This is a genomic window from Streptomyces melanosporofaciens (assembly GCF_900105695.1).
Lineage (GTDB): Bacteria > Actinomycetota > Actinomycetes > Streptomycetales > Streptomycetaceae > Streptomyces > Streptomyces antimycoticus.
In genome coordinates this window covers 6,807,348-7,268,720 of the sequence record NZ_FNST01000002.1, presented here as the reverse complement: position 1 = coordinate 7,268,720, position 461,373 = coordinate 6,807,348, and the positions used below count along the sequence as shown (strand labels likewise).

373 protein-coding genes, 16 pseudogenes and 2 riboswitches (2 of these 391 running past the window's edge) are annotated in these 461,373 nt (G+C 72.0%); of the genes and pseudogenes, 191 read left to right on the top strand and 198 right to left on the bottom strand.

What is annotated here, in order from left to right; all coding sequences use genetic code 11:
* Both BLV72_RS34260 and BLV72_RS34255 read left to right on the top strand, forming a co-directional pair.
* Nucleotides 1–164: the final stretch of an aldehyde dehydrogenase gene (locus tag BLV72_RS34260; RefSeq protein WP_093467227.1), read on the top strand. 1,324 nt of this gene lie to the left of the window's left edge; 164 of the gene's 1,488 nt are visible here — the last part of the coding sequence; the start codon falls outside the window, past its left edge; its stop codon occupies nt 162–164.
* Between the two features lie 175 nt (nt 165–339).
* A complete protein-coding gene (locus BLV72_RS34255; RefSeq protein ID WP_078638992.1) occupies nt 340–1,020 on the top strand; it encodes a GntR family transcriptional regulator in 681 nt (226 codons plus the stop codon).
* A gap of 80 nt (nt 1,021–1,100) precedes the next feature.
* Here BLV72_RS34255 and BLV72_RS34250 read toward each other — a convergent pair whose 3' ends face one another.
* Nucleotides 1,101–1,778 (bottom strand): GntR family transcriptional regulator, encoded by a 678-nt coding sequence (locus tag BLV72_RS34250; RefSeq protein ID WP_093467226.1) that lies wholly within the window; start codon nt 1,776–1,778, stop codon nt 1,101–1,103.
* Between the two features lie 248 nt (nt 1,779–2,026).
* Between BLV72_RS34250 and BLV72_RS34245 the strand changes: the two genes are divergently transcribed.
* The 7 genes from BLV72_RS34245 to BLV72_RS34215 all read left to right on the top strand — a co-directional run bounded on the left by BLV72_RS34245 (nt 2,027) and on the right by BLV72_RS34215 (nt 9,598).
* Nucleotides 2,027–4,312 (top strand): glycoside hydrolase family 3 N-terminal domain-containing protein, encoded by a 2,286-nt coding sequence (locus BLV72_RS34245; RefSeq protein WP_093467224.1) that lies wholly within the window; start codon nt 2,027–2,029, stop codon nt 4,310–4,312.
* A gap of 194 nt (nt 4,313–4,506) precedes the next feature.
* Nucleotides 4,507–5,427 carry an AEC family transporter gene (locus BLV72_RS34240; RefSeq protein WP_093467223.1) on the top strand — a complete coding sequence of 307 codons (921 nt, stop codon included), beginning with the start codon at nt 4,507–4,509 and terminating at the stop codon, nt 5,425–5,427.
* Nucleotides 5,428–5,687: 260 nt separating this feature from the next.
* The gene (locus tag BLV72_RS34235; protein ID WP_425288415.1) at nt 5,688–6,506 is read left to right on the top strand and encodes a SigB/SigF/SigG family RNA polymerase sigma factor; all 819 of its coding nucleotides are present in this window, start codon (nt 5,688–5,690) and stop codon (nt 6,504–6,506) included.
* A gap of 157 nt (nt 6,507–6,663) precedes the next feature.
* On the top strand, nt 6,664–7,503 hold the full coding sequence (locus tag BLV72_RS34230; protein WP_093467221.1) for an SDR family oxidoreductase: 840 nt from the start codon (nt 6,664–6,666) through the stop codon (nt 7,501–7,503).
* A 46-nt stretch (nt 7,504–7,549) separates the two neighbouring features.
* Nucleotides 7,550–8,191: a C39 family peptidase gene (locus BLV72_RS34225; protein WP_093467220.1), complete on the top strand. Its 642-nt coding sequence runs from the start codon at nt 7,550–7,552 to the stop codon at nt 8,189–8,191.
* Between the two features lie 131 nt (nt 8,192–8,322).
* A complete protein-coding gene (locus tag BLV72_RS34220) occupies nt 8,323–9,150 on the top strand; it encodes an LLM class F420-dependent oxidoreductase (protein ID WP_093467218.1) in 828 nt (275 codons plus the stop codon).
* A 16-nt stretch (nt 9,151–9,166) separates the two neighbouring features.
* Nucleotides 9,167–9,598 carry a TIGR03668 family PPOX class F420-dependent oxidoreductase gene (locus BLV72_RS34215; RefSeq protein ID WP_086709839.1) on the top strand — a complete coding sequence of 144 codons (432 nt, stop codon included), beginning with the start codon at nt 9,167–9,169 and terminating at the stop codon, nt 9,596–9,598.
* 21 nt (nt 9,599–9,619) lie between these two features.
* Here BLV72_RS34215 and BLV72_RS34210 read toward each other — a convergent pair whose 3' ends face one another.
* Nucleotides 9,620–9,997, bottom strand: coding sequence for a DUF2267 domain-containing protein (locus tag BLV72_RS34210; RefSeq protein ID WP_093467217.1), 378 nt, complete (start codon nt 9,995–9,997; stop codon nt 9,620–9,622).
* 167 nt (nt 9,998–10,164) lie between these two features.
* Here BLV72_RS34210 and BLV72_RS34205 point away from each other — a divergent pair, with 167 nt between their 5' ends.
* On the top strand, nt 10,165–10,878 hold the full coding sequence (locus BLV72_RS34205) for an HdeD family acid-resistance protein (protein WP_093470715.1): 714 nt from the start codon (nt 10,165–10,167) through the stop codon (nt 10,876–10,878).
* Nucleotides 10,879–11,270: 392 nt separating this feature from the next.
* On the opposite strand, the pseudogene BLV72_RS34200 reads toward BLV72_RS34205, so the two are convergent.
* Nucleotides 11,271–14,032: pseudogene (locus BLV72_RS34200) on the bottom strand (glycoside hydrolase family 2 protein).
* A 393-nt stretch (nt 14,033–14,425) separates the two neighbouring features.
* Nucleotides 14,426–15,580, bottom strand: a complete 1,155-nt coding sequence (locus BLV72_RS34195; RefSeq protein ID WP_093467215.1) for a baeRF2 domain-containing protein — start codon at nt 15,578–15,580, stop codon at nt 14,426–14,428.
* Between the two features lie 129 nt (nt 15,581–15,709).
* Between BLV72_RS34195 and polX the strand changes: the two genes are divergently transcribed.
* Both polX and BLV72_RS34185 read left to right on the top strand, forming a co-directional pair.
* Complete coding sequence (gene polX, locus BLV72_RS34190) at nt 15,710–17,455, top strand: DNA polymerase/3'-5' exonuclease PolX (protein WP_093467214.1); 1,746 nt, start codon at nt 15,710–15,712, stop codon at nt 17,453–17,455.
* Nucleotides 17,452–18,234 carry a uracil-DNA glycosylase gene (locus BLV72_RS34185; RefSeq protein WP_093467212.1) on the top strand — a complete coding sequence of 261 codons (783 nt, stop codon included), beginning with the start codon at nt 17,452–17,454 and terminating at the stop codon, nt 18,232–18,234. The genes polX and BLV72_RS34185 overlap by 4 nt, the downstream gene beginning before the upstream one ends.
* Before the next feature lie 121 nt (nt 18,235–18,355).
* On the opposite strand, the gene BLV72_RS34180 is transcribed toward BLV72_RS34185, so the two are convergent.
* The 7 genes from BLV72_RS34180 to BLV72_RS34150 all read right to left on the bottom strand — a co-directional run bounded on the left by BLV72_RS34180 (nt 18,356) and on the right by BLV72_RS34150 (nt 28,252).
* Nucleotides 18,356–19,936 carry a S1 family peptidase gene (locus BLV72_RS34180; RefSeq protein ID WP_244321143.1) on the bottom strand — a complete coding sequence of 527 codons (1,581 nt, stop codon included), beginning with the start codon at nt 19,934–19,936 and terminating at the stop codon, nt 18,356–18,358.
* Between the two features lie 491 nt (nt 19,937–20,427).
* On the bottom strand, nt 20,428–20,778 hold the full coding sequence (locus BLV72_RS34175) for an L-rhamnose mutarotase (protein WP_093467209.1): 351 nt from the start codon (nt 20,776–20,778) through the stop codon (nt 20,428–20,430).
* 81 nt (nt 20,779–20,859) lie between these two features.
* Nucleotides 20,860–22,776 (bottom strand): discoidin domain-containing protein, encoded by a 1,917-nt coding sequence (locus BLV72_RS34170; protein ID WP_093467208.1) that lies wholly within the window; start codon nt 22,774–22,776, stop codon nt 20,860–20,862.
* Nucleotides 22,777–23,637: 861 nt separating this feature from the next.
* On the bottom strand, nt 23,638–25,002 hold the full coding sequence (locus tag BLV72_RS34165; protein ID WP_208905818.1) for a GH1 family beta-glucosidase: 1,365 nt from the start codon (nt 25,000–25,002) through the stop codon (nt 23,638–23,640).
* Between the two features lie 29 nt (nt 25,003–25,031).
* Complete coding sequence (locus tag BLV72_RS34160; RefSeq protein WP_079059413.1) at nt 25,032–25,892, bottom strand: carbohydrate ABC transporter permease; 861 nt, start codon at nt 25,890–25,892, stop codon at nt 25,032–25,034.
* Nucleotides 25,893–25,920: 28 nt separating this feature from the next.
* Nucleotides 25,921–26,919, bottom strand: a complete 999-nt coding sequence (locus BLV72_RS34155; RefSeq protein WP_093467205.1) for a carbohydrate ABC transporter permease — start codon at nt 26,917–26,919, stop codon at nt 25,921–25,923.
* A 13-nt stretch (nt 26,920–26,932) separates the two neighbouring features.
* Nucleotides 26,933–28,252: an ABC transporter substrate-binding protein gene (locus tag BLV72_RS34150; protein WP_093467203.1), complete on the bottom strand. Its 1,320-nt coding sequence runs from the start codon at nt 28,250–28,252 to the stop codon at nt 26,933–26,935.
* Between the two features lie 183 nt (nt 28,253–28,435).
* On the opposite strand from BLV72_RS34150, the gene BLV72_RS34145 reads away from it, so the two are divergent.
* Nucleotides 28,436–29,743: an ROK family protein gene (locus tag BLV72_RS34145; protein ID WP_093467202.1), complete on the top strand. Its 1,308-nt coding sequence runs from the start codon at nt 28,436–28,438 to the stop codon at nt 29,741–29,743.
* Nucleotides 29,744–29,900: 157 nt separating this feature from the next.
* Here BLV72_RS34145 and BLV72_RS34140 read toward each other — a convergent pair whose 3' ends face one another.
* The 3 genes from BLV72_RS34140 to BLV72_RS34130 form a co-directional block, all read right to left on the bottom strand.
* Complete coding sequence (locus BLV72_RS34140) at nt 29,901–30,953, bottom strand: LacI family DNA-binding transcriptional regulator (protein ID WP_093467200.1); 1,053 nt, start codon at nt 30,951–30,953, stop codon at nt 29,901–29,903.
* An 83-nt stretch (nt 30,954–31,036) separates the two neighbouring features.
* Entirely contained in the window at nt 31,037–32,785 is a 1,749-nt protein-coding gene (locus BLV72_RS34135; protein WP_093470714.1) for a discoidin domain-containing protein, read from the bottom strand.
* 83 nt (nt 32,786–32,868) lie between these two features.
* Nucleotides 32,869–33,960 carry a DUF1996 domain-containing protein gene (locus tag BLV72_RS34130; RefSeq protein WP_093467199.1) on the bottom strand — a complete coding sequence of 364 codons (1,092 nt, stop codon included), beginning with the start codon at nt 33,958–33,960 and terminating at the stop codon, nt 32,869–32,871.
* Between the two features lie 439 nt (nt 33,961–34,399).
* On the opposite strand from BLV72_RS34130, the gene BLV72_RS34125 reads away from it, so the two are divergent.
* Both BLV72_RS34125 and aroQ read left to right on the top strand, forming a co-directional pair.
* The gene (locus tag BLV72_RS34125) at nt 34,400–36,220 is read left to right on the top strand and encodes a coagulation factor 5/8 type domain-containing protein (RefSeq protein ID WP_093467197.1); all 1,821 of its coding nucleotides are present in this window, start codon (nt 34,400–34,402) and stop codon (nt 36,218–36,220) included.
* A gap of 77 nt (nt 36,221–36,297) precedes the next feature.
* A complete protein-coding gene (gene aroQ / locus BLV72_RS34120; RefSeq protein WP_078639016.1) occupies nt 36,298–36,771 on the top strand; it encodes a type II 3-dehydroquinate dehydratase in 474 nt (157 codons plus the stop codon).
* Between the two features lie 48 nt (nt 36,772–36,819).
* Here the strand turns inward: aroQ and BLV72_RS34115 are convergent, their stop codons facing one another.
* Nucleotides 36,820–37,605: a DeoR/GlpR family DNA-binding transcription regulator gene (locus BLV72_RS34115; RefSeq protein ID WP_093470713.1), complete on the bottom strand. Its 786-nt coding sequence runs from the start codon at nt 37,603–37,605 to the stop codon at nt 36,820–36,822.
* 126 nt (nt 37,606–37,731) lie between these two features.
* On the opposite strand from BLV72_RS34115, the gene BLV72_RS34110 reads away from it, so the two are divergent.
* From BLV72_RS34110 to BLV72_RS34095, 4 genes are all read left to right on the top strand, one after another.
* Nucleotides 37,732–38,625, top strand: coding sequence for an SIS domain-containing protein (locus BLV72_RS34110; protein WP_093467196.1), 894 nt, complete (start codon nt 37,732–37,734; stop codon nt 38,623–38,625).
* Nucleotides 38,626–38,720: 95 nt separating this feature from the next.
* On the top strand, nt 38,721–39,560 hold the full coding sequence (locus BLV72_RS34105) for a class II fructose-bisphosphate aldolase (protein ID WP_059144588.1): 840 nt from the start codon (nt 38,721–38,723) through the stop codon (nt 39,558–39,560).
* A gap of 155 nt (nt 39,561–39,715) precedes the next feature.
* Nucleotides 39,716–40,417 carry a glycoside hydrolase family 75 protein gene (locus BLV72_RS34100; protein ID WP_093467194.1) on the top strand — a complete coding sequence of 234 codons (702 nt, stop codon included), beginning with the start codon at nt 39,716–39,718 and terminating at the stop codon, nt 40,415–40,417.
* A 189-nt stretch (nt 40,418–40,606) separates the two neighbouring features.
* Nucleotides 40,607–41,095, top strand: coding sequence for an STAS domain-containing protein (locus BLV72_RS34095; protein ID WP_093467193.1), 489 nt, complete (start codon nt 40,607–40,609; stop codon nt 41,093–41,095).
* Here the strand turns inward: BLV72_RS34095 and BLV72_RS34090 are convergent.
* The 4 genes from BLV72_RS34090 to BLV72_RS34075 form a co-directional block, all read right to left on the bottom strand.
* Nucleotides 40,994–41,995 (bottom strand): sigma-70 family RNA polymerase sigma factor, encoded by a 1,002-nt coding sequence (locus tag BLV72_RS34090; protein WP_093467191.1) that lies wholly within the window; start codon nt 41,993–41,995, stop codon nt 40,994–40,996. The genes BLV72_RS34095 and BLV72_RS34090 overlap by 102 nt on opposite strands.
* Before the next feature lie 110 nt (nt 41,996–42,105).
* Complete coding sequence (locus tag BLV72_RS34085) at nt 42,106–42,339, bottom strand: DUF6296 family protein (protein WP_093467190.1); 234 nt, start codon at nt 42,337–42,339, stop codon at nt 42,106–42,108.
* 92 nt (nt 42,340–42,431) lie between these two features.
* On the bottom strand, nt 42,432–47,000 hold the full coding sequence (locus BLV72_RS34080; RefSeq protein WP_093467188.1) for a cation-translocating P-type ATPase: 4,569 nt from the start codon (nt 46,998–47,000) through the stop codon (nt 42,432–42,434).
* Nucleotides 47,001–47,079: 79 nt separating this feature from the next.
* Nucleotides 47,080–47,367 (bottom strand): hypothetical protein, encoded by a 288-nt coding sequence (locus tag BLV72_RS34075; protein WP_143059824.1) that lies wholly within the window; start codon nt 47,365–47,367, stop codon nt 47,080–47,082.
* Between the two features lie 10 nt (nt 47,368–47,377).
* Here BLV72_RS34075 and BLV72_RS34070 point away from each other — a divergent pair, with 10 nt between their 5' ends.
* From BLV72_RS34070 to BLV72_RS34045, 6 genes are all read left to right on the top strand, one after another.
* Nucleotides 47,378–47,758 (top strand): hypothetical protein, encoded by a 381-nt coding sequence (locus BLV72_RS34070; RefSeq protein WP_208905817.1) that lies wholly within the window; start codon nt 47,378–47,380, stop codon nt 47,756–47,758.
* 299 nt (nt 47,759–48,057) lie between these two features.
* Complete coding sequence (locus BLV72_RS34065) at nt 48,058–48,681, top strand: helix-turn-helix transcriptional regulator (protein WP_244321142.1); 624 nt, start codon at nt 48,058–48,060, stop codon at nt 48,679–48,681.
* Between the two features lie 147 nt (nt 48,682–48,828).
* Entirely contained in the window at nt 48,829–49,611 is a 783-nt protein-coding gene (locus BLV72_RS34060; protein WP_093467184.1) for a hypothetical protein, read from the top strand.
* Nucleotides 49,608–50,381, top strand: coding sequence for a two-component system response regulator CseB (gene cseB / locus BLV72_RS34055; RefSeq protein WP_167746443.1), 774 nt, complete (start codon nt 49,608–49,610; stop codon nt 50,379–50,381). Before BLV72_RS34060 ends, cseB begins: the two co-directional genes overlap by 4 nt.
* Before the next feature lies 1 nt (nt 50,382).
* A complete protein-coding gene (locus BLV72_RS34050; RefSeq protein WP_093467182.1) occupies nt 50,383–51,651 on the top strand; it encodes a sensor histidine kinase in 1,269 nt (422 codons plus the stop codon).
* Between the two features lie 138 nt (nt 51,652–51,789).
* On the top strand, nt 51,790–53,697 hold the full coding sequence (locus tag BLV72_RS34045) for a transglycosylase domain-containing protein (RefSeq protein WP_093467181.1): 1,908 nt from the start codon (nt 51,790–51,792) through the stop codon (nt 53,695–53,697).
* Here BLV72_RS34045 and BLV72_RS34040 read toward each other — a convergent pair.
* Together BLV72_RS34040 and ctaD are read right to left on the bottom strand one after the other, a co-directional pair.
* Nucleotides 53,684–54,031, bottom strand: coding sequence for a hypothetical protein (locus tag BLV72_RS34040; protein WP_244321466.1), 348 nt, complete (start codon nt 54,029–54,031; stop codon nt 53,684–53,686). The two genes, BLV72_RS34045 and BLV72_RS34040, sit on opposite strands and share 14 nt — an antisense overlap.
* Before the next feature lie 2 nt (nt 54,032–54,033).
* Nucleotides 54,034–55,698, bottom strand: coding sequence for an aa3-type cytochrome oxidase subunit I (gene ctaD, locus BLV72_RS34035; protein WP_093467178.1), 1,665 nt, complete (start codon nt 55,696–55,698; stop codon nt 54,034–54,036).
* 104 nt (nt 55,699–55,802) lie between these two features.
* On the opposite strand from ctaD, the gene BLV72_RS34030 reads away from it, so the two are divergent.
* Together BLV72_RS34030 and BLV72_RS34025 are read left to right on the top strand one after the other, a co-directional pair.
* A complete protein-coding gene (locus BLV72_RS34030) occupies nt 55,803–56,399 on the top strand; it encodes an RNA polymerase sigma factor (protein WP_093467176.1) in 597 nt (198 codons plus the stop codon).
* Complete coding sequence (locus BLV72_RS34025; protein ID WP_093467175.1) at nt 56,396–57,376, top strand: CU044_5270 family protein; 981 nt, start codon at nt 56,396–56,398, stop codon at nt 57,374–57,376. The genes BLV72_RS34030 and BLV72_RS34025 overlap by 4 nt, the downstream gene beginning before the upstream one ends.
* Nucleotides 57,377–57,427: 51 nt before the next feature.
* On the opposite strand, the gene BLV72_RS34020 is transcribed toward BLV72_RS34025, so the two are convergent.
* The gene (locus tag BLV72_RS34020; protein ID WP_093467173.1) at nt 57,428–58,216 is read right to left on the bottom strand and encodes an Fpg/Nei family DNA glycosylase; all 789 of its coding nucleotides are present in this window, start codon (nt 58,214–58,216) and stop codon (nt 57,428–57,430) included.
* Nucleotides 58,217–58,299: 83 nt separating this feature from the next.
* Between BLV72_RS34020 and BLV72_RS34015 the strand changes: the two genes are divergently transcribed.
* Together BLV72_RS34015 and BLV72_RS48225 are read left to right on the top strand one after the other, a co-directional pair.
* Entirely contained in the window at nt 58,300–59,445 is a 1,146-nt protein-coding gene (locus BLV72_RS34015; protein WP_093467172.1) for a PP2C family protein-serine/threonine phosphatase, read from the top strand.
* A gap of 86 nt (nt 59,446–59,531) precedes the next feature.
* Nucleotides 59,532–59,678: riboswitch (SAM riboswitch) on the top strand.
* A 668-nt stretch (nt 59,679–60,346) separates the two neighbouring features.
* Nucleotides 60,347–60,853, top strand: coding sequence for a glutathione S-transferase C-terminal domain-containing protein (locus tag BLV72_RS48225; protein WP_107417484.1), 507 nt, complete (start codon nt 60,347–60,349; stop codon nt 60,851–60,853).
* 60 nt (nt 60,854–60,913) lie between these two features.
* On the opposite strand, the gene BLV72_RS34005 is transcribed toward BLV72_RS48225, so the two are convergent.
* From BLV72_RS34005 to BLV72_RS33980, 6 genes are all read right to left on the bottom strand, one after another.
* Nucleotides 60,914–61,657 carry a Mut7-C RNAse domain-containing protein gene (locus BLV72_RS34005; RefSeq protein WP_093470710.1) on the bottom strand — a complete coding sequence of 248 codons (744 nt, stop codon included), beginning with the start codon at nt 61,655–61,657 and terminating at the stop codon, nt 60,914–60,916.
* Nucleotides 61,658–61,801: 144 nt separating this feature from the next.
* The gene (locus BLV72_RS34000) at nt 61,802–62,662 is read right to left on the bottom strand and encodes a YihY/virulence factor BrkB family protein (protein ID WP_093467168.1); all 861 of its coding nucleotides are present in this window, start codon (nt 62,660–62,662) and stop codon (nt 61,802–61,804) included.
* Between the two features lie 235 nt (nt 62,663–62,897).
* Nucleotides 62,898–63,800, bottom strand: coding sequence for a MauE/DoxX family redox-associated membrane protein (locus BLV72_RS33995; RefSeq protein ID WP_093467167.1), 903 nt, complete (start codon nt 63,798–63,800; stop codon nt 62,898–62,900).
* The gene (locus BLV72_RS33990; RefSeq protein WP_093467165.1) at nt 63,797–64,492 is read right to left on the bottom strand and encodes a cell wall protein; all 696 of its coding nucleotides are present in this window, start codon (nt 64,490–64,492) and stop codon (nt 63,797–63,799) included. Before BLV72_RS33990 ends, BLV72_RS33995 begins: the two co-directional genes overlap by 4 nt.
* A 13-nt stretch (nt 64,493–64,505) precedes the next feature.
* The gene (locus BLV72_RS33985; RefSeq protein WP_059144671.1) at nt 64,506–64,928 is read right to left on the bottom strand and encodes a septal ring lytic transglycosylase RlpA family protein; all 423 of its coding nucleotides are present in this window, start codon (nt 64,926–64,928) and stop codon (nt 64,506–64,508) included.
* A gap of 294 nt (nt 64,929–65,222) precedes the next feature.
* Nucleotides 65,223–65,912 carry a TetR/AcrR family transcriptional regulator gene (locus BLV72_RS33980; protein ID WP_093470709.1) on the bottom strand — a complete coding sequence of 230 codons (690 nt, stop codon included), beginning with the start codon at nt 65,910–65,912 and terminating at the stop codon, nt 65,223–65,225.
* Nucleotides 65,913–66,201: 289 nt separating this feature from the next.
* Between BLV72_RS33980 and BLV72_RS33975 the strand changes: the two genes are divergently transcribed.
* Nucleotides 66,202–67,206, top strand: a complete 1,005-nt coding sequence (locus BLV72_RS33975; protein WP_093467164.1) for a LacI family DNA-binding transcriptional regulator — start codon at nt 66,202–66,204, stop codon at nt 67,204–67,206.
* Nucleotides 67,207–67,350: 144 nt separating this feature from the next.
* Here BLV72_RS33975 and BLV72_RS33970 read toward each other — a convergent pair whose 3' ends face one another.
* Complete coding sequence (locus BLV72_RS33970; protein ID WP_093467162.1) at nt 67,351–68,112, bottom strand: PaaX family transcriptional regulator C-terminal domain-containing protein; 762 nt, start codon at nt 68,110–68,112, stop codon at nt 67,351–67,353.
* A gap of 117 nt (nt 68,113–68,229) precedes the next feature.
* On the opposite strand from BLV72_RS33970, the pseudogene BLV72_RS33965 reads away from it, so the two are divergent.
* Both BLV72_RS33965 and BLV72_RS33960 read left to right on the top strand, forming a co-directional pair.
* Nucleotides 68,230–69,872 (top strand): annotated as a pseudogene (locus BLV72_RS33965) (acyl-CoA dehydrogenase family protein).
* A gap of 26 nt (nt 69,873–69,898) precedes the next feature.
* Nucleotides 69,899–70,684 (top strand): crotonase/enoyl-CoA hydratase family protein, encoded by a 786-nt coding sequence (locus tag BLV72_RS33960; RefSeq protein WP_093467161.1) that lies wholly within the window; start codon nt 69,899–69,901, stop codon nt 70,682–70,684.
* Nucleotides 70,685–71,103: 419 nt separating this feature from the next.
* Here BLV72_RS33960 and BLV72_RS48940 read toward each other — a convergent pair whose 3' ends face one another.
* Complete coding sequence (locus BLV72_RS48940; RefSeq protein WP_208905816.1) at nt 71,104–71,316, bottom strand: hypothetical protein; 213 nt, start codon at nt 71,314–71,316, stop codon at nt 71,104–71,106.
* A 136-nt stretch (nt 71,317–71,452) separates the two neighbouring features.
* Here BLV72_RS48940 and BLV72_RS48215 point away from each other — a divergent pair, with 136 nt between their 5' ends.
* Both BLV72_RS48215 and BLV72_RS33950 read left to right on the top strand, forming a co-directional pair.
* Nucleotides 71,453–71,605: a hypothetical protein gene (locus tag BLV72_RS48215; RefSeq protein ID WP_167746275.1), complete on the top strand. Its 153-nt coding sequence runs from the start codon at nt 71,453–71,455 to the stop codon at nt 71,603–71,605.
* A gap of 33 nt (nt 71,606–71,638) precedes the next feature.
* Nucleotides 71,639–72,408, top strand: a pseudogene (locus BLV72_RS33950) (bestrophin-like domain).
* On the opposite strand, the gene BLV72_RS33945 reads toward BLV72_RS33950, so the two are convergent.
* Together BLV72_RS33945 and BLV72_RS33940 are read right to left on the bottom strand one after the other, a co-directional pair.
* Nucleotides 72,371–73,663, bottom strand: coding sequence for a cytochrome P450 (locus BLV72_RS33945; protein ID WP_093467159.1), 1,293 nt, complete (start codon nt 73,661–73,663; stop codon nt 72,371–72,373). The pseudogene BLV72_RS33950 and the gene BLV72_RS33945 overlap by 38 nt on opposite strands.
* 180 nt (nt 73,664–73,843) lie before the next feature.
* Nucleotides 73,844–74,695: a metallophosphoesterase family protein gene (locus BLV72_RS33940; RefSeq protein ID WP_059148448.1), complete on the bottom strand. Its 852-nt coding sequence runs from the start codon at nt 74,693–74,695 to the stop codon at nt 73,844–73,846.
* Nucleotides 74,696–74,801: 106 nt separating this feature from the next.
* Here BLV72_RS33940 and BLV72_RS33935 point away from each other — a divergent pair, with 106 nt between their 5' ends.
* Together BLV72_RS33935 and BLV72_RS33930 are read left to right on the top strand one after the other, a co-directional pair.
* Nucleotides 74,802–75,263, top strand: coding sequence for a universal stress protein (locus BLV72_RS33935; RefSeq protein WP_078639047.1), 462 nt, complete (start codon nt 74,802–74,804; stop codon nt 75,261–75,263).
* An 84-nt stretch (nt 75,264–75,347) separates the two neighbouring features.
* Nucleotides 75,348–75,560 (top strand): dodecin, encoded by a 213-nt coding sequence (locus tag BLV72_RS33930; protein ID WP_093467158.1) that lies wholly within the window; start codon nt 75,348–75,350, stop codon nt 75,558–75,560.
* A gap of 46 nt (nt 75,561–75,606) precedes the next feature.
* Here the strand turns inward: BLV72_RS33930 and BLV72_RS33925 are convergent, their stop codons facing one another.
* The 6 genes from BLV72_RS33925 to BLV72_RS33900 all read right to left on the bottom strand — a co-directional run bounded on the left by BLV72_RS33925 (nt 75,607) and on the right by BLV72_RS33900 (nt 83,721).
* Nucleotides 75,607–76,674, bottom strand: a complete 1,068-nt coding sequence (locus BLV72_RS33925; RefSeq protein ID WP_093467156.1) for a phosphatidylinositol-specific phospholipase C domain-containing protein — start codon at nt 76,672–76,674, stop codon at nt 75,607–75,609.
* 211 nt (nt 76,675–76,885) lie between these two features.
* Entirely contained in the window at nt 76,886–77,974 is a 1,089-nt protein-coding gene (locus tag BLV72_RS33920) for an NAD-dependent epimerase/dehydratase family protein (RefSeq protein ID WP_093467155.1), read from the bottom strand.
* Nucleotides 77,975–78,039: 65 nt separating this feature from the next.
* Nucleotides 78,040–79,878: a transketolase gene (locus BLV72_RS33915; RefSeq protein WP_093467153.1), complete on the bottom strand. Its 1,839-nt coding sequence runs from the start codon at nt 79,876–79,878 to the stop codon at nt 78,040–78,042.
* 27 nt (nt 79,879–79,905) lie between these two features.
* The gene (locus BLV72_RS33910) at nt 79,906–81,225 is read right to left on the bottom strand and encodes an NAD(P)/FAD-dependent oxidoreductase (protein ID WP_093467152.1); all 1,320 of its coding nucleotides are present in this window, start codon (nt 81,223–81,225) and stop codon (nt 79,906–79,908) included.
* A gap of 194 nt (nt 81,226–81,419) precedes the next feature.
* Nucleotides 81,420–82,631, bottom strand: a complete 1,212-nt coding sequence (locus BLV72_RS33905; protein WP_093467150.1) for an FAD-dependent monooxygenase — start codon at nt 82,629–82,631, stop codon at nt 81,420–81,422.
* A gap of 223 nt (nt 82,632–82,854) precedes the next feature.
* Nucleotides 82,855–83,721, bottom strand: coding sequence for an Fpg/Nei family DNA glycosylase (locus tag BLV72_RS33900; protein ID WP_093467149.1), 867 nt, complete (start codon nt 83,719–83,721; stop codon nt 82,855–82,857).
* 159 nt (nt 83,722–83,880) lie between these two features.
* Between BLV72_RS33900 and BLV72_RS33895 the strand changes: the two genes are divergently transcribed.
* A complete protein-coding gene (locus BLV72_RS33895; RefSeq protein ID WP_244321141.1) occupies nt 83,881–86,721 on the top strand; it encodes a peroxidase family protein in 2,841 nt (946 codons plus the stop codon).
* 24 nt (nt 86,722–86,745) lie between these two features.
* On the opposite strand, the gene ccrA is transcribed toward BLV72_RS33895, so the two are convergent.
* From ccrA to BLV72_RS33790, 21 genes and pseudogenes are all read right to left on the bottom strand, one after another.
* Nucleotides 86,746–88,089 carry a crotonyl-CoA carboxylase/reductase gene (ccrA, locus tag BLV72_RS33890; protein WP_093467147.1) on the bottom strand — a complete coding sequence of 448 codons (1,344 nt, stop codon included), beginning with the start codon at nt 88,087–88,089 and terminating at the stop codon, nt 86,746–86,748.
* Between the two features lie 113 nt (nt 88,090–88,202).
* Nucleotides 88,203–89,579, bottom strand: coding sequence for an NDP-hexose 2,3-dehydratase family protein (locus BLV72_RS33885; RefSeq protein WP_093470707.1), 1,377 nt, complete (start codon nt 89,577–89,579; stop codon nt 88,203–88,205).
* On the bottom strand, nt 89,573–90,559 hold the full coding sequence (locus BLV72_RS33880; RefSeq protein WP_093470706.1) for an aldo/keto reductase: 987 nt from the start codon (nt 90,557–90,559) through the stop codon (nt 89,573–89,575). Before BLV72_RS33880 ends, BLV72_RS33885 begins: the two co-directional genes overlap by 7 nt.
* Nucleotides 90,559–91,524, bottom strand: a complete 966-nt coding sequence (locus tag BLV72_RS33875) for an NAD-dependent epimerase/dehydratase family protein (RefSeq protein WP_093467146.1) — start codon at nt 91,522–91,524, stop codon at nt 90,559–90,561. The genes BLV72_RS33880 and BLV72_RS33875 overlap by 1 nt, the downstream gene beginning before the upstream one ends.
* Nucleotides 91,525–91,616: 92 nt before the next feature.
* Nucleotides 91,617–92,315 (bottom strand): response regulator, encoded by a 699-nt coding sequence (locus tag BLV72_RS33870; protein ID WP_093467144.1) that lies wholly within the window; start codon nt 92,313–92,315, stop codon nt 91,617–91,619.
* A complete protein-coding gene (locus tag BLV72_RS33865; RefSeq protein WP_093467143.1) occupies nt 92,312–93,574 on the bottom strand; it encodes a sensor histidine kinase in 1,263 nt (420 codons plus the stop codon). Before BLV72_RS33865 ends, BLV72_RS33870 begins: the two co-directional genes overlap by 4 nt.
* 1 nt (nt 93,575) lies before the next feature.
* Nucleotides 93,576–94,313 (bottom strand): ABC transporter permease, encoded by a 738-nt coding sequence (locus BLV72_RS33860; protein WP_014056964.1) that lies wholly within the window; start codon nt 94,311–94,313, stop codon nt 93,576–93,578.
* 21 nt (nt 94,314–94,334) lie between these two features.
* Complete coding sequence (locus tag BLV72_RS33855; protein WP_093467141.1) at nt 94,335–95,243, bottom strand: ABC transporter ATP-binding protein; 909 nt, start codon at nt 95,241–95,243, stop codon at nt 94,335–94,337.
* 163 nt (nt 95,244–95,406) lie between these two features.
* Complete coding sequence (locus BLV72_RS33850) at nt 95,407–96,003, bottom strand: dTDP-4-dehydrorhamnose 3,5-epimerase family protein (RefSeq protein WP_093467140.1); 597 nt, start codon at nt 96,001–96,003, stop codon at nt 95,407–95,409.
* Nucleotides 96,000–97,232, bottom strand: coding sequence for an activator-dependent family glycosyltransferase (locus tag BLV72_RS33845; protein WP_167746442.1), 1,233 nt, complete (start codon nt 97,230–97,232; stop codon nt 96,000–96,002). Before BLV72_RS33845 ends, BLV72_RS33850 begins: the two co-directional genes overlap by 4 nt.
* A gap of 35 nt (nt 97,233–97,267) precedes the next feature.
* Entirely contained in the window at nt 97,268–98,053 is a 786-nt protein-coding gene (locus BLV72_RS33840; protein WP_093467137.1) for a thioesterase II family protein, read from the bottom strand.
* Between the two features lie 57 nt (nt 98,054–98,110).
* A complete protein-coding gene (locus BLV72_RS33835; protein WP_093467135.1) occupies nt 98,111–104,353 on the bottom strand; it encodes a type I polyketide synthase in 6,243 nt (2,080 codons plus the stop codon).
* Between the two features lie 40 nt (nt 104,354–104,393).
* Nucleotides 104,394–114,569, bottom strand: a complete 10,176-nt coding sequence (locus tag BLV72_RS33830; protein ID WP_093467134.1) for a type I polyketide synthase — start codon at nt 114,567–114,569, stop codon at nt 104,394–104,396.
* Nucleotides 114,570–114,593: 24 nt separating this feature from the next.
* Nucleotides 114,594–119,495, bottom strand: coding sequence for a type I polyketide synthase (locus tag BLV72_RS33825; RefSeq protein WP_093467132.1), 4,902 nt, complete (start codon nt 119,493–119,495; stop codon nt 114,594–114,596).
* A gap of 61 nt (nt 119,496–119,556) precedes the next feature.
* Nucleotides 119,557–124,494, bottom strand: coding sequence for a type I polyketide synthase (locus tag BLV72_RS33820; protein ID WP_093467130.1), 4,938 nt, complete (start codon nt 124,492–124,494; stop codon nt 119,557–119,559).
* The gene (locus BLV72_RS50375) at nt 124,494–137,594 is read right to left on the bottom strand and encodes a type I polyketide synthase (RefSeq protein WP_093467129.1); all 13,101 of its coding nucleotides are present in this window, start codon (nt 137,592–137,594) and stop codon (nt 124,494–124,496) included. The genes BLV72_RS33820 and BLV72_RS50375 overlap by 1 nt, the downstream gene beginning before the upstream one ends.
* A gap of 137 nt (nt 137,595–137,731) precedes the next feature.
* The gene (rfbB, locus tag BLV72_RS33810) at nt 137,732–138,706 is read right to left on the bottom strand and encodes a dTDP-glucose 4,6-dehydratase (protein WP_093467127.1); all 975 of its coding nucleotides are present in this window, start codon (nt 138,704–138,706) and stop codon (nt 137,732–137,734) included.
* Between the two features lie 13 nt (nt 138,707–138,719).
* Nucleotides 138,720–139,591: pseudogene (gene rfbA / locus BLV72_RS33805) on the bottom strand (glucose-1-phosphate thymidylyltransferase RfbA).
* A gap of 136 nt (nt 139,592–139,727) precedes the next feature.
* Nucleotides 139,728–142,604 (bottom strand): helix-turn-helix transcriptional regulator, encoded by a 2,877-nt coding sequence (locus tag BLV72_RS33800; protein ID WP_093467126.1) that lies wholly within the window; start codon nt 142,602–142,604, stop codon nt 139,728–139,730.
* A gap of 632 nt (nt 142,605–143,236) precedes the next feature.
* Nucleotides 143,237–144,954 (bottom strand): annotated as a pseudogene (locus BLV72_RS33795) (3-hydroxyacyl-CoA dehydrogenase family protein).
* 38 nt (nt 144,955–144,992) lie between these two features.
* Nucleotides 144,993–146,033, bottom strand: a complete 1,041-nt coding sequence (locus BLV72_RS33790) for a 3-oxoacyl-ACP synthase III family protein (protein ID WP_093467124.1) — start codon at nt 146,031–146,033, stop codon at nt 144,993–144,995.
* Between the two features lie 295 nt (nt 146,034–146,328).
* On the opposite strand from BLV72_RS33790, the gene BLV72_RS33785 reads away from it, so the two are divergent.
* Nucleotides 146,329–147,774 carry a lipase maturation factor family protein gene (locus BLV72_RS33785; protein WP_093467123.1) on the top strand — a complete coding sequence of 482 codons (1,446 nt, stop codon included), beginning with the start codon at nt 146,329–146,331 and terminating at the stop codon, nt 147,772–147,774.
* Nucleotides 147,775–147,776: 2 nt separating this feature from the next.
* Here BLV72_RS33785 and BLV72_RS33780 read toward each other — a convergent pair whose 3' ends face one another.
* Nucleotides 147,777–148,346, bottom strand: coding sequence for a hypothetical protein (locus BLV72_RS33780; protein ID WP_143059823.1), 570 nt, complete (start codon nt 148,344–148,346; stop codon nt 147,777–147,779).
* Here BLV72_RS33780 and BLV72_RS33775 point away from each other — a divergent pair.
* The 3 genes and pseudogenes from BLV72_RS33775 to BLV72_RS51180 all read left to right on the top strand — a co-directional run bounded on the left by BLV72_RS33775 (nt 148,309) and on the right by BLV72_RS51180 (nt 151,979).
* The gene (locus BLV72_RS33775) at nt 148,309–149,727 is read left to right on the top strand and encodes a hypothetical protein (RefSeq protein ID WP_143059822.1); all 1,419 of its coding nucleotides are present in this window, start codon (nt 148,309–148,311) and stop codon (nt 149,725–149,727) included. The genes BLV72_RS33780 and BLV72_RS33775 overlap by 38 nt on opposite strands.
* Before the next feature lie 524 nt (nt 149,728–150,251).
* Nucleotides 150,252–151,724 (top strand): annotated as a pseudogene (locus BLV72_RS33770) (HAD-IC family P-type ATPase); the annotation flags it as partial.
* A gap of 126 nt (nt 151,725–151,850) precedes the next feature.
* A complete protein-coding gene (locus tag BLV72_RS51180; RefSeq protein ID WP_280143026.1) occupies nt 151,851–151,979 on the top strand; it encodes a hypothetical protein in 129 nt (42 codons plus the stop codon).
* A 141-nt stretch (nt 151,980–152,120) separates the two neighbouring features.
* Here BLV72_RS51180 and BLV72_RS33765 read toward each other — a convergent pair whose 3' ends face one another.
* Nucleotides 152,121–153,119 carry a cation diffusion facilitator family transporter gene (locus BLV72_RS33765; protein ID WP_093467118.1) on the bottom strand — a complete coding sequence of 333 codons (999 nt, stop codon included), beginning with the start codon at nt 153,117–153,119 and terminating at the stop codon, nt 152,121–152,123.
* Between the two features lie 294 nt (nt 153,120–153,413).
* Between BLV72_RS33765 and BLV72_RS33760 the strand changes: the two genes are divergently transcribed.
* Nucleotides 153,414–153,668, top strand: a complete 255-nt coding sequence (locus BLV72_RS33760; RefSeq protein ID WP_093467117.1) for a hypothetical protein — start codon at nt 153,414–153,416, stop codon at nt 153,666–153,668.
* 66 nt (nt 153,669–153,734) lie between these two features.
* Here the strand turns inward: BLV72_RS33760 and cobN are convergent, their stop codons facing one another.
* Nucleotides 153,735–157,376, bottom strand: coding sequence for a cobaltochelatase subunit CobN (gene cobN / locus BLV72_RS33755; protein WP_093467115.1), 3,642 nt, complete (start codon nt 157,374–157,376; stop codon nt 153,735–153,737).
* A gap of 53 nt (nt 157,377–157,429) precedes the next feature.
* Nucleotides 157,430–157,515: riboswitch (cobalamin riboswitch) on the bottom strand.
* 188 nt (nt 157,516–157,703) lie between these two features.
* Here cobN and BLV72_RS52165 point away from each other — a divergent pair.
* The 4 genes from BLV72_RS52165 to BLV72_RS33740 are packed head-to-tail and all read left to right on the top strand — an operon-like array spanning nt 157,704 to nt 161,372.
* Nucleotides 157,704–158,174, top strand: coding sequence for a hypothetical protein (locus tag BLV72_RS52165; RefSeq protein WP_425288414.1), 471 nt, complete (start codon nt 157,704–157,706; stop codon nt 158,172–158,174).
* A complete protein-coding gene (locus tag BLV72_RS33750) occupies nt 158,066–159,229 on the top strand; it encodes a precorrin-3B synthase (protein ID WP_425288413.1) in 1,164 nt (387 codons plus the stop codon). Before BLV72_RS52165 ends, BLV72_RS33750 begins: the two co-directional genes overlap by 109 nt.
* A complete protein-coding gene (locus BLV72_RS33745) occupies nt 159,226–159,876 on the top strand; it encodes a precorrin-8X methylmutase (RefSeq protein ID WP_093467114.1) in 651 nt (216 codons plus the stop codon). Before BLV72_RS33750 ends, BLV72_RS33745 begins: the two co-directional genes overlap by 4 nt.
* Nucleotides 159,873–161,372 carry a precorrin-2 C(20)-methyltransferase gene (locus tag BLV72_RS33740; RefSeq protein ID WP_093467112.1) on the top strand — a complete coding sequence of 500 codons (1,500 nt, stop codon included), beginning with the start codon at nt 159,873–159,875 and terminating at the stop codon, nt 161,370–161,372. Before BLV72_RS33745 ends, BLV72_RS33740 begins: the two co-directional genes overlap by 4 nt.
* 9 nt (nt 161,373–161,381) lie before the next feature.
* On the opposite strand, the gene BLV72_RS33735 is transcribed toward BLV72_RS33740, so the two are convergent.
* Complete coding sequence (locus BLV72_RS33735; RefSeq protein ID WP_093467111.1) at nt 161,382–162,143, bottom strand: cobalt-precorrin-6A reductase; 762 nt, start codon at nt 162,141–162,143, stop codon at nt 161,382–161,384.
* A gap of 53 nt (nt 162,144–162,196) precedes the next feature.
* Here BLV72_RS33735 and BLV72_RS33730 point away from each other — a divergent pair, with 53 nt between their 5' ends.
* On the top strand, nt 162,197–163,345 hold the full coding sequence (locus tag BLV72_RS33730; RefSeq protein WP_093470704.1) for a cobalt-precorrin-5B (C(1))-methyltransferase: 1,149 nt from the start codon (nt 162,197–162,199) through the stop codon (nt 163,343–163,345).
* Between the two features lie 73 nt (nt 163,346–163,418).
* On the opposite strand, the gene cobM is transcribed toward BLV72_RS33730, so the two are convergent.
* From cobM to BLV72_RS33670, 13 genes are all read right to left on the bottom strand, one after another.
* The gene (gene cobM / locus BLV72_RS33725) at nt 163,419–164,195 is read right to left on the bottom strand and encodes a precorrin-4 C(11)-methyltransferase (RefSeq protein WP_093467109.1); all 777 of its coding nucleotides are present in this window, start codon (nt 164,193–164,195) and stop codon (nt 163,419–163,421) included.
* Nucleotides 164,192–165,487: a precorrin-6y C5,15-methyltransferase (decarboxylating) subunit CbiE gene (gene cbiE, locus BLV72_RS33720; protein WP_244321140.1), complete on the bottom strand. Its 1,296-nt coding sequence runs from the start codon at nt 165,485–165,487 to the stop codon at nt 164,192–164,194. The genes cobM and cbiE overlap by 4 nt, the downstream gene beginning before the upstream one ends.
* A gap of 50 nt (nt 165,488–165,537) precedes the next feature.
* Complete coding sequence (locus BLV72_RS33715; protein ID WP_093467107.1) at nt 165,538–166,383, bottom strand: acyltransferase; 846 nt, start codon at nt 166,381–166,383, stop codon at nt 165,538–165,540.
* Nucleotides 166,384–166,420: 37 nt separating this feature from the next.
* On the bottom strand, nt 166,421–167,179 hold the full coding sequence (locus BLV72_RS33710) for a (2Fe-2S)-binding protein (RefSeq protein ID WP_093467106.1): 759 nt from the start codon (nt 167,177–167,179) through the stop codon (nt 166,421–166,423).
* Nucleotides 167,172–168,170, bottom strand: coding sequence for a methylmalonyl Co-A mutase-associated GTPase MeaB (meaB, locus tag BLV72_RS33705; protein ID WP_086706829.1), 999 nt, complete (start codon nt 168,168–168,170; stop codon nt 167,172–167,174). Before meaB ends, BLV72_RS33710 begins: the two co-directional genes overlap by 8 nt.
* A gap of 3 nt (nt 168,171–168,173) precedes the next feature.
* Complete coding sequence (scpA, locus tag BLV72_RS33700; protein ID WP_093470702.1) at nt 168,174–170,402, bottom strand: methylmalonyl-CoA mutase; 2,229 nt, start codon at nt 170,400–170,402, stop codon at nt 168,174–168,176.
* Complete coding sequence (gene mutA, locus BLV72_RS33695) at nt 170,402–172,285, bottom strand: methylmalonyl-CoA mutase small subunit (protein WP_093467104.1); 1,884 nt, start codon at nt 172,283–172,285, stop codon at nt 170,402–170,404. The genes scpA and mutA overlap by 1 nt, the downstream gene beginning before the upstream one ends.
* 331 nt (nt 172,286–172,616) lie before the next feature.
* Entirely contained in the window at nt 172,617–173,846 is a 1,230-nt protein-coding gene (locus BLV72_RS33690; RefSeq protein WP_093467103.1) for a cytochrome P450 family protein, read from the bottom strand.
* A 191-nt stretch (nt 173,847–174,037) separates the two neighbouring features.
* Nucleotides 174,038–175,222 carry an MAB_1171c family putative transporter gene (locus BLV72_RS33685; RefSeq protein WP_093470701.1) on the bottom strand — a complete coding sequence of 395 codons (1,185 nt, stop codon included), beginning with the start codon at nt 175,220–175,222 and terminating at the stop codon, nt 174,038–174,040.
* Nucleotides 175,215–175,940 (bottom strand): hypothetical protein, encoded by a 726-nt coding sequence (locus BLV72_RS33680; RefSeq protein ID WP_244321139.1) that lies wholly within the window; start codon nt 175,938–175,940, stop codon nt 175,215–175,217. Before BLV72_RS33680 ends, BLV72_RS33685 begins: the two co-directional genes overlap by 8 nt.
* Nucleotides 175,912–176,439, bottom strand: a complete 528-nt coding sequence (locus tag BLV72_RS33675) for a helix-turn-helix domain-containing protein (RefSeq protein WP_093467100.1) — start codon at nt 176,437–176,439, stop codon at nt 175,912–175,914. The genes BLV72_RS33680 and BLV72_RS33675 overlap by 29 nt, the downstream gene beginning before the upstream one ends.
* 280 nt (nt 176,440–176,719) lie before the next feature.
* A complete protein-coding gene (locus BLV72_RS48210) occupies nt 176,720–176,890 on the bottom strand; it encodes a hypothetical protein (protein ID WP_014056925.1) in 171 nt (56 codons plus the stop codon).
* Nucleotides 176,891–177,071: 181 nt separating this feature from the next.
* Nucleotides 177,072–178,580: an FAD-dependent monooxygenase gene (locus tag BLV72_RS33670; RefSeq protein WP_093470700.1), complete on the bottom strand. Its 1,509-nt coding sequence runs from the start codon at nt 178,578–178,580 to the stop codon at nt 177,072–177,074.
* 143 nt (nt 178,581–178,723) lie between these two features.
* Here BLV72_RS33670 and BLV72_RS33665 point away from each other — a divergent pair, with 143 nt between their 5' ends.
* The 5 genes and pseudogenes from BLV72_RS33665 (at nt 178,724) to BLV72_RS33650 (ending at nt 184,775) form a co-directional block, all read left to right on the top strand.
* On the top strand, nt 178,724–179,320 hold the full coding sequence (locus BLV72_RS33665) for a TetR/AcrR family transcriptional regulator C-terminal domain-containing protein (RefSeq protein ID WP_093467098.1): 597 nt from the start codon (nt 178,724–178,726) through the stop codon (nt 179,318–179,320).
* Between the two features lie 243 nt (nt 179,321–179,563).
* Nucleotides 179,564–180,262 (top strand): hypothetical protein, encoded by a 699-nt coding sequence (locus BLV72_RS51605; RefSeq protein WP_342030688.1) that lies wholly within the window; start codon nt 179,564–179,566, stop codon nt 180,260–180,262.
* Complete coding sequence (locus tag BLV72_RS33660; protein ID WP_342030687.1) at nt 180,229–181,893, top strand: glycosyl hydrolase family 95 catalytic domain-containing protein; 1,665 nt, start codon at nt 180,229–180,231, stop codon at nt 181,891–181,893. The genes BLV72_RS51605 and BLV72_RS33660 overlap by 34 nt, the downstream gene beginning before the upstream one ends.
* Before the next feature lie 107 nt (nt 181,894–182,000).
* Nucleotides 182,001–183,556, top strand: a pseudogene (locus tag BLV72_RS33655) (phosphatase PAP2 family protein).
* Nucleotides 183,557–183,653: 97 nt separating this feature from the next.
* Complete coding sequence (locus tag BLV72_RS33650; protein ID WP_093467097.1) at nt 183,654–184,775, top strand: DMT family transporter; 1,122 nt, start codon at nt 183,654–183,656, stop codon at nt 184,773–184,775.
* Nucleotides 184,776–184,782: 7 nt separating this feature from the next.
* On the opposite strand, the gene BLV72_RS33645 is transcribed toward BLV72_RS33650, so the two are convergent.
* A complete protein-coding gene (locus tag BLV72_RS33645; protein ID WP_093467095.1) occupies nt 184,783–185,697 on the bottom strand; it encodes an NAD(P)-dependent oxidoreductase in 915 nt (304 codons plus the stop codon).
* A gap of 140 nt (nt 185,698–185,837) precedes the next feature.
* Between BLV72_RS33645 and BLV72_RS33640 the strand changes: the two genes are divergently transcribed.
* Both BLV72_RS33640 and BLV72_RS33635 read left to right on the top strand, forming a co-directional pair.
* Entirely contained in the window at nt 185,838–186,173 is a 336-nt protein-coding gene (locus BLV72_RS33640) for a winged helix-turn-helix transcriptional regulator (RefSeq protein ID WP_093467094.1), read from the top strand.
* 136 nt (nt 186,174–186,309) lie between these two features.
* A complete protein-coding gene (locus BLV72_RS33635) occupies nt 186,310–187,647 on the top strand; it encodes an MFS transporter (protein WP_093467092.1) in 1,338 nt (445 codons plus the stop codon).
* Between the two features lie 25 nt (nt 187,648–187,672).
* Here BLV72_RS33635 and BLV72_RS33630 read toward each other — a convergent pair whose 3' ends face one another.
* The gene (locus BLV72_RS33630) at nt 187,673–188,140 is read right to left on the bottom strand and encodes an ATP-binding protein (RefSeq protein ID WP_093467090.1); all 468 of its coding nucleotides are present in this window, start codon (nt 188,138–188,140) and stop codon (nt 187,673–187,675) included.
* Nucleotides 188,141–188,365: 225 nt separating this feature from the next.
* Between BLV72_RS33630 and BLV72_RS33625 the strand changes: the two genes are divergently transcribed.
* The 3 genes from BLV72_RS33625 to BLV72_RS33615 are packed head-to-tail and all read left to right on the top strand — an operon-like array spanning nt 188,366 to nt 190,340.
* Nucleotides 188,366–189,223, top strand: coding sequence for a helix-turn-helix domain-containing protein (locus BLV72_RS33625; RefSeq protein ID WP_093467089.1), 858 nt, complete (start codon nt 188,366–188,368; stop codon nt 189,221–189,223).
* A 29-nt stretch (nt 189,224–189,252) separates the two neighbouring features.
* Complete coding sequence (locus BLV72_RS33620) at nt 189,253–189,525, top strand: DUF397 domain-containing protein (protein ID WP_371864716.1); 273 nt, start codon at nt 189,253–189,255, stop codon at nt 189,523–189,525.
* On the top strand, nt 189,522–190,340 hold the full coding sequence (locus tag BLV72_RS33615) for an SAM-dependent methyltransferase (protein WP_093467086.1): 819 nt from the start codon (nt 189,522–189,524) through the stop codon (nt 190,338–190,340). The genes BLV72_RS33620 and BLV72_RS33615 overlap by 4 nt, the downstream gene beginning before the upstream one ends.
* Nucleotides 190,341–190,395: 55 nt before the next feature.
* Here the strand turns inward: BLV72_RS33615 and BLV72_RS33610 are convergent, their stop codons facing one another.
* Both BLV72_RS33610 and BLV72_RS33605 read right to left on the bottom strand, forming a co-directional pair.
* Complete coding sequence (locus BLV72_RS33610; protein WP_093467084.1) at nt 190,396–191,808, bottom strand: HAMP domain-containing sensor histidine kinase; 1,413 nt, start codon at nt 191,806–191,808, stop codon at nt 190,396–190,398.
* Entirely contained in the window at nt 191,808–192,512 is a 705-nt protein-coding gene (locus BLV72_RS33605; RefSeq protein WP_093467083.1) for a response regulator transcription factor, read from the bottom strand. Before BLV72_RS33605 ends, BLV72_RS33610 begins: the two co-directional genes overlap by 1 nt.
* Before the next feature lie 175 nt (nt 192,513–192,687).
* Between BLV72_RS33605 and BLV72_RS33600 the strand changes: the two genes are divergently transcribed.
* Entirely contained in the window at nt 192,688–193,950 is a 1,263-nt protein-coding gene (locus BLV72_RS33600; RefSeq protein ID WP_093467081.1) for a glycosyltransferase family 4 protein, read from the top strand.
* Between the two features lie 52 nt (nt 193,951–194,002).
* On the opposite strand, the gene BLV72_RS33595 is transcribed toward BLV72_RS33600, so the two are convergent.
* The 7 genes from BLV72_RS33595 to BLV72_RS33565 form a co-directional block, all read right to left on the bottom strand.
* Nucleotides 194,003–195,481 (bottom strand): SDR family NAD(P)-dependent oxidoreductase, encoded by a 1,479-nt coding sequence (locus BLV72_RS33595; protein WP_093467080.1) that lies wholly within the window; start codon nt 195,479–195,481, stop codon nt 194,003–194,005.
* A 90-nt stretch (nt 195,482–195,571) separates the two neighbouring features.
* Nucleotides 195,572–196,678 (bottom strand): pyrroloquinoline quinone biosynthesis protein PqqE, encoded by a 1,107-nt coding sequence (gene pqqE / locus BLV72_RS33590; protein ID WP_093467078.1) that lies wholly within the window; start codon nt 196,676–196,678, stop codon nt 195,572–195,574.
* Nucleotides 196,675–197,052 carry a pyrroloquinoline quinone biosynthesis peptide chaperone PqqD gene (gene pqqD, locus BLV72_RS48910; protein ID WP_208905812.1) on the bottom strand — a complete coding sequence of 126 codons (378 nt, stop codon included), beginning with the start codon at nt 197,050–197,052 and terminating at the stop codon, nt 196,675–196,677. Before pqqD ends, pqqE begins: the two co-directional genes overlap by 4 nt.
* A complete protein-coding gene (gene pqqC / locus BLV72_RS33580; protein WP_093467077.1) occupies nt 197,049–197,756 on the bottom strand; it encodes a pyrroloquinoline-quinone synthase PqqC in 708 nt (235 codons plus the stop codon). Before pqqC ends, pqqD begins: the two co-directional genes overlap by 4 nt.
* A gap of 7 nt (nt 197,757–197,763) precedes the next feature.
* Nucleotides 197,764–198,666: a pyrroloquinoline quinone biosynthesis protein PqqB gene (gene pqqB / locus BLV72_RS33575; RefSeq protein WP_342030686.1), complete on the bottom strand. Its 903-nt coding sequence runs from the start codon at nt 198,664–198,666 to the stop codon at nt 197,764–197,766.
* A gap of 10 nt (nt 198,667–198,676) precedes the next feature.
* Nucleotides 198,677–198,784, bottom strand: coding sequence for a pyrroloquinoline quinone precursor peptide PqqA (pqqA, locus tag BLV72_RS33570; protein ID WP_107417566.1), 108 nt, complete (start codon nt 198,782–198,784; stop codon nt 198,677–198,679).
* Between the two features lie 193 nt (nt 198,785–198,977).
* Nucleotides 198,978–200,771 carry a discoidin domain-containing protein gene (locus tag BLV72_RS33565; RefSeq protein ID WP_093467074.1) on the bottom strand — a complete coding sequence of 598 codons (1,794 nt, stop codon included), beginning with the start codon at nt 200,769–200,771 and terminating at the stop codon, nt 198,978–198,980.
* Between the two features lie 408 nt (nt 200,772–201,179).
* Here BLV72_RS33565 and BLV72_RS33560 point away from each other — a divergent pair, with 408 nt between their 5' ends.
* The gene (locus BLV72_RS33560; protein WP_093467072.1) at nt 201,180–201,986 is read left to right on the top strand and encodes a hypothetical protein; all 807 of its coding nucleotides are present in this window, start codon (nt 201,180–201,182) and stop codon (nt 201,984–201,986) included.
* Between the two features lie 11 nt (nt 201,987–201,997).
* Entirely contained in the window at nt 201,998–203,080 is a 1,083-nt protein-coding gene (locus BLV72_RS33555) for a PQQ-dependent sugar dehydrogenase (protein WP_093467071.1), read from the top strand.
* 75 nt (nt 203,081–203,155) lie between these two features.
* Here the strand turns inward: BLV72_RS33555 and BLV72_RS33550 are convergent, their stop codons facing one another.
* The 3 genes from BLV72_RS33550 to BLV72_RS33540 all read right to left on the bottom strand — a co-directional run bounded on the left by BLV72_RS33550 (nt 203,156) and on the right by BLV72_RS33540 (nt 207,121).
* Nucleotides 203,156–204,301 (bottom strand): glycoside hydrolase family 88/105 protein, encoded by a 1,146-nt coding sequence (locus tag BLV72_RS33550; protein ID WP_093467069.1) that lies wholly within the window; start codon nt 204,299–204,301, stop codon nt 203,156–203,158.
* A 133-nt stretch (nt 204,302–204,434) separates the two neighbouring features.
* Nucleotides 204,435–205,727, bottom strand: a complete 1,293-nt coding sequence (locus tag BLV72_RS33545) for an NAD(P)/FAD-dependent oxidoreductase (protein WP_093467068.1) — start codon at nt 205,725–205,727, stop codon at nt 204,435–204,437.
* Nucleotides 205,724–207,121 (bottom strand): MFS transporter, encoded by a 1,398-nt coding sequence (locus BLV72_RS33540; protein WP_093467066.1) that lies wholly within the window; start codon nt 207,119–207,121, stop codon nt 205,724–205,726. The genes BLV72_RS33545 and BLV72_RS33540 overlap by 4 nt, the downstream gene beginning before the upstream one ends.
* 170 nt (nt 207,122–207,291) lie before the next feature.
* Between BLV72_RS33540 and BLV72_RS33535 the strand changes: the two genes are divergently transcribed.
* Complete coding sequence (locus tag BLV72_RS33535; protein WP_093467065.1) at nt 207,292–208,503, top strand: CdaR family transcriptional regulator; 1,212 nt, start codon at nt 207,292–207,294, stop codon at nt 208,501–208,503.
* Nucleotides 208,504–208,511: 8 nt separating this feature from the next.
* Here BLV72_RS33535 and BLV72_RS48205 read toward each other — a convergent pair whose 3' ends face one another.
* Nucleotides 208,512–208,766, bottom strand: a complete 255-nt coding sequence (locus tag BLV72_RS48205) for a hypothetical protein (RefSeq protein ID WP_167746440.1) — start codon at nt 208,764–208,766, stop codon at nt 208,512–208,514.
* A gap of 249 nt (nt 208,767–209,015) precedes the next feature.
* Between BLV72_RS48205 and BLV72_RS33525 the strand changes: the two genes are divergently transcribed.
* The 6 genes from BLV72_RS33525 (at nt 209,016) to BLV72_RS33500 (ending at nt 215,104) form a co-directional block, all read left to right on the top strand.
* Complete coding sequence (locus BLV72_RS33525; protein ID WP_093467063.1) at nt 209,016–210,374, top strand: type I glutamate--ammonia ligase; 1,359 nt, start codon at nt 209,016–209,018, stop codon at nt 210,372–210,374.
* A gap of 3 nt (nt 210,375–210,377) precedes the next feature.
* Nucleotides 210,378–211,547 (top strand): amidohydrolase family protein, encoded by a 1,170-nt coding sequence (locus BLV72_RS33520; RefSeq protein ID WP_093467062.1) that lies wholly within the window; start codon nt 210,378–210,380, stop codon nt 211,545–211,547.
* Nucleotides 211,548–211,855: 308 nt separating this feature from the next.
* Nucleotides 211,856–212,500 carry a rhodanese-like domain-containing protein gene (locus BLV72_RS33515; RefSeq protein ID WP_093467060.1) on the top strand — a complete coding sequence of 215 codons (645 nt, stop codon included), beginning with the start codon at nt 211,856–211,858 and terminating at the stop codon, nt 212,498–212,500.
* A gap of 65 nt (nt 212,501–212,565) precedes the next feature.
* Entirely contained in the window at nt 212,566–213,930 is a 1,365-nt protein-coding gene (locus tag BLV72_RS33510; RefSeq protein WP_093467059.1) for an MBL fold metallo-hydrolase, read from the top strand.
* A gap of 206 nt (nt 213,931–214,136) precedes the next feature.
* Nucleotides 214,137–214,325: a hypothetical protein gene (locus BLV72_RS51600; RefSeq protein WP_342030685.1), complete on the top strand. Its 189-nt coding sequence runs from the start codon at nt 214,137–214,139 to the stop codon at nt 214,323–214,325.
* Nucleotides 214,322–215,104: a sulfite exporter TauE/SafE family protein gene (locus BLV72_RS33500; RefSeq protein ID WP_093467056.1), complete on the top strand. Its 783-nt coding sequence runs from the start codon at nt 214,322–214,324 to the stop codon at nt 215,102–215,104. The genes BLV72_RS51600 and BLV72_RS33500 overlap by 4 nt, the downstream gene beginning before the upstream one ends.
* Before the next feature lie 8 nt (nt 215,105–215,112).
* Here BLV72_RS33500 and BLV72_RS46790 read toward each other — a convergent pair whose 3' ends face one another.
* Nucleotides 215,113–215,265: a hypothetical protein gene (locus BLV72_RS46790; protein WP_425288412.1), complete on the bottom strand. Its 153-nt coding sequence runs from the start codon at nt 215,263–215,265 to the stop codon at nt 215,113–215,115.
* Between the two features lie 120 nt (nt 215,266–215,385).
* Between BLV72_RS46790 and BLV72_RS33495 the strand changes: the two genes are divergently transcribed.
* From BLV72_RS33495 to BLV72_RS33485, 3 genes are all read left to right on the top strand, one after another.
* On the top strand, nt 215,386–216,177 hold the full coding sequence (locus BLV72_RS33495) for an SDR family NAD(P)-dependent oxidoreductase (protein WP_093467054.1): 792 nt from the start codon (nt 215,386–215,388) through the stop codon (nt 216,175–216,177).
* 129 nt (nt 216,178–216,306) lie between these two features.
* Nucleotides 216,307–218,712, top strand: coding sequence for a GH92 family glycosyl hydrolase (locus BLV72_RS33490; protein ID WP_093467053.1), 2,406 nt, complete (start codon nt 216,307–216,309; stop codon nt 218,710–218,712).
* Nucleotides 218,713–218,796: 84 nt separating this feature from the next.
* Nucleotides 218,797–219,861 (top strand): zinc-dependent alcohol dehydrogenase family protein, encoded by a 1,065-nt coding sequence (locus BLV72_RS33485; RefSeq protein WP_093467051.1) that lies wholly within the window; start codon nt 218,797–218,799, stop codon nt 219,859–219,861.
* Nucleotides 219,862–219,928: 67 nt separating this feature from the next.
* On the opposite strand, the gene BLV72_RS33480 is transcribed toward BLV72_RS33485, so the two are convergent.
* Nucleotides 219,929–222,022 (bottom strand): 3-hydroxybutyrate oligomer hydrolase family protein, encoded by a 2,094-nt coding sequence (locus tag BLV72_RS33480; protein WP_093467050.1) that lies wholly within the window; start codon nt 222,020–222,022, stop codon nt 219,929–219,931.
* A gap of 22 nt (nt 222,023–222,044) precedes the next feature.
* A complete protein-coding gene (locus tag BLV72_RS33475) occupies nt 222,045–223,352 on the bottom strand; it encodes a CitMHS family transporter (protein ID WP_167746439.1) in 1,308 nt (435 codons plus the stop codon).
* Between the two features lie 144 nt (nt 223,353–223,496).
* Between BLV72_RS33475 and BLV72_RS33470 the strand changes: the two genes are divergently transcribed.
* The 4 genes from BLV72_RS33470 (at nt 223,497) to BLV72_RS33455 (ending at nt 227,461) form a co-directional block, all read left to right on the top strand.
* Complete coding sequence (locus tag BLV72_RS33470; RefSeq protein WP_093467047.1) at nt 223,497–224,441, top strand: LysR family transcriptional regulator; 945 nt, start codon at nt 223,497–223,499, stop codon at nt 224,439–224,441.
* 152 nt (nt 224,442–224,593) lie between these two features.
* Complete coding sequence (locus BLV72_RS33465; protein WP_093467045.1) at nt 224,594–225,805, top strand: CaiB/BaiF CoA transferase family protein; 1,212 nt, start codon at nt 224,594–224,596, stop codon at nt 225,803–225,805.
* The gene (locus BLV72_RS33460) at nt 225,795–226,772 is read left to right on the top strand and encodes an HpcH/HpaI aldolase/citrate lyase family protein (protein WP_244321138.1); all 978 of its coding nucleotides are present in this window, start codon (nt 225,795–225,797) and stop codon (nt 226,770–226,772) included. The genes BLV72_RS33465 and BLV72_RS33460 overlap by 11 nt, the downstream gene beginning before the upstream one ends.
* Nucleotides 226,773–226,870: 98 nt before the next feature.
* Nucleotides 226,871–227,461, top strand: coding sequence for a dihydrofolate reductase family protein (locus tag BLV72_RS33455; protein WP_093467044.1), 591 nt, complete (start codon nt 226,871–226,873; stop codon nt 227,459–227,461).
* On the opposite strand, the gene BLV72_RS50370 is transcribed toward BLV72_RS33455, so the two are convergent.
* Both BLV72_RS50370 and BLV72_RS33440 read right to left on the bottom strand, forming a co-directional pair.
* Nucleotides 227,434–228,387, bottom strand: a complete 954-nt coding sequence (locus BLV72_RS50370; RefSeq protein WP_244321137.1) for a helix-turn-helix domain-containing protein — start codon at nt 228,385–228,387, stop codon at nt 227,434–227,436. The two genes, BLV72_RS33455 and BLV72_RS50370, sit on opposite strands and share 28 nt — an antisense overlap.
* Nucleotides 228,388–228,484: 97 nt before the next feature.
* Nucleotides 228,485–229,654, bottom strand: coding sequence for a helix-turn-helix domain-containing protein (locus tag BLV72_RS33440; RefSeq protein ID WP_093467042.1), 1,170 nt, complete (start codon nt 229,652–229,654; stop codon nt 228,485–228,487).
* 158 nt (nt 229,655–229,812) lie between these two features.
* On the opposite strand from BLV72_RS33440, the gene BLV72_RS33435 reads away from it, so the two are divergent.
* From BLV72_RS33435 to BLV72_RS33425, 3 genes are all read left to right on the top strand, one after another.
* A complete protein-coding gene (locus tag BLV72_RS33435; RefSeq protein WP_093467041.1) occupies nt 229,813–230,055 on the top strand; it encodes a hypothetical protein in 243 nt (80 codons plus the stop codon).
* 41 nt (nt 230,056–230,096) lie between these two features.
* Complete coding sequence (locus BLV72_RS50365) at nt 230,097–230,255, top strand: hypothetical protein (protein ID WP_020866399.1); 159 nt, start codon at nt 230,097–230,099, stop codon at nt 230,253–230,255.
* Nucleotides 230,256–230,432: 177 nt separating this feature from the next.
* On the top strand, nt 230,433–230,645 hold the full coding sequence (locus BLV72_RS33425) for a hypothetical protein (RefSeq protein WP_093467039.1): 213 nt from the start codon (nt 230,433–230,435) through the stop codon (nt 230,643–230,645).
* A gap of 670 nt (nt 230,646–231,315) precedes the next feature.
* Here BLV72_RS33425 and BLV72_RS47470 read toward each other — a convergent pair.
* Nucleotides 231,316–232,875, bottom strand: coding sequence for a serine hydrolase domain-containing protein (locus tag BLV72_RS47470; RefSeq protein ID WP_093467036.1), 1,560 nt, complete (start codon nt 232,873–232,875; stop codon nt 231,316–231,318).
* A 110-nt stretch (nt 232,876–232,985) separates the two neighbouring features.
* On the opposite strand from BLV72_RS47470, the gene BLV72_RS33410 reads away from it, so the two are divergent.
* Both BLV72_RS33410 and BLV72_RS33405 read left to right on the top strand, forming a co-directional pair.
* Complete coding sequence (locus tag BLV72_RS33410) at nt 232,986–234,206, top strand: sensor histidine kinase (RefSeq protein WP_093470696.1); 1,221 nt, start codon at nt 232,986–232,988, stop codon at nt 234,204–234,206.
* A complete protein-coding gene (locus BLV72_RS33405) occupies nt 234,197–234,844 on the top strand; it encodes a response regulator transcription factor (RefSeq protein WP_093467035.1) in 648 nt (215 codons plus the stop codon). The genes BLV72_RS33410 and BLV72_RS33405 overlap by 10 nt, the downstream gene beginning before the upstream one ends.
* A gap of 32 nt (nt 234,845–234,876) precedes the next feature.
* On the opposite strand, the gene sigJ is transcribed toward BLV72_RS33405, so the two are convergent.
* On the bottom strand, nt 234,877–235,767 hold the full coding sequence (sigJ, locus tag BLV72_RS33400) for an RNA polymerase sigma factor SigJ (protein ID WP_093467033.1): 891 nt from the start codon (nt 235,765–235,767) through the stop codon (nt 234,877–234,879).
* 199 nt (nt 235,768–235,966) lie between these two features.
* On the opposite strand from sigJ, the gene BLV72_RS33395 reads away from it, so the two are divergent.
* Entirely contained in the window at nt 235,967–237,805 is a 1,839-nt protein-coding gene (locus BLV72_RS33395) for a glycoside hydrolase family 9 protein (RefSeq protein ID WP_093467032.1), read from the top strand.
* 61 nt (nt 237,806–237,866) lie between these two features.
* Here the strand turns inward: BLV72_RS33395 and BLV72_RS33390 are convergent, their stop codons facing one another.
* Both BLV72_RS33390 and BLV72_RS50355 read right to left on the bottom strand, forming a co-directional pair.
* Nucleotides 237,867–238,355: a glutathione peroxidase gene (locus tag BLV72_RS33390; RefSeq protein WP_093467030.1), complete on the bottom strand. Its 489-nt coding sequence runs from the start codon at nt 238,353–238,355 to the stop codon at nt 237,867–237,869.
* A 272-nt stretch (nt 238,356–238,627) separates the two neighbouring features.
* On the bottom strand, nt 238,628–238,972 hold the full coding sequence (locus BLV72_RS50355) for a hypothetical protein (RefSeq protein WP_244321529.1): 345 nt from the start codon (nt 238,970–238,972) through the stop codon (nt 238,628–238,630).
* 10 nt (nt 238,973–238,982) lie between these two features.
* Between BLV72_RS50355 and BLV72_RS50350 the strand changes: the two are divergent.
* Nucleotides 238,983–239,051: pseudogene (locus BLV72_RS50350) on the top strand (DUF3761 domain-containing protein); the annotation flags it as partial.
* A 67-nt stretch (nt 239,052–239,118) separates the two neighbouring features.
* Here BLV72_RS50350 and BLV72_RS33380 read toward each other — a convergent pair.
* Complete coding sequence (locus BLV72_RS33380; protein ID WP_093467027.1) at nt 239,119–240,033, bottom strand: YceI family protein; 915 nt, start codon at nt 240,031–240,033, stop codon at nt 239,119–239,121.
* Nucleotides 240,034–240,123: 90 nt separating this feature from the next.
* The gene (locus BLV72_RS33375) at nt 240,124–241,872 is read right to left on the bottom strand and encodes an FAD-dependent oxidoreductase (RefSeq protein ID WP_093467026.1); all 1,749 of its coding nucleotides are present in this window, start codon (nt 241,870–241,872) and stop codon (nt 240,124–240,126) included.
* A 24-nt stretch (nt 241,873–241,896) separates the two neighbouring features.
* Between BLV72_RS33375 and BLV72_RS48200 the strand changes: the two genes are divergently transcribed.
* The 8 genes from BLV72_RS48200 (at nt 241,897) to fxsT (ending at nt 253,264) form a co-directional block, all read left to right on the top strand.
* A complete protein-coding gene (locus BLV72_RS48200) occupies nt 241,897–242,112 on the top strand; it encodes a hypothetical protein (RefSeq protein WP_167746438.1) in 216 nt (71 codons plus the stop codon).
* Nucleotides 242,109–243,899, top strand: coding sequence for a sigma-54-dependent Fis family transcriptional regulator (locus tag BLV72_RS33370; protein ID WP_093467024.1), 1,791 nt, complete (start codon nt 242,109–242,111; stop codon nt 243,897–243,899). Before BLV72_RS48200 ends, BLV72_RS33370 begins: the two co-directional genes overlap by 4 nt.
* An 85-nt stretch (nt 243,900–243,984) precedes the next feature.
* The gene (locus BLV72_RS33365) at nt 243,985–244,542 is read left to right on the top strand and encodes a hypothetical protein (RefSeq protein ID WP_093467023.1); all 558 of its coding nucleotides are present in this window, start codon (nt 243,985–243,987) and stop codon (nt 244,540–244,542) included.
* 86 nt (nt 244,543–244,628) lie between these two features.
* Entirely contained in the window at nt 244,629–245,852 is a 1,224-nt protein-coding gene (locus BLV72_RS33360) for a phosphorylase family protein (protein ID WP_093467021.1), read from the top strand.
* A 455-nt stretch (nt 245,853–246,307) separates the two neighbouring features.
* Complete coding sequence (locus BLV72_RS33355) at nt 246,308–247,447, top strand: VMAP-C domain-containing protein (RefSeq protein ID WP_244321136.1); 1,140 nt, start codon at nt 246,308–246,310, stop codon at nt 247,445–247,447.
* Complete coding sequence (locus tag BLV72_RS52160; RefSeq protein WP_425288411.1) at nt 247,441–247,731, top strand: VMAP-C domain-containing protein; 291 nt, start codon at nt 247,441–247,443, stop codon at nt 247,729–247,731. The genes BLV72_RS33355 and BLV72_RS52160 overlap by 7 nt, the downstream gene beginning before the upstream one ends.
* Complete coding sequence (locus tag BLV72_RS33350; protein ID WP_093467019.1) at nt 247,728–248,909, top strand: AAA family ATPase; 1,182 nt, start codon at nt 247,728–247,730, stop codon at nt 248,907–248,909. The genes BLV72_RS52160 and BLV72_RS33350 overlap by 4 nt, the downstream gene beginning before the upstream one ends.
* Complete coding sequence (fxsT, locus tag BLV72_RS33345; protein ID WP_093467018.1) at nt 248,906–253,264, top strand: FxSxx-COOH system tetratricopeptide repeat protein; 4,359 nt, start codon at nt 248,906–248,908, stop codon at nt 253,262–253,264. Before BLV72_RS33350 ends, fxsT begins: the two co-directional genes overlap by 4 nt.
* Nucleotides 253,265–253,306: 42 nt before the next feature.
* Here the strand turns inward: fxsT and BLV72_RS33340 are convergent, their stop codons facing one another.
* The 3 genes from BLV72_RS33340 to BLV72_RS33335 all read right to left on the bottom strand — a co-directional run bounded on the left by BLV72_RS33340 (nt 253,307) and on the right by BLV72_RS33335 (nt 256,224).
* Complete coding sequence (locus BLV72_RS33340) at nt 253,307–255,037, bottom strand: HEXXH motif domain-containing protein (RefSeq protein WP_244321135.1); 1,731 nt, start codon at nt 255,035–255,037, stop codon at nt 253,307–253,309.
* Between the two features lie 103 nt (nt 255,038–255,140).
* Nucleotides 255,141–255,311, bottom strand: a complete 171-nt coding sequence (locus BLV72_RS48195) for a hypothetical protein (RefSeq protein WP_165449213.1) — start codon at nt 255,309–255,311, stop codon at nt 255,141–255,143.
* 163 nt (nt 255,312–255,474) lie between these two features.
* Nucleotides 255,475–256,224 (bottom strand): DUF4232 domain-containing protein, encoded by a 750-nt coding sequence (locus BLV72_RS33335; protein ID WP_093467015.1) that lies wholly within the window; start codon nt 256,222–256,224, stop codon nt 255,475–255,477.
* 265 nt (nt 256,225–256,489) lie between these two features.
* Between BLV72_RS33335 and BLV72_RS51175 the strand changes: the two genes are divergently transcribed.
* On the top strand, nt 256,490–256,900 hold the full coding sequence (locus BLV72_RS51175) for a LysM peptidoglycan-binding domain-containing protein (RefSeq protein WP_093467014.1): 411 nt from the start codon (nt 256,490–256,492) through the stop codon (nt 256,898–256,900).
* 106 nt (nt 256,901–257,006) lie between these two features.
* On the opposite strand, the gene BLV72_RS33325 is transcribed toward BLV72_RS51175, so the two are convergent.
* Together BLV72_RS33325 and BLV72_RS33320 are read right to left on the bottom strand one after the other, a co-directional pair.
* Entirely contained in the window at nt 257,007–257,276 is a 270-nt protein-coding gene (locus BLV72_RS33325; RefSeq protein WP_059146202.1) for a DUF1876 domain-containing protein, read from the bottom strand.
* Nucleotides 257,277–257,308: 32 nt separating this feature from the next.
* A pseudogene (locus BLV72_RS33320) lies at nt 257,309–257,956 on the bottom strand (phosphoribosyltransferase); the annotation flags it as partial.
* 144 nt (nt 257,957–258,100) lie between these two features.
* Between BLV72_RS33320 and BLV72_RS33315 the strand changes: the two are divergent.
* Together BLV72_RS33315 and BLV72_RS33310 are read left to right on the top strand one after the other, a co-directional pair.
* Complete coding sequence (locus BLV72_RS33315) at nt 258,101–258,340, top strand: hypothetical protein (protein WP_093467011.1); 240 nt, start codon at nt 258,101–258,103, stop codon at nt 258,338–258,340.
* Nucleotides 258,337–259,086: pseudogene (locus BLV72_RS33310) on the top strand (DUF72 domain-containing protein); the annotation flags it as partial. The gene BLV72_RS33315 and the pseudogene BLV72_RS33310, both read left to right, overlap by 4 nt.
* Before the next feature lie 26 nt (nt 259,087–259,112).
* Here the strand turns inward: BLV72_RS33310 and BLV72_RS33305 are convergent.
* The 4 genes from BLV72_RS33305 to BLV72_RS33290 are packed head-to-tail and all read right to left on the bottom strand — an operon-like array spanning nt 259,113 to nt 263,437.
* Entirely contained in the window at nt 259,113–259,937 is an 825-nt protein-coding gene (locus BLV72_RS33305; RefSeq protein ID WP_093467009.1) for a carbohydrate ABC transporter permease, read from the bottom strand.
* On the bottom strand, nt 259,934–260,842 hold the full coding sequence (locus tag BLV72_RS33300) for a carbohydrate ABC transporter permease (RefSeq protein ID WP_093467008.1): 909 nt from the start codon (nt 260,840–260,842) through the stop codon (nt 259,934–259,936). The genes BLV72_RS33305 and BLV72_RS33300 overlap by 4 nt, the downstream gene beginning before the upstream one ends.
* Nucleotides 260,839–262,269, bottom strand: coding sequence for an extracellular solute-binding protein (locus BLV72_RS33295; RefSeq protein WP_093467006.1), 1,431 nt, complete (start codon nt 262,267–262,269; stop codon nt 260,839–260,841). Before BLV72_RS33295 ends, BLV72_RS33300 begins: the two co-directional genes overlap by 4 nt.
* 31 nt (nt 262,270–262,300) lie before the next feature.
* Nucleotides 262,301–263,437 carry a carbohydrate kinase family protein gene (locus BLV72_RS33290; protein ID WP_208905808.1) on the bottom strand — a complete coding sequence of 379 codons (1,137 nt, stop codon included), beginning with the start codon at nt 263,435–263,437 and terminating at the stop codon, nt 262,301–262,303.
* Nucleotides 263,438–263,572: 135 nt separating this feature from the next.
* Between BLV72_RS33290 and BLV72_RS33285 the strand changes: the two genes are divergently transcribed.
* The 8 genes from BLV72_RS33285 (at nt 263,573) to BLV72_RS33250 (ending at nt 272,397) form a co-directional block, all read left to right on the top strand.
* On the top strand, nt 263,573–264,334 hold the full coding sequence (locus BLV72_RS33285) for a DeoR/GlpR family DNA-binding transcription regulator (RefSeq protein WP_093467005.1): 762 nt from the start codon (nt 263,573–263,575) through the stop codon (nt 264,332–264,334).
* Nucleotides 264,331–265,683 carry a 6-phospho-beta-glucosidase gene (locus tag BLV72_RS33280; protein ID WP_093467003.1) on the top strand — a complete coding sequence of 451 codons (1,353 nt, stop codon included), beginning with the start codon at nt 264,331–264,333 and terminating at the stop codon, nt 265,681–265,683. The genes BLV72_RS33285 and BLV72_RS33280 overlap by 4 nt, the downstream gene beginning before the upstream one ends.
* A 277-nt stretch (nt 265,684–265,960) precedes the next feature.
* Entirely contained in the window at nt 265,961–266,722 is a 762-nt protein-coding gene (locus BLV72_RS33275) for a DeoR/GlpR family DNA-binding transcription regulator (RefSeq protein WP_093467002.1), read from the top strand.
* A 53-nt stretch (nt 266,723–266,775) separates the two neighbouring features.
* Nucleotides 266,776–268,125, top strand: a complete 1,350-nt coding sequence (locus BLV72_RS33270; RefSeq protein ID WP_093467000.1) for an ABC transporter substrate-binding protein — start codon at nt 266,776–266,778, stop codon at nt 268,123–268,125.
* Nucleotides 268,122–269,087, top strand: coding sequence for a carbohydrate ABC transporter permease (locus tag BLV72_RS33265; protein WP_093466999.1), 966 nt, complete (start codon nt 268,122–268,124; stop codon nt 269,085–269,087). Before BLV72_RS33270 ends, BLV72_RS33265 begins: the two co-directional genes overlap by 4 nt.
* Entirely contained in the window at nt 269,084–269,962 is an 879-nt protein-coding gene (locus tag BLV72_RS33260; RefSeq protein ID WP_078639161.1) for a carbohydrate ABC transporter permease, read from the top strand. Before BLV72_RS33265 ends, BLV72_RS33260 begins: the two co-directional genes overlap by 4 nt.
* Nucleotides 269,959–270,948, top strand: a complete 990-nt coding sequence (locus BLV72_RS33255; RefSeq protein ID WP_059146081.1) for a zinc-dependent alcohol dehydrogenase family protein — start codon at nt 269,959–269,961, stop codon at nt 270,946–270,948. The genes BLV72_RS33260 and BLV72_RS33255 overlap by 4 nt, the downstream gene beginning before the upstream one ends.
* Nucleotides 270,949–271,026: 78 nt before the next feature.
* Complete coding sequence (locus BLV72_RS33250; RefSeq protein ID WP_093466997.1) at nt 271,027–272,397, top strand: NAD(P)/FAD-dependent oxidoreductase; 1,371 nt, start codon at nt 271,027–271,029, stop codon at nt 272,395–272,397.
* 86 nt (nt 272,398–272,483) lie between these two features.
* Here BLV72_RS33250 and BLV72_RS33245 read toward each other — a convergent pair whose 3' ends face one another.
* The 3 genes and pseudogenes from BLV72_RS33245 to BLV72_RS33235 form a co-directional block, all read right to left on the bottom strand.
* Complete coding sequence (locus BLV72_RS33245) at nt 272,484–273,251, bottom strand: HpcH/HpaI aldolase family protein (RefSeq protein WP_093466996.1); 768 nt, start codon at nt 273,249–273,251, stop codon at nt 272,484–272,486.
* 79 nt (nt 273,252–273,330) lie between these two features.
* Nucleotides 273,331–274,199, bottom strand: a pseudogene (locus tag BLV72_RS33240) (phosphoglycerate dehydrogenase).
* Between the two features lie 116 nt (nt 274,200–274,315).
* Nucleotides 274,316–275,749 carry an Nramp family divalent metal transporter gene (locus BLV72_RS33235; protein WP_093466994.1) on the bottom strand — a complete coding sequence of 478 codons (1,434 nt, stop codon included), beginning with the start codon at nt 275,747–275,749 and terminating at the stop codon, nt 274,316–274,318.
* Between the two features lie 168 nt (nt 275,750–275,917).
* On the opposite strand from BLV72_RS33235, the gene BLV72_RS33230 reads away from it, so the two are divergent.
* Nucleotides 275,918–276,715 (top strand): DeoR/GlpR family DNA-binding transcription regulator, encoded by a 798-nt coding sequence (locus BLV72_RS33230; protein ID WP_244321134.1) that lies wholly within the window; start codon nt 275,918–275,920, stop codon nt 276,713–276,715.
* A 59-nt stretch (nt 276,716–276,774) separates the two neighbouring features.
* On the opposite strand, the gene BLV72_RS33225 is transcribed toward BLV72_RS33230, so the two are convergent.
* Entirely contained in the window at nt 276,775–277,335 is a 561-nt protein-coding gene (locus BLV72_RS33225) for a snapalysin family zinc-dependent metalloprotease (protein ID WP_093466991.1), read from the bottom strand.
* A 159-nt stretch (nt 277,336–277,494) separates the two neighbouring features.
* Here BLV72_RS33225 and recQ point away from each other — a divergent pair, with 159 nt between their 5' ends.
* Nucleotides 277,495–279,366, top strand: coding sequence for a DNA helicase RecQ (gene recQ / locus BLV72_RS33220; protein ID WP_093466989.1), 1,872 nt, complete (start codon nt 277,495–277,497; stop codon nt 279,364–279,366).
* A gap of 156 nt (nt 279,367–279,522) precedes the next feature.
* On the opposite strand, the gene BLV72_RS33215 is transcribed toward recQ, so the two are convergent.
* Both BLV72_RS33215 and BLV72_RS33210 read right to left on the bottom strand, forming a co-directional pair.
* Nucleotides 279,523–281,676, bottom strand: coding sequence for an OmpL47-type beta-barrel domain-containing protein (locus BLV72_RS33215; RefSeq protein ID WP_244321465.1), 2,154 nt, complete (start codon nt 281,674–281,676; stop codon nt 279,523–279,525).
* Nucleotides 281,677–281,738: 62 nt separating this feature from the next.
* Entirely contained in the window at nt 281,739–284,216 is a 2,478-nt protein-coding gene (locus BLV72_RS33210; protein WP_244321133.1) for a ThuA domain-containing protein, read from the bottom strand.
* 224 nt (nt 284,217–284,440) lie between these two features.
* Between BLV72_RS33210 and BLV72_RS33205 the strand changes: the two genes are divergently transcribed.
* Nucleotides 284,441–285,445 carry a multicopper oxidase domain-containing protein gene (locus BLV72_RS33205; protein WP_093466985.1) on the top strand — a complete coding sequence of 335 codons (1,005 nt, stop codon included), beginning with the start codon at nt 284,441–284,443 and terminating at the stop codon, nt 285,443–285,445.
* 80 nt (nt 285,446–285,525) lie between these two features.
* On the opposite strand, the gene BLV72_RS33200 is transcribed toward BLV72_RS33205, so the two are convergent.
* Together BLV72_RS33200 and BLV72_RS33195 are read right to left on the bottom strand one after the other, a co-directional pair.
* On the bottom strand, nt 285,526–286,719 hold the full coding sequence (locus tag BLV72_RS33200; protein WP_093466983.1) for a S1 family peptidase: 1,194 nt from the start codon (nt 286,717–286,719) through the stop codon (nt 285,526–285,528).
* Between the two features lie 131 nt (nt 286,720–286,850).
* Nucleotides 286,851–287,561 carry a FadR/GntR family transcriptional regulator gene (locus tag BLV72_RS33195; RefSeq protein ID WP_093466981.1) on the bottom strand — a complete coding sequence of 237 codons (711 nt, stop codon included), beginning with the start codon at nt 287,559–287,561 and terminating at the stop codon, nt 286,851–286,853.
* Nucleotides 287,562–287,793: 232 nt separating this feature from the next.
* Here BLV72_RS33195 and BLV72_RS33190 point away from each other — a divergent pair.
* Nucleotides 287,794–289,064, top strand: a pseudogene (locus BLV72_RS33190) (SLC13 family permease).
* 68 nt (nt 289,065–289,132) lie between these two features.
* On the opposite strand, the gene BLV72_RS33185 reads toward BLV72_RS33190, so the two are convergent.
* From BLV72_RS33185 to BLV72_RS33175, 3 genes are all read right to left on the bottom strand, one after another.
* Entirely contained in the window at nt 289,133–291,547 is a 2,415-nt protein-coding gene (locus tag BLV72_RS33185; protein WP_093466979.1) for a glycoside hydrolase family 65 protein, read from the bottom strand.
* Nucleotides 291,548–291,639: 92 nt separating this feature from the next.
* Complete coding sequence (locus BLV72_RS33180) at nt 291,640–292,095, bottom strand: lamin tail domain-containing protein (RefSeq protein ID WP_093466977.1); 456 nt, start codon at nt 292,093–292,095, stop codon at nt 291,640–291,642.
* A gap of 267 nt (nt 292,096–292,362) precedes the next feature.
* Nucleotides 292,363–293,106: an SDR family NAD(P)-dependent oxidoreductase gene (locus BLV72_RS33175; protein WP_093466976.1), complete on the bottom strand. Its 744-nt coding sequence runs from the start codon at nt 293,104–293,106 to the stop codon at nt 292,363–292,365.
* A 252-nt stretch (nt 293,107–293,358) separates the two neighbouring features.
* On the opposite strand from BLV72_RS33175, the gene BLV72_RS33170 reads away from it, so the two are divergent.
* A complete protein-coding gene (locus tag BLV72_RS33170; RefSeq protein WP_244321132.1) occupies nt 293,359–295,920 on the top strand; it encodes a PA14 domain-containing protein in 2,562 nt (853 codons plus the stop codon).
* A 57-nt stretch (nt 295,921–295,977) separates the two neighbouring features.
* Here BLV72_RS33170 and BLV72_RS33165 read toward each other — a convergent pair whose 3' ends face one another.
* Nucleotides 295,978–296,643 (bottom strand): TetR/AcrR family transcriptional regulator, encoded by a 666-nt coding sequence (locus tag BLV72_RS33165; protein ID WP_093466973.1) that lies wholly within the window; start codon nt 296,641–296,643, stop codon nt 295,978–295,980.
* A gap of 164 nt (nt 296,644–296,807) precedes the next feature.
* Here BLV72_RS33165 and BLV72_RS33160 point away from each other — a divergent pair, with 164 nt between their 5' ends.
* From BLV72_RS33160 to BLV72_RS51165, 9 genes and pseudogenes are all read left to right on the top strand, one after another.
* Nucleotides 296,808–298,415, top strand: coding sequence for a fatty acyl-CoA synthetase (locus tag BLV72_RS33160; protein WP_093466971.1), 1,608 nt, complete (start codon nt 296,808–296,810; stop codon nt 298,413–298,415).
* Nucleotides 298,416–298,492: 77 nt separating this feature from the next.
* Complete coding sequence (locus BLV72_RS33155; RefSeq protein ID WP_093466970.1) at nt 298,493–299,977, top strand: MFS transporter; 1,485 nt, start codon at nt 298,493–298,495, stop codon at nt 299,975–299,977.
* A gap of 425 nt (nt 299,978–300,402) precedes the next feature.
* On the top strand, nt 300,403–300,957 hold the full coding sequence (locus BLV72_RS33150; protein ID WP_244321131.1) for a GNAT family N-acetyltransferase: 555 nt from the start codon (nt 300,403–300,405) through the stop codon (nt 300,955–300,957).
* Nucleotides 300,958–301,145: 188 nt separating this feature from the next.
* Nucleotides 301,146–302,054 carry an amino acid ABC transporter permease gene (locus BLV72_RS33145; protein ID WP_093466968.1) on the top strand — a complete coding sequence of 303 codons (909 nt, stop codon included), beginning with the start codon at nt 301,146–301,148 and terminating at the stop codon, nt 302,052–302,054.
* Nucleotides 302,051–302,839: an amino acid ABC transporter ATP-binding protein gene (locus tag BLV72_RS33140; protein WP_093466967.1), complete on the top strand. Its 789-nt coding sequence runs from the start codon at nt 302,051–302,053 to the stop codon at nt 302,837–302,839. The genes BLV72_RS33145 and BLV72_RS33140 overlap by 4 nt, the downstream gene beginning before the upstream one ends.
* 91 nt (nt 302,840–302,930) lie before the next feature.
* On the top strand, nt 302,931–304,184 hold the full coding sequence (locus BLV72_RS33135) for a dipeptidase (protein WP_093466965.1): 1,254 nt from the start codon (nt 302,931–302,933) through the stop codon (nt 304,182–304,184).
* A 55-nt stretch (nt 304,185–304,239) separates the two neighbouring features.
* Entirely contained in the window at nt 304,240–305,184 is a 945-nt protein-coding gene (locus BLV72_RS33130) for a transporter substrate-binding domain-containing protein (protein ID WP_093466964.1), read from the top strand.
* A gap of 8 nt (nt 305,185–305,192) precedes the next feature.
* A pseudogene (locus BLV72_RS51170) lies at nt 305,193–305,732 on the top strand (CocE/NonD family hydrolase); the annotation flags it as partial.
* Between the two features lie 182 nt (nt 305,733–305,914).
* Complete coding sequence (locus BLV72_RS51165) at nt 305,915–307,093, top strand: CocE/NonD family hydrolase (protein WP_280143025.1); 1,179 nt, start codon at nt 305,915–305,917, stop codon at nt 307,091–307,093.
* Nucleotides 307,094–307,114: 21 nt separating this feature from the next.
* On the opposite strand, the gene BLV72_RS33120 is transcribed toward BLV72_RS51165, so the two are convergent.
* The 14 genes from BLV72_RS33120 to BLV72_RS33055 all read right to left on the bottom strand — a co-directional run bounded on the left by BLV72_RS33120 (nt 307,115) and on the right by BLV72_RS33055 (nt 317,276).
* Entirely contained in the window at nt 307,115–308,206 is a 1,092-nt protein-coding gene (locus BLV72_RS33120) for a helix-turn-helix domain-containing protein (RefSeq protein ID WP_093466962.1), read from the bottom strand.
* Nucleotides 308,207–308,315: 109 nt separating this feature from the next.
* Nucleotides 308,316–308,615: a gas vesicle protein K gene (locus tag BLV72_RS33115; RefSeq protein ID WP_014056821.1), complete on the bottom strand. Its 300-nt coding sequence runs from the start codon at nt 308,613–308,615 to the stop codon at nt 308,316–308,318.
* Nucleotides 308,605–308,817: a gas vesicle protein gene (locus BLV72_RS33110; protein ID WP_093466961.1), complete on the bottom strand. Its 213-nt coding sequence runs from the start codon at nt 308,815–308,817 to the stop codon at nt 308,605–308,607. Before BLV72_RS33110 ends, BLV72_RS33115 begins: the two co-directional genes overlap by 11 nt.
* A complete protein-coding gene (locus tag BLV72_RS33105; protein ID WP_093466959.1) occupies nt 308,814–309,623 on the bottom strand; it encodes a GvpL/GvpF family gas vesicle protein in 810 nt (269 codons plus the stop codon). The genes BLV72_RS33110 and BLV72_RS33105 overlap by 4 nt, the downstream gene beginning before the upstream one ends.
* Nucleotides 309,620–310,000 (bottom strand): gas vesicle protein, encoded by a 381-nt coding sequence (locus BLV72_RS33100; RefSeq protein ID WP_093466958.1) that lies wholly within the window; start codon nt 309,998–310,000, stop codon nt 309,620–309,622. Before BLV72_RS33100 ends, BLV72_RS33105 begins: the two co-directional genes overlap by 4 nt.
* Nucleotides 309,997–310,380, bottom strand: a complete 384-nt coding sequence (locus BLV72_RS33095; protein ID WP_244321130.1) for a gas vesicle protein GvpO — start codon at nt 310,378–310,380, stop codon at nt 309,997–309,999. Before BLV72_RS33095 ends, BLV72_RS33100 begins: the two co-directional genes overlap by 4 nt.
* 3 nt (nt 310,381–310,383) lie before the next feature.
* Nucleotides 310,384–310,635, bottom strand: a complete 252-nt coding sequence (locus BLV72_RS33090) for a gas vesicle protein GvpG (protein WP_059146109.1) — start codon at nt 310,633–310,635, stop codon at nt 310,384–310,386.
* A gap of 2 nt (nt 310,636–310,637) precedes the next feature.
* Entirely contained in the window at nt 310,638–311,423 is a 786-nt protein-coding gene (locus BLV72_RS33085) for a GvpL/GvpF family gas vesicle protein (protein ID WP_093466956.1), read from the bottom strand.
* Nucleotides 311,423–311,884, bottom strand: a complete 462-nt coding sequence (gene gvpJ / locus BLV72_RS33080) for a gas vesicle protein GvpJ (RefSeq protein WP_093470691.1) — start codon at nt 311,882–311,884, stop codon at nt 311,423–311,425. The genes BLV72_RS33085 and gvpJ overlap by 1 nt, the downstream gene beginning before the upstream one ends.
* Nucleotides 311,885–311,914: 30 nt before the next feature.
* Nucleotides 311,915–312,937, bottom strand: a complete 1,023-nt coding sequence (locus tag BLV72_RS33075; protein WP_093466955.1) for an SRPBCC family protein — start codon at nt 312,935–312,937, stop codon at nt 311,915–311,917.
* A complete protein-coding gene (locus BLV72_RS48190) occupies nt 312,930–313,439 on the bottom strand; it encodes a hypothetical protein (RefSeq protein WP_093466953.1) in 510 nt (169 codons plus the stop codon). The genes BLV72_RS33075 and BLV72_RS48190 overlap by 8 nt, the downstream gene beginning before the upstream one ends.
* An 87-nt stretch (nt 313,440–313,526) precedes the next feature.
* Nucleotides 313,527–314,672, bottom strand: coding sequence for a glutathione-independent formaldehyde dehydrogenase (locus BLV72_RS33065; protein WP_093470690.1), 1,146 nt, complete (start codon nt 314,670–314,672; stop codon nt 313,527–313,529).
* Nucleotides 314,673–314,878: 206 nt separating this feature from the next.
* Entirely contained in the window at nt 314,879–316,396 is a 1,518-nt protein-coding gene (gene glpK, locus BLV72_RS33060; RefSeq protein WP_093466952.1) for a glycerol kinase GlpK, read from the bottom strand.
* Nucleotides 316,323–317,276: an MIP/aquaporin family protein gene (locus BLV72_RS33055; protein ID WP_093466950.1), complete on the bottom strand. Its 954-nt coding sequence runs from the start codon at nt 317,274–317,276 to the stop codon at nt 316,323–316,325. The genes glpK and BLV72_RS33055 overlap by 74 nt, the downstream gene beginning before the upstream one ends.
* Nucleotides 317,277–317,433: 157 nt before the next feature.
* Between BLV72_RS33055 and BLV72_RS33050 the strand changes: the two genes are divergently transcribed.
* A complete protein-coding gene (locus BLV72_RS33050; protein ID WP_093466949.1) occupies nt 317,434–318,705 on the top strand; it encodes an FAD-binding protein in 1,272 nt (423 codons plus the stop codon).
* Nucleotides 318,706–318,744: 39 nt separating this feature from the next.
* On the opposite strand, the gene BLV72_RS33045 is transcribed toward BLV72_RS33050, so the two are convergent.
* Nucleotides 318,745–321,177: a phosphoketolase family protein gene (locus BLV72_RS33045; protein ID WP_093466947.1), complete on the bottom strand. Its 2,433-nt coding sequence runs from the start codon at nt 321,175–321,177 to the stop codon at nt 318,745–318,747.
* A 170-nt stretch (nt 321,178–321,347) separates the two neighbouring features.
* Nucleotides 321,348–322,226, bottom strand: a complete 879-nt coding sequence (locus BLV72_RS33040) for a universal stress protein (protein WP_093470689.1) — start codon at nt 322,224–322,226, stop codon at nt 321,348–321,350.
* A 231-nt stretch (nt 322,227–322,457) separates the two neighbouring features.
* Between BLV72_RS33040 and BLV72_RS33035 the strand changes: the two genes are divergently transcribed.
* The 7 genes from BLV72_RS33035 (at nt 322,458) to BLV72_RS33005 (ending at nt 329,515) form a co-directional block, all read left to right on the top strand.
* A complete protein-coding gene (locus BLV72_RS33035) occupies nt 322,458–323,060 on the top strand; it encodes a CBS domain-containing protein (protein WP_093466946.1) in 603 nt (200 codons plus the stop codon).
* Nucleotides 323,057–323,959, top strand: coding sequence for a universal stress protein (locus tag BLV72_RS33030; protein WP_093466944.1), 903 nt, complete (start codon nt 323,057–323,059; stop codon nt 323,957–323,959). The genes BLV72_RS33035 and BLV72_RS33030 overlap by 4 nt, the downstream gene beginning before the upstream one ends.
* Nucleotides 323,960–324,581: 622 nt before the next feature.
* Nucleotides 324,582–325,436, top strand: a complete 855-nt coding sequence (locus tag BLV72_RS33025) for a universal stress protein (protein WP_167746437.1) — start codon at nt 324,582–324,584, stop codon at nt 325,434–325,436.
* 99 nt (nt 325,437–325,535) lie between these two features.
* Nucleotides 325,536–326,603, top strand: coding sequence for an alcohol dehydrogenase catalytic domain-containing protein (locus BLV72_RS33020; RefSeq protein WP_093466941.1), 1,068 nt, complete (start codon nt 325,536–325,538; stop codon nt 326,601–326,603).
* A 20-nt stretch (nt 326,604–326,623) separates the two neighbouring features.
* Nucleotides 326,624–327,451 (top strand): universal stress protein, encoded by an 828-nt coding sequence (locus BLV72_RS33015; protein ID WP_093466940.1) that lies wholly within the window; start codon nt 326,624–326,626, stop codon nt 327,449–327,451.
* Nucleotides 327,452–327,475: 24 nt separating this feature from the next.
* The gene (locus BLV72_RS33010) at nt 327,476–328,834 is read left to right on the top strand and encodes a nicotinate phosphoribosyltransferase (protein ID WP_093466938.1); all 1,359 of its coding nucleotides are present in this window, start codon (nt 327,476–327,478) and stop codon (nt 328,832–328,834) included.
* Between the two features lie 48 nt (nt 328,835–328,882).
* Nucleotides 328,883–329,515 (top strand): CBS domain-containing protein, encoded by a 633-nt coding sequence (locus BLV72_RS33005; protein WP_425288410.1) that lies wholly within the window; start codon nt 328,883–328,885, stop codon nt 329,513–329,515.
* Between the two features lie 445 nt (nt 329,516–329,960).
* Here BLV72_RS33005 and BLV72_RS33000 read toward each other — a convergent pair whose 3' ends face one another.
* Nucleotides 329,961–330,542: an Rv1733c family protein gene (locus BLV72_RS33000; protein ID WP_093466935.1), complete on the bottom strand. Its 582-nt coding sequence runs from the start codon at nt 330,540–330,542 to the stop codon at nt 329,961–329,963.
* Between the two features lie 147 nt (nt 330,543–330,689).
* Here BLV72_RS33000 and BLV72_RS32995 point away from each other — a divergent pair, with 147 nt between their 5' ends.
* Both BLV72_RS32995 and BLV72_RS32990 read left to right on the top strand, forming a co-directional pair.
* Nucleotides 330,690–331,394 (top strand): response regulator, encoded by a 705-nt coding sequence (locus BLV72_RS32995; protein ID WP_014056799.1) that lies wholly within the window; start codon nt 330,690–330,692, stop codon nt 331,392–331,394.
* A 112-nt stretch (nt 331,395–331,506) separates the two neighbouring features.
* Complete coding sequence (locus BLV72_RS32990) at nt 331,507–332,544, top strand: Acg family FMN-binding oxidoreductase (RefSeq protein WP_093466934.1); 1,038 nt, start codon at nt 331,507–331,509, stop codon at nt 332,542–332,544.
* A 196-nt stretch (nt 332,545–332,740) separates the two neighbouring features.
* Here BLV72_RS32990 and BLV72_RS32985 read toward each other — a convergent pair whose 3' ends face one another.
* Nucleotides 332,741–334,453: a GAF domain-containing sensor histidine kinase gene (locus BLV72_RS32985; protein WP_093466932.1), complete on the bottom strand. Its 1,713-nt coding sequence runs from the start codon at nt 334,451–334,453 to the stop codon at nt 332,741–332,743.
* 192 nt (nt 334,454–334,645) lie between these two features.
* On the opposite strand from BLV72_RS32985, the gene BLV72_RS32980 reads away from it, so the two are divergent.
* Nucleotides 334,646–339,262: a glycoside hydrolase family 2 TIM barrel-domain containing protein gene (locus tag BLV72_RS32980; protein WP_093470688.1), complete on the top strand. Its 4,617-nt coding sequence runs from the start codon at nt 334,646–334,648 to the stop codon at nt 339,260–339,262.
* A gap of 114 nt (nt 339,263–339,376) precedes the next feature.
* Here BLV72_RS32980 and BLV72_RS32975 read toward each other — a convergent pair whose 3' ends face one another.
* Entirely contained in the window at nt 339,377–339,877 is a 501-nt protein-coding gene (locus BLV72_RS32975; RefSeq protein WP_208905806.1) for an NUDIX hydrolase, read from the bottom strand.
* Between the two features lie 51 nt (nt 339,878–339,928).
* Nucleotides 339,929–340,699, bottom strand: a complete 771-nt coding sequence (locus BLV72_RS32970) for a class I SAM-dependent methyltransferase (protein WP_093466929.1) — start codon at nt 340,697–340,699, stop codon at nt 339,929–339,931.
* 132 nt (nt 340,700–340,831) lie between these two features.
* On the opposite strand from BLV72_RS32970, the gene BLV72_RS32965 reads away from it, so the two are divergent.
* The gene (locus BLV72_RS32965; RefSeq protein WP_093466928.1) at nt 340,832–341,365 is read left to right on the top strand and encodes a winged helix-turn-helix transcriptional regulator; all 534 of its coding nucleotides are present in this window, start codon (nt 340,832–340,834) and stop codon (nt 341,363–341,365) included.
* 60 nt (nt 341,366–341,425) lie between these two features.
* Nucleotides 341,426–341,854, top strand: coding sequence for a DUF2267 domain-containing protein (locus BLV72_RS32960; protein WP_093466926.1), 429 nt, complete (start codon nt 341,426–341,428; stop codon nt 341,852–341,854).
* Nucleotides 341,855–341,899: 45 nt separating this feature from the next.
* Here BLV72_RS32960 and BLV72_RS32955 read toward each other — a convergent pair whose 3' ends face one another.
* Nucleotides 341,900–342,238: a DUF8129 domain-containing protein gene (locus BLV72_RS32955; RefSeq protein WP_093466925.1), complete on the bottom strand. Its 339-nt coding sequence runs from the start codon at nt 342,236–342,238 to the stop codon at nt 341,900–341,902.
* A 326-nt stretch (nt 342,239–342,564) separates the two neighbouring features.
* On the opposite strand from BLV72_RS32955, the gene BLV72_RS32950 reads away from it, so the two are divergent.
* From BLV72_RS32950 to BLV72_RS32940, 3 genes are all read left to right on the top strand, one after another.
* On the top strand, nt 342,565–343,245 hold the full coding sequence (locus BLV72_RS32950) for a peptide deformylase (protein ID WP_093466923.1): 681 nt from the start codon (nt 342,565–342,567) through the stop codon (nt 343,243–343,245).
* Between the two features lie 204 nt (nt 343,246–343,449).
* Complete coding sequence (locus BLV72_RS32945) at nt 343,450–344,208, top strand: GNAT family N-acetyltransferase (RefSeq protein WP_093466921.1); 759 nt, start codon at nt 343,450–343,452, stop codon at nt 344,206–344,208.
* 14 nt (nt 344,209–344,222) lie between these two features.
* Nucleotides 344,223–345,062, top strand: a complete 840-nt coding sequence (locus tag BLV72_RS32940; protein WP_244321129.1) for a lysophospholipid acyltransferase family protein — start codon at nt 344,223–344,225, stop codon at nt 345,060–345,062.
* An 80-nt stretch (nt 345,063–345,142) separates the two neighbouring features.
* On the opposite strand, the gene paaK is transcribed toward BLV72_RS32940, so the two are convergent.
* Nucleotides 345,143–346,450: a phenylacetate--CoA ligase PaaK gene (paaK, locus tag BLV72_RS32935; protein ID WP_093466917.1), complete on the bottom strand. Its 1,308-nt coding sequence runs from the start codon at nt 346,448–346,450 to the stop codon at nt 345,143–345,145.
* Nucleotides 346,451–346,681: 231 nt separating this feature from the next.
* On the opposite strand from paaK, the gene BLV72_RS32930 reads away from it, so the two are divergent.
* Nucleotides 346,682–347,200, top strand: coding sequence for a hypothetical protein (locus BLV72_RS32930; protein WP_093466915.1), 519 nt, complete (start codon nt 346,682–346,684; stop codon nt 347,198–347,200).
* A 276-nt stretch (nt 347,201–347,476) separates the two neighbouring features.
* On the opposite strand, the gene BLV72_RS32925 is transcribed toward BLV72_RS32930, so the two are convergent.
* The 8 genes from BLV72_RS32925 to BLV72_RS32890 form a co-directional block, all read right to left on the bottom strand.
* Nucleotides 347,477–348,271 (bottom strand): sugar phosphate isomerase/epimerase family protein, encoded by a 795-nt coding sequence (locus tag BLV72_RS32925; RefSeq protein ID WP_093466913.1) that lies wholly within the window; start codon nt 348,269–348,271, stop codon nt 347,477–347,479.
* Nucleotides 348,268–350,211, bottom strand: a complete 1,944-nt coding sequence (locus tag BLV72_RS32920) for a DUF2264 domain-containing protein (protein WP_093466911.1) — start codon at nt 350,209–350,211, stop codon at nt 348,268–348,270. The genes BLV72_RS32925 and BLV72_RS32920 overlap by 4 nt, the downstream gene beginning before the upstream one ends.
* A 48-nt stretch (nt 350,212–350,259) precedes the next feature.
* Nucleotides 350,260–351,291, bottom strand: a complete 1,032-nt coding sequence (locus tag BLV72_RS32915) for a hydroxyacid dehydrogenase (protein ID WP_093466909.1) — start codon at nt 351,289–351,291, stop codon at nt 350,260–350,262.
* Nucleotides 351,288–352,202 (bottom strand): carbohydrate ABC transporter permease, encoded by a 915-nt coding sequence (locus tag BLV72_RS32910; RefSeq protein WP_161559081.1) that lies wholly within the window; start codon nt 352,200–352,202, stop codon nt 351,288–351,290. The genes BLV72_RS32915 and BLV72_RS32910 overlap by 4 nt, the downstream gene beginning before the upstream one ends.
* Complete coding sequence (locus BLV72_RS32905; protein WP_093466908.1) at nt 352,202–353,149, bottom strand: carbohydrate ABC transporter permease; 948 nt, start codon at nt 353,147–353,149, stop codon at nt 352,202–352,204. The genes BLV72_RS32910 and BLV72_RS32905 overlap by 1 nt, the downstream gene beginning before the upstream one ends.
* Before the next feature lie 74 nt (nt 353,150–353,223).
* Nucleotides 353,224–354,573, bottom strand: coding sequence for an ABC transporter substrate-binding protein (locus tag BLV72_RS32900; RefSeq protein WP_093466906.1), 1,350 nt, complete (start codon nt 354,571–354,573; stop codon nt 353,224–353,226).
* 100 nt (nt 354,574–354,673) lie between these two features.
* On the bottom strand, nt 354,674–355,756 hold the full coding sequence (locus BLV72_RS32895; protein WP_093466905.1) for a LacI family DNA-binding transcriptional regulator: 1,083 nt from the start codon (nt 355,754–355,756) through the stop codon (nt 354,674–354,676).
* A 101-nt stretch (nt 355,757–355,857) separates the two neighbouring features.
* Nucleotides 355,858–356,397: a sigma-70 family RNA polymerase sigma factor gene (locus BLV72_RS32890; protein WP_093466903.1), complete on the bottom strand. Its 540-nt coding sequence runs from the start codon at nt 356,395–356,397 to the stop codon at nt 355,858–355,860.
* A gap of 186 nt (nt 356,398–356,583) precedes the next feature.
* Here BLV72_RS32890 and BLV72_RS32885 point away from each other — a divergent pair, with 186 nt between their 5' ends.
* The 5 genes from BLV72_RS32885 (at nt 356,584) to BLV72_RS50340 (ending at nt 362,805) form a co-directional block, all read left to right on the top strand.
* Nucleotides 356,584–359,403 (top strand): AfsR/SARP family transcriptional regulator, encoded by a 2,820-nt coding sequence (locus BLV72_RS32885; protein WP_342030684.1) that lies wholly within the window; start codon nt 356,584–356,586, stop codon nt 359,401–359,403.
* Nucleotides 359,404–359,712: 309 nt separating this feature from the next.
* A complete protein-coding gene (locus tag BLV72_RS32880) occupies nt 359,713–360,354 on the top strand; it encodes a DUF4142 domain-containing protein (RefSeq protein WP_093466900.1) in 642 nt (213 codons plus the stop codon).
* A 20-nt stretch (nt 360,355–360,374) separates the two neighbouring features.
* The gene (locus tag BLV72_RS32875; protein ID WP_093466899.1) at nt 360,375–361,871 is read left to right on the top strand and encodes a DUF1996 domain-containing protein; all 1,497 of its coding nucleotides are present in this window, start codon (nt 360,375–360,377) and stop codon (nt 361,869–361,871) included.
* Nucleotides 361,871–362,542 carry an RNA polymerase sigma factor gene (locus tag BLV72_RS32870; RefSeq protein WP_244321128.1) on the top strand — a complete coding sequence of 224 codons (672 nt, stop codon included), beginning with the start codon at nt 361,871–361,873 and terminating at the stop codon, nt 362,540–362,542. The genes BLV72_RS32875 and BLV72_RS32870 overlap by 1 nt, the downstream gene beginning before the upstream one ends.
* On the top strand, nt 362,539–362,805 hold the full coding sequence (locus BLV72_RS50340) for a hypothetical protein (RefSeq protein ID WP_244321127.1): 267 nt from the start codon (nt 362,539–362,541) through the stop codon (nt 362,803–362,805). Before BLV72_RS32870 ends, BLV72_RS50340 begins: the two co-directional genes overlap by 4 nt.
* 108 nt (nt 362,806–362,913) lie before the next feature.
* Here the strand turns inward: BLV72_RS50340 and BLV72_RS32865 are convergent, their stop codons facing one another.
* On the bottom strand, nt 362,914–364,092 hold the full coding sequence (locus tag BLV72_RS32865) for a PucR family transcriptional regulator (RefSeq protein ID WP_093466897.1): 1,179 nt from the start codon (nt 364,090–364,092) through the stop codon (nt 362,914–362,916).
* Nucleotides 364,093–364,546: 454 nt separating this feature from the next.
* Here BLV72_RS32865 and BLV72_RS32860 point away from each other — a divergent pair, with 454 nt between their 5' ends.
* The 4 genes from BLV72_RS32860 (at nt 364,547) to BLV72_RS32845 (ending at nt 368,643) form a co-directional block, all read left to right on the top strand.
* A complete protein-coding gene (locus BLV72_RS32860; RefSeq protein WP_244321126.1) occupies nt 364,547–365,335 on the top strand; it encodes a ferric reductase-like transmembrane domain-containing protein in 789 nt (262 codons plus the stop codon).
* Nucleotides 365,332–366,846 (top strand): NADH-quinone oxidoreductase subunit NuoF family protein, encoded by a 1,515-nt coding sequence (locus BLV72_RS32855; RefSeq protein ID WP_093470687.1) that lies wholly within the window; start codon nt 365,332–365,334, stop codon nt 366,844–366,846. Before BLV72_RS32860 ends, BLV72_RS32855 begins: the two co-directional genes overlap by 4 nt.
* A gap of 202 nt (nt 366,847–367,048) precedes the next feature.
* The gene (locus tag BLV72_RS32850) at nt 367,049–368,026 is read left to right on the top strand and encodes an SCO0930 family lipoprotein (protein ID WP_093470686.1); all 978 of its coding nucleotides are present in this window, start codon (nt 367,049–367,051) and stop codon (nt 368,024–368,026) included.
* A gap of 92 nt (nt 368,027–368,118) precedes the next feature.
* The gene (locus BLV72_RS32845) at nt 368,119–368,643 is read left to right on the top strand and encodes a hypothetical protein (RefSeq protein WP_093466894.1); all 525 of its coding nucleotides are present in this window, start codon (nt 368,119–368,121) and stop codon (nt 368,641–368,643) included.
* 43 nt (nt 368,644–368,686) lie between these two features.
* Here the strand turns inward: BLV72_RS32845 and BLV72_RS32840 are convergent, their stop codons facing one another.
* Together BLV72_RS32840 and BLV72_RS32835 are read right to left on the bottom strand one after the other, a co-directional pair.
* Entirely contained in the window at nt 368,687–369,364 is a 678-nt protein-coding gene (locus BLV72_RS32840) for an HAD family hydrolase (protein WP_093466892.1), read from the bottom strand.
* Nucleotides 369,365–369,638: 274 nt separating this feature from the next.
* Nucleotides 369,639–370,571 (bottom strand): ScbA/BarX family gamma-butyrolactone biosynthesis protein, encoded by a 933-nt coding sequence (locus tag BLV72_RS32835; protein WP_093466891.1) that lies wholly within the window; start codon nt 370,569–370,571, stop codon nt 369,639–369,641.
* A 110-nt stretch (nt 370,572–370,681) separates the two neighbouring features.
* Here BLV72_RS32835 and BLV72_RS32830 point away from each other — a divergent pair, with 110 nt between their 5' ends.
* Nucleotides 370,682–371,323 (top strand): ScbR family autoregulator-binding transcription factor, encoded by a 642-nt coding sequence (locus tag BLV72_RS32830; protein WP_093466889.1) that lies wholly within the window; start codon nt 370,682–370,684, stop codon nt 371,321–371,323.
* Here BLV72_RS32830 and BLV72_RS32825 read toward each other — a convergent pair.
* The 8 genes from BLV72_RS32825 to BLV72_RS32790 all read right to left on the bottom strand — a co-directional run bounded on the left by BLV72_RS32825 (nt 371,315) and on the right by BLV72_RS32790 (nt 379,597).
* Nucleotides 371,315–371,998, bottom strand: a complete 684-nt coding sequence (locus BLV72_RS32825; RefSeq protein ID WP_093466888.1) for an SDR family NAD(P)-dependent oxidoreductase — start codon at nt 371,996–371,998, stop codon at nt 371,315–371,317. The two genes, BLV72_RS32830 and BLV72_RS32825, sit on opposite strands and share 9 nt — an antisense overlap.
* Entirely contained in the window at nt 371,991–373,196 is a 1,206-nt protein-coding gene (locus tag BLV72_RS32820; RefSeq protein ID WP_093466886.1) for a sialidase family protein, read from the bottom strand. The genes BLV72_RS32825 and BLV72_RS32820 overlap by 8 nt, the downstream gene beginning before the upstream one ends.
* Nucleotides 373,197–373,389: 193 nt before the next feature.
* Entirely contained in the window at nt 373,390–374,418 is a 1,029-nt protein-coding gene (locus BLV72_RS32815; protein WP_208905804.1) for an aldo/keto reductase, read from the bottom strand.
* Nucleotides 374,415–375,257: an ATP-binding cassette domain-containing protein gene (locus tag BLV72_RS32810; RefSeq protein WP_093466885.1), complete on the bottom strand. Its 843-nt coding sequence runs from the start codon at nt 375,255–375,257 to the stop codon at nt 374,415–374,417. Before BLV72_RS32810 ends, BLV72_RS32815 begins: the two co-directional genes overlap by 4 nt.
* Complete coding sequence (locus BLV72_RS32805) at nt 375,254–376,150, bottom strand: ABC transporter ATP-binding protein (RefSeq protein WP_208905803.1); 897 nt, start codon at nt 376,148–376,150, stop codon at nt 375,254–375,256. Before BLV72_RS32805 ends, BLV72_RS32810 begins: the two co-directional genes overlap by 4 nt.
* Nucleotides 376,147–377,088 carry an ABC transporter permease gene (locus BLV72_RS32800; protein WP_093466883.1) on the bottom strand — a complete coding sequence of 314 codons (942 nt, stop codon included), beginning with the start codon at nt 377,086–377,088 and terminating at the stop codon, nt 376,147–376,149. Before BLV72_RS32800 ends, BLV72_RS32805 begins: the two co-directional genes overlap by 4 nt.
* A gap of 1 nt (nt 377,089) precedes the next feature.
* Nucleotides 377,090–378,019 carry an ABC transporter permease gene (locus tag BLV72_RS32795; protein ID WP_093466882.1) on the bottom strand — a complete coding sequence of 310 codons (930 nt, stop codon included), beginning with the start codon at nt 378,017–378,019 and terminating at the stop codon, nt 377,090–377,092.
* A 3-nt stretch (nt 378,020–378,022) separates the two neighbouring features.
* Nucleotides 378,023–379,597, bottom strand: coding sequence for an ABC transporter substrate-binding protein (locus BLV72_RS32790; protein WP_093466880.1), 1,575 nt, complete (start codon nt 379,595–379,597; stop codon nt 378,023–378,025).
* Nucleotides 379,598–379,701: 104 nt separating this feature from the next.
* Here BLV72_RS32790 and BLV72_RS50335 point away from each other — a divergent pair, with 104 nt between their 5' ends.
* The 4 genes from BLV72_RS50335 to BLV72_RS32770 all read left to right on the top strand — a co-directional run bounded on the left by BLV72_RS50335 (nt 379,702) and on the right by BLV72_RS32770 (nt 383,867).
* Nucleotides 379,702–381,303: a four-carbon acid sugar kinase family protein gene (locus tag BLV72_RS50335; protein WP_425288409.1), complete on the top strand. Its 1,602-nt coding sequence runs from the start codon at nt 379,702–379,704 to the stop codon at nt 381,301–381,303.
* A gap of 350 nt (nt 381,304–381,653) precedes the next feature.
* Entirely contained in the window at nt 381,654–381,953 is a 300-nt protein-coding gene (locus BLV72_RS50330) for a nucleotide-binding domain containing protein (RefSeq protein WP_244321125.1), read from the top strand.
* A complete protein-coding gene (gene pdxA / locus BLV72_RS32775) occupies nt 381,950–383,005 on the top strand; it encodes a 4-hydroxythreonine-4-phosphate dehydrogenase PdxA (protein WP_208905801.1) in 1,056 nt (351 codons plus the stop codon). The genes BLV72_RS50330 and pdxA overlap by 4 nt, the downstream gene beginning before the upstream one ends.
* An 85-nt stretch (nt 383,006–383,090) precedes the next feature.
* A complete protein-coding gene (locus BLV72_RS32770) occupies nt 383,091–383,867 on the top strand; it encodes a DeoR/GlpR family DNA-binding transcription regulator (RefSeq protein ID WP_093466877.1) in 777 nt (258 codons plus the stop codon).
* A 67-nt stretch (nt 383,868–383,934) separates the two neighbouring features.
* On the opposite strand, the gene BLV72_RS32765 is transcribed toward BLV72_RS32770, so the two are convergent.
* A complete protein-coding gene (locus BLV72_RS32765; RefSeq protein ID WP_093466876.1) occupies nt 383,935–385,677 on the bottom strand; it encodes an ABC transporter ATP-binding protein in 1,743 nt (580 codons plus the stop codon).
* Complete coding sequence (locus tag BLV72_RS32760) at nt 385,674–387,290, bottom strand: ABC transporter ATP-binding protein (RefSeq protein WP_244321124.1); 1,617 nt, start codon at nt 387,288–387,290, stop codon at nt 385,674–385,676. The genes BLV72_RS32765 and BLV72_RS32760 overlap by 4 nt, the downstream gene beginning before the upstream one ends.
* Before the next feature lie 699 nt (nt 387,291–387,989).
* On the opposite strand from BLV72_RS32760, the gene BLV72_RS32750 reads away from it, so the two are divergent.
* Nucleotides 387,990–388,958, top strand: a complete 969-nt coding sequence (locus BLV72_RS32750) for an alpha/beta hydrolase (RefSeq protein WP_093466871.1) — start codon at nt 387,990–387,992, stop codon at nt 388,956–388,958.
* A gap of 34 nt (nt 388,959–388,992) precedes the next feature.
* Here the strand turns inward: BLV72_RS32750 and BLV72_RS32745 are convergent, their stop codons facing one another.
* Nucleotides 388,993–389,577 carry an HhH-GPD-type base excision DNA repair protein gene (locus tag BLV72_RS32745; RefSeq protein ID WP_093470682.1) on the bottom strand — a complete coding sequence of 195 codons (585 nt, stop codon included), beginning with the start codon at nt 389,575–389,577 and terminating at the stop codon, nt 388,993–388,995.
* Nucleotides 389,578–389,739: 162 nt separating this feature from the next.
* Here BLV72_RS32745 and BLV72_RS32740 point away from each other — a divergent pair, with 162 nt between their 5' ends.
* Nucleotides 389,740–390,525 carry a sigma-70 family RNA polymerase sigma factor gene (locus BLV72_RS32740; protein WP_059146221.1) on the top strand — a complete coding sequence of 262 codons (786 nt, stop codon included), beginning with the start codon at nt 389,740–389,742 and terminating at the stop codon, nt 390,523–390,525.
* A 41-nt stretch (nt 390,526–390,566) separates the two neighbouring features.
* Nucleotides 390,567–391,235 (top strand): dienelactone hydrolase family protein, encoded by a 669-nt coding sequence (locus BLV72_RS32735; protein WP_093466870.1) that lies wholly within the window; start codon nt 390,567–390,569, stop codon nt 391,233–391,235.
* A gap of 126 nt (nt 391,236–391,361) precedes the next feature.
* Here the strand turns inward: BLV72_RS32735 and BLV72_RS32730 are convergent, their stop codons facing one another.
* On the bottom strand, nt 391,362–392,432 hold the full coding sequence (locus BLV72_RS32730) for an ATP-dependent DNA ligase (protein WP_093466868.1): 1,071 nt from the start codon (nt 392,430–392,432) through the stop codon (nt 391,362–391,364).
* A 78-nt stretch (nt 392,433–392,510) separates the two neighbouring features.
* On the opposite strand from BLV72_RS32730, the gene ligD reads away from it, so the two are divergent.
* The gene (gene ligD / locus BLV72_RS32725; protein ID WP_093466866.1) at nt 392,511–393,515 is read left to right on the top strand and encodes a non-homologous end-joining DNA ligase; all 1,005 of its coding nucleotides are present in this window, start codon (nt 392,511–392,513) and stop codon (nt 393,513–393,515) included.
* Between the two features lie 34 nt (nt 393,516–393,549).
* Nucleotides 393,550–394,545, top strand: coding sequence for a GlxA family transcriptional regulator (locus BLV72_RS32720; RefSeq protein WP_093466865.1), 996 nt, complete (start codon nt 393,550–393,552; stop codon nt 394,543–394,545).
* On the opposite strand, the gene BLV72_RS32715 is transcribed toward BLV72_RS32720, so the two are convergent.
* The 4 genes from BLV72_RS32715 to BLV72_RS32700 all read right to left on the bottom strand — a co-directional run bounded on the left by BLV72_RS32715 (nt 394,542) and on the right by BLV72_RS32700 (nt 399,575).
* Nucleotides 394,542–395,666, bottom strand: coding sequence for an asparaginase (locus BLV72_RS32715; protein WP_093466863.1), 1,125 nt, complete (start codon nt 395,664–395,666; stop codon nt 394,542–394,544). The two genes, BLV72_RS32720 and BLV72_RS32715, sit on opposite strands and share 4 nt — an antisense overlap.
* A 45-nt stretch (nt 395,667–395,711) precedes the next feature.
* Complete coding sequence (locus BLV72_RS32710; RefSeq protein WP_093466861.1) at nt 395,712–397,820, bottom strand: SpoIIE family protein phosphatase; 2,109 nt, start codon at nt 397,818–397,820, stop codon at nt 395,712–395,714.
* Between the two features lie 98 nt (nt 397,821–397,918).
* Entirely contained in the window at nt 397,919–398,773 is an 855-nt protein-coding gene (locus BLV72_RS32705) for a caspase family protein (protein WP_093466859.1), read from the bottom strand.
* A gap of 190 nt (nt 398,774–398,963) precedes the next feature.
* Nucleotides 398,964–399,575: a TetR/AcrR family transcriptional regulator gene (locus BLV72_RS32700; RefSeq protein WP_093466857.1), complete on the bottom strand. Its 612-nt coding sequence runs from the start codon at nt 399,573–399,575 to the stop codon at nt 398,964–398,966.
* A gap of 122 nt (nt 399,576–399,697) precedes the next feature.
* Between BLV72_RS32700 and BLV72_RS32695 the strand changes: the two genes are divergently transcribed.
* Complete coding sequence (locus BLV72_RS32695) at nt 399,698–400,120, top strand: nuclear transport factor 2 family protein (RefSeq protein WP_093466855.1); 423 nt, start codon at nt 399,698–399,700, stop codon at nt 400,118–400,120.
* Complete coding sequence (locus tag BLV72_RS32690; protein WP_093466853.1) at nt 400,113–400,979, top strand: NAD(P)H-binding protein; 867 nt, start codon at nt 400,113–400,115, stop codon at nt 400,977–400,979. Before BLV72_RS32695 ends, BLV72_RS32690 begins: the two co-directional genes overlap by 8 nt.
* 85 nt (nt 400,980–401,064) lie before the next feature.
* On the opposite strand, the gene BLV72_RS32685 is transcribed toward BLV72_RS32690, so the two are convergent.
* Together BLV72_RS32685 and BLV72_RS32680 are read right to left on the bottom strand one after the other, a co-directional pair.
* On the bottom strand, nt 401,065–401,577 hold the full coding sequence (locus BLV72_RS32685; RefSeq protein WP_093466852.1) for a hypothetical protein: 513 nt from the start codon (nt 401,575–401,577) through the stop codon (nt 401,065–401,067).
* Complete coding sequence (locus BLV72_RS32680; RefSeq protein ID WP_240450821.1) at nt 401,574–401,999, bottom strand: ATP-binding protein; 426 nt, start codon at nt 401,997–401,999, stop codon at nt 401,574–401,576. Before BLV72_RS32680 ends, BLV72_RS32685 begins: the two co-directional genes overlap by 4 nt.
* 562 nt (nt 402,000–402,561) lie before the next feature.
* Between BLV72_RS32680 and BLV72_RS32675 the strand changes: the two genes are divergently transcribed.
* On the top strand, nt 402,562–403,377 hold the full coding sequence (locus tag BLV72_RS32675; protein ID WP_093466848.1) for an SDR family NAD(P)-dependent oxidoreductase: 816 nt from the start codon (nt 402,562–402,564) through the stop codon (nt 403,375–403,377).
* A 115-nt stretch (nt 403,378–403,492) separates the two neighbouring features.
* Here BLV72_RS32675 and BLV72_RS32670 read toward each other — a convergent pair whose 3' ends face one another.
* A complete protein-coding gene (locus BLV72_RS32670; protein WP_093466846.1) occupies nt 403,493–404,896 on the bottom strand; it encodes an NsdA family TPR-like regulatory protein in 1,404 nt (467 codons plus the stop codon).
* A gap of 278 nt (nt 404,897–405,174) precedes the next feature.
* Between BLV72_RS32670 and BLV72_RS32665 the strand changes: the two genes are divergently transcribed.
* From BLV72_RS32665 to uppS, 5 genes are all read left to right on the top strand, one after another.
* On the top strand, nt 405,175–406,041 hold the full coding sequence (locus tag BLV72_RS32665) for a helix-turn-helix domain-containing protein (protein WP_093466844.1): 867 nt from the start codon (nt 405,175–405,177) through the stop codon (nt 406,039–406,041).
* A 1-nt stretch (nt 406,042) separates the two neighbouring features.
* Nucleotides 406,043–406,282, top strand: a complete 240-nt coding sequence (locus BLV72_RS32660; protein ID WP_014056733.1) for a DUF397 domain-containing protein — start codon at nt 406,043–406,045, stop codon at nt 406,280–406,282.
* 172 nt (nt 406,283–406,454) lie between these two features.
* A complete protein-coding gene (locus tag BLV72_RS32655; protein ID WP_093466842.1) occupies nt 406,455–407,060 on the top strand; it encodes a hypothetical protein in 606 nt (201 codons plus the stop codon).
* A gap of 65 nt (nt 407,061–407,125) precedes the next feature.
* Nucleotides 407,126–407,938: an SAM-dependent methyltransferase gene (locus BLV72_RS32650; RefSeq protein ID WP_093466840.1), complete on the top strand. Its 813-nt coding sequence runs from the start codon at nt 407,126–407,128 to the stop codon at nt 407,936–407,938.
* Between the two features lie 104 nt (nt 407,939–408,042).
* A complete protein-coding gene (gene uppS, locus BLV72_RS32645; RefSeq protein ID WP_093466839.1) occupies nt 408,043–408,861 on the top strand; it encodes a polyprenyl diphosphate synthase in 819 nt (272 codons plus the stop codon).
* A 21-nt stretch (nt 408,862–408,882) separates the two neighbouring features.
* Here uppS and BLV72_RS32640 read toward each other — a convergent pair whose 3' ends face one another.
* Complete coding sequence (locus BLV72_RS32640) at nt 408,883–410,109, bottom strand: acyl-CoA dehydrogenase family protein (protein ID WP_093466837.1); 1,227 nt, start codon at nt 410,107–410,109, stop codon at nt 408,883–408,885.
* A 192-nt stretch (nt 410,110–410,301) separates the two neighbouring features.
* Between BLV72_RS32640 and BLV72_RS32635 the strand changes: the two genes are divergently transcribed.
* On the top strand, nt 410,302–410,958 hold the full coding sequence (locus tag BLV72_RS32635) for a TetR/AcrR family transcriptional regulator (RefSeq protein WP_093466835.1): 657 nt from the start codon (nt 410,302–410,304) through the stop codon (nt 410,956–410,958).
* 47 nt (nt 410,959–411,005) lie between these two features.
* On the opposite strand, the gene def is transcribed toward BLV72_RS32635, so the two are convergent.
* Nucleotides 411,006–411,563, bottom strand: a complete 558-nt coding sequence (gene def / locus BLV72_RS32630) for a peptide deformylase (RefSeq protein WP_208905799.1) — start codon at nt 411,561–411,563, stop codon at nt 411,006–411,008.
* 186 nt (nt 411,564–411,749) lie between these two features.
* On the opposite strand from def, the gene BLV72_RS32625 reads away from it, so the two are divergent.
* The 5 genes from BLV72_RS32625 to BLV72_RS48185 all read left to right on the top strand — a co-directional run bounded on the left by BLV72_RS32625 (nt 411,750) and on the right by BLV72_RS48185 (nt 416,259).
* Nucleotides 411,750–412,988: a Mur ligase family protein gene (locus BLV72_RS32625; protein ID WP_093466832.1), complete on the top strand. Its 1,239-nt coding sequence runs from the start codon at nt 411,750–411,752 to the stop codon at nt 412,986–412,988.
* Between the two features lie 32 nt (nt 412,989–413,020).
* Nucleotides 413,021–413,749 carry a type 1 glutamine amidotransferase gene (locus BLV72_RS32620; RefSeq protein ID WP_093466830.1) on the top strand — a complete coding sequence of 243 codons (729 nt, stop codon included), beginning with the start codon at nt 413,021–413,023 and terminating at the stop codon, nt 413,747–413,749.
* A gap of 199 nt (nt 413,750–413,948) precedes the next feature.
* A complete protein-coding gene (locus BLV72_RS32615) occupies nt 413,949–414,974 on the top strand; it encodes a 6-phosphofructokinase (protein WP_093466829.1) in 1,026 nt (341 codons plus the stop codon).
* A 60-nt stretch (nt 414,975–415,034) separates the two neighbouring features.
* On the top strand, nt 415,035–415,985 hold the full coding sequence (locus BLV72_RS32610) for a cytochrome c oxidase assembly protein (protein ID WP_093466827.1): 951 nt from the start codon (nt 415,035–415,037) through the stop codon (nt 415,983–415,985).
* Nucleotides 415,986–416,103: 118 nt separating this feature from the next.
* Nucleotides 416,104–416,259, top strand: a complete 156-nt coding sequence (locus BLV72_RS48185) for a hypothetical protein (RefSeq protein WP_165449210.1) — start codon at nt 416,104–416,106, stop codon at nt 416,257–416,259.
* A gap of 20 nt (nt 416,260–416,279) precedes the next feature.
* On the opposite strand, the gene BLV72_RS32605 is transcribed toward BLV72_RS48185, so the two are convergent.
* From BLV72_RS32605 to BLV72_RS32585, 5 genes and pseudogenes are all read right to left on the bottom strand, one after another.
* Entirely contained in the window at nt 416,280–417,740 is a 1,461-nt protein-coding gene (locus BLV72_RS32605) for a cytochrome P450 (RefSeq protein ID WP_093466825.1), read from the bottom strand.
* On the bottom strand, nt 417,737–418,396 hold the full coding sequence (locus BLV72_RS32600; RefSeq protein ID WP_093466823.1) for a GTP-binding protein: 660 nt from the start codon (nt 418,394–418,396) through the stop codon (nt 417,737–417,739). The genes BLV72_RS32605 and BLV72_RS32600 overlap by 4 nt, the downstream gene beginning before the upstream one ends.
* A pseudogene (locus BLV72_RS32595) lies at nt 418,377–418,738 on the bottom strand (DUF742 domain-containing protein). Before BLV72_RS32595 ends, BLV72_RS32600 begins: the two are co-directional and overlap by 20 nt.
* Nucleotides 418,735–419,154: a roadblock/LC7 domain-containing protein gene (locus BLV72_RS32590; protein WP_093466821.1), complete on the bottom strand. Its 420-nt coding sequence runs from the start codon at nt 419,152–419,154 to the stop codon at nt 418,735–418,737. Before BLV72_RS32590 ends, BLV72_RS32595 begins: the two are co-directional and overlap by 4 nt.
* The gene (locus BLV72_RS32585; protein WP_093466819.1) at nt 419,147–420,694 is read right to left on the bottom strand and encodes a sensor histidine kinase; all 1,548 of its coding nucleotides are present in this window, start codon (nt 420,692–420,694) and stop codon (nt 419,147–419,149) included. The genes BLV72_RS32590 and BLV72_RS32585 overlap by 8 nt, the downstream gene beginning before the upstream one ends.
* A 265-nt stretch (nt 420,695–420,959) precedes the next feature.
* On the opposite strand from BLV72_RS32585, the gene BLV72_RS32580 reads away from it, so the two are divergent.
* Nucleotides 420,960–422,015, top strand: a complete 1,056-nt coding sequence (locus BLV72_RS32580) for an NAD-dependent epimerase/dehydratase family protein (RefSeq protein ID WP_093466817.1) — start codon at nt 420,960–420,962, stop codon at nt 422,013–422,015.
* A 79-nt stretch (nt 422,016–422,094) separates the two neighbouring features.
* On the opposite strand, the gene BLV72_RS32575 is transcribed toward BLV72_RS32580, so the two are convergent.
* The 7 genes from BLV72_RS32575 to BLV72_RS32545 form a co-directional block, all read right to left on the bottom strand.
* Nucleotides 422,095–423,738, bottom strand: a complete 1,644-nt coding sequence (locus tag BLV72_RS32575; RefSeq protein WP_093466815.1) for an alpha/beta hydrolase — start codon at nt 423,736–423,738, stop codon at nt 422,095–422,097.
* 128 nt (nt 423,739–423,866) lie between these two features.
* Nucleotides 423,867–424,829, bottom strand: coding sequence for an urease accessory protein UreD (locus tag BLV72_RS32570; RefSeq protein ID WP_093466813.1), 963 nt, complete (start codon nt 424,827–424,829; stop codon nt 423,867–423,869).
* Nucleotides 424,826–425,518: an urease accessory protein UreG gene (gene ureG, locus BLV72_RS32565; RefSeq protein ID WP_093466811.1), complete on the bottom strand. Its 693-nt coding sequence runs from the start codon at nt 425,516–425,518 to the stop codon at nt 424,826–424,828. The genes BLV72_RS32570 and ureG overlap by 4 nt, the downstream gene beginning before the upstream one ends.
* A gap of 59 nt (nt 425,519–425,577) precedes the next feature.
* Entirely contained in the window at nt 425,578–426,237 is a 660-nt protein-coding gene (locus BLV72_RS32560) for an urease accessory protein UreF (protein ID WP_093466809.1), read from the bottom strand.
* A 518-nt stretch (nt 426,238–426,755) separates the two neighbouring features.
* Nucleotides 426,756–428,477 (bottom strand): urease subunit alpha, encoded by a 1,722-nt coding sequence (locus tag BLV72_RS32555; protein ID WP_093466807.1) that lies wholly within the window; start codon nt 428,475–428,477, stop codon nt 426,756–426,758.
* On the bottom strand, nt 428,470–428,781 hold the full coding sequence (locus BLV72_RS32550) for an urease subunit beta (protein ID WP_093466805.1): 312 nt from the start codon (nt 428,779–428,781) through the stop codon (nt 428,470–428,472). Before BLV72_RS32550 ends, BLV72_RS32555 begins: the two co-directional genes overlap by 8 nt.
* A 16-nt stretch (nt 428,782–428,797) precedes the next feature.
* Nucleotides 428,798–429,100 carry an urease subunit gamma gene (locus BLV72_RS32545; protein ID WP_059145814.1) on the bottom strand — a complete coding sequence of 101 codons (303 nt, stop codon included), beginning with the start codon at nt 429,098–429,100 and terminating at the stop codon, nt 428,798–428,800.
* A gap of 323 nt (nt 429,101–429,423) precedes the next feature.
* Between BLV72_RS32545 and BLV72_RS32540 the strand changes: the two genes are divergently transcribed.
* A complete protein-coding gene (locus BLV72_RS32540; RefSeq protein ID WP_093466803.1) occupies nt 429,424–430,377 on the top strand; it encodes a M28 family metallopeptidase in 954 nt (317 codons plus the stop codon).
* Nucleotides 430,378–430,425: 48 nt separating this feature from the next.
* Here BLV72_RS32540 and BLV72_RS32535 read toward each other — a convergent pair whose 3' ends face one another.
* Complete coding sequence (locus tag BLV72_RS32535; RefSeq protein ID WP_093466801.1) at nt 430,426–430,740, bottom strand: type II toxin-antitoxin system Phd/YefM family antitoxin; 315 nt, start codon at nt 430,738–430,740, stop codon at nt 430,426–430,428.
* Between the two features lie 74 nt (nt 430,741–430,814).
* Here BLV72_RS32535 and BLV72_RS32530 point away from each other — a divergent pair.
* The 4 genes and pseudogenes from BLV72_RS32530 to BLV72_RS32515 all read left to right on the top strand — a co-directional run bounded on the left by BLV72_RS32530 (nt 430,815) and on the right by BLV72_RS32515 (nt 433,978).
* Nucleotides 430,815–431,449 (top strand): annotated as a pseudogene (locus tag BLV72_RS32530) (ATP-dependent Clp protease proteolytic subunit).
* 5 nt (nt 431,450–431,454) lie between these two features.
* Nucleotides 431,455–431,763, top strand: a complete 309-nt coding sequence (locus tag BLV72_RS32525; RefSeq protein ID WP_093466799.1) for a hypothetical protein — start codon at nt 431,455–431,457, stop codon at nt 431,761–431,763.
* A 342-nt stretch (nt 431,764–432,105) separates the two neighbouring features.
* Nucleotides 432,106–432,579, top strand: coding sequence for a C40 family peptidase (locus BLV72_RS32520; RefSeq protein WP_093466797.1), 474 nt, complete (start codon nt 432,106–432,108; stop codon nt 432,577–432,579).
* A gap of 163 nt (nt 432,580–432,742) precedes the next feature.
* Nucleotides 432,743–433,978 (top strand): nucleotidyl cyclase domain-containing protein, encoded by a 1,236-nt coding sequence (locus tag BLV72_RS32515; RefSeq protein ID WP_059145820.1) that lies wholly within the window; start codon nt 432,743–432,745, stop codon nt 433,976–433,978.
* Between the two features lie 6 nt (nt 433,979–433,984).
* Here the strand turns inward: BLV72_RS32515 and BLV72_RS32510 are convergent, their stop codons facing one another.
* On the bottom strand, nt 433,985–434,413 hold the full coding sequence (locus BLV72_RS32510; RefSeq protein ID WP_093466795.1) for an ATP-binding protein: 429 nt from the start codon (nt 434,411–434,413) through the stop codon (nt 433,985–433,987).
* A 278-nt stretch (nt 434,414–434,691) separates the two neighbouring features.
* Here BLV72_RS32510 and BLV72_RS32505 point away from each other — a divergent pair, with 278 nt between their 5' ends.
* On the top strand, nt 434,692–435,561 hold the full coding sequence (locus BLV72_RS32505; RefSeq protein ID WP_078639283.1) for a helix-turn-helix domain-containing protein: 870 nt from the start codon (nt 434,692–434,694) through the stop codon (nt 435,559–435,561).
* 9 nt (nt 435,562–435,570) lie between these two features.
* Nucleotides 435,571–435,807 carry a DUF397 domain-containing protein gene (locus BLV72_RS32500; RefSeq protein WP_093466793.1) on the top strand — a complete coding sequence of 79 codons (237 nt, stop codon included), beginning with the start codon at nt 435,571–435,573 and terminating at the stop codon, nt 435,805–435,807.
* Nucleotides 435,808–435,873: 66 nt separating this feature from the next.
* Here the strand turns inward: BLV72_RS32500 and BLV72_RS32495 are convergent, their stop codons facing one another.
* On the bottom strand, nt 435,874–437,079 hold the full coding sequence (locus tag BLV72_RS32495; RefSeq protein WP_093466791.1) for an 8-amino-7-oxononanoate synthase: 1,206 nt from the start codon (nt 437,077–437,079) through the stop codon (nt 435,874–435,876).
* A gap of 168 nt (nt 437,080–437,247) precedes the next feature.
* Between BLV72_RS32495 and bioB the strand changes: the two genes are divergently transcribed.
* From bioB to BLV72_RS32450, 9 genes are all read left to right on the top strand, one after another.
* A complete protein-coding gene (gene bioB / locus BLV72_RS32490; protein WP_093466788.1) occupies nt 437,248–438,462 on the top strand; it encodes a biotin synthase BioB in 1,215 nt (404 codons plus the stop codon).
* Nucleotides 438,455–439,771 carry an adenosylmethionine--8-amino-7-oxononanoate transaminase gene (locus BLV72_RS32485; protein ID WP_093466786.1) on the top strand — a complete coding sequence of 439 codons (1,317 nt, stop codon included), beginning with the start codon at nt 438,455–438,457 and terminating at the stop codon, nt 439,769–439,771. Before bioB ends, BLV72_RS32485 begins: the two co-directional genes overlap by 8 nt.
* A 100-nt stretch (nt 439,772–439,871) precedes the next feature.
* Nucleotides 439,872–440,576 carry a dethiobiotin synthase gene (bioD, locus tag BLV72_RS32480; protein ID WP_093466784.1) on the top strand — a complete coding sequence of 235 codons (705 nt, stop codon included), beginning with the start codon at nt 439,872–439,874 and terminating at the stop codon, nt 440,574–440,576.
* 71 nt (nt 440,577–440,647) lie between these two features.
* Complete coding sequence (locus tag BLV72_RS32475; protein WP_093466782.1) at nt 440,648–441,331, top strand: class I SAM-dependent methyltransferase; 684 nt, start codon at nt 440,648–440,650, stop codon at nt 441,329–441,331.
* A gap of 147 nt (nt 441,332–441,478) precedes the next feature.
* Complete coding sequence (locus tag BLV72_RS32470) at nt 441,479–442,291, top strand: ABC transporter ATP-binding protein (protein WP_093466780.1); 813 nt, start codon at nt 441,479–441,481, stop codon at nt 442,289–442,291.
* A 137-nt stretch (nt 442,292–442,428) separates the two neighbouring features.
* The gene (locus tag BLV72_RS32465) at nt 442,429–443,349 is read left to right on the top strand and encodes a TIGR03621 family F420-dependent LLM class oxidoreductase (RefSeq protein WP_093466778.1); all 921 of its coding nucleotides are present in this window, start codon (nt 442,429–442,431) and stop codon (nt 443,347–443,349) included.
* A 52-nt stretch (nt 443,350–443,401) separates the two neighbouring features.
* Complete coding sequence (locus tag BLV72_RS32460) at nt 443,402–443,827, top strand: GNAT family N-acetyltransferase (protein ID WP_093466776.1); 426 nt, start codon at nt 443,402–443,404, stop codon at nt 443,825–443,827.
* 82 nt (nt 443,828–443,909) lie between these two features.
* The gene (locus BLV72_RS32455; RefSeq protein WP_093466774.1) at nt 443,910–445,274 is read left to right on the top strand and encodes a hemolysin family protein; all 1,365 of its coding nucleotides are present in this window, start codon (nt 443,910–443,912) and stop codon (nt 445,272–445,274) included.
* The gene (locus BLV72_RS32450; protein WP_093466773.1) at nt 445,271–446,275 is read left to right on the top strand and encodes a hemolysin family protein; all 1,005 of its coding nucleotides are present in this window, start codon (nt 445,271–445,273) and stop codon (nt 446,273–446,275) included. Before BLV72_RS32455 ends, BLV72_RS32450 begins: the two co-directional genes overlap by 4 nt.
* Nucleotides 446,276–446,317: 42 nt before the next feature.
* Here the strand turns inward: BLV72_RS32450 and BLV72_RS32445 are convergent, their stop codons facing one another.
* Nucleotides 446,318–446,542, bottom strand: coding sequence for a hypothetical protein (locus tag BLV72_RS32445; protein ID WP_014056689.1), 225 nt, complete (start codon nt 446,540–446,542; stop codon nt 446,318–446,320).
* A 122-nt stretch (nt 446,543–446,664) separates the two neighbouring features.
* A complete protein-coding gene (locus BLV72_RS32440) occupies nt 446,665–446,901 on the bottom strand; it encodes a hypothetical protein (protein ID WP_244321122.1) in 237 nt (78 codons plus the stop codon).
* Nucleotides 446,902–446,967: 66 nt separating this feature from the next.
* On the opposite strand from BLV72_RS32440, the gene BLV72_RS32435 reads away from it, so the two are divergent.
* The 3 genes from BLV72_RS32435 to mug all read left to right on the top strand — a co-directional run bounded on the left by BLV72_RS32435 (nt 446,968) and on the right by mug (nt 449,853).
* The gene (locus BLV72_RS32435) at nt 446,968–447,738 is read left to right on the top strand and encodes an SGNH/GDSL hydrolase family protein (protein WP_093466772.1); all 771 of its coding nucleotides are present in this window, start codon (nt 446,968–446,970) and stop codon (nt 447,736–447,738) included.
* Nucleotides 447,739–447,868: 130 nt separating this feature from the next.
* The gene (gene purB / locus BLV72_RS32430; protein WP_093470680.1) at nt 447,869–449,302 is read left to right on the top strand and encodes an adenylosuccinate lyase; all 1,434 of its coding nucleotides are present in this window, start codon (nt 447,869–447,871) and stop codon (nt 449,300–449,302) included.
* Nucleotides 449,303–449,310: 8 nt separating this feature from the next.
* Nucleotides 449,311–449,853 (top strand): G/U mismatch-specific DNA glycosylase, encoded by a 543-nt coding sequence (gene mug / locus BLV72_RS32425; protein ID WP_093466771.1) that lies wholly within the window; start codon nt 449,311–449,313, stop codon nt 449,851–449,853.
* A 40-nt stretch (nt 449,854–449,893) separates the two neighbouring features.
* On the opposite strand, the gene BLV72_RS32420 is transcribed toward mug, so the two are convergent.
* Entirely contained in the window at nt 449,894–450,334 is a 441-nt protein-coding gene (locus BLV72_RS32420) for a hypothetical protein (protein ID WP_093466770.1), read from the bottom strand.
* Nucleotides 450,335–450,483: 149 nt separating this feature from the next.
* On the opposite strand from BLV72_RS32420, the gene BLV72_RS32415 reads away from it, so the two are divergent.
* Nucleotides 450,484–451,704: an ROK family protein gene (locus tag BLV72_RS32415; protein WP_093466769.1), complete on the top strand. Its 1,221-nt coding sequence runs from the start codon at nt 450,484–450,486 to the stop codon at nt 451,702–451,704.
* 99 nt (nt 451,705–451,803) lie between these two features.
* On the opposite strand, the gene BLV72_RS32410 is transcribed toward BLV72_RS32415, so the two are convergent.
* Nucleotides 451,804–452,550, bottom strand: coding sequence for a GntR family transcriptional regulator (locus BLV72_RS32410; RefSeq protein WP_093466768.1), 747 nt, complete (start codon nt 452,548–452,550; stop codon nt 451,804–451,806).
* 201 nt (nt 452,551–452,751) lie between these two features.
* On the opposite strand from BLV72_RS32410, the gene BLV72_RS32405 reads away from it, so the two are divergent.
* Together BLV72_RS32405 and BLV72_RS32400 are read left to right on the top strand one after the other, a co-directional pair.
* Nucleotides 452,752–453,498 carry an SDR family oxidoreductase gene (locus BLV72_RS32405; RefSeq protein WP_093470679.1) on the top strand — a complete coding sequence of 249 codons (747 nt, stop codon included), beginning with the start codon at nt 452,752–452,754 and terminating at the stop codon, nt 453,496–453,498.
* 163 nt (nt 453,499–453,661) lie between these two features.
* Entirely contained in the window at nt 453,662–454,492 is an 831-nt protein-coding gene (locus BLV72_RS32400) for an alpha/beta fold hydrolase (protein ID WP_093466767.1), read from the top strand.
* A 110-nt stretch (nt 454,493–454,602) separates the two neighbouring features.
* Here the strand turns inward: BLV72_RS32400 and BLV72_RS32395 are convergent, their stop codons facing one another.
* Nucleotides 454,603–456,192 carry an alkaline phosphatase D family protein gene (locus BLV72_RS32395; protein ID WP_093466765.1) on the bottom strand — a complete coding sequence of 530 codons (1,590 nt, stop codon included), beginning with the start codon at nt 456,190–456,192 and terminating at the stop codon, nt 454,603–454,605.
* Nucleotides 456,193–456,388: 196 nt separating this feature from the next.
* Here BLV72_RS32395 and BLV72_RS32390 point away from each other — a divergent pair, with 196 nt between their 5' ends.
* On the top strand, nt 456,389–456,922 hold the full coding sequence (locus BLV72_RS32390; protein WP_093466763.1) for a DUF1990 domain-containing protein: 534 nt from the start codon (nt 456,389–456,391) through the stop codon (nt 456,920–456,922).
* Nucleotides 456,923–457,045: 123 nt separating this feature from the next.
* Nucleotides 457,046–458,307: pseudogene (locus BLV72_RS32385) on the top strand (GNAT family N-acetyltransferase).
* Here BLV72_RS32385 and BLV72_RS32380 read toward each other — a convergent pair.
* Nucleotides 458,249–459,574: a trans-sulfuration enzyme family protein gene (locus tag BLV72_RS32380; RefSeq protein ID WP_244321121.1), complete on the bottom strand. Its 1,326-nt coding sequence runs from the start codon at nt 459,572–459,574 to the stop codon at nt 458,249–458,251. The pseudogene BLV72_RS32385 and the gene BLV72_RS32380 overlap by 59 nt on opposite strands.
* 59 nt (nt 459,575–459,633) lie before the next feature.
* On the opposite strand from BLV72_RS32380, the gene BLV72_RS32375 reads away from it, so the two are divergent.
* A complete protein-coding gene (locus BLV72_RS32375; protein ID WP_093466761.1) occupies nt 459,634–460,128 on the top strand; it encodes an Lrp/AsnC family transcriptional regulator in 495 nt (164 codons plus the stop codon).
* A 73-nt stretch (nt 460,129–460,201) separates the two neighbouring features.
* Nucleotides 460,202–461,373: the 5' portion of a DUF885 domain-containing protein gene (locus BLV72_RS32370; protein WP_093466759.1), read on the top strand. 511 nt of this gene lie beyond the right edge of the window; the window shows 1,172 of its 1,683 coding nt (coding positions 1–1,172); it begins with the start codon at nt 460,202–460,204; the stop codon falls past the right edge of the window.

Genomic DNA, 461,373 nt, shown 5'->3' with positions numbered 1-461,373 from the left:
CCTATCGCTCGATGTCGCCGATGTCGCCCCGGGCCGGGTTCAAGACCAGTGGGATGGGGACCGAGCACGGCACGGAGGTGATCCGCGAGTACACCCGGCTGAAGAGCGTCTGGATCAACACCAGTGAGGAGCCCGCCGGGGATCCCTTCATCCTGAGGTCCTGAGCGGGTCGTGGGCCGGTCTCGGCCGGTCCTGGGCCGGTCCTGGGCCGGTCCTGGGCCGGTCTCAGGCCGAAGAGAGGGTTCTTGTATGGCACAACACCCGAGCACATATCCGGTTGGTTTCTCCGCTGATCCCTCGGTTGACGGGGAGCGGCGGCCGCCTCTAGGGTCATGTGCCATGCAACAACCCACCGGAAAGCGGCTTCAGCAGACCAGCATGCAGGCGAGGGTCGCCGAAGAGCTGCGGCAGATGATCATCAGTGGTGAACTGCCGCCCCGCTCCAGCCTCTCCGAGATGGCGCTGTCCGAGACCTTCGGCGTCAGCCGGACGCCCATCCGCGAGGCCCTCAAGCAGCTCCAGATCGAGGGGCTGGTCGAGGTGCGGCCACGGGTCGGAACGTTTGTCGCCGTACCGTCCCGGCGCGAGCTGACCGAGCTGTTCCAGATGAAGGAGCTGCTGGAGGGCGCCGCCGCCCGGCTGCTCGCCTTCCGCGGGAACGTACCGGAAGTGGAGCGGCTGGAGGCCAATATGAAGGCGGCCGACGCGGCCGTCCGGGACGGCGACGCCGAGCAATACGCGGCGCTGGTCCACGAGTTCCACGATCTGATCGTGGTGGGCGCGGACAACAGCAAGCTGGAGGCGCACTACCGCACCCTGATGAACCAGCTTGCCTACGCCCGGCTGGTGCGCACCTCGCTGTCCCGGCCCGGCCGGCTGGACGAGTCCGACGATGAGCACCATCGCGTCCTCAACCTGATCCAGGCCAAGGACGGCGACGGCGCGGAGCGGGTGATGCGGGAGCATGTGCGGATGAGCCACCAGGCCCTGATGGCGGGCATGGACGAACGCCGGGCCTGACGCGGGCCGCGGCGCCCTTGGCCGCCGCGGTGGCGTTGCCCCTCCGATATCCCTCCGTTGCCCCTTTGGGGAGGGGCGGTTCACCCCTGGTCGGCCGTCGCGCGTGCGGAGCGCAGCGCGGCGCGGAGCCGGTTCCCGGCGCCGAGGAGGTGTTCGCGCAGGGCGGTGGCGGCGTGCCCGGCATCGCCGGCGCGCACGGTCGCCAGCAGGTCGGCATGGGCCTCGGCGGAGGGGCGCAGATCGACGTCCTGGGCGTTGGTGACGTCGAGGATGACACCGAAGGTGGGGCGGTACTGCTCCCAGACCGCCAGCAGCCTGCGATGCCCGGAGAGCACATAGAACTGGGAGTGGAACTCCAGGTCGGCGAGGGCGAAGTCACCGGCCGCGGCGCGGTCCGCGGCGTCGCGCATGTCCCGTACGAAGCGCTCGGCGGGCTCCCAGTCGCCGGGCCCCGCCCGGCCGATGGCGAGCGTGAGGGCGAGCGTCTCCAGGGACTCCCGGAGGGTGTAGAGCTCGTCGACGTCGTCCTCGGTGAGCCCGGTGACAAAGACCCCGCGACGGCGCGCCTCGACCAGCCCCTCGGCCTCCAACCGGCGCAGCGCGTCCCGCACCGGGCCGCGGCTGACGTCGTACTGCTCGGCGAGGACGCCTTCGACAAGATGGGTGCCGGGGCGCAGCCGTCCTGACACGATGAGCACACGCAGCTCATGCGCGACCAGATCGCCGAGGGACTGCTGCTGCAGCGAGGTGATGGGCACCGACGGGCTCCTTCTGGCGGATGGACCGGGCGCTGGTCGACGGTTAACCGTCGACCCTCAGTATCGCCCTCCGGCGCCCCGCCCGGAACAGCGGACGTACCGGGAGCCCGGACGCCGATCCTGTCGTACGTTGGCAGAAGACCCACGGCAAAGGTGGCGGCCCGCATCCCGCACAGGGTCGTGACCAGCATGGTCTTGAGGAACTCGGACTCGGGGACAACAGATCGCCGAAGGCCAGGACGAAGACCATGAATGATGTGCGCAGACGTACGGTGCTCGCCGCGGCCGGAGGGACGGCCATCGCGGGCAAGGCCGCGACCGCCCGTGCCCAGTCCCCGCCCGCCCCCTCCTCCGACGCGCCCCGGCCGGGTACGGAGTCCGGCCCGTACGAGACCAGGATCCGGGCCCTGATGGCGCGGATGACCATCGACGAGAAGCTCGGCCAGCTGCAGCAGTTCGCCTGGACCGGCGACACCGGACCCGGCGGCGGGCAGACCGCCGCCGCGGAGAAGGCGGCCCGCAGGGGCAGGCTCGGCTCCGTGCTCAACATCTACGGGGCCCGCACCACCAACACCCTGCAGCGGATGGCCGTCGAGAAGTCCCGGCTGGGCATTCCGCTGATCTTCGGCCTCGATGTCATCCATGGCATGTGGACCACCTTCCCCATCCCCCTCGGCCAGGCCGCCGCCTTCGACCCCGCGGTGGCCGAGTGGGACGCGGAGGTGTCGGCGAGGGAGGCCCGCTCCAACGGTGTGCACTGGGCGTTCTCCCCGATGATGGACGTCACCCATGAACCGCGCTGGGGGCGGATCGCCGAGGGCGACGGCGAGGATCCCTACCTGGCGGCGGCGCTCGCGGCCGCCAAGACCCGCGGCTACCAGGGCGACGACCTCCGCTCCCGGCGCCGCCTCGCGGCCTGCGCCAAGCACATGATCGCCTACGGGGGCGTCGAGGGCGGCCGCGACTACAACACGGTGGACGTCTCCGAGGCCCGGCTGCGCAACTTCTACCTGCCCCCGTTCAGGGCGGCCCTGGACGCCGGGGTGGCCACCGTGATGGCGAGCTTCAACACCGTCAGCGGGGTCCCCGCGCATGGCTACCGGCATGCGCTGACCGACATCCTCAAGGAGGAGTGGGGCTTCCGCGGCTTTGTCGTCAGCGACTACAACGGCGTCCAGGAAATGATCGTCCACGGCTATGCCACCGACCGCTCCGACGCGGCCCGGCTGGCCTTCAACGCCGGGATCGACATGGAGATGGCCAGCACCACCATCAACGAGTACGGCAAGCGGCTGCTGCGCAGCGGGCAGATCACCATGGAGCGGCTGGACGACGCGGTGGCCCGCATCCTGCGCCTGAAGTTCCGGCTCGGGCTCTTCGAGCACCCCTACGCGGACGAGGACACGGCGATCGCCGGACCCACGAAGGCATCCCGGGCGGCGGCACGCGAGGCGGCCGGGCGCACCATGGTGCTGCTCAAGAACGAGAAGTCCACGCTCCCCCTGGACCGATCGGGCTCCATCGCCGTCGTCGGGCCCTTCGCCGACTCCACCGACCTGCGCGGCTCCTGGGCCGGGACATGGGCCGACGCGTTCCGCCCGGTCACCGTCCTGGACGCGGTCAAGGACGCGGCGCCGAAGGCCAGTGTCAGCCATGTCGAGGGCGTGGACGCGTCCGGCCGGAGCACCCGCGGCATCGCCCGGGCGGCCTCGGCGGCCAGGGCGACCGATGTGACCGTGGTGGTGGTCGGGGAGGCGGCGACGCTCAGCGGGGAGGCGTCCGTACGCAGCGACCTCGGTCTGCCCGGGCGGCAGGAGCGGCTGATCACCGCGATCGCGGACACCGGCGCGCCGTTCGTGGTGGTGCTGCTCAGCGGGCGTCCGCTGACGATGGGCGGCTGGCTGGACCGCACCCCCGCCGTGCTGCAGGCATGGCAACCGGGGCTCGAGGGCGGCAACGCCATCGCGGACGTGCTCTTCGGCACCGTGAACCCCGGTGGCAAGCTCCCGGTGACCTTCCCGCGCACGGTCGGGCAGATTCCCATCTACTACAACCACGAGAACACCGGACGCCCCTACGACCGGGCCAACCACTACACCTCCAAGTATCTGGACCTGGCCTACGGACCCCAGTTCCCCTTCGGCCACGGCCTCAGCTACACCACCTTCGACATCGGCGAACCCCGGCTCAGCGTCAGCCGCGTCCGGGCCGAGGCGCTGCGCAAGGGCGACACCGTCGAGGTCGCGGTCGCGGTGCGCAACACCGGGCGCCGCAAGGGCGATGAGGTGGTGCAGCTGTACATCCGCGATCCGGTGGCGAGCATCGTGCAACCGGTGCGCAGGCTCAGCGGTTTCCGCCGGGTGAGCCTCGGCGCCGGGAAGGCCACCACCGTGCGCTTCCGGCTGAGCGCCGAGGAGCTGGGCTTCTGGACCCAGGACCCGCACGGCGGGTTCCTGCTCCAGAAGGGCGAGATCCGGGTCTTCGCGGGCAACAGCTCGCTGGCGAAGGGGGGACGCACCCTCACCATCACCTGACCCCTGACCGACGGTCTGTAACCGACTTCACCAGCGCCGCGGCCGAATTACTTGTAGGGTGCATGCTGACCGCTACGCACCCGGAAGACGCCCTTGATGACCGCCGCGCCCTGGCCCTCGACCACCACGACGAGCGGACGAGACCCCGCGGCACACCGCGCAGGCCGCTGCGGCCACGGTGGGGTGGAGGCCCAGTGGGCGGTGTGATCACCGGCTTCGGCGTCATCGCGTCCCTCATCGTCGCCGGCTATGTCATCGGGCGCCGCCGCTCCCTGGGCGACCATGGCCGGGAGGTGCTCACCAAGCTCTCGTTCGATGTGGCCTCCCCCGCGCTGCTGTTCACCACGCTCTCCAAGGCCGACCTCTCCGCCATCATCTCCACCCCGCTGCTGGTGACCGCCCTGAGCACCTTCGTGGTGGCGGGCACATTCGTCGCCGTCGGCGCCGTACGGCGGTGGAGCGTGGGCCGGACGACGATCGGCGCGCTGTGCGCGAGCTATGTGAACGCGGGCAACCTCGGCATCCCCATCGCGATGTACGTCCTGGGCGACGCGAGCCTGATCGCGCCGGTGCTGCTCTTCCAGCAACTCGTCATGACCCCGATCGCCCTGACGGTCATCGACCTCAGCCGCCCCGGCCGGCGGCCCTCGCTGATCCGCAGGCTGACCACGCCGTTCCGCAATCCCATCGTGATCGGCTCACTGTCCGGCGTCCTCGTGTCCGCCACGGGCTGGCGGATCCCCGGGCCCGTCACCGAACCGCTCTCGCTGCTGGGCGGCATGGCCGTGCCCGCCGTCCTGCTGGCGTTCGGGATCTCGCTGCCGGGCAGTCAACTCCCCGGGCGCGGCGAGGAACGCGGGCCGGTGCTGCTGTCGGTGGCGCTGAAGTCCTTCGCCCAGCCGGTAGTGGCCTGGGCCATCGCGGCGGGCGTGTTCGGGCTGGGCGGCCCGGCGCTCTTCGCCGCCGTCGTCACCTCCGCGCTACCGGCAGCTCAGAACCTGTTCACCTACGCCTCACGGTATGAGACCGCCACCATCCTGGCCCGTGAGTCGATCCTGCTGTCCACGCTGCTCGCGGCGCCGGTGCTGATGACGGTCGCCGCGCTGCTGGGCTGAGCCCGGGCCCCACGGCCACCGCTCGGGGCAGTGTTCGCCGCGGTGTGCCGCCGCGCGGACCCGTCGGGGAAGAACTTTGTTTGCCCCCCAGGGCCCAGGGCAGGCGGATATTCGTGCTTCGGACCGTAGGCACGCACCGCGGGAGCAGTCTGTATTGCTCCACACCGCGGCGGCGCGCCGGTCAGCACGTCCCCGCGAACCTCCCGCGATGCACCCCCGGTCCCAGGTGACCCGTCAGCCCATCGCAGGAGGTGTGTTCCGTGACGACCGCGACGCAGGACATGGCACGGCCCCAGACCGGCCCCACGAAGCACCCGCATGACGACGCGCCCGACACCAGCGCCGAGTTCGCGGAAATGGCCCGTCTTCCCGACGGGCCAAAGAAGGAGGCGTTGCGCCGTCGGGTGGTGGAGGCGTGGATGCCGATGGCCGAGCGGCTGGCCCGGCAATACCGCAACCGCGGCGAATCCCTGGAGGACCTGCAGCAGGTGGCCGCGCTCGGTCTGGTGAAGGCCGTCAAGCGCTACGACCCGGAACACGGCACCGCCTTCGCCGGGTTCGCGGTGCCCACCATCGTCGGCGAGATCAAGCGCCACTTCAGGGACCATCTGTGGGTGCTGCACGTCCCGCGCCGGGTCCAGGACCTGCGCAATCGGGTGCGGGCCGCCCACCGGGAGCTGTCCCATTCGGCGGACGACCGGCCGCCGCGTACCCAGGACATCGCCGAGCGCACCGGACTGACCGAGAAGGAGGTGCGGGCCGGTATGGAGGCCATGGGCAGCTTCACCCCGCTCTCCCTGGACGCCCAGCTCACCGGCTCCGACGACGGCTACTCCCTGGCCGACACGCTCGGCACCCAGGAGACCGCGTACGACCGGGTGGTGGACCGCGAGGCCGTACGCCCCGGTCTGAGCCGGCTCCCCGACCGGGAGCGGCAGATCCTCTACATGCGCTTCTTCTGCGATATGACACAGAGCCGGATCGCCGAGCAGCTGGGCATATCGCAGATGCACGTCTCGCGGCTCATCAACCGCACCTGCTCGACACTGCGCGACCAGGCGCTGGCCGAGGCCCGCTGAGCGGGGCCGACCGGCCCGGGGCGCGCGTTGCGCCGCTGGAACGATGTGCATCGCCTTAGTGGGTGACCGTGGCGCCGTGGGGAGCGGCGGCTCCCCCGCGGACTGCGAGGGTCGGTGCGGCGAGTGACGGACGCCCAAGCGAAGGAGACGAAAGCCAGTGAACACCAATCCCGAGCGTCCTCCTCCGGTGCATGTCCCGGAACTCCTCAAGGGGCAGAAGGCGCTGGTGACCGGGGCGAACTCGGGGATCGGAAAGGCAACCGCGATCGCCCTGGGACAGGCCGGCGCGGATGTGGTGGTCAACTACGCCAGTGACCGGCCGGCCGCCGAGGCCGTCGTCACCGAGATCCAGAGCCACGGTGTGCACTCCTACGCCCATCAGGCGGATGTGTCCCAGGAGGACCAGGTCATCGACCTGGTGTCCACGATGGTCGAGCGCCTGGGCACGATCGACATCCTCGTCGCCAACGCGGGGCTCCAGCGGGACGCCCCCACGGTGGAGATGACACTGGAGCAGTGGGAGAAGGTCATCTCCGTCAACCTCACCGGCCAGTTCCTGTGCGCCAGGGAGGCGATCAAGGAGTTCCTGCGGCGTGGCGTGGTCCCGGAGGTGTCGCGGGCGGCCGGGAAAATCATCTGTATGAGCTCGGTCCACCAGATCATCCCGTGGGCGGGCCATGTGAACTACGCGTCGTCCAAGGGCGGCGTGGCGATGCTGACCCAGACCCTGGCCCAGGAGTTCGCGCCCCAGAAGATCAGGGTGAACGCGATCGCGCCGGGCGCCATCAAGACCCCGATCAACCGCAGTGCCTGGCAGACCCCCGAGGCGCGGACCGCCCTCCTGGAGCTCATCCCGTACCGCCGGATCGGCGACCCCCTGGACATCGCCAACGCCGCCGTGGTCCTGGCCTCCGACCTGTGTGACTACGTGGTGGGCACCACCATCTACGTCGACGGCGGGATGACCCTCTTCCCGGGTTTCGCCACCGGCGGCTGACCGGGGGCCACGGCGCGGCGGGCGGATGTCGGGAAGACTGGGGCACATGTCCGAGGCCCCTGTTTTCCTCACCCACCCCGTCCCCTACTACGCCCAGTGGGAGTCGGCCGCCCTGGTGCCCGACATCATCGCGGGCACCCGGTCGGCGGCCGACGACCCGCTGTGGCAGAAGTCCGGGGCGGCGAGCCGGGAGGAGTACGCGTTCTGGTCGTGGCGGCTGTGCGGGATGGCGTGTCTGCGGATGGCCCTGGAGCACTGGTGTGGCACCGCGCCGCCCGCGGTGACGCTCGCCGAGGAGTGTGTCGAGGCGGGGGCCTATGTGCGCCATCCGGACCGGGTGGACGGGCTCATCTACGCTCCGTTCGCCACCTACGCGCGGCGGCGCTGGGGGCTGTTCGCCGAGTCCCGGCCGCGACTGCCGGCCGACGAGCTGCCGGAACATCTCGCGGCCGGGCGGCTCGCGATGCTGTCCGTCCACCCCTCGCTGCGCACCCTGGATCCGCGGCCGTCGCACCGGGGCGGCCATCTGGTGCTGGCCGTCGGCGCCACCCCGGACCATCTCCTCGTACACAACCCGTCGGGCTTCCCGGACGGCTCGCAGCGCTTCGCCGAGGTCCCCTGGGCCGACCTCGGGCGGTTCTACGCGGAGCGGGGTGTGCTGCTCGGCCCGGGTGAGCGCCGGTCGTAAGGCCTCGCGCCGTCCCCGAGATCCTCGTGGCGGGCACGCCGTGTCACTCGCGCGCACGGTTGCGGTTTCCGCCGGGCCGGGTACCCATGTGGTTCCCGTAGATCATCGACGCACCTTCCCAGGGAGCCGCAGTGAAAATCGGCGTATCCACGTTCGTCACCGACCAGGGCATCCGGCCCGCCCCGCTGGGGCGGGCCCTGGAGGAGCGCGGTTTCGAATCGCTCTTCATCGCGGAGCACAGCCATATCCCGGTCGAGCGCCGCACCCCCTATCCGGGTGGCGGAGACCTGCCGGAGGTGTACTACCGCACCCTCGACCCCTTCGTGACACTGGCCGCGATCGCCGCGGTCACCGAGCGCTTGCTGCTGGGGACCGGGATCCTCCTGGTGGTGCAACGGGATCCGATCACCACCGCCAACGAAGTGGCCTCCCTCGACCTGATCTCCAATGGAAGAGCCGTCTTCGGGGTCGGCGCCGGCTGGAACCGTGAGGAGATGGAGAACCACGGGACGGATCCCTCCACCCGGGGCCGGCTGGTGAACGAGCGGCTGCGCGCCATCCGTGAGCTGTGGACGAAGGAGAAGGCCGAATTCCACGGGGAGTTCGTGAACTTCGACCCCGTCTTCCAGTGGCCCAAGCCCGTCCAGCGGCCACATCCGCCGATCTATGTCGGTGGTGCCGGCGATGCCGCGTTCCGGCGGATCGCCGAGCTCGGCGACGCCTGGCTGGCCAACAGCGGATCCCCCGAGGAGCTGGGACCGCAGATCAAGCGGATGCGCGAGGTGGCCGGCCGTGAGGTGCCGGTGACGATGTACGCGATGCCGGAGGACGCCAAGGCGATCGAGGGGTATCAGCGCGTCGGTGTGGAGCGGGTGCTGTTCTATCTGCCGACGATGCCGGAGGCGGAGACGCTCGCACGGCTGGACGCGATGTCCCAGATCGCCGCCCGGTTCCGGTGAGCCGCCGGGGGCCGCGATGCCGGAGCTGACGAGCGCGCAGGCGCGCGAGCGCTTCGCGCGGGCCAGGCTGGCCCGGCTGGCGACCGTCGGCGCCGAGGACCGCCCGCATCTGGTGCCGGTGGTCTTCGCGCTGACCGGCGACACGGTGGTGACGGCCGTCGACCACAAGCCGAAGCGGACGACGAGGCTCAAGCGTCTGGACAACATCCGCGCCCACCCCGCCGTATGTCTCCTGGTGGACGACTACGACGAGAACTGGGACCACCTGTGGTGGGCGCGGGGCGACGGCACGGCCCGCGTCCTGCCGCCCGCCGACGAGTCGGCGCTGTCCTCGGATTATGTCCGGCTGCTCGTGGACACCTACCCGGTCCAGTACCGGGACCGGCCGCCGCGCGGGCCGGTCGTGGAGATCACCGTCGGGCGGTGGAGCGGCTGGCGGGCCGGATGAGCGGCGTCGCCCGTGGGCGGGTCAGCGCGCGGACTCCGCCATCTTCGCGAACTCGCTGCCCAGCTGGGACATGGCGTGGTCGTACTCCTCGGCGGAGACCGCCTCGCGGAGCGTGGCGAGGACCGCCCGGACCCCTCGGTCGGCCTCCGGCTCGGACAGTCCGGTGCGCTCATGCACCCTGCGGACCGACTCGTCGGGGTCGAAGATCTCCATGTCCCCCTCCCCACGCTGAAGGGACTCCCGGAGGTGTTCGGGCAGCTCCTGGGCGAGATCGCGGGCCTCGCCCGCACTGAGGCGGGCCGCCACGGTCTCGAGCGTGGCACGGGTGACATCGGCCGCTTCCTGCCGTGAGAGCTGGGTGCGGTCCGCCACTGTCCGGAAGAACTCCCTGTCGTCCATGCGGGCCTCCCTATGACGCGCCCAGGACACGGCCTCATCCACCACCTTGCCATGCGTGACCGCCGCCCGCGAGGCACTCCCCCATGTCATCAGGCGCGGGGCCGGGCGCGGGGGGACGATGGATGTGGGGGGCGACGGCCATCCTGTTCCCCCAGGAGGTGGACGACATGACTTACTCCTCCGACAGTCCGCACGGCGCCGAGCAGCCGAGAGGGGAGCCCTCCGGCCGGCCCGGAGAGCGGCCCTTCGGCGAGGGCACCCCGTACGCCACGTTGCAGAACATGCTGTCCGACACCGCCTGGCAGGTCCTGGTGGCCGCGGGGGTGGTGGCGATCGCGCTGGGCATCATGGTGCTGGCGTGGCCGGGGGCCAGCCTGGTGGTGGTCGGTGCCCTGTTCGGCGCGTATCTGCTGATCAGCGGGATCTTCCAGCTCGTCGGGGCCTTCGGTGCGCATATACCGAGGCATCTGCGGGTGCTGAGTTTCGTCACCGGGGCGCTGAGTGTGCTGCTGGGACTGCTCTGCTTCCGGGGTCCGGCCCAGTCGATTCTGCTGCTCGCGCTGTGGATCGGCTTCGCCTGGCTGCTCCGGGGCGTGATGCAGACCGCCACGGCGATCTCCGGTGAGGGCATGCCCGCCCGGGGCTGGCATCTGTTCCTCGGTGTGCTCACCATCCTGGGCGGGATCATCCTGATCGTGGCGCCCTTCGGCTCGATCACGGCGCTGACCGTGGTGGCCGGCATCTGGCTGCTCGCCCTGGGCATCATCGAGATCATGCACGGCATCCAGTTGCGCACCCATCTCGGCGGCGGTGCTCCGCGCGCGGAACACCGGGGGCTGCACTTCCCCCGCTTCCGCTCACAGCCGCATCCGCAGGCATAGCCGGGCCGTCGCGACGGCCGCTCACGGCCGCCGCGACGGTGCGGGACGGTCAGGGGCTCCGGCTCGGGACGGGGTGGCGGGGCGGGTCAGCGGGTCTGCACCCACCACGCCATCAGGCCGATGGCCGCGGTGCCGCAGGCGTATGACGCGCCGCGGACGAAGTTGGCGGCCGCGAGTCGGCCGTATCGACGCCATCTGCTGGTGGAACGGCTGGGTACCGGTGGGCGAACCTCCATGGTGTGCATATGGAGCCCCTTTCGTGAACGTACGGACAGTGACTGTCCGACACGGGGGAACGACGCGCTGGAGAAAGCATACAAAAGTGTGAACTTGCTCCTTGCGTCGGACTCGCCGAAAAAATTCCTTTCGACACGATTTCAGGACGGGGTCGATCAGCGGGATTTGGCGGCCGCGGGGATGGTACGGGTGGCGGTGTTCCAGCCCGAGATCCGGACCGAGGGGGCCGAACCGCCCAGGTCCGCGGTGCGATAGGTGGCGGTGAGCGTCACCGACTCCCCCGGCCACAGGCTCACCTCGTTGTCCGACCAGCGCACGGGCAGGACGGGCGCGTCCGAGCCGTTCACCAGATGGGCGTCCACAAGCAGCGCCGGTGTGCCACGGCTCGCGGTGTTGCGCAGGGTGACGGTCGTGGTGGCGGTGGAGTCCGGCCCGCGGGTCGTGGTGGCAGTGGCGGACACGGGCGCCTCGGCCATGTCGTCGAGCCCGGTCAGATCCGCGTAGGAGGTGGTGGGGGTGTAGTACCAGTCGGTGTTGTCCCAGTCGAGCACGTCCTGCTCCGTGGAGAGCCAGTACACATTGCGGCCGATCTCCTTGCCCGCGGCATCGGTGAGCTGGAGCTTGGCCAGATAGGTGCCGGACACTCCGCTCACCTTCGCCGGGACGGTGAGCGCGGTGGCCTTGCCGCCGTCGCCCGGCACCCGAAGACCGGTGGCGCTCTTGTCGAACTTCCGGGTGCCGTCGGGGGCGTAGAGGCTGACCCGGGCGGTGAGACCGGTGGCGGCGGTGTGCCGGCTGTTGACCACGACCACCGAGCGGGAGTCGTACGAATACTGGATGTGCAGCGGCTCATTGGCCTTCTTGGCGCCGTAGTAGGCCCCGCCCTGGTCCAGATAGCGGTCGAAGAGCTGCCAGTGGAGCGAGGTCCAGCCGCTGTTCAGCATCCAGTGGACGACACCGGTGGCGGGCCGGGAGGCGTCGGAGAAGTTGCGCGCGTACGCCTCGAACTGGGCGCGCACCGCCTCGTACCGCGCGAGCCGCGCCTTGCGCACATAGTCCGTCAGCCCGGTCGGCGGTCCGTAGCGGCCGATCAGCGCGTTGTCGAACAGCTTGAGGTCACCGAAGGTGTCCGACGGGGACCGGTGGTACTGCTTGGCCGACGGGTCCCGCCACAGGGTCTCCAGTTCGCTGGGGGACATCATGCGCCGGAGCGTGTCCAGGGTGGGGATATCGGGTCCGGCGCTGGTCTCGGAGTTGAAGCCGGTGGCCCCGCCCTCCCGCTTGGCGTACCAGTAGTCCGGCGGGACCCAGTCGTAGGGGCCCGTCATCTTCATGCCGGACTTGCCGAGCTTCGGGGAGGACTTGGCGGAGGCGGCGGGGATCACCGGGTTCGGCCAGTCCGCCGCGTCGAGCGCCTCGAGGTAGTTCTTCTCGATGGTGGCGTCGGGGGCGAAGTCACTGCCGATGAGGAAGGAGATGACGCTGGGGTGGTCGCGCAGCCGTGCGGCCTCGGCGGCCATCGAGTCCTTGGCGACCGGGTAGTCGGCGGCGGTCCACTCATCCCCCGTCTCATCGCCGTTGACCTGGCCCTCCCACTTGTCGCAGCACTCCCAGCCGGGGAGGGTCAGGATGCCGTAGCGGTCGGTGAGGTCGAAGAACTCGTCCGGCTCGATATGGCCTTCCAGGCGGACGGTGTTCAGCCCCAGGTCGAGGGTGTACTTCAGCCGGTCCTCCACCGAGCGGGCGTCCCAGCGCAGAAACACATCGGGGGACCAGCCGCCCGCCTTGATCAGCAGCGGGCGTCCGTTGATGCGGTACTGGCGGGCGCCGTCGGCGTTCAGCGGCGCCTTGACGTCGCGGATGCCGAAGCTGTGGTGAGCGGTGTCGGAGGGGATGCCCGAGACGGTGGCGGTCAGGTCGAGGTCGTACAGCGGCTGATCGCCCATCCCGGCGGGCCACCACACCTTGGGCCGGTCCAGTCGCAGCCCCGGAACGTCGTCGGGGTGAAGGTGACGGTCTTGGTCTGGTGCGGGGCGAGCGACACCGTGCGGCTGATGGCCGCGGGGCCGGCCGTCCCGGAGACCGTGGCGGTGACGGTGGCGCCGGAGTCGTTGCGGACCTGGGCCTTGACGGTGAGTTCGGCGGAGGCGAGCGAGTCGGTGTCCAGCCGGGTCGTCACATGCGCGTCGCGCAGGGCCACCGGGCCACCGCGGCGGACCAGCACATCGCGGACGATGCCCATGTTCTCGTCGGGCGGGGGCTGCAGCCAGTCGATCCAGCCCATCGTGAGGTTCTTGCGCGGATCGTTGGGCTGGACGCGGAACGCCACGGTGTTGGTGCCCGCCTTGACCAGGTCGGTGACGTCCAGCTCATGGCGGGTGTACGCGCCGGCGATCCGGTCCTTGGTGGCGACCTGGGTCCCGTTGACATACACATCGGCGGCGGACACCACACCGCTGACGTCCAGATAGGTGCGGCGGGAGGGGTCGGCCACGGTGAAGTCGCTTCGGTACCACCACGGGACGGCGAAGTCGGCGGCCGGGATCTTCTTGAGGTTGGTCGAGTAGAACGGATCCGGGTACGTGCCGGCCTCGAGCAGCCCGGAGAGCACCGTCGACCGGGGCCCCACCGGGTGCCAGCCGGACGTGGGGTAGCCGGGGGTGGAGATGGCCGCGGGGGTGTCCGACACCTTGGCCGAGGACTGCGTCGCGAAGCCCGCGAGCGGAGTCGCGGTGCCCGGGGCCCCGCCCACCCGGGTCACCGGGGCCGGGGCGCCAGCCGTACCGGGGCGCGGGGGCGCGGCGCCCGTGGTCAGGGAGACGGTGAGGAGGAGGCCGCCGACGGCGAACGAGGCGGTCAGGGCGCGTCGGACGCGGGCTCGCGCCCGCCGCCGGGATGGTGCCGGACGGAGGACCACGGATGTCTCCCTGAGGGCAGGCAGAGCATTGGTTAAGTAGGTTTCCTAACAACCTAGGGACGGTAGAGAGCTGAGGGAGGCATGTCAACCAGGCCCGCCGAGACATCGCCCTTCCGGCGGAGAGCGCGGTGGGGTGCGGACCCACGATGGCGCGCGGGCGCGCGCCGCCCCGGCCGAGGTGCGGCCGCCGCTATCGGCGGTCGGCAGGCACGGCCGGACCGGCCAGGCGCCGGCACAGCGCGGAGCGGCCGACGCGGAGCAGCCGAGCACGGCACCGCCAGGCGCGGCGCGGTCAGCCCGGCCGAGCGCGGAGCGGCCGAACATGGCACGGTGGGCGCGGCCCGCGGCCAGGCGCGGAGCGCTGACGCTCCGTGCCTGGCCCCCGCGCCTTGTTCAGCCGTGCCAGCGCAGCACCGCGCCCAGGCCCCCGGCCGGTCCCTTCAGTCCCTCGGGCACCACCAGCACCTCGGTGTCGGCCACCGCCGCGGACCGTATCAGCGCGTCGTCCGCGCGGGCGGGCTCGGGTGTTCTGACGCCCATGGCGCGCGCCTGCGAGCGCTGCACGGCCACCTGGTCGGCGTCGGGGCCGATCCACACCTCATGGCGCATATCGCCCCCGGCGGTGCCCAGCAGCAGCGTGGCCGCCTGATGGCTGCGCATGGCCGCCACGACCGCGGGCACCCCCTCCGCCGCCCGGCTGCTCGGCGGTCCGTCGCCGTCGTGCCCGCCCGGGCCCGGCCCGCCGGGGCGGCCCCGACCGGCGCGGAAGAGATCGAGGACCGACTCCAGATGGGCGCGGGCGTGCTCCGCCCTGGCATGGTCGATCTCCGCGTTCAGCAGCTCGGAGCAGCCGGAGGCCCTGCTGCCGTGGCGCATCTCCTCCGTCGTGGCGCGCAGCGGCTCGGGCAGCCGGTCGCGTACGGCCCGGCGCTCGCGCGGATCACCGGCCAGGATCAGCAGCTCGGCGTCGCCGTCCGACCACTGCCGCACCAGCTCGTCGGCCACGCGATCGGCGGTCTGCTCCCAGGTGTTCCCGACCCGGTTGCGGTAGTGCCACTCGTGGCGGTCGGCGGGCACCGACCGGTGCCCCCGGCCATGCGCCCTCCGCCCCGCGGCGCGGCCCGCCGGGCGGCTGCCGGTGTCGTCCCGCAGCTCCAGATCGGCGCCCGCCTGGTCGACGAAGGCCACCAGACAGGCCGGCCACTCGCCACGGAACGCGGCCAGTGGCGCCACCCGCGGCAGCATCGACCAGGAGGTCACCACATCGATCGGGGACGTGGCCAGCGGCAGGTCGAGCACCACCTCGCCATCCGCCGCGAACAGCGCCCGCCCCGCGGACGCCCTGGCCACCTGCTCACCTGCCAGCCGCTCGATCACCGCGTCACAGGTGGCGCGGTCGGCGCCCTGCTCGGCCAGCTGATCCGCCACGAACCGCTCCCGCAGCGTGCGCCGTCTGGGCGCGTCCTCCGTGCTGCGGGAGGTGTCCATGTACACACCCGCCCATGGACCGGGGCGATCGAACAACGGCTTCAGGAATCCAACGTCCATGACCTCCCCCAAACCCGGGGACACACACGGCGAACCGGCCGACCCGAATTCCGCGGATAGCCGTTTCGCTCCTGCCCCCAGCATCCCTCCACCTCACCGGGTTCGCCAGAGACGACTAGAATCGCTGGCATGGCTCGCTCCAATGAGGAGGTCGAAGCCCTCCTTCGCGAGTACGCCGATCTCCTCCTGATCACGGGCGGGGACGCGTACCGGGCGCGTGCGTACGAGAAGGCCGCCCGGGCGATCGGCGGCCATGCGGCCGACATCTCGCAGTTCGACGCGAAGGCGCTGCGGGACATCCCCAATGTGGGCCGGTCGATCGCCGACAAGGTGGTCGAGTATCTGCGCACCGGGACCATGCCCGCGGTCGAGGAGGCGCGCGCCGCGATCCCGGCCGGGGTGCGGGAGCTGACCGCCATCCCGGCGCTGGGGCCGAAGAAGGCCATGATCCTCTACGAGGAGCTGCAGATCTCCTCGATCGACCAGCTGGCCCAGGCGATCGAGGAGCACCAGCTGCGCGATCTCAAGGGCTTCGGGCCGAAGTCGGAGGAGAACATCCTCCACGGCATCGCGCTGATGCGCGCCGCGGGCACCCGCATCCCGCTCGACGAGGCCATGGACGTGGCCGATGACATCGTCGCCGCACTGTCCAAGGTGCGCGGCTGCCGGCGGTGTGCGTACGCCGGGTCGCTGCGCCGGATGAGGGAGACCGTGGGCGATGTGGACATCCTGGTCGCGGCGGAGGATTCCGGCCCGTTCATGGAGGCGTTCACCGGGCTTCCGCTCACCGCCGAGGTGATCGCACACGGCCAGAAGAAGACCTCGATCCGCACCACGAAGGGGCTGCAGGTGGATCTGCGGGTCCTGCCGCTGGACTCGTGGGGTGCGGGGCTGCTCTATTTCACCGGCTCGAAGGCGCACAACATCCGTATCCGCGCGATCGCGGTGCGCCATGGCCTCAAACTCTCCGAATACGGCCTCTTCGAGACCAAGAGCGGCAAGAGCATCGCCTCACGCAGCGAGGAGGATGTCTACGCCCGGCTCGGCATGGACTGGATCCCGCCGACGCTGCGCGAGGACCGGGGCGAGGTCAAGGCCGCCCTCGAAGGCCAACTCCCCAAGCTGGTCACGGAGTCGGACCTACGGGGCGATCTGCACACCCACACCAACCTCACCGATGGGCTGGAACCGCTGGAGAACATGATCACCAAGGCGGAGCGGCGCGGATACGCGTACTACGCCATCACCGATCACGCGCCCAAGCTGTATATGCAGCAGATGACCGAGGAGAAGATGCTGGCCCAGCGGGAGCGGGTGCGCGAGCTCGACCGGGGGCGCGGACGCGGGCAGACCCGGCTGCTGCACGGTGTGGAGCTGAACATCGACACCGAGGGAGACGTGGACTGGCCGCCCGAGTTCCTCGAGGACTTCGATGTGTGCGTGGCCTCGGTGCACACCCAGTTCAGCATGGACCGCAAGGCCATGACCCGGCGGCTGGTGCGGGCCTGCGAGAACCCGTACGTCCATGTCATCGGCCATCCGACGACCCGGCTGATCGGCAAACGGCCCGGTATCGACGCCGACTTGGACGAGGTGTTCGCCGCCTGCGCCCGCACCGGCACCGCGCTGGAGATCAACGCACATCCGGACCGGCTCGATCTGTCGGACGAGCACATCCTGCGGGCGAAGTCGTACGGGGTGGTGTTCGCCCTGGACAGCGACGCCCATTCGACCCGGGATCTGGACAATATGCGGTACGGGGTGGGCGTGGCGCAGCGAGGCTGGCTCACCCCGGACGACATCATCAACACCTGGCCGCTGACCCGATTGCGGCGTTTTCTGCGCAAGGACAAGGGGCAGCAGCCTTCTACATGACCACTTCCGAACCCGCGCGCTCCTACCCCGCCCGTCGGGCCCCCGGCGCCGAAACCCTCGCCGAGCTGGACGAAGCACTCATCGACTGCCGTGCCTGCCCCCGGCTGGTCGAGTGGCGGGAGGAGACCGCGCGCACCAAGCGCCGGGCCTTCGCCGACTGGGACTACTGGGGGCGGCCGGTGCCCGGTTTCGGACCACCGGACGCCTCGGTGGCGATCGTGGGCCTCGCACCGGCCGCCCACGGGGGAAATCGCACCGGCCGGATGTTCACCGGCGACCGGGCCGGCGACTTCCTGTACTCGGCGCTGTACGACCTGGGGCTGGCCAACCGACGCACCGCCACCCACCGCGGCGACGGTCTGGAGCTGCGCGGGGTCAGGATCACCTCGCCGGTGCACTGCGCCCCGCCCGCCAACCGCCCCACCCCCGGCGAGCGCGACACCTGCCGCCCGTGGCTGGCCCGTGAGCTGCGGCTGCTGCGGCCGACCGTACGGTCGGCCGTGGTGCTCGGCGCGTTCGGCTGGCAGGCCGTGATGCCCGCGCTGGAGGCGGCCGGATGGTCCGTGCCCCGGCCGCGGCCCGTGTTCGGGCACGGCGCGCGAAGCGTACTGCGGGCGGCCGACGGCGGGGCGCCGCTCACGCTGTTCGGCTGCTACCACGTGAGCCAGCAGAACACCTTCACCGGGCGGCTCACCCCGGCGATGCTGCGCGAGGTGCTGGGCGCCGCGGCGGAGGTGGCCGGGCTTCCGGTCTCCGGCCCGGATCCGGATCGGTCCTGAGCACCGCGGAATTCCGTCAGGGATTCTCAGGGAACCATGAGTGGCGGAGGGAGGTGGAGGCCCCGGGCACTGGGGCAGGAGGGCGCCCGGGGCCTCCGGTCATGGGGTGGGTCGGATCAGATCAGTTGAGACCCTGGCTCGCCTCGCTGCCGGTGTCACCGGCCCCGGCGGCGGCACCTGCGTCACCGGCCCCCGCGTTGCCCGCGTCACCCGCTCCGGCGTTGCCCGCACCGGCGGCATCACCGGCGCCACCGGCCGCGTCACCAGCGCCACCGGCCACTTCACCGGCACCGCTCGCCGCGTCACCGGCGCCACCGGCCGCCTCGCCAGCGCCCCCGGCCGCGTCACCGCCGCCGTCGCCTGCGCCTGCGCCGATGACCGCGCCGGTGGCCTCCAGCGCGCCGGTCACCGGCTGGAAGAACGTCTCGCCGCCCTGGGTGCAGTCGCCACTGCCGCCGGACGTCAGCCCGACCGCCGCGTCCTCGGCGAACATCGCGCCGCCGCTGTCGCCGGGCTCGGCGCACACATCGGTCTGGATGAGTCCGTTGACGATGTCGCCGTTGCCGTAGTTCACCGTGGCGTTGAGGCCGGTGACCGTGCCGTCGGTGACCCCGGTCGTGGAGCCGGAGCGCTGCACCTTCAGGCCCACGCTCGCCTCGACGGCGCGCCCGATCTCCTGGGTGCTGCCGTTCTGGAGGTCGACCGTGCTGGACGCCTGGGTGGTGGCGTCGTCGTACATCACCAGCGCGAAGTCGCTCTCGGGAAACTGGGAGTCCTGCACGGTGCCCACCTGCTGGGCGCCGGCCTCGTCCGAGGTCCAGGTCTGTGATGCGTTGCCACAGTGGCCGGCGGTCAGGAAGCCCGGCGCGCCGTCGACGTTGACGTTGAAGCCCAGCGAACAGCGAGCGCCACCGCCGAAGATGGCATCGCCGCCGTCGAGCCCTCCGGCGGCGGCGTCACCACCGCCCGCGTCGCCCGCACCACCGGCGTCCCCGGCGCCGCCCGCGCCCTGCTCCCCGTCGGCGGCGCCTCCGGCACCGGCGTCATCAGCACCGCCCGCCGCGCCCGCACCGGCGTCACCCGCGCCGCCTGCCGCGCCGGCGCCCGCGTCACCCGCCGCGTCCCCGGCACCGGCGTCGCCCGCGGCGTCCCCCGCGCCCGCGCCGCCGTTGTCGCCGGGCCGGACCACCTCCTCGCCGTCGAACTTCTTGAACTCGCCCTGGCTGCGCTTGACGCTGACCGTGCCCTCCATCTGGTCCGTGGCCTTGGTCAGCGTGGCCCACTTGGCGCCGGTCACCGTCCGGTCGGCGGTCACCTGGACCTTGTTGGTGACCGGGTCGATCGACCAGGCGGTGCCGGGCACCGACGCGTCGCTGCTCAGCGTCTTGGTGGCGGCCTTCAGGTCTTCCATGCTGTTGGACACGACCTTCGCCACGGCGCCCTTGGCCCGGACGCCCTCGGCGGAGTCCTCGTCCATCACATTCATGACGAGCCGGCGGTTGGCGTTGTCGTAGTACCAGCCCGCGCCGTTGTCACCGAGGTCCGCGGCGAGGCTCCTCGCGAGCTTCACCGCGACCGGGGACGAGAAGGTCGTGGCGCCCGACGTCTCGTCCGGGTTCGCATTCGCGTTGGGCAGCAGAATGGCCGCTGCTCCGAGCGCGGCGACGGCGGCTCCGGAAATGGCGAGGGTCCGCTTGTTCACACGTCGGTGGCTCAACTCACTGACCTCCAGTCGGGGATGCGCGGCAGGCGTGTGCGGAGCGCTTGCCGCGTTCCGTCACGCCCCCGCGCGGGCCACCACGTCGTACGCGGACGCGCTCGCCCCGTTCTCACCCGTACTCAAGGTCTGATGAATTCGCTGCGCCGAACGATTCGGATGGGTAGGCTCCGCCGGTTCGGCCGGTCGCCCTGACGCCTGCGGCGGGCTGTTCCCCTCCCCGCCCCTTCCCGCTACCGGGGGCTTCGCCCCTGGACCCCAGGGCCCGGAGCCCCGCCACGCGGCGGAGCCGCATATCGATGCCGAAAGGCGCGGGGCGAACAGCCTGCCCGACCGCTCCCGTTACCAGGGGCGAAGCCCCTGGTAACGCAATCCAGCCCCTCCGGCGTTTGAGGAGCGGGGACCAGGGGCGGAGCCCCGGTGGGGGCCGGGGCCGGGCCCCCACACGGCGGACACTCCATAGCCGGGAGCGCCCCCTATTCGGGCTCGGCGGCCTCGGCCTGGGCGCTCAGCACCCACACCTCGCCGAGCGCCATCCGCTCCGCCTCGGCGGGGGAGCCGCCGGTGTCCTCGAAGTGATCGACATAGGCGCCGATGAACTCCTGCCAGCGCTGGTTGGCCGGATCCTTGTCCAGCGCCGCCATCGCGGCCGCGAAGTCCTCGCAGTCCACGAGGTGGAAGAGATGGCGGCCACTGCGCCAGATCCGCCAGTCGGTGATTCCGGCCCGTCGCAGCGCATCCAGCAGGTCCTCCGGGACCGTGGCGTGCACCTGCTCATAACCGGACTCCTGGCCCTCCTTGAGAACCGAGTGCAACGCCACCCGCATGGCCGCTCCTCCTTCTTCCGCTGCCGCTTCCGCCGTCGGGCAGCCACGGTGACCGCCCGTCGACGTCCCATCATGCAGCGCTCAACCCTTCTGTTCGACGCGCACCCAGTCCACCTCCGCCTGCACTCCCCCCGCCGCGATCCGGTCGACGCTGGACTGCGGCAGACCCCAGTAGGGGGTGGTGACCTTGTTCCACCCGGCCGGATACGCCCCGCCCAGGGCGAGGTTGAGGATGACGTACTGGTTGTGGCCGAAGACCCACTGGCCACGGGTGGATTCGAGCTTGTTGCGGGTCGTCTCCTGGACCACCCGGTCGTCGACGAAGAAGCGCATCACGGTGGGTGTCCATTCCACCGCATAGGTGTGCCACTGGTCTGCGCGGCCGCCGCCCTCGTAGATCTGGCGGGCGCCGATGTTGCCGTCCGCCGAATAGCCGGGGCCGTGCAGGGCGGTGCTGGTCCAGTCCGCGTAGCCGATGTTCTCCATGATGTCGGTCTCGCCGGAGGACGGCCAGGACACCGACGGATCGTCCACATCGCTGCCCAGCAGCCAGAACGCGGGCCAGAACCCGTCGCCGACCGGCAGCTTCATCCGGGCGCTGACCCGCCCGTAGGTGAAGTCCATCTTGGTGTGGGTGTCGATGCGTCCGGAGGTGAAGTCGTAGGTGCCGCCGCCCGCCTGGGTGCAGCCCTTGCAGTACTTCGCCCTGAGGACGAGATTGCCGTTCTCGGTGCGGATGGTGTCGGAGGAGTCGACATACGCCTGCGACTCGCCGTTGACCGACCCCATCTCCTGGCCGGTCCGCACCACACGCCACTTGGAGCGGTCGAGGGTGGCACCGGTGAAGTCGTCGAGGAACGTCGTCCGGTAGGCGCCGGACTGCTCACCGGGGAGGGCGGGGTAGGCGGCGGAGGCGCTCCCGCCGGTGCCCCAGACCTGGAACTCGTAGAGCGAGTAGCCGAATTGAGCTGTGGCCGGGGCCGGGTTGTAGAAGGAGCGGCGCTCCTTGCCGAGCATGCGCACATAGCGGCCGGTGGCGGGCTGCGACAGCCTCACGGTGTCATGGCGGCCCACCGCGTCGGCGGGCGATTTGACGTCCGCGCGACGGGCGGCCACCTCGGCGGCGGAGGGCTGATACACCGTGCGCCAGGTGCGGTTGTCGTCGGACACCTGCACCTGGTAGTCGACGGCGTAGGCCGCCTCCCAGTAGAGGTCGACGGTGTCGATCGTGGAGGTCGCGCCGAGGTCCACCGAGACCCAGCGGTCGGCGTTCCAGTCGCTGGACCAGCGGGTCTGGTCGTCCTTGAGGTTGGCGGGCCAGCCGCCGTCGGTGAGGAAGGCGGGTGAATTGCCCGCGTGCTGGTAGTAGTTGGAGTAGGCGGGGTGGTTCAGGGCGAGGTTGGTGCGGGTCGTGGACGCCGGGGCGGGCTCTCCGCCGTAGACCTTGAACGAGTACAGCGAATAGCCGTAGGGAGTGCCACGCTCGATGCCCCGCATCCGTACGTAGCGGCCGGTGACGTCCTGCGGATAGGTGTGGGCGGTGAGGGATCCTCCGGTGCCGGCGTTCTCGGTGTAGAAGGAGGTCCAGTCGGTGCCGTTCTTCGACACCTCCAGGACGTATCTCTTGCCGTAGGCCGCCTCCCAGTCCAGGACGACCCGGTCGATCCGGATGGTGGCGCCGAGGTCGACGCGTATCCATGCGTCGTTGCTGAACGGGCTGGCCCAGCGGGTCGACCCGTTGCCGTCGAAGGCCAGGCCCGGCGCGGTGCCGTCGTTCTCGCTGCCGGATGCGGTGACGGCGTTGTGATTGGCGGCGTACGCGGCCGCCGCGCGGTCGGTGTCCCACGTCGCCTCGGCGGCGGCCTTGGCCTGGGTGGACTGGGACGCGGGCGTGGCGAGGGCCGGGTCCGTGGACAGCAGCGCCACGGTGGCCAGGGTGGCGAGGGCGCTCAGCAGGGTGCGGTGGCGGTGGCGCCGGCGTTGGGTACGGGATGGCATGCGGCTCTCCTTGAGGAGGTCGTGGGGTACACGTGTGGTGCCGAAGTGCGGTGGTGGTGAGATGGCTTCGTGTCGTGTGCCGATGTGCCGTAGTGCCGTGTGCCTTGTGCCGTGGTGCCGATGTGTTTTCCGTCGTGCCTGCGTGCTGTGGTGCGGGTGGTGCCGTCTGTGCGGGTCCTGGGGGCGTCCGGCGGGACTTTCCCCTCCCCGCCCCTTCCCGATACCAGGGGCTCCGCCCCTGGGCCCCGCTCCTCAAACGCCGGAGGCGCTGGATTGCGTTGCCAAGGGCTCCGCCCCGGACCCGCTCCGCAAACGCCGGAAGCGCTGGGATGCATTGGGGCACCGCCCCCGGAACCCACTCCGCAAACGCCGGAAGCGCTGGGGGGCGTTGGGGCACCGCCCCCGGAACCCACTCCGCAAACGCCGGAAGCGCTGGGATGCATTGGGGCACCGCCCCCGGAACCCACTCCGCAAACGCCGGAAGCGCTGGGATGCATTGGGGCACCGCCCCGGAACCCACTCCGCAAACGCCGGGAGCGCTGGGGTGCGTTGGGGCATCGCGCCCGGACCCACTCCTCAAACGCCGGAGAGGCTGGGCTGCGCCGGGCTGGATTGCGTTGTCTGGGGCTCGGTCCTGGACCCCGGGGTCCGGGGCCGAGCCCCGCCACGCGGTGGAGCCGCACCCGATGCCACGGAAGGGCGCGGGGAGGCGAACAGCCGCCCGGCCGTTCCCGTTACCAGGGCTTCGCCCCTGGACACCGGGGTCTGGGGCGAAGCCCCACCACGCGGCGGGACCGCATATCCGGGAAGGGGCGCGGAGGGGATAACTCGCCGCAGGCGTCATGATTCGTCGGGCGCCTCCTACGCCGCGTGGCGGGCCCGGCCGCGGTGGTCACGGATGATTTCCGCGTAGCGGTGGCCGGACCCCTTGATGGTGCGGGTCTGCGTGCCGTAGTCGACGTGGACGAGGCCGAAGCGCTTGTCGTATCCGTAGGCCCACTCGAAGTTGTCGAGCAGCGACCACGCGAAGTAGCCGGCCAGCGGGGCGCCCTTGCGGGCCGCCGAGGCGCAGGCCGCCAGGTGCTGGACGAGGTAGTCCTGGCGCTCGGGGTCGTCGATGGTGCCGTCCGGGCGTACGACGTCGGGGTAGGCGCAGCCGTTCTCGGTGACGTACAGCTTGCGGGCGCCGTATTCGCCGGTCAGGCGCAGCAGGAGGGTCTCGATACCGGTGGCGTCGATCTCCCAGTCCATGCCCGTGCGGGGTACGTCCGGGCGGCGGACGGCGCGGGCGTGGGGGGCCGGGCCGGTGGGGTCGTCGGTGACCGTGGCCGGGAAGTAGTAGTTCAGGCCCAGCCAGTCCAGAGGTGCGGCGATGGTCTCCAGGTCGCCGGGGCGCTCCGGCAGTTTGACGCCGTACACCTCGCGCATGTCCGCGGGGAAGCCGCGGCCGTGGACCGGGTCCAGCCACCAGCGGTTGGTGTGGCCGTCCATGCGGCGCGCGGCCGCCAGGTCCTCGGGCCGGTCGCTGGCGGCCTCGACGGTGTTGAGGTTGTTGACGATGCCGAGCTCGGCGTCCGGTGCGGCGGCCCGGATCGCCTGGGCGGCGAGGCCGTGGCCGAGCAGCAGATGGTACGAGGCGCGGACCGCCGCGGTCAGATCGGTGAGCCCGGGCGCCATCACACCTTCGAGGTGGCCGATCCAGGCCGAGCACAGCGGCTCGTTGAGGGTGGTCCAGTGGTGCACCCGGTCGCCGAGGCGGTCGGCCACCACCGAGGCGTACGCGGCGAAGTGTTCCGCGGTGTCGCGCACCGGCCAGCCGCCCCGGTCCTGGAGCACCTGCGGCAGGTCCCAGTGGTAGAGGGTGACGGACGGGGTGATGCCCGCCTCCAGCAGACCGTCGATCAGCTCGTCGTAGAAGGCCAGGCCCTTGACGTTGACCGGCCCGTCGCCGCCCGGCATCACCCGTGGCCAGGCGATGGAGAGCCGGTAGGCGTTGGTGCCCAGCCGCTTCATCAGCCCGATGTCGGAGCGCCAGCGGTGGTAGTGGTCGCAGGCCACATCGCCGTGGTCGTCGCCCGCGATCTTGCCTGGCGTATGCGAGAAGGTGTCCCAGATCGAGGGCGACCGTCCGTCCTCGGCAGCGGCTCCCTCGATCTGGTAGGCCGAGGTGGCCGTGCCCCACAGGAAGTCGTGCGGGAAGGCTGTGAGGTCCAGGAGTTCGGACACGTACGTCCTTTCGGAGGTGGGAAGGCCGGTCACTTCACGGCTCCGGCGGTGAGTCCGGCGACGAGGTAGCGCTGGAGGAGCAGGAAGCCCGCGACCACGGGGACACTGACGACGAGCGAGGCGGCCATGACCTGGTTCCAGTACACCTCGGTCTGGGTGGCGTACCCCTGGAGGCCGACGGCGAGGGTGCGGGTGGTGTCGTTGGTCATCACGGACGCGAAGAGCACCTCGCCCCAGGCGGTCATGAACGCGTAGACGGCGACGGCGACGATGCCGGGGATCGCGGCCGGGACGACGACCCGGAACAGCGCGCCGAGCGGTCCGCAGCCGTCCACCAGCGCCGCCTCGTCCAGATCGCGCGGCACCGAGTCGAAGTACCCGATGAGCATCCAGATCGAGAACGGCAGCGAGAAGGTGAGATAGGTGAGGATGAGGCCGCCGCGGGAGCCGAAGAGCGCGATGCCGGTGGCGTTGCCGATGTTGACGTAGATGAGGAACAGCGGCAGCAGGAAGAGGATCCCGGGGAACATCTGGGTGGACAGCACGGTGACCGTGAACACCCGCTTGCCCCGGAAGCGGTACCGGCTGACCGCGTACGCGGCGAAGACGGCGATCACCACCGAGCAGACGGTCGCGGCGCCCGCCACGATGACCGAGTTCACGAAGTAGTCGGCGAGCGGGACCGTCGACCAGATGTCGATGTAGGGGCGGATGGTCAGCCCGCTCGGCAGCCAGCGGAACGTCCCGGAGACGTCCTGCAGTGGCTTCAGGGAGCTGGAGACCATGACGTACACCGGCAGCAGGACGAAGCCGGTGAGCAGGGTGAGGAAGATCCGGCGGGCCCAGAGGAAGGACCGGGGGGCGGCCATCGGTGAGCGGGGAGGGGCCATCGGTGAGCGGGGCGGCGCCGGGGCGGTGCTAGACATCGGCCGTCTTCCTTCGTCGGGAGGTCAGCAGGAGGTACAGGCCCGTCACCACGAGCAGGAAGAGCAGCAGCAGAACGGACATGGCGGAGCCGGTGCCGAAGTTCCAGGTGGCGAATGTCGTCTGGTAGACGTGGATGGAGATGAGGTCCGCCGCCTCCGGCGCTGCCTTGCCGAACAGCACGTACGGGGTGTTGAAGTCGTTGAACGTCCACAGGAACAGCACCAGCACCAGCACCTGGTTGACCGGGCGCAGCGAGGGCAGGGTGATGCGGCGGATCTGCTGCCACATCCCGGCGCCGTCGAGGGCGGCCGCCTCGTAGAGCTCCTTGGGGATGTTCTGCAGACCGGCCATGACGACGAGGAACGCGAACGGCCAGCCCTTCCACACCGACACCGTCAGCAACGCGATGAAGCTGTTGTCGCCGATCAGCCAGAACGAGGGCTTGTCGGTGAGGCCGAGCTGGTCGTGGAGGACGTGGTTCACCAGCCCGTTGTCGTGCTGGAACATGAAGGCCCAGGTGATGACGGCCGTGTAGACGGGCAGCGCGTACGGGACCAGGAACAGGGTGCGCAACAGCCCTCGTCCGCGGAAGGTGTCCTGCAGGAAGATGGCGGCGGTGGTGCCCAGCAGCCAGCACAGCCCGACCGACAGCACGGTGAAGCCGCAGGTGACCCAGAACGAGTGGAGCAGCGCCTCCCCGGCCGGGGCGTTGATGTCCACCGAGATCTTGTAGTTGTCCCATCCGGACCAGGGCGCGGCGCCCCAGTCCCGGATGGAGAACCGGGTGAGCGCCTTGAAGCTCATCAGGATGCCGATCACCATCGGCACCAGGTGGACCAGGAGCTCGAGGACGAGGGCGGGCAGGAGCAGCAGATACGGCAGTCCGATGCGGCGGATCCGCCCGGGGCGGCGCGGGCCTCGCGCCGCCCCGGGGGTGCTCCCCGACACCGTCCGCCGGTCTGTCTCAGCGGTCGCGGTCGTGGTGGTCATGAGGTGTCCGCACTCACTTCGCCGGCATCTGCTGCTGGGCCTTCTCCAGCTTGGCCTTGACCGACTCGGTGGTCACCGGGCGTCCGCCTGCGGCGTCCGCGAGCAGCTCCTTGACGGCCGTGCCGACGGAGGTCTCGAACTGCGACTCGTCGGCCACCTGCGGCAGCGCCGCGGCGCTCTTGGCGAGGGTGTCCCGCAGGGCGGCCGTCGCCTTGGTGTTGAAGGCGGGGTCGGACTGGGCCGCCTTGACCGGCGGGATGGAACCGTACGCCTTGTTGAGGATCTTCTGCTCGGCGTCGCTGGTCATGAACTTCACGAACTTCAGGGCGCCGTCGTGGTTGTCGGTGTTCTTGAAGACGGCCAGGTTGATGCCGGCGACCATCGAGTTGACGGAGGTGCCGGAGCCGGGGGTGCCGGAGCGGACGGGCGCCGGGGCCACGCCCCATTCGTCGTCCTTCATGCCCAGCGAGGCGAGGGTGGCGGAGGCGGTCTGCCACAGGACCATCGCCGTCTTCCCCTTGGCGAAGTCGCTGAGGGACTGGTTCTGCGCGTACTCGGCGTTGCCCGGGGCGATGATCTTGTCCTTGGCCATCAGGTCGACGTACTGCTTGATGGCGGTGACCGCGCCCTCGGAGGTGAAGTCGGGCTTGCCGTCGGCGGTGAAGAAGTCCGCGCCGTGCTGCTTGGCGAAGACGAAGACCTGGTGGATGTTCTCCGAGAGGTTCGCGCCCTCGGCGCCGAGGCCCCACTTGCCGTCCTTGGAGAGCTTCTTGCCGTCGGCGACCAGCTCGTCCCAGGTGGCGGGCGGCTTGGAGATGCCCGCGTCGGCGAACATCTTCTTGTTGTAGTAGAGCGCGTACGCCATCGAGTACAGCGGTACGGCGGCCGGGTCCTCGCCCTGCGCCCCGGTCGAGCCGAGGGCGGAGTCCACGAAGCGGTCCTTGCCGCCGATGCTGCCGAAGTTCTTGGTGTCCCACGGCAGCAGCGCCCCGGACGCCTGCAGCGAGGCGCTCCAGGTGTTGCCGATGTTCAGAACGTCCGGGCCCTGGCCGGAGGTGGTCGCGGTGAGGATCCGGTTCAGCAGCTCGGACCAGGGAATGACCTCCAGCTTCACTCTGATCCCGGTCTGCTTCTCGAACTTGTCGAGTTCGGGCTTCAGGACCTTCTTGTCCACCGTGATGCTGGCGCCCTGGTTGGAGGCCCAGTACGTGAGCGTCTTCGGCGAGTCGTTGGAGCCGCCGCCGTCCGTCGAGGAACCACCTCCGCACGCCGAGGCGGCAAGGGCGAGTGACAAGGTGACGGCGCCTATGGCCGCGGCTCGGATCCTGCGCATGGCTCCAGGTGTCCCTTCCGGGAGTGGTGAATGCCAAGAAGGGCCCGGGCACGCCAACCGCGTTCAACTCCCGAAGCCGCTCACGGCTTAATTTAGGACGTGAGTTAAACCTCAAGAGAAGGTCGCGTCAAGAGATCCGGCGGAGGTATCTTGCGGCGCGGAGCCGGGACTTGAGGAGGCCAGGTGGCAGCGCACAACGGGCGTAACGTTCGTGACCTGCGGCGGGAGAACCGCGCCGCCGTGCTGCGTCGGTTGTATTTCGACGGGCCGATGAGCCGCTTCTCGCTGGCCCCCGCGACCGGGCTGAGTTCAGGTTCCATCAGCAATGTGGTCGCCGAACTGCTCACCGAGGAGTTGGTGGAGGAGGCCGGAAGCATCGACTCCGACGGTGGCCGCCCCCGCACCCTGCTGCGGATCACGCCGCACAGCGGCCACATGATCGGGGTGGATGTCGGCGAGACCCGGGTCCGCGTCGAGCTGTTCGATCTCTCACTGGCCGAACGGGCGCGCGCCGACCGGCCGTTGCCCACCCGCGGGGCCGGGCGCCACGTGCGCTACGACAGCGAACTGATCGCGGGCCATATCCGCGACGGCATCGCGGAGGTCCTGGAGGCGGCCGGGCGCGACCCCGCGCGGCTCCTCGGCGTCGGCATCGGCGTCCCCGGCATCGTCGAACACTCCGGGGAGGACGGAGCGGTGGTGCACGGCCAGCCGATCGGCTGGGAGGCGGTGCCGCTGGAGCGGATGCTGCGCGGATCGGGCCATCTCCCGGACGAGGTCCCGTACTTCATCGAGAACGGCGCCAAGACGCTCGGGCAGGCCGAGATGTGGTTCGGCGCCGGGCGCGGTGCGCGCAACGCGGTGGTCGTGCTCTTCGGATCCGGCGTCGGCGCCTGCGTCGTCACCGACGACGTCGAGCACGGCCGGGCGGTGGAGTGGGGCCATCTCACCGTGCGGGTGCGGGGCCGCCGGTGCCGCTGCGGGGCGCTGGGCTGTCTGGAGGCGTACGCGGGCGCGGAGGCGCTACTGGAACGCTGGCAGGAGGCGGGCGGGCAGCCGCCGCCCGACACCGACGAGGAGACCGCCCTGACGGCGATGCTGGCCGCCGCGTACCCCGCGGACGGCGGCGCCCCGGATCCGGTGGCGGCCGCCGTCCTCGCCGAGACCGCGGAGTATCTGGGCGCCGGGCTGTCCGACCTGATCAATCTCTTCCAGCCCGAGCGCATCCTCGTCGGCGGCTGGGCCGGTCTCCAGCTCGGCGCGCGTTTCCTGGACTCGGTGCGCGGCCACGCGGTGTCCTACGCGCTGCCGTACCCCTCCGGGCGGGTCGGCATCGACCTGGGCGCGCTGGGACCGGACGCGGTGACGGTGGGCGCCGCGATCCTGCCGCTCGCCGCGTTCTTCGCCCGCGGTGGGCGCCGCCTGCCGCCCACCCCCGCGCCGGAGCCGTCCCCGGCGTGGCGCGCCACGCTGGGCACACGGCTGGCGTAGGGGGTACGGGCGCGGCTGGCGCGGGGGCTACATGTGCGTCTGGTGCTGGAGCTACGGGGACGTCCGGGCGCAGGGCTGCGTCCGGCGCGGGGCCGTCCGGGCGCAGGGGTCACGCGCACGTCCGGCACAGTGTCCACGCACACGTGCGGCGCAGACGCTACGCCGACTCCCGTACCACCAGCTCCGGTTCGAAGAGGACCGAGGCCGGTTCGGTGCGCAGGCCGTGGACGTGCTCGTCGAGCAGCCGGGCCATCGCCGCCGCCATGTCCTCCACCGGCTGGCGCACCGAGGTCAGCGGTGGCCGACACGTGGCGGCCACACTGGAGTCGTCGAAGCCGACGACCGCGACATCGTCGGGCACCCGCCGGCCGCGCTCCCTCAGCACCTGGCAGACCCCTTGGGCCATCAGGTCGTTGGCGGCGAACACCCCCTCCACATCGGGGTGTTCGGCCAGCAGCTCGGTCATCGCCGCGACCCCGCTGTCCAGCGTGAAGCCTCCCTCGGCCACCGGCACATACGGATGGCCGCCGCGGGCCATGGTGTCGCGGAATCCGGCGAGCCGCTCCTGGCTCGCCGCCACCGCCCACGGCCCCGACACGGTGGCCACCTTCCGGCATCCCCGGGCCAGCAGACACTCGGCCGCGAGGCGGCCACCGTCCCAGTGCGCCAGGTCGACATGGCTCAGCGCGACCGGCCGTACGGGCCGGGCGAAGAGCACGGCGGGCAGTCCGGCCTCGGCCAGCAGCGCGGGCAGCGGATCGTCGGGGTGGGTGGACACCACGAGCGCCCCGTCCGCGTTTCCCTGCCGCAGATACCGCAGCACCTCCTGCCTGGCCTCGGGGGACTCGGCGAACATCAGCACCGGGTGCGTCGAGCGCGGCCGCAGGAATCCCACCACCCCGCCGACCACCCGGCCGAAGAACGGATCGGCGAACACCCGCGCGGCGAAGGCGTTCTGCTCCTCCTCCGAGGTGTCCCCGGTGCCGTCCCCGGCCCCGGAGACGACGAGCGCCACGGTGCCGGTGCGCCGGGTCACCAACGATCTGGCCGCCCGGTTGGGCGCGTAGCCGGTGCGCTCGATCGCGACGCGGACCTGGTCCTGGATGGCCGGATCCACGTTGCGGACGCCATTGACGACCCGGGACACCGTCGCCCGGGAGACACCGGCCTCCCGGGCGACATCCTCCAAGGTCGGGGCGTGTCGGTTCATGCCCGCACCCTAGTGGCAGCGCGCCCCGAGGGCATAGAGCGCTCTCCCGCCACCGCCGGGGAGGCGTCACCACCGGCCATGGATCAGTGGTAGACGCCGAACTCGTAGAGCGAGTAGCCGTATCCGGTGCCCCGGGCCGTGCCGTGAACGCGGACGTAGCGCCCGGTGCCGGAGACGTCGAAGTCGTCCACACCGCCGTTGCCGTCGGTCACCTCACGGATGGTGCGCCAGCTCTGGCCGTCGTCGGAGGTCTGGAGGGTGTACGCCTTGGCGTAGGCGGCCTCCCAGACCAGCTGGACGTGGGTGAGGGGGGTGGATGTGCCGAGGTCCACCTGGAGCCACTGCGGATCGCTCCAGTCGGCCGCCCAGCGGGTGTCCGCCCTGCCGTCCACGGCGTTGGTGGGGGTGCAGGGGCAGTCGCCGCCACCCGTCTGGTACGAGGAGGCGGTGGCCGGCTTGCCGAGGGCCACATTGGTGCCGTTCACGGCGGGCGGGACGACCCGTATGGAACGGGTCTCGATGCCCACGTTGCCCTTGCCGTCGGCGGCCTTGACGTAGACCTTCCACACGCCGGGGCGGTCCGGCGCGGTGACCCTCAGCCGGCCGCCGCCGAGGTCGGTCGCAGGCAGCGGGACGAGCTTCTTGTCCTGGTCGAGGTACATGCTGCTGCCCAGCACCTGGTAGGAGAGGGCGTCACCGTCGGGGTCGGTGGCCTTGACCGTGAGCGTCAGATCGCGGCCCGCCTCCACCTTGGCGGGGTCGCCGTCCACGGCCAGTGAGGAGATGACCGGCGGGGTGTTGTCATGCGAGGTGTCCGCGCCGTACGCCTTCTTCACCGCGTAGTACGACAGCCGCTTCTGACCGGCGGGCAGCAGGTTGAACCAGACGCCGCCGAAGTCGTCCTCGGTGCCGTAGTGGAACATCGTGGCGCCGAGCGCGACGCCCCGGTGGCCGGTGACGCAGTTCCACGCCTTGGTGTAGCCCGCGGCCTTGGCCTGGTCGGTGGGCTCCGCCGGCACGCCGTTGGCGTCGTCGGGGACCTCCCACTCCCCCGCGGGGCCGGTCTCGGTGACGATGTACGGCTTGGTGTATCCGCCCTGTTCCCAGGTGGCCTTGATGTCGCAGACGGCGTTGTAGGAGTTGACGGCGTACAGGTCCAGGTCGGGGGCGTTCCTCTGGTAGTACGGCCAGGCGCCGGTCCACGCGTCGGTGGAGGTGACCGGGTGGTCGGGGTCGACACCATGGATCTTCTTGGCGATGTCGTTGACGAAGGTGGTGTAGGCGTCGCGCTGCCGCTCCAGCTCATCGCCGCTGTAGCAGTTCTGCAGGCCGAGCACCGACTCGTTGCCGACGTTCCACATCAGCACGCCCGGGTGGTCCTTGTACGTGGCGACCCACTTGGGGAACTCGGCGAGCATCTGGTCCTTGTAGGCGGTGTCCGTCCGGTAGTTCACACAGCCGCCGCTGCCCGGGCCGCCACCGGGCTGCAGCCAGAAACCGGCGATCACCTTGATGCCGTTGGCGGCCGCGGAGTCGAAGAGGGGTTTGCTGGTGGCGTCGGTGCCCCAGGTACGGAGGGTGTTGACACCCATGGACCGCAGATCGGGCAGATAGCGGTCGGCGTCCGCGATGGCGGGGCCCCAGGTCAGGCCCTTGATCTGATACGGCTGGCCGTCCACGGTCAGCCGCCAGTCGCCCTGGGAGCCGGTGACCTTGACGACGCTTCCGGCGGCGTGGGCCGGCTGGCCGGGCAGCGCGAGGGCACCGGCGGCCAGCAGACCGGCGGTGAGGGGCGCCGCGATACGGCGTGGGGCGGTACGGGTCCGGGTCATGGTGGTGTCTTTCGGTGTGTCGGGGGAAGTGGAGTGCGGCGGCCCGGCCGCGGTGGTCTCCGCACCGGCGGCCGGGCCGTGGTTCACGGCAGCTCGTAGTTCTCGTCCAGGGCCGCTCCGGCCTCGGGGTGGGTCTGGTCGTAGCCGCGGGCGTCGCACTGCAGCGCCCCGACGACGCAGTGATCGACGAGCGCCTTGAGCGTGGGCGCGTCCCAGGCGTTGAAGAAGTCGTAGTGGAACGACCAGCTCGGGCCGCTGGCCAGCCGCGCGTGCGAGAGGTCACCGTTGACCGGGAAGGCCATCTTGAACTCGACCATCGGCAGCGCCACCGGGTGGTCGGCCGGGCACACGTTGTTGTTCGTGCCGGGGTTCACCACGGGGTAGGCCATATGGCTGCGGTGGCCGGGCGTGTCCAGGTACTTGCCGTCCCAACAACTGGGCGCCTGGAAACGGATGTTGAGCTGGACCTCGGGTCGGCTCGGGCAGTCCTTGGGGAACTCGATGTTGAAGAAGCTGTCGCCGCACTCCCAGCCCTCCACGAAGCCGGGGTGGTGGCGGAACTCCTCGGCGGTCTGCATCGGATCGCCCACCACGAAGCGCAGCCCCTTGGGGAACGGCCGCACACTGGTGTAGTCGGTCACGCCCGCCTTGTAGTAGATGGTCTGCGGACCGATGGGCAGCACCGGCCGGTCGGCGTTGAACAGCGTGGGCATCCAGTAACCCGACTTGTCCCCCGGCGCCTTGCAGGTGGTGCGGCCGGCGTCGAGGGAGGCCGTGGTGCTCGCCGCGTCGGTCGTGGTGTTGCCCATGAAGGTGTGATCATGGGACGCGCCCGGCTGCTGCGGGTACACGATGGGGTCGTCCGGCTTGGTGTGGCTCACCGAGCAGTTGGCCTGGAACTCGTGGAAGTAGCGGTGCGGCGGCTCCTTCGTGGACGGTGTGACGCCGGTGACCGGCGGGTTCGCGGGGATGTAGCCGTCGCCGTCCGGGTCCTCGGGCGAGGAGGACGACGGCGCCGCCATGACGTGTCCCGCGTGGGCGGCCGTGACGCCGCCGCCCGCGGGCTTCGCCGGGGGCGCTTCGGCGCTCATCGCGATACCACCGAGCCCGAGCGAGGTCAGCAGTAACGCGCCTGCGATCAGAGTTCCTGAAACGATCTTCGATCTCCGTGCCATGGAGACTCCTGCCACGTGGCGAGAGGGTGAAGGTGGCCAGGCGGCCGTACACCGCGAGGACTCGCGGCGCCGTGGGTGCGGGCCGGGCCGCCCGTATGACGGGCCGTCGGGCCCGCGACAACAGTGGGAGAGCGCTCTCCAAGACGGGAGTGTCCGGGCGGGGACACAAAGGTGTCAAGGCGTCGAGCGGAAAGGATCAGACGCCGACTCCGCTTACCTCTTGAACACAACATCCATGGACACGGGCAGCCGCGAATCCGCCCCAAGTGCGCCCGAACTACCGGATTTTCCAGGCCAGTTGATGTTCAAAAGGCAACAACACCCACAGACTGCGGTCACAACTCTTGACGAGTCGTTCACATGGATGAAGCATGCGACGGCAAGAGAGCGCTCCCTTACCTCCATCCCGTTCATTTACTGAACCAGGAGAGACGCCCCCATGACGCCTTCCCCCACGCCCTCTTCCCCCACGCCCTCTTCCTCCGGCCGCTCCCCGGTCGGCCGCCGGGCGGTGCTCGGCGCCGCGGCCGCCGTCGCATCGGCCCCCGCCCTCGCCGGCCTGGCCACTCCCGCGTCCGCCGCCCCCGCGGGCCGGGGCAAAAGCCCGCGGGCGCTGCCGGGCGGCGGCGACCTCGGTCCGAACGTCATCGTCTTCGACCCGTCCACGCCCGGCATCCAGGCCAAGCTGGACGAGGTGTTCAAGAAGCAGGAGTCGGCGCAGTTCGGCACCGGGCGCTACGCCCTGCTGTTCAAGCCCGGGTCCTACAGCGGGCTCAACGCCCAGATCGGCTTCTACACCTCCATCGCCGGGCTGGGGCTGTCCCCCGACGACACGACCATCAACGGCGACATCACGGTGGACGCCGGGTGGTTCAACGGCAATGCCACCCAGAACTTCTGGCGTTCGGCGGAGAACCTCGCGGTCGTCCCCGTCAACGGCACCAACCGCTGGGCGGTGGCGCAGGCCGCGCCCTTCCGGCGGATGCACGTCCGCGGCGGGCTCAACCTCTCCCCCAACGGCTACGGCTGGGCGAGCGGCGGTTATATCGCGGACAGCCGCATCGACGGCCAGGTCGGACCGTACTCGCAGCAGCAGTGGTACACCCGCGACAGCGCGATCGGCAGCTGGCTCAACGGCGTGTGGAACATGGTGTTCTCCGGCGTGGAGGGCGCGCCCGGGCAGAGCTTCCCGAACCCGCCGTACACCACGCTCGACACCACCCCCGTCTCCCGGGAGAAGCCGTTCCTGTACCTCAACGGCAGCGAGTACCGGGTCTTCCTGCCCGAGAAGCGGACCAACGCCCGCGGGGTCACCTGGGGCAACGGCACTCCCAGAGGCACCTCGCTGCCGCTGTCGCAGTTCTACGTGGCCAAGCCCGGCGTCTCCGCGGCCACCCTCAACGAGGCGCTCGCCCAGGGGCTCCAGCTGCTGCTCACCCCGGGGATCTACCACCTCGACCGGCCGATCCAGGTGAACCGGGCGAACACCGTCGTCCTCGGGCTCGGCTACGCCACGCTCATCCCCGACAACGGCGCCACCGCGGTGAAGGTCGCCGATGTGGACGGGGTGCGGCTGGCCGGTTTCCTCATCGACGCCGGACCGGTCAACTCCGCCACCCTGCTGGAGGTCGGCCCGGCGGGAGCCTCGGCCGACCACTCCGCCAACCCCACCACCGTCCAGGACGTGTTCATCCGCATCGGCGGCGCGGGCCCCGGCAAGGCCACCACCAGCATGGTGATCAACAGCCGTCACACCATCGTCGACCACACCTGGGTCTGGCGCGCCGACCACGGTGACGGGGTCGGCTGGGAGACCAATCGCGCCGACTACGGAGTCCGGGTCAACGGCGACGACGTCCTCGCCACGGGGCTGTTCGTGGAGCACTTCAACAAGTACGACGTGCAGTGGTACGGGCAGCGGGGCCGCACCATCTTCTTCCAGAACGAGAAGGCGTACGACGCCCCGAACCAGGCGGCCATCCAGAACGGCTCCATCAGGGGCTACGCGGCCTACAAGGTGGCCGACTCGGTGACCACGCACGAGGGATGGGGGCTCGGCAGCTACTGCTACTACAACGTCGACCCGAGCATCGTGCAGCACCACGGCTTCGCGGCCCCGAACGCGTCGGGGGTGAAGTTCCACAATCTGCTGGTCGTCTCGCTCGGCGGCCAGGGCCAGTACGAACGCGTCATCAATGACACCGGATCTCCCACGTCGGGCACCTCCACCGTGCCGTCGACCGTGGTGTCATATCCCTGATCTACGATGCGTCGCGGGCCGGTGTCTCCGGTGAACCGCCCTCGACGTACCGACCGCCCAGGAAGGACCACCACGCCATGGCGACCACCCCCGTGCGCGACCGTTCCACGATCATGGTCCTGAACGGGCCGAATCTGAACCTCCTGGGCCGCCGGCAACCCGAGATCTACGGCACGGACACCCTGGCCGACATCGAGAAACTGGTCGCCGTGACAGCCGCCCCGCACGGTCTGACGACCGACTGCCGGCAGAGCAACCACGAGGGGCAGCTGATCGACTGGGTCCATGAGGCGCGTGAGCACCACGCGGCGGTGATCATCAACCCCGCTGGCTACTCCCACACCTCCGTCGCGCTGCGCGACGCCCTGGCGACCTGCGACGGTCTGCCGATCGTGGAGGTGCACATCTCCAACATCCACCAGCGGGAGGCGTTCCGGCACCACTCCTATGTCTCCGCGCTGGCCAACGGGGTGATCGCCGGATGCGGTGTGCAGGGCTACGCGTTCGCCGTCGAGCGGGTGGCCGCCCTGCTGGCCGCCGCCAAGGCGTAGACGTCCGACGCGCCTGGCCCATCCGGCACTCCGGGCCCGTCCGGCGCGTCAGGCCCTGATCACCTGGACACCGGCCTCGGTGTACGGAGCGACCAGCTCCGCACCGGCGCCGGTGTCCGTGATCAGCACATCGATCTCCTCCAGTGCGCAGATCCGGGCGAACGCCCGGCGGCCCAGCTTGGAGCTGTCCGCCACGACCACCACCCGGTCCGCCCGGCCCGCCATGAGGTGGTTGATGCTGGCCTCCCCCTCATGGTGGGCGGTCGCGCCCTGGACCGTGTCCAGCGCGTCCACGCCGAGGATCGCCAGATCCAGCGACACCTGGCCCAGCACCCCGGTGGCCAGCGGCCCCATCAGCTCGAAGGACTGCGGACGGGCGACCCCGCCGGTGAGCACGATCTTGACCTGGGGGCGCACCGCCAGCTCACTGGCGATGTTCAGGGCGTTGGTGACGACCGTGACGGCCGGGCCGCCGCCCGGGGCGGACAGATCGCCGCGCAGGGAGATGGCGCGGGCGACCTCGGTGGTGGTCGTCCCGCCGTTGAGCCCCACGATCGAGCCCGGTTCGGCCAGACGGGCAGCGGCCGCGGCGATCCGCTGCTTCTCCGAGGCGCGCCGGGCGGTCTTGTAGCGCAGCGGAAGGTCGTACGAGAGGTTCTGCGCGACCGCGCCGCCCCGGGTACGGGTCAGCATCTGCTGCTGAGCGAGCTCATCCAGGTCGCGGCGGATGGTCGCGGCGGACACCGCCAGCTCGGCGGCCGCCTCCTCCACATCGATCCTGCCGTCCCTGGTCAGCAGATCCAGCAGGGCGTTCCAGCGCTCGGGCCGTTTCACGTCGATCACCCTACCCCGTGCACATCGGCTCTGGACTTTCGTGCGTGATACTGCGCATTATCTGCTCGTACGAAACAACTCCGCGCATGAAAAGTGCTCGGGTCGCCGTGCGACGAGGGGAGTCCCATGAGCCACACCGAGGCCGAGATCGCGAGCCAGCCCGACTGCTGGCGGCGCGCCATCGCCCTGGCCCGGGATCCGGAGGGGCCCGTACCGGCGGCGCTGCCCCGGCCGGGTGAGCGGGTCGCCGTCGTCGGCTGCGGCACCTCGTGGTTCATCGCCCAGTCGTACGCGGCGCTGCGCGAAGCTGCGGGCCAGGGCGAGACGGACGCGTTCGCGGCGTCCGAGATGCCGGCCGGCCGCGCCTACGACCGGGTGGTGGCACTGTCCCGGTCCGGCACCACGACCGAGGTGCTGGAGCTGCTCGGTGCGGTGCGCGGCCGGGTGCCCACCACCGTCATCACGGCGGTCCCCGACTCCCCGGTCGTGGGCGCCGCGGACGCCGCGGTCGTGCTCGACTTCGCCGATGAGCGGTCGGTGGTGCAGACCCGCTGGGCCACCAGCGAACTCGCCCTCCTCCGCGCCCACTTGGGCGCCCCCTTGGAGCACTTGGAGGCGGACGGCGAGGCGGCCCTCGCCGAGCCGCTGCCCGGGGCGCTCGTGGACGCCGGACAGTTCACCTTCCTCGGGCGGGGCTGGACCTACGGGGTCGCCCAGGAGGCCGCGCTCAAGATGCGCGAGGCGGCGGGGGCGTGGACCGAGGCGTATCCGGCCAAGGAGTACCGGCACGGCCCGATCAGCGTGACCGGCCCGCGGAGCGTGGTGTGGTGGCTGGGCGAGGGGGCGTCGGATGTGACGGACCAGGAGATCACCCGCACCGGCGGCCGGGTCGCCGGCTACGGCCGTGACCCGCTGGCCGAACTGGTCGTGGTGCAGCGACTCGCGGTCGCGATCGCGGCGACGCGCGGGCTCGACCCCGACGAGCCCCGCCATCTCACCCGCTCGGTGATCCTCGGCTGAGCCGGGACCGACGAAGCACGCGAACTGAACGAACACGGAAACGGCCGGAACACGGAAAACGGCCGGAACACGGAAGCGGCGGAAGGAGCCGGTAGATGCCACTGGTGGCCACCGGGGAGATCGTCGGGACGGCCGCACGCGCCGGGCTCGGCGCGGGTGCGTTCAATGTCATCCAGATCGAGCACGCCCAGGCGATCGTGGCCGGGGCGGAGGCGGCGGGCGCGCCGGTGATCCTGCAGATCAGCGAGAACGCGGTGCGGTATCACGGCGCCCTGGCCGCCATCGGCCGGGCGACCGTGGAGGTGGCCCGCGCGGCCCGGGTGCCGGTGGCCGTGCATCTGGACCACGCCACCGGGCCGGAGCTGGTGCGCGAGGCGGTGGACCTCGGCTTCGGCTCGGTGATGTTCGACGCCTCGGCCCTGGAGTACGACGGCAATGTGGCGGCCACCGCCGAGGTGGCGGCCGACTGCCATGCCCACGGGGTGTGGGTGGAGGCCGAGTTGGGCGAGGTGGGCGGCAAGGACGGCGTCCACGCACCGGGTGCCAGGACCGATCCGGCCGAGGCCGCCGCCTATGTGGCGGCGACGGGTGTGGACGCGCTCGCGGTCGCGGTGGGCACCTCGCACGCCATGGTCGTCAAGGCCGCGGTGGTGGATCTGCCGCTGGTCGCGGCGCTGCGCGCGGCCGTGCCCGTACCGCTGGTGCTGCACGGCTCCTCCGGGGTGCCCGAGGCGGATCTGACCCGGGCTGTGGAGGCGGGGCTGACGAAGGTGAACATCGCCACCCATCTGAACGTGGCCTTCACCCGGGCGATCCGCGACCATCTCGCCGGCCACCCCGAGGTGGTCGACCCGCGCCGGTATGTGGCGGCCGCGCGTGACGCGGTGGCACGCGAGGTGACCCGGCTGCTGAAGCTGGTGCGGGCCACGCACTGAGAGACCCTGCCGGAACGTGCTCCGAACGCCACCGATCCGCGCGGTATCACGCATCGGCCTCCCCGGCCGGTGTGCGGCGCGTATTGACATGAGCTTATCAACTCGCCAGGATGCCCGACTGAGGTTAGGAAAGGTTCCTAACAAAGGGGTGTCCTATGCGCAAGCGTTTCGCTTTCGTACTCGCCGCGGCCGGACTGCTGGCCGGCTCCGTCACCGCCGGCGCCCATGCCACCACCCGGGGCCCCGCGCCGGCCCCCGCGTCCACCAAGGAGGGCACGGTCACCGCGGCGCAGCTGCTCGCCAAGGTGCAGGGCTGTTCACAGATATCCAGCGGCAAATACCGCACCGACGACGAGACATCGGCCAACATCCCGGTCTGCGGTGCCAATGGGGCGGTCTTCTGGAAGGCCGACATGGACATCGACTGCGATGGCCAGGTGACCTCCCGGTGCAACGAGGACACCGACCCGTGGTTCCAGGACGACACCGCCTTCCACCAGTCGGACGGCGAGCCCCTCATCGCCGACAAGCTGCCGTATGTGGTGGTGCCGAGCCCGAGCTCCACCTGGGACTACACCAAATTCGGCATCAAGGGCGGCGGTGTGGTCGCGGTCATCTACAACAACAAGGTGCAGTACGCGGTGGTGGGCGACACCGGGCCGACGAACATCATCGGTGAGGCGTCCTACGCCACGGCCAACGCGCTCGGCATCGACCCCGACCCGGAGACCGGCGGCGCCGAATCGGGGGTGACCTACATCGTCTTCAAGAACTCCTCCGTCTCCCCCATCGAGAACCACGACAAGGCCGTGTCGGTCGGCGACGGTCTGGCGAAGCAGTTCATCCAGAACAACTGACCCTGCCACCCCGGCGGCGAACGGACTGTGGTGCACGGCCCCTGACGGCCGTGCACCACTGTCGTGCGTGCGCGAAGCGACGGCATCGCGGGGCGGCGGCCGGAGGGGCCGCAGCCGGAGGGGCGCGGCCGATGACTTTTCCTCAGCCGGGCGGTCTTCACCGATGAACACCACGACAGGAGGTGGACGTTGGCCCGTCCCGAGCCCGAGAAGCCGCCCACGCCGTCCCCGCCCCCGCCGTCCCCGGCCGTGCTGGTCCTGGGCCGGCCGGTCACCCGCGCCGAGGTGCAGCGGCTGTGCGAACGGCTGTCCGCGCTGGCGCGCCGGGCCGAGCCGGGGCCGGTCACCGTGGACGTGGGCGGGGTGGGCCGGCCGGACCTGGCCGTGGTCGAGGCCCTGGCCCGGCTGCGGCTGACCGCCGGCCGGCTGGGGCGCGGGATCCAGCTCCGCAACGCCTGCGGCGAACTGCGGCGGCTGCTCGCCTGGACGGGGCTGGACGAGGCCCTGGCCGCCCCTGCGGCGTCGGGCCACGCCCCGGCGTCGGGCCACGCCCCGGCGTCAGGCCACGCCCCGGCGTCAGGCCACGCCCTGGGGCTTGAGCTGGGTGGGGAGGCCGAACAGCGGGAAGAGGCGCTCGGTGTCCAGGAAGGAGTTGAGCCCGGTGATCCGGCCCCCTGATATCTCGAGGACCTGAAGCGCCCAGGCCTCATGGCCGCCGTCGGTGCCGCTCGGACGGTACTGGCCGAAGGCGGGCAGGCCGTTGGCCACGGTAGGGACCAGACGTGAACCGCGGCAGCCGATGCCATGGCCCAGCAGCCACTGGCGGATGTCCTCGTGGCCGCGCAGCCACAGCTCGTACGGCGGCATGGAGAGCGTGGCGTCCTCGTGCAGCAGGGCGGTGAGGGAGTCCAGGTCATAGCGCTCGAAGGCGTCCACATAGCGGGCCAGCAGGGCGCGCTGCTCCTCGTCCAGCGGCTTGACCGGGTCGGAGTCGCTGATCTCGCTCGCGGCGAGGGTGGCCCGGGCACGCTGCAACGCGCTGTTGACGGACGCGACGGTGGTGCCCAGCAGCTCGGCGACCTCGCTCGCCTTCCACGCCAGCACCTCGCGCAGGATCAGCACCGCCCGCTGGCGGGGCGCCAGATGCTGCAGCGCGGCGATGAACGCGAGCCGCACCGCGTCCCGCTGCGCCGCCACCTCGGCGGGGTCTCCCCCGTCCGGCAGCACCTGGCCGTCCGGGACCGGCCCGATCCAGGTGGCCTCCGGCTGCTCGGCGAGCGCGGCCGGGAACGGGGTGGCCGCGGAGGTCAGATCCATGGGCCGGGCCCGGCGCTTGCTCCCGTTGAGCATGTCCAGGCAGACATTGGTGGCGATGCGGTAGAGCCAGGACCGCAGCGCGGAGCGGCCCTCGAAGCGATCCAGGCCCCGCCAGGCGCGCACCATGGTCTCCTGGACGGCGTCCTCGGCCTCGAAGGCCGAGCCCAGCATCCGATAGCAATAACCCGTCAGCTGCGTGCGGTACGGCTCCAGCTGGAGCTCGACACCGGTCGCGCCGTCCACCGCCGCCACATCACTCATCGCCACACCTCATCGCTCTTCGGACTCCCATGGGGCAAACGTAGCGGGCACCACTGACAACGGCGCCGACCTGCGGAGACGACAGACGCGTCGGGCACCGGACGGGTGATTCAGGACACCGGGCGGGCGCTGACCGCCGCGGCGTGCACCTGATGGCCGCCGCTGGCGATCATCCGCACCTCGTCGCGGTCGCTGATCTCCGCCCGCACGATGCCGGTGTCGTCCGCGTAGACGGGGTGTCCGCCCGGACCGCTGCTGTCCGTACGGTGCACCACCACGACGTCCTCGGTGTCCGGGACGGTCGCATTCACGAAGATCAGCTCATACCTCTCTCGGCTCCGCATCACACCCTCCTTCCCACCGACCCGCCCCTGTCATCTCAAACCGGGACATTCAACACTATCGCTCGGGCCGGGTGGCGCAAGAGGTTCGGTGGTCACCGCGATGCGGGGGTCACCTCCGCCTCGTCGGCGGCGTCCGCGCCCTCGGCCGCATCCTCCGCCTGATCCGCCTGATCCGCCTGATCCGCCTGATCCGCTTCAGGGGGCGCTGTCTCCAGCCGCAGCAGCGGCGCCAGGATGGGGCCGCAGACAGTGGCCGCGGTGATGGACCCCAGGGTGATGGCCCAGGCGACCGGGCCGAGCGGGGTGCAGTCGAAGAACTGGCTGACGCCCGGGGTCTGGATGATGGCCGCGAGCACCGCGGCGGAGCCCAGCCCGGCGACCAGGACGTGCCGGTCCAGGCCGCCCGTGGTCAGGGTCTGCGCCAGCTGGGTGCCGACCAGGGCGGCGAGCGCCACCGTACCGGCCCGGCGGCTTCTGCCGGTGACCCGGGCGCCGGCCCACGCCAGTCCGGCCCCGGCGGCCGTGATGACGCCCCGCAGCAGCATCTCCTTGGTCAGCGCAGCGCCCAGGGAGCGGCTGGGGCCCTCCTTGAGCAGCCGTTCGCCGGTGTGCCCGGTCGGCTCACGCACCGCGATGGCGAGCGCGGGCGCGAGGTCGGTCAGCAGGTTGACCAGCATGATCTGACGGGCGCTCAGGGGTGTGGTGCCGGTCAGGGCGGAGGTGGCCACGCTGAAGGTGACCTCGCCGAAGTTGCCGCCGATGAGGATGGCGAGGGCCGCGCGCACCGAGGCCCACATGGCGCGCCCCTCCATCAGGGCCGAGACGATCGTCTCCAGGCGGTCGTCGGTGACGACCAGGTCCGCCGCGGCGGTCGCGGCAGGGGTGCCGCGCCGCCCCAGGGCGATCCCGACGTCCGCGAGCCGGATCGCGGGGGCGTCGTTGGCGCCGTCCCCGGTCATCGCCACCACCCGGCCGAGGCGCTGATACGCCTGGACGATCCGGACCTTGTGGTGCGGGCTGCACCGGGCGATCACGTCCACCGTCGGCAGCAGCTCGTCCAGCTCCGCGTCGTCCATCTCGTCCAGCTCCGGACCGGTGCACACCTTCGGCTCGGGGAGGTCCATGATGGGCGCCGCGATGGCGTCCGCGGTGGCGGGGTGATCGCCGGTGAGCATCATGGTCTGCACACCCGACTCGCGCAGCCGCGCGAGGGCGGGGGCGGCGCTGGTGCGCACGGGGTCGGCGATGGCGATGAAGCCGAGGAAGTCCAGGTCCCGTACGGCCTCGTCGGTCAGCTCCTCGCCCTCCCGCATCCGCCGCTCGGCCACCGCCAGCACCCGGCGCCCGGCGCCGGCCAGCTCCTCCGCGGTCTCGCCCAGCTTCCTGATGCCCTCGGCGTCCAGTTCGGTGGCCTGGCCGGTGCCCGGGGTGCGCCGCCGGGCGACCCGGTCCAGGACGCCCTCGGGCGCGCCCTTGACGCTGAGCAGCGGACCGTGCACGGTGCGCCCGGTGGTGGCGTGGTAGGCGCGGGAGGGTTCGAAGGGCAGCGCGTCGGTACGGCGCCAGCGGGGCGCTCCGCGCCGCACCCCGACCCCGGCGCGGCGCGCCCCGACGCTCACCGCGCGGTCGGTCTGGTGCGCCATGGGCTCGGCCTGGCGGGCCGGTGGGGTCGCGCGCAGGGCGGCTGCGAGCACCGCCTTACGGGGCGCGTCGAGCCGGTCGGCGGGGAGCGGGCCGCCGCTGTCGCTGACGGCCGCGAGCTGGAGGTTGCCCTCGGTGAGGGTTCCGGTCTTGTCGAAGCACAGCACGTCGGCGCGGCCGAGCGCCTCGATGGTGCGGGGGTTGCGGACCAGGGCGCCGAGGTCGGCCAGCCGGCGGGCGGCGGCCAGCTGGGCCGCGTTGACCAGGAACGGAAGCCCTTCGGGGACGGACGCGACGGCGAGGTTGACGGCGGAGGCGAGGTTCTCGGTGAGCGGGAGGCCGTGCAGCAGTCCGGCGCCGGCGACCGCGGCGGCGGACCCGAGCGCGATGGGCACGCTGGATCGGGTGAGCGAGGTCAGCCGCGCCTCGACCCCGGTGACGGGGGCGGCCTGGCGGGCGGTGGCCAGGCTCCGGCCGACCTCGGTGGCCGGTCCGGTGGCCACGACGACGGCCACGGCGCGCCCCGCGGAGACGGTGGTGCCCTCGTAGAGCATCGACCGGCGCTGGGTGATGTGCGCGCCGACGACCGGCGCCGAATCCTTGCTCACCGGGAGGGATTCGCCGGTCAGCGAGGACTCGTCGACCTCGAGCCCCTCGCCCTCCAGCAGCCGGCAGTCGGCGGGCACCACGTCCTCGGGGCCCAGCATGACGATGTCGCCGGGGACGAGGTCCCCGGCGGTCACGAGGCGTTCCGTACCGCCCCGGCGGACCCGGGCGCCGATCGCCGACCGGGCGAACAGTTCGGACAGCGCCCGCTCGGTCCTGACCCGCTGGAATCCGCCGACGAGGGCGGAGATGCCGGTGATGGCGGCCACCAGGGCGGCGTCGGTGCGCGAGCCCACGGCGGCGGCCAGGGCTGCCCCGGCGGCGAGGACCGGGGTCAGGGGGTTGGCCAGCTCCTCGATGAACGCGGCGGGCAGGGTGGTGCGGGTGGGCTCGCCGCGGCGCGGCCCCAGCGCGGTGCGGGCGGTCGCCTCCTCCGGCGTGAGGCCGTCGGGGTCGGTCTCCAGGCGCTCCAGCACCCGGGGGACGGGCATCAGATGCCAGGGGGTGGTGGTCACCGGCGGGTCCATGGGGCGGGCGAGGAGCTGGCGCGCCCGCCAGTGGCCCAGGGCGAAGGCCAGGGTGCCCGCGGTGGTGCCGGCCGCCGCGCCGCGCGCGGTGGCCTGGTCCGGGGGCGCCTGGAGGGCGGCCACCGCGCCGATGGCGCTGCCGCCGGCGGACAGCAGGGCGCTCTCCCGGTCGACCCGCGCGGCCACGCCGATGGCGTCCACGATGAGCCCGGCCGACTCCAGGTCGGCGCCGACGAGCAGATGGGCGCCCCAGGCCGGGGGCTCGCCGTCGCGGTGCACGCCGACACCGCAGTCGGCGGCTCCCAGGGCCCGGCGGTTGCCGGAGAGCAGTAGCACCACGGCGCCGTCGGCCTGCAGGGAACGTACGGAGGCCACGAGGCGGCCGCCGGACGGCACCACCGCGTCGGCGAAGGTGATGCCCGCGGGATGCGGCCGGTCGGTGGCCAGGACGATGCGGGATCCCGCCCGGCGAGCGGCGGCCGCCACGGCCTCGGCGCCCGGCACGGTCTGCGGGGCGAGGCCCACCACGGCCTGGAGCCTGCGCCCCCGGGCCAGGCCGAGCACCCGCTCGCTGCCCCTGCGGCGGAGCCTTGCCGCGGTGTGCTGCCCGGTGCGGCCCGTCAGCTCCAGCCGGTCCAGGGAGCCGAGCACCCATCCGTTGTCGTGGCGGGTCTCCAGGGGCTCCTCGGGGTCGAAGAGGCCGAAGAGCCGCTCGGCGGTCCGCTCGGGGTCGGCGCCGCCCAGGAGTTCCAGGTCGACGGGCTCGTAGCGCTCGCCGCGCAGCGCCGCCTCGTCCAGCACCACGGTGTCGACCTGGCCCAGCCGCCGCAGGCAGCTGCGGTCCATGGCGAGGACGCCGCGCAGGGCGAGAAACTGGCCGAGTCTGGTCGCGAACCCCTCCCGGCCGGCCCCCGGCGCCTTGGGCACGGACGAGAACGCGACCGCGAATCCGCGCCGCGGACCGGCGAACGGGGCGGCGAGGCCACCGGCCACGGCCCCGGCGGCCATGGAGCGCTCCGCGAAGCGCTCCACGGTGTCCTGGGGGGACTTTCCGGGCCGCTCGACCACGATCGGCTCGGCCACCACGTCCTGGGGGCCGTGCACCAGTTGCGGCTCCATCGCCGCCCAGGCCCGGCCCTCCGCCTCCGCCTCCCGCCACAGGGCCGCCCGCTCGACGAGGTCGAGCGCGAGCCCCCCGCCCCGGGTGGCCACGCCCTGGGTCAGCGCGCTCAGCACCGGCAGGGCCGCCTCGGTCGGCCGCCCGCGGGTGATGGCCAGGGCCAGCCGCCGCAGGCGGGGGTGGTTCTGGATGATGGACAGGGTCGCGGCCACCTCGGTCGGCAGTTTGAGCCACGGGGTGAGGCGCAGGGCGGTGGCCACGCTCAGCCCCACGACGTCCGCCGCCACGACGGCCAGCGACTGGGCCTCCTTCGCTCCGCCGGACGGATGGCGCGGCTCCGGGGCCCACTCGTCGAACTCCTCGGCGGGCGCGACGGGCTCCTGGACCTCCGCGCGCTCGATCCGTGCGATCAGGACCTGCTCGGACGGGGGCGGTTTGCCCACGGCCACCACGACTCGCTCGGAGGGCGCGTTGACCCGTGCCCACTGCACCCGCGGATGCTCCTCGAGGGCCCGTTCCACCCGGCGGGCCACCTGCTCGCCCCCGATGCCGTGCACCCCCCGGACCTCGATGTAGTACCGCCCCGGGTAGGACCAGACCCCGCGCTGGGAGGGCCGGACCAGCCGCCCGACGGCTCCGGCGGCATCCCGCATACCCGCGGCCACACCGGCCTTGATGGGCGCGAGGAGCTGCAGGGGCGGCAGGGACAGCAGCTGCAGGGGCGCCAGGGGCAGACGCAGCGGTGACAGCGGTGACAGCGGTGACATCGAGGGAACCTCCGCTCCCCGGGCAGCCTGCCCGGTTCATCCCTATTACCCTTAAATAGGAAGAAGATTCAATCCGTCATCACCGTGTGGACGTGAGACCAGTGACCACTCCCGCTACTTCACGCAAGCGCGGCTCCTCGACAGCCGCGAAGAAGACGGCACCGGGGCGCGGCGGCGGCAAGTCGACGAAGCCCCAGACCGCGGCAGCCACGTCGGCCACCTCGAAGTCTTCGCAGGCGAAGAAGGCGACGAAGACCACCAGGCCATCGAAGACCACACAGCGGCAGCGGACGGCGAAGGCCGCCAAGGGCGCCATGGAGACCTCGCGCAGCAACGGCAGGCGCAGCCTGACCCTCACGGTGCCCACGCTCGACACCATGGGCCACGCGACGAAGGAGACGCTCGACACCGTGGGTCACGCCACGAAGGAGACCTTCGACACGGTCGGCCACGCCACCACCCGGGCGACCGGGGGCGCGGCCAGGGTGGCGCTGAAGCCGGTCGAGATGGCTCGCCGGGTACTGCCCGCCAAGGGCGGACTCCCGCTGTACGTGGGGCTCGGCGCGCTGGGTGCCGTGGAGGTCATCGAATGGCCGGTGGCCGTCGGCATCGGGGTAGGTTATGCGGTGCTGCGCAAGGGCGGCATCATGGCCCCGCCGGCCGAGAAGGGCACCGAAGGCCGCGGCGAGAGCCGTTCGAAGAGCAGCCGCTCCAACAGCCGCGCGCGGACGCGCAAGTCGGCCAAGGCCGCGGCGTAGCGCTCCTACCAGCGGCTCCCGCCTCCCGCCGGTTCCGTCCGCAAAGCGGGCAGAAAGCGGGCACAACTCTGTTGGAAACGGGCACCCCACAGTCACTGTAGCGTTGGTATACACCAGGAAGCGGATCTAACACCCGTCACTGAATTCCCCCTGGGGTCCGGCGCATTGCGTGGCCCGCTGTGCGCCGACCCTCCGTCACCTGGGGGTTCACCCGAGACGGACTGACCACTCCGTCACGAACCGACTGAAAGCGGTGACTCCTCTTGGCCCTCCCCCACAGCGCTCAGAGTGCCCCTCGAGTGCCCGGACAGGCAGTGCCCGCCGCCGCCTCGCGGCACGCCACCGGAATGGCCACACTCGCCCCCGACCTCCATGTGGTGGCCGGGGACGAGGACTTCTGCCGACATTTCGGCGCATCCTCTGCTGAGTTGTGCGGCCGTAGCCTGTTCGACCTGCTGCACCCCAGCACTTCCCCCGTCCTGCGGGAACACTTCTCGCGGCTGCACGACGGTAGGCGCACCCGCTTCACCGAGCGCGTCCTCGGCTGCCACTCACGCGGCCAGGTGTTCTCGGGCAAACTGACCGGCACGGCCATCCAGGGCCGGTCCGAGCGGCTCTCGGCCATCGTCGTGATGGTCAAACCGGATGACGACCGACCCGAGGAGGCACCCGCCGCCACCGGCCAGAAGCTGCTCTCACCGCTGGAGGCCCGGATACTCGAGGGAGTGGCCACCGGCGCGTCGACCGTGCAGATGGCCGCCAAGCTCTACTTGAGCAGACAGGGCGTCGAATACCACGTGGGATCGATGCTGCGGAAGATGAAGGCACCCAACCGGGCGGCCTTGGTCTCGCGCGCCTACGCGGCGGGCATGCTGACCGTGGGCACCTGGCCGGCCCGGGTGCGTCCGGAATTCATCAAATGAGGCCGAGCATGTGACACCACGGCACTGTGAACAGGCCCGGGGCGGCACCGCCCCGGGCCTGTCGGCTTTGGCCACCCCCGCCCCTACCGGCCGGTACTCACGGGCCCGGCGTGGGACGCGTCCACCGCTCAGTAGTCTGGGACGGCCATGCGTTCACTCCCCCACGCGTCGCGCACCGCGCGACAACGCCCCCGCCCCCGGCTGCCACGCGGCCTTCTGTCCGCCGTGGCGGCCGCGTGCGCCATCGTGACCGCCGCGGGGTGCGCGGCCCAGTCCGGGGTGCGGGACGACGGCGCCGCACCCTCGCTGTCGGCACCGGCCAGCGCGGTTCCGCTGTGGCCCCAGTACACTCCCTCGGCCGCGTCGTCGCCCCGTCAGAAGCCGGACTTCGACCGCTATCTGCCCCTGAGCAGACTCCGGCTGCCCTCGGGCGGACTCACCGCCGTCTCCGCACAGGCCCTGCTGCTCAACGACCCCAATGTGCCGTCGCTGGTGCAGAAGGAGATCTCCGTGTGCCCAGGCAGTGGCGACTGCCCGCTACGGGGCGCCGTGCACCGCGATCTGACCGGCGACGGCAAGGACGAACAGGTGGTGGCGGTCGATCTGCCGAGACTCGATCGGACGCTGCTTCAGGTCTACACGGCCTCGGGCCGCACGGTCCGCCCCGTGCTGATCTACTGGGGCCCGCCGGGGCTCACCGGCGAAACCTTCGGCCGCGATCTGCTGATCAGCGCGATCGGCGAGGACGGCCGGGTCACCACGCGCTTCCGCTGGAACGGCCGCGTCATGGCGGCCGTGACGCCCGAGGACGGCGCGGGCGCCCGGGCGACCGGGCCGGGGGCCGGCCCCGAGGCCGTACCGGAACCACTGCCGGACGGCACCGGCACGGCGGCCCCGGGCCCCCGTACGGAGAAGAGAGCGACGCGATGACCACCGGCTTCCTCCCACCCGGCCCCGCCCCGGGCACCGGCTCCCCGACCGAGGCACATCTGCTGCTCGTCGAGGACGACGAGGTGATCCGCAATACGGTGCGGATGGCCCTGGAGCGGTACGGCTTCACGGTGTCCACCGCGGGCGACGGTCTCACCGGGCTGGAGATCTTCCGTGAGAAGCAGCCCGATCTGCTCCTCCTGGACGTGATGCTGCCCGAGCTGGACGGCATCGGACTGTGCCGCAGGGTCCGCGAGTTCAGCCTGGCGCCGATCCTGATGATGTCCGCGCGCGGGGACGCCCTCGACGTCGTCTCCGGTCTCGAAGCGGGCGCCGACGACTATGTGATCAAGCCGTGCGAGAGCGCGGTCCTGGTGGCCCGTATCCGCTCCCTGCTGCGCCGCGCCTCCTTCACCCCCGCGGCCCGCGCCCCGCACGCCGAGACGCGGAACGGGGCCGCGGAGCCGGACGGCGCGGCCGGGCCGGACACCCTCGTCTTCGGCGATCTGACCATCGACACCCTCGGCATGGAGGTGCGCCGCGCGGGAGAGCCGCTCGCCCTGACCCCCACCGAACTGCGGATGCTGCTGGAGTTCGCCGGCTCGCCGGGTGTGGTGCTGGAGCGCCGTACGCTGCTCAGCCGGGTCTGGGACCACGCGTGGCAGGGCGACACCCGGGTGGTCGACCTCCATGTGCAGCGGCTGCGGGCGAAGATAGGCGCCGAACGGATCGAGACGGTCCGCGGCTTCGGATACAAGCTGCGGCGCTGAGATGACGCTGAGATGGCGGATCGTGGCCCTGGTGGCGGCCGCGACCTGTGCCGCCGCGGCCGCGGTGGGGGTGCTGGTGCACCACGCCTCACGCGACCGCGAACTGTCCCAGGCGCGCGACGGGGCGCGGACCACGCTCGACCGTGCCGCGCTCAGCTACGCCCGCACCGGCGGCGTCCAGGGCTCCGGTGCGGTGATGGACGCACCCGGGCTGCCCCAGGGGCTGCGGCGGCTGGTGAAGAAGGGGCATCAGGGCACCGAGTTCACCACCGGCCCGGACGGGCCCGCGATGTGGGCGGCCCGGCCCGCCGACGGCCAGATCCTGTCCGTACGCGTCGACATGAGCACCGCGATGCGCAACATCGGCGCGCTGGACACCAACATCATCCTGGCCGGGCTGATGACCACCGCCGTGGTGCTGCCCCTGGGCGTGCTGACCGCCGAGCGGATGAGCCGGCGGCTGCGGCTCGCGGCGGCCACCGCGCGGCGGATCGCGGCCGGGGACCTGGACGCCCGGATCTCCGCCGCCGCCCGCCCGCACGACGAGATCGCCGAGATCTCCGGGGCCGTGGACTCGATGGCCGCCGCGCTGCAGGAGCGGCTGCTCGACGAGCAGCGGTTCACCGCCGATGTGGCGCATGAGCTGCGTACCCCGCTGATGGGCCTGGTCACCGCCGCCGAGCTGCTCCCGCCGGGGGAGGCGGCCGGGTATGTGCGCGATCGGGTGCGGGTGTTGAGCACACTGGTCGAGGATCTGCTGGAGATCTCCCGGCTGGACGCGGGCGCCGAGGAGGCCGATCTGTCCCCCTGCCCCCTGGGGCCCGTGCTCGACGAGGCCATCGCCGGCACCGGACTGTCGGCACGGCTGCGCACCGACGGGGCGAAGGACGGCGAGCCGCAGGAGACCGCGGACGGCCCGAAGGTGTGGACCGACCCCCGCCGGCTGACCCGCATCGTCACCAATCTCGTGGTCAACGCCCATCGCCACGGCCGCGAACCGGTCGAGGTGACGGTGGCGGCGGACGGCCGGACCGTGACCGTCCGCGACCATGGCACCGGCTATCCGGACGATCTGCTGGAGAAGGGCCCGCAGCGGTTCCGCACCGGAGTCCGGGAGCGGGGCCGCGGCCACGGTCTCGGGCTGACCATCGCGGCGGGACAGGCTCAGGTCATCGGCGCCACGCTGCGGTTCGGCAACGCGCCGGACGGCGGCGCGATCGCCACGCTGCGCCTGCCCGAGCGGCCCGAGCCCGGGCCGATACACGGCTGATACATCGTCGAGCGGAAGTCGAGAAGCGGCCGAGCCCCGGCCGAGATCGTCCGTTGCCGTTCCGAAGATCTTCGCTGAGGAGGATGGCGCCGACCCCCGCGAATCCTCGCGGCCGGGATCGATGGAGGAGCAATCGGCATGGCAGGTCCCCTCACGGCACTACGCGAACGGTTCACCCCGGACTCGGAGCAGGCGCCGCGGGACACCAGACCCCCTGGCCGACAGCGCGGCGCGAGGAGACGCGGAAAGCCGAAGCGGACCGGCATCCGGCGGTTCTTCACCTGGCGGAAGCTGATCGCCTATGTGGCCGGCCTGTGCGCCCTGCTGATCGGGGCGTTCACCGTGCTCTACTACTCGATCGACGTTCCCAGGGCCAACGCCCAGGCGAAGGCGCAGAGCAACGTCTACAAGTACGGCGACGGCACGATCCTCGCCCGCACCGGTGAGATCAACCGCGAGATGGTCACCCTCGACCGGATCCCCACGGGCGTGCAGCACGCGTTCGTCGCGGCGGAGAACAAGTCCTTCTACAAGGACTCGGGCGTGGACCCGATGGGCATTCTGCGGGGTCTGGTCAACACCGTGGCCGGCAAGGGCACCCAGGGCGGGTCGACCATCACCCAGCAGTACGTCAAGAACTACTACCTGAGCCAGGAACAGACCGCCAGCCGCAAGATCAAGGAGCTGGTGATCTCCCTCAAGGTCGACCAGCGCAACTCCAAGGAGGACATCCTCGCGGGGTATCTGAACACCAGCTACTTCGGCCGCGTGGCCTACGGCATCCAGGCCGCCGCCCGCGCGTACTACGACAAGGACGTCGACGACCTCACGGTCGAGCAGGGCGCGTATCTGGCGGCGCTGGTGCAGGCCCCCAGCCAGTACGACTGGGCCGTCGCGAGCCCGAAGGCGAAGCGTCTGGTCACCCGGCGCTGGAACTACGTGCTGGACAACATGGTCGACATGCACTGGCTGGACCCCGCGCAGCGCAAGCACATGCGCTTCCCCGTGCCGGTCGCCCCCGAGCCCGCCCCCGGTCTCGGCGGCCAGGCCGGCTATCTCGTGGACGCAGCCCGCAATGAGCTGATCGCCTCGGGCGTCAGCGAGCAGGAACTCGCCGCGGGTGGCTGGACCATCACCCTCAACGTCGATCCGGCCAAGCAGCGGGCGCTGGAGAAGACGATGGGGCAGGGCCTCGACGGCTCCGCCAAGGGGAAGCCCCGGGCGGCCGGTTCCGCCGCGGAGAAGCAGGCCCGTGCGGACGCCGCCGCCACCCAGGGCGGCGCGGTCTCGGTGGACCCGAGGAACGGGCGGATCCTCGCGCTCTACGGCGGCCGGGACTACACCCGGCACTATCTGTCCAACGCGACCCGCGGCGACTACCAGGTGGGCTCCGCCTTCCAGCCGGTCACCGATGCCGCCTTCATGGACGCCAAGATGCGCAACGGACCCGCCGCCGGTGGACTGCCGGAGATCAAGCGCACCGCCCGGGCCCTCGGCATGGACACCGACGGCGGCTTCGACACCAAGGAGTCGGTCGGGCTGGGGCTGATGGGTTCGAGCCCGCTGAAGATGGCCGGTGTCTACGCCTCGTTCAACCACCAGGGCAAGCGGGTCACCCCGAGCATCGTGAAGTCCGCACGGCGCGGCGACGAGACGGCCGGGCTGCCGAAGGCGGTGGGCGATCGGGCGATCGCCCCCGCGGCGGCCCAGCAGATCACCCGGAGTCTCATCATGGACGGCGGCAAGGACGCGGTACGCGCCGTCAAGCGGCCCTCGGCGGGCAAGGGCGGGGTCTCCGACGACAAGAGGGCGGCCTGGTACGTCGGTTACACCCCGGACCTGGTCACCGCGGTCGCCCTCTTCGGCGAGGACGCCGAGAAGCGCAAGCAGATCCCGCTGAAGAACGCCAGTGCCCAGCGGGTCGCCGACCTCTGGAGCGCCTACACCGACCAGGCGCTGCGCCATGCGCCCGCGGCCTGGTTCGACTTCGGCGCCGAATCCGGGGCGATTCCGAACCCGGCCCAGACGGGGCCTACCGGACGGTGAGGGCGGTGGCGAAGCCGCCGGCGAGGGTCGCGGCCCCGAGGAGGCAGACCAGGAGCAGCCGGCGCCGCAGCGTGCGGTAGACCTCCTGGTACTCCGCCCGCAGCTCCTCACAGCGCCGCACCACCTTGCGCAGGGTCTGCTCGGTGACGGCCAGCTGGTCCTGGAGGTAGAGCCGTTCGACCTCCGCCCGCTGGGCGGAGGTCAGCCAGTCGAGCCGCGCGGTGAGGCGGCGGGCCCGCTCCCGGGCCGCGTCCCGCTCCGTCTGCAGCAGCAGATAGCCCTCGATCTGGTTGATCCCGGCGGCGATACCGGGGGGCTCGGCGGCTCTGGCCATACTCACGCCACACTCTCCTTCTGGCCGACATCGGGATGGTGCAGATCGAACGCGGGGGATTCGGAACGGATCTTCGGCAGGCTGACGAAGTTATGGCGCGGCGGCGGGCAGGAGGTCGCCCATTCCAGGGAACGGCCATATCCCCAGGGGTCGTCGGTGACGACCTTCTCGCCGTACTTGGCAGTCTTCCAGACGTTGTAGAGGAACGGCAGGAACGACAGGCCGAGGACGAAGGAGCTGATGGTCGAGATGGTGTTCAGGGTGGTGAAGCCGTCGGCCGCCAGGTAGTCGGGAATTCTGCGGAGCATTCCCTCGGCGCCCAGCCAGTGCTGCACCAGGAACGTGCCGTGGAAGCCGAGGAAGAGGGTCCAGAAGGTGATCTTTCCCAGCCGCTCGTCGAGCATCTTGCCGGTGAACTTGGGCCACCAGAAGTGGAATCCTGCGAACATCGCGAAGACCACGGTGCCGAAGATGACGTAGTGGAAGTGGGCCACCACGAAGTAGGTGTCCGAGACATGGAAGTCCATCGGCGGCGAGGCCAGGATCACGCCGGTCAGGCCACCGAAGACGAAGGTGATGAGGAATCCGATCGCCCAGAGCATCGGCGTCTCGAAGCTCAGCGACCCCTTCCACATCGTGCCGATCCAGTTGAAGAACTTGATACCGGTGGGCACCGCGATCAGGAACGTCATGAAGGAGAAGAACGGCAGCAGCACACCGCCCGTGACATACATGTGGTGCGCCCAGACGGTGACCGAAAGGCCCGCGATGGAAATCGTCGCCGCGATGAGCGAGATATAGCCGAACATCGGCTTCCGGGAGAAGACCGGAATGACCTCGGAGATGATGCCGAAGAACGGCAGGGCGATGATATAGACCTCCGGATGGCCGAAGAACCAGAAGAGATGCTGCCAGAGCAGCGCCCCGCCATTGGCCGCGTCGAAGACATGCGCGCCGAATTGGCGGTCCGCCTCCAGGGCGAACAGCGCGGCCGCGAGCACCGGGAAGGCCAGCAGCACCAGCACACCGGTCAGCAGCACATTCCAGGTGAAGATCGGCATGCGGAACATCGTCATGCCGGGAGCGCGCATGCAGATGATCGTGGTGATGAAGTTGACCGAGCCCAGGATGGTGCCGAAGCCGGAGAGGGCCAAACCCATGATCCACATGTCCGCGCCCACCCCCGGTGAGCGCACCGCGTCCGACAGCGGGGAGTAGGCGAACCAGCCGAAGTCGGCCGCGCCCTGCGGGGTCAGGAACCCGCCCACCGCGATCAGCGAGCCGAAGAGGTACAGCCAGTACGCGAACATGTTCAGCCGCGGGAACGCCACATCGGGCGCACCGATCTGCAGCGGCATGATCCAGTTGGCGAACCCCGCGAACAGCGGGGTGGCGAACATCAGCAGCATGATCGTGCCATGCATGGTGAACGCCTGGTTGAACTGCTCGTTCGACATGATCTGCAGACCCGGCCTGGCCAGTTCGGCGCGCATCAGCAGCGCCATCACCCCGCCGATGCAGAAGAAGGCGAACGAGGTGATCAGGTAGAGCGTGCCGATCGTCTTGTGATCGGTGGTGGTCAGCCATCTGACGGCCGTGGCCCCTGGGCCGGGGCGGCGCGACGGCGGGGCGGCCGGCGCCGCCGCGACAACGGTGTTGTTCCTCATGACCGCTAGGTGTCCGGCGCCCCTCGAACCGTCACCGCGAGAGCTGTTGCCTATTTCTCGCTCCGGGGTGTGATGATCCGAGGTGTGCCGGACACCTTCGGATCATGAGCACCGACGACGCCTTCGACGCCGCCTACCGTGAGCATTACTGGGCGGTCAGCCGTTTTGTGGCACGGCGGCTGGACGACCAGGCATGGGAGGTCGAGGAAGTGGTCGCCGAGGTGTTCTCGGTGGCCTGGCGGCGCCGGGCCGAACTGCCCGAGTCACCGCTGCCGTGGCTGTACGGGGTGGCCCGGCGCTGTCTGGCCAACGCCGTGCGCGGCAAGGGCCGTTACCGCAGACTGCTGGCCAAGCTGGGGCACCACGAGGTGACGCGCGGTGGGCGCACCGTGGCGAGCCCGGACGCGGAGCGGCCGGGCTCCTGGGTGCTGGAGGCGCTGTCCCGGCTCGCCGAGGCCGACCAGGAGGTGCTGCGGCTGACGACATGGGAGGAGCTGACCGTCGAAGAGCTCGGCACCGTGCTGGGGTGCGGCCGGTCCGCCGCGGCGATGCGGCTGCACCGGGCGCGGCGGCGGCTGCGGGAGCAGATAGAGACCCTGCGCCGGGACGACCGGGTCTCAGTGGGGTGCACGAGCGGCAAGGGCGACAAGGCCCACAGCGCTGACAGGGCCGCCAAGGCCCACAAGGATGGACACGCATGACCGACGAACTGGATCTGCTCCGCGAGGCCGACCCCGTGTCCGCCGACACCGGCCCCTGGCGGGACCGGCCGCTGAACGCGCGCGCCGAGCTGCTGCTGCGGCGGCTGCCGTCCCAGGACCGGGGGCGCCGTACCGTCCGACGCGTGATCTGGAGCCTGGAAGCCGCGGCGGCCGCGACGGTCCTCGCCCTCGCGCTGGCTGTCTCGGGCACCCCTTCCTCCGCCGTGGCCGCGTCCAGACCAGTGCCGCTGGTGGCGCATGGATCCCGGGCGGACGTATCGCTCGCCGAGATCGTCCGGCGGGCGCGGACGGCGGCCGAGGAGTCCCCGGGGAAGAGCGGGCGGGGCAGCCATTTCCAGAGCTGGGCGCTGAGCATGAAGTCGGGTGAGGATCCGGTGACGCTGCCCCGGGAGTCGCTGACCCGGTGGAACGCGGACGGCAGCGGCTTCTCGCTGGAGGTGGCCACCGATCCGCGCCACCCGGGCCGCCCGGTGATCGCCAACGGTACGCCGCCCCATGCGGTCCACGACGCCAAGGTGCTGAGCGAGGTGAAGTATCCGGCCGGTATCAACGGCGCCAACGAGAGCTACTTCGAGGATCCTCCGGCCGGGGCCTCGGCGCTGCGCGCCTATCTCGCCGTCTGGTCCCCGGGCGCGGACCGCGACCCGGCGGAGCTGATCTCGGCCATCGAGTCGTTTCTCTCGGTGTGGACTCCCGGTCCGCGCCAGCGGGCGGACATCGTCACCCTGCTGTCCCGGATCGAGGGGCTGCGCCCGGCGGGCAAGGTCATCGACCGGCTCGGCCGGGAGGGGCAGGCGTTCCGCTTCACCCCCGCTTCCGCCGGGATGCGGAAGCTGATCGTCCTCGATCCGGACGACGGCAGCGTCCTGGACGTCGAGGAGACCGTCACCCGGGACGATCCGGAGTACCGGCTGAAGGCGGGCGACGTGATGTCCTACAAGGCGTGGATGTCCTGATCGGGCGGACGCGAGGGCGCCGAGCGGGCCACGGGTCGCCCCGGGCGGGCGTCAGTCGCCGTCCCGCTGGCAGTGGGGGCACCACACGCTGGTCCGCCCCGCGATCCGGCCGCGGCGCAGCGGATGGCCGCAGCGGGGGCAGTGCGGGTCCGGGTCGTCGCGCTGTCCGGTGAGCCAGTCCGGGTCGCCCGGCACCCGCCCCGCCCGCACCGAGGCGCGCAGCACCTCGCGTATCGCGGTGTGGAGCCCTTCGCGCTCATCGTCGGTCAGCGCGTTGGCCGGTCGCTGCGGATGGATCCGGGCCCGCCACAGGATCTCGTCGCCCAGCAGGTTGCCGAGCCCGGCGATCACGGCCTGGTCGGTCAGGGTGGCCTTGACGCGTCCGCGCCGCCCCGCCAGCAGCCGGTCGAGATCGGCCCGGCTCAGGGAGAGGGCGTCCGGGCCCTGATCGCCGAGGATCCGGTCGACGTCGGCGTCGGTGGCGGCGAGCCAGATGCCCTGGAGTTTGCGCTGGTCCTCGTAGCCGAGGCGGTGGCCGTCGTCGAGGTCGAAGGCGACGCGCTCGAACCGGCCGGCCGGTTCGGATTCCGTCCCGCAGACCAGCCGCCCGGTCATGCCGAAGTGCACCACGACCGTGGGCCCGTCGGTGGGGGCGATCAGCCACTTGCCGTGGCGGCGCGGTGCGGCGAAGCGGCGGCCCTTGAGATCGCGCTTCAGCCGCTGCGCGGTCACCCCGTGCAGCACCCCCGCGTCGGCCACCTCCGCCCGCTCGACGCGGTGGCCCTGGGCGCAGGAGGCCAGCGTTCGCCGGAACCCCTCGACATCCGGTAGCTCGGGCATAGCGTCAGGCTACGCCCGGGGCCTCCGTCGCGCGTTGTGGAGAACCACCCCTTTGGCGGCTTTCATCGGATAAGGTCCAAGTTATGCGATTCATGCGCTTCGCCCCGGGGGCGAGCGGTCGCAGCCATACGCTGTTCACGGTCACACGGTGTCTGCCGTTCCTGGTCCTGGCGGCGGTGCTCAGCATTGAGCTCTCCCCCGCGCACACCCTCTACACCGGCCCCCTGCTCTCCCCGGCGCCGGCGCTGGCGGCGGTGACCATGGGGCCGTTCGGCACCGGCGGTGTGGCGCTGGTGGCCACCGCAGTGAGCGCGATCACCGCCACCCACAACGGCGTGTGGGGCACCGAGACGGTGTACGCGAATCTGCTGGCCCTGCTGGTGGTGGCGGTGGCGAGCGTGGCGACCAGCGCGGTGCGGGTGCGCCGGGACCGCGAGCTGGCCCATATCCGCCGGATCGCCGAGGTCTCCCAGAACGTGGTGTTGCGGCCGCTGCCCGCCCGGATCGGTGTCGTGAACACCGCCAGCGTCTATATGGCGGCCGAGCGCGGAGCGCAGATCGGCGGGGACCTCTACGAGGCGATGTGCACCCGCTACGGAGTGCGGCTGATCGTCGGCGATGTGCGGGGAAAGGGGCTGGCCGCGGTGCGGTCCGCCGCGGCCGTGGTGGGCGCCTTCCGGGAGGCGGTGCACTACGAGCAGGACCTGGCCGAGGTGATGCACCGCTGCGCGGCCGCGCTGGCGCGCGAGTACGAGCTGCTGGACCGCTCCCAGCTCCAGGACCCGCAGGAGCTGGAGGAGCAGTTCGTCACCGTCCTCCTCGCCCAGGTGTCGGACGAGACGCTGGTCGAGCTGATCAACCGCGGCCATCCGCCGCCCCTGGTGATGCGCGAGCGCAAGGTGCGCTCCCTGGATCCGGCGCGCCCGCTGCCGCCGCTCGGCCTGGAGGAGTTCCTCAGCCCTCCCCCGATCCGCGTCGAGACCTTTCCGTTCCTGCCCGGTGACCGGCTGTTGCTGCACACCGACGGCGTGGTCGAGGCCCGCAACCACTACAACGAGTTCTTTCCACTGCACCGGACCATGGAGACGCTGGACGGCGCCACCCCGGGCGAGTACCTGGAGCGGCTGCGCCACGCCCTGGTCCGGCATGCCGAGGGACGGCTGGCGGACGACGCGGCCATGGTCCTCATCGAGCGGGCCATCGGCGGCGCGCGGCGGCCGTTCCTCTGAGCGGGCATCCACCGTGCCGCCGGCCCGTGTTGGCCACTTCGGCATGGGTTGACGCCCTCGCGGAGCGCGACGACACTGTCAGGGACGGTCACGATGGTCAGCGCCCACCGTGCGGAATCCCCGCTCAGGTGGGTCATCGGCCCCGGCTCGCTGACAGGCAACCCTTCTTCCGCGACGGGGTGCCCCCGGGTGACGACCAGGTTCCGTCGGCGTGGACGGGACAAGCGCGGTCTCGCTGCCTCGCGAGCCCCCGATGATGGGATCGGTGAGATGCCCAGGACCGACAGCGACGGGGGCGGCGCCCGTCGGCGTCCCCGGCCGTGGTCCCCGCTCCGCCGTCGCCACCCGCTGACCAGGCGTCTGCACATCGACCTGCTGCGCATCTGCAGCGCCGCCAGTCCAGCCGCCTGAATCGACGCGGTCACCGAGCGCGGCCCAGCGCACCGGGGCCGGGTGTGTCCCGGCACCCTCCCGGCCAACGCGCCGCGCGGGCTTCCCTTCCGTTGCGCCATCGGCGCCGCCCAGACCGGCGGGCCGGGGCTCCGTCCTTGCCTTGGAGAGCCATGTCCGAGACGTTTCCGGTCAGTTCAGGTCCTGCCGCTCTTCTCGATCCCGACCCGTGCTCACCCGGCCCCCGGATCGCCCCGCCGGCCGCGCCGCACCGCTTCCGCAGCCGCATCGGCGTGGACCTCGCCGGTGGGTTCTATCCGGTGCCGCATCGCTATCGGCTCTATCTCTCCGCGAGCTGTCCCCTCTCGCTGCGCCTCTCCATCACCCTCGATCTGCTCGGCCTGCGGGACACCGTCGCCACCACCCTCGTCGGACGCCCGGACGACACCCCCAAGCGTTCGCCGCGCTGCGCGGGGCCTACGAGGCCACCTGGCACCGCTACGGCGGACCGGTGGACGCGCCCGCGCTGTGCGACGGCTGGACCGGACGTGTCGTCAGCAACCACACACCCGACATCCTGCGCGACCTCGCCGGCCATCTGAGCGACGGCGGCGGAGCGGGACGCCCCCGGCTGCGCCCGGCGCCCCGCGCCGCGGACATCGACACCCTCCGGGAACTCCTCGACCACGACATCACCCACGCCGCGCGGCAGGCCGGGACGGCGCACGAGCCGGAGTGCCGGGACGCCGCGCTGGAGCGGCTGCTGACCGCCCTCGGCCGGCTCGACCGCAGGCTGGCTATCGCGCCGTACGCACTGGGCGACGAGCTGACCGCCGCCGATGTGGACCTGTGGGTGGCCCTCGTCCAGCTCGACACCGAGCACCGGCTCCACCTGGACGCCGACGCGGCCCAGCGGGTCTCCCGCCATGGGCAGCTGCGCGCCTATGTGCGGCGGCTGCACACCCATCCGGCCTTCCACACCACGATTCCGGAGGCCCTCCAGGACGACGTGTCCTGAGCGCGCGTCCAGGGCCAGGCGCCCTGTCCGGCCGCTCCGCTCAGGACAGGGCGGCCCGGCTCAGGACAGGGCGGCCCGGGCGTCGCCGAACTCGCTCATCGCCCCGGCCACGATGGCCTCCAGCCGGGCGTGGTGGGCACCGCGCCAGTAGACCCGCTCGCAGACCGTGCAGCGGGCGAAGACCTCATACGTGCGCCGGGTGCCGTGCTGGAGCAGCTCCCGGACCGACTCCTTGTCGGCGTCCTCCAGCGGGCCGTTGCAGGCGGTGCAGCGGGTCCAGGGCGCCAGGCTCGGGGTGAACCGGCCGAGGACGTCCCGCAGTTGCTCGTCCGGGCGGTCACTGTAGACATACGCCCCGGCCCACAGCTCACGGCGGCGCAGCAGCCCCCGGTCGCGGGAGAGCAGCACCCGGCGCTGGGCGGCGGAGCGCGCGGCCAGCTCGGGGTCGCCGATGTCCTCGCTCTCGTACGCGGCGTCCACGCCCAGCAGCCGCAGCCGGCGGGCGAGCGTGCCCAGGTGCACATCGAGCAGAAAGCGCAGCGGCGCGCCCGGCACCCGCTGCGGGCGGACGACCGGATGGACCTCCACGGTCTCCCCCGCGCTCGGCACATGCGAGACGGCGGTCTCCTCGCCGTTCACCACCAGCCGACCGACCTCGGTGAGCGGGACCCCGAGTGACTCGACGACATGGCCGAGGGTGGAGGCGCCGTCGGTGACCACGGCCGTCCAGGGTCGGCGCCGCTCCTGGACGGCGAAGAATCGCAGTTTAGGGGCGAGGCTGAGATGGATCTCGGGTCCGTTCACACCGCCAGCATGCCAGGCGCGCCCGGCCCGAGGCGACGGCGTTTCGGGGTCGGCCCCGGGCTTGACGATCATGGAAGCGGCCGCCGTCGGGAACGCGTCGCACCAGGGCCGCGGGCCACGCCCGCATGATCGTCGGCAGGGGCGTCAGTCCACCGGTGGGACCGCCTTGGCCCGGTCGCGCCGCCGCTTGCGGCGCCAGGCCACCATGCGCAGATACTCCTCGTACAGCACCCGGCCCAGCAGCGCGCCGCCGAAGACCACATATCCGACGCCGACCAGCCAGGACTGGACGACCAGGACGGTGCCGACCGGACCGTAGGAGACGGCGTTGGAGGCGATCAGCGGGGAGAACACCAACTGGGAGAAGACCCGCAGCCCCAGCAGCCCGACACCGGTGGCCAGCGCGCCGGGCAGCAGGGCGCCCCAGCTGATCCGCCCACCGAGCAGCAGCCGCTGCGACCACCAGAAGAACAGCACCGTGCCCAGCACCGCCACCAGCACCCGCGAGATGCCGGGCTCCAGATGGGCGGAGAGCAGCAGATAGCAGATCAGCACCACGAACCACACCAGATGGCGCCAGGCGGTGTGCCAGCGGCCGGCCGGAAGCTCCCACACCTTCTCGTAGCCGACCTGCAACACCGTGCCGAAGCGCAGGCTGAAGACGGCCAGCGTGGCCAGACCGAAGGCGGTGGTGGACTCCAGCGCCTGCTTGGGCGGGGCGAACAGCTCCTGCACCTCGTCCCGTGAGGTCGGGGAGAGCCCGAGGCCCTCGGCCAGCCACTGGGCGAATCCGAGCCGGTCCACCGGATCGGCCGCCGCGACCACGATCAGCAGGGGCACCAGGGTGAGAAAGCCCAGGGCGGCGAAGCCCATCGCACGGTGCAGCAGCTCGAAATCACTGCCCCGCCGCCATCCGCGTCCGATCGCGGACCGGTGGAACGCGTCCTCCAGCCGCCGCCACCATCTGGGCCCCCGGGAGCCGGACGCGGACCGATGCTCGGACATACACCCACTCCCCTACCGGCGCCACCGGCTCAGCCCCCGGCAGCCGGGAGCGCGCGCCGGGCGGCGCGCGCGCCACGGGCCCCCTCGGCAGGGGTGTCGGTCGGTACGGGTGTCGGTCGGGCTTGTCCATCCATGCCTTGTACGCCTCGGCCATCTGCGCTGGACGCCCCGCGGATCGATCGTTTTGTCCAGGAAGTTTTCGTTTGATCCAGATTACCCGCCGAGCGCCGGCCTCTCACACCGTGGCCATGACCGGGGCCCCGCTGTCCGCGTCGATGACGCTGACCCGGACGGCGGGCTCGCGCACCGTGTCCAGGCTGGCCGCGGCGTCCACCGCGAAGAGCACCAGAACGGGCCTCGCGGCCGTGCCGCCGCCGTGCACCCCGGCGAACTGGAGGATGCGCCAGCCGCCGTCGTCCCAGTGGTCCAGCAGCGCGGAGCGCACCACGCGGGAGGCGCTCTGCCAGGCGCGCGAGCGCTCCAGCAGTTCGACGGTCGCGGCGACCGGGACCGCCGCCAAAGTTCCGGTCGCGGCAAGGGGGTATCGGGCGGCTGCGAGGCGGTTTCCGGTCGCGGCGAGCGGGTGTCCGGCGATCCGCAGTCGCAGTCGGCGCAGCGGCATCCGCCAGCGGCGGTCCGGATCGGCGGACAGGGCCGTCAGAACCGCCGCCGCGGCCAGGACCAGGCACAGCGCCGCGGCCGGACGGCGGGCCGCCGCGGTCCACCAGGGCTGCTGGGCCAGGGCCGTCGCGACCCCGCCCGCGAGCACCGCGGCGGCGCGGGCGAAGGCGCGCCAGGTGAAGGGGGCGTCCTGCCGTGCCGTACAGCCGCAGGAGGAGCCGGGCGCGGCGGCGCGGGCGTAGCCGAGATAGCCGAGGAAGCCCGCACCGAGGAGGGCTGCCGCCGCTCCCGGGAGCGGGGTGGCGGGTGGCGCCAGCAGCGCGGCGGCGAGGAGGAGTTCGACCGCGCCGAGGGCGCGGAGGACAAGCGCGGCCCGGCCGCCGTCGCGCAGCAGCCGTGCGAGCGCGGTACGGGGCGCCTGCCGGGCGGTGCCCCGGCCGAACAGCTTGCCCGCCCCGGCCGGTCCGAGCACCCCGGCGAGCACCAGCGGGGCCAGGGCGCAGACCAGGGCGCTCACCGCCGCCTCCCCGCGCCGGGCGCGACCGCGACCCGGACGAGGTCCACGGAGCCGTCGGACGGCCGCCACGCGCCCAGGACCTGGGCGCTCTGCCCGATGGTGAGCCGGGACAGATCGGCGGTGGGCGAGGCGTCGCCGTACGAGGCGCTGGTGGTCTGCGCCATGAGGTTGCCGATGATCTCGTGCTGTCCGTGGGCGAGATGCAGCCGGGTCTTCTCGATACCGCGGATGGTGGCGTGGAGGTTCACGATGTTGACCCACACCGCGTCGGCGGCGAGGGTGCCGTCGGGCAGGGGGAGGCCGCGGGCGTAGAGCCCGTCGCCGGTCTCGATGTCGGCCGCGGTGGTGGCCCGGGCCTTCCACACGCTGGTGGCATTCGTGACCCGCACCCGGGAGTGGTCGCCGTAGGAGCCCGCGACCTCCAGGACGTCCTGGTTGATCGCGGTGATCCGCCCCTCGGCGAAGGCGCTCTCGGCGACCGCGGGGTCCAGGGAGCGGATTGGTGCGGCGAAGGCGGCGTCGGCGTCCACGGCGCCCAGGGCGGTCGCCCCGATGACTCCGGTGCCGAGGACTCCCGCACTCAGGGCTCCCGTGCTCAGGGCTCCCGTGCCGATGACGGTGGCGCCGCGAAGGGCGGCGGCGGTGAGGAAGCGACGGCGGTCGAGGGGGTCGCCGGTTCGGTACGCGCTCATGGCCTGGCCCGCCTCATTCGAAGATGGAGACCGGCAGGGTGCCGGAGCTCAGACTGCCGATGGCGGAGAAGGCGGCGGGGGTGAGGTCGATGACGCGGTTGGTGCGGCAGACCCCGTCGCAGCAGGTGGACTCGGAGCAGAAGCTGCGGGTGCGCGGGCCGCAGTCGCTGACGGTGACACAGACGCTCGCGCCCGAGCAGTCATGGCGCACCTTCATCACAGAGCCGCAGCCGCGCCGGGGTATGTCCTCGCCGCACAGGTCCGGCCGGGTGATGTCCCAGCACGCCTTGGAGGCGTTGGGCCAGGCCGCCTGCAGGGCGCTGGAGCGGCAGGTGCCGCACGCGCCGCCGCCCGCCGAGGCGCACGGCCCCCAGGCGTTGCCACAACAGAACCAGGTGGCCTCGCCGTTCCAGAGCTTGGTCGATCCGCACGCCATGCCACTGTCCTCCCGGCTTCGGTCGGGCCCTCGGAGCAGCACCATCATCCGTGGGGCCGGGCACGGCCGCCACGGGAAGGCGTCCGGTCGGAGTCCTCGTCAGCGGCCGGGGCCCTACAGCCGCTCGACAGTCGTGACGTTGGCCTGGCCGCCCCCTCCCACATCGTCTGCAGCCCGTAGCGGCCGCCGGTGCGCTCCAGCCGCCCTTCCGCCGCCCCACCGGCGTCCTCACCGCTTCGACGATGTATGCCTCGGGCATGTCAGCTCCTGGAAATCCCTCAGGTCATGACGGCCTTACGGTCGTTCTCGCCGTTCTTGTTGCTCTTGCCGTTCTCGGGGAGTGATGCCGTCCAGCACCATCGACAGGTACTGGCGGGCGATCTCCTCGGGGCTGTGCTGTCCGCCCGGCCGGTACCACGAGGCGGCGACCCATACGGTGTCGCGCAGAAAGCGGTACGCCAGCCGGATGTCGAGGTCGGCGCGGAAGACCCCCTCGGCCACTCCGCGCTCCAGCGCACCCAGCCATGCCCGCTCGAACCTCCGCTGCGACTCGGTGAGATAGCCGAAGCGCGGCTGGGCGGACAGGTGCTTGGACTCCTTCTGGTAGATCGCGACGGCGGCGCGGTGCCGGTCGATCTCCCGGAAGGACTCGGTGACGAGTGCCTCGACGGTCTCCCGGGGGCCGAGCCCGGCGCCGAGCACCGCCTCGTATCCGGCCCAGAGCTCGTCCAGGAAGGTGGAGAGGATCTCGTCGACCATCGACTCCTTGGAGTCGAAGTGGTAGTAGAGACTGCCGGCGAGCATCCCCGCCTCGTCCGCGATCCGGCGGACGGTGGTCGCGTTGTACCCCTGGGCGGCGAAGACCTCCGCCGCGGTCGAGAGCAGTTCGCGCCGTCGTTCGGCGGACGGGCTCACGGTCGTCTTCTTCTCGCTCTTCTTCGCGCTGTTTCCGGTGGAAGCGCTGGTCCTGGTGGAATTCGGCACGTTCTCATTCTCGCCGCATGCGTGCCGGCTGCTCACGGACACCGTCTCGCCGGTCGTGTACGACGAGGAGCCGCCGGCCAGGAGGACGATGACGTTGGCCACCTCCCAGGGCTCGGCGCACCGGCCGAACGCCTCGCGCTCGGTGAGCGCGGCCACCGTCGCGTAAGGCGGCGCCCCGCGCTCCGCCTGGGGCTCTCCGTCGATCCGCCGTGCCCGCGTTCTCGCGCCCCGACCGGTCTTGATCCATGCTGTACCGACCATCAGTGAGCACACAGCGAGGTATGCGCGGATGCACCGTCCCCGGCCCACCCTGGAGAGCGTGGCGCGGCGCGCGGGAGTCTCGCGCGCAACCGTCTCCCGTGTCGTCAACGGCTCCACCAAGGTTGCCGAGGAGAGCCGAGAGGCGGTGCTGGACGCCATCCAGGAGCTGGGCTACATCCCGAACCAGGCGGCCCGCAGCCTGGTCACCCAGCGCACCGACTCCTTCGCGCTGGTGTTCCCCGAGGAGCCCGGCCGGGTCTTCTCCGACGACCGGTTCTTCCCGGGCGTGGTGCGCGGGGTGAGCCAGGAGCTGGAATCCGCGGACAAGCAGTTGGTGTTGATGATGGCCCGCTCCCCCGCCAGCCGTGACCGCATCGAGCGCTTCGCCCTGGCCCGCCACGTCGACGGGGTCATGGTCGCGTCGATGCACGGCGCCGATCCGCTCCCGGCCGCGCTGGCCCGCATGGGCATCCCCGTGGTCTGCAACGAGCGGGTGCTGAGCCCGTCCTCGCCGCCGTACGTGGGGGTGGACAACGCGGCGGGCGCGGCGCTGGCCGTGGAGCATCTGGTCCGCTCCGGGCGCACCCGTATCGCCACGGTCGCGGGCCCCCAGGACATGGTCGCCGGGATCGACCGGCTCTCGGGCTTCCGGACAGCGCTGTCCGGGGCGCGGCTGGAGGCGTACGTCGGGTTCGGTGACTTCACCCAGGAGTCCGGGGCGGTCGCGATACGGGAGCTGCTGGACCGGGAGCCGCGGCTGGACGGGGTGTTCGTGGCCTCCGACCTGATGGCGATCGGGGTGCTGCGGGCGCTGCGCCAGACCGGCCGACGGGTACCGGACGACGTGGCGGTGGTCGGCTTCGACGACATCGAGCCCGCGCGCTACACCGAACCCCCGCTGACCACCGTGCGCCAGCCGATCGGCGGCATCGGCCGCCGGCTGGCCCGCCAGCTGCTGCGCCTGACGGCCGGGGAGACGATCGAACCGGCGCTGGTGTTGCCCACGGAGTTGGTGATTCGCGAGTCGGCGTAGCCGAGGGCGTGGCGGGGTGCGCAGGGAGCGACCCCGGACCTGGACCTGGACCTGGACCTGGACCTGCGGACCGTACCCGCCGTGGGCTACTCGGCTCGAACCGCCCCCACCCCGTACCGCCCCCGACGGACACGCCGCCACGGCTCAGCCACCGCCCGCATACCGCGGCAGCCACGCCCGAAAGTCCCGTTCGAACCCGTCATAGCGGCGCCGCAGCTCAGCACCGGGCCAGTCCGCCGGCAGCAGTCGCGCGGGGAGGACGGGGTCGGCGAGGAGGTGCCGGAGGGCCGCGGCGGCGACGGTGAACCGGTCGGCCGGTTCCTCCGCGTCGTCCAGCGCCGCGCCGAGCAGCCTGGCCTGGCGGGCCCAGCCGTCCAGGTCCCATAGGCGCGCGGCGAGCTCGGCCGGATCGCCCTCCGGCGCGCCGGTGAACCAGCCGCACTGCTCGGCGGCGACGTCCGGGCGCGGGTGGACGAGATTGGCGGGGCGCATCCAGGTGCCCTCGCGCAGTTCGGCCAGGCGCAGGGCGGCCATGGCCTGGCGGAGGGCGGCGCGCTCGGCCGCCTCGCGCCGGTCGGAGGTGACGATGGCGATCTCCCAGCCGCCGTCCCAGCGCCGGGTGCGGGGGGCGCGACTCTCGTCCTGCCGCGCCTGGCGGACCAGCAGGCGGTCGGTGAGCCGGTAGGCGCCGTCGCTCTGCTCCAGGTCACCGGCCGCGACCATACGGGTGAGCGCGACCCGGATGGTGCCCTCGGCGGTGCCGAAGAGCGCGCCGACGCGTACCAGCGCGCGGGCGGGCAGCTGGGGCGGGTGATGGCCCAGCAGGGTGCTGAGCACGATCGAGCGCGCGGTCAGCGGCCGCAGGGTGAGCGTTCCGGTGTCGGTGCCAGTGCCGGTGTCGTCCATGGTTACGCGAAACCCTATCCATTACAGTTCTCAATCGCGCATGATGGAAGTGTAAGGCCGCCCGCCCCACCGGCCGCCCGGCCCCGGGAGACCGCCGCGAACGAGGAGATGTCTGCCATGAGCGCTACGCACGAGGTCCTCAACCAGGCCCCGCCCCTCGTCGGCTTCAGCACGGCGGACGACCCCGCCCTGCTGGAGGCCCTGCGGCGGGACGGCGGCTGGGGCGAGCCGGAGGTGCGGGACCTGGGCGCGCGAGCCGGTTCCGCGGAGGTCCAGGACTGGGCGCGGATGGCCGAGGAGCACTCCCCGGTACTGCACACCCACGACCGTTACGGCCATCGCATCGACGAGGTCGAGTACCACCCCGCCTACCACCAGCTGATGGACGTCGCCGTGCAGAGCGGCCAGCACGCGGCGGCGTGGAGCGAGAGCCGCCCCGGCGCCCATCTGGTGCGCGCGGCCAAGTTCTACGCCTTCGCGCAGGCCGAGCCCGGCCATGGCTGCCCGATCTCCATGACGTACGCCGCGGTCCCGGCGCTGCGCGCGGAACCGGAGCTCGCCGCCGTGTACGAACCGCTGCTGGCCGCCCGCACCTACGACTTCGGGCTGCGGCCGCCGCTCGCCAAGCGGGGCCTGATCGCGGGCATGTCCATGACGGAGAAGCAGGGCGGCTCGGACGTCCGCGCCAACACCACCCAGGCCGTACCGGACGGTGCCGGTAACTACGTCCTCACCGGCCACAAGTGGTTCACCTCCGCGCCGATGAGCGATGTCTTCCTGACGCTGGCCCGGACGGAGGAGGGGCTCACCTGCTTCCTGGTGCCCCGGGTGCTGCCGGACGGCAGCCGCAACCCGCTGCGGCTGATGCGGCTCAAGAACAAGCTGGGCAACCGCTCGAACGCGTCGGCCGAGATCGAGTACGAGTCCGCCATGGCCTGGCGGGTCGGCGAACCGGGCCGCGGGGTGCGGACCATCGTGGAGATGGTCAACGTCACCCGGCTGGACTGTGTCATCGGCTCGGCGGCGGGCATGCGGGCCGGGCTGCGGCAGGCGCTGCACCACGCCGAGCACCGCCGCGCGTTCGGCGCCGAGCTGGTCGACCAGCCGCTGATGCGCAATGTGCTCGCCGATCTGGCGGTGGAGTCGGAGGCGGCCACGACGCTCGCGATGCGGCTCGCGACCGCCCTGGACCGCGCGGAGGCCGGGGACGAGGGCGAGGCGGCGCTGCGCAGGCTGGGGCTCGCGGTGAGCAAGTACTGGGTGTGCAAGCGCGGCTCCACCCACGCCGCCGAGGCCCTGGAGTGCCTGGGCGGCAACGGCTATGTGGAGGAGTCCGGCATGCCGCGCCTGTATCGCGAGGCGCCCCTGCTGTCGATCTGGGAAGGCTCGGGGAATGTCGCGGCGCTGGATGTGCTGCGCGCGCTGAGCCGGGAGTCGGGTGCGCTGGAGGCGTTCCTGGCCGAGGTCGACACCGCGGCCGGGGCCGACGCGCGGCTGGACGCGGCCGTGGACCGGCTGCGCGGACTGCTGCCGCAGCTCGCCGACCCCGAGCGGGCCCAGCTGCTGGCGCGCCGGCTGGCCGAGCGGATGACGCTGGTGCTGCAGGGCAGTCTGCTGGTGCGGTACAGCCACCCGGCGGTCGCGGACGCGTTCTGCGCCTCGCGGCTGGACGGGGACTGGGGCATGCCTTCGGCACCCTGCCGCCCGGTACGGACACCGGCCCGATCCTGGAGCGCGCCCGCCCGAAGGACGCGCGGTGACGCCCACGGAGGACGCGAGGAAAGCCGTGGACGCGGCCGGTGCGCCCCTTACGGTTCGCACGGAGCGGGAGGGCCCGGTCACCACGGTCGTGCTCTCCCGCCCCGAGGTGCGCAACGCCGTCGACGGCGCGACCGCCACCGCGCTGGCCGACGCCTTCCGCGCCTTCGACGCCGACCCCCAGGCGCGGGTCGCGGTGCTGTGGGGCGAGGGCGGCACCTTCTGCTCCGGCGCCGATCTGAAAGCGGTCGGCACAGCGCGCGGCAATCGGGTGGCCGAGGACGGCGACGGCCCGATGGGACCCACCCGGCTGCGGCTGTCCAAGCCGGTGATCGCGGCGATCAGCGGCCACGCCGTGGCGGGCGGGCTGGAGTTGGCGCTCTGGTGCGATCTGCGCGTCGCCGAGGAGGACGCGGTCTTCGGGGTGTTTTGCCGCCGCTGGGGCGTCCCGCTGATCGACGGCGGAACGGTACGGCTGCCACGGCTGATCGGCGCGAGCCGGGCGATGGACCTGGTGCTGACGGGGCGGCCGGTGCCGGCCGACGAGGCGTACGCCATCGGGCTCGCCAACCGCCTCGTACCGCCGGGGCGGGCGCGCGCGGAGGCGGAGCGGCTGGCGGCCCAGATCGCCGGCTTTCCGCAGACGTGTCTGCGCTCGGACCGGGCCTCGCTGCGGGAACAGGAGGGACTGCCGGAGGACGAGGCCATGGCGCGGGAGCTGCGCCACGGTCAGGCCACGCTGGCCGAGGGGCTCGACGGCGCGGCGCGGTTCGCGGCGGGCGCGGGCCGACATGGGAGCTTCGGCGAGCTGTGACCAGGGCCGGGGCCGCCGCGGGGCGAGCTGAACGCCATGAGGCGGATGTCCTCCGGTAAACCTCCATGCGCCAATGTCCGGGTCTATTCCCCTATTCGGGGAATCCCGGTGTTCACACGGCTGGCGGGCGTCCGTTCGGCGGAACATCTCCTCGTGAAGCGATGGCAGCGCGTATGGCGTGCGGGGGTCCTGACCACTGCCCTTGTCCTCGCCTCGGCGGGGGCGACGGCCCTGGCGGACCAGGACGGTGACGGCCCGGCGACCGCGTCCGCCTCCCCACGGCCGACGGCCGGCGCCCGGCCCGAGCCCGGGACCGGGGGCACGGATCACGGACCGCACGTCTGGGTGAAGATCCGGATCGGCCCGGGCCTGTGCGTCCGCGTCGCCGCCTCGGCGGGCCCGGTCGGCTTCTTCGCCCACTACGGCTGGTGCCACAAGCCGAAGCCCACGCCTACGCCGACCCCGACGCCGACCCCGACGCCCACGCCCACCCCGACGCCGACACCGAGCCCGACACCGACGCCCACCCCCAGCCCGTCCGCCACGCCGACCCCCACGCCCACGCCCACGCGGACCCCCAGCCCCACCCCCACGCCCACACCCACCCGGACGCCGCGGGTCCCCTCCCCCACGCCCTCTCCGCGGCTTCCCACGCCGGGGCCCACACCCGAGCCCGCGCTTCCGCTGCCGCCCCCGGCCCCGCGAACCAAGCCTCCGGCCTCACCCCCCACGCCGGTTCCCACACCGACCAGGACCCGTGCCGTCGAGGTGCACGCGTATCAGAAGCCCACGCGCCAAAAACCCGACAACGGCACCTCCCTGGTCACCTTCACCCTGCTGCTCACCGCGCCCGCGGTCCTCGCGGCCGCCGCACTCCGTCCGCGTTCGCGCTCCGGCGGGCGCGGCGGGCGGCGCGGCTGATGGCTCATTGTCGAACCGCTTGGGAGGTTATGCATGCCCGAATGGCTGATTATGGTCCTGGTGATGGCCGGGACCTGCGCGGTCGTGATCACCGGGGCGGTCCTCAACGCCCGCCGGCTCGGGGACGAGGACGATCCGGACGAGACCCCGATGTCCTCGACTACATGATCATGATGATCGGCGTGGTCTATGCGATCGTGCTGGGCCTGGCGATCGCCGGCGTCTGGGAGGCACGCTCCGCCGCGCAGGACGGGGTCCGTACGGAGGCGCAGGCCCTGCACGAGGTGGCCGAGCGGGCGAGTGTCTACCCCGGCCCGGTGCGCGACCGCATCCGCGACGACGTGGACGCCTATGTGCGCCATGTGGTGCACACGGAGTTCAAGGTGATGATCGACAAGGGCGAGCTCACCGACCGGGGCGGCGAGCTGCTGAAGACCCTGCGCCACGACGTCACCTTCGCGACGCCGCACAGCGATCTCCAGTCGCAGGCGTATCAGCCGATGCTGGATCAGGTGGCCGCCGTGGACGACGCGCGGAACGCCCGGCAGCAGAGCGCGGGGCCCACGATGCCCCATCTGGTCTGGTTCGGCCTGGTGCTGGGCGCGGCGCTGGTGATCGGGCTGGTCTTCACCCTGCAGATCCGCCGCTCGCCCCGGGAGCTGATGCTCGCGGTGATGTTCACCGCGCTCATCGTCTTCCTGCTCTTCCTGGTGTGGGACTTCGACGCGCCCTTCGGCCGGTCGGTCGGCGACTCGACCACGGCCTTCACCGATCTGTTCCCCAGCGCACGGGGAGGGTCTTGAGCCCGTTCTGGAAGTTGGAGGTGAGCCGCACCGGGTCACCCGCCCGGCGCAGCCCCGGCAGCCGGTCCAGGGCGGCGCGCAGCATGGCCCGCATCTGGACGCGGGCCAGATGCGCGCCCAGGCAGACATGTGGTCCGAAGCCGAAGCTCAGATGGTCGTTGGGGGCGCGGGTGATGTCGAACCGGTCGGGGTCGGTGAAGACCGTCTCGTCGCGGTTGGCCGAGGCGTGGAAGACGACGACCTTCTCACCGCGGCGGATGAGCTGTCCGCCCAGCTCCACATCGCGGGTGGCGGTGCGCCGGAAGTCGATGACGGGTGGCCAGAAGCGCAGCATCTCCTCCACCGCGGGGCCGGTCAGCTCGGGCCGGTCGCGCAGCAGCCGCAGGCTCCCGGGGTGGTCGAGCAGGGTGAGCAGCCCGCCGGGGATGCCGTTGCGCAGGGTCTCGTTGCCCGCCACGGCGAAGAGGAAGAACATGTTCTCGAACTCGTCCCGGCTCAGCCCGCCCTCCCGCATCCGCGCCATCACACTGCCCGGACGGGGCCGCTCGGCCAGCGCGTGGGCGTAGGCGAACATATCGGCCAGGGCCTCGCGGGAGCGCGGGTTCATCGGCCGGCCGTCGGGGCGTCGCGCCGCCGGGGCGGGCCGGCGGGCGAGGGCGGCGCGCCCCATGGGGCTCAGCTCCTCGAGGGCCGCGGTGGACGATCCGGCGTAGTCGTCGTCCTGGTAGCCGATGACCCTGCCGGCCCAGTCGAAGAGCAGCCGCCGGTCGCCCTCGGGGACGCCCATCACATGGGCGAGGGTCCAGACCGGCAGATCGGCGGCGAGCTCGACGAAGTCGGTCTCGCCGTGCCCGGCCACGGAGTCCACGAGCGCCGCCGCGCGCTCCTCGATGACCTCCTCCAGCTCCCGTACGGCGCGCGGGGTGAAGGCCGCGGCGACGATACGGCGGCTGCGGGAGTGGTCGGGCGGGTCCTGGTTGAGCATCATCGCCCGCACGAACTCCAGATCGGCGGGGGTGTCGGGGTCGCGGATCTGGGTGGCCCCGAGGTGGGAGGAGAAGACCTCGGGGGTGCGCAGGACGTGTTTGACGTCGGCGTGCCGGAACACCGCCCAGAAGCCGGGGCCGGCCGGCCAGTCCCCGACCGCGGGCTCCTCGATCCGGCAGACCGGGCGGGTGGTGCGCAGTTCGGCGAAGAGCGCGTAGGGGACACCGGCGGTGTAGGTCTCGGGAAGGAACGCCTCGACAGGGTTCACAGCCGAGACCGTACGGCGCCGCCCTCCGGGCCCGTCAAGACGCCCGGAGCCCACCGACCCCCTGAGCCCACCCAGAACACCCCGAGCCCATCAGGCGCCTCGACCCCACCGGGCGCCCCGGGCCCACCGGGCGCCCCGGGCCCGCCGGAGACCGTGAGCCCGTCGGACGCCGTGCGGCCCCTACGGCACCGGCACCGGGAGGATCCGGCGCAGCGGGTCCTCCGGCAGCCGGCCGTGGGCCTTCCACTCCCGGGGGTAGCCGACGGAGACCTCCTGGAACTTCACCCCGTCCTCCACCGTGGTCCGGGGGATGTGCAGATGGCCGTAGACGACGGTCTCGGCCCGGAACCGCACATGCCAGTCGGCGGTCAGCTCGGTGCCGCACCACAGAGCGAAGTCGGGGTAGCGCAGCACCCGGGTGGGCAGCCGGGTCATCGGCCAGTGGTTGATGAGCACGGTCCGCAGCCCCGGATCGACGGCCGCCAGCCGGGCCTCGGTCTCGGCCACCCGGGCCCGGCACCACGCGTCGCGGGTGGGGTAGGGGTCGGGGTGCAGGAAGTGCTCGTCGGTGCAGACGACGCCCACCTCATGGGCGTGGGCCAGCGCGGCCTCCTTGGTGGCCATGCCGTCGAGGCGGAAGGTGTAGTCGTAGAGCAGGAACAGCGGGGCGATGACCAGCGGCCCGCCGATGCCTTCCCAGAGGGGGTAGGGGTCCTCGGGGGTGACGATGCCCTTCGCCCGGCACATCTCCACCAGCGCCTCGTAGCGCGCCACCCCCCGGACTTCCAAGGGGTCCTTGGGATGGGTCCACAGCTCGTGGTTTCCCGGTGACCAGATGACTTTGGCGAAACGCTCGCTCAGCAGGCCGAGGACCTCCTCGATCTCGGAGAAGACCTCGCCGACGTCCCCCGCGACGATCAGCCAGTCGTCGTCGGAGCCGGGCCGCAGCCGCTCCACGATCGCCCGGTTCTCCGAATAGGCCACATGCAGGTCGCTGATTGCGAGGAGTTCGCCCCCGTGGGTGCCACCCATTGTCTCTCCTGTCGTACGGTGGCGGTCATGACGCGGTCGCGGTGCTCGCGCGCCGCGGGACGGGCCGGGTGATCACCGGACCGTCCCTGGCGCTAGCCTCGCAGATGTGGTCGACAAACTCCCTCCGTCTTTTGAACGGGGAACCGACGGACCCAAGGTCATCGTGGCCGGACTGGACGGTTCCGAATCTTCCTGGCGTGCCACGGCCTACGCCGCCGGACTGGCCAGACGCCAAAAGGCGCTGCTCGTCGTGGTCTACATCCAGCCGGTGCTGGCCGCCGGGGCGGCGCTGGGTGCCTCGGTGGCCGACACCACCGGCGAGGTGGCCGAGGAGCTGATGACGGAGATGCGGGAGGCCACCGAGCGGCTGCGCGGGGTCTTCGACGTGCGCTGGGAGTTCCACACCTTCCGGGGCGATCCGTACAACGGCCTGGCCCAGGCGGCCGATGAGCTGAAGGCCGACGCCGTGGTGGTGGGCGCGTCCGAGCAGGCCGGGCACCGCTTCATCGGCTCGGTGGCCGTACGGCTGGTCAAGGCGGGCCGCTGGCCGGTCACGGTGGTGCCGTAGGGCGCCTGCCGGCTCGCGGAGCCCGGCGCGGTGAGGCACCGTGGGAGAAATGAACGGACCACCCCATGGACCGGGGAGACTGCCATGGCCCACACCTACCGGGTGACCGAGATCGTCGGCTCGTCCACCGAGAGCGTCGACGACGCGATCCGCACCGCCATCGGCCGTGCCTCCAAGACGCTGCGCAACCTCGATTGGTTCGAGGTCGGCCAGGTCCGCGGGCATATCGAGGACGGCCGGATCGCGCACTACCAGGTGGGGCTGAAGGTCGGATTCCGGCTCGAGGACCCCGACTGACCCCGGCCGGGCCCGCACAGCGGGCCCGGCCCCGGCGGTGGCGTGCTCAGCCACGGGACACGACGGTGGAGAGCACGGACGGCAGCGGATACCAGTCGGCGGTCGCGAAGCTGGCGTGCCGGGCGGCGAGTTCGGACACCCGTGTGCGCGCCTGGTCCTCGGTGGGGCTGGTGCCGTCGATCGCGGGCGCCACATTGTGCGCGTCCGTCATGATCAGCAGGTAGTGGCGGTCGTCGTACCAGGCGGTGTCCACACCCGTGGTGACATACGTGGACGCGTCGCCGTCGAAGACCACGAACCACGGCCGGAGGGTGGCGTCGGTGTAGCGGGTGCGCGGGTCGCCCGCGGCGGCGCCGTGGACGGCGGGGAAGGCGGCGGCCTGACCGAGCTTCCCGGCGGCGGACAGGTCCCGCAGATGGGTGGCGTACTCACGGTCGGTCCACAGCGAGTCCAGCGGGTTGTTCTCCTCGACCGTGCCCGGGATCAGCTCGACGATGAACTTGCCCGCGAGCGCGGATCGGGACGGCCAGCCGTCCGCCCGCACCGCCTCGTCGAGGTCGGCGTGGCCCCCCACCACATCCGCCGGGCGCAGCAGCGCGTCGCCCAGGGTGGCGCCGAGGAGGGCGTCGAGGTCGCCCGGACCGCGTCCGCTCTTGCCGTAGAAGCCGTCCTTCATCTCCACCTTGACGAAGACGGGACGGTGGCCGGGATGGGCCTCGTGCCAGGCCCGCATGTCGGCGAGGCAGCCGGTCAGGCTCTGGTTGCGCGGCTTGGTGCGCAGCTCGTCCGGGCCGGCGGCGTTCTCGCAGTTGTTGTCGTTGCCGAGCGGATTGCTGTGCGAGACCCGCCAGCCGGCGCCGAACGCATTGGTCCATACGTCGAGTTCCAGGAGCGAGGCGCCGGAGTCGAGGGCGTCGGCGAAGTACGGATACTTGGCCTTTTCATATGCGTTGTGCACCCCTACCGAGGTGGTGGCGGAATAGGACGGATCGTCCACGGCGGCGGGCCGGGCCTCCGCCGATGCCGTCAGACACAGTGTGGCGGCCGCCGCGGCGACCGCCACCGTTCCCGTGCGCCGGGCATGACCGCGCGCCGGATTCCCCACCCTGCCCATGTGTCCCCACCCTCGTCGACATCCCGACCAACTGGGCAGAAGCGTACGGGAGTCGCGTCACGGGTTACGAGGGGCAATGGGGCATAGCGGGACGGGCCCCGCGGCGGTGCTGCCGCTGAGCCCGTCTCATGTGCCGCGTCTCACACGGCTGGGGGCCGTTTCCCACCCGAACCACGCCCCGGCCCGGGCGCGGTCGGATCAGATGCTGGGGTCAGGGGCGCTCCCCCACACCGGTCGTCGCGACCTCGCGCGGCCGTCCGCCGGGCAGCTTGGCGGCCAGCGGGGCGGTCTGATCCATACTGGTACCGCGCCGCAGCCCGGTGAGGAACTCCCGGAGCGTCTCGACGGCGGTGTGCCGGGGCCGCCAGCCCAGTTCCTCCTGGGCACGGGTGGTGTCCATCAGCGGGAGCCGCAGGGCCGCGTCGAACAGCTGGGGCGAGGGAGGCAGCAGATGCAGATGCCAGGCCGTGGCCATCGCCGAGCGGGCGGCGACGCGTGGGATCCGCACCGTCCGTGCGTCCAGGAGTCCGGCCAGCGTCTCGCCGTCGACCGGCGGTTCGGCCGCGAGGTTGAAGGCGCCGCGCACCTGTCGGCCGAGCGCCAGGCGGTACGCCTCGGCGGCGTCGTCGCTGTGCAGGACCTGGAGGCGCAGTCCGGGCAGGTCGACGACCGCGGGCAGGAAGCTGGAGCGGATCAGCCGCCGGGGCAGGAACGGCCCCATGAACAGCCGGCGCTGCTCGGCCGCCGCCTCCTCCTTGAAGAGGAAGCCCGGCCGCATCCGCACCACCCGGATCTGCGGATGCTCCCGTTCGAAGGCGTCGAGCACCCGCTCCACGTACGCCTTCTCACGGCAGTACGCGGCCTCCGGCCAGCCATGGGTGGGCCAGGACTCGTCCACCGGGCGGCCGTCCTCGGGGCCGGGTGAGTAGGCGCCCACCGAGGAGGCGTACACCAGCACCGGCACCTCGGCCCGCGCCACCGCCTCGAAGACCCGGGTGCTGCCGAGGACATTGGTGTCCCAGGTGACGGCGGGCCGGTGGCTGGGCTGGATCAGCCAGGCGAGGTGGATGACCGCGTCGGCGCCCTCGAAGTGCCGTACGAGATCGGCCTCCTCACCGGTGTCCCGCCCGATGTCCGCCCGTACCCAGGTGGTCTTCGGCGGCGACCAGTTGGGCACCCGGCGGGCGATGCCCACGATCGACTCGATGTCCGGGGCCTCGCCGAGCGCGCGGACGACGCTCGTACCGGCGTTGCCGGTGGCCCCGACCACCACCACACGCATGCCCTGCTTGATGCCCATGTGTCCGCTCCTTTCGGCCGCGTCGTGTATTCGACCGTTCCTTCCGGTCTCGGCCGTCCCGGTCCTCAGCCGTCCCGGCCGACCAGCTCCCGCGCGGCCGCGACGATCGCGTCCGCGTCGATTCCCGCGTCGTTCAGCTGCTCCGCGGGGGTCGAGGAGCCCGGCATGATGCGCACCGCGAGCCGGATCATCCGGGGCGCCGGACGGCCGTCGTCGAACGCCCCGAGCACCGCGTCGCCCAGTCCGCCCTCGGGGTGGTGGTCCTCCACCGTGATCAGCCGGCCCGTCACCTCGGCGGCGGTGCGCAGTGTCTCGGCGTCCACCGGCTTGACCGAGTACAGGTCGATGACGCGGGCGGGAATGCCCTCCTGGGCGAGCCGGTCGGCGGCCTTGATGGCCTCGTGCAGGGTGATCCCCGCGCCGATGAGGGTGACCTGGTCGTCGTCGGTGGCGCGGACGACCTTGGAGCCGCCGATGGGGAAGCTCTCGGTGGGCGGGTAGATGACCGGCGTTCCGCCGCGGGTGGTGCGCAGATAGCGGATGCCGGACTCCGCGCCCATGGCCGCGGTCAGCTGGGCGGTCTGGTTGGCGTCGCACGGGTAGAGCACCGTGCTGCCGTGCACCGCCCGCATGGCCGCCAGGTCCTCCACGCCCATCTGCGAGGGGCCGTCCTCACCGATGGCCACCCCGGCGTGGGAGCCGATCAGGCTGAGGTCCGCGTCGCTGATGGCGGCCATCCGGATGAAGTCGTAGGCGCGGGTGAAGAAGGCCGCGAAGGTGGAGACGTACGGGTTCCAGCCACGGGCCTGCATGCCGACGGCGGCGGCCACCAGTTGCTGCTCGGCGATGAAGAACTCGAAGTACCGCTCGGGGTGCTCCTTGTGGAAGTACTCCAGCCGGGTGGAGTCGCCCACCTCGCCGTCGAGCGCCACCACATCGCCGCGGGCGGTGCCGACGGCGGCCACCGCCTCGCCGAACGCGTCACGGGTGGGCACCGAGTCGCCGGTGTTGTACCGCGGCAGGACCAGCGGGCCCTCGGCGAAGGGCCGGGTGGGAGAGACCGAGGGCGGGCCGAGCACCGGCACGGCCAGATTGCGTACGCCGCCGAGCTCGGCGATGGCCTCCTCCGCGTTCTTCAGCGGCTTGCCGTGCATGCCCTCGCGGTTCTCCACCGAGGCGACGCCGCGGCCCTTCATGGTACGGGCGATGATGGCGGTGGGCCGGCCGACGGTGGACAGCGCCTCGGCGTAGGCGCGGTCGATGGCCTCGATGTCATGGCCGTCGATCTCGATGGTGTGCCAGTCGAAGGCGCGGATGCGCCGCGCGTAGGCGTCCAGGTCCCATTCGTGGCGGGTGGGGCCGCGCTGGCCGAGCCGGTTCACATCGATGATGGCGATGAGGTTGTCCAGCCGCTCATAGCCCGCGTGCTCGAACGCCTCCCACATCGAACCCTCGGCCATCTCGCTGTCGCCGCACAGCACCCAGACGCGGTAGGGCACATGGTCGAGCCGCTTGCCGCTCAGCGCCATGCCCACGCCGTAGGGCAGGCCCTGGCCGAGCGATCCGGTGGCCACGTCCACCCACGGCAGCCGTGGGGTGGGGTGGCCCTCCAGCCTGCTGCCGCGCCGGCGGAAGGTGACGAACTCCTCGTCGCGGAGGGCCCCGGCCGCCTTGTAGACCGAGTAGAGCAGCGGGGAGGCATGGCCCTTGGAGAAGATCAGGTGGTCATTGCCCGGACGCTCGGGCTGCTCGAAGTCATAGCGCAGATGGTTTCCCATCAGGACGGCCATCAGGTCCGCCGCCGACATCGACGACGTGGGATGGCCGGACCCGGCGGCATCGGCGGCACGCACCGAGTCCACACGGAGCTGCTGCCCGAGCTCGCTGAGTTGTTCGTGTCGCATTGTTCTCCTTCCAGGTTTCGCCGACGGTCAGCCGCGACCCGCCCGTACCGTCTGCGCGACCTCGGGCGATTCGGTGTCCAGCGGCACCGCCCACGGCGGGATCACCCCGAGCTGCACCCCCTGACGTGGCAGTACCGCGTCGAGCAGCCAGTCGGCGGCGACCCGGACCCGGTTCCCCGGCATGGCCATCAGGTGATAGCCGCGGGTGACCGCGCTCGCGATCGGCCCGGACAGCGGTATGTGCAGCGGGTCCGCGGCGGCCTGCGCCCCGCCGAGGTCGACGGTGAACCCGAGGTCATGGTGTTTGTACGGTTTGGGGGCGCCGCGCCCGAGGGAGGCCAGGACGTTGTGGGCCGCGACCTTTCCCTGCCGGTGGGCGTGCTGTGCGGTCATCGGGGTGAACTGGCCCGGCCGGGTCAGATCGGGCACCGCGGCGGCGTCCCCGCAGGCCAGCACCTCCGGGTGGCCGGGCACGGCCAGATACTGGTCGACCCTCAGCCGACCGCGTTCGGTCGGCAGCCCGAGCTGCTCCACCAGCGGGTCGGGGCGCACCCCGACACACCAGATCAGCGACCGGGTGTCGATGAACTCGCCGTCGTCCAGCCGCACGCCCTCCGAGGTGGCCTCCTTGACCGTGGTGCCCGTGCGGATCTCCACACCCCGTTTGCGCAGCACCCGGTCGGCCGTGCGGGACAGCTTCTTGTCCAGCTCCGGCAGCACCCGGGGGGCGATGTCGAGCAGCAGCCAGCGGGGCCGCGGCGCGTCGCGCAGCGTGGTGTTCTTCCGCGCGAGCGAGTCGGTGAAGAGCACCCCGTGGGCGGCCACCTCGGTGCCGGTGTAGCCGGCGCCGACCACCACGAAGGTGCGGCGGGCGGCCCGCTCCCGGGGGTCCTCGCTGGTGCCGGACATCTCGATCTGCCGGGTGACGTGGTCGCGCAGGTAGAGCGCCTCCGGCATGCCGCGGAAACCATGGGCGTGCTCGGCCACACCGGGGATCGGCAGCAGCTTGTTGACGCTGCCCACGGAGAGGATGAGGCGGTCGTACGCCATCTCGCCGGACCGTCCGTCCGGGTCCCGCCAGGAGATCCGGCGGGTGTCCAGGTCGACGCCGTGGACCTCGCCCAGTACCAGCCGGACATGCGGCAGGGTGCCCGTGAGGGAGACCGAGACCCGTCGGGGCTCCAGGACCCCGGCCGCCACTTCGGGCAGCAGCGGCAGATACAGGAAGTAGTCGTTGGGGTTGATCAGGACGATGTCCACCGCGCCCCGCAGGGTGCGGGAGAGGTCACGGGCAGCCTGGTAACCGGCGAAACCGGCACCGACGATCACTATGCGTACTGGGCTCACACAAATCTCCCGGGCATACGGGGCCAGGGAGCACCAAGTGCCCGTGAGAGTCCGGGCCAAACGTCGGGCCCAGGCGGCCCCGCCCCCGGGACCGCGTCCGGAGGGTCCCGGTGCGGTGCGGGGGCGGGGCGGGGCGGCGGTGGGTCAGCGGCCGGGGGCCCGGGGTGGGTCAGTGGCCGCGGGGTCGCGGTAGGTCAGCGGCGCCGGCGGGCCGTCTGCGCGTCGACCGGCTCGTCCCAGTCGATGCGGTAGCCGGTCAGCCAGTCGGGGGCGCCGTTGCCGGCCCGGTCCAGCTTGCGCGGCATGGTGGCATCGCGCAGGGCCCGCGCCACGGGCCCCGGCGCGGTGCGGCGGGCCATGCCCGCGCTGGCCGTGGCGACCTTCTCGACCCGCTCCCGGCGCAGCGCCTCGTACGCGGCGAAGGCCGACTGGGGCGAGCGCAGATCGCGCAGGCATTTGGCGAGCACGACACCGTCCTCGATGGCCATCGACGCGCCCTGCGCGGCGTTGGGCGCGCAGGCGTGCGCGGCGTCGCCGACGATGACCATGGCCTCCTCGGACCAGGTGGGGGTGGAGATGATGTCGTAGGCGGCGGTGGCCACGATGGAGTCGCCGGTGGCACGGACCAGGTCGGCGGCGGGGGTGTGGTCCTCGGCGAAGAGCCTCAGCAGCCGCTCCCGCCACTCCTCGGGGGTGACGGCGGCGAGCTCACCCTTGGACATCTCCTCGGCCGGGGCGTTGCAGAACCACCACACCTCGCCGTCCGGGGCGGTGGTGCAGCCGAAGAACGCCTGCCTGCCGAAGATCATCGTGTAGGCGTCCGGGTCCGGGGGCGTCTCGGCGTCGCGGGTGTAGCCGCAGACGGTGTGCTGTCCGGTGTAGCGGGGCCGGGGCGCGGCCGCGTCGATGACCCTGCGGACGAGCGAGTGGATGCCGTCGGCGCCGATCAGCACATCGCCCACGGCGCGCCCGCCGTCGGCGAACGAGCAGACGATCCGGCCGTCGGGGCTGGTGTGGGCGGCGAGCAGCCGCTTGCCGTGCTCGATGCGCACTCCGCGGCGCACCGCCTCCTCGCGCAGCACCCGGGCGAGGGTGGCGCGTTTGAGGGTGACCGAGCCGAGGCCACCGTCCTGCGATCCGGACATGGGCCGGTTGCCGAGCCGTTTGCCGGTGTTGCTGATGAACTCGACGCGGCCGACCGGGAAGGAGTTCTTCAGCACCGGTTCATGGGCGTCGATGGTGCGCAATGCCTCCAGGCCGTTGGCGGCGACGACGAGGAACGCACCCGCGTCGGTGGCGTCCGTGGGGTACGTCTCGTAGACGACCGCGTCGATCCCGGCTTTCCGCAGGGCCATCGCGGTCACCGTGCCGGCGATGCCGCCACCGATGATCAGGGCTGTGGTCATGGTGCTCCGTGACGTGGCGTGGGGTGTCGTGTCGTGGGGTTGCGACAGCACCATATGGCGGACCGGAGCTCCCCGGGTCAAGAGCGCCACTGCAACTGCCCGATGGCGGGCGGCATTTGGGACAGCTCCGGCAACCTGCCACGTGAAGGGTCCCGCCACGTGAGCCGCCGCGCTACGTGAGGGGCTCCACCCCGTGAACGGCCCCGCCACGTGAGCGGCCCCGCTACTTGAGCAGTCGGGACAGCCGACGGTCGGCGAGCGGCTTGCCGCCGGTCTGGCAGGTGGGGCAGTACTGCAGTGAGGAGTCGCGGAAGGACACCTCGCGGACGGTGTCCCCGCACACCGGGCACGGCTGCCCGGTGCGGCCGTGCACCCGCATGCCGCCGCGCTTCTCCACCTTGAGGTCGGTGGCGGCCAGCCCGCGGGAGCGCTCGACGGCGGAGCGCAGCGTGGCGCCCAGCGCCTCGTACACCCCGGCGATCTCCTCTTCGGTGAGGTCGGAGGCGAGCCGGTAGGGGGACATCCGGGCGGCATGCAGGATCTCGTCCGAGTAGGCGTTGCCGATCCCGGCGATGACGCTCTGGTCCCGCAATACCCCCTTGATCCGGTGGCGTACGCCGCGCAGCAGCCCGGCGAACGCCTCCAGGGTGAAGGAGTCGTCGAGCGGGTCCGGGCCCAGCCGGGCGATGCCGGGGACCTCCTGCGGGTCGCGGACCACGTACACCGCGAGCCCCTTGCGCGTCCCGGCCTCGGTGAGGTCGAACCCGGAGCGCTCCGGACCGGCCAGCAGCAGCCGCAGCGCGAGCGGGCCCTTGCCGGGGCGCGGCGGGGCCTCGGGGAGTCCGTCCCGCCAGCGCAGCCAGCCCGCCTTGGCGAGGTGGACGACCAGATGGGGGCCGTCGGTGGCCAGGTCGAGGAACTTGCCGTGGCGGGCCACCGCCGTGACGGTGTGACCTTCGAGCGCGCTCAGCGGCGGGTCGTAGGTCTTCAGGACGCTCACCGCGACGGGGAGGACGCGGGCGATCTCCCGGCCGGCGGCGCGCTCGGCCAGGATCGCGGTGAGGGCCTCCACCTCGGGCAGCTCCGGCATGCCACCAGTGTGCCGCAGGGCGGAGGCGAATCACCCGGGGCGCCCCGGAGGGGGCGGGTTACCACCGACGCACCGCTCCGGGCTGCGGCCTCGCAGTCACTCCCTTACCGTCTCTTTTGTCCCTTCTCATCCCAGCCTGCCCCGTACGGAGCGTTCCCCATGGTCAACACCGGACAGCAGTCCGTACGAAGCGAGGCAGTACGCGGCGGTGAGGTGACACGCGTCGGCGAGGTGGCACGGCAGGAGGCGACGGGCGGGACACGAGGCGCGAGGTACGAGGGCTATGAGGCGTACGAGGGCGGCAGCCCCGAGGCCGAGCGGCGGCGCTTCGAGAAGCTGACGCGCGAGCTGATGCGGACGCGGCGGACACGCCCCGCCGGCGCGGACAGCCCGGGCGCCCCGCAGCTGCTGCGCCCCTTCCGGGCCAAGGCGGCGCTGGGTGTGGAGAACGCCCGGCTGCGGTTCCGTGAGGACCTTCCGCCGGAGCTGTGCGTGGGATACGCCCGGCCGGGCGCCGAGTACCCGGCCGTGGTGCGGCTCTCCACCGCGAGCGGCACCGAGCGGCACGACACCACACCCGATCTGCGCCGGATGGCGGTGCGGGTCCAGGCCGGTCCGGAGGAGACCCACGATCTGCTGGCCACCAGCTTCCCGGTGTCCCATGCCGCCGATGTGCACGAGTTCGTCGCCTTCGCCAAGGCCACGGCGGGCGCGGGGAGCACCGTGGAGAAGGCGTTCGGGCTCTTCGTCCGGCTGCCGCTGGCGGTGGGCTGGGCCACCGCCGACCGGATGCGCCGCAATCTGCGGATCGCCACCCGCCATACGGTGGGCTCGCTGGCCCGCGAGACCTTCTGGAGCCGGGGCGCGATCCTGTGGGGCCCGGCCGGTCCGGTGCGGTATCAGCTGCGTCCGGCGCCCGGCGGCACCGCCGCTCCCCCACCCGACCGTGACCCCGACTATCTCGACCGTGAGCTGGCGATGCGCTTGTCCACCGGCGACATCGCCTTCGAGCTGTGTGTGCAGCGCTATCTGGACGACCGGCGGACCCCGGTCGAGGACGGCTCGGTGGAGTGGGGGGAGAGCGACGCACCGGTCGTCCCGGTCGCGGTGCTCACGGTGCCGTGCCAGGACCTGGACAGCGCCCGGGCCCGGGCGGCGGCCCGCCGGGTCGAGCTGCTGACGTTCAACCCCTGGCACACCACGGAGGAGTTCCGTCCGCTGGGCAATCTCAACCGGGCACGCAAGGCCGCGTACGAGGTCGCCGCCGCACATCGCCTCGGCCTGCGCCTCCCCACCGCCGAGCCGGGTCCCGCCGCCGAGCCAGGCGCGACCGCCGAATCGCACCCCGCCGCGCTGCTGCCCGTTCCGGTGCGCGCCGCCTTCGACCTGCCGGTGCGCGCGGCCTTCGGCCTGGTCAACCGCTGTGTGCCCTGGCATCGGCTGCCGGACCCGCTGGGGGTGCTCACCTCGGACGCGCTGGGCCGGGCGCTGCGCCGGCTCGGCCTCCTCGACGCGGCCCCGCCCGAGACGCCGCCGCATCCCGATCCGGCCCCCGCCCCAGCCGGGGAGGGGCCACGGGCGGCGCGCTCATACGACGGCCCGACCGGCGATCCGGCCATGGCGCGGAGGGATGGCGCGCGGACGGATCGGGCGCCGAGGGGCGTGGCCGGGGCCACCGTCGGCCTTCGCCTGTCACCGGTCCACCGGCCCGATCTGATCCATGTGCCCCACCCCGCCGCGGTCGGCGAACGGCTGCTGCACCGGGAGCGCTTCCGGCCCGCCACCTCGCTCAATGTCCTGGCGGCCGCCTGGACCCACTTCCAGTCCCCGGACTGGGTCGACGCCGTCTCCCACCGCTGGGACAGTTCGCAGGTGTACGGCGGCGCCGGGCCGCGCCTGGAGGAGGGCCATCTGCCGCTGGGCCCGGGCGGGGTGCCGCCGATCGGCTCGGCCGGCGCCTGGTGGCTGGGGCTCAGCGCGATGCACACGCTCTTCGCCCGTGAGCACGAGGCGGTGTGCGAGGCGCTGCGCCACACCCATCCGGCGATGGACGAGGAGTCGGTGCACCACACGGCCCGGCTGGTGGTCTCCGCGCTCATCGCCAAGATCCATACGGTGGAGTGGATTCCGGCGATGCTCGCCACCGAGGTGATCGACCTCGGCTCGAAGACCAACTGGCAGGGCCCGCCCGCCCATTGGCTGTCCCGGCTCGGCCTGTGGCTGTTCGAGGCGAGCGCGTCGACGGGCGGCCCCCGCGGCGTGCCGGACCATCCCGGGGTGCCGTTCGCCCTCGCCGAGGAGTTCATGACGGTCTACCGGACGCATCCGCTGGTCCCGGACGACATCGAGCTGTGCGATCACCGCTTGGGGCGGCGGTCGCGGTCGCTCGGCTTCGACGAGGTGCGGGGCGCGGCGGCCGAGGCGGTGATGCGCAAGACCGGGCTCGCCGACGCCCTCTACTCCTTCGGCGTCGCCCACCCGGGCGCGATCACCCTGGGCAACTACCCGCGCGCACTACGGCGTTTCGAGCGAGACGGCGAGCTCCTCGATCTGCCGGTGGCGGAGCTGATGCGGGCCCGGCGGCGGGGCGTACCGCGGTACAACGACTTCCGGGCCCGGCTGGGCAGAGCGCGGATCCGCTCCTTCGAGGAGCTGTCCCCCGATCAGGACACCGTCGCCCGGCTCGAAGAGGTCTACGCCTCGGTCAACGAGATCGACACCATGGTGGGGCTGTTCGCGGAGAACCCGCCCGAGGGGTCGGCGTTCAGCGAGACGGCGTTCCATGTCCTGCTGCTCATGGCCACCCGGCGGATTCAGGACGACCGCCTTCTGACCGTGGACTTCCGGCCCGAGGTGTACACCCCACTGGGGCTGGACTGGGTGGAGAAGTCCAGCATGGCCTCGGTGATCCTGCGGCACTGCCCGGAGCTGGCCGGAGTGCTGCCCCGCGGGGCGAGTCCGTTCGCGCCCTGGCGGCCGGTGGCGCCGTCGCTGTCCTGACCGCGGCCGTGGACCGGTTCAGGTTCAGTCCTGGCCGCGGAAGCGGTTGATGGACGGCAGATGGCGCTCGCGCAGCTCCGGATCGCGCACCCCCAGGCCCTCCTCCGGGGCCAGGCACAGGACGCCGACCTTCCCGGAGTGGCGGTTGCGGTGGACGTCCTGGGTGGCCGTGCCGACCGCCGTGAGCGGATAGACCTTGGAGAGCGTGGGGTGCACCATCCCCTTCTCGATCAGCCGGTTGGCCGCCCAGGCCTCCCGGTAGTTGGCGAAGTGGGTGCCGATGATGCGCTTGAGCGCCATCCACAGATAGCGGTTGTCGTACTCATGGCGGTAGCCGGACGTCGAGGCGCAGGTGACGATGGTTCCGCCGCGCCGCGCCACATACACACTGGCGCCGAAGGTCTCGCGGCCGGGGTGCTCCAGGACGATGTCCGGATCGTCGCCGCCGGTCAGTTCGCGGATCCGGGCCCCGAAGCGCTTCCACTCCTTGGGGTCGGGCGTGGACGCGTCCTTCCAGAACCGATAGCCCTCCTCGGCCCGGTCGATGACCAGCTCGGCCCCCATGGAGCGGACGAGTGCGGCCTTGCGCTGCCCGGAGACCACGCACACCGGAATGGACCCGCCGTTGACGGCCAGTTGGGTGGCGTACGAGCCGAGGCCACCGGCCGCGCCCCAGATGAGGGTCACATCGCCCTGTTTCATCTGGGCGCCGTTGCGGGAGACGAGCTGCCGGTACGCCGTGGAGTTGACCAGGCCCGAGGAGGCGGCCTCCTCCCAGGTGAGATGGGCGGGCATCGGCATGAGCTGGTTGGCCTTGACCAGCGAGAGTTCGGCGAGCCCGCCGAAGTTGGTCTCGAAGCCCCAGATGCGCTGCTCGGGGTCGAGCATGCTGTCGTCGTGGCCGTCCGGCGAGCGCAGCTCGATGGACAGGCAGTGGGCCACCACCCGGTCGCCGGGCTTCCAGTGGCGCACCCCCGGCCCGGTGCGCAACACCACACCGGCCAGATCGGAGCCGAGGACGTGGTAGGGCTGGTCGTGGCGGGCCGCTCCGGGGTCGTCGGTCCGTGCGTACCGCTCCAGGAAGCCGAAGGTCGGCAGCGGTTCGAAGATGGCGCTCCACACGGTGTTGTAGTTGATCGCGCTGGCCATGACCGCGATCACCGCCTCGCCCGGGCCCGGTTCGGGCGTGGGCACCTCACGGATGTGGAGCGACTTCTGGGGGTCCTTGTCCTTGGTGGCCATGCCCTCGAACATCTCGGATTCCTCTTTGAGGATCACCGCGCCCCGATAGGACTCGGGCACGTTCAAGGCGGCGAAATCCGCGGCCACCGCATCCTCTGCCAGCACGGCGCTGATGATGTCCTGCATGACATGTCCTCCGATGTACCGCCCCGGGCACCCTGTGTCCCGGAGGCTATGGCAGCGGCCACGATCCGAATAACCCCTACGTCCGCCCAGGTCCGGCCCCCCTAGGCGCCCCCCTATACCGCCAGGGAGTGCAGACAGGCGATGAGCGTTCGGGCCTCGACATTGACGTAATGGCTGTGGCGTATGAGGTCGAGCAGCTGACGCACGGCCATCCAGCGGTAGTGCGACGGCTCCTCGGGCACGGCGCTCATCTCGGTTTCCACGACGAGATAGCGATTGAAGGCGTGGAAGAACCGGCCGCCTTCTTCGGAGAGCACGGTGTCGAACCGCACCCGGTCGGCCGGCGCCTCCACCACCTCCCGGAGGAACGGCGGTGTGGCCCCCTCGGGCAGATGGGTGTAGTTGCGCGGTGTGCACTGCACGGTGGGGGCCAGCTCCACCACGTCCGTGTAGCCGGGTTCGGCGCGGGCCTGCACCAGCACATGCGGCACCTTGTCGGCGTAGGCCAGCAAGAAGGCCGCCACGCCCGGGCCATGGGGCTCGATCATGGGCTGGGTCCAGCTGCGCACCTCACGGCCGCCCGCGGCGACGTCCACGGCCATCACGCTGAAGAAGCGCCCGCTCTCATGGGAGATCCGATGGGCGCTGCGGTGCCAGCCGGTCGTCTCCCGCAGCGGTATCCGCTCGGTGAACACCTCGCGCTCGGTGCGCAGCCCGGTGATCCAGCTGAGGATGTCGGCGTCGCGGTGGCGGCTGTGGGCCCCGAGGACCGGGAAGGTCTCCTCGGAGTCCAGCGGGGAGTGCGGCAGACAGGCCAGGACGCTGCGCGCGTCCATGTTCACCAGGTCCTCCACGGCCAGCAGATGGTGCAGCTGGCCCAGCGTCAGCCAGCGGAAGCCGTCGCGCACCTCGACGTCCGTCTCCGGTGCGACCTCGACCAGCATGTTGCGGTTGCGCTTGTGGAAGAACCAGCTGCCCTGCTCCGACTGGCGGACGTCGGCGAGCACCCGGTGCCGTTCGGCCTGCTGGAAGTACTCCACATACGGCACCGCCCGGCCCTTGTGCACGCGCGTGTAGTTGCTGCGGGTCGCCTGGACGGTGGGCGAGAGCTGCAGTCCGCCGTGGTTGCCCGGCTCCATCTTGGCCTGCATCAGGAAGTGCGGTACGCCGTCGAAGTCCTTGACCAGGATGCCGAGGATGCCGATCTCCGGCTGGTGGAGGATCGGCTGGCGCCACTCCTCCACCGGCGCCCCGGGCATCCGCACCCGGAGGCCCTCGACGGAGAAGAACCGGCCGGTCTCATGGACGAGGTTGTGGGTGTCCGGCGCGAACTCCCAGCCGCGCATCGCCTCGAACGGAATGATCTCGATCCGGGACTCGTCGGCGTCGACGCGCTCCCGGAACCAGCGCTGGAAGTCGGCGAGCAGGGTCACCGAACTGTCGACGGTGGCGGCCGAGCGGACCAGCCGCTCCTGGAGCGTGCTCACCACGCCCACGCCTCCGGTCCGGGGCCGCCGTTGCCGATCGGCGGGAACAGCCGGTCCAGTTCGGCCAGCACCTCGTCCGGCAGCGTCAGCTCCATGGCCTTGAAGGCCCCGTCCAGCTGGTCCAGGCTGCGCGGCCCGATGACCGGTGCGGTGATGCCGGGGCGGCCCATCACCCAGGCCAGCCCGACCTCGGCCGGGTCGGCGCCGAGGCCGTCGCACAGCTTCTCGTACGCGGCGACGGCGTCCCGGTGGACCTCCAGCGCCTGGGCCGCGCGGCCCTGGGCGGTCTTCATCGCGGTGCCCTCGGCCAGCTTGCGCAGCGCCCCGCTGAGCAATCCGCCGTGCAGCGGGGACCAGGCGAGCACCCCGACCCCGTACCGCTGGGCGGCGGGGATCAGCTCGAGTTCGATATGGCGGGTGACGAGGTTGTAGACGCTCTGCTCGGAGACGATGCCGAGGAAGTGGCGGCGGGCGGCGGTCTCCTGGGCCTCGGCGATATGCCAGCCGGCGAAGTTGGACGAGCCGACGTAGCGCACCTTGCCCTGCCGGGTCAGCGTCTCCATGGCCTGCCACACCTCCTCCCAGGGGGCGTGGCGGTCGATATGGTGCATCTGGAACAGGTCGATCCAGTCGGTGCCCATCCGGCGCAGCGAGTCCTCGCAGGAGGCGATGATGTGCCGGGCCGAGAGTCCCGAGTCATTGGGCCAGTCGCTCATCGGGTTGAACACCTTGGTGCCCAGCACGACCTTCTCGCGCCGGCCGCCGCCCTGGGCGAACCAGCCGCCGAGGAACTCCTCGGTGTAGCCCTTGTGCTTCTGCCAGCCGTACTGGTTGGCGGTGTCGACGAAGTTGACCCCGCGGTCCAGGGCGGTGTCCAGGATCGCGTGGCTCTCCTCGTCGCTCGCCCTGACCCCGAGGTTCAAGGTGCCCAGGCACACCCGGCTCACCTGGAGGCCGGTACGTCCGAGATAGGTGTACTCCATCAGTGTCCTTCGGTACGGGCCGCCGCGGCAGCCGGTCGGCTCGAGGTGGCGGAGGCGGCCCACAGGTCGTGGAGGGATTCCTTCAGGGCCACCTTCGGGGACCAGCCCATGAGCCGCCGGGCGAGGCGGATGTCGGCCTGGGTCCAGCTTCCGCCCTTGCTGTGCACGGCGCCGCTCTCCTCGCGCACCAGATCCGCGGGGACCTGGGAGGCGGAGATCAGCAGCCAGGCCAGTTCGCGCATGCTGGAGGCGTCGCCCTGCCCGATGTTGATCGCCCGGCCGGTCACCGGGCTGCTCGCGGCCAGCACCACGGCCTCGGCGACGTCGCGGACGTCGATGAAGTCCCGCTGGTCGTCGACGAGGGTGAGGGAGAGCGGTGCGTCCTTCGTGGTCCGGCGCAACCGGTGGGCGAGTCCGCCGAGGAAGCTGCCCCGGGGGGTGCCCGGTCCGCAGACGTTGGTGACGCGCAGGACGCAGCCGTCGATGCGGCCCGCGTCCGCCGCGCCCAGGACGATCCGGCTGCCGATGAGTTTGGTGCGGGCGTAGGGGGTGTGCGGGGCGGTGGGGTGGTCCTCGGCGATGGCCGTGCCGTCGGGGACGGGGCCGTACTCGTGCACCGAGCCCAGATGGACCAGCCGCGGCCGCCTGGGGAGGGTCGCCACGGCGTCCACCAGCCGGTCGACGAGCGGGACGTGCGAGGCCGTCATGCTCTCCTCGTCGCCCTCCCAGCTGTCGCCCGCGGCGTTGACGACGAGATCGGCGGACTTCGCGGCCCGGGCGATGTCGTCGCTCGGCGCGGATACCGCGTCAAGAGGCAGAAATGCGACTCCGGGAATGGGTTCAGCGGGTTTTCTCGCTATTGCCAGGACTTCATATCCGCGTTTGGTGAGAGCCCTGCAGATATGTCGCCCGATGAATCCGGTGCCGCCGATCACAACGGCCTGCCGATCTCGCATGTGGGCCATATCGCCACCGTATTGGCGCCGCTTCGAGCGGAACAACCCCTACCCTCGTCCACCCCTATCTGCCACCCCTACCACCGCTCCGACCTGCGATGTCATTGGAATAGATGTCGTTTATGGGCCTCGCTGACGGCTGCCGCGCGATCCTTCACCCCGAGTTTCTCGTAAACATGCAGCAGATGTGTCTTCACTGTCGCCTGGCTGATGAACAACGCTGCCGCTGCCTGTCGATTCGTGGCCCCGTCCGCGATGAGTCTGAGCACTTGGAGTTCCCGGTCGCTCAGCGGTCCCTGGGTGGGTTTGCGGACTTGGCCGAGAACCCGTCCGGTGACCGCGGGCGAGAGAACGGACTGGCCCGAGGAGGCGGATCGCACGGCGCGGGTCAGCTCCTCGCGCGGGGTGTCCTTGAGGAGATAGCCGGTCGCCCCGGCGGCCAGGGCGCCCATGACGTCGCTGTCGGTGTCATAGGTGGTCAGCACCAGGATCCGGGCCTCCGGGTCGCCGGCCAGCAGCCGCTTGATGGCCTCGACCCCGCCCATCCGCGGCATGCGCAGATCCATCAGGACCACATCGGCCGGCCGCCGCTCGTACAGTTCGACGGCCTCGGCACCGTCACCGGCCTCGCCGATCACCGTGAAGTCGGGGTCCCGCTCCAGCACCCCGCGCAGCCCGTCGCGGACCACGGGGTGGTCGTCCACGATGAGGATGCGGATGGGCGCGCCGGTGGCGCGATGGGCGCCGGCGTCGTGCGGGTTACTGCCGTGGGTGTGACCGCTGGGGGTGATTCCGCTCATGCACCGGCTTCCTGGGGGATGACGGGGACGGCCGCGCTGATGGCGGTGCCCTCGCCACGGGCGCTTTCGATGTCCAACGTACCGGCGACCCGGCCCAGTCGGCGCCGCATCGCCACAAGCCCCAGCCCGTGGTCACCGGAGGTGCCGGCCTCGGCCTCCGCGGCCGTGGGGTCGAATCCGACGCCGTCGTCGAGCACATCGAGGACGACCACGTCGTCCATGTACGACAGGGTGATGCCCACCTTCGACGCCTCGGCGTGCTTGGCGATGTTGGCGAGGGCCTCCTGTGCCACCCGGTAGAGGGTGGCCTCCAGTTCGGCGTGGACGGGGGTGGCGGTCCCGGTCGTCGCGAACGCCACCTTCGCCTCCCGCCCCCGTGACCAGCCCTCGATCAGGCACTCCAGGGCGTCGGGCAGCGTCCGGGACTCCAGCTGCTCGGGGCGGAGCGCCTGGACCGACCGGCGCGCCTCGGCCAGGCTGTCGCGGGCCAGGTCCTTGGCCGCGACCAGATGGCGGCGCCACACCTCACGGTCGCCTTCGGCGTGTTCGGCGGCTTCCAGCTGCCGGATGATGCCGGCCAGCCCCTGGGCGAGGGTGTCATGGATCTCCCCCGCCATCCGCTGGCGCTCGTCCAGCACTCCGGCCTCACGCGCCTGGGTGATGAGCTGGGCGTGGAGCCCGGCGTTCTCGTTGAGCGCGGAGCGGAGTTCGGCCACGGTGCGTTTGCGCCGCTGATGCTGTTCGTTCAGCCGGCTCGACAGCAGGTTGATCCAGCCGATCACCACGGTCTGGAAGGCGATCGCGGCGATATAGCCGACCACCGCGCCGGTCGTCGGCCGCGGGAGGCCGTCCGGCACGGTGTTGACGACGAACGAGGTGGCCGCCACGGACACCAGCGCCCAGACCGTCGGCAGCAGCACCAGCGCCTGCAGGAACCCGGTGGCGGCGAAGACCATGAACACCTGGTCCCGCGCCATCAGCGCGGCGGAGAGGACGAGCAGCCCGGTGAAGTACACGGCCGTCCGTGCCATGCCGTACGGCTGTCTGCTGCGGCGGCCCGTCGGCAGGGTGTAGGTGCCCAGGATCCACAGGGCGGCCAGCGCCGCCAGGCCGAGCGTGGTGAGCAGCCCCCGGGCCGGCGGCGGCCCGTGGACCAGACTCAGGGCCGTGGACAGAAACAGCAGAAGGTAGGGCAGCCCTCCGAACAGGATGTCGGAGTGCCGCTCCCACCGTCCGCCGTCGTCCTTGGACGCGCTCACCTCACTCCCAGCGGAACAGCTTGGCCGCGGCCGCGGTGGCGGCCACCGCGATCACCCCGAGGACGGTCAGGTGCAGCGCCTGCGGCCACTGGTTCTCCCAGGAGTCGCGCAGCGCCTGCAGCGCGGCGCCCAGCGGGGTGTAGTCGCCGATGGTGGACACGGTCTCGGGCAGGTCCTCCTTGGGGAGGAACGCCCCGCCGAAGAAGAGGCTGGGGAAGAGCAGGGAAAGGCCCATCGCGGTGGCCGACTTGCTGCTCGGCGCGATGGCCGCGATCACCAGGCCGATGGAGAACAGCGCCCAGGTGCCGAGGGCGAAGCTCACCAGGAAGGCGGGGACGTCACCGGGCAGCTTGGTGTCGAAGGCGGCCTTGCCGACGATGAGTACCAGCACCGCGGAGACCGCCGCGGTGACCAGGTTGATGAAGAGCTGGGCGATCAGCAGATTCCCCGGGTGGACGGGGCTGGCGGCCAGGCGCCGCAGGATGCCCTTCTCCCGGTAGGTGGCCAGCGTCGTGGGCAGCAGGTTGAGGGCCAGCATCGTCAGACACAGCGACATGGCCATCGCGGGGACGAACGCGGCCATCGACTCCTTGGTGGCGGCGTCGTCGTTGGACTTGGTGGTGACGAAGTGGAAGATGGCCAGCAGCATGATGGGCAGCGCGATGACAAAGAACACCGCGGTGGGATCGCGCAGGAACAGCTTGCTCTCGACGAAGGTGAGCTTGGTGCGCCCGGACATGGCAGAGATCTCCTCGGCGGTTCAGTTGGCGGGCTTGGAGCCGGTCAGGGCGACGAAGGCGTCATCGAGACTCGCCTGTTCCAGACGGAGTTCGTTCGCCACGATCTGATTGCGGGCCAGGACGGAGATCACCGCGTAGACGACATTGCCCTTGCCGACCACCGTCACCTGCGACTTGGACCGGGTCACGCTGCTCACCTCGGGCAGCGAGGTCAGCAGTTCGTCGTCCATCGGCACGGACGGCTTGAACCGGATGATCTGCTGCTCGTCGACCCTGGACACCAGTCCGGAGGGGGTGTCCAGGGCGACGACCCGGCCGGATTCGATGATGGCGATCCGGTCGCAGAGCCGCTCGGCCTCCTCCATGAAGTGGGTGACCAGCAACACGGTCACGTCCTGCTCCCTGACCTTCTCGATCAGCTTCCAGGTCTCGCGCCGGGCGTGCGGGTCCAGTGCGGTGGTCAGCTCGTCGAAGACGGCGATCCTGGGGTTGCCGACCAGGGCGAGTGCGATGGACAGCCGCTGCTGCTGTCCGCCGGACAGCGATCCGTAGGCCGTGTCGGCCTTGCCGGACAGGCCCCAGTCCTTGATGAGTTCGCGCCAGTCGACGGGGTCGCGGTAGAAAGTGCTGTAGAGCTCGAGCGCCTCCCACACCTTCATCTTGGGGGGCAGTTCGCTCTGCTGGAGCTGGATCCCGATGGACTCGCGCAGCTCGGCGAGGTCCTTCAGCGGGTCCAGGCCCATCACGGAGATCTCGCCACCGTCCCGTTTGCGCATCCCCTCGATGCACTCCACGGCGGTGGTCTTGCCCGCGCCGTTCGGGCCGAGGATGCCGAAGATCTCACCCTCCTCCACGGAGAAGGACACGTCCTGTACCGCGACGTGATTGCGGTATTCCTTCCGCAGGTTACTGACCTCGATCAGCGGCATGGCCCGGGCCCTCCTCGCTTTTGTTCCTTCACTCTTCCACCGTAGGAAGCGGCTGTCCCCCGCGGATCGGCCCATCGGCTGCCCAGCGGGCTGATCCTCCCTCCACCCACCGGCTGACCGGCCGCATCAACCGATCGGTGGAGGGGGGTACGCCAGGGCCGGGTCAGTCACACCGGGGGTGCAGCGCCCGGCAGACCTCGTAGGACGGCAGCAGGCCCGCCCGTTCGGCCTCGGCGAGCCCGGGGGCGTTCCGGTCGCGCCGGGAGACCAGATACTCCAGGCCCGTGGGCCAGGGCAGGCCGAGCGCCGGGTCGAAGGGGTTGATCTCGTGTTCGGCACCCGGGTTGTACTCCGCCGAGTTCAGATAGGCCGCCACGGTGTCGTCCCGCAGCGCGATGAAGGCGTGGCCGAGGCCCTCCTCCAGATACACCGCCCGGTACGAGACGGGGTCCAGGCGTACGCTGTCCCAGTGGCCGAAGGTGGGCGAGCCCACCCGCAAGTCCACCACCACATCGAGGAGTTCGCCGCTGGTGCAGGTCACCATCTTGGCCTGGCCCGGGGGTACGTCCGCGTAGTGCACCCCGCGGACCGTGCCGCGCCGGGAGACGCTGTGGTGGTTCTGGCCCAGGCGCAGCGGATGGCCGACGGCCGCGGTGAAGGCCGCTTCGGTGTAGTGGGCGACGAACGCGCCGCGCTCGTCGCGGTGGACGTCCGGGCTGAACTCGTAGGCGCCGGAGACCGCCAGCTCGCGCACCTTCATCGGCCGTGCTCCACGGTGAGCTTCTCCAGGACCGGCACCACATCGTGCGGGGTGGGGGTGTGCAGGTTCTCCGCGCGCAGCCGCTCGGCGGTCTCCTTGTACGTGACGTCGCCCAGCAGCCGTTCGACGCTCTCCCGCAGCACCTCGGCGGTCAGCTCGGAGGCGTGCACGGCCAGTCCCGCACCGGCCTCGTGCAGACTGGTCGCCTTGTTCCACCAGTCGCCGTAGCGGATGGTGGGGATGAACTGCGGTACGCCGTTGACCAGCGCGGTGCCCCAGGAGCCGAAGCCGCCGTGGTGGATGAGGACCGAGGCGCCGGGCAGCAGGGCGTGCAGCGGGACGAAGTCCACGATGTGGGTGTTGGCGGGGATCTTCTCCAGGGCCGCGACCTCCTCGGGCGGCAGCGCGGCCACCACGTCGATGTCCATGGTCCCGAGGGTGTCGATGATGTCGGTGACCGGCATGAAGGTGCCGCCCAGGGCCGCCCGTGCGGAGACGCCGGACGTCAGCACGACGCGCGGCCGCTCGGGGACCTCGCGCAGCCAGGCCGGGATCTCACAGGGGCCGTTGTAGGGCAGATAGCGGACCGGGACCCGGTGGACGGAGAGCGGAAGCTGGAGGCTGGTGGGGATCTGGTCGATGGTCCACTGGCCGACCACGATCTCCTCGTCGAAGGTGCGGTCGTAGCGGGCGAGGATGCCGCCGAGCCAGTCGGCCATCGGGTCCTCGCGGCGCTCCTCGGGCTGCTCCGCGAGGCGGGTCAGGAACACCTCGCGCATCTTGGAGTAGATGTCGATACACCACAACAGCCGGGCGTGGGCGGCGCCCACGACCCGGGCGGCCACCGGGCCCGCGTAGCTGACCGGGTCCCAGATGACCAGGTCGGGCTGCCAGTCGCGCGCGTAGGCCACCAGCTCGTGCACCATGCAGTCGTTGTAGGTCTGGTACGCGAACATCACGCTGACCTTGAACTTCATCAGCACCTGTTCCCAGGAGTGCTGATCGAGGTCCGGAGTGGACCAGTCGGACAGCGGGTTCTCCAGCGAGTCGCGGTTCTGCGTCAGCATCTCGTGGAGTTTGTGGTCCGTGCCGACGGAGACGGCCGTCAGACCGGTGCTCTTGATGTGCGCGGTCAGCGCGGGGTTGCTGGCGACATGCACCTCGTGGCCGGCCGCGGCCAGCGACCAGGCGAGCGGGACCATGGTGAACAGGTGCGATTTCTCGGACACCGTCGCGAAAAGGATACGCATCGTCGGTTTCTCTCTCAGTCGATGGTTCGTCGGGGGCGGGCGGTGGCCGCCCGCAGGGTGTCCGTGATGACTCCGGCCACCGCCGCCTTCTGCTCACCCAGGTAGAAGTGGCCGCCGGAGAAGACCTCCAGCCGGAAGGAGCCCGCGGTGTGCTCGCGCCAGCCCGCCATCTCCGGGGCCCTGACGCGGATGTCGCTGTCGCCGGCGAGCCCCACGATGTCGCAGCGCAGCCGGGCGCCGGGCCGGTACTCATAGGTCTCGGCCGCCTTGTAGTCGCTGCGGATGGCCGGCAGGGCCAGCCGCAGCAGTTCGGCGTCACCGAGGATGCGCGAGTCGGTCCCGCTGACCAGTTGGAGCTCGGCGATGAGCCCGGCGTCGTCGCGCCGGTGGATGTCCAGGCTCCGGTGGTGGGAGGGCGCGGGCCGGCCCGAGGCGAAGAGCGCCACGGGCACGGTCCCCAGCTCCGCTTCGAGCAGCCGGGCCAGCTCGAACCCGACGCTCGCGCCCATGCTGTGGCCGAACAGCGCGATCGGCCGGTGTGCCGTCAGCGGCGTCAGCGCCTCGAAGATCTCGCGCGCCATCTCATGGATGTTCTCGATGGGCGTGTCGTGGCGGCGGTCCTGCCGTCCCGGGTACTGGACGGCCAGCGCCTCCACGGTCGGCGGCAGCAGCTCGGAGAGGGGGAAGTAGAAGCTGGCGGCTCCTCCCGCGTGCGGCAGGCAGACCAGGCTGACCTCGGCCTCCGGGCGCGGATGGAACCTGCGGAACCACAGGCTCTCATCGGTGACGGGCAACGCCATGGTCGTCGTTCCTTTCGCGGTGCGGGAGGGCGCCTCGGCGGCGGGTGCGGGGCGTGGTCAGGCGCCGTCGCGCGGCAGGGACTCCAGCCAGTCCTCGATGGCCTGGGCGGTGGGGAGGGAGTGGTCCTCCATCATGGTGAAGTGGTTGCCGCGCACATCGACGATGTCGTGCGGCAGCTCCCAGAAGGACCGCCAGTCGGGCAGCTCCTCCAGCTTCAGCGAACCGGTGGACAGCGGCTCCGTCGCGCGCACGAGGAGGGTGGGGGTCGCGATCGGATCGGGATCCCAGCTGCCGAAGAGGTTGAGATACCAGCCCATGGCCGACAGCCGGTCGTCGTCCATGGTGACGAACACTCCCTCGCGCTCGGTCATCCCGTCCATGAGCGAGAGCCCGAACTGGTTGAGGATGCTGCTCTTGGGCACGTAGGTGTCCACCAGCACCACCGCGGTCGGCCTCATGCCCATCCGCTCCAGATGTCCCGCCGCCGCATGGGCGAACCAACCGCCCGCCGAGGAGCCGAGGAGCACGATCGGCGCCCCGTCCGCGGCCTTCGCCACCGCCTCGGCCTGGGCGGCGACCACCGCGTCCGCCGTCTCCGGAAGGGGCTCGCCGCGGCCGAAGCCCGGCAGCGCGAGCGCCGACACATCACGCCGGCCCCGCTGCGAGGCCGCGAACCGCGCGTACTGGTGGATGCCCGCGACCGCCAGGCACGAGGAGAAGCAGAACATGTGCTGCTCGGCCGGGCCCTTGCTGAGCCTGACCGGTGTCGGCAGCTTCTCCAGCTCGGAGGTGGCGCTGAACCGGGGCCGCAGCGCCGCCGTGGCGTGCAGCAGGTCGAAGATCTCTTTCCACTTCCCGGTCTCGAACGCCTGGGTGTACAGCGCGCTCAGCGTGGTGGACTCACCCGCGGCGGCGGCCGCCGGGCCCGTGGGCGTCTCCACGGACGGGCCCGACTGCCGGGCCGCGGCCAGGTCCGAGCGGAGCCGGGCGGCCAGATCGGTGGGCGTCTCGTGGTCGAAGACGAGCGTGGCGGGAAGCCTGAGCCCGGTGGCCGCGTTCAGCCGGTTGCGCAGCTCGACCGCGGTGAGCGAGTCGAAGCCGGAGTCCACGAACTCATGGGTGGCGCCGATGGCGGACGGGTCCGGGTGGCCGAGCACGGTGGCCACCTGCGCGCACACCAACTCCACCAGTACGGCGTCCTGTTCGGCCTCCGACAGCCCGGCGAGCCGTTCCCGCAGCGCGGAGTCGCCGCCCGGTGAGCCGGCGCGCGTGGTCGCGCCCGCCCGGCGCGCCGGTGCCCGCACCAGTCCGCGCAGCAGCAGCGGCACCGAGCCGGATCCGGCGTTCGCGCGCAGCGCCGCGAGGTCGAGCCGCATCGGGATCAGCAGCGGGGTGTCCAGGGCGAGGGCGGTGTCGAGCAGTTCCATGCCCTGTTCCAAGGAGAGCGCGGCCACGCCCGAGCGGGCGGCCCCGGCCGTGTCCGCCGTACCGGTCATCGCGCTGGTCTGCGCCCACAGCCCCCAGGCGAGGGAGTGGGCGGGCAGCCCCTGCGCCCTGCGGGCCTGCGCGAAGGCGTCGAGGAAGCCGTTGGCGGCCGCGTAGTTGCCCTGTCCGGCGCCGCCGAGCACACCGGCGGCCGAGGAGAAGAGCACGAACGCGGCCAGGTCCAGCTCCCGGGTGGCCTCGTGGAGGTGGAGTACGGCGTCGGCCTTGGGCCGCAGCACCGTGTCCATCCGCTCGGGGGTGAGCGAGGAGATCACCCCGTCGTCCAGGACCCCGGCAGTGTGGAACACCCCGGTCAGCGGGTGGTCGCCGGGCACCTGGGCCACCAGGGCGGCCACGGCGTCCCGGTCGGCGGTGTCGCACGCCGCCACGGTCACGGTGGCGCCGAGCGCGGTCAGCTCGTCCCGCAGCCGCCCGGCCCCCTCGGCGGCCGGTCCCCGGCGGCTGGTCAGCAGCAGATGGCGGACGCCGTGCCGGGTCACCAGATGGCGGGCGAGCAGCCCGCCGAGCGTCCCGGTGGCGCCGGTGATCAGAACGGTGCCCTCGGGGTCCAGCGCACGCGTGGCGCCGGTCTCCCCCTGGGCGCGGGCGAGCCGCGGGGTGTGCGCCTGGCCGGCGCGCAGCGCGAGCTGCGGCTCGCCGGAGGGGAGGACCGCCGGGAGGGCCCGTACGGACTCCTCGTGCTCGTCGAGGTCGACGAGGGTGAACCGGCCGGGGTTCTCCGACTGCGCGGAGCGCACCAGGCCCCAGACGGCGGCGCCGGGCAGATCGGTGACGTCCGCGCCGGGCACGGTGGCCACGGCGCCCCGGGTGACGAACACCAGCCGGGAGTCGGCGAACCGCTCATCGGCCGACCAGCTTCGGGCCAGCTCCAGGGCGCTGCCCAGCGAGGCCCGTACCGCGTCGGCCGGTGCTCCGGGCCCGGCCTTGCAGCACACCAGGACCGCCGCGGGGGCGGCCGTTCCGGCGTCGACGGCCGCGCCCAGCGACTCCAGGTCCACATACGACTCCAAATGGACCCCGGCCGCGAAGAGGCTCTCGGTGACCTCCAGTCCGTCGTCGCCGACCAGCGCGGCCCGGGTCAGCGGGGTGGCCGGGGTGGAACCGGCGAGAGCGGGCCAGTCGAGCTGGAACAGTGCCTCGTTGCTCGCGGCGCGGGCGCCGCTGAGCTGGTCGCCGGTCATCTTCCGCAGCAGCAGGCCCTCGACGGTGGCCACCGGGCGGCCGGTGGGGTCGGCCACCGCGAGCGCCACGGTGTCCTCCCCGGCCGGGGAGATCCGCACCCGCACCTCGTCGGCCCCGGCGGCGTGCAGCGACACCCCGGTCCAGGAGAACGGCAGCCGCCCCTGCGCCGTCTCGGGGTCCTCTCCGGCGAAGAGCGTGCCGAGCGCGATGCCGTGCAGGGAGGCGTCGAGCAGGGCCGGGTGGATCCCGTACGCGGCGGCGGCCGGCTGCTGCTCCTGGGCCAGCCGTATCTCGGCGAACACCTCGTCGCCGCGCAGCCAGGCGGCCCGCAGGCCCCGGAAGGCCGGGCCGTAGCCGAAGCCGCCCGCCGCGTACCGCTCGTACATGTCGCTGACGTCGAGTTCGGTGGCATCCGCCGGAGGCCACGCGGTCAGCTCCGCGGGGGTGGCGGGTGCGGCGGTGGCGAGCGTGCCGGTGGCGTGCGGGGTCCACGGCTCGCCGAACCCGGCGCCCTCGGGGCGGGAGTGGACGTTCAGCGGGCGCCGTCCGCTCTCGTCGGGTTCCCCGGCGGTCACCCGGAGGGTGAGCGCGCCACGGGCGGGGAGGATGAGCGGCGCCTGGAGGGTCAGCTCCTCGACCTGGTCGCAGCCGACCTGGTCACCGGCCTGGATCGCGAGCTCCAGGAAGGCGGTGCCGGGGAAGAGAATGGTGCCGGAGACGGCGTGGTCGGCCAGCCAGGGCTGGGTGGCCAGGGACAGCCTTCCGGTGAGCACCAGGCCGTCGGTGTCGGCGAGTTCGACGGCGGCGCCCAGCAGGGGATGCCCGGCGGCGCCGAGACCCGCGGAGGTCACATCGCCGGCCCGGTCGGGGCCGTCCAGCCAGTAGCGCTGCCGCTGGAAGGCGTACGTGGGCAGCTCCACCCGGCGGGCGCCACGACCCGCGAACACCTTCTCCCAGTCCACCTCGCCACCGTGCGCATGCACCCGGCCGACCCCGCCCAGCAACGACTCGGCCTCACCCCGGTCCTTGCGCAGCAGCGGGACGAACGCGACGGCATCGGTGCCGGAGAGGCACTCCTGCCCCATCACGGACAGCACACCGACCGGGCCCAGCTCCACGAAGCGGGTCACGCCCTGGTCCTCCAGGAACCGCATGCCGTCCTGGAACCGCACCGGCTGGCGCACATGGCGCACCCAGTAGTCGGGCGTGCACAGCTCCTCGGCCGCCGCCTCGCCGGTCACATTGGACACCACCGCGATCCGGGGGGTGGCGTAGGACAGCTCGCCGACGACCTTGGCGAACTCTTCGAGCATGGGGTCCAACAGCGGCGAATGGGCGGCGACGCCGACCCGCAGCCGCTTGCTCTTGACGCCCACCGCCTCCGCGATCCGCAGGACGGCCTTCTCGTCACCGGTGATCACCGTGGCGGCCGGGCCGTTGACCGCGCCCAGGGCCACCTGGTCCTCGTGGCCCACCAGATGGGGCAGCACCTCGGCCTCGCCGGTCTGCAGCGAGACCATCGCGCCTCCGGCGGGCAGCGCGTCCATCAGCCGGCCCCGGGCCGCGACCAGCGCACACGCGTCCGGCAGCGAGAACACGCCCGCCACATGCGCCGCCGCCAGCTCGCCCACCGAGTGGCCGACCAGGAAGTCCGCGGTCACGCCCCAGGACTCCAGCAGCCGGTACAGCGCCACCTCGACGGCGAACAGGCCGGTCTGGGTGTAGAGGGTCCGGTCGAGCAACGCGGCGTCCTCGCCGAAGACCACGTCGCGCACCGCGTGCTCGACATGGCCGTCCAGGTGGCGGTCGAGTTCGGCGCAGACGGTGTCGAACGCGGCGGCGAAGACCGGGAAGGCGGTGTGCAGGGCGCGTCCCATGCCGAGTCGCTGTGCGCCCTGGCCGGTGAACAGGAACGCCGTCTTGCCCGCACCGGCCACCGCGCCGGAGGTGACACCGGAGGCCAACCGGTCGAGTTCGCCCAGCAGTTCGGCGCGGTTCGACCCCACGACCACCGCGCGGTGGGCGAAGGCGGAGCGGGTGAGCGCCAGCGAGTAGCCGATGTCCACCGGGGACGGCTCGGGCGCGCCCGCCACGTACGACCGCAGTCGCGCGGCCTGGGCCCGCAGGGCCTCCTCGGTCCGGCCCGACAGCGGCCACGGCACCGGGTCACCGGCGGCGGGCCCGGTGTCCGACGGAGCCTCGTCCTCGTCCTCGGGCTCCTCGGCGGGGGCCTGCTCCAGGATCACATGGGCGTTGGTGCCGCTGAATCCGAAGGCGGAGACCGCGGCGCGGCGCGGCCGCTCGGTCTCCGGCTCGGGCCACGGTCTGGCCTCGGCCAGCAGCCGTACCGCGCCCGACTCCCAGTCGACGTTGGGTGTCGGCTCCTCGGCGTGCAGCGTCTTGGGCAGCACCCCGTGGCGCAGCGCCAGCACCGTCTTGATGATCCCGCCGACGCCCGCGGCGGCCTGGGTGTGGCCGATGTTGGACTTCAGGGAGCCGAGCCACAGCGGCCGGTCCTCGGGGCGGTCCTGGCCGTACGTGGCGAGCAGGGCGCCGGCCTCGATGGGGTCGCCGAGCGAGGTGCCGGTGCCGTGTGCCTCGACCGCGTCCACATCGGCGGCGGTCAGCCCGGCGTCGGCCAGCGCCTGCCGGATGACGCGCTGCTGGGAGGGGCCGTTGGGGGCGGTGAGCCCGCTGCTGGCGCCGTCCTGGTTGGTGGCGGAGCCGCGGACGACCGCGAGTACCCGATGGCCGTTCTCCCGCGCGTCGGACAGCCGCTCCACGAGCAGCATGCCCACGCCCTCGCCCCAGCCGGTGCCGTCGGCGGAGGCGGCGAACGCCTTGCAGCGGCCGTCGGAGGCGAGCCCGCGCTGCCGGCTGAAGTCCACGAAGGCCACCGGTGTGGACATCACCATCGACCCGCCGACGAGGGCGAGTTCACACTCCCCGCGGCGCAGCGCCTGCGCGGCCAGATGCAGGGCCACCAGCGAGGACGAGCAGGCGGTGTCCACGGTGACCGCCGGGCCTTCGAGCCCGAAGGTGTAGGCGATACGGCCGGAGGCGATGCTGCCGGAGCCACCGCTGCCGACGTAGCCCTCGACATCGTCGGGCACCTGGCGCAGCCGGGTCGCGTAGTCCTGGTACATCACCCCCGCGAAAACCCCGGTGCGGCTGCCGCGCAGGGTGGCCGGGTCGATCCCGGCCCGCTCCAGGGCCTCCCACCCGGTCTCCAGCAGCAGCCGCTGCTGCGGGTCCATGGCCAGGGCCTCGCGCGGGGAGATGCCGAAGAAGGCGGGGTCGAAGTGGTCGGCGTGGGTGACGAAGCCGCCTTCCCGCGCATAGCTCGTCCCCGGCTTGTCCGGGTCCGGGTCGTAGAGGGCCTCCAGGTCCCAGCCCCGGTCGGCGGGGAACTCGGTGACCGCGTCACGGCCGTTCGCCACCAGCTCCCACAGGTCCTCCGGGGACGCCACACCGCCGGGGTAGCGGCAGGCCATCCCGACGATGGCGATGGGCTCGTGGTCCTTGGCCTCGGCCTCCTGAAGGCGCTGGCGAGTGCGGTGCAGATCCGTGGTCACTCGCTTGAGGTAGTCGCGGAGCTTTGCCTCGCTCACCGTGTACCGCCCATCTCTTTGATTTCCAACTCCGGGTACGTCAGGACAGGCCGAGTTCGTTCTCGATGAAGTCGAAGATCTCGTCGTCCGAGGCGGCGTCGATGCGGCCGGCGACCGCGTCCTCCGCGTCCTCCGGGCCCTGGCCGAGCCGTACCAGCAGGTCCTGCAGACGTGAGGCGAGCGTGGTGCGCGCCTCCTCGTCGGTGGCGACCCGGGCCAGATTGTTTTCCAGGGCGTCGAGTTCCGGAAAGGCCATCGACGCGGCGGTGAAGGTCTCCGGGGCGATCTCCGCTTCCAGGTAGGCGGCGATCGCCGTGGAGGTGGGGTAGTCGAAGAGCAGCGTGACCGGCAGGCGTCGGCCGGTGGCCTTGCCGAGCTGGTTGCGGAGTTCGACGGCGGTGAGCGAGTCGAAGCCGAGGTCCAGCAGACCGCGCTCCGCCTCGACGGCCGCCACCGAGCCGAAGCCCAGCACCCCGGCCACGGTCGTGCGGACCAGGTCCAGCAGGAACCGGCCGCGCTCGGCCTCCGGCAGGCTGGAGAGATGCTGCTTGAGGCCCTCGGGCCGGGCAGGTGCGGCCCCGGCTCCCGCGCCCGCCACGCTCCGCCGGGCGGGCTTGGCGGGCGCGGCCTTCACCAGCCCGCGCAGCAGCGCCGGTACGGCATCGGAGCGCGCCGCTAGCCCGGCGGTGTCGAGCCGCATCGGCAGCACGACGGCGGCGTCCACGGCGCGTGCGGCGTCGAAGAGCGTGGCGCCGTCCTCCGAGGAGAACGGGACGATGCCACCGCGCGCCAGCCGGTTCAGATCGGCGCCCTCCAGCTTGCCGGTCATGTCGCTGCGCTGGGCCCACAGCCCCCACGCATGCGACTGGACGGGGCGGCCCTGGGCGCGGCAGTGCTGGGCGAAGGCGTCGAGGAAGGCGTTGGCCGCCGAGTAGTTGCCCTGGCCCATCCCGCCGAAGGTGCCGGCGATGGAGGAGAAGAGGACGAGCGCGGACAGGTCCAGGTCGCGGGTGAGCTCGTGCAGGGTGAGCGCGGCGTCGACCTTGGGCCGCAGCACGCGGTCCATCCGCTCGGGGGTGAGCGAGGACACGACACCGTCGTCCAGGACGCCCGCCGTGTGCACGACGGCCGTCAGCGGATGGGCGGCGGGGACGGTGGCCAGCAGTGCCGCCAGCGCCTCCCGGTCGGCCACATCGCAGGCGGCGAGGGTGACCTCGGCGCCCAACTCGGTGAGTTCCTCGCGGAGTTCGGACGCGCCTTCGGCGTCCGGCCCGCGGCGGCCGGCGAGCAGCAGATGCCGCACGCCGCCCTCGGCCACCAGATGGCGGGCGATGACCCCGCCGATGGTGCCGGTGGCTCCGGTGACCAGCACCGTGCCCTCGGGGTCCCAGGCCGGCGGGGCGGTGTCGGGGGCGGGGGTGGTCGCGAGCCTGGCCACCGTGATGCCGCCCTGGCGCACCGCCAGTTGCGGCTCGCTCAGGGCGAGCGCGGTCGGCAGGGCGCCCACCGACTCCTCGTGCTCGTCGAGGTCGACGAGGACGAACCGGTCGGGGTTCTCCGACTGCGCGGAGCGCACCAGACCCCAGACGGCGGCGTGGGCCAGATCTGGCACATCCGCGCCGGGCGTGGTGGCCACCGCGCCCCGGGTGACGAACACCAGGCGGGAGTCGGCGAACCGCTCCTCGGTCAGCCAGGCCCGGACCAGCGCCAGCGCCCGGTGGGTCGCCGTCCGTACGGCGTCGGCCACCCCCTGGGGCTCCGGTGCGCAGGGCACCAGCACGGTGGCGGGCATGGCGGCCGGGTCGGCGGGCAGGGCCGCCAGGTCGCGGTAGGTGTGCGCGTCGAGTCCGACCAGCTTGAAGTCGTCGTCGCCGAGCAGGCCCCAGCTCCCGGCGGGCCTCTGCTCGGGCGCGGCGGCGGAGGTGTCGGCGGCCACCCAGTCGAGCCGGTAGAGCGCGTCACCGCCGGTCGGGGCGTCGCCGAGCCGTTCGGGCCGCTTGCGCAGCACGAGGGATTCGACGGTGGCCACCGGCCGGCCGATGGTGTCCGCCACGGTCAGGGCCACCGTGTCGGCGCCACTCGGTGTGAGTCGCACCCGTACCTCACCGGCTCCGGCGGCGTGCAGCGACACCCCGGTCCAGGAGAACGGCAGCCGACCCTCGCCGTCCTGGAACGTCGGGCCGAGCGCGATGGTGTGCAGCGCGGCGTCCAGCAGGGCCGGGTGCAGCCCGTAGGCGGTGACGGCGGACTGCTGCTCCTGGGGCAGCCGTACCTCCGCGAACACCTCCTCGCCGCGCAGCCAGGCCGCGCGCAGCCCCTGGAACGAGGGGCCGTAGCCGAAGCCGCCCGCCGCGAACCGCTCGTACAGGTCCTCGACCTCGATCGGCTCGGCGCCCGGCGGCGGCCACGCCCCGCCCAGATCGTAGGAGCCCTCGGCGGTGCCGACCGCCAGCACACCGGTGGCGTGCCGGGTCCACGGCAGCTCGCGCTGCGCGTCCTCGGGGCGGGAGTAGACGTTCAGTGTGCAGTGGCCGTCCTCGTCGGGAGCGTCCACCACCAGTTGCAGGGTGACGGCTCCGCGCTCGGGGAGGATGAGCGGCGCCTGGAGGGTCAGCTCCTCGACCCGGTCGCAGCCCACCTGGTCGCCGGCCTGGATCGCCAGCTCCAGGAACGCGGTGCCCGGGAAGAGGACCGCGTCCAGGACCGCGTGGTCGGCCAGCCAGGGCTGGCCGCGCGTGGACAACCGCCCGGTGAGCACCAGGCCGTCGGTGCCGGCGAGTTCGACCGCGGCGCCCAGCAGCGGATGCTCGGCGGCGCCGAGACCGGCCGAGGCCACATCGCCCACGGTGGCGGGCGCGTCCAGCCAGTAGCGCTGCCGCTGGAAGGCGTACGTGGGCAGCTCCACCCGGCGGGCGCCACGGCCCGCGAACACCTTCTCCCAGTCCACCTCGCCACCGTGCGCATGCACCCGGCCGACCCCGGCAAGCAACGACTCGGCCTCACCCCGGTCCTTGCGCAGCAACGGGACGAACGCGAGGTCGGTGTCGTCCTCGGACAGACACTCCTGGCCCATGGCGGAGAGCACACCGGCGGGGCCGATCTCGACGAAGCGGGTCACCTTCCGCCCGGCGAGGAAGCGTATGCCGTCCCCGAAGCGCACCGCCCGGCGGACGTGGCGCACCCAGTACTCCGGCGAGCACAGCTCCTCGCCCGCCGCCTCACCCGTGACGTTGGAGACCACCGCGATCCGCGGCGCGGCGTAGCCGATCCCGGCGGCCACCGTGCCGAACTCGGCGAGCATGGCGTCCATCAGCGGCGAGTGGAAGGCGTGGGACACGGTGAGCCGCTTGCTCTTGACCCCGGCTGCCTCCGCGATCCGCAGGACGGTCTCCTCGTCACCGGAGATGACGGTCGCCCGCGGCCCGTTGACCGCCGCCACGCTCACCCGGTCCTCGTGGCCTTCGAGATACGGCAGCACCTCGGCCTCGGCCGCCTGGAGCGACACCATCGCACCACCCTCCGGCAGCGCCTGCATCAGCCGGCCCCGGGCGGCCACCAGCGCACACGCGTCCCGCAGCGAGAACACGCCCGCCACATGGGCCGCCGCCAGCTCGCCCACCGAGTGGCCGACCAGGAAGTCCGGGCGCAGGCCCCAGGACTCGACCAGCCGGTAGAGCGCCACTTCGAGGGCGAACAGCCCGGTCTGCGTGAACACGGTCCGGTTCAGCGGCTCCGGGTCCTCCCCCAACACCACCTCCCGCACCGAGCCGTCCAGATGAGGGTCCAGCTCCGCGCACACCGCGTCGAACGCCGCCGCGAACGCCGGGAAGGCGTCGTACAGCTCCCGTCCCATACCCGGTCGTTGGGCGCCCTGCCCGGTGAACAGGAAGGCCGTCTTCCCGGTGTCGGCCACCGTCTCCTGGGCCGTCCCCGAGGCCAGTTCCGCCAGGCCCCGCAGCAGCTCCTCCCGCTCGGCGCCGACGACCACGGCGCGGTGGGCGAAGGCCGAGCGGCTCGTCGCCAGCGCGTAGCCGACGTCCAGCGGGCGCAGCTCCGGCCGCTCCTCCAGATGGGCCCGCAGCCGTCCGGCCTGCGCCCGCAGCGCCGTCTCGCTGCGCCCGGAGAGCACCCAGGGCACCACATCGGAGTCGACCGACCGCTCGACCACCGGCGCGGTGGGCTCGGGGCCCTGCTCCAGCACCACATGCACATTCGTGCCGCTGACGCCGAAGGCGGACACGCCCGCGCGCCGCGGGCGGTCCGTCCCGGGCCACTCCCGGGCCTCGGTCAGCAGCTCCACCGCACCGGCCGACCAGTCCACGTCGGGCGAGAGCACATCGGCGTGGAGGGTCTTCGGCAGCACACCACGGCGCAGCGCCAGCACCATCTTGATGATCCCGGCGACACCCGAAGCGGCCTGGGTGTGGCCGATGTTGGACTTCAGCGCGCCCAGCCACAGCGGCCGGTCCGCGTCCCGCCCCTGGCCGTAGGTGGCCATCAGGGCCTGTGCCTCGATCGGGTCGCCGAGCCGGGTGCCGGTGCCATGGGCCTCGACCGCGTCCACGTCGGCGGCCGACAGGCCCGCACCGGCCAGCGCCTGGCGGATCACCCGCTGCTGGGAGGGGCCGTTGGGGGCGGTGAGGCCGTTGCTGGCGCCGTCCTGGTTGACGGCCGAGCCGCGCACCAGCGCCAGCACCTCATGGCCGTTGGCCCGCGCGTCCGAGAGCCGTTCCAGCAGCAGCATGCCGACGCCCTCGGCCCACCCGGCGCCGTCGGCGTCCGCCGAGAACGCCTTGCACCGGCCGTCGGGGGCCATGGCCCGCTGCCGGCTGAACTCGATGAAGGTGTCCAGCGTGGACATCACGACGACGCCGCCCGCCAGCGCCAGCGAGCACTCCCCCTGGCGCAGCGCCTGGACGGCCTGGTGGAGGGCGACCAGCGAGGACGAGCAGGCGGTGTCGACGGTGACCGCGGGGCCTTCGAGGCCGAAGGTGTACGAGATGCGCCCGGACGCCACGCTGCTCGCGCTGCCGGTGGCCAGATAGCCCTCGAACTCCTCGGGCGCGCGGCCGAAGCGCGATCCGTAGTCGTTGTAGCTGGCACCGATGAAGACTCCGGCCTGGGTGCCCTTCACCGAGGCCGGGTCGATCCCGGCCCGTTCGAACGCCTCCCAGCTGGTCTCCAGCAGCAGCCGCTGCTGCGGGTCGATGGCGAGCGCCTCGCGCGGGGAGATCCCGAAGAACTCGGGGTCGAAGTGGTCGGCCTCATGCAGGAATCCGCCGCCGGTGGCGTAGAAGGTGCCCGGTTTGTCGGGGTCGGGGTCGTAGTGGCCCTCGATGTCCCAGCCCCGGTCGGTGGGGAAGTCCGAGACGGCGTCACGGCCGTCCATCAGCAGCTGCCACAGCTCCTCGGGGGTGGTCACCCCGCCGGGCAGGCGGCAGCTCATGGCCACGATGGCGATCGGGTCGTCGTCGACCGCGACGGTGGCGGGCACCGGGCCCGCCGGGGCGGTGGCATCGGTGTCTCCGGCGCCGCTCTCGGCCAGCAGGAAGTGGGTCAGCGCGGTGACGGTCGGGTAGTCGAAGACGAGGGTGACCGGCAGCCGCAGCCCGGTGGCCGCGTTCAGCCGGTTGCGCAGGTCGACGGCGGTGAGCGAGTCGAAGCCCAGTTCGCGGAAGGCGCGCCCGGACTCGACCGCCGTGGTGTCGGGATAGCCGAGCGCGGCGGCCACTTCGGTGCTGACCAGGTCGGCCAGCGCGTCCTCGGCCTCCTGCGGCGACAGTCCGGCCAGCCGCTGGGCGAGCGGGGTGTCCGCGTCGGCCGTGGTGGCGTCCGCCGTGTCCGTCCGCCGGGCGTCGGGGAGTTCGCCGAGCACGGCGGCCCCGTTCAGCGAGGGGGTGGCGGCGATGAGCCGGTCCCATTCGATATCGGCCACGGCCACATGGGTGTCGCCCACGTCCAGGGCGCGCTGCAGGGCGCCGATCGCCGGGTCGGGCGCCATCGCGGGCATACCGGTGGCGCGCAGCCGCGCCTCGACCGCCTCGTCGACCAGCCCGCCGCCGGACCACGCGCCCCAGGCCACGGAGGTGGCGGGGAGGCCCTGGGCGCGGCGGGCGTGGGCGAGCGCGTCGAGGAAGGCGTTGGCGGCCGCGTAACTGCCCTGGCCGGGGCCGCCGAGCGTGCCCGCGAAGGAGGAGAAGAGCACGAAGGCGGACAGCTCGCGATTGCGGGTGAGTTCGTGCAGATGGAGCGCCGCGTCCACCTTCGGGCGCAGCACCCCCTCGGCGCGCTCGGGGGTGAGGGTGTCGAGCACCCCGTCGTCCAGGACGCCCGCGGTGTGGACGACCGCGTCGAGCGGGGCCTCGTCCTCGTCCAGCGTGGCCAGGAGGGCGGCCAGTGCGTCGCGGTCGGCGGCGTCGCACGCGGCCACGGTCACCCGGACCCCCGACTCCCGCAGCTCATCAGCGAGTTCGGCCGCGCCGTGGGCCTCGGGACCCCGGCGGCTGGTGAGCACCAGGTGTTCGGCGCCGCCCCGGGCCAGCCAGCGCGCCACATGGGCGCCCAGGCCGCCGGTGCCGCCGGTCACCAGCACGGTGCCGCGCGGCCGCCACGGCGCGGTGGCGTCGGTCAGCGCCGCCGAGGCCCTGACCAGCCTGCGCCCGTGGACACCGGAGGCACGCACCGCCACCTGGTCCTCGCCGGTCGGCCGGCCCGCGAGCACACCGCACAGCCGCGCGATGGCGCGGTCGTCGAGGGTGCCGGGCAGATCGACCAGACCGCCCCGGCGCCGCGGATACTCCGCGGCGGCGATCCGGCCCAGGCCCCAGGTGAGGGCCTGCAGCGGATGGTCCAGCACGTCCGCGCGGCCCACGGACACCGCCCCGCGCGTGGCGTACCAGATGGGGACGTCGGCGCCGGTGTCGCCGAGCGCCTGCAGCAGGGCGAGGTTGAGGGCGAGGCCGAGCGGCTGCGCCGTGCCCGCCGCGTACGGCTCCTCGGCGAGCGCGAGGAGCGAGAGCACCGCGGTCGGGGGCGCGTCCGCGGTCGGGGGCGCGTCCGCCATCGCCTCGCCGAGTCTGCGGGCGAGCGCCTCGCGTACGGCGTCCGCCTCGGTCAGCTCCACCAACCGGACCTCGGCGCCGCGTTCCCGCAGCGCCTCCGCCACGCGCGGGCCCTCCGGTGCTCCGGCGGGCGCGGCGATCAGCCAGGTGGCACCGGCCGACGACCGGTCGTGCGGGGCGGTGAGCGCGTCGCCCAGAGGCTTCCAGGTGACGTGGTAGCGCCAGGAGTCGAGTACCGACCGCTCGCGGCGCGCCCGGCGCCATGAGGCCAGCGCCGGGACCACCATGGCCAGGGACGACTCCTCGGCGTCCACCTCCAGCGCGGTGGCCAGCGCCGCCAGGTCCTCGCGTTCCACGGCGTCCCAGAAGTCCGCGTCCACCGCGTCGCCTTCGGCGGCGGGTGCGGAGGAGCCCTCGAGCCAGTAGCGCTGACGCTGGAAGGCGTACGTCGGCAGTTCGACGACCGACGCCCCCGCCCCGGCGAACAGCGCGGCCCAGTCGACGGCCACCCCGCGGACGAACGCCTCGCCCAGCGAGGCCAGGAACCGCTCGGGGCCGCCCTCGTCCCGCCGTAGCGACCCCACCACCACCGCGTCCTCGGCGGTCGCCTGCAACGGCATCGTCAGCACCGGATGCGGAGACATCTCCAGGAACGTCCCGAACCCGGCCGCCGACAGAGCCCGCACCGCCGACTCCAGCTCCACCGTCTCCCGCAGATTGGTGTACCAGTACCCGGCGTCGAGCCCAGTGGTGTCGATGGTGTCGCCGGTGACCGTCGAGCAGAACGGCACCTCGGCGCGGCGCGGGGCGATCGGGGCCAGGACCTCGAGGAGTTCGTCGCGCAACTCCTCCACATGGGCCGAGTGGGACGCGTAGTCCACCGGGATGATCTTCGCCCGTACGTCCTCGCCCTCGCACTCCGCCTGAAGCTCGCGCAGGGCCTCCGGGTCACCGGACACCACAATCGAGCCGGGGCCGTTCACGGCCGCCACCGAGATACGACCGCCCCAAGCCGTGATCCGCTCACGCACCCGATTCGCACTCTCGGCGACAGACATCATGCCGCCACGCCCCGCCAGCCCACGCCCGATGGCCTGCGAGCGCAACGCCACCACCCGCGCGCCGTCCTCCAGCGACAACCCACCCGCCACCACCGCCGCAGCGATCTCACCCTGCGAATGACCCACCACCGCAGCAGGCACCACCCCACACGACCGCCACACCTCCGCCAACGACACCATCACCGCCCACAACGCCGGCTGCACCACATCCACCCGCCCCAACCCCGGACCCCCACCCCGCAACACCTCGACCAGCGACCACTCCACAAACCCCGACAACGCCACCTCACACTCCGCGATCCGCCCCGCGAACACCGGCGACGAATCCAGCAACTCCACCGCCATCCCCACCCACTGCGACCCCTGCCCCGGAAACACGAACACCGGACGGGCGTCGGTCGCCATCACTCCCTCGCCACGCACCACATGCGGGGACGCGCCGCCCGACGCCAGCGCGCCCAGTGCGCCGATCAGCTCGTCCCGGTCGCCGCCCAGGACCAGCGCACGGTGGTCGAAGCGGCCGCGGGTGGTGGCCAGCGAGTGGCCGATGTCGGCCGGGGAGAGGCCGGGGCGCGCGGTCACATGCGTCAGCAACCGCTCGGCCTGCGCCCGCAGGCCCGCCGCGCTCTTCGCCGACAGCACCCACGGCACCACTCCCCCGCCCACCGGGGCGGTCCCCTCCGCCGCGTTGTCGGAGGGTTCCTCCTCGGGCGCCTCCTCGATGATGGTGTGCACATTGGTGCCACTGGCCCCGAAGGCCGAGATACCGGCCCGGCGGGGCTCCTCGCCACGCGGCCACTCCCTGGCCTCGGTCAGCAGCTCCACCGCCCCCGCCGGCCAGTCGATCCGCGAGGAACGCTCCTCGGCGTGGAGCGTTTTGGGCAGCAGACCGTGGCGCATGGCCTGCACCATCTTGATGACACCGCCGACACCCCCGGCGGCCTGCGGATGGCCGATGTTGGACTTCAGCGAGCCGATCAGTACGGGGCGGTCCGCCGCGCGGTCCTTCCCGTACGTGGCGAGCAGAGCGCCCGCCTCGATCGGGTCGCCCAGCGGGGTGCCGGTGCCATGGGCCTCGACCGCGTCGATCTGCTCCGCCGTCAGGGCGGCGTTGGCGAGCGCCTGGCGGATCACCCGCTGCTGGGAGCGGCCGTTGGGCGCGGTGAGGCCGTTGCTGGCGCCGTCCTGGTTGACGGCGGAGCCGCGCACCAGAGCCAGCACCATGTGGCCGTTGCGGCGGGCGTCCGAGAGCCGCTCCAGCAGCAGCATGCCGACGCCCTCGCCGAGACCCATGCCGTCGGCGCCCTCGGCGAACGCCTTGCAGCGGCCGTCCTGCGCCAGTCCGCGCTGCCGGGCGAAACCGATGAGCCCCATCGGGGCGCCCATCACGGCGGCGCCGCCCGCGAGGGCGAGGGAGCAGTCGCCCTGGCGCAGCGACTGGCAGGCCAGGTGGAGGGCGACCAGCGAGGACGAGCAGGCGGTGTCGAGGGTGACGGCCGGGCCCTCCAGGCCCAGGGTGTAGGCGATGCGGCCGGACATGATGCTCGCGGAGATGCCCGTGACCAGGTGGCCCTCCAGCCCTTCGGGCATATGGGGCCAGTCGGGGATGTAGCCCTGGTAGGCGGCGCCCACGAAGATGCCGGTTCTGCTGCCGCGCAGGCCCACCGGATCGATCCCGGCGCGCTCGAACGCCTCCCAGGAGGTCTCCAGCAGCAGCCGCTGCTGCGGGTCCATCACCGTGGCCTCGCGGGGCGAGATGCCGAAGAACGCCGGGTCGAACTGGTCGGCGTCGTGGAGGAACCCGCCCTCGGTGGCGTAGACGGTGCCCTGCCGGTCGGGGTCCGGGTCGTACAGGTTCTCCAGGTCCCAGCCGCGGTTGCCGGGGAAGCCGGAGATGGCGTCGCGCTCGCCGGTGACCAGCTCCCACAGGTCCTCGGGGCCGCGCACATCGCCCGGGTAGCGGCAGCTCATCGCCACGATGGCGATGGGTTCGCGGGACGCGGCGGTGAGTTGCTGATTGGCCCGGCGCAGCCGTTCGGTCTCCTTCAGAGACTCCCGCAGCGCGCCAACGATCTTGTCGGTTGGGTTTGCCATTGTCAGCTCCGCAGTCGAGTCTCGTCAGAGGTCGTTCTTGTCGTAGGCCATGCGGACGAGGTCATCCACGTCCAGGTCGTCGATGGACTCGGCGGGCTCCTCGTCCACCGGTCCGGTGGCCGGGTCGTGGGAGCCGGCCAGCCGCAACAGCTCGTCCAGCAGCCCCGATTCGCGGAGCCGGAGCAGGGGGATGGAGGTCAGTGCCGCGCGGACCTCGGCCTCCTCGGGGTCGAGGCCGGTGCTCGCGGTGTCATCGGGGAAGAGTTCGGCGCCGATGTGTCCGGCGAGCTCCTCCGCGCTCGGGTAGTCGAAGACGACGGTGACGGGGAAGCGGAGCCCGGTCGCGGTGCCCAGGCGGTTGCGCAGGTCGACGGCGCTCAGGGAGTCGAAGCCCAACTCGCGGAAGGCGCGCTTGGCGTCGACGGCCTCCGGGCCGGGATAGCCGAGCACGGTGGCGATCTGGGAGCGCACCAGCGACAGCACGGCCATCTGCCGGTCCGCCGGGGCCATGTCGGCCAGCCGGTCGCGCAGCGAGGAGGACTCGCCGGTCGTGTCCGGCCCCGTGTCGGCGTCGGCGGCGAGGATCCGCGCCACATCGGGCACCTGGCCGATGAGCGGGCTGGGCCGGGCCGAGGTGAAAACGGGGACGAACCGCTCCCAGTCCACGTCGGCGACCACCACCACGGTCTCGTCCCCGTCCATCACCTGCCAGAACGCGTCGATGGCGAGCCGGGGAGTCATGAACGGGATGCCCCGGCCGCGCAGTTGCTCCTCGGCGAGGTTGGCGGCCATGCCGCCCTCCTCGGGGCTCCAGATGCCCCACACCACCGAGGTGGCGGTGAGGCCGCGGGCCCGGCGGTTCTCGGCGAGCCCGTCGAGATAGGCGTTGGCGGCCGCGTACGCGCCGTGTTCACCACTGCCCCAGACGGCCGAGATGGAGGAGAAGAGGACGAAGGAGTCGAGGGTGTCCCGGTCGAAGAGGGCGTCCAGATTCGCGGCGCCCGCGACCTTGGCCTCCGCCGTGTCGGCGAACTCCGCCAGATCGGTGTCGGCGAGCGGGACGAGCACACCGGCACCCGCGATGTGCAGCACGGAGCGGATCGGCGGGCCCTCGGCCTCCACCTCCCGTACGAGCGCTTCCAGCGCGGCGCGGTCGGCCACATCGCACGCCGCCACGGTGACATTGGCGCCCAGCTCGGTCAGTTCGGCCTTGAGCTTGTCCGCGCCGGGCGCCTCGGGGCCACGGCGGCTGGTGAGCACCAGGTGTTCGGCACCGGCCTGGGCCAGCCGGCGGGCGATCTGGGCTCCGACGCCACCGGTGCCGCCGGTGAGCAGCACGGTGCCCTCGGGGCTCCAGGATGCGCCGCTCCCCCGGTGTCCGGCGGCCCGTACCAGCCGCCGGGTGAACACACCGGAGGGCCGCAGGGCGAGCTGGTCCTCGTCACCGAGACGGCCCGCGAGCGCACCGCACAGCCGTGTGGTGACCCGGCCGTCGACGGTGCCCGGCAGGTCGATCATGCCGCTCCAGCGCTGGGGGTGTTCGAGGGCGGCGACCCGGCCCAAGCCCCATACGGCCGCCTGGGCGGGGCTGTCGAGCACATCGGTGCCGCCGACGGACACGCCCCCACGGGTGGCCAGCCACAGCGGGGCCGCGACCCCGGTGTCGCCGAGGGCCTGGACGAGCGCGAGGGTGAGCGCGAGGCCCATGGGCACGCCCGCGTGGCCGGGGTGCGGTGCGTCGGCGAGCCCGAGCAGGGAGAGCACCCCGGCCGGGGTGTCTGCGGCCGTGGCCTCGGCGAGCCGCACGGCGACCGCGGCGCGGTCGGCCTCGGCCGCCTCGACGGTGACCACCGTGGCGCCGTGGGTCTCCAGACCGTCGCGTACGGCATCGATGAGCTCGGTGCCGGGGTGTGCGTCCGGGACCACGAGCAGCCAGGTGCCGGTCAGGGCCGCCGAGGCCGGGTCGGGCACCCGGTTCCAGGTGACGTGGTAGCGCCAGGAGTCGAGCACGGACCGCTCCCTGCTGCCGCGACGCCATGAGGACAGCGCCGGGAGCACGGTCCGCAGCGAGGACCTTTCCTCGTCGGCGTCCACTTCCAGCGCGGCGGTCAGCGCTTCCAGGTCCTCGCGCTCGACGGCGTCCCAGAACTCGGCGTCCACCGGGTCGCCTCCGGTGGCGGCCGCCGGTGCCGGAGGCTGCTCCAGCCAGTAGCGCTGCCGCTGGAAGGCGTACGTCGGCAACTGCACCACGGACGCGCCCAGCCCGGCGAACACCGCGGCCCAGTCGACGGCCACTCCACGGACGAACGCCTCGCCCAGCGAGGCCAGGAACCGCTCGGGGCCGCCCTCATCACGCCGTAGCGACCCCACCACCACCGCGTCCTCGGCGGTCGCCTGCAACGGCATCGTCAACACCGGATGGGGGCTCATTTCGAGAAACGTCCCGAACCCGGCCGCCGACAGAGCCCGCACCGCCGACTCCAGCTCCACCGTCTCCCGCAGATTGGTGTACCAGTACCCGGCGTCCAGACCCGCGGTGTCCAGGGGTGCGCCCGTCACCGTGGAGTGGAAGGTGATGTCCGAGGTGCGCGGGCGGATCGGGGCGAGGAGGCCGAGGAGTTCGTCGCGCAGCTCCTCGACATGGGCCGAGTGGGACGCGTAGTCCACCGGGATGATCTTCGCCCGTACGTCCTCGGCCTCACACTCCGCCTGAAGCTCGCGCAGCGCCTCCGGGTCACCGGACACCACGATCGAACCGGGGCCGTTGACCGCCGCAACGGAGATACGGCCGTCCCAGGCGGTGATCCGCTCACGCACCCGATCGGCGCTCTGAGCGACGGACATCATGCCGCCGTGTCCGGCAAGGCCCCGTGCGATGGCCTGCGACCGCAACGCCACCACCCGCGCGCCGTCATCCAAGGACAACCCACCCGCCACCACCGCCGCAGCGATCTCACCCTGCGAATGGCCCACCACCGCAGCAGGCACCACCCCACACGACCGCCACACCTCCGCCAACGACACCATCACCGCCCACAACGCCGGCTGCACCACATCCACCCGCTCCAACCCCGGGCCCCCACCCCGCAACACGCCCGTGAGCGACCACTCCACAAACCCCGACAACGCCACCTCACACTCCGCGATCCGCCCCGCGAACACCGGCGACGAATCCAGCAACTCCACCGCCATCCCCACCCACTGCGACCCCTGCCCCGGAAACACGAACACCGGCTTCCCTGCCGGGCCCGCCACGCCCTGGGCCACCAGGCCACCGGGCTCGCCCCGGGTGAGCGCCGTCAGCCCGCCGCGGAAGTCCTCGACGCCGCCACCGACCACCACGGCGCGGTGGTCGAAGAGGGCGCGGGTGGTGGCCAGCGAGAGGCCGACGTCCGCCGGGGACAGCTCCGGATCCTCCGCGAGGCGCGCCAGCAGCCGTTCCGCCTGCGCCCCCAGGCCCGACTCGGTCTTGGCCGACAGCACCCAGGGCACCGCTCCCCCGCCCACCGGGGCGTCCCCCTCGGCCGAAGTGCCCGAAAATTCTTCTTGAGGGGCCTGCTCGATGATGGCGTGGGCGTTGGTGCCGCTGGCGCCGAAGGCGGACACCCCGGCGCGGCGGACCCGCCCGGTCTCCGGCCACGGCCGGGCCTGGGTGAGCAGTTCTACGGCTCCCGAGGACCAGTCCACGTTGGGCGACGGCTCCTCGACGTGCAGGGTTCTGGGCAGCACCCCGTGGCGGATGGCCTGCACCATCTTGATCACGCCGCCGACCCCCGCGGCGGCCGCCGTGTGGCCGATATTGGACTTCAGCGAGCCGAGCCACAGCGGCCGGTCGGCCGGGCGCTTCTTGCCGTACGTGGCGAGCAGGGCGTTGGCCTCGATGGGGTCGCCCAGCGACGTTCCCGTGCCGTGCGCCTCGACCACATCGACATCGGCCCCGGACAGCGTGGCGTTGGCCAGCGCCTGGCGGATCACCCGCTGCTGCGCACGGCCGTTGGGGGCGGTGAGGCCGTTGCTGGCGCCGTCCTGGTTGATGGCGGAGCCGCGGACGACCGCGAGCACGGTGTGGCCGTTGCGGCGGGCGTCCGAGAGCCGTTCCAGCAGCAGCACTCCGACGCCCTCGCCCCAGGCGGTGCCATCCGCCGTCGAGGAGAACGCCTGACAGCGGGAGGAGGTGGACAGCGCCCGCTGGCGGCTGAATTCGATGAAGCCGCTCGGCGTGGACATCACGGTGGTGCCGCCGGTGAGCGCCATCGAGCAGTCGCCCTGCCGCAGCGCCTGACAGGCCATGTGCAGCGCCACCAGCGAGGACGAGCACATGGTGTCGACCGTGACGGCCGGTCCCTCCAGGCCCAGGGTGTAGGCGACGCGGCCGGAGAGGATGGCGCCCGAGGCGCCCATGGACATCTGGCCTTCGAGCCCTTCGGGGAGCTCGGTCAGACCGCGGGCGTAGTCGAAGTCGGTGGCACCCATGAAGATGCCGGTGTCGCTGCCGCGCAGGGTGCCGGGGTCGATTCCGGCCCGTTCGAAGGTCTCCCAGACCACTTCCAGCAGCAGCCGCTGCTGCGGGTCCATGGTGAGGGCCTCGCGCGGCGAGATGCCGAAGAACGCCGGGTCGAACTGGTCCACGTCATGCAGGAATCCGCCTTGTCGGGCGTAGGTGCGGCCCTCCCGGTCGGGGTCCGGGTCGAAGAGGTTCGGCAGGTCCCAGCCCCGGTCGGCCGGGAAGTCGCCCATGCCGTCGCGGCCTTCGGCGACGGCCTGCCACAGGTCCTCGGGGGACCGGATGTCGCCCGCATACCGGCAGTTCATCGCCACGATGGCGATGGGCTCGGGGGTCTGCAGCTCCTGGATCCGGCCGTGTGCCGCGCGGAGGTGGCCGGTGGCCCGCTTGAGGTAGTCGCGCAGCTTCTTCTCGTTGTCCATGGTCGTCAGCTCCTCAAGAGGGCCGGAACGTCGGTGGCGGCCGGGGCGGTGGCGCGGCGGTTCATCGGGCCGTCAGATCCCGGCCCAGCAGCTCGAACATCCCGTCGAGCAGCTCGAACATCTCGTCGTCCGTGGCCGATTCGATGTCGTCCAGCTCCAGGGCGGCGAGGGTGGACTGGGCTCGCTCGAGCTCCGCGAGCGACGCGGTGTCCATGGACTCCTCGTCCGACGGCAGGAGTTCCTCCCGCAGCAGCCCGGCGAGGTCGTCGGCGGTCGGGTAGTCGAAGACGAGGGTGACCGGCAGCCGCAGCCCGGTGGCGGCGTTCAGCCGGTTGCGCAGATCGACCGCGGTGAGCGAGTCGAAGCCCAGCTCCTTGAAGGCCCGCCCGGTCTCGACCGCGCCCGCGTCGGCGTAGCCGAGGGCCGCGGCCGCCTGCTCGCTCACCAGCTCCACCAGGGCAATCTGGCGGTCGGCCTCGCTCAGCTCCACGAGCCGCTTGCGCAGCGCGGCGGCGCCACCGGCCTCCTCCCGCTCCGCCCCGGCCGGGTCCTGCCCGGTGGCGCCCGCCTCGGGGAGATCGGCGAGCAGCGGCAGCGGCCGGGTGGTGGACAGGGCGGGGGCGAAACGGCCCCAGTCGATGTCGGCGGCGACGAGGAATCCGTCGCCGTGCGCGACCGTCTGCCGCAGCAGTTCCAGGGCCCGCGCACCGTCGATGGGGGGCGCGCCGCGTCGTCGTAGCTGGTCCGCCACCTCGCCGTCGATCATTCCGCCGCCCGCCCAGGCGCTCCAGGCCACCGAGGTGGCGGGCAGGCCGTCCGCGCGGCGCAGTTGGGCGAGCGCGTCGAGATACGCGCTGGCCGCCGCGTAGTTGCCCTGTCCGGCGGCGCCCACGGTGCCGGCGATCGAGGAGAGCAGGACGAACGCGTCGAGGTCCAGGTCCCGGGTGAGCTCGTGCAGATGGCGCGCGCCCGCCACCTTGGGGCGCAGTACGGCCTCGATCCGCTCGGGGGTGAGCGCGTCGACGGTGGCGTCGTCCAGCGCGCCCGCGGCGTGCACCACGGCGGTCAGCGGATGGTCCGCGCCGTCACCGGTGACCGAGTCCAGCAGGTGTGCCAGCGCCGCGCGGTCGGCCACATCGCAGGCGGCGACGGTCACCTGGGCGCCGCGCTCGGTCAGTTCGGCCTTCAGCTCGGCCGCGCCCGGGGCCTGGGGCCCGCGGCGGCTGACGAGCACCACGTGTTCGGCGCCCTCGTGGACCAGTCCGCGGGCGATCTGGGCGCCGACACCGCCGGTCCCACCGGTGATCAGGACGGTGCCGCGGGGCTGCCAGCGCTCGGCCGAGGGGGTGGCGCCGGCCCGCCTGAGCCGCCGGGCGAGGGTGCCCGAGGCGCGGATGGCCAGTTGGTCCTCGCCGTCCTGGCCTGCCAGGGCGCGGGCGAGTGCCCGGAGGGAGCCCTCGTCGATCCTGGCGGGCAGATCGATCAGGCCACCCCAGCGCTGCGGGTGTTCCAGGGCGACCGCACCGCCCAGGCCCCAGACGAGGGCCTGGGCGGGGGCTTCGAGACGGTCGGCGCCACCCGCGGAGACCGCGCCGCGGGTGACACACCACAGGGGCGCGTCGAGGCCCGTGTCGCCCAGCGCCCGTACCAGGGCGAGGGTGGTGGCGAACCCGGTGGGGACGTCGGGGTGTGCCGGATGCGGTCCCTCGGCGAGGGCCAGCAGGGACACCACACCGCCGGGCGCCCCGGCTTCCCCGAGGGCCTCGGTGATGCGAGTGGCGAGCCGGGCGCGGTCGGTGTCGTCCGCCCCGATCCGCAGGGGGACGATCTCGGCACCGAGCGCGGCGAGTCCGGCGGTGATGGCATCCGTGTCGACGGCTCCGGCGGCCTCGGTGCTGGTGGCCCCGGTGTTGGCGGCGCCGGTGTTGGCGGCGCCGGTGTTGGCGGCGCCGGTGCTGTCGGGCATCGCCACCAGCCAGCGGCCGGTGAGCGCGGGGGTCGACGGTCCGTCGACCGGCTGCCAGCCGATGCGGTAGCGCCATGAGTCGAGCACCGCCTGGTCGCTCAGCCGGGACCGCCACGAGGAGAGCAGCGGAAGCACCTCGCTGAGCGGCGCGTCGGCACCGGTGCCCAGTGTGGCCGTCAGGGTGTCCAGGTCGGCGTTCTCGACCGCGGTCCAGAACGCCGCCTCCGCCGGGCCGGTGGCCGCCTCGGCGACGGGCCCGGTCTGGGGCTCGACCCAGTAACGGGCGCGCTGGAACGCGTACGTGGGAAGGTCGACGCGGCCGGCTCCGCGCCCGGCGAACAGCGCCCGCCAGTCCACCTCCGCGCCGTGGACGTACGCCTGGGCGAGCGAGAGCAGCATCCGCTCGGGGCCGCCCTCCTCACGGCGCAGGGTGCCGATGACGGCGGCCGCGCCGTCGGCGGCCTCGACGGTGGCCTCCATGGCGGCGGCCAGCACCGGGTGCGGGCTCACCTCCACGAACAGCCGGTGGCCGCTGGTGAGCAGCGCCCGGGTGGCCGTTTCGAGCCGCACGGTCTCGCGCAGGTTGCGGGCCCAGTAGGCGGCGTCGAGCCCGGCGGTGTCGAGGGGTTCACCGGTGACGGTGGAGTGGAAGACGATCCGGGAGGTGCGCGGACGGATGGGGGCGAGGATGTCCAGCAGCTCGTCGTGGATCTGCTCCACCTGGGCGGAGTGCGAGGCATAGTCCACCGGGATCAGCTTCGCCCGTACGTCCTCGGCCTCGCAGCGGGCCAGCAGCTCGTGCAGCGCCTCCGGTTCACCGGAGACCACCACCGCGCCGGGTCCGTTGACGGCCGCCACGGAGATACGGCCGTCCCAGGCGGTGATGCGCTCCCGCACCTCCTCGACCGGGAGCGAAACGGACATCATGCCGCCGTGTCCGGCAAGGCCCCGTGCGATGGCCTGCGACCGCAACGCCACCACCCGCGCACCGTCCTCCAAGGACAGCCCACCCGCCACCACCGCCGCAGCGATCTCACCCTGCGAATGCCCCACCACCGCAGCAGGCACCACACCGCATGCCCGCCACACCTCCGCCAACGACACCATCACCGCCCACAACGCCGGCTGCACCACATCCACCCGCCCCAACCCCGGACCCCCACCCCGCAACACCTCGACCAGCGACCACTCCACAAACCCCGACAACGCCACCTCACACTCCGCGATCCGCCCCGCGAACACCGGCGACGAATCCAGCAACTCCACCGCCATCCCCACCCACTGCGACCCCTGCCCCGGAAACACGAACACCGGACGGGCGTCGGTCGCCATCACTCCCTCGCCGCGCACCACCCCGGCGGACACCCCTCCGGAGGCCAACGCCTCCAGGCGGGCCAGCAGTTGGGAGCGGTCGGCGCCCACGACCGCGGCGCGGTATTCGAAGGCCGAGCGACCGGTGGCGAGCGCGTGGCCGACGTCGGCCGGGGACAGGCCGGGCCCCTCGTTCAGCCGCGCCAGCAACCGCTCCGCCTGCGCCCGCAGGGCCGCTTCGCTTCTGCCGGACAGCACCCAGGGGACGGCGGGGCCGCCGAGCGCGGTGCCATCGAGTGCGGGTGCGCCGTCTTCTTCGTCCTCCCCGGCGGCCGGGGCCTGTTCGAGGATGACATGGGCGTTGGTGCCGCTCACGCCGAACGCGGACACCCCGGCGCGGCGCGGGCGGCCACGCTCCGGCCACTCCTGGGCCTCGGTCAGCAGCTCGACCGCGCCGGAGGACCAGTTGACGGCCGGGGACGCCTGGTCGACGTGGAGTGTCCTCGGCAGCGTTCCGTGGCGCAGCGCCATCACCGTCTTGATGACCCCGCCGACCCCGGCCGCCGCCTGGGTGTGGCCGATGTTGGACTTGAGCGAGCCGAGCCACAGCGGATGACCCAAGGTGCGGCCCTTGCCGTAGGTGGCGAGCAGCGCGCCGGCCTCGATCGGGTCGCCCAGCGCCGTGCCGGTGCCATGGGCCTCGACGGCGTCGACGTCGTCCACCGTCAGCCCGGCGGCGGTCAGCGCCGCCTCGATGACGCGGCGCTGGGCCGGGCCGTTGGGCGCGGCGAGGCCGTTGCTGGCGCCGTCCTGGTTGATGGCGCTGGAGCGCAGGACGGCGAGGACCGGATGGCCGTTGCGGCTGGCGTCGGACAGCCGCTCCAGCAGCACCATGCCCGCGCCCTCGCCCCAGCCGGTGCCGTCGGCGCCCGCGGCGAAGGACTTGCAGCGGCCGTTGGCCGCCAGTCCGCGCTGGTGGCTGAACTCGACGAAGACACCGGGGGTGGCCATGACCGCCACCCCTCCGGCCAGCGCCAGCGAGCATTCGCCGCGGCGCAGCGCCTGGGCCGCAAGATGCATGGTCACCAGCGATGAGGAGCACGCGGTGTCCAGGGTGACGGCCGGTCCTTCGAGGCCGAGGGTGTAGGAGATGCGGCCGGAGGCGACGCTGGAGACGTTGCCGATCAGCAGATGGCCCTCGACGCTCTGCGGTGCGTACTGCGGGTCCCCGCCGTACTGGAACGAGGCGAGTCCCACATAGACCCCGGCGCTGCTCCCCTTCAGCGAGAGCGGGTCGATGCCCGCGCGTTCGATCGCCTCCCAGGACACTTCGAGCAGCAGCCGCTGCTGTGGGTCCATGGCCAGCGCCTCACGCGGGGAGATGCCGAAGAAGGCGGGGTCGAACTGGTCGGCGTCGTGGACGAATCCGCCTTCGCGGGTGTTGCAGGTGCCCGACCGGCCGGGATCCGGGTCGTAGAGTCCCTCGACGTCCCAGCCCCGGTTGCCGGGGAATTCCGAGATCGCGTCCCGGCCCTCGGCCACCAGCCGCCACAGGTCCTCCGGTGAGCGGACACCGCCGGGGAAGCGGCAGCCCATCGAGACGATGGCGATCGGCTCCCGCTCGTCGGCCTCGATCTGGTCCAGCCGCGCACGGGCCTGCTTGAGGTCGGAGGAGACCCGCTTGAGGTAGGTGAGGAGTTTCTCTTCGTTCTCGTTCGCCATCAGGAAGCCCCGAATTCGTTGTCGATGAAGTCGAAGACCTCGTCGGCGGTAGCGGAAAGGAGTTCGGTGTCGGGGGATGGGCCGCCGGTGTGCTCCACAGGCGTGCCGCCCAACTTCGCCATGAGGTCGCCGAGCCGTCCCGTCAGTCGCTCCCGGACTCCGTCGTCGGCGAGCAGCTCGGGCAGTGCGGACTCCCACCGGTCGAGGTCGTCGAGGAGGGTGAGCGCGTCCGTCGGCCGGGCCGACGGCAGCTCGCCGCGGAGGTACTCGGCCAGCGGCGCGGGGGCCGGATAGTCGAAGACGAGGGTGGCGGGCAGGTCGAGTCCGGTGACCGTGGCCAGCCGGTTGCGCAGTTCGACGGCGGTGAGCGAATCGAAGCCCAGCTCCTTGAACGGTCGGCCGCCGGCGACCGCGTCGGACGAGGAGTGGCCGAGTACGGCCGCCGCCTGGGCGTGCACCAGATCCCGCAGGGCCCGGTCCAGGCCCTCTCCCGACAGGCCCGCGAGGCTCTCCAGGAAGGTGCCCGCCACGCCGTCCGGCCCGCTGCCGTCGGGGGCGGCCGCCGTGGTGGCGAGGGCGTCGCGCACCTCCGGCAGTTCGCCGATCAGCGGCCGGGGGCGCGCCGCGGTGAAGCCGGGGACGAAGCGGTCCCAGCGCACATCGGCGAGGACGAGGGAGGTCTCGCCGGCGTGCAGTGCCTCGCCGAGCGCGGCCACCGCCAACGGCGGTGCCATCGCGGGCAGTCCGCGGCGACTGAGGTGCTCCGCCACCTCGCCGTGCTCGATCATCCCGTGGTCGGCCCAGGGGCCCCAGGCCACCGAGGTGGCGGGGAGGCCGCGTGCCGCGCGGTGCTCGGCGAGGGCGTCCAGGCAGGCGTTGGCGGAGGCGTAGGCGCTCTGTCCGCCACTTCCCCAGGTGGCGGCGATCGAAGAGAAGAGCACGAAGGCTTCGAGGTGGTCCTGGTCCAGCAGCTCGTCCAGATGGGCCGCGCCCAGGACCTTGCCGTCGGCCATCTCCGCGAAGTCGGCCACCGTACTGTCGGCGAGCTGGGCGAACTCCACGACGCCCGCGGCGTGGAAGACGGCGTGCACCGGGTCGCCCCCGGCGGTGGTCCGGCGCAGCAGCGCCGCCACCTCGTCGCGGTCGCGGACGTCGCACGCCGCCACCGTCACCCGCACACCGCCCTCGCCCAGCGCGGTCAGCTCGTCGCGCAGTTCCGCGGCACCGGGCGCCGCCAGGCCACGGCGGCTGGTGAGCACGAGATGTTCGGCGCCGGAGCGGGCCAGCCAGCGGGCGATCTGGGCGCCGAGCCCGCCGGTGCCCCCGGTGATCAGCACGGTGCCATGCGGCTTCCAGCTCTCGCGGCCCGGTGTGCGCAGCGGCGCCCGGACGAGTCGCCGGACGAACACCCCGGCATCGCGGAGGGCGAGTTGGTCCTCCGGACCGCTGTCGCCGACGATGCCGGAGAGCGCGGCACACAGCCGGTCGGCCGTCCGCTCGTCGAGGTCCCCGGGGAGGTCGACCAGACCGCCCCACCGCTGGGGGTGTTCCAGGGCCGCGACCCGGCCGAGGCCCCAGGTGGCGGCCTGTGCAGGGCTGCCGAGCGAATCGGATCCGCTCACCGACACGGCGCCGGCGGTGGCGAGCCACAGCGGTGCGGCGATCCCCGCGTCGCCCAGCGCCTGGATCAGCCCGACGTTGAGGGCCAGACCGGTGGTGAGCGCGGTGTGTTCGGGGTGCGGGCCGTCGTCGAGGGCGAGCAGCGAGAGCACACCGGCCGGGGTGCCCCCGGTGGCCACCGCCTGGCGCAGCCGCTCGGCGAGCGCGTCACGGCCGGTCGTGGACAGCGTGAGGGCTACGACGCGTGCGCCGCGCCGGTCGAGGGCGGAGGCCACGGCGGTGACCCGCGCACTGTCGGCCCGGCCCTCGGGCACGGCCAGCAGCCAGGTGCCGGACAGCGGCGCCGTACGTTCCTCGGCGGACACCGGGGACCAGGTGATCCGGTAGCGCCAGGAGTCCACGGTGGCGCGGTCACTCTGGCCCCGGCGCCAGGAGGAGAGCGCGGGCAGCAGCTCGCTGAGCCGCGTCTGCTGGTCGATCTCCAGGGTGGTGGTCAGCGCCTCCAGGTCCTCGCGCTCGACCGCCTCCCAGAAGCGTGCCTCCACGGCGGACGCGTCCGTGGCGGCGGCAGTCGGCGTTCCAGGCGTGGCGGGGTCGAACCAGTAGCGCTGCCGCTGGAAGGCGTACGTGGGCAGCTCCACCCGGCGCGCGCCGCGCCCGGCGAACACCCGCTCCCAGTCCACCTCGCCACCATGAGCGTGCACCTGGGCGACCCCGGCGAGAAGTGCCTCGACCTCGTCACGGTCCTTGCGAAGCAAGGGGACGAACGCGGCGGGGCCGGATACGCACTCCTGGCCCATGGCGGAGAGGACGCCCGCCGGGCCGATCTCCACATAGCGGGTGACACCCTGCCCTTCGAGGAACCGAATACCGTCCCCGAAACGCACCGCCTGCCGCACATGGCGCACCCAGTACTCCGGCGAGCACACCTCCTCGCCCGCCAACTCGCCCGTGACGTTCGAGACGATCGCCAGTCGCGGTGCGGAGTAGCCGATCCGGCCCGCCACCTCGGCGAACTCGGCCAGCATCCCCTCGATCAGCGGCGAGTGGAAGGCGTGCGAGACGCTCAGCCGCTTGCTCTTGACCCCCACCGCCTCCGCCACCGCCAGCACCGCCGACTCCGCACCGGAGATGACAGTCGCCGCCGGGCCGTTGACCGCGGCCACGCTCACCCGGTCCTCGTAACCGGCCAGATGCGGCAGCACCTCGGCCTCCGCGGCCTGGAGGGAGACCATCGCGCCGCCCTGGGGCAGCGCCTGCATCAGCCGACCGCGCGCGGCCACCAGCGCACACGCGTCCTCCAGCGAGAACACCCCCGCCACATGCGCCGCCGCCAGCTCCCCCACCGAATGCCCCACCACGAAATCCGGCGCGACACCCCACGACGCCACCAGCCGGAAGAGCGCCACCTCCACAGCGAACAACCCGGTCTGCGTGAACACCGTCCGGTCCAGCGCCTCAGCGTCCCCGCCGAAGACCACCTCCCGCACCGAACCCTCCAGATGGCGGTCCAGCTCCACGCACACCGCGTCGAACGCCGCCGCGAACACCGGGAACGCCGCGTACAACTCCCGTCCCATGCCGGGTCGTTGCGCGCCCTGCCCGGTGAACAGGAACGCCGTCCTGCCCTCCTCGCCGGCCACCGTGCCGGGGATGATGCCCGTGGCGAGCTGGTCCAGTCCGCTCAGCAGCTCCTCCCGGTCGCGGCCGACGACCGCCGCGCGGTGGCCGAAGGCGGACCGGGCCAGGGCCAGCGAGTAGCCCACATCCACCGGGTCGAGCTCCGGCCGGGCCGCCACGTGCGACCGCAGCCGCTCCGCCTGGGCGCGCAGCGCCACCTCGGTCCGGCCGGACACCACCCACGGCACCACATCGGTGCGCACCGACGGCTCCGGCTCCGGGTCGGCGGCGGGCTCGGCGGGCGGTTCCTCCAGGATGAGGTGGGCGTTGGTACCGCTGATGCCGAAGGCGGACACCCCGGCGCGGCGCACCCGCTCGCCCGCCGGCCAGTCCCTGGCCTCGGTCAGCAGCTCGACGGCTCCCGCCGTCCAGTCCACATGCGGGGTGGGCTCCTTGACGTGGAGTGTCCTGGGCAGCAGACCGTGGCGCAGCGCCATGACCATCTTGATGACACCGGCGCCACCGGCCGCGCCCTGGGTGTGGCCGATGTTGGACTTCAGCGCGCCCAGCCACAGCGGCCGTTCGGCCTCCCGGCCCTGGCCGTAGGTGGCCAGGATGGCCTGGGCCTCGATCGGGTCGCCGAGCGTGGTGCCGGTGCCGTGGGCCTCGACCGCGTCCACCTCGGCGGCCGACAGCCCGGCGTTCGCCAGCGCCTGCCGGATCACCCGCTGCTGGGACGGGCCGTTGGGGGCGGTGAGGCCGTTGCTGGCGCCGTCCTGGTTGACGGCTGAGCCGCGCACCAGCGCCAGCACCTCATGGCCGTTGGCCCGCGCGTCGGACAGCCGCTCCAGGAGCACCATACTGACGCCCTCGCCCCAGCTGGTGCCGTCGGTGTCGGAGGAGAACGCCTTCGACCTGCCGTCGGGGGCCAGGCCGCGCTGCCGGCTGAACTCGATGAACAGGCTCGGCGTGGACATCATCGTCGTGCCGCCCGCCAGCGCCATCGAGCATTCGCCCTGGCGCAGCGCCTGCGCCGCCTGGTGGATGGCGACCAGGGAGGAGGAGCACGCGGTGTCGATGGTGAGTGCCGGGCCCTCCCAGCCGAGGGAGTAGGCGATACGGCCGGAGACCACGCTGGCGGCCTTGCCGGTCAGCAGATACCCCTCCATGTCCTCGGGGATCTCGCCGAGCCCCGAGGCGTAGTCCTGGCCGGTGGAACCGATGAACACGCCGCCGGTGCCGCCCCGCGTGGTGTGCGGGTCGATCCCGGCGCGCTCCAGCGCCTCCCAGGAGGTCTCCAGCAACAGCCGCTGCTGGGGGTCCATGGCGAGCGCCTCGCGCGGGGAGATTCCGAAGAACTCGGGGTCGAAGTGGTAGGCGTCGTAGAGGAAGCCGCCCTCCTTGGCGTAACTCCTGCCCGGCGTATCGGGGTTGGGGTCGTACAGCTCCTCGACGTTCCAGCCGCGGTCGGCCGGGAAGGACGAGATCACATCGCGGCCGTCCGCCACCAGCTCCCACAGCTCCTCGGGGCCGCGGACCCCGCCCGGCAGCCGGCAGCTCATGGCCACGATGGCGATCGGATCGTCGTCGGCGGGCCGGACGGCGGCCACCACGGCTGCCACCTCCTCCCGCTCGCCCAGCGCCTCGCGCCGCAGATGGTCCACCAGCACGGCGGGGGTCGGATAGTCGAAGAGGAGGGTGGTCGGCAGCCGCAGCCCGGTGGCGGCGCCCAGCCGGTTGCGCAACTCCACTGCCGTCAGGGAGTCGAAGCCGACCTCCCGGAAGGCGCGGGTGGCCTCGATGTCCTCCGGGGCGGCGAGGCCCAGAACGGCCGCCGCGTGTTCCCGCACCAGGTCCAGCAGGAACGGATCCCGGTCGGCCGCCGCCAGGGCGGCCAGCCGACGGCCGAGCGAACTCTCCTCGGTTTCCGCGGCCCCGCCGCCGCCACCGGCCCGTACCACCCGGCGGACCGGCGTCCTGACCAGGCCGCGCAGATACGCGGGTACGGCGTCCTGGCCGGGGGTGCCGCTCGTGGCCCGCCTGCGCAGATCCGCCAGATCGAGCCGGACGGGCACCAGAGTGGCGTCCCCGGCCGTCCGCGCGGCGTCGAAGAGTTCCATGCCCTCCGCACTGGGGAGCGGACGGATACCGGAGCGCGCCATGCGCCGCACATCGGTGTCGGCGAGGTGGCCACTCATGCCGCTGCGCTGCTCCCACAGGCCCCAGGCGAGGGACTGGGCGGCCAGGCCGCGGGCCCTGCGGTGCTGGGCGAGGGAGTCCAGGAAGGCGTTGGCGGCGGCGTAGTTGGCCTGTCCGGCGTTGCCGATGGTGGCGACGACGGAGGAGTAGAGGACGAACGCGGCCAGGTCGTGGTCCGCGGTCAGCTCATGCAGATTCCATGCGGCGTCCACCTTGGGCCGCAACACCCGGTCGAGCCGCTCGGGGTTCAGCGCGTCCACGACGCCGTCGTCGAGCACCCCCGCCGCGTGGATCACCGCGGTCAGCGGATGCGCGGCGGGTATCGCGCCGAGCAGCCCGGCGAGCGCCTCCCGGTCGGCCGTGTCGCAGGCGGCGACGGTGACGGTGGCGCCCAACTCGACTAGTTCCGATCGGAGTTCGGCCATGCCCTCGGCGGCGGGCCCGCGCCGGCTGGTCAGCAGCAGATGCCGTACGCCGTGCTCGGTCACGAGGTGGCGGGCGAGGAGCCCGCCGAGGGTGCCGGTGGCGCCGGTGACGAGAACGGTGCCCTCGGGGTCCAGCCGCCGGTGGGCGTCGGGGGCCTCGGTGAGCCGTGCGTCGTCGGCCTCGGCAGCCGTGACCCCCATAGCCACCCGGCCCAGCCGGGGTACCCGCGCCCGGCCCTCGCGCACCGCGCACTGCGATTCGCCGGAGGCCACCGCGCCCGGGAGGGCGTCGGCCGACTCCGGGTGGCCGTCGAGGTCGACGAGGACGAAGCGTCCGGGGTGCTCCGACTGCGCCGAGCGCACCAGCCCCCATACGGCGCCGTGTGCCACATCGGGCACCTCTTCGCCGGGGACGGCCGCGACCGCGCCCCGGGTGACGAACACCAGCCTGGAGGAGGCGAGGCGCTCATCGGAGATCCACCGCTGGATGAGTGCCAGCACGCGGTGGGTGGCCGCGTGGGCCGCCTCCGCCACGTCCCCGTCCCCCTCGGCGGTGCGAGTGCACGGCACCAGCACCGCGTCCGGCACGTCCTCCGCCGCCTCGTCGTAAGGCACCGCGTCCACGGCCGAGGAGAGCCCGAGCGGATCGTCGCCGAGCACCGCCCAGGTCGCCGGGGCCACGCTGGTGTCCGCGGCGGGCGCGGCGGGCCACTCCAGGCGGAACAGCGAAGGGTGGAGGGCGGAGCGGCCGCCGATCGGTTCGGGCGTGTCCACCGTGCGCAGTGCGAGCCGGTCCACCGAGACCACCGGGGCGCCGCTCGGGTCGGCAGCGGCCACCGCGTAGGTGTCGCCACCGGCCGGTGTCAGCCGTACCCGCAGCGCCGTGGCGCCCGTGGCGTGCAGTACGACACCGCTCCATGAGGAGGCCAGCCGTGCCCCGCCACCGTCGCCCGGGGCCGCCACCGCGTCGAGCACCGACTCCAGCAGCACCGGGTGCAGACCGTAGCGCTGGGCGTCGGCCTCCTCGGCCTCGGTCAGCTCCACTTCGGCGTAGAGGTCCTCACCGAGCCGCCAGGCCGCGACGGCGCCTCCCGCCACCTCCACCGGGACCGCGTCGGCCGGGGGCCACACGGCGAGGCCCAGGTCCGCGACCGGCGCCCCGGTGCCCAGGACCGCGGTGGCGTACCGCGTCCACGGCTCGTCGGAGTCCGCGCCTTCGGCGCGCGCGTAGACGCTGAGCGCGCGCAAGCCGCCACCGTCCGGGGCGCCGATGCGCATCTGGATCACCGCGGCGCCCTTCTCGGGCAGCACCAGCGGCGCGTCCAGGGAGAGTTCCTCGATCCGGTCGCAGCCGACCTGGTCGCCCGCCCGGATCGCCAGTTCGGCGAGGGCGCTGCCGGGGAGCACGGCCGCGTCCGGGCCGGTGCGCTCGGTCAGCCAGGGGTGGTCCTGTGCGGAGATCCGGCCGGTGAACAGATGGTCGTCCGCCCCGGCCAGCGGGACCGCCGCGCCGAGCAGCGGATGCCCGGCCGCGTCGAGTCCGGCGGCGGCCACATCGCTCGCCGCGACCGGCTTGTCCAGCCAGTACCGCTGCCGCTGGAACGGATACGTCGGCAGCTCCACGTCCGGTGTGCCGCGCTCCGGGCCGCCCGCGAACACGGTGTCCCACGACGGCTCGACACCATGCACATACGCCTCGGCGAACGAGCCGGCGAAGCGCTCCGGGTCGCCCTCGTCCCGGCGCAGCGTGCCGACGATGGCGGCGGCGTTGCCACCGGCGTCCTCGACGGTCTGCTGGAGCGACATGGCGAGCATGGGGTGCGGAGCGCACTCGATGAACGCGGTGTGGCCGTCGGCCAGCAGCGCCCGGGTGGCCCGCTCGAAGTCCACCGGCTCGCGCATGTTCCGGTACCAGTAGTCGGTGTCCAGCTCCGTGGTGTCCAGCGGCCCGCCGGTCACCGTGGAGTAGTAGGCGATCCGCGAGGCGCGCGGCCGCACCCCCGCCACCTCGCGCAGCAGCCGCTCGCGCAAGCCGTCGACCTGCGGGGAGTGCCCGGCGGTGTCCACGCCCGGCACCCGGCGGGACTTGACCCCGTCGGCGGCGAGCTCGGCCATGAAGGCGTCAAGGGCCTCCGGGTCGCCGGAGACGGTCACGGTCGCGGGGCTGTTGACGGCGGCGATGCCGAGCCGTTCGCTCCACGACCGAAGCCGCTCGGCGACCGTCTCGGCCGACGCGAGCACCGAGAGCATGCCGCCCTTGCCGCTCAGTTCGGCCCATGCCTGGCTGCGCCGGGCCACCACCTTGGCGGCGTCCTCCAGCGAGAGGGCTCCGGCCACATACGCGGCGGCGATCTCGCCCTGCGAATGGCCCACCACCGCGGCCGGTTCGACGCCGTACGAGCGCCACAGCGCGGCCAGCGAGACCATCACCGCGAACAGCGCGGGCTGCACCACATCGATGCGGGACAGCGACGGGGCGCCCGGCTCACCGCGCAGCACCTCGCGCAACGACCAGTCCAGGAACGGCTCCAGGGCGTCGGCGCACTCCTCCAGCCGCTCCGCGAAGACGGGCGAGGCGTTCCACAGCGGGAGCGCCATCCCGATCCACTGCGAGCCCTGCCCGGGGAAGACGAACACGGTCTTCCGACGGCCGCCCGCCGTGCCCTCGACCACATGGGGCGCCGGGGTGCCCTGCGCGAGGGCGCCGAGCCCGTCCAGGAGCCGCTCCCGGTCCCGGCCGAGGATCACCGCCCGGTGGCCGAAGGCCGTCCGGGTGGTGGCGAGGGCGCGGCCGAGTGCGGCGAGGTCGGTGCCGGGGTGGTCGGCGAGGTGGTCGCGCAGCTGCTGGGCCCGGGTCCGCAGCGCCTGTTCGGTGCGCCCGGTCAGCACCCAGGGCAGCACGGGCAGGCTCGGGCCCGCGGGACGGGGTTCCTCCGAGGTGGCGGCCGGTTCGGCCGGGGCCTGTTCCAGGATGGCGTGGGCGTTGGTGCCGCTGATGCCGAAGGACGAGACGCCCGCGCGCCGCGGCCGCGCGGTCTCCGGCTCCGGCCACGGCCGGGCCTCGGTCAGCAGCTCCACGGCCCCGGACGTCCAGTCGACATGCGGCGAGGGCTCGTGTACGTGCAGGGTCTTGGGGAGCGTGCCGTGGCGCAGCGCCATCACCATCTTGATGACCCCGGCCACGCCCGCGGCCGCCTGGGGGTGGCCGACGTTGGACTTCAGCGAGCCGAGCCACAGCGGCCGGTCCTCGGGGCGGTCCTGGCCGTACGTGGCGAGCAGGGCGCCGGCCTCGATGGGGTCGCCGAGCGAGGTGCCGGTGCCGTGTGCCTCGACCGCGTCCACATCGGCCGTGGTGAGCCCGGCGTCGGCCAGCGCCTGCCGGATGACGCGCTGCTGGGCCGGTCCGCTCGGGGCGGTGAGGCCGTTGCTCGCGCCGTCCTGGTTGGTGGCGGAGCCACGGACCAGCGCCAGCACCCGGTGGCCGTTGCGCCGCGCGTCCGACAGCCGCTCCAGCAGCACCATGCCCACGCCCTCGCCCCAGCCGGTGCCGTCGGCGTCGGACGAGAACGCCTTGCAGCGGCCGTCGGGCGACAGCGCCTTCTGGCGGCTCAGCTCCACGAAGATCCCGGGGCTGGACATCACGGTGGCGCCGCCGGCCAGCGCCAGCGAGCACTCGCCCGCACGCAGCGACCGTACGGCCATGTGCAGGGCCACCAGGGACGACGAGCACGCCGTGTCCACGGTGACCGCCGGGCCCTCGAGGCCCCAGGTGTAGGCGATCCGGCCGGAGGCGACGCTGGTGGTGCCGCCGGTCAGCAGATAGCCCTCGAACCCCTCCGACGCCTCGTCCATCCGCGGCCCGTAGTCCTGCGGCATGGTGCCGACGAAGACGCCGGCGTCGCTGCCCTTGAGCGTGGTGGGGTCGATCCCGGCGCGCTCGAACGCCTCCCACGCGGTCTCCAGGAGCAGCCGCTGCTGGGGGTCCATCGCCTGGGCCTCGCGGGGGCTGATGCCGAAGAAGGCCGGGTCGAACTGGTCGGCCTCGTAGAGGAATCCGCCCTCGCGCACATAGCTGGTGCCGTGGCGGGCCGGGTCCGGGTCGTAGAGCCCCTCCAGGTCCCAGCCCCGGTTGGCGGGGAAGCCCGCGATGGCGTCCCGGCCCTCGCCGACCAGCTGCCACAGCTGCTCGGGCGTGCGCACCCCGCCGGGGAGACGGCAGCTCATCGCCACGATGGCGATCGGGTCGTCGTGGCCGGTGGCGCGCCGGGCGGTGGCCGGACGCGGGGCCGTGGCCGCCGCCGTCCGGGAGCCCACCGCCACGTCCTGCACGTGGCGGGAGAGGGCCAGCGGGGTGGGGTGGTCGAAGAGGACGGTCCCGGCGAGCCGTGTTCCGGTGGCGGTGCTGAGCAGGTTGCACAGCTCGACGGACATCAGCGAGTCGAAGCCGAGATCCTTGAAGATCTTCTCGGGGTCGACGGTGTCGGGGCCCCGGGAGCCCAGCACCCAGGCGGTGTGGGTACGGACCAGCTCCAGCGCCACCCGCTCGCGCTCGGCGGGGTCGGTCAGAGCGGCGAACTCCTCGCGCCAGGAGAGGGGTTCACCGGTGGCGGCCTCCTCGATTCCGGGAAGGTCGCTGTCCAGCCAGTAGCGCTGCCGCTGGAAGGCGTACGTGGGCAGCTCCACCCGACGCGCCCCCCGTCCGGCGAACACCCGCTCCCAGTCCACCTCGCCACCATGAGCGTGCACCTGGGCGACCCCGGCGAGAAGTGCCTCGACCTCGTCACGGTCCTTGCGAAGCAAGGGGACGAACGCGGCGGCGGCCTCGGATACGCAGTCCCGGCCCATGGCGGAGAGCACACCGGCCGGGCCGATCTCCACATAGCGGGTGACACCCTGCCCTTCGAGGAACCGAATACCGTCCCCGAAACGCACCGCCTGCCGCACATGGCGCACCCAGTAATCCGGCGAGCACACCTCCTCGCCCGCCAACTCGCCCGTGACGTTCGAGACGATCGCCAGTCGCGGTGCGGAGTAGCCGATCCGGCCCGCCACCTCGGCGAACTCGGCCAGCACCCCCTCGATCAGCGGCGAGTGGAAGGCGTGCGAGACGCTCAGCCGCTTGCTCTTGACCCCCACCGCCTCCGCCACCGCCAGCACCGCCGACTCCGCACCGGAGATGACAGTCGCCCCGGGGCCGTTGACCGCGGCCACGCTCACCCGGTCCTCGTAGCCGGCCAGATGCGGCAGCACCTCGGCCTCCGCGGCCTGGAGGGAGACCATCGCGCCGCCCTGGGGCAGCGCCTGCATCAGCCGACCGCGCGCGGCCACCAGCGCACACGCGTCCTCCAGCGAGAACACCCCCGCCACATGCGCCGCCGCCAGCTCCCCCACCGAATGCCCCACCACGAAATCCGGCGCGACACCCCACGACGCCACCAGCCGGAAGAGCGCCACCTCCACAGCGAACAACCCGGTCTGCGTGAACACCGTCCGGTCCAGTGCCTCAGCGTCCCCGCCGAAGACCACCTCCCGCACCGAACCCTCCAGATGGCGGTCCAGCTCCACGCACACCGCGTCGAACGCCGCCGCGAACACCGGGAACACGCCGTACAGGTCACGCCCCATGCCCAGCCGCTGGGCACCTTGGCCGGTGAACAGGAACGCCGTCCCACCGCGGCCCGCCACCGTGACCGGGGCCACGCCCGTGGCCAGTTCGTCGAGGCCCCTCAGCAGCTCGTCCCGGTCGCGGCCGACGAGCGTCGCCCGATGGCCGAAGGCGGACCGGCTCAGCGCGAGCGAATGGCCCACATCCACCGGATGGAGCTCCGGCCGCGCCGCCAGGTACGACCGCAGCCGCCGCGCCTGAGCCCGCAGCGCCACCTCACCGCGGGCCGAGAGCAGCCAGGGCACCACGTCGAGGTCCATCGGCCGTTCCGCGGCCGGCTCTTCGGCGGGTGCCTGCTCCAGCACCATGTGCACATTGGTGCCGCCCATGCCGAACGAGCTGACGCCCGCGAGCCGTGGGGAGTCCGCCTCCGAAGCCCAGGGGGCGAGGGCTGTCTGGACCGTGATTCCCAGGGTGTCCAGGGGGATGGCGGGGTTCGGTGTCTCGTAGTTGAGGCTCGGGAACAGTTCGCGGTGGGTGAGCGAGAGCAGCGTCTTGATGAGGCCGGTGATTCCGGCGGCGCCTTCGAGGTGGCCGACGTTCGTCTTGGCGGAGCCGACGCGCAGGGGCGCGCCGTGCGCCCTGCCGGCGCCCAGGACCGCGCCGAGCGCCTCGGCCTCGACCGGGTCGCCTACCTTGGTGCCGGTGCCGTGCAGTTCGACGTACTGGACCCGGGCGGGGTCGACTCCGGCGCGCTCGTAGGCGGCGCGCAGCATGGCCTCCTGCCCGTGGGCCGCGGGGGTGGTGAGGCTGCTGCCGCCGCCGTCGTTGTTGGCCTCGGAGCCGCGGATCACGCCCAGTACGGGGTCGCCGTCGCGGCGGGCGTCCGCGAGCCGCTTGAGCACGACGAGGCCGCCGCCCTCACCGCGGACATAGCCGTTGGCGCGGGCGTCGAAGGTGAAGGAGCGGCCGTCCGGGGAGAGCGCGCCGAACCGGGAGGCGGCGATGAAGCTGTCGGGGGCGAGGTTGAGCTGGACGCCGCCGGCGACGGCGGTCTCGGTCTCGCCGCGCCGCAGGCTCTCGCAGGCCAGGTGGACGGCGGCCAGGGACGAGGACTGCCCGGTGTCCACGGCCACGCTGGGGCCGCGCAGTCCCAGGGCGTAGGAGACCCGGTTGGCGATGATGCCGCGGTTCAGGCCGGTGAGGGTGTGCTGGGTGATGGCGGCCGGGTCGCGGCGGTGGACCAGTGTCGCGTAGTCGTCGGCGATCGCGCCGATGAAGACGCCGGTGCGGCTGCCTTCGAGGTGCGCGGGGACGAGTCCGGCGTTTTCCAGGGCCTCCCAGCACAGTTCCAGTGCGAGCCGTTGCTGGGGGTCCATCGCCAGTGCCTCGCGGGGTGAAATCCCGAAGAACTCCGGATCGAACTCGGCTGCGGTTTCGACGAACCCGCCGAATCGAATGCCGGCGTCCCGGAGCTCATCGGCATACCGGTCCGCCGGAATCTTTGTGATGGCGCTCTCTCCATTGCGCAGCAACTGCCAGAACTCATCCGGTGTCGATGCGCCCGGTACGCGACATGCCATACCGATGACCGCGATGTGCCCGTGCCGCACCAGGGAGTTCTCCGACATCACGACCTCAGACTCTTCTCTCGGTGGAGATACGACGCGACTGGACTGACCATGATCCGGAAGTCGACGGTATGGGCTCGGGAGTCGCCTCAACCACCCCTAACCGTCGGCACCCCTAACCGTGGGCATAGGGGTGGTCACCTCTTCTTGAGAGGCTCCCACCAACCGCGGTGTGCCATGTACCACTTGGCGGTTTCCGCGAGGCCGTTCTCGAACGACATCTCGGGGCGGTAGCCCAGTTCGGCGGAGATTTTCGCGATGTCCACCGAGTAACGGCGGTCATGGCCCTTGCGGTCGGGCACCCTCTCGACCATCGACCGGTCGGCGCCGAGGAGTTCGAGCAGCCGTTCCGTGAGGTCCAGATTGGTCAGTTCGGTGCCGCCGCCGATGTTGTAGACCTCTCCCGGGCGGCCGTTCTCGGCGACCAGGGCGATACCGCGGCAGTGGTCGTCCACATGCAGCCAGTCACGGACGTTTCCGCCGTCGCCGTAGAGCGGCACCGGTGTGCCGTCCATGAGGTTGGTGACAAAGAGCGGAATGACCTTCTCGGGATGCTGGTACGGGCCGTAGTTGTTGGAGCAGCGGGTCACACAGACGGGCAGTCCATGGGTGCGGTGGAAGGCCCTGGCCAGCAGATCGGAGGACGCCTTGGAAGCGGAATACGGTGAGTTGGGCTCCAGCGGTGCCTCCTCGCGCCAGGAGCCGCTTTCGATGGAGCCGTAGACCTCGTCCGTGGAGACATGGACGAATTTTCCGACCTCCGCGTTCGCGGCCGCGTTGAGGAGGGTGTGCGTGCCCAGCACATTGGTGCGCACGAATTCCTCGGCCCCGGATATCGAGCGGTCGACATGCGATTCCGCGGCGAAGTGGACCACCAGATCGGTGCCGCGCAGCAGCTCGCCGATGAGCTCGCCGTCGCAGATGTCGCCGCGGACGAAGCGCAGCCGGGGGCTGTCGGCGACCTCGGCCAGGTTGGCCTCGTTGCCCGCGTAGGTGAGCTTGTCGACCACCACGACCTGGGCGTCCGCCCAGGCCCCGTACGCCCCTGTCAACGTCTGCCGGACGAAGTGGGAGCCGATGAAGCCCGCGCCGCCGGTCACAACTATGCGCACTGGAGACAACCCTTCAGCGATGATTGGCCGCGATATCCATCAGATATTTTCCGTACTCCGTCTTGCCGAGTTCCGCACCGAGCTCATAGCAGGCGGCCGCGTCGATGAAACCCATGCGGAAGGCGATCTCCTCGAGACAGGCGATCCGCACTCCCTGGCGCTGTTCCAGAAGCTGCACATACTGGCCCGCCTGCAGCAGCGAGTCATGAGTTCCGGTGTCCAGCCAGGCGAATCCGCGGCCGAGCCCGACCAGCCTGGCCTTTCCGCGCTCCAGATAGACGCGATTGACGTCCGTGATCTCCAGTTCGCCGCGCGCGGAGGGCTGTACGTTCTTGGCGATGTCCACGACGTCGTTGTCGTAGAGATACAGGCCGGTGATCGCCAGATTGGATCGGGGGGCGGCCGGCTTCTCCTCGAGGGAGATCAGCCGGCCCTGCTCATCCATTTCCCCGACACCATAGCGCTCGGGTCCTTGACTCCGTAGCCGAAGAGCACACAGCCGTCGACATGGCTCGCCTCGTTGTGCAGCATCTTCGAAAACCCGGGCCCGTGGAAGATGTTGTCGCCGAGGACCAGTGCCACCTGGTCGTCGCCGATGAACTCGGATCCGATGATGAATGCCTCGGCGATGCCATTGGCATCGGGCTGTTCGGCGTACTCGATCGAAAGGCCCAGCCGGCGGCCGTCGCCGAGGAGCGCACGGAACAGTCCCACATGGAGCGGGGTGGAAATGATCTGGATTTCCCTGACGCCGCCGAGCATGAGCACCGACAGCGGGTAATAGATCATCGGCTTGTTGTAGACAGGAAGGATCTGCTTCGACACCGCATGTGTCAAAGGATGCAGTCGGGTACCGCTTCCTCCGGCGAGGACTATGCCCTTCATGCGGCCAGAAGCTATCAACGCCGTCGGCCCGCGCTCCAGGCCTGCCGCGGCGATAGGGGGGTAATCAGGGGTGGTCATGGAACAGGGGTGGCATCGTGCCGCCACCCCTTCCGCGGGACCTCGCCCCCGTCAGCGCTCAGGCGATTTCATCCACCTGGGCCCGCAGCGCGGTCGGCAGCTGCTGGCGACTCCTGATATTCAGCTTGCGGTACACCCGCGTCAAATGCTGCTCAACTGTGCTGATGGTGATGAACAGGCTGGCGGCTATTTCCCGGTTCGTATAACCGTCCACCGCCAGGGCGGCGACCCGGGCCTCGGATTCGCTGAGCTTCGTCCCCATGGACGGCGGCACCGCCGGTTTCGGGCCGAGCGGTCCGGACACCGGCCGTACCACCGGCCGTGGATCGCGGGTCTCCAGACCGGAGTCGAGGCGGATCCGGTCACACAGCTCCTCGGCCCCGCACTCCTTGGCCATCCGCCAGGCCCGGCCGGTGATGGCGTCGGCCCGTCCGAGCTCCCCGGAGCCGCGCAGCGTACGACCCAGATCGTCCAGCGCCCGGGCCAGTTCGAGGCGGTCGCCGGAGCACTGCAGCTCCTCCACGGCCTGGCCGAGCAGCCGGGACCGGTTGTCGATGTCGCCCGCGGCGGCGAGTAACCGCAGGGAGACGCCGCGGACCCGGGAGTCCCCGGCGCCGTTCCTGGCCAGCTGCTCGGAGACCAGGTTCGCGGCCTTCTCCCGGTCGCCGAGCTCCAGCCATGCCTCGGCCGCGTCGGAGCGCCAGGGCAGCAGCGCGGGCTGGTCGAGCTCCCAGAGCTGGGCGAGCCGGCCGGCCATCAGGAATTCGCCGAGGGCCGCGTTGATGCGGTTGGTGGCCAGGTAGTAGCGGCCCCGGGCGCGGGTGTAGCCGAGTCCGTAGATGCTCTTGAACAGCGCCTCGGGGACCGGACGGCTGAGCTGCCGCGCCGCCGCGTCATACTTGCCCATCGCCGTGTACGCGAGGATCTGGCTGGCCAGGGGGCCGCCGATGAAGACGCTTCCGTCGCTGCCGGGCACGATGTCCAGGGCGATGGTGGCATAGGCGGCCGACTCCACGAGGTTGCCCTGCCGCAGGGCGATCTCGGCCCGGATCGAGGCGAAGATGGCGCGCCAGCCCGGTGCCCGGCGCCGCTCGGCCTCCTCCATCAGCGAATCGCACCACGGGGCGGCCTTGTCCGGGCGGCCCGCGTACACCAGCGCGTTCACCGAGTTGACGATGGGTTCGAAGGTGGCGTCGGTGAGCGGCGAGACCTCGAGCACCTTCTCCGCCGCTGCGACCGGCGACTCCTCGCTCCCCCCGCGGCCGAAGAAACCGCTGAACGCCGCCGTGATCGTCGACAGCGAGGAGGGTCTGCGGGATCCGAGCGGGCTACGGGAGGCCCCGCCGTCCTCGCCCTGGCGCGCCGCCGCCCCGGGGCCGCGGTCCGGCGCACCGGAGTCCTGGGCCCAGCGGGCGGTCATCCGGAACTGGGCCATCGAGGTGGGTCCCGCGTCGCTCATGACGGCGTTGAGCCGGCCGATGGCGCCGCGCGCCTCCTCGATCCGGCCATGGGCGAGCAAGAGTTCGATCAGTCGTCCGATATGGGCGGCGGGCAACCGGTCGGCGCACAGCGCGGCGAGCGGCTCCTCCAGCATCCGCTCGGACGCCGAGGGGTTGAGCCGCCACATGATCCCGGCGGTGCCGATCCTGATGCCGGCCCGCAGCTCCTCGTCCTGGCAGGCCACGTACGCCAACTCCAGGCAGGCGACCGCCAGTTTGGCGTCGTCCTCGGCGAGCGCCTGCTGCGCGGCGTCCCGCAGCAGCGGCACCGCCCAGGGCTCGTCGGTGCCCTGGGCGGCGAGCAGATGGCGGGCCACGGCGAGGGTGCCCCCGCCGCCCTGGTGCAGCAGGACGGCGGCACGGCGGTTCATGTCCAGCCGGACCTCGGGGTCCATGTCCTCCAGCACCGCGGCCTCTACATACGGGTGGCGGAAGGCGAGACCGTCGACGAGGCCCGCCGCGTCCAGCGCGGCGATTCCGCGGCGGGTTCCGGCGGAGCCGATGCGCAGCAGCCGTCCGAGGAGTTCGGGGGATGCGGAGGCGCCGAGCACCGCGATGCCCTCGGCGAGCCGGGAGACGGTGCGCCCGCTGCGGTAGACACAGGTGAGCACGGCCTGGACGAACATGTCACCCACCACGGGTTCCACGGCGTTACCGTGCCGTGGGGGCGCTCCGGCGGTGCGGTAATCGTCTATCACCGCGCGTAGCAACAACGGATTACCGCCGCTCACCTCGTACCAGGTGTAGGCCACATCGGCCGAATCCGGGAGCCCCAGACGGGTGGTCAGCAGATGCGTGGTCTCCTCCCAGGACAGCCTCTCCAGCCGCAGCCGCTGGAAATTGGGTTGACGCAGCAGTTCGGTATTGAAGACCGCGTCTTTCTGGTCGCTGTCCGTCGCCTGTGCGAACACCATGAGTAGTTTGGCGGAGCGTGAACGGGTCGCCAGGTACAGCAGATACTGAAGTGACTCCGCGTCGACGAGCTGGAGTTCGTCGACGCAGATCACCACCGGTTCGCGTGAGGCGAGTTCATACAGCGCGGCACGGAACTCCCGGGCGGCCTGAATATGCGGCGGGGTCACGCCGGCGTGGTCGCCACCAGGGGTTTCACGGGACTGTGAGGCGTCGAGGGCGCCCTGGTCGAGCGCCTTGCGCAGATGGTCGGCGGTCGCCTTGGGCAGCCGGGGCGAGTCCAGAAGCTGGCGCAGTGTGCCGAGCGGAGCCCGGTCGGCGGACGTTCCGTAAGCCTTGAGGACAAGGGCTCCGGCCTTCGCCGCATGGGCCGTGACGGCTTCGAGTGTATGGGTCTTGCCGCATCCGACCGCGCCCTCGACGAGCACGATGCCCGCTTCCCCGGAGAGGCATCGGGAAAACGCCCGACGAAGCCTCTCGAATTGTGCGTCGAATTGTCTGGCTCTGGCCGATGAAAATACCATTGCTCGCACCCCGAATGCGACGCGAAGCACTGCTCACGGCAGCCCGAACGACCTCCAGCAAGCTATACGACCACCGGCCACGCCACCATCGCCGCACGTAAAATCATCGTTAACGAATTACCAATTCTGAGCGGACTGCCCGACGATCGACGAAATCGATGCGATCGAGCCGGCCCCTACGTGGGGCAACACCGCGAAGCCGAAGTGCACCAACACCCTGACAACCCTGCGCCACCCCCGTTCACGTGGGCATTTGTTCGGAGCGGCCAGCATACACGAGACCCCCTAGCAGGACCCGGGATAACCCATGACATCCTTGACTTCGACACCAAGTGGTCATCCATTGAGGCACCACGGACCCCCTTCGAACATTTATTTGCCCGTTTTGATCGCTAATGCGATTCTTATGTCTGTTGCCGCTGGTAACCGCAAGCGATTCGCCGGGAATTCTCATGCCATAAAGCGGACAGAGGGATGGCGCGCCAATCCTTGTCACAATGAATTCCACAGACATCCAAGCCCTTGGACTATTCCAATGGCATGTGCATACGCATTGTCATCGCTCCGGGCATACGGATGCCGGGGCCGGGGGACGGTGTGCCCCGGCCCCGGCATCCCCCCGTGGTCCGCCGCTAGCGCTCGTGGAGGTGCAGCCCCCTGCCGCCCTTGCGGCCCAGGTGACCCGCCTCGACCAGCCGCTCCAGATGGCGGGCCGGGGCCAGGGCCGGATCCCGGAAGGTGCCGTGCAGGGTGCGCTGGATGGCGAGGGAGACATCGAGTCCGATCACATCCAGCAGGCGCAGCGGACCCATCGGATAGCCCTGCCCGGCCGCCATCACCGTGTCGATGTGCTCGGCGGTGGCCCAGCCCTCCTGAACCATCGCCACCGCGCTGTTCAGATAGGGAAAGAGCAGGGCGTTGACGATGAATCCGGCCCGGTCCGGGCAGTCCACCGCACGCTTGCCGAGCGCCGCGGCCACCGCGTGGGCCGTGCCCAGGGCCTCCTTGGAGGTGAGCACGGTGTGCACCACCTCGACCAGCCGCATCACCGGCGCCGGGTTGAAGAAGTGCATCCCGATGACGTCCTCGGGCCGCCGCGTCGCCATCGCGCATTCGATGACGGGCAGGCTCGAGGTGGAGGTGGCCAGCACCGCCCCCGGTGCGCACACCCGGTCCAGATCGGCGAAGACGGCCCGCTTGACGTCGATGTCCTCCGCCACGGCCTCGACCACCAGATCGCAGGTGCCGAGCGCCCGAAGTTCACGTCCCGCGGTCAGCCGGTCCATCGACTCGGTGAGCAGCCCGGGCGCCAGCTTGCCGCGCCGCACCCCCCGCTCCAGCGAGCGCTCCACGGCTGCCGTTGCCTCCTTCGCGCGCAGCTCGCTGCGGGCCACCAGTACCGTCGGATAGCCGGAGCGCGCGCACACTTCCGCGATGCCGACGGCCATCGTGCCCGAGCCCACCACCCCGATCCGCCGTACCGCGCGGGCGGGTACGGGCTCGCCGAGGCCGTCGGCCTCGCCGCCCCGGGCGGCGCCGCCCGCCTCGTACTCGTAGAAGCCACGGCCCGCCTTCACCCCCACCAGACCGGCGGTGACCATATGGGCCAGGGTGGGCGCGGGCGCGTACCGCGGATCGCCGGTGCGCTCGTACAGCGCCTCCAGGGAGTCCCGCGCGGTGTCCAGGCCCATGGCGTCCAGCTGGGCCAGCGGCCCATCGGCAGCCCGCAGCCGAGCGTCATGGCGGTGTCGATGCTGTCGCGCGAGGCGTAGCGCCGCTCATACATGGCCACGGCGTTGTTGAGGTACGCCATGGTGAGCGCGCCCCCGATGAAGCCCGGCCGGTCGGCCACCGGCACCGGGATCCGGCCCAGGTCGCGGACCAGTTCCTGGACGTCCGCCAGGACCGCGTCGCCGGTGAGCGGGGTGCCCACCACCTCCACCGCCCGGTCCTCGCGGTCGGGGCCCAACGGGAAGAGGTGCAGCCCCACCGTGCGGTCGGTCCGGCCGGAGCCGAAAGCGATCTCGGTCACCGGGAGCCCGGTGGTCGTGGTGGCGAACACCGTCTCCGGCGGACAGTCGGCGTGGACGCGGGCGAGCAGCCGGCGCTTGGTCTCCATCCGTTCGGGGACCGCCTCGACCACCAGATCGGCCCGTGCGGCGGCCGCCGGGTCGGTGGTGAACTCGACGGCGGATTCCGCCGCGGTCACCCGCCCCCGGCCGCGCCGCAGGGCCGCCTCGTCCCGCTCCACGGCGATCACCCGCCGACCGCCGCGGACCAGGGCGTCCACGAAGTGGCAGCCGGTGGTGCCGAGCCCGAACACCGCGACGGTGGGAAAGCGCTGTGCCATGCCGATGAGTCCTTTCACTGGCTGGGACCTTGGGTAGCTCACGAACCGCCGTGGCCGTCCTGCCACCTGACGAGCGCCGCGCCGAGCGACATCCCGCCGCCGAATCCGGCCAGCAGCAGCAACTCGCCGTCGGTGAACACGTCCTGTCGCCGGGCGTCGTCGAGCGCCAGCGGGATGGAGGCGGCGCTGGTGTTGCCGTGCTCGGCCACCGTCAGATGCGTACGCGCCCGCGGCAGCCCGAGGTCCGGGAGCGCCTTGGCCAGCAGCACGCCATTGGCCTGATGGGGAATGAAGTGGTCCACGCTCGCGGCGTCGGTGCGCTGCGCGGCCAGCAGGGCCCGTATCGCACGCGGCAGCTCGGCGAGGACGTACTCGCTGACCGCGCGGCCCCGCATCCGGAAGAAGTGGCCCCCGTCGGCGAGGGTCTTCTCGGAGGCCGGTGCGCGGCTGCCGCCCGCCGGCACCTGGATCAGCTCGTTCAGTGCGCCGTCGCTGGTGAGCAGCGATCCGGTGAGGCCGTAGCCGGGACGCACGGGCCCGAGCACCACCGCCCCCGCCCCGTCGCCGAAGAGCACCGCGGTGCGCCGGTCGGTGCGGTCGATGATGCGGGAGTAGACATCGGCGCCGATCACCAGGGCGTACGGGGCGGGGGCGCCGGAGCCGGCCGACAGCAGCCCGGCCGCCGTCACCAGGGCGAACACGAAGCCGCTGCAGACCGCGTTGATGTCGAAGGCGGCCGCGCCCGTGGCGCCGATCCGGTGCTGCACCAGACAGGCGGTGGCGGGCTGGGGGTGATCGGGGGTCGAGGTGGCCACCACGATCCAGCCGAGCTGACCGGCGCGGATCCCGGCGTCCGCGAGGGCGGCGCGGGCCGCCTCCACGGCCAGGTCGGAGGTGGCCTCGTGGTCGGCGGCGTAACGGCGGCGCCGGATGCCGGTCTTGGCCGAGATCCACTCCGCGGTCACCCCGGCGCGCTCGGCCACCAGCTCATTGGACACGGCCTCGGCCGGCAGATACGAGCCGGTGCCGAGGATCCCGACGGGCCGGCCGCCCGGTGTCCGGACCGGATGGTCGGTCATCTGTGTCTCCCGGCCCGCGCGGCCACCGCCGCCGTCGCCGGTGCCATCGCTGTCATCGCTGTTCGCGGGGTTCGGCGGTGCTCGAGAAGAAGCATTGAGTGGTTCCCTCCGAATCCATGCCGGGCATTGACGCTACGGACCGGGCACGGCACGGATAACCCCTAACCCATCACCCCCCTAGGCCCCCTACCGAATGAACCCGGTCCGCCGTATGAGCCGGCGCATGGCGGGCACTCGCCCAAGGTGGTACCGATACATGCAGGCCGAAGGCAGACCGGCTCAGGGAGCGGCCCCCATGGAGTGGTTCACCTCATCCGACTACTGGCTGAGCCGACTGGTCTTCCAACGGGGGATGGCCGCCGTCTATCTGATCGCCTTCCTGACGGCGGCCCTGCAGGGCCGGGCGCTGCTCGGCGAGCGGGGGCTGACCCCGGTGCCGCAGTTCCTCGAACGGGTGCCGTTCCGGCGCTCGCCCAGCCTGTTCCATCTGCACTACTCCGACCGGTTCTTCGTCTGCTGCGCCTGGCTGGGGGCCGCGCTGTCGGCCGCGCTGCTGGTGGGGGCCGCGGACCGGGCGCCCCTGGCGGTCGCGATGGTGGCGTGGCTGGTGCTGTGGCTGCTGTATCTGTCGATCGTCAACGTGGGACAGGTGTGGTACGGCTTCGGCTGGGAGTCCCTGCTGCTGGAGTCGGGATTCCTCGCCGTCTTCCTGGGCAATGAGCACACCGCGCCGCCCGTGCTCATCCTGTGGCTGCTGCGCTGGCTGCTGTTCCGGGTGGAGTTCGGCGCCGGGCTGATCAAGATCCGTGGGGACCGCTGCTGGCGGGACCTGACGTGCCTCTACTACCACCATGAGACCCAGCCGATGCCGGGCCCGCTGAGCTGGTTCTTCCACCATCTGCCGCGGCCGCTGCACCGGGTGGAGGTGGCGGCCAACCACGTGGCGCAGCTGATCGTGCCGGTGCTGCTGTTCACCCCGCAGCCGGTCGCGAGCGTGGCGGCGGGGATCGTCGTGGTCACCCAACTGTGGCTGGTGGCCTCCGGAAACTTCTCCTGGCTCAACTGGCTGACGATCCTGCTGGCGCTCCCGGCGGTCGACGGGCGCCGCGCCGCCGAGGTGCTGGGGCTGCCCGGGCCGCCGGCCCTCGCCGCTCCCCCGGTCTGGTACGAGGTGGTGGTGCTGGCCGCGGCCGCGCTGGTGCTGGTGCTCAGCTACTGGCCGGCCCGCAATCTGCTGTCGGGCCGTCAGTTGATGAACTACTCGTTCAACCCGCTGCACCTGGTCAACACCTACGGGGCCTTCGGCACCATCAGCCGCAGCCGGCAGGAGGTGGTGATCCAGGGCACCGGCGACGCGGTCCTCACCCCGGACACGGTCTGGAAGGACTACGAGTTCCGGGGCAAGCCGGGCGATGTGCGGCGGATGCCGCGCCAGTACGCCCCGTACCATCTGCGGCTGGACTGGATGATGTGGTTCGCGGGGCTCTCGCCCGCCTACGCCGGGTCCTGGTTCACCCCGCTGATCGGCAAGCTGCTGGTCAACGACCGGGCGACGGTGAAGCTGCTGCGCGCCACCCCCTTCCCGGATGTGCCGCCCGCCCATCTGCGCGCGCGGCTGTATCTCTACCGCTTCACCACCCCGGCGGAACGGCGGGCCACCGGGGCCTGGTGGCATCGGACCCTGCTGAGCGAGTTTCTGCCGCCGGTCCGGCTGGAGGGCCACGGCTCGTCACGGACGTGACATCAGGCCTGACCGGCGCTCAGGCGGCGGCGCCCTTCGCGTTCGGAGTCTCGGCGCCCGGCGGGGGGGTTGCGCAGTACGGCGTAGCCGACGCCGACGCCCACCGCGATCGGCCATTCCAGCACTCCGGCGAGGCCCATCGCGCCGAGGCCGAGGTAGAGCGGAAGCCCGCCCTTGGCGGGCAGGATCCGCCGCGCGGTCCTGATCGGCATCGTGGCCACGCTCGCCGTGGTCATGGCGGGCATGAGCAGCTGGCCCGCGCGGTGGAGGACGCGCTGCGGCGGGTGGCGGGCGTCAACTGGGCCGGGGTGAACGCGGCGCTGGGCCAGGTGCTGGTCGACTTCGACGAGGACCAGCTCGGCCCCGAGGACGTGCTGAAGGTGGTCGAGCGGGTCGAGGCGGCCCAGGGCACGGACATGGACTCCTTCCCGGCGGGCCGTCCGCAGCCGCCGTTCGCCTCCGCGCCGGCAAACGCTGGCCGCGACCGCGCTCGCCGCCGACTGCCTGGGCCTGGTGGCGGCCACGATCCGGCGGGTGTCGATGGTGCCCGCGCTCTCCCCCGCACTGCGCATCCCCACGGTGATGGCGGAGATCCAGCCCCGGGTGCGCGATCTGCTGGAGTCCCGGCTCGGCCGCGCCCAGGCCGACACCCTGATCGGCGTGTCGAACGCCGTGGTGCACGCCCTGACCAGGGGCGAGGCCCCGCTCGCCCTGGACGCGCTGCAGCGCATGCTGCAACTCGCCGAGATCCGCGGCCGGCAGACCGTATGGCAGAGCCGCGAGCCGGAGTTGGTGACGGACGGCGCCGGACTCCCCGAGCGCTCGCACCCGTCCACCCCCCGGCCCACTCCCCTGCCGCACGGGCCGGTGGAGACCTGCATCGACCGCACCTCCCTGGCCTCGCTGTCCGGTGCGGGCGGGCTGCCGGCATGGACCCGCGACCCCGAACAGGCCGCCAAGGCGCTGCTGGCCACCGTGCCGAAGGCGGCCGCCATAGGGAGGGAGGCGTTCGCCGCCCGGCTGGGCGATGTGCTGGCGCGCGATGGTGTGCTGCCCATGGACGGCACCGCGCTGCGGCTGCTGGACCGCGTGTCGGCGGTGCTGATCGACTCGCGGGCACTGTGCGCCGGCCGTCCGCGGCTGATGTCGGTCACCACCGTCGGCGATCTGGGCGAGGCCGAGGCGTGGAGCGCCGCGCAGTCCGTCCTGGACCGCCGCACGCTGCGGGAGCTGTCCGACGAGGGACCCTGGACGCGCGGCGCCTGGCGGCTGGAGCGGCCCCACGACATCCCCGCGGCGATCCCGGCGAGCCCCTTGGCGCTGACCGCGGACCTGCACGGCGAGGACGGCCGGCGGCAGGCCCGGGTCCGGATCGGCTGCGAACTCGACCCGCTGGCCGATGCCGTGGTGGCGGCGGCCCGCACCGGCGCGCGGCGTCTGGTGCTCACCGGACACGCCAGCACGGACGAGATCGCTCCCTGGGCGGACGAACTGCTCCCCCTCGGCGCCTCGCTCCCCGACACGGTGCGCCGACTGCAGATCGGGGGCCACGGCGTGTTGCTGATCAGCGGCGAGGATGACGAGGCGCTCGGCGCGGCCGATCTCGGCGTCGCCGTCACGGCGCGCGGCGAGAGCCGGGTGTGCTGGTCGGCCGATCTGATCTGCGGCCCCGGGCTCCTGCATGCGTGGCGTGTGCTGCGGGCGCTGGAGGACGCGCGCTCGGTCAGCAGTCGCTCGGCGCGGCTGTCGATGGCCGGGTCCGCGCTCGGCGCGCTCATCGCCGCGGCGGGAACCCGGCCCGCGGTGGCCGGACTCGCCACCTCCCCGGTGTACAGCGCGGCGTTCCTGGCCGTGCTCGGCGGGATCAGCGCGGCGCGCCGGGTGGAGCGCCGCCCCCGCCCCCGCCCCGTGTCCGCGGCAACTGGCATGCCCTGGGGGCGCGGGAGACCCTGAGCGTGCTGTGCGCGTTCCGGGAGAACGGCACGGAGCTGCCCGACGGTTCGGGCGCGTCACGCGGTGCGGGTTCCGGGGAACCGGGCGCGCCGGGGGCCCTGTGGTCGGCCGGGGTGCGCCCGGTCCGCAAGGCCGCCAGGACGGTCGTACGGGCCGGGGCGCCCGGCGTCATGGGGGCCGCCTCCGCCCGCTTCGCGGCACTGCACCGGAACACCACCTCGCTGGTGAACGCGGTGCGCGAGGAGCTGCACGATCCGCTCACCCCGGTGCTGGCGCTGGGCGCCGCGGCCTCGGCTGCGGTGGGATCCGGTGTGGACTCCTTCCTCGTCGTCAGCGTGATGGCGGGCAATGCGGTGATCAGCGGCGCACAGCGGCTGCGCGCCGAACGCTCGCTGCGCGGCCTGCTGCTGAGCGAGCGGATGAACGGCCGGCTGGTCGACTGGGCGCCCGCGATGTCCCTGGCGGACGGGGTGGCGGCGGACCGTGAGGTGTTCTTCGCGGGGCTGACCGCCGCCCCGGTGCGCACGGTGGCCGCCGAGGAACTGCGGGTCGGGGACATCATCGCGCTGCGGCCCTCGGACGTCGTACCGGCCGACGCCCGGCTGCTGGTCAGCGACCGGCTGGAGCTGGACGAGGCCGGTCTCACCGGCGAGTCCGGGCCGGTCGCCAAGGACCCGGCCGCCACTCCGGGCGCCGACCTCGCGGACCGGTCCTGCATGGTCTACGAGGGCTGCACGGTGCTCGCCGGAACCGGATACGCCGTGGTCGTGGCCGCCGGACCGCAGACCGAGGCGGGACGCGCCGCCGAATTGGCCGGACACGCCACCGCGCCCATCGGGATCGAGGGCCGGCTGGCCGCGCTCACCAAGGTCGCGCTGCCCGCCACCGGCCTCGGCGGTGCCGCCGTCACCCTGCTGGGCCTGATGCGCGGGGTGCCGGTGCGCGAGGCGCTGTCCACCGGCGTGGCCATCGCGGTGGCCGCCGTACCCGAGGGGCTGCCGCTGGTGGCCACCGTGGCGCAGTCCGCCGCGGCGCGCCGGCTCTCGCACCGCGGGGTGCTGACCCGCTCGGCGCGGGTGCTGGAGGCCCTGGGCCGGGTCGACGTGGTCTGCTTCGACAAGACCGGCACCCTGACCGAGGGCCGGCTGGCCGTGGCCCGGGTCGCCGGGTACGACCACGAGTTGCCGACCGGCGGCGCGCTGGGCATGCGGCTGCTGCGCACGGCGGCCCGGGCCTGCCCCGAGCGCGAGGGCGGGCGGGCGCTGGCGCACGCCACCGACCAGGCGGTCATCGACGCGGACCCGACCCGGATCCTCGACGCGCTGCAGGAGGGCAGGGCGCTGTGGCGCAGTGTGCGCGACGCGGTGGCGATCCTGGTCGGCGGGAACGCGGGGGAGGTCGCCTTCACCGTCCTGGGCGCGGCGGTGGCCGGGCGGGCGCCGCTGGGCACCCGTCAGCTTCTCCTGGTGAATCCGCTCACCGACATGCTGCCCGCCCTGGCGGTGGCCCTCGCCCGGTCCCGGGAGCAGAAGTCCGGTGAGGACCCGCTGGTCGGCGGCCCGGCGTCCGCGCTGTTCGGCTCCGATCTGGGCCGCATCCTCGCGGTGCGCGGCAGTGCCACCGCGCTGGGCGCCGCCGCGGCCTGGCAGTGCGGGCGGATGACGGGCCGGGCCCGGCGGGCGAGCACCATGGGGCTCGCGGCGCTGGTCGGCACCCAGCTGGGCCAGACGTTCATGACCGACTGGCCCAGCTCCCTGGTGCTGGTCACCAGCGTCGCCTCGGCGGACACGCTGTTCGCCATCGTGGAGACCCCGATGGTCAGCCACTTCTTCGGCTGTACGCCCCTGGGCCCGATGGCCTGGTCGGTCGTCGGCACGTGCTCGGCCGCCGCCACGTTGGGGGCGGCCGTCGCGCCACGGCTGCTCTTCCCCCCGGCGGGCGCCGCTCGCGGTCTGAACGCAGCACCCGGGAAACGGGACATCTCCGGCGTTTCTTAACCTGAGCGTTCCCTCCATTCACCGGACGCTCACCCGGTGTGCGCCATCCGCTTTCCCACGCGGGTCAGGCTACGGACGGGAAGCGGATGCCTCGCTTCCGCTCGTGTTCCGTCCAGTGAGGTACTCATGGCCCACATTCTGACGACCGTCCTGGTCAAGCTGGCCCAGATCGCGGTGGAGGCGTTGGTCGCCCAGCTCGTGAAGACGCTGGTGACCTCGACCTTCCGGCCGGCCGCCGCTCCGGCCGCCGCCTGATACGACCGGCACCCGCCGGCCGTTCGGGGCGCCGTCCCCAGGGACGGGGCCCGCCACCGTCATCGCAGCCCGGAAGCGCCACGACACTCCCGGGCCTTCCGCAGGGCGGCGCGATGCGCGGCCCTGCTCAGTGCGACGCACTCAGTGGCCGTACGACGTCGCCCGGTGCACCGGACCGTGGGCGGTCGGACAGTGCTCCCCGTCCTCCCGCCCCCGCGCGGCGGGGTCCTCCAGATGGTCGACCTGAAGCGTGGTGTGGGTGATCCCGTACTCACCGCTCAGCACCGCCTCCAGGTCCTCCCGGACCGCATGGCAGTCGCCGCCCGCCGCGACCAGGACATGGGCGGAGAGCGAGACCTCGCCCGAGGTGATCTGCCAGACATGCAGATCGTGCACCTCGGCCACCTGTCCATGGGCGACGAGACGGCCGCCCACCTCATCGGGTTCGACCCCGGCCGGGGCGGCCTCCAACAGCACCCGGCCGGAGGCCCGCAGCAGCTCCACACCCGCCTTGATCATGAGGACGACCACCAGCAGACCGGCGATCGCGTCGGCGCGGGCGAAGCCCGTCGTCACCACCACCAGACCGGCGACGGCGGTGGCGATGAAGGCGTAGAGATCGTTGAGCACATGCTGGAAGGCGCCCTCGACATTGAGCGAGGAGCGGTTGGCCTTCGACATGCACCAGGCGGCCGCGAGGTTCACCGCCACCCCGGCCAGCGCGGTGACCAGCACCAGACCGCCGGTCACCTCGGGCGGATCGATCAGCCGCCCCACACTCTCATAGCCGAGATAGGCGCCGAGCAGCAGCAGAGAAAGCCCGTTGGCCTGGGCGGAAAGGATTTCCGACCGCTTGAGCCCATAGGTGTATCCGCCGCGTGCGGGGCGCGCCGAGAGCCGGATCGCGATGAGCGCGAGAACGATCGAGGCGGCGTCGGTGAGCATATGGGCCGCGTCGGACAGCAGCGCCACGGAGCGGGCGATGATCCCGACGACCACCTCGACCGCCATGAAGCCGCTGATCAGCGCGAGGGCGAGGGACAGCCACCGGCGGTCGGCGTTCTCCGCCACCCCGTGGGCGTGGCCGCCGTGCCCAGCTCCGCCGTGCCCCTCGTCGGGTCCGTGCGCATGAGCTCCCACCGGCTCCTCCTCGGATCGTCTTCGGGACAGCGCAATTGAAACAGCCCCGAGGGGAATTCACCAAAGGCTGCAATGGACACGGTTATCAATAAACTTCCGCACCGGCGGCGAAGAGGCTTTATGAATGCGGCAATGCTTTTCATTTCGGAATGCGAAAAGGGGGTACGGCCCGGCCGCCCGGGCCCGTCACCGGGGAGTCGCTGACATGTGCGAGACCACGCCGATGCGGGTGAGACCGGCGCGCGGAAGGTGACCCGGCGGGGCACGGCGCGTTGTCCGACCATGACGACGACGATGCGACGCCGTTCTCTCTCGCAGCCGAGCAGAGCGCTGGACCGGAGCACCGAAGGCGACGGAACGGTTCATCAGACCGTTCACACCTCCACATCCGTACCCATCTACGCGGCGCTCGTCGAGCGCTGGGCGTCCGCGGGGCGCGCGGTTCCCGGGCGCTACGACCGCGAGTGGACCGAACTGGTCAACTGTCCCCCTTGGCCGGACCGGATCCGGGCGGCGGCCCGCCCGGCGGCACGACCGTCCGCCGACTGAGCCACCGCCCGGTTCATCGCTCGGGTGCGCGGATATGCCTGCTCATCCCCGCGGACGTGGACGTGCCTACTCGTCCCCGCCCTCCAGGCCGCCCTCCGTCTCCAGATACAGCTCCCGCACCCGCTCCAGCACCTCCGGGTCGGGCTCGTCCCACAGCCCGCGGCTCTCGGCCTCCAGCAGCCGCTCGGCCATGCCGTGCAGCGCCCAGGGGTTGGCCTGCTCCAGGAAGGCGCGGTTCTCCGGATCGAGCAGATAGGTCTGGGCGAGCTTGTCGTACATCCAGTCGGCGACCACGCCCGTCGTCGCGTCGTACCCGAAGAGGTAGTCCACCGTCGCGGCGAGTTCGAAGGCGCCCTTGTAGCCGTGGCGGCGCATCGCCTCGATCCAGCGCGGGTTGACCACCCGGGCGCGGAAGACCCGTGAGGTCTCCTCGTGCAGGGTGCGGGTGCGGACCGTCTCGGGGCGGGTGGAGTCGCCGATGTACGCGGCGGGCGCGGCGCCCTTGAGCGCACGCACGGTGGCCACCATGCCGCCGTGGTACTGGAAGTAGTCGTCGGAGTCGGCGATGTCGTGCTCGCGGGTGTCGGTGTTCTTCGCCGCGACCGCGATCCGGCGGTAGGCGCTCTCCATCTCGGCCCGCGCCGGCCGCCCCTCCAGACCGCGCCCGTAGGCGTAGCCGCCCCAGACCGTGTAGACCTCGGCGAGGTCGGCGTCGGTACGCCAGTCGCGGCTGTCGATGAGCTGGAGCAGCCCGGCGCCGTAGGTGCCGGGGCGGGAGCCGAAGATCCGGGTGGTGGCGCGGCGCTCGTCACCGTGTGCGGCGAGGTCGGCGCGGGTGTGCGCCCGGATGTAGTTGTCCTCGTCGCTCTCCTCCAGGGAGGCGGCGAGCCGTACGGCGTCGTCCAGCAGCCCGACGACGTGGGGGAAGGCGTCCCGGAAGAAGCCGCTGATGCGCAGGGTGACATCGACGCGCGGGCGGCCCAGCTGGTCGAGCGGCACGGGTTCCAGGCCCGTCACCCGGCGCGAGGCGTCGTCCCACACCGGCCGGACGCCCAGCAGCGCCAGCGCCTCGGCCACATCGTCGCCGGAGGTGCGCATCGCGCTCGTGCCCCACAGCGAGAGGCCGACGGACTTCGGCCACTGGCCGTCGTTGTCGGCGCGGTAGCGCTCCAGGAGCGAATCGGCCAGGGCCTGGCCGGTCTCCCAGGCCAGCCTGCTGGGCACGGCCTTGGGGTCGACGGAGTAGAAGTTGCGGCCGGTCGGCAGGACGTTGACCAGTCCGCGCAGCGGCGAGCCGGACGGCCCCGCGGGGACGAATCCGCCGGCGAGGGCGTGGACCGCGTGGTCGATCTCGTCCGTCGTGGCGGCCAGCCGGGGGACGACCTCGCGGGCGGCGAAGTCGAGAATCGCGGAGACGGCCGCGCGCTGCTCCTCGGGCAGGGTGAGGACGGCCTTCTCGACGGCCTCCGGGGCCCATTCGGCGTCCTCCATCGCCTGGACCAGCCCGCGGGCCCGCTCCTCGGCCTCGTCGGCGCCGGTGCGGGTGGCGGCCGACTCGTCGAGGCCGAGCGCCTCGCGCAGGCCGGGGAGTGCGGACGTACCGCCCCAGATCTGGCGGGCGCGGAGGATGGCCAGCACCAGGTTGACGCGCGCGGGCCCGGCCGGGGCGGTGCCCAGGACATGCAGTCCGTCGCGGATCTGGGCGTCCTTGACCTCGCACAGCCAGCCGTCGACATGCAGCAGGAAGTCGTCGAAGCCGTCGTCGTCCGGCCGGTCCTCCAGGCCCAGGTCATGGTCGAGCCGGGCGGCCTGGATGAGGGTCCAGATCTGGGCGCGGATGGCGGGGAGCTTGGCCGGGTCCATCGCGGAGATGGCGGCGTACTCGTCGAGCAGTTGCTCCAGCCGCGCGATGTCGCCGTAGGAGTCGGCGCGGGCCATCGGCGGGACGAGGTGGTCGACGAGGGTGGCGTGGACGCGGCGCTTGGCCTGGGTGCCCTCGCCCGGGTCGTTGACCAGGAAGGGGTAGACGAGCGGCAGATCGCCGAGCGCGGCGTCGGGGCCGCAGGCGGCGGACAGTCCGGCGTTCTTGCCGGGCAGCCACTCCAGGTTGCCGTGTTTGCCCAGGTGGACCATGGCGTCGGCGCCGAATCCGCCGTCGGCGCGGGGGGTGGCCATCCAGCGGTAGGCGGCCAGGTAGTGGTGCGAGGGCGGCAGATCGGGGTCGTGGTAGATGGCGATGGGGTTCTCGCCGAAGCCGCGCGGGGGCTGGATGACCACCAGGAGGTTGCCGCGGCGCAGCGCGGCCAGCACGATCTCGCCCTCGGGGTCGCGGCTGGTGTCGACGAACATCTGGCCGGGTGGCGGGCCCCAGTGCTCCTCGACCGCGTCGCGGAGCGCCTGCGGCAGCGTGGCGTACCAGCGGCGGTAGTCGGCGGCCGGGACGCGGACGGGGTTGCGGGCGAGCTGCTCCTCGGTGAGCCACTCCTGGTCGTGGCCGCCCGCCTCGATGAGGGCGCGGATCAGGTCGTCGCCGTCGCCGGAGACCAGGCCCGGGAGCGCCTCCGGCCCGTCCTCGGGGCCCAGGTCGTAGCCATCGGCGCGCAGCCGGCGCAGCAGGGCGACGGCGCTCGCGGGGGTGTCGAGGCCGACGGCGTTGCCGATCCGGGAGTGCTTGGTGGGGTAGGCGGAGAGGACGAGCGCCAGGCGCTTGTCGGCGGCGGGGATATGGCGGAGCCGGGCGTGTCGTACCGCGATTCCGGCGACACGCGCGGCGCGCTCGGCGTCGGCGGCATAGACCGGCAGGCCGTCCTCGTCGACCTCCTTGAAGGAGAACGGCACGGTGATGAGCCGTCCGTCGAACTCCGGGACGGCGACCTGGGTCGCGGCGTCCAGCGGGGAGAGCCCCTCGTCGTTCTCCTCCCACGCGGCGCGCGACGAGGTCAGGCACAGCGCCTGCAGCACGGGCACGTCGAGCGCGGCGAGCGCGCCCGCGTCCCACGCCTCGTCGTCACCGCCCGCGGACGCCTCGGCGGGGCGGGTGCCGCCGGCCGCGAGGACGGTGGTGACGATGGCGTCGGCCGCGCCGAGGGCCTCGATCAACTCGGGCTCGGGGGCCCGCAGCGAGGCCACGAACAGCGGCAGCGGGCGACCACCGGCGTCCTCCACGGCCCGGCACAGGGCTTCCACGAAGGCGGTGTTGCCGCTCATGTGGTGGGCGCGGTAGTAGAGCACCGCGATGGTCGGGCCGGTGACGTCGCCGGGTCCGGCCGCGCGGTCGGTGCGCTCCAGCGGACCCCAGGTGGGCGCGGGCGCGGGCGGTTCGAAGCCATGGCCGGTGAGCAGCACGGTGTCGGAGAGGAACCGGGCGAGCTGGTCGAGGTTGGCGGGCCCGCCGTGGGCGAGGTAGGCGTGGGCCTCGGCGGCGATGCCGACCGGGACCGTGGACGCCTCCATGAGCTGGGCGTCGGGCGCCTGTTCACCGGTGAGGACGACCACGGGGAGGTCGCCCGCGAGCAGCGTGTCGAGCCCCTCCTGCCAGGCGCGGATGCCGCCGAGGAGCCGTACGACGACGAGTTCGACGCCGTCGAGGAGGCCGGGGAGGTCGTCGAGAGCGAGGCGGGCCGGGTTGGCGAGGCGGTACGGCACCGGGCCCGTGGCGGCACGGGCGCTCAGCAGGTCGGTGTCGGACGTCGACAGCAGCAGAATCATGCGACGGCATGCCTTCCTCGGGGTCCGCGCCCCGGGCGGGTTGAAGACGGCGGCAGTTCCTGGCTCGCGCGGCCGCTGCCGTTCGGCAGCCGCCGCGCTCACAGTGGCGGGACCGCGCCGGATTTCCACCGGCTTCCTACCGTGAGTGCCGTCTTGTGCGTTCGGCGGGCCGGGACCGACCCACCGTTGAGCATAGTAAGCGTTGCTGACCTGCCACGGGACGGTGAGTTCCGGCCTGGCCGGGGCGGTGGGCCGGACCGGATCGTCGGTATGCTCGCCGCCATGTCCCTCCCCCCGACAACCACCCCATCCGGGGATGAAACCCCCGTGCGCGGGCGTGATGACGCCTGTCCTGGCGCGCTACGGCTGCACCCGGCGGACGATGGTTCGCTCGCCCGGATCCGGGTGCCGGGCGGCCTGCTGACGGCCCGTCAGGCGCTGGCGCTGGGGCGGGTGGCCGAGGAGTTGGGCGACGGGCGGCTGGACATCACCTCACGGGGCAATCTGCAGGTGCGCGGCCTGGATGCGGGGTGCGACGCGGAACTGGCGGCCCGGCTGCGGGCGGCCGGACTGCTGCCCTCCGACCGCCATGACCGGGTGCGCAACATCGTGGCGTCGCCGCTGTCCGGGCTGGACGGCGAGGGGCATGCGGATGTGGTGGCGTGGGTGCGGGAGTTGGACGCCGTGCTGTGCGACGACACACCTGCGGGGGCGGGGAATTGTCCGGCTTGTCGGGCAGGTTCCTGTTCGCGCTGGACGATGGGCGTGGCGATGTGGCCACCTTGGGCGCGGATGTGACATTGATCGCAACGCCGGACGGTGGAGCGGTGCTATGGGTCGGCGGTCCGCCGCCGGGTCCGGACGTGCCGTCGCCGTCTACGGCGGGGACGGCACACCCGGACGCGGCAGCGCGGCGCGGGTCTCGTACGGCCGGGTCGGCGGCAGGGGGCGGTCTCCGGGTGCGGGGGGAGGACGCGCCGCGTGCGGCGGCGCTGGCCGCGGTGGAGTTCCTGGCCAAGGCCGGTGAGAGCGGCACCCGGGCGTGGCGGGTACGCGAACTCCCCGCGCGACACGCCGTGACGACCGAGGGATTGGCCGCGCGACTCGCCGACGCGGGCGTCGAGGCCCTACCCGTGGAGCATGAGCCGGCGCCCCGGGCCACACCACCCGCTCCCGGGCCGGTTCCCGGCCCGAACGGGCGTCACGCGCTCTCCGTCGCCCTCCCCCTGGGCCGGGTGAGCGCCGCACAGTGGCGGCTGCTCGCCGGGCTCGCCTCCCGGAGCGGGGCCGCTGAGCTGCGTATGACACCCTGGCGCGGCGTGCTGCTCCCCGGGTTCGCCCCGGACGACACGCGCGGTGCCTTGTCCGAACTGTCCGACGCGGGACTGGTGACCACGCCGGACTCACCGTGGCTCGGGGTCGGCGCATGCACGGGACGGCCGGGCTGCGCCAAGTCCCTGGCGGATGTGCGGGCCGACACGGCACGCATGGTCGCGGACACGGCGCGGGCGGCCGCAGACCGGGCGCGCGGGACCTCGGGCACGGCCCGGGCAGCCGCGAACGCGGCGGGAGTGGACGCGGGTGGTGCGAAGCCGTGGCCGGTGAGCGGCGCACCGTACGGCGGCGGCCCGGCCGGGCCCGATCCGCTGCCGGTGTACGTCTCCGGCTGTGAACGGCGCTGCGGTCACCCCGGGGGCCACTGGGTGGACGCGCTGGCGACCGGCGACACGGACTACCGCGTCACCGTGCGGGGCGCGGGGGGAGACACGTCGGAGGCGGACAGCTCGGACAGCGTGGATGTGACAGCAGAGCAGTTGGCCGGCGCCGTCGCGGCGGCCCGTGGAACGACATGATCGAGGACACCGTGTTCGACTACGAGAAGGACGGGGCGGCCATCTACCGTGCGTCCTTTGCCACCATCCGTGCCGAGGCCGACCTCGGCGGACTCCCCGCCGACGTCAGCCAGGTGGCGGTGCGGATGATCCACGCCTGCGGCATGGTCGACCTGGTCAAGGACCTCGCGTACACGCCCGAGGTGGTCTCCCGCGCCCGCGCCGCGCTGCGGTCCGGCGCGCCGGTGCTCTGTGACGCGCGCATGGTCGCCAGCGGGGTCACCCGCAAGCGGCTGCCCGCCGACAACGAGGTCATCTGCACCCTCGCGGACCCCGCCGTACCGGAGTTGGCGCGGCGCATGGGCACCACGCGCAGCGCCGCCGCGCTGGAGCTGTGGCGGGACCGGCTCGAAGGGGCGGTGGTGGCGGTGGGCAACGCCCCCACGGCGCTCTTCCGGCTGCTGGAGATGATCGAAGAAGAAGGGGCGGGCGCGCCGCGCCCGGCCGCCGTGATCGGTGTGCCGGTGGGCTTCATCGGCGCCGCCGAGTCCAAGGAGGCGCTGGCCGGGCATCCGGCGGCGCTCGACCATCTGGTGGTGCACGGCCGGCGGGGCGGCAGTGCCATCGCCGCGGCCGCGATCAACGCGATAGCGAGCGAGGAAGAGTGAGCGAGCAGCAGACGGGCCGGCTCTACGGTGTGGGGCTCGGCCCCGGCGACCCCTCCCTGATGACCGTACGCGCCGTGGAGGTCATCGCCGAGGCCGATGTCATCGCGTACCACAGCGCCCGGCACGGGCGCAGCATCGCGCGCTCCATCGCCGAGCGGCATCTGCGGCCCGACCACATCGAGGAGCGGCTGGTCTATCCGGTCACCACGGAGACCACCGACCATCCGGGCGGCTATCGCGGCGCGATGGACGAGTTCTACGCGGACGCGGCCGCCAGGCTCGCCGCGCATCTGGACGCGGGGCGCACGGTCGCCGTGCTCGCGGAGGGCGATCCGCTCTTCTACGGCTCGTATATGCACATGCACAAGCGGCTCGCCGACCGCTACCCCACCGAGGTCATCCCCGGTGTCACCTCGGTCAGCGCCGCGGCCGCCCGGCTCGGCGTGCCGCTGGTGGAGGGCGAGGAGGTGCTGACTGTCCTCCCCGGCACCCTGCCCGAGGAGGAGTTGACGGCCCGGCTGGCGACGACGGACGCGGCGGCCGTGATGAAGCTCGGCCGGACCTTCCCGACGGTGCGGCGCGCGCTGGAGCGGTCGGGGCGGCTCGCGGACGCGCGCTATGTGGAGCGCGCCACGATGGACGCGGAGCGGACCGCTCCGCTGGCCGAGGTCGACCCGGAGTCGGTGCCGTACTTCTCGATGGCGGTGCTGCCCAGCCGGGTGGACGCGCCGCGCGAGGAGTCCGGCATGGGCGAGGTCGCGGTCGTCGGCCTGGGCCCGGCCGGTCCGCTGTGGCTCACCCCCGAGGCGCGGGCCGAACTGGCCGCCGCGCAGGACCTGGTCGGCTACAGCACCTATCTGGACCGGGTGCCCGTACGGCCGGGCCAGCGGCGCCACGCCTCCGACAACAAGGTCGAGTCCGTACGCGCCGAGTTCGCCCTCGACCTCGCCCGGCGGGGCCGGCGTGTCGCCGTCGTCTCCTCCGGCGACCCCGGCGTGTTCGCCATGGCCACCGCCGTCCTGGAGGCCGCCTCCGAGGATCCCTACCGCGAGGTCCCGGTGCGGATCGTCCCCGGCATGACCGCGGCCCACGCCGCCGCCGCCCGGGCCGGCGCACCGCTCGGCCACGACTACGCGGTGATCTCCCTCTCCGACCGGCTCAAGCCCTGGGAGGTCATCGCCGAACGGCTGCGCGCCGCCGCGGCGGCCGACCTGGTGCTCGCCGTCTACAACCCCGGCTCCCGCAGCCGCGTCTGGCAGGTGGGCAAGGCCCGCGAACTCCTGCTGGAGCACCGCGCCCCCGACACGCCCGTGGTCCTGGGCCGCGACATCGGCGGCCCCGGCGAACGCGTGCGGATCGTCCGGCTGGCCGACCTCGACCCGGCCGACGTCGACATGCGCACGATCCTCCTGGTGGGCTCCTCCCAGACCCGCACGGTCCGGCGCGGCGACGGCACCGAGGTCGTCTGGACGCCACGCCGCTACCCGGAGGTCTAGCCTCCGGGCTCAGGCCAGGGTCGTACGGAGCCAGTCGGCGGCTTCGGCGGGGGTCTCGGCCACCGGGACGCCCTGGGGGGCGGGCGGACGGCGGATGACGACGACCGGGATGCCGGCGGCGCGGGCCGCGGCGAGTTTGGGGGCGGTGGCGTGGGCGCCGCTGTCCTTGGTGACCAGCACCTCGATGCGGTGGCGGCGCAGCAGTTCCGCCTCGCCGTCGAGGGTGAACGGGCCGCGGTCGAGGATCACCGCCATCCGGGGCGGGACCGGCGGCTCGGGGGCGTCGACCGAGCGGACCAGGAACCATGGCTCGGTGAGGTGGGCGAAGGTGGCCAGGCCCATGCGGCCCGTGGTGAGGAAGATCCGTTCCCCCAGGGCCGGTGCCAGCCGCGCCGCGTCGGCCAGTGAGCCGGCCGCATGCCAGCGGTCGCCCGGGCCGGGTACCCAGCCGGGGCGGCGCAGGGCGAGCAGGGGAACATGGACGTCGGCGGCCGCTCGGGCCGCGTGAGAACTGATCGTGTCGGCGAAAGGATGGGTGGCGTCGATGAGCGCGTCCACCTGGTGCTCGCGGAGCCAGCGGGCCATGCCCTCGGCGCCCCCGAACCCGCCGATCCGCACCTGCCCCACGGGCAGCCGCGGCGCGGCGACCCGGCCCGCGAGGGAGCTGGTGACACGCAGGGCGGGGTCGTCGGCGAGCTCCCCGGCGAGGCGCCGCGCCTCGGTGGTGCCGCCGAGGATGAGCACATGGCGCGGCGCCGGTGCGCTGTTCATCGGGTGCCTTTCGTCGTCCGTGCGCCCGTCATCGTATGCCCGGCGGCCGGCCCATGGCTGAGGCGGAGACGGAGGCCAAGGCGACCGGGGGGCGGGGCGCCCAGCTGGAGCGGTCGGGGCTGCGGCACGGCTGGACCACCGGGGCGTGTGCGACAGCCGCGACGACGGCCGCGTACACCGCGCTGCTGAGCGGGGATTTCCCCGATCCGGTGACCATCGAACTGCCCAAGGGGCAGCGGCCCGCGTTCGCGCTCGCGGCCGAGGAGCCGGCGGCGGACCACGCCATGGCCGCGGTCGTCAAGGACGCGGGCGACGACCCGGATGTGACCCACGGCGCGCTGGTCAGGGCCACGGTACGGGCCCTGCCGCCCGGCAGCGGAGTGGTCTTCCGGGCCGGCCCGGGGGTCGGCACGGTGACCCGGCCCGGGCTGCCGCTCCCGGTGGGCGAACCGGCCATCAACCCCGTGCCGCGCCAGATGATGCGCGACCACATCGCCGCGGTCGCGGCCCGGCACGGCGGCTCCGGCGACGTCGAGATCGAGATCTCGGTGGACCACGGCGAGGAGATCGCCCGCTCCACCTGGAATCCGCGCCTGGGCATCCTCGGCGGGCTGTCCATCCTCGGCACGACGGGCATCGTGGTGCCCTACTCCTGCTCGGCGTGGATCGACAGCATCCGGCGCGGGGTGGATGTCGCACGCGCGGCGGGGCGCCGCCATGTGGCGGGCTGTACGGGCTCGACGTCCGAGAAGGTGGCGGTGGCCGTGCACGGACTGCCGCAGGACGCGCTGCTGGACATGGGCGACTTCGCGGGGGCGGTGCTGAAGTATCTGCGCCGCCACCCGGTGGACCGGCTGACGGTCGCCGGCGGCTTCGCCAAGCTCTCCAAGCTGGCCGCCGGGCATCTGGATCTGCACTCCGCACGCTCCCAGGTGGACAAGGTGTTCCTCGCGGACCTGGCCCGCCGGGGCGGAGCGGACGAGAAGCTGGCGGAGGCGGTGGCGACGGCCAACACCGGCCTGCAGACGGTGCAGTTGTGCTCCGCCCGTGGCGTACCCCTCGGCGACCTGGTCGCCGCGGCGGCCCGCGACACGGCGCTCGGGGTGCTGCGCGGGGCACCGGTGGCAGTGGACGTGATCTGCATCGACCGCGCGGGCACGATCGTGGGCCGCGCCGAACCCCGCGGCCCCCGGGAACGCTGACCCCTTCGCCGTGCCCGGCGCGATGCGGTGCCCGCGCCCATGCCGTACCACCGGGGCCGACGCCCCGGCGTCGTCAGACGGCGGGGCCTTGTGGGTTGCAGGGCTCGTGGGGGCGTTCGCGGTCCGATGAGTAGAGGTGGCTGTCGCGGAACTGTTCGGCGCCGAGGGTGCGGCCCACGATGATGACCGCGGTCCGTACCACGCCCGCCGCCTTCACCTGGGCCGCGATGTCGTCCAGCGTGCCGCGCAGCACCACTTCGTCCGGGCGGCTGGCCATGGCGACCACGGCCGCCGGGCAGTCGGCGCCGTAGTGCGGGAGGAGTTCGCCGACCACGCGGTCCACATAGCGGGCGGCGAGATGCAGCACGAGGAGGGCTCCGCTGCGGCCGAGGGTGGCGAGGTCCTCCCCTTCCGGCATGGGGGTGGCCTGCTGGGCGATGCGGGTGAGGATGACGGTCTGGCCGACGGTCGGGACCGTCAGCTCACGCTTCAGCGCGGCGGCCGCGGCGGCGAAGGCGGGGACGCCCGGGACGACGTCGTACGGAACGCCGACGGCGTCGAGGCGGCGCATCTGCTCGGCGACGGCGCTGAAGACCGACGGGTCGCCGGAGTGGAGGCGGGCCACGTCATGGCCCGCCTCGTGCGCGGCGACGAACTCGGCGGTGATCTGGTCGAGGTCGAGCCGGGCGGTGTCGACGAGGCGGGCGTCCGGCGGGCATTCGGCGAGCAGATCACGCGGCACCAGGCTGCCCGCGTACAGACACACCTGGCAGCGGGCCAGGGTCCGGGCGCCGCGCACCGTGATCAGATCGGCGGCCCCGGGGCCCGCGCCGATGAAGTACACCGTCATCGTGTCTCTCCTTGAGCGGCTTCGACGGATCCCGCGGAATCGGCGGCATGCCCGCCAGGGCCTCGGGAGTCGAGCGGTTTGGTGGCGGACCACTGGGTGACCGGCATCGCCTGCCGCCAGCCGGTGAAGGCCCCGACCGGGGTGGCGTGGGAGACGGCGAGGCGGACGAGGTCGCCGCCGTGGCGGCGGTACCGGTCGGCGAGCAGCGCCTCGGATTCCAGGGTCACGGTGTTGGCGACGATCCGGCCGCCCGGCGGCAGGGCCGCCCAGCACGCCTCCATCACTCCGGGGGCGGTCAGGCCGCCGCCGATGAACACCGCGTCGGGGATGGGCAGTCCGGCCAGGGCGTCGGGGGCGGCGCCGGTGACAACCGTCAGCCCGGGCACACCGAGCGCGGCGGCGTTGCGGCCGATGCGCTCGGCGCGCACCGGGTCGCGTTCGACCGAGACCGCCCGGCAGGTGCGGTGGGCGCGCATCCACTCCACGGCGATGGAGCCGGAGCCGCCGCCGACGTCCCACAGCAGCTCCCCGGGGGCGGGCGCGAGCGCGGCGAGGGTGGCGGCCCGCACCTGGCGCTTGGTCAGCTGCCCGTCGTGGTCGTACGCCGTGTCGGGCAGCCCCGGAGCGAGCGACAGCGGCCGGGCGCCGTCCGCCGGAGCGCAGTCGACGGCGATGACGTTGAGGGGGTCGCCGGGCGAATGGGGCCACTTTTCGGCCGTGCCTTCCACACAACGCTCCCCCACGCTCCCCAACTGCTCCAGCACCCGCATCCGGCTCGGGCCGAAGCCGCGGTCCCCGAGCAACCCGGCCACCTCGGCGGGGGTTTCGGCGCCCGCGCTCAGCACGAGCAGCCGCCGTCCGGCGTACAGCTCACGGTTCAGCGTGGCCAGGGGACGGCCGACGAGGCTGATCACCTCGGTCTCCTCCAGCGCCCAGCCGAGCCGCGCACAGGCCAGGGAGACGGACGACGGATGGGGCAGCACCCGCAGCCGCTCCGCGCCCAGCAGCTCGGCCAGGGTGCGGCCGATGCCGAAGAACATGGGGTCGCCGCTGGCCAGCACGCAGACCCGCCGCCCGGTGTGCGCGGCGAACAGCCCGGGGACGGCGGGGCGCAGCGGGGACGGCCAGGGCACCCGCTCGCCGTGGCACTCCGGCGGCAGCAGGCCCAGATGACGCCGTCCGCCGATGACCACCTCGGCCGTGCGCAACGCCTCGCGGGCCGCGGGACCGAGCCCGTCCCAGCCGTCGGCGCCGATGCCGATGACGGTCACGGGGGGAGGCGGCGGGCTCACGATGGTCACCTCACGGGTCGGGGAACGGTCCACGAAACTCTACTGACCTGCTACGACGCCCCGGCCCCCGGCTCCCGTTCCAGGCCCCCTTCGCGCGCCTCCTCCAGCCCCCGCTCCCCCGCCTGCCCCCGCTGCCGCGCCCGCTCCCCCGCCCGCTCCTGTTCGCGCTCCAGCTCCGCCAGCGCCAGCAGTTGCTCGACGGTCATGTCCTCCGGGATCGGCACCGGCGCCGGGGTACGCAGCGGCGGCTGCCAGCCCTCCTCCGGGGCCCACCGCCGTATGATCCGGGCCGGCGCCCCGGCCACCACGGCGTGGTCGGGCACCTCGCCCCGCACGACCGCGCCCGCCGCGACCACCACATTGCGGCCCAGCCGCGCCCCGGGCAGGATCACCGCGCCCGCGCCCAGCCAGCTACCGGGGCCGATGCGGACGGGCGCGGAGCGCGGCCACTGGCGGCCGATGGGCTGCTCCGGATCGTCGTAGGAGTGGTTGTCGCTGGTCACATAGACGTACGGACCGCAGAAGACATCGTCGCCGAACTCCACCGGCACCGACGCGATCACATGGCTGCCCCGGCCCAGCACCACGCCGTTGCCGATGCGCAGCACCGGATCGGGGCCGAGGTCCACACCGGGCATCATGCCGGCGGTGAGGGTCACCTGCTCGCCGATGACGCAGTGCTCACCGAGCTCGATCCACGGTTCGCCGAAGAGGGTGCCCTGGGGGAACGCCAGCCGGGTGCCGACGCCGATGCGGCCGAACCGGTACGGGCCGGGGCGCTCGGCCGTCACCGCGCCGGCCCGCTGCACCGCGCGCCATCCGCGGTGGACCAGACGGGAAGTGACGCGCCCACGCCAGCCCCGCCAGGATGAGAACAGGTTCTCGTTCTTCGGCATTCGCCCACCGTATCGGCCCCTCGGGAGGCCGTCAGCGTCACCCCGGCGTCCCCTGCGCGCTCCCGCGCCCCGGCGCCTCGCGCAGTACGCAGTCGCCGCACAACCCGCCACCGGGCACGCGGTAGTAGAGACAGCAGGTGCGGCGCCGGTAGCCGAGCGGCGCGGTGCTCAGGGTGCCGGCCTCGCGCAGCGGCGGGTGGACGAGCTGGGCCCGCGCCAGCTCGGTGGCCCGGTCCGCCGCCTCGGCGCGGCCGTGCGCCCGGCACCAGTCGTGCAGCACGCGCAGCGAACCGGCCAGCGCCGAGGCGGCGTTGCCCCACAGCAGCCGCTCCGAGACCCGGTAGGCCCGTCCGACGGCGTGGCGCAGCGGCATCAGCTGGACGAACGCCGCGGTGCCCACCTGACCGGCGAGTCCTCCCGGTTCGCCCATCACCTGCGGCACGCCGGGCCACCACAGGTCGTCGGGGGCGACTCGCCCGGGGTTCCACCACAGCCGGTCGGGCCGGAGGTGGGGCACCTGGCCGGAGAGGGCCGCCGGGCCGAGCGCGAGCGACCACACCCGGGCGGCGAGGCCCTGGAAGGCGAGCGAGGCCGCGACCCTCGGCTCATCGGTGCGCAGGCTCGCGGCGACCGCCTCGACCCGGGCGCGCAACACCGGCCCGGCGGCACCCTCGCCGGTCAGCCGGTACGCCTCGCCGATCCGTACGTACCCCTCCTCGCGGGGGTCCCCGCTCCCGGTGCGCAGGGCGAAGAACGGCCCGACCCGCGCCGCGTCCGGCAGCGGTGCCTCATTCACCGTCGGCCGGGGCCCGGAACGCCTCCAGCAGCCGGTCCGCCGCCAGTGTGGCCGTCAGGGTGCCCTCGCGGACCCGCTGTTCCAGCTCGGGCCCGAGCCGCCGCACCTCGGGGTGGGCGTGCAGCCGCGCGAGCAGCTGGTCGCGCACCATCGACCAGGTCCAGTCGACCTGCTGGTCGCGCCGCTTGGCCTGCAGCGCGCCCGTGGCCTCCAGCACCCGGCGGTGCTGCTCCAGGCGCTCCCACACCACGTCGAGCCCGGTGGACTCGCGGGCGCTGCAGGTGAGCACCGGCGGGTTCCAGGGCGCGTCCGGCGGCTGCAGCAGCCTCAGCGCGCCCGCCAGTTCACGGGCCGCCGACTTGGCGTCCCGCGCGTGGGGGCCGTCGGCCTTGTTGATGGTGACCACGTCGGCCAGCTCCAGGACGCCCTTCTTGATGCCCTGCAGCTGATCGCCGGTGCGGGCCAGGGAGAGCAGCAGGAAGGAGTCGACCATATTGGCCACCGCGGTCTCGGACTGGCCCACGCCCACGGTCTCCACCAGCACCACGTCATAGCCCGCGGCCTCCATGACGACCATGGACTCGCGGGTGGCGCGGGCGACCCCGCCCAGCGTCCCGGCGCTGGGCGAGGGCCGTACGAAGGCGTCCGGGTCGACCGCCAGCCGCTCCATCCTGGTCTTGTCACCCAGGATGGAGCCGCCGGTGCGGGTCGACGACGGGTCGACGGCGAGCACCGCGACCTTGTGGCCGGTCCCGGTGAGCATGGTGCCCAGGGCGTCGATGAAGGTGGACTTGCCCACCCCGGGCACCCCGCTGATGCCGATCCGCCGCGCCCCGCCGGTGTGCGGCAGCAGCTCGACCAGCAGCCGCTGGGCGAGGTCGTGGTGGTCGGGCCGGGTGGACTCGACGAGCGTGATCGCACGGGCGATGTACGCGCGATTGCCGTCGAGCACCCCCTTGGCGTACTCCTCGATGTCGATCGTCCGCGGCATGGCCTACAGCTCGTGGCCGAGGTCGGCGGCCAGCTTCTGCACCAGGTCGTGGGCGGCGTCCGGGATGACCGTGCCCGGCAGGAAGACGGCGGCGGCACCGGCCTCGTGCAGGGTCTGGACGTCGTGCGGCGGGATGACCCCGCCGACCACGATGGTGATGTCCTCGCGCCCCGCCTCGGCCAGTTGCTCGCGCAGCGCGGGCACCAGCGTGAGGTGGCCGGCCGCGAGCGACGACACGCCGACGATGTGCACATCGGCCTCCACCGCCTGCCGCGCGACCTCCTCCGGGGTCTGGAACAGCGGGCCGACGTCGACGTCGAAGCCCAGGTCGGCGAAGGCGGTGGCGATCACCTTCTGGCCGCGGTCATGCCCGTCCTGGCCCATCTTGGCGACCAGGATGCGGGGGCGGCGGCCCTCCTCGCGCTCGAACGCCTCGACCAGCGCGCGGGTGCGGTCCACGCCGGACGACGGTCCGGCCTCGTCTCGGTACACACCGGAGATCGTACGGATCTGGCCGGAGTGGCGGCCATAGACCTTCTCCAGCGCGTCGGAGATCTCGCCCACGGTGGCCTTGGCGCGGGCGGCGTCCACCGCGAGCGCCAGCAGATTGCCCTCCAGGCCCGCGCCGGGACCGGACTCGGCGGCCGCGGTCAGGGCGCGCAGCGCGTCCTGGCAGACGGCCTCGTCGCGCTCGGCGCGCAGCCGCCGCAGCTTCTCGATCTGCTGGGTGCGCACCGCGGAGTTGTCGACCTTGAGGACCTCGATCTGCTCATCGCTGTCGACGCGGTACTTGTTGACGCCGATCACCGGCTGACGGCCGGAGTCGATCCGCGCCTGGGTGCGGGCGGCGGCCTCCTCGACGCGCAGCTTGGGGATGCCCGCGTCGATGGCCTTGGCCATGCCGCCGGCCGCCTCGACCTCCTCGATGTGCTGCCAGGCCCGCCGCGCCAGGTCGTACGTCAGCTTCTCGACGTACGCGCTGCCGCCCCACGGGTCGATGACCCGGGTGGTGCCCGACTCCTGCTGGAGCAGGATCTGGGTGTTGCGGGCGATCCGGGCGGAGAAGTCGGTGGGCAGCGCGAGCGCCTCGTCCAGCGCGTTGGTGTGCAGCGACTGGGTGTGGCCCTGGGTGGCGGCCATGGCCTCCACGCAGGTGCGCGCCACGTTGTTGTAGACGTCCTGGGCGGTCAGCGACCAGCCGGAGGTCTGCGAATGGGTGCGCAGCGACAGCGACTTGGGGTTCTTCGGGTCGAACTGCTTGACCAGCTTGGCCCACAGCAGCCGCGCCGCCCGCAGCTTGGCGACCTCCATGAAGAAGTTCATGCCGATCGCCCAGAAGAACGACAGCCGGGGCGCGAAGGCGTCCACGTCCATCCCGGCGTCCCGGCCGGCCCGCAGATACTCCACACCGTCGGCCAGGGTGTACGCCAGCTCCAGATCGGCCGTGGCTCCGGCCTCCTGGATGTGGTAGCCGGAGATGGAGATGGAGTTGTAGCGCGGCATCCGCTGCGAGGTGAAGGAGAAGATGTCGGAGATGATCCGCATCGACGGCTGCGGCGGATAGATGTAGGTGTTGCGGACCATGAACTCCTTGAGGATGTCGTTCTGAATGGTCCCGGCCAGCTTCTCGGGCGGTACGCCCTGTTCCTCGGCGGCCACGATGTAGAGCGCGAGCACGGGCAGCACCGCGCCGTTCATCGTCATCGACACGCTCATCTTGTCCAGCGGGATGCCGTCGAAGAGCTGCCGCATGTCGTAGATGGAGTCGATGGCCACGCCCGCCATGCCGACGTCACCGGTGACCCGGGGGTGGTCGCTGTCGTAGCCCCGGTGGGTGGGCAGGTCGAAGGCGACCGACAGGCCCTTCTGGCCGGCCGCGAGGTTGCGGCGGTAGAAGGCGTTGGACTCCTCGGCGGTGGAGAAACCCGCGTACTGCCGGATGGTCCAGGGCTGGTTGACGTACATCGTGGGGTACGGGCCGCGCAGATAGGGCGCGGCGCCGGGGTAGGTGCCCAGGAAGTCCACGCCTTGGAGGTCCTCGGCGGTGTAGAGCGGTTTGACCCCGATGCCCTCGGGGGTGTCCCACACCAGGTCCTCCACGCCCTTGCCCACGCTGTTCTGCAGCGCGGCGGCCCAGTCGCCGGAGCTGGGCACCGGGCCTTCGGCCGGTCCGTCCAGATCGACCGCCGAGAAGTCCGGGATCTTGCCCGGCTCCACCGGAGCGCCGGCCATCACGCCACCCCCATGGTGTTCAGAGCCGAGGAGAGCACCTCGACCGCGTCGCAGCCCGCGAAGACGTATCCGTCCACTCCGGCCCGTTCGTACTCATCCTGTTGTGTGCCCGGCCGTCCGGCCAGGTAGACCCGGGTCGCCCCGGCCGCCTTCAGCCGTTCGGCCACGGCGGCCGCCTCCTGCTCGTACAGCTTGTCGCTGGAGCACAGGCAGGCCACGCGGGCGCCGCTGGCGGCGAACGCCTCGGCGACCGTCTCCGCGGTCACGGTGGCGGGTTCGTGGACCGCCTCGATCCCGCCCGCCCGGAAGAGGTTGGCGGCGAAGGAGGCGCGGGCGGTGTGCGCGGCGGCGGGGCCCAGCGCGGCCAGGAAGATCCTGGGCCGGCTGCCCTCGGCCGCCAGCCGGGCGTCGGCGCGGGTGCGCAGCGCCTCGTACGCCTCGTCGCGGCGCACCCTCGGCAGTCCGCCAGTGGGCTGCTCCGGGAGGGGCTCGCGCTCGACGGGCCGCTCGGCGAGGTTCGGGAACTCGCTGACGCCGGTGATCGGCTCCTTGCGGCGGGCGAGGTCGCGGCCGCGGCGCGCCCAGGTCTCGGCGAGCCGGTCGCGGACCAGCCCGGAGGCGAGGGCCGCGGCCATTCCACCGGCGCGCTCGATCTCCTGGAACCAGGCCCAGGCGGCGCGGGCGACGTCGTCGGTGAGCTTCTCGACGTACCAGGAGCCGCCGGCCGGGTCGATCACCCGGGCCAGATGCGACTCCTCCAGCAGGATCGTGGAGGTGTTGCGGGCGATGCGGCGGGCGAAGTCGTCGGGGAGGCCGATCGCGCTGTCGAAGGGCAGCACGGTGACCGCGTCCGCGCCGCCGACGCCCGCGGCGAGGGTGGCCACGGTGGTGCGCAGCATGTTCACCCAGGGGTCGCGCCGGGTCATCATCACCGGGGAGGTCACCGCGTGCTGACGCTGGGCGCGCGCCTCGGAGGGCGCGCCGCACGCCTGCGCCACACGCGCCCACAGGCGGCGGGCGGCCCGGAGCTTGGCGATGGTGAGGAACTGGTCGGCGGTGGCCGCGTAGCGGAACTCGAGCTGGGCGCAGGCGGCTTCGACGCTCAGCCCGGCCTCGGTGAGGGTGCGCAGATACGCCACCGCGGCGGCGAGGGAGCAGCCGAGCTCCTGGGCCGCCCCGGCGCCCGCCTCGTGGTACGGCAGGGCGTCCACGGCGAAGGCCGCCACCCCGGGGTGGTCGCGGTGGCAGATCCCCGCAAGGTCGGCCGCGGCGGCCAGCTGCCCGGCCAGTCCGTCGTCGCGTCCGGTACGGGCGGCGAGCCCCAGCGGGTCCGCGCCGAGGTTGCCGAGCGCGGCGCCCGGCGGCACCTCGCGGCCGGCGTAGAGCCGCAGCAGGGCACGGGCGGCGTCCTCGAAGTCGGCGCCCGCGTCGAGGGCGACGGGGGCGAGGTCGAGATAGACCCCCTTGAGCGCCTCGGGCAGCCCGTCCACGGGTACTCCGGCCGCGCCGGCCGCGAGCCAGACCGAGCCGGCGCCGTTCTCCAGGTCGGCGAGGATCGCCTGGTTGGTGCGTGCCGGATCGGGGTGGGCGTGGCGCTGGCGTACGTCCCAGCCGGATACGGCGGAGCCCTCGGCCCGGCCGCCGCGCACGAAGGGCGCGAAGCCGGGGAATCCGGCGTCCTGGGGGGCGTCTTCGGCGGTGTAGAGGGGGTGGACGGTGATGCCGTCCTCGAGCGCGGTCGCGAGGGCCTCTTCGGCCTCGGCGCCCACGGCGTCCGATGTGCCGGTTTTGCGCAGCACGCCTTCGACGAGGTGGCGCCATTGGTCTCGCGTCACTTCAGGGAAATCGTCGGCTAGGGGAAGCCCGTCGGGCAGGACCGTCATAGGAGGAGGCTAATGGGGTCCACTAAAGCCGGAGCAGTGGTTCAGGCTGTGAGCTTACTCTCTAGTGATCTCAGGGGTGGGCACTAGGGATTTCCACAGTGGCGCCCGCCCACGGCCGGGATGGGTGAGGCCGATGGGCCCGGCGCGGGGTGCGGAACGGGCGCCCATGGTCGACGACGGCCCGGGTACAGACCGGCTGCTGGGACGGGCGACTGCCTCGGGCACACAGAGGCCCGCCCGGTGCGACGGGGGATGCACACCGGGCGGGCTCGAAGACCTTTTTACCGCATCGGCGGGGGTTATGCATCAAAAACGTGTTCGCTTCCCCGGTTCACCATGCGACGGGCAGCGAGATCAGGCCACGCGCGCGGATCGACGGCCGCCACCGGAGCCGCTCCCTCGGGACGTCCAGCCGCAGCCCCGGAAAACGCCGAAGCAGCGCGGCCAGAGCGATTTCCATCTCCATCCGGGCCAGGGGCGCGCCGAGGCAGTAGTGGATGCCATGGCCGAGCGCAAGGTGACCGGACCGGCCAAGATGTGGATTGAAGTCGTCCGGATCCTTGAACTGGGCCGGGTCACGGTGTGCCGAGGCCACCGAGAGCAGCACGGTCTCCCCGGCGGGGATGGTCACCCCGCCGATCTCGATCTCCTCGAGCGGGAAGCGGCGGATCGCCAGCGACGCGGGGCCCTCGTACCGCGCCAGTTCGTCGAAGGCGGCCGCGAGACCGCCCGGATCCGCGCGCAGCTTCTGGAGGACCGTGGGGTGGTCGAGCAGGGTGAGCACCGAGTTGGCGATGAGGTGGACGGTGTTCTCGTAGCCCGCGAGGAGGATGAGGAAGGCGAGCGAGGTCAGTTCGTCCTCGGTGAGCCTGCCGTCGCCGTCCCCGGCCTCGTCGTCGCGGACCCGGATCAGATCCGAGAGCAGATCGTCCCCGGGCTCTGCGCGCTTCTTCGCGATCAGCTCGGTGTAGAAGCGGAGCATGCTGCCGACCGCTTCCTTCGCCGCCCGCGGCCGCGCCGGATCGGGGGTGATCAGGGCGTCGCTCCAGGCCCGGAAGTCGCGCCGGTCGCGCTGCGGGACGCCGAGCAGATCGCAGATGACGATGATGGGCAGCTGTCCGGCGTAGGCGGTGAGCAGGTCCGCGCGGCCGTCGGACGCGATGGCGTCGAGCAGCTCGTCGGCGATCCGCCGGACCGGTTCACGCATCCGCTCCACGCGGCCGGGGGTGAACGCCTTGACCACCAGCCGGCGCACCCGGGTGTGGTCCGGCGGGTCCATGTTGAGCAGATTGGCGTCGAGGGCGGGCGGCAGGGAGAAGCCGCTGTAGTTGCCCGGGGCGGCGTGGCGCTTGTCCAGGGCCAGGCGCGGATCGGCGAGCAGCCGCCGCACATCCTCGTAACGGGTCACCAGCCAGGCGGGTCGTCCGTCGGTGCCGGCGATCCGATGGACCGGGCCGGCCTCGCGGAGCGTGGCCAGGGCCGGGTAGAGGTCCTCGATCATCGGGGCGGTGTCAACGAGCTCCGGGCCGTCCGTTCCGGCGGCGTGCGCGGTGTTCTGCATGGATCCCGACTCTAGGCGGTGGCGTCCTCCGGGCCGGAACGGGTGGGGCGTTTCGGCCCGTCCGGGCGATGCGCACAGGTGCGCGTGGTGGTGGCCGGGAGGCGGCGCCGGGGCTGAATCCCCCCGGCGCCGCCTGTGCCACGGGCGGCCCCGACCCCCGTCCAGGGCCACCTCGTCTGTGATCCCCCCGTTCACCGCCGCTGTGCGGCGGTCCCCTCCCTCAGTTCCGCGAGCACCTCGTCCACGAGCGGCAGGTGATAGACGTCGGCGACGCGGGCCAGATGCTCGTGCTCCTCCACCAGTTCGGCCCCTGTCGTCATCACCACGCTGTCCGCCGCGGACTCCGGCACATGTCCCGCTGCTTGATTCAGCAAACCGCGTCTGAGCGCCGCTGCTTCCACTACGGCAGCAAGTTGCCAATCGTCGAGTCGCGCCGCGCCGGCCTTGACATGCGCGATCTCCAGGGCGCCGGCCTCCACATGGCGCCGTACGCCGCGCTGGACGTCGCGGATCTCCGCCATCTGACGGTTGGCCCGCCACTCGAGGTCCGCGAACGGCCACCAGCCGCTCCAGCGGGAGTGGCCCATGGACACCTCGGGGGCCTGCGCGGTGACCTCCCGCCACAGCGGCCGCAGCCGCCGGAAGCGGCGCCATGCGGACGCCCGGGGCCCGACGGCCGGGATGGCGAAACCGGCCAGCACCAGGAGCGCGGCGACCGAAGCGGTCAGCGGGGCGACCCCGTTGGAGAGCCAGTACAGCTCACGGCCCGCCCAGGAGAAGACGAAACCGATCAGCTTGCAGGCGCAGTACGCCAGTCCCAGCCAGCATCCGGCGGCCAGCACCCGCAACCCCCGGGCCAGCCATGAGCCGCGCAGGCTGGCGGCATAGCGCGGGCAGAGGACGCCCAGCCCCGCCAGCCCGGCTCCGAAAATGGCCAGATACAGCACCAGGAAGAGGACCACTCCCGGAGCGTCCGCGTAGGCGGTGCTGAAGTCGCGGGGGTGCTCGACCGCGTCCGGGCGGCCGACCGCGAAGCCGATGATGGCCACGGTCCATGCCACGGCCACGGCGGCGACCACCACGACGGGCCGCACCGCCGACGCCGTCCAGCGCAGCAGCAGCACCAGGGCGCCGGTCGCGAACACCACGACGGAGGAGTAGAGGAAGACCATGGCGAGATTGGCGACGCCCACCAGGCCGTCGAACCAGCGGTAGACGCTGGGCGCGGAGAGCAGGAACACATTCGCCACGGCCGCGGTCATCACACAGGCCAGGCCGAGATCGGCGTTGGCGCGGTCGCGGAACCAGGCCCGGGCCTTGTAGCCGGCCATCGTCCAGGCGGCGGCGCCGAAGCAGAGGTAGACGAGGTCAAACACCGGTGTCACCGCCCGGTTCACCGTGTACGCCACCGTCGGCACCGCCCGTGCGGTCGGCCCCGTGGGCGTGGTCGGCGCGGTTGGCACTGTCGGCGCGGTCGGTGCGGATGTGGCGCAGCGCCGGGCCGAGCGCCGCGGCGAGTTCGGCCGCCCGGCCCTGGAGCGGCAGCCCGTGGTCCGGCGAGGTCGGCACCACGTGCTCCATCAGCAGCGTGCCCAGCACCTCGGTCTCGCGCTCGGTGAGGTTGTCGTAGCAGTGGTGACGGGCGAAGTCCGGGGTCATCCCCAGCCGGCGCATCGCGGTGGTCACATCGACGGACGGCGTCCACATCCGCAGCGCGTCCTCGGTGACCGCCGGGTCCTGCTCGTGTCCGAGCAGGAGATGGCCGATCTCATGCAGCACGATATGGATCTGGTGCCAGGGGGACGTCCTGAGCTCGTAGAAGACCCAGTAGTCCTCGTCGGTGGAGGCGGTCATGCCCGAGACCACTCCGCCCAGGCTCATCGGCACCAGGTGGACGGGGCGTCCGACGCGGCGGGCGACGAGGTCGCACAGACCGGGCAGGTCGGTCGAGGCGGGCAGCCCGAGCTCCTTGATGAGCTGCTTGCACTGCCGCCGTATCCGGCCCACTCGCATGCCTGTACCACCCTCGTATCCGGTCTGCCGCCAGGAGGAGAACAGTTCCGGGTCATCGGCGGCCATTCGTCGCCTCGCCATCCGGACCACCCGAACCGTCCGCTCCCGCGGCCCCGTTCGCACCGGGAGGCTCGGGCGGAAGGTTCATCTGCTGCCGGAACTGGGAGATGATCGTGGTGAGACTGTCCTGGACCTCCGGCGGGAGGCCCACGGAGCGCAGCGCGATGCTGCGGACCCGCTTGTCGCGCATCGCGACAAGGAACCGTACCTCCTCCTCGACCCGCTCGGCCTGCGAAGGCGACAGGTCGCCCAGCAGATAACCGACGGGCACGGCGAAGAACTTGGCGAGCGCCCGCAGCACATCCGGGCTGGGATTGGTGCGCTTGCCGTTGCGCAGCATCGACAGATACTGCTCGGTCACGCTCACCCCGCCGTACTCCTCGCCGCCGCTGATCTCCTCGGCGACGTGGGCGTTGGTGTACGGCGCGCCCGGCGGGTGCATGGTGGTGAACAGGTAGTTGAGCCGGTCCGCCAGCGGGCTGTCGGCCGCGTCCGGTGACCTGTCGGCACCCGCTGCCATCTGCGCCCCCTCACGGCTGCTCCCGGGCTCGAACACCCTCACGGTTGGTTAAGGCGGACGATGCCGCGCGACGCATCCTGCCATGTCCACCGCACAGCACACCAGTCCGGTGCCGAATCGTGGGGGCGGCCGACTTAACTACCAGTTGGTAGCGGGGCCGAAAGGGTGATCGATCAGGCGAGGGAGGAGGTGGGCCGACGGCCGCGATGTCCGCTTGCTGCCAGCGGCCGCGGCCGAGGGGCCGGTGTCCTCCCTCGCTCTCAGCACATGCGCCGGGCCATCAGTCCACGCTCTGGAGAATGTGCGGCTCGGCGAGGTCGTCCTCGTAACCGGCGAGTCGGATCGGCGCGGAACGCGCCCATACTTCCAGACTGCCCACCTCCGTGGCCTGCACGAACCGCCCGCTGTTATCGGCGCGCGCGTCGTCGCTCTGTGTTTGTTCGGGGGTCACCGCACACTCCCTCGTGTCGGCTGAACCGGATCTGTCGTCAGATTAACCAGCGTCTGAACGGTCCGCGCGTCGATTCTCAGGGACTGGACAACGAGCCGTCGCCGGGACCCCCTTCCGCGCCCGGTGGCCGCGCGGAGCCGTCCGTGGTGAGCTGGTACGTACGAGACCCACCGAACTCGTCTCACCTGCTGGACAGCGCCGCATCCCAGGCCACATGGCCGTCCGGGCGCACCAGCACCGGGCTCCGGCCCGCCCAGCCGTCATGGGTGGTGGTCGGGCGCGCGGTCACGGTCCGTATCCGGTCCGGACTCCCGGCGATCGCCTCGGCGGCGGCGCGGGCGTCGGCGGCGCCCGGGCCGTCGGCCGTCCCACGCGCCGCGTCGCCGCCCGGGCCGAGGTGGAGCAGGACGAAGCGCCCGTCGGCCAGCAGCGGATACAGGCTGGGCTCGGGCGCGCCGTCCAGCCCGAGATCGGGGGCGCGGGTACCGGCCAGCGAGTGGCCGCCCCCTCCCTGCTCCCCTGCCCCCGCCGCCTCCCCCTCGGCCGGGCGGTAGGCCACGTCCAGCGCGGAGAGCTCCCCGGCGAACTGCCGGTTCACCGCCGGGTGGGCGGCCAGGAGCCGGCCGAACACCGAGCGCAGGGCGCGCGCGTCGGCGGTGTACGTGGCGCCGAGCACGGTCTGGGCCTGGGTGCTCTCCAGCAGCGCGGCCCCCACGGGGTGGCGCTCGGCGTGGTAGGTGTCCAGCAGCCCCTCGGGGGCGCGGCCCTGGCACACCGCGGCCAGCTTCCACCCGAGGTTGAAGGCGTCCTGGAGCCCCACGTTCAGGCCCTGGCCCCCCATCGGCATATGCATATGCGCCGCGTCCCCGGCGAGCAGGACGCGGCCGTCGCGGTAGCGGGCGGCCTGGCGGGAGGCGTTGCCGAACCGGGACAGCCAGCGGGGCGCCCGCATCCCGAAGTCCGTGCCCGCGACCTGGCGCACATATCCGCGCAGCTCCTCGAAGGTGAGCGGCTGATCGGCGGGGATGGCGAGGGACTCCCCGGTGGTGCCCGCGATGCGGTGGTGTCCGTCGGCCAGCGGGACGACCAGGAAGCCCCCGTGCTCATTGTCGACCGAGGGGGCCGAGGGCGGCGCGTCGAGCACCACATCGCCGAGGAAACCGGTCGTGGTGGCGCGGGTGCCGGGGAAGTCGATACCGGCGGAGCTCCGTACGGTGCTTCCGGCCCCGTCGCAGCCCACCACCCATGCCGCGCGCAGGGTGTACGTCCCGTCGGGGCCCGCCACGTCCACCTCGGCGCCGTCCGCCTCCTGGCGCACCTCCAGCGCCCGGTGCTGCCAGCGGATCTCCCCGCCCAGCTCCCGCAGCCGCTCCTCCAGCAGCCGCTCGGTGCGGAGTTGCGGCAGGACCAGCGTGTACGGGAAGCGGGTGTCCAGTACGGAGAAGTCCAGCCGGACCGGCAGCCCGCCGTAGTGCCCGGTGGGCATCGGAACACCCTCGCGGACGAACGGCCCGGCGAGACCGCGCATCGCCAGCACCTCCAGGGAGCGCGGATGCAGGGTCAGCGCCTTGGAGTGCGGGCTGCGGGCGGCGGCGCGCTCGATCACCGTGACGTCCACACCCACCAGCCGTAGTTCGGCGGCGAGCAGCAGCCCCACGGGTCCGGCCCCCACCACGACGACGTCGTTCACCACACCATCTCCCTTGTCTCTCGACCTTGTCTCTCGATCCGCTCCTTGATCCCTTTCTTGATCTTTCTCTTGATCCAGGATCAAGAAGCCGACCCCAGTAGACTTGATCCAGGATCAAGACGCAAGCGAAGGAGATCGGCGGCATGGGCCTGGACCGCACGGCCGTGGTGACGGCGGCGCTGGAACTGCTCGACGAGGCGGGGCTGGACAAGCTCACGATGCGCAAGGTGGCCGAGCGGCTGGGCGTGCAGCTCAACACCGTCTACTGGCACGCCTCCAGCAAGCCCCGGCTGCTGGAGCTGATGGCCGACACGATGCTCGCCGGATGCGCCGACGCGCCGCTCCCGGACCCCTGGGACGACCGGGCGTGCACACTGGCCCACCGCTATCGCGCCGCGCTGCTCTCCCGCCGTGACGGCGCACGGGTCGTGGCCGGGACGTATGTCGCCGAAGAGCACACCCTGCGCTTCGCGGACGCCCTGTCCGGCGCGTTCCTCAGCGGTGGCCACAGCCCCGCCGAAGCCGGCTGGCGGACCTGGTCGCTGGTCTACTTCGCGCTCGGCCTGACCCAGGAGGAACAGGCCGCCCAGGGCATCGGCGGCATGGAGCCGCTGCTGCGGGCGGCCACCGCCGAGCGCTTCCCCGCCCTGGCCGCGGTCGCCGGACACTTCGGCGACTTCGAGCACCGCTTCCGGCATGGCGTCGGGCTGATCGTCCGGGGCCAGGAAGCGAGCGCGTAACCCGCTCACTCAGAGCCAGGAGGTCCGAGGTATTACCGCATCAGGTGCCATGTGGGCGCCATTTTCTTCAAGACTGCGCGCCGTCCATCCGATGTTTATGACGCACAAGGGGTTCCGGTTCCGCCACGGGAGCTGCATCATGCCCCGGGGGTTCAGATCGTGGAACCTCAGGCATGTACGTGACCGCCCGCTGCCGCCCCCGCAAAAGATCGCCCGCACCCGGTTCACATCCCCTGGAGCGTCATGTCATCCGCACCCACCCGAAGGACAGTCGTCGGCACCGCCGTGGCCGCCGGTGCCGCCGCCGGACTCGCCGGCCCGGCCACCGCGTACGCCGCCGAGCCGCAGGCCCCCGACGCGGCCGTGACCGCCCGCCCCGCGGGGGACCCGTGGGCCACGGTCCTCGCCGACGCCGACATGGTGTGGCAGAAGCTGCCGCAGACCTGGTACGAGGGCCCCTTCCTCGGAAACGCCCTGCTCGGCTCCGGCATCTACGCCGAGCCGGGCGACGCGAACGCGGTGCGCTTCAATGTGCAGCACAGCGAGGTCCAGGACCACCGCCCGGAGTTCGGCTCCCTCTTCGGGCTCGCCCGGCTGCCCATCGGGTACTTCACCCTGGAGCCGGTCGGGGCCATCACCGCCATCGACTGGCGGCTGCGGCTGCGCGACGCCGAGCTGACCGGGACCATCACCACCGACAAGGGCACCCTGCGGCTGCGCGCCCTCGTCCACAACTCCCGTTCCCTGCTGGCCATCGAGGTGACCCCGAGCGCCGGAGAGACCGCGTTCCGCTGGGTGTTCCACCCCGCCGAGGCCATCAGCCCGCGGGTCGCCTTCAAACCGGTCCCCGACGGCTACACCGGCAACCCCCGGCCGTCGTCGAGGACCACCAGGGCATCCAGGCGGCCGTGCAGCCGCTGCTCGCCGGCGGACAGCATGTGACGGCCTGGCGGGAGCGGACCCACGCCGGGCGGCGGACGCTGTACGTCACCGTGGCCCACTCCCACCCCCGGCGCACCGCGCGCGACCGTGCGCTCAAGGACATCCGGTTCGCCTCGGCGCTCTCCTACGACGTCCTCGCGCCCAGCCATCGCGCCTGGTGGCACGCGTACTACCGGAAGAGCTTCCTCTCCCTGCCCGACGCCCGGCTGCAGCGCTTCTACTGGATCCAGCTGTACAAGGTGGCGGCGGCCGCGCGCGCCGACGCCCCCGTGATGGCCACCTCAGGGCCCTGGCTGGAGTCCACCCCGTGGCCCGCGACCTGGTGGAACCTCAATGTGCAGCTCGAGTACTGGCTGATCCACGGCTCCAACCACCTCGAACTCGACGCGGTGACGCGGGCGCTCGGCGAATTCCGCGACAACCTCTCCAACCAGCTCGACACCCCGTACCGCAAGGACTCGGCGGGCATCCCCCGCACCACCGACATCCACCTGGTCAACGGCGGCGACGCGGCGAACGGCGGCTACGCGGTCGGCATCCCCGGCCAGGACCCGCCCACCCCCGAGGTCGGCAACCTCACCTGGGCGCTGCACAACGTCTGGCTGACCTACCGCCACACCATGGACGAGTCGGTGCTGCGCGAGGTGGTCTATCCGCTGCTGCGCAAGTCCGTCGCGTACTACCTCCACTTCCTCACCCCCGGCAGCGACGGCAAGCTGCATCTGCCCGCCACCTTCTCGCCCGAGTACGGCGTCAACGCGCCCGACTGCAACTACGACCTGATGCTGCTGCGCTGGGGCTGCGCCACCCTCCTGGACTCGGCCCGGCTGCTCGGCGTCAAGGATCCCGCCGCGCCGCGCTGGCGGGAGGTGCTGGCCAAGCTCACGCCGTACCCCGTCGACGAGAACGGCTTCATGATCGGCGCGGGTGTTCCGTTCGCCAAGTCGCACCGCCACTACTCCCATATGCTCGCCGTCTATCCGCTGTACGAGGTCACCTGGGAGGACCCCGCCAAGCGCGAGCTGATCGCGACCTCCCTCAACCACTGGGTCGGCTTCGAGGGCGCGCTCCAGGGCTACACCTTCACCGGCGCCGCCTCGATGTCCGCGCAGATGGGGCGTGGTGAGGACGCGCTCAAATACCTGGGCGAGCTGATGAGCCGCTTCATCCAGGCGAACACCATGTACAAGGAGTCGGGCCCGGTCATCGAGACTCCGCTGTCCGCCGCGCAGTCGCTGCACGACATGGTGTGCCAGAGCTGGGGCGGGGTGATCCGGATCTTCCCCGCGCTGCCCGCCGCCTGGCGTGAGCTGGTGGTCCACGACTTCCGCACCCAGGGCGCGTTCCTGCTGAGCGCCGCCCGCGAAGACGGCCGAACCCACTGGGTGCGGCTGCGCAGTGAGGCGGGCGCGCCCTGTGTCGTACGGCACTCCCTCGACGGGCCGATCGAGGTGCGGGACGCGCGCGGGCGGCGGCTGCCGTACGAGACGGTGGGCGCGGGAACGATCCGGATCGCGCTCCGCAAGGGCCAGGAGGCGATCATCACCGCCCGCGGCGACCGCCCGGACCTGACGGTCCGCCCGGTCGAGGCAGGCGAGCCGGCGCCGCGCTGGGGGCTCCCCGCGTCCTGATCCCCCGGCAGGATCTCCCGGCACAGTCGCGTCGGTGGATGGTCCGGATCGGCCCGGTCGGCGGCCGATGACGACTGCCGACCGCCATTCCGGGATACCCATCACGCATGAGACGCATCAGTGACTTCGACCGCCGGCTGTTCGCGCGGGTCGCGGACAGCCGGCTGCGCGGCGCCCACCCGCTGCTGCCCCGGCTCAGCCGGGCCGCCGACCACGGCAAGCTGTGGTTCGGCACCGCCGGGGTGCTCGCCACGGTCGGCGGCCGCACCGCGCGGCGGGCCGCGCTGCGCGGGATCGGCTCGCTCGCCGCCGCCTCACTCGTGTCGAACGTCGTGGTCAAGTGGACGGTCGAGCGCAAGCGTCCGGTCAGGGACACCGTGCCCCTGGTCCGCCAGCTGCGTCGGCAGCCGTGGACCAGCTCCTTCCCCTCCGGGCATTCGGCCTCCGCCGCCGCCTTCGCCACCGGGGTGGCCCTGGAGTCCTCGCGGTACGGCCTGATGGTCGCCCCGCTCGCCGCCGCCGTCGCCGCCTCCCGGGTGTACGTGGGCGTCCACTACCCCAGTGACGTGCTGGCCGGTATCGCCCTCGGCGCCGGCGCCGCCGCGCTGACCTGCCGCTACTGGCCGCCGCGCCCCGAGGCCCCGGCGCAGGCCCGGCCGCGGATCTCGGCGCCCGCCCTGCCCAAGGGCGAGGGGCTGGTGGTCCTGGTCAACCAGCGGGCAGGGGTGGCCACCCCCGGCGGTTTCACGGTCGCCGAACAGCTGCAGGTGCTGCTGCCCGCCGCGGAGATCCTGGAGTGCGGGCCCGACGACGACTTCTTGGACCTGCTCCGGCAGGCCGCCCGGCGCGCCGCCGACCGGGCCGGGGCGCTGGGCATCTGCGGAGGGGACGGCAGCGTCAACGCGGCCGCCACGATCGCGGCCGAACGCGGGCTGCCGCTCGCCGTGTTCCCCGGCGGCACCCTCGACCACTTCGCGCTGGACCTCGGCGTACCGGCCTTCGAGGACACCGCGCACGCCGTGACCGAGGGCGACGCCGTGGCCGTGGACCTCGGCCGCGCCACCCCCCTCGCGGGAGGCGGCGAGACCAGCCAGTTCGTCAACACCTTCAGCATCGGCTTCTACCCGGAGCTGGTGCGGATCCGGGAGAGCATGCAGGGCCGGCTCGGCAAGTGGCCCGCGGCCGCCGTCGCGCTCACCCGGGTGCTGCGCACCGCGAGCCCCATGGAGGTCGAGGTCAACGGGCGGCAGCGGCGGCTGTGGATGCTGTTCGCCGGCAACGGCGTCTACTCCCCGAGGGGTTCGCCCCCACCTACCGTCAGCAGCTCGACGACGGGCTGCTCGACGTGCGGGCGATCGACGGCGAGGAGCGGCTGGCCCGCACCCGGTTGCTGATCTCGGCGCTCACCGGCACGCTCGGTCGGTCCCACGTCTACACGACGCGGCGCATGCGCCAACTGCGGCTGTCGGGCCTCCACGCCGTGGACAGCCGCGCCTACGATGGCGAGGTGGCCGCCGACCCCGCGGAAGAGCTGCTGATCGACAAGTGGCCGGGGGCGCTCACCGTCTACCGCCCCGCCGAGCCGCAGAACGAACTGCTCCAGCGGGCCCGTACGGCCGCCGCGAAGGCCCCCCATTGGTGGAGGTCTCTACTACGCAAGTAGTACTCGGAAATCTGTGCTCAAGGACGACGACGGGGGCGCCTCCCACCGTCAAGGATGAGGGCATGGACGACGACCGATCGGCCCAGGGGGCCGCGACGTGACCTCCCTTGCGCTGTCTGTGCTGCTGGCCCTGGTCTCGGCGGTCTGCTACGCCGCGGGAGCCATACTCCAGGAGCATGTCGCGGCCACGACGCCGCGCCTCGCGGCCGCCCCGCTGCGGCGCGGGAGTTGGTGGGCCGCGGTGACCCTCAACGGTGCGGGCGCGGTCCTCCATGTGATCGCCCTGGCCTACGGCCCGCTGAGCGTGGTGCAACCCCTAGGGGCTCTGACGATCGTCTTCGCCCTGCCGATGGCGGCCATATTCGTCCGCCGCCGGGTCGGCGGATCCGGCTGGCGGGGCGCGCTGCTGGCGACCGTGGGGCTCGCCGGGCTGCTCTCCCTCACCGGCACCTCGCGGGCCCAGGCACTGGCCGAGCAGGAGGGCGTCTGGCTGGTCGTGATCACGGTCTCCACCATCGCCGTACTGGCCGGGACGGCTCGCCTGACGCGGTCGCCCGTCATCCGCAGTGTGCTGCTGGCGGCGGCCGCGGGGACGGCCTTCGGTGTCTCGTCGGTGGTCACCAAGAACGTGGCCGTGGAGTGGACCTGGGACGCGTGGCAGGACGCCCTGCCCGGCCTGGTCACGATCGGGCTGCTGGCCTCGGGCGGGGTGCTGCTCTCCCAGGCGTCGTACCGGGGCGCCGGGCTGGCCTCGCCGCTGGCCACGGCGACCGTGGTCAACCCCGTGGTCGCCACCGCCGTCGGCATCGCCGCGCTCGGCGAGAACTTCCGGCACGGAACGCCCGGCACCCTGCTGGCCCTGGTCGCGGCCCTCGTCGCGAGCACCGGCCTGGTGATGCTGACGGTGCACAACGCCGAGGCGGAGGCCGAAGCCGAGGCCGCGACCGAAGCGGCCACCGAGGAGGCCCCGGCCGCCCCGGCCGCGGCCGCCGAGGGGCCGGGCGCCCCCGGGCACGGCGGCGGGGGCGGCGGGCCGGAAGTTCCGGAGGGGCCCGTCGGATCCGGCCCGCACGAGGTGCCGGACGGCCCCGACGGGCCTGCCGAGCCCGGTACCCCGCTCCTTCTCCCCCAGCCGATCCCCCGCCAGCCCACCGGCGAGAACGACCCCGGCCCGCGCCTGCCCGAATGCGGCGAGGCCGTACTGCAACACCACGCCTAGGCGGCACCTACGCCCGGTCGCCCAGGCGGCACCACCCCTGGACGGCGCCGGGCCGTCCCGCGCCGAGCAGCTCCACCAGCCCCGAGAGGCCCTCATGGCCATGGCCGTCGGCGACCCGGCGGGCCATGAGGTCGCCGATCGGGGCGATCAGTTCGGGGCTGATGCCCTGGTCCCCCGCGGAGCCGGTGAAGTTGACGAACGCGGCCGACTGCATGGCGAGGTTGGAGACCACCCCGGTGGCGTGGTCGCCGGAGTCGATCTGCTGCGCGAAGCCGTCCACGGCCCCCGACATGGCGGTCAGCCAGCGCCCCAGCAGCGGGGCGACATCGGCCGCCGCCACGCCGTCCGACCGCACGAGGGCGTAGGCGTGCAGCACGCCCGAGAACATCCCGTACATCGCGCTGAGCAGGGCGAGGTCGTACAGCGGGGCGCGGCCGGGGTCCTCGCCGAGATGGTGGCTCTCGCCGAAGAGGTCCAGCACGGCCCGGTGGTCCGCGAAGACGACCGGTGAGCCGCTGTAGAGGAGGAAGGCGGCGGGCGTCCCGATCATCGGCGGGACGGCCATGATGCCGCCGTCGAGGTAAGGGGCACCGTGTCCGGCCGCCCATGCGGCCAGGTCACGGGCCTGCCGCGGAGTGCCGTTGGTGAGGTTGACGACGGCCTTGCCGGACAGGGCGTCCGCGAGGGGCTCCAGCACCTGCCGTACGGAGTCGTAGTCCAGCAGGCAGACCACCACCAGGGGGCTCGCCGCGACGGCCTCACCCGCCGTGCCGGCGGTCAGCGCGCCCTCGGCGGCGAGCGCCTCGGCCTTGGCGGCCGTACGGTTCCACACCGTCGTGCGGTGCCCGGCCTTCACCAGGGCGCGGGCCAGCGCGGTGCCCATGTCGCCGAGGCCCAGCACCGTCACGGGGGTTTCGCTCATTGAGGTTGCTCCAGTTGTTTCGATACCGCTGGGTTCGTAGGGGTCCGGCGCGCCGCTCACAGCCTCGTTCCCCGGCGGTAACGTGGGCAAGTACGCACTAAGGAGTGCGTACTTACCTTGAGGTCAGTGGGGGCGGGGCCATGCGAAAGCAGCCTTATGTCTGCGGTCTGGACGCGGCCGTGGACGTGATCGACGGCAAGTGGAAAGTGCTGATCATCTGGGCGCTCAATCACCAGCGGTGCCGCTTCGGGCAATTGCGACGGCTGGTTCCGGGGGTGAGCGAGAAGGTACTGGCGCAGCAGCTTCGGGAGTTGGAGGCGGACGGAATCGTCCACCGGGAGTCGTACGACGTGGTGCCGCCGAAGGTGGAGTATTCGCTGACCGAGTTGGGCGACGAGCTGAATGCGGCACTGGGCCCGCTGGGCGCGTGGGGCAAGCGCCGGATGGCGGTGCTGGAGGAGGCGGGGCAGGGCTGAGCTCCGGGGCGGCCGCACGGCCCGGGGTGGCGGCCGCGCCGGGGAATCGGCGTCAACCGGCGCCGTCGCACGTATTTTCCAACCGGGCCTCCGCGGGGTAGGGGTGTGGAGATCACCCCGCTCACTTGGAGGCCCCGTGACCGACAGCGCTCCCCCGAGCCCAGCGCGCACACCCTGGCGAGCCGTCTTCGGCGGCTCGATCGGAAATCTCGTCGAGTGGTACGACTGGTTCGTCTACGCGAGTTTCGCCACCTACTTCGCCGGAGCCTTCTTCCCCAAGGGCAACGACACCGCACAGCTCCTCAACACCGCCGGGATCTTCGCGGTCGGCTTCTTCATGCGTCCCGTCGGCGGCTGGCTGCTGGGCCGGTTCGCCGACCGGCGCGGCCGTAAGGCGGCGCTCACCCTGACGGTGACGCTGATGTCGGCCAGCGCGCTGCTCATCGCCATCGCCCCGACCTATGACCAGGTCGGCTACTTCGGCGCGGCCGTGCTGCTGGTGGCGCGGCTGCTGCAGGGCCTGTCGGTGGGCGGTGAGTACGCGGCCAGTGCCACCTATCTCACCGAGGCGTCCCGGCCCGGCGGCCGCGGTTTCGTCTCCAGCTTCCAGTACGTGTCGATGACGATGGGCCAGCTGATCGGTCTCGGTCTCCAGATCGTGCTGCAGCACACCATGTCCGATGACGCGCTGCACTCCTACGGCTGGCGCATTCCGTTCATCGTCGGCGCCGTGGGCGCGGCGGTGGTCTTCTGGCTGCGGCGCAATCTGCTGGAGACCGAGGTCTACACCGAGGAGGACGCCCACCAGGACGAACGGGGCACGATCGCCGAGCTGCTGCGCCACCGCAAGGAGGCGGTGCTCGTCATCGCGCTGACCATGGGCGGCACGGTCGCGTACTACACGTACACCACCTATCTCACCAAGTACCTGTCGAACACGGCCGGTCTGAGCAAGTCGGACGCGTCGCTGGTGAGCTTCTGTGCCCTGTTCCTGTTCATGCTGTTGCAGCCGCTGGCCGGATCGCTCTCGGACCGGATCGGGCGCCGTCCGCTGCTGATCACCTTCGGCTTCGGCTCCATGCTCGGCACCGTCCCCATCATGACCGCGCTGTCGCACACCGACACCTTCACGGGGGCGCTGCTGCTCTCGCTCGCGGCGCTGGTCATCGTCACCGGCTACACCTCGATCAACGCCGTGGTGAAGGCGGAGCTGTTCCCCACCCATGTCCGGGCGCTCGGGGTGGCCCTGCCGTACGCGCTGGCGAACGCGATGTTCGGCGGCACCGCCGAGTATGTGGCGCTGTGGTTCAAGAAGGGCGGTGCGGAGTCCGGTTACTACTGGTACGTCTCGGCGTGTGCGGCCGTCTCGCTCATCGTCTACCTCACCATGCGGGAGACTCGCGACGCCGCCCTCTCCCGGGACCGCGCGGACGGCCCGGCCGCCCCGGGGAAGCAGCGGACGACCGCGGTGTGACGGCGCCGAGGGGCCGGGCCCGGCGTCAGCGGCCGGTGGTCACGCTCATCTGAGCCCAGACCACCCGTCCGCCGTTCACGCCCGGCCGGTCCCCCCACGCGTCGGCCAGGGCGCGGACCAGCGCGAGTCCGCGTCCGCACTCGTCCTCCAGACCGGCCTCCCTCGGCGTGGGGACGGCCGGTCCGCCGCCCTGGTCGGCGACCTCGATATAGAGCATGCGCCGCTCATGGGCGCGCAGCACACAGAGGATCTGCTCGCTTCCGGTGTGCACCAGGGCGTTGGTGAACAGCTCGGACATCACCAGCTCGGCGGACTCACAGAGATCCTCCTGGAAGCCCCACTCCAGTACGCGTGAGCGCACCCGGTGCCGGGCGAGGGCGACCGAGGCACCTCTGGCAGACAGCTGGAACCTCTCCTGACGGAGGGCGGAGGCAACGCTCCCGGAGTTCGGGTGGTGGGCCATCGTCGAGCGTTGACGCAATGCCACGGCCATGTGCCTTCCGTCCGTCTACCTGTGGGGGCGTGAATGCCGTACGTGAATGCCGCAAGTGCGCGACACAGCAGTCACGTTGGACTGGTCACATCCGTCACTATCGTTGCTGCGAGCACCAGTTGGCAAGGCGCGATCTGCAAAATGCAGAATAGCCAGCGCACTCTGTTGCCCCTCACCTCGCACGTGGCACACTGATCCTGACAAGACCGTCCCAGGAGGTACGACGTGGGTGAAGCGCGATCTGCCCCGACCGTCGGGCAGATGGTCCTCGGCATGAGGCTGCGGGACCTTCGCGAGAAAGCCGGCGTCAGCTACGACCAGGCTGCCAGGGCGCTGCACGTCAACCAGACCACGGTGCGCAGGATGGAGAAGGCCGAGGTCGGCCTGAAACTCCCCTACGTCGAGAAGCTGCTGCAGACCTATGGCGCCGAACAGGAAGAGATCGACTCCTTCCTCGCACTCGCCGAGGAGGCCAACAGACCGGGCTGGTGGCACCGGTTCCGCGATGTGCTGCCGGACTGGTTCAGTCTCTATGTGAGCCTCGAGGGCGTGGCGAGCCGTATCCGCGCCTACGAGCCGCATTTCGTCCCCGGACTCCTGCAGACCGAGGAGTACGCCCGCACGCTGCTCTCCATCGGCTTCCCGCACGGGTCCAGCCAGGAGCTCGACCGCCGGGTGGCACTGCGGATGGAGCGCCAGGAGCTGCTCAGCCGCCCGGACGGACCGCATCTGTGGGTGGTGATGGACGAGACGGTGCTCCGGCTGTCCATCGGGGGTCCCCAGGTGATGCGCGCCCAGATCGACCACCTGATCGAGTCGTCACAAAAACCCAACGTCACCCTTCAGGTGGTGCCGTTCTCCGCCGGCCCGCACCCGGGCATGGGCGGACCCTTCCAGCTCTTCCGGTTCCAGATCCCGGAACTGCCGGACATCGTCTACGCCGAGGGCCTGACCGGCGCCGGCTATCTCGACCAACGTTCCGATGTGGCCGCCTATTTGGAGGCCCTGGACCGCATGGGCACCCAGGCCACACCGGCGCGGCGCACGGAGAGTTTTCTCCGTGGGATTCGCAAGGAGCTCTGACTGTGGATCAGGTACATGTGTACAACGGCATGCCGGCCAAACATCTGGGGACCGAAGGCTGGGCCAAGCCGTGGAGCGGTCCCAACGGCGGTGCCTGCGTGGAGGCTCTGAGGCTGCACGACGGGCGGGTCGCCCTGCGTCAGTCGACCGATCCCGACGGCCCTGCCCTGATCTACACCCACCATGAAATCGAGAGGTTCATCCAAGGTGCCAAGGCCGGCGCCGCGGACTTCCTGCTCACACGTCCAGACCCCAACCTGACCTCCTCGGCGGGTACCGCACCGGAACGGAGGGCCGCGTGACCGACTACGGGCTCGCCCCTGACCAGATCGACACCACCAAGCCGCACCCGGCTCGGATGTACGACTTCTACCTCAACGGCAAGGACCACTACGAGGTCGACGCCGAGGCCGCCGGGCGGGTGCTGGAGGTCTATCCCACCGTCCGGCTGAACGCCACCGTCAACCGGGCCTTCATCCACCGCGCCACCCGCTGGCTGGCCCGGGAGGCCGGGATCCGGCAGTTCCTCGACATAGGCACCGGCATACCCACCGAGCCCAACCTCCACCAGGTCGCCCAGGGCGTCGCCCCGGAGGCCCGGGTGGTCTACACCGACTACGACCCCATCGTGCTGGCCTACGCCCAGGCGCTGCTCATCGGCACCCCCGAGGGCCGTACGTCCTATGTGCAGGCGGATGTGCGCGATCCCCAGCGGATCATGAGCGCTCCCGAGCTGCATGAGACGCTGGACCTGGACCAGCCGGTGGCGATCTCCGTGAACGCGCTCTTCCACTTCATTCCGGAGGAGGACAAGCCGTACGAGATCATCCGCGAGCTGATGGCGCCCCTGGCCCCGGGCAGCTATCTGATGCTGACCCACTCCACCCATGACTTCTCGGCGGAGACCTGGCGGAACGTCATCCAGGTCTACAAGGAGAGCGGCATCTCCTTCACCACCCGCTCCCAGAGCGAGGTCGGAGCCTTCTTCGACGGTCTGGAGCTGGTCGACCCGGGTGTGTCGGAGCCCCACCACTGGAACCCGGACCCCGGCGACCGTCCGGAGGCCATCCGCAGCGCGGACATCAACATGTGGGCGGGAGTGGCCCGGAAGGCCTAGGCAGCCCGGAAGCCCCAGCGGCACGATCGTCGTGGCCGGGCCTCACGGCCCGGTGTCACGGCTCCTCGGTGCCGTCGCCGACCGTGAAGCCCAACACCGCGCCGCCGCCCGGGCGCGGCCGGGCGAAGACGGTGCCGCCGTGTGCGAGGGCGACCTCGCGCACGATGGCCAGGCCCAGCCCCGAACCGGGCAGGCTGCGCGCGCCGGGCGCGCGGTAGAAACGGTCGAAGACGCGCTCGCGGTCCTCCTCGGCGATGCCCGGGCCCCGGTCCAGGACCTCCACCCGGCGGCCGGTGATCATCACCTCGACGGGTTCGGTGCCGTCCCGGTCGAACTTGGCGGCGTTCTCCACCAGATTGGAGATCGCGCGCTGCAGGGTGGCCGGGCGGCCCGTCAGCCGGGTGTCGCCCTCGGCGCGTACGGTGATCTCCCGGCCGGTCCTGCGTCGGGCGAGGGTCGCGGCGGTGGTGGCCACCTCCGCCAGCGAGACCTCCGTACGGGGTTCGTCGTCCCGCTGTCCGGCCGCCAGCTCCACCAGCTCATTGACGAGGTCGGTCAGCTCCCGGGTCTCCCCCGCCAGATCGGCCAGCAGATCCTCGCGCGCGGGCCCCGGCAGCTCCTCGAAGCGGCGCAGCAGCGAAATATTGGTGCGCAGCGAGGTGAGCGGGGTGCGCAGCTCGTGCCCGGCGTCCTCGACCAGCCGCCGCTGGTCGTCCTTGGAGCGCGCGAGCTGTCCGAGCATGCCGTCGAAGGCCCGCCCGAGGCGGCCCACCTCGTCGTCCCCGGCGACCGGCACCGCCACCTGCATCCGGCCGGTCGCGGCCACGCTCTCGGCGACCCGGGTCAGCCGCACCAGCCGCCGGGTGATCCGCCCGGCCAGCCACCAGCCGACCAGTCCGGCGGCCAGGATGACGGCGACCACGAACAGCGCGGTGCGCTTCTGGAGTTCGCGCAGCAGATCCTCGGTGTCGCTGATCTGCTGGGCCACCTGGACCGCGCCGCTGCCGTCGCCCACGGCCACCGTGGCCATGCGGTACTGCTCTCCGCCGATGCCGATCTCGCGCCGTACGACGGTGCCCGGTGTGCCGGAGGCGGCGGCGATCCGGTCGTCGCCGGAAACCGGCAGCGGGGGCTTGCCCGCGTCGTAGACCGTGCCGTTGCCATTGATCACCTGGACGTCCATCCGGCTGATCCGGCGCAGATCGTCCCGCAGGTCGTAGGGGACGGGCACGGTGGACTCGGTGGGGTACTGCCGCAGGATCACCTTCTCGCCGCGGACCTCGCCGCGCAGATCGCGGACCACGTCGTCGAACGCCGTCTGCTGGTCGACCCGCACCAGCCCGGCCGCCGCGTCATAGCTGAGACCGCCGACCAGGAGGGTGACCACGGAGGCCGCCGCCGCGAACGAGAGCGCGAAGGTGGTCCGCAGACTGGGCCGCCCACGGCGGAGCGGTGGAAACCGCACCATTACTCCTCCCGCAGGGTGTATCCGACACCGCGCACCGTATGGATCAGCGGGGTGCGCCCCTCCGGATCGACCTTGCGGCGCAGATAGCCGATGTAGACGGCGAGGTTCTTCGATCCGGGGCCGAAGTCGTAGCCCCAGATGCGGGCGTAGATGGTGGTGTGGTCCAGCACGATGCCCGCGTTGCGCGCCAGCAGCTCCAGCAGGTCGAATTCGGTGCGGGTCAGCTCCAGCTCCGTACCACCGCGCCAGACCCGGCGCGCCGAGGAGTCCAGGTGCAGATCCGCGACCTCCAGCACACCGTCGATGGCGGCATCCTCCGGCGCGGGCGGTTCGGCGGGGGCGGCGCGGCGCAGCAGGGCGCGCAGCCGGGCGAAGACCTCCTCGACCTCGAAGGGCTTGGCCACATAGTCGTCCGCCCCGGCGTCCAGCCCCTCGATCCGGTCGGCGGTCTCGACTCGCGCGGTGAGCATCAGGATGGGGGTGCGGTCCCCCTCGGCGCGCAGCACCCGGCACACCTGCAGCCCGTCCACGCCCGGCATCATCACATCGAGGACGACCACGTCCGGGCGCTCGCGGTGGATGGCCGCCAGCGCCTCTATCCCGTCGGGCACGGCGGTGACGCGGTACCCCTCCAGGGTCAGGGCGCGTTCCAGCGCCTGGCGGATGGCACGGTCGTCCTCGGCGAGCAGCACGGTGTTGGTCACACCCCGAGTCTGCCAAGGCCACAGCGGTGCCCGCCCCGGGCGGGGGTCCTGAGCGGGGCTTCTTACCCCGCTCTCACCTTCTTCACGCGACGGGCTTACCGGGCCCGGACAAGGTGTCCGTTACGTTCCGGGGGGAACTCGCCCCGGGGATGCAACCGGCCGGAGAAAATACCGCATGAAGATCGCATTCCTGCTGCACAACGCCTACGGGATCGGCGGAACGATCCGGACGACGATGAATCTCGCGACGGCGCTCGCCGACCGCCACGAGGTGGAGATCGTCTCGATGATGCGGCATCGCGAGACGCCGCGTTTCGCCCTCGACCCCCGGGTGCGGCTGGTCCCCCTGGTGGACACGCGTCCGGAGCGCGCGGACGCGAAGGACCCGCTGTTCTTCGAGGCCAGCCGGGACTTCCCGGCTGCCGAGAAGCGGCACCGCCAGTACAACCGCCTGATCGACACGCGGGCCGCGGAGTATCTGCGCGACTGCCCCGCCGATGTGATCATCGGCACTCGGCCGGGGGTGAACGTCTACATATCGCGCTTCGCCCCCCGCCGGGCGCTGCGCATCGCCCAGGAGCATCTGCGGTACGACGCGCACAGCAAGAAGCTGCGGCGGGAGCTGGCCCCGCACTACCGGCTGCTGGACGCCATCGTCACCACGACGGAGGCGGACGCCGCGATCTACCGCAAGAAGATGCCGTTGCCGGGGGTGCGGACCCTGGCGATACCCAACAGCGTCCCGGAACCGGCCGTCGCCCCCTCCGAGGGCACCACGCCGGTGATCGCGGCGGCCGGGCGACTGGTCCGCGGCAAGCGCTTCGACCTGCTCATCGACGCCTTCGCGGAGGTCACGGCCAAGTTCCCGGCCTGGCGGCTGCGGATCTACGGCGGGGGCGCGGAGAAGGAGCGGCTCGCGGAGCGCATCGAGCGGCTGGGCCTGTCCGGGAGCGCAGAGCTGATGGGGTCCTACTCTCCCATCGAGGAGAAGTTCGCGAAGGCGTCGCTGGTCGCGGTGGCCTCGGACGCCGAGTCGTTCGGGATGACGATCGTGGAGGCCATGCGCTGCGGGGTGCCGGTGGTGAGCACCGACTGCCCACTCGGCCCCGCCGAGATCATCGAGGACGGGGTCACCGGGCGGCTCGTTCCCACCGGGGACAAGGAGGCGCTGGCGAGCGCCCTGATGGAGCTGATGGCCGACCCCCCGGCCCGGCAGGCGATGGCCGCGGCCGCCCTGGAGAGCTCCCGCGCCTACGACCCCGCGCCGCTCGCGCGCCGCTACGACGAGCTCTTCGAGGAGCTGCGCGCGAGCCGGTTCGCCCGCTTCTGGGAGCGCGGCCGGGCCTCCGCCCGCGCCCGCCTGCGGCGCCTGGCCCGCCGCTTCGGCATCTCCCCCGCCCGCCGGACCCCGGCGGCGGGCGGAAAGGCGAGCGCCTGACGCCACGCCGGACCGCGCCGGACGAGACGCAACCCCTGGCGGCGCCCCGGCACTACCAGGACGTGGGGGCGTAGTCCTTCAGGAAGCAGCCGAAGAGGTCCTCGCCCGCCTCGCCCCGGACGATCGGGTCGTAGACCCGCGCCGCGCCGTCCACCAGGTCGAGGGGGGCGTGAAAGCCCTCGGCCGCCAGCCGCATCTTCTCCGGGTGCGGGCGCTCATCGGTGATCCATCCGGTGTCGACGCTCGTCATCAAGATGGAGTCGGCCTCGAACATCTCGCGTGCGCTGGTGCGGGTCAGCATGTTCAGCGCGGCCTTGGCCATATTGGTGTGCGGATGGCCCGCGCCCTTGTAGCCCCGGCCGAACTTGCCCTCCATCGCGGAGACGTTGACCACGTACTTGCGCCGGGCGGGCGAGGCGGCCATCGCCGGGCGCAGTCGGCTCACCAGGATGAACGGCGCCGTCTCATTGCAGAGCTGGACCTCGAGCATCTCGACCGGGTCCACCTCGTTGACCCGCTGCACCCAGGTGTTGGTCGGGTCCAGGTCCGGCACCAGCCCGCCCGCGTCGATCGCGGTCCCGGCCTCGATCCGGGCCGGTGAGGCGGAGCCGCTGGTGAGGGCGAGGGCGGTGAGGTCCTGCGGGGTGAGGGCGCCGTCCTGTGGCGTGCGGGGCGCAGGCAGGGCCGCCTGGGCGCCGCTGCCGAAGGCGCCGAGCACCAGGGACTCGGGGAGCTCCCCGGCCGGCAGCGGCGCCGACTCGCCCGCTATCAGCTCCGCGTACGCCTGGGGTGTGCGGCGGACGGTCTGGGCGGCGTTGTTGATCAGTATGTCCAGCGGGCCCGCGGCGCCGACCTCGTCGGCCAGCGCGATGACCTGGGCGGGGTCGCGCAGATCGATGCCGACGACCTTGAGCCGGTGCAGCCACTCCCCGCTGTCCGGCATGGCCTTGAAGCGGCGGATGGCGTCGCCCGGGAAGCGGGTGGTGACGGTGGTGTGCGCGCCGTCGCGCAGCAGCCGCAGCGCGATATACATGCCGATCTTCGCCCGGCCGCCGGTGAGCAGGGCGCGGCGACCGGTGAGATCGGTGCGGGCGTCGCGGCGGGCCCGGTTCTCGGCGGCGCAGTCGCGGCAGAGCTGGTGGTAGAAGGCGTCGACCTCGACGAACCGGGTCTTGCAGACGTAGCAGGAGCGGGGGCGCGCCAGGATGCCCGCGATCTCGGTGGAGACGGAGCTGCTGAGCGCGCGGCCCAGTGTCTCGTCGTCGATCCGGTCGGCGGCGCCGGTGGCGGTGGCCTCGGTCACCGCCTTGTCGTGGGCGGTCTTCGCCGCTCGCCGCTCCTGGCGCCTGCGCTGCTTCACACTGCGGTAGATCCCGGAGGTGGCCCGGCGGACCATGATCGCGTCGGGGTGGTCGACCGGCAGCCGGTCGAGTTCCGCGAGGACGCTCAGACAGGTCGCCAGCCGCTCCGGGTCGATGCCCGGCTCCTCGGCCGCCGCCCGTTCGGCCCGGCCTTCGTCTATCACCGTCATCGCCGCTGCCGCTTTCTGGTTCGCCTGTTCCCCTGGACAACGGCGAAACTTTACGGAAGTGGAGGCGTATGCGCCAAACCGTGCCCGGCCTCACCCTCCTCCGGGCTTGCGGTACACATAGCCGCCGGTCCGCGCCGGGGCCCGCGCCCCGGCCGGCTGCCCGGCGTCCGTCAGCGCGCGGATCACGCCGTGGTCCGGGGCGAGCGCACAGGCCGGGTCGGTGCGGGCGGCGTCGCCGGTCAGGGCGTACGCCTGGCAGCGGCAGCCGCCGAAGTCCTCCGCGCGTCGGGAGCAGGTGCGGCACGGCTCCCGCATCCACTCCTCGCCCCGGTAGCGGTTGAAGGCGGTGGAGTGGTCCCAGATCCACTCCAGGGTGTGGTCGCGTACATGGGGCGGGTCCAGGTCCGGCAGGCTCGCGGCGGCGGGGCAGGGCAGCGCGGTGCCGTCGGGCGCGACGGTCAGCGAGACCGCGCCCCAGCCGCCCATGCAGGGCTTGGCGACGCCGTCGAAGTAGTCGGGCACGACCCACACCAGGTCGACGGTGCCGCCCAGCCGCTGCCGCCGGCGCTCGACCGTCTCCCGCGCCCGGGCGAGCTGGTCGCGGGTGGGCAGCAGGGCGTCGCGATTGCGCAGCGCCCAGCCGTAGAACTGGGTGTTGGCCAGCTCGATCCGGTCGGCGCCCCAGTCCAGGCCGCGCTGGATGATGGCGTCGAGCGCGTCGAGGTTGTCGCGGTGCAGGACGACATTGATCCCGAGCGGCAGACCGGCCTTGCGCACCAGGGCGGCGGCCCGCTCCTTGGCGGCGAAGGAGCGGTATCCGGCGATCCGGTCGGAGGCGGCCGGATCGGCGTGCTGCAGGGAGAGCTGAACGCTGCGCAGCCCGGCGGCGATCAGGTCGGCCAGCCGGGCCTCGTCCAGGCCCACCCCGCTGGTGACGAGCTGGGTGTAGATCCCGGCGGACTCGGCGGCGGTGACGATCTCGGCCAGATCGCGGCGCAACAGCGGTTCCCCGCCGGAGAGATGGGTGTGCACCACGCCGAACTCCCCGGCCTGGCGCATCACCTCCGTCCACTCGGCGGTGGACAGCTCCCGCGAGCGGCGGACCAGCTCCAGCGGGTTGGAACAGTAGGGGCAGTGCAGCGGGCATCCGTGGGTGAGCTCGGCGAGCAGGGCCCAGGGGCGGGGCGCGGCGGTCATCGGACCCAGCCCTCCGTACGCATCCGGCCGAGGAAGGCGGGCACGTCCTCGGCCACGGGCGCACCGGGGAAGCGGCTCATGAGCTCCGCCACGATGGCCTCGAGGTCGCGGTCGCCGTCGCACAGCCGCAGGATCCGGGCGGCGCTGCCCCGCAGCACCACCACCCGCTCGGGCAGCACCAGCAGATCGGCGTCACGCACCCGGTCGTGGCGCAGGCTCACGGCGGGCGCCAGCGCGGGCCGCCATCCGGCCGGGACGGGTGAGGGGGTGTCCGGGGTGAGTGAGGAGTCCGGGGCGGATGAGGAATCCGGGGCGGGCGGGGTGTCCGGGGCGAGCGGGGTGTCCGGGACGGGCGGGGTGTCGGCTGTGGTCATGCCTCCTCCCCTGGGCCGTCCTTGGTGTCGGCGTGCTCGACCGCGTCCAGCAGCGACCACAGCACATCGCATTTGAAGGCGAGCGCCGCCACCGCGCGGTCCTCGTCGTCGGGGGTCCGCGCCCAGGTCAGGACCAGGTCGAGCGCCTCGGTGCTGTCCCGGCGCCCCTGGTCGACCCGGTTGCGGAAGTAGGCCAGGCCCGCGCGCTCGATCCAGGGGTAGTACCGCTCGAAGGCGTCGATACGGGTGAGCATGATGCCGGGCGCGGACAGCTCGGTGAGCGAGGCGGCGACGGCTTCCAGCGGCCCGCGCAACCGGCAGAAGTTGACGTAGCCGTCGACCGCCAGCCGCACCCCGGGCACCACCTCGGCGCCGGACAGCAGCCGGTCCCGGTCCAGACCGGCGGCCTCGCCGAGCCGCAGCCATCGCTCGATGCCGCCCTCGCCGTCGGCGGCGCCGTCGTGGTCCTGGATGCGCCGCAGCCACATCCGGCGCAGCCGTGCGGTGTCGAGTTTCGCGGTGATCAGCGCGTCCTTGATGGGGATATGGCGCTGGTAGTGGAAGCGGTTGAGGATCCAGCGGCGCAGTTCGGCGGGGGTGAGCTCGCCCGCGTGCATCCGCACGTTGAAGGGGTGGCGGTCGTGGTACCGCTCCTGCGCGACGGCGCGCAGCCGCTCCTCGAGACGTGTCCGTGGGGTGCTCACAGGTCGATCACCATCCCGTCTGCGGCCACCTCGACGCCCAGTTCCCGCAGCACCGTGTGCTGGGGCGCGGCCGGGTCGTTGAGGGGGTTGGTGTTGTTGAGGTGGGTGTACAGGGTGCGCGCTTGGAGTGCGGCGAGCCGCCGCGCCGTGCCGCCGGGTCCGTCGATCGGCAGATGCCCCATGGCGGTGGCGGTGCGCGAGCCGAAGCCGCTGGTGAGGGCTCGTCGTCGGACCAGAACGTGCCGTCGACGATGACGTGGTCGGCGCTCTCGGCGGCGCGCTGGAAGGCATCGGGCCAGGTGGCGAGCGCGGGGGCGTAGAGGAGGGAGCGGCCGGTGGTGCGGTCGGTCAGCCGCAGGGCGACCACCCAGGCGTCGTCGTCCGGGGCATCGTCGTCCGCGGCGTCGAGTCCGGCCGCGTAGCGGGGGCGTTTGGCGGAGACGGGGACGGCGCCGATGGCGAGGGGCGAGTCCTCGGCGAGCGGCCGGTCCCCGGGGTCGAGGGGGCGCCAGTCCAGCCGGGCATAGGGGGTGAGGACCTCGCCCAGGTGGAGTCCGGTCAGCAGCGCGTTGCGCACCGGGGCGGTGGCCACGATCTCGATGCCGTCGGCCTCGCGCAGCCGGGCGATGCCGAGGGTGTGGTCGAGTTCGGCGTCGGTGAGGATCACCCCGGCCAGCGGGGTCCGGCGCGGTTCGGGCCCCGGGTGCAACTCGGGGCATTCCTCGACCTGTTCGCCGAGGTCGGGGGTGGCGTTGACCAGATACCAGCGGCCTTCGGCGGCCTGGACGGCGAGTGAGGCATGGCGGCGGCGCCATCCCGGGTGGGCGCGTGCCCCGGAGCATCCGGGGCACGCGCAGTTCCACTGGGGTACGCCGCCACCCGCCGCGGTGCCGAGCACGCGCACGCGCATGGCGGGGAGCTCAGCGGGCGTTCAGCGAGTAGGCGGTGACCTCCAGCGCGGTGCCCACGACCACGTAGTCGGGCGTCTGCCAGGCGGTTTCCCCGGCGTCCGTACGGGTCCGGTCCATCGCCTCGGGTGCCGTGTGCGGTGTGGTGTCGTTCATGGCTTCGACCTGCCTTCCAACTGGGTGGGGATTGGTCAACGGGACGGGGTGGACCCTCAGTCGGGCCGTCGGTCGGCGGTCCGGATCCGCAGCGCCCCGCCGTCGGGGGTGGTGCTGCCGTCCGCGGTGGCCGACGGCGTCGTCGCCGGGGACGGGGTCACGAGCCGCTGCCGGGATAGGCCGTCCCGATGCGCACCTCGTCGAGCAGCAGCTTGCGGTAGTGCTTGGTGTCGGTGGCCGCCGCCCAGGTGCTGTTCACCGTGAGCCGGACATAGCGCTTGGTGGTGGCGGGGATGTCGATGAACGCCACCCCGCGGGCGCTGGGCAGCGTTCCGCTCGCCACCGGGCTGCCCCAGTCGCGGCCGTCGCCGGAGACCTGCACCTGGTAGTCGCGGATGCGGGCGGACTGCTCGGTGTCGGAGCGGGCGTAGGAGACCGACCACTCCCGCTGGTTCACCGCCAGATAGCGGAGGCTTTTGGCGGACCGCAGATCGAAGGTGACCGAGGCGGGCAGGGTGGTGGCGTTGTCCCAGGAGGTCTCCGGATCGCCGTCGAGCACGGCGGAGGCGGGGTGGCCGCTCGCGGAGACACTGGCGCTCGCGGTGACCGAACTGGCCGGCACGACACCCTGGCGGCCGTCGGTGCGCACCGCGAGGACGGTGTCGTACGGATCCCAGCCGGTGATGCCGGAGATGGTGATCCTGCCGTCGCGCTGGCGGAAGTTCAGCTTCTTGCCGGTGCGGAAGTCGGTGACGCCGGTCGCCTTGTAGCCGTTGTCCCGCACGGTCAGCGTGGAGCCCGACGGCCTGGTCAGGACGTGGACGAAGTGGCGGTCGGGGTCGGTCTTGCTCACCGTGGTCACCCCGTGGGCGCCGTCGTTCCAGGCGCCGGGCCGCAGTCCGCCGTAGGAGTAGCCACCGCCCTCGGTGCCGCCCAGCGACCCCCAGATCGTGTCGAGATAGGTCTTGGCGTAGTCGTTGAAGGCTTCCTGTTTGCTGGGGAACCGCCCGTTCACCTGGGCGGTTTCGGCCATGAGCGATTTGACGGAGGATCCGGAGTTGCTGATCAGCCGGCCGAGGGTGAGTCCGTGGTCCACCGCCGAATCGGTGCCGCTGTACCACCAGGCCCCGCTGCTGGGCAGCTTGAAGCAGGCTTCGGTGAGCCGGGGCTGCGGGGTCCAGATGGCCTGGGGATAGTCGTAGGCCGGGGTCATCCCGGTCTTCTGCTCATTGCTGACCGTGTCCATGATCGGCGTGTCTTCGTTGTTGTTGCTCAGCAGCCAGCCGGGACGGTCGGCACGGATCTTCTCGTAGAGCCCGTGGTCGATCCAGTAGTCGTTGTCGTTGTCGATCCAGAACCCGGACAACTTCGGGTACTTCCGCATCACTTCCACGAAGTTGTCGTAGGAGTACTCGCCGAAGCCGTCGCGCGTGGTCAGGTCGACGTCATGGCCCTTGTAGGCCGAGTAGGCCGTCGAGTCGAGCCATTCATGGCCGCCCTCGGCATGCCACTGCGGGTCGTCGGTCATATAGAGCATGACCTTCAGCCCCTTGGCGTTCGCCGCCTCGATCAGCTCGCCGAGGAAGTCCCGCTTCGTGGAGCAGCTTCCGGGGATGGCGGACGGCCAGGCCCGGGCGTAGCCCAGACGGCTGTGGAAGGAGGCCAGCACCAGGTAGGAGGCGTGCAGCTTCTGGGCCTCGGCCACCCAATAGTCGGCCTTCCAGCCGCCGTCGGTGACCGCCTTCTCCCAGGCGGAGCAACTGGTGTAGCCGGGCGAGGTGCGCATGCCCCAGTGCAGGAAGAGGCCCGCCTGGGAGTCGCGCAGCCACTGCTGACGGGGGTTGACCACATCGGCCCGCGCCGGGGCGGGGCCGGTCAGGGCGAGGGTGGCGACAAGAGACAGCGCGGCTGCCAGCCAGGCGCCGAGGCGCCGGCGCGATCTGCGGCCCATGGGGGCTCCTTCTCGGGGGCGTACGGTCATGTGCCGTTCTGTTGCAGCGTCACCGGCTGTTGGGGCTCGGTCAAGAAGCGTGCGTCAAAAATCCTCCGACCTCTCCGGCTGGGCATTCCCTCTGCGATACCAAGAAACAAGCGGAATCCGCTGGTAGTTGGCCACTTTTCGCCGACCACCCCCACACCGCCACCCCGTTGGTCCACACCATTCCTTGACTCATCGCACCACACCTCCTACCTTCCGCGATGCACTGTCCGCGCTCGGGGGAGATGATCACGCAAAGATCCACACGATCACGCGGTCTTCGCTTCGGATCGCGGTTGACCGTGGCCGACCTGTTGACGCGTTAGGAAGCCTTCCTTACAGTCCCCCCATGTGAACAAGGATCAGACAGGAGAATCCTTGATGGAGCGTTCACCGCTCTTACCCCGCACCGCCCTCGCTCTCGCGGCGACGGCCGCGCTGATCGCCCCGGCCGCGGTCGCCTACGGTGCCGAGCGGCCCCCGCGCGCGCCGGCCGCGTCCTGGAGCCTGAAGTGGAGCCCCGCATCGGGGGCGAGTGTCGCCGACGCCTTCGAGGGCGCCGAGGACGACCGCGCCGACTCCCATCCCGGTGTCACCCACATCTACCCCTACCAGGGCGGTTTCCGTACCGACATCCACTACCCCAAGGACGTCGACACCAGCACCGACCGCCAGCGCCAAGAGGTCAGGGGCATGGAGCAGAACGGCTCCGCCGTCAAGATCCTCAAGAACGAGACCTGGCGGATCCAGTACCAGATGTATGTGCCGGACACCCTCGACGCGACCACCGGCTTCACCCACATCATGCAGATCAAGGTGGGGGACGTGGCCGCCCCGCTGTTCACCATGTCGCTGCACCAGCACGGCGACGGTCCGAAGGTCGAGATCCGGACGTCGGATGACGACGACAACCTCACCGAGGCCGGGGCCGCCGACATGAAGCCGCTCCAGGGCACTTGGAGCGATGTGTCGGTCGAGGTCAAGGCGGCCGACTCGGGCGCGTACGCCGACTGGTCGGTGACCACCGGCGGCAGACAAGTCGCCGCGTACAAGCGCACCGGCCTGGACCTGTGGCGCGGCAAGAACTATTTGCGGCCCAAGTGGGGCATCTACCGGAGCCTGAACAGCGCCGGCCTCCAGACCACATACCTGCTCACCCGGAACTTCACGGCATACAAGCTCCAGTAGGAGGGCGCGCGATGAAGAGCTATCGGAAGACCCTGGTGGCCGCGGCCGCCACCACCGCACTCACCGCGGGGCTGCTGCTCACCCAGACCGGCACCGGCAGCGCCGCGACCTCGGCGGCCGACTCGGCCCCCTCGGACATCAAGACCGTCTCGTCCGGCTGGTCGATCCCCTGGGGGCTGAGCTGGCTGCCCGACGGCTCGGCCCTGATCACCGAGCGCGATGCGTTCGACGTCTACAAGCTCACCCAGTCGGGCACCAGGACCAAGGTGGGCACGGTGCCCAATGTGGTGACCACCGGCGGTGAGGGCGGGCTGCTGGGCATCGCGGTCTCCCCGAACTGGAACAGCGACCACGCCGTCTATCTGATGCACACCGCCTCCGACGGCAACCGCATCGCCCGGATGACCTACGACGGCTCCTCGCTCAGCGGCTACAAGGCGCTCGTCACCGGCATCAAGAAGAACAAGTACCACAACGGCGGACGCCTGAAGTTCGGCCCGGACGGCTATCTGTACGCCACCACCGGGGAGGCCCAGACCCCCGACCTCGCCCAGGACAAGAACTCCCTCAACGGCAAGATCCTCCGGATGACCACGGACGGCAAGCCCGCCCCGGGCAATCCGTTCGGCACGCTCGTCTACTCCTACGGCCACCGCAATCCACAGGGCATCACCTGGGATCCGCAGGGGAGGCTGTGGGAGGCCGAGTTCGGCAACAGCAAGTACGACGAGCTCAACCTCATCGAACCGGGCAAGAACTACGGCTGGCCGACCTGTGAGGGCAACTGCTCCACCTCCGGGATGACCAACCCCAAGCGCCAGTGGCCGGTCGGCGACGCCTCGCCCAGCGGGGTCACCTACGCCGACGGTGCGATGTACATGGCGGCGCTGCGGGGTGAGCGGCTGTGGCGGATCCCGGTGGACGGGACGAGCGCGGGCACCCCGAAGGCGTACTACACCAGCTCCTACGGGCGGCTGCGCACCGTGGAGACCGTGCCGGGCAAGAACACGCTGTGGCTGTCCACGACCAACGCCGACAACAACGGCGGGGAGCCGGACGGCGCGGACAAGGTGTTCCAGGTCGAGTTGAAGTAGCGCCTTCGCGGATGAGCGTACGGGCGCGGTCCGCGGACCGCGCCCGTACGTCCATGTCGCGCCCCTACGTCGGTGTCAGTGTGCGAGCCGCTCGTTCATGAGCAGGAAGGCGCCCAGACCGTGGAGGTCGTTCGTATTGCGCGGCCGGTTGAGGTAGTAGGCCAGGTCTCCGACGTTGGTGCCCTCGCTGATGTCGGAGATGTTCGTCAGCCCGTCGGAGCCGACCGACACCTTCCGCAGCACGCCCTGATAGCCCCTGCGCGCCGCCGAGGCGTATGCGCCGCCGCTGATCCAGCCGTGTTTCAGGGCCGCGTGCAGCATCAGGGTGTACATGCTGGAGGCGGAGGTCTCGGTCCAGTTGCCGGGTTCGCTCGCCTTGTCGACGACCTGGAACCAGCGGCCGGTGGCCGCGTCCTGATAGCGCACGAAGCCCTTCGCCAAGTGCCGTACGTTGCCGATGAGTTCGGCGCGGCGCGGATGGTCGGCGGGGAGCGTTTCCAGCACCTCCACATGGGTCATCGCGGTCCAGCCGATGGCCCGCGCCCAGAAGTAGCCGGAGGTGCCGGTGGCGGGATCGGGCTTCCACGGGGCGTCGCCGTCGGCGTCGAAGGCGTGGTAGAGCAGCCCGTTGGACGCCTTGAGGTGGCGGAAGTACACCGACAGGTTCCTGGTGACCTCCTCGTACGCGTACGTCTGGTCGCCGTAGGCGATGCCGTAGCGCAGCAGGAAGGGCTGGGCCATGAAGACGCCGTCGCCCCACAGTTCGTTGGTCTTGCCGGTGGCGTGCCACATCCCGCCGTCGGCGGTGCGCGGATAGCTGGTGATCCGGTCCCGGATCTGGTCGGCGGCGGTCCGGTAGCGGGGGTCGCCGGTCTCCTGGTGGAGGACCAGCAGCAGATTGCCCGACTGCATCGCGTCGAGGTTGTCGAAGGTCCGGCTCATATGGCCGTCGGCGTCGACGAAGTTGTCCACCCAGCGCTTGATGTACGCCAGGTACGAGGGCTCCTTGACCCGCTGGTAGACGCGGTGGGCGCCGAGCAGGAACAGCCCCCGGGTGTAGCCCCAGCCGCCGAGCGAGGCGGGGTCGGGGTAGCGGGCGATGGTGGAGTCCACCACCGCCCGGGACCAGTCGGCGGGCGCCGCGCCGGCGCCCGCCGTCGGGAGGACAAGGCCGCCGGTGATGCCCAGTGTGCTCGCGAACAGCGTTCTGCGACTGATCACTCGTTCCCCTTTTCTCCGGGCTCGGTTCGCCTCCGGGTCGCCCACCTCGCCGTCGGCGGTCGACCGTGCCCGGCCCCTGCGTTCCTCAAGGGCCCGCGCGCTCTCCCTTTCGACAGCGGTGCGCCCCTTCGACTCACCGGCCGTGGGTGGCGCGTACACGCCAAGGATACCGGCGAACGCTCCGTACCGGGGCAAAAGCGGAGGAAAGGCCGGAATCCGCCGTACCCGTCAGTAGTCCGGCCACCAGCCGGCCGGTGGCGGGCGCGAGCATCAGCCCCAGCATGTTGTGACCGGTCGCCAGCAGCACCCGGGGATGGCCGGGCACCGGCCCGATCAGCGGCAGCCCGTCGGGGGTCATGGGCCGCGGCCCCACCCACTCCTCCTGGCGGTCGTCCCAGCCGGCATGGCGCAGATACGGGCGCGCGGCGGCGACGATGGCCTCGATGCGCCGCTGCCGGAACCGGTCGGCGTCGCGCTCGAACTCCATCGTCCCGGCGACCCGGACCCGCTTGCCCATCGGAGTGAGCACCACCTTGGCCGCGCCGAGGTGGACCAGACGGGAAGGCGGCGGTTCGGCCGCCACGGAGAAGCTGTACCCCTTGCCCGCCACCAGGTCGACGTCCAGGCCGAGTCCGCGGACCAGCTCGCGCGACCGGACGCCCGCGGCGATGACCACCGCGTCGCTCCGGTACGTCCCGGCCGAGGTGCGCACCTCGGTGCGGCCGCCCCGGTCCGTGACGGCCGACACCCGGGCGCCCTCGACCAGTTCGACGCCCTGGCCGCGCAGCCGCTCGGCGAGCCGGTCCACGAAGAGCGAGGGGTCGAGCGACCACTGGCGCTCCACCACGAACCCCGCCCGCGCGCCGTCGGTGAGCGAGGGCTCCGCCTCCGCGAGCCGGGTCCCCTCCAGCACCCCGCCGGGCGCGATCGGGGCGTCCAGCCGGCGGAAGGCGGCCAGCGCCTGGGCGGCGTACTCGCGGGAGGGGAAGGCGAAGAGGAAGCCGTCCTTGTGCGCCTCCCCGTCGACACCGGCCGCCTCCAGCTCCTCGAAGAGCCCGAAGGTGCCCTTCGCGAGCGCGCCGAGGGCGGCGGCCCCGCGCATGTGGTGGCGCGAGGTGGCCCGCAGCCCGAACCGGACCAGGAATCGCAGCAGTTCGGCACCGGCCGGCGGGTGGATCGCCAGCGCGCTGTCCGGGCGGTGCAGTCCGCGCAGCGCCGTACCGATGATACCGGGCGCGGCCAGCGGTTCGACCAGGTCGGGGCAGACCTCCCCGGCGTTGCCGCGGGAGGCGCCGCTGCCCAGCCGGTCGCGTTCGAGGACGGTGACCCGCAGCCCGGCGGCGCTGAGGTAGTGGGCACAGGCCAGGCCGACGACTCCGCCGCCGACAATCGTGACCGTGACGGGCGGGGTGTCCGGGGAAGTCAAGAAGGCTCCTTCACCGCGGGGGACGGTGTGGTCGAAGAGGTGTCACGGCGGGTACGCGGACGCCCGCGGGGGTGGTGGTCCGCGTCCGCCGCGCTGGCGTCGGCGAGGGTGAGCCCGCTGGTCTCCGGCGCGAGGACGTACGACGTGCCCCAGCCGATGACGCAGATCACCGCGCCGAGCAGCATGGCCAGCCGGGTGCTGTGGTCGAGGACGACGGGCGCGCCCCAGGTGCCGATCGCGGCGCCGACCCGGCTGATGCCGGTGGCGAAGCCGTTGGCGGTGGCCCGCACTCCGGTCGGGAACAGCTCGGAGGGATAGATGGCCTGCAGGCACTGACTGGAGAAGGCCGCCACGCCGAAGGCCGCGAAGAGGACCACCACGACCGCCGGTGCGGGGCGGGCGAGGGCCGCGAGACAGAGCAGGGGGATCGCGGAGAGGCCGAAGCTCCACAGGAGCAGGGTGCGCCGCCCCTTGTTGATGACCAGGATCCCGGAGAGCGAGCCGAGCACGAAGAAGATCTGCACCACGACCGAGCCGAGGTAGGAGTCGTTGCCGTCGGCCAGCCCGAAGGAGGACAGGATGGTGGGCTCGTAGGTGGTGATGGCGTAGATCGGCAGGAGCTGGCAGGCCCAGAAGACGCTGACGAAAATGGTCCGGCGCAGATAGGCGCCGCGGAAGATGTCGGTGTAGCGGGTGCGGGAGGCGGTGTCCGCCTCCAGGTCGGCCACGGTCGCGTCCGGGCCGAGCATCTGCTTCAGCACGGCCTCCGCTTCCTGGTTGCGGCCCTTGCTGAGCAGCCAGCGCGGCGACTCGGGGGTGCCGAAGCGCAACAGGAGGATGATGACGGCGGGGATCGCGCTGCTCGCGAGCATCCAGCGCCAGTTGTCGTGGCCGGAGGACATCATCGCCCAGCCGACGACATAGGCGACGGCCGCGCCGACCGACCACATGGTGACCATGACGACCAGCAGCGGGCCCCGGGAGTTGCGGGGCGCGAACTCGGAGGCGATGGTGCCCGCGATGGCGAAGTCGGCGCCGATGGCGATGCCCATGAGGAAGCGCAGCACGGTGAGCTGCCAGGGATCGGTGACGAAGAACTGCGCCGCGGAGAGCAGGATGAAGGCGGCGATATCGAAGAGATAGACCTTCTGCCGCCCGACCCGGTCGGTGACATAACCGAAGACCAGGCCCCCGGCGAACATGCCGACCAGGGAGGCGGAGCCGACCACTCCGGAGTCGAATGAGTTGAGGTGGTAGTCGGCGGTGAGAAGCGGAAGCGCGACGCCGATGATGCTGAGGATGTAGCCGTCGCAGAACTCGCCGCCGCCGGCGTAGAGCGTGATGAGCCAGTGGGTGCGGGTGGGACGGGACTTCTCCAGGGATGCTGTGCTCATGGCCGTCTCCTGAGGAGATGCTCCTGGGGAGGAGGAGGACGGATGGCCGGGCGGTCGCGATGCGCCCGGTGCTGATGTCCGAAGACGGTAGGCAGCGTCCGGCGGTCGGTCATCGTCGGAATCGTATGAACCGATCGCCACCTGGAAGCCCACGCTTGTACGATCCGCCCATGGACCCCTCGATCGATCCCATGAGTGGCCGTCCCGTCCTGACCCCGGAGCTGGCTCAGGAGATCGCCCAGGACATCGGCCGGATCACCGGCTTCAATGTGCTGATCACCGACCCCGGGGCGGTTGTCATCGGCTGCGGTGACCTCGCGCGCGTCGGCACCGTCCACGAGGCGTCCCTGGAGGTGGTGCGCACCGGGCGGCCCGCCACCCACACCGCCGAGCAGGCGGGCCGGATGCGCGGGGTGCGGCCCGGGATGAGTCTGCCGATCACCGTCGGCGAGGAGGTGATCGGCACGGTCTGTCTGACCGGGGTGCCGGCGGAGGTGCACCGCTTCGGCCTGGTGGTGCGGCGGCAGACGGAGATCCTCCTGGAGGAGGCGGCGCTGCTGCGCTCGCGACTGCTCCACGAGCGGGCGGTCGACGACTTCGTACGGGACATCGCGCTCTACGACCCCGAGGTGGTCGACGCCGGAGCGGTGGACGCCCGGGCGGTGGAGCTGGGCCTGGCCCCCGGGCTGGCCCGGGCCGCGGTGCTGCTGGAGGTGAGCCCGGCGGACGAGGGCGCGGCGGCCGTCTCCCGGATCACGGTGCTGCGGACCGTACGGGAGGTGTTCCGGGACCGGCAGGACGTGGCGGGCGTCCAGGCGGCGGGGCGGTATGTGGTGCTGGCCGCCGCGCACGGCGAGCGGACGGCCCCGGGACGGCTCGCCGACGCCTGCGGCCATCTGCTCTCGCTGCTGTACGACCGGCACGGCCTGGACGGGCGGATGGCCGTCGGCGAACCCGGCGCGGGCACCACCGGGATGCACCACTCCTATCGCGACGCCGCCACCGCGCTGCGCACCGGCCCGGCCGTCTTCCCGGGCGACCGCGTCTTCACCGCCGCCGACCTGCGGATACCGCATCTGCTGGGCTCCGCTGCGCGGCAGAGCCGGGCGCGATTCGCCGACGCCGTGCTGGGGGAGCTGCCCGGACAGCCCGACTGGCCGACCCTGCGGGAGACGCTGATCGGCTGGGCGGAGGGGGGTTTTCATCTGGTGCGGGTCGCCGAGCGGCTGCACATCCACCGGAACACACTCCTGTACCGGCTGGAGAAGATCGGAAAGCTGTCGGGGAGACGGGTGCGGGAGCCGACCCAGGCCATCGAGATGTATCTCGCCTGCCTGACCGACATCCTCCAGGAGACCCCCATCCAGTGCAAGGTAAGGTAAGCCTCACCTCAGCTACTGGATTTGTCCGTGCGCCCCCACCGTCTGTTTCCCCTGCTCTCGGCCGCCCTCGCCGCCACCGCCCTCACCGGGTGCGGCTCCTCGGATGCCGCGTCGTCCTCGGCGTCCTCGAAAGCCCCGGAGTCCCGAGCGGCCGACGGCGCCTTCCCCCGCACCGTCGCCCATGAGCAGGGCAGTACGCCGCTGAAGGCCGAGCCGAAGCGCATCGCCGCGATCAGCACCGGGCAGCTCGACGATCTGCTCACCCTCGGCGTCGTACCGGTGGCCACCACCCGCGCCGACTACGCCGGACGCCCCCTGGTACCTCAACGCCGGGCCCACCGCCGCCCGGGTCGTCCTGCGCGACACCACCGAGCGCCTCGGGCGCTGACGCCGGACACCTCCGACCGGCATAAGCCACCGTCACACCCCGTATGCGATCGGGACAATGCGTCACCACAAGACCGTCCGCAGGCAATAGTCTCGGCGTACAGGACGTGGCTGAGGAGGCGCCCATGGGGACCGGCGATCGTGAGCAGGCATACGCACGGGCTCGGCAGGAGGCCGAGCGGCTCACCGCGAGCGGAATCCGGGGCATCGCGCTGACCTGGGTGGACAACGCGGGGGTGACCCGGGCGAAGTCCGTGCCCACGGCGCGGCTGCCCCATGCCGCGCGGCGCGGGGTCGGGATGTCCCCCGTCTTCGACGTCTTCCTCGTGGACGACTCCATGACCACCAGCCGCCATGTCGGCGGCCCCGACGGGGATCTGCGGCTCATCCCCGACCTGGACCGGCTCATCCCGCTGGCCGCCCAGCCCGGCTGGGCCTGGGCCCCGGTGGACCGGTACGACCAGCGGGGCCGGGCGCACCCCGTCTGCCAGCGGCTGTTCGCCCGGCGGATGGCCGAGCGGGCGCGCGAGCGGGGGCTGAGCGTACGCATGGGGTTCGAGACCGAGTGGGTCGTCACCACCGGCGACCCGGACCAGGACCCGCCGCGCTACCCCTCCGCGGGTCCCGCCTACGGCATGGCGCGCGTGGCCGACCTCGCCGACTATCTCGCCGATCTGCTCGGGGCGCTGGAGGCGCAGCACACCGAGGTGCTTCAGCTCCACCCGGAGTACTCCCCCGGGCAGTTCGAGGTGTCACTGGCGCCCACCGACCCGGTCGGCGCCGCCGATCTCGCCGTGCTGGTACGGGAGACGATCCGGGCGTGCTCCGGGCGCGCCGGGCTCAACCCCATGTTCGGCCCGGTGGTGGACCCGGGCGGGGTCGGTAACGGCGCCCATGTCCATGTGAGTCTGTGGCAGGGGGACCGCAATCTGTGCCGGGACGGCGACGGGCCGCACGGCATGACGGCGACGGCCGAGGCGTTCCTCGCCGGGGTGCTGCGCGAGCTGCCCGCCCTGCTCGCCATCGGCGCCCCCTCCCCCGCGAGCTACCTCCGTCTCGAACCCTCGCGCTGGGCCGGGGCGTACCAGTGCTGGGGCCTGGAGAACCGCGAGGCCGCGGTGCGCTTCATCGCCGGCGCACCGGACGACCCGGGGGCGGCCAATGCCGAAATCAAGTCCTTCGACCCGGCGGCCAATCCCTATCTGGTGGCGGGCGCGGTCATCGCCGCGGGCCTCGGCGGGATGGACTCCGGGCTCTCCCTGCCGCCGCCCGTCGCCGGGGACCCCGCGGTCGAGGGGCGCGAGCGGCGGCTGCCCACCTCGCCGCTGACGGCACTGGAGCACTTCGAGGACTCGACCGTGCTGCGCGAGGCGCTGGGCGATCCGCTCTTCGAGTCGATCGCCGCGGTGCGCCGGGCGGAGGCCGCCCTGTTCGAGAAGTCGTCCCCCCAGGAGATCGCCGTCGCGACCCGGAGGCGGTACTGACCGATGGAGGCCGCCGAGCAGACGGATCCGACCGAGCCGCCGCTGCCGCCCCTGGTGGACCACCACTGCCATGGGGTGGTCCGCTCCGAGCTGAGCTCGGCCGCGTTCGAGGCGTTCCTGACCGAATCCGACGCCCCCGCCGCGCTCGGCACCACCTTCTTCGACAGCCAGCTCGGGTTCGCGGTGCGCCGCTGGTGTCCGCCGCTGCTGGGCCTCGAACCGCACTGCCCGCCCGCCCACTACCTCGCCCGGCGGCGCGAGTTGGGCGCCCGGGAGGTGACCCGGCGGCTGCTGAGCTCCACCGGGATCAGCGAGTTCCTGGTGGACACCGGGCTGCCGGGCAACCTGACCACCCCTCAGGAGCTGGCCCTCGCGGCGGGCGGCACCGCCCAAGAGATCGTCCGCCTGGAGCAGCTGGCGGAGCGGATCGCCGACACCTCGCCGACCGCCGATGACTTCCTGGCCGGAGTGGCGGACGGAATCCGGGAGGCGGCCCGTACGGCGGCCGGTTTCAAGTCGGTGGCCGCCTACCGCTACGGACTGGACTTCGAGCCCGATCCGCCGGGCCCCGGCGCCGTCCACGCCGCCGCCGAGCACTGGCTCGCCCGGCGCGGGCAGGGCGGCACCGCCGCCGCCCGGGTCACCGACCCCGTACTCCTGCGCCATCTGCTGTGGTCGGCGGCGTACACCGGGCTGCCGCTGCAACTGCACACCGGCTTCGGCGATCCCGATCTGCGGCTGGACCGCTGCGATCCGCTCGCCCTCACCGACTTCATCCGCGCGGTGCGCCCCACGGGCTGCACGCTGATCCTGCTGCACGGCTATCCGTACCACCGCGGCGCCGCCTATCTGGCCGCCGTCTTCCCGCATGTCTACGCCGATGTGGGGCTGGCCCTGTCCCACACCGGGGCGCGGGCCGGGGCGGTCCTCGCCGAGATGCTGGAGCTCGCCCCGTTCGGCAAGGTGCTCTTCTCGACCGATGCCTATGGGCTGCCCGAACTGTATGTGGTGGGGGCGCGGCTCTTCCAGGAGGCGCTGACCGGGCTGCTGACCCACTGGGTGGCGGAGGGCGCCTGGTCGCGCCGCGACGCCCGCCGGGTGGCGGCGCTGCTGGGCGCGGACAACGCCCGCCGCGTCTACGGCCTTGGCACCCCGGCCCCGCGCGAGGGCTAGGGGGCTCTGGCGGTTCAGGACGGGCGAGCCCATCATGGCCTCATTTGCCGGCTCGGCAAAGCCCTTTGTCAACTCCGGTGTGGTGCGTGCAGTCTGCATTCAGCAGGGGCTGACGGAAATGGGTACACCATTGCAGTAGGCGAACCGCTTGTCGGCCGTCGTGACCCACACTGTTGCCGACGGCCGGATTCGGCAAGGTTGCACCTCTGTCACCGAATGGGCTTGTGCAGCAATTCCAAACGCCCCGCCCGGCACCCCCGCGCCGGACGACGGGAGCGTTCCAAAACACCGTGCAGAGGAATCTTCAGATGGAAAACCACCACGTCGTCATCATTCCGATCGAGATCGATGAGGCAAATGAGAACTCGTATCTCAAAATGTGGCAGGACGCCGCGGATCTTATGGCTGCCCAACCCGGTTTCATTCGGACCTATATGTTCCGCACGGTCGTACCGGGAAGCACGTTCCGGCTCGTGAACGTCGCCGAGTGGGAGACGGCTTCTCACTGGGAAGAGGCGATGAACGTCTGCCCGATGCTGGGGCAGCAGGTAGCCGTCGCCCATGCCTCGAACTACGAGGCGATTCGGACGGTCGTCCCCGTCACGGAGCAGACGTGGAGCGACGACAACGGTCACCCGCTCACCGGCCTGCCCCCTGCCGAGGTGCATCGCCGTGTGACGGAGGGGAAGCTCACGCTGGTCGATGTCCGACAGGACAACGAGTGGGCGACACGTCGCCCCGCGGACGCCGTTCACGCCGCGCTCAGCACGATACCGGCCTCGTTGTCCGGCCTGCCTGACGGCCCATTGGCGTTCATATGCCGCACGGGCGGACGCAGCTTGAAGGCGGCCGAGCAGGCGATGACCGCCGGCCGTTCTCCCGTCTGCAACGTCGCCGGCGGCCTTGAGGCATGGGAAGCGGCGGGTCTGCCGATCGTCCTCGGCCAGGCGTAGTCATCTCTGAAGCGAGTGGCGCAGACCACCGCGAAATACATCATTCCAATGAGAGAGTCCCACTCGTGTTTTTCATCGACACCCTGAAGTTCGAGGGCCTGGGTAATCGCAGTTATCTGGCCGGCGGTACCCGCACCGCGGTCGTGGTCGACCCGCCGCGCGATGTCGACCATGTGATCGCCGCCGCTGCCCGGCGGGGGGTGCGTATCGCGTATGTGGCGGAGACGCACGTGCACAACGACTACGTCAGCGGCGGTCTGGAGCTGGCCCGTCTCACCGGTGCCCACTACCTGGTCCCCGCCGCCGCGACTGTCTCCTATGCCCGCGTTCCCGTCGCGGACGGCGACACGGTGGAGGTGGAGGAGCGTCTGATGCTGCGCGCGATCGCGACCCCGGGGCACACTCCTCACCACACCTCCTACGCGCTTGAGGAGGATGGGCGAGCGGTGGCGGTCTTCACCGGCGGCTCGCTGTTGATCGGCTCGGTGGGGCGTCCGGATCTGGTGGAGCCACGGCTGACCGAACAACTGGCCCGCGCCCAGCACGCCTCCGCTCACCGGCTCGCCGACGAACTGGACGACGAGGTGCCGGTGCTGCCCACGCACGGTTTCGGTAGCTTCTGCTCCTCCTCGCAGGCCGAGGGGGATGCGACCACGATCGGCCAGGAACGCACCAGCAACGACGCGCTCACCCTGGATGTGGACACCTTCGTCGCCCGCATGCTGGCCGGCCTGGAGGATGTGCCCGCCTATTACGCGCACATGGGCCCGGCCAACGCTGCCGGCCCCGCGCCCGTCGACCTCACCCCGCCCCAGCCGGCCGACGCCGCGCGGATAGCCGAGCGTCTGGCGGCCGGTGAGTGGGTGGTGGACCTGCGCAGCCGGGTCGCCTTCGCCGAAGGGCACGTGGCCGGCTCGTTCAACTTCGAGGGAGACGGGAAGCCGGCCACCTATCTGGCCTGGCTGATCCCGTGGGGCAAGCCCGTCACCCTGCTCGCCGAGACCCCCGCGCAAATCGCCGCCGCGCAGCGGGAATTGGTCAGGGTCGGCATCGACCGCCCGGCTGCCGCCGCGACCGGCGACCCGGCGGGCTGGGTGCGGGCAGGCGAGGAGTTCGCTTCCTTCCCGCGCACGGACTTCGCCGGTCTGGCCGCCGCCCGCGAGCGGGGCGAGCAGATGGTGGTGCTCGATGTGCGCCGCGACTCCGAACGCGCCAAGGGCCGTGTCAAAGGCTCGGTGCACATCCCGATCCACGAACTGCACGGCCGCCTCGGCGAGGTCCCGGACGGCACCGTGTGGGTGCACTGCGCCGGTGGGATGCGCGCGGCGATCGCCGCCTCCCTCCTGGACGCGGCCGGGCGCCGGGTCGTCGCGGTCGACGACGGCTTCGAGGCCGCTGTCGACGCGGGTCTGACCGTCACCCGTCCCTGAACCCACTTTTCTCACCCGCACAGCGAAGGCACGTGATGTTCCTCTTCCGTCGCGGTCACAGCCGGCTTACCCCCGAGCGGGCCCGCACCCACACCAGTGACGGTACTGCCGTGCCGCTGGGCGTACGCGAGACTTCCCAGTGGAGGCCCGGGCACGCGCCAGCCGCCGTCCACCTGCCGCTGACTCGCCTGCCGGCCGGAGCCGCAGTGCCGGACACCGTGCAGGGCCGGCCGGTGGTGGGGATCTGCCGCTCCGGGCACCGCTCGCGGCAGACCGCCAAACTGCCGGCCTCCCGCGACATCGACGCCGTGGACGTCCCCGAGGGCATCGCACCCCGGGCCAGGGCCGGGCGGCCGGTGGTCGACGAGGGCGGGCGGGGCGGCCGAATAGCGTGAGTGCTCTGATCCTTGCCCTGATCGCGGGGGCCGTCGTCGGCCTGGCGCTGGGCGCCCTCGGCGGGGGCGGCAGCGTCCTGGCCCTCCCGGCCCTGATCTACCTGCTCGGCTTCAGTCCCGCGGCAGCCACCACCGCAAGCCTGCTCATCGTCACCGCCACCTCACTGACGGGCCTGTACGCCCACGCCCGCGCCGGCCACGTGCGCTGGCGGGCCGGAACGGCGTTCGCCGCCGCCGGCATCCTGCCCGCCGCGCTGGCCGGAGCCGCGGCCGCCCGCCTGTCCCAGCCACTTCTCACCGTCGCGTTCGCCGTCATCGCGGCCCTGGCCGCGACCCGCATGCTGCGACCGGCCGCCACAGGAGCTGACAGCACCACCGGCAGACCAGATGGCACCAGCCGGCGGACGCGCCCGGCGAAAGCGGCGAAAGCGGCGGGAGCAGGCGCCGGGCTGGGCGCCCTGACCGGCCTGCTGGGGGTGGGCGGAGGCTTCCTCGCCGTCCCCGCCCTGGTCACCGTCCTGTCCTTCGAGATGCAGGCCGCCGTCGGCACCAGCCTGCTGGTCATCACGGTGAACTCACTGGCCTCCCTGGCCACTCGCTCGGGCGCCGCCATCACCGTCGACTGGGAGGTCATCGGCCCCTTCACCGCGGCCGCGGTCCTGGGTGCCTGGGACGGCAAACGCCTCGCGGTCAAAGTCTCCGGCTCCCGCCTTCAGCAGACGTTCGCGTGCCTGCTGCTGGCCGTGGCCATCTCCATGCTCATCGCCGCACTGACATGACCGGCGTCTCACGCCAGGAACAGGAACAGCTTCTCCAGCCCCGCCCGCATCCGCTCCCGGTCCCCGGCCGCCTGCCCGCCCTCGACCACGCAGTGCTGCGAACCCGTGGGAGATGATCGCGAACCCGGCCCCGTCCAGCGCCCGGGTCCCACGGCCCGCACGGGTATCGCACCGCCGCGGGCCGCGCGTCCGTACGGGACCGGGCCGGGGCCCCCGCCCGGCGCGGAGCCCAGACCCAGTACCGTGCCGGAACGTACTCGACCGTAACCGGAGGAGATCGCATGCGGATCGACGGCACGACCGTCCTGCTCACCGGGGCCACGGGCGGCATCGGGCAGACCCTGGCCCACGCGCTCGCGGCCAAGGGTGCCGAGCTGCTGCTCACCGGGCGCCGCGAGGAAGTGCTGCGGCCGCTGGCCGAGCGGCTGGGCGGCCGGGTGATCGTCGCCGATCTGGCCGAACGATCCGATCTGGAGCGCCTGGTCGAGGAGGCGGCGGACGCCCGGATCCTCATCGCCAACGCCGCACTGCCCTCCAGCGGCCCGGTCCTGGACTACCGGCCCGAGGAGCTGGACCGCGCCCTGGATGTCAATCTGCGCGCACCGATGCTGCTGTCGCGGCTGATGGCACCGCGCATGGTGGAGTCGGGATCCGGTCAGCTCGTGATGATCGGCTCGCTGTCGGGCCGTACCGCCTCCCCCGGCGCCGCGCTCTACAACGCGGCCAAGTTCGGGCTGCGCGGCTTCACCCTCGGGCTGCGGCAGGACCTGCATGGCACGGGGGTGGGCGTTTCGCTGGTGCAGCCCGGATTCGTGGGCGACGCCGGGATGTTCGCCGACGCGGGCACCTCCCTCCCCACCGGGGTCCGTACGATCTCCAGCCGCCGGGTGGCGGCCGCGACCATCCGGGCCATCGAGCGGAACCGGGCCGAGGTGAACGTGGCCCCGCTGGAGCTGCGCCTGGGCAGCGCTCTCGGCGGGCTGTTCCCGACCCTCGCCGAGCGGGCCCAGCGGAGTGCGGGCGCCGGGGAGACGTCCCGTCAGCTCGCCGACGGGCAGCGCGGCAAGCGGTAGCGCCACCCACGGCCTGATGCGCGGGCGGGGTCAATGACCGTCCGCGCACGGGTCATTGACACCGCCCAGCCCCCATGCCAAAGTTTCGCGACCCTGGTCGGACAACGTTGTCAAGCGGAGGTGCGTCCCATGCGGTCGCTGATCGGTGGAATCCGTGCGCGCATAGCGGGCACGATCGCGGGGGTGATGACGGCGGCGCTGCTGGGCGGCGGTCTGCTGGGACCGCCGGGGGCGGCGGCCGCCTCCGCGGCCGGGGACCCTCCGGCCGACCCCACCTCGCTGGTCCATCCCTTCGTGGGGACCGAGAACTTCGGCAACACCTTCCCCGGCGCGAGCGCCCCGTTCGGCATGGTCCAGGTCAGTCCGGACACCGGCGGTCAGGGCGGCTACGACTACGACCAGAACGCCATCCACGGCTTCAGCCAGACCCATCTGTCCGGCGTCGGCTGCGGGGTGGCGGGCGAGCTGCCCATCATGCCGACGACCGGCGCGGTCACCGACGTCGACCCGGAGCACTACCGCTCCGCCTACAGCCATGACGACGAGGAGGCCACCCCGGGCTACTACCGGGTGGGGCTGAAGACCTACGGCATCGACGCCGAGCTGACCGCGACCCAGCGCACCGGCTGGCAGCGCTACACCTTCCCGGCCACCGGCGCGGCCAATGTGCTGTTCAACACCGGCAAGGCCAATCAGAACGTCTTCGGCTCCGAGATCCGCGTGGTCGGGGACCGGACCGTCGAGGGCCGGGTGGAGGCCGGGAACTTCTGCGCCGGAAAGGACCGGCACACCGTCTACTTCACCGCCACCTTCGACCGCCCCTTCGCCTCCTACGGCACCTGGCGCGGTACGACCCCGACCCCCGGCTCCCGTGAGGCGGCCGGCGAGGGCGGCAACGGCGCCTGGGGTACCTTCGACGCGAGCCAGGACCGGGATGTCGTGGTCAAGGTCGGGTTGTCGTACACCGGGCCGGAGGGCGCCCGGAAGAACCTCGCGGCCGAGACCGGGGACTCCTACGACTTCGACGCCACCCGCGCCGCGCTGCACGACACCTGGCGCAAGAAGCTCGACGCGATCCGGGTCGGCGGCGGCACCGAGGAGCGGCAACGCGCCTTCTACACCGCGCTGTACCACGCCCAGTTGCACCCCAATGTGGCGGGCGACGTGGACGGCCGCTACACCGGTTTCGACGGCGCGACCCACACCGCCTCCGGCTATACGCCGTACCAGAACTTCTCGTTGTGGGACACCTACCGGCCGCAGAACCAGCTCCTGGAGATGCTGGAGCCGGGGGTGGCCCGCGATGTCGCGCTGTCGGTCGTCGCCATCGGCCGGGACGGCGGCTGGCTGCCGCGCTGGGCGCTGGCCAACAGCGAGACCAACATCATGACGGGCGACCCGGTGACCCCGTTCCTCGTCGAGGCGTGGTCCAAGGGGCTGCTGGCCGGGCACGAGGACGAGGCGTACGCGCTGCTGAAGAAGAACGCGACCAGCACCCCGCCCGCCGACTCGCCCTACAACGGCCGCTCCGGAGTGGACTATTACCGCAAGCTGGGCTACGTCCCCTCGGGGCTGAAGCTCGGCACCGACTGTGCCGACAAGGGCGGTGACAACGACTGCGTCCACCCCGCCTCGGCCACCCTGGAGTACTCCGCCGCGGACGCCGCGCTCGCCCTGATGGCGCGCGGGCTCGGACACCGCGCCGACGCCCGGATGTTCGCCGAGCGCGGCCAGACCTTCCGGACGCTGTGGGATCCGTCGATCGGCCACTTCCGGCCGCGCACGGCCGACGGCGCCTGGGTGACTCCGTACGACCCGGTGGAGGCGGGCAAGCAGTTCCACGAGGGCGGCGCCTACCAGTACCAGTGGCTGGTGCCGCAGGACCCGGCCGGTCTGGTGGAGCTGATGGGCGGCAGGCGCACGGCCGAGAAGCGGCTCGACGACTTCTTCGCCTACGACAAGCTGCTCACCGACCCGGCGGGCACGGCCCGCAAGGACTGGATCTCGGCCCCGTACGACTACTACGGCAAGCCCACCTACAACCCCAACAACGAGCCCGATCTGCACGCCCCGTACATGTATCTGTGGGCGGGCGCGCCCGCGAAGGCGGCGACCGCGGTCCGGGCGGCGATGACCCTGTTCACCACCGGGCCGGACGGGATGACCGGCAATGACGACCTCGGCACGATGTCGGCCTGGTACGTCTTCTCCTCGCTGGGCCTGTATCCGACGATGAGCGGCGGGGACTTCCTCGCCCTGTCCAGCCCGCAGTTCGCCTCGGCCGTGGTCCGTATCGGGCGGTACGGCGCCCGGCAGGGCGGCACGCTGACGGTCACCGCACCGGGCGCGAGCGACACCAAGCGGTATGTCCGGAGCGTCTCGTTCAACGGCCGTCAGGTGGCGCGGACTTGGCTGGACTGGGGCCAGGTCGCCCACGGCGGGAAGCTGGCCCACCGGCTGTCCACGGAGCCGTCGTCCTGGGGCACCGGCCCGGGCGCGGAGCCGCCGTCGGTGGGCGCCACCCGCAAGGGCTGATACCGGCCGGTTGTGGTGTAGGTTCTAGGGCCCGCCTGGACACACGGGCCTGGGGGGTGTGGTCGAGCGAGGGAGCGGGTGTCCATGCGTGCTGTGGTGTTCGACGACTTCGGGCGCCGGCCCGAGGTCCGGAGCGTCGAGGACCCCGCTCCCTCCCCGCGCGGTGTGGTGATCCGCGTCGAGGCGACCGGGCTGTGCCGCAGCGACTGGCACGGCTGGATGGGGCACGACCCGGACATCCGGCTGCCGCATGTCCCCGGCCATGAGCTGGCGGGGGTCATAGAGGAGGTCGGCCCCGACGTCCTCAACTGGCGCCCGGGGCAGCGGGTCACCGTGCCGTTCGTCTGCGCCTGTGGGCGCTGTGCCGCCTGTGCGGAGGGCGCCCAGCAGGTCTGCGAGCGGCAGACCCAGCCGGGGTTCACCCACTGGGGCTCGTTCGCCGAGTACGTGGCGATCGAGAACGCCGATGTGAATCTGGTCGGGATACGCAACGAGCTGTCGTTCACCACGGCCGCCGGTCTGGGCTGCCGCTTCGCCACCGCCTTCCGCGCCGTCGTCGCCCAGGGCCAGGTCGCCCCGGGCGAGTGGGTCGCGGTCCACGGCTGCGGCGGGGTGGGGCTGTCCGCGGTGATGATCGCCGCCGCGGCCGGGGCCCGGGTGGTGGCGGTGGACATCTCACCGGAAGCGCTCGCCCTCGCGGCCCGGTTCGGCGCGGCGGTGTGCGTGGACGTGGCGTCCACGCTGGGCTCGGTGGCGGAGGCGGTCGCGGACGCCACGGGCGGCGGCGCGCATGTCTCGCTCGACGCGCTGGGCTCCCCGCGGACCTGCGCGGCGTCCATCAAGAGCCTGCGCCGCCACGGCCGCCATGTCCAGGTCGGGCTGCTGCCACCGGCCGCCGGGACCCCGATGATCCCGATGGACCGGGTCATCGCGCAGGAGCTGCGCCTGCTGGGCAGCCACGGCATGGCCGCCCACGCCTACGGCCCGATGATGGAGATGGTCGAGGCCGGTTCGCTGCGGCCGGATCTGCTGGTCACCGATGTCATCGGGCTGGACGCGGTCCCGGAGGCGCTGTCCACGATGGCGTCGGGGGCCAGGGGCGGGGTCACCGTGATCGAACCGCACCGCCCGCCGCAGACCGGAAGCTGACCCCGCCGGTGACCGGGAGCTGCCCCCGCCGGTGACCGGGAGCTGACGAACCGTCCCCGCGCGGTGCTTACGGCACCCGCACCGTCCCGCCCGTCACCCGGATCCGGTCCCCCGCCGCCGGGTCGGACGCGATGGGGGGCACATTGGCCGGGGTCAGCTCGGGAGCGTGCCCCGGCTGACCGCCGCGCGGCACCGTGCGCACGACCTGACTGGGCGGCAGCTCGGCCCGCCCGTGGAGCCGCTCCCACATCAGGTCCAGGGCCTGCTGGTAGTAGTAACCGAGCGGGACGTACCGGTTGTCGAGCCCGGCGGCCTGGGAGTCGCTGTGGTGGGCGTGGGTGATCTCGGCGTAGCTGACGGCGCCCGGCCCATGGTCCGTGCGCGAGGTGAGCCCCAGATACGGCCGCGAGCTGTGGTTGACCGGCACCCTGGTGTCGTCGCGGCCCTGCACGATCAGCGCCGGCTTGCCGTGCAGATCGCCGTCGCGCCGGGTCTCGTCCAGGCCCTCGGCGAGCCGTGCGGCCCAGTCCCGCTCGGCGCGCGGCGCCCCGGGCCGGGGGAAGGCGAGCCGGTAGACGCAACGCTCTCCCCGCAGGTTGTAGTCGTGCTCACCGCCGGGTCCGACGGAGCGGGCGTCGGCCACGGGCCCGCCGGGCGAGTTCTCGTCGATCAGCACCCCCGGGGCGGGCGCCCGGCCGGAGCTGGTGCCGAAGGCCCCGGCCAGCTCCGCCGGGCGGTACGGCGCGGGGGAGCCGGAGGAGTCGGTGCGGGCCCAGCCGTAGCCGCACAGCGCGTCGGCGACCGAGGCGCGGGCGAAGCTCATCGCGTAGGAGGCGGGCGTCTGCGGGTCGTAGTGGGAGATCTGCAGATACTCCGACTGGGGCTGGAATCCGGCGCGTACCAGGGCCTCCTGGGCGAGGCGCGGGAGTCCGTCGGGACCCGCCCGCTCGGCGTCCCGGCGCGGGATCAGACGGGGGTCGTCCCCGACGAGGGCGGCGCAGCGGCGGCGGGCGGCGGGCACGTCCAGGGCGGCGTAGCCGGGTGCGGTGGGCTCGGTGAGCGCGGCGCACGGCTGGAGCAGCGAGGCCAGCGCGTTGTAGCGGATCAGCGGCAGCCCGGCGGCGGGCACGGCCCGCCCGCCCTGGCGGACCCGGACGCCGTTCAGCGGGGCCGGGTTCAGCTGCGGTTCGGAGGCCACGACGGCGTCGACGAGCCCGCCGCGGTCGTCCTCGCCCGCGGCGATGGCCGCGCCCCCGCCGTTGGAGACACCGGTGGCCAGGACCGTGGTGGAGGCCGGGGTGTAGCCGTCCCGGGGGGCTCCGGCGCGCCGGTCGCGGTTCAGCACGGCGAGGGCGAGCCGTATCGAGAGCAGCACATCGCGCCCCCAGGTGGCCTGCGGATTCATCCCGGAGTGGGCCATCTTGTAGGCGACGCGGTACGGGTGCTCCGCGTCGAAGCGGGCGCGCTCGGTGTCGCTCAGCCCGGCGTCGAAGGCGGTGCGGCCGTGGAGTTCGGCACGCGGACCGGTCGTTCCGTCGTAGCCCATGGCGGTGCCCGAGTGCAGATCGTCGAAGGCCGGGCCCATCCCCTTGTCGGTGTAGGCGATCGCGCAGCGGTGGTGCAGACCCCAGGCCCCGGCGGTGCCGACCATGCTGTAGACCCCGCCGAGTCCGGTGGCGGGCGCGGCGACGACACACGGCCGGGCACGGTCGAAGCCGTCCGGCACCTGCACCACGAAGCTGACACTGCGGGCCCCGCTGCCCGCCACGGCCCGGTACTCCACCCCCGCGACCTTCCCGTCGCCGGGCACGGGGCGGCCCCGGTCCACATCGGGTCCGTACAGCCTCCCGAGGCCGCCGCCGGATCCGGCGGACAGCCCGGCCGAGGCCCAGATGGCCTGGCGGCGCAGTTCGGCGGCGGTGGGCCGGTCGGGGTCCGCGGCCCGTGGCATGGGCCCGCGCAGCCCCGCGAAACCGAGCCCGCCGGTGAGCAGATCGTCGCTCCGCCCGTCGTAGCGCCGCTCGGTCAGCTCACTGATGAACGAGGGAAGCGCGGAGCGGGCGGACGGGGAGCGGTCGGCGGCGTGGGCGAGCGGGGTGACGAGGGTCGTGGTGAGGGCGAGGGCCAGGGGCAGGGCGGACAGACGGCCGGCGGATGGCATGGACGGTTCTGTTCCTTCCGGGTCAGAGCGGCAGGGCGCCCGTCGCGAGGGCGGCGGCGGTCATCACGAGCGTGGTGCCGAAGGCCCAGCGGAAGAGGAAGCGCTGGTGCTCCCCGAGCTGGACGCCGCTCATGCTGAGGAGGATGAAGGTCGCGGCGGTGAGCGGGCTCAGCGGGAAGCCGGTGGTCATCTGGCCGAGGACGGCGGCGCGGGCGATTTCGGCGTGGTCGGTGCCGAAGGCGTCGGCGGTCCCGGCGAGCACCGGCAGAACGCCGAAGTAGTAGGCGTCCGGGGTGAGAACGAGGCTCAGCGGCATGCTGGTGACGGCCACGAGCACCGGCAGATGTCCGCCCAGCCCGTCGGGGATGATGTCGACCAGCGCCTCGGCCATCTTCCCGATCATCCCGGTGCCGCCGAGGATGCCGGTGAACACCCCGGCCGCGAAGATCATGGTGGTGACGAGCACCACGCTCTTGCCGTGCCGCTCCAGCAGCTCCTGCTGGTCCTCCCAGCGGGGGTGGTTGACCAGCAGCGCGAGGACGAAGGCGAAGACGAAGAGAACGGGCAGCGGCATGGCCTCCAGCACCAGGCAGACCAGCAGCGCCACGGTGAGCAGCAGATTGAAGGCGGTCAGCGCGAGGCCGGGGCGGGCGGCGACCCGGGGTGTGCCGGGGCCGTCCCCGACCGCCACCTCGGCCCGCGGGGCGGGCTCGACGGCTTCGAGCCGCCGCCGCTCACGCCGTCCGATGAGATAGGCGGCCAGGAGCACCCAGGCGATACCGGCGGCGAGGGCGGGCAGCAGCGGCGTGATGATGTCGGACGTGTCGATCTTCAGAGCCGCGGCGGCGCGGGCCGTCGGCCCGCCCCACGGAATCATGTTCATCACGCCCGCGCCCAGGCCCACCACCCCGGCGAGCACCAGCCGGCTCATCCCGAGCCGCTGATAGACCGGGAGCATCGCGGAGATGCTGATGAGGAAGGTCGAGGCGCCGTCGCCGTCGAGCCCGACGCACACGGTCAGCACGGCGGTGCCGACCGTGATCCGTACCGGGTCGTTCTTGGCGGCCCGCAGAATGCCGCGGATCAGCGGTTCGAAGAGGCCCGCGTCGATCATCAGGCTGAAGTAGAGCACCGCGAAGGCGATCATGATGCCGGTCGGGGCGACCTTCGATAGGCCGTCGAGCGCCATCGGGCCCAGATCGTCACCGTATCCGGCGATGACCGCGGTGACCACGGGCGTGAGGACGAGGGCGACCAGCACCGAGACCCGTTTGAACATGGTCAGCAGCAGGAAGCCGCCGATCGTGCAGAATCCCAGTGCTGCCAGCATGGCCGCTCGCTTCCTCGTCCGGTCGGGTGCTGCCGAAGAGTTTCCGAGCGGGGATAGATCCGCGTCCAGCATTGAACACAGATCTATCCATGCGATCTGCGCAACAGTTCCGCCGCGCGGCCCCGCCGCCTACGCTCACGGAGCATGGACGTCACCCTGCGCCAGCTGACCGCGTACGCGGCGGTCGCGCGCGCCGTGAGCTTCACCGCGGCCGCCGCCGAACTGCATGTGTCCCAGTCGTCGCTGAGCCGCGCGGTCGCCGATCTGGAACGGACGCTGGGGATGCGGCTGCTGGAGCGGGACACCCGCAATGTGCGGCTCACCCCGGCGGGCGCCGAGGCGCTGCGGATCGCCGACCAGATCCTCTCCGCTCACCGCGCGGGCCTGGCCCAGCTCGGGCGCTACGGGGCCGGTGAGCGCGGTGCGGTGGCCCTGGCGACCCTGCCGTCGGTCGCGGCCGTGCTGCTGCCGCCGGTGATCTCCGCCTTCCGCGCGCGGCGCCCGGAGATGACCGTACGGCTGTTGGACGGGCTCGAGCGCTCGGTGCTGGAGCGGGTGGTCGACGGGGATGCCGACTTCGCGGTCAGCACGGTGGCCCGGCGCGCCCCGGGCATCACGCTGCGGCCGCTGGTGCGCGACCGCTTCGACGCGGTGCTCCCGGAGCACCATCCGCTGGCCGAGCGGGAGGAGGTGACCTGGGAGGAGCTGGGCCGGGAGCCGTTTCTCGCGGTGGGCACCGACTCCAGCGTGCGCCGGATGACCGACGCGGCCTTCGCCCAGGCCGGCATGGAGGCGAACCCGACGGCCGAGGCGTCGAGCGTGGCCACGGTGGGCGGGCTGGTGTCCGCGGGACTCGGCGTCTCCGCGCTGCCGGCCCTGGTCCATCCGCTGGTGGTGCCGGGCCGGCTGGTGCGGCGCCCGCTGGTGGGGCCGGTGGTGGAGCGCCGGTTGTATGTCGTCCTGCCGACGCGCCGCACCCTGCCGCCGGGGGCGCGCCGCTTCCTGGAGCAGCTGGAGGAGTTCCGCTCCACCGCCGATGCCCTGCCGGCGGGGGTGGCGTGGGAGGAGGCGGACGACGGGGCGTGGTGAGGCCGGGGGCGCCGTTCAGCGGTGCCGTTCAACGGCGACGCGCAACGGCGACCTTCAACGGCGACCTTCAACGGCGATCCTTGCAAGATCCGCATGAATTGATCCCCTTTCATTGCTGGACGCGCATACACCCCACCCCGCAGCCTGGCCGCATGGAGGACCAGACCAGCACACGGCAAGGACAGCTCACAGGGCTGAAGGTGGTGGAGTTCGCCCATGTGGTGGCGGGCCCGCTCGCCGGGGGGATGCTCGCCGACCAAGGGGCGGATGTCGTCCACGTGGAGCCGCCGGGCTCCGGTGACGCGGCGAGGGCGATGGGGCCGCGGCGCGACGGCGTTCCGCTCTGGTTCAAGGTGGCGGGCCGCAACAAGCGCTCGGTGACCCTGGATCTGCACCACGAGGAGGGCCGGGAGGTCGCCCGGGAGCTGATCGCCTGGGCCGATGTGGTGATCGTGACGCTCCGGGCGGGCCGGCTGCGCGCCTGGGGCCTGGACTGGGAGGCCGTCCACGCGCTCAACCCCACCGCGATCCTGCTGCAGATCTCCGGCTTCGGCGCGACCTCTTCCCGCGCCGACGCGCCCGGCTTCGGGAAGATGGGCGAGGCCCGCAGCGGTGTGGTCCATCTGACCGGCTTCCCGGACGGCCCGCCCGTGCACACCGGTTTCTCGCACGGCGACGCCGTCACCGGGCTGATGGGCGCGTTCGCGATCCTGGCCGCCGTGCACCGCCGTGACACCGATCCGGACTTCGAGGGCGAGTGGATCGACCTGGCGCTGTTCGAGCCGCTGTATCGCCTGGTGGAGTGGCAGATCATCGCGTACGACCAGCTCGGGGTGGCCCCCGAACGGGCGGGCAACCAACTGGCCGTCGCCCCGGCCGCCGTCATCAACACCTACCGCAGCGCCGACGGCGACTGGCTCACCGTCACCTCCGCCACCATCCGCTCGGTGCGCAATGTGGTACGGCTGCTGGGCCTGCCCGACGAGGAGTTCGCCACCGTGGACCAGCAACACGCGGGCCGCGAGCGGCTCGACGCGGCGCTGCGGGACTGGGTCGCGGTGCGCCCGGCGGCCGAGTGCCTGGCGGCGTTCGAACAGGCCGAAGTGGTGGCCTCGCGGGTGTTCACCGCCGCCGACATCGCCGCCGACCCGATCTACGCCGAACGCGAGGACATCATCACGGTGGACGACGCCGACCTCGGCCCGGTGCGGATGCAGTCGGTGATCCCGCGCTTCCACCGCTCCCCCGGCGCGGTATGGCGGACCGGCCCCGCGCTCGGCGCGGACAACGCGCTGGTCTACGGGGACTGGCTGGGCATCGACGACGGAAGGCTGGCGAAACTGGAGGCCGAGGGTGTCATCTGACGGCGCTACGGGCGCGACGGACGCGATGGACGCGATGGACGCAACGGGCGTGACGCCGCAGCGCGTCCCCCTGCGCTCCCTGCTCTTCGTACCCGGCAGCCGGACCGACTGGCTGCCCAAGGCGGAGGCGGCGGGCGCCGACGCGGCCATCCTCGACCTGGAGGACGCCGTACCGGAGGACGGCAAGGCGGCGGCACGCGAGGCGGTGGCCGGGGCCGTGGCCGGGGCCGCCGACCAGGTGACGGCCGGAACACCCGCTTCCATGCGGCTGCTCGTACGGATCAACGCGCTGGACCGCGCCACGGGCTGGCAGGGCGCCGACGACCTGCGAGCGGTGGCCCGCCCCGGGCTCTACGGCATCGTGCTGCCCAAGGTGAGCGGCCCGGAGGACGTGACCACCGCCGACCGGCTGCTGGCGTGGTGCGAGCGCGAACACGGCCTCCCCGAGGGCCATTTCGCCCTGCTGCCACTGCTGGAGACGGCGCGCGGACTGCGCGAGGCGTACGCCATCGGCCGGGCCGCCGCCCGGATCGCCCACCTGGGCGCGGTGACCGCCCCGGGCGGGGATGTGGAGCGGGCGATCGGCTACCGCTGGAGCCCCGAGGGCGAGGAGACCCGTGAACTGCGGGCCCGCGCGCTGCTCGACGCACGCGCCGCGGACCGCCCCCACCCCGTGGCCGGGCTATGGGCGGACGTCGCGGACCTCGCGGGGCTGCGGCGCTTCGCCGAGCAGAACCGCGCCCTGGGGTACGAGGGGATGGCGGTGATCCACCCGTCCCATGTGCCGGTGGTCAACGAGGTGTTCGCACCGGACGCCGAGGAACTGGCCCGCTGTGAACGGCTGATCGCGGCGGTGGAGCGAGCACAGGCCGAGGGCGCGGGGGCGGTGCTCTTCGAGGGGCGGATGGTCGACGAGGCGATGGCGGCCACGGCCCGCCGCACCCTGGCCCGCCACGAAGGGGGCTGAGGGCCGCCGCCCCCATGCGCCCCGGCGATGAGTTTCTCCGTGGTCCGGAGTCATGGAAGGCACCGGACGAAGAAGCGAAACCGCGGGACGGGAGTGCCATGAGGATCGTCGTTATCAGCCACGTCACCCTGGACGGTGTCATGCAAGGGCCCGGCCGGGCCGATGAGGACACTCGTGGCGGGTTCGCCCTTGGCGGCTGGGCCGCTGAGCGGGACGGGGACGAGGCCGTCGGGAGGGCGTGGGGGCGGCGGCTGGCCGCGAGCAGTGGGTATCTCCTGGGGCGCCGCACCTACCAGGAGGTGCTGGGCCACTGGAACACCCAGGACAGCCCGTTCCGCGACGCCCTCAACAACGCCCCCAAGTACGTCGCGTCCAACACCCTGGCCGAGCCCCTCCCGTGGCCCAATTCCACGCTGCTCAGCGGCGACATCCCCGCGGCGGTCGCCGGGCTCAAGCAGACCCCGGGCGACGACCTGCACATCATGGGCAGCGGCGCGTTGATCCAGTCACTTTCCCCGCTGGGCCTCGTCGACGAATACCTGCTCTGCGTCCACCCGCTCGTCCTGGGCGCCGGGCGCCGCCTGTTCGCCGACGGCTTCGGGCCCATCGCGTTCCGTCTCGCCGACGCGACCCCGACGGCCACCGGCATCGTCATCGCCACCTATCGGCCCCTCGGGGACCACGCCTGACCATCCGACGCCCCGGCGGCGAGCAGCAGCTTCGCCGCCACCGTCGTCCCGTCGGTGCGCATCCTGCCCGCCACGGCCCTGGCCCGGGCCCGGGTCCCGTGGGCCAGGGGCGTTGTCAGGGCGGCCGACAGGGAGTCGGGGGTCGGGGCCGGACCGTCGTGTGCCGCGCCGATGCCCAGCTCGGCTGCCGTCCGGACGAAGTCGTCCATGTGGGCGCCGAGGAGATCGGCGATGGCCGCCAGCACGTCGACCGAGGGCGTCGACCGGCCGTTCTCGTACATCGAGATCGAGGTGAAGTCGCGGCCGATCGCGGCGGCGAGCTTCCGCTGAGTCACACCACGCTCGCGCCGGATCTGGCCCAACGCGTCAGGGCTGAATGTGGGTGCAGGCATTGGGGGTTCCCGTCGTCGGCGTTGCGCCGGGTGCCGAACACGGCGGGGAACCTGGGGCCGCACCGCCGAAGCGGGGTCGATGTCGATCTTCTTCTCGTTGTCCTCGGCCGCCTTCGTCAGGTTGGCCATGGTTCGCTTCGAGTGGAGCGCCAGCGCACCGCCGCCGACCGTGATAAGTGCACCCGTCAGGCTCGTCACCAACGGCAGGTAGCTGAGGTCAGGGTTACCGGCGTGAACCAGCGCCAGCACTCCCCCCGCAAGGATAATTAAGGAGCCGCCAGTCATGAACAGCACGCTCAGGCGGAACGTCCACTCTGCCTGCTTCAGCGTGTGGTTCAGGAAGTCGAAGTGGAACTTCTGTCGCCGTTCGGGAAGGCTTAGATCGCGAGAAGCCTGATAAACATGCCCGCTATTGACACTTCCGTTGATGTGGATGTTGCTGATGACGCCCGACTGCACCACCGGACCGTGCACCATCCCGCCAGAGATCCCGGACTCAGGGATGCCGTCATCGTCGTCCGTGGTGTCCGCCATCTTCAGCCCCCGGGTTCACAGCAACTGACGTAAAGCCAACTCACGCCAGCTCAACGGGAGTATCGGAGTGGGTCCCTGCTCTCGATGACGGCTGACCTCAGAAGGGCACGCCAGCGCGCTTGGCCAGCCGCGTAAGCCTCGGGTTGCTGCGTCGGTGCAGCGACGTGAGCACACGCATCAGCTCTTGGCTGGTCGGATGGACACGGGCCATCTCCGGGGCGACGTCCCAAGCCGCTTCGAGCGATTCGAGAGCCCCGTCACGGTCCCCCAGGGCGAGCTTTGACCGGCTGATGTTCATGTGCAGCGGGCCAACGCGCGTGGCCGGAAGCGTCACCCCGCCCCGGATCAGGTCGTCCGCCGTGTTGAGAGACTCGCGGTAGTCCTCCATGTCAGAGGCCGTCGAAATGACATGCACAGCTGTGTTCTCGGGCCCGAAGTGGATGCCATGGTCCTCGACGTCCTCAGGGAACTCCTCGGCCACCTGCCACGCTGCCGCAATATGCCGTTGAGCGGTTGCCTTGTCCTTGATCCGACCGGCCAGCGTCAGCCCCCGCAGGTGCAGGATGCCCAGGCCATAGGCGCGGTCATGGCCTCGCAAGGTCGACTCGGCCTCAACAACGGCACGGTCCACAATCGCCAACCCGCCCGCGAAGTCCCCGGAGTTCAGGAAGGCTCCGGCCTCGTCCCGGGCGGCCACCGTGGCCGCGATGGGGTGCGCACGCTCGGCGGCCAGCCGCTGCTTCATGACGGCCAGCTCGGCGAGGTGCATCCAGCGGTGTCGGGCGGCCAGCCAGTAGATCACCGAGTACGTGTCGGCGACACGGGTCCAGGCATCGGGCGACTGGGTGGCGTGCGCGTAGTTCGTCGCGTCTGCCAGCACGCCCGGGAGCTTCCGCAACACCGCCGACAGCTCGGTCCGGTACCGGTGCTCGTTCAGCTCGGCAAGCTCGCGCGGAAGGTCCTCAGGGTGTGACGGCGGCGTATCGGGAATGTCGAACCGCCGAATGGCGTAATTGAGGGCAGCAAGGCTGTTCTCGTCGGTGCGCTCGACGGGGGCCGTGCCCAGCAGCTCATCCAGCGTCAGCCCCATCGCCCGAGCGAGAGCGGCGGCAATGCCCTGGGTCAGCGCGCGGTCGCCTACCTCGATCTTGCTGAGCAGCGAAACCGACACGCCAGCACGCCGGGCAAGGGCAACCTGGCTGAAGCCGCGCGCCTTGCGACAAACGGCCACATTCGCACCGGGTCCGGGAATCTTGGTCACGCTCATGGTGTGCGTCTTCCCCGCTCGACTGCCGTTACCTCTGATCCATCTTCTCACTCTCAGCACTCACGCGCTTGCGCCTTGTGCAAGAGGTGTGCAAGTTCGCTTTGCACGGCGGCAGTTCTCTTGTGTGAGCCATATATGCCCAGGTGGGACAAGGGATCATGACACAGACAGAACAGAAGCTGCCGACGGTGCTCAGCCACGGCGATCTGCCGTATCCAAAGGGCACACTCGTCGAAGACGCCGAGACCGGTCAGACGGGCGAGCTGCAAGGCGTGATCGAGGAGCGCGTCAAGGGCACCGGAAAGCTGTTCAGCCAAACAGCGTTCATGCGACCGAGGGGAGGTGGCCTTGAGTGGGAAGCCCCTTTGGACCGCATCAGGCCCGCCGACAAGAACGGTTAAGCCTGCCCACCAAGTGCGCTGCCCTGATCGGCCCGGGTGACGTGATCGGCTACGACGGCGAGTGGCGCACGGTCAAGGAGGCGTCGACCGCCCAAGGGCCGATGGGCGGGTTAGCCGTCGTGGTCATCTGGGAGGAAGGGGGCGCGGCGCGCTTCCCCGCCGGTGACGAACTCCTCCTGGGAAAACCGGACTCCGCCTGACCAGCGCCTGAGCCCCACCCCGGTCACAATTGGGGTGGGGCTCAGTTGTGCCTTGACACCCCCCTGAGAACATTTGCGCTTTTGTGCGTCAGCGCGGGTGTCTCGACCCAAACCGAAAGGGTTTGGATCGAGGTTGCCTGCGCCCGATCCGACCCATGACAGGGAAGGTAGGGATCGGTGGACGGCGCAGTCCTCCTTATTCTCGCCATCGCTGGCGTGGCAGCGATCTTCCTCTTCTCCGTGAAGGGGTTGCTCGACCAGGTCCCGGACGTGATCGACTCCGCCGGGCGTGCACGCGACGCGTGGCGGTGTTTCAAAGGGCCGGAGAAGCCCCAGCCCGACGAACAGCCGCCCTCGGCAGACGGCGAGGACCCCCCGGTGGCCGCGTAGGTCGCCCGACTTCGTCACCATTCCCGACCCCCGCTGCACGCCTCGCAGCGGGTTCGGGAGCGTTTCAGCAGCTCGGCACCCAAACGCCTTGTGTCTGGACATAGCCTACCGATAGTGCGTTATCTGTCGTGAACGTGCCCTGAGGAGCCATTCTGTCGATCGTGCTCTTCGCTCTCAAGGACTTCATCGATCAGTTGCCCGATCTTTGTTTTCATCTGGCGTGCTTGGAAGGCGTGGCAGGAGTTGAAGCGTGCCCGGAGGGAGGCAGCCCAGCGGGAGGGATCGCAGTCCCGCCCGCCCCCGTAGGCCGTCCCGGGCGCCGCGCCGCCCCCTGGCCAAACAGAACGCCGTCCGGTACCTGGCCCGTCTCGGCCCAGAAGACATCGGGCGCCTTGCTCAAGAACTTCTCCAGCTCGTCCGCCAAGTGATCCTCATGACTGCCCTGCTCAGGGGGCTCGAAGGTCGCCCCGTTAGCGGACAGCCTGTGCACCCGCTGCCACTCGTTACCGGCCCATATCTCAATATGCAGGACCCTCATGGCATATAGGGTCCGGTTCTCAAGCCGGTTGAAAACCGGACCCCACCGAGCCGTCAGGCGGTGATGGCCAGCCGGAACCGCATCGGAACCAGAGCGGTGCGTCCGGAAAGAGGTCCGGGCGCGTTGATTCAGTCACTTTCCCCGGCGGGCCTCACCGACGAATACCTGCTCTGCGTCCACCCGCTCGTCCTGGGCGCCGGGCGCCGCCAGAACACGGGCCCTCCGGGCCCGGATCACGGCGAGCGACCGCGCGCTGATCACCGCGGTCGCGGCCAGGGCGGCCGCGGCCGACCAGATGACGAGGGCGGGCCAGACGTAGCTGACCTGAGCCAGGGTTCCCTCGCGGTTCATGAACAGGTCCACCAGGTCGGTGAGTAGGGCGAAGAGGACGATGGGGACGGCGCAGGGCAGCATGCGCAAGCCCACTCGCCACAGCGCCCGGCCCGCGGTGCGCCGTGCCCAGCGGCGTGCCCGAACGGCTCCGAGCACACCCAGCGCGATCGCCAGCAGGGTCAGCGCCGCGAGGGCGTAGTCGGCCTTCATCGTGAACGGAGTGCGCACCGTCGGCGACTTGCCCTGGGCCAGGTCGACCAGCCCGTCGAGCATGACCGCGGCGTCGTCTCCGGAGATCATGCCGGTGTTGGTCACGATCGCGATGCCGGTCCGGCTGTCGGGCAGCAGGGTCTGGATGGCGTTGTGGGTCAGGAGTTCACCGGTGTGCCGGATCTGCCGGGGCTGTTCGCCAGCGGGGCTCAGGGACCAGCCCATCGCGTACTCGCGGTCCTTCGGCGGGGTGTGCATGACGTCGACGCTCCGGGCGGAGACGACGCGCCGCCCCGCCGCGGACACGCCCTGGTTGTTCTGGGCGATCAGCCACCGGGAGAGGTCGTCCGCCGTGGTGACGACGCCGTGGCCGCCGGCCGTGAACCAGCGGGGGTGGGAGCGCGGGAACATCATGCCGTAGGCGCGGACGTAGCCCCGGGCGTGATCGGGCATGTCATCGGTGGTGTCGACCGACTCGGTGTGGGTCATGCCCAGCGGCCGGAACACTTCGGTGGCCATGTAGTCCGCGAAGGGCCGCCCGCTGACGACCTCGACCAGCCGTGCGGAGACGAAGTAGTTGGGGTTATGGTAGTTCCACTCGGTGCCCGGCTCCGCGGCGAGCCGCGCGCCGCGTATGTCCGCGACCGCCTCGGTGAGGGTGTGTGCCTGGGGCCGGGTGAGGTCGGGGTAGGCGGAGTCGGCCATGCCCGATGTCTGGTTCAGCAGCTGCCGTACGGTGATCTTCTCGGCCCGCCGGTCGGCCATCGTGAACTCGGGCAGATAGCGATGGGCCGGTGTGTCGAGGTCGACCCGGCCCTCCTCGACCAGCCGCATGACGGCCAGCGCGGTCATGGACTTGGAGAGCGAGGCCACCGGCACCGGCGTCCGCGCGGTCATGGCCTGCCCGGCCGCGGTGTGCCCGTATCCGGCCGCGTGGACGACCTTGTCGCCCCGGGTGACCGCCATCACGGCGCCCGGCAGATCGGTCCGCTTCATATAGGCGTTGACGTAGGCGTCGATCGAGGCGGCGTTCAGCGTGGGGTGGGTTGGGGTGGTGGCATGCGCGGTCGCCGGGCAACCCAACGCCGTCGAGGCGATGAACAGGGCAATCGCCAGGCGGAAGAGACGTCTGTATCCATGGATCGGCATGGCTCTCATCCCACCGGGAGCGGGGTGGCCGCCACATTGGTGTGCGTACGAGATCAGAGGTAGTGCGCGCACTACCGACCGAGGCCGGACGGGTCGCATATCTTCTGCGGGTGCCTTCTCGAACAGCCTGGCAGGCTCTCGCACAGCATCCCTTGGGGTTCCTGGCCTCGGCGTGGCCCTGGCGGGCGCTGGTCTATCTGCTGTCCGGGGTCGTCTTCGGCGCGATCGCCCTGGTCACGTTGCTGACCATGGCCGTGGCCGGCCTGGTGTCGCTGGTCGTGGTGGTGGGAGCCGGGCTCCTCCTCGCCGTGGCACTGTCGGGCATCGTCGTCACCCGGATCGAACGCCGGCGGCTGCGGCTGGTGGACCTGGACCCGGCACCGGATCCGCACCGGGCTCCTGACCGCCCGGGGCCGCGGGGGTGGCTGGAGACCCGGCTGCGGGAGTCCGCGACCTGGCGGGAGCTGGGTTTCACCGCGGTGTCGCTGACCGCCCTGTGGTGGATGGATCTACTCGTCCTCGGGTTCGCCCTGGCCCTGCCCGTCCTGCTCATGACCTCGCCGATGGATGACCCCGATGCCTGGCCGTGGCTGGTCATCGGCCTGTGCCTGCTGCCCGCGGCGCCGTACACCATCACCGCCTGGGCGGGCGCCCGCGCCGCGCTGACCCGCCTGATCCTCGCACCGCGCGACGGCGAACTGGGCCGGGAGCTGACCGAAGTCCGCGCCTCCCGGGCGCGTCTGGTGGACGCCTTCGACGCCGAGCGCCGCCGGATCGAGCGCGACCTGCACGACGGCGCCCAGCAGCGGCTGGTCTCAATCAATGTCATGCTCGGCCTGGCCGGTCTTGACGCGGAGCCGGGCTCGCCGGTCGCCCGGCAACTCGCTCTGGCCCAGAGCGAAGTCACCCTCGCCGTGGGCGAGTTGCGTGAGCTCAGCCGAGGGGTGCACCCCAAGGCCCTCACCGACCACGGACTCGACGCGGCCGTCGGCAACCTCACCAGCCGCTCCGCCCTGCCGGTCACCGTCGACATCCGGCTTCCCTACCGTCTGCCCATGGCCGTGGAGAGCACGGGGTACTTCGTCGTCGCCGAGGCCCTGGCGAACGCCACCAAGCACAGCCGGGCCACTCAGGCCGAGGTCCACGCCCGGCTGGAAGCGGATGTCCTGACGCTGACGGTCCGTGACAACGGCGTCGGCGGGGCGGATCCGGCCGCGGGCACCGGGCTGGTCGGCCTGGCCGACCGCGTCGCCGCGGCGGACGGCAGACTGCGGATATCCAGCCCGGCGGGCGGCCCTACACTGCTGCGTGTGGAGCTCCCGTGCCGCTGAACATCGTGCTCGCCGAAGACTCACCGCTGTTGCGGGACGGCCTGGTCAGCGTGTTGACCCGGGTCGGCCACCAGGTGTCGGCGGCGGTCGGCGACGCCGACGCGCTGATCGCCGCGGCCCATGAGCACGACCCCGACATCGTCATCACCGATGTACGGATGCCACCGGGCAACGCCGACGACGGCCTCCGCGCCGCGGTCGCGCTCCGCGAGCACCGCGCCACCCTCCCCATTCTGGTGCTCAGCCAGTACATCGAGCAGTCCTACGCCACTCATCTGCTCGACCTGGGCAGCGAGACCGGCATCGGCTATCTGCTCAAGGACCGGGTCAGCGCCGTCACCCAATTCGCGGGCGCGGTCGAGGAGGTGGCCGCCGGTGCGACGGTCATGGACCCCGAAGTGGTGCGCCAGCTCCTGCGCCGACGGCATGCCCCCCTGCGGCAGCTCACCCCCCGGGAGCGGGAGGTCCTCTCCCTCATGGCCGAGGGACGCTCCAACGGCGAGATCGCCCACGGCCTCTATGTCACCGAGGCCGCGGTCAACAAGCATGTCAGCAGCATCCTCCAGAAACTCGACCTCCGCCTGGACGGCCAGGGACACCGACGCGTCCTCGCTGTTCTCGCCTACCTGCGTGCCTGACCGCCCGATGGCCCCGAAACGCGCTCGTGGCGTCAGTCCACAACCGTCAGATCGAGTCCGCTCAGCCGCTCGGGGTCGGCCAGGATGTCGATCGCCACGATCCTGCCGTCCGTGACCGTGAAGGCCAGCACCGAGAACGGGCGGCCCTCCCGGGAGCTGACCAGGCCCACCGCCCCGTTGACGAGCGCGGGACGGGCGAGGAGGCCCGGGCTGCTGAGGCGGGAGAAGGTGAGCGCCTGGTCCGCCACGGCGGCCGCGCCGTACACCTCGCGCGGGGCGGGCGCGGGCGCGGCGCCGTAGTCGGCGCGCAGGACGACATCCGGGTCGAGTACGGAGATCAGCCCCTCGAAGTCGCCGTCGCGCGCGGCGGCGAGGAAGGCGTTCACGACCTCGCGCTGCCGGGCCAGGTCCGCGTCGGGGACCGGGGCCGCTCCGCGCACCCGGCGGCGGGCGCGGCTGGCGAGCTGGCGGGCGGCGGCCGGGGTGCGGTCGACGATGGGGGCGATCTCGTCGAACGGCACGGCGAACAGATCGTGCAGTACGAAGGCCAGCCGTTCGGCGGGGGCCAGCGTCTCCAGGACGACCAGCAGGGCGAGGCCGACGGAGTCGGCGAGCAGCGCCTGGTCCTCGGGGCCGGGCCCGGTCTCACCGCTGATGACCGGGTCGGGGAGGTGCACCCCCAGCGGCTCCTCGCGCCGGGCGGTGCGCGAGCGCAGCATGTCCAGGCAGACCCGGCCGACGACGGTGGTCAGCCAGCCGCCCAGGTTCTCCACCGCGGCGGTGTCGGAGCGGCTGAGCCTCAGCCATGCCTCCTGGACGGCGTCCTCCGCCTCGCTCAGCGAGCCGAGCATGCGGTAGGCCACCGCCCGCAGATGACCGCGGTGGGCCTCGAAGCCCTCCGCCAGAAGGTGGTTCTCGTTCATCGGTCACATCCCCTTGTCGCGGACCGCACCGTCGCAGGCCACACCGTGCTGACGGATGGGCCGGGTGCGGTGTGACGGAGGGGCGGGGTGGTCCGTGCACCCGTCCAGTCCCTTGACGCACTGCGATCACATCATTACATAAATTGGGAGCGCTCCCATTTCTCCCCCGTCTTCCACACCTTCCCAAGGACGGTCCGTCATGCCCGTGCCCCTGTTACCCCGTCCGCGCGGTGCGCGGACCGCCACCGCGCTGCTGACCGGCGCACTGCTGCTGATCGCCGCCCAGTCCGCGCCCGCCGGGGCGGACTCCCCCACGACCCAGGCCGCCGCCTCCGCCGCGCCGTCCGCCGTCCAGGTCAATCAGCTCGGTTATCTGCCGGACGGCCCCAAACGCGCCACCGTCGTGAGCGCGAGCGCCACCGCCCTGCCCTGGCGGCTGCGCGACGCGGCGGGCCGCACCGCCGCCTCGGGCAGCACCACCGTGCGGGGCGCGGACGCCGCCTCCGGGCAGTCGGCCCATCTGGTGGACTTCTCCTCGTACCAGGGGGCGGGCACCGGCTACACCCTCACCGTGGACGGCCGGACCAGCCATCCCTTCGACATCCGCGCGAACCTCTACGACGGGCTGCGGACGGACGCGATGTCCTTCTTCTACCAGCAGCGCAGCGGTATCCCCATCGAGGCGTCACTGGCCGGTCCGGCCTACGCCCGCCCGGCGGGCCATCTGGGGGTCGCCCCCAACCGGGGCGACACCGCCGTGCCCTGCGTCAGCGGGGTGTGCGACTACACCCGGGATGTGCGCGGCGGCTGGTACGACGCGGGTGACCAGGGCAAATACGTGGTCAACGGCGGTCTCGCGGTCTGGCAGCTCGTCAACTCCTTCGAGCGCGCGAAGCGCACGGGGCACGCGGCGGCGCTCGGCGACTCCACCTTGCGCGTCCCCGAGCGCGGCAACGGGATGCCGGATGTGCTCGACGAGGGGCGCTGGGAGCTGGAGTTCCTGATGCGCATGCAGATCCCGGAGGGCAAGCCACGGGCGGGGATGGCCTTCCACAAGGTCCATGACGCCGCCTGGACCGGGCTGCCCACCCGTCCGGAGCAGGACGCCGAGCCGCGCGAGCTGCACGCGCCGTCCACCGCCGCGACCCTCAACCTGGCCGCCGCGGCGGCCCAGTGCGCCCGGGTCTACGCACCGTACGACGCCGCCTTCGCCGCCCGCTGTCTGGACTCCGCGCGCCGCGCCTGGGCCGCCGCGCAGGCGAACCCGAATGTGCTCGCACCGAGCTCGGACTCCACCGGCGGCGGGGCGTACGACGACAGCGAGGTGGGCGACGAGTTCTACTGGGCGGCGGCGGAGCTGTACGCCACCACCGAGGAGGCGCGGTACCGGGACGCGGTCACCTCGTCGCCGTACCACACCGCGAGCGATGTGTTCACCCCGCACGGCTTCAGCTGGCAGGACACCGCGCCCCTCGGCCGGCTCGTCCTGGCCACCGTCCCCAACCGCCTGCCCGCCACCGACCTCGCCCGCGTCCGCGCCTCCGTGATCTCGGCCGCCGACGGACAGCTCAGCACGATGGCCGGCCAGGGATATGGGGTACCGCTGCCGGCGGACGGCTATGTGTGGGGCTCCAACGGCCAGGTGGCCAACAACGCGACCGTCATGGCCATCGCCTACGAACTCACCAAGCAGCGGCGCTACCGCACCGGAGCGCTGGAGACTCTGGACTATCTGCTCGGCCGCAACGCGCTCGGCCAGTCCTACGTCACCGGCTACGGCGAGCACGCCGCGCAGAACCAGCACCACCGCTTCTGGGCGCATCAGTACGACGCCTCGCTGCCGAACCCGCCCGCCGGATCGATCGCGGGCGGCGCCAACGCGGGGCTGCAGGATCCGGTGGCGCAGGAGAAGCTCCCGGGCTGCGCACCCGCGGCGTGCTACATCGACGACATCGGTTCGTACTCGACCAACGAGGTGGCGATCAACTGGAACGCGCCGCTGGCGTGGCTGGCCGCGTTTGCCGCGGAACGCGGCTGAACAGACGGGACGAGCCGACCCGGCGGGTGAGGGGCCACCGGCCCCTCACCCGCCGTCGTTTTCACCGGGGCAGCTGCGCCTCGATCGCGGCGACGACGTCGTCCGCCTCCGGCTCGGTGCGCGGGCGGAACCGGCCCACGACCTCGCCGTCCGGCGAGATCAGGAACTTCTCGAAGTTCCACTGCACATCCCCCGCCTCGCCCTGCGCGTCCGCCGTCCGCGTCAGCTCGGCGTAGAGCGGATGCCGCTGCTCGCCGTTGACATCGGTCTTCTCCAGCAGCGGGAAGGACACGCCATAGGTCGTCGAGCAGAACGTCTGGATCTCCTCGCTCGTCCCCGGCTCCTGCCCGGCGAACTGATTGCACGGAACCCCCAGCACGGTGAACCCGCGCCCGGCATAGCGCTGCTGCAGCCGCTCGAGCCCCTCGTACTGGGGGGTGAGACCGCACTTGGACGCCACATTGACCACCAGCAGCGCCACGCCCCGATGCTCCCCGAGGGAGGTCGGCTCGCCGGTAAGGGTGTGCAGGGGAATGTCGTACAGGCTCATGCGATCAACCGCCTTCGTCGTTCGGTGGGTGAGCCAAATCTATGCGCTGACCATCGCCCATCGCTTCATCACAACTTGACCACATCTGACACAAGCTCTTCACTCTTCAACGAGCGCGGCTACGGTCAACGTCCACGTATCACTCAAGGGGGGACCATGTCCTGGAATAACCAGCCATCACCGGCACCGACGCGCCCCAGATGGGCACGCAAGCGTGTCGCCGTCCCCATCGCGGCCATCCTGCTCTTCGCCGGAGTCGGCATAGGGTCGGCTCAGGGCGAGGACGCGAAGGCGGCGGACGGCGACAAGCCCACGCCCAAGGTGACGGTCACCGTCACGGCCAAGCCGGCCCGGGTGAAGGACACTCCCGAACCGGCTCCCACCGTGACGGTCACCAAGACCGTCACCGCGAAGCCGAAGCCCGTGCCCAAGGCGACGAAGAGCGCTGAGGACGACTCGTCCTCCTCCACCAGCGGTGTCGGCACGTCATCCGGCGGATCGTCCTCGTCGGGCTCCGGGGGCGGCGGGTCGTCATCCGGCGGGTCGTCCGGCTCCTCGTCCGGGGGATCGTCCAGCAGCACGGGCGGATCGAGCAGCGGTGCCACAGCGCTCTGCAACGACGGGACCTACTCGTACGCCGCCCACCACCAGGGCGCGTGCTCGCATCACGGTGGTGTCGCCATCTTCTACAGGTGATCCGATACGACGCTGGGGCGGGCCGCAGGGCCCGCCCCAGCGCCTGCCGAGTGGCGCCGGATGGCGGCTATTCGGGCGGCGTCGGCGTGTCGTGGCTGCGGTACATCGCCTGGATGTCGAGCTCCAGCTTGACCGTGGGTCCGACCACGGCGATGCCGCGGGCGAGCATATTTCGCCAGTTGAGGGTGTAGTCCTCGCGGTGCAGCTCCGCCGTGGCGAGGGCGGCGCAGCGCAGTTCCTGGTCGTAGCCGCCGTTCACGGCGCCGAGGTAGGTGGTGTCCAGGGTCACCGAGCGGCTGACGCCGTGCATGGTGAGGGGGCCCTGGAGGGTCCACTTGGGTCCGCTGCGCCAGGTGAAGCGGTTGCTGGCGAAGTGGATCTCCGGGAAGTTCTCGACGTCGAGGAAGTCCGCCGAGCGCAGGTGGTTGTCGCGGGTGTTGTTGCCGGTATTGATGCTGGAGGCGTCGATGACGACCTCGACGCGGGAGTCCTCCATCCGCTCGGCGATGTGGATGCCGCCCCGGAAGCGGGTGAAGCGGCCGTGCACATTGGCCATGCCGACGTGGCGGGCGATGAAGCGGATCGCGGTGTGCGGCGGGTCGAAGAGCCAGGTGCCCGGCGGGGGAAGCTCAAGCTGCTGGGAGGGCTCCATCTGCACCCGGCGGGGCGGTTCGCTCCGGCCGTGGGCGATGTCGACGGTGAGGCGGTTGGGCTGCAGCCCGCTTCCGGTGAGCAGCACGGTGTACTGCCCCGGTTCGAGCGTGGCGAAGAACAGGCCGTGGGGATCGGTGGTGGCCTTGGCCACCGTACGGGCGGCGCCACGCGTCTCGGTGACGGTGACCTCCACGCCGCCCAAGGCCTGGCCGACGGGGTCCAGGACCTCGCAGCTGAAGGCACCGGCGCCCACGGGCAGGGGGATCGTGAGTCCTGATCCGCGGTCCGGACGCTTGGTGCGCATGCGCCGGAGCAGTGCGAGGGGCATTGCAGTCATCTCACTAACGGTTTCTCTGGGGATGTGGGCGCGTCCATGATGGAGCCCCAGGTCGGGCTCTCTGCGCCGGGGGGGTGGGTGTCAGCCGTGGCCGAGGATCTTCCGTAGTGCCCCGATCAGCAACTCCCCCGCGCGCGGGGACATTTCGGGGTGGCGGAAGCCGATGTGGTTGTCGGGGCGGGTCATCAGGGCCCCGCAGTCGCCGATCTCGCGCAGCCGGGCCCAGTCGCCGTATGGATCCTCGTACTCCTGGCCGGGGCCGATGGAGACGGTGACGAGCTCGATGCCGAGCGCCTTACGGGCCGCCTCGGCGGCCTCCTCCCAGCAGTCGCCGCCGATGCCGGTGAAGAGGGTGAACCGGCCGTGGCCGCCGAGGTCGAGGGTGGACAGCCGCTCACGGCCCCGGACGACCCATGCGTGCGGCAGCTTGGCGCCGGGGCGGGTGCTGGGCTGGTGGTACAGCTCGGGGTCGCGGCCGAAACCGGGGTCGGGGGTGCCGTCGGGGACGATGGCGTCCGAGACGTACCGCTGGTTCATCTCCACACCGTGCGCGTTGAACTCGTACACCTTGGCCGCGATGGCCTCGCGCAGCCCCTGCCGTTGCTTCGCGCCCTCGGGCGTGGCGGCCTTACGGGCGTCGACGTTGCGCCACATCTGCTCGGTGTCGGAGGTGGCGAGCACACCCAGCGCCTCGAAAACCGGCGCGGTCTCACCGATGCTCCGATTGGCCCGCTCGACGATCTGCCGCCCCACCGGCGCCCGTTCGGCGGAGTAGGTGTCCAGAAGGGCGGGGGCGGCCGTGCCGTCGAGGACCAGCTTGAGCTTCCAGGCGAGGTTGTACGCGTCCTGGATGGAGGTGTTGGAGCCCAGCCCGTTGGACGGCGGATGGCGGTGGACGGCGTCGCCCGCGCACAGCACCCGCCGGTCGGTGTAGGTCTCGGCATACAGATGGTTGACGGTCCACGCGGAGGTCGAGGTGATGCGCACGGGGATCGTGTCGTCGCCGAGCAGCCGGTGCACCACGGACCGCGCGAACTCCTCGGTGAGGTCCGGCGGGCCCGCCTCGAGGTCGTAGCCCCACACCACCATCCACTCGGTCCAGGGGCGCACACAGCGCACCAGGCCCGCGCCGATGCCGCCCACCGTCGCGCCCGGGGCCAGCACCCAGTACAGCGTGGAGGGGCGATGGGCGGTCAGATGGGCGAGATCCGCCTCGAAGACGATGTTGAGGCTGCCCGCGACACCCATCCGGCCGACCGTGGGCAGCCCGGCGTTCTCCACGACCCGGCTGCGTCCGCCGTCAGCGCCGACCAGATAGCGGGCCCGCACGCGGTAGGTGTCCCCGCGCAGTCGGTCCTCGACCAGCGCGGTCACGCCGTCGTCCGACTGCTCGTGGGAGAGGTACTCGGTGTGGAAGCGCAGCGCGGTGCCCCGGGAGACGGCGGCGTTCACCAGCACCGGCTCCATCAGGTGCTGGGGCATGTCGCACATCCGGCTGGGGCTGGCCAGTTCATGCGCGGCCTGGACGAGCGGGTCGTTGCCCCAGGAGCGCAGCCGTCCCAGCTCCTCGCCCGCGAGACTGGTGCAGAAGACGGTGTTCCCCATCAGCGGCTGCGGCGTGGCCTGGGCGGTGACCTGGTCCTCGACGCCGAGGTCGCGCAGCACCTCCATGGTGCGCTGGTTGGTGATGTGCGCGCGGGGCGTGTCCGCCAGGCTGCCGTACCGGGTGACCATGACGTTGGACACGCCGTAGGTGCTCAGGGCGAGCGCCGTCGCGGCTCCGGCGGGGCCACTGCCCACGACCAGTACGTCGGTCTCGACGGTCTCCACTGCTGAAGGGCTCCTCTCCGGGTGATGGGCGATCTCCTGACGATCGCCGGTCTCCCGGCGACGGGCAGTCTCCCGGCAACCGGCAACCGGCGACCGGCGACCGGCGACCGGCAATGGGCGACGCCGACCGGCGATCTCCTCACGACCGGCGATCGACCATTGGTGATCTTGTTCCAATACCCGGGCCCCGAGGTGTCTCATTTCGAAACACCGGCGACGTATACGGTGGAGGGGCTGTGACGACCATCGACGACACCCCCGCCGACTCGGCCCTCTCATCGCTGCGCCGGGCGCGCGACCGGTTCCTCAGCGGACGGCCGCCGGGCGACGGGGTCCCCGAGGAGCTCGCCGAAGCCTGGCGGCGGGCGCGGTTCTTCGGCGTACCGCGCGATCTGGTGGCCCCGCCCAGGGTCCGGCCGCCCGAGGAATCACCGCTGCTGGCCGCGGCGCGCCCCGCGCTGGACCGCGTGGCGCCCGCGCTGAGCGGTGAGATGGGGCTGGTGCTCGTCGACTCACGCTGCCGCGCGCTGTGGTCGGGCGGCGGCCGTTACACCGGCACGTCCGCCGATGTGACCGGTCTCGATCTGTCGGAGAAGGCGGTCGGGCACAACAGCGCCGCGCTCGCGCTGCGCACGGGGCTCCGGGCCGAGGTCCACGGCCCGGAGCACTTCCTCGACCTGTGGCAGGAGGTGTGGGCGGTCAGCGTGCCGCTGTACGAGCCGACGGCGGGCCGCCCGGCCGGCACCATCACCGTGGTGGCCCCGCTGGGCGAGGGCCGCGCCGCCCACCCGGGCACGGCCATCGCCGAGGCCGCCGCACACGCGATCGAGACGGAGCTGCTGGGCCGGACGCGCCCGCCGGAGCGGGTGCTGCTCGACGCGTATCTGCGTCAGCGGGCCGACGGGGCGGCCGTGGTGGTGCTCGACGGCAGCAGCCGCCTCGTCAGCCCGGAGGCCGCGCGGCTGCTGTCGCACGAGACGCTGGCGCGGCTGGAACGGCATGCCACGGCCCTCCTCAGGGACGCGGACGCCGGGCCGGAGGGCGCGCACTCCGGGACACCGGAGGAGATCGCCGTACCGGACGGCGCCGGTCTCACCGTAAGGATGACGCGCGTGGTGCACGGGGGCGAGGTCATCGGGGCCGTCGCCACGGTATGCCCGGCGGCCCCGCGGGCGCGGGCGGCGGAGCGGCCGGGCCCTGACCGGCTCCCGGGGCTCGAGGGCACGTCCCCGCCCTGGCGGGTGGCCGTCTCCCGGGCGACGGAGCTGGCGCGGGCCGCGGAGCCGCTGCTGCTGATCGGCGAGGCGGGGGTGGGCAAGACCGCGCTGGCCCGTGCCCTGCTCGGCCGCCGGGGCACGGCCGCACCGCGTCTGGTGGACGCCGCCGAGCAGGTGGCCGGTGAGGTGCCGAGCTGGTGCCGCGAGCTCGCGGAGGGGGACGGCGGCGCCCCGCCGCTGCTCCTGCGCCACGCCGAGCGGCTGGGCCAGTCCGATGTGGCCGCGCTGCTCTCACTGCTGGAGGAGCGACCCGCGGTGCCCTTGGTGGCGACGCATACCCCGGGTGCGCCGACCGGTCCGTGTCTGAGCCGGCTGCTGGACATCCTCTCGGCCCGGTCGGTGACGCTGCCGCCGCTGCGCGAGCGCGTCGAGGACATCCCGGCGCTGCTGGCGGGCCTCGCCCGGCGCCCCTCCCCCGGACGTCCCCCGCTGACCTGGAGCCTGGACGCGCGCCGGGCGCTGGAGCAGCACACCTGGCCGGGCAATGTCACCGAACTCGCCCATGTCGTACGGGAGGTGGCCGAGCGCCGCCGTACCACCGGACCGGTGCGGCGCGAGGAGCTGCCGTACGGACTCCGGGTGCCACCGGCCACCCGCCGTCTGAGTGGCATAGAACGGGCGGAGCGCACGGCGATCCTGGAGGCGCTGCGCCGCCACGGGGACAACAAGGTGCGGGCCGCCGAGTCCCTGGGCATCGGCCGGGCCACGCTGTACCGGAAGTTGCGGGCGTACGGAATGGACCAGGCGTAGGGGAATGGACCAGGCGTAGGGGCGGAAACAGTCACCAGGGGGCCGGTCACAGGGGGGCCGGTCATCGGTCGCGGAGGGGGCAACGGTGACGCGAGACAACAGCGCCGAGGGCGAAGCGGTCACGGGCAGGCTGCTGATCCTGGAGTACGAGCAGGTGAAGGAGGAGCAGCGGGCGCGGATCGGGTTCCGCGACAATCTGCTCTACGCGACACTCGCCGCGATGGCGGCCATCATCACCTTCTCCCTCCAGAGCCATGGACGTCCGGAGCTGCTGTTGCTGCTGCCCCCGGCATCGGCCCTGCTGGGCTGGGCGTATTTGGTCAACGACGAGAAAATATCGGCCATCGGGCGGTACGTCCGGGAGGATCTGGGGCCCCGGCTGGCGGCGCTCGTGCCGGGCCGGCCACCGGTGTTCGGCTGGGAGCGGGCCCACCGCGACGACGGCCGCCGGATCTCCCGCAAGCGGCTGCAACTGGCGGCCGATCTGCTGCTGTTCACGGTGGCGCCGATCGCCGCCCTCGTCGTGTACTGGGCCTCGGAGCCGGTGCGGGCGGTGCTGCTCGCGGTGTCGGTGGCGGAAGTGGCGCTGATCACCGTCCTGGGGGTGCAGATCGTGCTGTACGCGGATCTGCACCGGCCCTGACGCATGAGAACCACAGGGTGCGTCTGAGAACCATAGGGTGCGTCGCATCCGTAAGGTGTCGGCGGAAGCTGTCCTAGGGGGGATCCATGGGCGCTGAGGGCAAGGGCGGGACGGCGCGGGCCGATGTGGTGGTCCTGACCGCGCTGGAGGTCGAGTACCGGGCGGTCCGGGCCCATCTGGAGGAGCCGCGCCCGGTCAGGGCGGAGCGGGGCGCGCTGTTCGAACTGGGCGTGTTCCGCGCCGGATCCGGCGAGCGGACGGTCGCCATCCATATGACGGGTCCGGGGAATTCGGGCGCCGCGGCCTCGGTCGAGCGGGCCGCGGCGCTCTTCGCGCCCCGGGCGGTGCTGTTCGTGGGGGTCGCGGGCGGCCGTAAGGACGTCGCGCTGGGCGATGTGGTGGCCGCCGACGCGGTGTACGACTACGAGACCGGTAAGGACACCGAGTCGGGGTTCCTGCCCCGGCAGAAGACCCATCAGTCCGCCTACGGACTGGTGCAGCTGGCCCGGCTGGTGGCGGCGGGCGACGGGTGGCAGGGGCGGATCCGCCCGGGGGACGACGCGCCACGCCCCCGTGCCCATGTGAAACCCCTCGCGGCGGGCGGACGGGTGGTGGCACACCACCGCTCGGACGCCGGGCTCAGGCTCGCGGCCGGTGCGGGTGACGCGCTCGCGGTGGACATGGAGGGCTTCGGCTTTCTCGCGGGCGCGTACGTCAATCAGCAGCTGGACGCGCTGGTGATCCGCGGCATCTCGGATCTGCTCGGGGACAAGGGCGAGGCGCATGACGAGCGCTGGCAGCCGGTGGCCTCCCGGCACGCGGCCGCCTTCGCCTTCGAACTGATCGGCCGGATCCCGGTGGCGGCGGACGCCCCGGCGGTGGCGGACGCCCCGGTGGCCCAGCCGCTCACCGCCGAGAGTCGGTCCCGCACCGCCGAGACGCGGTCCTTCGCGACCGGTATGCCGTCGCTCGCCACCACCACACGGTCGGTCGCCGCCGAAACGCAGCCCGAAGCACCCCGGCGGCGCAGGCTGACGATCCGTGACCTCGGCGGTCTCGCGGACACGCTGCTGGCCGTGTCCGGGATGACCTCCCCCGCCCGCTGGCAGCAGCTGCTCGACGAGCTGCCCACCGTGGGCACGGCGGTGGGCCGTCAGTCGGGGAGCCGTGCGGAGGCCCTGTCCCTGCTGCGCACCTGCGAGGCACGGCGTGCGATGGGCGAGCTGGTGGAGGTGGTCGCGGTGCTCGCCCCGGACGATCCGGCGGCCGCCGAACTCGCCCGGCGCATCGAGGAGCTCGGATTGGAGTGACCCTCCTCACCCTCCCGGCCCGGCGGGTGCCGAACCCCGGGCCGCCCGCGCGCGGATCCCGCACGTTCCCCGGGCCACGGCGGCAGGGCGTCCCGCACGTCCGGTCGATGGAATCGTCCAGGTGGCCCCCTGGGGAGGGCCGCCCTCCGCCCCACGGGCACCTGCTCCCCCGATCCACCACCGGGACGTGCCCCCACCGCGGCGGGGCCCGCCGGGGGCGGGGACGGTGCCGTGGACATACTCACCCAGGGGGTGTCAGGCGGAACTTGCGGGGAAAACAAGTTGTCCCGGAGTCCGAGCGGTTGGTGCCCGTGTGTGGCAGGGTCTCCGGCGGGATCATCGGCGGCGGGGACCGGTGATGCGGCCTCGGGGGAGGGCACAGCATGGCGGCCATGGGGGAAGGTGGCCTGAAATCGGTCGGCAACCTCGTCACGGCGTTGAAGGAGTTCCGCTGTTTGACGGATCCGGATCTGCGCACGCTGTGTCTGGATCTGGTCGCCATGGAGCTGGAGATGACCAGCGTTCCCGTGCGCGTCCACCGGGTGACCGACTACTTCCTGGTGGAGCTGGCCCGCGAATGCCTGGAAAACGTGCGGATCATGCACGCGCTACGCGCGTCCCTCGCGGTGATGGCGGCGGCCGACGAGGACGCCATGATGCGGCTCGACTCGGTCATGGAGCAGATGACGGCCCGTCCGGCACTCCCCGAGACCGCCGCCGCGAAGCTGCGGTCGCTGCTGGAGGAGCTGGAGATCGAGCAGTTGGGCCAGTTGTGCCGTACGGCGGCGGGCCCACTGCAGGACATCCCGGCGGTCACCAGCCCCTGGCACGCCTTCGAGGTGCTGAGCCGGATGAACGCGCAGCCGGGCGGGCTGCCGCCGGGGCTCGCCCTCGTGGAGTACCTCGCGGCGGCGGCGCGTCCGCTGCAGCGGGCCGACGCGCTGCGCGAATGGGCCGATGAGCAGGCCCGGGAGCTGGGCCTGACACCACAGCTGCGGTCGCTGCGGCAGCAGGTGGGGCATGCCGCCCCGGCCGGGCCGGTGGACGCCTATCTGGTGATCCGGCTGCTGCCCCAGGAGGAGGCCGGGTGCTACGAGCTCTCGTCCTGGCATCAGTACGACCCGACCGGCTGGCATCCGGCCCGCGGCCCGGTCACCCAGGTCACCTCGGAGACCGCGGAACGGGCGGTCCAGAAGCTGGTGTACGAGGCCGCCGAGGAGTGGGACGACGCCGGGGCGATCCACATCGAGTTCATGCTCGGCCCGGATGACCTGAATCTGCCGGTCCACCGCTGGCGTCTGGAGCTCGACAGCGAGATGCCCACCCCGCTGTACATGGACTATCCGGTGGTCGTACGGAGCCTGGAGCGAAGCCGGACCAGACGCTGGCACCGCCAGTGGAAGCAGCGCTGGAACGTCTTCGACCAGCAGCCCGAGCGTGCCAAGCAGCTCGTCGTGGACGGCGAGGACCCGGACAGCCCGCGCTCCGGCGACACCCGCGCCCTGTTCGCCCGGCTCAAGGTCGATCCTCAGGTGGTCGCCCTGATCCTCAACTCGCCCCCGGGGGCCACCCCGAGGGGAACTCGGAGGTGCTGACCGCCTGGCGGGCCGGGATCCCGGTGATCGCCTGGGACGGCCGGACGCCCCGTGACCCCGGCTTCGTCCAGCAACTGAGACAAAAACAGGCCGAGCCAAGCGGGAACCTGGCACGGCTCCGTGAAGCCGTGACAGAGTTACGTCTGGACGCCCATACGATCGGCTCCGCGGAGGGGGAGCATCACCTCGGGCAACATGTGGTGCTCGTTTGGGACGACCCAACCCGACCTGTGGAACCTCTTGGGCGCATGACGGGGCCGGACGACGGGGTAGGTGGTCGATGAGCGACGGAGAGCCTGCGCGGCGCCACAACGGACGGGTCCACCAGGACTCGGGTTCCGCCTCCGGAGCCCTGCCGTCCGGGATACCGCGCCCCTGGTGGATCTACCAGGGCACCGGGCGCCCGCTCCACGACGTAAGCCTGGAGGAGATCCTTCCGCCGCCGCCCCCGTGGCGCACCTTCGGCGGGGTCTCGGCCTGCCCGCCCGACGGCGACGGCGGGCCCGGCGCGTTATCGGATCGGGACGACACCCCGACCGAGCCCCCGGCGCCGCCGGAGGACGAGCAGGACACCGCCCGGCGGCTGGGCGCGGCACCCCTGGGCGTGCGCTCCGACCCCGAGGAGGCCGATCTCGTCAACGCGGCGCTGATCCTCAGGCGCCCCCTTCTGGTGACGGGCCGCCCGGGCACCGGCAAGTCGACGCTGGCGTACCGCATCAGCAGGGAGCTGGGGCTGGGCCGGGTGCTGCGCTGGCCGATCACGACGCGATCGACCCTGCGGGCCGGGCTGTACGGCTACGATGCCGTCGGCCGTGTGCACGCCGCCGCGGCCGGACAGGCGTCGGAGGGGGACACGCACGAACCCGGACCGGAGGACATCGGCGACTTCCTCCAACTCGGCCCGCTGGGCACGGCGATGCTCCCGCACCGTCTGCCGCGCGTCCTGCTCATCGACGAATTCGACAAGAGCGATATCGATCTGCCCAATGATCTGCTCGACATCTTCGAGGCCGGCGAGTACTCCATTCCCGAGCTGGTGCGCATCCGCCGACGCCGCCCGGCCGTATCGGTCCTCACCGACGATCCGGAGCGCAGTACCGTCATCGCCTCGGGTCGGGTGCGCTGCAGCGCCTTCCCCGTCGTCATCATCACCAGCAACGGCGAACGGGATTTCCCGCCCGCGTTCCTGCGGCGCTGTCTCCAGCTCCGGCTGCCCGACCCGGACGCGGACCGGCTCGCCGCGATCGTGGCCGCGCATCTGGGACGGGCCGACGATCCACGCGCGCGGGAGCTGATCCAGATGTTCCTCGAGCGCAGCGAGCGCGAAGGCGGCCTCGCCGCGGACCAGTTGCTCAACGCGGTGTATCTGGTGACGGCCCAGTCACATGTACCGGGGCCCGAGTGGGAGGAGCTACTGCAGGCCGTCTGGCACCGGCTGGACAGTGCAGCAGGCTCGACATGACATATGACCCAGGCGGCCGGTCCGCCGGGCCCGCCCCTCGGGACCTCGACTGGCGGCAGCTTGCCGACGCCGTGTGGCTGGCGGTCTGCAAGGCCGAGACGGACCCCGGCCCCGGACGGCCGGACCCGGGACCCCTCCCGGGGACACCGGAGGCGGACGCCCCGCCGCCCGGTGACGAGCCGTCCGACGAGCCGCGGCAGGACCGCGAGGGGGAGCACCCCGCGGCCGAGCCCGAAGCCGGGCCCGCGGTCGCGGAGCCGCCGCTCCCCGCGGAGCTGGTCGGTGTCCCCGCACCGCCCGGTGAGGCGGAGCCGGTGACCGTCGCGGAAGCCTTCGTGCCCGCGCGCCGGGCGTCCGTCGCCGAGCCTCCGCTGCCCGAGCGCGCTCTGTCCCGGGCGCTGCGGCCGCTCAAGCGCACCTCGCCCTCGCTGGTCGAGATGGAGATCGACGAGGAGGCGACGGCCGAGTCCGCGGCGCGCGAGGGGCTGTGGGTGCCCGCCTGTGTGCCGGTGCGCGAGCGCTGGATGGACGCCGTTCTGGTGGTGGACAGCGGCAGTTCGATGGTGGTGTGGCGGCGGACGGCCGAGCATCTGGTCACCGTGCTGCGACGCACCGGCGCCTTCCGGGATGTGCGGGTGCACCGGCTGAACACCGACCATCCGTTACCCGAGGACCGGTCGCCGGTCGAGGGGATGCCGCCGCGCGGCAAGCGGACGGTGCTGGTGCTGACCGACGGCATCGGCGCGGCCTGGGCCGATGAGAGCGCCCAGCGCGCGCTGGCCCACTGGGCGCGGTATGCCTCGGTCGCCGTGCTGCATGTCTTGCACCAGGGCCGCTGGCACCACACCGGGGTGGCGCCGGAGCGGGTGCGGGTGCGGGTCCCCGAACCGGGCGCCCCCAATGGCACCTGGCGGCGGGCGGACGGCGGTTCCTGGCCGGGCGGCGCACCACCGGTCCCGGTGCTGGAGCTGGACGCGCGGTGGATGGCCAACTGGGCGCGGCTGGTGGCCCGCCCGTCGGCGCGCGGCGACGACACGATGGCGCTGCTGCCCGGGGCGCCGGCCGAGCGCTGGGAGCCCGAGCCCGAACCGAGCGCCTGGGACCGCGTCTTCCGGTTCCGCGCCACCGCCTCGCCGAGCGCCTTCCGGCTGGCGTCCCGGCTGGCCGCCGCGCCGTTGAACATTCCCGTGATGGAGTTCGTGCAGGGGATCCACCAGCCGGAGGGCAGCCCGGGCGATCTGGCCGAGGTTCTGCTGGGCGGACTGCTGCGCAAGGTGGGCACCGCCGACCCGCTGGACGAGACGGGCATCGGCTACGAGTTCCACGACGGGGTGCGGGAACTACTGCTGTCCGCCGGGATGCGGGACGAGTCGCTGTACATCCTCGGGAGCGTCCTCGATCGGCTCGGCCGCCGCTGGAAGCCGCTGCTGATGCTCCGCGACCTGCTCAACCACCCCTCCGGGTCGGTGCGCGACCTTCCCAAGACCGAGCGCCTGCTTCCGTACATCCGCCTTCAGGAACAGGTGTACCAGGCTCTTTCCGGTCCGTACCTGGAGGGTGCGCGCTCCTTTCGCGCCCTGGTCCTGGCCCATCAGGCGCTCGCCCGCTCGGGGGAAAGCCGACCCGATCCAGTTGAAGACGCATCACACAGGGGAAGATATGCGGTCTCCGAGGCGCTTGCCATGACTGACTCCACGACTCCCCGAACCGACCCGCTGTCCCAGGCCGACGATTCACCATCCCCGCCGGCGCACGGCACGCCGGGCTCGGCGGCGGAGCATCTGAGAGGAACATTCGTGTCCGTGACCGCTGCCCGGTCCCTGCCCGCCGTGGAGGAGCGCCAGGCCGGGGAACCCCCGTCCATTTGGGGAAATGTACCGCCCCGGAACAACAACTTCACCGGGCGGCAGACGTTGCTCGACACTCTCCACGAGCGGCTGAGGAGCGAGGGCACCGCCGCCGTGCTGCCGGAGGCCCTGCACGGGCTGGGCGGGGTGGGCAAGTCACAGATCGCACTGGAGTACGTCCATCAGCACGCGGCAGACTACGACGCGGTGTGGTGGATCCCGGCGGAGCGCCCCGAGCAGATCCGCCAGGCGCTGGTGCAGCTCGCCGACCGGCTCGGACTGCGTGCGGGCATGGAGGCCAACACGGCCGTGCCGAGCGTACTCGACGCGCTCCGGACCGGACGCCCGTGCCGCAACTGGCTGCTGGTCTTCGACAACGCCGAGGAACTGGAGACGGTACGGCCGTTCTTCCCCGCGGGCGGGCCGGGCCGGATCCTGGTCACCTCGAGGAACGCACAGTGGTCGCGCGCCGCCCGCACCGTCGAAGTGGACGTCTTCGAGCGGGAGGAGAGCATCGAGCTGCTGCGCCGCCGGGGGCCGGAGCTGCCGCGCGACCAGGCGGACCGGGTCGCCGACGCCCTGGGGGACCTTCCGCTGGCCATCGAGCAGGCGGCGGCCTGGCTCACCGAAACGGGTATGCCGGTCGACGAATACCTTCAGGTGTTCGAGGACGAGCGCGCCGATGTCTCCACCCGCCGTAACGAGCTGCTGGCGGCGGGCGTTCCGGTGGACTACCCCGAACCGGTCGCCGCCGCCTGGAACATGTCGCTGCGCCGACTGGCCGAAACCCATCCCGGTGCGCTCCAACTCCTGCAGATGTGCTCGTTCTTCGCGCCCGAGCCGATCTCCCGGCGGCTCTTCTCCGGCGTGCGCGGGGTGTCCCTCTCCCCCGAGCTGTCGGAGGTGCTGCAGGACCCCATCAAGCTCGGCCACGCGATCCGTGAGATCAACCGCTACGCGCTGATCAAAATCAATCACCGCAGCAACACGATCGAAATGCACCGGCTGGTGCAGGCCGTGCTGATCGGCCAGATGTCCACGCAGCAGCAGGCGGATATGCGGCACAGCGCCCATGTGCTGCTGGCCTTCGGCGACCCCAACGACGTCGCTCCCCCGAACTGGGGGCGGTACGCCGACCTCCTCTCCCATGTCCGGGCCTCGCGCGCGATGGAGTGCGATGACAAATGGGTGCGGCAGATGGTGCGGAATCTGGTGCGTTTCCTCTTTATCTGGGGGGACCACGAGGGTGCGCTGGAACTCGGTAACCAGGTGCGCCGCAATTGGGTCGAGACACTCGGTGAGGACAGTCCGGAGACGCTGGCCGTCTCCCGGACCCTGGGCCATGTCCTGACCGTCCTCGGCCACTTCAAGGAGGCCCGCGAGCTCAACCGCCGGACGCTGGAGCTGCAGCGCGCCAGCGAGGGCGACGACCACGAGAACACCCTGGTGACTCAGGGCGCGGTCGCCGTCGACACCCGCTACCAGGGCGACTACGCGCGCTACGTGGAGCTGGAGAAGAACCGCTGGAACAGGACCCTGCGGCTCTTCGGGGACGAGGACCCGTACTCCATCGGCGCGGCGAACGACTACGCCGTGGCGCTGCGCGCGACGGGGAACTACGCACAGGCCCGGCAGATGGACGAGGAGGCACGGCGCACCGCCGGTCTGGTGCTCGGCGAGGACGCCTTGCTCACCATTCTGGTGGAGGCCAATCTCTCCATCGATGTCCGCGAGAGCGGGGAGTACCTGGCCGCCCGCGACATGCTGGAGCAGACCTGTGCCCGCGTCCGCCGGGTGCTGCCGCAGAACGCTCCGGTCGGTGTCTACGCCCTGCGCAATCTCGCCGTGGCGCGCCGCAAGGCGGGCGACCACGAGGGCGCCCTGGACCTCAGCCGAGAGGTGCTGGAGCGCTATCGGCTGCGCTATACCGAACCCAATATCAACATCACCACGACGGCCCTGAACCTGTCGATGGATCTGCGGCAGACCGCCGATCTGGAAGGCGCCCGTGAGCTCGGCCGCAAGTGCCTTGACGACATGCGCGTCGCCCTGGGGGAACGGCATCCGGCGACCCTGAGCGCCGCGGTCGACCTCGCGGTGACCCTGAGGCTGCTGGGCGAGACCGATGAGGCGCTCGTACTGAACAAGGAGACCCTGCCGGTGCTCGTCGAGCAGCTGGGGGCCGACCATCCCGTGGCGCTGACCTGCGCCATCAACATGGCCAGCGACCACTACACGCTCGCGGACTACCAGGAGGCCCACGAGCTGGACACCGAGACCCTGGCGACCTGCCGGTCCAAGCTCGGTGAGGACCATCCCACCACCCTCGCGTGTGCGGTCAATCTGTCGGGGGATCTGCGTGCGCTGGGCGAGGGCAGGCAGGCGGAGGAGTTGCACCAGGACGCGCTCGGCCGGATGCGCCGGGTGCTGACGGCCGGCCATCCGGCGACGGTCGCGGCGGCCCGGGGCATCCGGGCGGACTGCGATGTGGAGGCCACGGCCGTCTGACCCGGCCGTCCCGCCGCGCGGACGGCCCGCCCCACCGGCCGTTCATCGATGCGTGCGCGTCCCGATCCATCGTGCGAGAGCCAATGGATCGGGGCCCTCGCCATGCGCGGTGCGCACTCCCCGGTGCACGGCGAGAACCAGCTCGGGGTGGCTCAGCAGCGTCGTCCTGGCCGGGCCGTCCGGTAGGCCGAGCGCGAGCCCTGCCCACGCCTCGATGTCCTCCGGGTCCGCGTCCAGCCGGTTCTGGAAGCCGCGCAGCGCGGCCTCGGTGTTCCCCGCGGCCCAGTCGAGGTCGGCCCGGTCCGGGGCCTCGTCGCCCGGTGGGACCCCCGCTTCCGCACCCTCGTACAGCCGGGTGAACCCCGCCGGGTCCCCCAGCCGGTGCCGGGCGAGCGCCGGGCGCGCCAGTGCCCCGGGACGGGTCGGCACGACCGAGGTCGCGGGCAGCTCCCGCGGAGGGTCGGACCGCTCCCGCCATGCCCTCGCCCACTGCGCGGTCCGCTCCGGGTCGCTCGACAGGTGGCGCATGCGGTGGACGAGCCGGTGATCGTCAATCAGATCGGACGCCAGGCGCTTCGGTACGGAGGGCACCCGCTGCGCGAGCCATAAGGCCAGCCGGCCCTCCAGCCGGTGGAGGAACTCCTCGCCCCTGGGAGTCAGTTCGGCATGCGCGAGGAGCGTGCGCAACCCCGAGGCGGTCTGTGCCCGCCGCAGCGCGAACTCGAACGCGGCGCTCTCCCGAGCCGGTCCGGGCTCGGCGCGCCGCACCCGGTCCCACCAGAATCCGGTCACGCCCATGAACGCGTACACCCCCTGGAGGAGCCCGCGCAGCGGTCGCGGATCCAGCCGCCAGGGCGCGTAGTGGATCTCCTCCAGGCCCCCTTCTATCAGGGGCACCAGGTCCATCAGGGCGCTGAGTTTGATGTGCTGGGCCTCGTGCACCAGCGCCGCGGCGAGGGTCAGCGGGTCCGTGGCCCCGTTGAGCAGCACACAGCCGTATGCCTCGGGCGATGAGGCGCTGAACGGTTCGGGCCAGGAGAGATACGGCACAGGCACGACGGAGGACAGGGAAGCACCGATTCCGCTCGGATCCACATTGGACTGTTGGCAGACCAGCCGCCAGGCGCCGTCGAACCGTTCCTGCCAGTCCTCCCGCTCCTCGTCGGTGAGGCGCTCCGGGGGTCTGCTGCGGAAAAAATCGCGATAGGGATCGATGTCGTCGACAAAGGGTGAGCAGACAATCCCCAGGTGTTCTCCGCTCAGCCGCCGCAAACCGTGCCAACCCGGGGCCTCCGCAGAGAAATCGGCGGGTGGTGTCACCGAATGCGGGCCGCATAACACTGTCGCCTTTCCCTCGGCCACGACGACTTCGGCGATTTCGGCCCCGTCCGGAATGCGGGCGATTCCCAGAGCGGGCAGCATCACCCCGCCGTCGCCTACCGGGACGGTGATGCGGAAGTCGATTCCGGCGAGAAGAGCGGCCGAGGCGGCTGTGGCATGCAGATAGCCCACCGCGCTCCACAGCGGGCCATCCCCCGATTCCAGACCGCGCAGCCTGCGCAGACAGCGGTTGAGCCACACCCCTACCGGAGGGTGCAGCAGCAGGGTCTCCACAGCGGCCGGGGAGCGGCGCTCGGCCCGGACCAGCAGCTGCCAGGCGTCCCGGGACGGAGGAAGGGGGCCGGGCAGGGCGGGGTGCTCGGACGCGATGTCCACCAAGGCGCGCAGCAGCAGCATGGCCCGGCTGCGCTGTCCCGATCTCAGCTCGGCCACGGCCGATGAACCCCCCGAACCCCGAGCCAACTCGGCGAAACACTCCGCCGATAAACGATGGGCGCCTCCCCGAACGCCGGAGGACGTCACCGTGACCCTCAACTCAGCACTGGTTCGTAGACGAGGAGTTACCGGCGACCGTCGGCGGGAACTGGACGATGTCCAGCAGCCGCTCCGTCACCGCGGAAAGCCCCTCGTGCCGCTCGAGGTCTTCGAGTGTCGCCCCCGAAAGGTCCAGTAGCTCCGTCTCGACCTCGGTCGCGACTCGCTCCATGACACGGTCCCCCTCCGGACGCTCCCTACCGGCTCATTTGCGGCATCCCCATGGTGGCCTACCCCCTATTGATTGCGAAAGGGTGAACACGGCCAGTCGGCGCCCGCCTTGTCAAGATTTTCGGACACGTCGGCACGCCGGGGAACGCCCTGATATGCCGGTGTCATCCACCCGTTCCGGACCGCATCGCCTCGACCTCGAAGACACCTCCGCACGCCCGGAACGACCGCGCCGAGATCTTCATCGCGTCGAAGGAATCCGGCGGATAGACACGAATCCGCGCGGCGGCGCGCCGGCACGGGGTGTCGGTCATGCCCTCGTTCAGCGTGTGCAGGGCGGCGGAGGCGCTGCCGCCGGGCGGCAGGGAGATCGGAGAGTGCGTGGGGCCGCGCCGGGTGGCGGGGGCGCCGATCGCCGCGTCGGTGGAATCGAGCAGAGAGACACCGGGATATCCGGTGAGAGTGCAGGTCGTCGAGCCCTTGTTGGTGAACACCAGGGGCAGATACACATTCCCGGCTCCCACATCCACCCGGCCGGCCGCCAGCGTCAACTGCGTCTTGGAGCAGACGCGGCGCGCACCGGAGGCGGCGGCGGGCTGCGAGGGGGACGCATGCGAGGGGGCGGGGTGCGCCGAGGGCGGAGGGGACTGCGCGGTGTGCGAGGCGGGCCGCTCGTTCCGTGAGCCTTCGGATGTGCCGGCGGAGTCGACCGAAGGGGAGGAGGGTGGTGCGGCCGAGGAGGCGGAGGTGACGGACGAGGCGCGCTGTGCGGAGTCCCCGTCCCCGGTGTCGCTGCCGCACGCGGTGACCGTGGCCAGTGCGCCGACCAGCAGCGCGCATAAGACCGGTGGCCGGAGCGAGCGGGACCGCGATGTCGTCCTACGCCGAGCAGTCGAGCCGTTGCGTTGACTCATGAGCGACCTCCCGAGGTCAGCCGTCTGCCGGGGACCGCCGCGAGGTCGGGCGCCCCGATGCCTCCTGTGCGTCCCCCTTCGGTCTCCCTTCCCCTCCTGAAGGCTCTTATGTCCGGGCACATTGAGCGCATCAGCGCGCCAATTCCTCACATGGGATTCTCCACCGCAAACATCAGAACGTCTTGTCCCAGCCAGAACCGTGGGATTACTGTTCGGCAGCCATCGCAGTTGCCAACTGCCGTACCAGGACAGGAAGAAGGACTCCATGGCCGCTCGAGGACGTCATCGCCGGCCCCGGCCCCACCGTGTCTCCCGCGCCTCGCTCGCGATCACCGCGGGCGGCGCCGGCGTCGCCCTGCCGCTCATCGGCATCAGCCAGGCGAACGCCGCCTCAGCCGCCGCACCCTCCTCGCCCACCCCGGCCGTCACCACCGTCACGCACTCCACGGCGCAGCCGCTCCTCATCGTCCCGAAGGCCGTGCCCGAGCCCCCGGCCAAGGCTCAGCCTCAGGCCGGTTCGTACACGGTCGTCCACGGCGACACCCTCTCCGCGATCGCGGACACCGAGAACGTGGCGGGCGGCTGGGAGCGGCTCTACGAGATCAACCGCCGGGTGATCGGCGCCGACCCGGATGTGATCCGCCCGGGCCAGCGGCTCACCCTCGGGCGCCCCTGAACGGCCGGGCGTCCGGACGGCGGATATACGGGGACGCGCGCATGCGCAGATGAGCCCCCGCCCGCGGTGGACCACCGCGGCGGACGGCCCTGCGCCTCAACGGGCCTCAGATCAACAAATGTGCCTTGGAGTGGGTGACTTCCTCGATGTCGCCACCTGCCTTGCCGATCAGCCGGTGCGCCAGATTGGTCAGTGCCCGCGCCGCCGCGATCTCCTCGCCGACCCTCGGCTGTGACGGGTCCTCGGGATTGCGGTTGGCACGGCCCTGAGCCAGCATCTCCGTGCCGTCGTGCATCCTCAGCCGGACGACCGCTTCGGTCAGCGGACCGATCTCACGGAATTCCATCTGAATGTCGCATCCCACGATCGTCTCCATCGCGATCACCTCCTGCGTCACTTTCCAGGATGCGCCTCACCCGTCTCTCCAGTCGACCGGGACAGCAAGTCCACCACCTCGTCGTCCGCGGTCTGGGAGAAGTCCTCGTACCACTCCCCCACCGCCGCGAAGTCCGAGGGGGTGGAGAGGGCCACCACCTCGTCCGCGTCCTCGCGCAGCGTGGTGACCGCGTCCGGCGGCGCCACCGGCACGGCGAGGACCACCCGGGCGGCGCCCTGGGCCCGTGCGACCCGGCAGGCGGCCTGGGCCGTGGCGCCGGTCGCGATGCCGTCGTCCACGACGATCACGGTCCGGCCCTCGACCGGGACCCGCGAGCGGCCCCGGCGGAACCGCTGTGCCTTGCGGGCCAGCTCCTCCCGCTCGGTCCGCTCCACCTCGGCGAGGTCCTCCCGGTCGACCCGGCTCATCCGGACGATCGCCTCATGGACGACCCGTACGTCGCCCTCGCCGATGGCGCCGAACCCCAGCTCCCGGTGGAAGGGGACGCCGAGCTTACGGACGATGATCACGTCCAGCGGCGCATGGAGCGTCCGGGCCACCTCGAAGGCCACCGGCACCCCGCCCCGTGGCAGCCCGAGCACGACCGGTTCGGCGTCGCCCAAAGGACGCAGCGCCTCGCCGAGGCGCCGCCCGGCGTCCACCCGGTCGGTGAAGATCATGGACTCACCCCCGCTGCTCAGGGCTCTTCTGCGAAGCAAGCCGACGGTTACGAATCAAGCCGACGATGTGCCCGTCCGCAAACCGGCGGCCCCCGGCCGATGCCCTGGGCTCGCGAATGCCGCGGACTCCGGCACCCTGGAGGTATGGAGAACGCCACAGGCCCGGGCGAGTCCGGATACCCCGTCTTCGTCGAGTCATTCGACACCGACAGCCGCTACCGGCGGGTGCGGCTGCGCGGCCTGGGCTGCGAACCACTCGAACCGGAGGAGTTCGAACCGCGCGTCCGGCAGGTCTTCCCCGATATCGACCTCGACGACCCGGCCCAGGTCCACTGGGAGGACCGGCCCGGGCAGTGGCCGCCCTGGCATCCGGGCGAGGCATGACCGTCCTGGTCGGCACCTCGGGATGGCAGTACCGGGACTGGCGCGGCGATCTCTACCCGGAGGGCTGTCCGCAGCGGTTGTGGCTCGAGGAGTACACCCACGCCTTCGACACGGTGGAGAGCAACAACGCCTTCTACCGGCTGCCGTCGTACGACCAGTTCGCCACCTGGCGGGAGCGCCTCCCCGAGGGCTTTGTGATGGCGCTGAAGGCGAGCCGGTATCTCACCCACATCAAACGGCTGCGCGATCCGGAGGAGCCGGTGGCGCGGCTGATGTCCCATGCGGCCGGGCTCGGCGACCGGCTGGGCCCCGTGCTGCTGCAGTTGCCGCCCACCCTGCGGGCCGACGGCGAGCTGCTGGACCGCTGCCTGCGCTGCTTCCCCTTGGGGACGCGGGTGGCCGTCGAACCGCGGCACACCTCCTGGTGGACCGAGGAGATCCGCGCGGTGCTGGAGCGCCGCGCGGCCGCGCTGTGCTGGGCCGACTCCGGCTCCCGCCCGGTCGCCCCGCTGTGGCGGACCACCGGGTGGGGGTATGTGCGCTTCCACGGCGGCCTGGCCCGGCCGTCCCCGCACTACGGGCGCCAGGCGCTGGACACCTGGGCGCGGCGGATCCGGGAGACCTGGCCGGCCGAGGCGCGGGTCTACGCGTACTTCAACAACGACACGGGTGGGGCGGCGGTGCACGACGCGGCGGTCTTCGCCCGCGCCGTGGCCCGCGGCGGTCGCCCGGTCAGCGCCGCCCCGCGCGGTGAAGCCGGCGCCCGCCGGGTTCACTCCTTCACCGCCCCGCCGAGCATGCCCTCGATGAACCGGCGCTGCAGCGCCACGTACACCACGACCACCGGCAGGGCGATGAGCACCGAGGCCGCCGCGAGGAGCGCCGCGTCGGAGCTGTGCTGGCCCTGGAAGAAGGCGAGGCCGAGGGGGACCGTGCGATGGGCCTCGTCGCTGACCATCACCAGGGCCATCAGGAACTCGTTCCAGGTCCACATGAAGGTGATCACGACCATGGTGGAGATCGCCGGGCGGCCCATCGGGACCAGGACGCGCCACAGCGTGGTCCAGGTGTTCGCCCCGTCGATCCGGGCCGCCTCGATCACCGACCGTGCGCTGCCACGGAAGTACGTGCGCATCCAGAAGACCCCGAAGGCCAGCGACTGCGCGGTCTGCGGCAGGATCAACGCCCAGTAGCTGTCGGTGAGTTCGGCGTAGCGCAGATCGAAGTAGAGCGGGACGACCAGCGCCTCCTGGGGCAGGGTCAGCCCGATCACGAAGAGGTGGAACAGCACCGTGGAGCCGGGGAAGCGCATCACCCCGAAGGCGTAGGCGGCGAGGACGGCCAGCACCGTGGTGGCGGCCACCACGACCGCGGTGACCAGGACCGAGTTCCCCAGATAGGTGCCGAAGTGGCCACGGCTCCAGGCGTCGGCGAAGTTGCTCCAGTGCAGACCGCCCTTAGGCAGCGAGAAGCCGGTGTCCAGGGAGTTCTGCGAGGCGAAGGCCGTGGAGAGGATGCCGATCACGGGGGTGAGCGCGATGACGGTGAACAGGGCGAGGATGCCGTAGGTGACGGTGCGTTCCAGGCGTGTCGTCATGCCCGCCGCCCTTCCACGAGCCGGGAGACGGTGACGGTCAGGACGAAGATCAGGACAGTGAGGGCCACGCCGACGGCGGCGGCCGAGCCGACCTGGTTGGTCTCGAAGGCCCGGTGGTAGACCTCGTAGGCGGGTACGGAGGTGGCGTTTCCGGGGCCGCCGCTGGTGGTGATGTAGATCAGGTCGAAGTTGCGCAGCCCCGCCACGATGGTCAGGGTCAGCGCCACCGCGATCTGCGGTCGCAGGCCGGGCAGGGTGACGGTGAGGAATTCGCGCAGCGGCCCGGCGCCGTCCATCCGCGCCGCCTCGTACAGCTCGCGCGGGATGCGCTGGGCCCCGGCGAGGAAGAGGACCATGCACAGCCCGGTGCCGACCCAGGTGCCGACGACGCCGACGGCGGGCAGCGCCCAGGTGTAGTCGCCGAGCCAGGGGCGGGCGAGGCCGCCGAGGCCGACCGCGCGGAGGGCGTCGTTGAGCAGCCCGTCGGGGGCGAGGATCGAGCGCCAGGCCACGCCGACCACGATCAGCGCCAGGACCTGCGGCAGGAACAGGACCGTACGGAAGAAGGTCATCCCCCGGATCCGGGCCCGGGACATCAGGGCGGCCAGCAGCAGCCCGATGGCCACCGGCAGGGCCGCGTAGAAGACGAGCAGCAGCAGCGCGTGGAGGAAGGGGGCGCGCAGGCTCGCATCGGTGAACAGCGCGCGGTAGTTGTCGAATCCGGCGGGGGTGGCGACGGTCAGCCCGTCCCAGTGGACGAACGACAGCCACACCGACTGCCCGAAGGGGTAGAGCAGGAAGGCGGCGTACACGATCAGCGCGGGCAGGATGTACACATAGCCGATGGCGCGCGGCTCTCCGGGCGCCCGGCGGCGGTAGGCCCTGGTCAGAGCGGTGGCCTTCATCGGGTCCCCGCCGGTGCGGGCGTGGCCTTGTGCTGCTCGCGCTGCTTCTTCATGAACGTGCCGTAGTCCTTCTGCAGGGTCGCGGCGAAGGTGTCCGGGGAGGTCTTGCGGCTGATCACACCCTGGAGGGCGGCCGAGAGCGTGTCGTAGAAGCTGGGCGTGGAGTAGTCCAGGTACGGGACGAGTCCGTCGGCGGCGCTCAGCCGCTTCCACCCGGCGATCATCTGGCCGTCGGCGCTGTCCGGGCTCACCTTGGTCGCGGCCTCGGCCGGTACGGCGGGCAGCACTCCGTGCCGGGTCATGACGTCGGCGGCGTGCGCGTCGGTGAGGAAGTCCAGATAGGCGGCGGCCACCTCGGGGTGGCGGGAGCGGGAGGTGATGGACCAGGCGAGGCCCTGGCCGCCGGTGGTGACGGGATCGCCGCCGGCCTTGGCGGGCGGGGGCGGCATGATGCCCAGCTTGCCGCCCATGGACTTCTTGAGGTCGGCCAGCTGCCAGGTGCCGGTCAGCAGATACGCGCCGTCGCCGGAGGCGAATTTCTTGGCCGCGTCGTCGTAGCCGAGGCCGTTGGCGCCGCCCGGCAGATAGCCGCGCTTCATCCAGTCGGCGAGGGTCGCCGCGGCGCCCTTGGTGGCGGCGTTGTCGAAGCCGTCACCGCGGCCGAGGACGGTGTCGCGGGCGTCGGCGGCGCCGAGCTGGTCCTGCAGCACCCCGAAGGTGTGGATGGCCGGGTACTTGTCGAGGTTGCCGAACTGGACCGGCAGCTCGCCGCGGTCCTTGAGCCGGGCCAGGCCGTCGGTGAACTCGCCCCAGGTGCGCGGGGGTTGGAGTCCGGCCCGCCGCAGCAGGTCCTTGTTGTAGTAGAGGCCGATGTACTCGCCGGTCTGGGAGATGCCGTAGAGCCGCCCCCTGCCGAAGTCGTTGCCGTCGGCGGAGACCCGGTTGAGGCCCAGTAGGGTGCCGGGGTAGCGGGTGTTCCAGTCATAGATCCCGGCGTAGTTGTCGAGCGGGGCGAGCAGCCCGGCCCGGACGAAGGCCACCATGTCCGGGTAGCCCTGGTTGGCCTGGATGACATCGGGCGGATTGTTGCCGGAGACGGCCAGCTTCAGGGTGGTCTTCAGATCGGTGAAGCTCCGGGCGACCCGCTTGATCCGCACGTTGGGGTACTTCTTCTCGAACTCCCGGTTCAGCTGCTGTATCTCGCCGTTGGTCCCGCCGCGTATCTCCTGGTCCCACACGGTCAGCGTGGTCTTTCCGGCCTTGGCCGGATCGGGTATCGCGGTGGCCGCGCCGGTCCCGGCACCGGCGGCCCCCGAGCCGTCGGTGCCGGGGACACACCCCGCGGCGAGCAGGACGACGCCGACGGCGAGCGCGGCCGGGACGGCTCTGCCACGCGGCCGGCGCGCCCGGGTACGGGCCAGTTCCATGGGGTTCTCCTCGATGCGGTGGTCAGGAGTGTCAGGACCGTTGGGCACTGTCATGCACCCGGAAGCCGATGGTGGGCAGGGCCCGTAGCCGTGGACAGTCGCGCACCCGGTCCGGGATCAGCTCGCCCAGGAAGGCGTAGCGGCGGGCGAGTTCGGCCGCGTCCGCCCCGCCGCCGGCCGACCGCCGCGCGCGGTTCCACCAGGCGGCCACCTCCGACCAGCCGGGCGCGGCCAGGGAGCCGCCGAAGTGCTGGACGGAGAGGGCGGCGGTGAGGTTGGCGAAGGCGAGCCGGTCGGCGAGCGGCCAGCCCGCGAGCGTTCCGGTCATGAATCCGGCCACGAAGACGTCGCCCGCCCCGGTCGGATCCAGCGCGTCCACGGGCAGCCCGGGCACCTCGGCGCTCTCCCCGGTGAGCGAGTCGATGGCCACGGCGCCGTCGGCGCCCCGGGTGACGACCGCGATCGGCACCCGCTCCGCCAGGGCGCGCACCGCCCGCTCGGGGCTGTCGGTGCGGGTGTAGCGCTGGGCCTCGGCCGCGTTGGGCAGGAAGGCGTGGGCGTAGGGCAGATCGGGGAGCGCGGCGAGGTCCCAGCGGCCGGATTCGTCCCAGCCGACATCGGCGAAGATCTTGCTGCCCTGGGCGTGCGCCTGGCGCACCCAGTCCTCCCGGCGCCCCGGTTCGAAGGCGGTCACACAGGCGCGGGAGCGGGGCGGCGCGCCCTGGGCGGCGGGCGGCGGGGCCGGGTGCTCATGGGTGACCATGGTGCGCTCGCCCTCGTACGCCATGGAGACGGTGACCGGGGAGTGCCAGCCGGGGACGCGCCGGGAGTGGGTGAGGTCCACCCCCTCGCCGAGGGCGAGGCTCTCCCAGCAGTAGTCGCCGTAGACATCTGTGCCGAAGGCGGCGGCGAGCGTGGTGTGCAGTCCCAGCCGGGCCAGGGCGGTGGCCATGTTGGCGATGCCGCCGGGGCTCGATCCCATGCCGCGCGCCCAGGACTCGGTGCCGCGGACGGGGGCGTGGTCGAGCCCGGTGAAGATGATGTCCAGGAACACGGTGCCGGTGAGGTAGACGTCGTGCTCGGGGTCCGCGGAGGCGCGCAGCGCCGCGAGCGGGTCGATCGGCTGGATCGGCTGGATCGGATCGGGTGTTGCGGCCGTGGTGCTCACCGACGTGCCTTTCCTTGTGCGGCATGGCGTGTTCGCGCCGATGTGGTGTGAGCGACACCTTGCACCTCACCCGAAACGAATGCAAGAGGTCGATCAGAGTCGCGCACACTCGCTCATCTGGAGTACGTTGCCACCATGCTGCGAGAGACCCGCCACGAGAAGCTGCTGAGCATCCTCGGCGAGGAGGGCGTGCTGCCCATCGGGGAGATCGCCACGCGTCTGGGCATCAGCGAGGCCACCGCCCGCCGGGACCTCACCGAGCTGGGCCGGGCGGGCCGGCTCACCCGGGTCTACGGCGGCGCGGTGGCGGCACCCACCGAGGACGAGGAGCGCCCGTTCGGCGAGGTGGCGGTCGACGACCTGGCCGACAAGGAGGCCGTCGCCCGCGCCGCCGCCCAGCTGGTCGCGGACGGCGATGTGCTGCTGCTGGACATCGGCACCACCACCCTCCAGCTCGCCAAGCTGCTGCGCGGCCGTCCGGTCACCGTGGTGACCAGCAATCTCGCGGTCTACGACGAGCTGCGCGACGACCCGAAGGTGACCCTGATCCTGCTGGGCGGGCAGGTGCGATCCAACTACCGCTCCCTGGTCGGCTTTCTCACCGAGTCCAACCTCCGCCAGCTACGGGTCGGCCGGCTCTTCCTCGGCGCGAGCGGGGTGCTTCCCGACGGCAGCGTGCTGGACAGCACCCATGTGGAGGTGCCGGTCAAACGGGCCATGCTCGGCGCGACCCGGGAGGTGGTGCTGCTCGCCACCGCGGGGAAGTTCCCCGGTGACACCGGCCTCGCCCGGATCTGCGGACCGGAGCGGATCGACACCCTGATCACCAACAAGACATCCGACCCGGCGACGCTCGCCGTATTCCGCGAGGCCGATGTGGAGGTAGTGACCGTATGAGGCTGACTGTGCTGGGCGGCGGCGGGTTCCGTATGCCCCTGGTGTACCGGGCCCTGCTCGATGACACCGGGGACGAGGCCGGGCGCTGCACCGAGCTGGTGCTGTACGACACCGACCCGCACCGGCTGGACGCGATCCGCGCGGTCCTGGCCGAACAGGCCCAGGGCCGCCCCACCGCCCCCGCGGTCCGGGCCACCACCGATCTGGACGAGGCGCTGCGCGGCGCCGACTTCGTCTTCTCTGCCATCCGCGTGGGCGGCCTGGAAGGCCGGGCGAAGGATGAGCGGATTCCGCTCGCCGAAGGGGTATTGGGGCAGGAGACGGTGGGCGCGGGCGGGGTGCTCTACGGGCTGCGCACCCTCCCGGTGGCGCTGCGGATCGCGGAGCGGATCGCCACCGTGGCCCCGGACGCGTGGGTCATCAACTTCACCAATCCCGCGGGCATGGTCACCGAGGCGATGCAGCGGGTGCTCGGCGACCGGGTGATCGGTATCTGCGACTCCCCGGTCGGCCTGTGCCGCCGCGCCGCGCGGGCGGTCGGGGCCGATCCGGACCGGGCCGTCTACGACTATGTGGGCCTCAACCATCTGGGCTGGCTGCGGCGGGTGGTGGTGGACGGCCGGGACCGGCTGCCCCAGCTGCTCGGCGACACCGCCGCCCTGGAGTCGTTCGAGGAGGGCAAGCTCTTCGGCGCCGAGTGGCTGCGGGCGCTCGGCGCACTGCCCAACGAGTATCTGCACTACTACTACTTCAACCGGGAGGCGGTGGCCTCGATCCGCCAATCCCCCGCCACCCGTGGGGAGTTCCTCCGCGACCAGCAGGCCCGGTTCTACGAGACGGCGGGCTCCGGCGCGCCCGGGGCGCTCACGGCGTGGGAGCGCACCCGGCTGGAGCGCGAGGCCACGTATATGGCCGAGAGCCGCGAGGCCACCGGCGGCTGGGAGCGCGACACCTGCGATCTGGACGGCGGCGGCTACGACCGGATCGCGCTCGCCATCATGCGGGCCATCGCCCGCGATGAGCGCGCCACGCTGATCCTCAACGTGCGCAACCGCACGGCGGTCCCCGGGCTGGACGAGGACGCCGTGGTGGAGGTCCCCTGCCTGGTGGACGCGGGCGGGGCGCGGCCGCTGGCGACCGGCGCGGTGGCGCCGGATCAGCTCGGCCTGATGCTGTCGCTCAAGGCCGTGGAGCGCTCGGCCATCGAGGCGGCCACGACCGAAGCGGGCAGCGATTCGGGCATCGCCCGTGGCGCGGCCCTGCGGGCCCTGGCGCTCCACCCCTTGGTGGACTCGGTCAAGGTCGCGGGCCGGATTCTCGATGCCTCCGGGGCGCTCGCCCGCTCATAGCACATGTCCGTTCGGACATTCCCCAGTATCTGGAAGCGCCCGGTCGGGCTCCGTTCACGCCCTCTTTCGGCAAACGGGCGAGAATCGGGCCCACCGGGGGGACAATCAGGCATCCGGGTTCCTCACCGTCCGTTGCCTCATCGGCCCTGACCTGCTGAGATAACGGTTGTGAAACGGGCGCATACAGTCAGGATCTCTGCGGTGCCAAGGCTGGCCACTCCTGTTGCACGCTTGTAAAACTGCCACGCAAGCCGAAAGACAAGGCAGGAGGTGCGGCGTGGACGCCGAGGAACGCCGTCGGGAGATCCTCGACACGGCTCGCCGTGCCGGCGTCGTCGATGTGGGCAAGCTCGCCGCCGACCTCGGGGTGTCCAAGGAGACGGTCCGCCGCGATCTGCGGGTTCTGGAACAGCACGGACTGGTGCGGCGCACCCATGGCGGCGCCTACCCCGTGGAGAGCGCCGGTTTCGAGACCACCCTGGCCTTCCGCACCACCATGCATGTGCCGGAGAAGTCGCGGATCGCGAGCGCGGCCGCCGATCTGCTGGGCGATGCCGAGACGGTCTTCATCGACGAGGGATTCACCCCGCAGCTGATCGCGGAGGCCCTGCCCCGGGACCGGCCGCTCACCGTGATCACCGCTTCCCTCGCGACCGCCACCGGCCTCGCCACCCGTGACAACACCACCGTGCTGCTCCTCGGCGGCCGGGTGCGCGGCGGCACGATGGCCACCGTCGACCACTGGGCGACCCATATGCTCTCGGGCTTCGTCATCGACCTGGCGTTCATCGGCGCCAACGGCATCTCCCGCCAGTACGGCCTGACCACCCCGGATCCGGCGGTCAGCGAGGTCAAGGCGCAGGTGGTGCGGGTGTCCCGGCGGAAGATCTTCTCCGGGGTGCACACCAAATTCGGAGCCGTCAGCTTCTGCCGGTTCGCAGATGTCTCGGACTTCGAAACGATCGTGACCGACACCGGTCTACCGCTGACCGAGGCACATCGCTATTCGCTGCTGGGCCCCCAGATCGTCAGGGTCTGACGCCCTTCCTCCGCTGTTTTCACCTTTCCCACGTCCCTTCGATTGGACCCGTTATGCCAGTCCTGACTCTTCGTGCTGCCCGGATACCGGTGGTGGCCCTGACCGCGGGCGCACTCCTGACCGGTTGCGCCGGTATGGGGGGCGGCAGCTCAGGCGACAAGACCATCCGCGTTCTGATGGTGAACAACCCGCAGATGGTGGACTTGCAGAAGCTCACCAAGAAATATTTCACCAAGGAAACGGGCATCACGGTCAATTTCACGATGATGCCCGAGAACGAGGTCCGCGACAAGATCAGCCAGGACTTCGCCAATCAGGCGCGCCAGTACGACGTGGCCACCATCAGCAATTTCGAGGTGCCCTTCTACGCGAAGAACGGCTGGCTGATGCCGCTCGACGGTTACGCCGCCAAGGACAAGGCATTCGATCAGAAGGACGTCCTCCCCTCGATGCGGCAGTCGCTGACCGCCGAGGACGGCAAGCTCTACGCCGAGCCCTTCTACGGCGAGTCGTCGTTCCTGATGTACCGCAAGGACGTCCTCGCCGAGAAGCATCTGAAGATGCCCGAGCGGCCCACCTGGCAGCAGGTCGCGGACATCGCGTCCAAGGTCGACGGTGCGCGTAAGGGCATGAACGGCATCTGCCTGCGCGGACTGCCCGGCTGGGGTGAGCTGATGGCCCCGCTGACCACGGTGGTCAACACCTTCGGCGGCACCTGGTTCACCAAGGACTGGAAGGCGCAACTGGACTCGCCCGAGTTCACCAAGGCGACCAAGTTCTATGTCGACCTGGTGCGCAAGCACGGTGAGGCCGGTGCGGCCCAGTCGGGCTTCGCCGAGTGCCTGAACAACCTCACCCAGGGCAAGAGCGCCATGTGGTACGACGCCACCTCGGCCGCCGGGTCGCTGGAGGCCGCCAAGTCCCCGGTCAAGGGCAAGATCGGCTATGTCCAGGCGCCGGTGGAGAAGACCGACAGCTCGGGCTGGCTCTACACCTGGGCCTGGGGCGTCCAGAAGGCGACGCGCCACCCCGACGACGCGTGGAAGTTCATCTCCTGGGCATCCAGCAAGAAGTACGAGGACCTGGTCGGCAAGAACTTCGGCTATGCCAACGTACCCGCGGGCAAGCGGTCGTCCACCTATGCCAATCCGGACTACCGCGACACCGCCGGCTCCTTCTCCGAGGAGACCCGCAAGGCGATCCTCGCCGCCAAGCCGCGTGATCCGGGAGTGCAGCCCCGGCCGACCATCGGCATCCAGTTCGTCGATATCCCCGAATTCGCCGATCTGGGCACCAAGGTCGCCCAGGAGATCAGCGCCGCCATCGCCGGAAAGCAATCGGTCGAGTCGGCATTGAAGAAGTCGCAGCAGCTGGCCGAGAAGGTCGGCGAGGAGTACCGATGAGTAATCCGACGACGGCAGTATCCGTAAGCGGCGAGCGGCCACCGACCGCGGCGCCCACCTCCGCACGGCGCCCCGTGGCGCAGCGGAACCGGGCCCGGGAGTGGGCCACCCGGGCGCCGCTGCTGCCCGCACTGATCTTTCTGATCGTGGTCACCCAGCTTCCGTTCGTGGCCACGCTGGTGATCTCGCTCTTCGACTGGAACTCGTTCCGGCCCGACCGCCGCGCGTTCGCGGGGCTGGAGAACTACAAGACGGTGCTCAGCGACGACGCGCTGCGCGAGTCCATCGTCACCACCGTGCTGCTGACCGCCTCCGTGGTGATCGTCAGCGTGGTGCTGGGGTTGCTGCTCGCGCTGCTGCTGGACCGCAAGTTCCGCGGCCGGGGCCTGGTCCGCACCATGCTCATCGCACCGTTCCTGCTGGTCCCGGTGGCCTCGGCGCTGCTGTGGAAGCACGCGCTGTACAACCCCGAGTACGGCCTGTTCAACGGCGTGCTCAACTGGCTGGGCGGGCCCCAGCCGGAGTGGCTGACCGATACGCCGCTGATCGCGGTGGAGGCGTCGCTGATCTGGCAGTGGACGCCGTTCATGATGCTCATCCTGCTGGCCGGGCTGCAGAGCCGCCCGCTGGACATGATCGAGGCGGCCCGGCTGGACGGGGCGGGCAACTGGCAGATCTTCCGCTTCCTGACGCTTCCCCATCTGCGCCGCTATCTGGAGCTCGGCACCCTGCTCGGATCCATCTACATCGTGCAGAACTTCGACGCCGTCTTCACCATGACCCGTGGTGGCCTGGACACCGCCAACCTGCCGTACACCATTTACGAAACCTTCTACAACGCCCACGAGTACGGGCTGGCATCGGCCGCGGGGGTCGTGGTGGTGATCGGCACGATCATCATCGCCACCTTCGCGCTGCGCGTGGTGTCGTCCCTCTTCCGTGAGGAGGCGTCCCGCGCATGACCGCCGTGAGCACCCCGGTGCCCATCACATCCGTTCCGGAAGCCACCCGCCGGGCCAAGCGGCGCGGTGCCGCGCTCGGCGTACTGGCCTGGTTCATCGGCATTGTCTTCGTCCTGCCCGTGCTGTGGATGCTGCTGACCTCGTTCCACTCCGAGGCCGACGCCGCCACCAACCCGCCGTCGCTGGCCGCCCCGCTGACCCTCGACGGATACAAGGACTTCTTCGGCGTGGGCGGCGGGGCGAGCCCCTGGCCCGCGCTGCTCAACTCGGTGGGCACCTCACTCTTCTCCACCTGCTTCGTGCTGGTGCTGGCGCTTCCGGCGGCGTTCGCGCTGTCGATCCGGCCGGTGCGCAAGTGGACGGATGTGATGTTCTTCTTCCTGTCCACCAAGATGCTGCCGGTGGTGGCCGGACTGCTGCCGGTGTTCCTGTTCGCGAGGGACATCAACTTCCTGGACAACGTCTGGTTGTTGGTGATCCTCTACACCTCGATGAACCTGCCGATCGCGGTGTGGATGATGCAGTCCTTCCTCGCCGACATCCCGGTGTCGATCATCGAGGCCGCCCAGATGGACGGGGCGCGGCTGCCCACCATCCTGTGGCGGGTCGTCGCCCCGATCGCGGGCCCGGGCATCGCCGCCACCTCGCTGATCTGCTTCATCTTCAGCTGGAACGAGATGCTCTTCGCCCAAGTGCTCACCGGTGTGGTCGCCCAGACCGCCCCGGCGTTCCTGACCACGTTCGTCACCAGCCAAGGGCTGTTCCTGGCCAAGGTGTGCGCGGCGTCGATGGTCATTTCTCTGCCGGTGCTCGCCGCCGGTTTCGCCGCCCAGGACAAGCTGGTCCAGGGCCTGTCGCTAGGAGCAGTCAAATGAGGGCCGCAGTCATCGAAGCCCCGGGCAAGGTCACCGTCGCCACCGTCGCGGACCCCACCCCGGGCCCCCGTGAGGTCGTGGTGGACGTGGCGGCCTGCGGGCTGTGCGGCACCGATCTGCACATTCTGCAGGGCGAGTTCGCGCCCACGCTGCCGATCGTCCCCGGGCACGAGTTCGCCGGTGTGGTCGTGGGCATCGGCAGCGGTGTCACCGAGCTGGAGGTGGGCGACCGGGTCGCGGTGGACCCCTCCCTGCACTGCCACGAGTGCCGTTACTGCCGAATCGGCCGGGGCAATCTGTGCGACAACTGGAACGCGATCGGGGTCAGCGTCGCCGGTGGGGCCGCCGAGTTCGCGGTGGCCCCGGTGGCCAACTGCGTCAAGCTGCCCGAGCATGTGGACGTGGCCGACGCGGCCCTGATCGAGCCGCTGTCCTGCGCGGTGCGCGGCTATGACGTGCTCAACGGCAACCTGGGCGCCGAGGTGCTCATCTACGGCTCCGGCACCATGGGGCTGATGATGCTGGAGCTGGCCAAGCGCACCGGCGCCGCCAGCGTGGACATGCTCGACGTCAACTCCGAGCGACTGGCCACCGCCGGCACCCTCGGCTGCACCCGGTCCGCCGCCTCGGCGGACGAGCTGGAGCAGCCGCGCGGCTGGGACGTGGTCATCGACGCCACCGGCAACCAGGCCGCCATTCAGGACGGCCTGGGCCGGGTGGCCAAGGCCGGAACGTTCCTGCAGTTCGGTGTCTCCGACTACGCGACGCGGGCCACCATCGAGCCGTACAAGATCTACAACCAGGAGATCACCATCACCGGCTCCATGGCCGTGCTGCACAGCTATGAGCGTGCCGCCGGGCTGTTCGCGACCGGGGTGCTGGACCCGAAGATCTTCATCAGCCACCGGCTGCCGCTGGAGGAGTACCCCCAGGCGCTCGACCAGTTCAAGGCGGGACAGGGCCGGAAGATCGTGGTCGTCCCGTAACCGTACGTGGTTGACGGCCCAGGCCCGGGGCACCAGGCTTGGGCCGTCAATGATCACGGTCGGCGGGAGGGCGGGCAGATGGGCAAGGGCGACGCGGTGGTGGTGGGCGGAGGGCTCGCGGGCACACTGGCCGCGGGGGCGCTCCTCGGCCACGTCGACACGGTCACCCTGGTGGAGCGCGACCGCTACCCGGAGCAGCCCGCCTTCCGCAAGGGCGTGCCCCAGGGCCGCCATCTGCATGTCTTCCTCAGCGGCGGACGGCAAGCCCTGGAAGAGCTGTTCCCCGGGCTGAACGGTGAGCTGGAGGCGGCGGGCGCGCATCGCCTGGAAGCACCGCGCGATGTGATCACCAAGGCCCCCAACGGCTGGCAGCGCCGCTTCCACGAGGGCCGGCACGCCACGACGAGCTGCACCCGGGCGCTGTTCGACGCCACCGTACGGGCGCGGGTGCTGGCCGAGGCCGAGGGATCCGGGACCCGGGTGGAGGTGCTCCAGGGCACCGAGGCCATCGGGCTGCTCGGCGGCGCGGACCGGGTGACCGGCCTACGGGTGCGGGCGCGCGACGCCGGGCGCACCGGCCGGGAGCTGCCCGCCGATCTGGTCGTCGATGCCTCGGGGCGTGGCTCGCGCGCCCCCAAGTGGCTGGCGGAACTGGGCGCTCCGGCGCCGCGCGAGGAGGTCGTCGACGCCGGGATCGGCTACTGCACCCAGATGTTCCGGCCCGCCGAGCCACTGGACATGGTGATGGTCATCCAGCCGCGCCCGGACTGTCCGCGCGGCGCGGCATGGTCGCCGGTCGAGGGCGGCAACTGGCTGCTGACGCTCTCGGGGGTGCGCGGCCAGCATCCGCCGACCGAGGGCTCGGAGGTGCTCGGCTTCGTCAAGTCCCTGGGCGAGCCGACGCTGTACGAGCATCTGCGGACCTGTGAGCCGGTGTCCCCGCCGTACGGGTTCCGCGACACCTCCAACCGCCGCCGCCACTACGACGCCCCGGGCGCGCTGCCCGAGGGGTTTCTCGCGGTCTCGGACGCCGCCTGCACCTTCAACCCGATCTACGGTCAGGGCATGGCGGTGGCGGCCCTCAGCGGGCTGGCCCTGCGCCGCTGCCTGGCCGAGTCGGGTCTGCGGCCCGGTTTCGCGGCCACGGCACAGCGCGCCGTGGCCCGGGCGAGCGACACCGCCTGGCTGACCGCCGTCGGCGCGGACCGCCCGTACGCCGCGGACGCGGACACCACACCGCCCGGGGCTGCCGAGCGGCTGCGGAGCTGGTACTTCGGGCGGCTGGCGGACCGTGCCGCGATCGACCCGGTGGTCGGTGCGGCGTTCCGTGACGTCACCTATCTCGCGGCGGGCCCGTCCCGTCTGCTGTCCCCCGGGGTCGCCCTGCGGACGGTGCTGCTGCCGAGGGCCCGGGGCCTGACGGAGCCGCCGCTGCGCGTGGAGAGCTGACCCGGGCCCGGGGCTTTGCGGGGCGGTGGAGCCCCCGGACCCCCCGTCCCGTGGGCTCCACCGCCCCGGGGCCCCGGGGGATGCGCTCAGGCGGTCGCGTCGCGCAAATGCGCGGCGGCCGCCTGCTCCAGGTGGACCAGGTCGCTGCTGACGGTGGCGAAGGTGAAGCCCTGGGCCAGCCGCTTGGCGGCCGTCGCCCCGTCGGGGCAGTGGATTCCGGCGGCGATGCCCGCGGTCCGTGCCTCCTCGGCGACCTTCGCCAGCGCCGCGTCGAACTTCTCCGCCACCGAGGTGTCGGTCGAGGTGCGGCCGCCGAGCGCGATGGTCAGGTCGGAGGGGCCGATGTAGACGCCGTCGAGCCCGTCCGTCGCACAGATCTCCGCGGTGTTGGCCAGTGCCCGGGCCGTCTCGATCATCACGATGCAGGCGACCTGCTGGTTGGACTCGGCCGGGGCGGGGCCCACGCGCAGGCCCGAGCGCATCGGGCCGTACGAGCGCGCCCCGAGCGGGGGGTAGCGGCAGGCGGCGACCGCGGCGGCCGCCTCCTCGGCGGTGTTGACCAGCGGGACGATGACCCCGCGGGCCCCGGCGTCCAGCGCCTGGCCGATCCAGAAGCCGTCGTTGGCCGGGACGCGCACCATACCGGCGGCGGTGCCGCGGGCGTCGATGGCGGTCATCGCGCCGAGGGTGCCCTTGTAGTCGAGGAGGCCGTGCTGGGCGTCGACGCAGATGTAGTCGTAGCCGAGCCCGGCCAGGCGCTCGGTGCCCACGGGGTTGTCGAGGACGACCCAGTAGCCGATGATCCGCTGGCGGGCGCGCAGCCGGGCGGCGAAGTCGGCAGGGGAAGTGTTCATGCTGTCAGCTTCTCTCGTTCTCTCTCGTTCTGGCTCGGGAGCTTTCCCACAAGCGGCCACGGAGTGGGCCATGGCGCGTTCACACCACGGCGTTCACCGGTTCCTCCCCGCGCAGGACGCGCACCACATCGGCGGCCACGGTGCTGCCCATCGCGGCGTTGGCCTGCTGGGTGAACGCGGCGCAGTGCGGGGTGAGCACCGCGTTGGGCGCGGTGAGCAGCGGATTCCCGGCGGGGGGCTCGGTGGCGAACACATCGATACCGGCCGCCGCGAGATGCCCGCTGTGCAGCAGCTCGGCCAGGGCGTCCTCGTCGACGAGCCCGCCCCGCGCCGTATTGATGACGCAGGATCCCGGCTTCATGGCCGCCAGTTCGGCGCGGCCGAGCAGCGGTCCGCCCGAGGGCATCGGCAGATGCAGGGTGATCACATCGGCGGACGCGATCAGCTCGTCGAGGGTCACGGCCGGCACCCCCGCTCGGCGAAGACGGCGGCGGGGAGGTGGGGATCGTAGGCGATGAGGTCCATGTCGAAGCCCCGGGCGCGGCGGGCGACCGCCTGGCCGATCCGGCCGAAGCCGACGATGCCGAGCGTGCGCCCGGCCAGTTCGGGCCCGAAGAAGCGGTCCCAGCGGCCGGCGGTGACCGAGGCGTGGGCGGGCACGATACGCCGTACGGCGGCCAGCAGCAGGGCCATCGTCATATCGGCGACCGCGGTGGTGTTGCTCCCGGGGGCGTTGACCACGCGGACGCCGTGGGCGGCGGCCGCGGCCAGGTCGATGTTGTCGGTGCCGACGCCGTGTTTGGCGACGACCGTGAGTCCCGGTGCCGCGTCCAGGACGGCCGCCGTCACCGGGTCGAGCCCGACGACCAGCGCCTTGACGCCCTCGGCCTCCTCGATCAACTGGTGCTCGGTGAGCGGATGCGCCGCGCTCGCGGTGCGCGCCCGCACCCCGGCGGCCTCGAACACCTCCCAGGGTTCGCGCGCATGCTGTCCGAAGCTGGGTGTGGTCACCAGGACGTCGTGGCCGGTGGCTGCCCCGGCCTCGTTCGTCTCGCTCAACGCGCTCAACTCCCCACCCCGAACCCGAGGACATCGAGGACCGAATAGATTCCCAGGGCGCCGATGGCCGTACTGCTGAGCACCAGCGCGCCGTTCAGCATCGGGTTGCGGCGGAACCGCGGATCGACCTCCGTGGCGCGCAGCCGCCAGACCGCGATCACGACCGCGAGCAGGAAGATCCCGCCCGCGATGCCCCCGACCTGCACCATCAGCACCGGCTCCTGCAGGTAGAGGTAGAAGGCGGCCCACAGGGGCGGCAGGACGACGGTGAGCAGGCGAATGACGCGCTGCCGGGCCTTGACGTTCCGCCAGTCGAATACGCCGAGCAGGCCGAGGGTGTTGGTCCACAGCCGCGGCACGCTCGCGGTGGAGGCGATGATCGTGGAGTAGAGGACGGCGATGGCGCCGATGAGGAAGAGGTACTTGCCCGCGGGGCCGAGGGTATCGGTGTACATCCGGGACAGCGTGGTGATCATGTCGTTGCCCTCGGGCACCAGCTTCTGCCGGTGCAGGATGGCCGCGCCGATGATGTAGAAGGAGAGCGTGCACAGGGTGCAGACGACCCATGAGGTGAGCGCGTCGATCCGCATCACCCGGATCCAGCCCTCGGCGCGCCGGGCCCGGGCCTCGGTGCCGTCGTCGGGGCCGGTCCAGCGGGCGTAGCCCTTCTCCAGACACCAATAGGTGTAGGTGGTCATCTCATCCGCGCCGACACCGGTGATGCCGAACATGGCGACGGCGAAGCCGAGCGTCCCGGCGGGGATGGACAGGGTCAGCCCGGAGGCCAGATCGGAGCCGGCGTAGCCGAACTCGGTCCAGGGCAGCCCGACCGCGAGGGCGACGGTGGAGAGGGTGAAGAAGACGACGGTGATGAACCCGGCCTTCTCCACCATCCCGTAGCGGCCCGTGTACATCAGCGCGACGACGGACGCGACCACGATCACGGTCCAGACGGTGAGCGAGGTGCGGCCCAGTGGTGCGCCGCCGATCGGGGCGAGGATGCTGAACGCGGCGGCGGTGCCGCCGATCATGCCTCCGCGCTGGAGCATCTTGGCGAAGTCCATGAGGATCCACAGCACATTGATCCAGCCGACCCGGCCCACCTTGGGCGGGACCTGGCTGTAGCCGGCCAGGGCCGTCTTGCCGGTGAGGATGGTCCAGCGGGCCAGCTCCATCTGCACCCACACCTTGACCAGCGCGCTGGCGATGACCAGCCACAGCAGCACGAAGCCGGCCTTGGCGCCCAGGGAGGTGGTGGTGATCAGCTCACCGGATCCGACCACGGCGGCGGAGAGGATCATCCCGGGGCCCAGCCGGCGCACCGTTCCGCGTAGATCGCGCGGCGGCTCCTTGATGTCGCCCGCCCGCAGTGCGTACGGATCGTCGGACGGTGCCTCGCCCCCCGTTCCGACCTGCGCCGGCACACTGTCCGCCGTCATGCGACCTCCCCGCTCCATGCGTGTTGTGAGCGGAACGCTCGCACGATTGCACGTAACACGCAAGACTTTGCGGAGTGCCCGCGAGGAAACAGCGCGGAATGCGCAGACTGATAATGTTGCTCAGGGCTGCGCAGAGTCGCGCAGGGTGAGGGAAGGATGGGGGACGCCATGAGCCAGGAGGCCGGTGTGGAGGAGCGCAGACGGCTGCGCGCCGGGGACCGCCGGGAACTGATCGCCCGAATGATCCAGACCGATGGCACGGTCGTCGTGGAGGAGCTGGCCCGCTCGCTGGAGGTGACCCCCTCCACCATCCGCCGGGATCTCGCGCTCCTCACCGAACAGGGCGTGATCGCCCGCACCTACGGCGGCGCGATGAGCGCGGGCCACACCGCCGAGCCCACCCTCGGGCAGCGCAGCGGGCTCGCGGTCGCCGAGAAGGACCGCATCGGGCGCTGGGCGGCCGCGCGGATCGGGACGGGCGACACCGTCATCCTCGACGCCGGCACCACGACCGGACGGCTCGCCCACCATCTGCGCGCCCGCACCGATCTGACCGTGATCACCAGCGGGCTCACCGCGCTGCGCGAGCTGGCCGAGGCGGACGGCGTCGAGCTGATCACCCTCGCCGGGACCCTGCGCCATGTCAGCCAGGGCTTCGTCGGGCCGCTGGCCGAGCTGACCCTGTCCCGGCTGACCGCGGACAAGGTCTTCCTCGGCGCCGACGGGCTGGACGCGCGACGGGGCATCTGCGAGGCGAGCCTCCAGCAGACCTCGCTCAAGGAGATGATGGCCGACCGCGGCAAGGAGCTGTACGTCCTCGCCGACAGCAGCAAGCTGGGCCAGTCACCGTTCACCGCCTGGGCCCCGCTGGACCGGCCGTGGACGCTGGTCACCGACAGCGCGGCCACCGATGACCAGCTCGGGCCCTTCCGGGCGCTGCCCGACATCGAGGTGATCACCGTCTGAGGACGGGCCGCTCCGGCGCGGGTGAGGGGGCCGGGAGCCTGGCTCCCGGCCCGCTCGGGTCAGTCCCGGTACATCCGCGGCGCCGCGGTCACCGCGCCCACCAGGCCGAAGCTGTCCTCGACCTCGGCCTTCTCGGCGGTGTTCGGGTAGGGGTTGGTGCAGGAGATCCCGGCGGTGGAGCCCGACATCAGGCTCGAACACGGCCCCGGCTTCATGTCCGGCAGGCCGAGGATATGGCCGAGCTCATGCGAGGAGATCCGCACCGTGTTGTAGCCCTCGTCGACGGCCTGGCGGCCGAAGTAGATCGTGCCGCGGCCCAGTCCGGTGGACAGCGTGCGGGGCCAGCCGTTGTCCGCGATGATGCGGACGTTGGCCTGCTGCCCGGACGCGGCCGGCTTCAGCTCCACGTTGGCCACGCTCTCGTTCCAGATCGCCGCGCCCTTGGAGACGGCGTCCTTGAACTCGGCCGCCCCGCCCGCGTCGTACGTCACGACCCGCGCGGCGGCGGTGTGCTCCGCCGGGGCGGCGGAGGAGGGAGCGGCCACGGCCTGTCCGGCCGTCAGGGCGAGCACCGCCGTCACCGCGGCGGGTAAGGCACGGACGAACTTGCTGGATCTCACGATCGGCCTCCTTGTGGGGGAAGGACGGACAGAGCAAGCTGGCATGAGCATGGCACGCCGCCCATCTCATCGGCCACTGTGCCCACACACCTTGCCTCATCCGGCCGGTTGTCCACAGGTGGTCACCGCGGGTTCCGGCGGGCCCCCTAGAATCGGCGGATGGCTCTTCCCGACACCGGCCCCGATACGAGCGCCGCGCTCGGCACCGATGCGAGCGAGGCGCTCGGCGTGCTGCACCGCGTCTTCGGTTACGACTCGTTCCGGGGAGGTCAGCAGGAGATCATCGACCATGTCGTGGCCGGTGGTGACGCGCTCGTCCTCATGCCGACCGGCGGTGGCAAATCGCTGTGCTACCAGATCCCGGCGCTGGTGCGGAAGGGTGTCGGCGTCGTCGTCTCCCCCCTGATCGCGCTGATGCAGGACCAGGTGGACGCCCTGCGGAACCTCGGGGTGCGGGCCGGGTTCCTCAACTCCACCCAGGATCTTGACGAGCGGCGGATGGTCGAGGCCGAGTTCCTCGCGGGCGAGCTGGACCTGCTCTATCTCGCGCCGGAGCGGCTGCGGGTCGAGTCCACGCTGCGGCTGCTGGACCGGGGCACGATCTCGCTGTTCGCCATCGACGAGGCGCACTGTGTGGCCCAGTGGGGGCACGACTTCCGGCCCGACTATCTGGCCCTGTCCGAGCTGCATGAGCGCTGGCCCACCGTGCCCCGGATCGCGCTGACCGCGACCGCCACCGAGGCCACCCACTCGGAGATCGCGTCCCGGCTGAAGCTGCAGGACGCGCTGCACTTCGTGGCCAGCTTCGACCGTCCGAACATCCAGTACCGGATCGCCCCCAAGAACGAGCCCAAGAAGCAGCTTCTGGAGTTGCTGCGCACCGATCACGCGGGCGACGCGGGGATCGTCTACTGCCTGTCCCGCTCCTCGGTGGAGAAGACGGCCGAGTTCCTGGTCGCCCAGGGCATCGACGCGGTGCCGTACCACGCGGGGCTGGACGCGCGGATGCGCGCCGAGCACCAGGCGCGCTTCCTGCGGGAGGACGGTCTGGTCGTGGTGGCCACGATCGCGTTCGGCATGGGAATCGACAAGCCCGATGTGCGGTTCGTGGCCCATCTGGACCTGCCCAAGTCGGTCGAGGGCTACTACCAGGAGACGGGCCGCGCCGGGCGGGACGGGCAGCCCTCCACCGCCTGGCTGGCGTACGGGCTCCAGGACGTCGTCCAGCAGCGGAAGATGATCGACACCTCCGAGGGCGACGACACCCATCGGCGCCGCCTCGGCGCCCATCTCGACGCGATGCTGGCGCTGTGCGAGACGGTGGAGTGCCGCCGGGTGGGGCTGCTGGCCTACTTCGGCCAGGAGTCCACCCCCTGCGGGAACTGCGACACCTGCCTCACGCCGCCGGAGTCCTGGGACGGCACCATCGCCGCGCAGAAGCTGCTGTCCACGGTGGTGCGGCTCAAGCGGGAGCGCAACCAGAAGTTCGGCGCGGGGCAGATCATCGACATCCTGCTCGGCAAGAAGACGGCCAAGGTCATCCAGTTCGACCATGACTCCCTCTCGGTGTTCGGCATCGGCACCGAGCTGCGCGAGGCCGAATGGCGCGGCGTGGTGCGGCAGTTGCTGGCACAGGGGCTGATCGGGGTCGAGGGGGACTACGGCACGCTGGTGCTCTCCGACACGAGCTCGGAGGTGCTGAACCAGCGGCGCGAGGTCAGGCTGCGGCGCGAGCCGGAGAAGGCCGCGCGCGCCGCCAAGGGGAAGACGGGGGCTTCGGGGAAGTCCAAGAAAGCCCCGGTGGATCTGCCGGAGGAGGCCGTGCCGGTCTTCGAGCGGCTGCGCGCCTGGCGTGCGGCGACCGCGAAGGAGCAGGGCGTCCCCGCGTATGTGGTCTTCCATGACGCCACCCTGCGCGAGATCGCGATCCTCTCCCCCACCACGCTCGATGAACTCGGCACGGTGAGCGGGGTCGGCGAGAACAAGCTGGTGAAGTACGGACAGGGGATCCTGGACACCCTGGCCTCCTGACGATACGTCAGCCCAACGGGGTTACCGATGATTGTTACCTGAGGTAACGTCGGTCCGTGCCACAAGACGGTGGCCGCCGGGGGCTGGGGTGCTCCGGCGGCCACTCATCTCCTCACGCCGTTCTCGCGCCGTTCCTCACGCCGTACGCGGGCTGTCCTACAGCTCCTTGATGCGGATGTCGCGGTACGAGATCACGTCATCGGTGCTGTGGACCTGGAGACCGATGTACCCGGAGGAGTACCGACGGCCGTCCGTGCCGGGGTCGTCTCCGCGCGGCGGGGTGAACTCCTGGCCGCCGGTGTTCTCGAACTCATTGAGCAGCACACCGTTGCGGTAGATCGAGTAGTGCTGACCGACCACCCGGATCTCGTAGTCGTTCCAGCTGCCCTTGGGAGTGACCCCCGCACCGGCGAGCCCGACCCGGTCGAAACCGTAGATCGAACCGGTCTTGTACATATCGCCGTCGGGGCGGTCGAGGATCTGCACCTCGTGCCCGTACTTGATGGCGACCCACTCCGGACGGGACTCCTCGGGGTGGTCGTGCACATAGGGGAAGCGCACGAAGACACCGCCGTTGGCATTGCCCGTCCCGGGTGCGTCATCGCGGAACTGGAGCTTCAGCGAGAAGTCGTCGTACGTCCGCTGCGGGAACCACAGCATGCCCATGCCCTCGACCGAGGTGCTGCTGGTGATGCTGCCGTCGTCATTGAGACCGAAGGCCCCGCCGCCCACGTGCTGCCACTTGTCGTAGGACTTCTTGGTGCCGTCGAACAGCGGGCGGTAGCCCTCGTCCTGACCGGGCTTGCCGATCCCGGACTGCTTGGCCGCCTTGTTGATCGCCCGGTACTCGCGCTGGTCGATCACGCCGTCGCTGAGCAGCTTGTCGGTGACGGTGGTGACGTGCTTGAGGAAGAGGGCGTGGGAGGACCAGTCCTTCTCGTCCTCGATCAGCTCATTGATGGTGCAGCGGCTACGGGTGATGCGGTTGGGGACGCCGGTGTCCACCGTGCCGACGATCACCGTGAGGCGCTCGTCCCACTCCGGGCACGCGGGTGCCGGCACCCCGCCGCCCTCGGCCACGGTGAACGCCAGTTGCCGCGCCTCGGAGGTGTTGCCCGCCTTGTCGGTGGCGCGGAACGCGACGGTATGGCGGCCCACCCGGTCCACCGCCACGGGGGTGGTGTAGGCGAGATACGGACCGCTGTCCAGGGAGTACTCGACCTTCTCCACCCCGGAGTCGTCGTCGGCCGCGGTGAGCGTGACCTTGGCGCTGCCGACATAGGCACCGTCGGAGTTCTTCGTTCCGTCGACCGTCGCGGAGACCGCCGGGGGTGTGGTGTCCTCGGCCGGCGGGGCCACCACGGTGAAGTCCACCGACTTCACCTCCGATACGTTCCCCGCCTTGTCCGCCGCCCGGTAGCGCACCGTGTGGGCGCCCGCGTCATGGACCATGACCGGACCGGTGTAGGGCTGGAACTCCCCCTGACCCAGGGCGTAGTCGATCCGGTTGACCCCGGAGCCGGTGTCGGAGGCGGTGATGGTCACGGTGGCCATGCCGACGTACGCACCGGACGGGTCCTTCTCACCGGAGACGGTGGCGGAGGTCTCGGGCGCCGTGGTGTCGTCCGTCGGGGGCGCGACCACGGTGAAGTCCACCGACTTCACCTCCGATACGTTCCCGGCCTTGTCCACGGCCCGGTAGCGGATAGTGTGCGCGCCCACCTGGTGGACCATCACCGGGGCGGTGTACGGCTGGAACGCCCCGTCTCCCTCGGCGAACTCGATCCGGTCCACGCCCGAGCCCTCGTCGGTGGCGGACACCGTGACGGTGGCCATCCCGATGTAGGCGCCGTCCGCGTTCTTCTCGCCCTCGACCTTCGCCGAGGCGTCGGGCGCGGTGGTGTCCTCGCCGCCGCCGCCGTCGGTGACCACCAGGATGCCCTGCATCTGGCCGTGCCCGGGGATGGTGCAGTGGTAGCGGTAGCGGCCGGGGCTGAGGGTGACCTCGGCGGTGTGCTTGCCGCCGCTGTCGTCCGAGGGGTTGGCGAGGATGTTCAGCGGGACGTCGTTGTTGTACTCGGGGTCGGAGACATCGAACGTCAGGGTGTGCGGCATCCCCATGGTGTTGCCGGTGGCGGTGCTGTTCTCGAAGACGATGGTGGTCTTCCCGGCGACCGCGGTGGTGGGCGCCGAGGCGTACTTGGTGATGTCGTCACCCGCGGTCCAGGTGAGGGTCTGCTGTGCGGCCTGCCGGGTGTTGTCCTGCCCGTTGGCCGCCGTCGCCGTCGCCGAGCTCAGCCCGAGGATCATGAGCAGTGCGGCGAGGAGGGGCAGCCAGGGTCTGCTGGGTTTGGGGCGCCTTCGTTTCACGGTCACTCCGCCTTCCTGACCAGATCCTGGGCGAGCGGAGTGGGCTCGCCGCCGGTGTAGGTGATGTGCCAAAGCGCCGACTTGGAGTCGGAGGTGAAGAAGCCGCGCCCGTAGTCGAGGACGTAGAGCGAGCCGTCCGGGGCGAACTTCCAGTCCATGAGGTTGCGGATGCCGTCGGCGCCCACCGGGATGATCTTCTTGAGGGTTTCGGCGTGCACCGGCAGCCCGCCCTTGCCGACGGTCTTCGGGTCGGTCACCACCGCGTGGCGCGGCTGGTCGGCGTCGTAGAAGTCACCGACGAACCACTTGCCGTCCCAGTAGGCGGGCCACTTGGTGGTCGATTTGCTGTCGGCGTCGTAGCGGTAGACCGGGCCGTTCATGGTGGCCTGCCCGCCGCCCTTGAGCCACGGCAGCAGGAACATGGCCTCGGACGCCTTGTAGCTGGGGATGCCGCCCGCGTCCCGCGGATAGTCGGGGGCGCCGCCCTGCGGCGAGTACCAGATGGTGTTCCCGGTGATGGGCGGCAGGTTCACCAGACCGTTGTTGTTGGGCGACTCGTTCTTGGGGTGGTCGCAGTCGTACCAGCCCAGGGGCTTGCTGGGGTCGGGCAGATTGCGGTCCCGGTAGGGCTGCTTGTTGCCCATGCAGTACGGCCAGCCGTGGTTGCCCGCCTTGGTGATGGCGGCGAAGGTGTCGTACTTGGCCGGGCCCCAGGTGGTGCTGGGCTCGCCCGCGTCGGGGCCGACCCATCCCGCGTAGAGGATGTCGGTCTTCTGGTCCACGAAGATCCGGGCCGGGTTGCGCACCCCCATCACATAGATCTCGCCACGGGTCTTGCCCCCGCCCTCGTCGGGCTCCTTACCGGTGAAGAGATTGCCCTCGGGGAGGGTGTAGGTGCCGTCGTCCTCGGGGTGGATCCGCAGGATCTTGCCGTTGAGGTTGTTGGTGTTGCCCGCGGTGCGGCGGGCGTCGGAGAAGGAGACGCCCTTGTAGTTCGGCTGCGGGTTGTTACCGGAGTAGCCGTCGCTGAACTGCGAGGAGTTGTTGTCCCCGGTGGCGATGTAGAGATTGCCCTTGGAGTCCCAGGACATCCCGCCACCAGCGTGGCAGCAGCTGTGGATCTGGACCGGCCAGGACAGCAGGACCTTCTCCGAGCCCAGGTCCAGCTTGTTGGTCTTCAGGTCCAGGGTGAACCGGGAGACGCGGCGCTCGGCCATCTGGGTGTCCCGGTTGATCCGGGAGTGCGGGGTGTAGTGGAGGTAGACCCAGCCGTTGTCGAGGAAGTCCGGGTCCAGCTCGATACCGAGCAGCCCCTCCTCGACCTTGATCAGCTCATCGCCGCCGCCCTTGTTGCCGAAGACGGTCAGGGCGCCCGCGAGCGTCACCTTTCCGGTGGCCGGGTCGTAGACATGGATCTGGCCCTGGCCCTTGCCGATGTCCGGGTCGTTCCAGTCGGTGACCACGGGCGCGCTGTTGTCACCGCCGCCGCGGCCGATGTAGAGCACCCGGCCGTCCTTGGCGACGACGAGGCCGTGCGGCTCGCCGATCTGGTCCGACTGGCCCGGCTGATTGGGCTTGGTGACGCGTTCGGCCTTGTAGTTCGCGTTGATGGTGGCCTTGCAGTCACCGCGGGAGAGACGAGTGGTCCACAGCAGCGCGCCCCGCAGATGGGCGCGGAAGTCGGTCTCCTGGAAGGTGGCGACGGTGCCGCCCATTCCGGTGTAGAAGGAGCGGCCGCCGTCGTAGTCACGGCACCAGGAGATGGGGTGGTCCCAGCCGTTGGCGCCGGTGCCCGGCTGGTAGCTGGACTCGCGGACCCGGGCCACGGTGTGCACCGTGCCGGAGGGGTTGTCCTTCCAGTTGAGCCAGGTGTCCGTGCGCTTCCACTCCAGCGGCAGCTCCTTGGTGGCCGGGTGGACGCGGTCGCCGACCTCCACCACGGCCCGCTGGGCGTTGCCCGGGCTCGTGGCCGCCGGGCGGGCGCCGATCAGCCCGCTGTACCAGTCGGAGTACGGCTCGTTGCGGGCCGCGTCATGGATGCCGAGGAAGCCACCGCCGGCCTTCATGTACCCCTCGAGCCCCGCCTCCTGCTCGGGGTCGAGCACATCGCCGGAGCCGGTCAGGAAGACCACGGCGTTGTACTTGCCGAGCTTGGGCTTGGTGAAGACCGAGGCGTCGGCGGTGGCGTCGACGGTGAACCGGGTCGCCGCGGGGCCCTGGTTACCGATCTTCTCGATGGCCTCGATGCCCGCGTTCACCGTGGCCGGCTCATCCCCCGCCGAGCCGTGGAACACCAGCACCCGGACGTTGTCCCCGCCGGGCGGGGACGGCAGCGTGAGTGGCGCACGATCCTCGGGCCGGGCGCTGGCGGGGCTCCCGCCCAGCAGGGTCGCGGTGAGCGCGCCGAAGAGCAGCGCTGCCACCCCCGCGCGTCTCTTCCGCAGCCGACCGACTGTCAACCCTCTCCATTTTGAGGGCATTTGGTACGGTTTGTCCCGCATGGGTCACCCATCCCTCTCACATCACGGAAACCACCGCTGAAGGAAGCTAGACGGCTTTTCGCAACCCGCCAATAGCTATGACCGCAACTCAACGAACTTTGTCCTGAGTGTGGATGAACGGGCCGCCCCCGGCTACCGTGAAAGCACCCCGGGGCATCTGCGCATCGTCAACGGCAGGGGATCCACAGCGATTTGGGAGAACGATGAGCGACGCACCCGGCATCACCTCCAGACGCGGTCTCAGCAGGCGGCTCTTCACCGGCGGCGCGGCCGCCGCGGCCGTCGGACCGCTGGCCCTCACCACCTCCGCCGCCGCGAAGGCGCCGAAGGCCCCCTCCGGCGCGGTCCGGACGGCGACCGCGGGCGGGGCGGTCCGCCATCTCAAGCTCTACGCCGAGAAACTGCCGGACGGCCAGATGGGCTACGGGCTCGAGAAGGGCAAGGCCACCATCCCCGGTCCGCTGATCGAGCTGACCGAGGGCGACACCCTGCACATCGAGTTCGAGAACACCATGGACGTCACGGCCAGCCTCCATGTGCACGGCCTGGACTACGACGTGGCCAGCGACGGCACCCAGCTCAACCGCAGCGCCGTGGAGCCGGGCGGCACCCGCACCTACACCTGGCGCACCCACGCCCCGGGCAAGCGCGCCGACGGCACCTGGCGGCCGGGCAGCGCGGGCTACTGGCACTACCACGACCACGCGGTGGGCACCCCGCACGGCACCGGCGGCCTCCGGAAGGGGCTGTACGGCCCCGTGGTGGTGCGGCGGGCGGGCGACATCCTGCCGGACAAGCAGTTCACCATCGTCTTCAACGACATGACGATCAACAACAAGGCGGGGCATGAAGCGCCCGAGTTCCGGGCGACGGTGGGCGACCGCGTCGAGATCATCATGATCACGCACGGCGAGTACTACCACACCTTCCATATGCACGGGCACCGCTGGGCGGACAACCGCACCGGGCTGCTGGCAGGCCCGGACGATGTGAGCCGGGTCATCGACAACAAGATCACCGGGCCCGCCGACTCCTTCGGCTTCCAGGTGATCGCCGGGGAGAACGTCGGCGCCGGCGCCTGGATGTATCACTGCCATGTCCAGAGCCACTCCGACATGGGCATGGCCGGGCTGTTCCTGGTCGCCAAGGCCGATGGCACCATCCCCGGCCACGACCCGCACGGGCTGTCCGCGTACCAGCACGGATAGGCGCGGAAACGACTGCGACGGGGCGGGCCGCCGGGCCCGCCCCGTCACCTTGTCGCCGTATTGCCCGCCGTATCGCCCCGTCAGGCGGTGTGCAGCCGCAGGCCGTACACCGACAGGATCTCGTTGATCGGCTGGTACCAGGTCTCGCCGCCACCGGAGCAGTTGCCCCAGCCGCCCGAGGTCACGCCCTGGGCCTGGTCGCCGCTGATGAACGAGCCTCCGGAGTCACCGCCCTCGGCGCACACACTGGTCTTGGTCATCTCGTACACGGCGCCCTGGCTGTAGTTCACCGTCTCGTTCTTGGCCAGGACCGTGCCGCAGTGCCAGTGGGTGGTGGAGCCGGAACGGCAGATGGAGGCGCCGATCGGGGCCTCGGCGGAGCCGCGGACCAACTGGTCGGGAACGGTGCCCCAGCCGAGCACCACCGGCACGGTCCACCAGCCGCTGCCGACGCTGACGTAGGCGTAGTCGTTGCCGGGGAAGGAGGAGCCCTGGAAGTTGCCGATGTACGAGCCGTCCCAGCCGCTGACGGAGCCCCCGGCCCGGCCGCAGTGTCCGGCGGTGACGAAGCCGCCCTGGACCGAGAAGCCTATGGAGCAGCGGACGTTGCCGGTGTAGTACGGGTCGCCGCCGACCGTACCCGCGGCGAAGGTCGTCGGCGCCTGGGCGGGGGCCTTCTCCACGGTGACCGGGACCGAGGACGAGCGCTCGGCCTCGCGGAGGAAGGCGCGGACGGCGGCGTCGCCCTCGCTGCCCTCGCGGACCCTGACCACGACGCCGCCCGCGCGGGGGTCGGCGCTCCAGCTGCTCACCCCGGCCGGGGCGGCCTTCTTACGGGCCGTCTCATCGATGCGCGCCTTGGCCGCGTCGAGCGCGTCGGCGCTGTGCTTCACGATCCGGGTGGCGGCGCCCGTGGCCCCTACCGAGGCGGTCCGCTCGGCGCTGGTGACGCCGACGACCAGTTTTCCACTGCTCGCATCGAACCAGGAGCCGCCGTAGGAGGCGCCCGCGGCGCGCTCGGCCTTGGGCTCCAGCTTCATGGCGGCGGCCTCCTGGGTCAGCCGCTCGCGCGCCTGGTCCGCGGTCAGGCCGAGGTCCCGGCCCAGCGCGCGGACGAGGGTGGCGGACGGCGCCGACGCGGCGGCGGGCTTCGCCGCGGGGGCGTCGGCGCCGGTTGCCGCGGCGGCGGTCGAAAAGGCCCCGCCGGCGCCCGAGAGGGCACCGAGGACGAGGAGTGCGGACAGTCCGGCACGGACAACGGGCTTCCGTCTCATGGAAGTTCCCCTTCGGTTCGGCAGGTGAGAGCGCTTTCACGTGTCGATCGCGCCGAGCCTAGCGAGCCAGGGGGGAAAGTCCAGACCAAGACCGTGATCGGTCACACTCGGAAACGGATGCCGCGGCGGGCTCAGGTGGCGTCGTCCGGATTCCAGTTGAGCAGCCGCACCTGGGCGACGGTACGCACATGGCGGCGCATGGCCGCGGCGGCGGCCTTGGGGCGGCGCTCGGCGATGGCGTCCAGGATGCTCTGGTGCTGGCCGAGCGAACGCCTGGGGCGGCCGGGCTGGCGCAGCGACTCCTCGCGGCTCTCGGCGATCTGGTCGGCGATCGAGCGCATGAACTCGCCGAGCAGCGGGCTGTGCGCGGCCGCGGTGACGGCGGCGTGGAAGCGGCGGTCGCCCTCGACGCCGTGGCGCCCGGACTCGATCTCGTCCTCCATCCAGATCAGGGCCTGCTGGAGGGCCATGAGGTCGTCGTCGGTACGGCGCTCGGCGGCGAGTTCGGCCAGCTTGGTCTCCAACGCCTCGCGGGCGTCGAGCACATCGGGCAGCCTGCGGCGGCGCTCCACCAGTCGCTCGACGGGCTCGGTGTCGAGGCTGTCGCGCAGCAGGCACATACCGCCGCCCTGGCGCACCTCGACCAGCCCCTGCACCTCGAGGACGACGATGGCCTGTTTGACGGAGGCGCGGCTGATGCCGAGGCGCTGGGCCAGCTCGCGCTCGGTCGGCAGCCGGTCGCCCGCGCGCAGCCCGCCCTCCTCGACGTAGGCACGCAGCCTCTCCAGCACCTGCTCGTACAGGCGCTGACGGTTCATCGGGCGCAGCGCGTCCCCGGCCATACGGGCTCCCCCCATCGCGGTTTGTGATGGCCCCGATTCGCAGCGTAGCACTGGGTGGAGGGATGGTGCGGTGGTCTGACGGACCGGTGGAGCATTGGTCAATTGGCTGAGCCAATCTGCCACCGATGTCTTGACTGCTGAACCACCCGGCCCCCAACGTGAGTCAGCCAGCAGGCCACTTGGCCCGACCGTCCCCGGTCCGCCGACCGGGTCCCCGTGACGGGAGCCGTCGATGTCCGACGAATTGATCTCGATACTCGTGCTGGTGGTGGTCTTCGTCATCGCCACCACTCGTTCGATCAACATGGGCGCCCTGTCCTTCGCCGCCGCCTTCGGCGTGGGCGAACTGGTCGCCGACTTCAGCGCGGACCACATCTTCGCCGGGTTCCCGGGCGATCTGTTCGTGGTCCTGGTCGGGGTGACGTATCTGTTCGCCCTCGCCCGCGCCAATGGCACCACCGACTGGCTGGTGCACGCCTCGATCCGGATGGTGGGCGGGCGGGTCGCGCTGATCCCCTGGGTGATGTTCGCGATCAGCGGGGTGCTGACCGCGATCGGGGCGGTGAGCCCGGCGGCGGTCGCGATCGTCGCCCCGCTCGCGCTCTCCTTCGCCGCGCGGTACCGCATCAGCCCGCTGCTGATGGGGGCCATGGTGGTGCACGGCGCCCAGGGCGGCGGCTTCTCCCCCATCAGCATCTACGGCTCGATCGTCAACGGCATCGTGGACCGCGAGAAGCTCCCCGGCAACGAGGTCACGCTGTTCCTCGCGAGCCTGGTGGTCAACCTGATCATCGCCGCCGTCGTCTTCGTCGTCTGCGGCGGGCTGAAGCTCCCCAGGACCGCCGTCGCCGCCGCGGAGGAGCGGGCGGACGGGGCCGGGGAGGCACCGGCCGACGCGGAGGGCCGTCTCACCCCGGCCCGTATCGCCACACTGAGCGCGCTGGTGGTGCTGGTGGTCGCGGTGCTCGCCTTCGATCTGGACGCCGGGCTCACCTCGATCACCCTCGCCGTGGCCCTGAGCGTCTTCTGGCCGGACCACGGCAAGAAGGCCGTGAACGAGGTCACCTGGCCCACCGTGCTGCTGATCTGCGGTGTGCTCACCTATGTCGGGGTGCTGGACGAGATGGGCACCATCGACTACGCGGGCAAGGCGGTCAGCGACATCGGGATTCCGCTGCTCGCCGCCCTGCTGCTCTGCTACATCGGCGCGATCGTCTCCGCGTTCGCCTCCTCGGTGGGCATCATGGGCGCGCTGATCCCGCTCGCCGTTCCGTTCCTGGCCCAGGGGGACATCGGCGCGGTGGGGATGATCGCGGCCCTCGCGGTGTCGGCGACCGTCGTCGACGTCAGCCCCTTCTCGACCAACGGGGCTCTGGTGCTGGCCAACGCGCCGGATGTGGACCGGGACCGGTTCTTCCGGCAGCTGATGGTCTACGGCGGGATCATGGTGGTCGCGGTGCCCCGGTCGTCTGGCTGGCGTTGGTGGTCCCCGGCCTCGGCTGAGCGGGCCGACGGGGAATCCCGCCCAGGGCCCAGCCCGCGGGTCCAACCCACCGGTCCAACCCGCGGGTTCAGCCGGGCGGCAGCGGAACCCAGCGGGATTCCCCCGGGGAGACGCTCAGCGAGCGGTCGGCGAGCCGCACCTCGATCGGGGACTCCTCCGAGTCCGGCACACTGATCCACAATCTCCCGGCCCGCACCCGCAGGGCGACCCCCCAGTGGCCGCGATAGCGCACCGAGAACCGGTACTCCGACAGCCCGGACAGCTCGGGGAGCGGCACCGGATCCAGCCACAGCGCGTCCTCGCGGGTCTCCAGCCCGGTCAGGCCACGCTGCACCAGATCGAGGGTGCCGCCCATGGCGCCGAGGTGGATGCCCTCGCCGGTGGTGCCGCCCTGGACGTCCGCCACATCGCCGAGCAGCGCCTCCTGGCAGTGCCGCCACGCCTCGGCCCGGCGCGCCCGCACCAGTACCCAGCCGTGCACCAGCTCGCTGAGGGTCGAGCCGTGGCTGGTCCGGGGCAGGTAGTACGCCACGGTGGCCCGCCAGACGTCGTCGTCCAGGGCGTAGCCGAGCCGCCGGAAGAGGCCCGCCAGCTCGGCGGGGGCGAAGAGATAGCCGAGCATCAGCGCGTCGGCCTGCTTGGAGGCCTGATAGCGGTTGACGGAGTCGCCCTCGGACTCCAGGATCCGGTCCAGCCGGCGGATGTCGCCGTAGCGGGCGCGGTAGCCGTCCCAGTCGAGTTCGGCCAGCTCCCCGTAGCCCTCGAACTGGCTGATGACGCCCCGGTGGAAGGGGACCAGCAGCCGCCGTGAGACGTCCTCCCAGCGCTCCGGCTCGGCGCGGTCCAGGCCCACCCGCTCGAACAGCTCGCGGCGGCGCGGCTCGGGCAGGGTGCGGGCCAGCTCCAGGGCCCGGTCGAGCACCCAGGCGGCGGTGACGTTGGTGTACGCGTTGTCGTCGATGCCGGGGCGGTCGGTGCCGGGATAGCCGTCGTGGTACTCATCGGGCCCGACCACCCCGCGGATGCGGTACCGCCCGTGGTCCGGATCCAGCACGGCGGTGTCCGCCCAGAAGCGGGCGATCTGCACCAGCATCTCCGCGCCCTTGGTGTACAGGAAGTCGGTGTCGCCGCTGGCCTGGCAGTACTGCCACACGTTGTACGCCACCGCCGAGCCCACATGGTGCTGCAGCCGGGAGTGGTCCGGCAGCCAGCGGCCGGAGCGCGGGTTCAGATGCAGCGTCTGGGTCTCCTCGCGCCCGTCGCCGCCGCTCTGCCACGGGTACATCGCCCCGGCCCGCCCGGCGTCCGCGGCGGCGCGGCACGCCTGGGGCAGCCGCCGGTGGCGGTAGTGCAGCAGGGCCCGGGACACCTCGGGGAAGTGGAGGTTCAGATACGACAGCACGAAGAGCTCGTCCCAGAAGACATGGCCGCGGTACGCCTCGCCGTGGAGGCCGCGGGCCGGCACGCCCACGTCCAGTTCCGCGGTGTGCGGCGAGAGCGTCTGCAGGATGTGGAACAGGTGCAGCCGCAGGATGTGGCCCGCCTCGCCGGGGACCTCCAACGCCGCCTCGCGCCACAGGTGTTCCCATGCGGTGTGGTGGGAGGCGAGCAGCTTCCCGAACTCCGGCGCCCGGGCCACTCCGTCGAGGGCGGCCTGGGTCGGATCGCTCATCGCGGGGTCCTTGGAGGTGTACACCGCCACGGTCTTCTCGACGGTGACCGGGGCGTTGGGCGCGACCGGCACGGTCAGGGTGCGCAGCACCGCGCTCTCGGTGAGCCGCTGCCCGCTGCCGGTGGGCGCGCCGCGGACGGCCCGGGTGCGCGCGGCCATGGCCACGCGCACCTCGGAGGTGGTGGTACGGCAGCTCAGCCATACGGTGTCGGGGCCCGCGGCGCCGGTGCGCCGGTCGATGAGATGGCGGCCGGACAGCGCGGCGTAGCGGGCCACGCCGGTGTTGGCCACGGCACTGTCGAGCCCCGACTCCAGCTCGACGGTGCCGGACCAGCCCTCGGCCCGGAAGGTGATGCGCATCGCCGCCAGGTGCGGATCGCCCATGTGGACGAGCCGCTCCTGCTCGACGTGGAGCACCCGGCCGTGCCGGTCGGTGTACCGCAGCCGCCGCAGGAGGGTGCCGTGCCGGAGGTCGAGGGTCTGCCGGTAGCCGGTCAGCTCGTCCCCGTCGGGTGTGAGCCAGCCGCCGGCGCCGGAGGGCCGCTCCGGGTCGTGGACGCGGTAGCGCAGCGGCAGCCAGTTCGGCAGGTTGACCAGGTCCTCGTTCTGGACCCGCCGTCCGCCGATCACCGACGTCAGCCGGTTGTAGCAGCCCGCCACATAGGTGCCCGGGTAGTGCGTCTCATCGGCGGCCGCCTCGGAGGCCGCGCCCCGGGTGGCGAGATAGCCGTTGCCAAGGGTGCACAGCGACTCGCGCAGCCGCTCCTCGCCGGGGTCATAGCCCTCGTACTCCCACACCCAGTCCGCCACGGCCGCTCACCGGCTCTCCTCCCTCGACACCCCCATTGTCGTCCGGGCCGCGGGACTTCACCGGCTGCGCCGCGCCCCCGCGCGGCGGGCGCTCAGCAGATCTTGTAGTCGACCCGGCTGCTGTGGTACGAGCAGGTGTCGACCGTGGAGCCGCCGGTCTTGCGGAGGGTGGCCTTGTCGGCGTCGTTGTTCCAGACGTACGCCCGGCGGTCCTGGTACTTGGTGGCCGAGGTGTCGGATCCGGTGCCGGTCCGGACGGTCACGGTCTTGCCCGCGCCGAGGGTGTAGGTGGGGAAGGTGTACTTGTGGTTGCTCGCGTCGACCAGCACCCAGCCGTTGAGGCTGACCCCGCGCGAGGTGGAGTTCTTGATCTGGGCGTACTCGCCGTTGAGGCTGGAGGTGCTCCGGTTGTCCGTGCCGGGCGAGTCGTAGTAGATCTTGGAAAGGTGTACGGAGCCCGCGGCACCGGCGGGCGTCGCCGGGTACAGCAGGGCGAGCGCGCAGCCGGCGGCGAGCGCCGCGCCGATGCGGGCGGTGTATGCGGACATGAGGTCCCCCCTTGCGTCGTGCATGGTGAAGCAGTGGTAACGCAGGACGGACGGGCGGCCGCGCCCGAAGATGGTTTGGAGTCAGCGAGCTGACTCCTTCGGCGCGGCCGTCCGTCCGTCTTCCCCCCACCTGTGTGGAGGACCAGAGTGGACCACGGCTGAACGCGGCGGCAGGGCTGCGCGGCCCTTGCTCCAGGGCCGTATGGCCCTGGCGCGGAACCGGTCCACGGCTCTATCCGTCCCGGGGCCACCGGGGGCGAGGCGGCGTCAGCGGCCGAACTGCGCACCCCCGTTGATGTGCAGGACCTGACCGGTGACGTACGCGGCCTCCGGGGAGGCCAGATAGCGGATGGCGGCCGCGATCTCGACGGGCGTCCCGGGCTGTCCGGTGAGCGTCTGCCCGATCTGCTGGGCGATGAACTCGGGTGTGCCGCGCTCGCCGAAGAACTCGGTGTCCTCGACATAGCCGGGGGCCACCGCGTTGGCGGTGACGCCCTCCGGGCCGAGCCGCTTGGCCAGCTCGAAGGTGTAGGTGTGCAGCGCGGCCTTGGTGCCGCCGTACGATCCGGGGCCGCGCAGCGCCGCGACCGAGGACAGATGGACGATCCGGCCGCCGGGCCGGGTGAGGTGGGGCAGCAGCGCTTCGGTGAGCAGTACGGCGGTCAGCACGTTGGCCGCGAAGTTCCGCTGGTACTGGTCGGCGATGCCCTCGAGGGTGCCGTCGTTGGAGGCCGCGACATTGCCTCCGGCGTTGGTGACGACGACGTCCACCCCGCCGTCCGCCGCGATGAACTCGGCGGCGCGCCGGGTCTGCTCGGGGTCGCTGAGGTCCGCACTGGTCCAGGTGACCAGGTCGGGGCCGTAGGCGGCATTGAGCTTGTCCGCAGCGGTGCGCAGCACCTCGGTGCGGCGCCCGAGGATGACCACCCGGTCCCCTTCGGCGGCGAAGGTCTCCGCGGCCGCCAGTCCTATGCCGGTACCGCCGCCCGACACCACGATCCGTCGCCCCATCACGGGTCTCCTCCGTACAACTCATTGAATTCCAGTCACATCTATGAACCGCACGCTAGGGAGAAAGCGCATTCCCGTCAAGGCTCAGTACCCAACAGGCAGACTGTTGCCTTGCGTTCACTATTGACAGGTTCTGTTGGAGATGGCGCAATGGCGGCGCCCCACTTGTCCCAGCAACAGCCTCAGTAGCTGTTCCAGCAAGGAGGACATGTGCGTTTTCGTTCATCTTTCGCCAGATCCGTGGTCGCGACCGTGGCCTTGGCGCTTGGCGCGCTCGGTCTGCTGACCGGTCCAGGCCCGGCCGCGGCCGACACCCCCTCCGACGGCTCCCCGGTCGTCCAGGGCCTCCGCGGCGACTACTACCTCCAGTCCGCCCCGGGGGCCTTCGACTTCCACGAGCTGAAGGCCACCAGCCTCGACACCGCCCTGGACTTCGACAATCTGGATCCGCGGCTGCAGGCCACCACCGGACGGTCCGACGACGTCAGCGTCCGCTGGACCGGCCAGATCACACCGGAGCGCTCCGGTGCGCACACCTTCTCGATCACCGGCGACAACGGCTTCCGGCTGTGGATCGACGGCGAACCGGTCATCGACCACTGGGTGGACGACTGGGACAAGGAGCAGACCTCCCAGCCCGTCGAGCTCACCGCGGGCAAGGCGTACGACATCAAGGTCGAGTACTTCGAGCACTACGGCGGCTCCAACCTCCATCTGTCCTGGACCCCGCCGGGCGCGGCCAAGGCGCCCGTGCCCGCGTCCGCCTTCCGGCTGCCCGCCGACTTCGACTACGACGGCCCGGTGGCCAGCGCCGTCCAGCCCGACGGCCGCACCCTGCTGCTGGACTTCGCCCAGCCCCTGACCACTCCCCCGGCCGATCTGACGTCGCATCTGACCGCCGTCATCGGCGGCGCGGCCTGGCCGCTCGGGCGCGCCCGGCTGGACGCTTCCGACCCGTCCCGGCTGCTGCTCGCCCTGACGGAGCCGGTCGTCGGCCGCGGCGGCGAGGCCGTGGTGCGCTATGACGGCGAGGGCGGTCTGGAGGACGGCGACGGCGCGATCGAGCCGTATGTGTCCTTCGGCGGCAACACCTCGACGTATCAGCTCAGCACCCCCTGGGCCAAGGACGTCGGCCCCGACAACGCGCACCCCGAGTACCCGCGCCCCCAGCTGACCCGCGATCAGTGGCGGAACCTCAACGGGAGCTGGCAGTTCGCCGCCGCCAAGGAGGGGGAGAAGCCCCCCGTCGGGCAGCGGCTCAAGGAGCGGATCCTGGTGCCGTACCCGGTGGAGTCCAAGCTCTCCGGCGTGGAGCGCCATGAGGACCGCATGTGGTACCGGCGGACGTTCACCGTGCCGGCCGACTGGAAGGTCGGCGACGGAAAGCGGTTGCGGCTGAACTTCGACGCCGTCGACTGGCAGGCCGAGGTGTATGTCAACGGCACCCGGGTGGCCGACCACCGGGGCGGCTACGACCGGTTCAGCGCCGATGTCACCGACGCCCTGCGGCCGGGCCGCACCCAGGAGCTGATCGTCGGCGTCTACGACCCGACGGACGCGGCCGACGGCGAGAACCCGCCGATGGGCAAGCAGCGTCTCGACCCCAGTGGCATCTTCTACACCCCCTCCTCCGGCATCTGGCAGACCGTCTGGATGGAGCCGGTCGCCACCGACCACGTGGACACGCTCAAGCTGACCCCGGACGTCCCCGGCGAGGCCCTCACCACCGAGGTCCGCGGGGTGCGGGACGGCGTCCCGGTCACCGCGACGGCCTACGACGGACGGCGCGTGGTCGGCACCGCCACCGGGCGCACCGGGAAGCCGCTGACCGTCCCCGTGCCCTCGCCGCATCTGTGGTCCCCCGACGATCCGCATCTGTACCAGCTGAAGGTCACGGTCGGCCGGGGCGCCTCGGCGGACCGGGTGGAGAGCTACTTCGGCATGCGGAGCATCGCGGTCAAGGAGGTGGACGGCAAGCAGCGCACGGTGCTCAACGGGAAGCCGATCTTCTCCATGGCCACCCTCGACCAGGGGTTCTGGCCCGACGGACTGCACACCGCGCCGACCGACGAGGCCCTCGCGTACGACCTGAAGATGCATAAGCGCATGGGCTTCAACTCGGTGCGCAAGCACATCAAGGTCGAGCCCGACCGCTGGTACTACTGGGCCGACCGGCTGGGCCTGATGGTGTGGCAGGACATGCCCGCCATGAACACGGTCACCCCGTCCGAGAAGGCGCAGGCGCAGTACGAGCACGAGATGAAGCGGATGATCGACCAGCACATCAGCAGTCCGTCGATCGCCATCTGGGTCACCTTCAACGAGAGCTGGGGCCAGTACGGCGGCCCGAAGGTGCCCGAGCTCGCCAAGGGCTGGGACCCCACCCGGCTCATCGACGGCGCCAGCGGCTGGAACGACACCGGCAACGGCGACCTCGCCGATATCCACGCCTATCCGGGACCGGGCGATCCGCGCCCCGACGCCTCACGGGCGGGCGTCACCGGTGAGTACGGCGGCCTTGGCCTGGCCATACCGGGACACGCCTGGCCCGTGCAGCACACCTATGTCGGCGTGGACAAGGACCAGTACACCGAGGAGTACCTGAAGCTGCTGGACAAGGTGCGCGAACTGGTCGCGTGCAACGGCAGCAGCGGGGCCGTCTACACCCAGATCACGGATGTGGAGGGCGAGCTCAACGGGCTGCTCACCTATGACCGCAAGGAGATCAAGCCCGATGTGGACCGGCTGCGCCGGGCCCATCAGGCGCTGATCCGCGACGCGGCGAACCCGGCGTCCATGGAGTGCACCACGTAGGCACACCGCTCGGCCAGGGTGATGACCCGCTCCGGGGCGCGGCAGCGCCGGGGCGGGTCATTCCGTCGCCAGCGCCTCGATGGCGGCGACCGTACGGTCCACCACCACGTCGTACAGCCTGCTCTGCGCCCGCGGCAGCCTCGACAGCAGCGGGGCGACCGCTTCCCGCTCCTCCTGGGGGTAGAGGGCCAGCGCCTCGCTCAGGGCGTCCAGTTTGCGGGCGGAGGCGGGGCCGCGGTGGGTCTCGTAGACCGCGTGGCCGATGACGGTGGAGCCGATGAGGGTCACGGCCAGCGCGAGATCGTCCTCGGTCAGCCGCAGGGGGCGCAGCATCCGGGTCAGGGTCACCAGGGAGGAGATCCGGGCGGGCTGCTGGGTGGCGGCCATATAGGGGAGGAGTTGGCGGTGGGGCAGCAGATAGTCGCGGCTGCTGTGCATCCAGGCGCGCAGCCGCTCCTGCCAGGTCTCCCCCGGCGGATCCTTGTGCTGGGTCTCGGCCAGGACCCGGTCGGCCACGGCCTGGAGGAGATCGTCGCGGTCGGGGAAGTAGCGGTAGAGCGCCATGGGGGCGGAACCGACCGCCTCGGCGACCCTTTTGACGGTCAGCGCGACCTCCGGCTCGCGGAGCGCCAGCTCGGCGGCGCTGCGGACGATCTGCTCGCGCGACAGGCGGGGCGGGCGCCCCCGTCCCCTGCGGACGGTCCCCTCCGCGGTCCCGGCCATCCGGTGTCCTTTCGCTCGCCCCCGTCGTGCCAGGCCCCAAGGCTACGCAAGTCGGCTCGGGTGCCGCTCGTGGCCGTTCGCCGCCTTGAACGCCGCCGCGCGCCGTGCCAGCGTGACGACCCGTCCAGCCCGTCCAGCCCGTCTTAGCCCCGGGAGACCTGACGATGACCGCATCCGACCTGCCCGTGGACATCGTGCGCGCCCGTCGCCACGGCATCGCCGATCTGCTGGCGCGCACCGCGGCGCGGCTGCCCGCCAAGACGGCGGTCGTCGACGGCGCGCTGCGCCAGACCTACGCCGAACTGGACGCGCTGGTGAGCCGGACGGCCGGGGCCCTGGCGGCGAGGGGTGTCGCCAAGGGCGATCGCGTGGTGCTCCTGGCCCGTAACTCCCATGGCTTTGTGGTGGCGTACTTCGCGCTGGCCCGGCTGGGCGCGGTGTCGGTGCCGGTGAACTTCATGCTGACCGCCCCCGAGGTGGCGTACGTCCTGGACCATTCGGGGGCGATCGGGATCATCGCGGGCACGGATCTGCTGGATGTGGCCGAGGGTGCGCTGGCCGAGGCCGCACCGCCCCGGATCGCGCTGCGCGCGGCCCTGGGAGGCGGGCGCGAGGGGTGGGAGGACTTCGCCGCGCTGGGCGCGGAGCGGGGGCATCCGGTGCCCGATCCGGCCCTGGACGACGACGATCCGGTCCAGCTGATGTACACCTCGGGGACCGAGTCGCGGCCCAAGGGCGCGATCATGACGAGCCGCAATCTGATGGCGCAGTATCAGACGGCGATCGTCGACGGCGGGATGTCGTCCGACGATGTGGAGATCCACGCGCTGCCGCTGTACCACTGCGCCCAGCTGCACGCCTTTCTCACCCCCGATGTCCAGTTGGGCACCACCTGTCTGGTGCTGCCGGGTCCGGACCCGGCGACGCTGCTGGCCACGATCGAGGCGGAGCGGGTGACCAAGCTGTTCGCCCCGCCCACGGTGTGGATCGCGCTGCTGCGCCATCCGGAGTTCGAGCGCCACGATCTGTCGTCGTTGCGGAAGGGGTACTACGGGGCGGCGCCGATGCCGGTCGCCGTGCTGGGCGAGCTGCGCCGGCGGCTGCCGGGGCTCGCGCTGTACAACCTCTACGGCCAGACCGAGATGTCCCCGATCGCGACCGTGCTGGGCCCGGCCGACCAGGAGCGCAAGGCCGGTTCGGCGGGGCGGCCCGCGCTGAACGTCGAGACCCGGGTGGTGGACGAGGCGGACCGGCCGGTACCGCCGGGCACGGTCGGCGAGATCGTCCACCGGGGCCCGCACACCATGCTCGGCTACTGGCGGGACCCGGAGCGCACCGCGGAGGCGTTCCGGGGCGGCTGGTTCCACAGCGGCGATCTGGGGGTGCTGGACGAGGAGGGGTGTCTGACGGTCGTCGACCGTAAGAAGGACATGGTCAACAGCGGAGGGGAGAACGTCTCGGGGCGCGAGGTGGAGGAGGCCGTCCACGCCCATCCGGCGGTCGCGGAGGTCGCGGTGTTCGGGGTGGAGCATCCGTACTGGATCGAGGCGGTGACCGCGGTGGTGGTGGCCAAACCGGGGCGGGAGGTCACGGAGGAGGAGATCCTCGCGCACTGCCGGGAGCGTCTCGCCGGGTTCAAGGTGCCCAAGTTCGTCCGGCTCGCCGAGACGCTGCCGAAGAACCCCAGCGGCAAGATCCTCAAGCGTGAACTGCGGGAGATCTACCGCGGCGTGGCTACGGAGCGGACGGGCGAGAGCGGCGGTTATATTTGACGTACCAGTTACACAAATTTATGCGACACTGCTGCGGCACCTGACGTGGATCGGCCGTGCCCCGACGAAGGACCACCGTGACTTCCTTACCTCCGACCCCCGATGCCGCCGACGCGGCGCTGACCGCCCACCCGCCGCGCTCCGGAGCGGTGGTCGCCGTCCTGGCGTTCGGCGGAATCGTCGTCTCCCTGATGCAGACCCTCGTCGTGCCGCTGATCCCGGACCTCCCGGGACTGCTGCACACCTCGGCCTCGGACGCCTCCTGGGCGATCACCGCCACCCTGCTCGCCGGCGCCGTGGCCACCCCCGTACTGGGCCGGCTCGGCGATATGTACGGCAAGCGGCGGACGTTGCTGCTCAGCCTGACGATGCTGGTGGTCGGATCGGTGGTGTGCGCGCTCTCCGACGCGCTCGCGCCCATGATCGTCGGCCGTGCGCTCCAGGGCTTCTCCGCGGGCGTGATCCCGCTGGGCATCAGCATCATGCGGGACGAGTTGCCCGCGGAGCGGCTCGGCTCGGCGATGGCCCTGATGAGCTCCTCGCTGGGCGTCGGCGGCGCCCTCGGCCTGCCCGGCGCCGCGGCGCTGGCCGAACACGCCGACTGGCATGTGCTGTTCTGGGTCTCGGCGAGCCTGGGCGTGGTGGTGATCGCGCTGGTGCTGGCGCTCGTACCGGAGTCCCCGGTGCGCGGCGGCGGACGGTTCGACCTGGTGGGCGCCATCGGGCTGTCGGCCGGACTGCTCTGTCTGCTGCTGGCCATCTCCAAGGGCGCCGACTGGGGCTGGGGCAGCGCGACCACCACCGGACTGTTCGGCGCGGCGGTGGTCGTACTGCTGCTGTGGAGCCGGTGGGAGCTGCGGGTGACCGGGCCGCTGGTGGATCTGCGCACCACCGTCCGGCGTCAGGTGCTGCTGACCAATCTGGCCTCCATCGTCATCGGCTTCGCGATGTTCGGGATGTCGCTGGTGCTGCCGCAGCTGCTGCAGATGCCCGAGGCGACCGGGTACGGACTGGGCCAGTCGATGATGACCGCCGGCCTGTGCCTGGGCCCGTCCGGTCTGGTGATGATGGCCATCTCACCGCTGTCGGCGCGGATCACGGCCACCTGGGGCCCCAAAGTGTCGCTGATGCTCGGCGCGGGGGTGATCGCCGCCGGGTACGGCATGGGCGTCTTCCTGATGGACGCCGCATGGCAGGTCGTGATCATCTCGTGTGTGATCGGCGCCGGGATCGGCCTCGCCTACTCCGCCATGCCCGCGCTGATCATGTCGGCGGTGCCGGTGTCCGAGACGGGCGCGGCCAACGGCCTCAACACCCTGATGCGGTCCATCGGCACCTCGACCGCCAGTGCGGTGGTGGGCGTCGTCCTCGCCCATATGACCACCGCGTTCGGGCCCACCGAGCTCCCGTCCCTGAACGGCTTCCGCACCGCCTTCGTGATCGGCGGTGGCGCCGCGCTGGTGGCGCTCGCGGTCGCCTCGCTGCTGCCGGGCCGCGGTCCGGACCGGCTCACGGCCCCATCGGAGCGGTCCGGCACACCGCAGCCGGTGGCGGGCCGCTGAACCGAGGGCCTACGACAGCCGCCCGTATCCCCCCGCCCGCATGGCGGAAGGGGGATACGGGCGGCTTTGTCGTGGCGGGGGCACATACGGGCCATCATGTGGACAGCGGTTGACGGAACGGGCCCGTGCGGGGCTGAATGTTGCGGGTGAGGACTGAGCTGCCCCTGGTCACACGCGACCACATCGACTTCGGTCGGGTGTGGTCCGCCTCCTGTTCCGGCTGACCCGGCAGCGGGCCGTCCCACCGGCCGCCCTCCTTTGATCTCGGAGCCTTCCGGTCTCGGACTCCTCTGATCTCAGGGCCCTCGCCTGCCACTTCCGCGCCTGACGCGCCCCCACCCCGTGAACCGCGCCACTTTCCGGTTCCGGGGTGCTTCTCCCCTGTTCCGCTCTGCCCCCTTTCCCGCTTCCCGAAAGGTCACCCCATGTCCGTGGAGTTCCTCGGCACCGCCGCCACCGACGACGGCTCGCAGCCCGGTCCGCGCCCCGGCGCGGCCTTCGCGGCCGAACCTCCGCCCCGGCTGACGGTGGCCCGGGTGACCGTGGACGATCCGCGGGTCGAGCCGCTGCTGCGCGAGTTGGCGTACGAGTACTCCACCCGCTACGGCAGGGCGGCCGACCGTGAGCTGAACCGCTATCCGGCCGAGGAGTTCGCCCCGCCGCACGGGGAACTGCTTCTGCTGCTGGAGGGCGGTGCGCCGGTCGCCGGGGGTGCGTACCGCCGGTATGACGGGCGGACGGCGGAGCTCAAGCGAATCTGGACGCACTCGGGCCATCGGCGGCGCGGGCTGGCCCGCCGGGTGGTGGCGGAGTTGGAGCGGTCGGCCGCCGAGCGCGGCTACCGCCGGATCTACCTCACCACCGGGCCCCGCCAGCCGGAGGCGCGCGGGCTGTATCTGGCCACCGGCTACACCCCGTTGTTCGATATCTCGGCCGACCCGGAGACCATCGGCCCGCTTCCCTTCGAAAAGGGGCTGTAGGCCCGGCGGAGTCCGGTCCGCCAACACCCGTCCGTCCGCCCCTCCGTCGCCCGCCCGGCCGCTCCGGGCGGACGGGCACATTCCCCCGTTTACGGTTGACCGTTCTGTGTCAACTGTTGGTGACCGCCCCCACGTGCGGTTTTAGGATGCGGTAATTCTGCCGCGACCCGACCGCCCGAAGGCACGCCATGACCAAAGTCCCGAACGTCGATGCACTCCCCGAGCCAACCGCGCTCAAACGCGCGAAGCGACGGCGTCCCGGACTTCTGGTGGCCAATGCGATCGTGCTGGTACTGGCCGCGATGGCGGTCACCACGATATTCACCAACCCACGTTTCGAGTGGAACACCGTCGCGAAATACTTCTTTGAAATCCGGGTGCTGAAGGGCATCGGGGTCAGCATCGGAATGACCGCGGTGACCATGGCGATTTCTCTGGTTACCGGCACCCTGGTCGCTCTGATGCGGATGGGCGACTCCCGGCTCATGTCCACGGTCGCGGCCGCCTTTATCTGGGTTTTCCGCAGCATTCCCATGCTGGTGCAGCTACTGTTCTGGTACAACCTCGCCGCCCTGTTTCCGACACTGTCCCTCGGCATTCCCTGGGGGCCGCGTTTCCTCACGTTCGATTCGAACGACGTCATCGGCCCGCTGACCGCCGCGATCATCGGCCTGACCCTCCATGAGACGGCGTACATCGCGGAGTTGATCCGTTCCGGGCTGCTCGCGGTGCCCGACGGACAGCGGCAGGCGGCGTCCGCACTGGGGTTGACGCCGACTCAGATCTTCTTCCGCATCACCCTCCCCCAGGCACTGCGGGTGATCGTCCCACCGATGGGAAATGAGCTGATATCTCTCCTCAAGGCGACCTCCCTGGTCAGCGTGATCACCCTGGCCGACCTGCTCTACTCGGTCCAGCTCATTTACGCCAAGAACTTCCAGACCGTTCCGCTGTTGATCGTGGCCGCCATTTGGTACATGATCATCACTGGCGTCATCACTCTTCTGCAGCAGCGCCTGGAGCGACGTCTGGGACGGCACACCCTGATGTCGGCCGACAAGGCCGGGAAAGTGAAGAGGATCGAGCACTCGGTATGACCGTGGCATCGGAAAAGCAATCGCAGGCCGTCGTCTCCCTGCGTGGGATCCGCAAGTCGTTCCGCGGCACCGAGGTGCTGCACGGTATCTCCCTGGATATCCACCGAGGTGAGACAGTCTGTCTGATCGGTCCCTCCGGATCCGGAAAGAGCACGCTGCTGCGCTGTGTCAACCACCTCGAAGTTCCGGACCAGGGCGTGGTGGTGGTCGACGGCAGCGTCATCGGCTACCAGCTGCGCGGCCGCACCCTGCATGAGCTGGGCCCCCGGGAGCTGGCCGCCCAGCGCTCGGCGATGGGCATGGTGTTCCAGAGCTTCAATCTGTTCCCGCACCTGACCGCCCGCGAGAACATCGTGGAGGCCCCGCGCCGGGTGCTCGGGCTCTCCAAGGCCCAGGCCGACGCGCGTGCCGTGGAGCTGATGACCCGGGTGGGGCTCGCCCACAAGCTGGACAGCTACCCGGACAAGCTCTCCGGCGGCCAGCAGCAGCGGGTGGCCATCGCCCGCGCCCTGGCGATGCGCCCCAAGGTGATGCTCTTCGACGAGCCGACCTCAGCCCTCGATCCCGAGATGGTGCAGGAGGTGCTCAGTGTCATCAGGGACCTGGCCCGTGAGGGCATGACGCTGGTCGTCGTCACCCATGAGATGCGCTTCGCCGCCGATATCGCTGACCGGATCGTTTTCATGGACGACGGCCGGATCGTCGAAGAGGGTGCTCCTGACCTGCTGCTGCGCACCCCCTCACACGACCGCACCCGTACGTTCTTGTCGAAGGTCTCCCCATGAGCGACGCACGCGCGGCTGCCGGGCCGCACCCGGCTACGATGCCCGCGCCGCTGCGCCGCGCGGGCGGAGAAGCGAATGAAAGCTGTACAGCATGAGTACCGCACTTCCCCTGCCCGCCAAGACCGTCCGGCGTCTGGAGCTGTGGGATTCCTACCGCTCGTACCAGTATCTGGAGGCCGGGGAGGACTTCCGCGCCTTCGAGCTGGCGCCCGCGCTCGGCCGGGTCCCCGGGTCCGCGCTGGAGTGGAGCGAGGAGGTCGAGGTCCGCGCGCGGGACTTCGAGGAGCGCCATCCGGTGATCTCCGCCCATGACCATCTCTCGCTGCGCCCCGCGGATCCGGGGGACTTCGCCGACTACCGCCGCCAGGGCCGGGAGTCGATTCCCTACGAGGGCATCGCCCACTCGGGGGTGGACCTGTTCTTCGACGGCGGCCCGGCCGCGGTGAGCATGATCCGCTCGCATGCCCCCTGGGACTGGGACGACGCGGTCAGCGATCTGGCCATGCGCCAGGCCGACCTCGCCCAGCAGCGGCTGGTGACGCCCATCCGCACGCTCGAGGAGGCCGACCGGGCCCGGGCCGGCGATCAGGTGGGGGTGGTGCTGACCCTGGAGTCCGCCTCCCCCATCGGCAATGACATCGACCGGCTCGATCTGCTCTACGGTCTGGGCGTCCGCCTGCTCGGTCTGGTCTACAGCGAGAGCAATCAGCTGGGTTCGGGGCTCGCCGACGCCGGTGACACCGGTCTGACCCTGCTCGGCCGCCGGGCGCTGCGCCGGATGAACGACCTCGGGATCATCGTCGATGTCTCGCACAGCGGTGACGCGACGGCTCTGGACGCCGTGCGCCGCTCCACCGCCCCCGTGGTGATCACCCACGCCGGGTCGCGGGCGCTGTGGCCGACCCCGCGGATGAAGCCGGACGATGTGATCCGGGCCTGCGCCGGGTCCGGCGGGTTCATCGGCGTCGAGGCGGCGCCGCATACGACCATCACCGCCCGGCACTCCCGGCACAGCCTGGACTCGGTGATGGAACACATCGAGCGCTGTATCGATCTGGTCGGCATCGACCATGTGGCCTTCGGCCCGGACACCAACTTCGGCGATCACACGGCCTGGCACCGGACGTTCGCCCCGCTCTTCGGCAAGGACGACGCGCACGACGGCCAAACCCCCGAACTGCCGCCGCACGAGGAGGTCGCGTACGTACGCGGCTGCGAGAACCCCGCGGAGGCGGTCGGCAACATGATCCGGTGGCTGTTCGAGCGGGGCTACTCCGAAGCGGACGTGGCCAAGCTCGCCGGGGGCAACGTACGGCGCGTCGCCGAGACCGTCTGGGGCCGCTAGAACCGGTCCCGCTCTTCCGCATCCGCTACCCCCCACCTCCCGGAATGGAGCACCCATGCGCAACCGCCCCCATGTCGCCGCATGCGCCCTGCTGGCCTCCCTGACGCTGGCCCTGTCCGCCTGTTCGGTGGACGACACGCCCGGCGACGGCAAGGCCGAGAAGAGCCATCCGGCGGCCACGCTCGCCCCCGAGCCCAAGGACAGCGCGCTGGCGGCCGAGGTGCCCGAGGAGTACACCAACAAGACACTGATCATGGGTGTCAGCGAGTACGCGCCGTACGTCACCTTCGAGTCCGATGGGAAGATCACCGGGCTGGTGCCCGAACTGTCCGCGCAGCTCTCCTCGTTGCTCGATGTGAAGATCAAGGTGGAGCGGACCAACTTCGACGCGGTGATCCCGGGGCTGAAGTCCGGCCGGATCGACCTCAGCGCCCCCTCCGGTGACTTCATCGAGCGTCAGAAGGAGGTCGACTTCGCCGACTTCGCGCAGAGCAGTGTGACGCTGATGGTGCTCAAGGACGGCTCCTTCCGCCCCAAGAACGGGCTCGAGGTCTGCGGGCACAAGGTCGGCGTCGAGAAGGGCGCCGGAACGCAGAACGTACTCGCCGCGCAGAACAAGCGCTGTGCCGCGAAGGGCAAGCCGTCGGTGGACGCGAAGCTCTACACCGATCTGCCGGCCGCCTCGCTGGCGCTGCAGAGCAAGCGCGTGGACGCGGTGGCCGCGCCCAGCGCCTCCAACACCTCGGTGAGCCAGAACGCGAAGGACCGCTTCGAGACGCTCGAGCTCAAGGACATGCTGGACCTGCCCGCCGCGTCGGCCATCTACGGCATCCAGGCCAAGAAGGGCACCGGGCTGGCCGCCGTGATCGTCAAGGGGCTGCGGAAGATGTACGAATCGGGCACCTACGCCAAGCTCTTCGGCCAGTGGGGGCTGCCGCTGTCCACGGTCACCCGGTCCCAGCTCGCCCTCAACGGCTCCAAGCAATCCCAGACCCAGTGAGATCTTCCATGGCACGAACCAGTCGGACCGAAACGAGCGGGGACAGAGAGCGGGCGGCCTGGGAGGAGCCCGCCCGGCTGCTGGACGAGCGGGTGTGGCGACGCACCCTGCGCGTTCCGATGCGGGACGGGATCGCCCTGGCCGCCGATCTGTTCACCGCCGAGGAGCGGCCCGGGCCCCGCCCGGTCATCCTCGAGCGGACCCCCTACGGCCGCCGCCAGATGCGCGACTCCGACCGCAGCCTCCACGACGAGCCGGTGCCGACGCCGGAGGAGACCTCGGCGTTCTTCGTCCGCGCGGGGTACCACGTGGTGCGGCAGGACTGCCGGGGCCGCGGGGACTCGGACGGCACCTTCGTGAAGTACCTGGGCGAGGGGCCGGACGGCGCGGACACCATCGACTGGATCGCCGCCCAGCCCTGGTGCGACGGCCGGGTGGCCATGATGGGGGTGTCCTATTCGGCACACGCCCAGACGGCGGCCGCGGCCGAGTCCCCCACCGGCCTGTCCGCGATGTTCATGGACTCCGGCGGCTTCGCCAGCGCCTACGAGGCCGGGATGAGGATGGGCGGCGCCTTCGAGCTCAAGCAGATCACCTGGGCCTTCCGGCACGGTGAGGAGAGCCCGGAGGCGGAGCGGGACCCGCTGGTGCGCAAGGCGTTCGCGGGACGGATCTGCGCGACTGGTTCACCGTGCTGCCGTGGCGCACGGGTGTCTCCCCGCTGCGTCAGGTGGGGAGTTACGAGCGCTATCTGCTCGACCAGTGGCGGCATGACGCCTTCGGGGCGTACTGGCGCCAGCCCGCCATCTACGGGCGCGGCCACTACGACCGCTTCCCGGATGTGCCGACCCTGCACATGTCGAGCTGGTACGACCCGTATGTGCGCTCCACCATCGAGAACTTCACCGCCATGGGCCGTCTCAAGCGGTCCCCGGCGTATCTGGTGATGGGGCCGTGGAAGCACGGGCTGCGCTGTGTCACCTTCGCCGGCGATGTGGACTTCGGGCCCGCGTCGACACTCAGCGGCAATGTGGACGCCTCGTATCTGTCCTTCCGGCAGCGCTGGTTCGACGCGGTGCTGGGAGGCGGCGACCCGGAGTCGATCCCGCGGGTGCGGTACTTCCTGATGGGCGGCGGGGACGGGCGACGGGACGAGGCCGGGCGGATGCGGCACGGCGGCCGGTGGCACACCGACACCCAGTGGCCCCCGGCCGGGACCCGGGAGACGGCGTTCTACTGCCACACCTCGGGCGAGCTGAGCCGGGAGCGGCCGACGGCGACACGGGCCTGGGTGGAGTACGACTTCGATCCGAACGACCCGGTGCCGACGCTGGGCGGCCAGGTCACCTCGGGTGAGCCGGTGATGGTGGGCGGCGCCTTCGACCAGGTGCCGGACGAACGGTTCTACGGTGCCCGCCCGCCGTATCTGCCGCTGAACTCCCGGCCCGATGTGATCTCGCTGGCCACCCCGCCGCTGGAGGAGCCGCTGGTGGTGGCCGGACCGGTGACGGCCCGGCTGTTCATCTCCTCCTCCGCGCCGGACACCGACTTCACGGTGAAGCTGGTCGATGTGCATCCGCCGAACGAGGACTATCCGCACGGCTTCGCGATGAACCTCACCGAGGGCATCTTCCGCTGCCGCTTCCACGAGTCGTTCGAGCACCCGGAGCCGCTGGAGCCGGGCGAGGTGTACGAGATCGAGATCCCGGCGCCGGACACGGCCAACCGCTTCGAGGCCGGGCACCGGCTGCGGGTGGACATCTCCTCCAGCGACTTCCCCCGGTTCGACGTCAATTCCAATACCGGGGTGCCGGAGGCGGTGAGCCGCCGCAAGGTGGTCGCGACCAACCGGGTCCATATGGACGCGGACCGCCCCTCGGCGGTTCTGCTGTGGACCCGGCCGGGCTGACGGGCCGCGGGCGCGCGGCCGTCACCGCATGATGGTCGCCAGCACGTCCTGCCCCAGCCGGAGCAGGGTGCTGGTGGCCAGCCGGTGGTAGACGTACTTTCCCTCGCGCTCGGACTCGATGAGCCCGGCGTCCCTGAGCTGGCGCAGGGTGCGGGAGACCTGCGTATCGGCGAGCCCCATCCGCTGGGCCAGTTCGGAGGTGGTGATGGGCTCGCCCAGCAGATGGCGGCACACCTCCATCCGGCCCAGGGACGCCAGCGCGGACATCCGCGCCCGCAGCTCCGCCTGGGTGAGCTGATCGGCCGTCCCGTCCTCCTGGGCGGCGAACTGGAGCACCACCGGGTGGGACTCCTCGTCCTTGACGGTCAGATGCGGCCAGACATGGACGGAGGGGAGCAGGAAGAGCGGGCGCGGGCCGATCTCGATCTCGGCGACGGCCAGCTTGTCGTAGCGCACCCGCGCCCCGCCCCGGGAGACCACCGCGGTGGGGCTGAGCCCGGCCAGCACCTCGGCCAGACCCCGCCGCCGGATGTCGCTGCGGACCCGGGCGGCAGCCGACTCCAGCCGGTCGCGGACCGTGCGCCACTCGGAGGCGAAGAACGCCTCGGCGCAGGATTCCAGGAAGCACAGGAGCCGGCCGCGCAGCCCCTCGGGCGAGGCCACCAGGTCGTGGGCCAGCTCCCCACGCCGGATGGACCGCCGCTCGCACTGGGCCACATAGCGCTCGGCGGCCTCGGGGTCGGTGAGCAGGCGGCGCGCCGGGGGCACGGCCTCACGGAAGCCGAGCACTCCCTGGGAGCACAGGCCCACGAACTCCTCCAGCGGCAGCTTCTCCAGATGGCGCAGCTCGTCCTCGAAGGGCTGGTCCAGCGGGAGTCCCAGCGGAAACAGCAGCCGACAGCGGAGCCGGGCCCACAGCGGGGACAGGGCGCTCATCTCATGGGCGAGGGAGGGGGAGATCGCCGTCCCGAGCCGGTGCGTCCAGCGCTGGGCCTCGGGGTGGTGGTCGGGCTCGGCCATGATGTGCAGCACCGACATGAGCTCGGCCAGCGCCGAGCGGCCGACGTACACATCGGCCGGTCGTGCGCGCTGGAGGTTGAGCGTGATCCCCACACCCGCACATTACTCGGCGGGTGACGCGCCCGGCCGGGGTGTCCCGCCAATCGGCGCCGGACGCCCAGGTCAGGGGCTTGGGGTGGCCGGGGCCGGTCGCGGGGCCCGGTCAGTCGCGGGGCAGCAGGGGGCCCAGCGGGCCCAGATCCAGGTTGAGGTCGTCCTCGGTCAGCCCGAAGTGCTCGCGCAGCTCGGCCATGTTCTGCTCCAGGGCCATCAGCGTCAGCCCGAGCTTCTCTATCTGTTCATCGCTGATGCCGCCCTGCTCGACGCGGCGCAGCGCCTGCCGCTCCATGAGCTGCCGCAGCAGCTCGACGATGGTGAGCACCAGACCGGCCAGGCTCTTGCGGACCGACTCCTCGTCCACCTCGATCCGCCGGCCGGGCCGGGGAGCGCGGTCATCCGTCATGGCGGGCCCCCTCCCTCCCTCCTCGTTCCTCCTCCTCGTTCTCCACCCGTACGGAGGCGATCAGGGCGCGCAGGGAGATCCGCACCAGGTCGATGTCGGCGATGGTCAGGGTGATCTCCCCGGCGATCACCACGCCTCCGGCGAGCACCCGGTCGAGCAGGTCGACCAGGGCCACCTCCCTGCGCTCGATCGCACGGGTCACGGCGTCGCCTCCTCCGGCCGGGCCTCTCCCTCCGCCTTCGGCGGACCGGTGAAGGAGTACGGCGGCCAGGGGCCGCTGACCTCCAGGGTGACGGCGGGGTAGCGCTCCCCCAGCGTGGTCACCAGGGCGGTGAACTCCTCGGTGAGGCCGTCGGGCACCAGATAGGAGTTGTTCAGCACCATCCATCCCTCGTACGCGGCCAGCGCGGTGTCCTGCGGTGGATGGGCGGCCGTCGCCACCGCCAGCGCGGCGAGGGAGGCGTGGATCTCCTCCGCGCGCTCGGTCGCCCGCAGATGCGCGGTCTCCTGGTCCTGCCGCTGGGCCCGGCGGCGCAGCAGATAGGCGGTGCCGGGGCTGTCCTCGCCGCCGGCGGGCTCGTCCGGGTCGGGCAGGAAGGACCGGGGGTCGACATACGCCTTGACGCCCCACTCGGTGCGGCCCGCCACCCGACGCAGCGTGGCCGTGAAGTCCTCCCGGCGCTCCTGGAGCATCGCGCGGACCCGGTCGTCATCGTGGTAGAGCGTGGCGAAGCGCAGCGGGATGACCTGGCCCTGGCGGGCCGCGCCGTTGATCACCCGGTGGTGGGCGCGGGCCGTGCGCTCCAGCCATTCCAGGTCCTCCAGATGGCCGCGCAGCGCGTCCTCGTCGAACTCCTCCAGCGGTACGGAGCCCACCACGGCGGCCAGCCCCGCCTTCTCCACCAGGCGCACCGGCTCGTCCGCCACACCGGTGAGCCCCTGCGGCGGGGTGCCGTCCTCCGGGGCGGCCGTCACCGCGTACAGCCAGGTGGCGAGGGAATCGGTCACCGTTCGTCCTCCCGCTCCGCGCCGCGGTCCACCTCGCGGGCGCCGGGGCCTTCCTCCAGCTCGCCGACGCGCCGCCGCAGCCGCTCGTTCTCCTCGAGGACGTCCCGGGCGCCGGAGGAGAGCGTGGGGTCGTGCTCCCACCAGTCGATGCCCATCTCCTTGGCCCGGTCCACGGAGGCGACCAGCAGCCGGATCTTGATCGTCAGCAGTTCGATGTCCAGCAGATTGATCTGGATGTCACCGGCGATGACGATGCCCTTGTCGAGCACCCGCTCCAGGATGTCGGCCAGGCTGGAGGGCTCGGATCCACGGCGGGCCGGTTCGCGTGCGCCGCCGGTGCGCCGGGCCGGCGCGTTCCAGTCGGAGCTCTGGTTCATGTGTTCTCCCCCCTGCCCCGGTAGTAGCGCTCGGTGCGGCGGTAGGAGGCGAGCTCGCCGTGGTCGTCCAGCTCGACCTGGTACTCGGCGAGGATGTCGGTGGAGTCCGGTATCCGGTGGGTCTCGACGACCTCGATGCCGATGACCCAGCCGTCCTCCCCGCGCTCCAGCGAGGTGACGCCCTCCGCGGCCCGCCCGGTCAGCCCCTCCACATGGCGCGCCGCACTCCGCGCGGCGTCGCGGGCATCCAGGGCGGGGCGGCGGGGCCGGGGCCGCTCCCGCTCCTGGCCCTGCTCGTGCCGGTCCTGTTCCTCACGGGGCCGGGTGCGCGGCCGCTCCTCGCGGCGGCGCTCCTCGCGAGGCCGTTCCTCGGGGGGCACGGCTCATACCTCCATGCCCCCGCCGGGCGGCCCCTGGGACATCAGCCGGCGGACCAGCTCGTCCTCCTCGCGGGCCGCCTCCTCCTCGGTGAGCTCTCCGCTCTCCCGGGCCTCCGCGACCTCTTCCAGCCGTTGCTTGATCACCTCGGGGTCGTACAGCTGCCGATGGGCCTCGTCATGGAGCCGCTCGGCCACCCAGACGACACCTCGCACCGGGGCCAGCGGCAGTGTGGCCAGGCCGGTGAACAGTCCCATGGCTACTCGTCGCCTTCCTCTCCTTCGAGCAGTGCGTCGGCTACGAAGTCGTACGGCGCCAGCGGGCCGAGCAGACGCAGCCGGACCCGGCCGTGCCAGTGCTCGGCGAGCTCCTCGGCCGCCTCTTCGAACGCCTGCCGCTTCGCGTCCTCCACCAGGAACGAGGCGTTGACCAGCCCTTCGGCGGACGCCGCCTCCTGCGACACCGAGGCCAGCGCGTACGGCCCCAGCCGCCGGTCGAGCTCCAGCGCGTCCACGCTCCGCTTCGCGTCGATGGTGTCCAGGACGAGCCGGCCGAGCTGGATCCGCTGCTCGTACCCCTCCTCCTCCGGCAGCCCCCGCAGCTCCTCGCGGAGCCGTCTGGCCTCCGGCTGTTCGGTCACCACCTCGCGCAGGACCGCGTCCTGTTCGTACCGGGCCCGCACGGTGAGCTGCGAGCGGCCGCGGAGCCGGTCCAGGCCGCGGGCGAAGTCGTCATGCCCCTCGGCCAGCAGCTCGTCGGTCACCGCCGCGGTGTCGCTCACCACGGTGCCGAAACGGAACGGCAGCACCGGTGGACCCTGCTCGGCCAGGCTGTCGAGCACCTTGGCGTGGGTGCGCAGATCCTCGGGGGTGCCCAGCGGCTTGCCGACGGGCACCTCGCTGACCACCGCGGCCTGGCCGCGGTGGCGGACCAGGGTCACCGGGGCCTCCGGATCCCCGACGGCGGGGAGGTCCTTGACCGACTCATCGGTCCGGTCGTCCGTGACGACCCCGTAGACGTAGCAGGCACGTGCGTCCTCGGCCATCACCGCTCCCGCTCCCTGTGGCTGGTGGAACCCCTCGTGCGCCGGGGCCTGCCCCGCTCCTCGCGCTCGGGTTCCCGGTCCTCGTCGGCATCGTCGGCATCGTCGGCATCGTCCTGCAGCAGATCCGAGACCGATTCCTTGACGCCTTCCAGGGCGCCCTTGGTCTTCTTCTTGCCGCCGCCCTCCCGGAGGTCGTCCATGAGGCCGGGCAGACCGTGGGTCTCGGTGCCGCTGCGGGCGAGGTCGAGTCGGTTGGTCGCCTCGGCGAACCGCAGATACGTGTCCACGCTGGCGACGACGATCCGGGCGTCGATGGTCAAGAGCTCGATGCCCACCAGGGACACCCGCACATACACATCGATGACCAGGCCCTTGTCCAGGATCAGGTCGACCACGTCGACCAGGGCGCTGGAACTCGCCCGGTCCAGATACTGGCTCTGCTGCTGGCGTGCTACGGTCACCGCGCTCACCCGTTCCCGGGGCGGGATCCGTCAGCGTCGCGCGCGGCGCCGTACGGGCTCCTCGTCCTCGTACTCCTCCTCGTCTTCGTCCCGGGGCTCCTCGTCCTCGTAGTCCTCGGGCTCCTCGGGCTCTTCCTCCTCGTCATACTCCTCGCGCTCCTCGCCTTCCTCGCCTTCCTCGGGCTCCCCCTCCTCCCGCTCGTCCCCCTCCACGATCTCGCCGTCGCGCACCACACCGCGCCAGCCCACGACCTCGTCGGGGTTGAGCAGCACCTCGCGCATGAGATGACGGCGGAAGTGCTTCAACTCCAGACGCACCCGGCGGCCCTGGGCACGCCAGAGGTTGCCGGTGCGCTCCATGAAGCCCTGCGGCCAGTACTCCAGGACGAACAGGATCCGGGTGAGCTCGGGGGCCAGCTCATGGAAGGTGATCGTGCCGTCCACATGGCCCTTGTCGGCCCGTGACGTCCAGATGATCCGCTTGTCGGGCACCTGCTCGACAACCTCTGCCTGCCACTTGCGGTGCGACCAGAAGACCTGGGCCTTCCACTCGGATTCCGTCCCGGGCGCCTCGTCCTCGCCCTCGTCCTCGCCCTGGTTCTGGACGTCCTCGACCTTCTTCATGTACGAGGGGAAGTTCTCCCACTCCGTCCAGAGGTTGTAGGTGAGGGAGAGGGGCGCGCCCACGTCGATCTGCTCCACGATGTTGGTGACCTTGAGCTTCTTGCCGCCCTTGCCGCTGTCGCCGCCACCGCCGAGGCCGGGGATGACGCTCTTGACCTTGTCGACGACCTTCTCCTTGAACTGGCCCTTGACCTTCTCCTTGACCTGGTCCTTCATCTGGTCCTTGGCCGTGTCGACGACCTTCTCCCGGACCTGCTCCAGCCCGCCCTTCAGCGCGCCGCCCGGCCCGGGGTTCCCCCCCAGGTGGGTGACCGATTCCAGAGCTTTTTCGCCCAGCGCCATCAGCAGGCCCTGCGCTTCCTTCACCAGGCGGTCGGTGGGCAGCGCGCCGCCCCCAGCGGCCCGTCCCTTGGGGAATTCCTCAGCCATGGCCCTCACCTCTGGCTTCGTCGCGCGGGCCCTTCGGAGCCGTCCGCTTCCTGGCCTGCGCCGGACGGTCGGCCGGCTTGCGCTGCTGCTTGCCGGTGCGCTCGCGCTCCTCGCGCTCCTCGCGCTCCTCGCGCTCCTCGTGCTCGTCCGACTCCTCGTGCTCGTCCGGCTCCTCGTGCTCCCCGGCCTCCGGCTTCCCGCCCCCCGCGCCGCCGGTGCGCAGCGCCGAGGCGCGATGCTCCAGCCGGTCGCTCAGGGCGTCCATGCGGCTACTGGCCGCCGACATGGCCGCCTCCCGCCCCACGGAGACCAGCCGACTGCCGATCTCCTGGCCCAGCTTGCCGAGCTCGGAGGACTGCAGCGCCTGGGCGCCCGGTGGGCTGATTCCGGAGAGCCGCTTGCCCGCGGCGAGACCGGCGAGGCCGAGGACCAAGGTCCCCCTGTGGCCGCGCCCGAAGAGATAGCCGCTGACGAAGGCCAGCGCCACCCGGGAGTTCTTCATGATCGCTCCTCCTCCCGGAGCTGAACGAGACAGCCGTTCTGGGACATATAGCCAAGTATGGTGCATTTCACCCTATTAAGTGACCCGTCAGGCCGCGAGCACCGGATGCAGCACCACCTTGGTGTAGCCCTCCACTCGCCTGTCGAACTTCTCGTACGCCTGCGGGGCCTGGTCCAGCGGGAGTTCATGCGAGACCACGAAGCTGGGCCTGGCGCGGCCCGCGATGATCAGGTCGCGCAGCTGGCGGTTGTAGCGCTTGACATTGCACTGGCCCGTCCCCATGCGCTGGCCCTTCTCGAACATCCGGCCGATGGAGACCAGCAGCTGACCGCGTTTGGCGTGCTCGTCGGCGGCGCCGGGGTCGGAGGGGACGTACAGCCCCGGCACACCGAGCCGTCCGGTCGGCCGCACCGTGTCGACCAGCGAGTTGAGCACCACCGCGGGCTCCTCATGGCCGGCCTCGCGCCCCTGGGCCTGGTACCCCACCGCGTCGATGCCCTTGTCGGTGCCCTCGCCGCCGGTGCGGTCCATGATCTGCCGCACCGCGTCGTCCTTGCTGAAGTCGATGGGGATGGCGCCGATCTCCTCGGCCTTGGCCAGCCGCTCGGGGACCCGGTCCACCACGAACACCTTGGCGGCGCCGCGCAGCAGCGCGGAATAGGCGGCCATCAGCCCCACCGGGCCCGCGCCGTAGACGGCCACGCTCTCGCCCGGGGAGACCTCGGCCAGCTCACAGCCGTGATAGCCGGTCGGGAAGATGTCGGCGAGCAGGACGAAGTCGGTCTCGAACTCCTCACCCGCGGGCAGCTTCAGGCAGTTGAAGTCGGCGAAGGGCACCCGCAGCCGCTCGGCCTGGCCGCCCGTGTAGGGCCCCATCGCCACATAGCCGTAGGCACCGCCCGCGAAACCGGGGTTGACGGTGAGACAGAAGCCGGTGTCGCCCGCGAGGCAGTTCTTGCAGAATCCGCAGGCCACGTTGAACGGCATGACGACGCGGTCGCCCTTGGACAGCGTGACGACGCCGGGGCCGGTCTCCTCGACGACGCCGAGGTTCTCGTGCCCGAAGACGATGCCGGGCTCGGCCGCCGTACGGCCCTCGTACATATGCAGATCGGAGCCGCAGATAGCGCTGGACGTGACGCGCACGATCACATCGTTCGGATGCTCGATCCGAGGATCGTCGACGTCCCTCACCGCCACCGCATAGGGCTTCTCGTAGACGACGGCTTTCACCTGGATCACCTCCGCGTCGGATGCTGACGAGCGGCGGTGGTGGCGGAAACAGCGCGGTCCCAGGGTGTCTCGGCCACCACCGGGTACTTCCAGCGAAACGCCGTCGGACGCCCGGCGCAACCGGGTCCCGGCGCGGCCACCCGGCCCCGGGCCCTGCCGGGCGTACGCGACCGTGATCCAGGGCCTGCTCGACCGTGATCCGGGGCCTACTCGACCGTGATCCAGTCCAGGGTGCGCTGGACGGCCTTCTTCCAGCCCGTGTAGCCCTCCTCCCTGGCCTTCTTGTCCCACTGGGGCTCCCACCGCCTGGACTCGCTCCAGTGGGAGCGCAGCTCATCGGTGTCCCGCCAGAAACCCGTGGCCAGCCCCGCGGCGTAGGCGGCGCCCAGGGCGGTGGTCTCGGCGATGACGGGGCGGCTGACCGGTACGCCCAGCACATCGGCCTGGATCTGCATACACAGCTCGTTGTCGGTGACCCCGCCGTCCACCCGCAGGACGTCCAGGTGGATGTCGGCGTCCCGCTCCATGGCCTCGACCACGTCCCGGCTCTGGTAGCAGATGGCCTCCAGGGTGGCCCGGGCGATATGGCCATTGGTGTTGTAGCGGGTGAGGCCGACGATCGCGCCGCGGGCGTCGGAGCGCCAGTACGGGGCGAAGAGCCCGGAGAAGGCGGGCACGAAGTACACCCCGCCGTTGTCCTCGACGGTGAGGGCGAGCCGCTCGCTGCCCGGGGCGTCGTCGATCATCTTCATCTGGTCGCGCAGCCACTGGACGGCCGAGCCGGTGACGGCGATCGAGCCCTCCAGGGCGTAGACCGGAGGGCTGTCGCCGAACTGGTACGCCACGGTGGTGAGCAGCCCGCTGGTCGAGCGGATCAGCTCCGCTCCGGTGTTGAGCAGCAGGAAGTTACCGGTGCCGTAGGTGTTCTTGGCCTCGCCGGGGGCGAAGCAGACCTGGCCGACCGTGGCCGCCTGCTGGTCGCCGAGGACGCCGGTGATCGGGGTGGCGGTGCGCAGCGGGCGGGAGGTGCGGGCCTGGCCGAACGCCTCGGGGTGGGAGGAGGGGTTGATCGTCGGCAGCATCGCCCGCGGAATGCCGAAGATCTCCAGCAGCTCGTCGTCCCAGTCCAGCGTCTCCAGGTTCATCAGCATGGTGCGGCTGGCGTTGGTGACATCGGTGGCGTGGATACCGGCGCCGGGGCCGCCGGTGAGGTTCCACAGCACCCAGGCGTCGGTGTTGCCGAAGAGGGCGTGCCCGGCCTCCGCGGCCTCGCGGACGCCCTCGACGTTCTCCAGAATCCACTTGATCTTGCCGCCGGAGAAGTAGGTGGCGGGCGGCAGCCCGGCCTTACGGCGGATGATCTCGCCACGGCCGTCCCGTTCGAGGGCGGCGGCGATGGTGTCGGTGCGGGTGTCCTGCCAGACGATGGCGTTGTAGTACGGGCGGCCGTTGCGCGGATCCCAGATCACCGTGGTCTCGCGCTGATTGGTGATGCCGATCGCGGCCAGGTCGGTGGGGGACAGCCCGCCCGCGCGGAGGGCATTCTGCATCACCGAGTTGGTGCGCTCGTAGATCTCCACCGGGTCGTGCTCGACCCACCCCGCGCGCGGCAGGATCTGGCGGTGCTCCAGCTGGTACCGCGCCACCTCGTCACCGTCGTGGTTGAAGATCATGAAACGGGTGCTGGTGGTTCCCTGGTCCACCGCACCGATGAATTCCGGCATGCTGCCGCCTCTCGTGGGTGGGGTACGGCCCGGATCGGCTACTCGGGGTCGGGGTGCGGCCCACCTCCGTTCCGGGCACCGGGAGGAAGCGGCTGATCAGCACCTTGTAGAGGGCGGCGCCGACGAGCCCGCCGATCAGCGGGCCCACGATCGGCACCCAGAAGTACAGATCCCCGTACTGGTCCCGCCAGGCGCTGCGGTATCCGGTGAGGTAGCTGGCCAGCCGGGGGCCGAAGTCACGGGCCGGGTTGATGGCGTACCCCGCGTCGGCCCCCCACGCCATGCCGATCGCGACCACGATCAGCCCGATGACGAGGGGCCCCAGATTGGCCTTCGGGGGCGAGTTCAGCACATCGGTGACGGCGAAGATGAGCAGCACCAGGATCGCGGTGCCGATGATCTGGTCGCGCAGCGCGCCCCACTCGCTGACCGGCAGGGTGCCGTTGCCGGGCAGGGTGGAGAAGACGAACTGGGTCTTGAAGGTGTGCCTCGGGTCGGCGTGGCCCAGCGCCTCGGTGTAGTTCCAGCGCACCAGCAGGGCCCCGACGAACGCGCCGACCGTCTGGGCCACGACATACGGCAGGACCTTGGCCCAGGGGAAGCCCTTGAAGGCGGCCAGCGAGAGGGTGACCGCCGGGTTGATATGGGCCCCGCTGAGCCGCGCCGCCACATACACACCGAGGGTGACGCCCAGACCCCAGGCCCAGGCGATGGAGTCGTGATTGCCGAGCGAGCCCGGCATCTTCGTCAGGACGTCGCCCGCCACCACCTGGGCCACCACACCGCAGCCGAAGAGGATCAGCACCATGGTGCCCGCGAACTCCGCGCAGAGCTCACCGAGCAGTACCGACCTCGGACGCTGTGGCTTCGGGGCAGTCATGCCCCCATCGTGGGCGCGTGGCGGCAGGGCGGCCCGTACTGCTGAGCCGTCCGGGGCATGGACGGCGAAACCGGGTCTGTACGGATCAGGGTGCGGACCTGTACCAAGGTCCTGACAACATCACCCATCGCCCGCCAGCCGGAACAGGACGACACGGATGCCGACCACCCACGCCCCGACGAACTGGGCCGGGAACATCACCTTCTCCGCCGCCCGGCTGCACCACCCCGACACCGTCGAAGAGCTGCGGCGGATCGTCCGCTCCGCCGACCGGGTGCGGGTGCTCGGCACGGGCCACTCCTTCAACCGCATCGCCGACACCGAGGGCGATCTGGTGAACCTGGACCGGCTGCCGCACCGGGTGGAGATCGACGCCGAGAAGCGCACCGCGACCATCGCGGCCGGCATGCGCTACGCCCATGTGGCCCAGGCCCTGCACACCGAGGGTCTGGCCCTGGCCAACCTCGCCTCGCTGCCGCACATCACGGTCGCGGGGGCCTGCGCCACCGCCACCCATGGCTCGGGGAGCGCCCAGCAGTGCCTGGCCGCGGCGGTCGCCGGGCTGGAGATCGTCGGCCCCGACGGCGAGGTGACCCGGATCAGCCGGGACGAGGACCGGGACCGGCTGAACGGGGCCGTGGTGGGGCTCGGCGGACTGGGCGTCGTCACCGCCATGACGCTGGACGTCGAGCCCACCTACGACGTAGCCCAGTGGGTGTGGACCGGGCTGCCGCTGGACCGGCTGGACGACAGCTTCGAGGAGATCTTCGGCGCCGCCTACAGCGTCAGCGTCTTCACCGACTGGCACTCGGGCGAGGGCGTGGTGTGGCTGAAGTGCCGCACCGATCTGCCCGATCCCCCGGAGCCCGGGCAGCCGTGGCTGGGGGCCACCCCGGCCGACCGCCACCACCACCCGGTGCCCGCGATGCCGCCGCTGCACTGCACCGAACAGCTGGGCGCGCCGGGGCCGTGGCATGAGCGGCTGCCGCACTTCCGCCCCGACTTCACCCCCAGCAACGGCGATGAACTGCAGTCGGAGCTGCTGCTGCCGCGCGAGGCCGCCTCGGCGGCGTTCGCCGCGCTGCGCGGCCTCGGCGACCGGATCGCGCCCGTGGTGCAGGTGTCCGAGGTCCGCACGGTCGCGGCGGACGAGCTGTGGCTGAGCCCCGCGTACGGCCGGGACAGCGTCGCCTTCCACTTCACCTGGGTCCCCGACCACGAGGCGGTGATCGAGGTGGTGGCCGCCATGGAGGAGGCGCTGCTGCCGCTGGGGGCGCGGCCGCACTGGGGCAAGCTGACGACGGCCGCGCCGGAGCGGGTCCTCTCCTCGTACGCCCGGGCCGCCGACTTCGCACGGCTGCTGGCCGAGCACGACCCGGCGGGGAAGTTCCGCAACGCCTATCTGGACGGCTACTTCCCCACCGGGTGAGCCGGTCGATCCGCTGGGTGAGAGCGTCCGGGCCGGTCCTCAGCCGGTCCAGGACCATTCGGCGACCTCGGGCATATCGGTGCCGTGCTCGCGGATCCAGGCGTGGTGGCGGGTGCGGGCGTCCTGCATCCGCTGCCGTACGGCCACGGCGCGCGCCGCGAGCCCCGGGGTCCGGTCGATGACGTCCATCACCAGCCGGTAGCGGTCCAGGTCGTTGCGGACCACCATGTCGAACGGTGTGGTCGTGGTGCCCATCTCCTTGTAGCCGCGCACATGGAGATGCGGGTGGACGGCCCGGCGGTAGGACAGCCGGTGCACCAGCCACGGATACCCGTGGTAGGCGAAGATGACCGGCCGGTCGCGGGTGAACAGGGCGTCGAACTCGTGGTCCGGCATCCCGTGCGGATGCTCCTCCTTCGGCAGCAGCCGGGTCATGTCGACAACGTTGACCACGCGCACGGCCACATCGGGCAGATGGCGGCGGAGGATTCCGGCGGCCGCGACGACCTCCTGGGTGGGCACGTCGCCCGCGCCGGCCAGCACCACATCCGGCTCCCCCGCGCCGTTCTCGGTACCGGCCCAGTCCCAGGTCCCGGCGCCGCGGGCGCAGTGGGCGCGCGCCTGGTCGAGATCGAGCCAGTCGAAGCAGGGCTGTTTGCCCGCGACGACGACATTGACGTAGTCGCGGGTGCGCAGGATGTGGTCGGCCACGCTGAGCAGGGTGTTGGCGTCCGGCGGCAGATAGACGCGCACGACTTCCGGGCTCTTGTTGAGCACATGGTCGACGAAACCGGGGTCCTGGTGCGAGAAGCCGTTGTGGTCCTGGCGCCACACATGCGAGGTCAGCAGATAGTTGAGCGAGGCCACGGGGCGCCGCCACGGCAGTGAGCGGGACACCTTCAGCCATTTGATGTGCTGGTTGACCATGGAGTCGACGATGTGCACGAACGCCTCGTAGCAGGAGAAGAGGCCGTGCCGCCCGGTCAGCAGATAGCCCTCCAGCCAGCCCTGGCAGAGGTGCTCGGAGAGGATCTCCATGACCCGGCCGCTCCGGCTGAGGTGCTCATCGGTGGGCAGGACGGCCTCCTGCCACGCCTTGCCGGTGGTACGGAAGAGGGCCTCCAGCCGGTTGGAGGCGGTCTCGTCGGGGCCGACCACCCTGAAGTCGCGGCGGGCGCCGGTGTCCGCCATGACCTTCTCCAGCAGCCCGCCGAGGACCCGGGTCGGCTCGTGCAGGGTCGCACCGGGCTTGTCCACGGGGACCGCGTACCGCTCCAGGTCGGGCAGGGGCAGCGAGCGCAGCAGCAGCCCGCCGTTGGCGTGCGGATTGGCGCCCAGGCGGCGGTCGCCCTCCGGAACCTCGGCCAGGAGGTGCGGCCGGGGCCGGCCGTCGGCGTCGAAGAGCTCCTCGGGACGGTACGAACGCAGCCAGCGCTCCAGCTGCCGCAGATGCTCCGGGTTCTCCCGGACGCCCGGCAGGGGGACCTGATGGGCGCGCCAGGTGCCCTCCACGGGGAGCCCGTCGACCACCTCGGGCCCGGTCCAGCCCTTGGGCGTGCGGAGCACGATCACCGGCCAGCGCGGCCGCTCGGCGAGGCCCTTCTGGCGGGCGGTGCGCTCCTCGCGAGCGGTGCGCTGGAGCAGGGCGATCCGGTCCAGGGCCTCGTCCAGGGCGTGCGCCATGGCCCGGTGCACTTCGAGCGGTTCGTCCCCGGAGACGTGGATCGGCTCATGGCCGTACCCGCGCAGCAGCTCGTCGAGTTCGGGCCGGGGCAGCCGCGCGAACACCGTGGGATTGGCGATCTTGTACCCGTTGAGGTGGAGGATCGGCAGCACGGCCCCGTCGTGGACGGGGTCCAGGAACTTGTTCGCATGCCAGGAGCCGGCCAGCGGGCCGGTCTCCGCCTCGCCGTCGCCGATGACGCAGGCGACCAGCAGTCCGGGGTTGTCCAGCGCGGCCCCGTAGGCGTGGGCGAGGGAGTAGCCGAGCTCGCCGCCCTCGTGGATCGAGCCGGGGGTCTCGGGGGCGACATGGCTGGGCACCCCGCCGGGGAAGGAGAACTGCCGGAAGAGCCGGGCAATGCCCGCCGCGTCCCGGCTGACGTCCGGATAGATCTCGGAGTAGCTGCCGTCCAGCCAGGAGCCGGCGAGCACCGCGGGGCCGCCGTGGCCGGGGCCCCAGACGCAGATGGCGTCCAGGTCGCGGTCCTTGATGACGCGGTTCAGGTGGGTGTGGACGAGGTTGAGGCCGGGTGAGGTGCCCCAGTGGCCCAGCAGCCGGGGCTTGATGTGATCCGGGCGCAGCGGCTCGGTCAGCAGCGGGTTGGCCAGCAGATAGATCTGGCCCGCCGCGAGGTAGTTGGCGGCGCGCCAGTGGGCGTCCAGGGCGCGGATCCGGTCGTCGCCGAGCCCGCTGCCCGGCGAGCCCGTCGAGCTGTCCGGTGAGCCCGTCGTGGTCGGTGCGTCTGGCATGGGCCTCTCTCCCTCGTGGTGTCCGGTGATCTGCCCTGGTGGTGTCCGGTGATGTGCCCTGGTGGTGTCCGGTGGTGCCCTCGTGGTGTCCGGTGGTGCCCTCGTGGTGTCCGGTTGCCTTGCCCAACGGTCGCGTTACCTGCCCGCCGGTCGCGCCACTGGCCGGCCGTTCAGACCCACTCCGGCACGATCGCCACCGGGCAGGGCGCGTGGTGCAGTGCCGCGTGGGCGATGCGGCCGAACTCCAGCCCCACGGAGTGACCGCGGCCGCGGCGGGCGCCGAGGACCAGCAGATCGGCGGTGGCCGCCGCGTGGAGGAGCGCCTTGCGGGCCGTCCCCTCGACCGTCTCGCGATCGACGGTGACCTCGGGATGGTCCCGTCCGGGGGCCCGCAGGGCGTGATCCAGCGTCCGCTCCGCCCGTGCCCAGTGGGCACGTACCGGGTCCCCCTCCAACAGCAGATCATCCGTCACCTCACCGGCCGGGGCGCGCCAGGCGCGTACGGCCTCCAGGGTGCGGCCGCTCACCTCGGCCTCGCGGAAGGCGAACCGGGTCGCGGCCGAGGGGCCGGCCTTCTCGCCCACGCCGAGCACGATCCGGCCGAAGGCGCCGCGCCGGTTGGGCTCGCCGCCACGTACGACGGTGACCGGGCACGAGGCGCGGGCGGCGACCGCGAGGCTGACCGAGCCGAGGAGCAGCGCGGCGAGTTCGCCGCGGCCGCGGGAGCCGGTGACCAGGCCCGAGGCGTCCCGGCCGGCGCGCAGCAGCGCGGCGACCGGGTCCTCCGGCAGGACCTCGGCGCAGACCTTCACCTCGGGTCCGCCCCGGCGGGCGCGTTCCGCGGCGGAGGCGGCGATCTCCTCTTCCCTGATCAGCTCCCAGGGGCGCGCCGGGTCGGCGGCGGGGGCGATGCCCTCGTACCGCTCCCACAGCGAGGCGTGGATCAGCCGCAGCGGTACGGCGTGCCGGGCTGCGGCGTCCACCGCCCAGTCCACGGCCTGAAGGCTGTGGTGGGAGCCGTCGACGCCCACGACGAGGGGGAGGTCCACCGTTTCCACCACCTTCCGCGCGGCGGCCGCACTGTGCCGACGCCTTTGACCCTCTTCGCCTTCTTCACCCTCGCGGCGTGCGGGATCCGGCGCGAGGGGCGTTTCGGCCCCGCCGGGGGTCGTTCGGCCCAGGGCGCCCATGCGGGCCGAACGGTCCGCATCGGACCCCGGGCAGCCCAAGAGGGCGGCCGGGTCGCCGTCCCAAGCTGGGACCGGACCGGGGAGGCACGGATGAAGCACCGCAAGATCGGCAACGTGATGACCGACGACGTCGTCCGGGTGAGCTCCATGACCTCGTTCGACGAGGTCGGTGCGCTGCTCTCCCGGCATCGCTTCAACGGGCTGCCCGTGGTGGACGACGACGACAAGGTGGTCGGCATGATCACTGGGACCGATCTCAGCGAACCCGCCCCGACGGCCGGGCAGCTGATGTCGCGACCCGCGGTCACCGTGCGCCCCCAGGACAGCATCGTGGACGCGGCCCGCGCGATGGACCGCCATCGCGTCGAGCGGCTGCCCGTCGTCGACGAGGAGGACCGGCTGATCGGCATCGTCACCCGCCGGGATCTGCTGCGGGTCTTCCTCCGCCCGGACGACGAGATCCGTGCCGAGGTGATCGACGAGGTGCTGGTCCGCTCGCTGTGGCTCGGCCCGCAGTCCGTCGCGGTCACCGTGACCGACGGAATCGTACGGCTGGAGGGTCAACTGGACCGGCACAGCGAGATCCCCATCGCGGTCCGGATGACCGGACAGGTGGACGGCGTGGTGGCCGTGGTCGACCGGCTCACCTACCTCATCGACGACTCCGCCGGCCGGGGAGGTGCGCGGCGATGACCCACCCGGCCAAGCCGGTGCGGAACGGCCGGGTGGTGGTGGGCCTGGACGGCTCGGACAGCGCCTGGGCCGCGCTGGACGGGGCGGTCGCCGAGGCGCGGCGCCGTCACGCCACGCTGGAGATCGTGCACGCCTGGCCGTGGGCGCGGACCGACCCGCTCGCCTTCGACCCGGACAGCGAACCGCGGCGGCCCGCGGTGGAGATCGCCAGGACCGTGCTGCGGCTGGCCGTGTCACGGGCCCAGGAGCAGGATCCCCAGTTGCGGATCGTGCCCACCCTGACGGCACAGGACGCGGTGCCCGAGCTGCTGCGGATCGGCGGGGACGCCGCGCTGATCGTCATCGGCACCCGGGGGCTGGGCGGTTTCACCGGACTGCTGCTCGGCTCGGTGGGGCTGCGGCTGGCCGCTCACACCCGGCGCCCGCTGCTGGTGGTGCGCGGCGGACCGCCGACGACGTACGGGCTCGAAGGCCACGGCAAGGTGCTGGTCGGGGTGGAGAGCGGCGCGGACGCGGCGGCGGCCCGGTTCGCCTTCGAAGAGGCCAAGCGGCGCCGAGCCCGGCTGCGAGTGCTCTACGCCTGGCCGCGGCCCCGGGTCTTCGCGGGCGATCACGCCCTGCCCGCACGCGAGGTGGTGGCGCTGCGCGCCGAGCGGGAACAGACGGTGGCCTACGACATGGTGGCCGGCCTGCGCGAGGAGTTCGGGCAGATCCGGGTACGTGAGCACACCACCCACACCGCCCCCGCCCAGGCGCTGGTGGAGGCGTCACGAGCGGCCGACGTCCTGGTACTCGCCGTCCACCGGCGAACCCCCCGCCTCGGCATGCAACTGGGCCCGGTCACCCACGCGGCACTCCACCATGCGCACTGCCCGGTGGTGCTGGTGCCGGTGGAGTAGCGCTGGAGCCGGAACGGATCGGGACCCCAGCGGCCTCCGCCGCCGGGCGACGGCCCCGGCGGCGGAGGCCGGGTGCACGGGGCGACCGGGGTGGGCGGCCCGGCTGGACCGCCGCGCCGGGCAGGCACATCAGACGACCGTGGCGAGTGGGGGTGCCGGGCACCCGCCGCCAGGTGGGCAGGTTGGCCCGGGCCGGGTTCCGGGGCGCGTTCCGGGCGGTGGAAAGGGCCGGATGACCTGGTCCCTGGGACCTACCCGGGACCGGTCGGCCCTGTCGGTGGGGGCCCGGTCATGGTCCGCTGGAGATGGCACCGGGGGCATCCGGCAGACGCGGAGAAGCGGACGCACGAGTACCGCGCACCGCGCAATCAGGGCCCGCGAGAAGTGGGCGCCCCCGGCGCCGCGCCTCGGGCTGGGCGCCTCCCAGCGGTGGCCGCGGCCGTGTCCAAGGGGCGTAGCGCCGCTGCCGTGAGGGCATACGCACGGGCCGCGGTCGGGCATACGGATGCGTGCGCCTGGCCGAGCGCGGTCGGACCGTCGGCTGCGGCTTGGCGGACGGCGGCTCGTACGCCCCGGAGGCGGGGCCGAGGTGCCGAGTGGGTCTGCCGGGAAGGAGGCAGCGATGGCGCGCCCCGTCACCGTCGGGCTGGATGGTTCCCCCGAGAGTCTGGCCGCCGCCGGCTGGGCGGCCCATGAGGCCTGTTCGCGCGACGCGCCGCTGCGGCTCGTGAACGCGTGGTCGGGGCCCGATCAGAAGGATCTGACTCCGGGCCGGGAGGCCGCCTGGCACTACTGGGCCGAGCGCGCCCTGGGCTCGGCGCGCGCCGAGCTGGACGCCGACCACCCGGACATGGCGATCCTCACCGACCAGATCCCCGGCCGGCCCGCGCCCGTTCTGCTGGCCGAGGCGGAGCGCGCCCAGCTGCTGGTGGTGGGGTCCCGCTCGATCGGCGCGGTCGCCGGGTTCTTCCTCGGCTCCGTCGGCCTGGAGCTCGCCGCACGCGCCGTGACCCCCGTGGTCCTGGTGCGGGCGGACGCGCACGAGGACCGGCAGGGCGATGTGGTGGTCGGGGTGGAGCCGGGCGAGCCGGGCGACGACATCCTGGAGTTCGCCTTCGACGCCGCGGCCCGCCGCGCCGGTGTGCTGCGCGCCGTGTACGCCAGCCGGGTCCCCGCCATCCGGGGCGACGCCCCGTGGGTGGTGGACGTGGGGCTGAGCGACGCGCGCAAGGAGTCCGAGCATGCGCTGGGCGAGGTGCTGGCGCCGTGGCGGGACAAGTTCTCCGAGGTGCGGGTCTTCGAGGAGATCGCGTCGGACAGCCCGGCGCGGCAGTTGGTGGGCGTGGCGGCGGGAACGGCGCTGATGGTCGTGGGCCGCGGTCCGCGCCAGGTGGGGTTCGGCCCCCGGCTGGGGCCGGTCACCCAGGCGGTGGCGCACCACGCCGCCTGCCCGGTCGCGATCGTGCCCCAGCGATGAGACCTCGGGGCGCCCGGCCACCTCACCGCACACCGCGCGACGAGGTGGCTGAGAAACCGCGAAGCCGAACGCGAACAACCGGAGGAGAGGGAAACGGCCATGAAAGCACTCGTCTTCCACGGGCCGGAGCAGTCGTCCTGGCAGGAGGTGCCCGACCCCGAACTCGAGGCCACCACCGACGCGATCGTCCGGATCGACACCACGACCATCTGCGGCACCGATCTGCACATCCTCCGCGGCGAACTGCCGGACGTCAGCCCCGGCAGGGTGCTCGGCCACGAGGGGGTCGGCGAGATCGTCGAGACCGGCGCCGATGTCCGCGGGGTCCGGCCCGGCGACCGGGTGCTGCTCTCCTGCATCTCGGGCTGCGGCCACTGCCGCTTCTGCCGGGAGCGCACCTACGGACAGTGCCGTGACGGCGGGGGCTGGATCCTCGGGCGCATGATCGACGGCACCCAGGCCGAGTACGTCCGGGTGCCCTTCGCCGATCTGTCCACGTATCCGCTGACGGGCTCGGCCGAGAGCCATGACGCCGTGCTGCTGGCGGATGTCTTCCCCACCGCCTACGAGGTGGGCGTCCTCAACGGCCGGGTGGCGCCGGGCGATACGGTCGTGGTGGTGGGCGCCGGGCCGGTCGGGCTGGCCTCGATCGCCACCGCGCACTTCTTCTCCCCCGGCCGGATCATCTCCGTCGATCCGGACCCGGCCCGGCTGGACGCCGCCAAGCGGGTCGGCGCCGACGCGGTGGCGGATTCCGCCGAGGATCCGGAGCGGCTGGTCGACGATCTCACCGATGGGCTCGGCGCCGATGTGGTGATCGAGGCCGTCGGGAGCCCGCGGAGCTTCGAGACCTGCACCCGGATGGTGCGGCCGGGCGGCCGGATCGCCAATGTGGGGGTGCACGCCCGGCCCGCGACGCTGCATCTCGAAGAGCTGTGGATCAAGAACGTGACGATCACCACCGGGCTGGTCGACACCTTCTCCACCCCGACCCTGCTCTCCCTGCTGGCCGCCGGGCGGCTGCCCGCGTCCACGCTGATCACCCATCTCTTCGAGCTGGACCAGATGGAGGAGGCGTACGACGTCTTCGCCCGCGCGGCCGACACCGGCGCGATCAAGATCGCGCTCGGCGAGGCCGCCCGTCCGCTGGTGGCCCGGAGGACGTGAGCGGGGAGGAGGTGACACGGATGGCAGCGCCGATCGTCGTCGGCGTCGACGGTTTCGCCGAGAGCCCGCCGGCCGCACACTGGGCGGCCCGCGAGGCGCTGCTGCGGGATCTGCGGCTGCGTCTGATCCACGCCTGGAACCCGCCGTCGCCCGAGGCCCCGACCCTCCCCCACGAGGACGATCTGAACTACTGGGCGCAGCGTCTGCTGACCGACCTGGTGGGTGAGTTGCGCGACGCCCATCCGGGGCTGCGGGTCTCGGCCGAGCTGGTGCCGCGTGAGACCGTGCCCGCCCTGCTGGACGCGGCCCGGGACGCCGAGATGCTGGTGCTCGGCTCGCGCGGTCGCGGCACCCCCGGCGGCTACCTGCTCGGATCGACCGGCCGCCATGTGCTGGCGCACGGGGAACGGCCGGTGGTCATGGTGCACGCCGACGACCGGCCGCTGACCGCGGATGTGACCGTCGGGGTGTGTCTGCGGGGGACGAGCGAGGAGACGCTGCGGTTCGCCTTCGACGCCGCCGCCCGGCGCGGCGGCGCGCTGCGCGCCGTACACGCGGGCGCGGGTGCGGGCGCGGGCCCGGGAGGGCCGGAAAGCGAGGAAGCGGCGGCGGACGCGCTGGACGCGGTGCTGCGCCCCTGGCGGGAGAAGTACCCCGGGGTGCCGGTGGCGGAGGCCCTCACCTCCGAGCGCCCGGCCCTCGGGGTGATGCACACCGCGCCGGGCTCCGGGCTGCTCGTGCTGGGCCGTGAGAAGACGGAGCCGGACCCCGTCCCCCGCCTGGGCTCGGTGATCCAGGCGGCGGTGCACCACGCGCCGTGCCCGGTGGCGGTCGTCCCGTGCGGCTGATGTCCGAAGGGAGGCGAGAGTGACGTGTCGGAGGCGATGACCACCGACCTCTACGAGGCGACGATGGCCCTGTCGTATCTGCGCGAGGGCATGACCGGCCCGGCCACCTTCGACCTCTACGCCCGCGGGCTGCCGCCCGAGCGGGGCTTCCTGGTCGCCGCGGGCCTGGAGCCGGCGCTGGACTTTCTGGCCGGCTTTCGCGTGGAGCCCGAGGACGTGGCGGCGTTCGCCGCGGCTATGCACCGTCCGTCCGAGGACCTCGAACCCCTGCTGGGGCTCGGCTTCGACGGCGAGGTGCGGGCAGTGCCCGAGGGGCGGCTCGTCCTGGCCGGGGAGCCGCTGCTGGAGTTGACCGCGCCACTGCCGCAGGCGCAGCTTGTCGAGACGTATCTGATGGGGCAGCTGAGCCATCAGACCACCATCGCCTCCAAGGCGGCCCGGTGCGTGCTGGCCGCGGAGGGGCGCCCGGTGGTGGACTTCTCGCTGCGCCGCACCCACGGCCCCTGGGCCGGGATGCAGTCGGCGCGACTGAGCGCGATGACCGGGTTCACGGCGACCAGCAATGTGGCGGCGGCCGCCGCGTACGGGATCGAGGCCGGCGGGACGATGGCGCATGCGTATATCGAGGCGTTCCCGGACGAGGAGACCGCGTTCCGCGCGTTCGCCCGTACCCATCCCGGCCCGGTCACCTTCCTGGTGGACACCTACGACACGGCGACCGGAGTGGCCACCGCGGCGCGGGTGCTGCGCGAGCTGGAATCCGGGCCCACCGGCGCCATCCGGCTGGACAGCGGCGATCTGGGCGAGCAGGCGGTGCGGGCGCGCAGGATCCTCGACGCGGCGGGGCTGCCCGAGGTGCGGATCGTGGCGAGCGGCGGGCTCGACGAGTACGCCCTGGAGGAGCTGGTCCACGCGGGCGCGCCGATCGATGTCTTCGCCGTGGGCACCCGGATGGGGGTGTCGGCCGACGCCGCCGCCCTCGACACCGCGTACAAGCTGGTCGCCTACGACGGGACCCCGGTGATGAAACTGTCCTCGGCCAAGGCCACGGCCCCCGGGACCAAGCAGGTCTGGCGCCGCGCCGGCTACGCCGATGTGATCGGCGAACGCGACGAGCTTCCGCCGGGCGGCGGCGCGCCACTGCTGGAGACCGTGATGCGGGAGGGCAGGCGCACCGGGGCCCCCGACACCCTCGACCGCGCGCGGCGGCGGTTCGCCACCGATCTCGCGGGGCTGCCGCCGCACGCCCGGCGGATCCGCCACCCGGTCCCGCCCCGGCCGGCCACCTCCGCCGGACTGGCCGGGCTCGCGGGGCGGGTGCGCCACCGGATCGAGCACCGGCTGGCGGCCGGCGGCGAGGCGGGCGGAAGACAGGCAGCGTGACCCAAGGAGGATGCCGTGCCCCGGAGTGCGCACATTGTGAGCGATGTGATGACCCATACCGTCGTCGCCGTCGGCCGCGAAGCGCCGTTCAAGGAGATCGTCAGAACGCTGGAGCAGTGGAGGGTGAGCGCCCTGCCGGTGCTGGAGGGCGAGGGCCGGGTCATCGGCGTGGTCTCGGAGGCGGATCTGCTGCCCAAGGAGGAGTTCCGCGACAGCGATCCGGCGCGGGTGGCGCAGCTGCCCGACCTTCCCGGTGTCGCCAAGGCGGGCGCGGTAACGGCCGATGAGCTGATGACGACCCCCGCCATCACCGTCCACGCGAGCGCGACGCTCGCCGAGGCCGCGCGGATCATGACCCATAAGCGGGTCAAACGGCTCCCGGTGGTGGACGAGGAGGGCCGCCTCGAGGGCATCGTCAGCCGCGCGGACCTGCTGAAGGTATTTCTGCGGCCGGACGACGACATCGAGGAGGAGGTGCGCCGCGAGGTGGTGGCCCATCTCTTCCCGGCGGCGGGGGAAACCGTCCGGGTGAGCGTGAACGAGGGCGTGGTCACGCTGACGGGACGGGTCAAGGAGGCCGTTCTCATCCCGGCGGCGGCCCGTCTCATCCGGGCGATCGAGGGCGTGGTCGACTTCGACAACCAACTCACGGCCGCGCCTCATACGGCCCAGCGGCGGTAGGTCCGCGGTGCGTCGGCGGGCCGTGCGAGGTCGGGGCCGCGGGAGGGCGCGCCCGGCCGCGCCGGGAGGCCCCCGGCGGTGTGGCTGGGACCGTGGCTGGGACCGTCACCGAGGGCGCGCCCGGCACGACGACGGAGGAGACGTCTCCTACGCCACGTCCCGCGCCGCGGCGGCGATCTGCCCCTGGGGCGGCGCAGCGGCGCGCGACGCCCCCCAGCAACCGCTGGGGGCATCCGCCGCCGGACGCCGCCCGGCGGCGTACCGCCGATGCCGCACGCGCCAAGACCGGCCGGCCACGGCGGTTGGTGATCGGGCCTCGCCGGATGCGGCGGCCCGGCGCCGCTGGGAAGCACCCGGGCCCCGGATGCCACGGGCCCGCGCAGCGTCAGCCACCGATGTCACACCCGCGAAAGACCCGCCCGACACGGCGCTACGTGACCGCTCGTCACCGGATGTGGCGGCTCCAGCGGGGGCCGACCTCGGCCCAGGCGCGGCCCCATTCCTGGGTGCGGGCGCGGTCCAGGCGCCAGCGCGCCACACCGCGTCCGGCCAGCGAGATCGCGCCCACGCCCGCCGCGGCCGACGTTCCGGCGAGCACCGCGCGGGTGGCGATCTGCTCGGGGGTGGGCGGCCGCTGGACCATGCGGCCCCGGTCGTCGGTCCAGACCTCGGTGGCGGTGCCCGCCTTGCTGCCGTCGTGGACCCGGGCCGTGCCGGTGTGGACGGTGCCGTCCGGGCCGGTCCACCGGACGATCGCGCGCACCTGGCCGGTGGTGGACCCGTCGCCGGCGGGCTGCGCGACGGGCGCGTCCTCCTTCAGGACCGCGGGCACCCGGTGCCGGTCCGCCCGCTCCTGCCGCAGCGACGCGTCCACGGCGGTGCCCGCGGCGACCCCCGCCGCCGGGCCGCCGACCGCCATCACCAGGCCGGTGACCAGCACGACCCACGCCTCGATCACATCCGAGCGGCGTCTGAGCGGGTTGCGACGCCACCGCCACGTCCGCCGCCCCCGCACTTCCGTGCCCATGTCGCGACCGTCGCACGCGCGGGGAGGGCGGGACGAGGGCCGGGCAGCCCCCTTGGGGGCCCGTTCGGCCCTGGTACCGCCCTGACCTGCTGCGCCACGATTCCCACCGGGGGCAGGGCGGACGGCGGACGAACAGTGCGAGAGCCCATGACCGAGACACGAGCGACACCGGCGACACCGGCGACACCGATCAGGGTGTTCGTACTCGACGACCACGAGGTCGTCCGGCGCGGACTGCACGATCTCCTGGACGCGGAACCGGACATCGAGGTGGTCGGCGACGCGGGAACCGTGGACCACGCGCTGGCCCGGGGCCCGGCGCTGCGGCCCGATGTGGCCATCCTGGACGTCCGGCTGCCGGACGGGGACGGCATCACGGTCTGCCGCGAGCTGCGCTCCCGGATGCCGGATCTGGCCTGTCTGATGCTGACCTCGTTCGACGACGACGATGCGCTGCTGGACGCGATCATGGCCGGGGCGGCGGGCTATGTGCTCAAGCAGATCAAGGGGTCGGACCTGGTCTCGGCGGTGCGCACCGTCGCCTCCGGCCAGTCGATGCTGGACCCGGCCACCACCGCCCGGCTGATGAGCACCCTGCGGGGTGACACCGCCCCGCAGGAGCCCAGGGACGAGGTGCTGGCCGGACTGTCCCCGCGCGAGCGGGAAATCCTGGTGCTGATCGGCGACGGACTCACCAACCGGCAGATCGGCAAGCGGCTCTTCCTGTCCGAGAAGACGGTCAAGAACCACATCTCCCGGCTGCTGGCCAAGCTGGGCGTGGAGCGCCGTATCCAGGCGGCGGTGCTGGCGACCCACTCGGCCCCGCCCCCCGCCGACGACCACCCGGGATGACCCGGGCCCGGAGCCGCACAGACCCGTCCGTAGCCCTCGACCGCCCCCATCCTGACGGCCCACCACCACTGACGGCCCACCACCACTGACGGCCCACCGGCGAGGAGACCCCATGCAGCCCGCAATGCTCGACGCGGCGATCCTGGAGAAGCTCATCTCCGCGGCCGTGGCCGCCCCGTCGATGCACAACACCCAGCCGTGGCGCTATCGGCTGAACCCCGACACCGTCACGCTGGAGGTCCGGGCCGCCCCCGAGCGGGCGCTGCGGTACGCCGATCCGATGGGCCGGGCCCTGAGCGTCTCCGCCGGGGCCGCCGTGTTCAATCTGCGGGTCGCCGTGGCCCACTTCGGCTGGGAACCGGTGGTCCGGCTGCTGCCGTACCGGTCGCAGCCCGATCTGCTGGCCACGGTGCGCCTGGCCGCGTCGCCCCACGACGGCGCCGGGCACGTTGCCCGGCACCACGGCGACCGGCACGATGCCCCGCACGGCGCCCCGGACCACGATCTGTACGACGTCATCTGGCGGCGGCACAGCAGCCGCTCCCCCTTCTCCGGGCGCCGGCTGCCGCCACGGGTGCTGTACGAACTGGCGGAGGCGGCGCGGGCGCACGGGGCCACGCTGTGGCTGGCGGGCCCCGAGGAGACCTCACGGCTGCTGCGGCTGACCGCCGAGGCGGAGCGGCGCACCTCGGGGGATCCGCGTCGGCTCGCCGAGAGCCGCGACTGGGTCCGCGACATCGGGCCGTACGGCATCCCGGCGGCCGCGCTCGGGCCGCGGGACGTCACCGGGCGGCTGCCGATGCGCGACTACCTCGGCCCGGCGCCGGACGGCCGCCGGGGCGGTGACGCGCCCGCCGCGGCGTTCGAGAGCCATCCGGCCATCGCCGTGCTGGCCACGGACCAGGACCGGCGCACCGACTGGCTGCGGGCCGGGCAGGCGCTGGAACACGTATTGCTGCTGGCGACGTCGTACACGGTCCGGGCCTCCCTGCTGCACCAGGCGCTGGAGTGGTCGGATCTGCGGTGGTCGCTGAGCGACGCCCACCGGACGCCGGGCCATGTGCAGATGCTGATCCGGCTGGGTTACGGACCGGTCGGGCCGGCCACTCCGCGCAGCGGGGCGGCCGAGACCCTGGACGGGGGCCGCTGAGCCGGCACGACCAGGGCGGCACGCCCACCGCCCCCGCGACGGACACGCCCACCGCCCCCGCAACGGACACGCCCACCGCCTACGCCCACCGCCCCCGCAACGGACACGCCCACCGCCTACGCCCACCGCCCCCGCAACGGACACGCCCACCGCCTACGCCCACCGCCCCCGCAACGGACACGCCCACCGCCTACGCCTACCGCTCCGGCAGCGGTACGCCCCACACCAGGCGGGTGCCGCCGCCCGGCGGCTCGGCGAGCTCCAGCTCACCGCCGAGCTTCTCGGCGCGCTCGGCCATGTTCCGCAGTCCGCTGCGACGGCCGCCCTCGGGGATGCCCATCCCGTTGTCCGTGACCATGAGGGTCAGCCGCCCGGCCGCCACGACCAGCGAGATCTCGGCGGCGTCGGCCCGTGCGTGCCGGGCGATGTTCGACATCGCCTCGGCCAGGACGGCGACCATGTCGTCCGCGACGGTGCGCGGCACATCGGTGTCGACCAGGCCCTCGGTGCGCAGCGAGGGGGTGAAGCCGAGCGCGGGCACGGCCTCCTCGATGGTTTTGGCGGTACGGACCCGCAGCCCCTGGACGGCGGGGCCCGCCTCGTGCGAGCGCAGCCCGAAGATCGTCGAGCGGATGATCTTGATGGTGTCGTCCAGGTCGTCCACCACCCGCAGCAGCCGTTCGGAGCCCTCCGGGTGCTGGACGAAGCGCAGCGTGGACTGCAGCGTCATCCCGGCGGCGAAGAGCCGCTGGATGGCCAGGTCGTGCAGATCGCGGGCGATCCGGTCGCGATCCTCCAGCAGCGCGAGCTGCTCCGCGTCGCGCCGCCGCTCGGCCAGTTTCATCGCGATGGCCGCCTGGCCCGCGAAGCCCAGCAGGGTGTCGGTCTCGATCTGGGTGAAGGCGGGGCTGTCCGCCATGCGGGCCAGCGAGAGCACTCCGCCCACTCCGTCGCTCGTGCGCATCGGGACCGCGACGGCCGGGCCGAGCCCATCCCAGCGCTGCGGGCCGACCGTGATCCGCGGGTCGTTCTGGACGTCGGTGCTGGTGACCGGCTCGGAGGCGGTGAAGGCCGCACCGCCGAAGGTGCCCCGGCGGGGCAGCACCAGACCGCGGTGGGCCTCGGCGTCGGTCCCCGCCGCCAGCGCGACCTGCAGTTCGTCGGTGCCGGCCACCGGCAGCATCAGCACGCCCAGATCGGCGGCGAGGATCCGGCGGGCGTGCTCGACGATCAGCTCCAGGACCCTCGTCTCGTCCACTCCGGACAGCAGGCTGTGGGTGACCTCGGCGTTCGCCTCCAGCCAGCGCTGGCGGTGCCGGGCCTCCTCGTACAGCCGGGCGTTCTCGATGGCCACTCCGGCGGCCACGGCGAGGGTGGACAGCACCGTCTCGTCCTCGCCGTCGAACTCCTTACCGCCGCGCTTCTCGGTGAGATAGAGGTTGCCGAAGACCTCGTCGCGCACCCGGATGGGCACCCCGAGGAAGGAGCCCATCGGCGGATGGTTCGGCGGAAAGCCGTAGGAGGCCGGATGCTCCGAGAGCTCGCCGAGCCGCAGCGGCTGGGGGTGGCGGATCAGCTCCCCCAGGAGGCCGTGGCCGGACGGCAGATGCCCGATCGCCTCGATCCGGTCCTTGTCGATGCCCACCGGCAGGAATTCGGCCAGCCGCTGGTCCTCGCCGATCACCCCCAGCGCGCCGTATTCGGCGTCCACGAGCACCACGGCCGCCTCGACGATCCTCCGCAGCACATGCGAAAGATCCAGCTCCCGGCCCACCGACAGGACGGCTTCCAGCAGGCTGTGCACCCGGTCCTGGGTGCCGCGCACTCCGTCGATGCGCAGCTGCAGCTCCTCCAGCAGCTCGTCCAGTCGCAGCTGGGGCAGGGACTCCGTACTCCTCGCGCTCTCCATACCCACGGTGCCTCCGTCGGCCTCACCGCGCCCGGCGCGGCATTCCGCACGGCCCTCACTCTCTTCACGGTAGCCGCGCCCGGCCGACGGTGAGTCGGTCGGAACATCTTGGCGCGAGAGGACACGTTGGCTAATGTGCGGGCCTGTTCACTCTGGAGCGTTTTCCACACCCACAGAAGGGTGGACCACCAGATGTCCCGACGCCTCCGTCGTCGTCTCCTCCTCCCCCGCTTCTCCCGGCCACCCCGGAAATCCCGGCCGGCCCGGATCTCCCGGCTCGCCGCCTTCGCCCTGGCCCTCGCACTCGCCGCCCCCGCCGCCCCGGCGGCAGCGGCGAATCCCCCCGATCCGCCCGCGGATGTCTACAAGCTGCTGGAGGACCCCGAGGTCACCTCGGTCGGCCAGGAGCCCGCCCATGCGCGGCTGACCCCGTACACCGACACCGCCGACGCCCTCGACGGCGGCTCCAGGAGCCACTGGACCGCCTCGCTCGACGGCGCCTGGAAGCTCCATATGTCCGACCGCCCCGAGGAGGCGCCGAAGGACTTCTTCACCGAGGGCTATGACACCTCCCGCAGCGGCTGGCGCAGTGTGAGCGTGCCGCACACCTGGCAGACGGACGGTCTCGACCATCCGGTGTTCCGGAACATCCCCACCGAGATGTATCCGGACGCTCCCCCGAAGGTCCCGCATGACGTCAACCCCACGGGCGCCTACGTCAAGACCTTCGAGCTGCCGAAGAGCTGGGAGAAGCGGCGGACGTTTCTGCGCTTCGAGGGCGTCACCAGCGGCTATCTGCTGTGGGTGAACGGCTCCTACGCCGGCTATGACCAGGGCGGCTACACCCCCGCCGAGTTCGACATCAGCGACCGGCTGCACCCGGGCCGCAACACCGTCGCGGTGCAGGTGCACCGCTGGGGTTCGGGGGCGCATCTGGAGGACTACGACCAGTGGCGCTTCTCGGGCATCTTCCGCTCGGTCGGGCTGTACTCCACCCCGGCCACCTATCTGCGGGACATCACGGTCAAGACCGATCTGGACGCCCGGTACCGCGACGCCCGGCTGACCGCCGAGGTCGACGTGGCCGCCAAGGGGCCACGGCGCGCCACGGATGAGCGCAAGGTCCTCGGTACGCTCTACGACCGGCGCGGGCACAAGGTGACAACGATGTCGGGGACGGTGGCCGACGGCAGCGGGTCCACGACCCTCACCGCCGATGTGGCCAATCCGGCCAAGTGGACCGATGAGACGCCGAATCTCTACACCCTCGTCGTCCGGCTCGCCGACGCGGACGGCACGGTCACCCACACCACGGCCCAGCCGGTGGGCTTCCGCAAGATCGAGATCAAGGACAGACAGCTCCTCGTCAACGGCGAGCGCATCCTCATCAAGGGCGTCAACCGCTCCGAGACCGACCCCGGCACCGGCCGCCACGCCACCCGTGAGCGCACCGCCTCGGACGTCTCCCTGATGAAGCGGCTCAACGTCAACTCCGTGCGCACCTCCCACTACCCCTCGGACCCCTACCTCTACGAACAGGCCGACACACGCGGTCTGTGGATCGACGACGAGGTGGACATCGAGACCCATCACCACGACGCCTGCCCGGACGACTGCCTGGCCGAACGGCCCGAGTGGCAGGCCGCGTTCATGGACCGCCTGACGGCGATGTACGAACGGGACAAGAACCATCCCAGCGTGCTGATGTGGGACACCGGCAACGAGGCCGGACTGGGCAAGGCCCACTACGCGATGGCCGACTTCCTGGACCGCGAGGACCCGGCCCGGCCGGTCTACCACCAGCCCAACAGCCCGGACGGCGACGCCCCGTTCGCCGATGTGTGGGGCCCGCGCTACCCCTCCCCCTCGGGCCTGGAGGAGAAGGCGAAGGCCACCACCAAGCCCATCGTCATGGGTGAGTACGCCCACGCCATGGGCAACTCGCTCGGCAACTTCCGCGAGTTCTGGGATGTCGTACGCAAGTACCCCCAGGTCCAGGGCGGCTACATATGGGACTGGGCGGAGCAGAACATCACCCAGCCCCTGCTGACCACCCCCGACACCTCCGGCAACGACATCCTGTCCTACGTCTCCGGAAAACCCGACCTGGTGGCGGGCCACCGGGGCAAGGCACTGGAGCTGTCCGGTCTTGACGACTTCGTGGAGGTCTACCGCGACCCGAAGCTGGACGCGGTCTCGGACGCGCTCACCCTGGACGCCTGGGTGAAACCCGCCGACTGGACCGGCTCCTTCACCATGATCGCCAAGGGCGACCACAGCTATGCGCTGAAGATGCGCGACAAGGACACCCTGGAGTTCTTCGTCTACGGCGACGGCGACTGGCACACGGTCGCGGCCGATGTCCCCGAGGGCTGGTACGGCTCATGGCATCGCGTCTCGGGCACCTTCGACGGCCGGACGCTCCGGCTGCTCGTCGACGGGAAGCAGACCGCGTCGGCCGACTGGACCGGGGCAGTCGGCTTCTCCGCGCAGCCGGTGAACATCGGCCGCAACCCGGAGACCGACCAGGAGAACATCCGCACCCGGATGGCACACGGCACCGTCGATCAGGTCCGCGTCTATCACAAGGCGCTGAGCCCCGATCAGCTCGCCGCCGACCCCAGCGGGGACGCGGTGCTCGCGCTCGACTTCGACCGGCTCGACCGTAAGGGGGACTTCCTGTCCTACGGCGCCGGAACCGGCGGGGTCGACGGGGTGGTCTCCTCCGACCGCACCGTCCAGCCCGAGGCCCGCGCCATGGCGGCGGTCCACGCCCCGATCCGGATCTCGGGCGACGAGGCCCGCGCGGGGCGGATCGAGGTGCGCAACGAGCGGTCCTTCACCGGCACCGGCGACCTCCGGCTGCGCTGGCGCGTCACCGAGGGCGCCCGCACCCTCGCCCAGGGCAGCCGCGGCCTCGGTCTCGCCCCCGGTGAGCGGAGCACCCTCCAGCTGCCGAAGCCGCCCGCCAACCCCCAGGACGCCGACCGGCAGCTGACCGTGGAGGCGGTGCAGGCGGCGGACACCGCCTGGGCGAAGGCCGGACACCGGGTCTCGGTCGAGCAGTTCGACATCGGCGGCCGCCAACTCGCGGGCACGACACCCGCGCGGGCACCGGGGAAGGCGAAGGCCACCACCTCCGGCGACCGCCTTACGGTCACCGGCGACGGCTTCTCGTACGGCTTCGACCGGGCCAGTGGCGAACTCGTCTCCATGAAGTCCGATGGCCGGGAGCTGCTCGGCTCCGGCCCCGAACTGGACGCCTGGCGCGCCCCGCTCAGCAATGAGATCGGCTCCGAGGAGGGGCCCTGGCGCGAGGCGGGCCTGGACCGGCTGCGCACGAAGCCGGGCAAGGTCACGGTGGACGAGCGGAACGGCGAGGTCGTCGTCACCGTGCCCTCCTCGGCCGCCGCGCCCGGCGTCAAGGACTCCTCGTTCGCCCAGACCCTGCGGTACACCGTCAGCGGCACCGGGGAGCTGCGCCTCGACCACCGCGTGGAGGCCCGGGGCGCGGCGCGCAAGGTGCCCTATCTGCCCCGCATCGGGCTCTCGCTGCGCATACCCGACCGCTACGACCGGTTCAGCTGGTACGGGCGCGGGCCGCAGGAGAACTACAACGACCGTAAGGACGGCGCCCCCGTGGGGGTGTACTCCACGGACGTGGACGATCAGTTCGCCGGATACACCAAGCCACAGGACTACGGGAACCACGAGGACGTCCGCTGGGCCTCGCTGTCCGACGGCAGCGGCGGGCTCCTGGTGTCGGGGGACTTCTCGGCCGGGGTGACCCCCTACACCGGGATCGACCGCGCCGCCTACCCGTTCGCCCTCCGCAAGGACCCGGGAGGCAACACCCTGCACCTGGACCACGCGGTGAGCGGGGTGAGCGAGACGTTCCACACCGTGCTGCCCGAGTACCAGGTGCGGCCCGCCAAGGAGTACGCCTACACCCTGCGGCTGCGCCCGCTCACCGGCGCCGAGGCCCGCACCGGCACCCCGCACGGCCCGGTGGTCTGCGCCCCCGAGGCCAAGCTCACCGCCGCCGACACCACGGTGGCGGCGGGCGGCTCCACCTCGGCCGAGCTGACCGTCACCAACCCGTGCGACACCCCGTTGCGCGACGTCACGGCGGCCTTCGGCCTGGCCGAGGGGTGGACCGCCGCGCCCGGCACCCTCGACGTCGGCGACCTCGCGGCGGGCCGTACCGCGACCGTACGGACCGAGATCACCCGCGGCGAGGGCACCCCGGACGGCCTGCGGCCCGCCGTGGCCGATGTCCGCGCGACCTCGGCCGGTGGCGCGCGGGTGAGCGGCTCGGCGTCGGCCGAGATCGACGGCACGCCTCCCCCACCGCGCGGCGACGTGGCGCTGTCCACGCTCGACTTCCTCACCGCGGACAACGGCTGGGGCCCGGTCGAACGCGACCACAGCAACGGCGAGTCCGCCCCCGGCGACGGCAAGACCCTGACCGTCGGCGGCACGACCTACGAGCGCGGCCTCGGCACCCACGCCGATGCGACGGTCGAGGTCTTCCTGGGCGGCAACTGCTCGTCCTTCACGGCCGACACGGGCGTGGACGACGAGGTGGGGGCCGACGGCAGCGTGGTCTTCGAGGTCTACGCCGACGGCGAGCGGGTGTACCGCGGTGAGACGGTGCGCGGTTCGGACGCGGCCGTGGCGGTGAAGGCCGACGTCGAGGGCGCGCAGCGGCTCCGGCTGCGGGTCACCGACGGCGGCGACGGCAACGCGCATGACCACGCCGACTGGGGAGCGGCCACGGTCCGCTGCGGAACGGGAGGAACGGGGTGACCTGAGGGCGGACGGCCGCGGGCCCCGATCAGGCGCCCCCGGGGCCCGCGCCGTCCGTCCGGTCACCCCCGGGGCCCGCGCCGCCCGTCCACTCCCCGGGGCCGCGCCTTCCGTTCAGTCCCCGGCCCCCGCGCCGTCCGCCCTCTGGAGCAGTTCCTCGAGCCGGTCCAGGAAGATCCGCTGCTTCGTCACGATCTTCCGGCGGGCCTCGTCCGGGCCGAACCAGGCGACCCGGTCGATCTCGGGGAACTCCCGCATCCGGCCGGACCCCTTCGGCCACTCCATGGCGAACGTGCCGGGTGTGATCCGCTCCGGGTCAAGGTCGCCCGCGAGCGCCCAGACGGTGACCTCCTTGCCCCCGGTCTGCGTCACCGAGCCGAGCGGAATCGGCTCGCCGCCGGGCGGGGGCACGCCGAGCTCTTCCTCGAACTCCCGGCGCGCGGCGGCCTCCGGGGTCTCGTCCTCGTCGTACTCCCCCTTGGGCACGGTCCAGGCGCCCGCGTCCTTGGCGGCCCAGAACGGGCCTCCCATATGGGCGAGCAGCACCTCAATGGCCGGGCCCGCCGGGCCCGCACCGCGGTACAGCAGGAGTCCGGCGCTGCGCTTACGCGTCACAGCGACCAGTGTGCGCCCATGCCACCCGGGTGGACTGCCGGGCTCGCCGGGTCAGCCCTTGCGGGCGTAGCCGAGGTAGGTGACCAGCGGCCGGGCGTCCGGGGCCAGGACGAAGTCGACGATCGGCGGGATCTGCTCATCGCTGATCTGCCCCTTGCGGCGCGCCATGGTGGCCTTGACCAGGCTGCGCGGGTCCTTGGGCTTGAAGTCGCAGATGTCCTCGTTGCGCAGCCCCTGCCGGTCCAGGGCGGCGGTCAGTTCGGCTGGGGTGCGCAGCCGCGCAGCCGTGTAGCGGCCGGCCGGCATGATCCGGGTCATCGGGACGCGCTGGAAGGCGCCGAGGTAGATCAGCCGGGAGAGAAAGGTGCGGTTGACGGTGTCGTAGATCAGCACACCGCCGGGCCGCAGCACCCGGGCGGCCTCCGCGAGCACCCGGTCCAGCTCCGAGGTGATCTCGAAGGTGTCCGCGTAGTAGGCGAGGTCGAACGCGCCGTCGGCGAGGCCGAGTTGCTCGGCGGGCGCGGTGCGGTACTCGATTCCGGGGTACTCGCCGTCACCCGCCTCGCGCGCCATCTCGGTCGCGGTGGCGGAGGGGTCGACGGCGACGACGTCGAAGCCGAGCCCGGCCAGCCCGCGGGCCAGCAGCCCGCGGCCGCTGCCCACGACCACGGCGCGGCTTCCGGGCGCGGAGAGGTCCGCGCTCTCGAGGGTGGTGCGGACGTACTCCAGGCGGCTGTCCTGGAAGGTGACGGCCCGGATCTGTCGGCCGTCGACGGCCTCCGGCGACCGTGAGTCCAGTTCGATGTGCGGGGCGGCGGCCATCGTCTTCTCCCTCACGGGTGCGCGGATTCGCGGATTCACCGGTGCCTGGGGTGGGCCGGACGGGCTCGCCCGGTTCCCCGAGGAAACCTAACATTTTTAAGTTCCCTCAGGGAACTCGGCTAGGGTTGTGTCATGACCCGTACTCCGCTCGCCGATGTGGCCTGCTCGATCGCCCGCGCCACCGATCTGTTCGGCGACGCCTGGACGGCGCTGATCATGCGGGATGTGCTCACCGGGGTCACCCGCTTCGACGATCTCGCCCATGACCTGGGCATATCGCGGAAGGTTCTGGCCGCCCGGCTGTCCCGGCTGGTCGAGGAGGGGGTGCTGGTCCGGGAGCGATACCAGGAGCGGCCGCCGCGTGAGCACTATCGCGCCACCGCGAAGGGCGAGGAGCTCTATCCGGTGCTGCTCGCCCTGATGGAGTGGGGCGACCGCTGGTACGCGGGCCCCGCCGGGCCGCCGGCCCGGATCCGCCATCTCGGCTGCGGCCGGGACACCACGCCGGTGTCCGCGTGCGCCCGCTGCGGGGAGCCCCTGACGGTCGGCAACACCGCCCAGCTCCCGGGCCCCGGCGGGCGCACCGGACCCGGCACCCGGGTGCTGGGACCACTGCTCGCCGCGCGGGAGGAGACCCCGGAGACCGGGCACCCGACGACGGTTTGAGCGAACGGCACGGGGCACTCGGCACAGCAGCCGGGCATCCGACCACGAGGAGCGCCGACCATGCGCTACGAAGAATTGACGGGCCTGGTCCAGGCCCGGGCCCAGCTCCCCGACCGGCAGTCGGCCGAGCGGGCGATACGGGCGACGCTCGAGACCCTCGCCGAGCGCATCCCGGGCGGGCTGGCGGACCATATGGCGGCACAGCTGCCACAGGAGGCGGGCGAGCCCCTGCGGCGGGTCGCCGCCGCACACGAGGGCACACCCGAGGAGCGCGCGCACCGGCGGGACCACGGCGAGCGGTTCGACCTCACCGGTTTCGCGGGCCGGGTCGCCTGGCGCACCGAGCACACCGAGGAGGAGGCGCTGCGCGAGGCGGCCGCCTTCTTCGAGGTGCTGGACTCGGCCGTGGACCCGGAGCTGATGGAGAAGCTCTACGGCGTGCTGCCGAGCGACATCCGGGGGCTGCTGCCGGAGGCACGGGCCGAGTAGGGCCGGGGAGAGCGCCCCTGGGTTCCGAGGGCTTGTGCGAGCGGTTCACTCCGCCTGCCCCGGGTGTCCGGGGTGGCCGTGGCGCGGCGGCGGGCTCGGCTCGGCCGCCGTCTGCGGCGTCACCGGCGATCCGCCGCGCGGCGGATCGGGCCGCTCGGGGAGCGGCTCGGCGCCCGGCTCGCCGGGCGAGGGGGTGGCGCCGCCCTCCAGCTGGCGCAGGCGCGCCGTGACCACCTCGACGACCGGAAGGCGGTCGGCGTGGGAGCGCTCGTACTCCAGCAGCTTCCGCAGCCGCTCCTCGGTGAGGGCGCGGATGCGGTGCCGCAGGGCGCCGAGCGGCAGATGGTCGTAATCCGCGAGCGGCAGGTCATCGTGGCTGGTCATCCGCCCTCCCTTCACCCCTCCTCCGGGGCCCGTGCGGCGAGCGGGTACCCGCACACCTACGGCGAAAACGACATAACGGGCGAGGGTGGCGGGAAGGGCTGCCGCCCCGCCGTGCACAACGGGGGGAGCCCCGCGGGGCGGCAGCGACCGAGCCGGGAGGACTCGGCCGAGCCGCGGGGGCGTGGGATGTTCCCGGCGACTCATCGGCGTCTACGGCCCCCATCGGTGCCCTGTTCACCTTTTGTCCGATGGTGAGCACCCGCTGGTGAGCACCCACCACTTGCGCACCGGCCACGCCCTCGGTGATCGTCTGTCAGGCTGTCCCCATGCCGACCACCACCGTGTCCGAGCTCGTCGACGAACTGCTCTCCGGGACCCGCCCGCTGCCGATCATCTCCGCGGGCCTCCCCGTCCTCCGGCAGCCGGCCCTGCCGTACGACGGCCAGCTCGCCGCGGATCAGCTCGACCGGCTGCTGGCGGCGATGCGGGAGACGATGCACTCCGCGCCCGGGGTGGGGCTCGCTGCCCCGCAGATCGGTGTGCCGCTGCGGCTTGCGGTGATCGAGGACCCGGCGGAGGTGGCGGACGAGGTGCGGGAGGTGCGCGGCCGGGTGCCGCAGCCGTACCGGGTGCTGGTCAATCCCGCCTACGAACCGGTCGGCGACGGCCGGGCGGCGTTCTTCGAGGGGTGTCTGAGCATCCCCGGCTGGCAGGCCGTGGTCAGCCGCCCGGACCGGATCCGGTTGCGCGGGCAGGACGAGTCGGGTCGGGAGCTGGACGAGGAGTTCACCGGCTGGCCCGCGCGGATCGTGCAGCACGAGACCGACCATCTCGACGGCGTCCTCTATCTGGATCTGGCCGAAACTCGCTCCCTGTCCTCGGCCCAGGCCGTCAGCGACTACTGGTCCCAGCCCACGCCCGCCACCGCCGCCCACTCACTGGGCTTCCCGCTCCGGACCACTTCCGGCACCGATGACAACGGCGGCACCGGCGCTACCGCTCCGTAACCACGGGCCGACCAGCGGCATGTGTTCGTCATCGACTGGCAGTCGCCGAATCACCACACGGACACTGTGACGTACGTCGCCACGGCAAGACTGGTGAACACCTGCGGTGCGCGCCGCCTCAGCGCACCGCACGGCGAGTGAGGCGTTTCTTCCGCTCTTCCCCAGTCCCCACCGCTCCTGACTTCCCTTGAACGGAGAACAGGAATGTCCGTGCTCACGACGTCCTCGACGACGGCGCCCACCAGCTCGTACGTCACCTCGATCGCCCATACCCAGGAGCAGATCCACGCCGCGCAGCGGCTGCGCTACCAGGTGTTCGGCGAGGAGAGGGGCGGCCGGCTGGACGCCGCGGTCGACGGCCGCGACGTGGACGAGTTCGACGAGGTCATGGACCACCTGATCGTCACGGACACGGCGACGGGCACCGTGGTCGGCACCTACCGGCTGCTTCCCCCCGGACGCAGCGAGCGGCTCTACTCGGACACCGAGTTCGATCTGCGCGGCCTTCCGACCGAGGTCCGCTCGTCCATGGTCGAGACCGGCCGGGCCTGTGTCCACGCCGACCACCGCACGGGCGCGGTCATCAACCTCATGTGGGCCGGTCTGGCCCGCTATGTGCTGCTGTCCGGCCATCGCTATCTCGCGGGCTGTGCCTCGGTGCCGCTGGCCGAGGGCGAGGGGGCGGCCGCCAACGCCTGGCTGCTGGGCACCACCAAGCACGCCGCCCCGGCCGAGATGCGGGTCCACCCGCTCGACCCGTGGATACCCTCACGGCCGCTGGACGGCGAGCCCAGCTACGCGGACCTGCCGCCGCTGCTCCGCGGCTATCTGCGGGTCGGCGCCTGGATGTGCGGCTCCCCGCAGCACGACCGGGCCTTCAACGACGCCGACTTCTTCGTGCTGCTGGACACCGAGCGGATGAACGACCGCTACCGCCGCTACTTCCTCGGCGAATCCCAGTGACCGACACGGCCGCGATGAGTCTGCCCGAACACGCCTGGGCGGGCTGGTCCCCGTGCACTCCCGGCTGTGTCTCCCACGCCGCCGACCGCGTCCCGGCCACCCGGGGCGCCCGGCGGGCCGCGGTCTTCGTCCGGGCGGTGATGGGCGCGATGCTGTCCGGTCGGCGGATCGCCGAGCCCGAGACGCTGCGGGCGCGGGCGGCGACACTGCTGGACTCCCTCGGCATCCGGCTGGAGGTGACGGGCGACAGCACGCTCAGCGCGCCCGGCGGCACCGGCACGCTCGTCGTGGCGAACCACATCTCCTGGCTGGACATCCTCGCGCTGCTCGCGGTGGAGCCCGTGGTGATGCTGGCCAAGCGGGAGATCGCGGGCTGGCCGCTGATCGGCTCGCTGGCCACCCGCGCGGGCACGCTGTACATCGACCGCGGTTCGCTGCGCGAACTCCCCGACACCGTACGGGAGATGGCGGCCCGCATGCGTGATGGCCAGTCGGTGATGGCCTTTCCCCAGGGCATCACCTGGTGTTCGGGCACGGGCGGCAGCTTCCGGCGGGCCACCTTCCAGGCCGCGCTGGACGCGGGCGCGCCGGTGCGTCCGGTGACCCTGGAGTACGTCCAGCACGGCGCCTTGACCACGGTGGCCGCCTTCGTCGGCGAGGACGACTTCGGCGCCTCGCTGCGCCGGGTGCTGCGCGCCGACGGGCTCACGGTGCGGGTGACCGTGCACCGTGCGCTGCGGCCGATGCGGGACGCGGACGACCGGCGCCGGGTCGCGGCACAGGCCCAGGCGACCGTTTGCGGGGGGCGGTTGCCCCTGCATCAGGAGATCCCGGCCCTCGAACTGGCGCGCTGAGCCCTTCCGCTCCGGGCCCTCCCGGGCGCCGCGTCCCGGACGCCACGTCCCGTCCACGGCTGGAGCGGCCGGGGCGGTGCTCAGCTCTCCGTCCGCCGGTCCCTGACCCGGCGGATCTTGCCCACGGAGCGCTCCAGCGTCTCCGGGTCCACGACCGCCACCTCGACCGTGAGCCCCACCCCGTCCTTCACCCCCCGCGCGATCGCCCCCGCGGCGGCCGCGCGCTGCTCGGGACCGGCGCCGGGGCGGGCCTCGATCCGCACCGTCATATGGTCCATCCGGCCGCGCCGGGTCAGCTCGAGCTGGAAGTGCGGGGCCACCGCCGGGACCCGCAGCACGATCTCCTCGACCTGGCTGGGGAAGACATTGACCCCGCGCACGATGAGCATGTCGTCACAACGGCCGGTGATCTTCTGGATGCGCCGGAAGGCGGGGCGGGCGGTGCCGGGCAGCAGCCGGGTCAGATCGCGGGTGCGGTAGCGGATGACGGGGAGCGCCTCCTTGGTGAGGGTGGTGAAGGTCAGCTCCCCCTCCTCGCCGCCGGGCAGTACCGCGTCGCCGAGCGGGTCGACGATCTCCGGGTAGAAGTGGTCCTCCCAGACGTGCAGCCCGTCCTTGGTCTCCACGCACTCCTGGGCCACCCCCGGGCCCATCACCTCGGAGAGCCCGTATATGTCCACCGCGTGGATGTCCATGCGCTCCTCGATCTCCCGGCGCATCTCCTCCGTCCAGGGTTCGGCGCCGAAGATGCCGACCTGGAGGGAGGTGGAGCGGGGATCGACGCCCTGGCGCTCGAACTCGTCCAGGAGCGTCAGCAGATACGAGGGCGTGATCATGATGATCTCGGGCCTGAGGTCCTGGATGAGCCGCACCTGCCGGGCGGTCATGCCCCCGGAGGCGGGGATGACGGTGCAGCCGAGTCGCTCGGCGCCGTAGTGGGCGCCGAGGCCGCCGGTGAACAGGCCGTAGCCGTAGGAGATATGCACCTTGTGGCCGGGACGGCCACCGGCCGCGCGGATCGAGCGGGCGATCACCTCCGCCCAGACCGCAAGGTCGTGCTCGGTGTAGCCGACGAGGGTGGGACGGCCGGTGGTGCCGCTGGAGGCGTGGAGCCGCCGCACCTCGCTCTGCTCGACGCCGAACATCCCGAAGGGGTAGCTGTCGCGCAGATCAGCCTTGGTGGTGAAGGGGAAGCGGGCCAGGTCCTCCAGGGTGCGGCAGTCCTCGGGGCCGACCCCGGCCTCGCGGAACCTCTTGCGGTACAGCTCGACATGGTCGTACGCATGGCGCAAGGTGGCGCGCAGCCGGGTGAGCTGGAGCGCCCTCAGTTCCTCGGGGCTCATCCGCTCGGCGTCGTCGAGCGGAGCCACGCTCAGGGATTCCGCCATGGGCCGTCCACCACCTCCGCTTGCCGACCGAACATTCGGTCACCGTTCGGGCGCGGTCCAGTAATCCAGCATCCGACCTGGCTGTCAAGGGTCAGGACAGCCCGGCCGCGCCGGTCCGCACCCGGCCGGGCGCGGAAGGGTGCGAGGGGGGTGAACGATCGGCCCCGCCCCTGCGTATCCGTAGATGCGATGGACGCAGCCGCGACCGGATCCGATGCGAGAGGGCCATTTATGTACGACTCCGCCGACGCCGGCGCCCGGCACCCGCTCCGGACCGCCGATCGCCCCCCGCGCCGCCACGGCGTACGCGCGATGGCGGTCGCGGCGGCGGTGGGCGCGCTGCTGACCGTCGCCGGATGCGGGGGCGGGAACGGTAAGGCGGACGCCAAGGCGGAGACCGGGGGGAACGCCGCCCGGCCGAGCGCGAGCCCCGCGCCCAAGGCCGCGCGGGTGGAGCAGCTCGCCTCGGCCGCCGGTTGCGAGCCGCAGTTCACCACCAAGGTGGACGACTACCGCCAGGCCGTCTGCAGGACCGCCAAGGGCAAGTTCGTCTTCCTCGACTTCGTCACCGCCGAGAACCAGCGCGACTGGCTGGAGACCGCGCAGATGTACGGCGGGGTCTATCTGGTCGGCAACCGCTGGGTGCTGTCGTCCTCGCCCCGGAAGAACATGGAGACGCTCCGGGACGAGTTCGGCGGCACCATCGAGGAGGAGACCTCCTACGGGGGTGCCTCCCGCACCCCCAAGTGATCACCTGCCCATCACTCGCCACCGATCCCGTGTCCGGCGGCTCCTTCCCCTCCCCGCCCCCTCCCGAACCAGGGGCTTCGCCCCTGGACCCCGAGGCGTCACGAGTCCGACCGTCGCCGCCCTGAACACCCGCACCGGCGGACTGATCGCGGTCGGCACGCCGACGCCGCGGACGACCGGGCCGACGCCCACGCACATCCAGGGCGCCCGGCCCGGGGCCTGGGCAGAGCCCCAGTAGAGGGAAAGGGCGGGGAGGGGAACAGCCCGCCGCAGGCGTCACAAGCCGCCGGACACCCCCTGAACGTCGGCGAGCGCACGCAGCGTGGCCGCCTCCCGCGGCAGCAACCGCTCGTCGTCCCCCGGCACGAACTCCAGCAGGACATCCAGCGGCGGACCGCCGGACACCGCGGCGCGGTGGGTGAGCAGCCGCTCGAAGGCGCTGCGCCACAACGGGGCGCGGGCGGTCAGCGGCAGCCGGGTGGTCCCCGGCCACCAAGAGAAGGCGTGCACCGCGGCGACCCGGTCCCCCAGCGCGTCCAGCCCCTTCAGCGCCTCGGCGTCGGGCATGTCGACGGGCGGCTGCCAGTAGGTGGTGACCTCGGCGCGGTCCACCTCGTCCAGCAGCCGGAGGGTGTGGTCCGCGCCGTCGGTCAGGGTGTTGCGGTGGAATTCGTAGGCGAGTTCCAGCCCCGCGTCCGCGGCGAGCGCGGCCGCGCGCCGGGTGTCCTCGACGACCGCCCGGCGTCCCTCGGGCGGGGTCTCCCGGGTGCCCGTGGCGCCCGCCCAGATCCGGATGCGCGGCGCGCCGAGCGCCACGGCGGAGCGGAGTACCGCGTCGAACTCCTCCGGGTCGCCGTGCCCGGCACGGTAGTAGGAACCGTACGAGGCGACGGCGAGCCCGGCGGCCACGGTGGCGTCGCGGACCCGCCGGGCGGTGTCCTCGTCGCCGGGCGGCACATGGACGTCACCGCCCCATTCGACGCACTCCAGGCCCGCTCCGGCCACGGCGGCGATCACCCGGTCCGGGTCGAGCCCGCGCAGCGTCACCGAGCAGATGCCGAGCCGCGTCATGCGCCCGCCTCCGTGACGATGGGCGCGTCTCCCGCGCCGAAGTCCACCACGACGCCCTGGCCGTCCGGCAGCCGCACGGTGACCGCGAGCCCGTTCACCTCGGCGGTGGCGAGATCGGCGAGGGGGGCCGGGTCGCGTTCGCCGGTGAGCGAGGCCAGGGCGACGAAGAGGGTGCCGGCCGGGTCCTCGCCGACGGTGCCGGTGAGTTCGGGGACCAGGGCCCACGGCCCGTACGCGGTGCCCTGCGGCGCCCGGACCGCGGTGGCGCTCTGCCAGCCGTGCAGTCCGAGGAGCTGACCGGTCACCTCTTCTCCGTCCAGCCGTATCTCGGCGCCCTGTTCGGTCTCCGCCGGGGTGCCCGGGGGCAGCGCGACGGCCCAGCCGCTGTGATGGATCCGGGTCCCGGCGGGGACGCCCACGGCGCGGTGGACGCGCACTTCGAGCCGGCCGCGGACGAGGGTCAGGCTGTCGACGCGGATCGAGGGCACCTTGGGGCCGGCGTCGGGGAAGGCGGGGGTGTGGGAGGAGGCGAGCCAGTCGGGGCCCGCGGCCAGGGGGTGGATGCGCAGCCGGGCGCTGCGCACTCCGCGCACCTCGACGGCGATGTGGTTGTCGGGGGTGTTGTCCGCGCTGGTGGGCCCGGTGCGAGTGGAGTAGGCGAGCCGGGCGTAGAGCGGGTCGGCGGGGCCGTGCTCGGCCTCCCAGGGGCGGAGCTTGTAGCTGCCGTGGTTGTGCAGCCGCACCAGCCCGTCCCGGCCGGTGGTCTGGACGAGGAACCCGGCGGCGGGCAGCGCCAGCGCCCGGTCCGGACCCTCGACGGGCGCGGCCTCCTCGGTGGCGGTCCACACCGGGTGGTCGGGCGGGAGCAGCAGGCCGAGGAACCCCTTGGAGGCCCAGTAGGGCGAGCCGGGCCCGGAGTAGCGCTGCAGGGTCGCGGCGTGCGGCCCGTACCAGCCCAGGCTCAGCACCCCGTCCTCGGTCAGCGCCCCGCGGTCCAGGAAGTGGCGCAGCGCTCCGCTGAGGATGCGGCGGGTGGCCCCGGGGGCGAGGGGGGTGTGGCCGGTGAGGGCGCCGAGGGCCACCGAGGCGACGGCGGCGAAGCGGTAGGTGAGGGAGCGGCCGTGGTGGATGGGGGCGCCGTCGGCGTCGAAGAGCAGCGAGAAGCCCTCGAGGAAGGTGCGCAGCCGCGGGCCGAGCCGGTCCAGCAGCGCTTGGTCTCCGGCCAGATGGGCGTGGAGCAGCGGGTACATGTGCAGCGCCCAGCCGTTGTAGTGGTCGAACGACCGCCCGTCGCCGTCGGAGTACCAGCCCTGGCCCTCGTACCAGCCCTCCAGGAGGCCGAGCCCCCGCTCGATGGCGCGGGCCGTCTCGGCGTCGCCGCGTCCGGCGGACTGAAGGAAACCGGCGACGGTGAGGGGGAAGAGATACCAGTTGTTGGGGGCCGGCTGGTGGCGCAGCGCGCCGCGCAGCCATTCCTCGGTGCGGTCCTGGGCGTCGGACGGCAGGGCCTCCCAGGTCCACGGCGCGGTCAGCCGCAGGCCCAGGGCCACGGACGCGGACTCCACCATGGGCTGGCCGTGGGCGCCGTGATGGCCGATCACCGGCCAGGACTCGGCGTCGTCGCGCCCGGGGGTGCGGGTGCCGCGGGCGATGCCCGCGGTGTAGCGCTCCAGGAAGCCGTGCTGGTCCTTGCCCGAGGCCCCGGCGGCGCGGAAGGCGGCGAGGAGGAAGGTGCGGGCGAACCCTTCGAGCCCGTCGGAGCGCACCCCGGACTTCGACGGGGGGCCGGGCAGGTCGATCAGGCCCTGGCCGGGGGTGGCGTAGCGGAGGGCGGCGTGCAGCATGCCGTCCGCGGCGGCCTCCCAGTGGGCGCGGGTGTAACCGGTGTGGGGGCTGAGGGTGCGGTCGTCGGCGGGGAGGAGGAAGGGGAGCTCGGGCATGGCGGGGTGGGCCTCCAGGGGTCGCGGGACGGGAGAGGGCGCGTCCTCTCACGCCGAGCGGTCGAGGATCTCCGGTCGTACGCGGTGGGCGAAGTCGCGGCCGCTGACGTACTTCTCGATCTCGCCGATGGCGAGGTCGGCCAGCCGCCGCAGCTCACCGCTCTTGGATCCGGCGATATGCGGGGTGATCAGCGCGTTGTCGCAGTCGTACAGGGGTGAGGCGGCGGGCAGCACCTCCGGCACGGTGACGTCGAGGACGGCGCGGATCCGCCCGGCCACCAGCTCCTCGGTGAGCGCCTCCTGGTCCACCACCGCCCCCCGCGCGGTATTGATGAGCATGGCGCCGTCCGGCATGGCGGCCAGCAGCTCCCGGCTGACCAGCCCCTCGGTGGCCGGCAGCAGGGGGGTGTGGACGCTGATGACATCGCTGTCGGCGAAGAGTTCCCGCAGGCCGACCTGGCGCGCGCCGAGTTCCTCCGCCTCCTGAGCCGTGACATACGGGTCGTACAGCCGCAGGTCGAGGTCGTACGGGCGCAGCAGCTCGATCACTCGGCGGCCGATGACGGAGGCGCTGAGGATGCCCACTGTCCGGCGGTAGTTGCCGGCGTCCGGATAGCGCTCGTTCCAGTCGATCGTGCGCCGCTCGGCGCGGTAGTCCCGGGCGATGTCCAGGATGCGCTTGTTGGACAGCAGGATCATGGCGACGGTGTACTCGGCGACGGGTACGGCGTTGGCCGCGGCCGCCGAGGAGACCGCGATGCCGCGCTCCCAGCAGGCGTCGGTGATGTGGTGGCGCACGGTGCCCGCGGTGTGGACGACGGCGCGCAGCCGGGGCGCGGCGTCGAGCGCGCGGCGGTCCAGGGGCGGGCAGCCCCAGCCGGTGACCAGCAGTTCGGCATCGGCGAGGGCACGGCGCGCGGCCGGGGTGGTGAAGTCGTCGAGGACGAGGCCGGGGTCGAGATCGAGGAGTTCGGTGAGCCGGTCCATACTTCCGGATCCGAGCACCTGCCGGGCGGAGCGCTCGGCCATGGCCAGGGCGGCTCGGGGGCGGTGGCGGGCGGAGATGTGCGGGTCGGTCACTTCACGCTCCCTGCGGTCAGTCCGGACTTCCAGTAGCGCTGCAGCATCACGAACGCCACGATCAGCGGCACGACGGCGAGCAGTGAGCCGATGACCACGAGGGGGTAGTACTCGGGCGAGACGGTGGCGGCGCTGTTCCAGGTGTAGAGGCCGAGGCTGAGCGGATACAGGTGCTGGTCGGAGAGCATCACCATCGGAAGGAAGAAGTTGTTCCAGATGGCCGTGAGCTGAAAGAGGAAGACGGTCACGAACCCGGGCCCGAGCATCCGGAGACTGACCCGCACATAGGTCTGCAGTTCGCCCGCGCCGTCGACCCGGGACGCCTCCAGTACCTCGTTGGGCACATAGCCGCTGCTGAGCAGGCGGGCCAGGTAGACGCCGAAGGGGTTGAAGAGCACCGGGATGAAGACCGACCAGAAGGTGTTCACCATGCCGATGTTGGAGGCCACCAGATAGAGCGGCAGGGCCAGCACGGTCGGCGGCACCATGACACCGGTGAGCACGAGGCCGAACAGCTTCTCCTTGTGCCGGAACTCGTACTTGTCGAAGGCGTAGCCCGCGGCGACGCTGATCAGCGAGCCGACCAGGGCGCCGACAACCGCGTACAGCAGGCTGTTGACGTACCACTCGCCGTAGAGCCCGCCGTCCATGGAGAACAGGTCGGAGAGGTTGCGCCCGAAGGAGAAGTCGCCGAAGGAGAGGATGTCGCTGCCGAAGAGGGCGTCGGCGTTCTTGGTGGACGCCAGCAGCAGCCACAGCGCGGGCAGCATGGTGTAGAGGGCGGCGATCAGCACCACCGCGTTGGCGATGCCACGGCTGGTCAGCTTGGAGCGCCCGAAGGGCTTGCCGAGCGGTCTGGCCGGCGGTCCCTGGGGGGCGTTCACGGGGGTGGTGGGTGTGGTCGTGGTCATCACGCTCTCCGTTCCCGGCGGCCCGACCAGCGCGTCACGGCGTACGACAGGACACAGGTGACGATCAGAAGAATGACGGAGGCCGCGGAGGCGAGTCCGTAGTTGTTGCGGCGGAAGGCCGCGTCGTAGATGTACATGTTCGGGGTGAAGCGGGAGTTGACCATCGGGGTGGCCTGGTTCATCAGCATGGGTTCGGTGAACAGCTGGAGCGCGCCGATCAGGGAGAACATGCACACCATGACGACGGAGCCCCTGATGATGGGCACCTTGACCTGGAGCGCGGTGCGGATGCCCCCGGCGCCGTCGATGGTCGCCGCCTCGATCACCTCACGCGGCAGCGCCTGGAGCGCGGCATAGAAGATGATCATGTTGTAGCCGAGGCCGCTCCACAGCGCGATGTTGACGATCGACGGGAGCACGGTGTGCAGACCGAGGAAGTCGATGGTGATATCGGCCTGGGCGAAGAGCTTGATGACCGGGCTGAGCCCCGGGGTGTAGAGGTACAGCCAGATGACGGCCGCGATGATGCCGGGAACGGCGTGCGGCAGATAGACCAGCATCTGCGCGGTCCGCCGCAGCCGGACCAGGCCCGAGTCGAGCAGCAGGCCGAGCGCGAGCGCGCTGATGACCACGAGCGGGACGAAGATCACGCAGTAGAGGGCGATGGTGCCGAACCCGGAGAGGAAGCTGGGGTCCTGCAGCACCGAGAGATAGCTGCGCAATCCGGTGAAGACGGTGCGCCCGCCGCCGAAGCCGAGTCCCTCGTGATCCTCGGAGAAGAGGCTGAGGTAGATGGCGTAGCCGACGGGGACCAGGAACACGGCGACGAGCAGCGCCGTGAAGGGGGTCAGCAGAACGGCGGCGGCGACCCTCTGCTGGCGTCGTCCGGTTCTGCGGGGCGGGTCGGCGGCGGCCGTTGATGGCGGCGCCGCCCCTTTCGAGGACATGACGGTGCTCACGGATTACCTCGGCTTCAACGGGAAGAGACGCGGCTCGGGGTGAGCCGGGGAGAGAACGGGGTTCAGCGGGTGGTGACCGACAGGCCGAGGCTCTTCAGATCGGGCATCGTCCGGCTCTGGGCGTCGCGCAGGGCTTTGAGGATGTCGCCGCTGCCGGCCCCCGCCTTCGCGAGTCCGTCGTCACCGGAGCTGGTGGTCGAGGTCATCCGCGGGCCCCACTTCCAGGTGGGCGCGATCCGCTCGGCCTCCTTCTGGAAGAGGCCGAAGATGTCCTGGCCGGAGTAGTAGCTGGTGTCCATCTCCTTGCGGGCGACCGGCACCAGGCTGGGCACGGACGGGAAGGCGCTGCTGACCCCGCTGGCGAGCTTGGCCTTCAGGGCGCCGGGGCTGGTCACCATCCAGGAGATGAACTCCATGGCCTCCTTGGGATGCCGGCTGTCCTTGGTGACCATGAAGGTCGAGCCGCCCTGGGTGCTCACCTTGGGTTTCGCCGGATCCCACTGCGGCATCGGCGCGATGGCCCATTTGCCCTTGCCGTCGGGGGTGGACGCCATCATCGAGCCCGCGGCCCAGGCGCCCGCCAGATAGCCGGCCGTCTCCCCGCTGCGCAGGTGGGCCCGCCACTGCTGACTGGATCCGGGCTCCACCCGCACCAGATCGTCGTCCATCAGCCGCTGCCAGTAGCCGGCGACCTTGCGGGTGGGGGCGTCGTCCATGGAGATCTGCCAGGTGTCCCCGACGGTGTCGTACCACTTCGCCCCGGCCTGCCAGGCGTAGCCCGCCATATAGAGGGTGCCGCCGGTGGTGAAGAGGCTCCCGATACGGGTCCGCGGCTGGGCCTGCTTGAGCTTGCGGGCCGAACTCTCGAACTGTGCCCAGGTCTTGGGTACCGGGATGTGGTTCTTGGTGAAGATGTCCTTGCGGTACAGGAAGACCATCGGCTCGATGTCCACCGGCACGGCATAGGTGCGACCGTCGAAGGTGGTGAGGTCCAGCGCCTGCGGCAGGATCTTCTTGCGGACCGAGTCGGGCAGCAGCTTGCTGATGTCCCGGGGCACGCCGTCGATGGTGAACCCGGGGAGCTGGGGGTATTCGATGGTGGCGACGTCGGGGGCGTTGCCCGCGCGCGCGGCGTTGCTGAGCTTGGTCCAGCCGCCCTGCTCCCCGGAGGGGACCTGCTGGAATTCGACCTTGATGCGGTCGTGGGTGCGGTTGAACTCGTCCACGACCTCCTGACTGCCGCGCAGCGCCGACCAGAAGGTCAGGCGTACGGGACCGTCGCCGACGGTGTCGGACCCGCGGCTTGTGGAGCAGCCCGCCAGGACGAGGGCGAGCAGCGTGAGCAGTGCGGTGGTGCCCGCCGTCGCCCGGCGTCCGGTTGCCGAGCGACCTGGGCGTCTATGACCAGGCATGGGCCCTCCCCTGAGTCAGCGGTGGAGTCAGGGGAATCTTGAGCGCTTGACTGAAAAGCCGTCAATACATCGAACAGAAGAAACTAAAGCGGTCAAACAATCAGAGAAGTGGGGCGGTGGAATCCCGGACCACCAGCTCCGGCAGCAGCTCCAGATGGCGGGCGGCGCCGGCCCACCGCCCGGTCCGCGTCCGCTCCAGCTGGCGGGTCAGCAGCTCCAGCGCGGCCTGTCCGACCTCGCCCTTGGGCGGGGCCACGGCCGTCAGCGCGATCTGCCCCATGTCGGCGACCACATCGTTGTACGCGACCACCGAGCAGTCGCGCGGCACCTCGACACCCGCCTCCCGCAGCCGCTGGACCAGCACCAGCGCGTCCATGTCGCCGTGGATCAGCGCGGCGGTGGCCCCGGCGCGGCGCACCGCGTCGGCCAGGTCGGCCGCGCCCGCCTCACGCGGGCGCGGATCGGGCCCGGCGGTGCGCGAACTGAGCATCACCGGGCACCCCTCACGGATGCCACGGGCCGCGGTCTGCGCGGCGAACTCCGACCGGATCACCCGTGCGGTGGGGCTGTCGTCGCGCGCCGCCAGCACGATGCGCCGATGGCCCAGCGACGTCAGATGCTCGAGCGCCAGTTGCACCCCGTGGGCGTGGTCCGAACGCACACAGTCCAGGCCGTAGATGGCGCTGCCGCGGTGGGGCCGGCGCTCCACCAGCACCACGGGGAGCTCCAGGGCGCCGAGCCACGCGTGGTCCGCCCGCTCCTCCGCCTCGGTGCGCCAGCGCGGTGAGAGCAGCAGGCCCCGCGCGCCCGCGTCCAGCGCCTGGCGGACCGCGCGCTCGGTGCCGCGCTCGTCCGCGGCGATGTGCAGCGCGAGCCGCAGCCCGGCCTTCTCTGCGGCCTCGCGCGCCGCCTGGACGGCCTCGGTCAGATAGGTGTTGCGCTCGGGGACCACCATGCCGATGGTGTCGCCGGTGGCGGTGGACTCCTGGGCCATCGGCCGCAGCGAGCGCGCCACTCCGTGGCCGCGGCGCACCTCCCCGCGCTGGGCCAGGTCCTCCACGTCCCGCCGTACGGTGACGACGGACACCGCCAGCTCATCCGCGAGATCGGTGATCCGCGCGCTGCCCCGGGCCTCCACCAGTGCCGCGATCCGTGCCTGCCGCTTCCGCGCCGGCTCCCGCATGTTCCCCACCCCTGACGCGATCGGCTTTTCGTCTGCACTCGAAACACCGCCATAGTAGCGATCATTCGATCAGAAAGCAGTCGGCGGGTGTCCGGAGCAGGTCAGCACTCGGTGACGCCGCGCGCCCGCAGGGCCGTTCGCAGGGCCCGAGTCGCGTAGTACGTCCGCGATTTGATGGTTCCGGGAGGCACCCCGAGCGCCCGAGCGGCCTGGCTGACGCTGCGGTCCAGATAGTGCAGATGCAGCAGCACTTCCCGTTGCGGAGGGGCCAGGTCCGCCATCGCGTCCCACACCAGCTGGGCGGTGAGCGCTTGATCGACCGCGTCCGGCGCGGGCAGCAGCGCCATCTCCGCCTCCCCGGTCGTCCCCACCGGCCGCTCCGCCTGGTCCCGGTGGCCATCGGTCACCAGGTCGCTGACCACGGTGAACAGCCGGTTACGGACGGTGTCGTCCATGGGGCCGACGTCCATGGGGCGCTGCCAGGCGTGGATCGCCACCTCCTGCACGATGTCCTGGGCCCGGTGCCAGTCCCCGCCCAGCATCCGGGCCGCCAGGCGGTGCAGCGCCGAGCCGTGTCGTCGGTACAGCGTCCGTAAGAAGGTGTCGGCGTCGGTCGTGACGGCCGCCGTGCGGATGTCCATCGTCTCGTTCCCCCCGAGGCTGATGTGTCAATGGCGCGAGCGTAAGAGAAGGGCGACGCCGATTGAGTGACGAAAGTCTGACGTCGCATGGCGGCCGGAAGAACGCGGTGCCCGAAACGGGCTCGACTAAGATCCCTAGTTGTGCGATTTACGGTGGTAGGCCCGGTCAGGGCGTGGCGTGGCGATGTGGAACTGGAGCTGGGCCCGCCCAAACAACGAGCGCTGCTCGCGCTGCTGCTGGTGCGGGCGGGACAGCCCGTGGCGCTCAGCGAAATCGTCGATGTCCTCTGGGCGCAGGATCCGCCGAGCACCGCGGTGAATGTGGTGCACCGCCACGTCGGGTCGGTACGCCGGCTGCTGGAACCCGGTCTGCCGGCGCGGGCGAAGGGCAGTCGGCTGGTGCGCAGTTCGGGCGGCTACCGGCTGAACGCCGACGCGGACGCGCTGGATCTGCTGCGCTTCCGGGAGCTGAGCGAATCGGCGCGGCGCACCGCCGCCGCGGGCGAGCCGGAGCGGGCGGCCGAGCTCTTCTCACAGGCGCTCGCCCTGTGGCAGGGGCCGACCGCCACCGGAGTCCCCTCCGATATCCAGACCCATCCCGTCTTCTCCGGTGTCGACCGGGAACTTCTGGCCATCGCCAAGGAGGCCGCCACGACGGCGCTCGCCTCCGAGGTCCCGGAGCAACTGCCCACCGTGCTCCAGCAGTTCGCCGCCCACCATGCGCTGGACGAGACCCTCCAGGCCCAGCTCATCCGGGTGCTCGCCGCCACCGGACGGCGGGCCGAGGCGCTGGAGGTCTTCTCGACCGCGCGCAACCGGCTGGCCGATCAGCTCGGCGTCCCGCCCGGCCGTGAACTGCGCGCCGCCCACCGCGAGGTGGTGCCCCGGTCGACCCCGGCCCCCGCCGAGCCCGTCCAGCCGGTCCCTCCGGCGGCGCCGCCCGCCCCGGCGGTCCGCCCGGCTCAACTCCCGCCCGACCTGCCCGCGTTCAGCGGCCGCCATGCCGAACTCGCCGGTGTCCATACTCTGCTGCCCGAGGGCGCCGAGGCCGGATCACCGGGTCCGGTGGTGATCAGCGCGATCGACGGGATGGCCGGGATCGGCAAGACCACGCTGGCCGTTCACTGGGCCCATCGGATCGCCCACCGCTTTCCGGACGGGCAGCTCTACGCCAATCTGCGCGGCTTCGATCCGACCGGTTCGATGATGTCGCCGAACGAGGCGCTGCGGGCGTTCCTCCACGCACTGGGGATTCCACCGAACCGGGTGCCCACGGGTCTGGACACCAAGACCGCGCTGTACCGCAGTCTGCTGGCCGGGCGGCGGATGCTGATCCTGCTGGACAATGTGGTGGACTCCCAGCACGTCCGGCCGCTGCTGCCCGGCTCCCCCGGCTGCCTGACCATCGTCACCAGCCGCAATCAGCTCCACGGTCTGATAGCGAGCGAGGGGGCCCGTCCTCTTACTCTGGGGCCGCTGTCCCCGGCCGAGTCCCATGAGGCGCTGGTCCGGCGGCTGGGCACGGACCGGGTCGCCGCGGAGCCACGGGCGGTGGCGACCATCGTCCGGCTGTGCGGGCGGCTGCCGCTCGCGCTGGCGGTGGTGGCCGCCCGGGCCGCGACCCGTCCTTCCTTTCCCCTTTCTTCTGTCGCCGCGGAGTTGCGCGAGAGCCAGGGGAATCTCGACGCGTTCGCGGGCGCCGATCCGAGTACCGACGCGCGGAGTGTCTTCTCCTGGTCCTACCGGGCCCTGGACCGGGAGGCCGCCCGGCTGTTCCGGCTGCTCGCCCTGCATCCGGGACCCGAGGTCTCGGCCGCCGCGGCCGCGAGCCTGGCCGGGCTCCCGCTCCGGGTCACCCGTGCCCTGCTGACCGCGCTCACCCGCGCCCATCTGCTGGTGGAGCAGGCCCCGGGCCGCTACACCTTCCACGATCTGCTGCGGGCCTACGCCATGGAGCTGGTCCAGGACCACGACACGGACGAGATCCGCCACGACGCCCGGCACCGGATGTTCGACCACTATCTGCACACCGCGCGCACCGCCGCCACGCTGCTCGCCCCGCGCCGGACCGAACCGCTGCCGCTGTCCCCGGCCCGGCCCGACGCCGCGCCCGAGCACCTCGGCGGCCAGGACCGCGCCGAGGCATGGCTCTCGGCCGAGCGGGTCGTTCTGCTGTCGGTCGTCGAGCACGCCCGCGACCACGGATTCCCGTCCCACGCCTGGCAGTTGGCCGTGACGCTGGAGCTCTTCCTGGACCGGCGCGGCCACTGGCAGGAGCAGACCGCCATCCAGCGCACCGCGCTGAGTGCGGCCCGGGCCCTGTCCGATCGGCTCGGCCGGGCGCACAGCCACCGCACCCTGGGGTTCGCCGAGGGGCGGCTGGGCCGGTACGAGGAGGGGGGTGGCCATCTGGAGCGGGCGCTGGAGCTGTTCACGGAGCTCGGCGAGGCGGGCGGGCAGGCCCGCACCCTGCGCTCCCTGGCCTTTCTGTCCAACAGTCAGGGCCGCTACCAGGAGGCGCTGGACCACTACCGGCCCGCGCTCGACCACTATCGCGCCGCGGCACACCTCAGCGGACAGGCCAGCGTGCTCAACGAGATCGGCTGGACCCATATCCTCCGCGGTGAGTACGAGCACGCGCTGGCCCACTGCCGCCAGGCCGTCGAACTGCACCGGCGGATCGGCGACTCGGCCGGCGAGGCCGCCGCGCTGGACAGTGTGGGGTACGCGTACCACCACCTCGGACGGTATGAGCACGCCCTCACCTCGTACGGCCGGGCGCTCGCCATCTACCGCGAGATCAGCGACCGGTACCTGGAGGCCGACACCCTGCACCACCAGGGGGACACCCGCCTGGCCCAGGGCGACCTGGCCACCGCGCTCATCGACTGGCGCGGGGCCCTGGAGATTCTCCAGGAGCTGAACCACCCCGATGCCCGGGTCCTCGACGGCAAACTGGGGCAGTACCGGCAGTCACCGCATCCGGCCTCGGCTCTCAGCGGTTGACGGGGCCTGGTGGGCGTGGTCTTCCGCGCTGTCATCTCCACGGCGGGGCGCCTCCGGGTCGTCGGGAGGGTGCGCGGCGGGCCGCTCGGGCGCGGCCGGGCACCGGGTTCTCCCTGCCGTACGTACGGGCCCGGTGAGTTGCTCAACCGGGCGGGAAAAAGTTTCCCAACGCCCCCGCGGATCGCGGCCGCGCAGGGTAGCAGCCGGAAGTGATCTCTGTCCCGGCTTTATTCACTGGTGATGAGGTCTCCACGACCGAGCCACACGAGGTACTAGCGTCCGGTGTCACTCCGAACCAAGGAGGGCGCTGTGCGACCAGCAAACCTCACCAGACCCATCGCCTCCAGTCGAACCATCGGCACCGGTCTCATCATTGGGGCGCTCGCCGTCACACTGGCGGCGATCCTCATCCCGGTGTCGCTGTTCGGCGAGAGCAGCGCGGCCCTGCCGCGCAACGGCGTCACGGACGACGGCGGTGGGACGGTCAGCACCCAGTACGGGCCGCTCACGGCCACTGACCGGGACTTTGTCCGCAAAGTCAGGCTCGCCGGAACGTGGGAGCTCCCCGCCGGGCGCCTCGCCCAGGAGCGGGGCGGCCGGGACGCGGTGAAGACCGCCGGTGAGCATCTCATCGAGGGACACACCGAACTCGACCGCCGCTCCGAGGAGGTCGGCCGGGCACTCGGGATCCAGCTGCCCAACCAGCCCAACGCGCAGCAACAGGGCTGGCTGAACGAGATGACCAGCGCCGGCAGCAGCGCCCAGTTCGAGCGGGTGTTCGCAAACCGGTTGCGCGCCGCTCACGGCAAGGTGTTCAACCTTGTGGCGCAGGTGCGAGCCGAGAGCCGCAACTCCATGGTCAGATCTCTGGCCACCAGGGCCAATGCCATCGTTCTCGACCACATCACGGTCCTCGAGGACACCGGGCTTGTCGACTTCGACACCCTCTAACGACTAAGTGAAGTGATCTTATGAGGCAACAGACCCACAAACGCGGGCGGTTCACCAATAAGACCGTCGCCATCGTCGCCGCCCTGGCGCTCGGCGGTGGCGGGGCCGCGATCATCGCCGCCAACGCGTCCGCCCACGGCGACAAGGGCGACTCCGGCCAGAACAACACCGTGGCCGCGAAGGCGGGGACGATCCAGTGCCCCGATGTGGGGCAGAAGCTGAGTGATGTGCCGGAGAAGGCCAGGCCCGAGGTCGACAAGAACCTGGCCGAGCTGGACAACCAGGTGGCCAAGGCCTACCAGCAGATGAACCAGCAGCAGGGTTCGAGCGACGCGGTGCTCTCCAAGCTCAACGACGAGCGCTCCCGGACCATGGACAACATCGGCTCGGCCATGGGCGGCGACAACTCCCAGCTGCAGGGGATGAACGACTGCAAGTGGCAGGAGGTCGCCACCCAGGGCGGTCAGCAGCAAGGCGGTCAGCAGCAAGGCGGCGACCAGCAGGGCGGCGACCAGCAAGGTGGTCAGCAGGGCGGCGACGACCAGCAGGGCGGCGACCAGCAAGGCGGCGGCGACCAGGGCGGCGAGGGCGCCAACGAGGTGCCCGGCAACGCGGGCGGCCAGGCGGGCAACGGCCCCTCGCAGGACGACTTCGTCGACATCACCAAGGTGCAGCCGAACGTCCAGCAGCCGCCGCAGGCCCAGCAGAACGGCTCCACCGGCACCTTCGCCACCGAGTGCGGCGTCGGCGACCCCGAGCTGCGCAACAGCGACAACGTGATCGTCGCGCCCGGTGTCGGCAACGGCGCCCACCACACCCACGACTACGTGGGCAACGACAGCAACGACGCCTTCGCCAACAACCAGACCTTCGAGCAGGGCGGCACCTCCTGCGAGAACCAGGACGACAAGTCGACCTACTACTGGCCGGTGGTCCGCGCCCAGGACGGCAAGGACGAGGCGGACGCCAATGAGCTCGGCGGCGGCCAGGAGGGCAACGTCGGCACGATCCTGACCCCCACCAGCTCCAAGATCGAGTTCAAGGGCAACGCGCAGAGCAAGGTCACCGCGATGCCGAAGTTCCTGCGCATCATCACCGGTGACGCCAAGGCGTTCACCAACGGCGACGCCAACGCCAACGCCTCCTGGAGCTGCACCGGCTTCGAGGACCGGCAGTTGACCGACAAGTACCCGCTCTGCCCCGAGGGCAGCTCCGTCACCCGGACCTTCGACTTCCAGAGCTGCTGGGACGGCCAGAACATCGACAGCGCCAACCACCGTGACCACGTGGCCTTCGCAGACGAGGACGGCTCCTGCCCCAACGGCTTCCAGGCCATCCCCCAGCTGGTGAACACGATCACCTACGACGTGCCGGCCAACACCCCCTTCGCCGTGGACGGCTTCCCCGAGCAGTTGCACAAGCCCATCACCGACCACGACGACTTCATCAACGTGATGTCGGAGGACCTGATGAACGAGGCGGTGGACTGCATCAACAGCGGCAAGCAGTGCGGCTGATGGAACACGATCACCAGGCGCGCGTCGGCCGCAAGGCCGGCGCGCGTCGCGCTGCCACCGCGCACTTACACGAGGCCGCGGACGACGACGCGGCCACCGACCCTCCGGCGGCGGAACATCCGGACACCGAGGGGCTCCCGGGCCACGAGCATACCGACCGCCCGGTCCGCCCCCTCTCGGACCACGAGCTCACCCGGCAATTGGCGGAGGGGTACCGGTCGGGCAGCAGCAGCCCCGCGGCGGCCGATCTGCTCTACCGCCGCCACCACGCGGCGACCCTGCGCTACGCCCTGACCTGCTGCCGTGACCCGCATGACGCCGAGGACCTGGCCTCCGAGGCGTTCTTCCGCACCTTCCAGGCCGTGCGCGCCGGGGGCGGACCCCGGGGTCCCTGGCGGCCGTATCTGCTCACGGTGGTGCGCCATACGGCGACGGAGTGGAGCGCCGGGGCGCGCCGGGTGCTGCTGACCGCCGACTTCGAGTCCTGGCGGCAGTACGCGTCCACGGCCGATCCCCAGCACTATCTGGTGGCCCGGGAGGACCGCCGGTTGCTCATCCGCAGCTTCCGGGGACTTCCCGAGCGCTGGCAGACCGTGCTGTGGCTGACCCTCGTCGAGGAGGAGTCCCCGCACCGGGTGGCCGTGCTCCTGGGCATCTCCCCAGCGGGGTGACCTCGCTGGCCTTCCGGGCCCGGGAGGGGCTGCGGGAGTCGTATCTGCGGGCCCATCTGGAGTCGGCGCGCGACGACCGGTGCCGGCACTACAGCGGCCTGATCGGCGCCTCGGTGCGCCGGGGCGGGGTGCGCGGCCGGGCGCTCGCGCGCCATCTGGCCGGCTGCGCCTTCTGCTCCCACGCCTACCGCGAACTGCTCGGCCTGAACGCGGCGATGCGCACGGCCCCGCGTACCGCGGCACCCGCCGGGGCGCGAGGCTAGGGCCCTCCTGCGGCGATCCGCGTCGTCCGAGCGGCGGGCGCCGGATCCGCCCGTGACAGCGAAAACCGCCGACCGCGTGAGCGCGGCCGGCGGTTCACCTTCCGCGGGTCAGAGTCCGTTGACCCGTGCCTCCCTGGCGATGCCCAGCGGACGGACACCGGGGGGCGCACCGGCCCGGGTCCGGCGGCCGACCCGGGACGCCTGGCGCCGAATCCGGTCCATCTGCGCCATCAGCCTGCGGCCGCGCAGCGCCATCTCCAGCTCGAAGCGTATTCGGGGGTCCCGCAGGCCCGGCCCGAAGAGCTTCTCGATCTGGCGCAGCCGGTAACGCACGGTCTGCGGATGCACCTTGAGGGCCTTGGCCGCCTCGGGCGCGCCACCGCCCTCCAGCCAGGCCAGCAGCGTCATCTGAAGCCGCTCGCTCTGCCGGGGGGTCAGCCCGACCAGCGGCTTGAGCCACCGGGCGGCCAGCGCCCGGACCAGCGACTCGTCCTGCAGGAGCAGCAGCATCGACAGATGGTCGTCGACGAAGAGCACCCGGGCCTCGGGGCCGGGGCGGGCGGGCGCCAGGGTCAGCAGGCGCCGTGCCCATCGCACCGACGAGGACGCGTCGTTGAGCGGCACCACATGGCCCACGGCCGCGGTGCGGCCGCGCAGCGCGGTCTCCAGCGCCGCCCGGGTGCCGGGCTCGGCGGGCGCTTCGCGCTCCGGCTCCCGGTCGCCTTCCGGGGTGGCGGCGGTGGCGGCGGTCTCCACCGTGGGGCCCGGGTCCGCGTCCGGGTCGGGGATCAGCAGGCACAGCTCGTCGCCGACCGCGCCGATGAGGGTGTCACCCAGCACGGCGGCCAACTGCGGCGCCTCGCCCGGGGTGGGCAGGGCGATGGCCTGCACCGTCTCGGGAAGCGGCCACCGGGCGGCCCTGGAGAGCTCCATCAGGGTGCGCTCGGAGACCGCCACTTCACCGATGAGGGCCTCGAACAGATCGCGCCGGGCCCGCTCGGGCGGCACCTCGGCCAGCGCCTCCTCACCGGAGGCGGGGGTCGCGGCCTGCTCGCCCACGCCGTCCTCGCCCGCCTTGCGGTGGCCGAGTGCCGTCAGGAGAGCCTGCTCGACTCCCCCTCGGACCTTGTCTCGCTCAGAGTCCTCCAGAAGTTCGGCGAATCCCGGAATTCTGTGCCGAAGGTTCTCAACCACCTCGTCGGCCAGGGACGGGAGTTCATTGCGCAGCACTCGGGTCCACTCACCACGGGGGCGGGACCAGATGCGGTTCACGAGTTCGCCCATCATTACCTCGTTCTTGCCGGGGGGAGACCTGGCCGTTGGGGGGTCGGCCAGGTCCGTGGAGGTTGCCTCCGTCACCGGTTCGTCCAGTACCGGTCAGGGAGTCGAGGGTCCTCCGCTACGTCATAGAGGACCCCGCCCCCTCCCGGTCCCGACACTTTGCCGGTTCTTTGCCATTGAAACGACAGTGGATCAGCCGGGGACGGTGTGGGCAGGGTCCGTCCACTAGAAGTTGTCACGTTACGACAAATCTTATGGAGATCACGTGTACTTCCGAGAAGCTGCTGCCCCCAAGACGACTTTGACGTATCTCGTCACCCGCGCGAATCCGCGCGATCGGGAGGCTCCAATGTCCATGTCCCAAACGCCGCTCCCCTCCTCGCAGGGGCGTCACGGGGGACGCCGGGCTCGAGGCGGACGACGGGCCGCTCGCCGGACTCAGCAGCGTGATCCATCCGGGATGGGATGGCCACGCCACATCCGGATCTACGCCATTCTCGGCTCCATCGCGCTGTCCCTGTATGTGGCCTGGGACGCCGGCGCGTTCGCCAAGACCTTCGCGTTCCTCGACTTCGGCGCGGGTGTGCTCGCGCTGGTCTGTCTGACGTCGGCGGTGCTGTGGGGGCTCGCCGCGACCGACCAGCTGATCCTGCACACCAGGCAGCGGCTGATGGCCCAGGCCATCCACCGGGCGGCCGCGGTCGCCGGTCTGCTCTTCCTGGCCGTTCACATCTGGGTCAAGATCGCGGAGAGCCACACCAACGCCGCGTCCATCGTGCTGCCGTTCGCTGACGCAAATCAGCCGGTGCTGATCGGGCTCGGCACCATCGCCGGCTATCTCTTCGTGATCGCCGCGGTGACCGGCGCGGTGCGCAGCTCGTTCGCCTCTGCAGGCAACTCCCGCTGGCGGTACCGCTGGTGGCGGGCGCTGCATGTGGGCGCCTATCCGGCGTGGTGCGCCGCGCTGATCCACGGTCTGAAGGCGGGACGCGCCGCCAAGACCTGGGCCACCTACGGCTACATCGCCGCGCTGGCCGGTGTGGCCATCGCGCTGTGGCTGCGGCTGGTCGCGCGGCGGCGCCAGGACATCGACCGGGCGGACGGCATCGAGGTCAGGAATCCTCCCGCCCGCAGCATGCAGGAGGGCCGGACCCGGCGGGCCGGTCCCACCGTGCCGCGCCCCCGTTCGGCCGAGCCCGGCTCGCGTGACAGTCAGCCGCTCGGTGCCTCTCGCGGGTGGGACCGGTGATCACGACCAAACCCAGGCTCGCCTGTGTCGATCCGCCCCGGCTGCTGGCGGGGCTCGACGAGGTGTACCGGCTCGACCGGGTCGGCCATCTGACCGTGCATGGCACCATGCCCGCCCTCCGGGCGGATGAACTCGTGGCGCTCGCGGAGAACATCGATCTGCGCGGGCGCGGCGGCGCCGGTTTCCCCTTCGCCACCAAGGTCCAGGCCGTCGTGGAGTCGGCCGGCCGGCGCGAGGGCCGCTGCGCCGTGGTGGTCAATGGCAGCGAGGGTGAGCCCAGTTGCCTCAAGGACACCGCGCTGCTGCTGCACACCCCGCATCTGGTGATCGACGGCGCCGTTCTGGCCGCCGAGGCGCTCGGTGCCGAGGAGGTCGCCATCGCGGTGCACCGTACGGATGTCGAGGAGTCCGTGGCCTCCGCGATCGCCGAACGCGGCCCCAGCGGGGTCCCGGTGAGCGTGAACCGCACCCCGGACCGGTTCGTCGCCGGTGAGGGCGGCGCGGTCATCAACGGCATCAGCGGCGCCCCGGCCATCCCCAACGGCCGGAAGATCCGGACCAGCGACAGCGGGCTCAGCGGACTGCCCACCCTGCTGTCCAACACCGAGACCTTCGCCCAGCTCGCGGTGGCGGCGCGGATGGGCGCCCTGCCGTACCGCTCGGTGGGGCTGCCCACCGAACCGGGCACGACGCTGCTGACGGTCGGTGGGAAGTACGTGCTGGAGACCCCCACCGGGGTGCCGCTGACCTACGTCCTGGAGCTGTGCGGTCTCACCCCCGGCCAGGCGGTGCTGGTGGGCGGCTACCACGGCAAGTGGCTGGACCCCCGGAGCATCAACGCCGCCACCATCTCCCGGGAGTCCATGAAGAAGTACGGTGCCCGGCTGGGCGCCGGGGCGGTGCTGCCCATCCCCGAGAACACCTGCCCGCTCGGCGAGACCGCGCGGATCGCGCGCTGGCTGGCCGCCGAGACGGCCGGTCAGTGCGGGCCCTGCTTCATCGGGCTGCCCGCGCTCGCGGACGCCATCGGCCAGGTGGAGCGCGGCGGCGGCCAGGCATCGATCGACAATGTGCGTGCCTACGTCAACTCGGTGCGGGGGCGCGGGGCCTGCAGCCATCCCGACGGCACCGCCGGTCTCGTGACCACCGCGCTGGACGCGTTTCCCGAGGAGTTCGAGGCGCATGCGCTCGGCGCCGGCTGCGGACGGCCGACGATGGGCGTGCTGCCGCTGCCGGAGGACGCGCTGCCACTGGCCCTGCCGCCCGCCCCGCTGAACCCCACGGCGCGCGACGAGCGCCCCCAGCGGGGGCCGATGGAAAAACTCCTGGTGGACTGGTCGCTGTGCCAGGGCCACGGGCTGTGCGCGGACATCCTGCCGCCCGAGGTGCTGACGCTCGGCATCGACGGCTATCCGGCCTCGGCCAAGATGGATGTGCCCCGGCAGCTACGGGCCCAGGCGGTCCGCGCGGTCCGCCGCTGCCCCGCCCTGGCGCTGCGTATCGAGGAGTAGGCCACCGGGTGATCCACCGCACCACCCGACACCACGACGGCCGTGCGCAACGGCCGTCGACTGCTGTGCGCTCAAGGACCCGGCGTTTTTTGCGTCAGGTGACAAATTCGGAAGCCGCTGAGCGCCGGTCCGCGCGGGCTCCGTATGGACATCACGTCGGCGCAATAACCGCCGGACCGATCGAGATTGCAGAGGGATGGTCATGGAGAAGCGTCACATCGCGTTCGCCGGGGTGTCGGTAGCGATGGTTCTGCTGACGGCGGCTTGCGGCAGCAGCAAGGACAACTCCGCGGGCAGCGCCAACGTGCAGCCGGCGGGTGGCAGTCAGACCGTGGGTGCGGGGGCCTCCGCGTCGGCGGGCGCGGGCGCGGTGGCCGGAGCGACCGGCGGCTACGAGGCGGGCGGCGACACCGGTGCCGCCGCGGGCAGCGAGGCCGAGCGCACCGGTCCGGCCAAGCAGTTGGCGGTCAAGGAGGACGCCAAGCTGGGCAAGTTCGTCACCGACAGCAAGGGCTGGACCCTCTACCGGTTCGACGAGGACACCCCCAAGCCCGCCAAGTCCAACTGCAACGACGACTGCGCCACCAAGTGGCCCGCGGTGCCCGCGGACGACGCCGCGGCCACCACCGGTGTCGAATCGAGCAAGCTGGGCTCGGTCACCCGCTCCGACGGCACCAAGCAGCTCACGCTGGCGGGCTGGCCGGTCTACCGCTTCGCGGGCGACGCCAAGCCGGGTGACACCAAGGGCCAGGGCGTGGGCGGCACCTGGAACGCGCTGGCGCCCGACGGAAAGCCGGCCGGCAAGACCGCGGCCGCGGACGACAGCCTCCAGCTCATGGTCAACAACAACGCCGAGCTGGGCAAGATCATCGTGGACGGCAAGGGCATGACCGTCTACCGGTTCAACAAGGACAGCGCCTGGCCGATGAAGACCGGCTGCCTCGGCGCCTGCCTGGACACCTGGAAGCCCGTCGAGGCCGTGGACACCACGAAGGTCGCCGGGCTCGACGCAGCGAAGGTCACCTCCTTCAAGCGCCCCGACGGCACCAAGCAGGCGGCGTTCGACTGCTGGCTGCTGTACACCTTCACCGGGGACAAGAAGCCCGGGGACATCAACGGCCAGGGCGTGAAGGGCACCTGGTTCGCGGTCACCGACAAGGGCAAGAAGGCGGGCCAGTAAGACAGACTCCATCACTTACGGTCCACCGCGGCGGGTGGCCCGAGGCCGTCCGGCCCGGGCCGCCCCCGCCGGATTTTCTACGGGAGGTTGATGTGTCACTCGCACTGCGTGCCACCGCGGTCGGCGCGGCCCTGCTGTTCCTGGCCGGCTGCGGTGGAGGCGATCAGGCACACGGCGCCAAGCACGAGCAGAAGAAGGTCTCCCCCGCCACCAAGGAGTTCGCGGGGCCCGGCAAACCCGCGCCGCTGACGAAGATCGCCGACGCCATCGGCTGCAAGGCCACGGTCATCACCGAGGCGGACGAACTGCGCCAGGGCGCCTGCGGGTCCGGCGGGAAGCGGTTCACGATGGTCACCTTCGCCACCGACAAGGGCCAGCACGACTGGCTGACGACGTCGAAGGACTACGGGGGCATGTACCTGGTCGGCAAGCGCTGGTCGGTCACCGGTCTGTCCATGAGCTCACTGGAGCCCCTGCGCGAGAAGCTCGGCGGATCCCTCGAGAGGGGGATGTCCCACGGCACGTCCCATGACGGGATGAAGCAGGGGGACGGGATGGACGGCATGGAGGGCATGGACGGCTCGGCGAGCCATACGGGCCACGACGGGAAGAAGTGACGCGCGGCACCCGCCGACCAGGCGGTGGGCGTGGGTCAGCCTCTCAGGCCGCCCGGGAGTCCGCCCACTTGACCAGCTCCGGGTCGGCCAGGGTGGAGACCCACACATCCACCGGCGGGGGCTCGTCCACCGGCCTCCGCGGCCCGACGCCCAGCACCCTCAGCCCGGCGCGCGAGGCGGACAGAAACCCGCAGTGCGAGTCCTCCACCGCGAGGGCGTCCTCGGGGGCCGCACCGCACAGCCGGGCGGCCTCCAGATAGACGTCGGGATACGGCTTCGGCCGCACCGCCCCCTCGGGGACCAGCACATGGCCGAAGTACCGCAGCAGCCCGGCCTTGGCGAGCCCGTCCTCGACGACGTCGCGCGGGCAGTTGCTGGCCACGGCCAACGGGGCGAACGTCGCCGCCTTCGCCACCAGTTGGGGCGCTCCCGGCATGGTGACCGGGTCCTCGGCCACCAGTCGGCGGAAGGCGTCGAGGAGTTGTTCGGTCATCTCGTCGGCGAGTTCGGGGCGGCCGGCGAATTCGGCCAGCATGCGGCCGCATTCGGTGTAGTGGAGCCCCTTCGTGCTTTGCGCGAACTCCTCGTCGGGGGCGGTTCCGTGGTTTCTGAGCACCACTTCGCGCGCCTCCACCCAGTGTCGTTCGGAATCCATCAGGGTGCCGTCGCAGTCGAAGACGATGGCGGCTGGGGTCCATCCGAGAAACTTTTCGGCTGTCATCTGTCTGCCGTTCCATGGGAGGTGGAGGAATCGGCGCAGGGAGTGCCTGTACGTGCGGGGAACCGCTCAGCGGAAATGTCCTGGCGGCTCGGAAGTGGCGCCGTGCGCCGACCGCTGCTGTCGTACAGGCCGTGAGGTTCGCCTGCCCGAAACATAACGATCACTACGTTAGTTAGATGACCCGAAGTAAGCAAGGGGTCACTCAGTGTCGGCGGTTTGTTCGTCGCTCAGGCCGTTCGTCGCCCATGAGTTCGTCGCACAGCGTGTTCGTCGCTCAGAGGTACTGGAGCACGCCGACCGCCGTGCAGATATCGGCCTGGCGCAGCCGGAAGACGCACGTTCGGCCGTGGGAGGTGCACTCGACCACGGCCGGCGGAAACGACTCGGTGAAGCGGATCGCCTTCATACGGCAGGCGACGGGCCGGGTCAGCGTTCCGCCGGTGGCCAGCGCGGCCGCCTGACGGGCGCCCTCCAGCAGGACCAGGCCCGGCACATGGTCGCTCCAGTGGTCGAAGAAGAACGGATGCCGGGGGTCGGCGGGGTCGAGGTAGACCACTCCCCCGTCCCGTACCACCAGCACGTCCCGGGCCGCGGGAACGGCCAGTTGCGCAGGTGAGGGCCGCACCGCGGCCCGCAGCCTGCGGCGCGCGGTGTGGCCGTGGACGGCGGACCGGGTCTCCGCGTAGGCCGTGCCGTCGAGGAAGCGCGCGGTGCCCCCGGCCCAGGCGAAGAGCTTGCCGCCCGCGGACAGCACGACATCCAGCCGCATCCCGGAGACGAAGCGTCCACAGGGGGTGGTGCGGATGTCGGTGACGGCGGCCCGGCAGGTGATGTCGGAGGCGCCGTACGGCGCCCGGGGTTCGGTCTCGGGGTCCAGCCGGTAGGAGATGTCCCGGATCAGGAAGTGCGCCCCCGCGGGCACCGCGTAGTACCGCGTGGGGATGTAGATCCCCAGCTCGCGCAGGGTTTCCGCGATCATCAGCGGATGGTGGCGGCCGTCTCCGCCGTGCGGGAAGGTGGGATGGGACCGCGGCCACTGGGCGGCGGCCTCGAAGCGGTTGTCACCGTGCGTACGCACGTCGGTGAGCAGCACCTCGGCCACCGAGACCCGGTGCACCGCCTCCCGCGCCACGGTGCGGGACCAGCTGAGCGGCCGCCCGGTGGGACCGGACGGCTCCGAAAGGCCATGAGCCTCACGAACGATCACCTTAAAATACTAATAATGTTTGACCTGTCTCGCCTCATCACCATCACCGGCCGAAAGTCCGCTAAGTTCTCCCCGTCACATCCGACGGGCTGCTGAAGGACGGCGAACACGTGCAAGAACGGGCCGAGCAAACACGCCGATCCCTTCTGGAGGCCGCCGCGTTCCTTTTCCACGAACGGGGATACGCCGGCACGAGCATCAGCGACATCACCGCCCGGTCCGGTCACACCAGCGGCGCCATCTATTTCCATTACACGAGCAAGGAAAGGCTCGCCCTCGCCGTGGTGGAGGAACACTTCGCCACCTGGCCCCCGCTGATCGAGCGCTACACCGCCCTCGACGCGCCGCCCCTGGAGCAACTCGTGCGGCTCAGCTTCGCGGTGGCCCGCGCCTTCCGCGATGACCTCGTGGTCCGGGCCGGGGCCCGGCTGTGGACCGAGCGCACCCTGATCGAGGCGCCCATGCCACCGCCCTTCGTGGGCTGGATGGACGCCGTGGGGCAGATGATGGAGAAGGCCCGGGCCGAGGGCGATCTGGCCCCGCATGTCGATCCGCTGCCCGCCGCCCGGACCGTCGTCTTCGCCTTCTTCGGGCTGCACACCGTCTCCGAGGCCCTCGACGGGCGGCGGCTCGTCGAGGACCATCTGGCCGATCTGTGGACCCTGCTGCTGCCCTCGCTCCAGGCCCGGCCCGTGGACACCACGAGACTGCTGGCGCTGGCCCGCGCGGACACGTCGCCTCCGTCAGAGTGAGGCGCCCGCGCACATCACCAGCGTCTGCCCGGTGACCGCGCCGCCCTCCGGGCCCAGCAGGAACGACGTCAGCCCCGCCACCTCCTCCGGACGGACCAGCCGGCCCAGCGGTGGCAGCACCGGCGGGGTGCCGCTGCGGCCGGGGTCGCGGAGCATCGGGGTGTCCGTGGGCCCCGGCGCCACCACGTTCACCGTGACCGCCCGGGGCGCCAGCTCGGCCGCCCAGGACCGGGCCAGGGCGGGCAGCGCCGCCTTGGTGGCGGCGTACTGGCTCTTGCCCGGCACGCCGGTCATCGTCCGGCTGCCCACCAGCACCACCCGGCCGCCGTCCGCCACCCGGTCCACCAGCGTGTCGACCAGGACGCTCGCCGCCTGCACATGGATCCGCCACATGAGCGACCCGTCCTCGGGCTTCAGCTCCCCCAGCCGCGCCGAGCGCTGAACGCCCGCCGCGTGCACGATCGCGTCCACCCCGGACACCGGGGCGAGCACCTCGGGGAGGTCCTCCGGCCGGGACAGATCGGCGGGGATCCAGTGCAGCCCCGCGACCGGCCGCACCGGGGCCGTACGGCTGATCCCGGTGATCCACCACCCCTGGTCCAGCAGCCGGGTGGCGATCGCGGCGCCGATACCGGAGCTGACGCCGGTGACCACGGCGTGCCGGGGCTCAGACATCGGCCGCCCAATCCGGTGTGACCCGGACGTATTTGATGGCCCGGCGGTGGTAGGTGTACGCGATGTGCAGCGTGCCGTCGGAGCCCTGCCGGATGGTGGGGTAGGACAGCTCTCGGTTGAGCCGGTCGCGTGAGTTGTTGGTCAGGCAGTGGCCGTCGCCGGTGTCCAGATCGCGCCGTACGGGCCAGGTCAGGCCGTTGTCGGAGGACAGCGCGAGGGTCATCGGGGCGCGCGGCGCACCCCAGAAGGCACCGGGTGCCGCGTCGTCCCGCGTGGCGGCCGGGGCGGGGGGCTCTCCGGTCCGTCCCTCGTCGTCGATCTCGTCGTAGAGGGAGACGCGGCGGGCCGTGGCGTCCGCCCGGCTGCTGTGGTTGTAGACCAGCGCGAGCCGCCCGTCGGCGAGCGGGACGTACTGCACGGAGGAGTTGTTGTTGGGCAGTTCGGTGCGGACCGGCTCGCTCCAGGTCTCCCCGCCGTCGGTGCTGTGCGCGCGGTACACCGCGTCCGCCCAGCGGCTGCGGAAGAGGGCCAGCACGGTGGTGTCCGGCAGTTGGTGGACGTTCATGTGCACACAGCCGGTCGATCCGGGCACGGGTGCCTCGCGCCAGGTCCGCCCCTGGTCGTCACTGATCATCACCGCGCTGGTGTCATGGTCGCCGACCCATTTGGCCCCGGGGGTGGCCACGCAGTGGAACACCGGCAGCAGCCACCGCCCGGAGTCCAGGACGGCCACCGGCTGACGGATGAACACCCCACCCGCCTCGGTGGCCGGGAAGAGCGTGCGCGGCGCGCTCCAGGTGACGCCCCCGTCGGCGGACACCCGCAGCCGGACCTCCGCCGTGTCCTGGTCGCCCGCCCGCTGGGCGGTGTAGAGCAGCCACAGCTCCCCGGCCGGGGTGGGGAACAGCAGCGGGTTCTGCTCCGAGCGGGTGTCGTCGCCGGAGAGCCGGACCGGCTCGGTCCAGGTGCCGGAGCCGGGGGCGAGCCGGGAGAACCACACGGAGATGTCCGGTACGCCCTCCTGGGTGCCGCCGAACCACACACAGCCGAGGTCCCCGCCGGGCAGCACGGTGAGGTTGGCGGCGTGGTTCTGGACGGCGGGCGCCGGCAGGAACGCCTCCTGCCGCGCCGGGTCGCCCGGGCGCGGCCGGAGCCGTCCGTCCGTCGGCGGCATCGCGGTGTCTTGGTCGGCGGTCATGGGCGCCGGGCTCCTCATGGTTGCGGTGGTACGGGGATGTCTGCGGCCGGGGCCGCAAGGCACCGGCCGACCGGGCCGCGCGGCCCGATGCCCATCCGGAACCCCGGTCCGGAGGGACTCACCCGAAGAGCGTTCGGGGTCCAGGGGCGGAGCCCCTTGGTTCGGGAAGGGGCGGGGTGGGGAAACCACGGGCCTACCGGTTGTACGCGGGCATCGGCCCACGCAGCCGCGCCCCCACCTCGTCGCACGCCGCCGTCACATCCGCCGGAAGGGGGCCCGCCGTGGCCGCGTCCAGGTTTGACCGGAGGTGCTCGATCCGGGAGCCGCCCAGCAGGAGAGCGTCCACTCCGTCACGGAACAGCAGCCAGCGCAGCGAGAGCTCCGTCAGCGGGATGCCCGCCTCCTCGGCGATCCCGGACAGGGTCCGTACGGCCTCGAAGAGCCCGGCGTCCCAGTAGCGCTGCCGGTACATGGCGGCCACCCGGGAATCGCCGAAGCGGCCCGACTCCGGCTGCTCCTCGAAGGTATGACGCCCCGTCAGCAGCCCGCCGCCGAGTGGGTTGTAGACCATGGTGCGCAGTCCGCTGGTGGCCGCGTACGCCGCGTATCCCAAGTATTCCTCCTCAATACGCCGCGCCAGCAGGTTGTAGAGCTGCTGGGCCACCACCGGGAGCGGCGCGCCGACCCGTTCGGCGGTATGGGTGATCTCGGCGATCTGCCAAGCGGCGTAGTTGGAGACGCCGAGCGCCCGGATCTTGCCCTCGGTGACGAACTCGGCGACCGTGCCCAGCGTCTCCTCCAGCGGCGTGGAGCGGTCGGGCTGGTGCAGATAGAACAGGTCGACATGGTCGGTGCCCAGGCGGCGCAGGCTGCCTTCGAGGGCCGCGCGCATCCCGCGCGCGGACAGCGGTGAGTGGTCGCCGGCGTCGGGGTGCGGCATACCCGCCTTGGTGGCGAGCACGATCCGGTCGCGGCGGCCGGGGAGCAGCTCGGCCAGGATCGTCTCGGTGGTGCCGCCCGCGTAGGCGTTGGCGGTGTCCACCCCGGTCACCCCGGCGTCCAGTGCGGTGTCCAGCATCGCGGCGGCGCCCGCGCGGTCCACCGTGTCGCCGAAGGTCATGGTGCCCAGCACCAGCCGCGAGAGCGGCACCGGAATCCCCGGCAGGGCGACCCCGCCGGGCGATGCCTGGGTGGTGGTGTGGGTCTGCGGATGCGCGTTCACTGCGTTGCTCCTGGTTCCTGGTCGGTCGCGATCGCGGACACGAGGGCGCGCGGTTTGCGTCCCCGCATGGTCGTCGGATCGAGCGCCGCCCGTCGCAGCGCCCTGGTGTACGGGTCGGCGGGCGCGGAGAGCACCGTGCCGGTCGGCCCGGACTCGATGATCCTCCCGGCGCGCATCACCACAACCTCGGAGCTGATCTCGCGGACCACTCCGAGGTTGTGGGAGATGACGATGTAGGCGAGCCCGTGTTCGGCCTGGAGTTCCCGCAGCAACTGGAGCACCTGGGCCTGTACGGAGACGTCCAGCGCGGAGGTGGCCTCGTCGCACACCAGCAGTTCGGGGCCGCCGGCCAGGGCGCGGGCGATGCCGATCCGCTGACGCTGGCCGCCGGAGAACTCGGCCGGGCGGCGCTGGAGCGCGCCGGAGTCCAGCCCCACCTGGTCGATGAGGACGGCGGCGCGCCGGGCGCGTTCGGCCCGGGAGCGCATGCCGTTCAGCCGCAGCGGCTCGGCCACGATCTCCTCGGCCGTCAGATGCGGGTCCAGCGAGCCGTACGGATCCTGGAAGACCATCTGCACCCGCTTGCGCAGCGGGCGCAGCCGCCGCTCGGGCAGGCCCGCGATATCCGTTCCGTCGAGGAGGATCCGGCCCTCGGTGGGGCGCAGCAGGCGGACGAGGGAGCGGGCGATGGTGGACTTGCCGCAGCCGGATTCGCCGACGACGCCGAGCGCCCCGCCGGGCGGGACGGAGAAGCTGACGCCGTCCACCGCGCGGAAGACACCGCCGGGGACGGGGTATTCGACCACCAGGTCCTCGACGGCCAGCAGGGGTGTGGTCACAGCGCCTCCTCGGTGACGGCGGCGGCGGGGGCCTCGTGCCAGGGGCCCAGGGTGGGCACGGCGGCGAGCAGATCGCGGGTGTACCGCTCGCGGGGGTGGTCCACGATCTGTTCGACCGGCCCCGACTCCACGAAGCGGCCGCCGCGCATGACGTGGATGCGGTCGGAGACCAGCCGGGCCACGCCCAGATCGTGGGTGATCATCAGGATGCCGATGCCGGTGCGCTCCTGGAGCTCCATCAGCAGGTCGAGGACGCCCGCCTGGACGGTAACGTCGAGCGCGGAGGTGGGCTCGTCGGCGACCAGCAGCCGGGGCTCGGCGGCCAGCGCGATGGCGATGAGGACGCGCTGCAGCATGCCGCCGGAGAACTGGTGGGGGTAGGCGCCCCAGCGGGTCTCGGGGTGCGAAATGCGTACTCGGCCGAGCAGTTCGACGCCCTTGGCGCGGGCCTCGGCGCGGGACATCCCCGGGTGGCGCAGCCGGAGCGCCTCGCCGAGCTGGCGGCCGATGGTGTGCACCGGGCTGAGCGCGGTCATCGGGTCCTGGGGGATCAGGGAGACCCCGCGGCCGCGGATCCGCCCGGCCGCCTTGGCGTCGGCGATGACGTCGGCACCGAAGATCCGGGCCGTCCCGGAGAGGACGGCGAGCCCGTCGGGCAGCAGCCGCAGCAGCCCCATCGCGGTGGTGGACTTGCCGGAGCCGGACTCGCCGATGATCGTCACCGTCTCGCCGGAGCCGATGGTGAAGCCGACCCCGTCGACCGCGCGCACCACACCGCGGTCGGTGATCAGCTCGATCTGCAGGTCCTCGACCTCCACCAGGGGGCCCGGGGCGCCGGTGTCGGGGGTGCCGTTGGTGTCGCGGGCGCCGTTGGTGTCGCGGGTGTCGCTCATCGGGAGCCCTCCGTCGCACGTCGGCGGGTACGGTCGCGCAGTCCGTCGCCGAGCAGATTGACCCCGACCACCAGCAGCACGATGACGAGGCCGGGCAGGGTCACCAGCCACCAGGAGGTGGTGATGTAGTCCTGGCCGTCCGAGATGATCCGGCCCCAGGTGGCGAACGGCCGCTGGGGGCCCGCGCCGAGGTAGCTCAGCGCGCTCTCCAGCAGCACCGCCTGGGCGAGCAGCAGCAGGACCACGAGCGAGGCCTGGCGGACGATGTTGGGGATGATGTGGCGGGCCAGGATGGCGATCCGGGGCAGCCCCAGCACTTGGGCGGCGGCCACATACGGCTTCTCCCGCTCGACCAGCACCAGGGACCGGGTCAGCCGGGCCACCTCGGGCCACTGGGCGATGGCGATGACGCAGGTGATGACGGTGACGGAGGGGCCGAAGAGGGCCACCACGAGCAGCAGCATCATCAACAGCGGCAGTGACATCTGGGCCTCCAGCAGCCGGGAGACGACGGCGTCCACCCAGCGGCCGTAGTACCCGGCGGCGGCGCCCGCGACGATGCCGATGAGGCCGGAGACGACGACGGCGAGCACACCGATCGACAGCGAGACCTGGCCGCCGTGCAGCACCCGCGAGAGCACATCGCGGCCGAGTTGGTCGGTGCCGAAGAGGTGGCCGTCGGTCAGCGGGGCCAGCCGGCGCCGGGAGAGGTCCTGGTCGCCCGCGCCGGGCAGCGGCAGCACCTGGGCGAGGGCGACGGGGACCACCACCAGCAGGGTGCACACCGCGCCCGCCCACAGTTTGAGGCTCGCGCTGCGGCGGCGCCGGGTGGCGGTGGCGCGCGCCAGGTCCCTGGCGGTGACCGCGCTGGGGCGGGGCGCGGGGCCGGCCTTCGCGGGGGCCGGGGGTTCGGCGGGGGTTTCGAGGGCGCCTTTCATCTCAGGCCGCCTTTCCCAGGCGTACCCGCGGGTCGAGCAGCGGGTAGGCGAGGTCGATGAGGAGTTGGACGAGGACCGCCAGGGCGGCGGTGACCAGGACGGTCGCCTGGATCAGCGGATAGTCGCGGGTCTCCAGGGCGCGGACGACCAGCGAGCCGACACCGGGCCAGCCGAAGACCACCTCGACCACCACGACGCCGTTGAGCATGGCGGCGAAGCGGGTGCCGAGCGCGGTGAGCACCGGGATGGCGGAGTTGCCCATGGCGTAGCGCCAGGTCAGTACCCGGTTCGAAACCCCGCGGGAGCGGGCCACGGTGACATACGGCGCGGCGAGGGCCGCCACCATCTCACGGCGGACCAGCCGGGAGATCAGCGCCATCTGGAGGATCGCCACGGTCACGGTGGGCAGCACCAGTCCGCCCCAGGTGGTGAAGCCGGAGGCGGGCAGCACCGGGACGGCCACGGCGAAGAGGGTCAGCAGCATCACGCCGATCCAGAAGTCCGGCATGGACTGCCCGGCGATGGTCAGCACATTGGCGCCCAGTTCGCGCTTGGTGTCGGCGCGGCGGGCCATCCATACGCCCAGTGGCACGGCCACCACCGCGGTGAGCGTGATCGCGGAGAGGGAGAGGGTGATGGTGTAGGGCACCCGGTCGAGCACCACGTCCAGGGCGGGCGCGTGGAAGGAGTAGCTGGTGCCGAGGTCGCCGGTGAACAGATCGCGCAGAAAGAGCCCGTACTGGCTGAGCAGTCCGCGGTCGAGGCCGAACTGCTCCCGGATCCGGGCGAGGTCGGCGCTGGAGGGGTTGGGCCCGGCCAGGGCCGCGGCGGGGTCGCCGGGGGCCATCCGGACCAGGACGAAGACGGTGGAGAGGGTCAGGAAGACGGTCAGGACGCTCTGGCCCAGGCGGCGTATCAGATAGCGCGTCACGGCTCAGCCCTCCAGACGCACGGCGGCGAGGTCGTAGGAGTTCAGCTGCAGCAGGCGCACATCGCGCACCCGGGTGCGGCGGGCCAGCACCACATCGGGCACGAAGGCCCACAGGCAGGGGCGGGTGTCCCAGATCTGCTGCTGGACGGCGGCGAGCTTGGTGTTCCGCGTCTTCTCGTCCGTTTCGGCGGAGGCGTCGGCCAGCCGGGCGGCGATCTTCGGAAAGACATAGCCCTGGTAGGTGTCCCGCGTCCTCTCCTTCTCCGCGGTGCCGCCGTACATGCCCTGGAGGCTGGTGGAGGCGTGGCCGGTGGGGACGGAGAAGCCGTTGCCGAGGACGTCCCAGTCGCCCCGGCGGCCCTGCCGCCACTGCTGGATGTCGCCGCCCGGTTCGAACTGCTGGAGGGTGGCGCGGACGCCGACCGCGCGCAGCATCTCCAGCACGGCCTCCATCACCGAGGTGTCCGCGGGGAACTCGCCGGACTCCCAGATGATCTTCACCTTGAGATCGCTCGCGCCCAGCGCGGCGAGACGCTTGCGGGCCTTACCGGGGTCATGGACGTAACGGCCGGTGCGCACCGAGCCCTTGAGGGCGAGCGGAATGACGCCCTCGGCCTGCTGGGCGGAGCCGGTGAGCACATCGCGTACCAGGGCCTCGCCGTCGATGGCGTAGCTGAGCGCCTCGCGCACCCGGGCATCGGCCAGCGGATGTCCGCGCGGTTTGCGGAAGTTGAAGAACAGCTGGTTGACGCGGGTGCCCGAGGTGCGGTCCAGACGCACCCCCGGCAGCCCCTTGAGCTGCTCGGCGGAGTCGGGCGTGATGGTGTCGATGACATCCAGCTCACCGCTGCGCACGGCGACGACCCGGCTGGACTCCTCGGGGACGAAGCGCACCCGCACCCGGTCCACGGTGGGGCGCCGCCCCCAGTACCGGGGGTTGACGTCCAGGGTGTACTCACCGGTGCCGGAGTTGGCCGAGGTGACCACGTACGGGCCGGAGCCCACACCGCCGGACAGCTCCTCGGGCCGGTTCCGCGCGGCCGGGCTGATCAGGATGTTGGCCATCAGCTGGTCGAGGATGGGCACCGGCCGCTTGGTGTGCAGGCGGAAGGTGCGCTCGTCGACCGGCTCGACGGTGGGCATCTCGGGGAAGAGGCCGACGATGAACGAGCCGTTGACGCCCGCGTACATCCTGAGCGCGGTCGAGACGTCCTTGACGGTGACCGGGGTTCCGTCGGAGTAGCGGGCTCCTTGGCGCAGCCGCACCGTCCAGGCGGTGGGCCCGGTCATCTCGAAGCGGTCGGCGAGCACCAGCTCGGGCCGGAGCCCCCTGCCGATCCGGGTCAGCGCCTGGCGCACCGCGCGCTGCACCGTGACCGCCGCGTCGAACTGGTTCAGCTTGTTGTCCAGGCTGACCAGCGAGCGGTTCAGCCCGAGGCTGATGGCGCCGGGCCCGGGGGCACCGGTGGGACCCGCGCACCCGGTCAGCGGGGCGAGGGCGATACCTGCTGAGGCGCCTGCTCCGAGGCGCAGCACGGACCGGCGGCTGAGGGCCGGACCGAAGGGGATACGGGTCATCGTTGACCTCTCGGCGTTCCTGAGGCGAGCGACCGGATCGCTCGACCCGCGCGGCGGCCGGATGACGGCCGTACGGGTCAAAGTGTCGCGGCGGTCACCGTGACATGACTGCGCGCTTTACGCAATACTCCTCGCGCACTTCGCGCAACGTATGCCATCATCGGCACCACGGAACCGATGTCCACGCCATCGGAGCGCTCCGTCCGTCACGGTCATTCGAGGAGGTGCCGGTGGACATGACGCCCAACCGGAGGCTGTTGGCCATCGCGGATGACCTGTCAGGCGCCGCGGAAGTGGCAGCCGCGCTGTGCTCGCGCACAACACGCAGTCGGGTTGTGCTGGTGGGGATGTCTGACGGGGTGAGCGGGGGTGCGGCGAGCAGCGGTGTGGCGAGGGCCTTGCGCCCTCGCCATCTCGGCGAGGCGACCGTCCTGGACCTCGACTCCCGCTACCGACCGGCCGCCGAGGCGGCCGAGGCGGTCCGTGACGCGCTGCGGCTGTCGTCGCCCGACGGCGACGCCGACGGAAACGACGGGGACACCCTCGTACTGAAGAAGATCGACTCGCTGCTGCGGGGCAATGTCGCCGCCGAGATCGCCGCCCTCGCCGAGGGCGGGGCGGGTGTGGTGCTCGCCCCCGCGCTGCCGATCGCCGGGCGCGTGGTGCGCGCGGGGGTGGTCCACATCCGCGGGGTGGCGCTCCACGAGGGCGACGCGTGGCGCGCCGAAACCCTGCCCCCACCCGCTTCGGTGGCCCAGGCGCTCGGCGGCCTGCCGACCGCGCTGATCCCGCTGACGACGGTACGGGCGTCCCTGCCTGCGCTGCTGGCCGCGCTGCGTGCGGCCGTGGCGGCCGGACGGGTGGCGATCTGCGACGCTGAGACGGACGCCGATCTCGACGCGGTCGTCGAGGCGTCGCTCGCCGAGGGCCCCCGGATGCGGCTGGTCGGTTCAGGCGGCCTGGCCGTGGCCCTCGGCCGCCACCTGACGACGGCTCTTCCCGCCGCGGCGGCTCCGGCGACCGCCCAGGCCACGGCGGTATCGACGGCTCCGCCCGCCACGGATCCGGCCGCCCCCGGCCCCACCGGCGCCCCGGCCGTCACGGTCTCGGCTGCCGCTGCCGCCACCACGGCTCCGGCCGCCGACACGGTCACCGCGACCCCGACTGGTCCCGCCGGCACGTCACCAGCCGCCACCAAGCCCACCACGTCACCAGCCGCCGCCGACCCCACCGGGGCTCCGGCCGCCGCCGACCCCACTGGGGCGCCGGCCGCTGACACCGTCAACCCGACCCCGGCTGCCCCCGCCACCACGAGCCCTACCGACAACGACCGCATCACGACTCCGGCCGCCGCCAACGCCCCGGCCATCACCACACCGGCGGGGGCAGCCGCGTCGACGGCCGCAACCGCGGTGCCCTCTACGAACGCCGGAGCCGCCCCCACCACCACAGCGGCTCCGGCTGCCGACCCCGCCACTTCGCCCCCGGCTGACCCCACCACCACACCGGCGGGCGCCGCCGCCTCGGCGGCCGGAGCCGCAGCGCCCTCGGCGGACACCGGGCGACCGGTGCTGGTCGTCGTCGGCACGGCCGAACCCGCGGCCGCCGCACAGATCCGGCGTCTGGTCGAGGACGGCGCCACCCACCACCGGCTTCCGCTCGCGGTGCTGCTGTCGGACGGTCCCCCGCTGCGGCTGCCCCGCTGACCGCCCCGGTCACGGTCGTCTCCCTCGCCGCCTCGCCCGGGGCCCCGGACGCGACGACGACGCACGGCGCGGCGGCAACGGGCGCGGTGCCCATCCCGGCCCCCCGTCCGGAGCACGACGCCGTCGCGCCCGCCGACGTCCCCGGCCCGCCGCCCAGCCCAGCACCCGGCCTCCAGCCCGCCACTCCGCCACCGTCCGGCGGCGGCACCGACCGCCCGGACCCGAGCAGAGCCCCAGACGGGGGCCCGAGCGAAGTCTCGGACGGGAGCCCGAACGAAGGCCCTGCCGGAGTCCCGGACGCCGGCCCGACCGAAGACGCTGCCGACGGGGCAGGCCCGCGGCCCCGGCCCGTGTCCGCCCGGCGGCTGGTGCTCGGCCTCGCCCGCGCCGTCCAGGACGCCGTCGCCGCGCACCACGGCGCCGTAGACCTCGTACTGACCGGCGGCGAGACGGCACGTCGGGTGCTGGATGCCCTGGCGGTGACCGAGCTCGATCCGGTCGGCCAGGTGCACCACGGGGCCGTTCATCTCTCCACTCCCGACGGGCGGTCCGTCGTGACCCGACCGGGCAGCTTCGGCGACCCCGACTCCCTGCGCCACATCGTCCAGGCGCTGCGCCCCCACTCGATGGAACGGAAGGTCACCTCATGAACTCCTCCACCCACCTCGCCCCCACCGGGGCCGCTGGTGCGGACGCCGATCCCGCCCCGCTTCCGCTCATCGCGGTCACCATGGGCGACGGCGCCGGCATCGGACCCGAGGTGATCGTCCCCGCGCTGCTCGACCCGGACACGCTGCGGCGCTGCCGTCCGGTGGTCATCGGGGACGCGGAGCGGCTGCGCCAGGCCGCGCGGCTGCGCGATATCGCGTGCGAGATCGTCACCGTGGCCGCGCCCGCCGACGCGGCGTTCACCCCGGGCCGGATCAACGTCGTCGACCTCGGGCTGCTCCCCGCCGAGCTGCCCTGGGGCACGCTCTCCCCGGTGGCCGGGGACGCGGCCTACCAGTACGTACGGACCGCCGCGGAACTCGCCATGAACGGTGAGGTGCAAGGCATCTGCACCGCGCCGCTCAACAAAGAGGCGCTGCACGCGGGCGGCCACGTCTTCCCCGGCCACACCGAACTGCTGGCCCAGCTCACCGGGGTCGAGGAGGTGTCGATGATGCTGGCCACCCCCACGGTGAAGGTCATTCACGTCACCACCCACATCGGCCTCATCGACGCGGTGCGAAAGATCGAGCCGGGTCTGGTCGAGCGCACCGTGCGCCGCGGCCATGAGGCGATGGTCCGCGCCGGGACCCCCGAACCGGTGATCGGGGTGTGCGGGATCAATCCGCACGCCGGGGAGAACGGGCTGTTCGGCTACGGCGAGGAGGAGGAGAAGATCGTGCCCGCGCTGGAGGTGCTGCGCGCCGACGGCATCGACGCCCGCGGCCCGCTCCCCGCCGATACCGCCTTCTTCCTGGCCGGGCGCGGTGACTACGACCTGATCGTGGCGATGTACCACGACCAGGGGCACGGCCCGGTCAAGGTGCTGGGCCTGGAGGCCGGGGTCAATCTCACCGTCGGCCTGCCCGTCATCCGCACCTCCGTCGACCATGGCACCGCCTTCGACATCGCCGGTACCGGCACGGCCGACGCCGGTAGCATGATCGAGGCGCTGCGGCAGGCCGCCGAGATGGCTCCGTCCCCCGCCCACTGACGCCGGCCCCGGTTGCTGACGCCCAGCCCCAGTTGAGGAACGCGAGGCCGAGCCCACGTTGAGAAACGCGAGAGACGCGGGAGAGATGCCGGTGAACGGAGCGCGGGCCCGGCGCGACCAGATCGTCCACCTCGCCACGACCACGGGCCTGACCAGCGTGGAGGAGCTGTCCCGCACCTTCGGCGTCACCGCCTCCACCATCCGCCGCGACCTCGCCCAGCTCACCGCGGACGGACGGCTGGCGCGGACGTACGGCGGGGCGATGGCCCTGGTCGCCCACCCGGAGGCATCGCTGCGCCAGCGCACCGGCGAGGCGTTCGAGGCCAAGCGGGCCATCGCGCGCTGGGCGGCGTCGACGATCCGCACCGGGGAGACGGTGCTGCTCGACGCCGGTTCGACGGTCGGCGCGCTCGCCCATGAGCTGCGCGCCGCCGAAGGGCTCACGGTGGCCACGACCGGGCTCACCGCACTGCAGGAGCTCGCCGATGTGGAGACCGTACGAGTGGAATGCCTCGGCGGTACGCTCCGGCCGCTGAGCCAGAGCTTCCTCGGCCCGCTCGCCGAGGCGGCCCTGGAGCGCATGACCTTCGACCGGGTGTTTCTGGGCGCCGACGGGGTGACGGCCGAACGCGGCATCTGCGAGGCGGAGCTGAGCCAGACCCGGCTGAAGGAGCTGATGGCCCGCCGGGCGGACGCGGTGTACGTACTCGCACACTCCACGAAGATCGGCCGCCGACCCTTCCACACCTGGGTGCGGCTGCCGCCCGGCTGGACGCTGGTGACCGACCACGGCGCCGACCCCCACGAGATCCGGGCGCTGCGGGCCCAGGGGGTCGAGGTCACGGTCGTCGGGGGCGAGTGACCCCCGCCCCCACGACACCCGACCGCGGCGCCGGGCGTTGATCCACCATCCGTTGGCCGCACACCCCTCACGTCCGGCCGTGCCACGACTCCCACAGCGCGGCGTACGCACCCCCGCGCGCCACGAGCTCGTGGTGCGGGCCGAGTTCGCTGATCCGTCCGTCCTCCATCACCGCCACCCGGTCGGCGTCATGCGCGGTGTGCAGCCGGTGGGCGATCGCGATGACGGTACGCCCCTCGAGCAGGGCGGCCAGGGAGCGCTCCAGTCGGCGGGCCGCACGTGGATCGAGCAGCGAGGTGGCCTCGTCCAGTACCAGGGTGTGCGGATCGGCCAGCACCAGCCGGGCGAGGGACAGCTGCTGGACCCGGTCCGGGGCCAGGGCCGCGCCGCCAGCCCCCACCCGCGCGTCCAGCCCCAACTGCAGGGCCCACTCCCGGGCCCCGACCGCGTCCAGCACCCGCTCCAGCTCGGTGTCGGTGGCCTCGGGCCTGACGATGAGCAGATTCTCCCGGAGCGTTCCGGAGAAGACATACGTCTCCTGGGTCACCAGGGCCACCTGGCCGCGCAGCCGGTCCGGGGAGAGCGCGGTGAGCGGCACCCCGCCCACCGTCACCGAGCCGGTGCGCGGTGCGTGGATCCCGGCGAGCAGCCGGCCGAGGGTGGACTTGCCCGCGCCCGACGGCCCGACGACCGCCAGCCGCTCCCCCGGCTCGATCTCCAGGTCGATCCCGCGCAGCACATCCCTGCCGTCCCGGTAGGCGTAGCGCACTCCGCGCAGCGCCAGGCCCCGGTGCCGGGGCGCGGCCGTGGCGGCGGCGTCGGCTCCGGGCCCGGGGGCGCGGTGGACGCCCCGCAGCCGGGCCAGTGAGGCGGCGCCGGCCTGGAGGTCGCCCAGGCAGTACAGCACCGTGTCGACCGGGCTCAGGAGCTGCTGGACGTAGAGGGTGGCGGCGGTGACCGCGGCAAGCGAGACCATGCCGTGGAGCGCGAAGAGGCCGCCGAGCACCAAGGTCGCGGCCACCGGGAGCAGATAGGCGGTGTCGATGACCGGCAGAAAGACCGTGAGCAGGCCGATCGTATGGCGCTCGGCCGCGTAGGACCCGGCGATGTCCCGGTCCGTGCGCTCCGCGCGCCGCCCGGCCAGGCCCAGCGCCTCGACGGTACGGGCTCCCTCCACGGTCTCGGTGAGGCCCTCGGTGATCCGCGCGTAGGACGCGCTCTGGCGCAGGAACGCCTCGCGCGAGCGGCCGAAGAACCACCGGGCCGCGACCCACAGCACCGGGACCCCGATCAGACAGGGGAAGGCCAGCAGCGGGCCCACCACGACCAGGGCGCCGAAGGTGACGGCGATGGTGACCAGGGCGGTCATGGTGGCGGGGACCGCGCGGCGCACACAGCCCGCGAGCACCTCCACGTCCCGGATGGTGCGGGTGACCAGATCGCCCGCGCCCGCCCGTTCGACGGTGGCCAGCGGCAGGGCGAGCACATCGCCGACGAACCGCTCGCGCAACGCGGCCAGGACCTTCTCGCCCAGCCGCGCCGCGGCGTACGTCGCGGCATGGGTCAGCAGCGCCTGGACGATGACGAACGCGCAGATCAGCAGCGCCGTACGGGTGATGGCGCCGCCCCCGTCGCGGGTGTCCTCCACCAGGTCGCCCAGCAGCCGGGGGCCCACCAGCCCGCAGCCCGCGGCGAGCGCGTACAAGGCGAGCACGGCGGTGAGCTCGCGCGGGTGGCGCAGCGCCAGCCGCCGGGCGTAGGCGCGGGTGTCGCCGGCCGGGGCGACCGGCAGCGGGGTGTGGGTGCTCATGCCGACTCCTCCCGCGCCACGACGGACCGGTAACGGACATCGGTGAGCAGATCGCCGTGCGAGCCCTGGGCGACGGCCTTCGCGCTCTGTACGTAGACGACATGGTCCGCCCGGTCGAGCACCACGGGGCTGGTGGTGAACACCAGCGTGGTCCGTCCCGCGCGCAGGTCGCTCACCCCGCGCGCGATCCTGGCCTCGGTGTGGGCGTCGACGGCGCTGGTGGGCTCGACGAGGATCAGCACCTCCGGGTCGGCCATGAGCGCGCGCACCAGGCGCAGCCGCTGCTGCTGGCCGCCGGAGAAGTTGCGCCCGGACTCGGCGACGAGGTCGTCGAGTCCGTCCGGGAGCGCCTCGGTGATGTCCCGCGCACAGGCGGCGTCGACGGCCCGCTCCAGCTCCGCGTCGCTCCCCCGGCCGCGGAGTTCCTCGCGCAGCGGGCCGGCGAAGAGGCGGTCGTCGTTGTCGGCGACGAGGATGCGGCGGCGTATCTCGTCCGGGGGCAGATCGGCGAGCGGGGTGTCCCCGAGGGTGACGGTGGAGTCGGTGTAGCGGCCCAGCCGCGCGGCGAGGGTCGCGGTGTCGGCGGGGGACGCGCAGGCCACGGCGGTGAACCGGCCTGGTGCCACGATCAGCCCGGAGGCGGGGTCGGCGAGCGGGGCGGGTCCCTCGTACGGGCGTCCCTCGTACGGGACGGGTCCCTCGTACGGTCTCTCGTACGGAGCGGGGTCGGCCGCAACCAGGGCGAACTCGGGCCGCAGTGCGAGAAACGCCGTGATCCGGCGCGCCGCCACATGCCCCTCGGTCAGCCGGCCGGCCGCGGTGGTGAGCCGGCGCAGCGGATCGACCAGGAAGACGGCGTAGCCGTAGAAGGCGACGAGCTGTCCCGGGCCCATCCGCCCGCTCGCCACGTAGTGCGCGCCCAGCCAGACGACGACGGTGGTCAGCAGCCCCGGCAGCAGCACCTTGACGCCCTCGAGCAGGGCCTCCACCCGGGCCACCGCCACCCCCGCGGCGCGCACCCGTTGGGAGTCGGCGCGATAGCGGTCGGCGAAGACCTCCTCGCCGCCGATGCCGCGCAGCACCCGCAGCCCGCTGACGATGTCCACGGCGCGCCCGGTCAGCTCGGCCTGCTGTTCGCGCAGCCGCTGCCGGTGCCGGTGCAGCGGGCGGATCAGCAGCGACACCGTCCCCACCATGAGCGGCACCCCGAGCAGCACCACCAGGCCCAGTTGCCAGGAGGTGTGCAGCAGGATGGCCGCCACGACGGCGATGGCGACGATGGAGCCGCTGCCCCGGGCGGTTTCGGCGAGCGCTTCCCCGAGCCGGCCGATATCGGCCACTCCGGCATTCACGATCTCGCCTTTGGCCACCCGCTTCGGCAAGGTCGCCCCCAGCCGGGCGGCCTGGCGGGCGATGAGTTGTGCGGTGCGATAGGCGGCGCCCAGCCGGGTGGTGAGGGCGGCGCGGTCGCGCAGAATTCCGGCGGCGGCCTGAATCGTCCCGAGGGCCACCACCGCACCGCCCCACCACAGGAGTGCCCGCTGGTCACCGGCGATGATCCCGGCGTCGATGGCCTTGCCGACGGCGGCGGGCACCAGGGCCTGGGCCAGCACATGGACAATTCCATAGAGAGCGCCAAGGAATATGGCATTGCGCTGATAAACGGCAAGCCATAACAGATAGGATATGGGTGAGCGATGGTCTGGATTTCCGGGATCCGGATCAGGAAAACGTCGCATGACGACGGCGATGCTAGCGACGTCGCTTCCGCCGGGCGGAGGAATTATCGACCGCCTTCCCCGCCGCTCGCACGTTCGGCGTCGCGTCCATGCGTACATCCCGGGGGACCGGGGCACCCGCCCCCGGAAACGACGTGGCCACCCGCCGACGAGTTTTGGAGGACACCGTGGCACGGCAGACCGACCCGACCCTCATCCATCCGACGCTGCGAGATCCCGGGCCACCGTCTCCGACTCCGTCGCCCGGTCCGGGCGGCCCCGAGCCGGGTCCCGCACCGGGCCCCGTGCCCGGACCGCCTCCGGGGCCGCCGCCGGACCCGATTCCCACCCCGCCGCCCGAGCCGCCGCCCAACCCCACGCCCGGCCCCGCACCGGGCCCGACGCCCGATCCGGTGCCCAAGCCGCCGGGCCCCGACCCGGTCCCCGATCCGTCACCGGCACCGGGCCCGATCAGGTGATGCCGTCGATGGGCCACCCGGGCCCGACAGAGGCCCGGGTGGCGTAACAGCGGTGGGTGCCGCGGCGGCCGGGGTGAGATCGTCGGACGGAATCGGACCGGAAAAGGAGAATCCGATGTCCCTCACCCCTCCGGCCCGGCCCGTCCTCGAACCCGCCGCCGCGGCGTTCGCCGAGGCCACCGCCAAACCGCCGTATCCGTACCAGATGACGCCCGCGGAGGGCCGTCGCACGCTCGACGAGGTGCAGTCCGGCGAGGTGCCCAAACCGGAGGTGGACGAGGAGTGGATCAGCGTCGGCGGCATCCCGGCGGGCGGCGTCAAGGCGCGGATCGTCCGCCCTCCGAAGGCCGTCGGCACCCTTCCGGTGATTCTCTACATCCACGGCGCGGGCTGGGTGTTCGGCAACGCCCACACCCATGACCGACTGGTGCGGGAGCTGGCGGTCCGAGTGGGCGCCGCGGTCGTCTTCCCCGAGTACGACCTCTCCCCCGAGGCCCACTACCCGGTGGCGCTGGAGCAGAGCTACGCCGTGGGCCAGTGGATCGTGGCCCACGGCGAGGGGGCGGGGCTCGACGCCTCCCGGATCGCGGTGGCCGGGGACTCGGTGGGCGGCAACCTGGCCATCGCCCTCACCCTGCTCGCCAAGGAGCGCGGCGATCTGTCGCTGGTGCGGCAGGTGCTCTTCTACCCGGTGACCAACGCCGCCTTCGACACCGGCTCCTACGAGGAGTTCGCCGAGGGCTACTTCCTCACCCGTGAGGCGATGAAGTGGTTCTGGGACCAGTACACGACCGACCCGGCGCACCGCTCCGAGATCACCGCCTCCCCGCTGCGCGCCACCCCCGACCAGCTCACCGGGCTGCCGCCCGCCCTCGTCATCACCGGCGAGGCGGATGTGCTGCGCGACGAGGGCGAGGCGTACGCGGCCAAGCTGCGGGAGGCCGGGGTGCCGGTCACCGCCCTGCGGATGCAGGGGATCATCCATGACTTCCTGATGCTGGACGCGCTCCGCGACACGCGGGCCGCCCGGGCCGCGCTCACCCTGGCCGTGGACACCCTGCGGGACGCGCTCGGCACTGCCTGAAGCCTGAAGCCGGCACCGCCGAGAAGGTCCCCGCTCAGCCCTTGGCCTGCTTGGCCTGCCGCTTGAGCTCCTGCTTGTGGGCGCGGACCTTGTCCAGCGACTCGGGCCCGGTGATGTCGGCCACCGAGCGATACGCGCCCTCCTCGCCGTAGGACCCGGCGGCCTCGCGCCAGCCCTTGGGCCGCACCCCCATCCGCTTCCCCAGCAGCGCGAGGAAGATCTGCGCCTTCTGCTTGCCGAAACCCGGGAGTTCGTTCAGCCGCCGCAGCAGGTCCTCGCCGGAGGAGGCATCGCGCCACATGGTGGTCGGGTCGCCGTCGTAGTGCTCGGCCAGATACCCGCACAGCTGCTGGATGCGCCCGGCCATCGCGCCCGGGTAGCGATGCACGGCGGGCTTCTCCGACAGCAGCGCGGCGAATCCCTCGGGGTCGTGGGCGGCGATCTCCTGGGCGTCCAGCCGGTCCCTGCCCAGACGCCCGGCGATGGTGTACGGACCGGAGAACGCCCACTCCATGGGCACCTGCTGATCGAGCAGCATCCCGATCATCAGGGCCAGTGGGTCGCGCTCGAGCAGGGCGTCCGCCTCGGGCTGCTGGGCGAGACGAAGGCGTGTGTTCATCCCCTGGCCGTACCCCGCCACCATCGGAACGAACCAGATGAAACGCGCATACCGCCCAAAGGCGTGCACACCATCACTAATTTGGCCGAATTGCGAGGTGTGAGGGCGCATGCGAATCTGGTGGCGAACCGCCGTGACATCGGAACACGGAGGCGAGTGACCATGTCAGCAACCGCGACTCGCCAACGACGCCATGACGACACTCCCGACACCGGCGGTGCCTTCCTGCGTCTGTCCCGGCTCCCGTCCGGACCTGAGCGCGACGCGCTGCGCGAGGCGATCATCTGCGCCTGGCTGCCCGTCGCCAAACGCCTGGCGCTGCGCTTCCGCAACAAGGGCGAGAACATGGAGGACCTCACCCAGGTCGCCTCGCTGGCCCTGGTGAAGGCCGTCGACCGCTACAACCCCGACCTCGGGCATGCCTTCCCCTCCTATGCGATCCCCGTCATCACCGGTGAGCTCAAGCGCCACTTCCGCGACTATCTGTGGACGCTGCACATCCCCCGCAACATCCAGGAGGTCCGTTCCCGCACCCGCTCCGCGCGCGACGCGCTGGAGCAGGAGCTCGGCGGGCGCACCCCCACCATCCATGAGATCTGCCTCCGCACCGGTATGCCCCAGGAGGATGTGAAGGCGGGGCTGGAGGCCAGCGCCTCCTGCACCCCACTGTCCCTCAACGCCGCGGTCCAGGGCGCCGAGGAGCGGCTGCTCGCCGAGACGGTGGGCGCGGACGACGCCGCGATCGAACGCGTCGTCAACCGCGAGGCGCTGCGGGTGCTGATCGCCGAACTGTCGGAGCAGGACCGCTACGTCCTCTATCTGCGGTTCTTCGCCGGGCTTTCGCAGAGTCAGATCGGTGAGATCCTGGGCTTCTCGCAGATGCACATATCCCGCAGGCTCTCCCGGCTCTACAGCGAGCTGCGGCAAGGGCTCATGGCCTACGCCTAGCCGCAAGCCCAGCCCCCGCAACCCCCGCCAGGAGGTGGCCGATGCGCTCCGAGACCGCCCGTATCGCCGCGGACGACGCCATGCTCGTGGGCGATCTGGCCCTTCCCGACCAGCCCATCGGCGTCGTCGCGTTCGCCCACGGCAGCGGCAGCTCCCGGCACAGCCCGCGCAATCGCGCGGTGGCCCGGGTGCTGCAGGACGCGGATCTGGCCACCCTGCTGTTCGATCTGCTCACCGACGCCGAGGAGCGGGTGGACGCGATCACCGCCGAACTGCGTTTCGACATCCCGCTGCTGGGCCGGCGGCTGGTGGCCGCGGTGAACTGGCTCGGCGAGCATCCGGCCACCTCGACGCTGCCGGTGGGGCTGTTCGGCGCCAGTACGGGCGCGGCGGCGGCGCTGACGGCCGCCGCGGAGCGACCGGAGCGGACGGCGGCCGTGGTCTCCCGCGGCGGCCGGCCCGATCTCGCGGGCGGTGCGCTGAACCGGGTGCGGGCGCCGGTGCTGCTGATCGTGGGCGGTGACGACCACGAGGTGCTGCGGCTCAACCAGCAGGCGGCCGCCATGCTCGTCGCGCCGCACGAGATCCATGTGGTGCCCGGTGCGAGCCATCTGTTCGAGGAGCCCGGAACGCTGGAGGAGGCCGCCGAGGCCGCGCGTGACTGGTTCGCACGGATGGCCAGGCACCCGGCCCGGGGCGGCAAGCGGTGACGCGCGTGGCGCGGCTGGGGGGAACGCCTGCGGCGGGCTGTTCCCCTCCCGCCCCTGCCCGCATCCGGGGCTCCGCCCCAGACCCCGGGCGGCGCCCGCCCGGTGGCAGGCGCTGACGGACAGCCGCTACCCGTCGGACGACCCCAGCACCTGGCGCAGATCGTAGGAGACCGGCTCCTCGAGCTGTTCGTAGGTGCACTGCCCGGGCTCCCGGTCCGGCCGCCAGCGCCGGAAGCGGGCGGTGTGCCGGAAGCGGCCGCTCTGCATATGGTCGTAGGCCACCTCGCACACCCGCTCCGGGCGCAGCGGCAGCCACGACAGATCCTTGACTCCGGTCCAGCGGCTGGGCGCGCCCGGCATCCGGCCCGCGGCATGGGCCTCCTCGCGCGCCCAGTCGGCCCAGGGGTGGCCTTCGACGGTCTCCATGGCCAGCGGCTCCAGCTCGGCCAGCAGCTCCTGGCGGCGGCGCGCGGTGAAGGCGGCGCTGACGCCCACGTGCTGGAGTCGGCCGGTGGCGTCGTACAGGCCGAGCAGCAGCGAGCCCACGCCCTGGCCGGACTTGTGGACGCGGTACCCGGCCACCACACAGTCGGCGGTGCGCTCGTGCTTGACCTTGACCATCACGCGCTCCCCGGGGCGGTAGCGCAGGTCGGGGCTCTTGGCCACGACACCGTCGAGCCCCGCCCCCTCGTAACTCTCGAACCACTGCCGGGCCACGTCGAGATCGTCGGTGCAGGGGGCGAGGTGCACCGGATCCGCGGCGTCGCGCAGCGCCTCGGTCAGCGCCTCGCGGCGCTCGCTGAGCGGGGCTTCCATCAGCGAGGCGTCCCCGAGGGCGAGGATGTCGAAGGCGACGAAGCCGGCCGGCGTGTTCTTGGCCAGCATCCGCACCCGGGAGTCGGCGGGGTGGATCCGCTCCAGCAGGGCGTCGAAGTCCAGCCGTCCGCCGCGCACGATGACGATCTCGCCGTCCAGGACGCAGCGCGGCGGCAGGTTGGCGAGCAGCGCCTCGGCCAGCTCGGGGAAGTAGCGGGTGAGCGGCTTGGTGGTGCGGCTGCTGATCTCGATCTCGTCCCCGTCGCGGAAGACGATCGCCCGGAAGCCGTCCCATTTGCCCTCGTAACGCATCCCGGGCGGGATCGTGGCCACGGCCTTGGCCAGCATCGGCTCGACGGGAGGCATCACCGGAAGGTCCATGATGTCCGATTGTGCTCCTGTGACGGACCGCGTGCCCGCCGGGAGGCGGCCTCGGGCGGGCGGGCCTAGCGTGGCCGTATGGCAGAGTCGGTGGAGCTCACGGTCGGCGGTCGCACGGTGCGGGTGACCAACCCCGGGAAGGTGTACTTCCCGGAGCGCGGGTTCACCAAGCTGGACCTCGCCCGCTACTACCTGGCGGTCGGCGAGGGCGCGCTGCGGGCGCTGCGGGACCGGCCGACGACGCTGGAGCGCTATCCGGACGGGGTCGACGGGGAGTCGTTCTTCCAGAAGCGGGCCCCGAAGAACCTCCCGGAGTGGATTCCGACCGGCCGTATCTCCTTCCCCAGCGGGCGGCACGCGGACGAGATCTGCCCCACCGAGACGGCGGCCGTGGTGTGGGCGGCGAATCTGGGCAGCCTGACCTTCCATCCGTGGCCGGTGCGGCGCGGCGACACCGAACACCCCGATGAGCTGCGGATCGACCTCGACCCCCAGCCGGGCACCGACTACGAGGACGCGGTGCGGGCCGCGCAGGAGCTGCGCGAGGTGCTGGACGGGCTGGGGCTGCGGGGGTGGCCCAAGACCTCGGGCGGGCGGGGGCTGCATGTGTTCGTCCCGATCGCGCCGGAGTGGACCTTCACGCAGGTGCGGCGGTCCGCGATCGCGATCGCGCGGGAGTTGGAGCGGCGGGATCCGGAGCGGGTGACCACCAAGTGGTGGAAGGAGGAGCGGGGCCGGAAGATCTTCGTGGACTACAACCAGACCGCCCGGGACCGCACCATCGCCAGCGCCTACTCGGTACGCCCCCGCCCCCATGCCCCGGTCTCCGCGCCGCTGCGCTGGGAGGAGGTCCCCGACGCCCGGCCGCGCGACTTCGACCTGGCCACCATGCCGGTGCGCTACCGCGAGCTGGGCGATGTGCACGCGGACATGGACGAGCACGCCTTCCGCCTGGAGTCCGCGCTGGAGCTGGCCACGCGGGACGAGCAGGAGCACGGGCTCGGCGACCTCCCCTATCCGCCGGAGCATCCGAAGGCGGCGGGCGAGCCGAAGCGGGTGCAGCCGAGCCGGGCCAAGAAGTGATGGCCAAATCCTCGGCGGCTGCGAGAATCGCGCCATGTCCGTCTTCGTTCACCCCGGCCGCCATCGGGTGGCGGTGCTGGTGCGCCACGGTCTGCTGCCGTTCGAGCTGGGCATGGCGCACCGGCTGTTCGGCCGGGCCGTATCGGCCGCCGGCGAGCCGCTGTACGAGGTGGTGACCTGCGCGCTGGTCCCCGGTGAGGTGCGCACCGACTCCGATGTCACGATGCGGGTCGCGCAGGGCCCGGACGCGCTGGCCGAGGCCGACACCGTGCTCGTCCCGGCCGCCAACGAACCGGACGAGCCGCAGACCGAGGGCCGGCTGGGCGCCGCGCTCACCGGCGCCTTCGCCCGGATCCGCCCCGGCGCCCGGATCGCCTCGATCTGCACGGGGGCGTTCGTGCTGGCGGCCGCGGGGCTGCTGGACGGCCGCCGGGCGACGACCCACTGGCAGGAGGTCGACCGGTTCCGGGAGCTGTTCCCGGCCGTCGCGCTCGACCCGGACGTCCTCTACGCGGACGAGGGCGAGGTGCTGACCTCGGCCGGGGACGCCGCCGGTATCGACCTGATCCTGCATATGATCCGGTGCGACCACGGCGCGGCGGTGGCGGGCGAGGTCGCCCGCGGTTCGGTCGTGGCCCCGCATCGCGACGGCGGCCAGGCGCAGTTCATCCGGCGGCCGGTGCCGGAGCAGCGCGGTGGCTCCACCGGCGCGGCCCGCGCCTGGGCGCTGACCCGGCTCGACCGGCCGCCGACCCTGCGGGAGCTGGCCGAGCGGGAGTCGATGAGCGTACGGACCTTCTCTAGGCGGTTCCGCGAGGAGGTGGGGATGACCCCGGTGCGGTGGCTGACCCAGCAGCGCCTCGAGCGTGCCCGGCAGTTGCTGGAGGAGACCGATCTGCCGGTGGACCGGATCGCGGCCGACGCGGGCTTCGGCACCGCCGCCTCGCTGCGGCAGCATCTGCACACCGCCCTCGGGGTGTCACCGAGCGCCTACCGCTCCACGTTCCGGGGCAGCGCCGCCGCCCTCTAACGACGGGCCGTGAACTGGCCGGTGCCCAGGGTGTGGAACCACGTCTGGATCCGGTGTTCGTCGTGGGTGGTGGCGAGCGAGAGAAGCAGCAGCAGCCGGGCCTTCTGCGGGGTCAGGTCCTGGGCTCCGATGACGCCGTGGACATCGGGGTCGTAGACCGAGCCGGAGCCGGTGCGCGAGGCGGAGACCATGACCACCCCGTTCTTGACGGCGTCGTCCCGGGCCTCGGTCATGGCCGGGGAGAGGCCGCCCGCCCCGGTGCCCGCGGTGACGATCCCGGCCGCCCCGGCATCGGCGAACGCCTTGATGGCCTGCGGTCCTGCGCCCTGGTAGCTGTAGGCGATGTCGACCTTGGGCAGCGGTCGCCGGGCGATCCGGTCGAGGTCGAACGGGGTCTTCCAGGCGGGCTTGCCGCACTGCTCGACCCGGGCCGGCGCACGGTTGACACGGATGTGGCTCTGGTCGATGACGCCGAGTTCTCCGCTGCTGCCACTGCTGAACGCGTTCAGCCGCAGGGTGTCGGACTTGCGCACCTCGCGGGCGGCGTGGATCTGGTCGTTGAGCATCACCACGGCGCCGAAGCAGGTGGTGCGCCCGCTGGCGGCGAGGTGGATGGCGTTGTAGAGGTTGGCCGGGGCGTCGGAGCCGATCACCGTCCAGGGCCGCATGGAGCCGGTGAGCACCACGGGCTTGTCGCTGCGGACGGTCAGGTCCAGCCAGTACGCGAACTCCTCCATGGTGTCGGTGCCGGTGGTCACCACCACCCCGTCGTTGAACTTCAGGGCGTGGTCGACGGCGGCGGTGAGCCGGCGGTACTCGGGGATCGTGTAGTTGTTGGAGTCCTTGTTGCCGAACTGCTGGGTGGTCACATCCGCGACCCGGTTCACCTCGGGCCTGAGGTCGTTCACCAGCCGGGACACCCGGAGCTTCCCCGCCTCGTAGTCGTCGAAGGACACCTTGGACTTGCTGACGCCCGCGATGGTGCCTCCGGTGCCGATGACCGCGACCTTGGGGGTGGGCCCGGGGTCCGGCTCCGCGGCACCGGCGAGGGAGGTCGTGGTCCCCAGGGCGACGGCCACCAGGGCGGTCACTACGGTGAAGCGGCGGGCGAGCTGAGCCATCGGGACGTCGTTTCATCGATGGGGTGGTGCGGTGTCGGCCCTTCTTCAGCCACTTTCCACGGTAACCACGGACGTCTCCGGCAGGCGAGGGCGGCGCAGCCGGGCCAGCAGCAGGGCCACATCATCGTCCGGCGCACCGTGCAGCGCGGCCAGCACCTGGTCGCAGATCCGCTCCAGCGGGCCCTGGTGGCGGCGCAGCAACTGGACCAGGGTGTGCAGTCCGACGTCGAGGGACTGATGGCGCTTTTCCACCAGGCCGTCGGTGAACAGAGCCAGCAGCGCCCCCTCGGCCAGCTCCCGCTCCACCGAGGCGAAGGGGACGCCGCCGACGCCCAGCGGGGCGCCGGTGGGGATGTCGATGAGTTCGGCGTCGCCGCCGGGCTGCACCAGCACCGGGGGCAGATGGCCGGCGGTGGACATCTCGCACCGCCCGGTGCGCGGATCGCAGACCGCGTAGAGACAGGTGGCGATGGACTCCCCCAGGCTGGGCGTGATCTCGTCGAGATGGCACAGCACCTGGGCCGGGGGCAGATCGAGCCGGGAGAAGGCCCGGGTGGCGGTGCGCAGCTGGCCCATGATCGCCGCGGCGTGGATGCCCTTGCCCATGACGTCGCCGACCACCAGCCCGACCCTGCCGTCCGGCAGGGGCAGCACATCGAACCAGTCGCCGCCGGCGGCGCTGACCGCGGGCAGATACCGGGAGGCGATCTCCAGGCCGTCCAGGTCGCGCGGCTGCTGGGAGAGCAGGCTGCGCTGGAGGGTGAGCGCGGCGTCGCGTTCGCGGGCGTAGAGCCGGGCGTTGTCGATGCACAGGGCGGCGCGGATGGCCAGTTCGCAGGCGAGGGTGAGGTCCTCCTCGTCGAACGGCCTGGGGTTGATGGTGCGGTGCAGGCTGAGGGTGCCGAGCACACTGCCGCGGGCGATCAGCGGGGCGGCGATGTACGAGTGCACGCCCTCGCGCAGCAGCACCCGCGCGGCGTCGTCGTCCCGGGCGATCCGCCGTACGTCCTGCTCGGTCACGTGCGGCACCAGGATCGGCCGGGCCTCGCGGACGCACTGGGTGATCAGCCGGGTGGGTTCGTAGCGGGCGATCTCGCCGACCGGGTCCGCCGCGTGGACGGCGTCGGTGGGATAGCCGGCGGCGACGGCGAGCGCCCGGAAGCGGGCGGAGCCGTCGGTCCACACCCGGGGCGTGGCCTCGCGGTGCACCACGGAGTCCAGGACGTCGACGGCCGCGAGATCGGCGAGCCGGGGCACGGTCACGTCGGCCAGTTCCTGGGCGGTCTGGCGCAGATCCAGCGTGGTGCCGACGCGGACGCTCGCGTCGGCGATCACGGCCAGCCGCTCGCGTGCCTCGGCGATCTCGCTGGTCTCCCGGTGGCGCCGGGAGATGTCCATGATGGAGACGGCGACGCCCAGGATCCGGCCACTGGGGTCCTCCAGTCGGTAGTACGACTCCGACCAGGCGTGGTCATGGTCGGGGTCGGCGGGGGTCCGGCCCACGCTCTGCTGGTCCAGCAGCGGTTCCCCGGACTCCAGCACATGCCGCATCGCGGCCTCGATGGACTCGCTGTCGAGCCCCGGCAGCGCCTCCCCGACGCGGAGACCGCGCACCTGGGGCTCGGTGATGGAGTTCATCTGCTGCAGGGCCGGGTTGGCGCGCAGCCAGCGCAGCTCGGTGTCGAACACCGCGAGCCCCACCGGCGACTGTCCGATCAGGAAGCCGGATACGGCCAGGTCGGTCTCCAGCCGCCGTACGGTCCCCTCGTCGGCGGCCAGCCCCAGCGCGTAGCCCTCGCCGTGGGCGTCGCGCAGGCCCATGGTACGGAACTCCACCTTCAGGGTGGAGCCGTCCGGGCGGCGGACCGGGAAGACGCCGGCCCAGGTGTCGCCCGCCCGTACGCGCGCGAACAGCTCCACGGCCGCGCGCCGGTCCTTCGGGTGGACCAGCAGCTTGTCCGCGCGGCGCCCCAGCGCCTCGGCCGCGCGGTAACCGAACAGTTGTTCAGCCTCCGGGCTCCACAGGGCGATCCGCCCCTCGACGTCCAGCGCCACGGCGGCGACCCGCAGCAGATCGAGCACTCCTCCCGGGGCGGTCGCCATACTGCCGATACCCGCCTCGTCCTCCTGGTCAACACGGTCATGCGTGGTCATACCGGCACCTCACCGGCTCGCCGTGCCCTCCTACTGTCATACCTCGCCGGGCGGGCCGCCGCACACGGGTATGACGCGGGCACGCTACAGATCCCGGATCAGATGGTGAAGGGCCGCTGCCGGGCGAAGGCGGAGTTCGGCGCACCCGCCTGGAAGAGGTGGGGCGTCTGGTCGGGCGGCATCCGCTTGACGATCTCCCGGTGCAGTCCGCGGTAGCTACCCGCGAAGGCACCGCCCCGCCAGACCTCCAGCAGGGTGGCGGTGAACAGACCGTTGACGATCCCGTCGGCGGAGGTCTGGTTGTCCTGACAGCCGGAGATCTGCAGCACGCTGGCGTCGATTTTGGCGAGGTCCTTGGCGGTGCGGGTGTTCTGGATGCGGTCGTAGGCGTCACGGTCCCGCCGGTAGACGGCGGACTGCACCGCCTGGGGCATGGCCCGGATCCTGCGGCCGACCTCAGCGGGGTCCGCAGTGCTGAAGCGCCGGTCGAGCTCCTGGGCGCTGAGCACCTCGGGCAGCCGCCGGGCCACGGTGCCGCTGTGGCAGCTGTCGGAGAGCAGCCAGATCCGCACCCCCTTGGCGAACTTCCCGAACAGCTCGAACAGCTCGTCGTCGACCAGTTGCCGGTCGTGGAGCACCCAGGTCTCGTCGAGGCGGTCCCCGGTCTCGTCGTGGTTGAGATCGGGCACCTGACCGCCGTGGCCCGAGTAGGTGAGGAAGAGGATGTCCCCCTCGGCCAGCCGCCCGGCCGCGGCCTCCAGGGTGGCGGTGACGGTCTCCGCGGTGGCGGCCGGGCTCAGCAGCGGGTCGGTCACATCGAACCCCGCGGCGTCGGCGATCCCGGCCATGTCGACGGCGTCCTGCTCGCAGGCGCCCAGCTCACCGCTCCAGCCGTCGTAGGCGGCGGGGTCGACCTGGTTGAGTCCAATATGGACGGAGAGGCCGGTTGACATGGGGGCTCCTAGGGTCGAGGACGCGCGGCGGCTCACCACCGCTCGTCACTAAGCGATGATGCGGGGCCGCGCACCGCCATGCCCGTTCTCCGGCCCATCCGGAGGAGGAGCCCCGCCGGAGAAGCCGCCCGTCACAGGAGGCGCCCCGCCGACGTGGCGCCCCGCACGCCCCAACGGCAAGCCCCGGCCGTCACTCCCCGGGCGGCCGGGCGCCCAGGGCCCGCAGCGCCATATCGGCGGCGCGCTCGAAGTAGCCGGGCTCCAGGGGCGCCCCCCGGGCCGAGACGCGCCAGTAGACCAGCCCGCCGAGCAGGTCGAGCGCCAGCTCGCGGTCGAGGTCCTGCGGCAGCTCACCGCGCTCGGTCGCCCGGTCCAGCATGCCGATGGCGCGGGCGCGCCGCGGCTCGCCGATGCAGCGGGCCAGGGCCTGGAACAGCTCCTCGTCCCGCTGCGCCTCGGCGATCAGGTCCGGCAGGATCCGCGAGAACCGCGGATGGGTCAGCCAGTCGGCGACCCGATGAAGCGCGGCCAGCACATCGCCGCGCAGGGATCCGGTGTCGGGCTCCTCGGCCAGGGCGACGCTCAGCTCCGAGACGACCGCGATGACCATCCGCTGTCTGGAGGGCCACCGCCGGTACAGGGCGCTCTTGCCCACTCCGGCCCGTTTGGCCACGGCCTCCATCGACAGCCGGCCGTATCCGTGCTCGGCGAGCTCGTCCAGAACGGCCTCGGCGATGGCGGCGGTCTTGTCCGCACGCAGGGTGGCGGCGCCGCTCGGGGGGCGCCGGTTGGTGTCCGACATGGCTTCGAGGTTAACAGACGGACGGGACGGTACCGTCTCGTTCTATGATGGGCAGACGGAACGGTACCGTTCCGTCCGTTGGTGATGAGATTCCCCTGTGAGAAGTGAGAAAGAAGGACGTCATGGACGACCGCGTCAAGGTGTTCGAGCGGGCGAAGGAACTGCTGCTCGACCACGACATGATGGGATTCGCGAACCTGTGGGCCGTCGACGGCACCCTGGAGTTCCCCTTCGCCCCGGCCGGTCGGCCGCGCCTGCTGGAAGGGCGTGAGGCCGTGCGCGCATACGTGCGGGACTACGCCGACCACATCGATCTGCGCGCCGTGGCGCATCAGGTCGTCCATCGCACCGAGGACCCCGAGGTGCTGATCGTGGAATTCTCGATGGACGCCGTGGCCGTCTCGTCCGGCCGCCCGCTCCGCCCCTCGTACATCGCCGTCATCACCGTCCGGAACGGCGAGATCGCCTCGTATCGCGACTACTGGAATCCGCTGATGCTCAGCGAGGTCGGCTTCGGTGCCGAGGAGGACCGGACCCATGACTGAACCCACCGTTCTGGTCCTCGGCGCCACCGGGAACACCGGTTCCAAGGTGCTGCGGATGGTGCGCGCCCAGGGCGCGCGGGCGCTGGCCGCCACCCGGCGGCCCGAGACCGCGGCCGGGGCGGGCGAGACCGTCCGGTTCGACTGGCACGACCCGGCCGGCCATGCGGCGGCGCTGGACGGCGTGGAGCGGATCTATCTCGTCTCGCCCCTGGGGGTGGCCGAGCCGCGCCCCGTGGTCGAGCCGTTCCTGAACACCGCTCTCGCCCAGGGCGTACGGCGGGTGGTGCTGCTGAGTTCCTCCGCGGTCCCCGAGGCGCCCACGGGCCTCGGGGCGCTGCACACGCTGGTGAAGGAGACCGTTCCGGAGTGGGCGGTGCTGCGGCCCTCGTGGTTCATGCAGAACTTCACCGGTGACCACGCGGTGGCCCATGCCATCCGGGGCGACGGCGAGATCGTCACCGCCACCGGGGACGGCAGGGTGGCCTTCGTCGACGCGACGGACATCGCCGCCGTCGCCACCCGGGCCCTGCTGGACGACCGCCCGCACAACACGGACCATGTCATCACCGGTCCCGAGGCGCTCGACTACGCGGAGGCCGCGCGCATCGTGACCGAGGTCTCCGGGCGGCCGGTCCGCCATGTCGCGGTGGAGGCCGGGGAGTTGCGGCAGAGGCTGGAGGCGATGGGGATCCCGGCGGAGTTCGCCGCGGTGCTCGCCGGGCTCGACGAGGACATCCGGCACGGCGCGGAGGACCGGACGACCGACACCGTCCAGCGGGTCACGGGGCGCGCTCCCCGCTCCTTCCGCGCCTTCGCCGAGGCACACCGCGCCGCCTTCGTCCCGGCGCCCGCCGCCTAGGCCCAGGCCCGGCCCCCTGTCCGGCGGACCGCCACTGGCCCGCGGCGTCCGTCGCTGCCGTCAGCGGGCGCCGAGGTCCACCGGACTAGCGGAACAGCGCATCCGTAAGGCCGGGCCGGTCGATGGCCTCCTCCAGGGCGGCGCGCAGCGTACGGCTGTCGGTGAGCGGGCCGCCGGGCCGGATCAGCCAGACATGGCCCTGCCGGACGCAGCCGGGCCTGGGGCAGCGCAGCACCCGGCCGGGCCCGGCCGCGGCCACCGCGCGGCGGCGGGCGTACGCCGTCCCGGCCAGCCAGCCCTTCCACTCGGCCGCCGATCCGGGCGGCACCAGGAAGGAGAGCACATGGCTGGCGGTGGCGAGCATCACCGGCCCCGCCGCGTCGCGCCGCCGCAGCGCCTGGATCACCGCGGTGCCGATGTCGTCGCACATCCGCACCAGGTCGAAGACGGGACCCACCGGCAGATCGGCGAGGCCGCTGCCGCTGGCCCACTGCAGCCGCACCCGCCCGGGGTCGTCGCTCGCGGCGAGCAGCCATTCGGCCGCGTCGGTCTCCACGGTGACCCGCATCCGGCGGTCACCGCGCGCCCCCGCGTTCATGAGGTGGCCACCAGCGGCAGGGTGAACCACACCTTCTTCCCCCGGGCTCCGGGGTCGGGCGGCTCGGTGCCCCAGTCGAGGGCGAGGTCCTCGACGATGGCCAGCCCTCGTCCGGACTCCTCGGTCGGCTCCGGCTTGCGGGCGACCGGGATCACGGGCGAGCCGTCGGCCACCTCCACCCGCAGCTCACGGCCGAAGCGTTCCAGCGAGACGGTGATGGTGACGGTGTCGGCGGGGCCGGAGCTGCCGTGCTCCACGGCGTTGGCGAACAGCTCGTTGGTGGCGAGGACCACATGGTCCACGATCGCGCCGAGCCGCCAGTCGCGCAGATGCCCGGCGACCATCCGGCGTACGGCGGCGGCGCGGTCGGGAAGGGCGGGGAACTCCGCCCGGAAGAGCCGGCGGGTGTCCAGCGGGATCACCGTCCTCTCCCCTCCAGTGCAGGGGACGGGGATCGCCGCGGCGGCCGGCCCGGTAACCGGATCGGCTCCCGGCGCGGTAACCGGATCGGCTCGCGGGCGGTCCGCGGAGACCGCGATGCCATGGCTCGCGCCCATCGTCTCGCTCTCCTCATCGGCCGACGCCGGCCTGTGCGACAGTCCTGGAAAGGATCGGCTCACGGTGTCGGTCCTCACGCTCCTCGTCGGTCTGTGGGCTGTGGTGGCCTACGGGCCCAGGGAGCGATTGATGCCCCGGTGAGCGGGTAGGCGCATTCCGGCGACCGACCGCCTGACATCTGAGCTGGTGACAGGTGGTGCGCACATCCCACCCGACCCGCCTGGACCGGCTGCCACGGACGGAGACGGCCCGGTCGCGGTGAGTGCCGGATACCGGCATGGTTCCTCCTTCGAAGGCAGCGCAAAGCGCCGTCGGTCGCCGTTCATGTAGACAAACGGTTGGACCGGCCGGTGGGCGAGAGGGCATGGGGGTTGTCCGGTTGTACGGGCGTAGTGGTTCGGGCTGTACGGTCCGGACGTGGCAAGCGTGAGCGACGGCCGCGAGGGGCGGCTCGGCCCGGGGGAACGGCCCGGTGTGGACGCCAAACGGGTCCTGGTGACCGGCGGCTCCCGGGGGCTGGGTGAACAGATCGTACGGCTACTGGCCGCCGGTGGGGCGCGATTGGCCACGTGCGCGCGGACACCGGAGGATCTGCGGGCCCTCACGGCGTCCCTGAGCGCCGAGGGCCAGGGGGAGTTGTTCACCCGTGCGCTGGACGTCACCGAGCCGGGGCTGCTGGAGGAATTCGTCGATGCGGCGGGGATACGTTTCAGCGGTCTGGACGGCGTGGTGGCCTGCGCCGGCGGCGCCCGCGGCCGCGGCATCGAGGACGCCGATCCCCGGGACTGGTCGCTGACCTGGGAGATGAACGTGGGCCATACGGCACGGCTGGTGAAGGCCGCGGTGCCGCATCTGCGCCGCGCGGGCGGCGGCTCCGTGGTGGTGATCGCCTCCATCTCCGGCTGGAAACCGGGACCCCAGGCGCAGTACGGGGCGGCCAAGGCCGCCCAGATCCATCTCGCGGCCTCGCTCGCCCGCGAGCTGGGCCCGGACGGGATCCGGGTGAACGCCGTCTCCCCGGGGTCCATGCTGATCCCCGGGAAGCGGTGGGACCGGATGCGCACCGAAGAGCCCGAGGCATACGCCCGGTTCACGGCCGAGCTGCCACGCGGTGAACTGGTCACCCCGCGGGAGGTCGCCCAGGTCGTGGCGTTCCTGCTCTCGGACGCCTCGAGCGGGATCTCCGGTGCGCATCTGCCCGTCGACCGAGCCCAGAACGCCCCCACGCCGGGAGGGTATTGACCCCCCGGCGCTCCCCCGAGCGGAGGCGCTCCGGACACGTCACCGGCCGCTCACGCGGAGCGGCCGGAGACTTCGCCGAGGCACCGGGCGGGGCGAAGCCCCGGGGCCCGATGCCTCAGGCGGCCACGCCGAGCACCGTCCGGGAGCGCTGCTCGAACTCCCGGACCATGGGCTCCCCGCGGTGTGGCCGCAACCGGCTGCGGAAGTCGCGCAGCGCCTGGATCGAGCGCTCGCTGTGCACCCCGCTGAGCGTGTCCAGCGCCTCGCCCGCGGTGCCGACGGCCTCGTCCAGCCGGTTCTGCTGGAGATAGGACGTCGCCAGCACGGATCTGCTGATGGCCTGGCGCCGGCGCCGGTCGGCGTTGGCGCGCACCGATTCGGCGGCGGCGTGCTCGGCCTCGGTCGCGTTGCCCAGGTCGCGGAAGCACAGCGCCGCCTCGGCCGCCAGATAGTGGTGGTCGAGGAAGCGCACCCAGGGCGACTCCTGCTCGGGGCCCTGGCTGGCCTCCAGCTGGGCGTCGGCCGCGCGCAGCGACTTGGACGCCTCCCGGGGCTGGTCCAGGGCGGCGTAGCCTCGGGCGGCCATGGCGTGCAGCCGCATCAGCCCGAGCGGGCTTCCGGCGTGCTTGGCCGTGGCGACACCGACCCGGGCCAACTCGACCCCCGCCTCGGGCTGGCCCAGGTTGGTCGCCAGATGGGACAGGCCGGCCAGGATCTGACCGCCCAGGACCCGGTCACCGCCCTCGGCGCACAGCCGCAGCGCCTGGGTCATATAGCGCTGGGCCAGGCCGTATTCGGCGTTGTCATAGCTGCTCCAGCCGGCCATCGCGGCCAGCTTGGCGGCGGCGGTGAACAGCTGGCGCCGCTCCTGGGGGGGCGCGCCGCGCTGCTGGAGCATGGGGACGACCTCGGTCGACAGATAGAGCACGATGCTGGCGCGGACCTGGCCGCCGCCGAAGCGATTGTCCATCTCGTCGAACATGTTGATCGCCGCGTGGACCTGTTCGACGCGGCCGCCTTCGGCCGCGGGTGCGAGCCGGGCGGTGTCCTGGTTCTCGACCAGCCACAGCAGCCATTCGCGCTGCGGGGTCACCAGTGCGCCGGCGACGAAGGGCACCGCACCCAGCAGGCTGCGGCGGGATATGTCGGTGGAGCCGAGTTCGGCGAGCGTGTGCAAGGTTTCTGCTACGTCCTCCCGGTAGGCCAGCGCGCGGGCCACGACCGGGCGCTGTCGGTCGGAGATGAACCCCAGCTCGGCGGGGGCCACGGGCCTGCCGAGCCGGTGGGAGAGCACGGCGGCGATCAGCTCCGGCGTGGTGCCACGCGGCTGTCCGCCTTGCAGCCAGCGGGTGACGGACGCCTTGTCGTAGTTCGACTCGCGCCCCTGCCTACGGCCCAGTTCATTGACCCGCAGGGCCAATGAGGCGTAGGAGCACCCGGATTCCTTCAGAGCCGCAGCCAACCCGACGTTGACCACGGCGCCTTGGCGCCCGCTTACCGGCTGTGCGTGATGCGTCACCGTGACCGTCCCTGTTTCGAGCCACGGCGATCTGCGGGTTCCCCATCGCTCGGCGCCGACCATCTGGCCGGGGACCTCAACCACGTTGTGGACATGGGTGGTTGGGAGCCCTCGCCATAGAGGGTGAGATGGGTCACGTGCTCACTATGCGTGGTGAAGCCATCACCCCGCAACCATCGTTCTGATAATTTCAAACCGATCGACTCGCTCTGTCAGTGTCATCCAACGCGTGGCACACTGTGCAGGCATATGACAGCCATTCCTCCGGGAGGCGGGACGTGAGCGAGGCACGGCCGGCCGGCGCCGCCCCCACCGTCTTGCGCAGAGTCCTCGGCAAGCGCCTGCGGCATCTGCGCGAGCGGGCGAAGGTGTCGTTCGAGGAAGCCGCGAAAGCCATCGAGGTCACCCCGTTGACCGTGCGCAGGATGGAGAAGGCGGAAGTCGGTCTCAAGATTCCGTATCTCAAGGAGCTGCTGCGGAACTACGGCGTCCGCGGCCCGGAGATGGAGGACTTCCTCGCCCTGGCACGGGAGGCCAACCAGCCGGGCTGGTGGCATCAGTTCCGCGATGTTCTTCCGGACTGGTTCAGCGCTTACGTCAGCCTGGAGAGTGAGGCCACCGTCATCCGGGCGTACGAGCCCCACTACGTCCCCGGGCTGCTCCAGACTGAGGACTACGCCCGAGCGGTGCTGCGCATGGGCTTCCCCCATGACACCGAGGAGGAGCTGGAGCGCCGGATCGCCCTGCGCGTCCAGCGCCAGGAGCTGCTCACCAAGTCGGACGCGCCGACCATCTGGGCCATCCTCGACGAGACGGTGCTGCGCCGCCCGGTGGGCGGCTCGCGGGTGATGCGCGAGCAGATCGACCATCTGATCGACACCTTGGAGATTCCCAAGGTCAGACTGCAGATCATGCGGTTCGCGGCGGGGCCGCACCCCGGGGCCTTCGGCCCCTTCCACTACTTCCGCTTCGGATTCTCCGAACTGCCGGACGTCGTCTACACGGAGAGCCTCACCGGGGCGGTCTATGTGGACAAGCCGGCCGAAGTCGTCGCCTATCTCGAGGTCCTGGACCGGATGGCGGTCCAGGCCGAGCGGATCGGCGACTCCAGCACCATCCTGGCCGAACTGCGTAAGGAGCACTGAGATGCACGACCCCGTCTACAGCGGAATGCCGGCCACGGACCTGGGCACGGAGGGCTGGGAGAAGCCCTGGAGCGGGTCCAACGGCGGCACCTGCATCGAGGCCAAGCGGCTGCCCGACGGGCGGGTCGCCCTGCGCCAGTCCACCGACCCGGCCGGGCCCGCGCTGATCTACACCCGCTCGGAGGTGGCGTCCTTCCTGGAGGCGGCGAAGTCCGGCGAAGCGGACTTCCTCATCGCGTAGCGGGGCCACGCACGGGCGACCCCTCGAAAACCACTACGCCCGCACAACCGCACAACCCCGCACCGCACTCCCGTCCCCGCCGTCCCGCCACGCACACTGAAGACGCCGTGGCGGGCGGCGGCGTCGTCCCCCTCGCAGAGCCGAGAGCTATGGGACCGACAGGATGCCGGAAATGAACCTCGACCATGCGGTGGCACAGCACCGCACACTGATCGTCGAGGGCTGCGACGGGGTCGGCAGGGACGCGCTGCTGGCCGGGCTCGCCCGTCGGCACGGCTACACCGTCACCCGCGCCTCCCCCGACCTCCCGCATGTGGACCCGGTCCGGCCGTACCGCGAACTCCTCCTGCACGGCGGGGCGCTCGCGGTCGACGCCGGGCTGGTCGGCGAGCTCGTCTACGGGCCGCTGCGCCGTGGCCACTCCCGGGTGACCTGGATTCAGGCGTTCGACTTCGCCGAGGCGGTGGCCGAGCGCCACGGCGCCTTCGTCCATGTGACGGCCCCGGTGCCGGTGCTGGAGGACCGGCTGGCCGCGCGCGGCGCCTCGGCGGCGGCCCTCGCGGAGATCGGGGCCGCGGTGACCGGCTATGACCACGCCTTCTCCACGCTCGCCGAGCACGCCCCGGTCCTCACCGTCGAGGAGCAGCCGGCCGCGAGCGATGGCCCGGATCCGGATCCGGGCCATGGCGAGACGGCGCCCGAGCCGCCGGTGTCCTCGTTCGCCCGGCCCCTCCCGCGCATCCGCTCCCCCGTGCCGTTCTGCGCCCAGCGTCGCTGAAGTCCCCGGCGCCGGGCTTACGTTGGTGCCCCGCGAACCGCATACGCACGGCAGGAGATGGCTCCATGACAGACGGCTCGTCCACCCCGGACCAGCAGGCCCTGAACAAGATCGACACCACGGTGCCGCATTCGGCCCGGATCTGGAACTACTGGATGGGCGGCAAGGACAACTACGAGGTCGACCGGATCGCCGGTGACGAGTACCGGGAGGTCGCCCCGAACATCGAGACCATGGCCCGCGCCTCGCGCGCGTACCTCATCCGCACCGTCACCCATGTGGCGGGCGACTGCGGGATCCGGCAGTTCCTGGACATCGGCACCGGGCTGCCCACCTACGACAACACCCACCAGGTCGCCCAGCGGGTGGCGCCCGAGGCCCGCATCGTCTACGTGGACAACGACCCCCTGGTGCTCCGGCACGCCCAGGCGCTGCTCACCAGCACCCGGGAGGGGGTGACCGACTACATCGACGCCGATCTGCACGAGCCCGAGCGGATCCTGGAGGCCGCGGCGAAGACGCTCGACTTCGACCGGCCCATCGCCCTGATGCTGATGGGCATCCTCGGCCACATCCAGAACTACGACGAGGCGGTGTCGGTCGTGCGGCGGCTGCAGGACGCCTTACCGTCCGGCAGCTACTTCGTGCACTACGACAGCACCGACACCGACCAGGCGCTCAAGGAGGCCCAGCAGGGCTACGACGACACCGGCGCCGTTCCCTATGTACTGCGCAGCGTGGCGCAGATCAGCCGCTTCTACGAGGGTCTTGAGCTGATCGAGCCCGGTATCGTGTCGTGTCCGCTGTGGCGGCCGGGCCCCTCCGAGACGGACATCGAGACCACCGATGTCCACGGGGGCGTGGCCCGCAAGCCGTGACGGCCGTGACGACCAAACGAATGGTTCGGCCACCGGGGAGGTAACCCCCGCCCCCGTCGCGTCGTCAGACACGGCGCCGGGAAGCTAGGCGGAGGGACGCGTGGGTGTTCGAGGTCGGAGCCTGGAGAGTGCCCTCCGTCAAGCGGCTGCTGCGGGCGTCGATCGAAGGGGCGCCCGCCGTCGTACGGCAACGCCGCGGCCCCCGGGAGGAGTCACCGGGGCGGCCGCGGCACCTGGCCATCATCATGGACGGCAACGGCCGCTGGGCCGCCCTGCGCGGCCTCTCCCGCACCCGCGGCCATCAGGCGGGGGTGCTGGCGCTGCCGCGGGTGGTGGACACGGCCCTGGAAGAGGGCATCGAACATCTGTCGCTGTTCTTCTTCTCCACCGAGAACTGGAACCGCCCGCGCGGCGAGGTGGCCGCCCTGATGCGGCTCACCGCCCAGCTCGCGGACGTCTTCCGGGGCTACGGCGAGCGGGGGGTGCGGCTGCGCTGGCTGGGCTCGGAGGCCCGGCTCCCCCGGGCCACGCTGGCCGCGCTGCGCCGCGCGGAGGCCGAGACGTGCGACAACCGCGCGATGACGCTGGCCTTCTGCTTCAACCACGGCGGCCGGGAGGAGATCGCCCACGTCGCCACCTGTCTGGCCCGCGCCTCGGCGGACGGCGCGCTGGACCCCGGGCTCATCGACGAGGCCCTGTTCACCCGCCATCTGCCGCATGCCGATCTGCCGGACATCGACATGCTGGTGCGCACCTCCGGGGAGCAGCGCATCTCCAACTTCATGCTCTGGCGGGCGGCCTACGCGGAGCTCTTCTTCGTGGACACCCTGTGGCCCGACTTCACCGGTGAGGAGCTCCGCGCGCTGCTGGCCGCGTTTGCCTCCCGGAAGCGGCGTTTTGGCGCGGGCGTGGGCCCGACCTAGCGGCTCGGGCCGCGGATCGGGTCAGCGGATCTGGACGCCGGAGAGGGTGCGGGCGATGACCAGGCGCTGGATCTCGCTGGTGCCCTCGAAGATGGTGTAGATCGCGGCGTCGCGGTGCATCCGCTCGACCGGGTACTCGCGGGTGAAGCCGTTGCCGCCGAGGATCTGCACCGCCTGGGCGGTGACCTCCTTGGCGGTCTCGCTGGCGAACAGCTTGGACATGGAGCCCTCGGCCGAGTCGAAGGGCTTGCCGGTCACGGCCATCCACGAGGCGCGCCACACCATCAGTCGCGCGGCGTCGATCCGCGTGCGCATGTCGGCGAGCTGGAAGGCGACGCCCTGGTTGTCGATGATGGGGCGGCCGAACTGCTGGCGGGTCTTGGCGTAGTCGAGCGCGACCTCGTACGCGGCGCGGGCGGTGCCGACCGCCATGGCGCCGACGGCCGGGCGGGACGCCTCGAAGGTGGCCATGGCGGCGTTCTTCAGCCGCTCCCCGCCCGTCTTGGCCCGCTCCCGGGCGCGCGCGAGGCGTTCGTCCAGCTTCTCCTTGCCGCCGAGCAGGCAGCTGCCGGGCACCCGCACCTGGTCGAGGACCACCTCGGCGGTGTGCGAGGCGCGGATGCCGTGCTTCTTGAACTTCTGGCCCTGGGACAGACCGGGGGTGCCCGGCGGGATGATGAACGACGCGTGGCCCTTGGAGCCGACTTCGGGGTCGACGACCGCGACCACCACATGGACATTGGCGATACCGCCGTTGGTGGCCCACGTCTTGATGCCGTTGAGGACCCATTCGTCCTTGGCCTCGTCGTAGACGGCACGGGTGCGCATCGAGCCGACGTCGGAGCCGGCGTCGGGCTCGGAGGAGCAGAAGGCGGCCACCTTCACGTCGTCCGGGTCGCCGTACATCTGCGGGATCCAGGTGCCGATCTGCTCCTCGGTGCCGTTGGCGAGGACGCCGACGGCGGCGAGGCCGGTGCCGACGATGGACAGCGCGATGCCCGCGTCGCCCCAGAACAGCTCCTCCATGGTCATGGGGATGCCGAGGCCGGTGGGGTCGAAGTACTGCTGGGCGTAGAAGTCCAGGGAGTACAGGCCGATCTTGGCGGCCTCCTGGATAATCGGCCAGGGGGTCTCCTCGCGCTCGTCCCATTCGGCGGCGGCCGGGCGCATGACGTCCGCGGCGAAGCCGTGGATCCAGTCGCGCACCGCCTTCTGATCGTCGTCAAGCTCGAACGAGAACTCCGCCATGACCCCTCCACGTGCTTATTACCTGCGGTAACCGCAGTCTGTTACCGCCCAGTAGACGATGTCAACTCCCCCGGGCACGCGGGCCCCGCGGCCCCCGCGGGTGTTACGTTGCGCAGAGCGCGGAGCGCGATCGCGCCGGGAAACGCGAGGCGCGAGAGCGCGAGTACGACATCGGGGGCGGGGAGGCAACGCATGCGGACCGGGACCAGCCAGCGGGACGACCAGCGGACGACGGCTCAGCAACGGCGCAAGGAGCTGCTGGAGGCCGCGGACCGGGTGGTGCTGCGCGACGGACCAGAAGCCTCGATGAACGCCATCGCCGCCGAAGCGGGCATCACCAAGCCCATTCTCTACCGCCACTTCGGCGACAAGGGCGGCCTGTACCGCGCGCTCGCCAAGCGCCACACCGACGCCCTGCTCGACTCGCTGCGCGCGGCCCTGGACGCGCCCGCCGAGGACCGCCGGCACCGCGTGGAGGCCACGCTGGACACCTATCTGGCGGCGATCGAGGCGCGGCCCCAGGTGTACCGCTTCCTGATGCACCCGGCCGACCACGGCCAGCAGGAGCCGGAGCAGGGCTTCGACGTCGGCCACCACTCCGCCCCGCTGCTGCGCAGGCTCGGCGAGGAGCTCGCCACGGTGATCGCCGAGCGGCTGGATCTGGGACCCGGCGGCGACGAGGTGGCCCGGGTCTGGGGCCACGGGATCGTCGGCATGATGCACGCGGCCGGTGACTGGTGGCTGCGCGACCGCCCGTGCGAGCGCGGCCAGTTGGTGCACCATCTCACCGATCTGCTGTGGGGACGGCTGTCGCTGGCGGAAGACCGGGTCGGCGCACCGGGCTTCTGAGCCCCCGGCCTCCACTCGCATCCCGCCGCGCTCCCGCCGGAGCGGCCCTATGCCCCGGCGCCGTCCGACGCCGCCCAGGGCGCCCGGCGGACCGCCCGCAGCACCCTGCGCAGCCGCAGCCCGGAGAGCCGGTCGAGGAACAGCCCGCCGTCCAGGTGGTCGCACTCGTGCTGCAGGCAGCGCGCGAAGAAGCCCGTGCCCTCGATCCGCACCGGCTCCCCGGTCATCGTCACGCCCTCGATCACCGCACGGTCGTAGCGCGGGGTGCCCGCCTCGATGCCCGGCAACGACAGACAGCCCTCCGGCCCACGCACGCTCACCCCGTCGGCCGCGGCCAGCCGGGGGTTGACGACATGCCCCAGATGGCGGTGGTCCTCGTCGTCCGGACAGTCGAAGACGAAGACCCGCAGCCCCACACCGATCTGATTGGCGGCGAGCCCCACCCCGTGCGCCGCGTACATCGTGGCGTACATGTCCTCGATCAGCAGGGCGAGCTCGGCGTCGAACGCCGTGACCTCCGCGCACGGCGCGCGCAGCCCCGGATCGCCGAGGAACCGCATGGGCCGCACCGCTCCGCGGCTGCCCGGTATCACGCCATGTCGCATGGCAGCCAAGCCTACGGGGCGGAGGAAGTGTCCTGCGCGGGTGACGGAATTCGGGACAGCCGCCGGATCTCGATAGGCTGCTACCCGACCGTGGCCTCCCGGCTGGCGATGCGGCGCGGAGGGGGCGTACCACCGGCGCCTCGGGGGGCAGGTGCGGCGCCGGTATGCGAGGAGGATCGAGAGACGATGGCAGGCAACTCAGAGCCGCTGTCGCCACGTGCCAAGCTGGCCGTGACGGCGGGCAGGGCCGCGGCGGCGGTGTCCAAGGCCGCGGGCCGCGGCAGCGGATCGGTGATCGGCGGCAAGGTGGCCCTGCGCCTCGATCCCGATCTGCTCAGCAGGCTGGCACAGCACCTGGACGTGATCCTGGTGTCGGCGACCAACGGCAAGACCACGACCACCCGGCTCATCGCCGAGGCGCTGCGGGCGGCCGGTCCGGTCGTCTCCAACGCGCTGGGCGCCAATATGCCGGCCGGTATCACCTCGGCCCTGGCCGGCGGCTCCGACGCCCGCTACGGCGTCATCGAAGTCGACGAGAAGTACCTGGCCGGCGTGGCGCGTGACACCGAGCCCAAGGCCATCGCGCTCCTCAACCTCTCCCGTGACCAGCTCGACCGCGCCGCCGAGACCCGGATGCTCGCCGAGAAGTGGCGCGAGGGCCTCACCGGCACCAAGGCGATCGTGATCGCCAACGCCGACGACCCGCTGATCGTCTGGGCCGCCTCCTCCAGCCCCAATGTGGTGTGGGTCGCCGCCGGGCAGGAGTGGAAGGACGACGCCTGGTCCTGCCCGTCCTGCGGCGGTGTGCTGCAGCGCCCCGGCGACGACTGGGTCTGCGCGGAGTGCGGCTTCCGCCGTCCGGTCCCCAGCTGGGCGCTGAACGGCGACTACGTCCTGGACCCGCACGGCGCGGCCTGGCCGATCCACCTCCAGCTCCCCGGCCGTGCGAACAAGGCCAACGCCGCCACCTCGGCCGCCGTCGCCGCCGCCTTCGGGGTGCCCCCGCAGGTCGCGCTGGAGCGGATGTACCAGGTCCAGGCCGTGGCCGGCCGGTATGACGTGGTCACCTTCCAGGAGCGCCAGATGCGGCTGCTGCTGGCGAAGAACCCGGCCGGCTGGCTGGAGACCTTCTCGCTGATCGACCCGCCGCCCACCCCGGTGATCCTCTCGGTCAACGCCCGCGGCGCCGACGGCACCGACACCTCCTGGCTGTGGGACGTGGACTACACCCGGCTCGCCGGGCACCCGATCTGCGTGATCGGCGACCGTAAGCTGGACCTCGCGGTGCGCCTGGAGGTCGCCGGGCTGGACTTCCGGGTCTGCGCGGACGCGGACGAGGCGGTGCGGATCTCCCCGCCCGGCCGCATCGAGACCATCGCCAACTACACCGCGTTCCAGGACCTGCGCCGCCGGGTCGGCAACTGACCCCCCGTACGAGAGGCACGAAGATGCGTAGCATGAGCCAGAACGGCCTGCGTCTGGTGTGGGTCTACCCCGACCTGCTGAGCACGTACGGCGACCAGGGCAACGTCCTGGTGGTGGAGCGCCGGGCCCGGCAGCGCGGGCTGGAGGTCTCCCGGCTGGACGTCCGCTCCGACCAGCAGATCCCCACCTCCGGGGACGTCTATCTGATCGGCGGCGGCGAGGACCGCCCGCAGCGGCTCGCCGCCGAGCGGCTGATCCGGGACGGCGGGCTGAGCCGCGCGGTGGCCAACGGCGCGATCGTCTTCTCGGTGTGCGCCGGGTACCAGATCCTCGGCCATGAGTTCATCAACGACCTCGGGCAGCGCCAGCAGGGCCTGGGGCTGCTGGACGTGGTCAGCACCCGCGGCGAGGGCGCCCGGTGCGTCGGGGACGTGCTGGCCGACATCGACGAGCGGCTCGGGCTGCCCCCGCTGACCGGCTTCGAGAACCACCAGGGCGTCACCCACCTCGGCCCGACGGCCCGCCCCTTCGCCCGGGTCCGGTTCGGCAACGGCAACGGCACGGGCGACGGTTTCGAGGGTGCCTACAACGACACCGTTTTCGGGACGTACATGCACGGCCCGGTGATGGCCCGCAACCCGCATATCGCGGACCATCTGCTGAAGCTGGCCCTCGATGTGAACGCGCTGCCGCCGGTCAACGACCAGTGGTACGAGGCGCTGCGCAACGAGCGGATCGCGGCGGCGTCCCAGCCCGCCTGAGCCACGGCCCGCTCGCCCGAGCGCCACTCGGACGCCGCTCGGGCGCCACTTCGCCGCCACTCGGGCGAAGGGTGCCCGCATGGCGGACATCCGACGGACGACCGCGCCCCCGCCGCCCGGCCGCTTGTAAGGTGGCCGAGTCCCGCCGGACGACGCGGTCCGGCCGTCGGCCCCCATCTCAGACAGAGGTATGCGTGCCATGCGCATTGGTGTGCTCACGTCCGGCGGCGACTGCCCCGGCCTGAACGCGGTCATCAGGTCAATCGTCCACCGCGCCACCGTCGACCACGGCGATGAGGTGATCGGCTTCCACGACGGCTGGAAGGGCCTGCTGGAGGCCGACTACCGCAAGCTCGACCTGGACGCCGTGGGTGGCATCCTGGCCCTCGGCGGCACCATCCTCGGCTCCACCCGGGTGCGCCCGGAGCATCTGCGGGACGGCGTGGAGCGGGCCAAGGGGCATGTGGCGGAGCTCGGCCTGGACGCGGTCATCCCCATCGGCGGGGAGGGCACGCTCAAGGCCGCCCGGCTGCTCTCGGACGCCGGGCTGCCGATCGTCGGCGTGCCCAAGACCATCGACAACGACATCGCCTCCACCGATGTGACCTTCGGCTTCGACACCGCGGTCGGGGTCGCCACCGAGGCCCTGGACCGGCTCAAGACCACCGCGGAGTCCCATCAGCGGGTGCTGATCGTCGAGGTCATGGGGCGGCACACCGGCTGGATCGCGCTGCACTCGGGCATGGCCGCGGGCGCCCACGCCATCGTCGTCCCGGAGCGCCCGTTCGACATCGAGGAGCTCACCAAGACCGTCGGGGCGCGGTTCGAGGCGGGCAAGAAGTTCGCGATCGTGGTGGTGGCGGAGGGCGCCAAGCCGCGCGAGGGCACGATGGAGTACGAGGCCGGCGGCAAGGACGTCTACGGCCATGAGCGCTTCGCGGGCATCGCCGGCCACCTCTCCGTCGAGCTGGAGCGGCGGCTCGGCAAGGAGGCGCGGGCGGTCATCCTGGGCCATGTGCAGCGCGGTGGCACCCCGACGGCGTACGACAGGGTGCTGGCCACCCGCTTCGGCTGGCACGCCGTGGAGGCGGCCCACCGCGGCGCCTTCGGCACGATCACGGCCCTGCGCGGCACGGACATCGACCTGGTGCCGCTGGCCGCGGCCGTGGAGCGGCTGAAGACGGTCCCCGCCGAGCGGTACGCCGAGGCCGAGTGCGTGCTGTGATCTGAGCGGTTCTAGGCTGGTGCGAGCACATTTCGTGCGCACCGGGAGGAGAACTTGCTGATGGATCACGGCGGGCACGGCATGATGATGGATTTGCCGCCGTTCACGCTGTCGCGCGGGTTGGAGTTCGGCGGCGATCCGTTCTTCCTGGTGGGCTGCGTGCTGGCGCTCGGGCTGTACGGCTGGGGCGTGGCGCGGCTGTGGCGGCGCGGTGACGCCTGGCCGGTGGGGCGCCTGGTCTCCTTCGTGCTCGGGGTACTGACCATCGCGGTCGCGATGTGCACCAAGCTGAACGACTACGGCATGGTCATGTTCAGCGTGCATATGGTGCAGCACATGATCATCAGCATGGTCTCGCCGATCCTGCTGCTGCTGGGCGCGCCCGTCACACTGACCCTGCGGGCCCTTCCGGCGGCCGGGCGTGGCCGCAAGGGGCCCCGGGAGCTGCTGGTCGCGCTGTTGCACAGCCGCTATATGCGGATCATCAGCCATCCGGCGTTCACCATCCCGCTGTTCATCGCGAGCCTGTACGCGCTGTACTTCACCTCGCTCTTCGACTTCCTGATGGGGAGCAAGGCCGGGCACATCGCGATGATGGTCCACTTCCTCGCGGTGGGCCTGGTCTTCTTCTGGCCGATCATGGGCGTGGACCCGGGCCCGCACCGGCCCGGCTATGTGATGCGGATGCTGGAGCTGTTCGCGGGCATGCCGTTCCACGCGTTCTTCGGCATCGCGCTGATGATGGCGTCCGAGCCCATGGTCGGCGTGTACGAGCATCCGCCCGCCCGGCTCGGCATCGACGCGCTGTCGGACCAGACCTGGGCGGGCGGGATCGCCTGGGCCTTCAGCGAGATCCCGTCGGTGATCGTCCTGGTGGCGCTGGTCTACCAGTGGTACAAGTCCGAGCAGCGCCAGGCGCGGCGCATCGACCGCACCGCGGACCGGGACGGCGACCAGGAGCTCGCGGCGTACAACGCCTATCTGGCCTCGCTCCAGTCCCGCAGCCGTTGAGTGCGGGGCCCTGCAGCCTGCTAGCGGCGGGGCCCCGGACCGCGAGACCATGGACCCGGGCCCTGAGCGGCCCGGGTCCTGGCGAAGGGGCGTCAGGACCGCCGTGAGGAGGTCGGGGATGCCCGGATCCGCTAAGACGATGACGGTGGCCACGGTGGGGGGCCTGGTGCTGGTGACGGCCTACACCGTGGCCCTGGGGAGCAACGGCTGGCTGTGGTTCAGCTGGGTGGTGCTCGGCCTGCTGACCGTGGGGGTCGTGGTGGCCCGGGGCTGAGCGGCGGGCCGCCGCCATCCCTACGGAGCGGATCCCGAGGGCCTGCCCAGCAGCCACCGCCATAACGCCACCCACCACGGGACGCGCCCGGGGGCCGTCGCCTCGGGCCCCCCGGTGGCCGCTTCCGGGGCCTCGTCCTCGGGCAGCCATCGCGGCCGAGGGGCGAAGAGGGTCGCGGAGGGGTCCTCCGTGCTCTCCGACTCGGGGCGGCGGGGCATGAACTCCGCCGGCAGCGCCACGAGATGGCGGGAGATCCAGGACGAGAGCCAGGTCAGCTCGGACTCGTCGACGGCCAGCCGCAGATCGGGCAGCCGCAGCAACAGGGTGTCGATGGCGGTGTCGGTGATGGCCCGGCCGATGTCCTGTCCCGGGCATTCATGGGGGCCGCCGCTGAAGGCGAGATGGGACCGGTTGCCGTACATCGGCGCGGCGATGTCGGGGCGGATGGCCGGGTCGACGTTTCCGGCGGCCAGCCCGAGCAGCAGCATGTCCCCGGCCTTGATCCGCTGACCGCCCAGCTCGGTGTCCCCGGTGGCCCAGCGGCCGGGGACGACCGTGAGCGGGGGCTCGTTCCACAGCACATGCTCGATGGCGTCCGGCAGGGTCATATGGCCACCGGCCAGTGAGGCGCGGAAGCGCGGGTCGGTGAGGACCATGCGCAGCGTGTTGGCCATCAGATTGGTGGTGGTCTCATTGCCGGTGAGCAGCACCAGTCGCAGATGCTGGACCACCTCCTCCTCGGTGAGGCCGGAGGGGTGGGCCAGCAGCCAGGACGCCAGATCCTCACCGGGGTCGGCGCGCTTGCGGTCCACCAGGCCCTGGAGGGCGTCGGTGACATACGCGTCGCTGCGCAGGGCCGTCTCGGTGCCCTTCATCAGGTCCCGGGTGGCCTCGACCAGCCGCGGGCCGTACTCGTCGGGCATGCCGAGGAGTTGGGTGAGGACGAGCATGGGCAGCTGCTGGGCGAAGGCGGTGACCAGTTCGGCGCCCCCGTCGGCACAGAAGTCGTTGACCAGCTGATGGGTGAAGCGGGTGACGTGGCGGCGGATGCCCCGGCGGTCCAGGCGCCCCATGGACTCGGTGAGCGCGGCCCGCAGCCGCTCGTGCTCGTCGCCGTCGGCGAAGGTGCACATGGGCTGCCATCCGACCACCGGCAGCAGGGGCGAGTCGGCGGTGATCCGCCCGTCCTTCCAGGCGTGCCAGTGGCGGGAGTCGCGGGAAAAGCGGGAGGGGGTGCGGGAGACCTCCAGGTTCTCGCGGTAGCCCAGCAGCAGCCAGGCCGGTATGCCACCGTCGAGCACGATCGGGGCCACCGGGCCGTGCTCGGCGCGCAGCCGCTCGTACAGGCCCATCGGGTCCTTCTCGTTCTCGGGCCCGAGGAGGTCCACCAGCCCGGCGTCGGACAGCGCGGGGTGGACGGGGCACCGGGTGGGCGGCAGGTCGGCCGTCCCGGTGCCGGGGTCGTCGGGATGAGAGGTCACGGTGTCTCCGGGGTCACGGTGTGAAGGGATTGCAGATGGCGCACGAGGGTGAGGAGGGTGTCGCGGCTGGAGGCCCGGTCGCGGGCATCGCAGTCGATCATCGGTACGGAGTCGGGCAGGTCCATGGCGGCACGCAGCTCCGCCATGGGGTGGACGGGGGCCTCGGGGAACACATTGACCGCGACCACGAAGGGCACACCGCGCTCCTCGAGCCGCCCGACCGCGTCGAAGCTGACCTCCAGACGGCGGGTGTCGATCAGGACCACGGCGCCGAGGGCGCCCTCGAAGAGGCCGTTCCACAGGAACCAGAACCGCTCCTGGCCGGGGGTGCCGAACAGATAGAGCACCAGCCGTTCGTTGAGGCTGATCCGGCCGAAGTCCATCGCGACGGTGGTCTCGGTCTTGCGCTCGATCCCGGCGATGTCGTCGACGCCCACACCGGCCTGGGTCATGGTCTCCTCGGTGGTCAGCGGGCGGATCTCGCTCACCGAGCCGACCATGGTCGTCTTGCCGACCCCGAACCCTCCGACGATCACCACCTTGACGGCGGCGGCCGCGGAGGCCGGGAGGGTGTCCTCGCTGCGCGGTCCGACGATTACTCCGGCTTCCCCGGATGCCTCAGCTTCCTCGGATGCCTCAGAGTTTCTGTAGTCCATGCATCACCGCCTGCAGCAGTTCGGGGTCGGGCAGCACTGCTGCCGGGACCGGCGCCCTGGCCTCCACCCGGCCATCCCCAGCAGCTCGGCGAGGATCACGGTGACGGTGGAGACGGGCAGGAGCAGATACGCGGAGATCTCCGCCACCGACAGGGGGAACGGGCACATCCTCAGCACGGCGGCGGTCTCGGGGGCCATCCCCGGCTCCGGTTCGGCGCGCGCCACGATCAGGCTGACGAGTTCGACGGGCCGCTGCCGGGGTTCATGCGGGGCGCGGCCCCGGCTGAGGGTGTAGAGCCGCTCTGGGCCGCCCTCGTCCCACGCCTTGCCGGACTCGCTCATGTCACCCGTCCGTCGACGCGCGGCGGACTGCTGAGGTGTTCGCCGAGCCGTGCGACCAGGTCTCTCATGCACTGGCCCATCAGCCCGGCATCCACGCTGTCCTCGGCGAGCACCGCCAGATACGAGCTGACGCCGGCCGCCATCAGATAGAAGAAGCCGCCGTCGACCTCGATGACGACCAGCCGCATCCGCCCGTCCCCCTCGGGGAATTCGGTGGCGATCGCACCGGAGAGGCTCTGCAGCCCGGCGCAGGCGGCGGCCAGTCGGTCGGCGGTGTCCTTGTCCGCACCGACCTGGGCCATGCACAGGCCGTCCGAGGACAGCAGGACCACGTGGCGGGTCTGCGGAACGCTGGAGGCCAGGTCCCGGAGCATCCAGTCCATGTTGAACCGCGGTTGCGTCACTTGCCTACTCATCCTTGTCCGACGGGAGCGGGGTGTTCGGGGTATCCGGGGTGCTGGGGGACTTCCGGGTGTCCGGCGCGGCCGTACCGGCGTCCGCCGCCGGGACCGGCTCGCCGTTGAGCCCCTTGGTGAAGGCGTCCAGCCAGATCCCCGGCTGCACGGGCGGCCCGGCCGGTTCGCGGGGCGCGGGGGGCGCGGCCGGGGGTCCGGAGTCGACCCTGATGGGCGGGGTGACCATCGGCATCCGGCGGCGGCGCTGCGGGAGTCCGGCACCGTTCTGCCGGAAGCCGGGGCCGGGGCGGCCCTGCACGATCGGGCCGGTGCGGGTGGGCGACGGCAGGGGCGTGGCCCGCTTGATGGGCTTGGGCGGCGGCAGTTTGGCCGCGCGGGCGATCGCGCCGCCGGGCGCGGGGGTGGGGCAGATGATGTCCTGCGGTACGACCAGCACCGCGCGCACCCCGCCGTAGGCCGAGGGCCGCAGCGAGACCTGGAACCGGTACTTCACGGCGAGCCGGCCGACCACGGCCAGACCGAGCCGCGGTGTCTCGCCCAGGTCGTTGAGGTCGAATCCGGTCGCCGCCTGGACCAGGACCGCGTCGGTGCGTCTGCGCGCCTCCTCCGACAGGCCCACCCCGGCGTCCTCGATCTCGATCGCGACCCCGGACTGGACCTCGATCGCGGTCAGATGCACCCGGGTCTTGGGCGGCGAGTAGCGGGTGGCGTTGTCCAGCAGTTCGGCCAGGGCGTGGATCAGCGGCTCCACCGAGGGCCCGACGATGGCGACGTCCGCCACCGAATGCAGATCCACCCGCTCGTATTCGAGGATGCGGGACATGGCGCCGCGGCAGACGTTGAACAGCGGCACCTCCTTCTGCCACTGGCGGCCCGGGCGCTGGCCGCCCAGGACCGCGATGGAGTCCGCCAGCCGGCCGATGAGGGCGTTGCCGTGGTCCAGGTGGAGCAGGTCCTCGAAGACGTCCGGGTCGGCGCCGTGCTTGTCCTCCATCTCCCGCACGTCCTGGGCCTGTTGGTGGACGATGGCCTGCACCCGGCGGGCGATGTTGACGAAGGCCCGCTGGCCCGCGTCCCTGAGGTCCTCCTCGGCCCGCACGGTCTCCAGCACCGACCGCAGCAGAAGCTCGTGGGTGGCGTCGAAGTCCGGGTCGAGGCGGGGCGCGTGGTCGATGGCCCGCATCGCCTCGTCCACCATGGCGCCGCGCTGCAGCCGGGTCACCGCCACGGGCAGCAGCTCCCGGGCCAGCCGCCGGATCGCCGTCTCCTGGTCCACCAGGCGCTGCCGCAGCCCGGTCTCCTGGGCCGTGAGCCGGGTGCGCAGCGTGGTGATCAGGCGACCGCGGCGCATCGCCTCGGCCGCCGCCAGGGCCACCGCGAACGTCGCCGCCACCCCGCACCAGGCGACCGTGGCCCGCGCCCCGGACGGGACCACGACGACGGCCAGGGCCGCGCAGAACGCCATCGCGGCGGGAGGGATGACCCATACGAGCGTGGAGGCGGGCCGTCGGCCTCCGGATGAGGTGCCGGCGAAAACCATGGACATCCTTAAAAACAGCGGAGAGAAAATGCGTGCGAAATGCGGGCGGTGAGCCAGCCCGTCATGGGCCCTGGAGCTTAGCGGTTTCGCCGACGCGCGAATCGAATATGCCTTTTTCTTCGAAACGCATCACGGCGAATTCAGAGAGCGCGAAAAAGCGATCATTTTGTATTTACCGTTTGACCGTGAATGATCGCGCCATGGGCGAATCTGCTCGTGGCGAAGGAGTCTGGGCAACGTGGCGCACGGGCCGTAGCGTCCCGGCATGACCACTGGCAGCGCATGTGTGATCGGGGCGACGGGACAGATCGGCCGGGCGGCGGTGCGCGCGCTCGCCGCCGACGGATGGCGGGTGCGGGCCGCCTCGCGCGGCGGGGGCCGCGACGAGAGCTGGCCCGCGTCCGTGGCCAGTGTGGCGGTGGACCGGGACGACGACGCCGCGGTGGCCGCGCTGATCGGGGACGGCTGCGATGTGGTGCTGGACTGCGTCGCCTACGGGCAGGCGCACGCGCGGCAGTTGCTGGGGCTCGCGGACCGCATCGGATCGGCGGTGGTGATCTCCACCGGGGCGGTGTACGAGGACGACCAGGGACGGGGCTTCGGGACCCAGGACCGGCCGGACGGCGCCCCCCGCTATCCGGTGCCGCTCCCCGAGTCCCAGCGGACCGTCCCGCCGGGCGAGGGCTACGGAAGCCGTAAGGTCGCGCTGGAGCGGGAGCTGCTGGCCGCCGGGGACCGGCTCCCGACAACCCTGCTGCGCGCGGGGGCGATCCACGGCCCGCACTGCCGTACGCCCCGTGAGCTGTACTTCGTCAAACGGGCGCTGGACAAGCGGCCGGTGCGGATCCTGGCGTACGGCGGCCGCAGCCGGTTCCATCCGGTGCATGTCGACAACGTCGCGGAGCTGGTGCGGCTGGCCGCCCACCGGCCCGGTTCACGAGTGCTCAACGCGGGCGATCCGCAGGCCCCGACGGTCGCCGACATCGCCACCGCCGTGGACGCGGTGCTGGGGGTACGCGGCGAGCTGGTGCTGATCGACGGGGAGCCGCCGCATCCGCATATCGGCAGCACCCCCTGGAGCCTTGCCCATCCGCTGGTCTACGACATGTCCGCCGCCGAACGGGAGTTGGGCTACCGCCCGGTGACCGGCTACATGGAATCGCTGCCGACGACCGTCGCCTGGCTCGCGGACCAACTGGCGGCCGCCCCGGACTGGCGCACCGCCTTCCCCGACATGGCGGCCGCCTACGACCCGATGGCCGATCTGTTCGACTACGCGGCCGAGGACGCGTGGCTGCGGAGCGGCGGACACGCGTCCTGATCACTTCGGGGGAACGGCGCCGGGCCCGTGCGTGGGGACGCACGGGCCCGGCCCTTCACCACATACCGCCGTTCGTCGACTACTTGACGAGGGCGGCGGCCTCCTTGGCGGCCTTCACGTCCTTCGCGGACGCACCCGACTTCGCGGGCACCGGCGTGGCGTGCGGAGCGCAGGTCACGTCCTTGGCGTCCACCGTGCCCTTGAGCAGGTAGGCGTCCACCCGGTCGTTGACGCACGGGTTGACCAGACCGGTGACCCCGTGCGAACCGGCGTCCTTCTCGGTGACCAGGCGCGAACCCTTCAGCCGCTTGTGCAGCTCCACCGCGCCCTCGTACGGGGTCGCGGCGTCCCGGGTGCTCTGCACGATCAGCGTCTTGGGCAGCCCCTTGGCGGCCCCCACCTCCAGCGGGGTGTGCTGCTTGGCACCCCAGGTGGCGCACGGCAGGTTCATCCAGGCGTTGGACCAGGTCAGGAAGGGGTAGTCGCGGTGGAGCCGGGTGTTGTCCCGGTCCCACTTCGCCCAGCTGGTCGGCCACTTGGTGTCGGCGCACTCGACGGCCGTGTAGACGGCGTTGCCGTTCTCCGAGGCGATGTTGCCCGCGGTGTCGGACATGTCCGGGCCCGCGGCCTCGACCAGCGCCTTCTCGTCGCCGGCGAGGTAGTCGCTCCACACCTGGGCGACGGTGGCCCACGACGAGTCGTAGTACGGAGCGCTCTGGAAGAGCCCGAGCAGCTCGGCCGGGCCCACGACCCCGCCGATGGGGCTCTTCTTGGCGGCCGCGCGCAGCGTCTCCCACTGCTTCTGGACCGCTCCGGGGGTGTCGCCGATGTGGTAGGCGGCGTCGTTCTCGGCGACCCACGCCTTCCAGTCGTTCCAGCGCATCTCGAAGGCGACGTCCTGGTCCAGGTTGGCCTGGTACCAGATCTTCTCCCGCGAGGGGTTGACCACGCTGTCCACGATCAGCCGGCGCACATGGGTCGGGAAGAGCGTCGCGTAGACGCCGCCGATGTACGTTCCGTAGGACACGCCCAGGTAGTTGAGCTTCTTGTCGCCGAGCGCGGCCCGGATGACGTCGATGTCACGGGCGGTGTTGGGCGTCGTCATATGCGGCAGCATCCAGCCGCTGCGCTCCTTGCAGCCCTCGGCGTACTCCCGGGCCAGCTTGCGCTGGACCCGCTTGTCCGCCTCGCTGTCGGGCACCGGGTCCAGCTTCGGCGCCTTGACGTACTCCTGCGGGTCCACGCAGGAGATGGCCGTGGAGTGGCCCACGCCGCGCGGGTCGAAGCCGACGAAGTCGTACGCCTTCGAAGTCTTCGCCCACAGCGGGTTCTTGGTGGTGACCCGGGTCGGGAAGCGCAGCCCGGAGCCGCCGGGCCCGCCCGGGTTGTAGATCAGCGAACCCTGCCGCTCGGAGGCGGAGCCGGTGTTGCCGATCCGGTCCACCGCGAGCTTGATGGTGCGGCCGTTCGGTTTGGCGTAGTCGAGCGGCACGGTGACATAGCCGCACTGGATGGGCTTGGCCAGCCCCCAGTCGGCCGGGCAGTCCGTCCAGTCGATGCCCTTCTTCGCGGCCTTGGCCGCGGCCACCGCCACGCCACGCGCCTCGGCGGCCCCACCGGGCGTCCGCTCCGAGGCCCCAGCCGTGGGGGCGGCCAGCGCACCGGTTATCAGCGCCCCGGTGATCACACCACCGGCCACGCCGAAGAGTGCTGTGCGTCTCACGTAGTAATCCCCCTGCTTTGTTGCGCCGCCTGGAGCGGCGATGATCACAGAGTGTCAGGCAGGATTCTTCTGTCTTGCTTACCGCCGAGTACAGGGCAAACCGCCGTTTCTTTATCAAGACGTGAACATCACCCCACGGCCGCGGCCGCCTCATCGAGGGCCCGGCGGAGCTGGATCGCGTCCGGCGCCACGGCGGTGGCCAGGGCGGCGGGGCCGGTCAGCGGCGTGAGGACGGCGGTCCCGGTGAGGGCGCGGGTGGCGAGCGGGCTCGTGGCGTAGGACGGGTCGACGACGAGGAGCTGGCCCACCGCGCGATGGCCGCCGAGCACCGAGCCGCCGTCCCAGCCCAGGGCGCCGGCGCCTGGGCCGGGGCCGGGGCCGTAGGAGATTTCCTGGTCGAGGAGGGGCCGCCCGGCGCGGTGGACGGTGAGGCGGGCCGTCAGATGACCCGGGGATTCGCCGGTACGGCCCAGGATCTGCTCCTCGCGCAGTACCAGGCGGGCGGTCGGGGCGAGTTCGACCCGGGTCGTCATGCGCAGATCGCTGCCCTGGGCGGAGATGAGGGGCTCGGGCAGCCAGTGCAGGGTCGCGCCGTCGGCGACGGTCAGCCGGATCTCGTAGCGGGCGGGCCGGCCCGTCCGCCCGGGCAGGGCGACGGTGGCCGCGGCGGAGCCGATACGCAGCCGAGCGCCCGGCCCGGCGGTCGCCTCCAGGGCGATCCGGTCCCCGCCGAGGGGCGCGCTCATGGCACCGACCACGGTCACGCGCGCCTCCCCGCTGACGGCCCGGGTACGCCGCAGCGCGAGCGGGCCGTCCCCGACGAGGACGGGCAACGCGGTGCCACCACGCCCATCCACCTCGGCGAGGATGCGGGCGGTGGCCTGTACGGCGGTGGCTGGGGTGTGTGGGGTGCCGGGGGTGCGTGGGGTATTGGGGGTGCGTGGGGTGCCGGGGGTGGGCCCCGTATCTGAGCTGCCCGAGCGGCGCCCGGACGTCCGCGGGGTGGGGTGCGGCCGTGCCTCGCCCGATGCGGCCGGGCCACCCGCCCAGGGCGGCTCCGCGCGGGCCGCGGCGTCCGGGGCGGGCGTCATGCCGCCGCCGTCCAGGCGGCCAGGCGTGCGTGGACCCAATCGGCGATGGGGCGGACGCCGTCCTCGGCGACCAGGGAAGTGAAGGCGACGGGGAGTTCACCGCGCTGGGCCTTGGCGTCGCGGGCCATGCGCTGCAGGTCGGAGCCGACGTACGGGGCGAGGTCGGTCTTGTTGACGACGAGCAGATCCGCGGTGGTCACACCGGGGCCGCCCTTGCGGGGGATGTCGTCGCCGCCCGCGACATCGATGACGAACACCTGCGCGTCGACCAGACCCTTGGAGAAGGTCGCGGTGAGGTTGTCACCACCGGACTCGACGAGGATCAGATCGAGCGGACCCACAGCCTCCTCGAGCTCCTCGACCGCCTCCAGATTGGCCGAGATGTCATCGCGGATCGCGGTGTGCGGGCATGCGCCGGTCTCCACGGCGGTGATGCGCTCGGCGGGCAGTACGGCGTTGCGCAGCAGGAACTCGGCGTCCTCACGGGTGTAGATGTCATTGGTGACGACGGCGACGGAGAGTTGGTCGCGCAGCGCCCGGCAGAGCGCGGCGACGGTCGCGGTCTTGCCCGAGCCCACCGGTCCGCCGAGGCCGATGCGCAGCGCCCGGCGGGTGCCGTCGGGGCGGTGGGGGTCGGCGGCGCCGTAGGTGTGGCGCGGGGGGTAGGTGTCCGCGTGATCGAGATGCATGACGGCTCCGGTGTTCCAACGGGGTGCGGGGGGATACGGGTCGCGGCCAACTGCCCCGGTCATGAGGCGAAGAGGCGTACGGACCAGGTGGCGTGCTGTTCGGCGGCGATGTCGAGCAGGGGTGCGGAGGCGGCGGGCAGCGCGCCCGGGCCGTCGTCGAGGGCGCGCCGAGCCGTCTCGGCGGCGCGGGCCGCGACGTGGTCGAGTTCGGGGGCGAGGCGGGCGAGGACGGCGGTGGCGTGGAAGGGGTCCAGGCTGAGCAGCCGTACGGCGGCGGTCGCGGGCCCGCTCACCGCCTCGTACCCGGCTGCGTACGCGGCGTCCGACGGCCCGAGTCCGGCGGCGCGCGCGGTGAGTCCGAGCACCACGGGCTGATGCGCCCCGCGCGGCCGGGCGGCGGCGAGGGCGTCCAGCTCGGGCGACGGCCAGGTGGCCCGGGCGGCGCGCATCAGCTGGCGCCCGAGCCGCCGGGCGGTGGCCCGCAGCGCGGGAGCTGGGGTACGGGCGTCCGCCGCCTCGTCCAGCGCAAGCGGGTCGAGCCCGGCAGCGGCCGCGGCCGCGAGCCCGGCCGCGGTGAGCCCGACGGTGTGCAACCGACCCCGGCAGAACGCCTCCAGGGAGGCCGCATCACGGATCCGGCCCGCCGCGACGGCAGCCTCGGCCCCGCCGGAATGAGCATGGCCCCCCGCCGGGAACCGCCCATCGGCAAGGATGAGCAACGCGGCGACCCCACCGCGGGCTTCACCGCGAACCCCACCGGACGCTTCACCCCGGTCCCTATCGCGGGCTTCGCCCTGATCCCCACCCGGCGTGTCGACCCGGACCTCACCGGGCGCTTCCCCTCGGACCCCGCCGGGGTCCACGCCCCTGCCCCCACGGGCTTCGCCCCGGACTCCAGCGGGCACTTCGCCCCGGATCCCACCAGGGGTGTCGCCCCGAACCCCACCACGGGCTTCGCCCTCAACCCCGCCGGGGTCCACGCCCCCGCCTCCGGGCCCCTCTTGCGCGGCCCGTGGCCCGGCCCCCGCCGCTCGCCCGACGGGCATGCCTTCCGCCGCCCGGCGGGCCGGATGCGGTCCGTCCGGGGGCGGGTTGCCGGGGGTCCAGGGGGCGCAGCCCCCTGGTTGCGGGAAGGGGCGGGGCTGGGGAAAGTCCGCCGGCGGACCACCCGTGGCCGAACCACCGCCGTCCCCAGACGTCGGCGGCGGGATCTCGTTCGTGGTCATGACGGGCCCCGTCAGAAGAGGAAGTACCGCTGGGCCATGGGAAGTTCCGCCGCCGGAGCCGGTTCCACGGGCTCGCCGTCGATCGTCACCGTAAACGTGTCGGGGTCGACCTCGACCCGTGGCAGGGCGTCGTTCTCCCGCATGTCCGCCTTCGTCACCCCCCGGGTGGAGCGGATCGGGGCGAACCGCTTACCGAGCGCCATCCGGTCCACCAGCCCGTCGTCCAGCGACGTCTGGGTCACGAAGTTGACCGAGCCCGTGGCCGCCGCGCGGCCGAGCGCGCCGAACATGGGGCGCGGCAGGACGGGCTGCGGGGTCGGGATGGAGGCGTTGGCGTCGCCCATCTGCGCGTAGGCGATCTGTCCGCCCTTGATCACCAGTTGCGGTTTGACGCCGAAGAACGCGGGGTCCCACAGCACGAGATCGGCCAGCTTCCCGGTCTCGATGGAGCCGATCTCCCCGTCGAGGCCCTGTGCCACCGCCGGGTTGATGGTGTATTTGGCGACATAGCGACGTGCCCGGTGGTTGTCGGCGCGGCCGTCGCCGGGGAGGGCGCCGCACCGCCGCTTCATCACATGCGCGGTCTGCCAGGTGCGCAGCACCACCTCGCCGATCCGTCCCATGGCCTGGGAGTCGGAGGAGATGATCGAGATCGCGCCGAGGTCGTGCAGCACGTCCTCGGCGGCGATGGTGCTGGGCCGGATGCGGGACTCGGCGAAGGCGAGGTCCTCGGGGACGGCCGGGTTGAGGTGGTGGCAGACCATCAGCATGTCGAGGTGTTCCTCGACGGTGTTGACGGTGTGCGGGCGGGTCGGATTGGTGGAGCTGGGCAGCACATGCGGCTGGGAGACCACGGTGATGATGTCGGGTGCGTGCCCGCCGCCCGCGCCCTCGGTGTGATACGCGTGGACACAGCGCCCGGCGATGGCGGCGAGGGTGTCACTGACGAAGCCCGCCTCGTTGAGGGTGTCGGTGTGGATGGCGAGTTGGGCGCCGCTCTCCTCGCAGACGCCGAGGCAGGCGTCGATGGCGGCGGGGGTCGCTCCCCAGTCCTCATGGATCTTGAATCCGAGGGCTCCGCCGCGCAGTTGGGACCACATCGCCTCGCGCGAGACGGTATTCCCCTTGCCGAGGAGTCCGATGTTGACCGGGTATCCCTCCAGCGCCTCGAACATCCGGGCGAGATGCCAGGGGCCGGGGGTGATGGTGGTCGCCTTGGTGCCCTCGGCGGGTCCGGTGCCGCCGCCGACGAGGGTGGTGATCCCGGAGCAGAGCGCCTGGTCGACGAGGGTCGGGGAGATGAAGTGGACATGGGCGTCGATGGCGCCCGCGGTGAGGATCCTGCCGTTGCCCGCGATGACCTCGGTCTCGGGCCCGATGACGAGGTCGGGATGGACGCCGTCCATGGTGTCGGGGTTCCCGGCCTTGCCGATGCCGGTGATACGGCCGTCACGCAGGCCGATATCCGCCTTGACGACGCCCCAGTGGTCGAGCACGACCGCGCCGGTGATCACGGTGTCGGGGGTGCCCTCGGCGCGGGTGGCGCGGGACTGGCCCATGGATTCGCGGATCACCTTGCCGCCGCCGAAAACCGCCTCGTCCCCGGCCCGGCCGGGCCCGCCGCTACGGTCCTCCTCGATCTCGATGAACAGGTCGGTGTCGGCGAGCCGGATCCGGTCCCCGGTGGTGGGGCCGAAGAGATCGGCGTACGCCGCGCGGTGGAGCTCAGCCATCGAGCCGTCCTCCCGTCTCCCCGCGCAGCCCCGGCACGATCCGCTCCCCCGCGATCGGGATCAGGGCGACCTCGACGGGGATGCCCGGTTCGAAGCGCACGGCGGTGCCCGCGGCGATGTCCAGCCGCTTGCCGCGGGCGGCGGCGCGGTCGAAGTCGAGGCCGGGGTTGGCCTCCGCGAAGTGGTAGTGGGAACCGACCTGGACGGGCCGGTCGGCGGCGTTGAGCACGGTGAGACGGGTGACGGGCCGCCCCTCGTTGAGGGTCACCGGCTCATCGGCGTGGCGGATCTCTCCGGGGATCACGGATACGCCCCTCCCGTCAGGCGATCGGCTGATGGACGGTGACCAGCTTGGTGCCGTCGGGGAAGGTGGCCTCGACCTGGACGTCGTGGAGCATCTCGGGGACGCCCTCCATGACCTCGTCACGGGTGAGCACCTGGCGGCCGGAGGCCATCAGCTCGGCGACGCCGCGGCCGTCCCGGGCCCCCTCCAGGATGTGGGCGGTGATCAGCGCCGTCGCCTCGGGGTGGTTGAGGAGCACGCCCCGGGCCCGTCGCTTCTCGGCCACGTCGGCGGCCACATGGATGAGCAGACGTTCCTGCTCATGTGGGGTCAATCGCATGCTTCCCACCTCATCCCCTCATCTTCGTACCGCCCGGCGGAAACCACCCGCTCAGCACGGGCCGGGGCGGCTCGCACCCGGCCTGAGCAGGCTAGTTCCGTGGCGTTTCGTCAGCGTTAACTGATCAGCCCCCATCGCCGCTGGTCAAGCCGGTCGGGCGGGTCTCGGACAGGCTCCGCCCCGGCACCCGATTTCCGCTCGGCGGACCCCTGTGTCCGCCTATCGCACTTGACGGCCCCGCCGCGTACCCCCGATTCTCATCACCGCACCACCATGATTCACCTGCTCCGCTCCAACCCCCCACATCACAACGGAGCCCAACTGTGAAGCGAATAGCGTCATTTCGCCGTGGAACCCTCGCGGCGGCAACCGGTGCCGCGCTCACCGCGGCCCTGCTGACCGGCGCCTCCGGCGCCGAGGCCACCATCAACAACCAGGCCGCGGCCCCCGACGTGGACGTCGCGGCGGTCAAGGCCGACCTGGGCGAACTGCAGTCCATCGCGGACGCCAACGGCGGCAACCGCGCCCATGGCCAGCCCGGCTACCAGAAGTCCGTGGACTTCATCAAGGGCAAGCTGGACGAGGCCGGATTCACCACCTCCGTGCAGGAGTTCACCTCCGGCGGCAAGAAGGGCTACAACCTCATCGCCGACTGGAAGGGCGGCGACGAGGGCAAGGTGGTGATGGCCGGATCCCATCTCGACTCGGTCGAGGCCGGCCCCGGCATCAACGACAACGGTTCCGGCTCGGCCGCGATCCTCGAGGTCGCGCTCGCCGTGGCCAAGGCCGACCTCCAGCCCACCAAGCACCTGCGGTTCGCCTGGTGGGGCGACGAGGAGGACGGCATGGTCGGCTCGACGCACTACGTCGACAGCCTGGCGGACGACGACAAGTCGAAGATCGACTCCTACCTCAACTTCGACATGCTCGGCTCCCCCAACCCGGGCTACTTCGTCTATGACGACGACCCGGAGCTGGAGAAGGTCTTCACCGACTGGTACGCCGCGAAGAACATCTCCACCGACCCGGAGACCGAGGGCGACGGCCGCTCGGACCACGCCCCGTTCAAGGACGCGGGGGTGCGGGTCGGCGGTCTGTTCACCGGTGCCGAGGCCACCATGAGCCAGGAGCAGGCCGACAAGTGGGGCGGCACGGCGGGCGAGGCGTTCGACCCGTGCTACCACTCCGCCTGCGACAAGACGTCGAACATCGACGACAAGGCACTGGACCTGAACACCGACGCCATCGCCAACGCGATCTGGACGCTCAGCTCCTGACGAGCGTCCCCGCACCCGACCGGCGCTGAGCCGGTCCTGTCCCGTCCGTCACTCCTCGCGGCCCGGACGCCGATCCCCGGCGTCCGGGCCGTTGTGTTCCGCCGCGATGCCGAAGCGCCGCCGTTCGCCCGGAGCGGACGAGGTGGGGCGCATCGATGACACGGTGCTGATCACCTGCTCCTCCGCGCGTCCCTCCGCGTCCGCCGCGATCTCCTCCAGCCGCTGCAGGTCAGCGGCGGAGACCAGGGCGACAAGCGGCTTCCCGTGGCGCGTGACGACCACCCTCTCGCCGCCGTACACCACGCGGTTGATCAGCTCCGCGAGCTCTGCACGGGCTTGCGTCACCGGAATCTCGTAAGCCATGCTCCCATCATATCGGGATGTACATCCTGTACATTTTTTACGGAGCCAAGCCCACGACGCCGAGAGGTGACGCGATGGAACGATCGACCGCGCGCTATGTCCTGCCCGAGTTCACCGAGCGCACCAGCTCGGGGACGCACACCATGGACCCGTACTCCAAGCTGCTCTCCGAGCGCATCGTCTTCCTCGGCACGCCCATCGACGACACCGCCGCCAACGATGTGATCGCGCAGCTGATCCATCTCGAGCACGCCGCGCCCGAGCAGGACATCTCGCTCTACATCAACTCGCCCGGCGGCTCGTTCGGGCCATGACGGCGGTCTACGACACCCTGCACTTCATCTCCTGCGACATCGAGACGATCTGCCTGGGCCAGGCCGCCTCGGCGGCCGCCGTGCTGCTGGCCGCCGGCACCCCGGGCAAGCGGCTGGCCCTGCCGGGGGCGCGGATCCTCATCCACCAGGCCGCGTTCGCCGAGCCGGTCGAGGGCACCACCTCCGATCTCGAGATCCAGGCCAATGAGCTGCGGCGCACCCAGGAGATGCTCGAGCAGATGCTGGTGCGGCACACCGGCCAGAGCGCCGAGCGGATCCGGGCCGATATCGACCGCGACAAGATCTTCGACGCCGAGGGCGCGGTGGCGTACGGGCTGGTGGACCAGGTCACCCAGAGCCGTAAGCGGCCGGGCACGCCGCTGCGGGCGAGGTGAGCGCGGTGCTGCCACCGGAGCTGCCCCCGCTGCCCGCGCTCACCCGCGCGGAGGGAAGCGTCGTGGACGGCTATCTGGACGTGGTCGATCTGCTGGGCCGGATCAACCCGGCGCGCGGCAGCGACACCTACGGCGGTCTGCGGGCCGCCCAGGCCCTGGTGGGGAAGGCCACCGCACTGCGGGACGCGCTGGCGCTGATGCATGAGCGCGGGGAGAGCGAGCTGCACACCGCGACGCTGGCCCGGGCGCTGCGGGTGCTGGACGGGGAGCGGCGCGCGGAGCGGGTCACGCTGCCCCCGGCGCTGCGCGCCTGAGACGCGCCCTCGAGGGCGCGGGGCCGTCGCCCGTCGAGGGCGCGGAACCGTCGCCCGAACGGCGGAGCGGGATTCCGGCGGCCCGGGCGGGGCCGGCTTGCGGCCCACGGACGTCCCGGGTCCGTGTCCGCGTCCGCCCCACCACGCCCCGGCACGGTCGTCCGCGCAGGTCACGGGCGCGGAGCGGGGCGGTCGGCACCACCCGAACGGCCCCGCAGTGACCACCGTCACACCGGGCCCTCTCGAGTCGGAACCGGCGGCGCGGCTGCGTGACCATCCCAGGGGACGACAGGACTCCGCCACCACACCGGGGCGGAGTCGGCCCACGAAGGGTGGCGCGTGATGTCTGCGCACATACGTATCCCCAGGATGTTCTCGCGAGCGAGCGCCGTCTCGGCCCTCACCGTCGCCGCTGTGGGGGGCACCGTGGCGACGCCGGGCTATCCACCGGAGGCCGAGGCCGCAACCGCCGCGGCCAAGGCGCTGCGGATCGCGGCGTCGAAGAAGGGCGCACCGTACAAGTACGGCGCGGAGGGGCCCAAGCGCTTCGACTGCTCCGGGCTGACGCAGTACGCCTACAAGCGGGCCGGGAAGCGGCTGCCCCGCACCGCGGCCGCGCAGTACAACCGGACCCGCCATATCAAGGCCGGTTCCCGCAAGGGCGGGGACCTGGTGTTCTTCCACTCCGGGAGCGGGGTCTACCACGTCGGTGTGTACGCGGGCGGCGGCCGGATCTGGCACGCCCCCAAGACCGGCACGGTGGTGCGGCTGGAGCGGATCTGGACCAAGAAGGTCTGGTACGGACATGTGCGCTGACCCGCCGTAGGTGTCAGGGACCGTGGGTAGGTTGACGGGGCCGGGCCACACCGCTGTGGACCGGCCCCGTCGACCACCGGAGGCATCGCATGGCGTACGCGTATCCCGACGACGATGGGTTCCGCGGGGCGCGCGGCGGCGTCGAGCGCGGTCCGGTGCCGGTATGAACGAGCCTTTTCACGGCGAGCCTTTTCACGGCGAGCCCTTCCAGGCCGACCGGACCTACGACCAGGTGTATCTCCTCTTCGTCGACACCTCCGGGTATTCGACGATCGTCCGCTCGAACCCCAGGGACCGCGCCGCCCACGCCTTCGATCTGCTGCGCGAGCGGATGCGCGCCCGGCTCGGGCAGCTCTCGGCGCAGCGGCGCTGTGCCCGCAGCGACTTGTGGAGCTGGCGCGGCGACGGGGGCTTCTTCGCGGTCCATGACGACAGCGAGAGCGTGGCCCGCGATGTCGCGCTGGAGGCGGCCCGCACCTTTCTGACCCTGGATCTGCGCCATCTGCGCGACGAGTTCGCGCAGGCGGGGGTGGACGGGGAGCTGCATGTGCGGATGGCGTTGCACAAGGGGGCGATACGCCACACCGGCGAGGGCCGGACCGGCACCATCCACTCCCCCGACATCAATCTGGCCGCGCATCTGGAGAAGGCGACTCCGGCGGATTGCCTGGCGGTCTCGGAGGATGTGTACCGCACCGCGGGGCCGTATGCCGAGCTGTTCGCCCATGTGGGAAGCCATGAGGGCAAGGACGTCTATCTGATGGCGGGCGACGGCGGGCCGGGCGGGGCGGCCAAGGCGTGGCTGGCGGGCCGGGGGCTTTCGGACGGCTCCCCGGTGCACGCGTATCCGGAGCGGCCGAGCCCCCAGGAGAAGGCGCGGCTGCTGGACGCGGCGGGCGAGGAGGTCCTCGACATGGGGACGGCGCTGCGCACCTCCTCCAGCCGGCTGGTCACCACCGAGCGTCCGGCCCGCTTTCGCGACGCGATCCTCGGGCTGCTGCGCCGGGGCGGCACCTATCGCTGCTATCTGCTGGACCCGTCCTCGGACGCGGCGGCCACGCTCTCCCGCCAGTATCAGGAGGACATGACGCGGAAGATCAAGGATTCGCTGGAGCGGTTCGGCCGCTTCAAGGAGCGCTATGGAGCGGAGGCGGAGGGCTTGCACGTCTATCAGACCGACGAGTTCCCCGGCTTCTCGGCGCTCACCGTCGATATGCACCGGCCGAGCGGGCTGATCCTGTACTCCTCGTACCTGATGGGCACGAGCCGGTACGGGGTGATCGAGCGCGGCGACATGCCGCACTATCTGATCGGCCCGGCCGCCGGGCGGGTCTTCACCCGGATCCGTCAGCTGGCCGAGGCGCGGGCCTCGGAGGGGCAGGCCCAGCGCGTGCTGTGAGCGGATTCAGCGGACCGGCACGGTCCACGGCAGGGCGATCCAGACGGTCTTGCCGCCGTCCGCGGTCGGGGTGACGAACACCTCGCCGCCCGACTCCGCGGCCAGACAGCGCACGATGACCATGCCGCGCCCGCTGTCCTGCTGGGTGGCCAGCGGCAGCCATCTGGGCCATTTGGGATGGCTGTCGGTGATCCCGATCTCCAGCCGCTGCTCGCGGTCGAGCCGTAGGTCCACGGTGAAGGTGGGCGACCGGCCCACGGTGTGCTCCACGGCGTTGGTGGCGAGCTCGGAGACGATCAGCCGCACGGTGTCCGCGGCCTCCCCCTCCTGCCCGAGCCCCCATTCGGCGAGCACGTCCGTGACATAGGCACGTGCCGCGGAAACCGACGCCGGTGCGCTCGGCAGAGTGACGGATGCTTCCTGATGGTCTGCCATGACGGCCTGTCCCTTTCCCGCCGGGGCGCGGCTGCGGACGCGTTGGAAGGTGGAGCTGCGAAGCCGGTGAAGTCGTGGGCTGCCCTGACGGCTCTACGCGTCAGAGTGCCACCGATGCCCGCCGCAACGGGGGCGATCCACCGAGTTATGCATATATCTGTCGCCCAAAGCGGTGAACTCTGCTACGGAAAACCGGATTTGGGAGGCACACTGGGCCACTGGTGCGACACGCGCTGTGGGTGACGCGCCGGCAAGGGGAAAGGCGGGAGGGAGAACTCATGCGGTACGGCCCGGCGGTGCGCCGTCGCAAGCTCGGCGCGGAACTCCGCCGCCAGCGTGATCTGGCCGGACTCACCAGCGGTGAGGTCGCCCTCCGGCTGGGCTGGCATCAGTCGAAGGTGAGCCGGATCGAGACCGGCCGGAGCGGGGCCAAGCCCTCGGATGTGGCGCGGCTGCTGGAGGTCTACGAGGTCGCCGACCCGGAGTTGCGCGCCCTGCTGGAGGCGCTGTGCCGCGGGGGCGCCTCGGATCCGGAGGGGTCACGGCGCGGCTGGTGGTACGCGTACCGCGATCTACTGCCGCCCGCCTACCGGGACTTCATCAGCCTGGAGGCGGAGGCGTCGGACGCGTACACCCTGGAGACCACGGTGGTGCCAGGTCTGCTGCAGACCCCGGACTACGCCCGGGCGGTGACCCTCGCGGCGCTCCCGGATCTGCCGCGGCCCCAGGTGGACTCGCTGGTGGAGGTGCGGATCGCGCGTCAGTCGGTGCTGCACGGCGAGCGGCCGTTGCGGCTGCACGCGGTGCTGGACGAGGCGGCGCTGCGGCGCGAGGTGGGCGGACCCGGGGTGATGGCGGCGCAATTGAGCCATCTGGCCAATCTTTGCGCATTGCCTCAGGTGCAGCTGCAGGTACTGCCATTCTCTATCGGAATGCCCATTGGTATGACAGGTCCTTTCATTATTTTCTCTTTTCCGCACATTAGTGACCTGGACGTAGTAGTTCTCGACCACCTGACGAGTAGCCTCTATCTGGAGCGGAAAGAAGACCTCCGGGCGTACAGCGCCGCGTTCGAAGTACTGCGGACCCGCGCCCTGACACCTGAGGAATCGTTGTCCTTCATCAACAAAATCGGGGGCGGCGCCTGAGGGGGCACCATGTCCAGTATGTCCGCCAAGTCCGTCCACTGGCTGCGCAGCAGCTACAGCGTCGGCATGAACAACTGCGTCGAGACGGCCCTGCTGGGGTCCGACCGGCTCGGCGTGCGCGATTCGAAGAACACAGCGGGCCCCGTCCTGCTGTTCACCCCGTCGACCTGGGTCTCCTTCCTCGAGGGGCTCAAGGACGACGGCCTCGGCTCCGGCACCTCCCGCTCGGCCGGAACCGGAAGCTGATCCGTCAGTGAAGTATCTGTTCCGCTGGTGAACGGCTGATCCGTTCACCCTCCCGTCAGTGACTCATCAGGCGGTCGGCGCGGTCTTCACGATCACGTCGACCGCCCTCTCGACCTGCTCCTCCGTCAGATCCCCACGCGCCGTCAGCCGCAGCCGCGAGATGCCGTCGGGGACGGACGGCGGGCGGAAGCACCCCACCAGCAGCCCGGCCGCGCGGCAGCCCGCGGCCCAGCGCACCGCCTGCTCCGGGGACGGGGCCCGCACCGACACCACCGACGCGTCCGGCCGCACCGCGGTCAGCCCGGCGGCGGTCAGCCGTCCGTACAGCCCCATGGCGACCGTACGGACGCGGGCGGCGCGCTCCGGCTCCCGGCGCAGCAGCCGCAGGCTCGCCAGGGCGGCGCCCACGGCCGCCGGGTTGAGCCCGGTGTCGAAGATGAACGTGCGTGCGGTGTTCACCAGGTGCTCGATCACCCGGGCGGACCCCAGCACCACCCCGCCCTGGCTGCCCAGCGACTTGGAGAGGGTGGCCGTGACCACCACATCCGGCGCGCCCGCGAGCCCGGCCCCGTGCACCGCGCCGCGCCCGCCCTCGCCGAGCACCCCCAGCCCGTGCGCCTCATCCACCACCAGCGCCGCGCCGTGGGCACGGCAGGCCCCGGCGAGGGCGGCCAGCGGGGCGGCGTCGCCGTCGACGGAGAAGACCGAGTCGCTGACGGCAAGGGCGCACCGGCGCGCCGGGACCGCTCCGGCTCCCTCGGCGGCCTCCTCCCGCGTGTCCTCTTCGGCCGCGCCCAGCGCCTTGCGCACGGCGTCCGGGTCGGCGTGCGGGACGACGGCGACCTCGGCGCGGGAGAGCCGGCAGCCGTCGATGAGCGAGGCGTGATTGCCCGCGTCGGAGACGATCAGGGCGTCCCGGCCGCTCAGCGCGGAGACGGCGGCCAGATTGGCGGCGTAGCCGGAGGAGAACACCAGAGCCGCCTCGAAACCGCAGAAGTCGGCGAGTTCCCGCTCCAGTGTGGTGTGCAGCTCGGTCGAGCCGGTGACCAGGCGCGATCCGGTGGACCCCGCGCCCCAGCGCTGCGCCGCCGCGGCCGCGGCGGCCGTCACCTCCGGGTGGCGGGCCAGCCCCAGATAGTCGTTGCTCGCCAGATCGAGCAGCGGGGAGTCGGCGGGCCGGGGGCTGAGCCGGCGCACCAGCCCGGCCCGGTCGCGCCGCTCCCGCTGTGCGTCGATCCATGCGAACGCGTCGTCCGGGCGGTCCTGGGGCATCGGCTGCCTCGCCTCCGTGGCCTCGTCAAGGGCACCGACTGTCGGGTCCGGATAGAACGTAGCCTCCTCCATGCCCGGTCATGGTGTGGCAATACCCACACCCCGATCCGCGCGTCTTGTACGGTCCCTCCTTGGCCGGGAGCGGTGGGGTAGGAAAGGATCGTCGCCATGGACCTGCTGAACACGCTGGTGGACAAGGGGTTGCGGCGCGAATCGCCAACCCGCGAAGAGGCGCTCGCCGTCCTGGCGACCTCCGATGACGAGCTGCTCGATGTGGTGGCCGCGGCGGGCAAGGTGCGCCGCGCCTGGTTCGGGCGGCGGGTGAAGCTCAACTATCTGGTGAACCTGAAGTCGGGGCTGTGCCCCGAGGACTGCTCCTACTGCTCGCAGCGGCTGGGCTCGAAGTCCGAGATCCTCAAGTACACCTGGCTCAAGCCGGAGCAGGCGGCCGCCGCGGCGGGCGCCGGGGTCGCGGGCGGCGCCAAGCGGGTGTGCCTGGTGGCCAGCGGACGCGGTCCCACCGACCGCGACGTGGACCGGGTCTCGAAGACCATCGCCGCCATCAAGGAGGAGCACCAGGACGTCGAGATCTGCGCCTGTCTGGGGCTGCTGTCCGACGGTCAGGCGGCGCGGCTGAAGGACGCGGGGGCGAACGCGTACAACCACAACCTCAACACCTCCGAGGCGACCTACGGCGACATCACGACCACCCACACCTACGCCGACCGGGTCTCGACCGTGCAGCAGGCCCAGGCGGCGGGGATGTCCGCCTGCTCCGGGCTGATCGCGGGCATGGGCGAGTCGGACGAGGACCTGGTGGACGTGGTCTTCTCGCTGCGCGACCTGGACCCGGACTCGGTGCCGGTCAACTTCCTCATCCCGATCGAGGGCACCCCGCTGGCCGGGGACTGGAACCTCACCCCGCAGCGCTGTCTGCGGATCCTGGCGATGGTGCGGTTCGTCTGCCCGGACGTGGAGGTGCGGCTCGCCGGCGGCCGCGAGATCCATCTGCGGACGCTGCAGCCGCTGGCCCTGAACCTGGCGAACTCGATCTTCCTCGGCGACTATCTGACCACCGAGGGCCAGGCGGGCAAGGACGATCTGGCGATGATCGCGGATGCGGGCTTCGAGGTGGAGGGCACCGACACCACGACGCTGCCCAAGCACCGCGCGGACGCGGCTGCCGGTTCCGGCTGCGGCGGCCACGGCGCGGAGGGCGGTGGCTGCGGCCCGTGCGGTGACGCGGCGCCCGCCGACGCCGTACCCGCCCAGGCGGCGGCCGGTGCCACGGTCTCCACCTCGGCGGCCGCGGAGGGCTCCCACGCCGATCTGGTCGCGGTGCGCCGCCGCGGTGCGGGCACGGATCTGCCGCCCAATGCCTGAGCCGCTGACCCCGGCCGAGCTGCGGGCGCTGGACCGGCAGCACGTCTGGCATCCGTACGGCCCGATGCCCGGCCGCCAGGACCCCCTGGTCGTGGAGTCCGCGGCCGGGGTCCGGTTGCGGCTGGCCGAGCCGGTGGAGGGCGTCCGCGAGCTGGTGGACGGGATGTCGTCGTGGTGGTCCGCCATCCACGGCTACAACCACCCGGCGCTCAACGACGCCGCGCGGGGTCAGCTGGACCGGATGAGCCATGTGATGTTCGGCGGGCTCACCCATGAGCCCGCCGTCCGGCTGGCCACCCGTCTGGTGGAGATCACGCCGGAGCCGCTGAGCCATGTCTTCCTCGCCGACTCCGGTTCGGTGTCGGTCGAGGTCGCGGTGAAGATGTGCCTGCAGTACTGGCGCTCCCTCGGCCGCCCCGCCAAGCGACGGCTGCTGACCTGGCGCGGCGGCTATCACGGCGACACCTGGCAGCCGATGGCGGTGTGCGACCCGGACGGCGGAATGCACCGGCTGTGGTCCGGTGTGCTGCCCGAGCAGATCTTCGCGGACGCGCCGCCCCCCGGTTTCGACGCGGACCCCGACCCGGCGTACGAGGCACATGTACGCGAGCTGGTGGCCCGTCACGCCCATGAGCTGGCCGCGGTGATCGTGGAGCCGGTGGTCCAGGGCGCGGGCGGGATGCGCTTCCACTCCCCCGCGCTGCTGCGGGTGCTGCGCGAGGCGTGCGACGAGCACGATGTGCTGCTGGTGTTCGACGAGATCGCCACGGGCTTCGGCCGCTCGGGCACGCTCTTCGCGGCCGAGCACGCGGCGGTGTGCCCCGATGTGATGTGTCTGGGCAAGGCGCTGACCGGGGGTTATCTCACCCTGGCGGCCACGCTGTGCACCCCGCGGGTGGCGGACGGCATCTCGCGCGGCGAGGTGCCGGTGCTCGCGCACGGCCCGACGTTCATGGGCAATCCGCTGGCCACGGCCGTCGCCTGCGCCTCGATCGAGCTGCTGCTCTCCTACGACTGGCGGCAGGAGGTCAAGCGGATCGAGACCGGGCTGCGCGACGGTCTCGCGGAGGCGGCCGAGCTGCCGGGCGTCCGGGAGGTGCGGGTGCTCGGCGCGATCGGCGTCGTCCAGCTCGACCGTCCGATGGACGACGCGGGGATGGCGGCGGCGACGCGGGCCGCGGTGCGCGAGGGCGTATGGCTGCGCCCGTTCCGCGATCTGCTGTACACCATGCCGCCGTACATCACGGGCGACCACGATCTGGCCCGGATCTGCACGGCGGTACGGGCGGCCGCGGCCGCGGCCGTCTGACCCGCCCGCTCCGCTCGCGGTCGGCCTCCCACCCATAGGGACCGACCGCACCGGGGCAGGCCGGGAGCACGAACGAAAGTGAAAGGCAACGGAAACGAAGATGTCAGTACTGGTCGTCACCGGCACGGGCACCGAAATCGGAAAAACCGTCAGCACGGCGGCCGTCGCCGCCGCGGCGCTCGCACGCGGCCGCTCGGTGGCGGTGCTCAAACCCGCCCAGACCGGTGTCGCGGAGGGCGAACCGGGCGATGCCGCCGAGGTGGCCCGGCTCGCCGGTGCGGTGACCCTGCTCGAACTCGCCCGCTACCCCGAGCCGCTGGCCCCCGCCACCGCCGCCCGCCGCGCCGGACGGCCGCCGGTGCGGCCGCACGAGGTGGCGGAGGCGGCCGAGAAGCTGGCCACCGAGCACGATCTGGTGCTGGTCGAGGGCGCGGGCGGGCTGCTCGTACGGTTCGACGAGACGGGGGCGACGCTCGCCGACGCGGCCCGGCTGCTCGGCGCGCCCGTCCTCGTGGTCGCCCACGCGGGCCTCGGCACGCTCAACGCGACCACCCTGACCACCGAGGCGCTGCGCGCCCGCGGGCTGGAGTGCCCCGGCGTCGTCATCGGCAGCTGGCCCGCCGCCGCGGACCTCGCCTCCCGCTGCAATGTGGCCGATCTACCGGAATCGTCCGGTGTCCCGCTGCTGGGCGCCATCCCCCAGGGCGCCCCGGCCCTGCCGCCCGCCGACTTCCGCGCCCAGGCGCCCGGTTGGCTGGCGCCCCGGCTGGACGGGAGCTGGGACGCGGCGCGGCTGGCCGCGTAGCGAGGCCCCCCGCGTGGGCAGAATCCCGGTACCGGTTCCATCGTCCGTACCTGGGACAAGGGGGAGCTCCCATGCCCGTATGCCCTCGCACGCCCCCGCGTGACGCCGTCCACCACCCGCTCTTCGCCCGCTGCTACGCCAGAATGAGCCCACTGGCCGACGAGCGAGCGGGGGTCGGTGAGCTGCGCGGCGAGCTGCTGGCCGGCCTGTCCGGCCGGGTCATCGAGATCGGCGCGGGCAACGGGCTGAACTTCCCCCACTATCCCGAAGCCGTCTCCGAGGTGGTCGCCATCGAACCCGAGCGCCATCTGCGGCGGCTGGCCACCCGGGCGGGGCTGCGGGCCGGGGTGCCGGTGGACGTGGTGCCGGGCGTCGCCGAGGCGCTGCCGGTCAAGAGCGAGGCGTTCGACGCGGCCGTCGCCTGTCTGGTGCTGTGCTCGGTGCGCGATGTGCCGCGCGCGCTCGCCGAGCTGCTGCGGGTGCTGCGGCCCGGCGGTGAGCTGCGCTTCCTCGAGCACGGCCGCGCCGAGGGGCGGGTCCTGGCGACCACCCAGCGGGCGCTGGACCGCACGGTGTGGCCGCTGATGTTCGGTGGCTGCCATACGGCGCGCGAGGTGCGCTCGGAGATCGAGGCCGCGGGCTTCGAGCCGCTCGGCCACCGCCGGCTGCGCATCCCCGAGCGGGGCCCGACCCTGCCGACGTCCCCGTGCGTACTGGGCGCGGCGCGCCGCCCGGTATCGCCTCCGCGTCCGTAACCAAAGGCGCGCCGGACACCGTCTGCGCACCCCGGCATCGCCGTCCCGTCCGTCATCGCATTCCTGTACGTCCGCGTCCGCGGGTGGGCGCATCGGCGGCCGGGTCCCTACCATCGAGGGCACGACGTTCCGATACGGGGAGGCATCGTGTCCACACCGGCGGCAACGAAGACGGACGGGTTCGCGGAGGGCGGCGCCCATGCGGCGGCCCGCGCCCGGTCCCTGACCAAGGCGTACGGCAGCGGCGAGACGGCCGTGCTCGCGCTGGACGCGGTGGACGTGGAGATCGAACGGGGCCGCTTCACCGCGGTGATGGGCCCGTCCGGATCCGGCAAGTCCACCCTGATGCACTGTCTGGCCGGTCTCGACACGGTCTCGTCGGGCCAGGCCTGGCTGGGCGACACCGAGATCACCGGCCTGGGCGACAAGGAGCTGACCCAGCTCCGCCGCGACCGGATCGGCTTCATGTTCCAGTCGTTCAATCTGCTGCCCACGCTCAATGCGGCCGAGAACATCACCCTGCCCATGGACATCGCGGGCCACAAGCCCGACCGGGAGTGGGTGGACCGGGTCATCGACACCCTCGGGCTGCGCGACCGGCTGCGGCACCGGCCCGCCCAGCTGTCCGGCGGACAGCAGCAGCGGGTGGCCTGCGCCCGGGCGCTCGCCTCCCGCCCCGAGCTGATCTTCGCGGACGAGCCCACCGGCAACCTGGACTCACGGTCGGGCCTGGAGGTGCTGCGCTTTCTGCGGGAGGCCGTCGACGAGCTGGGCCAGACGGTCGTCATGGTCACCCACGACCCGAGCGCCGCCGCCCACTCCGATCTGGTGCTCTTCCTCGCCGACGGCCGGATCGTGGACCGGATGGAGCGGCCCACGGCCGAGGCGGTGCTGGAGCGGATGCACATCTTCACCAGGGCCGCGCCCGGGGCCGAGCCGGAACCCGACCCGCTGGGCTGAGCCCCGGGCACCGTCCCCGGCCGGTGCCCGATCGGCCGGACCGGTGCATGAGGGCGAGTGAGCGAGAGTGGGGACAAAGGACCTCGAACGGCGCCGATCTCGGATACGTTCACCGTATCCGCGTTCGAGGAGGGCTCATGGCAAGGCCGTTCCGCTTCGGAGTCAATCTGCTCACCCTTGAATCGGCCGAGGCATGGCGGGCGAAGTGCCGCCACGCCGAGCAGCTCGGCTATGACGTGCTGCTGGCCCCCGACCACCTCGGCAACCCCGCCCCGTTCCCGGCGCTGGCCACCGCCGCCGAGGCGACCGAGCGCCCACGGCTGGGCACCTTCGTACTCAACGCCGGCTTCTGGAACCCCGCGCTGCTCGCCCGGGAGGTGGCCACCTGCGACGCGCTGACCGACGGCCGGCTGGAGCTCGGCCTGGGCGCCGGCTATGTCAAGGCCGAGCACGACAGCGCCGGGCTGCCCTTCGGTTCACCACGGGAGCGGGTGGACCATCTGGTGCGCACCGTGGCCGAGTTGGAGCGTCTGCTGACCGATGCCGAGCACCGGCCGCGGCCCGCGCAGTCCCCGCGCCCGCCGCTGCTGCTCGGCGGCAACGGCGACCGGCTGCTGCGGCTGGCCGCGCGCCATGCGGACATCGCGGCGTTCACCGGGGCGGTGCAGGCCCCCGGCAGACCCCAGGGCGCCCTGCAGCTGATCAGCCCCGAGACGCTGGAGGAGCGGGTGGGCGCCTTCCGCCGCTTCGCCGCCGAGGCGGGGCGGGCGCAGGAGGGGGCGGATGAGCCGGGCGAGGCGATCGAGCTGAACTACCTCATCCAGATGGCCGGGCCCGGCGCCGACCGGCGCGCCAAGGTGCGTGAGCTTTCCGCGTACGCACCGGGCCTCACCGAGGACCAGATGCTGGAGCACCCGGCGCTGCTGCTGGGCGACGCCAAGGAGATGGCGGAGCAGTTGCGGGCCCACCGCGAGCGGTTCGGCTTCTCGTACTTCACCGTGCTGGAGCACAACATGGAGGCGTTCGCCCCGGTGATCGAGGAGCTGCACGGCAGCTGACCGGGTGGAATTCCCGTCGACGCCGCGGTCCGCCCGATGATGGGATGCGGCCATGAACGATCTTCGGATACGGGCCGCGGCCCCCGCCGACCTCGACACCGTGCTCGCCTTCTGGAAGGAGGCGGCGGAGGGCACCAGCATCAGCGACGACCGGGACGGGGTGGCCCGGCTGCTCGACCGCGACCCGGAGTCGCTGCTGCTGGCCGAGCGGGACGGGGAGCTCGCCGGAACGGTGATCGCCGGTTTCGACGGCTGGCGCTGCCATCTGTACCGGCTGGCCGTCCACCCCGGGCACCGCCGCCGGGGCGTGGCGACGGCCCTGCTGGCGGCGGCCGAGGAGCGGTTCACGGCCCTGGGCGGACGGCGCGGGGACGCGATGGTGCGGGGCGAGAACGGGCTGGCCCACCACGCGTGGAGCGCGGCGGGCTATGAGCGCCAGCCGCAGTGGAGCCGCTGGGTCAAGCCGCTGTGCCCCTGACCCGGCGCGGCCGTCCCCGCCGCGGCCGCGCGGGGGCTGCATTCCTCCGGTCTCTGGCGGATCATGGGACGGAGGTGAACCGATGACCGAAGTCCTCCTCCTGGCCGTGGCGCTCCTCCTGGCGGTGGCCTGTGGCGCCTTCGTCGCGGCGGAGTTCTCGCTGACCACGGTCGAGCGCAGCGAGCTGGAACGGGCGGCCGAACGCGGGGAGCGCGGCGCGGCCGGGGCGCTGAAGGCCGTGCGGAGCCTCACCTACCAGCTCTCCGGCGCGCAGCTCGGGATCACCGTGACCAATCTGGTCGTCGGCATGCTGGCCGAGCCGTCCGTCGCGGCCCTGCTGGCCGGGCCGCTCACCGCGATCGGCGTACCCCAGTCGGCCGTCCGCTCGGCCGCGCTGGTGCTCGGCACCTTTCTGTCGACCGTCGTACTGATGGTCGTGGGCGAGCTGGTGCCCAAGAACTGGGCCATCTCCCGGCCACTGCCGGTCGCCAAGGCCGTGGCCACCCCGCAGCGCGTCTTCAGTTCCGTCTTCCGCCCGCTGATCAGCCATCTCAACAACACCGCCAACCACACCGTGCGCCGGATGGGCCTGGAGCCCGCCGAGGAGCTGGCCTCCGCGCGCGGCCCACAGGAGCTGATCGCCCTCGCCCGGCACTCCGCCAAGGAGGGCGCGCTGGAGAAGGACACCGCCGAGCTGTTCGTCCGCACCCTGAACCTCGCCGAGCTCACCGCGCAGAACGTGATGACCCCGAGGGTGCGGGTGGTGGCGCTGGACGTACGGGCCACCGCCGAGGACGTCGCCAACGCGACCCGCGCCACCGGGCTGTCCCGCTTCCCCGTCTACCAGGGCAGCCTGGACACCGTCGTCGGCATCGTGCACATCAAGGACGTCCTGGCGGTCCCCGCCGAGGAGCGGCCCCGCCGCCCGGTGTCCGAGCTCATGCGCGAACCGGTGCTCGTCCCCGAGTCGCTCACCGTGGACCGGCTGCTGGACCGGCTCTCGGCCCAGCGCAGCATGGCGGTGGTCATCGACGAGTACGGCGGTACGGCCGGGGTCGTCACCCTGGAGGACATCGTCGAGGAGGTGGTCGGCGAGGTCCGCGACGAGCACGATCCGCACGAGACCCCCCATCTGATTCCGATGGGCCGGGACACCGAGGGCCATATGCTCTACGACGCGGACGGCGCGGCCCGCGTCGATCAGCTGGAGCGCATCGGGCTGCGCGTGCCGCCGGGCCCGTACGAGACCCTGGCCGGGCTGATCGCCACGGAGCTGGGCCGGATCCCGGCCGTCGGCGACACCGTCGAGCTGGCGGGCTGGTCCATGGAGGTGCGCAAGGTGACGAGCCACCGGGCGGCCCGGGCCCGGCTGCGGGCGCCGGGACGCGGTGCCGGGAGCGATGGCGACGGCGGCGTGCCCGGGGCCGAGGGGGCGACGGGCCGATGACCGTCCTCCAGCTGCTGATCGGCCTGCTGACGCTGGTCCTCAACGCCTTCTTCGTGGGCGCGGAGTTCGCCCTGATCTCGGTGCGCCGCAGCCAGATCGATCCACACGCCCAGCAGGGCGACCGACGGGCGCGCTCCGTGCTGTGGGCCCTGGAGCACCTCTCCGCGCTGCTGGCCGCCGCCCAGCTCGGGATCACGCTGTGCACGCTGGTGCTGGGCGCCGTCGCGGAACCGGCCATCGCGCATCTGCTGGAGCCGTTCTTCCATGTGGTGGGGCTGCCGCTGGGCCTGGTGCACCCGGTCTCGTTCGTGATCGCGCTGACCGCGGCCACCTATCTGCACATGCTGTTCGGCGAGATGGTGCCGAAGAACGTGGCGCTGGCCGAGCCGGTGCGCACCGTGCTGCTGCTCGGCCCGCCCCTGGTCGCCCTCGCCCGCACCCTGCGCCCGGTGATCTTCGGGGTGAACTCCTTGGCGAACGGGTTGCTGAAGCTGATGCGCGTGGAGCCCAAGGGCGAGGTCGCGGCGACCTTCTCCGATGCCGAGCTGGCCCGGATGGTCTCGGACTCCAGCGAGGCCGGGCTGCTGGACGACCGCTCCACCGAGCGGCTGCGGGACGCGCTGGAGCTGGGCCGGCGACGAGTGCGGGATGTCGTGCTGCCCATGGAGGAGGTGGTCAAGGCGCAGCTCGGGGTGACCCCCGAGGAGCTGGAACAGCTGGCGGCGCGGACCGGCTTCTCACGGTTCCCGGTGGTCGACGACTCCGGGCGGATCGTGGGCTATCTGCATGTGAAGGACGCGCTGGACGCACGGCCCCGGGATGTGCCGTTCGGCCCCGATCAGCTCCGCCCGATCCCCCGGGTGCGGTCCCATACGCCGCTGGACGACGTGCTCACCGCGATGCGCGACAGCAGCACCCACCTTGCGGCGGTCATCGCCGCGGACGGACGGCTGGAGGGGCTGGTGACCATGGAGGACGTGCTGCGCGAGCTGGTGGCCTGATCACGCACCTGGCCGAGGGCCGTCGCTCCGCAACGCGTCCGGTCACTCCTCGGTGCGTCTGGACTCATGGGCGATGATGCACTCCTGCCAGTGGGCCAGCGCCTCCTCCCGTCCCCCGCCGCCCTCCTCGGCCACCGCCACCAGCGCATGGGCGGCCATCGCGGCGAGCCGCACCGCGACCCGGCACGCATCGCGCATCTCGAGCGGCTCCAGGAGGGCGGCGGCGCCCTCCCCGTCGTCGGCGAGCGCGGCGGCGACGATGGCCATGGTCGTGCGGTCGCATTCGAAGGCATCCACGTCGACCAGACTGCCCCGCCACGCGGCGCGCGGAACCCCGCGCGGTCCAAGCGGGCCAACCGGAGGGCATCGCCAGGACGGCCGCGCGCGGCTCAGCGGCGGGGCCCGGGGGCGCTGCCCGGGCCGGGGCCGGGCCGGGTGCCCATCGGGTCGTAGCGGAAGATCACGTACTCGACCCGGCCGATGACCTTGGTGCGGTTCGTCCGCCGGTACAGCTCCGGTGGCCGGAAGATGTTGTCGTCGTAGATGTCCGCGCCGGGCTCCACATTCCAGCCGGCGGTCGTCCCGTTCCGCGCCCCGCCCTCGAAGTAGATGTGGGTCATCGCCATGCGGCTCATCATGCTCGCGGTCGGCGGTCAACGCAGCCCGCGCACCGGGATAGGATCGCCTGCGCCATGCAGACGAACATCACCTACAGCAGCTTTGTCGCGGTCGGCGACTCCTTCACCGAGGGCATGTCGGACCGGCTCCCCGACGGGACCTACCGAGGCTGGGCGGATCTGCTCGCCGGTCGGCTCGCGGCCCACAACCCCGGCTTCCGCTACGCCAACCTCGCGGTCCGCGGCAAGCTGATCGGGCAGATCGTCGAGGAGCAGACGGGCCCGGCGGCGGCCATGGGCGCCGATCTGGTGACCCTGGTCGGCGGACTGAACGATGTGCTGCGGCCGAAATGCGATGTGGGCCGGGTGTGCGCCCTGCTGGAGGAGGCCGTCGAGCGGCTGGCGCCCACCTGCAAGCGGCTGGTGCTGATGCGCAGCCCGGGGCGGCGCGGGCCGGTGTTCGCGCGGTTCGAGCCACGGATGGAGCGGCTGTTCTCGGTCATCGACGAGCTGGGCGCACGGCATGACGCGACCGTCGTGGACCTGTTCGCCTCCCAGGCCGTCGGGGACCCCCGGATGTGGGACGAGGACCGGCTGCATCTGAACGCCGAGGGGCACCGGCGGGTCGCCGAGGCCGTATGGCAGGCACTGGGCCATGAGCCGGAGGCCGACTGGGACGCGCCCCTGCCGCCCCCGGTGCCCGTCGGCTGGATAGCCCGCCGCACCTCGGATGTGCGGTTCGCCCGCCAGCACCTCGGGCCGTGGATCGGCAGGCGGCTGACCGGCCGCTCCTCGGGCGACGGGCGCGCCCCCAAGCGCGCCGAACTGCTGCCGTACGAGGACTGATCCGCAGCCGATCCGCAGCCTGATGCGCCACTGATGTGCAGGGCCGTCGCCCGCCCGCGCCCCGGGCCCTGCGGACGGGTCCGTCGGCCACCGGTCTGGCCTGCGAGGACGGCCAGTAGACTCTGTGCACGTGACTGGTAAGCCGCGCATTCCGAACGTCCTGGCCAACCGCTACGCCTCCGCGGAGCTGGCCGTCCTCTGGTCCCCCGAGTACAAGGTGACGCTGGAGCGGCGGCTGTGGCTCGCCGTGCTGCGCGCCCAGAAGGACCTCGGAATCGAGGTACCGGACGCCGCCCTCGCCGACTACGAGCGGGTCCTGGAGACCGTCGACCTGGCCTCGATCGCCGAGCGCGAGAAGGTCACCCGCCACGATGTGAAGGCCCGGATCGAGGAGTTCAACGCCCTCGCCGGCCATGAGCACGTCCACAAGGGCATGACCTCCCGCGATCTCACCGAGAACGTGGAGCAGCTCCAGATCCGGCTCTCCCTGGAGCTGGTCCGGGACCGTACGGTCGCGGTGCTGGCCCGGCTCGGCAAGCTGGCCGCCGACCACGCCGAGCTGGTGATGGCCGGCCGGTCGCACAATGTGGCGGCACAGGCCACCACGCTCGGCAAGCGGTTCGCCACCGCGGCGGACGAGCTGCTGGTGGCGTACGGGCGGCTGGAGGACCTGCTGGGCCGCTATCCGCTGCGGGGCGTCAAGGGCCCGGTCGGCACCGCGCAGGACATGCTGGACCTGCTCGGCGGCGACGCGGAGAAGCTGGCCGAGCTGGAGCGGCGGGTCGCCGCCCACCTCGGCTTCGCGCAGGCGTTCACCTCCGTCGGCCAGGTCTATCCGCGCTCGCTGGACTACGACGTCGTCACCGCGCTGGTGCAGCTCGCCGCGGCCCCGTCCTCGCTGGCCAAGACCATCCGGCTGATGGCCGGACACGAGCTGGTGACCGAGGGCTTCAAGCCCGGCCAGGTCGGCTCGTCCGCGATGCCGCACAAGATGAACACCCGCTCCTGCGAGCGCGTCAACGGCCTCGCCGTGATCCTGCGCGGCTACGCCTCGATGACCGGGGAGCTGGCGGGCGACCAGTGGAACGAGGGCGATGTCTCCTGCTCGGTGGTGCGCCGGGTCGCGCTGCCGGACGCGTTCTTCGCCTTCGACGGGCTGCTGGAGACCTTCCTGACCGTGCTCGACGAGTTCGGCGCCTTCCCCGCCGTCGTCGCCCGTGAGCTGGACCGTTACCTGCCCTTCCTCGCCACGACGAAGGTGCTGATGGGTGCCGTCCGGGCCGGGGTGGGCCGCGAGGTCGCCCATGAGGCGATCAAGGAGAACGCGGTGGCCGCGGCGCTGGCGATGCGCGAGCGCGGCGCCGAGCGCAATGAGCTGCTCGACTCGCTCGCCGCCGATGAGCGCATCCCGCTGGACCGGGCCGGTCTCGACGCGCTGATGGACGACAAGCTCTCCTTCACGGGCGCGGCCGCGAACCAGGTCGGCGCGGTGGTGGCCCGGATCGAGGAGATCGTCAAGGAGCGCCCGGCGGCCGCCGCCTACACCCCCGGCTCGATCCTCTGACGCCGGCGATGACCCCCGCCGAACTGGAGGCCGCCCGCGACCGTCTCGTCCCCGATGTGGTCGGGGACGGCCTGCGGGTCCTCTTCTGCGGTATCAACCCCGGGCTGATGACGGCCGCCACCGGCCACCACTTCGCCCGCCCCGGCAACCGCTTCTGGCCCACCCTCCACGCCTCGGGCTTCACCCCGCGGCAGTTGCACCCGTCCGAGCAGTCGGAGCTGGTGCGCTACGGCCTGGGCATCACCAATGTGGTGGCGCGCGCCAGTGCGCGGGCCGATGAGCTGAGCGACCAGGAGTACCGGGAGGGCGGCCGGATCCTGGAGGAGAAGGTGCTCCGGCTGCGGCCGCGCTGGCTGGCGGTGGCGGGGGTCACCGCCTACCGGGTCGCGTTCGGCGACAAGAAGGCGAAGATCGGCCCGCAGACGCGCACGATAGGGAACACCCGCATCTGGGCCCTGCCGAACCCCAGCGGGCTCAACGCGCACTGGACACTGGCGACGATGGCGGAGGAGTACGGCCGCCTGCGCGCCGCCGCCGAGGCGGACGGCTAGGCGCACGCCGAGACCGGAGCGAGGGCCGGAGGGAGGGGCGTCATATCGTCCCCTCCTCCCCTATCGCCACCAAGAGCTGGAACGGCAGCTCGCGGTCGCCCTGCCCCACGCCCAGCCCGACCCAGCGGCCGTCGAGGCGCCAAACGCTCAACTCGGGCACGTAACCGCACAGGGTGTCCAGCGGGGGCGGAACGGGCTCGCCCATCGCCGAACGCTCCAGGGAGCCGGTGAGATCGAGGACATCGGGGGCGCCCCACCGTAAGGTCAGCACCTGGACCAGCACGCTCAGCTCGGCCTCGAACTCCTCCAGCACTTCCTCGACCCGGGTCAGATCGGCGTCCCAGAACTCCTCGCTGACGCGGAGGTCGGCGACATGGAAGCCGGGGCCGCTCGCCACCCGCCCGTCGGCGGCCCGCTGCGCGGGGAAGTCCCGCGCGCGCAGCTGATCGATGGTGGCCACATGGTCCGCCGTACTGGTCATGCTGTCAGTAAAGCGTGCGGGTCGGACATCTGGCCGCCCGTCAGATGACCATCTCGGTGGCCGGGCGGCCCGAGCTGGGAGGAGGCACTCGCCGCCTCCCCGTCCAGCGGATACGATCCGGCAGATACGCACTGGGAGGGAGGCCGACGTTGGGGCGGCTCACCGGCGGGGATCCGTCTCTGCTGCGACGCATCAACTCCGCCGTGGTACTGCACGCGTTGCGCGCGGCGACCGCGTCCGGCACGGCCACCGAGGGTGGCCCGGACGACGCGGGCGGCTGTGCCGGAAGCGCGAGCCTCACCGATCTCACGCGGGTGACCGGGCTGTCCCGGCCCACCGTCGAGGGCGTGATCGACGGGCTGGCCGACAGCGGTCTGGTGGTCGAGGTGCCCGCCGAGGAGGGCGGCGTCCGCCGCCAGGGCCGCCCCGCGCGCCGCTTCCGCTTCCGGGCCGAGGCCGGGCATCTGCTGGGCATAGAGATAGGGGCGCACCGGGTCGCCGCGCTCCTGTCGGACCTCGACGGACACGCGCTCGGCTCGATCGTGCGCGAGGTGTCGGAGAAGGCGTCGGCGGACGAGCGGCTGGAGCGGGTGCGCACCGCCGTCGCGGATCTGCTGCGGCGCGCGGGGGTGGCCCGGTTCTCGCTGCGCGCGGTCGGGGTGGGCAGCCCCGGCATCGTCGAGGCCGACGGCACCGTCCATCTGTGCACCGCGCTCCCCGGCTGGACCGGGCTGCCCCTGGGCGAGCGGCTGCGGCGGTCCTTCCGCTGTCCGGTGCTGGTGGAGAACGACGCGAACACGGCGGCGGTGGCCGAGCACTGGAAGGGCGCGGCGGTCGGCTCGGACGATGTGGTCTTCGTGCTGGCCGGGTTGAGCCCGGGGGCCGGGTCGTTGATCGGCGGCCGGCTCCACCGCGGCTTCGGCGGCGCCGCCGGGGAGATCGGGGCGCTGCATCTGCTGGGCCGCGAGGCCGCCCCGGAGGAGGTGCTCTCCACGACCGGGGAGCCGCTGAACCCACTGGACGAGGCGCAGGTCGCGCGTGTCTTCGCGCTGGCCCGCGACGGCGACGTGCGGGCCCGCGCCGCCGTGGACCGCTTCGTCCGCAGGCTGGTGCATGACACGGCGGCCCTGGTGCTGGCGCTGGACCCCGAGGTCGTCGTGGTCGGCGGCTGGGCCGCAGGACTGGACGGTGTGCTGGCCCCGCTGCGCGACGAGCTGTCCCGCTACTGTCTGCGGGCCCCTGAGGTCACGCTCTCGCTGCTCGGCGAGGCGGCGGTGACCACGGGGGCGCTGCGGCTGGCCCTCGACCATGTGGAGCAGGAGCTCTTCGCGGTCGACAGCACGGTGACGACCCGCCGCGCGAGCCGCTGACGCGGGGCGCGGGACGGGCCGTTTCGGGTATCGGAGTGCGTACGGAGCGGCGGCGCGGCCGCGACCCGCGCCGGGCCCACGCCGCGGGACGGGCCCGGATCAGCCCGCCAGCAGCTCCTCGCCCGCCGCGTCACCGAAGGTGAGCCGGCAGGTGTCGGCCCGGTAGGTGGCCACGGCGACGGCCGCGGTGCGGCCCTCGGCCACATAGCGGGTGGTCACGATGAGGACGGGGGCGCCGGGCAGCCGGTCGAGCTCCTTGGCGTCGTCCGCGCGGGCCGAGCCGAGCTCCACGGACTGCTCACGGCCCTCCAGCTCCAGCCGGCGCAGCTCGCGCAGCACCGCGCGGGCGCGGGCCAGCCCGCTGGGGGTGTCGATGGCGGCGAGGCCGGGGACGGACTCGGCCGGTACGTACAGCAGCTCGGCGGCGAGCGGCTGGCCGTGGGTCATCCGGGTGCGGCGCACCCGGTGGACCGGGGCGTCGGGGGCGAGCTCCAGCAGCCGGGCGACCTCGGCGGGCGGCACGGCCTCGGTGCTGTCCACGGTCTGCCAGGTGTCCTCACCGGAGGTGTCCGTCCAGCCGTGGGCGTAGTCCCCGACGGCCACGCCGACGCGGGGCGGGGCGACGGTGGTGCCGACGCCGCGGCGGCGCTGCAGCCTGCCCTCCAGCTCGAGCTGCTCGAGGGCCTGTCGGAGGGTGGCGCGGGCGACGCCGAAGCGGGCTGCCAGCTCACGCTCGTTGGGCAGGATCTCCCCGACCGCGAACTCCGAGTCGAGCGCGTCGCTGAGCACGGTCTTCAGATGCCAGTACTTGGGCTCGGGCACCGATTCCAGCTGCGTGGTCCCCACGCTGTCCCCCTTGATTCCGACGGCCGGCAGTCCTGCGCGCCTTCACAGTTATGCGCGCTTCTTTATTAAAGGTTGTTGCAGTATCAATGTGACCATAAGGCGGCGTGCGAACTTGGTCAAGACCAATCCCGTGACCGGTTATCGTCGGTGACCGTCGGAACGAAATGCGTTACGGGGCGGGAGCTGAGCACACGAATGGGCATGGACCAGGTCACGGTGGTCACCGGGGGCAGTCGCGGTATCGGTGCGGCGGTGGCGGTGCGGCTCGCGCGCGCCGGGCACAGCGTCGCCATCGGCTACGAGAGCGCCCAGGACGCGGCCGAGCGGTGGGCGGCCGCGGTGCGCGCGGAGGGTGTGCGGTCGGTGGTCGTCCAGGCCGACACCAGCGACGCGGAGCAGGTCGAGGCGATGTTCGACCGGGTGCGGGAGGAGCTGGGCCCGATCACCGGCCTGGTCAACAATGCCGGGATCACCGGGCCGTTGGGCCGCTTCACCGAGACCTCACCCGAGGTGATGCGCCGCGTCGTGGACGTCAATGTGACCGGGGCCCTGCTGTGCGCCCGGCGGGCGGCACGCGAGATGTCCACCCGCCACGGCGGGCAGGGCGGCGCCATCGTCAACATCTCCTCGGGCGCGGCGACCACCGGCAGCCCCGGGGAGTATGTGCACTACGCGGCCAGCAAGGCGGCGGTCGACGCGATGACCGTCGGCCTGTCGAAGGAGCTGGCGGCGGAGGGGATCCGGGTCAACTCCGTCCAGCCCGGGATGACGCTGACCGATATCCACGCGCGGATGGGCGACCCCGAGCGGCCGTGGCGCAACCCCGGACGGGTGCCGATGGGGCGCCCGGGCGAGCCGGAGGAGATCGCGGGCGCGGTGGCGTGGCTGCTGTCGCCGGAGGCGTCGTACACGACGGGCGCGGTGCTGCGGGTCGCGGGCGGGCTGTAGCCGCGCCGCGGGCACCGGGCACCGCTCACGGTCGGCACCGGCGCGGGCACAAGAACAGGCACAGGCACAGGCACCGGGACTACCCCCCGGTAACTCTTGCTGACATGCTGTCTCATACGCCGCATGCGCGCCTGCCCGAACGCCGATCGCGAGGAGCCATCCCATGCCCGCGTCCCTCTCCTTTTCCGTCGCCACCCCCGGCGGCCCCCGCACCGCCCGGGTCGTGCTCGAACGGCGCGGCGCGGGGCGGCCGTTGGTGCTGCTGCACGGCATCGGCCATCACTGGCAGGCGTGGGAGCCGGTGCTGGACATCCTCGCGGTCGACCGCGAGGTGATCGCCGTGGATCTGCCCGGCTTCGGGGCGTCGGACGCGCTGCCGGACGGCATCCCCTACGACCTCGACGGCGTCATACGGGTGCTCGGCACGCTCTTCGAAACCCTTGGCGTCAAGCGCCCCGACGTGGCGGGGAACTCGCTGGGCGGGCTGTTCGCCCTGGAACTGGGCCGGCTCGGACTCGTACGGTCCGTCACCGCGCTGTCCCCGGCGCAGTTCTGGAACGAGGCCGAGCGCCGCTACGCCTTCGGCGTGCTGTCCGTCATGCGGGCCGGTGCGCGGGCGCTGCCGCCGTCACTGGTGGCGTGGCTGGCCCGCGGCGCGGCCGGGCGGGCCGCGCTGACCGGCGCCATCTACGCCCGGCCCGCGCGGCGTTCACCGGCCGCGGTCGTCGCCGAGACGCGGGCGATGCGTGAGGCGGTCGGCTTCGACGCCACGCTGGCCGCCGGAAACTCCGAGCTGTTCACGCATGACATCCCCGATATCCCGGTCACCATCGCCTGGGGCTCGCGCGACCGGGTGCTGCCGCGCCGCCAGGGCGTCCGCGCCAAGCGGGTCATCCCCGGCGCCCGGCTGGTCCGGCTCCCCGGCTGCGGCCACGTGCCCATGAACGACGACCCGGCGCTGGTCGCCCGCGTCATCCTGGACGGCAGCCGCTGACGACCGGCCTTCCGCCCGGCACCCCGAATCTCCCGCTGTTCCCCCGCCCGCCGCCCGGTACCCGGCCCCGTGGGTGCTCCGCACGGGGCCGCGTACCGCGCCGCGGACGGCTACTGGCCGACCAGACCCGGCCGAAGAACCTTGGTGAAGAGCACCTTGCCGCCGTCCTCGCGCAGCCGGACCGTCATCTCGGCGCTGTCGCCGTCGATGTCCACCTCGCCGTAGAACTGGAAGCCTTCGGCGGGCGAGACGTTCGCCACGGTCGGCGCCTTGACGAAGGGCTGCTCGGGGCCGAACGTGCCGTCCAGCTTCACCGAGGGGAAGGCACCCGCGTTCAGCGGACCGGAGACGAACTCCCAGAACGGCGCGAAGTCCTTGAACGCCGCCCGCGAGGGGTCGTAGTGCTGCGCCGAGGTGTAGTGGACGTCCGCCGTCAGCCACACCGTGCCGGTGATCTTCCGGTGCTTGATGTGCCGGAGCAGATCGGCCATCTGGAGCTCACGGCCGAGCGGGGCGCCCGGGTCGCCCTGCGCGACGGCCTCGAAGTCGGTGTCCCCGTCCGGGACCACCAGGCCCAGCGGCATATCGCAGGCGATGACCTTCCATACCGCGCGCGACCGCGACAGCTCGCGCTTGAGCCACCTCAGCTGCTCGGCGCCGAGGATGCCCTGGGCGTCCTCCGGCTGACGGTTCGGCGAGTTGGCGTCGCGGTACGTGCGGCAGTCCAGCACGAAGACGTCCAGCAGCGGGCCGTGGTGCTGGACCCGGTAGACGCGGCCGCTCGCGTCCGGCCGCAGCGTGCTGATCGGGAAGTACTCGGCGAACGCCTGGCGCGCGCGGGCGGCCAGCACGTCGACGTTCTTCTCGGTGTAGCGGTCGTCGACCAGGATCTCGCCCGGGTACCAGTTGTTGAGCACCTCGTGGTCGTCCCACTGGGTGATGGTCGGCACCTCGGCGTGGAAGCGGCGCAGCGCGGCGTCCAGCAGGTTGTAGCGGAAGTTGCCGCGGTACTCGTCGAGGGTCTCGGCGACCTTGGTCTTCTCCGGGGTGATGAGATTGCGCCAGGTGGAGCCGTCGGGCAGCTTGACGGTCTCGGTCATCGGGCCGTCGGCGTAGATGTTGTCGCCGCTGCAGAGGAAGAAGTCCGGCTCGCGGCGGCGCATCTCCTCGAAGATGCGGTAGCCGCCGTGGTCCGGGTTGATGCCCCAGCCCTGCCCCGCCAGATCGCCCGACCAGACGAAGCGCACGTCCTTACGGCGCTCGGGAACCGTGCGGAACGTGCCGTGGACCGCCTCGCTGGTGCGGCGCGGGTCCTCCGGGTCGGCCAGCAGCACCCGGTAGTGCACCTGGCTCCCGGCGGGCAGGCCGTGCAGTGCGGTGCGGCCGGTGAAGTCGGTGCCGGGGCCGACCAGCGGGCCCCGCCACCGCTTGGCCCGCGCGAAGGACTCGGTCGCGGACGTCTCCACGATCATGCGGGCCGGACGGTCGGAGCGGACCCACACCAGCCCCGAATGCGTCGTCACATCGCCCACCTGAACGCCCCACCGGGCGCTCGGACGCCCCGACAGCGCCTGAGCGGGCGCGCCGGACGCGGCCGACGCGGCCGATGCCACGGCGGGCACCGCGAGCGCCGCCGACGCGGCCGCCGACCCCCGCAGTACCGTGCGCCGTCCGATCCCTGTGCCGGATTCCCGCCCCATGGTGCCCTCCCGTTGCTCGTAGAACTGCTGTGCTGTTGTGTTTGTTATCGGTGCAAGATGCCGCTCTTACGAACGCCCAGTGAATAACCGGGCGCCCGTACCGGGGAAGTGCCCCGCGCGCCGTCCCCGAGAAGTCACCGTAAGGGCGCCACGTTTCCGCGTCGGGCACCGTAAGGCCGCCGCGTACCGTACGGGCATGGGATCCACCGACGCCCCCGGACCGGCCTCCCGTCTCACCTATCCGGAGGTGGGCGCCACCCGGCGGTGGCCGCTGCCCGCCGGCTATCGCCATCTGCGGGTGCGGACCCGTGTCGGCCATGGGCGGGGCACGTTCGAGGCGGCCGGACGGGCGGTCATGGACTGGCGGATGCACCGGGCGGTGGGGGTGTCGATCCGCGCCGCGGATCCCGTCGCCACTTTGGGGCGGCCGGTCGTGGTGGGCCTGGGGATCGGGCGGCTGCGGCTGCGCGCGCCGTGCGAGGTGGTGTGGACGGTCGCGGAGGAGACCCGGACGGGCTTCGCGTACGGCACGCTGCCCGGGCATCCGGAGCGCGGCGAGGAGTCGTTCCTGGTGGACCTGGAGCCCGATGGCTCGGTGATGCTGACGGTGACGGCGTTCAGCCGCCCGGACTCCTGGTTCAGCCGGGCCGGCGGGCCGCTGGTGCCGCTTTTCCAGCGGGCGTACGCACGGCGTTGCGGCAGGGTACTGCGCAGGTGGGCGGTAGGGTGACGGAACCTCGGACTTCAACTTTTTGATTTCGGACAAAATAAGCTTCTGTTATCAGATGCACCCTTAACCCATAGGTCACAGTCCGTTCGCGATCACGCAACACCTTTGCGCGAGGGTGTTTGCATGACATTTCGAGCGACCCCCGAGCCCCCTTCCCGGCGCCGCCCCCGCTGGCGGCACGAGCTGGTCGCATGGTGGTCACGGCGCCAGGACCACGCGCCGCCGGGCAGCTCACCCTCGCCCGCGGCCGACGCACACACCGCCCACGCCGCGGGCGCCCCGGAGACCACGGCCCCGAGGCCACCACGCTGTGGCGGATGCGCACGACCGTACGGGACGAGCCGGGCACCCTCGCCGCGCTGTGCGCGGCGCTGGCCGGGCACCGGGTCGACATCCTGGCCCTGCAGACCCATCCGCTGACGGACGGCACGGTGGACGAGTTCCTGCTGCGCGCGCCCGAGGCCCTGCCATCGACCGAGCTGAGCGACGCCGTCGCGGCCGCGGGCGGCAGCGACACCTGGGTCGAGCGGGCCGACGCCCACGACCTGGTGGACGCCCCGACCCGGGCGCTGACCCTGGCCACCCGTACCGCCCTGGACGCCGCCGAACTCCCGCTCGCCCTACGCCAGTTGTTCGGCCGCTGCACCATCCACTCGGTTCCCGCCAAGTCCTTCAGCGGCCGCTCCCTGGAGAGCACCCCGCCCGCCGAAGGTGTCCTGGAGGAGACCGTGATGCGGCTGCGCGACCCGTCCGGTGGCGCGATCATCATCGAGCGGCCCTATCTGCCGTTCACCCCGACCGAGTTCGCCCGGGCCCGCGCGCTGGTCGAGCTGGACGCCCGGCTCGGCCCGCGGGTCCCGCACGACGGCGCTGTGCTGACGCTGCCCGAGGGCAACGCCATCACCGTGCGCCGCGCCGACGCCGGCGACCTGGCAGCGGCCCGCGAGATGCACGCCCGCTGCTCCCCCGCGACGCTCGGGCTGCGCTACCACGGGCCGGTCGGCGACGCCGACCGCTACCTCGCCCATCTGCTGAGCCCGCGCTTCGGCCGCACCCTGGCCGCGTACACCGCTTCCGGGCGGCTGGTCGCCCTCGGCCATCTGCTGTGGGACGGGGACGAGGCCGAGGTCGCGCTGATCGTCGAGGACGAGTGGCAGCGGCGCGGTGTCGGCGGGGAACTGCTGCGGCGGCTGGTCGCGATGGCCGCCGAGACCGGCTACGAGAGCGTCTACGCCGTCACCCAGTCGGCCAACACCGGCATGGTGACCGCGATGCGCTCCCTCGAACTGCCGCTGGACTACCAGATCGAGCAGGGCACGCTGGTGATCAGTGCCCGCCTGGACCCGGCACCGGCACCGGTCCCCCCGCTGCCGCACGCGCGCTGACACCGGCCGGGACGTCGCCGTGGGCCGCGGGCCGCGCCCGGTGGGCGCCGCGCCCGGCCGGGCCGCCGTCGAGCGCCTGGTCCAGGTCGCGCCACACATCCTCGACGTCCTCGAGCCCGACCGACATCCGCAGCAGCCGGTCGCCGATCCCCGAGGAGTGGCGGTCCCCCTCGGCCACGATCCGGTGGCTGATGGAGGCCGGGTGCTGGATGAGGGTGTCCACACTGCCCAGGCTGACCGCCGGGGTGATCAGCCGCACCCCGGAGATCACCGCATGCGGATCGCCGCGGGTCTCGAAGGCCACCATCGCCCCGCCGATCCGCGGATAGTGGACGCGGGCCACCCGGGGGTCGGCGGCCAGCCGCCGGGCCAGCTCGGCCGCGGTCGCCGAGGCGGCCCGCATCCGTACGGGCAGCGTGGACAGCCCGCGCAGCAGCAGATATCCGGCGAGCGGATGCAGCACCCCGCCGGTGGCGAACCGCACCTGACGCAGCGCGCGGGCGAACTCCTCGTCGCAGGCCACCACGCCGCCCATCACATCGCCGTGTCCGCCGAGGTACTTGGTGGCGCTGTGCAGGACGGCGCTCGCGCCCCGCTCGGCCGGGCGCTGCAGCACCGGTGTGGCGAAGGTGTTGTCCGCGAGCAGCGGGACCGTGCCGCAGGAGTGGGCGACGGCCCGCAGATCCACCTCGGCGAGCGTCGGGTTGGCCGGGGTCTCCACCATGACCAGGCCGGTGTCGGGGCGTATCGCCGCCGCGATCCCGGCCGGATCCACCCAGGTGACCTCGGTGCCCAGCAGCCCGGCGTCCAGCAGATGGTCGCTGCATCCGTACAGCGGGCGGACCGCGACCACATGCCGCAGCCCCTGGGCCCCGCGCGCCAGCAGACACGCGCTGAGCGCCGCCATGCCGCTGGCGAACGCGACCGCGCTCTCGGTGCCCTCCAGCCGGGCCAGGGCGGTCTCGAAGCGGGCCACGGTGGGATTGTCCAGGCGGGCGTAGACGGGCGGGCCGTCCGGCCGGGCGCCGGTGGCGGCGAACGCGTCGATCCTGGCGGCCTCCCGGCGGCTGTCGTACGAGGGGTAGGTCGTCGACAGATCCAGGGGTACGGCGTGCAGTCCCATGGCCGGAAGGTCCTCGCGCCCGGCGTGGACGGCCTCGGTGGCGAACGCGTGCCGTCCGGCCTCGCCGCGCGGGCCGTGGCTGCTCAGCGCGCTCCCCGTGGCCCCCGTGGTCCCCATGCTCTCCGTGCTCTCCCTGATGTCCATGGGTGAAGGGTGAACAACCACCGGACGCTCGCGGTCGATACCCGTGCTACGTTCGGCCGATGGCCGAAACCGTCGTTCTCGATCCGGTGGACCTCCAGATTCTGCGGCTGCTGCAGAACGACGCCCGGACCACCTACCGCGATCTGGCCGCCCAGGTCGGCGTGGCGCCCTCGACCTGTCTGGACCGGGTGACCCGGCTGCGCCGCTCCGGCGTGATCCTCGGCCATGAACTCCGCCTGGACCCCGCCAAGCTGGGGCGCGGTCTGGAGGCCCTGCTCTCGGTCCAGCTCCGGCCCCACCGCCGGGAGCTGGTGGGCCCCTTCGTGGAGCGGATCCGGGCGCTGCCCGAGTCGCGGGCGCTGTTCCATCTGGCCGGGCCGGACGACTATCTGGTGCATGTCGCGGTGGCCGACACCGCCGATCTGCAGCGGCTGGTGCTGGACGAGTTCACCTCACGCCGCGAGGTGGCCCGGGTCGAGACCCGGCTGATCTTCCAGCAGTGGAGCTGCGGCCCCCTGCTGCCGCCCGCCCGAGACGGCTCGGCAATCTCGTAGCACACCTCTGTTCCCGCTCGTCACACTCCCGTGGTGCTGACGCCGCACCCCGGAACGTACGAGGATGGGCCGCATGTCCGATACCAAGAACGCTCCGCTGCCCCGTCAGGTCGCCGACAGCTATGTCGACGCCCTCATCGAACTCGACCCGATCACCGGCACCTACCTGGGCGTTCCCGAGAGCTCCCGGCGCCTCCCGGACTTCTCCCCCGACGGGGCCGAGGCCGTCGCCGACCTCTCCCGCACCACCCTGGCCCGGCTGGCCGAGGCCGAGGCGCGCCCCGGCGCGGACAGCGACGCCGAGCGCCGCTGCGCACGGCTGCTGCGGGAGCGGCTGACCGCCGAGCTCGCCGTGCACGACGCCCATGAGGGGCTGCGCGCGGTCAGCAATCTGAGCTCCCCGCTGCACTCGGTGCGCGGCATCTTCACCGTGATGCCCAGCGAGACCGAGGAGGACTGGGCGGCCGTCGCGGCCCGGCTGCGCGCCGTACCGGCCGCGCTGGAGGGATACCGCGCCTCGCTCGCCGAGGGGCTGCGGCGGAACCTGCCGGCCGGTCCCCGGCAGGTGGCCACGGTCCTGGAGCAGTTGACGGAGTGGATCGGCACGGACGGCGGCTGGTTCGCCGACTTCACCGCCGAGGGGCCGGACGCGCTGCGCGGTGAGCTGGACGAGGCGGCCGCCGAGGCGACGGGCGCGCTGGTCGCGCTCCGCGACTGGCTGCGCGAGACCTACGCCCCGGCCGTCGAGGGCGCCCCCGATGTGGTGGGGCGCGAGCGCTACCGCCGCTGGGCCCGGATGTGGAACGGCACCGATCTCGATCTGGACGAGGCGTACGCGTACGGCTGGTCGGAATTCCACCGCATCCACGCCGAGATGCGCACCGAGGCCGAGAAGATCCTGCCGGGCGCCAACCCGTGGGAGGCCCTGCGCCACCTCGACACCCACGGTGCGCATATCGAGGGCGTCGAGGAGACGCGGGTGTGGCTGCAGGAGCTGATGGACGAGGCCATCGAGGAGCTGAACGGCACCCACTTCGACCTGGCCGAGCGGGTCAAGCGGGTCGAGTCGATGATCGCCCCGCCGGGCAGCGCGGCGGCGCCGTACTACACCCAGCCGTCGGTGGACTTCTCCCGCCCCGGCCGGACCTGGCTGCCCACGATGGGCGAGACCCGCTTCCCCGTCTACGACCTGGTCTCCACCTGGTACCACGAGGGCGTCCCCGGCCACCATCTGCAGCTCGCGCA

Excerpts from the sequence above, each read along its gene's own strand:
- BLV72_RS34255 (WP_078638992.1), top strand. The coding sequence starts at position 340 with ATGCAACAACCCACCGGAAAGCGGCTTCAGCAGACCAGCATGCAGGCG.
- BLV72_RS34245 (WP_093467224.1), top strand. The coding sequence starts at position 2,027 with ATGAATGATGTGCGCAGACGTACGGTGCTCGCCGCGGCCGGAGGGACG.
- BLV72_RS34225 (WP_093467220.1), top strand. The coding sequence starts at position 7,550 with ATGTCCGAGGCCCCTGTTTTCCTCACCCACCCCGTCCCCTACTACGCC.
- BLV72_RS34215 (WP_086709839.1), top strand. The coding sequence starts at position 9,167 with ATGCCGGAGCTGACGAGCGCGCAGGCGCGCGAGCGCTTCGCGCGGGCC.
- BLV72_RS34210 (WP_093467217.1), bottom strand. The coding sequence starts at position 9,997 with ATGGACGACAGGGAGTTCTTCCGGACAGTGGCGGACCGCACCCAGCTC.
- BLV72_RS34205 (WP_093470715.1), top strand. The coding sequence starts at position 10,165 with ATGACTTACTCCTCCGACAGTCCGCACGGCGCCGAGCAGCCGAGAGGG.
- BLV72_RS34195 (WP_093467215.1), bottom strand. The coding sequence starts at position 15,580 with ATGGACGTTGGATTCCTGAAGCCGTTGTTCGATCGCCCCGGTCCATGG.
- polX (WP_093467214.1), top strand. The coding sequence starts at position 15,710 with ATGGCTCGCTCCAATGAGGAGGTCGAAGCCCTCCTTCGCGAGTACGCC.
- BLV72_RS34185 (WP_093467212.1), top strand. The coding sequence starts at position 17,452 with ATGACCACTTCCGAACCCGCGCGCTCCTACCCCGCCCGTCGGGCCCCC.
- BLV72_RS34175 (WP_093467209.1), bottom strand. The coding sequence starts at position 20,778 with ATGCGGGTGGCGTTGCACTCGGTTCTCAAGGAGGGCCAGGAGTCCGGT.
- BLV72_RS34170 (WP_093467208.1), bottom strand. The coding sequence starts at position 22,776 with ATGCCATCCCGTACCCAACGCCGGCGCCACCGCCACCGCACCCTGCTG.
- BLV72_RS34160 (WP_079059413.1), bottom strand. The coding sequence starts at position 25,892 with ATGGCCCCTCCCCGCTCACCGATGGCCGCCCCCCGGTCCTTCCTCTGG.
- BLV72_RS34155 (WP_093467205.1), bottom strand. The coding sequence starts at position 26,919 with ATGACCACCACGACCGCGACCGCTGAGACAGACCGGCGGACGGTGTCG.
- BLV72_RS34150 (WP_093467203.1), bottom strand. The coding sequence starts at position 28,252 with ATGCGCAGGATCCGAGCCGCGGCCATAGGCGCCGTCACCTTGTCACTC.
- BLV72_RS34140 (WP_093467200.1), bottom strand. The coding sequence starts at position 30,953 with ATGAACCGACACGCCCCGACCTTGGAGGATGTCGCCCGGGAGGCCGGT.
- BLV72_RS34135 (WP_093470714.1), bottom strand. The coding sequence starts at position 32,785 with ATGACCCGGACCCGTACCGCCCCACGCCGTATCGCGGCGCCCCTCACC.
- BLV72_RS34130 (WP_093467199.1), bottom strand. The coding sequence starts at position 33,960 with ATGGCACGGAGATCGAAGATCGTTTCAGGAACTCTGATCGCAGGCGCG.
- BLV72_RS34125 (WP_093467197.1), top strand. The coding sequence starts at position 34,400 with ATGACGCCTTCCCCCACGCCCTCTTCCCCCACGCCCTCTTCCTCCGGC.
- aroQ (WP_078639016.1), top strand. The coding sequence starts at position 36,298 with ATGGCGACCACCCCCGTGCGCGACCGTTCCACGATCATGGTCCTGAAC.
- BLV72_RS34110 (WP_093467196.1), top strand. The coding sequence starts at position 37,732 with ATGAGCCACACCGAGGCCGAGATCGCGAGCCAGCCCGACTGCTGGCGG.
- BLV72_RS34105 (WP_059144588.1), top strand. The coding sequence starts at position 38,721 with ATGCCACTGGTGGCCACCGGGGAGATCGTCGGGACGGCCGCACGCGCC.
- BLV72_RS34100 (WP_093467194.1), top strand. The coding sequence starts at position 39,716 with ATGCGCAAGCGTTTCGCTTTCGTACTCGCCGCGGCCGGACTGCTGGCC.
- BLV72_RS34090 (WP_093467191.1), bottom strand. The coding sequence starts at position 41,995 with ATGAGTGATGTGGCGGCGGTGGACGGCGCGACCGGTGTCGAGCTCCAG.
- BLV72_RS34085 (WP_093467190.1), bottom strand. The coding sequence starts at position 42,339 with ATGCGGAGCCGAGAGAGGTATGAGCTGATCTTCGTGAATGCGACCGTC.
- BLV72_RS34080 (WP_093467188.1), bottom strand. The coding sequence starts at position 47,000 with ATGTCACCGCTGTCACCGCTGTCACCGCTGCGTCTGCCCCTGGCGCCC.
- BLV72_RS34070 (WP_208905817.1), top strand. The coding sequence starts at position 47,378 with ATGGGCCACGCGACGAAGGAGACGCTCGACACCGTGGGTCACGCCACG.
- BLV72_RS34060 (WP_093467184.1), top strand. The coding sequence starts at position 48,829 with ATGCGTTCACTCCCCCACGCGTCGCGCACCGCGCGACAACGCCCCCGC.
- cseB (WP_167746443.1), top strand. The coding sequence starts at position 49,608 with ATGACCACCGGCTTCCTCCCACCCGGCCCCGCCCCGGGCACCGGCTCC.
- BLV72_RS34050 (WP_093467182.1), top strand. The coding sequence starts at position 50,383 with ATGACGCTGAGATGGCGGATCGTGGCCCTGGTGGCGGCCGCGACCTGT.
- BLV72_RS34045 (WP_093467181.1), top strand. The coding sequence starts at position 51,790 with ATGGCAGGTCCCCTCACGGCACTACGCGAACGGTTCACCCCGGACTCG.
- BLV72_RS34040 (WP_244321466.1), bottom strand. The coding sequence starts at position 54,031 with ATGGCCAGAGCCGCCGAGCCCCCCGGTATCGCCGCCGGGATCAACCAG.
- ctaD (WP_093467178.1), bottom strand. The coding sequence starts at position 55,698 with ATGAGGAACAACACCGTTGTCGCGGCGGCGCCGGCCGCCCCGCCGTCG.
- BLV72_RS34030 (WP_093467176.1), top strand. The coding sequence starts at position 55,803 with ATGAGCACCGACGACGCCTTCGACGCCGCCTACCGTGAGCATTACTGG.
- BLV72_RS34025 (WP_093467175.1), top strand. The coding sequence starts at position 56,396 with ATGACCGACGAACTGGATCTGCTCCGCGAGGCCGACCCCGTGTCCGCC.
- BLV72_RS34020 (WP_093467173.1), bottom strand. The coding sequence starts at position 58,216 with ATGCCCGAGCTACCGGATGTCGAGGGGTTCCGGCGAACGCTGGCCTCC.
- BLV72_RS34015 (WP_093467172.1), top strand. The coding sequence starts at position 58,300 with ATGCGATTCATGCGCTTCGCCCCGGGGGCGAGCGGTCGCAGCCATACG.
- BLV72_RS34000 (WP_093467168.1), bottom strand. The coding sequence starts at position 62,662 with ATGTCCGAGCATCGGTCCGCGTCCGGCTCCCGGGGGCCCAGATGGTGG.
- BLV72_RS33990 (WP_093467165.1), bottom strand. The coding sequence starts at position 64,492 with ATGAGCGCGTACCGAACCGGCGACCCCCTCGACCGCCGTCGCTTCCTC.
- BLV72_RS33985 (WP_059144671.1), bottom strand. The coding sequence starts at position 64,928 with ATGGCGTGCGGATCGACCAAGCTCTGGAACGGCGAGGCCACCTGGTTC.
- BLV72_RS33975 (WP_093467164.1), top strand. The coding sequence starts at position 66,202 with ATGCACCGTCCCCGGCCCACCCTGGAGAGCGTGGCGCGGCGCGCGGGA.
- BLV72_RS33970 (WP_093467162.1), bottom strand. The coding sequence starts at position 68,112 with ATGGACGACACCGGCACTGGCACCGACACCGGAACGCTCACCCTGCGG.
- BLV72_RS33940 (WP_059148448.1), bottom strand. The coding sequence starts at position 74,695 with ATGGGTGGCACCCACGGGGGCGAACTCCTCGCAATCAGCGACCTGCAT.
- BLV72_RS33930 (WP_093467158.1), top strand. The coding sequence starts at position 75,348 with ATGGCCCACACCTACCGGGTGACCGAGATCGTCGGCTCGTCCACCGAG.
- BLV72_RS33925 (WP_093467156.1), bottom strand. The coding sequence starts at position 76,674 with ATGGGCAGGGTGGGGAATCCGGCGCGCGGTCATGCCCGGCGCACGGGA.
- BLV72_RS33920 (WP_093467155.1), bottom strand. The coding sequence starts at position 77,974 with ATGGGCATCAAGCAGGGCATGCGTGTGGTGGTGGTCGGGGCCACCGGC.
- BLV72_RS33915 (WP_093467153.1), bottom strand. The coding sequence starts at position 79,878 with ATGCGACACGAACAACTCAGCGAGCTCGGGCAGCAGCTCCGTGTGGAC.
- BLV72_RS33905 (WP_093467150.1), bottom strand. The coding sequence starts at position 82,631 with ATGACCACAGCCCTGATCATCGGTGGCGGCATCGCCGGCACGGTGACC.
- BLV72_RS33900 (WP_093467149.1), bottom strand. The coding sequence starts at position 83,721 with ATGCCGGAGCTGCCCGAGGTGGAGGCCCTCACCGCGATCCTGGCCGAG.
- BLV72_RS33895 (WP_244321141.1), top strand. The coding sequence starts at position 83,881 with ATGGTCAACACCGGACAGCAGTCCGTACGAAGCGAGGCAGTACGCGGC.
- ccrA (WP_093467147.1), bottom strand. The coding sequence starts at position 88,089 with ATGCAGGACATCATCAGCGCCGTGCTGGCAGAGGATGCGGTGGCCGCG.
- BLV72_RS33880 (WP_093470706.1), bottom strand. The coding sequence starts at position 90,559 with ATGGAGTACACCTATCTCGGACGTACCGGCCTCCAGGTGAGCCGGGTG.
- BLV72_RS33875 (WP_093467146.1), bottom strand. The coding sequence starts at position 91,524 with ATGGCCCACATGCGAGATCGGCAGGCCGTTGTGATCGGCGGCACCGGA.
- BLV72_RS33870 (WP_093467144.1), bottom strand. The coding sequence starts at position 92,315 with ATGAGCGGAATCACCCCCAGCGGTCACACCCACGGCAGTAACCCGCAC.
- BLV72_RS33860 (WP_014056964.1), bottom strand. The coding sequence starts at position 94,313 with ATGTCCGGGCGCACCAAGCTCACCTTCGTCGAGAGCAAGCTGTTCCTG.
- BLV72_RS33855 (WP_093467141.1), bottom strand. The coding sequence starts at position 95,243 with ATGCCGCTGATCGAGGTCAGTAACCTGCGGAAGGAATACCGCAATCAC.
- BLV72_RS33850 (WP_093467140.1), bottom strand. The coding sequence starts at position 96,003 with ATGAAGGTGCGCGAGCTGGCGGTCTCCGGCGCCTACGAGTTCAGCCCG.
- BLV72_RS33840 (WP_093467137.1), bottom strand. The coding sequence starts at position 98,053 with ATGGCGTTGCCCGTCACCGATGAGAGCCTGTGGTTCCGCAGGTTCCAT.
- BLV72_RS33830 (WP_093467134.1), bottom strand. The coding sequence starts at position 114,569 with ATGGCAAACCCAACCGACAAGATCGTTGGCGCGCTGCGGGAGTCTCTG.
- BLV72_RS33825 (WP_093467132.1), bottom strand. The coding sequence starts at position 119,495 with ATGGACAACGAGAAGAAGCTGCGCGACTACCTCAAGCGGGCCACCGGC.
- BLV72_RS33820 (WP_093467130.1), bottom strand. The coding sequence starts at position 124,494 with ATGGCGAACGAGAACGAAGAGAAACTCCTCACCTACCTCAAGCGGGTC.
- BLV72_RS50375 (WP_093467129.1), bottom strand. The coding sequence starts at position 137,594 with ATGTCGGAGAACTCCCTGGTGCGGCACGGGCACATCGCGGTCATCGGT.
- BLV72_RS33800 (WP_093467126.1), bottom strand. The coding sequence starts at position 142,604 with ATGGTATTTTCATCGGCCAGAGCCAGACAATTCGACGCACAATTCGAG.
- BLV72_RS33790 (WP_093467124.1), bottom strand. The coding sequence starts at position 146,033 with ATGACCGACCATCCGGTCCGGACACCGGGCGGCCGGCCCGTCGGGATC.
- BLV72_RS33785 (WP_093467123.1), top strand. The coding sequence starts at position 146,329 with ATGGAGTGGTTCACCTCATCCGACTACTGGCTGAGCCGACTGGTCTTC.
- BLV72_RS33780 (WP_143059823.1), bottom strand. The coding sequence starts at position 148,346 with ATGCGCAGTGCGGGGGAGAGCGCGGGCACCATCGACACCCGCCGGATC.
- BLV72_RS51180 (WP_280143026.1), top strand. The coding sequence starts at position 151,851 with ATGGCCCACATTCTGACGACCGTCCTGGTCAAGCTGGCCCAGATCGCG.
- BLV72_RS33760 (WP_093467117.1), top strand. The coding sequence starts at position 153,414 with ATGCGACGCCGTTCTCTCTCGCAGCCGAGCAGAGCGCTGGACCGGAGC.
- cobN (WP_093467115.1), bottom strand. The coding sequence starts at position 157,376 with ATGATTCTGCTGCTGTCGACGTCCGACACCGACCTGCTGAGCGCCCGT.
- BLV72_RS33745 (WP_093467114.1), top strand. The coding sequence starts at position 159,226 with ATGATCGAGGACACCGTGTTCGACTACGAGAAGGACGGGGCGGCCATC.
- BLV72_RS33735 (WP_093467111.1), bottom strand. The coding sequence starts at position 162,143 with ATGAACAGCGCACCGGCGCCGCGCCATGTGCTCATCCTCGGCGGCACC.
- BLV72_RS33730 (WP_093470704.1), top strand. The coding sequence starts at position 162,197 with ATGGCTGAGGCGGAGACGGAGGCCAAGGCGACCGGGGGGCGGGGCGCC.
- cobM (WP_093467109.1), bottom strand. The coding sequence starts at position 164,195 with ATGACGGTGTACTTCATCGGCGCGGGCCCCGGGGCCGCCGATCTGATC.
- BLV72_RS33715 (WP_093467107.1), bottom strand. The coding sequence starts at position 166,383 with ATGCCGAAGAACGAGAACCTGTTCTCATCCTGGCGGGGCTGGCGTGGG.
- meaB (WP_086706829.1), bottom strand. The coding sequence starts at position 168,170 with ATGCCGCGGACGATCGACATCGAGGAGTACGCCAAGGGGGTGCTCGAC.
- scpA (WP_093470702.1), bottom strand. The coding sequence starts at position 170,402 with ATGGCCGGCGCTCCGGTGGAGCCGGGCAAGATCCCGGACTTCTCGGCG.
- mutA (WP_093467104.1), bottom strand. The coding sequence starts at position 172,285 with ATGACGGTCCTGCCCGACGGGCTTCCCCTAGCCGACGATTTCCCTGAA.
- BLV72_RS33690 (WP_093467103.1), bottom strand. The coding sequence starts at position 173,846 with ATGCAGAACACCGCGCACGCCGCCGGAACGGACGGCCCGGAGCTCGTT.
- BLV72_RS33680 (WP_244321139.1), bottom strand. The coding sequence starts at position 175,940 with ATGGCGAGGCGACGAATGGCCGCCGATGACCCGGAACTGTTCTCCTCC.
- BLV72_RS33675 (WP_093467100.1), bottom strand. The coding sequence starts at position 176,439 with ATGGCAGCGGGTGCCGACAGGTCACCGGACGCGGCCGACAGCCCGCTG.
- BLV72_RS33665 (WP_093467098.1), top strand. The coding sequence starts at position 178,724 with ATGGGCCTGGACCGCACGGCCGTGGTGACGGCGGCGCTGGAACTGCTC.
- BLV72_RS51605 (WP_342030688.1), top strand. The coding sequence starts at position 179,564 with ATGTCATCCGCACCCACCCGAAGGACAGTCGTCGGCACCGCCGTGGCC.
- BLV72_RS33645 (WP_093467095.1), bottom strand. The coding sequence starts at position 185,697 with ATGAGCGAAACCCCCGTGACGGTGCTGGGCCTCGGCGACATGGGCACC.
- BLV72_RS33640 (WP_093467094.1), top strand. The coding sequence starts at position 185,838 with ATGCGAAAGCAGCCTTATGTCTGCGGTCTGGACGCGGCCGTGGACGTG.
- BLV72_RS33630 (WP_093467090.1), bottom strand. The coding sequence starts at position 188,140 with ATGGCCGTGGCATTGCGTCAACGCTCGACGATGGCCCACCACCCGAAC.
- BLV72_RS33620 (WP_371864716.1), top strand. The coding sequence starts at position 189,253 with ATGCCGGCCAAACATCTGGGGACCGAAGGCTGGGCCAAGCCGTGGAGC.
- BLV72_RS33610 (WP_093467084.1), bottom strand. The coding sequence starts at position 191,808 with ATGGTGCGGTTTCCACCGCTCCGCCGTGGGCGGCCCAGTCTGCGGACC.
- BLV72_RS33600 (WP_093467081.1), top strand. The coding sequence starts at position 192,688 with ATGAAGATCGCATTCCTGCTGCACAACGCCTACGGGATCGGCGGAACG.
- BLV72_RS33595 (WP_093467080.1), bottom strand. The coding sequence starts at position 195,481 with ATGACGGTGATAGACGAAGGCCGGGCCGAACGGGCGGCGGCCGAGGAG.
- pqqE (WP_093467078.1), bottom strand. The coding sequence starts at position 196,678 with ATGACCGCCGCGCCCCGCCCCTGGGCCCTGCTCGCCGAGCTCACCCAC.
- pqqD (WP_208905812.1), bottom strand. The coding sequence starts at position 197,052 with ATGACCACAGCCGACACCCCGCCCGTCCCGGACACCCCGCTCGCCCCG.
- pqqB (WP_342030686.1), bottom strand. The coding sequence starts at position 198,666 with ATGCGCGTGCGCGTGCTCGGCACCGCGGCGGGTGGCGGCGTACCCCAG.
- pqqA (WP_107417566.1), bottom strand. The coding sequence starts at position 198,784 with ATGGACCGGACCCGTACGGACGCCGGGGAAACCGCCTGGCAGACGCCC.
- BLV72_RS33565 (WP_093467074.1), bottom strand. The coding sequence starts at position 200,771 with ATGGGCCGCAGATCGCGCCGGCGCCTCGGCGCCTGGCTGGCAGCCGCG.
- BLV72_RS33560 (WP_093467072.1), top strand. The coding sequence starts at position 201,180 with ATGGAGCGTTCACCGCTCTTACCCCGCACCGCCCTCGCTCTCGCGGCG.
- BLV72_RS33555 (WP_093467071.1), top strand. The coding sequence starts at position 201,998 with ATGAAGAGCTATCGGAAGACCCTGGTGGCCGCGGCCGCCACCACCGCA.
- BLV72_RS33540 (WP_093467066.1), bottom strand. The coding sequence starts at position 207,121 with ATGAGCACAGCATCCCTGGAGAAGTCCCGTCCCACCCGCACCCACTGG.
- BLV72_RS33535 (WP_093467065.1), top strand. The coding sequence starts at position 207,292 with ATGGACCCCTCGATCGATCCCATGAGTGGCCGTCCCGTCCTGACCCCG.
- BLV72_RS33525 (WP_093467063.1), top strand. The coding sequence starts at position 209,016 with ATGGGGACCGGCGATCGTGAGCAGGCATACGCACGGGCTCGGCAGGAG.
- BLV72_RS33520 (WP_093467062.1), top strand. The coding sequence starts at position 210,378 with ATGGAGGCCGCCGAGCAGACGGATCCGACCGAGCCGCCGCTGCCGCCC.
- BLV72_RS33515 (WP_093467060.1), top strand. The coding sequence starts at position 211,856 with ATGGAAAACCACCACGTCGTCATCATTCCGATCGAGATCGATGAGGCA.
- BLV72_RS33495 (WP_093467054.1), top strand. The coding sequence starts at position 215,386 with ATGCGGATCGACGGCACGACCGTCCTGCTCACCGGGGCCACGGGCGGC.
- BLV72_RS33490 (WP_093467053.1), top strand. The coding sequence starts at position 216,307 with ATGCGGTCGCTGATCGGTGGAATCCGTGCGCGCATAGCGGGCACGATC.
- BLV72_RS33485 (WP_093467051.1), top strand. The coding sequence starts at position 218,797 with ATGCGTGCTGTGGTGTTCGACGACTTCGGGCGCCGGCCCGAGGTCCGG.
- BLV72_RS33480 (WP_093467050.1), bottom strand. The coding sequence starts at position 222,022 with ATGCCATCCGCCGGCCGTCTGTCCGCCCTGCCCCTGGCCCTCGCCCTC.
- BLV72_RS33475 (WP_167746439.1), bottom strand. The coding sequence starts at position 223,352 with ATGCTGGCAGCACTGGGATTCTGCACGATCGGCGGCTTCCTGCTGCTG.
- BLV72_RS33470 (WP_093467047.1), top strand. The coding sequence starts at position 223,497 with ATGGACGTCACCCTGCGCCAGCTGACCGCGTACGCGGCGGTCGCGCGC.
- BLV72_RS33465 (WP_093467045.1), top strand. The coding sequence starts at position 224,594 with ATGGAGGACCAGACCAGCACACGGCAAGGACAGCTCACAGGGCTGAAG.
- BLV72_RS33455 (WP_093467044.1), top strand. The coding sequence starts at position 226,871 with ATGAGGATCGTCGTTATCAGCCACGTCACCCTGGACGGTGTCATGCAA.
- BLV72_RS50370 (WP_244321137.1), bottom strand. The coding sequence starts at position 228,387 with ATGGCGGACACCACGGACGACGATGACGGCATCCCTGAGTCCGGGATC.
- BLV72_RS33440 (WP_093467042.1), bottom strand. The coding sequence starts at position 229,654 with ATGAGCGTGACCAAGATTCCCGGACCCGGTGCGAATGTGGCCGTTTGT.
- BLV72_RS33435 (WP_093467041.1), top strand. The coding sequence starts at position 229,813 with ATGACACAGACAGAACAGAAGCTGCCGACGGTGCTCAGCCACGGCGAT.
- BLV72_RS47470 (WP_093467036.1), bottom strand. The coding sequence starts at position 232,875 with ATGCCGATCCATGGATACAGACGTCTCTTCCGCCTGGCGATTGCCCTG.
- sigJ (WP_093467033.1), bottom strand. The coding sequence starts at position 235,767 with ATGAACGAGAACCACCTTCTGGCGGAGGGCTTCGAGGCCCACCGCGGT.
- BLV72_RS33395 (WP_093467032.1), top strand. The coding sequence starts at position 235,967 with ATGCCCGTGCCCCTGTTACCCCGTCCGCGCGGTGCGCGGACCGCCACC.
- BLV72_RS33390 (WP_093467030.1), bottom strand. The coding sequence starts at position 238,355 with ATGAGCCTGTACGACATTCCCCTGCACACCCTTACCGGCGAGCCGACC.
- BLV72_RS33380 (WP_093467027.1), bottom strand. The coding sequence starts at position 240,033 with ATGCCCCTCGCACTGCTCCGGCGCATGCGCACCAAGCGTCCGGACCGC.
- BLV72_RS48200 (WP_167746438.1), top strand. The coding sequence starts at position 241,897 with ATGGGCGATCTCCTGACGATCGCCGGTCTCCCGGCGACGGGCAGTCTC.
- BLV72_RS33360 (WP_093467021.1), top strand. The coding sequence starts at position 244,629 with ATGGGCGCTGAGGGCAAGGGCGGGACGGCGCGGGCCGATGTGGTGGTC.
- BLV72_RS33350 (WP_093467019.1), top strand. The coding sequence starts at position 247,728 with ATGAGCGACGGAGAGCCTGCGCGGCGCCACAACGGACGGGTCCACCAG.
- fxsT (WP_093467018.1), top strand. The coding sequence starts at position 248,906 with ATGACATATGACCCAGGCGGCCGGTCCGCCGGGCCCGCCCCTCGGGAC.
- BLV72_RS48195 (WP_165449213.1), bottom strand. The coding sequence starts at position 255,311 with ATGGAGCGAGTCGCGACCGAGGTCGAGACGGAGCTACTGGACCTTTCG.
- BLV72_RS33335 (WP_093467015.1), bottom strand. The coding sequence starts at position 256,224 with ATGAGTCAACGCAACGGCTCGACTGCTCGGCGTAGGACGACATCGCGG.
- BLV72_RS51175 (WP_093467014.1), top strand. The coding sequence starts at position 256,490 with ATGGCCGCTCGAGGACGTCATCGCCGGCCCCGGCCCCACCGTGTCTCC.
- BLV72_RS33325 (WP_059146202.1), bottom strand. The coding sequence starts at position 257,276 with ATGGAGACGATCGTGGGATGCGACATTCAGATGGAATTCCGTGAGATC.
- BLV72_RS33315 (WP_093467011.1), top strand. The coding sequence starts at position 258,101 with ATGGAGAACGCCACAGGCCCGGGCGAGTCCGGATACCCCGTCTTCGTC.
- BLV72_RS33305 (WP_093467009.1), bottom strand. The coding sequence starts at position 259,937 with ATGACGACACGCCTGGAACGCACCGTCACCTACGGCATCCTCGCCCTG.
- BLV72_RS33300 (WP_093467008.1), bottom strand. The coding sequence starts at position 260,842 with ATGAAGGCCACCGCTCTGACCAGGGCCTACCGCCGCCGGGCGCCCGGA.
- BLV72_RS33295 (WP_093467006.1), bottom strand. The coding sequence starts at position 262,269 with ATGGAACTGGCCCGTACCCGGGCGCGCCGGCCGCGTGGCAGAGCCGTC.
- BLV72_RS33285 (WP_093467005.1), top strand. The coding sequence starts at position 263,573 with ATGCTGCGAGAGACCCGCCACGAGAAGCTGCTGAGCATCCTCGGCGAG.
- BLV72_RS33280 (WP_093467003.1), top strand. The coding sequence starts at position 264,331 with ATGAGGCTGACTGTGCTGGGCGGCGGCGGGTTCCGTATGCCCCTGGTG.
- BLV72_RS33270 (WP_093467000.1), top strand. The coding sequence starts at position 266,776 with ATGCCAGTCCTGACTCTTCGTGCTGCCCGGATACCGGTGGTGGCCCTG.
- BLV72_RS33265 (WP_093466999.1), top strand. The coding sequence starts at position 268,122 with ATGAGTAATCCGACGACGGCAGTATCCGTAAGCGGCGAGCGGCCACCG.
- BLV72_RS33260 (WP_078639161.1), top strand. The coding sequence starts at position 269,084 with ATGACCGCCGTGAGCACCCCGGTGCCCATCACATCCGTTCCGGAAGCC.
- BLV72_RS33255 (WP_059146081.1), top strand. The coding sequence starts at position 269,959 with ATGAGGGCCGCAGTCATCGAAGCCCCGGGCAAGGTCACCGTCGCCACC.
- BLV72_RS33250 (WP_093466997.1), top strand. The coding sequence starts at position 271,027 with ATGGGCAAGGGCGACGCGGTGGTGGTGGGCGGAGGGCTCGCGGGCACA.
- BLV72_RS33245 (WP_093466996.1), bottom strand. The coding sequence starts at position 273,251 with ATGAACACTTCCCCTGCCGACTTCGCCGCCCGGCTGCGCGCCCGCCAG.
- BLV72_RS33235 (WP_093466994.1), bottom strand. The coding sequence starts at position 275,749 with ATGACGGCGGACAGTGTGCCGGCGCAGGTCGGAACGGGGGGCGAGGCA.
- BLV72_RS33230 (WP_244321134.1), top strand. The coding sequence starts at position 275,918 with ATGAGCCAGGAGGCCGGTGTGGAGGAGCGCAGACGGCTGCGCGCCGGG.
- recQ (WP_093466989.1), top strand. The coding sequence starts at position 277,495 with ATGGCTCTTCCCGACACCGGCCCCGATACGAGCGCCGCGCTCGGCACC.
- BLV72_RS33215 (WP_244321465.1), bottom strand. The coding sequence starts at position 281,676 with ATGATCCTCGGGCTGAGCTCGGCGACGGCGACGGCGGCCAACGGGCAG.
- BLV72_RS33210 (WP_244321133.1), bottom strand. The coding sequence starts at position 284,216 with ATGCCCTCAAAATGGAGAGGGTTGACAGTCGGTCGGCTGCGGAAGAGA.
- BLV72_RS33205 (WP_093466985.1), top strand. The coding sequence starts at position 284,441 with ATGAGCGACGCACCCGGCATCACCTCCAGACGCGGTCTCAGCAGGCGG.
- BLV72_RS33200 (WP_093466983.1), bottom strand. The coding sequence starts at position 286,719 with ATGAGACGGAAGCCCGTTGTCCGTGCCGGACTGTCCGCACTCCTCGTC.
- BLV72_RS33195 (WP_093466981.1), bottom strand. The coding sequence starts at position 287,561 with ATGGCCGGGGACGCGCTGCGCCCGATGAACCGTCAGCGCCTGTACGAG.
- BLV72_RS33180 (WP_093466977.1), bottom strand. The coding sequence starts at position 292,095 with ATGTCCGCATACACCGCCCGCATCGGCGCGGCGCTCGCCGCCGGCTGC.
- BLV72_RS33175 (WP_093466976.1), bottom strand. The coding sequence starts at position 293,106 with ATGGGGCGACGGATCGTGGTGTCGGGCGGCGGTACCGGCATAGGACTG.
- BLV72_RS33165 (WP_093466973.1), bottom strand. The coding sequence starts at position 296,643 with ATGGCCGGGACCGCGGAGGGGACCGTCCGCAGGGGACGGGGGCGCCCG.
- BLV72_RS33160 (WP_093466971.1), top strand. The coding sequence starts at position 296,808 with ATGACCGCATCCGACCTGCCCGTGGACATCGTGCGCGCCCGTCGCCAC.
- BLV72_RS33150 (WP_244321131.1), top strand. The coding sequence starts at position 300,403 with ATGTCCGTGGAGTTCCTCGGCACCGCCGCCACCGACGACGGCTCGCAG.
- BLV72_RS33145 (WP_093466968.1), top strand. The coding sequence starts at position 301,146 with ATGACCAAAGTCCCGAACGTCGATGCACTCCCCGAGCCAACCGCGCTC.
- BLV72_RS33140 (WP_093466967.1), top strand. The coding sequence starts at position 302,051 with ATGACCGTGGCATCGGAAAAGCAATCGCAGGCCGTCGTCTCCCTGCGT.
- BLV72_RS33135 (WP_093466965.1), top strand. The coding sequence starts at position 302,931 with ATGAGTACCGCACTTCCCCTGCCCGCCAAGACCGTCCGGCGTCTGGAG.
- BLV72_RS33130 (WP_093466964.1), top strand. The coding sequence starts at position 304,240 with ATGCGCAACCGCCCCCATGTCGCCGCATGCGCCCTGCTGGCCTCCCTG.
- BLV72_RS33115 (WP_014056821.1), bottom strand. The coding sequence starts at position 308,615 with ATGACGGATGACCGCGCTCCCCGGCCCGGCCGGCGGATCGAGGTGGAC.
- BLV72_RS33100 (WP_093466958.1), bottom strand. The coding sequence starts at position 310,000 with ATGAACCAGAGCTCCGACTGGAACGCGCCGGCCCGGCGCACCGGCGGC.
- BLV72_RS33090 (WP_059146109.1), bottom strand. The coding sequence starts at position 310,635 with ATGGGACTGTTCACCGGCCTGGCCACACTGCCGCTGGCCCCGGTGCGA.
- BLV72_RS33085 (WP_093466956.1), bottom strand. The coding sequence starts at position 311,423 with ATGGCCGAGGACGCACGTGCCTGCTACGTCTACGGGGTCGTCACGGAC.
- BLV72_RS33075 (WP_093466955.1), bottom strand. The coding sequence starts at position 312,937 with ATGGCTGAGGAATTCCCCAAGGGACGGGCCGCTGGGGGCGGCGCGCTG.
- BLV72_RS48190 (WP_093466953.1), bottom strand. The coding sequence starts at position 313,439 with ATGAAGAACTCCCGGGTGGCGCTGGCCTTCGTCAGCGGCTATCTCTTC.
- glpK (WP_093466952.1), bottom strand. The coding sequence starts at position 316,396 with ATGCCGGAATTCATCGGTGCGGTGGACCAGGGAACCACCAGCACCCGT.
- BLV72_RS33055 (WP_093466950.1), bottom strand. The coding sequence starts at position 317,276 with ATGACTGCCCCGAAGCCACAGCGTCCGAGGTCGGTACTGCTCGGTGAG.
- BLV72_RS33050 (WP_093466949.1), top strand. The coding sequence starts at position 317,434 with ATGCCGACCACCCACGCCCCGACGAACTGGGCCGGGAACATCACCTTC.
- BLV72_RS33045 (WP_093466947.1), bottom strand. The coding sequence starts at position 321,177 with ATGCCAGACGCACCGACCACGACGGGCTCACCGGACAGCTCGACGGGC.
- BLV72_RS33035 (WP_093466946.1), top strand. The coding sequence starts at position 322,458 with ATGAAGCACCGCAAGATCGGCAACGTGATGACCGACGACGTCGTCCGG.
- BLV72_RS33030 (WP_093466944.1), top strand. The coding sequence starts at position 323,057 with ATGACCCACCCGGCCAAGCCGGTGCGGAACGGCCGGGTGGTGGTGGGC.
- BLV72_RS33025 (WP_167746437.1), top strand. The coding sequence starts at position 324,582 with ATGGCGCGCCCCGTCACCGTCGGGCTGGATGGTTCCCCCGAGAGTCTG.
- BLV72_RS33020 (WP_093466941.1), top strand. The coding sequence starts at position 325,536 with ATGAAAGCACTCGTCTTCCACGGGCCGGAGCAGTCGTCCTGGCAGGAG.
- BLV72_RS33015 (WP_093466940.1), top strand. The coding sequence starts at position 326,624 with ATGGCAGCGCCGATCGTCGTCGGCGTCGACGGTTTCGCCGAGAGCCCG.
- BLV72_RS33005 (WP_425288410.1), top strand. The coding sequence starts at position 328,883 with ATGACCCATACCGTCGTCGCCGTCGGCCGCGAAGCGCCGTTCAAGGAG.
- BLV72_RS33000 (WP_093466935.1), bottom strand. The coding sequence starts at position 330,542 with ATGGGCACGGAAGTGCGGGGGCGGCGGACGTGGCGGTGGCGTCGCAAC.
- BLV72_RS32995 (WP_014056799.1), top strand. The coding sequence starts at position 330,690 with ATGACCGAGACACGAGCGACACCGGCGACACCGGCGACACCGATCAGG.
- BLV72_RS32990 (WP_093466934.1), top strand. The coding sequence starts at position 331,507 with ATGCAGCCCGCAATGCTCGACGCGGCGATCCTGGAGAAGCTCATCTCC.
- BLV72_RS32985 (WP_093466932.1), bottom strand. The coding sequence starts at position 334,453 with ATGGAGAGCGCGAGGAGTACGGAGTCCCTGCCCCAGCTGCGACTGGAC.
- BLV72_RS32980 (WP_093470688.1), top strand. The coding sequence starts at position 334,646 with ATGTCCCGACGCCTCCGTCGTCGTCTCCTCCTCCCCCGCTTCTCCCGG.
- BLV72_RS32970 (WP_093466929.1), bottom strand. The coding sequence starts at position 340,699 with ATGGCCGCCGCCCCGCACATCGAACTGGACTCACGGTCGCCGGAGGCC.
- BLV72_RS32965 (WP_093466928.1), top strand. The coding sequence starts at position 340,832 with ATGACCCGTACTCCGCTCGCCGATGTGGCCTGCTCGATCGCCCGCGCC.
- BLV72_RS32960 (WP_093466926.1), top strand. The coding sequence starts at position 341,426 with ATGCGCTACGAAGAATTGACGGGCCTGGTCCAGGCCCGGGCCCAGCTC.
- BLV72_RS32955 (WP_093466925.1), bottom strand. The coding sequence starts at position 342,238 with ATGACCAGCCACGATGACCTGCCGCTCGCGGATTACGACCATCTGCCG.
- BLV72_RS32950 (WP_093466923.1), top strand. The coding sequence starts at position 342,565 with ATGCCGACCACCACCGTGTCCGAGCTCGTCGACGAACTGCTCTCCGGG.
- BLV72_RS32945 (WP_093466921.1), top strand. The coding sequence starts at position 343,450 with ATGTCCGTGCTCACGACGTCCTCGACGACGGCGCCCACCAGCTCGTAC.
- BLV72_RS32940 (WP_244321129.1), top strand. The coding sequence starts at position 344,223 with ATGAGTCTGCCCGAACACGCCTGGGCGGGCTGGTCCCCGTGCACTCCC.
- paaK (WP_093466917.1), bottom strand. The coding sequence starts at position 346,450 with ATGGCGGAATCCCTGAGCGTGGCTCCGCTCGACGACGCCGAGCGGATG.
- BLV72_RS32930 (WP_093466915.1), top strand. The coding sequence starts at position 346,682 with ATGTACGACTCCGCCGACGCCGGCGCCCGGCACCCGCTCCGGACCGCC.
- BLV72_RS32925 (WP_093466913.1), bottom strand. The coding sequence starts at position 348,271 with ATGACGCGGCTCGGCATCTGCTCGGTGACGCTGCGCGGGCTCGACCCG.
- BLV72_RS32920 (WP_093466911.1), bottom strand. The coding sequence starts at position 350,211 with ATGCCCGAGCTCCCCTTCCTCCTCCCCGCCGACGACCGCACCCTCAGC.
- BLV72_RS32910 (WP_161559081.1), bottom strand. The coding sequence starts at position 352,202 with ATGACCACGACCACACCCACCACCCCCGTGAACGCCCCCCAGGGACCG.
- BLV72_RS32905 (WP_093466908.1), bottom strand. The coding sequence starts at position 353,149 with ATGTCCTCGAAAGGGGCGGCGCCGCCATCAACGGCCGCCGCCGACCCG.
- BLV72_RS32900 (WP_093466906.1), bottom strand. The coding sequence starts at position 354,573 with ATGCCTGGTCATAGACGCCCAGGTCGCTCGGCAACCGGACGCCGGGCG.
- BLV72_RS32895 (WP_093466905.1), bottom strand. The coding sequence starts at position 355,756 with ATGCGGGAGCCGGCGCGGAAGCGGCAGGCACGGATCGCGGCACTGGTG.
- BLV72_RS32890 (WP_093466903.1), bottom strand. The coding sequence starts at position 356,397 with ATGGACATCCGCACGGCGGCCGTCACGACCGACGCCGACACCTTCTTA.
- BLV72_RS32875 (WP_093466899.1), top strand. The coding sequence starts at position 360,375 with ATGAGGCAACAGACCCACAAACGCGGGCGGTTCACCAATAAGACCGTC.
- BLV72_RS32870 (WP_244321128.1), top strand. The coding sequence starts at position 361,871 with ATGGAACACGATCACCAGGCGCGCGTCGGCCGCAAGGCCGGCGCGCGT.
- BLV72_RS32865 (WP_093466897.1), bottom strand. The coding sequence starts at position 364,092 with ATGATGGGCGAACTCGTGAACCGCATCTGGTCCCGCCCCCGTGGTGAG.
- BLV72_RS32860 (WP_244321126.1), top strand. The coding sequence starts at position 364,547 with ATGGGATGGCCACGCCACATCCGGATCTACGCCATTCTCGGCTCCATC.
- BLV72_RS32850 (WP_093470686.1), top strand. The coding sequence starts at position 367,049 with ATGGAGAAGCGTCACATCGCGTTCGCCGGGGTGTCGGTAGCGATGGTT.
- BLV72_RS32840 (WP_093466892.1), bottom strand. The coding sequence starts at position 369,364 with ATGACAGCCGAAAAGTTTCTCGGATGGACCCCAGCCGCCATCGTCTTC.
- BLV72_RS32825 (WP_093466888.1), bottom strand. The coding sequence starts at position 371,998 with ATGTCTGAGCCCCGGCACGCCGTGGTCACCGGCGTCAGCTCCGGTATC.
- BLV72_RS32820 (WP_093466886.1), bottom strand. The coding sequence starts at position 373,196 with ATGACCGCCGACCAAGACACCGCGATGCCGCCGACGGACGGACGGCTC.
- BLV72_RS32805 (WP_208905803.1), bottom strand. The coding sequence starts at position 376,150 with ATGAGCGACACCCGCGACACCAACGGCGCCCGCGACACCAACGGCACC.
- BLV72_RS32800 (WP_093466883.1), bottom strand. The coding sequence starts at position 377,088 with ATGAAAGGCGCCCTCGAAACCCCCGCCGAACCCCCGGCCCCCGCGAAG.
- BLV72_RS32790 (WP_093466880.1), bottom strand. The coding sequence starts at position 379,597 with ATGACCCGTATCCCCTTCGGTCCGGCCCTCAGCCGCCGGTCCGTGCTG.
- BLV72_RS50335 (WP_425288409.1), top strand. The coding sequence starts at position 379,702 with ATGACTGCGCGCTTTACGCAATACTCCTCGCGCACTTCGCGCAACGTA.
- pdxA (WP_208905801.1), top strand. The coding sequence starts at position 381,950 with ATGAACTCCTCCACCCACCTCGCCCCCACCGGGGCCGCTGGTGCGGAC.
- BLV72_RS32770 (WP_093466877.1), top strand. The coding sequence starts at position 383,091 with ATGCCGGTGAACGGAGCGCGGGCCCGGCGCGACCAGATCGTCCACCTC.
- BLV72_RS32765 (WP_093466876.1), bottom strand. The coding sequence starts at position 385,677 with ATGAGCACCCACACCCCGCTGCCGGTCGCCCCGGCCGGCGACACCCGC.
- BLV72_RS32750 (WP_093466871.1), top strand. The coding sequence starts at position 387,990 with ATGTCCCTCACCCCTCCGGCCCGGCCCGTCCTCGAACCCGCCGCCGCG.
- BLV72_RS32745 (WP_093470682.1), bottom strand. The coding sequence starts at position 389,577 with ATGAACACACGCCTTCGTCTCGCCCAGCAGCCCGAGGCGGACGCCCTG.
- BLV72_RS32740 (WP_059146221.1), top strand. The coding sequence starts at position 389,740 with ATGTCAGCAACCGCGACTCGCCAACGACGCCATGACGACACTCCCGAC.
- BLV72_RS32735 (WP_093466870.1), top strand. The coding sequence starts at position 390,567 with ATGCGCTCCGAGACCGCCCGTATCGCCGCGGACGACGCCATGCTCGTG.
- BLV72_RS32730 (WP_093466868.1), bottom strand. The coding sequence starts at position 392,432 with ATGGACCTTCCGGTGATGCCTCCCGTCGAGCCGATGCTGGCCAAGGCC.
- ligD (WP_093466866.1), top strand. The coding sequence starts at position 392,511 with ATGGCAGAGTCGGTGGAGCTCACGGTCGGCGGTCGCACGGTGCGGGTG.
- BLV72_RS32720 (WP_093466865.1), top strand. The coding sequence starts at position 393,550 with ATGTCCGTCTTCGTTCACCCCGGCCGCCATCGGGTGGCGGTGCTGGTG.
- BLV72_RS32715 (WP_093466863.1), bottom strand. The coding sequence starts at position 395,666 with ATGGCTCAGCTCGCCCGCCGCTTCACCGTAGTGACCGCCCTGGTGGCC.
- BLV72_RS32710 (WP_093466861.1), bottom strand. The coding sequence starts at position 397,820 with ATGACCACGCATGACCGTGTTGACCAGGAGGACGAGGCGGGTATCGGC.
- BLV72_RS32705 (WP_093466859.1), bottom strand. The coding sequence starts at position 398,773 with ATGTCAACCGGCCTCTCCGTCCATATTGGACTCAACCAGGTCGACCCC.
- BLV72_RS32700 (WP_093466857.1), bottom strand. The coding sequence starts at position 399,575 with ATGTCGGACACCAACCGGCGCCCCCCGAGCGGCGCCGCCACCCTGCGT.
- BLV72_RS32695 (WP_093466855.1), top strand. The coding sequence starts at position 399,698 with ATGGACGACCGCGTCAAGGTGTTCGAGCGGGCGAAGGAACTGCTGCTC.
- BLV72_RS32690 (WP_093466853.1), top strand. The coding sequence starts at position 400,113 with ATGACTGAACCCACCGTTCTGGTCCTCGGCGCCACCGGGAACACCGGT.
- BLV72_RS32685 (WP_093466852.1), bottom strand. The coding sequence starts at position 401,577 with ATGAACGCGGGGGCGCGCGGTGACCGCCGGATGCGGGTCACCGTGGAG.
- BLV72_RS32660 (WP_014056733.1), top strand. The coding sequence starts at position 406,043 with ATGCACGACCCCGTCTACAGCGGAATGCCGGCCACGGACCTGGGCACG.
- BLV72_RS32655 (WP_093466842.1), top strand. The coding sequence starts at position 406,455 with ATGAACCTCGACCATGCGGTGGCACAGCACCGCACACTGATCGTCGAG.
- BLV72_RS32650 (WP_093466840.1), top strand. The coding sequence starts at position 407,126 with ATGACAGACGGCTCGTCCACCCCGGACCAGCAGGCCCTGAACAAGATC.
- BLV72_RS32640 (WP_093466837.1), bottom strand. The coding sequence starts at position 410,109 with ATGGCGGAGTTCTCGTTCGAGCTTGACGACGATCAGAAGGCGGTGCGC.
- BLV72_RS32635 (WP_093466835.1), top strand. The coding sequence starts at position 410,302 with ATGCGGACCGGGACCAGCCAGCGGGACGACCAGCGGACGACGGCTCAG.
- def (WP_208905799.1), bottom strand. The coding sequence starts at position 411,563 with ATGCGACATGGCGTGATACCGGGCAGCCGCGGAGCGGTGCGGCCCATG.
- BLV72_RS32625 (WP_093466832.1), top strand. The coding sequence starts at position 411,750 with ATGGCAGGCAACTCAGAGCCGCTGTCGCCACGTGCCAAGCTGGCCGTG.
- BLV72_RS32620 (WP_093466830.1), top strand. The coding sequence starts at position 413,021 with ATGAGCCAGAACGGCCTGCGTCTGGTGTGGGTCTACCCCGACCTGCTG.
- BLV72_RS32615 (WP_093466829.1), top strand. The coding sequence starts at position 413,949 with ATGCGCATTGGTGTGCTCACGTCCGGCGGCGACTGCCCCGGCCTGAAC.
- BLV72_RS32610 (WP_093466827.1), top strand. The coding sequence starts at position 415,035 with ATGGATCACGGCGGGCACGGCATGATGATGGATTTGCCGCCGTTCACG.
- BLV72_RS48185 (WP_165449210.1), top strand. The coding sequence starts at position 416,104 with ATGCCCGGATCCGCTAAGACGATGACGGTGGCCACGGTGGGGGGCCTG.
- BLV72_RS32600 (WP_093466823.1), bottom strand. The coding sequence starts at position 418,396 with ATGGACTACAGAAACTCTGAGGCATCCGAGGAAGCTGAGGCATCCGGG.
- BLV72_RS32590 (WP_093466821.1), bottom strand. The coding sequence starts at position 419,154 with ATGAGTAGGCAAGTGACGCAACCGCGGTTCAACATGGACTGGATGCTC.
- BLV72_RS32585 (WP_093466819.1), bottom strand. The coding sequence starts at position 420,694 with ATGGTTTTCGCCGGCACCTCATCCGGAGGCCGACGGCCCGCCTCCACG.
- BLV72_RS32580 (WP_093466817.1), top strand. The coding sequence starts at position 420,960 with ATGACCACTGGCAGCGCATGTGTGATCGGGGCGACGGGACAGATCGGC.
- BLV72_RS32570 (WP_093466813.1), bottom strand. The coding sequence starts at position 424,829 with ATGACGCCCGCCCCGGACGCCGCGGCCCGCGCGGAGCCGCCCTGGGCG.
- ureG (WP_093466811.1), bottom strand. The coding sequence starts at position 425,518 with ATGCATCTCGATCACGCGGACACCTACCCCCCGCGCCACACCTACGGC.
- BLV72_RS32555 (WP_093466807.1), bottom strand. The coding sequence starts at position 428,477 with ATGGCTGAGCTCCACCGCGCGGCGTACGCCGATCTCTTCGGCCCCACC.
- BLV72_RS32545 (WP_059145814.1), bottom strand. The coding sequence starts at position 429,100 with ATGCGATTGACCCCACATGAGCAGGAACGTCTGCTCATCCATGTGGCC.
- BLV72_RS32535 (WP_093466801.1), bottom strand. The coding sequence starts at position 430,740 with ATGGCTTACGAGATTCCGGTGACGCAAGCCCGTGCAGAGCTCGCGGAG.
- BLV72_RS32520 (WP_093466797.1), top strand. The coding sequence starts at position 432,106 with ATGTCTGCGCACATACGTATCCCCAGGATGTTCTCGCGAGCGAGCGCC.
- BLV72_RS32515 (WP_059145820.1), top strand. The coding sequence starts at position 432,743 with ATGAACGAGCCTTTTCACGGCGAGCCTTTTCACGGCGAGCCCTTCCAG.
- BLV72_RS32510 (WP_093466795.1), bottom strand. The coding sequence starts at position 434,413 with ATGGCAGACCATCAGGAAGCATCCGTCACTCTGCCGAGCGCACCGGCG.
- BLV72_RS32505 (WP_078639283.1), top strand. The coding sequence starts at position 434,692 with ATGCGGTACGGCCCGGCGGTGCGCCGTCGCAAGCTCGGCGCGGAACTC.
- BLV72_RS32500 (WP_093466793.1), top strand. The coding sequence starts at position 435,571 with ATGTCCAGTATGTCCGCCAAGTCCGTCCACTGGCTGCGCAGCAGCTAC.
- BLV72_RS32495 (WP_093466791.1), bottom strand. The coding sequence starts at position 437,079 with ATGCCCCAGGACCGCCCGGACGACGCGTTCGCATGGATCGACGCACAG.
- bioB (WP_093466788.1), top strand. The coding sequence starts at position 437,248 with ATGGACCTGCTGAACACGCTGGTGGACAAGGGGTTGCGGCGCGAATCG.
- BLV72_RS32485 (WP_093466786.1), top strand. The coding sequence starts at position 438,455 with ATGCCTGAGCCGCTGACCCCGGCCGAGCTGCGGGCGCTGGACCGGCAG.
- bioD (WP_093466784.1), top strand. The coding sequence starts at position 439,872 with ATGTCAGTACTGGTCGTCACCGGCACGGGCACCGAAATCGGAAAAACC.
- BLV72_RS32475 (WP_093466782.1), top strand. The coding sequence starts at position 440,648 with ATGCCCGTATGCCCTCGCACGCCCCCGCGTGACGCCGTCCACCACCCG.
- BLV72_RS32465 (WP_093466778.1), top strand. The coding sequence starts at position 442,429 with ATGGCAAGGCCGTTCCGCTTCGGAGTCAATCTGCTCACCCTTGAATCG.
- BLV72_RS32460 (WP_093466776.1), top strand. The coding sequence starts at position 443,402 with ATGAACGATCTTCGGATACGGGCCGCGGCCCCCGCCGACCTCGACACC.
- BLV72_RS32455 (WP_093466774.1), top strand. The coding sequence starts at position 443,910 with ATGACCGAAGTCCTCCTCCTGGCCGTGGCGCTCCTCCTGGCGGTGGCC.
- BLV72_RS32450 (WP_093466773.1), top strand. The coding sequence starts at position 445,271 with ATGACCGTCCTCCAGCTGCTGATCGGCCTGCTGACGCTGGTCCTCAAC.
- BLV72_RS32445 (WP_014056689.1), bottom strand. The coding sequence starts at position 446,542 with ATGGCCATCGTCGCCGCCGCGCTCGCCGACGACGGGGAGGGCGCCGCC.
- BLV72_RS32440 (WP_244321122.1), bottom strand. The coding sequence starts at position 446,901 with ATGGCGATGACCCACATCTACTTCGAGGGCGGGGCGCGGAACGGGACG.
- BLV72_RS32435 (WP_093466772.1), top strand. The coding sequence starts at position 446,968 with ATGCAGACGAACATCACCTACAGCAGCTTTGTCGCGGTCGGCGACTCC.
- mug (WP_093466771.1), top strand. The coding sequence starts at position 449,311 with ATGACCCCCGCCGAACTGGAGGCCGCCCGCGACCGTCTCGTCCCCGAT.
- BLV72_RS32420 (WP_093466770.1), bottom strand. The coding sequence starts at position 450,334 with ATGACCAGTACGGCGGACCATGTGGCCACCATCGATCAGCTGCGCGCG.
- BLV72_RS32405 (WP_093470679.1), top strand. The coding sequence starts at position 452,752 with ATGGACCAGGTCACGGTGGTCACCGGGGGCAGTCGCGGTATCGGTGCG.
- BLV72_RS32400 (WP_093466767.1), top strand. The coding sequence starts at position 453,662 with ATGCCCGCGTCCCTCTCCTTTTCCGTCGCCACCCCCGGCGGCCCCCGC.
- BLV72_RS32395 (WP_093466765.1), bottom strand. The coding sequence starts at position 456,192 with ATGGGGCGGGAATCCGGCACAGGGATCGGACGGCGCACGGTACTGCGG.
- BLV72_RS32390 (WP_093466763.1), top strand. The coding sequence starts at position 456,389 with ATGGGATCCACCGACGCCCCCGGACCGGCCTCCCGTCTCACCTATCCG.
- BLV72_RS32380 (WP_244321121.1), bottom strand. The coding sequence starts at position 459,574 with ATGGACATCAGGGAGAGCACGGAGAGCATGGGGACCACGGGGGCCACG.
- BLV72_RS32375 (WP_093466761.1), top strand. The coding sequence starts at position 459,634 with ATGGCCGAAACCGTCGTTCTCGATCCGGTGGACCTCCAGATTCTGCGG.